The organism is Streptomyces sp. C1-1 (assembly GCF_050214755.1).
Classification (GTDB): Bacteria; Actinomycetota; Actinomycetes; order Streptomycetales; family Streptomycetaceae; genus Streptomyces.
Map to the genome: position 1 here is coordinate 171,191 of NZ_CP189826.1, position 461,373 is coordinate 632,563.

The window sequence follows — 461,373 nt, forward strand, 5'->3', positions numbered from 1 at the left end:
ACGTCCTGGCTCTCCATCCGCGCCAGCCGTTCTCCCTGGTACCGGATGGCCTCCGCGATCCGGTACAGGATCCTGCCCCGGTCGGCGGCACGCATCCCAGCCCACTCGGGAGTGGTGAAGGCCGCGCGCGCGGCGGCCACCGCCTGGTCCACGTCCGCCTTGCCGGCCAGGGCCACCTGGGCGATGGCCGTCCCGTTCGACGGGTCCAGGACGGTGAAGGAACGACCGTCGGCGGCGGGGACCTGCTTGCCGTCGATCAGCAGCTCGGTCAGCTGCAGTTCGCCGCTCATGGCCGGATCTCCCCCAGCACCTCGCCGAAGATGACGACCTCGTCGCCGGGGCGGACCGTGCGGATCCGGCGGACCCAGAGCACGATGCCGTCCTGCGGCGCGCTGACCTCTTCCAGCGTGTTGCCGTAGTGGTCGGTGATGGTGGCGATCAGGTCGCCTTCCTTGCAGGTCTCCCCCGGCTCGGCGCGGGCGACGAAGAAGCCGCCAGCGGCGGAGCGGGCGAACGTGCCGGACACGGTCGTGTAGGTGTCCCGCAGCTCCGCCTCGCCGTCGGTCATGCCGAGGCTGCGCAGGATGTTGCGGATCGAGTTCATGTGATGCTCGACGTTGGTCTCACGGTACGTGGCGCCACCGCACTCGATGGTGATGGCGGGCTTGCCGGCCGTGAGAACAGGGTGGCGGACCGTGCCGCCCCACTTGCCGCCCTTCCAGACCAGTTCGTGCCCGGCGGCGAGCGCCAGGTCCGTCGCCAGGTCCTCGTAGCCGCCCTGGAGGATGACCAGCGGGGCGATCTCGCCGTAGGCGCCGCCGGTGTGCAGGTCGACCAGGGCGTCGACGGCCGGAACGACCTGCTCGACGAAGGTGGCCGCCAGACGCTGCGAGTACGAGCCCTCCGCGTCACCCGGGAAGATGCGGTTGAGGTTGAGGTGGTCGATGCCGCTCGCGCGGGCGGCCGCCTCGAAGGCCGGGGTGTTCATGCAGGGGATGCCGACGACGGTGCCGCGCAGGGTGGCGGGGTCGAGCTCGGCGAGGACGCGCCGGATGGCCTCCTGGCCGTCGTACTCGTCGCCGTGCACGCCCGCGTCCACGCACAGGACGGGGCCGTCCTGAGCACCGTTGACGACGATCAGCGGAATGCCGAGCTCCACGCCGTAGGTGCTGGTGCCGACCGGGATGAGGCCCTGGGCGCGCTCGCCGGGGGCGACGGTCAGCGGACCGATGGAGTACATGTCGTTCCTTTCCGATACGTGTATGCGTGGATCAGAGGCGGGCGGAGGCCTCGGCGAGAGTGCCCGCGATGATCGCGGCGATACGGTCAAGGACGGCGCGGTCGCTGATCAGCGGGGGCGCGATCTGGATGAGCGGCGCCGAGCGGTCGTAGACGCGGGCCAGCAGGCCGGCCTCACGCAGTCGACGCGGGATCAGGTCGACGATCAGTTCGGTGCGGGCGGTGTCGCTGAAGCCGCCGCCGTCGAGGTCGCCGACGAGCTCGCAGGAGTAGAAGAACCCGGTGCCGCGGACGTCGCCGACGATCGGCAGGTCCTTGAGGGCCGCCATGCGCTTCGCCAGGTCGCCCTCCAGGGCGCGGACGTTGTCCAGGATCCGGTCCCGCTCCATGATCTCCAGGTTGCGCAGGGCGATGGCCGCGCTCAGCGGGTGCCCGGCGAACGTGTAGCCGTGGTTGAGGACCGCGCCGGGCCGGTTGATGACCTCGGTGACCTTGGTGCCGACCAGGGTCGCGCCCAGGGGGGCGTATCCCGCGGTGATGCCCTTGGCGACGGTGGCCATGTCCGGACGGGCGCCGTAGCGATCCCCGCCGAACCACTGCCCGACCCTGCCGAAGCCCGTGATCACCTCGTCGGCGACCAGCAGGAAGCCGTACCGGTCGGCCAACGCCCGCAGCCCCTGCCAGTACCCCTGGGGCGGTGTGATGCAGCCGCCGCGGTTCTGCACCGGCTCGGCAATGAGCATGGCGACGGTCTCCGGGCCCTCGGCCAGGATCGCGGCCTCCAACTCGGCGAGCAGCCATGCCGTGTACACGTCGTCGTCCGCGAACTCGGGCGCGAGGCCGAAGCGGTTGGTGTTCGACACGACTCGGGTTTCGATCGCCGGCGGCCCGTACGGCTCCGTCAGGCCGGGGTCGTCGGTGAACGACAGGGCGCCGATGGTCAGGCCGTGGTAGGCACCACGCCGGGCGATCGCCTTGGTGCGGCCCGGCTCGCCGCGCAGGGCGTGGTAGCGGCGGGCTATCTTCCAGGCGGTCTCGACGGCTTCGGCGCCGCCGCTGGAGAAGAAGGTGTGCTCGATGTCGACGGGAGCGATCCGGGACAGCCGCTCGGCGAGTTCGATGGCCGTGGGGTGCGCGGAGCCGGTCCACAGCGGGCTGTAGCACAGCTCGCGCAGTTGCCGTTCGGCGGCCTCGGCGAACTCGGGGCCGTAGGAGTAGCCGAGTTGGCAGCAGTACAGCCCTGACAGGCCGTCGATGTAGCGCCTGCCGTCGGCGTCGTCGACGTACGGGCCCTCCCCCCGCTGGACGACGAGGAGGTCCTCGCCTCCGGGGCCGAGTGAACCGTTGGGGGTCATGTGGAGCAGCAGGTGTCTGGCCGCCGTGGCGGACAGTTCACCGGCCGGACTGCGGGTGCTGGTGGTCATGACGCGGTCTCACTTCCCGCGGCGAGCCCCACGCCGGGCTCGGTGGGCAGCAGGCCGTCATGCCGGCCGGAGCCACTGAGCCTGCGGACCACGCCGACCAGGGCGAGGGCCACGACGGCCACCCCGATGAGGATCGCGCTGATGGCGGTCACGGACGGGTCGACGTCGTACTGCAGGACGTTGAACACCTGGACCGGCAGGGTCACGGTGTCCACGGAGGACAGGAACTGCGCGATGAAGAACTCGTCGAAGCTGGTGATGAAGGAGAAGATCGCCGCGGCGACCAGTCCGGGCATGGCCAGCGGGAAGGTGACGCGCCGGGCGACGGTCAGGCGGCCCGCGCCCATGCTGGCGGCCGCGTCCTCCAGCCGTTCGTCGATGCCCTGCAGCGTGGCCATGAGGATCATCACCGCGATCGGCGAGGCCAGCACGGTGTGGCCGAGGGCGATGGCGATCGGGCTGCCCAGCATCGCGGCCGGTTCGAAGAACAGGAACAGGCCAAGGGCGATGACGACCTGAGGGATCACCAGGGGGGCCAGGACCAGGCCGTAGACCGCCGTCCGCAGCGGCAGGCGGCTGCGGACCAGGGCCGTGGCCGCCGTCATCCCCAGGATGAGGGAGAAGACGGTGGTCAGGCAGGCCACGAGGACGCTGAGCGACAGCGCGGCCGGCCACTTGCTGCCGTCGGCGAACAGCACCTTGTACCAGTTGAGCGTCCAGGAACTGGGCGGGAACGAGCCGAAGGCATCCTTACCGAAGGAGGTGATGACGATGACGACGATCGGCAACACCAGGAACAGCAGGATCAGCGTGGACAGGACGGCCAGGGTGATGCGTCCGGCCACGGTGGAGCGGAGTTCGGTCATGACGTCGTACCTCGGTTCCGGTACGCCTCACCCGCGGACTTCAGCAGCCTGAGCAGCAGCAGTCCGGCGAAGGTGAGCAGGAGCAGGATGATGCCGAGGGCCGAGGCGCCGTTCCACTGGTCCTGCTTCATGACCTGCGTGTCGATGAGCGAGGCGACCATGGTCTGTTTCGGGCCGCCCATGAGGGCTGGGGTGATGTAGTAGCCGAGGCAGAGGATGAAGCACAGCACGCCGGCGTTGACGAGGCCGGGAGCGACCAGCGGGACGTAGACCCGGCGGAAGATGGTGATCCGGCCGGCGCCCATGCTGGCCGCGGCGGCCATCAGCCGCCGGTCGATGCCCTTCATGACCGCGTACAGCAGCAGCACGGTGTACGGCAGCATCACCGAGGTGGTGCCGATGACGACTCCGAGCTCGTTGTAGAGGAGTTGGAAGGGGGCGCCCGGGACGTGAAGGCTCGTCAGGAGGTTGTTCACGACGCCGTGTTCACCGAGCAGGATGATCCAGCCGTAGGTGCGCACAAGCGCGCTGATGAAGTGCGGGACGACCACAACCACCATCACCAGGCCCGCCCACAGGGGCTTGAGCCGGGACACCGCGGCGGCCAGGACGAAGCCGACGACCAGGCTGAGCAGCGAGGTCTCGGCGGAGATCCGCAGGGTGGTGAGGAGGATCTCCAGGTTGGCGCCCTGGAAGGCGTCGGTGTACCAGTGGAGGGTGAAGCCTCCGCTCTCGCCTTTGAGGCTCAGCATCAGGATGCTGAAGATCGGGTAGACGAAGAGGACGAGCAGGTACACGACGATGGGTGCGGCGTTGAGCAGTCCGAAGCGGGTGCGGCGGTCGGACAACGAGCGGCCCGGTCGTTTCTTCGCGGTCACGGGGGCTGTGGAGCCCGGTGCCGGAGCGAGTACGGCCATCGTCCTCACCCCCCGTCTTCCGCGTCGGGGTACACGCTGACGTTCGCGGGGTCCGCGGCGAGGTCCACGCGTGCGCCGAGGGCGGGGGCGCGGCCGGCGGGCAGTTCCAGCCGTACGAGGTCGGTGTCCTTGCTGCCGAGGGGGCGGACGGTGACCCGGACGAGGGTGCCGACGTAAGTGACCGTCTCGACGGTCCCGGTACAGAAGCCGTCGCCGGCCGGACACAGATAGAGCCGGCCCGGCTGGACCGCCGCACGCACCCGTACGCCGTCCGGGGCGGCCTGCGGGCGGGCCTTGAGCAGGCCGCCGGTGTCGAGCCGTACGAGCGTGTGGTCCGTGGTCTGTTCCTCGACACGGCCGGGGAGGAAGTTCGCCGCGCCGAGGAAGTCGGCGACGAAGGGGGTGCGAGGGCGCTCGAAGAGCTCCTGCGGGGTGTCGAACTGGTCGATCCGCCCGTCGGTCATGACCGCGATGCGGTCGGACAGGACGAGGGCCTCCTCCTGATCGTGCGTCACGTAGATGACGGTCAGGCCGAGCTCCTGCTGGATGCGCTTGATCTCGGTCTGGAGCTGGTCGCGCAGCTTCTTGTCGAGGGCGCCCAGCGGCTCGTCCATCAGGATCACCGGTGGCCGGTAGACCAGGGCCCGGCACAGGGCGACGCGCTGCTGCTGGCCGCCGGACAGCTCACGCGGCCGGCGGCGGGCCATCTTGGACAGGCCGGCCATCTCCAGCGTCTCGCCGACCCGGCGGCGCTGTTCCGCCTTGGGCACGCCGCGCAGTTGCAGCGGGAAGGCGACGTTTTCCCACACCGTCATGTGCGGGAAGAGCAGATACTGCTGGAAGACGAAGCCCAGTCCGCGCTTCTGCGGGGCCAGGCGGGTCACGTCGTTGCCGCCGACGACGATGTTGCCGGAGTCGGGCTCGCAGAACCCGGCGATCATCATCAGGGTGGTGGTCTTGCCGGAGCCGGAGGACCCCAGGAAGGTGACGAACTCACCCGCCGCGATCTCCATGGAGACCTCGTCGACGGCCGTCACTCCCGCGTACGTCTTGCGCAGTCGCCGCACCGACAGGGCTTTGCCGCTGCCGGCCAGCGCCGCGGGGGCGGCGAGCGACGGCTCGGGCATCACGTGGGTCTCAGGCATGCGTCCACTCCTGCCAGCGCTTGGCGACCGCCTCCTGGTTCTCGGCCCACCACTCGACGTCCATGTCGAAGCCGGTCTTCAGGTGCTCCGGGGAACTGCCCAGGTTTGCCGCGGTGGTCGGGGAAAGCTTCTTGTAGGCGGCGGGCACCGACGGGGCCATCGGGTACAGCTCCGCGTAGTGCGCCTGGACGTCGGGCCGCAGTGCGAAGTCGATGAACTTGTACGCGGCGTCCAGGTTGGCGGCACCCTTGGGAATACCGAAGGCGTTGCTCTGCCGGCGGGCGCCGTTCCACTGGTAGGCGAGCGGCGAGCCCTGCTTGATCAGCGCGTCGAGGCGGCCGTGCCAGACATCGGTGGCGACGACCTCCCTGCGGCCCAGCAGCACCCCGGGCAGAGCCCCGGTGTCCCAGAACTTCTTGATCGATCCCTTGATGTGGTCCAGGGACTTGAAGGCACGGTCCAGGGCCAGGGGGTACAGCTTGTCCAGGGGCACCCCGTCGGCGAGGAGGGCGAACTCCAGCACGGGCCGGTCCGCGTCCAGGCCCTGGAGGGCGCGGTCGCCGGGGAACGCCTTCGTGTCCCAGAAGTCGGCCCAGGAGGAAGGCTTCTTGCCGCCGAAGGCGTCGGTGCGGTACGCCATCACGCTGGCCCAGTAGTTCTTGCCGATGGCGTTGGAAGTGACCAGGCTCTTGGCGATGCCGGCCGTCTTGAAGTTCTTCAGCCGGTCGTAGTCCAGGTCCTCGGTCGCGCCGGCCTTCTTGAAGCGCAGGAAGTCGGACATGGAGTCGTCGATGACGTCGAACTGCGGGCGGCCCTGCTGGATCTGGGCGAGCATCTGCGCGTACTGGATGTTCACCACCTCGATCCGGATGCCGGTCTCCTTGGTGAACGCGTCGTAGATGGCCGTCTTGTTGGCGTCGCCGTAGGTGCCTCCGCTGTCGCGGACGACCAGCGTCTTGGAGCTCTTGCCGCCGCTGCCGGCCACGGACCGGCTGGTGCCGGTACCACAGCCGCTGAGGGCGGTCGCGGCGGCGACACTCGCCGTGACGCCGCCTATTCCGCGCAGGAACAGTCTGCGGTCGATCCGGGCATCTTTCATCGTGTGCCTCCTGGTGCTGCCGGCCTTGGAAGGGGAGTGGCCGGGGAACGTGAGTAAGAAGCGGCTGGGGTGGGGGCTTAGGGGCGGGGGTCCGCCTCGTCGGATCCGACGCCCGTACCGGGGGTGCGGAGGGTGCCGGTTCGTGTGGCCGTGTCGGGGTCCCACGGGACGGCCAGGGCGGCCAGTTCGGCACCGGGGGCGACGGTCAGACCGTGCATGCCGTAGAAGATCCGCCCGCCGGCCGCGGCGTGGACCGTGTGCTCCCGGCCGTCGGCCGGGTCGACGATGCGGCCGAGGACGTCGCCTTCCGCCACTTCGGCGATGACGTCGCCGTCGAACGAGAACTCCGGGTACCAGAGGCCGGTGGCCTCGGCTGTGACACCCGCGGACCAGACCCACTCGCGGATCGGCGCCGGAGCGGAGTCGTCCGGGTCCAGCACGCCGAGGTGGCGCAGCGCCTGGCACAGTCCGTCGACGCGGCGGCGGGCCGTGGCCGCGTCACGCTGCCCGAGTGCCCCCACCTCGACGAGGACCGCCGAGATGCCCCGGCGGGCGGCGGCCGCGTGGCTGTTGCCGCCGTCGGGCTTCAGACCGAGGATGACGTCCTCGATGCCGAAGGATCCTGCCAGCGCGGCCGTCGCCTTGTCGAGGTCCAGGTCGCCGGTGAGACGGTAGCCGACGAAGTCCCGCAGGACCTGGTCGATACCGCCGCAGTGCAGGTCGACGTAGACGTCGGCACCGTCGACCAGGTGGGTGAAGAGCCAGGCGGCCAGCCGCTCGGTGGGGCTGCCGTCGGGGTCGCCGGGGAAGACACGGTTGATGTTCACGCCGTCGACCGGGGAGACGTTGAGCCGGCCCTGGTACACCGCCGGAGGGTTGGCGACCGGGCAGATGATCACCTGCCCGCACACCTCGCCGGGTTCCAGCAGCGCGGTGAGCCGTGCGGCCGCGTCGATGGGCGTGAACTCACCACCGTGCACGCCGGCGGTGATCACGACTCGGGGACCGGGACGGGTGCCGTTGATCAGGGTGACCGGGATGTCGACGGTGAGCGTACCGAGGTCGGCGCGGACGGTACCGCGGGTCTTGGTGCCGGGCTCGGCGCGCAGGATGCCGACGGAGAGCGTGGTGTCGTCCATGCTCAGGCCTCCGCGCGGTCGAGGGTGGAGATGAAGTCGATGGGCTGGGACGAGGTGCCGTCCAGCGCGAGGTCCGCGGCGATGTCACCGAAGGCGGGCGCGAGCTTGAAGCCGTGGCCGGAGAAGCCGGCGAGGAGGATGACGTTCTCGGCGCCGGGCAGCGGGCCGACCAGGGGTCGGGTGCTCTCGGTGTAGCCCTCCATGTAGACGGAGAGGCGCGTCGGGTCCGGGTGCAGGTCGGGCATGTAACGCCCGATCAGCTCGGAGAAGATCTCCAACTCATCCGGCCGCACGGTGCGGTCCAGCTGGTTGGGGTCGCCAGCGAGCCGGTGCAGCGCGCGGGACAGTCCGAGCTTGACCGAGATGCCGTCCGGGGAGGGCAGGCCGTAGCAGTGGGTGGGTGCCGTACGGATGAACGCCGGGCGCTCCTCCCCGAACCAGGCGTCGGGGGAGGTGGGCACGTACCAGGCGCTGACGAGGCGGCGGACTTCCACCTCCCACGGCAGGTCGGGCAGCAGGTCATTGACCCAGGGGCCGGGCGTGACGACGGCGGTGTCGAAGCGCTCGCTGCCGGAGTCGGTGCGGATCTCCACGCCGTCGCCGACGGCGACGATCTCCCGGACCGTGCTGTAGCGGTGGATCACGGCGCCCAACTGCTCGGCGCGGCGGGCGGCGGTCTGGATCGTCAACTCCGGGCGGATGAACCCGGCACGGCGGTCGAGCACGGCCGCGTCGCCGTCCTCGATGCGGTACTGCGGGAAGCGCTTGGCGAGCGTCTCGACGTCCAGCACCTCGTGGTCGAGGTCGTGCTCGGCGATCGACTGAAGGACGGTGGCCATCTGATGGTGGTCGGTCGGCCCCATGAGTAGGCACCCAGTCAGGCGGCGCAGCTCGCGGCCGGTCTCCTGCTGGAGCTCCTCCCAGAGTGAGTCGGCGTGCTTGAGCAGCGGGACGTACCGGGAGTCCTCGAAGTGTGCGCTGCGGAAGATCCGAGTCTCACCGCCGGCGGCACTGCGGTCGTGGCCGGGGGCGAACCGGTCGTATCCGACGACCTCGGCGCCGCGAGCCGCCAGCCGCCAGGCGGCCTGGCTGCCCATCGTTCCGACGCCGACCACCGCGACGCGCTTCCTGGCAGCTGACACAGGACTTTCCTTTCGTATCGCCGAGGCGCATGCTGGGCCCTCGGCGTGAGGCTGTTCGATTCGAGATGATTTGGGCGGGAGCCAGGCCCTTCTTGTGGACCTGCGGCTCGCTGACCGCCGCGTCTCGCAGTCCGGCTCACTTCGGAGGGGACTTCCCGGAGAGCCGTGCCACTATGTGGAATGCTGTGCTAGAATCTGGCACAGAGAATGTCAGTGGCCCAGAGGGGAGTCAAGAGGGTGTCCAGCAGAAATTTTCAGGATTAACAGGGGGAAACCGGATGGAAATGAAGAGCGTCACCAGGTCGCTGCGGGTCCTGGAGGCGGTCGCCCAGCATCAACCCGTGACCGTGGGAGAGTTGACGAAGATTTTCGGGCTGCCGAAGTCCACCGTGCAGCGCACCCTGGTCACGCTGGCGGAGGCGGGCTGGCTGCGCGCCAACCGCAGGGACACCACCCGTTGGGAGATCGGGGCTCGCGTCCTGGCCGTACGGCCCGCCGCCCTGCAGGGCTCCAGTCTGTTCGCCGCCGCACGCGAACCCATGATCCGGCTTCGGGACGCGGTGAACGAGACCATCCATCTGTCGGTACCGGACGCCCTGCAGTGCATGGTCGTCGTCGACCGCGTCGACAGCGATCAGGCGGTACGCACCTTCCACACGATCGGCGACACCTCACCTCTGCACGCCACCGCCGTGGGACGCGCCGTCCTCGCCCACCTTCCGAAGCAGGACGTCGAAGAACTCATCAAGGCGGGGCTGGAGCGGTTCAGCGACACGACCCCCGTCGAGCCCGACGAGCTGCGCGCCGAGCTGGACCGGATCCGCGTCGACGGCTATGCGGTCAACCGCAACCAGTACCGGCCGGGCGTCTGTGCCGTCGCCGCCGCCGTACTCGACGAGGACGGCACCCCGCTGGCCGCCGTGGCCGTCTCCATGCCCGAGGCGCGGTATGACGGTGCACAGGTGTCCAAGTGGGGCCGCCTCGTCGCCGACACGGCCGCGGAGATCTCACAGCGCCGCCTGGGCACCTGAACGGCAGGCGACGGCCCGCAAGCCGTCGACGGAGGGCCGGCTCGCACGCGGCAGCGCGCGAGCCGGCCCTCTGCCTCGCGTCACACACAGCGACAACCGTCCGGCACCCGGCCGAGGGGAGGGCCGGACACAAGGCCGGTCCGCTGATCAGCCGAATCCACATGCATGCCACATCGTGGAACAGTATGCTGGATTTTGGCACGTTCGCGACCGTGCCTCCGCACCGAGGTCAAGAAGTGAGAACCAGGAATCCACAGGCCTGAGGGGGCATCGAATGGAATTGAAGAGCGTCACCAGGTCGCTACGGGTTCTGGAGGCAGTCGCCCGACATCAACCCGTAACCGTCGGGGAGTTGACGAAGATTTTCGGGCTGCCGAAGTCCACCGTGCAGCGCACCCTGGTCACCCTCAACGAAGCGGGTTGGCTGCGGGCGAACCGCAAGGACACCACCCGCTGGGAGATAGGCGCCCGCGTGCTGGCCGTACGACCAGCCGCCCTGCAGGGCTCCAGCCTGTTCACCGCCGCACGCGAACCCATGATCCGGCTCCGCGACGCGCTGAACGAGACCATCCACCTGTCCGTGCCGGACGCCCTGCACGGCATGGTCGTCGTCGACCGCGTCGACTGCGACCACGCGGTACGCACCTTCCACTCCATCGGCGACATCTCTCCCCTGCACGCCACCGCCGCCGGGAACGCCGTCCTCGCCCATCTGGGGAAGTCCGAGATAGACGAGGTCACCGCGGGGAAGCTGGAGGGTTACGGCGAAGAGACCATCACCGACCCGAAGCAACTGCGCGCGGAGCTCCACCGCGTGAGAGAGCGTGGCTACGCCGTCAACCACAACCAGTACCTTCAGGGTGTCTGCGCCGTCGCGGCACCCGTACTCGACGGTGAGGGAACACCACTGGCCGCCGTGGCCGTCTCCCTGCCCGACTCCCGCTTCGAGCCCGGCCGGCTGCCCGAGCTGGGTCGGCTGGTCGCCGAGACCGCGGCGGAGGTCACCGCCCGGCACCTGGCCTGACGACGGTACCGGCTCCGGTTCCTCACCCCGGCTGACGGCCGCGCTCCCAACCCGGGCGCGGTTGAGCAATGCTCCATCACTTCACGATCACGTAGATCTTGCGCACGGTTTCAATGGTCTTCCAGACACCGACGAAGCCCGGCTTCATGACAAAGCTGTCGCCCGCCTTGTAGACCACCGGCTCGCCATCTTCCGGCGTGAGTTCGACGATGCCGGCGAGGAGATGGCAGAACTCGAAGGTCTCGCCCTTGATCGAGCGTGTCTCGCCGGGCGTCGCTTCCCAGACTCCCGTATGGATCATCTCCCCGCGGGTGACGTCCTGGGGCCAGGTCATGAACGCGGGATCGCCGGAAACCAGACGTTCCGGGAGCGGGCCGGACTCGTGCGGCGCGAAGGAGGGATTGGTGTCGATGGTCTTCAGGAACGACATGTTTTTCCTGTCCTGGGTTCGAGAAGTTGGTAGCCGCGGCCCCGGTCGATCCATGGGCCTGGGCAGGAGACTCTTATGGAGGCGCTGGTTGCCGAGGCCGCCGTGCGCGGCCAGACGGACCTCGACCTGGTGAGCGTGGACTCCACCGCTGCCCGGGCCCGTCCCCACGGGCCGTTCCCCCGTGCCCGGCGGCGTGGAAACCGGGCACGGGGGCGACGCGTCGCGGTGCGTGATGCGGGGCAGTCAGGGCATGACGACCTTCATCGCACGGGCACCGCGAGGTACTGGTACTCCAGGAACTCGTCGATTCCGACCCGGCCGCCCTCGCGGCCGAGGCCGGACTGCTTGACGCCGCCGAAGGGTGCGGCCGGGTTGGACACGAGACCCGTGTTCAGCCCCACCATGCCCACCTCCAGCCGCTCACTGACGCGCAGGGCACGGTCGAGGCCCTCGGTGAAGACATAGCCGACCAGGCCCCAGGGGGTGTCGTTGGCCCGGCGGATCACCTCGTCCTCGTCGTCGAAGGTGAGGATCGCGGCGACCGGGCCGAAGATCTCCGTGTCCATCAGGCGACTTGCGGGATCGACGTCGGCCAGCACGGTCGGCGGGTAGAAGCAGCCGGGGCCTTCGGGAGTCCTGCCGCCGACGAGCACCCGGGCGCCGCGCTTCACCGCGTCGGCGACCAGCTCCTCGACCTTGGCGCGCCCCCTCCTGTCGATCAGCGGACCGACGTCGACGCCTTCCCGGGTGCCAAGGCCCACCACGAGCGCGCCCATCCGCTCGGCCAGGCGACGCCCGAACTCCTCCGCCACCGAACGGTGTACGAAGAAGCGGTTCGCGGCCGTGCACGCCTCGCCCATGTTGCGCATCTTGGCGACCATCGCACCGTCCACCGCCTTGTCCAGGTCGGCGTCCTCGAAGACGACGAACGGTGCGTTGCCGCCCAGCTCCATCGACGTCCGGACCACCGCCTGAGCGCTCTGAGCGAGCAGCAGCTGTCCGACGGCGGTGGAACCGGTGAAGGACAGCTTGCGAATCCGCCCGCCGCGCAGGAGCGGTTCGCACACCTCCCCCGCACGGGAGGTCGTGACGACGTTCAGCACGCCGTCCGGCAGCCCGGCCTCCTGGAGGATCGCGGCGAGAGCCAGGCTGGACAGAGGAGTCTGCGGGGCGGGCTTGAGCACCATCGTGCAGCCGGCGGCGACCGCCGGGCCGATCTTGCGGGTGCCCATGGCCAGCGGGAAGTTCCACGGGGTGATCAGCAGGCAGGGGCCGACCGGACGGCGCGAGAGCAGCATGCGGTTGCGGCCGTCGGGCAGGGTGCCAAAGCCGCCGTCGATGCGCGCGGCCTCCTCGGAGAACCAGCGGAAGAACTCGGCCGCGTATGCCACCTCTCCCCTGGCCTCGGCCAGCGGCTTGCCCATCTCGGCCGTCATCAAATGGGCGAGCTCGTCGGTGCGCTCGATGATGATCTCGTAGGCGCGGCGCAGGATCTCGCTGCGCACCCGGGGCGCAGTACGCGCCCACTCCTCCTGCGCCCGCACGGCCGCTTCCTCGGCGAGCCCCGCGTCCTTCGGGCCCGCGTCGGCCACGTGGCAGAGGACCTCGCCGGTGGCAGGGTCGTCGACGGGCAGGGTGGCGCCGTCCGAGGCGTCCACCCAGGCGCCACCGATGAACAACTGCGTAGGTGTGTCGGTCATGAGTTCTCTCCTGGTTGTCCCGGTCGGTCGGCGGCGGGGTCGAGCAGTTCCGCGAGGTGCAGGGCGCGGATGCCCCGGTCTCCGGCGAGGTGGTCGATCTGGGTGGCGCAACTGAAGCCGTCGGCCACGACGACAGCCGGTGTCCGTGGGGCGATGTCGTCGAGGCATGGCCTCAGGGCGATGTCGGCGACGGCCATCGAGGTGTCGTAGTGCTGCTCTTCGAAGCCGAAGTTGCCGGCGAGTCCGCAGCAGCCCTCGGCCTCGTCGACCTTCCGTACGCCGAGGCGGCCGAGCAGGTCTCGGGGGTGGCGGCCCTTGAAGGTGGCGTACTCGTGACAGTGGGTCTGCAGCACGACGGTGTCCGGCAGCTCCGGTGGCACCCACCCGGGTGCCGCGAGGTCGGTCAGGGCTCCGGTGAGGGTGTGGACGCGGGCCGCGACGCGCCGGGCGGCGTCGGTGCCGAGGAGTTCGGGCACGTCACGCTTGAGCGCTGCGGCACAGCTCGGTTCGGCCACGACGATGGGCCGGTCGTCGCCGTTGTCCAGGCGGTCGACCGTGCGGGCCATGATGCGGCGCGCGCGGGACAGCTGTCCGGTGCTCACCCAGGTCAGGCCACAGCACAGGTCGTCCTCCACCGTGCAGGGCATGCCGGCGTCGGCGAGTACGCGGCTCGCCGCCCCGGCCACCTCGGGGCGGAAGGCGCGGGTGAAGCTGTCCACGAAGAGAAGCGTCTTCGCCGGTTCACCGGTCCTCGCCATGAGCAGGGCCTTGCGTAGCGCCTGCCGGGAGGCGAAGGCGGGGATCCGGCGTCTGGTGGTCACGCCGCCGAGGCGTGCGAGCAGCTTCCCGAGGGGTCCGCGCAGTAGCGCGTTCACCGGGCGGGCCGCGTATCCGGCGAGCCTGGACGTCAGGGGCAGCCAGCCCAGGGAGTAGTGGGAGCGGGGTCTGACTCTGCCCTTGTAGTGCTGGTGCAGGAACTCCGCCTTGTACGTGGCCATGTCTACACCGACCGGGCAGTCGCTGGAACAGGCCTTGCAGGACAGGCACAGGTCGAGGGCGTCACGCACCTCGGTGGAGCGCCAGCCGTCCCGGACGGTTCCGCCCCGCACCATCTCTTGGAGCAGGCGGGCCCGGCCCCGCGTCGAGTCGTTCTCCTCCCCGGTGGCCCGGTAGCTGGGACACATCACGCCGCCGGCGTCGCTGCGGCAGCGGCCGACACCGACACAGCGTCGCGCCGCTCCCGCGAAGCCGTCCTCGTCATGCGGGAAGGAGAACAGCGTGTCGACGGGCAGCACCTCGGAGGGGGTGTGCAGCGCCAGGTCGGCGTCGAGACGGGAGGGGGCCACGATCACGCCGGGGTTGAGCAGTCCCTCGGGGTCGAAGATCTCCTTGAAGGCGGCGAACGTCCGGATCATCCGGTGGCTGTACATGACCTCCAGCAGCTCACCGCGCGCCCGCCCGTCGCCGTGCTCGCCCGACAGGCTTCCGCCGTGGGCGACGACCAGGGCGGCGGCTTCCGAGAGGAACCGGCGGGTGGCGGCCCGCCCCGTGTCCGTCGCGAGGTCGAAGTCGATGCGCACGTGGACGCATCCCGCGCCGAAATGGCCGTACAACACGCCCGTCAGGCTGTGCGCGGCCAGCAGCTTGCGGAAGTCGCGCAGGTAGGCGGCCAGGTTCCCGGGCGCAACGGCCGCGTCCTCCCAGCCCGGCCAGGACTCCGAGCCGTCGACGAGCCGGGCGGCGAGCCCCGCCCCGTCCTCGCGGACCCGCCACAGCGAGCGCCGCTCGGCCGGACTGTGAGCGACCCGCCCACCGGTCATCCGGCCCTGTGCTCTGAGCACGTCCAGCAGTTCGGCGGCGCGGGCATCGACGGCCGCCTGGTCGTCGCCGTCGAGCTCCACGTACAGCCAGGCACGCCCCTCGGGCAGCCCGGTGACGGAGTCCGGACCGCGCCGAGCACGCATGGTGGCGACGATTGCCTCGTCCATGCCCTCCACGGCGGTGGGGTTCCAGCGCAGGATCTCGGGGACGTCCTCGGCGGCGTCGACCACGTCGTCGTAGCCGAGGGTGAGCAGTGTGGAAGCCTGTGCGGTCGCCACGAGGCGGACCGTCGCTGCGGTGACGACCGCACAGGAGCCCTCGGTGCCCACCAGAGCGCGGGCCATGTCGAAGCCGTGCTCGGGCAGCAGGTGGTGCAGCTGGTAGCCGGAGACCTGGCGCGGCACCCGGCCCAGCTCGGTACGGATCGACGCCAGATGGCCGTCGATCAGGCGGCGCACGTCCGATTCCAGTCCGGCGACCCGCTGGACGGCGTCCGTGTCGTCCGGGTCGGCGGCCCGCAGTCCGGTGCGGTCGGCGACGGCCCGCACGCCGTCGGCGGTCACGATCTCCAGCGCCTCGATGTGCCTACTTGTGCGCCCGTGCCGCACGGACCGGTTGCCGCACGCGTCGTTGCCGATCATGCCGCCGAGGGTGCAGCGGCTGTGCGAGGACGGGTCGGGACCGAAGGTCAGCCCGTGCAGGGCGGCCGCGGACCGCAGCGCGTCCAGGATCACTCCGGCCTCGACGCGCGCGGTGCGGGCCACCGGGTCGATGTCCAGGATCCGGTTCATGTACCGGGAGAAGTCCAGCACGACGCCAGGTCCGACGGCGTTGCCCGCCATGCTGGTGCCGCCGCCGCGTGCGGTGACCGGGATGCCTGTCTCCCGGCAGGCCCGCAGCACCGCTACGACGTCGGCGGCGCTGCGGGGAAACACCACGGCCCGTGGCGGGACCCGATAGTTGGAGGCGTCGTAGGCGTAGAAGCCGGTGGCGCCGGGACCGGTTTCCACCCGCAGGCCGGGAGCGGCCTCAGCGAGCCGCGCGACCAGGGGCTCCAGGGCTGTGGTGGTGTTCGTCATCGCCGTGCCACTCCCGATGTGCCCGCCTCGACCGCGGTCGCCCACGCCTGGAGGCCCTCCCCCACCGCCGCCTCGTCGATGACGAGTGCCGGAATCATGCGTACGACCTGGTTCCAGGCCCCGCACAGCAGCAGGAGCAGGCCCTCGTCGATGGCGGCGCGCTGCACGCGGGCGGCGGTCTCGGGGTCGGGGCTGCCGTCCTCGGTGACGAACTCGGTGGCGAGCATGAGGCCGAGGCCGCGCACGTCGCCGATGCCCGGCGTCCGTTCGGCGACCGCCTCCAGGCCCTGGCGCAGCCGCTTGCCCATCGCCTCGGCGTTCTCGACGAGTTTTTCGTCGCGTACGACGTCGAGAGTGGCGCAGGCCGCGGCGCAGGCGACGGCGTTCGCGCCGTACGTACCGCCCTGCGAGCCCGGCCACGCCTTGGTCATCAGCTCCTCGGAGGCGGCGATGCCCGACAGCGGGAAGCCGCTGGCCAGGCCCTTGGCGGTGACCAGAATGTCGGGTGCAACACCGAAGTGGTCGTGGCCCCAGAAGCGGCCGGTGCGGCCCACTCCGGTCTGCACCTCGTCGAGGATCACCAGGAAGCCGTGCCGGTCAGCCCGTTCCCTCAGGCCCTCCAGGAAGGCGCGAGTCGCGGGCACGTACCCGCCCTCGCCGAGCACCGGCTCGACGATGACGGCGGCCGTGTCAGCAGGTGAGGAGATCGTCTGGAGTGTGTAGTCCAGCTCCTGCAGGGCGAATCGTGTCGCGGTCTCCTCGTCCCAGCCGTAGCGGAAGGCCGAAGGGAAGGGGGTGACGACGACACCGCTCATCAGCGGGGAGAAGCCAGACCGGAAGCGGGTGCCGGAGGTCGTCATAGAGGCGGCGGCCACCGTACGACCGTGGAAGCCACCGTGGCAGACCAGGATGTTCGGCCGACCGGTGGCCTGCCGGGCCAGCCGCAGCGCCGCCTCCACCGCCTCGCTGCCGGAGTTGGTGAAGAAAAGGCTGTCGAGCCCTTCTGGCAAGACCTCGCCCAGCCTGTCGACAAGTTGCCGCAGCGGCTGGTGCATGACTGTCGTGTACTGGCCGTGGACGAGGGTGCCCACCTGTTCCTGGGCAGCCGCCACGACCTTGGGGTGGCAGTGCCCGGTGCTGGTTACGCCGATGCCAGCGGTGAAGTCGAGGTAGCGGCGGCCATCCTCGCCGTAGAGGTGGACGCCCTCTCCCCGGACCGCCACCACGGGCGTGGCCTGGCGAAGGTGCGGCGACAGTGCAGTCATGTTCGTCTCCCGGCGGGTCGTCGGTCTGGCTCCGGTCTGGTCGAGCATCTCCGCGGACCTCAATGACGCCAACGCTCGATCTGTCCGGCCGCGCCGCGGCATCTGGACGTTGTGTCAGCCGCAACGGGGCCTCATGCCCCGCTCGTCCTGCTCACAGCGGCCCTTTCAGAGCTCTTGCGCAGGTCAGTGACGCTTGTCAGGGTGACGGAGCACCCAGGGAGGTCTCATGCGCGAGAAGCACCACACGGCTCCAAGGCCCGTCACCGCCGGTCGTGACGCCTCCTTGCCGGGCCCGAACATGGCCACCGTTGGCCATCCGCTCACCGTGGCCGATGTTCTGGCCCTTCCCGTCCTGTCCGCCGGGCAGCCACAGGTGGTCACCGGAGTGGACCGGCTCGACCGCGCTGTCCGCTGGGTCCACATGACCGAGCTGACCGACCCTGCCTCTTTCCTCAAGGGCGGCGAACTCGTCCTGACCACCGGCATGCCCCTGCCCGAGGAGCCGGCCGGTGTACGCCGCTACGTGAACGAACTCGCCGACATCGGCGCGGCGGCCCTGGTCATCGAACTGGTCCGCCGTTACCACCGCCCGCCCGACGCCCTGGTCCATGCCTGCGAGGCCCGCGGGCTCCCTCTTGTGACTCTGGCAAAGGACGTCAACTTCCTTGAGGTCACACAGGTCGTCCACGCTCTCATCCTCGGCAACCAGGCCGAGGAGATGCGCCGGACCCAGCGCATTCACGAGGCGTTCACCGCCCTCACCCTGCGTGGCGCTGGACCCGAGGAGGTCGTACGTGCCGCCGCTGAGATGAGCGGCCACACAGTCGTACTGGAGAACCTGGTCCACCAGGCACTGATCTGCGCACCCTCCGCCGGCACACTGGAGGTGGCACTCAGCGACTGGGAACGGCGCTCACGAGCGACACCTCCGGCCAGCCACACATCCGTGTCCATGCCCAGCGGCTGGCTCGTGACATCCGTGGAGTACCAGGGCGAACGCTGGGGCCGGGTGGTCATGCTGCCCGCCCCGCCAGGCCGGGCCACCCCCTCGTCATTCGGCCCCGCCGCTGTGACGGTCCTAGAGAGAGCTGCGATGGCCCTCACCATCGCCCGCGTCATCCACCCCGTGCCCTGGGAACGCACCGCACACCGCAACCTCCTGCGCGACCTCGTCGGACAACGTCACCATTCTCCTGTGGATGTCGATGCCCGGGTCGCCGCACTGGGTCTGCCCACCAAGGACTGCAGCTTCATGGCCGTGCTCGCGGACTTCCCTCAAGAGAGCGACGCAACGAAAGGCGAGGCGCTCCTCTGCGAAGAGCTGAGGAAGCGAGGGACACAGGCCCTCGTCGGCGTTCTCGGCCCCACGCGCCTCGGCATCCTCCTACCCCTGCGCCCCGGCCAGCCCTGCCCACCCATAGTCGAACACCTGAGCCGCACCGTACTCGAGTCCGTGCCAAGGACAACAGTCAGCACAGGCAGCGAGGCAATGGACCTCTTCGGCGTCGCCCGATCCTTCCGCGAGGCGACCCGCGTCGCCGAAGCCACCGAACCCGGTCAGCCGCTCCCGCCGGGACGCTCCTACCACGAGCCGTCCGACATCGGCCTGCGCCGCCTGCTCTTCGCGCTCCGGGAAGACACCCGGATCCAGGGCTTCACCGAGCGCCGGCTCGGCCGGCTCCTCGACCACGATGCCCGCCATGGGACGGACTTGCTGACGACCTTGCGCCACTACCTTGACGCGGCAGGCAACAAAACCCTTGCAGCCCGCTCCGGCGGTCTGTCCCGCGAGACCGTCTACCAACGTCTGCGCAGCATCGAGCGGATACTCGACTGCGATCTCGAGTCGGGCGAACACCGCACCGAACTACACGTGGCAGTCACAGCGCTCGACGTCCTACGGGCCAAGTGAGTCAGGGAGGCGAACCGGCGCGCACATGACGCATGCACCGCGGTCTCGGCAGTCGGCTTCAGGGAGCTCTCGACGGGGTCGAACGGACCCGACCGCGACATCGTCCACGCCTTCACCGAGCGGGGGTTCGATGCACTGGACCCAAAATGGAGCGGGGGGACTGTAAATCGTTCGGCCCTGTCTCACTGTTGGTGGTGACGGAGCGCGCTGCTGTCCGAGGAGGATGCGGTGGCGAAGCAGGGTGAAGCCTGCTCGTCCGTGCAACTGGTGCGCGATCTGCTTGGTCTTGGTGTTGACACCCTCGGTGAGGCCGTTGCTGTACGCAAGCGTGAGGGCGGCGTTCATGGCGTCGCGGTCTCGTTCCAGACCTCGGGCGAAGGCACCCAAGCCGATCCAGGGCGACGACCTGGAACGCCCATCGGCGCGCTGCCACGTCGGTCGGCGGAGGGAATCCCAGCCGGCACTGTCCGCCTGGCGCTGCGAACGCCGGGGCCGGGCCCTGGACTTCGGCCGGCCACACCGGCACGACCTGCGCGAGATCATGAACGCGATCCTGTACGTGGACCGCACCGGCTGCCAGTGGGCCTACCTCCCGCACGACTTCCCGCCCCACCAGACGGTCTACGGCTGCTTCGCCAAATGGCAGACCGATGGTATCTTCGCCCAGCTCAACGGCCTGTTTCGGGAGTTGGTGCGCCAGCAGGAAGGCAAGCACCGCCACCCGTCGGCCAGCGTGATCGACACCCAGAGCGTCAAGACCTCCACCTCTGTGCCCGCCAGGACGCAGGGCATCGACGCGGGCAAGAAGACATCCGATGCGAAGAACGTGTCAAGCGGCAAGGGACAGACGGGGTTCTCGCGTGGTCGGGAAAGCCACGGCTTCGTTGAACGGCACGCGGTGGGTCAGGCAGTGGTGAAGGCAGCCGATCATCCGGTTGAAGAGGTTTCTCTGGGCGGCTGTGTGACGGTCTCCGGCTGCACGTCGGCGGTCGTAGTGGGCTCGCGCTCCGATCGAGTGGGCCATCGCTGAGAAGGCCCACATGCAGCCGACGCTGGCCAATCTCTGATTCTTGACTCTTCGGGCTGTGACGGACACGCTCTTGCCGGAGGCTCTGGTGACGGGAGCGGAAACTGCGTACGCCTTCAGACCTCTGGCGTCGGCGAACCGGGCCCGGTCGTCGCCGATCTCGGCCAGAACACGGGCCCCGCTGAGCGGGCCCAGCCCAGGAAAGCTGGTGATGATCTCCGCGTCAGCATGGGCTTCGAACGCCTGCACTGTGGCTTCAGCGAGATCATCGACACTTGCACATGCGGCCTCCAGCTGCCGAAGCAGCGCCAGCGCCTGCCGTCCCATCGCCTCCTCGACCTGCGGGAGATGGCGCATCTGCGGCACGCGCAGTGCACCGTGCAGACGCTCGACCTCTCTGTCGATGGTGTTCTTGCGGCCTGCCTTTTTCAGCAGGGCCCGTAGCTGGGCTCGGGTGAGCATGGCTGCCTGGCACGGGGTGGGGGCCGCGGCCAGAAGAGCCCGGGCTACGGGGTGGAAATGCCCTCGCGTCGGTGGCCGACGGCGGCCAGATAGCCGGGGAAGTACTCGCGCAGATGTGAAGTCAGCTTGTTCCCCGCCTGGGTTCGGTCCCAGACGGCATCCTGTTGGGCGCGGGCGAGAACCGCGACGGCCTGGACATCGGATTGATGGCGTAGACGGGGCGGCCGGTCGCCCTCAGGCTGGCGACCAGGAGACCACGGCTGGTCTCGATGGCCACCGGGACGGGATCCTGCGGACTGTCACCGTGGGCGGCAAGCATCCGAACCAGCTGGTCGAGCCCTGCTGCCGTGTCATCGATGCGAGCCCGGGCCAGCAACGATCCCGTCTCGTCGACGACGGCTATGTCGTGATGGTCGCTGGCCCAGTCGACACCGCAGAACGCTCTCACTCGCCTCACGCTTTCTCGTTGAACATGTGTTGCGGCTGGTCACAGCCGTGCAGGGCATGCGTCTCTCTAATGGAAGGGCTCAACGGCCCGACATCCGGTTAGCCGTTCATGACCCCAGCGACCTGTGGGGCCCTCGGGCTGAAACGGAGCTGGTGACTCCCGACCGGATAAGAGGTGATCCCCGCAGGCGGCTTGGACCACGATCATCATCGGTGATCAAGCGGTCGCTCTCGTCGCCGACTGCGAGCGTCAGCACACGTCAGTCTTCTTTGAGGGCTCAAAGCCCCGATCGTGGGCGGACGTTGCGCTGACGCCAGCGGCCGACGACGAGAGGAAAGCTTCAGCAGCTCAACTACCGCCCAGTAGATCGTGGGCCGCAAGCGCAGCATCATCACCGACACCCTCGGCCTGCCGCTGGCGGTGCTGGTCACCGCGGACGGCGTCCAGGACTCCACCGCCGGACGCGCCCTGCTCGAGCAGGCCGCCACCAGCCACCCCACCCTGCGCAAGGTCTGGGTCGCCGGCGGCTACCGCAAGCACTTCGTCGAGCACGCCGCCGCCCTCGGCATCGACCTCGAAATAGTCCAACGCGCCCCCGCGACCAGGGGATTCACCCCGATTTCGAAGCGGTGGACGGTCGAGCACACCTACGGCTGGCTCACGCCGCACCGGCGCCTGGCGCGCGACTGCGAAACCCACCCGCACCGCTCCGAGGCCATGATCCAGCTCGCCACGACCGACCTGATGGCCCGCCGCCTCACCGGAGAGACCACCATCTCCTGGCACGACCTGACATCACCGGATCAAATTCGCATCCCGGGATGAAACAACAGGATAAAACGCCCCCTAAGGGTCGCGAATGCACGTTTGATCTACGTAGAGACAGGGCTTTGGTCCAGCCTTTCGTGCGCATGAGCCGCACGGCGCGAATCTGCGCATGGCGTCCACGGCGCCGGCGTCAGCGCACCGAGCGCACCCGGTAGGTGAGAACCGCACCGACGGTCGCGCCGATACCGACGGTGGTGAAGAGGGCCGGGTAGCCAAGGCCCGAGGTGATGATGACGCTGGCGATAAGCGGGGCGAGGGCTGGTGGGACGATCGCACCGATGTTCATGATGCCGAGGTCCTTCGCCCGGCTCTCGGCATCGGGCAGGACTTGGGTGATCAGTGCCTGGTCGACGGCCATGTAGGCGCCGAAGCCGCCGCCCATCAGCGCGGACGCCACGATCTCGTGGGACATGCTGGGGAAAGCGGCGACAAGGAAGCCGGCGAAGGCTTGCAGGAAGGCGGCGAGGGCCACGAAGATCCGTCGTCTGCCCAGCCGGTCGGAGAGTGCGCCCGCGAGGTACGTGGCCACGAGCCCGGCGAGCAGGTAGGCGATCGTGGCCATCAGCAGGCTGCTCTCAGGGTCCTTCACCTTCAGGGAGTCCGCGAGGAAGTAGAGGGTGTAACAGGTGCCGAGCGAGTTGGCCATGTTGACCAGCAGGCGCCCGCCGAAGGCCCAGGCGAACTCGCGGTTCCTGAGCGAGTCGGCCATGGACGCGAACACCGCGCGCAATGACAGGGGCGACTCCGGCCCGTGCAAGACCTCTCGGTACGAGATCAGGAACGGCAGGGCGCACACCACAAGCAGCGCCGCCATGACGACGTAGCCGTTCGCGGCCGAGAGGCTGAACACCGACACGATGGCGATGCCGACCACCACGCCGAGGGCCTGCGGACCGTAGATGGCGCTGGAGATCATGCCGCGCTGCCGCTCGGGTACCCGGTCGGCGATCACCGCGGTCAGGCCGGCAGTCGCGGCGCCCAGTCCAAGCATGGCCGCCGACCACGCCAGGGTCACTCCCCACACAGTGGTCTGCGCACCCGTGGCCAACAGCCCGGCCGCGAACGCCAGCGCGCCGCCGCCGAGCCAGGCCCTGCGCCGACCGAAGCGGCTGCGCGAACGGTCGCAGAGCGCTCCGGCGACCGGGAGTGCGAGCAGCGCGACGAAGCCCGAGAAGCCATTGACGACGGCGTAGTCGGTGACCTTGCCGGACGGGTCGATCTCCTGCAGTTGCTGGGGGATCAGCAGCTGCAGGGGGACGAGGTTGGCCATCCAGTAGCCGAACCAGACGAGGCTGTATACGGCTGTCCAACCACGGGAGACGGGTTGAGTGGGTCCGTCTGCGACGACACCCATGGAGGCTGCCGCCACCACGGGTGCGGGTGATGAGAACTCGGCGGGCATCGGGCCTCCGGGAGGTGGGTTCGGCCAGAAGGGGGACTGGGGGGTGACACAGCGGGAAATTTCAGAGGAACGCGTGTCCCTCGCCTCGGTAGGTGCGCGCCTGGCCGACGACCTCGGAGCCCGACACCAGGTGGAGGGTGTTGACGCGTTCGCACAGCTCGCCGGCCTTGGCATGGCGCAGCCACACGTGATCGCCGAGACGCAGGCCGTGTGCGGCCTCGCCCAGCACGGGGGTCTGGACCTCTCCAGCGCCTTCGAGCGGGGTCAGCTTCAAACCCTGGGGCCAGCTGAGGGTCGGCAGCCGGTCGGTGCCCACCGGGCCGGAGGCGACCCAGCCGCCCCCGAGCAGAGTGGCGATCTTCGCCGTGGGACGGCGCACGACGGGCATGACGAAGAACGCGGCGGGCCGGGGCCGGAAGCGGCGGTAGTGGTCGAACAGTCCCGGGCCGTAGAGCCCGGATCCCGCGCCGATCTCGGTGATGACGTGCTCGGCGGCGGTCTGCTCGATGGAGCCGGTGCCTCCGCCGTTGACGAACTCCAGTGGAGCGACGTTCTCGACGGCAGCGATGGCGGCGGCCCTGCGTTCGGCGAGTTCTCTGGCCGACAGGCGCTGCATGGCCCGCCGCAGCACCCCCTGGATCGGGGAGCCGAGCGGGTTGTCTCCCAGGCCGGCGATCTGGCCCTCGTACGACATCACGCCCACTAGCCGGAAGCCGGCCCGCTCGGTGATGGCGCGGGCCAGTTCCGCGGCCTGCTGCGGGGTGTGTACGGGTGAGCGGTACGGGCCCAGGTGGACGCGCCCGCCGAACAGTTCAAGGGATGCGTCAAGGTCGATGCACACCCTGAGGTCGGGGCGCTTGGGGCCTACGGCGTCGTCGACGAAGTCGAGGTGGCCGACCGAGTCGATCATCAGGGTGACGCGTTCGGCGGCGCGGTCGTCCGCGGCGAGCGTGCGCAGCGCTTCCCGGTCGGTGGTCGGGTAGCCGATGACCACGTCGTCGTGCTCCTCGGCCAGCCACAGGGCCTCGGGCAGGGTGAAGGCGAGGATGCCGTGGTAGCGCGGTCGTTCGGCTGCGCGTCGGATCAGGTCCCGGCTGCGCACGGACTTGCTGGCGAGGCGGATGGTGGCGTTGCCGCTTGTGCGGCGGGCCAGGTCGGCGGCATTGAGGTCGAAGGCGTCCAGGTCGACGACCGCGAAGGGGGGTTCCAGGTGTTCGGTCGCCTTGGCGAGGTGGGTCATCCGGACCTCGCTCAGCCCGCTGACGGCGGCCCGCACCTTGTCGGGCGTGGATATCGCAGGTGTGCTCATGCGGTCTTCCTCGGTCGTCATCGCGCGCCTCCGGACGCGTCGGAGAGCCGGGTACGTCCGGCGCCCAGGAGACGGTCGCGCTCGCGCCGTCCCTTGGCCTCGATGGTGGGCACGAGCAGGCGGATGAGCTGCGGGACCGCACCCGCGATCTGCTGGACACGGCCGGCGAAGGTCGGGAAGACCACCTCGGTCGGCTTGGTGCGGAACGTCCCGACGACGACCTTCGCGACCTCCGCGGGCGGGACCGACTTCTCGGCGAACGCGGTGATCGCGGTCGGGTCGTTGAGTTCCTGGTCGAGCATCCGGGTGCGGGTGGACGCCGGGTGGATGATCGTGAAGTCCAGCGGGCCGTGCCGTTCCTCCAGCGCCACGGCGTGGTGGAAGGCGCGCAGCCCGTGCTTGGTGCCGCCGTAGGTGGCGTATCCGGGCAGCGCCAGGAACGAGGTCATGCTGCAGATCGTGACGATGTGGCCGCTGCCCCGCTCAGTCATCCTCGGGATGGCCGTGTAGACGCCGGTCATGGCGCCGAGCAGGTTGACCTCGACCATGGCGCGGTGCTGCTCCAGGCTCAGGTCCCGGGTGTTGCCGGTCGTGATGATGCCGGCGTTGTTGACCAGGATGTCGACGGGGCCGAATTCGCCCTCGGCCGCATCGAACGCCTTGGTCCAGTTCTCCGGGTCCCGGATGTCGAGTCGGAAGGCGGCGGAGCGTCCGCCGAGGCGGGCGGCGGTGGCCTGCGCGGCCGCCTCGTCGACGTCGGTCAGCAGCACACGGTGGCCGGCGCCGACCGCGGCTTCGGCGATTGCGGCTCCGATACCGGCCGCCGCGCCGGTCACGAGGACGACACGGTCGTGCTGGGGTTGCTTGCTCATGGCCTCAGACTTTCTCCTGGACGCTAGTCCAAGTCAATCGTTCAGAAGTGGCCGGAACGCGACCTTTACCTTCCGGCCCATGGCCGAAACACCACCGTTCACAGATGGAACACCTCGATGTGGCCGTCGTTGAGTTCGACGGCGTGCACGGGGTCGTCGGTCGGGACGGTCGCCGCGAACAGGGTGTTGCCGTCGCCGCCGGCCACCAGGCAGCTCAGCGTGTGCTGGCTTGTGGCGACGCGGTCGAGGATCCGTCCGCCCTCCTCCACTCGGACGCACTCGCCGCGCAGCGCGTTGGCGACCCAGACGGTCCGCCCGTCCGGATCCCAGGCAAGGCCGTCCGGCGCGATCGGCGAGGAGGACCGCTTGGCGATCTCCGGATGGTCCATCAAGGCGGAGATCTTTCGGGTGACCTTGCCGAACACGCCGCCGTCGTTCACCATCCGCCACAGCAGAGGCGACACCAGCGAGCCCCAAGGGCGCGGTGCATCGAGCGTGCCGTCCGGCCGCACCGGGAGCGCGGCCAGGCGCAGACCCAGCGTCTCAGCGGCGATCAGCATCGCGCCGTCCGGGCTGAGCAACAGCCCGTTGGGGAACATCAGCGGTTCCGACAGGCCGAGCAGGTCCCCGTCCGGGTCGAAGACGGCGATGGGCGCCCGCGGCGGACCTGGCGGCTCGTAGAGCCTCGAGTTCGGGTTCTCACGGTCGAACGTGTAGTAGTCGAAACCAAAGTTGCCGACGTAGGCCCGCCCTCGCGCATCGACCAGCATGTCGTTCACCGGACCGCCGGTGATCTTCCGCAGATCCGCGTGCTCTACCAGCTCACCGTCGGGTTCGAGCCGGTAGACGCAGCCCCCGTCCATGGATACGACGAGCAGACGCCCGTCCGGGAGCCATCCCAGACCACCGGCCCGTCCGGGCACCTCGCACATTGTGTCCAGCCGCCCGGCCCCGTCCCACCGATGCACCGTGCCGTGCCCGAGATCGGAGAACCAGAGGGCGCCCTCGTGCCATCGCAGGGACTCAGGGACCCCGAGGCCACCTATGACGATCTTCGCTTTCCGTTTCATTACGGACCACTCCCGGCGTGAGTCATGGCGTTGGCCGCCGCGGGGGAAGGCAGGAGAAGAAGAAAGTTGGTCAAGCGTCCTAGACGCTTGACTTGCACGGGCGACCGTCTCACTCTGAACGGACCGAAGTCAACGCCTCGCAGGAGATTCCGTGACCGATCCCCAAACCGTCAGTGACGCCGGTACCGCATCGGGCGTGACGATCGCCGTGGACAATCCCGCTACCGGAGAAGTGATCGAGCATGTCGCGGACACCTCTGCGGAGCAGGTCGCGGCGGCCGTCGAACGCGCGCGGCACGCTCAGCCCGGCTGGGCCTGTCTGGGTGCCGATGTCCGTTCGCGGCTCTTCGCCCGCGCCCGCCACTGGATGCTGACCCATCGTCGGGAAATCGTGGCCTCGATCGTCGCCGAGAACGGCAAGGCGGAGGAGGACGCCGTCATCGAGGTCGTCTACTGCGTCGGCGCCTTCGCCCACTGGGCGAAAAGCGCACCACGCCTGCTCGCCGAGAACCGGGTGCGCTCACTGTCCCCGCTGGTCTTCGGCCGCCGCATGTACACGCAGCGGGTACCGCTCGGAGTGGTCGGCGTCATCGGCCCGTGGAACAACCCCCTGATCAACTCGTTCGGCGATGCCATCCCCGCGCTCGCCGCCGGCAACACGGTCGTGCTCAAGCCCTCCGAGTGCACACCGCTGAGCGCCTTGCTCATGGAGCGGATGACGCGCGAGTGCGGTTGGCCCGAGGACGTGTTCCAGGTCGTCACGGGCGCCGGCGCTACTGGGCGGGCCGTGGTCGACAACGTCGACTTCGTCATGTTCACCGGTTCCACCAGGACCGGCCGCGCCGTCGCTGCGCGCGCCGGCGAGCGGCTCGTCCCCTGCTCCCTCGAACTCGGCGGGAAGGACGCCCTGATCGTCCTCGCGGACGCCGACATCGAGCGGGCCGTCAATGTCGCCCTGCACGGTGCCCTCGTCAACGGCGGCCAGATGTGCACCTCGGTCGAGCGGTGCTACGTCGAGGCCCCCGTGTACGACAGGTTCGTCGCCCGGCTGCGCGAGCGCTTCGCCGAGGTCACCCAGGCCAGGCCGGACGGTCCGGGCAGCACCGACGTGGGCGCCCTGACCTTCCCGCCCCAGATGGACATCGTGAGGGACCACGTCAAGGACGCCGTCGAGCGTGGGGCGCGGGTGCTCGTCGGCGGGCACGCGGGTGCCGGGCCCGGCCGGTTCTTCGAGCCCACGCTGCTCGTCGACGTCGACCATTCGATGGCGTGCATGCGCGAGGAGACTTTCGGCCCCACGCTGCCGGTGATGAAGGTGGCCGATGCCGAGGAGGCCGTACGGCTGGCCAACGACAGCTCCTACGGCCTGCAGGCCACCATCGTGGGCAAGGACACCACCCGGGCTCGACGGCTGGCCGACCGACTGGAGGTCGGCTGCGTCACCGTCAACGACGTCCAGTCCAACTACATGGCGTTCGGACTGCCCATGGGCGGCTGGAAGGGGTCCGGGCTCGGCGTACGGCACGGCACCGAGGGACTGCGCAAATACACCCGGCTCCGGTCGGTGTCGGTGAACCGGTTCCCGCTGCGCCGCGATCCGCACATGCTGCCGTTCGACCCCGCGTCCTACCGCTTCATCCTTCGCCTGGTGACCGCGATGCACGGCAGGCGCTCGCCCTTCACCAGGAAATGACCCCGGTCCGGCACCGGGAAACGCCCCGGTGCCGGCACCCGTGACCACACGAGAGGCACAGTTGCATGTCCGCTACGACCGCTGACGCGGCCCCCGTCCAGCACGAGTCGGTCGGCCCCATGCCCGATGGCGTCGCACTCCCGATGCCACCGCAGAACCCGACGGTCGAGGAGGAGCGCCTGATCCGCAAGCAGGAACTCGCCGCCGCCTTCCGGCTGTTCGCCCGGTTCGGCTTCTCCGAGGGGGTCGCGGGGCACATCACCGCCCGCGACCCGGAACACCCTTCCGCGTTCTGGGTCAACCCCTTCGGGATGGCCTTCGGGCAGATCCAGGTCTCCGACCTCATCCTTGTCGACCACGACGGGACCCTGCTGGAGGGGAAGCGGCCCGTCAACAAGGCCGCGTTCTGCATCCACTCCGAGGTCCACCGGGCCCGCCCCGACGTGGTCGCGGCCGCGCACACCCACTCCTTGCACGGCAAGGCGTTCTCCAGCCTCGGCATCCCGCTGGACCCGATCACTCAGGACGCCTGCGCCTTCCACGAGGACCACGGGCTGTACACCGACTACCGCGGCGTCGTGAACGACACCGAAGAGGGCCGCCGGATCGGTGTGGCCCTGGGATCGGGCAAGGCGGTCGTCCTGCAGAACCACGGGCTGCTCACCGTCGGGGCGTCGGTGGCCGAGGCCGCCTGGTACTTCGTCACGATGGAACGCTCCTGCCAGGCCCAGCTGCTGGCCATGGCCGCCGGTACGCCCAAGCAGATCGACCCCGACACGGCGCGGATGGTGCGTGAGCAGACGTCCGGCCCGCTGCCGGGCTGGTTCCAGTTCCGCCCGCTGTGGGACCGGATCACACAGCAGGAACCGGATCTGTTCGACTGACGGACCGACCGAGAAAGCCCGAGGGGCGAGCCGCGAGGCTCGCCCGTCCCAGGCATACGGTCCCGTTGGTCCGCGTCAGGCCGACAGTGCTCCCGCACTGCTCACGGCGAGGGTCTCCAGGTGCCTGGCGGTGAGGCTCAGGACCTCGCGACTGGTCTGGGTGTCGCGGTCGATCAGCCAGCACATCGTGAGCCCGTCCAGCACGGAGTTCAGGTAGCGGGCAAGGACCGGAACGGGAACGGTCCACCGCACGCCCGTCTTCTCGCCGATGTCCGTCATCAGCTCCTCGTGCACATCCAGGTAGTGCCGGTACTGCCGGCGCGCCAGCTCTTCCATGCCCGCCTGTCGCAGGGCGTAATGGGCCAGCTCATAACCGGCCAACTGCTCGCCGGGGCTGGCCTGCACGCCCTCCCAGAAGGTGCGCAGGCTCTTCTCGATGGCCGGACGCAGCTGCGTCTCCCCGGCGCATGCCTGCCGCGAGGCGAGCACGAATCCGTCCGTGACACGCGTGATCACCTCTTCGAGAAGATCCTCCCGCGAGTCGAAGCAGTAGTGGAAGACACCGAGGGTCATGCCCGCCTCGCGGACGATGGAGCGGGTCGTCGTCCTGGCGACACCTTCCCGAGTCACCACCTTCATCGCTGCCGCGATGAGCTCTTCTCGCCGCTCCTTCAGCGCCATACGGGCCATTCGGCTGCCGCTCCTCCAGATCGAGTCGACCTCCAGGCTATCAGCAGTGTCCAAGACAATCGTCTTGGACACTTGACTTACTCCTTGAAGCTGAGCGACCGTATCGGGAACCACGCGCAGGCGTGATCGCCCTTGGGAGGCAAGAGTGAAACCCAAAGCCGCCGTCGTGCTGGACGGATTCGGTGTCCTGGAGTCGTTGCGCTGGCAGGACGACTCCCTGTGGTTCTGCGACATGGCTCATGGCACGGTCCACCGCTGGGACACCCGGGGCAGGCCCGAGAAGGTCGTCGATGTTCCCGGCCGCGCCGGCGGGATCGGTTTCCTGCCCGACGGGCGGATGCTGGTCGTCTCGATGGAGGGCCTGTGCGTTTAGGCGAACTCATCGGCCTGAGCGAACCGTTGGCGTTCACGAACGGCCTCTTCCCCATCGACGAAGGCCGGACGATGCTCGTCGCCGAGACGCCGGCGATGAGGCTGGTGGCACTGCCCGTACTGGCCGACGGGCGACTGGGCCCGCCGCGCCCCTGGGCCCCCCTGATCGAACCCTGGCTGTGGAAGGCGGTCACCGACCCAGGACTGGTCGGCAGCATCACCCGCCGCATCTCTGCCCTCCTGGATCACCAGGCCATCGCCGACCGCTCCAGCAGCCCCATCGCCCCCGACGGCATCGCACCGGGCAAGGGCGGCACGGCCTGGGTCGCCAACGCACTGCGCGGCGAATGCGTCCGTGTCGGCCCCGGCGGCACGATCATGGACCGCGTCTCGACCAGCCAGCGCACGCTCAGTTGCCTGGTCGCGGGCCCGAAGGGTGACACTCTCTACGCGGCGACCGTACCGACCGACGACCCACCGCGCTCGGGAGCTCAACGGTTCCCGGATCGAGGCGTACGTACTCCCCTCCTGACCACAGCCCCGCGCACTCCCCCGCCGGCTTCCCCTTCTCCCACGTCCCGCGACGCTCGCCGCACCTTCGAGAACAGGAACATCATGGCAAGGATCACCGACCGTACGATCCTGATCGTCGGCGCGTCCTCGGGCATGGGGGCCGAAGTGGCACGCCAACTCGCCCCCGGGAAGAACCGGTTGGTCATCACGGCCCGTCGCGCCCCCGAACTGGCCCGGATCGCGGAGCAGGTACGGGCCGCCGGCAGCAGCTGCCTGGACATCGCCGCCGACGCCCTCGACCCACGCCGGGCAGCCGACGTGGTGGCGGCCGCCGCCGGGGAATTCGGGTCCGTCGACATCGCGCTGCTCAATGCGGGTGCCGGGCCGGACATGGCCATGGACCAGCTCTCCGTCGCCGATGTCTCACGGATCACGGCGTTGAACTACGACGTCGTCGTCAACTATCTCATTCCCCTGACCGAGCAGATGCTGCGCCAGCCCGACGGTGGCCTGATCGCCCACACGAACTCCCTCGCGGGGCTCATGGGCATTCCCCGCCAGGGCCCGTACTCGGCCGCCAAGGCTGCGGCACGCACGCTCCTGGACGCGGCACGCGTCGAACTCGAGCCCCGGGGAATCCGGTTCACCAACATCTTTCCGGGCTTCGTTGCCACACAACGCATCAGCGAGGACGGCCTGCCCAAACCGTTCGAGATCAGCGAGGAGCGCGGGGCACGGCATGTCGTCCGCGCCCTTGAGAGGGAACCGGCCCAGGCGTATTTCCCCTGGCCCACAGCGGCGCTGGTCCGCACCCTGCGAGCCCTGCCGACGCCGCTCGCCTCCCTCATTCTCCGGCAACTGGCCTACCGATAACCCAAGCCGGCCCTCAACCCACCCGATACGCAAAGAAGCAATCCACGAGCGGCGGGAACGCGAGAGCCTCGCCGCCGCCCGACGTCACTCCCATGGAGTCGGTGACCTTGCGCAGGTAGGCCGTATAGATCCGGCTGTTCACGTAGCCCTTGTGGCGCGGTGACGCGACGAACCTCACGCCACCGGTCAGGTCGGGACGGTCGTGGCGGATCCGCTGGACGAAACGCGCGGCACGCTCCGAGTTCGCCGTCAGGCGGCGTCTTGACCAACTCGCCAAGCTGGGCCTGGTCCGCTTCCGCTGCGACTTCGCCCGCCCGCTGGGCGGTTGGCCCGTCGCGGTCACGTTCTGGGCCTCGGCCCCGGTCAAGGAGCTGCCCGCCATCGGGCACGCCCTCGTGCGTCTCCCCGAAGTCCGCAACCGCGCCGCCGTCACCGGCGAGCACGACCTCGTCATTCAGGCCGCTCTGCACTCCGTGAGCGACGTGCTGCGGCTGGAGACCCGTCTCTGCGACGTCCATCCCAGCCTTGTCGTCGCCGACCGCACGATGACCCTGCGCCACGACAAACTCCTGGGCCGGGTCCTCGACCCGCGCGGCCGGTCACTCGGTGTCGTCCCGCCCGACGTGTGGTCCGAACCGGGCACGTCCGCCACGGCTGGGTGAGCTTTCCGCTCCGCCGGGCTCAGGCCTCCCGGGGTCGGGTGTGCTGGAGGAGGTGATCGGCAAGCAGTTCGAGGACCGCCCGGCTGTCATCGCTGTCGCGGTCGACGAGCCAGGTGACGCTGAGGCCGTCGATCATCGACTGCATGTACCGAGCGAGCACCGGCACAGGCACCGTCCACTCGATGCCGGCGTTGTCGGCGGCCAGTTCCAGCAGGGAGGCGAACGCGCCCAGGAAGATCTCGTACTGCCGTCTGGCCACGCTCTCGAAGCCGGGATTGCGCAGCGCGTACTGCGTCAGCTCGTAACTGATCTGGTGTTCCCGCGGGTTCGCCTCGAACCCCGTCCAAAACGCGTTCAGGCTGTCGAGAATGCTGTCGCGGATCTCCCGGTGCGGCGCGAACAGACCGCGGGCCTCCGCGACGTACCGCTCGGTGAGGGTCTCCGTGACGAGTTCGAGCAGCTGCGCCCTGGAGTCGAAGCAGTAGTGGAACACCCCCAGGGGCATACCGGCCTCGTTCACGATCGCGCGGGTGGTGGCCTTGGCCACGCCGTCCCGCGTCATGACCCGGATCGCCGCTTCGAGGAGCTCGGCCCTCCGGTCGCTCGCCGCCATGCGGGGCACACGCTCTCCTCTCTTCACCTGCAGGTTCGCCCGCCAGGATAGCGGTGCGCAGGTGCCCGACCCAAGATATGTGAGTCAACCGTCCAAGACACACGAATTCCTGCCCGCGGGGCGCGACCGCTCCCCCTCACAGCCAAGACAATTGAGCCAGCGACCCGACCGGTTGACTGAGCCAATTCAATGTGGGCGTGGCTCATGTTTCCGCGGCCGAGCCGCCGAGTCGTCCGCCCACTGATCGAGTGCCGTACCTTTGGTGGTCGACCCGCCCGGACACTCGAGCAGCTTGCCGCTCTTCGCGCAGGCCAGGTGGAAGGCGCCTTCGTGGTTGGGCAGGAAGCCGGGGAGGCAGGCCGCCGGCCTTCGATCGCGAGACCTACAAGCAGCGCAACACCGTCGAGCGGTGCATCAACCGCCTGAAACAGTGGCGTGGGATCGCCACCGGCTACGAGAAGACCGCAACCATCTACCTGGCCGGACTCCATGTGGCAGGCATCTTCCTCCGGTCCGCCCGCTACCGCCGGCCCGGAGCAGTGGAAGTCGGCGTCCACCCGACTCGACACCCGGGCCGTCGGCTTGCCCGCCCTCGGCCACCGACAAGGAAGTGGCCCGCGGACTCCGTCGGCGGGTCATCACGAAAGATCGAGGTTAACGTCGGCGCTCGCCCGGCCCTCTGTTCTGGTCCTTGACGCCCTGTCGAACCCGATGGCCCCAGGCGAGTAGAGCCGAGGCGTCGTCGGTCCATTCGGGCGTGCCGGTGACCTCGCCGTGCGGCTGCAGCCGTTCGATCAGCGCGTACCAGGCCTCGACCTGCGCGGTATCCTCCGGACCCATGGGACAGAACCCCCACCATGTCGGCTGGTAGGCGGCGAGGCGGCCCTGGACGCTCGGTGACGGGTAGAGGCCCGGATCGGTGTTGATCCGGCGCTCGGACAGGGTCTTCAGCACCCCCTGCTCGATCATCTGCCGGTGACTGATGATCTCCCTGCCTTCCCTGCGCGCTGGGTAGACTGGCCAGACCGGACCCGGGTTCTCGAAGGCGGTGAGTTCGGGCGCCAGTTCGTCCACCCGCTGCCAGGTTGCCTCGCTCCAGGGCCCCATCCCCACCGTGGAGTCGAGCACGTGGCGCATCCGCTGTGCGCAGGCCTCGTTGACTGTCTGCGCCAGTGCCACCCAAGAGGCGGTCTGCTCACCGCTTCGGATGACCACCGGGACCCAGATGTGGTCCCGGCCGGCCGACGTCAGCCTGAGCGAGTATGTCTCTTCGCCGTCGTGGTTGGAGAAGCCGGCGGACAGTATTGCGGCTAGTGGGACGCGCACGGTGCGCCATAGCCCCGGGGGTCTGAACCGCCGGGTGATGGTGACCGTCACCCCGTCGAACACCACTCGGGTCCAGAGCGTCGCGGCCTTCAACGGTCGCGGGCCCGACTCCTGACGAGTCACCTTCACCGAGGTCTTCTCCTGGGCCGCCAACGTCTCCTCCTGAGGGCGAGAGGCTCTCCTGGATCACCCGGAGCCCGTATTCATCGGATTACCCCACAACAGCTCCGGCCATCCGGGCCAGGGCTCGGCCTAGCCCGGCCATCCGGGCCAGGGCTCGGCCTAGTCTCGACCCCGCAAGCGCGGCATCCGAGCGGTGATCCCGGTCCCGAAGGACCAGCGACGCCACCGGCTGCGACGGGGCAACCGGGGAGGCAGGCCGCAGGCCTACGATCGCGAGACCTAGAAGCAGCGCAACACCGTCGAGCGGTGCATCAACCGCCTGAAACAGTGGCGTGGGATCGCCACCCGCTACGAGAAGACCGCAACCATCTACCTGGCCGGACTCCATGCGGCAGGCATCTTCCTCCGGTCCGCCCGCTGGTCCAAACAAAAACCGCCAGCCGACGGCGAGGAGATCAAGCTGATGTGCCTGCGCTACGGCGTGACCATCAGCAAGTGCTTCGCCCCTACTGCGCCTGAAGCAACCACTACGAAGACTCCTCTCCTGCCAACGACATCCTCGCCCGCGGCCCCGAAGGCGCCCTCGACTGAAGGTTCCCCGTGATCTCGGAGACGGTTCTGTCACGCGGCGAGGGAATCAGTGGCCCTCACGCACCTCGTCGGCGCCCGGTTCGCCGCACCCTCAGATGCGGGCGAAGACGTTGACCACCACTCCGATGTAGAGAACGACGAGGATGGTCCAGAAGGTGTAGACGATGCCGGGATACCGGATGTAGAGAGGTATCCGGATAGTCGGGTAACGCTTGCGAAGTTCACGTGGGGTCGGCGTACCTCCGAACTGCTGAGAAAGAGCCGCCTTACGCCACACCTTGTCGAGTTCGGCTTCACGCCACTGGCGGGGATTGAGCATGACAGCGGCGCGGTCGTCACCCACGACGAGCACCGCGCCGGCGATGCCGCTGGAGTTGATATGGGTCCGGGCCACGAAACCGGGCCCTTCGATGATGGTCAGCCGGCGCGCCCAGTTGCGCACCAGCACGGCGCCGTCCACGAGTGCCACATGCGTGTTCACGGTGTGCAGGACCGCATAGGCCACGTACCACAAGAAGGGGAGCGTGACGATGGCGATGGCCGCGGGTACCCCCATCGGCCCAAGCCCTTCACTGGTGCCGCGCCCGCCCGCGAGCATGCGCGCCATGCTTATGCCCGGCACGATGACCGCCGGTACGATGGCCAGTGCCACGCGCCCGAACCGGCTCTTGTCCGGGGATACGAAAAGCTCTCTACGGCGGTCACTCATGGCTGCCAGCCGGTCTCTCCGCACGCGGCGACAAAACGAAGGTCGTCACAGACATCGTCCGCCCACACAACTCCGTTCCACTCCTGTTCACTTCTGCGCTCCTTCATTGGATCCAGGTGCCCCTGGTGGGGCACAACTGCCTTGGCTGCAGCTCGGATTCAGACCGCAGAGGGCCGAGCTTCTGCTGCACACGCTTCGCCGGCAATCGTTCCGCGGCTGACCACTGTGCCCGGTCAGTCGTGGGCGCTCTCGCGGTTCGTTCCCGCCTGCCGGTCTCCGGCAACCTGTAACGCACTCAACGTGGCGCCCTTCATTCAGGACTCAGGCCGGTCGACGGCGATGTGCGTCAAGCGACGGCGAGCGGCGATCCTCCAATCGCGCTTGTCGAGCGGCCCGAGGACGACGAAGAATCTCACCTCAGCACTAAGCCCTGCGCGAGCAGCGCCGTCGAACCTTCGGAGGCGGTGGGCGTGTACAGAGCTGTCCTCGCACTCTCGTTGCCACTTCACGGCAGCCTTCCGGCCGTCCGGCAGGTAGCCGGTCATCTGGCCGCCCGTGTGGTCGCCCCTGACCCGCTGCACGTCAGTGGTTCCCGCATCCCGAGAGGTGGCTTCCCCAGGCCGATCAGGTACCGGGTCCCAGGGCCGGCACTTTGAGTGTCCTCAAGATCGTGGAATCGCGTCCGGCTTACGCCAGTTCGTACAGACTGGCATTCACCGGTAATCCGGGGCGAGTTGGGCAGTCGGAGCAAGATCGTCGGCGGTCTCCTGGTTCCTAGGCGGAGACAGGGAAATCCTTGCGCTTGATCTTGGCGCGGCGACCGTCGGGGTGGTGGAAGACGATGCCCTCGGCCAGGACGCCGGGGACGAAGCGACTCTCCAGTTCGGCAAGGAAGTCACGGAGGCCGACGTAGTCGCGCGGCACACCCTGGTAGACCGGCACCTCCAGGTTGAACGGCACGCACCGATGGTCGTCCAACCGCAGGGGGTTGCCCTGGATGCGGGGGCCGAGCGCTTCGCAGGAGTGCTCGCCGTCCGGCCACGAGGTGACGTCAGTATTGCGGGCGGCGGCGAGAACCCACTTGTCCTCCGCGGCACTCTCGGCGGTGTCGACGTACCAGCCGTCCTTGATCCCCTGTTCCTTCTGCAGCTTGCTCGGGTTGCGCCGCTTCTCCACCCGTACCAGCTGGCCCGCCCGGACCGTGAGACGGACGTTGGTTCCGTCGAGCTTCTCTGTCGGGGCCCCCTCGCCATCGAACACCCATGCACACTCCACCCGCGGCCGGTCGACGACCCGAAAGTCGCTGTCCCGCTCGAACAGCGTGGGGATCTTCTCCATGACCTGCATGCCCTTTCTGACGTGGCCGATCAGTTCCTCGTGAGTGATGGCACCAGACGCCAGGCCGCCCGCCAGCGCGCGGACCAGGTCCGCGACCGAAACTTCAGCCTCGACGGCAACCCGCTTCAACGCCTTCTTCTCCTCGGGCGAGATCCAGGCGACCAGCCGGGACCAGCCTTCGGGCGGTGTCCATCGCGCGAGCTGCTCCGGATTCTTCCGGGGCCGACCGCGTCCTTTGCGCTCCTCCATGGGTTGGACCCTAGGCGGGAATTTAATGGTGTGTCAATTGGCATAACAGAAAATGGCAGTTCGGTCCTTCGGGCGTTGTGGCCTGTCGGACTGGCCAGAACGACGCGACAACCACCCCGGGGCCTGCGCCTACATGGAGGCGGAACCGGCCGACGGCGAGGAGGTCCAGCTGACGCGCCCCGCGCTGCGGCGGGATGCTTGAACGTGACGAAATCGTCGGCGGACACGGCCGGGTGTGAGCCGCGCCGGCGCCAGCGGTTTCTCCCAGGGCAGTCGCTGGTCGGCCACCAAGGTTCGGGATAGGCGGAGTTGGGTGTAGGCAGCGAGGATGAGCCAGGTCCACCGGTCGGCCTGTTCGGCGTCCGATTTGGTGACGAAACGTCAGAAATTCGGCCCGCCGCCGCCGTTGCAGGCTTCTACACCGCGGGCCCGTGTGGTGTTCGACGGGACGACGGTCACTGTCACCTGGCGGCTCAGGCCGGTGCCGCAGAGCAACTGGCCACCCCGCCGGTGGACTACATCTCGACGTACCAGCCCACATGGTACGGATTCGTCACCAACGAGCCGACCGAAGCCGCGGAGGCCGAAGCCTGGTACGCGCTGATCGAGCGGCTACAGCCGGACGGCGGTGTCACCGGCACACCCGAATGGGCCGAGCAGGCGTCGACTCTTCTCGCCTGGGGCCATCGGGTGCGGCAAGGCATCGCGGACCAGTACTGATCTGGTGGGGCCCGGCCGGACTTCGGGCTGATGCAGGTACGTCACCCGGTACCCACCCCGCCACCGGAGGACCGACCTCGCGATCACGACCGCTCTCCCCTCACCGAGGCTACTGACCGGTAGACGCCCAGCAGCTGACCGCGTCGACCATAGCCGCCGTGCCGGCGATGACCACCTCAAGACCGGACTCGCCCCGGAGCCAGCGCGCGGTGCCGCCCGCCGCGCGGACCACCGCCAGGCCGGCGGCAACGTCCCAGGGCCGCTGCCCGAAACCTACGAAGCCGTCCAGGCCGCCCTGGACGACGTTGGCCAGACCGTAGGCGGCAGAGCCGAAACAACGCACCGCGCCCACGTGCGGAGCGATGTCGGCCAGCAGGTGCAACGCGTCGCGGCGGCATTCGGCGTCGTCCGGGAGCGCGAAACCGAGCACGGCCCGAGCGGGCTCCCACTCCGCGGGAATCACCCAGCCCTCCCAGAACTGCGGCATCAGGCCGGCCGGCCCGCAGGCGATCCGGTCAACGAGGGTGGCGCCACTCATCTGCACGATATGAGCGGCCACGGTCTCCCCCTCCACCTCGGCAGCGACGCTCACGGCGTGATACGGCATGAGACGCGCGGAATCGACCGTCCCACACAGTGGGTTCACGATCCAGCGCACACCCGACGTGCCGAGAGACTCCTCTGCTCCCTTGACCTGCCAGCCGTCGTGCCGACGGTGGGAGTTGATGCAGTCGACGATGGCGGTCCGGCTGCGGCGGGCGAGGTTCGCCGCGAGATCCCCGGGGGCGCTGCCGTCGAGAAAGGCCGTCAGGTTCGTGGACGAATCCCTGATGGCGCGGAAGCCTTCCTCCGAGGCCAGAAACGCGATCTGGTCGAGCTCTTCCTGCAAGAGACTTCATCCCCCAGTCGTGACGAGAGTGGCAGTCGCTCAACGGGCCTGGTACTGCCCAGCGGAAGTATGGCAATCCCGTCCCGCCCCTACCAATGCCATGCCGGGGACAACGGCCTCTTCTGGGATCGCTCGGCGCCCGCGAGCGGCTACCGGGGCCACTGGACATGTAACCCCTTCCTGCCGGAACCGCCCTTCCAGGGACTGTAAGACGTTCGGTGTAACTCCCGATCATGGAAGATGCATCGATGACCGAGTCGGCAGAGGCGGTGTCGGCGAAGGCCGTGGACGACCAGTTGATCGACGAGCTGGTGCACCGGGCCCAGGCCGAGGGTCTGCAGCTGACAGGCGAGGGCGGGCTGCTGCTGCAGCTGACCAAGCGGCTGCTGGAGTCCGCCCTGGAGGGCGAGATCACCGACCACCTCGGCTATGACAAACACGATGCGGTCGGCAAGAACGGCGGCAACTCCGAGCCAAACCCAACATCCGCAGGGGCCGTACGGTCGTCTACACCCTCCACGCCCACTTGGTCTTCACACCCAAGTACCGGCGCGGACCGTTCACCGGAGAGATCCTTACGCGCTGTGAAGAGATCATGCGGGCCGTATGCGCCGACTTCGAAACCGAGCTGGTGGAGTTCAACGGCGAACGCGATCACGTACACCTGCTCGTGCACTACCCGCCCAAGATCGCCATCTCCAGACTCGTCGGCAGCCTCAAGGGCGTCTCCGCCCGCAGGCTCCGCCAGGAGTTCCCCGGCCACATCCGCAAGTACCTGTGGGGCGACCACTTCTGGTCGCCGTCCTACTTCGCCGCATCCTGCGGCGGCGCACCGCTGGCGATCATCAAGGAGTACATCGAGAACCAGAAGCGACCCGGCTGAGGGCAACAGTGCAGACCCTGCGCCCGTGCGGGTCACGCCTATCTTGAGAGGCCCTTCCTCCCGGGCGTGAACGCCCGGGGTTCCGCGCTCGATCATGCTGAAGCTCCTGGACGCGCTCGCCAGGACCGTCGATGGTGGCGAGCGCGCCCAGGACCTCCCTACTGTTCCCCGCCGCGAGAGGGCAGTGCCGATCCGTCCCGGTGGTCAGGCCGCCGGGTCGGCACCGGCACGCGCCGGGAGCTTCGGAAGGACGTCCGGTGCGGTCGTGTGCCGGATGTCGGCGCCCAGCTTCACCAGGTCCGCGACGAGGTCGCGGTAGCCGCGGTCGAGGTGGTGGTGGTTGCGCAGCGAGGTCCGGCCCGGTACCGCCAGAGCGGCGAGAAGCAGAACCGCGGCGGCGCGCAGGTCGGTGGCGTAGAGGTCGTTGCCGGGCCGGTGCGGCGGACATGGGCCGTCGACGCGCAGCACCGGGTCGTCGACCGCGGTCCGCATGCCGAGTGCCGCAAGCTCCGGGACGAAGCCGAAACGGTGCTCCCAGACGGCTTCCGTGATGTAGGTGGGGCCTTCGGCGTACGCCGCCAGCAGGGCCAGGAAGGGCTGGCTGTCGCTGAACACGCCTCGCGACGCGGCGGTGAAGTCCACGGGCCGCAACGGCTTCGTCAACGGGTGCACGGTCACCTCGTCGGTGCCGACGTCGACGCGGACTCCCATGCGGTCCAGCACGTCGAACTCGGGCGCGAGCGCGCGGACCGCGCGGTCGATCCCCGGGCCGGTGATCCGAAGCGGTTCGTCCGCCAGTACGACGCCGGCGCAGATCCAGGTGACCACTTCGATCAGGTCGGGGATCAGCGTGAGGTCGACGGGACGGCTGAGCGCCTCCGGGCCGCGACCGTGGATCACCCACGTTTCGGGCCCGGCGATCTCGATGTCGGCGCCGAGTTCGCTGAGCACGGTGACCATATCGGTCACGTCGGGCTTGAGGTAGGGGTGGTGCAGCGTGGTCGTCCCGTGGGTGACCGCGCCCATCAGCAGTGCGGTCTTGGCCGCACTGCTGTAGCACGGCCCGCTCACGAGCGCTTTGTTGCGCGTGTAGTCGAGCAGGTCGATGGTGCACGGCGTCAACCGCTTCGCGGTGAGCTCCACGGATCCGTCGGCGGTGAGCCGGGTGGTGGCCCCGAACCGCTCCACCACGTTCAGAAGGTGCTCGACGGGCCTCCCGCGGGGTCCTTCGCCGATCACGCAGCCGCCGCTCGCGGGCAGCCGGGCAGCGCCGTTGCGGGAGATGAGAGCGGGCAGCAGGTAGAGCGAACCGTGGATCCGGCCGACGAGATCGGCGGGCAGCTCCGCACAGTCCCAGGTGGACGCGTCGAGGGTGAACGTCTCGGTCGGCCCGTCGTAGTGCGCCTGTGCGCCCGTGGCGCGGAAGATCTCGCCCAGCACAGTGGTCTCGACGATGTCCGGGCAGTTCCCGATGCGCACCGGCGCGCTCGCGGTGGCCGCGGCGGCCGCGATGGTGACCAGGGAGTGCTTGAACCCGGAGGTCCGGACGGAACCGGAGATCCGGCTCCCGCCGTGGATCTCGAGCAGCGGCTCGCCCGGAGGGGCAGGTTCTCGTTGACGTTCCTGCATGGGGGTACCTCCTGCGCTGAGTGGTGAGGGGTCGGGCGTGAGGGTCCGGTGCGGAATCGAACGCAGCCACTGCCGCGCTTCCCTCGCACTGGTCAGATGTACGACGGTGAGGCCGGGGTGCAGGCCGAGGAAAGCGGCCGTCTCGGCCCGCCGGGTGGCGTGCTGGGACCAGGCCCAGCGCAGCGGGTGGCGCGGGTTGCGCAGCATCGACCGCCAGGTCTCCCGGTTGCCGTGCCACAACTCGCGGCCGGTTGCGGCCCGGACCACCGAGCGCCGCAGCACGCGGCTCATGACGGTCCGGCGGGGCAGGTCGAGCCAGACGAACGTGTCGGCGCGCTCGCCGAGCAGGTCGCCGACGACCCAGTGGTACTGGGCGTCGCAGATCCACGCCGGTGCCCGCGTGGCGCGCTCCACGTCGTCCGCGAACTCCGCCCTGTGGGTCCAGCCGGGCCCGTGGTAGAGCGCGTCCATCTCGATGTGCCGGATGTCCAGCGCTCCGGCGAGGGCGGCGGCCAGCGTCGTCTTGCCCGCGCCGGAGATCCCGCCGACGACGATCCGCCGCAGCGGCGCGGATGCGGGCGCCGCCACCGGTCGGGTGGGCCGCGTGAGGAACCCGACCGACAGGGCCGTCCCCGCGCAGACGACGGCCAGGCCGAGCCACAGCACGGTGTTCCCGTGGGCCAGCAGCGCCGTCCCGGCCGCCGGGGCGACGGCGCCCGCGATCCCGAAGGACGTCTGGAAGGTCGCGTTGTAGCGGCCCTCCAGTCCGGGCGGCGCGGCGGCGTTCGCCGTCGTCGTGACGACGGGGGCGAACAGCGCGTCGCCGAGCGTGCCGATCAGGGCCGTACTGAGGACGACCGCGGTGGTGGCCGGCCCCGCCCAGCCGGACGGCGCCATGACGAGGACCGCCAGGGTGAAGAAGCAGGCCGCCAGTCGCAGCGCCGGCGGGGCGGAGACGCGCCGCGCGTAGGCGACCGCGGGCCGCCGGGCCACGGCCATCGACACGCAGGCGACGGCGACGACCACCCCCGGTAGCCACGACGGCTGCCCCAGCACCACGATGGCGACCACCGGGAGCATCGTCGTCAGGCAGTCGGAGACGAACGCCAGCAACAGCGTCAGCAGGCACAGCCGCAGGAAGCCGGGGTCGTCCCGCAGGTCGCGCCACCGCCACGCCCGCCCGTCGGCCAAAGCCTCGGCCGCCGGGGAGGGCCGGACGTGCCGGCGCACCGTGAGCACCAGCCCCATGGCCGCCGCGTAGGTGAGGCCGTTGGCGTACGCGATCAGGTGCAGTCCCGTACCGCTGTCGATCAGCAGGCCCCCGGCGGTCGCGCCGATCGCGCCGCCCGCCGCCCACCCGCTGACCTTCAGCACGCTCGCCGTGCTCAGCACGCCGAGGAGCGCCTCGGCCGGGACCAGCCGGGCCAGCAGCGGTGTGCTGGCCGTCCAGAACAGCCGTTCCGCGGCGGCCGCGACGACGGCGAGCGCGCCAACCTGCCACGTGGCGGAGACGAAGGGGAACAGCGCGAACACCCCGGTGCGCACGGCATAGCTCAGGGCCGCCCCGTTCGCCGGACCCCACCGGTCCACCAGCAGGCCGTTCACCGGTCCCGCAAGGAGGCCGAGGAGCCCGCCGACCGTCAGCGCGGCACCGACGTGCGCCAGGGAGAGGTGCTGCCCCCGGGTGAAGAAGATCAGCGCGACCGGCGCCCACAGGCCGTTGCCCACACAGTCGACGGTCAGCGCCACCAGGTAGGTGCGTTTCCCGGGCGTCTCCCGCCCCCGGCCGATCACGAGCGCCGTTCTCGACGGGGTCACGGGCGGACGAAGTGCACGAGCAGTGCCCGCCGGTCCACGGGGCAGGTGTTGGCGACCGGCGGGACGCCGTGCCACGACCGGTCCGAGCGGACGAGCACGACAGACGTCCCGGTGGTCGGCGCCACCCGCTTCGCGCAGTCGTCCATGTCGGCGCTGCGCAGCAGCCGCAGGTCACCGCTCCACTCCGGGTCCCACCCGTCGTTGAAGTAGAAGAGGTGGGTCACCGCCTTGTCCGGGCGGTCGGTGTGCGGCTCGATCCAGCAGCCCCGGGCGTAGCGGGTCATACGGGCCTCGACCAGGCACCGCTCCAGGTCCACGCCGGTGAGCGCGGACAGCGCCTCGCGGTAGGGCTGGGAGACGACGTCCGCGACGAACTGCCGCCAGTTCGCCGGGAGCGTGCGCACCTGGTCCTCGTCGACCGCGCCGGCAGTGACGAGGTTGCGGTTGAACATCCGGTACTGCTTGTCGGACCGGTTCAGGTCCGTGCGCTCGGACTCCTCGAAGCCGATGTCGCTGAACTCGCCGCGCAGGTTCTCGGCGACGGCGTCCGTGACGAACGAGCGAGGGATCACGGCGTGGCCGAACGGGTCCTGTTCCAGCTCGGCCCGGCTGATGGTCTCGATGTCGACGAGGGACACGTCTTCATTCCTCACAGGTGGACGGGGTGGGTGAACGCGCCGGCGACCGTGCGCAGCCGGATCTCCTCCCGGAGGCCGTGGAGCGTGAGCAGCCGGGCGACGCTGCCGTGTTCGGCTTCGATCCCGGCGATCAGCGAGCGCATCGTCGCCGCCGGCGTGGAGGTCCGCAGCCGCAGCTGGGCGAGGGTGTCCTCGCGGGTCCAGTTCGGGCGGGCGTCACCGCTGCGCAGGGCGCGGTAGGCGCGGGCGGTCAGGGCGTAGTCCCGGGCGACGTCCGCCGTCCGCACCCCGAGCGCCCGCAGGACCAGGGCGCTGACGACGCCGGTGCGGTCCTTGCCCATCGCGCAGCAGATGTAGACGGGGACCTCCGCCCCGTCGGCGAGCAGGCCCACGATCTCCGCCGCGACCGGCGCCGCCCTGGCCAGCATGTCGCGGTAGTTCGCGAGGTAGTCGCTGGGCAGGGGCCGCACGTTGCCCCGGATGCGGCTCATGTCGCCGGCCACGGGCCGGGGCAGCACTCTCGCGCCGGTGCACTCGGGCCCCCGGTACTGCCGGCGTTCCTCCTCCAGGCGCAGGTCGACGACGGTACGGATGCCCAGGCCGCCGAGCGCCGGCGCCGTCTCCGGAGACGGCGCCGGCCCCCGGACGAGGAGCCCCCGCCGCAGGTACCCCCCGCCGGGACCGCGCAGCCCGCCCAGATCGCGCACGTTGGGCAGGCCCGGGACCATGATCCTTCGGGTGTTCATGCCACCCCTTCGCGGTACCGGTCGCCCAGGGCGGCGACAACCCGACGGACGACGGCCTCGTTCGCGACCGCGATACGGACGGCGGCCGGCAGCCCCGGCGCGCCGGACAGGTCCCGTACGACGATCCCCCGCTCCAGGAGGTGCCGCCTCGCGGCCCCGGCGGCCGCCGGGTCGGGGACGTCCCAGGTCACGAAGTTCCCGCCGCTCGGCCGGGCGTGCCAGCCGGGCACCGCGCGCTCGACCTCGGCCGCGAACCGCTCCCGCAGCCGCCGCACGTCGGCCCAGATCCCGGTGAAGACGGCCTGCTCCTCCAGCGAACGCCGCAGCAGCGCGACCGCCGGAGCGGAGACCGAGCCCTCCGGGTCGAGATCGAACAGGTGCCGGGCGGTCGCCGGGTGCGCGACCGTCACCGCGATCCGGGCGCCCGACAGGCCGTAGCACTTGGAGAACGTGTTGACGCGGACGACGTGCCGCAGACCGGCGAGCCCGCGCACCAGCTCCTCGCCGCCCTCGGTGAACGCCAGGTAGGCGGTGTCCACGACCAGCAGACTGCCGTGCTCCGCCACCGCGTCGGCCAGCTCGGCCAGCTCCTCCCTTCCGTGCACCTGCCCGGTGAAGCTGTGCGGGGTGGTGACGACGACGAACGCCGGCGCACCCGCGCGCAGCCGACGCGCGAGGTCACGGACGTCGAACAGCCCGGTTCCGGGGTCCGGGTCCACGGGGTCGAGGACACAGCCCGAGATCGCCGCGAACTTCGCCCAGCCGTCGAAGTTCGGCTGGTGCAGGACGATCCGCGACACCTCCGGGAACGCCCGGGTCAGCAGGTTCAGCCCGGGATCGCTGCCTGCGGTCAGGACGAGGGAGTCGGTGTCCACCCCGAACCGGTCGGCCAGCATGCCGTAGACCGGCTGGAGGATGGGGTAGGTCAGCACGTCGTTCGGATCGAACTCCGCCAGCGTGGCCCGGTGCACCGCCGCCGCCCGGCTGTCCAGCAGCCCGCAGTTCTTGAGGTTGATCTCGTCGGGGACCCGGACACGCCGGTTGCGGAACCGGCCGGCGCTCTCCCGCAGGAAGGGGGAAGGCGCCCCTTCCCGCGCGGTCACGAGCGTCTCGTCTTTCATACCGGACGCAGGGCCGGGTCGGCGGCGCGGGCGGGGATGTTCTCGAACACCTGCGTGACGTCCGGCTGGTTGCCGAAGACGATGTCGTAGCCGCGGGCCAGCTCGTCGTCGGTCAGCGCGTGGGTGCCCGGCACGAACAGCTGCCGGTTGAACGCGGCCATCTCGTGGTCAAGGAGGTCCGGGCCCGCGAGCTCCCAGGGGGCGTACACGGTCGGCCGGGCCCGTGCGCCGCGCTCCTGGACGGCCTCGATGGTCCGCTCGGCACCCTCGATCGTGGTGCCCGGCAGCCCGACGATGACGAAGCAGTTCAGCTCGATGCCCGATTCCTTGCACCAGGCCGAGAGCCGGTCGAGGTCCATCGCGGACTTCTGCTTCGGCCGGGGCAGCAACGCGCCCTCCTGCGGGTCGAGCGTCTCCAGACCGACGCTGATCCGGACGCAGCCGGCCGCCCCCATCGACCGGATCATCCCCTCGCTGAGGTGGTGGACCGTCGTCGCGCACTTCCACGGGTAGGGGGACCCCCGGCCGGTCAGCTCCCGGCAGAGCTCCTCCATCCACTTCTTGTCCAGCGTGAAGGTCGGCGCGTAGAACGCCACGTACTCGAACGGCGCCGCGGCGAACGACTCCTCGATGTACCGGAGCGTCCGCTCGACCGTGAGCCGCCGTTCCTTCCGCGTGTAGATCAGCGGCACCTCGCAGTAGGAGCAGCCGACCGGGCACCCGCGAGCCGCCGGTACGACCAGTTCGCGGCGGCGCGGGATGCCGCAGAACTTGTTGGCGTCGTCGAAGTAGAGGGCGTCGTAGTGCGCGTACGGGATCTCGTCGGGCGTCGGCAGGTACCAGTCCTGCGCCGGGAGCAGGTCACCGCGGCGCTTGGGAGCGGCCCAGGAGCCGTCGCGCCGCAGGTGCACCCCCGCCGCGTCCGAAGCACGGCCCCGGAAGGTCTCGATCGCGGCGCCGACGCCGGACTCGAAGTCGCCGTTCTCTACGATCGCGTCGATGTCGAAGCGCTCGAAGAAGCGGGGGTTGACCCCGGACAGCCTGCCGAACGTGACGATCGGGGCGTCCGGGTTCAGCGCCCTGGCGTAGGAGACGAACCGGCGGAACCCGTCGATGCCGTCGAACTCGTTCATCACGGCGATCACGTCGTACCGCTCCTGGAAGAGCCTGCTGCCGAGGTCCTTCCACGTCAGCCGCTCGACACTGGCGTCGATCGCGGTCACCTGCGCGCCGGGGTAGGCGGCGCGCAGGTGACCGGCGACCTGGTAGAGCGCGAGGTGGTGCCCCGCGTTGAAGTAGCTGAGCACCTGCGGGGGCCAGATCACGAGGATCTTCCCGGGCTCGTCCACGATCTTTCCCATGGGAGGTCCTTTCGGTTCCGGCACGGTGGGCGCCGGGCGCCGGACGGTCAGTTCTGCGGCCGGTACGCGGAGCCGGCGAGCCCGGTGGTCAGCCAGTACTCGATCTGGACCGTGATCCGCTCGGTCCGCTCCGGGTGCTCGATCTTCGAGACCGCGTGCCACGACTTGTCGGTGGGCGGGAACGCGAGGAGCTGGCCGCCGACCGGGCTGATCTCCTCCGTCGGACCCGCCTTGGGGGACGCGAAGATCTGGAACTGCCCGCCCGCCTCGACCGGCCAGTCACGGTTCAGGTAGAGGATCACGGTGATCGCCTTGGTCGGCTTGTCCTTGTGCACCGACAGGTAGTCGCCGTTGCGGTGGGTGTAGAGGCCGATGCTGCGCTGCAGGCCGGCCAGTTCGATCCCGGTCGACTTCCCCAGCCAGGCGGTGAACTCGGCGCCGCGCAGGTCCTCCACGAGGTCGCGCCAGATCGCGGGCAGGCGAGGGAAGACCGGGGCTTCCTTTTCGAGGACGATGAGGTCCACGAGGTTCATCCGGTACTGCTTCTCGTGCTTCGGGTCCTCGACCGCGATCTTCGCGACGTCGGCGGTCGGCATGGTGGCGAGCAACTCCTTCAGTTGCCCGTCGTCGAGCAGGTCACGGCCGCGGAAGAGCTGGAACGGCTGTGTACGTTCCTCCAGCGCCGAGTCGAGCGTCAGCACCACGGTGCCTCCTTGGGGTCGATGCGGGGGTCCCGGGACGGCCGGGGCCCGACCTGGCCACAGCCTGACCGCGGGCCCCTGCCGACCCCTTGTCGGTTCGCTGCCCGGCCGCTGCCGGGGATCGGCAAGGTCTTCGCAAACCGGCGCGCCATCGCACGGCAAGCGGGACGGTGACACTGGCGGGGCAGTCCTGATACCCGAACCGGTGCACACGCCGGCCGCTGAGAGGTGCGAGTCTTGATCAACCTGGACGTCCGGCTCGAAACGTGGGAACACCCCTTCCGGCACTTCCGCGGCGCCGGTCTGCTCTCCGCGCGCGACCTGGCCGCCCTCGGCGCCACCGCGCCGGACGCCGGCCTGTTCCAGCGGATCGACACCTCGACCGGTGACGTACGGCGCCGCTACCGCTCGTCCGTCCTGCCGTTCTCCGACAACAAGACCGGCCTCACCCCCGATGGCATCCCCCTGGCGGCGCCCTGGCGTGAACTGGTCACCGACCTGCTGTCCGACCAGTTCACCGACTGGCTCCGCCGCGAGACCGGGGTGGACACCACCGGGCTCCACCGCCGGGCCGAGATCTACCACCACTACGACGGCGACTTCGAGGACCTCAGCGCCGGCAAACAGCACAAGAGACTCGCTCTGGCACTGCACACCAACGAGCACTGGCCGGCCGACGGCGGCGGAGAACAGGAATACTGGTCCGGCCCGGACAGGTCGGCCGGCCCCGCCTCGACCATGCCTCCGACGGGAGGCACCGCCTGGTTCTACTCGGCATCGCCCGCGTCCTGGCACCAGATGGCGCCGGTCAGCGAGGGGCGGGGCCTGGTGCGGCGGTCGGTCGCCCTAGCCTTCTTCGAGTAGCCGGCGAACCCCGGCCGGACACCGACGGAAGCCGCCGCCCGAGCTGTCTCGGACGGCGGCTTCCGTCGGTGGATCCCCTCGCTCCTCCCGGTCACTCCTCGTCGATCCGGATGGCCGACGACGGGCACAGGTGGACCGCCTGGCGGACGGCCGGCCCGTCCGACCCGGCCGGATCCACCGTCAGCGGTGCGACCAGCCCCTCCTCGTCCTGGTCGAAGACGGCGGGCGCCGCCAGGACGCACTGGGCGGCGCCGACGCACCGCTCCCTGTCCGCGGTGATGTGCACGGGCGTGCCCCTCTCCTCAGCAGTTCACCGGCACCCGGTAGATGCCGTAGATCCCGGCGTCGTCCTTGTACGGCAGCTCCTCGGCCGGCACGGCCAGCGACAGGCCCGGCACCCGGCGCAGCAGCGTCTCGAACACGACCTCCAGCTCCACCCGGGCCAGGTTCTGCCCGAGGCACTGGTGGACGCCGTACCCGAAGGCGACGTGGTGGCGCGCGCCGCGCTCGAAGTCGAGCCGGTCCGGGTGCTCGAAGACCTCGTCGTCCCAGTCGGCGGCCAGGCCCGACACGACGATGCCCTCGTTCTTGCGGATGGTCACGCCGCCGATCTCGATGTCCTCGGTGGCGACCCGGGCGGGCGCGTTCTCCACGACGCTGAAGTAGCGCAGCATCTCCTCGATCGCCGGAGGCAGCAGCGAGGGGTCGGCCGCGATCCGCGCCTTGTGCTCCGGGTTCTCCAGCAGCGCCACCATGCCCAGCGAGATCATGTTCGCGGTCGTCTGGTGCCCGGCGATCAGCAGCATGACGGCGGTGCCCACGATCTCGTCGTGCGTCATCACCGGGGTCTGCCGGTTGCGCGCGATGAGCCGGCCGATCAGGTCGTCGGTGGGTTCGCCCCGCTCCTTCTCGGTGACGAGGTCCTCCAGGAAGTCGTTGAGCGCGTCGGAGGCCACGGCGCGCTCCCGTATCGAGACGGACCGGCTGACCAGCAGGCCCGCCCACTCATGGAAGTCGCGGCGCTGCTCGTGGGGCACGCCCAGCAGCTCGCAGATCACCAGCGACGGCACCGCCTGCGACACGTGCTCGACGAGGTCGGCCGGCTGCGGCGCGGCCAGCATCTCGTCGATGCTCCGGTCGACGATCTCCTGGACGCGCGGGCGCAGCGAGGCGATCCGGCGCAGCGAGAACTCGCCGGTCAGGATCTTGCGGTGGGCCCCGTGCTCGGCCCCGTCCAGGTGGATCATGGACCGCCGGGTGCTGAGCCGGCGCACGCGCTCGGTTGCCGCGCGCTGCTCGGCGGTCAGCCGTCCCGGGAACGCCGGGTGCAGGCGGTCGGCGCTGACCCGCGGGTCGGCGAGCAGCTTGCGGGCCAGCTCGTGCTTGGTGACCAGCCAGGCCACCTGGCCGTCGGGCATCCGGACCCGGCTGACCGGCTCCCGCCCGCGCAGCTCCCGGTACTCGGCGGGCGGGTGCATGGGGCACGCGCGGGCCATCGGGAACGACGGAATGTCGTGGTCGAGCGTCTCGGTCATGGGATGGGTTCCCGTTCCTCTCGGGCCTGCCGGTCCGCTGCCGCCGCGCGGAGCGCGACCCGGTTGATCTTGCCGACGCCGATCATCGGGAGGGCGTCCACCACCCTTAATCCCTCGGGCAGTTTGTACGTGGCGATTCCGTGCTCGGTGAGGAAGCGGCGCAGGCCGAGCAGCGTCGGCTGCTTCTGCGGGTCGCAGGGGACGGCGAAGACGCAGACCGTGTGCCCCCACACCGGGTGCGGCATCGCGACCGCCGCGACCGCCCGCAGCAAGGGGTGCTCAGCGAGCAGCGATTCGATCTCCCCAGCGGAGATCTTCTCCCCGCCGCGGTTGATGACGTCACCGATCCGGCCCTCCACCACCAGCCCGCCCGACGGGTGCAGGCGTGCCAGGTCGCCGGTGCGGTAGAAGCCGTCGTCGGTGAAGGCGCGCGCGTCGGCCTCCGGTGCCGCGTAGTACCCGGCGACCGTGTACGGGCCCCTGGTCAGCACTTCTCCCACCTCGCCGGGCGCCACCTCGGTGCCGTCCTCGGCCACGATGCGGATCTCGTCGCCCGGTGAGGCCGGCCGCCCCTGGGTGTGGGCGATGACGTCACCGGGATCGTCCAGCGCGGTGTAGGTCAGCAGCCCTTCGCTCATGCCGTAGCACTGCTGCACCGTGCAGCCGAGCAGCTTGTGCGCCTCGGCCGCCGGGGCGGGCTCCAGACGGGCGCCGCCGGCCTGGAGCACCCGGAGCGACGTCGGCCCGCGGCCCCGCTGCCCGACCTCGCTGAGCCACTGGGTGACCAGCGCGGGCACCAGCGTCGTGTGCGTCACCCCCTCCCGGTCGATGAGGTCGAGCGCCGCCCCGGGATCTCCCGGCGAGCCCAGGACCACCCGGCCGCCGAAGGCCAGGGCGCCGAACATGCCGGGGCAGTTGAGGACGAACCCGTGCGCCCCCGACATGACGGCGAGGTACACCGTGTCCGGCGTCAGCCCGGCCCACCGGGCGGCCGTGCGGATCATGTAGCCGTAGCCCTCGTGGGCGCGAGCGATCGCCTTCGGCGGGCCGGTGGTCCCGCTGGACAGCAGGAAGACGGCGGGCTCGTCGGCCAGCGGCGGCCCCAGGTCGGGCAGGGGCCTGGCCCCGGGGTCCGGACGGCACAGCTCGACCAGGTCCTCGGTGTCTTCGGGAACGGCGTCCGAGGTGCGGTCGGCGACCAGGATGTGCCGGATGCCCGGACAGCTCTCCTGCAGTTCCCTCGCCAGCGCGACATGGTCGAAGCGCTGCCAGCGGCGCGGTACGGCCACGGCCGTGGGCCGGGTGGCCGCCACGGCCGCCAGCAGCTCGCGGCGGCGCAGTGTGGGCACCGCCATGACCGGGTGGGCGCCCAGCCGCATCAGCGCCAGCGGCAGGACGATCAGCTCCAGGTCGTTGGGGAGCTGGACCAGGACACGGTCCCCGCGCGCGATCCCCAGGGCGGACAGCCGGGCGGCGGCGCCGGCGACCGCGTCGGCCAGCTCGCGCCGGGTCAGCCGACCGCCGGGCCCGCGCACGGCCTCCTTCTCGGGGTCCTCGTCCACGTGCCGCAGCACCAGCCGGTCGACCCGCTCGGGACGCCACCACCCGCGGTCGCGGTACTCCCGCGCGCGATCCGGCGGAATCCTCGGGAGGCCGGGATCCTCGGGACGGAATGAACTCACGCCCTGTCACCTTCCTTTCTCGCGGCCACGTCAGAGAGCCGACTGCGGGGCGAGCCGTGAGATGTCGTACGTGGTGGAGTCGTCCACGGCCAGGTCGGCGCAGATCCGGCCGAACAGCGGGACGAACTTGAACGCCCAGCCCGCCCCGTAGACGACGAGCTTCTCCCCGTGCGTCATCAGGTCCCGCGCGGTGCCGAGGAAGAACTGCCGTTCGGGGTCCGTGGGCAGCACGGCCAGGCAGGTCGAGGTCCGCACCGGGTCGGGGTCGACCGTGGGCAGGTGGTCCCTCAGCCAGCCCGAGAGCCGGTCCATCTGGCGCCGGTCGGCGACGCCGGTGGCCGCCGACGGGTGGTCGAGCGGGTCCACCTCGAAGATCGGCCCGCAGCGCACGAACTCCCCGGGCGCCCACGGGTTGTGGCCGAACCCGTAGAACAGGTTGGTGTCCTCCCGCGTCGGTTGCTGAAAGGCGAACCAGAACGGCGCCTCGTCCACCGGCCGGGCCTGCCGGTAGGCCGCGATGGCCATCTCGTACACCGAGTACGCCAGGCGCGCGCCCAGCGGCTCCACCAGGTCGTTGGTGTAGGGGCCGCAGGCCAGCACGACCTTGCCGGCCCGGTAGGTGCCCCGGTCGGTGGTGACGCTCACCCCGTCCGCGTCCGGCACGAGTTCCGTCACCTTCTCCCCCGCGCGCAAGGTGCTGCCGGCCGCCTGGGCGAGGGTGAAGAGCGCCGCCAGCGTCCCCCTGACATCGATCGTCCCGCCGTCGGGCTGGAGGAACCCCTCGTAGTCCCGGGGCAGGCCGCGGAACCCGAACCGCCGCTCGATGTCGGTGGCCTTGAGCCACTCGTAGCGCACCGAGAGCTTGTCCATCATCGCGACGGTCCCCGAGATCTGTCCCTCGTTGGTGACGACGTCGGTGTCCCCGAACCAGAGGCTGCCGATCTCGTGGATGAGGCGGCGCTCGCAGCGGCTCTCCAGCGCGCGCCACAGCGGAAGGGTCTCCAGCGTCAGGCGGAACAGGTCCTCCTGCGTGTACTGGAGCCGCCAGTGCCGCTCGGCGCCGCTGGTGCCCCCGCTCTCGTTGAAGAACGTGTGCCGCTCCAGGACCAGCACCCGTTGGCCGCGCTCGGCGACCTGCCAGGCGGTGGCCAGGCCGACGGGCCCGCCTCCCACGACCACCACGTCATGGAACTCCGTCATGCCCGGGCCTCCTCGTAACTCGACGTGCCGCCCTCGCCGGTGTCCCGCCGTCCGGTGAGCGCGGACTTCAGGGCCAGCACCAGGTGCTCGACCTGGCCGTCGGTCATCGACGGGTAGCAGGGCAGGTTGACCTGTTCGTGGAACCAGATCCGCTCGGTGACCGGACACTCGCCGAGCCGGTGTCCCCGGCCCCGCCACTCGGGGCGCAGATGCAGGGGGAAGTAGCGCACCTGCACCTGGACCCCGGCGTCTTCGAGGGCGTGGATGACCTCGTCGCGGCTCACGCCCTGTTCCGGCCGGACGAAGAAGGTGAACAGGTGGTACGGGTGGTGGATGTCCTCGGGCACGTCGGCCAGCCGCACGTGCGGGAATTCCGCCAGCGTCTGGGCGAGGCGCCCGGCGATCCACCGCCGCCGCCCGGCCAGCTCCCCGAGACGCTCCAGCTGGACGAGCCCGACGGCCGCCCCGGCCTCGCTGAGCGTGGCGTTGCTCCCGGGGTGCCGGATACGCAGGCACTCCTTCTCGTACGAGTCCCCCGCCCACATCATCCAGGGCTCCGAGCGGTCGTACGGCCCGGCCAGCAGCGGTGACGGCACGAGGACCCCGTCGGCGGCGTTGGAGCGGATGCGGTCGACGCGCTCGGCCCACTCGGGGTCGTCGAAGGTGAGCATCCCGCCCTCGCCGAGGGTCGTGATGTTCTTGCTGGAGTGGAAGCTGAAGCACCCGATGTCGCCGAGCACGCCGGGCCGCCGGCCGCGGTAGAGGGCGCCCAGCGCGTGCGCGCAGTCCTCGATCACCCGGACACCGTGCCGGCGGGCCACCCGCATGATCTCGTCCATGCGGGCCGGCCGGCCGCCGTAGTGGACCAGGATCAGGGCCCGGGTCCGCGGGGTGATCAGCGACTCGAACGAGTCGACGTCCACGTTCAGGGTGTCCGGCTCCACGTCGCAGAAACGGACCGTCACGTCGTGGGCCAGCAAGGGGTCGGTGGTGGCCTTGAAGGTCTGCGGGGTCACGATGACCTCGTCACCGGGGGCGAGGTCCAGCAGGTGCACGGCGAGCGCGACGGCGACGGTTCCGCTGGTGACGGTCATCGCGTACCGGCTGCCCACGTGCTCGCGCATCGCCTGCTCGAACGCGTCCCGCCACCGCCCTTGTGAGAGGCTCTCGCCGGACCGGACGACCTCTCCCAGCGCGGCCAGCTCGGCGTCCCCGAGGATGCTTCCCACAGCGGGGGCCGGCACGAAGTACCGGGAGTTCTCGTTCACGGTCAGCATGAGCCGGTCCCACTGCCCGCCGGGCTTCCCCCGTCCCGGGCGGCGCGCAGGGCCAGCGCCACCTCCACGATCAGGTCCTCCTGGCCCGCGACCACCTGACGCCTGCCGAGTTCGAAGAAGACGTCGCGCGGGTCGACCCCTTCGCGCGCTGCGATGTCGAGCACCGGTTTCTTGAACCCGGAGAACACCCCGGCCAGCCCGCTGACGATGGAGACGGAGTCGATGGTGGGCGGTGCCGGCATCAGCTCCCGCCCGGCGATGTCCGCCGCGTCCAGGAGCCGGTACAGGTCGATGCCCGTGCGGAACCCCAGCCGTTCCAGCACCGGCACCAGGACCTCCAGCTGGGTGTTGCCGGCGCCGGCGCCGAAGCCCCGGGCACACGCGTCGAGGATGCCGGCCCCCGCCTCCGCCGCCGCGATCGAGTTCGCCACGGCCATGCCGAGGTTGTTGTGCCCGTGGAACATCACCGGCACGTCGACGGCGGCGCAGATGGCCCCGATGCGGGCCGTGACGTCCGAGGGCAGGAAGTGCCCCGAGGAGTCGAGGATGCCCACGCCGGTGGCGCCGTACCCGACCAGGCGCGCGCACTCCTCGGCGAGCTGGTCGGGGCTCGCCATGTGCGTCATCAGGAGGATGCCGTGCGCCTCCACACCCTCGTCGCGCAGGAAGCCGAGGTGCCGCTCGGCGACGCTGGCCTCGGTGCAGTGCGTCGCGATGCGCACCAGGTCGACCTCGTACGCGAGGGCGTTCTTGATGTCCTGGGTGGTGGCCCAGCCCGGGAACATGAGAACCCCGAGCTTGCTGGTCGTCAGGGTCTCCCGGGCGATCGACATCATCTCGTCGTCGCTCAGCCGGGCCCGGCCGACCTGGAGGGACGAGGCGGCCAGCCCGTTGCCGTGGCCGACCTCGACGACCGGGACGGCCGCGGCGTCCGCGGCCTTCAGGTAGGCGCGGAACTGCTCCGCGCCGAGGCTGTGCCGCACGGCGTGCTGGCCGTCGCGCAGCGTCGGGTCGTGGATCTGGACCGGCCTGCCCGCTTCCTGGCTCATGCCGTCTCCCTGCCTGCCAGTGCGAGCCGGTCCGCCGCGTAACACTCGGCGGCCTGGATCGCGGCGGAATTGATGATGTCGAGATTCCCGGCGTAGTGCGGCAGCCGGTCGCCGGACGCGGTGACCTCCACGGAGACGAAGGCCGTGGAGTCGTTGACGGTGCACACGCTGACGCCGAATCCCTTGACGTACGTACGGATCTCGTCAGCCGCTCTCGTCACCAGTGCGCGCACCGAGTCGGTGGTGAGGTCCCGGCCCCGCAGGTACATGGCGACCCGGAAGGTGGCCGCGGGCCGGGCCGGGCTGATGTTGACGAGCGCCTTCACGTCCTCGACGCCGGTGAACCAGCGGATCGCGTCCTGCGTGGTCTGCACGTACTCGTCGAGGTTCAGGCGCGAGGCGCGGCCCACGCTCAGGGTGGCGGCCGTGGTCACGACCTCGACGCAGTCGATCTCGTGCGCCCTCGCGATCGCGTGCAGGATCGGTACGCACGCCTGCCCGCCGCAGGTCACCATGCTGATGTCGCGGTGGGAGCCGATGTCCGCCCGGTTGACGGTCGGGACGATCATCTGCCCGACTCTGCTGGGCGTCAGGTCGACGAGCATCGCCCCGGACGCCGCGAGCCTCTCCGCGTGCTCGGCGTGGAACGACGCGTTGGTGGCGTCGAACACCACGTCGAAGTCCTCCTCGGCGTCGACGAGGGACTGGATGCCCCCGGTCGCCACCGGCAGACCGCGCCGGGCCGCCCGCCGCAGCTCGGCGGCGTCGTGCCGCCCCGCGACGAGCCGCAGGTCGAGACAGTCTGAGCGCATGATCTTGGTCGCCAGGTCCATACCGATGAGTCCGGCGCCGAGGACCGATACGGACAGCCGTCCAGTTGCTTGCATGTACGGTCGCCTTTCCGTCAAGGTGCGGCGTGATCCGCCCTGGGGCCACCCGCGGAGGCCGGCCGCGGTGGTCCCTATGCGGCCCAGCCTGGGACCGGGGCCTTGCCGACGGCTCGCCGTCGCGCTGACCGGTCGCCGCCGCGGGCGGGGCAAGCGAGGCGGCGAGGTCCTTGCAGGGACGCGGCGACACGCTGTGCGGGTACCAGCCGGGGGGCCTCCCCCGGCTACAACGCCAGTCCGTACGCCGCACCTTTAGCATCCGAAGGGGACTGCGAGCCGTGGTCAACCCGATTCATGACGACAACGGTGTCTCTCTGGTCCTGGTGAACAGCGAGAACCGGCACGCTCTGTGGGCCGGAGGCCTCGACGTACCACCGGGCTGGCGCGTCGCGCACCGGGCGGCGAGCCGCCGGGAGTGCCTGGAGTACATCGGCGCCCACTGGCCGGACATCCGGCCCGCCAGACTCCCGGACGACGGGAAGGACGCGGGCGCCTGCCTGCACGACCTGTTCGCCGCCCAGGCCGTGCGCACCCCCGAGGCGCCGGCCCTGATCTGGCGGGACCAACCACTGACGTACCGTCAACTCGACGACGATTCCAGCAAGTTGGCCGCGTATCTGCGGCTGCGCGGCGTCGGGCCCGGCGCGTTCGTGGGCCTGTGCGTCGAGCGGTCGCCGCAGATGATCACAGCCCTGCTCGGCGTCCTGAGGACCGGCGCCGCCTACGTGCCCCTCGACCCCGAGTACCCCGTCGAGCGGCTGCGGTACGTCCTGTCCGACACGGGCGCACGCCTGCTCCTGACCCAGGAGCCGCTGAGGCCGCTCTTCCCGGACTACGACGGCGAGATCGTCTGCCTCGACCAGCACCGGCAGGACATCGACGCCCTGCCCACCGCGCCCGCGCCGGACAGCCCCCTCCCGCTGCCGTCGGACACCGCCTACGTCATCCACACCTCCGGCTCCACGGGCCGCCCCAAGGGCGTCCTGGTGACGCACCGCTCGCTGGCGAACCACAGCTCCGCCGTGAACCGGCACTTCGCGTTCGCCCCCGGCGACCGCGTCCTGCAGTGCAGGCCGCTGAGCTTCGACGCCGCCGCCGAGGAGATCTTCCCGCCGCTCCTGCACGGCGCGGCCCTGGTCCTCGGCAGCGACCCCCTGCGCCAGACGTTCCGGGCCCTGACCCAGCAGGTCATCGACACCGGTACGACCTTCCTGAGCGTGCCCACGGCTTTCTGGCACAGCTGGGTCGCGGAGGAGGACTGCCTGCTGCGGCTGGCCACGGAGTCCTCGCTGCGCACGATGATCGTGGCCGGCGAGAAGGCGGCCCGCCAGGCCCTGCTGACCTGGAAGAAACGGGTCGGCGAGGACATCCGCTGGTTCAACGTCTACGGCCCCACCGAGGGCACCATCACCACGACGGTCCACGAGCCGGGCGCCGACTGGGAGGCCGGCGAGTACGCCTCCGTCCCGATCGGCCGCCCCATCGACAACGTCCGTACGTACGTCCTCGACGACGCCCTGCGGCCGGTCCCGGCGGGAACGCCGGGCGAGCTGTTCATCGGCGGAGCGGGAGTGGCCGTCGGCTATCTCAACGCGCCGCGGACCACCGCCGAACGGTTCCTGCCCGACCCCTTCTCCGGCGTGTCCGGCAGCCGGCTCTACCGCACCGGGGACCTGGTGCGCGCGGACGCCGACGGCTGCTTGGAGTTCCTCGGACGCCGGGACCACCAGGTGAAACTGCGCGGCTACCGCATCGAGCTCGGCGAGATCGAGGCCGTGCTCGCCGAGCACCGGGACGTCCGGGCGTGCGTCGCCCAGGTGACGGGCGACGGCCCCGAAAGCGCCCTCGTGTGCTTCGTGACCCCCGACGAGCGCGCCGCGCCGCCGGCCGCCGAACTGATCGCCCACCTGAGGAGCCGGCTGCCCTGGTACATGATTCCGACGGCCGTCCACGTCCTGGACGCCTTTCCCATGACCCCGAACGGGAAGATCGACCGGACCGCCCTGCTCGCCCTCGAACCGGACGACGGCGGCGAGGCCGCCCACATCGCGCCGCGCACCCCCGTGGAAGCGGTCCTGGCGGACATCTGGGAGGACATCCTCGGCCGCCGCGGCATCAGCGTCGACGCCGACTTCTTCCAGGTGGGCGGCCACTCCCTGCTCGCCGCGAGCCTGATAGCCCGCATCCGCGCCCGGTTCGACGTCGGCATGACGGCCCGCGTGCTGTTCGAGGCACCGACCATCGCCGGGCTCGCCGAAGCCGTCACCCGGGCGACCGGCGACGGTGCGGCGGACCGCGCCGGACGGAGCTGACCGGCGGTGGCACCGCGACAGACCGCCGCCACGCGGCCCGACAGCCCTTGGCTGCGCACCTTCGGGCCGCAGGAGCCTTCGGCCCCGGCCCGGCTCGTGTGCTTCCCGCACGCCGGGGGCGCGGCCAGCTACTTCCGGGACTGGGGCGGCCGGGACCTCGCCGGGGCCGAGGTGTGGGCCGTCCAGTACCCGGGCCGCGAGAACCGGATTCGGGAGGAGTTCCCGCCCGACCTGCACACTCTCGCCGACCAGGTCACCGAGGAGCTGCGCGGACTCCTCGACCGGCCCGCCGTCTTCTTCGGGCACAGCATGGGCGCCGTCGTCGGCTACGAGGTCCTGCGCCGCCTGACGGCCGGCGGCCGGGGAGGCGCCGTACGCCACCTCGTGGTCTCGGGGTGCGGCGCCCCCCAGCGGGTGCGCCCCTTCGCCGGACAGGAAGGCGCCCATCTCCTGGACGACGACCGGCTCGTGGCCCTCCTCAAGGGGCTGGGCTCCGGCAACGCGGGCCTGCTGGACGACCCGGACATGCGCTCGGCCTTCCTGCCGGCGGTCCGCGACGACTACCGCATCGTCCAGTCCTACGTCCCGCGCGCCGGCGGCCCGCCCCTGCGGACCGACGTCACCGCGTTCGTGGGCCGTCAGGACGAGGCGGTCGGCGTCGGCGACGCGGTCGCCTGGGCCGGCGCGACCCGGGGCCGCTTCACGCTCCGCACCTTCCCCGGAGGCCACTTCTACCTGGGAGAACACCCGGACGGCGTCCTGCACGCCCTGCGCGAGGTCCTCCGTCCCGCCACCACGATCGACACCGGGAGAGCCGATGAACGTTGATCTGTCCGACCCGCTCCTGTACCGGGACTCCGATCCCGGACCGGTCTGGTCGCGGCTGCGCGCCGAACACCCCGTCTACCGCAACCAGCGGGCGAACGGGGAGCACTTCTGGGCGGTGATGACCCACGGCCTGTGCACGGACATGCTCACCAACCCCCGCCTGTTCAGCTCCGAGAACGGGATGCGGCTGGACTCCGACCCGCAGGTCCTCGCCGCCGCGGCCGGCAAGATGCTCAACATCACCGACCCGCCCCGGCACGACAAGATCCGGAAGGTCGTCAGCTCGGCGTTCACGCCGAAAATGGTGAGCCGGCTGGAGACCAACATGCGGGCGACGGCCGCCAGGGCCATCGACGAGGCGCTGGCCGCCGGTGAGTGCGAGTTCACGCGGGTCGCACAGAAACTGCCGGTCTCCGTCATCTGCGACATGCTGGGTGTCGCGCCGGCCGACTGGGACTTCATGGTCGAGCGCACCCGCTTCGCCTGGAGCTCCACCGCGCTTGACGAGACGGAGGAGGCGCGGAAGGTACAGGCCCACACCGAAATCCTGCTCTATTTCCAGGACTTGGCCGTGGAACGCAGGCGGGCGCCGAAGGACGACCTCATGAGCGCCCTGGTGTGCGGCGAGGTCGACGGTGCCCCGCTGACCGACCAGGAGATCTTCTACAACTGCGACGCCCTCGTCTCCGGCGGCAACGAGACGACCCGGCACGCCACCGTGGGCGGACTGCTCGCCCTCATCGACAACCCGGACCAGTGGCACCGCCTGCGCGACGAGCCCGCCCTCATGCCCTCGGCGATCCAGGAGATCGTGCGCTACACCTCGCCCGTCATGCACGCGCTGCGCACCGCGACCGAGGACGTCGAGTTCGGCGGCGAGCTGATCAGCGCCGGGGACCACGTCGTCGCGTGGCTGCCCTCGGCCAACCGCGACGAGAAGGTCTTCGACGACCCCGACCGGTTCGACATCGAGCGCGAACCCAACCGCCACCTGGGCTTCATCCAGGGCAACCACTACTGCATCGGCTCCTCGCTCGCCAAGCTCGAACTCACGGTGATGTTCGAGGAACTCCTGGCGCGGGTCGAGGTCGCCGAACTCGCCGGCCAGGTCCGCCGCCTGCGCTCGAACCTGCTGTGGGGGTTCGACTCGCTTCCCGTGAAACTCGTTCCGAGGGCCTGAGGAGACACGCCCCATGACCGCGCCGACCGCCCCCTCGATCGACAAGTACCTCGGCACCAGCGTCCGTCTGCTGCCCCAGACCGACCAACTGCGCGCCCTGCACACCGCGATCCGCGACCGGGACGCCCGCCGCGAGGACTTCGTCCGCTACTCACGCCGGATCATCCGCCTGCTGATCGAGGCAGGCATGGACCTGCTGCCCTTCGAGCCGCACGAGGTCCGCACCCCGACCGGCTCCGCCTACCAGGGGCTGCGCTTCGCCTCCGGGCTGTGCGGGGTCACCGTGGTGCGCGCCGGGGAGAGCATGGAGGGCGAACTGCGGGACGTCTGCCCGGGCATCCGCATCGGGAAGATCCTCATCCAGCGGGACGAGACGACCAAAGAGGCCCGCCTCTACTACACCGCCCTGCCCGCCGACATCGCCCGGCGGCACGTCCTGCTCCTCGACCCGGTCATGGCGACCGGCGGGACCGCGCTGTCGGCGCTGCGGGTGCTGACGGACCTCGGCGTGCCCGAGGAGAACATCGTCTTCGTCAACTTCATCACCGTCCCCGAGGGCATCACCGCCGTCTGCGAGCAGTACCCGCGGGTGCGGATCGTGACCTCCGCCATCGAGGAGCGGCTGAACGAGGACGCATGGATGCTGCCCGGCATCGGGGACTTCGGGGACCGCTACTTCGGCTCGGGCGCCTGACGCGTCCGCGGCCGACTTCCCCGACCGGCCTGGAAGACCGTGAAACGACGACTGATCGAAGGATGCACATGAAGGCCGAACAGGGGCCGTTTCTCCTGCTGAACACCAAGGAGATCGTCTCGCGCCTGCACGAGTGGTTCCCCGACGCCGCGCGAGAGCTGGTCGTGGTGACTACGAGAGCGGACATCCCCTCCGCCGACATCGCCGCGTACGCACAGCGCTTCCTCCACCTGGAGGTGGTGCCCAACCTCTGGGAGATGCCGGACGACGAACTCCTGGACCTCGCCCGGCGGTTCGGCGTACGCCGCATCCTGTCGCTCGGCGAGCGCGAGGTGCTGCGCGCGGCGCGCATGCGGGCCGAACTCGGCCTGCCCGGCCAGAGCCTCGCCTCGGCCACGGCGTACCGGGACAAGCACGTCATGAAGTCGACCCTGGCGGCGGCGGGCATCGACGTCGCCCCCATGCGCAAGTTCCGGACCAATGACGAACTCGCCGAGTTCACGTGGAAGGTCGGCTTCCCGGTCGTCGTCAAGGAACTCGACTCCGGCGCGTCGAACGGCACCGTGGTCCTGATGGACGAAGAGGACCTGCGCGCCCTCCCGGAGCGTGCCACCGGAACCCCCCGGCTGGCCGAAGCCTGGGTCGAGGGCGACTTCTACCACGTCAACGGCCTCATGAAGGATGGCGAGGTGGTGCTGGCGGTGCCCTCCCGCAACCTGTACTCCGACTGGTTCTCGGTCGCCTACGACGCCCCGACCATGACGGGGATGATGCCCGACGAGCACCCCCTGTCCGAGAGGCTGCGCAGCACCGCGCGCCAGGTCGTGGCCGCGCTGCCCGCCGTACCCGACCTGTGCGCCTTCCACCTCGAACTGTTCCACACCGCCGACGACCGCGTGGTCGTCTGCGAGATCGCCTGCCGGGCGGGCGCGGCCCTCGTCACCGACGTCCACGAAGGCGTGCTGGGCATGAACTTCTACGGCGCGAGCCTGCTCGGCCAGGCCGGACGCGGTGACCAGGTCGAGATCCACCCGACCGGCGAACGGCTCGGCTTCGTCTGGTTCCCGCCGGCCAAGGGAGTCCTGCGCGCGCTGCCCGACGCGTGCCCGCTGCCGGGGACGGTGAGCTACCGGCCCTGCGGCGACGTCGGACGCCTCTACGGCAGCTCCCCCGGACTCGGCCGGCCCGTCGCCGAGATGGTCTTCCGGCTCACCGAGCCGGACACCGGGGCGGAGCTGCGGCGGATCGAGGAGTGGTGGGACGACAACGTCGTCTGGGAGCACCGGACCAACGCGGTGCCCGACCGCTGGAAGACGCCCCGAAGGAAGCCGGCCGACGCGTAGCGGCCCGGCGATCGGACCGGAGGACCCGTGTACGAACTGCTGAAGACGATCATGATCGAGGAGCTGGAGGTGGAGGCCGACCAGGTGTCCCCGGACGCGAGCCGCGAGGACGCGGGCCTGGACTCCCTCGCCACCTTCGAACTCTCCCTTGCGCTCAGCCAGCGCCTCGGCGTCACCATCGCCGACGAGGACCTGTTCGGCCTCAAGACGCTGGCGGACATCGCCGAGTTCATCGAGAAGCGCACCGCCGGCCTGCCGGGTTCCCCGGGAGAAACCGGATCTCAGGCGGCGGACCGAGCCGAAGCCCCCGAGGACGCCGGGCTCACCCGGCTGCTCGGTGGCGGGGACGGCTTCCACCCCGACCGCCCCGGCGCCCCCGCCCCCGCCCACCAACTCGCCCGCAACGAAACCCCGTTCCAGCCCCCCGCGTCCGTGCTGGACGCGATCACCCGCGCCGCCGCCGAGGCCAACCGGTACCCGGACCCGGCCTGCGGAGCGCTGCGCGCCGCACTCGCCCGGCACTACGACCTCTCCCCGGACCGCGTCGCGGTGGGCGCCGGATCGATCACGCTCCTCCAGGCACTGCTCGCGGTGACCGCCGAACCGGGAGCAGCCGTCGCCTACTTGTGGCCGTCGTTCGACGGCTACGAGGTGCTCGCGGACCTCGCCGGATTCCGCACGGTACGGGTCCCGCTGGCCGAGGACGGGCACGACCTCGACGCCCTGGCCGCGGCGGTCGACGAGCACACGCGCCTGGTGCTGCTCTGCAACCCCGACAACCCCACCGGCACCGCGTCGGCCGAGGCCGACGTCCTGCGGTTCCTCGACGCCGTCCCGCGCACGTGCCTGGTCGTGCTCGACGAGGCGTACTGCGAGTACGCGCGCGACCCCGGCCTCGGCGCCCGTCTCCTCACCTCGTGGCCGAACCTGATCGTCGCCCGCACCTTCTCCAAGGCCTACGGCCTCGCCGGCCTGCGGGTCGGTTACATGCTCGCGGATCCCTATGTCATCTCCCGGATCCGGCGCATGATCATGCCGTTGAGCGTCAGCGACATCGCCCAGGCCGCTGCCGTCGCGTCGCTGGCCGCAGAGGCAGAGCTCCTCAGCAGAGTCCAGCACACGGTTGCCGAACGTGACCGTGTCCGCGCCGCAATGCGTGAGATGGGATTCGACGTTCCGCCTTCGGAGGCGAACTTCATCTGGCTGCCGCTCGGTAGTCGTACGCAGGCGTTCGCCCTCACGTGCGCGTCGGCGGGGGTCAACGTGCGGCCTTACCCGGATGAGGGCGTCCGAGTGACGATAGGGACCGCGGAGGAGAACGACGCGTTCCTGGCAGTGGCCAAGCAACACGGGCTGGATCTGGGTGCGGTTGACCCGAACTAGTCGCGTCACAAGGAAGCGAGATGAGCAGCCCGTGAACTCTGTTTCCCCTGGCAGCACAGGCAAATTCGTTGTGACCAGCGTGTCATCGGACGCCCATATGTGGAACCTCGTGTTCCTTCAGCTGTTGCTCGAGGAGCACGGCGGGCAGGTAGTGAATCTGGGCGCATGCACTCCGGACGAGCTCATCATATCCGAATGCATCAGGGTCCGGCCGGACGCCTTGGTCGTCAGCACGGTAAACGGGCACGGTCATATCGATGGCCTGCGACTGATCAGGAAGATCCGCCAGAATCCGGAGCTTGCCCCCATGAGAGTGGTCATCGGCGGCAAGCTGGGCATTCACGGTTCCCGGCACGGGGGATTCGGAGCAGAACTGGTCGCCAACGGCTACGACGCGGCATTCGAAGCGGACGCCGAACTCCACCAGTTCCTCGATTATCTCGGACTGGTGTCGTCGGCACCGAAGCAGATTCCCTCATCGAAAGCCCGGAGCATCTGATATGTCCACTCGTCCAAGCCCCGGACGCTTCACCCGGTTCATCCGGAATGCTTCGAATGAGGGAAAACTAGTCGTCCAGCCGCGGATGGGGTTCGGCACGGTCGATCAGATGCGCGCGGGACTCAAGGCGGTCGGCGAGGTCAGTGCACCCACTGTCGGTACCATCACCGTTGACAGTTACACCCGGGTGAACGACCACGCCTCAGCACTTCTCGCTCTGGAGCGGGCCGAGGACCTCAATGGATTCCCGCTGGTGACGCACGGCGCGGCGGTGACTCGCCAGATGCTTGCCGGAATCGCGGGAGACGACTTTCCGGTGCAGGTGAGACATGGATCGGCATTACCCGGCGAGTTGTTCGCGAACCTGACGAAGGCCGGCGTCGACGCCACCGAAGGCGGACCCGTTTCCTACTGTCTGCCCTACAGTCGCGTCCCGCTGGCGCAAGCCGTCGCCGCGTGGGCGGAATGCTGTGAGATGCTCGCGAGAACCGGTGAACCGGTGCATCTGGAGAGCTTCGGCGGATGCATGCTGGGGCAGTTGTGCCCGCCGAGCCTGCTGATCGCCCTGAGCATCCTGGAAGGCTTGTTCTTCCGCGAACACGGCCTGCATGATATTTCCGTCAGCTACGCTCAGCAGACCCATGCGCAGCAGGATATCGAGGCACTTCATGTCCTGCGCGCACTGGCGAGCGACTGGCTCGGAGACACCAACTGGCATTCTGTCCTGTACACCTACATGGGTGTTTATCCACGCAGTCGACTGGGGGCATACAGGCTGCTCGAGGCGAGCGCTAGGCTCGCTGTCCGTTCCGGGACCGAGCGACTGATCGTCAAGACTGCGGTGGAATCCAGCCGAATCCCGTCCATTACGGAGAATGTCCAGGCCCTGGAATTCGCAGCGTCGGTGGCCGAGCGAGAAACGGTGGTCGAACCGGCCGCGATTCCGGATTCCGGGATCTATGAAGAGGCTCAGGCCATCATCACCCACACGCTGACTCTGGGAAGCGACGTGGGATCAGCGCTCATACGCGCATTCGAACTCGGGCATCTCGACGTTCCGTTCTGCCTGCATCAGGACAACGCGAACCGCTGCCGGGCTCGGATTGACGGCCGCGGCCGGCTGACCTGGGTCAACCCTGGAGCAGTGCCGATTCCTCAGGCGCGCAGCCTGAGCGGAAACCAGCAACGGGTCACCGCCCGGGGCCTCATCGACATGCTCAGCTACATCGAACGCCGTTATGACCGGGAAGAACTGACAGGACAACAGCGTCCCGCTCCACAGGACTGGAGCGGCGCCGCGCCGTGACGGGGCACCGGGCAACGCCCGGCAAGTGGCTCGTACCAGCACGTGTCGTGGCGTGTTCTGTGCGTCACTTCATCGGCACTCTTTCAACACCTGCCTCACCGTACGATCGACCGTCCGTCAAGTGCGTGACCGTCGAAAGGCAAGTGCCCCAGGCATGGCGTACACAGCGCAAGAGCACCAATCCGCGTCCCTGGCAGATCTGTCGTTCGAGGCCTTCGGAGTGATGAGGGCTCGACGCGGGGCCGAGCACATACCCCTCGGTCCTCCACGGCACCGAGCCGTCCTGGGGTTGCTTCTGATACGGCTGGGGCAGGTGGTGCCCGCCGATCAGCTCGTCGACGAACTGTGGGGTGACCGCCTCCCCAGGCGCCCGCAGGCCACCTTGCAGACGTACCTGTCCCACCTACGGCGTGTGCTGACAGGACAGCACGGCCCGAGCGCCCCACTGCGCTACCAGGCTCCCGGATACGTCCTGACAGTGGAGCCGGACAGCTTCGACCTGTCCCGCTTCGAAGGTCTCGTCGCCCGTGGGCAGCGCCATGTGGCCGACAGCCGTCTCCCGGCCGCTCGCGAAGTGTTCGACACCGCGCTGCGATTATGGCGGGCTGATCCCTTCCTGGACCTCGTGGCCTACGGTCCGCTCGGGGAGGAGAGCGCACGCCTGAGCCTTCTGCGGACCACCGCCGTGGCGGCACACGCCGACGCGCTGCTCGCCCTCGGCGAAGCCGGTGACGCCGTCGCGCTGTTGCGCCGTGAGGTATCCCTGCACCCCACCGACGAACGCCTGGTCGGCAGCCTCATGACGGGCCTGTACCGCCTGGGACGGCAGGCCGAGGCGCTCCAGCTGTACGACCGGACGCGCGCCCACCTTTCCGAGGAACTCGGGGTCGCTCCGGCCCGCGAACTGCAGCGCGTCCACCTGGCTCTGCTGCGTCACGAACTCGACGACCAGGCGCCTGTTCCGACCCTGATCGAGGTGCGGGACCGGCCCGGCGGCGCGGGCGCGGCCGACGCTCCGGCCGAGCGGGAGGCGGACGGAGCGACCGTGCCCGAGGGCGAACAGCGGCGTGCGGCACCGACGGTCTGCTCGGCTTTCCCCTGCCGCGACGACCCCCTCGACGCACTGCGGTCGTTCATCACCGGCGCCCTGCGCGGCAGTGGACACATCACCGCTGTCGTCGGCGAGGCGGGGGTCGGCAAGACCGAACTGGTGGCACGAGCCACGGCGGAATCGGAGCCGCAGTCCCCCGAAGCGGAGGTGATCCGTGTCAACTGCCGCAGCGCCGAGGGCACGCCCATCGGCTGGGTGTGGCAGCAGGTGCTGCGCCGGCTCGAGATCCCGTACGGGGTGTCGTTCGACGGCCCCCGCGGGCAGCACGTCCTCTATCCGATGACAACGCTGTCCGGACACAGCACCGACTTCACCGAACACCCGTCGAACGAGATGCACTTCCTCGCTCAGGATGCGCTGTGCGAGGCGATTCTCCGACGTGCCGACGACAACCCGCTGCTACTCGTCCTCGAAGACGTGCACTGGGCGGACCGTCTCACACTCGACGTGCTGGGACTGCTCAGCAGCCGCATACAGGGGCGGCCCGTCAGCGTGGTGATCACGGTCCGAGAACCCGGTCTCGGGGCCGGGCTCGACTCCGACGGTCCGCTCGTGGGCCTCCTGGCCGACTCCCGCACCAAGGTGGTGCATCTGGACGACCTCGCCGAGGAACACGTCCAGGCCGCGGTCACGGCCCAGGCCGGACCCGGCGTCGACGCATCCGTCGTGCGTGCACTGTACGAACGCAGCGGCGGCAACCCCTATCTCCTCAACCAGTTGCTCGCCGACGCCGGCGGAGCACGGCGCCTGCACGATCCCCGCGTGGCCGACGTCGTCCGCGCCGGAATCCCGACGGGGATCCGCAGTATGGTGCGCAGGCGGTTCGCCGGGCTGCCCCCGCAGGTCCTGCAGATCCTGAAGTGCTGCGCCGTACTCGGCACCGAGGCGACGCTGACCTCGCTCACCGGCATACTGGACCGCGGCGAGGCCGACCACGACGTCGTGGAACAGGTCCTGCGGACCGGACTCGTGCGCAGCGACCTCGACCACCCACACCGGCTCGTCTTCCGCTACGACCTCATCCGCGACGTCCTCCTTGCGGAGATGCCCTGCCAGGAGCGGGCGGCACTGCACGCCCGCGCCGTCGGCGTGCTCAGCGCCCGCCACGGGTGCTCGCCCGAGGCGAGCGAACAGGTGGCCCAGCACGCCTGGCAGGCCGCCCTGACCCTGCCGGCGGAGGACGTGGTGCCGCACCTCAGGCGCGCCGGCGAACAGGCCATCGGCGACGGCGACTACCAACGCGCGCAGACATGGTTCGAGCACGCGCACACCTTGCTCTCCGCCGTACCCTCGAACGGCGACACGGCATCGGAGCAGACGCTGGAGTTGCGCACCAGGCTCCTGTACACGACGGTCATCACCCGTGGTTACGCCGACCGCGAGGTGGAGGTGGAGGCCGGGCGCATCCGGAAGCTGTCCGCCGCCACGGCGGGCCGTACCACCGAACAGGCCGCGCTGTTGCTGCAGCAGTGCGTGGCCGAACTGGTCACCGGTCGGCACGCCGAGGGTGCCTGGCACGTGGAGCAACTGCGTGCTCTTGCGGAGCGGTTCAGTGACCCGGAGATCCGCTTCTACGAAAGGATCGCCCGCGGGTTGCTGCAGTTGCCCAGTGAGACCGCCGACGCGCTCACAGCCCTGACCGAGGCGGAGCGGACGGCCGAGGAGCTGAGCCCCGAACGGCGGATCGCCATGACCCATCAGACGCAGCACGACCCACGGTTCCTGGCCATGAACCATCGAGTCCTCACCCTGTGGCTGCTCGGCGCCACCGACGAGGCACTTGCGCTGTGCGACGCCCTGCTCGTGGCCACCGGCCGGGACGGCACGCCGGTCGACCAGGCGAGCGCACACTACTTCCACGCTCTGGTGGCGGCACTGGGCGAGGATCCCCACAGGGCGGCGACCTCCAGCGGCCGGGGTCTCGACATCGCCCGCGCCCACGGCCTGACCTACTGGACCGCCATGCTCCAGGTGTGCCAGAGCTGGGCGCAGCAGCAGACCGGCAAGCCGGGCGCGCTCAGCCGCCTGGAGTCGGCGGTCGACGAGTTGCGCGAACGGCGTCTCCTCATCCGTCTGCCGCTCCATCTGGGCCTGTTGGCCCAGGCACAGCACAGCAGCGGAGCGATCGAGGATGCCAGGAAGACATTGCGGTCGTCGGCTGCGGAGATCGAATCCCGCGGAGAATTCGCCTACGTCAGCCGCAATCTGCCGATCACCCGCCCGCGCCCGCGGACTTCCGTGTCGTAGCGGCCGGATCGAGCCGCCCGCAAGGATTCGGCAAGCGGTGGCAAACGGAAGGCAAGCTCTCGGGAGAGGCATCCTGGCATGCTCAGTCCCGCAGTCCCGCAGTCCCGCAGTCCCGCAGTCCCGCAGTCCGGCGCCGCGATCTGCGAGGCCGCTCCTCAGCCGTCCGTGGGTTCACCTCTCAGCCGGGCGCGCGCCTGTTCGGCCTCGGGATGACCGAGTTCGTCGAGGATCCGCACCGCCTCCCGCCACAGGGGCAGGGAGGCGGCGCGGCTTCCCCGGGCCTCGTGGGTGTCCCCCATGTGCAGGAGCGTGTCCGCCTCCAGGTAGTGGTCGTTCATGCGCTGGTAGAGCTTCAGGGCGCGCTCGTAGCAACGGAGGGCTTCTTGGTGGTGACCCACGTGATGGCGGGCGTACCCGAGGCTGTCCCAGGCCGCGGCCTCGCCGTTGGTGTCGCCGATCTTCTGGTGCAGGGCCACCGCCTGGGTGCACTCGGCAACGGCCTGCGGGTAGGCACCGTGGAGGATGTAGGTCCATCCCGTCTCGTTGAGGACGAGCGCCTGCCCGGTGAGGTTGTCCGCGGACCGGTACAGGTCCAGGGCCTGCGCATAGTGGCGCAGGGCCGCGTCGTGTTGGTCGCGGCAGTTGGCCAGGAAGGCCAGCGAACGATGCACGCGGGCCCGGCCGTTGGGGTCACCGAGTGCGGTGAACAGCGCCATCGCTTCATGGAGCTCGGTGTGGGCCCGGTCGTACTGGGCGAGGCGCCCGTACGCGAACCCCAGCGACCGCCGGGCCTGTGCCTCACGGAGCTGGTCCTTCAGCAGCAGGGCAGACTCCACGGCTATGGACTGAATGTCGATCTGATCCTGCCAGCGGCCCCTGCGGTCCAGATACAGCTCCAGGGTCTGTGCCAGCAGCCATGCCTGGGCCGGGTGGCCCATGCTCTTGGCCTGGCCCACGGTGGACATCAGCACGGGCAGTTCCCGCTCCAGCCAAGCCGCGGCCGAGTCCGGGTCCGTCAGCGGCTCGAGTTGGACACCCGGCTCCGTGGGGTCATCGGGGACAGCGTCGATACGGTGGGGCGTCAGCGCGGTCGCGGCGGCGTGAGCGCCGTGAACATAGTGGTCGAGCAGGCGCCGCACGGCCGACCCGCGCGTGTCGGCGTCCTCGTGATCCTGGATCTGCTCGGCCGCGTAGATCTTGAGCATGTCATGGAACGCGAAACGATTCGGCACCGGTCGGATCATCAGGTGGGCGTCGGCCAGCTTGGCCAACAGAGTCATGGTCCGGCGCACCGGCAGCGCGGCGAGACTTGCGGCGGCCGTGGCGGACATGTCCGGTCCGGGGTGCAGGGACAGCAGCCGCAGGAGCCTTGCCGCCTCGCGCCCGAGGCCGTCGAGGGACCAGGAGAAGACGGTGCGCAGGTCGGTGTAGGGGTCCTCGTCGGCGAAGGCGTCGAGGCTGCAGTGGTCGGCTTGGAGCTCGGCGGCCATGGACGCGAGGGAGAAGCCGGGCAGGGTGGCTGCGCGCGCCGCGATGATCGCCAAAGCGAGTGGCAGCCGATGGCAGAACTCGACGATCGCGTCGACGGCTTCGGGTTCGGCGGTGGTCCGCTCCTGGCCCAGGTGACGCGCGAGGACTTCACGGGACTCCGCCTCGCTCAGTGGCCCGAGGATCAGCGGGGCGGCCCCATGGGTGGCGACGAGGCCACGCAGTTGGGTGCGGCTGGTGATGACGACCAGGCAGGTGGAGCTGCCCGGCAACAGGGGCCGCACATGCTGCGAGTCGCGCGCGTTGTCGAGAACGACCAGAACCCGACGGTCCGCAAGGATGCTTCGGTAGAGGGCAACCTGGGAGTCGACGTCGGCGGGCAGGTGCCGTGCGGACACGCCCAGCGCGGTCAGGAACGAACGCAGGGCTTCGGCGGCGGTTACGCAGGGCCCGCTCGCGTCGAAACCGCGGAGATTGACGTAGAGCTGGCCGTCGGGGAAACGGTGCGCGAGGCGGTGTGCGATATGCACTGCGAGGGCCGTCTTGCCCACGCCGGCCATTCCCTCAATGGTGTTGATCACCGCAGGGGTTCCGGATTCTTCGTCTATTTTCTCGAGAGCGCTGATGATCCGGGTCAGTTCGTCTCGGCGGCCGACGAAGGTGCGTAAGTCCAGAGGAAGTTGTGTGGGGCGAACCGTGTTCGACACATTCGGCCGCCCACGCGGTGACTGGGGCATCGGGGGCCCGGAGATCTCCTTCGGGGGGACCTCGTGGCGCCCGTCCTGGGGAATTGTGGCGCGTTTCGAGTGGCGCAGTAAACCGGCGTGAGCAACGCGGAGTTCCGGGCTCGGCTCGATGCCGAGCTCGTTCTTCAACCGCAGACGCATCTCCTGAAACAGCCCGACCGCTTCCGCTTGACGGCCCGTCTGGGCGAGCGCCTGGATCAGCCGGGCATACAGCGACTCGTCCAACGGATACTGCGCGATCGCCCGCTGCAGCAAGGGCAGAACCGGGGCGGGCGTGCCCAGCGTCAGCATCAGGTCGGCGCCCTCGCGCAGGGCCGCCAGGTGTTCGCTGTCCACGGCGGAGAACAGTGGGTGCACCCGGATGTCCTGCGGAATTCCCTGTGCTGCCTCTCCGCGCCAGAGGGAGAGTGCCTCGGCGTAAAGTTCCACGGCGCTGCTCGCCTCGCCGTCGTCGGCGGCATCGCGGGCGCGGGCGACAAGGTCACGGAAGTGCAGCAAGTCGAGAGTGCCGGGGTCGACATTGATGCCGTACCCACCGGCACGGCGCACCAAGAGGTCGCCCGGGGTACGGGGAGGAAGTCCGGGCTCCAGCATTTTCCGCAACGAGCCGATATGACGGTGGACGACGTTCACCGCGCTGTTCGGCGGATCTCCGTGCCACAGGACGTCGACGATCTGGCTCAGTCCAATGGTCTGCCCGGCGTGTAACAGAAGTAATGCCAGTAAAGCGCGCTGTTTTGGTGGTCCCAGGGGTAACTCGGCACCTCCTCGCCATACTTTGACCGATCCCAGGACCGCAAACCGCACGTGATGTTTCTCGTCGTCTTTCATTTTCACAAGTCCCGGTAGAAGGATCCTGATCTCAGGCTGAGCTCGACCGACTCACACGACACCAAGAGTGACTCGCGAGGGGCCTAAGATCAAAACAGCGGCGGTGCCGAAATGGCTGAAGCGAGCCGGTCAGCCCAAGGGGTGACGTGGGTGGTCAGCCAGCTGAGGAGCGGGCGGAGTCGCCCATGAGTGGCCGGCACGCGGTCGACCGCCTGCGTTGCCTGGAGCCATGCGTCACAGCCGTGATGCCGCACAGCGAGCAGCGATCGGTGGCGCAGCATGTCGGCTCGATGATGGTCGGCGGGGTGATCCCGGGGCACGCGCTTGAGCAGGTCCCCGGTGATCTCGAAACCCTTGCCCCGCGACTGAGGTTACGGGGCAGGCGTCAGATGCTCGGGTTCCTCGACAGATGTCGCCCCGTTGCTCTCACAGGCGCGCTCCGGGTCGATGGCGAGAGACGGCTCGTCATTGCGCTGGCTTTGCGCGGGAAACGCCACCGCGAGTTGCAGGGCTTCGTCCTGCTCCGTCATCCGTCTCCAGTCCGCCGGCTCGTGTTGCTGAGCGGCGGGCCGGGCCGGGCGAGATGTCGAGCTGGCTTGGAGTAACTGCTCTTGATCAGGTGGCGAGTTCGAAGGCGACGACGGCTCGGACGACGGCGGTGACCCGGGTGGTGCTGCAGCGGAGCTTCCGCAGGATCAGCCAGCCCTTCAGGATCGCCATGGCGCGCTCTCCGAGGCTGCGGATCTTGGCATGGCCTCGGCTGTGACGCCGACGCCAGCCGCGCAGGTTCTTGCCCCGGAACGGGACGCGGATGGCGGGGCTCGCACCCTGAAAAGCCTTGTCCGCCCAGCACTTGACGTTGTCGGCAGCCAGAGCGGCCGGGATGTCATGAGTCCGGGCCGCGGCCAGATCGTGCGCGGCTCCCGGCAACGCGTCCGATGCCCAGATAAAGCGTCCGACCGGGTCCGCGAGGACCTGCACGTTCATGCCGTGGTGCTTCTGCTTCCCCGAGTAGTAGGGGCGGTCGGCGGCGATGCGGTCGGTCAGCAGGAGGTGCCGTCGAGGATCACGTACGCTTTCCTGCGGACCGTTGCCATGGCCTGCTCATGCGGAAGCCCGCCGCGAGGCGGGCGTAGGTGTCACCGCAGCGCAGGTGCGCGAGGTCGAGCAAAGCCTGCCGACCACAGGTGAGGCGGCGCCAGCGGGCGCCGATGCGACGCCAATGATCCGCGAGGAGACCGGCAAGACGCTGCAGGGTACGGCAGGACGGATCAATCGCGGACGGGTAGACAAGCACTCGAGCTCCTGACGGACTGGTGATCTTGGTCGTGAACCCGCCCACCAGGAGCTTTCTTCATACCCCGACACCGGGCCCGCTGGCCCAACCACCCGTCAGCTGGAAGAGACTCAACGTCAGGCAGGGGTGTCCGTCGTTGCCGTCCGGTCAGGATAGAAGATTTCCTCGATGGTCAGGCCGAAGACGTCGGCGATGGTGAACGCCAGAGGCAGGCTGGGATCGTACCGCTCGGTTTCGATGGCGTTGATGGCCTGCCGGGAGACTTGGCACCGGTCGGCCAGGTCGGCCTGGCTCCATCGGCGGGCTGCACGCAGTTCGCGTAGTCGGTTCTTCACAACGTGCCGTCACCGGTTCAGTCGGGTACGCAAGTCCGCGATCGTCAGCCAGATGGCCACGCCGCCGAGGAGGATCAATTGCGCGAGCTGATGGAGCTGGATGATTCCTGCGGCATCGAGCAGGGTGGCCACTTGCAGCCCCACGAGGACTGCGGCGAAGGCGATGGCCATGCTCTCCAACTGAATCCTGCGCAGGTATTCGTCCGCGCGCCGGAATGCCCGCAGCAGCACCCAGACGATCGCGAGGGTGAAGACGGCCGTGGTCGCGATCCACCAGGCCTTCTGGGCGGTGCTCTGATGGGGATTGCTGCCCAGCGCCAGGGCTATCACGCCCAAAGCGGACACGGGTATGCCGTCGATGAGTACAGCGCGGCGGGCCGCGCGCGTCACATGGTCCTGCTGCTCCTGCTTTGCCATGCGAGAAATGTAAAGCAACCTTTCCATGATGTAAAGCGTCCTTGACTCAGCGGAAGGGCCACCTTACATTCTGGCTATGCTGAACGAGAGACGGCTCCTGACTCGCCGAGCACTGCTCGGCACCGCCATGGCGTCAGCCGTCGCTTCCGTCCCGATAGCCACCGCGGCATACGCCCAGTCGCGACCCGCCGACGGCTCGCCGGTCGCCGCCAACCCCACGCCGACTCCGGTGCGGCTTACCCTGCCCGCACCAACCGGTCCACACCCGCTGGGCACGGTCTCGTTGCACCTGGTCGACCGGGCGCGCGTCGACCCCTGGCAGGATTCCCGCACGGCTCGGGAACTCATGATCCAGCTCTGGTACCCGGCACACGCCGCCCCTCGCCACCCGCTCGCGCCGTGGATGTCACCCGGCGCCGCCACCGTCTTCGAGCGGGAACAGGGCATCCCGTCCAGCGCGCTGCTGCTGCCGACCACGCACGCCCACCTGGCCGCACCGGTGGACGGCGGCCGGTGCGGGAGACCGGTCGTCCTGTACTCACCGGGCCTGCGCAGCGACCGCAGCCTCGGCACTGTTCTGATCGAGGAACTGGCCAGCCACGGATACCTGATCGTGGCCATCGACCACACCCACGACGCCGACCAAGTCGAGTTTCCCGGCGGCCGGGTGGAAACCTTCGCCATCACCGGCGACATCGACGATGCCCTGATCGCCAAGGCCCTCGCTGTCCGCACCGCGGACACCCGGTTCGTACTGGACCAGCTCACCGCGCTCAACGCCGGAGACAACACCGACGCCGGACGGCGACCCCTGCCACCCACCCTCGCCGGCGCGTTCGACCTGTCCCGCGTCGGCATGCTCGGCCACTCCCTCGGCGGCGCCACAGCCGCCGCAGCCACCCGCGCCGACCGGCGCCTGAGCGCCGGCGTCAACCTGGACGGCAGCCTCCTGCCACCCGTCACCGCTGGCACCGACCGGCCATTCCTTCTCTTCGGCAGCGACCCCGGCCCAGGCCCGGAAGATCCCAGCTGGGATCAGTTCTGGACCAGCCAGTACGGCTGGAAACGCGAACTGGCCCTCATCGGCTCCACCCACACCTCGTTCACCGACCTGCAAACACTGCTACCCCAAGCCGCGCCCGCCCTCGGATTGACGCCTCGTCAGGTGACGCAAGCGATCGGCACCCTCGACCCGAACCGCGCCATCCACACGCAACGCGACTACGTACGAGCCTTCTTCGACCTTCATCTACGCCACCTCGACAACCACCTGCTCCAGCACCCCTCACCCCGCTACCCACAGATCAGGTTTGTCCGGTGAGGTCCCCGCCATCCCTGCACCACGGGCACCCCTTCAAGCCTGCGGCGGTCCCGAGCCCAGAGCGACGACACCTCGGACGGCCCGCACCCGTCATCGAGGCAGGCGGCCCGACACCCGGCCGGCGGCCATGGCGCCGCTTGAGCTGACCACCGTGACGGCGAGCCGGCCGCAGCATGCCCGCGCGTCTTGGACGGCTCCTCCGCGGCCGGCGCATCGCGGCCGCCGTCGGCCGCGTCGCGCGTTCACGGAAGGCTGATCAGCCGAACCTGTATCGCTCTCGGCGCACTCGACCCATGAGCGGCAGCGGGCTCCCGGAGCGGAGTAGGTTCCGGCTGGTCCCCATGTCCCGGCCCTGCATCGCATTCTGACGGGTTGTCATAGCGGGCGGGATTGTCATAGCGGGCGGCGGCCCCGAGCCGACCGTACAGTCCAGGTGTCGCCGCCGGCGAGGAGGGTGGCGAGGTTGCCCTTGCCCTGCAACTCGACAGCGGTGTCGAGCTGCTCGGCCATCTCGGTGTCGTAGACCGGGCGGTCGACCGAGCGCAGCACGCCGATGGGGGTGTGGTGCAAGGTGGCCGGGTCGGCGAGGCGGGCGAGCGCGAAGGCCGTGGCCGGGGACGCCGCGTGGGCATCGTGGATGAGGATCCGCGCCTCGTTGTCCGGGGTGACGTCGACGATCTGCAGGTCGCCGGTGGCAGGGTCCCGCACGACGCCCTTGGCGCCCTTCTCGTCCGCGAGAGGTGTGCCGAAGCGGATCGGCTCGCCGTGCTCGAGGCGGATGACGGCCTCCTGGGCCTGCTGCTTGTCCTTGAGGACTTCGAAGGCGCCGTCGTTGAAGATGTTGCAGTTCTGGTAGATCTCCACCAGAGCGGTGCCGGGGTGGTCGGCGGCCTGCCGCAGGACCTCGGTGAGGTGCTTGCGGTCGGAGTCGACGGTGCGGGCGACGAAGGAGGCCTCGGCGCCCAGGGCGAGGGAGATCGGGTTGAAGGGGGTGTCGAGGGAGCCCATCGGCGTCGACTTGGTGACCTTGCCGATTTCGGAGGTGGGCGAGTACTGGCCCTTGGTCAGGCCGTAGATCCGGTTGTTGAACAGCAGGATCTTGAGGTTGACGTTGCGCCGCAGCGCGTGGATCAGGTGGTTGCCGCCGATCGACAGGGCGTCGCCGTCACCGGTGACCACCCATACGGACAGGTCACGGCGGGAGGTCGCCAGGCCTGTCGCGATGGCCGGCGCGCGGCCGTGGATGGAGTGCATCCCGTAGGTGTTCATGTAGTACGGGAAGCGGGACGAGCAGCCGATGCCGGAGACGAAGACGATGTTCTCGCGGGCCAGGCCGAGCTGGGGCATGAAGCCCTGGACGGCCGCCAGGACGGCGTAGTCACCGCAGCCGGGGCACCAGCGGACCTCCTGATCGGATTTGAAGTCCTTCATGGACTGCCGGGTTTCGGCCTTGGGAACCAGTTGCAGCACTGCGTTTGCGGCGTCAGTCATCGATGGCCTCCTTCAGCACCGTGGCAAGCTGCTCCGCCTTGAACGGCATGCCGTTGACCTGGTTGTGGGAACGGGCGTCCACCAGGTATCGCGCGCGGATCAGAGTGGCCAGCTGTCCGAGGTTCATCTCGGGGACGACGACGCGGTCGTACCGGGAAAGGATCTCGCCGAGGTTGCGCGGGAAGGGGTTGAGGTGGCGAAGGTGTGCCTGCGCGATCGACTCGCCGGCCGCCCGCAGGCGTCGTACCGCCGCCGTGATCGGTCCGTACGTCGATCCCCAGCCCAGTACCAGGGTGCGGGACCGGTGCGGGTCGTCCACGTCCAGATCCGGTACGTCGATCCCGTCGATCTTGGCCTGCCGGGTGCGGACCATGAAGTCGTGGTTGGCCGGGTCGTAGGAGATGTTGCCTGAGCCGTCCTGCTTCTCGATGCCGCCGATACGGTGCTCGAGGCCCGGGGTGCCGGGGATGGCCCACGGCCGCGCCAGGGTGTGCTCGTCGCGCTTGTACGGCCAGAAGACCTCGGTGCCGTCGTCCAGGGTGTGGTTCGGCCCGGAGGCGAACTGCACGCGCAGGTCGGGCAGTTCATCGGTGTCCGGGATCCGCCAGGGCTCCGAGCCGTTGGCCAGGTACCCGTCCGACAGCAGCAGGACGGGGGTGCGGTACGTCAGCGCGATCCGGGCCGCCTCCAGCGCCGCGTCGAAGCAGTCCGACGGGGTGGCCGGGGCGATCACCGGTACCGGCGCCTCGCCGTTGCGGCCGAACATCGCCTGCAGCAGGTCCGCCTGCTCGGTCTTGGTCGGCAGACCGGTCGACGGGCCGCCTCTTTGTATGTCGATCACCAGCAGCGGCAGCTCCAGCGAGACCGCCAGGCCGATGGTCTCCGACTTCAGCGCGATCCCCGGACCCGAGGTCGTCGTCACGCCCAGCGAACCGCCGAAGGCCGCGCCCAGGGCAGCGCCGATGCCGGCGATCTCGTCTTCGGCCTGGAAGGTGCGCACACCGAAGTTCTTGTGCTTGCTCAGCTCGTGCAGGATGTCCGAGGCCGGGGTGATCGGGTACGAGCCGAGGAACAGCGGCAGGTCCGCCTGGCGGGACGCGGCGACCAGCCCGTAGGACAGCGCGAGGTTGCCGGAGACGGAACGGTAGGTGCCCGGCGTGAACGCCTTCGCGGCTGGAGCCACTTCGTACGAGACCGCGAAGTCCTCGGTCGTCTCGCCGAAGTTCCAGCCTGCCCGGAAGGCGGCGATGTTCGCCTCGGCGATGGCCGGCTTCTTGGCGAACTTGCGCCGCAGGAAGGCTTCCGTGCCTTGTGTGGGCCGGTGGTACAGCCACGACAGCAGGCCCAGCGCGAACATGTTCTTGGACCGGTCGGCGTCCTTGCGGGACAGTCCGTGCTCCTTCAGTGCCTCCACCGTCAGGGTCCCCAGCGGTACCGGGTGCACGCTGTAGCCGTCCAGGGAGTTGTCCGCCAGCGGGCTTGCCGTGTACCCGGCCTTGGCCAGTGCGCGCTCGGTGAACTCGTCGGTGTTGACGATGATCTCGGCGCCGCGCGGCAGATCGGCGATGTTCGCCTTCAGCGCCGCCGGATTCATCGCCACCAGGACGTCCGGCGCGTCACCGGGGGTGAGGATGTCGTGATCGGCGAAGTGCAGCTGGAAGGAGGACACGCCCGGCAGGGTTCCTGCCGGCGCCCGGATCTCCGCGGGGAAGTTCGGCAGGGTGGAGAGGTCGTTGCCGAACGAGGCGGTCTCCGACGTGAAGCGATCGCCCGTCAGTTGCATGCCGTCGCCGGAGTCACCCGCGAACCGGATGACCACCCGCTCCAGCCGGCGGACCTCCTTCGCGGCAGATGCCTCGGCATCGGCGGACGGGCTGGTCTGGACAAGCATCGAAAAGCTCCTGTCGTCCTTGATCTCACGGATCGCGGTGCCGGAGGATGCCGTGCGCCGGTCGTCAACCTTGTGGGAGAGGGGGATTCTGCCGCGGGCCCGGCCGAGGGGCGGCAGGCAGCGGCTCCCTCTGTGCCGGCCGTGCAGAGGGTGGCCGAGTCCGGGACGCCGTCCCGCGCCGCCTGTCCGGCCGCCCGCGCAGAGCATCTTCGCCCAGGCCTACGCCCGGTCGGCAAGCGGGGCCGGCGGCCGCAGTCCCCCCGGTGATGCACTCGTAGGCCGTCCACGCCACCCGGCTGTCCGCGTCGTGCAAACGCCGCGGGGCCCCTGTTCCGGGCGCCCTTACCGGTCGGGGTGCGGGCGCCCGGGGTCACTCGCCGGGTTGAGGCGGCGTCAGCCGGCCTGCGTGGCGGCGTCGGTGACTTCCGGCGCCGGGGTGGTGGCAGGCGTGGGGGCCGGCCGGGGCTGCTTCTTCAGGCCGAGTCCGATGAAGGCACCGCCGAGTGTCCCGACGGCCGCGACCCACCCTGCCATCCGCAGCCCGCCGACCAGCGCGTGCGGGTCGGGGTTGTGGCCGGCGTGCGCGTTGGCCACTGCGACCAGGGCCGCGAGGCCGAGGGCGCCGCCGATCTGACGGCATGTGGAGGCGAGCGCCGAGGCCACCCCCTGCTGGGCCGGTTCGGCTCCCGAGGACGCCACCGCGACGAAGAGCGACGGGAAGGCGAAGCCGCCGCCGGCGCCCCAGACCGCGATCCCCGGCAGGAGTGCCCAGTAGGAGCCGTGCGTGGACATGCCGGCGATGATCGCGGCCAGTCCGACTGCGGTACCGACGGTGCCGAGGAAGAGCGTCGTGCGGACCCCCAGCAGACCCAGCACCCGGGCGTTGAGCTTCATCGCCACCACCATGCAGATCACCGTGGGCGGCAGGAAGGCGATACCGGCGGCGAACGGGCTGTAGTTCAGCACGGACTGCAGGTAGGTGGTGAGCAGGTAGTACGTACCGCCCAGAGAGGCCTGGAAGACGATCAACGCCAGCATGGGGACGTTCAGGCCCCGCAGGCGGAACAGCTTCAGGGGCACCAGGGGGTCGGCGGAGCGCTTCTCGATCAGCACGAAGACCGCCAGCAGCAGCGCGCCGGCCGCCAGAGCTCCGAGGCCCTCCAGCGAGCCCCAGCCCTTGTCCGGACCGCTGACCAGTCCGAACACCAGCAGCGTCGAACCGACGGTGGCGACCGCGGCACCGACGGCGTCGAAGCTGCGGCCGGTGCCGAGCGGGCGGTCGGGCGGCAGGATCCGGGTGGCGGCGAACGCCGCGATCAGCGCGAGCGGGACGTTGACGAAGAAGACCCAGCTCCAGCCGAAGGCACTGGTCAGCACCCCGCCGAACAGCGAGCCCGCCGCCAGCCCCGCGCTGCCGACGGCGCCCCACACGGATGTGGCCCGGTTGCGCTCCGGGCCCGGGGCGAACGTCGTGAAGATGAGCATCAGCGTGGCCGGCGTCAGCAGCGCACCGCCCACACCCTGGAGCGCGCGGGCGGCCACCAGGAGTCCGGCGTTCTCGGCGAGTCCGCCGGTGAGGGAGGAGAGCGCGTAGATGACGAGTCCGGTCACCAGCATGCGTCGCGGGCCGATCCGGTCGGCCGCGCGGCCTCCGAAGAGCAGCAGTCCGCCGAGCGCGACCGCGTAGGCGCTGACGACCCACTGCAGCGACTGCGCGGAGAAGCCGAGCTGGCTGCCGATGTCCGGCAGCGCCACGTAGACGATGTTGTAGTCGATGGTGACGATGAACTGGGTGAACGCCAGCAGGGCGAGTGTGTACCCGGCCCACCGTGGCGATCGGGAGTCTGTGGTGGCCATGGGGTGGCTTCTTCCTTCGGGGTGAGCGGGGCGGTGGCCGCCCGAGGTGGGTTCTGCGTTCGAGAATAATCCCTTCGTGAAGGTATGTAAATCTGGAGCGGGGGCCGGGATCGGCCAACTTCACACCGGGGCCGCGCAGTTGAGCGACCTGTGCAAGTGAGGACCGTCGCCACTTGCACAGCGGCAGGCGCCTTCCCACGGCACCAGCAGCACGAAACGGTGCACGCACCCTGTCGCAGTTACATACCTCTGCGAAGGTATGCGATTGTGGGCCGGAAGCCACTGGTGGCCCGGTGCGCCGACGACCACCCCTGGTGGTCGAGGACCTGCGTATCGCACGGCGCCTGGAACGGCGTCCCCCTCTTCCCGGCCGGACGAACTGCCGAGCACCCACCCGGCCCCCGCTCGTCGGCCGGCGACCCGCACTCGATACGGATCCCGAGCTCTCGAAGGAGCCTGCATGAAATTCGGAAACGATCTGCGGATCAAGACCGTGACCTCATGGTTCCCACCCGACCGCGAGAACGTCGAGGACGCCGTGGCGGCCGGCAAGCTGACCGACTCGGACGCGGAGCGGCTCGGCGTCAGCCACCTGCCGCACTCCGCCACCCTGTCCGCCCCCGAGATGGCGGCGGAGGCCGGCCGCGCCGCACTGAGCAGGGCGGGCTGGAGCCCCTCCGCCATCGGCCTGGTCCTGCACACCTGGATCTACCACCAGGGCCATGACATGTGGTCGCCGCCGCACTACGTGGCCCACGCCGTGGGCGCCGGAAACGCCACCCCCTACGGCGTCCAACAGGGCTGCAACGCGGGCTCGCTGGCCCTCCAGCTGGCCGCGATGCACCTGGACGCGGACGCCGGACTGGGTGCCGTGCTCGTCACGACGGGCGACCGGTTCTGCCCTCCCGGCATGGACCGCTGGACCTCCGACTACGGGCTCGGCTTCGGCGACGCGGGGACCGCGGCCCTGGTGCACCGGGGCGACGCGGAGAGCGACGACTACGCCCTGCTGTCCCTGGCCACCGCGACCGACGCCCAGTTCGAGCTGATGATGCGGCACGGCAACGACTTCAGCCCCGCTCCCATGTGGCACGACGGCTTCATCGACCTGCGCACTCCCAAGAAGTCCTACATGGCGGCGTACGGCAAGGAGAAGTTCGAGACCATCGCCGGCCGCAACATCCGCAAGGTGATCGCGGACAGCCTGCACGACGCGGGACTGGAGCCCGACGACCCGCGGATCAAGTACATCGCGCTGCCCCGGCTGGGGGCGAGCCTGCTGGACTCGATCTACGGCCCGGTGCTCGACGAACTGCTCAAGGCCGAGGCCCTGCGGTTCGGCTCCGCCACCGGCCACCTCGGGTGCGGCGACTTCTTCGCCAACCTCGTCGACATGCGGGACCGGGTGCCGCTCGAACCGGGTGACGTCGCGCTGGTGATCAGCGGTGGCGCGGCCTGGACCTGGGCCTGCGCCGTCGTCCAGGTACCGGACGGCCCGTCGCACGACCGGACTTCGGCGAAGGGCGTGTGATGAACTTCGGATTTCTCGGCCTCGGCGGCCACGTGCCGCCGCTGGTCATCGACAACGCGCAGGTCGCCGAGTGGACGGGCGCGCAGGAGAGCTGGATCGTCGAGCGGACCGGCGTCCTGGAGCGCAGGTACCGGGAGCCGGGCACCGTCACCTCCGACCTGGCGCTGCACGCCGCGCGCGAGGCGCTGGGCAGCCTGCCGGAGGCGGTGGCCCGGCTCGGTGTGATGGTCGTGGCCACCTCGACGCCGGACCAGCCGCAGCCCTCCACCGGCGCGATCCTGCAGAACAAGCTCGGCCTGTCCGACGTCCCTGCGTTCGACGTCAACGCGGTCTGCTCCGGCTTCCTCTACGCGCTCGCGGTCGCCGACTCGATGCTCTCGGCGCGGCTGGCCGGCCAGGGCGGCGATCACGCCCTGGTGGTCGGCACCGACATGTACTCCTCGCTGATGAACCGCTCCGACCGGCGCACCGTCAGCCTCTTCGGCGACGGGGCCGGCGCGGTGGTGCTCGGCCCGGTCCCCGACGGGTACGGCGTGCTGGGCTGGCGGCTGGTCGCCCACGGCGAACACCGCGAACTGGTCGAGGTGCCCGCCGGCGGCACCCGTACGCCGCTGGACGCCCGCAGCCGGGAGGCCGGCGAGCACCTGTTCCGTATGCGGGGCCGCGAGGTGCGCGATTACGCGCTCGGCGTGCTGCCCAAGGTCATCGGCGAGGCACTCGACTCGGCCGGGGTCCGGCTGGCGGACGTGGACCGCTTCATCCTGCACCAGGCCAACACCCGCCTGGTCGAGGCGTGTACGCGCGAACTCGGCGTCGACCCCGCCCGGGTCCCGCTGACCGCACCGCGGTTCGGCAACACCGCCACCGCCTCCATCCCGCTCACCCTGCACGCGGAGAACGCGCTGCGGCCGTTCCGCCGGGGCGAGCGCCTGGTGCTGGCCGGAGTGGGCGGCGGCATGACCGCGGGGGCCGTGGTCGTCCGCTGGTACTGAGCCCCGCGACAGGGCTGCAAACCATGCAAGCGCTGCGAAAGGAACCAGACATGCCGACAGCGACAGCGGAGGAACTGCGCCGCTACGAACTGTGGGACCCGATGCCCGACGAGGTACGCGAGGGCGCACGGCGGTTCGCCACCGTCCAGGCGCTCAACGAGCTCGTGGGCGTGCTGCCGTTCGCCGAGTGGCTGGACCGCGCGCCCAGCTACACCAGGCGGCAGATGCTGATGGCCAAGGTCCAGGACGAGGTGGGCCACGGGCACGTGGCCGCACGGGTCGCCGAGGACCTGGGCATGCCACGCGAGCGGATCCTGGTGGACTACCTGGAGGGCCGCTCCAAGGTGCACAACATCTTCCACTACTCCTTCGCGTCCTGGGAGGAGTTCGGCCCGGGGCTCCTCCTGATGAACTCAGCGGCGATCTTCCAGTTCCGGTCGCTGATGAAGGGCGTCTACCTGCCCTACGGCCGGGCGCTGCGCAAGATCGAACGCGAGGAGTCCTTCCACTACCAGCACGCCCTGGACCTGACCCACGAAGTGCTGACGCACGGAGACGCCGACCAGCGCCGCCGCGTACAGGAGGGCTTCGAGATATGGCTGCCGCGGGTGCTGGCCTACCTCGGCCCGCCGGACACCGAGACACTCCACGCCAATCGCATGCACCAGATCGGCCTGAAGCCCGACGGCAACGACGAGCTGCGCCAGGCCTGGCTCAGCAAGATCATCCCGGTCTTCGAGAAGCTCGGCGTGCACGTGGATCCCGCACTGGCCCGTCAACTTCCCTCGGGCGCGTGGGAGTTCGCCATGCCCGACTGGGCCGAGGTGAAGAAGGTCATCGCAGGCGGCGGCCCCGCCTCACAGCGCCGGCTGGACTGGGTGCGCGCCGCCCTGGACCGCAACGCGCGATACCGGCGCGCACTGCGGGGGGTGGCGTGATGCCGCACGTTCCCGCCGACACCGACGTCTACGAAGTGTTCGCACAGACCGGCAGCGGCTCGCCGCTCAACCACGTCGGCTCCCTCGTCGCACCACGCCAGGACGCCGCCTGGCACCTGGCCAAGGAGACCTACGGGCGCCGCGACGACCTCTTCCGGCTCTGGGTGGTACGGCGCACCGACCTGATCGTCTCCAGCGCCGACGACCGCGGCCTGCTCGCCGCCAAGACCCGGATGCCGCACCGGCAGCCCGGTTTCCCCACCACCCGCCGCCGCGACCGCTCCGCCGCCCCGGACACCGCAGCCACCCCGCAGCAGCACTCCGAGGCCCAGCACGACGGCCACCCGCGCGAAGCCGCCGACCACGCCCGGACCGGGCTGTGGCTGGCTCTCGCCGACGACCTGTTCGTCCTGGGCAACCGGCTGGGCGAACGCATCGTCGACTACATCGACCTGGAGGAGTCGCTGGCGGTCGGCTCGATCGGGCAGGAGGCCCTGGCGCACGCCGAGACGGTCCTGTCGCTGCACGGATTCGACGAGGCCGCCGCCGACGCCCGCTTCTTCGAACGGCCGCACGAGCAGTGGCAGGTCTCCCGTGTCATCGGCCGGCTCGGCGACTGGCCGTCCACCGTGGTCTGCGGGCTGGTGATCTCCGCGGCCGTCAGCATCCTCGCCGAGGAGCGTGCCGCCGACGAGCCGGCGTTCGCCGCCATCCGCGACGAGCAACGGGTCCACCTGGACCACTGGCGGCGGTGGGCGCGGGCGCTGGCCGCCTGGCCCGAGACCTGTGAGGAGTTCACGCAGGCCTACGCCGACGTGACGCACTGCGCCGGCGACCTGTTCGGCGCCGGACCGCACGACGCCCGGACCGGTGCCCTGCACGAGCGTCTGGCCGCACTCATCGCCGACAGCGGCGTCCCCGGCTCACGCCTGCCGCACCTGCCGGTGCCGCGAGCCGCGGGGACGGGCGGCAGCGTCCTGGCGGACTGCCTCGCGCGCGGGCGCCTCGTCCGCGAGCACTATGCGCCGGAGGTGTTCCTGTGAGCGCCTCTGCGGCCGCCGCAACCACGCCCGCCGACCCGCTGACCGGCGTCGTCGCCGACGTGCGCGATCCGGAGATCGACGTGAACCTGGGCGACCTCGGAGTGGTGCGCTCGGTGTCCCGGACCGACGGCCGGATCGTGGTCCACCTCGCCCCCACCCGGCTCAGCTGCCCGGCCCGCGGCGAGATCGCCCGGCGGGTGCGCTCCGCCCTGACCGACGCCGCGCCGGGGCACGGAATCAAGATCGTGTGGGAGCGCGGCGCGTGGCAGCCCACGGCGGTGACCAGCGCCGGCCACAACGCCCTGCACGCCGCCGGCTACCGCGTGGCGGGCGACACGCCCCGATGCCCCTACTGCGCCGGCGACGACGTCGTACGGGCAGGCCGCTTCGGCGGCGCGGTCTGCAAGGTGCCCTACGACTGCCGGGGCTGCGGATCGCCCTTCGATGTGATCGGTACCGCCGGCTGCTCCGCGGTGCTCCCCGTACCCGACGTCAGGCAAGGAGGATCATGATGAGGCTCGCCGGAAAGACGGCCGTGATCACCGGGGGCTCCCGGGGACTGGGCCGCGCGATCGCGGAACGCTACCTGCTCGAGGGCGCGCAGGTGGTCTGCGCGGCACGCAATCCGTACGACATCAAGGAGGTCTTCGACCTCTCCCCCGGCCGCGGCGCCTACGTCCCGGTCGACGTCACCAGTCCCGACTCGGTCGCCGCACTGATGGCCGAGACCGCCGAGCGCTTCGGCGGCGTGGACATCCTGGTCGCCAACGCCGGTGTGAGCCGGGACGGGCGGGTGGACCGGCTGCCGGTCACCGACTGGCAGGACATGGTGGCCACCAACCTGACCGGGGTGTTCGTGTGCACCCAGGCGGCGATTCCCTACCTGGAACGCAGTCAGGCCGCCCGGATCATCAATGTGTCCTCCAGCATGGCCACCCGGGTCGCCATCGGAGCGGCCGGATACTGCGCCACCAAGGCCGCGGTGGAGATGTTCACCCGCGTCAGCGCCATCGAGCTCGGCCCCCGCGGCATCCTGGTGAACTCCCTGGCTCCCGGCATCCTCGACGAGGGCATGGGCCAGCAACTCACCGAGAACGACAAGATCTGGGCGCGCTACAAGACCCGGCTGGCGCTCGGCCGGCCCGGCGGCGCCGACGAGGCCGCCGACGCGGCCCTCTTCCTGGCCGGTCCCGAATCGAGCTACGTCAACGGCCACGTCCTGGAAGTGAACGGAGGCCTGCTGTGGTCATGACGAGCGCACCCACGGTGGAACGCCTCTCCGCGTGGCTGGACCTCGACGGAGCGGTGGGCATCCTGCGCCTGGACCGGCCGCCGCTGAACGTGCTCGACCGTGCGGCACAGTCCGCACTGCGCGCCGCGGCCGAGCAGGCCGCCGGCGACGAGCGGGTCCGCGCGGTGGTCGTGTACGGCGGCGCCACGGCCTTCTCGGCCGGCGGTGACATCAAGGAGATGGCCGCGATGACGCACGCCGAGATGGTGCGCCACGCGCCGGTGCTCCAGGGCGCCTTCGACGCGGTGGCCGCCATCCCCAAGCCGGTGGTGGCCGCGATCAACGGGCCCGCCCTCGGCGGCGGTTGCGAGCTGGCGCTGACCGCCGACGCCCGCATCTGCGGAACCGAGGCACGCCTGGGGCTGCCCGAGGTTCTGCTCGGCGTCATCCCCGGAGCCGGCGGCACCCAGCGGCTGCCGCGGCTGATCGGGCCGGCCAAGGCCAAGGAACTCATCTTCACCGGCCGCCAGGTCGGTGCGGACGAGGCCCTGGAACTGGGCCTGGTGGACCAGGTCGTGCCGACCGACCAGGTGCTGCCCAGCGCGCTGCGCTGGGCCCGGCGCTTCGAGAAGGGCCCCGCGCTGGCCCTGCACGCCGCCAAGACGGCCGTCGACCAGGGTCTGGCGACCGACCTGGCCTCCGGACTGGCCATCGAACGGTCGGTGTTCTCCGCCCTGTTCGCCACCGAGGACCGGCTGACCGGCATGCGGACCTTCGCCGCCGACGGGCCCGGCCGCGCGACCTTCAACGGGAGGTAGCCGTCATGCGTGAAGCGACCGAAGCGTTCCGGCGCGCCCGCGACCACCTGCTGTCGTCCTACGGGGACCTGCCGCGCGCCCGCGCCTTCCCCCGCCCCGCACTCGGCGACACGTTCAGCTGGGTCGCCGACTGGTTCGACGTCATCTCCGACGGCAATGACGCCACCGCGCTGCGCGTGGTCGACCTCGACCGGCAGGGCGCGGTCCTGGCCGACACGGCGCTGAGCTTCGCCGAACTGGCCGAACGGTCCCGGCGGGTCGCCGGATGGCTGCGATCGATCGGCGTGCGGCGCGGGGACCGCGTCCTGCTCATGCTCGGCAACCGGGTCGAGCTGTGGGAGTGCGTGCTGGCCGCGTTCCGGCTGGGCGCCGCGGTCATCCCCGCGGCCGTCCAGCTGACCCCCGACGACCTGGCCGAACGGCTGGAGCGCGGCGCGGTGCGGCACGTCATCGCGCAGTCCGACCTCACCCCCAGGCTCGACGGCCTGCACGGTGGTTGGACGCGCATCTCCGTCGGGGACCGGGTGGCGGGCTGGCAAAACTACCAGCGGGCCTACGCCGCCGCACCGCTGCGGGAGGCGGTACGGCCCCGGCCCGAGGAGCCGTCGCTCATCTACTTCACCTCGGGCACCACGGCCCGCCCCAAAATGGTCGGGCACACGGGGCTGAGCTATCCGGTCGGTCACCTGTCGACCATGTACTGGCTCGGTCTGCGCCCCGGTGACGTGCACCTGAACATCTCCTCGCCCGGGTGGGCGAAACACGCCTGGAGCTGTCTGTTCGCCCCCTGGAACGCGCAGGCGACGGTCCTGGTCGTCAACCAGCCCCGGTTCGCGGCCCGTCCGCTGCTGGAGATGATGTCGCGTTGCGCGGCGACCTCCTTCTGCGCGCCGCCCACCGTGTGGCGCAGCCTCATCCAGGAGGACCTGACCCGGTGGCCGATGCGGCTGCGCGAGGCGGTCGCCGCCGGGGAACCGCTCAACGCGGAGGTCGTGCACCGCATCCGCGACGCCTGGGGCGTCACGGTGCGGGACGGTTACGGGCAGACCGAGACGACCGCCCAGATCGGCACCCCGCCGGGGATGCCGGCCGTGGAGGGCGCGCTGGGCTGGGCGCTGCCGGGCTACGACGTGGCCCTGCTGGACGCGCGGACCAACGCCCCCCTCCTCGACGGCTCGGCGGAGGGCGAGATCTGCCTGCCGCTGGCCGGCCGGCCCCTGGGCCTGATGAGCGGCTACCTCGGCGATCCCGAGGCGACGGCACGCGCCCTGCACGGCGGCCTCTACCACACCGGCGACTTCGCCACCCGCGACGCCGAGGGTCTCTTCCGCTACCTGGGACGCGGCGACGACGTCTTCAAGGCGTCCGACTACCGCATCTCCCCCTTCGAACTGGAGAGCGTGCTGCTGCGGCACGCGGCCGTCGCCGACGCCGCGGTGGTGCCTTCGCCCGAGCCGCTGCGCCTGGCCGTGCCCAAGGCGTACATCGCACTCGCCGCCGACTACCGGCCGGAGGCGCGGACCGCGCAGCAGATCCTCGCGCACGCCCGCGAGCACCTCGCCCCATACAAGCGGATACGCCGGATCGAGTTCGCCGAGCTGCCCAAGACCATCTCCGGCAAGACACAGCGAGCCGAGCTGCGCAGGCGCGAGGAGCAGCGGCTCACGCGCTCGCCGCAGGAGTGGTGGGAGGAGGACTTCCCCAGCTAGCGCCCCGCTCCCCCGGTGCGGCTGCCGGGCTGCCGTTCGCGCCGTGCATCAGGCGCACTTCATCCGATCGGTGAGCGGGCTGCGCCATGCCCTGGGCGTCAGCCCGCTCGGCCGGCCCTCAGCCGCACCACCTCACCGGCACCCTCGCCCACTGAGCCTCGGAGACACCATGAAACCCGACCCCGCCTGCGAGAGGCAGCGCACCCGGGCCGTACTGAGCAGCCTCATCGGCAACAGCATCGAGTTCTACGAATTCCTCATCTACGGGTCGTTCTCGTCCCTGTACTTCGGCACCCTGTTCTTCCCCTCCTTCGCCCCCACCACCGGAACCCTGCTGTCGCTGTCGACGTTCGCGGTCGCGTTCGTGGGCAGGCCGCTCGGCGCCTTCGTCTTCGGGCATCTCGGGGACCGGCTGGGCCGCAGGACGACGCTGATCGCCACGCTCACCGTGATGGGCGGCGCCACCGTCCTGATCGGCCTGCTGCCCACCTATCGCACGATCGGAATCGCCGCCCCGATCCTGCTGACCGTCCTCCGGTTCGTCCAGGGATGCTCGCTCGGCGGGGAGTCCAGCGGCGGATTCCTGATGGCGCTGGAGAACGCCCAGCCGAACAAGCGGGGCCTGCTCACGGCCGTCGTCGGCACCGGCAACGCCTGGGGGCTGCTGCTGGCCAACGCCGTCCTCCTGCTCGTCACCCTCCTGCCGGACCGTCAGGTGCTGGCGTGGGGATGGCGGCTGCCGTTCCTGTTCAGCGCGGTGCTCGTGGCCTTCGCACTGCGCGTGCGGCTGCGGCTCGCGGAGACCCCCGAGTTCGAGCAGGTGAAGTCCGCGGGCGCCGTCAGGACCGTACCGGCGCTCGAGATCGTGGGGCGGCACGGTCTGCTCACCCTGTGCGCGTCGCTGTCGGCGCTCCCGATGTTCCTGGTCTTCTACCTCGGGTCCGTGTTCTCCCTCAAATACGCCGCGACCATCCACGTGAGCCGCTCGCAGATGCTGACGCTGCTCGCCGGGTCGTGCGTCTTCCTGATCGTCGCCATGCCGTTCTTCGGCCGCCTCGGGGACCGCCGAGGCCGCAAGGCGGTCTTCGTCGGCGGCATCGCCGTCATGACGGCCGCCCCCTTCGCCTGGTTCCCGCTGCTGGAGACCAGGTCCCTGCCGCTGATGGCGCTCGGCTTCCTGGCGCTGTTCGCCGGGTTCGCCGCGAACTACGGCGTGCAGGGCGCGTTCTACCCGCAGCTGTTCCCCACGGCGCTGCGCTACTCGGGGATGTCCATCAGCTACAACGTGGGCGGTCTGCTCGGCGGCGCCGTCAGCCCGCTCATCGCCACCTCCCTGCTCGGCAGATACCACAGCTGGACACCGATCGCCCTGTACATGGCCGCCACCGGAGTCATCGGCCTGGCCGCGTCGCTGTTCCTGCGCGAGCTCCCCGCCGGCTCACCCGCGCAACCCGCCGCTGCCGCACGGCCGGTGGCCGCGCCCGCCGACGTCGCCACCGCCCGCGGCTGAGCGGAACCGACGCATCTCCCCTCCGACCCGATCCGATCCGATCCGAAGTCAGGAAGTCCCCCATGACAGCCCTGTCCGTCACCCGTTGCCCCGTCCTCGATCCCACCGGCCGTGCGATGCACGCGGAAGCCACCGCGCTGCGCGAGGCGCCCGCTGTGCTCGTGGAGCTTCCGGGACCCGTCCGCGCCTGGGCGGTCACCCGGCACAGCGTCATCCAGTCGTTGACCAACGACCCACGCGTCTCGCGCGACATACGACAGCACTGGCCCGACCTCGCCCACATGCCCGACGGCTGGCCGCTGGCCGCCCTCGCCCTGCAGCAGAGCTTCTTCAACTTCTACGGCGAGGAGCACCGCACGTCCCGGCGCCGTGTCGCCCCCACGTTCTCACCGCGGCAGGTCGAACGCATGCGTCCGCAGGTCCAGGCGACCGCCGACCGGCTGATCGACGCTCTGGCCGCACTGCCCCCGGGGTCCGTCGCCGACATCCGCCAGGCCCTCGCCCTGCCCCTGACCATCACCGTCATCTGCGACCTGTTCGGCGTGCCCGACCACCTGCGTACCAAGATCGGCACCGGGATCGACGCGGTGCTCAACTCCTCCCTCGGCCCGGAGGAGGCACTGGCCGCCAACAACACCCTGTACGAGCGGCTCGGCGAACTGCTGCGCTACAAGCGGGAGCACCCGGCCGCCGACCTGACCAGCGACCTGCTGCTGCCCTCCGATCCCGGCCAGGAACCGCTGTCCCACGACGTCCTGCTCGGCACGCTGTTCCTCATGATCGGCGCCGGCTACGAGACCACCGTCAACCTCATCACCAGCGCCGTCCACGCCGTGCTCGATCACCCCGAGACCCTCACCCGCATCCACGAGGGGAGCATCGGCTGGAAGGACGTCATCGAGGAGACGCTGCGCTTCGAGGGCCCGATCATGCACATACCCATGCGCTGCGCCCTGGAGGACATCGACCTGGGCGAAGGCGTCGTCATCCGCAAGGGCGATGCGATCACCGTCGCCTTCGCGGCCGCCGGACGCGACCCGGAACTGCACCCGCAGTGCCCCGAACGCTTCGACCCCACACGGTCCAGCAAGGAGCACCTCGCGTTCGGTCACGGGCCCCACTTCTGCCTCGGCGCGCACCTCGCCCGCCTCGAAGCGGACGTCGCCCTGAGCACGCTCTTCAGCCGGCTGCCCGAGCTCGCCCTGGCGCACCCCGGCCAGCAGCCCGCGCGGGTGGAGTCCTTCATCATCAACGGGCCCCAGCGCCTGGAGGTCGTACCGCGACCGGCCTGACGTTCCCGTGCCGCCGGCGCCGCCTGCCAGGAACCTGGGGCGGCGCCGACGGCGTGTCCGTGACATCGGCCCGCCGGCCATGGCCCGGCCCCCTTCGGCGCCGGCCGGGATCACGTCCCGGCCGGCGCCGTTCCCTGCTCCCGTCCGGCGCGGCCACCGACGAGGCGCCGGGGCCGGGCCGGGTGACAGCACACGACACACGGCGGCAGGGCTCAGCGACGGAGCGGCGCAACACGGCCGGGAAGGCGCCGACACGCCAGCGACACACCGGCACAGCACGGCCCGGACGGCGCCGACACGCCGACAACACAGCGGCGCCCGGCGGGAGAACCCGCCGGGCGCCGCTGTGAGCGTCGTGCTGGTTGCCGAAGCCGGCTTCGGTCAGCCCCAGAGCCGGCCGAGCGCCGCCGGCGAGCGATGGCGCAGCGTGTTGTCGAGCTGGATGCCACGCGCGACCCGCTCCGCCTGGACCCGGGTGGAGGCGATGAGCAGCGGCATCACCGAACCGCCCTCGGGCAGGCCCGCGTAGTACAGCCCCGGCAGGGTGCCTGCCCCAGCGCGGTGCACCGGCATGCCGCTGTCGTCGAGGGCGGCCGGGGGAAGGATGCGGTAGTCGGGCACGAATCCCGTGGCCCAGACGATCGACGTGATGTTCTGGGCGGCCAGGTCCAGCGTGTCGCCGTAGTCCGTGAACTGCGTGTCGTCGAAGGGGGTCATGGGCGTGCGCTCGGGTACGACCAGGCCGTGCCGCGTTATCGCGGTGTCGATGGCCGTGAGGAGTTCGGACTCGGCGCGGGCCGCGTCCCGGGCGATCGCGCGGACGTTGTCCTCCAGCTGCAGGATGTCGCCCTGCGCACCGCGGACGGTGCCGACGAGGGTGACGCCCTTGCGGGCCAGCACCCCGAGGTTGAGGTCACGGCCGCCGGCCTTGCCGGTGAGCACCGACACGCCGGGCAGGACCGGGGAGTTGCCGCGCCCGCCGGACGCGGACTCCAAGTTGCCCTCCAGCGGCAGCAGTTGCAGCCAGTCCAGGACCTGGGCCCCCCGGTAGCGGCGCGGTGAGGTCTTGTGGCGGCCGACCGCCAGGTACACCTGCCGGCCGGCGTCGCTCAGGTCCTCGGCGATCTGCTGGCCGCTGTTGCCCGAGCCGACGACGAGGACCGCGCCGGGCGGCAGGGACTGGGGGGTGCGGTAGTAGCGGGTGTGCAGCTGGGTGATCGAGGGGTCGATCCGGGCGGTCAGTTCGGGCAGGCGCGGCGCGCAGTAGCCGCCGAGGGCGGCGACGACGTTGCGGGCCTCGACGCTCTGGCCGTTCTCCAGGTGGAGCCGGAAGCGTGCGCCGGGGTGGGCGGGGGCGTCGACGGGTGCCTCGACGGACCGCACGGGCGTGTGCTCGCGCACGTCGATGCCCGCCTCCGCCACGTAGCGCCGCAGGCGCGAGGCGACCTCGCGGGCGGGCATGTAGCCCTCGGGGTCGTCGCCGTCGTAGGGCATGCCGGGGAAGGTGACGGTCCGGTTGGGCGTGTTGACGCGCAGGCTCTCCCAGCGCTCCTTCGCCCATGCCTGGCCGATCTCTCCCCGCTCGAAGACCACCGCCCGGTAGCCGAAGCGGGCGAGGGAGCCCGCGACCGAGCACCCTTGCTGGCCCCCTCCGACGACGGCGGTCTCGACGAACTCGGTCATCATGGCTGCGCTCCTGGTCCGCTTCGGATGTGGTCTCTGCTCGCGCGGTGGTGCGTCATGGGCCGGTTCGCCCGCCGGTGGCGTCGGCCCAGGGCAGCACGACCGTCTTGCCGGTGGCCTGGGCGGCCTCCATGCGGCGGTGGGCGGTCACGATGTCGTCCAGGGCGAAGACGCGGTCGAGGTGGGGGTGGTAGACGCCCGCCTGGACCGCGTCGACGATCCGCTGCAGCAGACCCTGGCCGTTGCCGCCCTTGACGGTGTCGCTGTGGAAGGCGGTGAGCCTGGTCCCGGTGGGGATCATGGCGATCGGTTCGAAGTCGGGGATCAGCCAGCCGCTGAGCGAACCCGCCACGCACACCGTCCCGCCGCGGCGCACCAGCCGCAGCGAGTCCGGCACGGTGTGGGTCCCCACCAGGTCCAGGACGTGGTCCGGTCCGTCGGGCCACAGCGCCTGCACGGCGTCGGCCGGCGGCCGGCCGTCGTCCAGGAGGACGTGGTCGACGCCGGCCGCCTTCAGTGCCTCGGTCTTGCCCCTGTTGCGGGTGCTCGCCGCGGTCTCGATGCCGTGGGCGGCGGCGATCTGCGCCGCCGCCAACCCCACCGAGGAGGTCCCGCCGCGGATCAGCAGCCGTCCCCCGCCAGGCAGGATGCCCAGGGCGTCCAGGGCGCCGTGCGCGGTCAGGTAGGTCTCGGGCAGCGCGGCCAGGACCTCCCACGGCAGGGTGGTGGTCAGCGGCATCAGCAGGGCGTTCGGCAGCAGCGCGTACTGCGCGTAGCCGCCGTCGAACTCCCGGCCCATCTCCCCCATGACCGCAGCGACCGTCGTCCCGGCCGGCAGCCGGGGATCGGTGGAGTCGGCCACGGTACCCACGCACTCGATGCCGAGCACGCGGGGGAAGGAGACGCTCGGGGAGTGTCCCTGACGGGTCCTCAGTTCGGAGCGGTTCAGGCCCGCACCCTCCACGCGTACGAGGCTCCAGCCCTCGCGGACCTCGGGAACGGGCAGCTCGCGAATCCGCAGGACCTCGGGACCGCCCGCTTCCACGCAGACCGCCGCGCGCATCGTCGTACTCACAGGCAACCACCTTGCTGATGTCCGGATCCCGGTCAGGCTTCGTCGACGACGTCGAGGGACGGCGCCCAGCGGGGGATCTCCTCGCGGCCGGAGGGCAGGCGCAGGCTGCGGCTGAAGCTGTACTCCTGCAAGGTCTCCAGGGCGTGCTCGCGGCCGTACCCGCTGGCGCCCACGCCGCCGAACGGGGTGCCGGTGAACGCGCGGTTGTAGTGGTTGACGAACACGATGCCGGCCCGCAGCTCGCGGCTGACCCGCAGGGCGCGCTCGGAGTCGCGGGTGAACACGCCGGCGACCAGACCGAACTCGGTGCCGTTGGCGATGCGGACGGCCTCGGCCTCGTCCCGGAAGGGGATCAGGCACACGACGGGCCCGAAGATCTCCTCCTGTGCGATCCGCATGTCGGGGGTGACGCCGGTGAACAGGGTCGGCGGCACGTAGTAGCCGTCGGCCAGCCCGGGGTCGGTGGGCAGGGGCGCCTGCGCGGCGATGGTCGCGCCCTCGCCGACGCCGATCTCCAGGTAGTCCAGCACCCGCTGCCGCTGTGCGGGGCTGACCAGCGGGCCGACGTGGGTGTCCGCGTCGGAGCCGGCGCCGACCCTCAGCCGCCGGACGGCGGCCGCGAGGCGGCGGGCCACCTCGTCGTGCAGGTCGGCGTGCACCAGGACGCGGGAGGAGGCGGTGCACGCCTCGCCCTGGTTGAAGTAGCCGCCCTCGACGGCCCAGCGCAGCGCCGAGTCCACATCCGCGTCGTCGAAGATCATCAGGGCGTTCTTGCCGCCGAGTTCCAGCAGCGTCGGCGTCAGGTTGTCGGCGGCCGTCTTGATCACGGCCCGGCCCGTGGTGGGCGCGCCGGTGAAGGAGATCTTGCCGACCAGCTTGTGCCCGGCCAGGTGGGCGCCGACCTCACCGCCGCCGGGCACGATGTGCACGACGTCGTCCGGCAGCACGGACTGGACCAGCTCGGCGATGCGCAGCACCGACAGGGGCGCCTGCTCCGGCGGCTTCATGACCACGGCGTTGCCCGCCGCGAGGGCGGGGGCGAGCTTGCCCGCGGTGTGCAGCGGGGGCCAGTTGAACGGCACGATCGCGCCCACGACACCGAACGGTTCGCGCACCGTGACGTCGAGCATGCTGCCCGCGTCGCGGACCTGGCCGGGCATCGCCTCACAGAGGCCGGCGAACATCTCGAAGATGGTGACCGCGCCCTCCAGGTCGAACTGGCGTGCCTGAGTGAACGGCTTGCCGTTGTCGCTGGACTCGAGCGCCGCGATCTCGTCGGCGTGCTCGCGGATGACCTGGGCGACCTTGTACAGCCAGCGGCCTCGCTCACGCGGGGTGCGGGCCTTCCACGCGTAGTGGGCTTCGTGGGCGGTCCTGACCGCCTCGTCCACCCGGTCGGCGTCGGCCCCCTGGATGACCGTCAGGGGCCGGCCGGTCGCCGGGTCGTCCACGGTGAAGCGGTCGGCCTCGTTCTCGGACGACCAGCGGGTGCGCAGGACTTGTACGGCTTCGACGGTCGTGGACACGGGTTCCTCCTGATAGTGCGCCGGGCAGGTCCGGCATGGGCTGGTGGTGGGGCTCAGGTGCGCGGGGCGAGTCGTTCGCACAGCACCGAGGCGATCCGCTCGGCGACCACGATGGCGGGGACGTTCGTGGCGACGCGGGGCATCGCCGGGAACACCGAGGCGTCCGCGACGGTCAGTGCCTCGACGCCGCGCACGGCGCCGTCGGCGTCGACCACGGCGGTCGGATCGTCGGAGCGGCCCATGCGCATCGTGGCGCTGCCGTGGTTGTAGTGCGCCGGGGCGCGGCGCACGGCGTCGGCCAGTTCCCGGTCGCTGATGTCCGGGCCCGGTACCCGCTCGTCGGCCAGCAGCTCGGCCAGCGGGCGGGTGTGGGCCAGGCGGCGGGCCAGACGTACCCCGTCGGCGACCCGCTCGGCGTCGTCGGCGGCGGTGTACAGGCCGAGGTCGATCGTCGGCGCGTCCTGGGGGTCGGGGGACGCCAGCCGTACGCTCCCGCGGGAGCGGGGCTGGACGCAGGAGACGAAGAAGACCATGTCCCAGCCGGTGGGGTGGTTCTCGGCCCGTGGCACGAACTGCTCGGGCAGGCTGTCGGCCGGTACGGCCGCCGAGGGCAGGATCTGTACGTCGAAGTCGGGCTCGCCCGGACCGGTGGCGATGCTGAGGACGCTGCCGAACACCGACCGGGCCTCGGCCTCGGGCGGCTTGGCCGCGTGGACGTTCCAGTAGGCGGGGTGCTCGGTGAGGTTGCGTCCCACCCCGGGCAGGTCGGCCACCACGTCGATACCGAGCGCCGTCAGGTCGCCGCGGTCGCCGATGCCCGAACGCAGGGCGATGGCGGGCGAGTTGTAGGCGCCGGCGCTGAGCACGACGTGCCGGGCGGGGATCTCCTCGCCGGTGGCCAGCCGTACCCCCCGGGCCCGGGTGCCGCGGAACAGCACCCGGTCGACCAGCGTCTCGCCGCGCACCTGGAGGTTGGGCCGCTCGCGCACGGGGTTGAGGTAGCCGATGGCGGTGCTCAGCCGTATGCCGTCGGCCGCGCTGAGCGGGGTGCGGGCGAATCCCGGCACACCGGGCGCGTTGAAGTCGGCGACCTCCGCGTGCCCGAGGCGCACGCCGGCCCGCTGGGCCGCGACGGCGTGCTGCCCCAGGTCCTGCGGGGCGCTCAGTGTCATGCGGTAGGGGCCGCCCAGGCCGTGGTACTTCTCCTCGCCGTACGGGTAGTGCTCCATCCGCCGGTAGAGGGGGAGCATCTGCGCGTAGCCCCAGGCGGGGCCGGCCGCGGAGGCCCACGCCTCATGGTCGGAGGGGCGGGCCCGCATGGCGACGCAGACGTTGACGGCGGAGCAGCCGCCGATGACGCGGCCGCGCGGCACGGGCACCTCGTTGCCGAAGCCGTCCGGGACGGAGCGGTAACCCCAGTCGTAGGTGTAGGGGGCGTAGGTCGCGTCCTTGAGGTCCGACGGTGTGTCGTCGGTGGTGGCGAAGTCGGGTCCCGCCTCCAGGAGGAGGACCGAGCGACGCGGGTCGGCACTGAGCCGGTTGGCGAGGACGCAGCCGGCGGATCCGCCGCCGATCACGATCACGTCGTAGGTCATGGCGGCCGCCTACACGGTCCGGGGCCGGCCGGCGACGCTTCGCGGGCCGAGCGCTGGTGCGGTCATGATGCGGCCTCTCGCAGGGGTGGGACGTTCCAGTGCAGGTGCAGTTCCTCGAATCCGCGCGCGATGACGAGGCGTTCGCGGGTGCGGGAGCCGGCGGGGCCCAGGCGCAGCCCGGGCAGGCGGTCGAAGAGCAGCGGGATGGCGACGCGCAGCTGCAGTCGTGCCAGGGAGGCGCCGAGGCAGGCGTGGACGCCGCGGCCGAAGGCCATCTGGTGCCGGCGGGGCCTGCCGGTGAGAGCGAACTCGTCCGGGTTGTCGAAGACGCACCCGTCCCGGTTGGCGGAGCCCCAGTGGACCATCACGCGGTCGCCCGGCACGAGCTGCCTGCCGCCGAGTTCCGTCTCGCGCGTCACGGTGCGGAACAGGCCCTGCACCGGGGACTCGAAGCGCAGGATCTCCTCGACCATCGCCTCGGCGGACGCCTCGCCCGCGCGCAGGGCGGCGAGCTGGTCGGGGTTCTCCAGCAGGGTGACCAGGCCGTTGCCGATGGCGCGGGTGACCGTGACGTGTCCGGCGATGATCAGGTTCATCACGATACGCATCAGTTCCACGTCGTCGAGCCCGTGCTCGACGCCGTACTGCGCCAGCGAGGCGACGAGCGAGTCCTCGCCGGCCCGGTCGATGTCGTCCAGCAGGCCCATCACGTAGTGCTGCATGGTGACGACGTCGCGGGCCCACTCGACGCGCTCGGCCGGCTCGCCGGTGCCGACGGACAGCTTCAGCCAGTTGGAGCTCCACTGCCGCAGCAGCGGCACGTCCCCCGGCGGCATGCCCAGGATCCGCGCCATGACGATCAGCGGCAGCGGCCAGGCGTAGCCCTCGATGATGTCGGCCCGGCCGTCCGCGGCGAACCGGTCGATCAGCTCCTCGGCGGTGTCCCGGACGAAGGGCTCCAGCGCCGCGACGCGCCGCGGTGTGAAGACGCGGTTGACCGCCACGCGCAGCCGGGTGTGCTCCTCGCCGTCGCTCTCGGTCAGGTTCGGCGTCAGCGCCCAGCCTTCGGCCAGGACCTGCTTGACCTCGTCGGCCTCGGGTCCCGCGGTGATCCGCACCGCGCTCTCGGAGGAGAAGGTCTCGGGGTCGTGGACGACGCGCGCCACGTCCTCGTGGCGGGTGAGGATCCAGATGTCCCGGCCCGAGTCGTGGAGCACCGGGCACTGGGCGCGCATCTGCGCGTAGACGGGATAGGGGTCGGCGAGTTGCTCGTCGGAGGTGGGGTCGAAGGTCGGCGTGGCGGTCATCGAACGCCCTCCGGCCCTGGCCCGGCGGCCGGGCCGCCCGGACGGCCGGGGTCGAGTGGGATGGCGGACATCGGTGTTCTCCCTCGTGGTGTGGGGGCCGGGGTCACTCGGCGGCGGCCAGGGCGGGCATCGCGACGTCGAGCCGCCCCGGCCCGGCGGCCAGCGGCCAGGCGGCGCGGGCATGGTCCGGGTCCGCCGGGTCGGCCAGGGGCGTCACCGGCTCGGACAGGAAGGTGTCGTGGACGATCTGGGTGGCCGCGGCCAGGTCGCTGCGACCGGTCAGCACGCTGAGCCGGTTGGAGGTGACATGGAGGTCGGTGCGTGCGGCGCCGACCGAGCGCAGGGCTTCCAGCAGCCGCAGCGGCGCGTACGGCTGCCGTCCGATGCCCAGGCCGACGACGGACAGCCGGGCCAGGTTCGACGTCCAGTGCGCCTCGTCGAGGCGGATGCCCCGGTCGGTGTCGGCGAGCAGTTCCCGTATCTCCTCGGCGCTGTCCTCGGGCAGCGTGAGCGCGATGTCGCCGGCGTCCTCGGTGCCGAGGTTGCCGTAGCGGCGCAGCTCGACCTCGGTCTCGCGCTCGACCAGTTCGCCGAGCAGGCGCAGGACGTGGTCGGAGGCGATCCGCCGCAGCACGCAGCGGACCAGGCCGGAGCGCCCGGCGACCCCGGCGATTCCGCGGAGACGGCCCGCGGGCGTCCAGGACTCCCCGGACGCCGCCCCGGACGCGCGACGGCCGTCGCCCACCCAGGTCTGCGGGCCGATCGCGGCGCTGTTGGAGCGCACCTTCAGGTCGACGCCGTGGGTGCGCGCGTAGTCGACCGAGTCGGAGGCGAGCACCTTGGCGCCGCTGACGGCCAGTTCGGCCATCTCCTCGTACAGCAGGGAGGTGTGGCGGCGGGCGCCGGCGACCGTGCGGGGGTCGGCCGTGTAGACGCCCGCGACGTCGGTGACGATCTCGCAGTGGTCCGCGCCGAGCGCGGCGGCCAGGGCGACACCGGTGGTGTCGGAGCCGCCCCGGCCCAGGGTGGTGCGGGCCCCGGTGGCGATCGACTCGCCCTGGAATCCCGCGACGACGGGGACGGCTCCGCGGGCGAGCTCCTCCCGCAGCCTGCGCGGGTCCACCTCCACGATCGTGGCCCGGCCGTGGCGGTGGTCGGTGCGGATGCCCGCCTCGGGACCGCTGAACGAACGGCTCGCGACGCCCTGGTGGTTGAGCGCCAGCGAGACCAGCCCGGCGGACGCGGCCTCGCCCGTGCACAGCAGGGCGTCGAGTTCGCGTGCGTCGGGGCGGGCGGTCACCGCGGACGCCAGCCGCAGCAGTTCGTCGGTGGCCCCGCCCATGGCGGACACGACCACGACGACCTGGTTCCCGTCCTCGCGTGCCGCCCGGATCTGCCGTGCAGCTTCGATGACCTTGTCAGGTGTGGCGACCGACGTTCCGCCGTATTTCTGCACTATGAGCGCCATCTCACGCACTCTCTTCCTTCAAATCCGTGGGACGTGGAGGACGTGGGCCCGAGCGCCGCGGTGACCGCCGCATCCCGCAGGCGGTCACGTGACCGGCGCGGGCTCTACTGCTCGTGGAGGAACTCCCGGATCGCGTAGCCGACGTGGCGCTGGTCGGTCATGGTGTGGCCGAGGATGACGTCACCGGGCCGCAGCTCGGTGAAGTTGTGGACGCTGCCGCCGGGGCCGAGCGCGCGCACATGCCAGTCGTCCTGACCGACCATGTCCACGAGCTGGCCGCTGCGAGTGCGGGCTTCGATCCGCAGCATGGGGCGGGACTCCATCTTGATCCGGCCCACGACCACGGTGCGCACGCTGCCGTCGGTGCTGACGGCCAGGATCTCCGATCCGCAGTGCAGCTCGGACAGGTACTGGGTGCGGTTGCCGGGCGTGAGGGTGTACGAGGACAGCGCGGCCGCGTTCACCCGGAACGGGCGGGTGGGCATGTACGGCAGCGGGTGGGTCTCGCTGCTGACGAGGACCAGGCCGGTGGAGTACGAGCCGACCAGGATGCCCTCGTTGGGCCGCAGGTGGGAGCAGGTGTCGACGCAGACGCGGTCGCCCAGGCCGAGGTGGGTGAGCTGGACGATCTCCAACTCCTCCATCTCCAGCGAGGCGGCCTCGCCCCGGGTGACCTGCATCAGCTCGGTGGCGTCGCCGACCCGCTTGGGGGCCAGCAGCACCGCGTCCGAGCCGCGCTCCAGCACACCGAGGGTGGTGGCGGCGTCCTCGACGTCCTCGACGACGGTGACGATGGAGCCCTTGGCCTTGTCGGCCGCGGCGAGCAGGATCTCCAGCGGGATCTTGCTGGGGTCCTGGCGGAACTCGACGAGGGTCAGGTCGGCCTCGTTGGCGATCCGGCAGGCGAGGTCGAGGGTCTGCTCGTCCAGCACCTTGACCAGGACGCCGGAGCGCAGGTCGGGACGGAGGCCCTCGAACTTCTCGGCGATGCTGTGGTCGGCGATGAGGATGTCGACCACCTCGACGAGCTGGTCGATCAGGGTGGTGGGCGTCTCCCCGGTGACCACGGCGGCCTTCTGCACGTTCGGCGGGACCTTGCCGGCCAGTTCGGGGTCGTCCAGCACCACGGTCTCGATGCCGATGTGGGTGCTTTCCTCGACGATGGCGGTGGCGAGTTCGGAAGCGGTGCCGCGGAGGTCGATCCATGCGGATTTCATGTTCGCACCTTTGATTGTGGGTGGCTTGCCTGTCGTGGTCGCGCCTGGCTGTCGGTGACGGGTCGTCATGATGTGCGGTGGGTGGCCGGCCTGGTGGGAGCCGCCGGGTGGGGATGGCTGTCAGACGGTCGCCTCGGACAGTTCCTGGCGCAGGACGGCCAGGTCCTCGAGGGAGCGGGGTCCGGCGTGGACGCGGCGGGCCACCGAGCGGGCCAGTCCGCCCGGGTCCGCCGCCTGGAAGACGTTGCGTCCGACGGCGACGCCGAGCACGCCGGACTCCATCGTGCTGTCGATGAGGTCGAGGAACTGGCCGGTGTCCTCCAGTACGCCGCCGCCGGCGGTGACGACCGGGATCGGGCTGGCCGCGACGACCTCGCGCATCGTCAGGGGCGAGCCGGTGTAGGGCAGCTTCACGATGTCGGCGCCGAGGTCCGCGGCGACGTTCGCGGCGTGGGCCAGGAGGACCGGGTCCTTCGGGTCGGTGATGCGGGGACCGCGCGGGTAGACCATCGCGAGCAGCGGCAGGCCGTAGCGGGCGCACTGTCCGGCGACCGCGCCGAGGTCGGTGAGCTGGGCGGCCTCGGTGTCCGACCCGAGGTTGATGTGCACGCTGACGCCGTCGGCACCCAGGGCGACCGCCTCTTCCACGGCGCCCACCAGGATCTTCGCGTCCTTGTCGGGGGCGAGCTGGGTGCTGCCGTTGAGGTGGACGATCAGTGCCATCCGCCCGAGCGCGTCGGCCGGCAGGAACCTCACGCGCCCCTTGTGGACGATGATCCCGTCCACCTCGTTGGCGGCCATTTCCTCGACGAGTTTGGCGAATCCGGCGGCGGAAGCCACCGGACCGTCGGCCAGCGAGTGGTCGAGCGGAACCAGGAACGTCGTCCCGGAAGCCGAGTGGACAATTCGCTGAACCCGGCGATCCTTGCCGTTCCAGCCGTATGCATCGGTCATTTTATCAACACCCCGTCTCAAACCCAGATGACCAGATCAGTTGTCCGGTGCGCATTCGACGCGCTTTCTTCGGAAGTCTTTCTGCGGTGTTTCCGGTGTTTCCGGTGTTGCCTCAACGACCAAACCAAGGAATTCACCGGCCCGTCAAGCCCCGCATTTTTCTCGCTTTTCAGTGTTTGGCGCGGGCTACTGCTGCTCGGGCGGCTGCGCCCGGCGCTGCGACACGCGCGCGGCAAGGCCCTGCCACGCCTGCACGCTCGCCTGCGCGAGTTCCGCGACGAAGTCGAGACAGTGGTCGGGCAGGTCGAGGACGAGCCCCTCCTGCGCCTGCGGGTCGATGGCGGCCACCGCGAGGATGCTCAGCAGCAGGCGGCCGGACTGGTTGAACCGCAGGGACGGATCGGTGCGCAGGGAGCGCAGCAGCGCGGTGGACCGGTCGAGCTTGCCCTGTCCCGAGGACGCGGCCGGCGCGCGCCCGTTCTCCACGTGGCGTGCGGGCGGGAGGCGACGCTGATCGGGGATCACGGCCCTGGTCTCCCGGTGGATCTGGTCGCGCACGTCGCGGACGGTGCCCGGGGACACGCCGGCCACCGCGCTCACCGCCCGCAGGGAGGAGGCGGGTTCACGCAGGAGCATCTCCTTGGCGCGCTCCCGCCCGGCGGCGGTACTGACGGGCCGGACGCGGCCGTCCCTGCCGAGCCTGGTCTGCCCGCCGGGCCGCCCGATCGCCTCGCGCAGGGCGGCGATCGTCTTGGGCGAGAGCCCGACGGCCGACGCTATGGCCCGGTTCGACCAGCCTTCCTGCTCGCACAGGATGCGGGTGCCCGCCGCCTTCCGGTCGGCCAGCGACAACGGCAGTCCGTGCCGTACGTTCAGCCGGACCGCCAGAACGAAGGCGCTCGCGTCGTCGCCGTCGAACCAGCGCGCCTGGATGGCCTCCTGCCCTCGCAATCGGGCTGCGCGGACCCGGTGCACGCCGTCGATGACCCGGTTGGTGCCGCGCTGCACGACGATGGGCGGCAGGTCGGCCTGCGATTCTGCCAGGACCCGTATGTGCTCGCCGTTCTCCCCCGCGGAGCGCGGCGAGTGGGACAGATCGAGGTCCGCGATCGGTATCCATTCCGCTTCCGTGCCGGTGTCCGATCCGGCGTATCGCGCCTCGGCGTCCACGCGATCCGGTGGGTGAAGGCGCGCGTCCCGCCGTTGGAGCACTGCTTCGCTGTCCGCCACGTTCGACCACTCCTCAGCTACACCTGCCGCTGTCGGTCAGGGGCCGCAGAGCCTGTGCGCACTCCGACGGACCCAGCACAAGAATACCTTCGCCAAGGTATCTTTTACAGCGATCCGCCGCACCCCCTGGGCGGTGTGCAACCGGGGAAATCCCCGGTTGCACACCGCCGATGGACAGAGGGCCGTGCCGACGGGCAGAGACAACGGAGCTTCCGCGCAGCCTCGGGGAGCGGATCGCGCGACGGCCGACGGCCGACGGCGACAGCGCAGCCCGGGCAAGCCGCGGTGCGGTGACGCGAGCGCGGCCCCGGACACGGCCCCGACCGCAACCTCGGAAGCGGCCCGGACGCGGTGCGCGGCGATTTCCCCGGGAATCACTGCGCCCACCCACACGAGGGCAATTCCGAACGGCGCCGCTGAAACAATTCCCCACCCCTCCCCCACCATCCCGCGACAACCTGGCGCTCATTTTATCCGCGGGCTAAGCTGACCGCGCCTTGGCCACTGGAGTCTTCTGCTCCCATGCGCCGGCCCGGCCCGTGGTGGCCCTCTTCGGCTTTCAGCCGGGCTCATGTGCCGGAAACAATTCGCGGTCACGGAAAGGCGTGGTCATGGGTAATGACTCACCAGGCACCACTGTGCGCGCTTCCGCAGGGAAAACCCGGAAGGAGCGTATTGCCGAATTGTTCCGGGCCGAGCCGGAACTCGCCGACAGCATGCCGTTGGCCGGTGTCTTCGAGGAGAGGGCCGGACGCGAGCCGCGCCTGTCCGAGATCGTCAGGCGCGCCCTTGCGGCGTACGCCGACCGGCCCGCACTCGGCGAGCGCGCCAGGCAGTACGTCAGCGAAGAGGGCCGCGTCACCGCGCGACTGCTGCCCCGGTTCGACACCATCTCGTACGGCGAGCTGTGGTCACGGCTGAGCGCGGTCGCCGCCGACTGGTACCACCACCCGCAACACCCGCTGCGCGAAGGTGACTTCGTCGCGATCCTGGGGTTCGCCGGCACCGACTACACGACGGTCGACCTGGCGTGCGGTCAGGTCGGGGCGGTCGCCGTGCCCCTGCACACCAACGCCTCGGTCGACCACATCCGCCACCTGGTGGCGGAGGCCGCCCCACGCGTCTTCGCCACCAGCACCGACCGGCTGGCGACCGTACTCGAAGCGCTGGCCGGGCAGAGCTGCGTACGCCGCATCCTCGTCTTCGACCACCACCCCGAGCTTCCCGAAAACCGGGAGGCGCTGGCGGCCGCCGAGCGGCTGCTGGACACGACAGGTGCCCCGACGTCGCTGGAGCTGCTGTCCGACATCGTCGGCCGCGCGGGCTCGCTGCCGCCGCTGCCCGAACTCCCGCCGGACACCAGCGCCGACGGCGCGCTGTCAGCCCTCATCTACACGTCCGGCAGCACCGGCACGCCCAAGGGCGTGATGTTCCCGGAGTCGACGGTGTCCCTCATGTGGCGCCCGCCTGCGGGAGCCGACAACCAGTACCCGTTGATCACCGCCAACTTCCTGCCGCAGAGCCACCTGGTCGCCAGGAGACTGGTGATCAAGACGCTGGCCACCGGCGGCACCGCGCACTTCGTGGCCAACAGCGACCTGTCCACCCTCCTGGACGACCTGGCGCTGATCCGGCCGACCGAGATCGCGATGGTGCCGCGGGTGTGCGAGCTGCTCTTCGAGAGCTACCACGCCCAGCTCAACCAGCGCGCGGTGCGGGGCGAGCCGGGCGAGACCGACCGCGCCGAGGTGATCGCGCACCTGCGCGACCACGTACTGGGCGGGCGAGTCATCCACGCCCCCTGCGGGTCCGCCCCGCTCGCCCCGGAGCTGGCCGCCTTCCTCCGCGACGCCCTCGACGTCCCGCTCCTGAACAGCTACGGCACCACCGAGACCGGCCTGGTCATGCTGGACCACCGCGTGCAGAGCCCCCCGGTGCTCGACTACAAGCTCGTGGACGTACCCGAACTGGGCTACTCCACCACCGACTCCCCCCATCCGCGCGGCGAACTGCTGGTGAAGACCGCCATCATCACCCCCGGTTACTACCGGCGCCCCGAGGACACCGCCGAGGTGTTCGACCAGGACGGCTACTACCGCACCGGCGACATCATGGCCGAGACCGCGCCCGGCGAACTGGTCTACGTCGACCGGCGCAAGAACGTCCTCAAGCTCTCCCAGGGCGAGTTCGTCGCGCTGTCCAAGGTGGAGGCGGCGCTCGTCGCCAGCCCGCTGGTGCGGCAGATCTTCGTGTACGGCAACAGCTCCCGTGCGTACCTGCTCGCCGTGGTGGTGCCCACCCCCGAGCCGATCGCGCAGGCCGCCGACGAGGCGACGCTGAAGGCGGCGCTCAGCCGGTCGCTGCACAGCGTCGCCGCCATGGCCGGACTGGCGCCGTACGAGATCCCGCGCGACCTGATCGTCGAGACCGTGCCGTTCAGCCAGGACAACGGTCTGCTGACCGACTCGACCAAGCAGCTGCGCCCGCGGCTCAAGGAGCGGTACGGCGAACGCCTCGAACAGCGCTACGCCGAACTCGCCGCGGGTCAGGCCGCGGAGCTGCGCGCGGTGTGGCAGGACCACGACCGCCCGGTGGCCGAGACCGTCGCCCGCGCCGCGCAGGCGCTGCTGCCTGGCCTCGACGCCGAACCCGACCCGGAGCAGCGCTTCACCGATCTGGGCGGCGACTCGCTGTCGGCGCTGTCGTTCGCGAACCTCCTGCGGGAGGTCTTCGGCGTCGAGGTCTCGGTCGGGACCGTCCTGGGACCGGCCAACACCCTGGGCGAGATCACCGCCCATGTGGAGCGGCTACGCGGCGCCGCCGCGGCGCGGCGGGCCACGTGCGCCGCCGTCCACGGCGAGCACGCCACCTCGGTGCGTGCCGGAGACCTCACCCTGGACAAGTTCATCGACGCCGAGACCCTCACCGCGAGCACGGCACTGCCCCGGCCGGCCGGCGAACCGCGCACGGTGCTGCTTACCGGGGCCAACGGCTACCTCGGCCGACTGCTGTGCCTGGAGTGGCTCGAGCGCCTGGCCCCAGTGGGCGGCACGCTGGTCTGCCTGGTGCGTGCCGCCGACGACAGGGCCGCCCTGCAGCGCCTGGAGGAGGCCCTGGACAGCGGGGACACCGCGCTCAAGAGCCACTTCGCCGAACTGACGGCCAACGGCGCGCTGCGCGTGCTGGCCGGCGACATCGGCGCGCCGTGCCTGGGCCTGAGCGAACGGGACTGGCAGCAGCTGACCGCCACGGTGGACCTCATCGTGCACCCGGCAGCGCTGGTCAACCACGTGCTGCCGTACCGCCAGCTGTTCGAACCCAACGTGGCCGGCACCGCCCAGGTCATCCGCGCCGCCCTGACCACCCGGCTGAAGCCGGTGGTGTACGTGTCCACCGTGGCCCTGGCCGCACACGGCACCGCCACCGCGGCCGAGGACACCGACATCAGGCAGGACAGCCCGGAGCGCGCGATCGACGACCGGCAGGCGGGCGGCTACGCCACCAGCAAGTGGGCCGGCGAGGTGCTGCTGCGCGAGGCCCACGACCTGTGCGGGCTGCCGGTGACGGTGTTCCGCTGCGGCATGATCCTGGCGCACGCCCGGTACGCCGGGCAGCTCAACGTGCCGGACACCTTCACCCGCCTGCTGCTGAGCCTGATCGCCACGGGGATCGCGCCCGAGTCGTTCTACAGCGGCGCGGAAGACGGCCGGCGGCCGCGGGCACACTACGACGGGCTGCCGGGGGACTTCGTCGCCGCCGCCGTGGCCGCCCTGGGCTACCGGAACACCGAATTCCGGACGTTTAACGTGGTCAACCCGCACGACGACGGGGTCTCGCTGGACACCGTGGTCGACTGGCTCATCGACAGCGGAACCACCGTCCGCCGGGTCGGCGGCCACCGGGAGTGGCGCGAGCAGTTCGAGGCCGCGCTGCAGACGCTGCCGCAGGCGCAGCGCCCGTATTCCCTGCTGCCGTTGATGGCCGCCTGGCGGGAGCCGCTCACCCCTCGCACGACCTCGGCGCTGCCCGCCGAGCGGTTCCGTGCCGCGGTGCGCGCCGCCGGCATCGGCTCCGAGCAGGACATCCCGCACCTGTCCCGGCCGCTGATCGAGAAATATGTGGCGGACCTGCGGCACCTGGGCCTGATCCCGTAGAAACCGCCCGCCCCGGGAAGTGACGGTGCGTTGCTTCCCGGGGCGACGGGCGCCGCGGGAGCCGGCGCCGTGCGCGGGCCCCCGCAGGAGCCGCCGCGGGCCCGACCAGAGCCCTGCCGCCCGGGGACGACGCGGTCGCCGGGCTCTGCGACCGCCCCGGCCTGCGGTGGCCGGGCCACCCGGCGCGCGGCAGTGGCGGGATATCGCCGCGCTCCGGCGACACCTGGATAAGGTCATGTCAATGCGGTCGGCGGCGCGTCAGCAAATAACATACCTTTCTGAAGGTTTTATTCGGCTTACTCGGGTGGAGGGCTCAGCATGGTTCAGAAGCGTGCAGTGCGTACACGGGGGCAGGTGCTCGACGCGGCGGCCGAGGAGTTCGCCGCGTACGGCTACATGGGCACGACGCTGCTCGATGTGGTCAAGCGCACCGGCATGACCAAGGGCGCGCTGTACGGTCACTTCTCCTCCAAGGAGGAGCTGGCGGCGGCGCTGGTCGAGGAGGCCGGGGCCGAGCTGAGCCTGCGTGCGGCACGGGCCGGCCGGCCGGGAGCGGCGGCGGTCGACTCGCTGCGCGAGACCGTCCTCGACCTCACCCGGGTCCTGCGCCAGGACGCGCGGGCCCGGTCCGCGTTGCGGCTCGCCGTGGAGGTGCCCCACCTGGACCGCAACGACCAGGGGCTGGTGGAGCGGATCTGCCTGCCGCTGGCCCGTGCCGTCGCGCAGACGCAGGCCGACGACGGGAGTTCGGGCGGACTGCCCCCGCAGGCCGTGGCCCGCCTGCTGATGTCGGTCTTCTTCGGGATCCCCCATCCCGTGCCCGGCGACGACGCCGACGCGGCACGCCGGTTCGACGACCTGTGGGCGACCGTGTCCGCGCCGACACCGCGCTGAGCGACGTCCCAAGTCCGTATGCGGAGGTCCGGCGTCACAAGCCCGTACGCGGAGGTCCGGCGTTACAAGCCCATAGGGCGGAGGGCGGGCGTCACAAGCCCCCACGCGGGGTTCGGCGCCACAAGCCCGCACGCGCAGATTCAGGGTCACAAGCCCGTACGCGGAGGACCAGAAAGCGTCACAAGCCCGTACACGGAGGACCGGCCCCACAAGCCCGCACGCGCAGGTCCGGCGTCGCAAGCCCGTATCTGGGAGGTGAGGTGCGCCCGGCTCCTCACCGGCGCGGACGGCATCCCTCCCCCGGCATGCCGGGAGCGGGCGCGTGCCGAGGACGCGCCCGCTCGTACGACCGGTCAGACACCGGCCCTGTGGGACTCCTGCCCGCGTTGCTCCCGCGTGGGGCGCAGGAGGGCGGGGACGTCGTGCACGGCCTGGGGGTGCAGCACCCGGGCCCGCGGCAGCCGCGCCCGCAGCTGCGCCGATCCGCCGACGACGACCGGGTTCCCCACCTCCGCCAGCATCGGCAGGTCCGAGACGTGGTCCCCGTACGCGAAGCACTGCGCCGGGTCCACGGCCGGCCGGCTCCGCAACATATCGCGGACGGCCGCGCGCTTCGCCTCTCCGATACAGGGATCGCCCACGAGTCGGCCGGTCAGTACTCCGTCATGAACCTCGGGGACCGAGCACACGAGGTGCGTCGCACCCACTTCGGCGGCGATCGGCGCGAGGACCGCAGGGAACGATCCGGACACCAGGATCACCGTGTCCCCCGCGTCGCGGTGCAGTTGCAGCGCCCGGCGCGTGGAGGCCAGATAGAAGCCGGGAGCCGCCGACCGCTCGGCGTACCAGGCCTCGGCCAGCTCCGTGACCCGGGCGGCGGGCTCGCCCGCCCAGGTGCGGTAGTACACGCGGTTCAAAGCTTCCCGGGGAGCGCCGGCGGACGTCCGACGGGACAGGTCCCGGCGGACGTCCGCCGCGTGGCGGGCGCCCGGCCTGCCGCGGGTGCCGCGGAAGTAGTACTCGAGGAAGTCGAACATCGACTTCACTGCGATGAGTGTCTCGTCGACGTCGCTGAAAACCAGGCGGGTCGGCCGGCTCACCGCGGCCCCCACGGCATCGGCGCCGACCACTCGCCCTCGCCCCACGCGGCGTACGCGCCGGCCGCGGCGTCCAGCCGCAGGGCGCCGTGCGCCGCCACCGTGTGCGTGTCCCGCCAGGCCCGCTGGACCTCGCTGGTGTCGTCCCGGGCATGGGCGCCGCCCGTCCTGAAGAGACGTTCGACGGCCTCCACCAGCAACTCGGCCGCCATCGCGGCGTCGCGCCGGTTGACCGCCTCGACGTGTGGCGCGGTGGGCTCGGCGTCGGCGCCGGCGCCGGCCCGGTCCAACAGCAAGGCCACGGCATCGATCTCGCCGGCGGAGCGCGCCAGCACCCGCTGGACGGCCGGATCGCCCAGGGCCGCCGGACGCCCGGCGGGCGGGGTCTTCGCCCAGCGGGTCCAGGACCGCAGAGCGAGCCGGGCCGCGCCGAGCGCCGGCGCGCAGAACATCGGCCCGCCGGCCAGATGCGCGGACGCCTGGCGGGCCGGTGAAGCGCCGGGCTCGACCACGGCGCCGAGCACGTGGCCCAGCGGGCAGACGCGCCGGTCAGGCACGAACACCCCGTCTACGTCGACGGAGTTGCTGCCGGTGCCGCGCAGTCCGGTGCTGCGCCAGGTGTCGCGCACGGTCACCTCGGAGCGCGGCACCGCCAGGACCAATGCCGCGGCCTGCGCCGGACCTGCGGGGGTGACACCGGCCGCGACCGGGGTCTCGTCGACCGGGGCCGCGAGCAGGACCCAGTGGGAGAAGTCCACGCCGCTGACACAGTCCCACCGGCCGTCCAGCAGCCAGCCGCCCGGTACCGGACGGGCCGCTCCGGCGGGCGGGGCCAGGGCCGCGGCGATCAGCGTGTCGGGGCCCTTCCCCCACAGTTCCCGCTGTCCTTCTTCGGGCAGCCTGGCGGCGTACCGCCCGTGCGCGGCCCAGAGCATGCCGCACCAGGCCGCCGAGGGGCACTCTCCGGCGACCAGCGCCGTGGCGGTGATCAGGTCGGCGAAGCCGCCCTCCCGGCCACCCCATCGGCGGGGAACGAAGTGACGTGCGAAGCCCGCCTCTTTCAGTGCGGTCACGACCCCGGAACCCAGCCGCCGGTCCCGGTCCGCCGCCTGGGCGGCGCGCCCTGCCGCCCGGGCGGCGCGCAGTACGGCGTCCTCGGCAAGCCTGCCGCCTGTTCGCCGCGGATGGGGAAGGCCGGATCGCTGCCTTTCTTGCGGCTCAGCATGATCGAGCATGGTTCAGCTCCTTGTCGAGCCGGACACGGATGTGGAAAAATACTTTCTGACAGGTTTCTTACTCGGAGGTACGGATGCCACGAGAGCAGGAACGCTCCCTGCGTACCTACGCCTCGGCGCACGTCCCGACGCGGGAGACACCCGCGGCCGTGAAGAACCAACTGATCGACGCCGCTTCGAGTTCGGACGTCATCCGGCCCACGCGGTCCGCGCAACTCACAGGGTGCGGCGGGCCTTTGGTTCCCTCGTACACCGGAGACCGAGGCAGCGGTCGAGGAAGGTCCGCCGGCCTGCGCACATCGCTACACCGCCGCGCCGGAGCCGACGGTGTCAGGGCAGAAGGTGACCTTCTCGGGCGTGGCGGGCAGGACTCGTGGCAGCCACTCCATGGCGACCGTGGCGACGGTGTCCTCCCGTTGTACGGCCGCGATGCGCAGCCTCGTGACGTCCGAAGCGCTCGCCGGCGGCTGCAACTCGGCGCACAGCCGCACCGGTTCGTCGAGGTCGGCGAAGGCAGGGCAGTCCACCTGGACGGCGCGCAGTACCGCTCCGGCGGGAGCGTCGTGGCGGCGGTGGACCAGGCGGTGACCCAACTGGCGGGCGCCTTCCAGGGTCACCATCAACGGTATGTGGTCTCCGGGGTGGTCGAAGAGCACGGCGTGATGAAGATCGACCAGCAGCTGCCAATCCCCCGCCTCCGTGCGGCCCAGCACGCTGTCCTTGGCCCGCAGACGGCCGACTTCGGCCGCCGGCAGGCGAGTTGCGGCGCAGTGCCCGACGCGGGCGGCCTCGTCACGGCCCTGCCCTTGCCTCCCCCGCCAGCGGAGCCGCCGGTACAGCTCCTCGTCGACGGCGTACACGCTCAGCCCGGCCCGGGCGCACTCGCGCCCGGCCACGGACACCACGGCGTCCACGCGCATACCGAAGCGCCGGGGCGGCCTGTTCGCCACCCACGACCACTGGGCGTCCAGGGTCACGTGCAACGGAGTGTCGCCGACCAGAAGGGCCTCGTGGTCCGTGATGTCGAAGTGGGTGTCGTTGCCGACGAAGCGGTGTCCCAGCGGGATCCCGCAGTACTCGTGCGCCAGGTACACCAAGGCCTGACGCACCGTTTCGGTCAGCAGCAGCGGGTCGGCCATGCCCTGGGCGTCGGGATGGTACAGCGCGTGATCCCGAGGCCACTGGGCTCCTACCAGGAACCGGTTCTGGCCCACTTGCAGGGCGTCCGTGATGAAGACCTCCGCGACAGCGGCCCGGTGGACCAGTTGCCGGGAGACCGGTTGAAGAAACTTCAGAGAGGCATCCACTACTGCGGTGCCCGTTTCGCCTGGGACCCTGGTCGACAGTTCGTACAACTGGTCCATGGTCTCTCCCCCATCGGGTTCGGGAATACCGTGGTGGCGCAACGTGAAAATATACCTTCGCAGAGGTATCTTGCAAGGGACGTACCTCGTGCGTGACACGCGCACCGGGTACCGCCGAGACGGACGGAAGAGGGATCATGAGCAAGCATCTCCGGACAGCCACCGTAGCCAAGGCCGCCCCGCGGGAACTCAAGCAGGAACGGGCCGGCCGCACCCGGAGGCAGCTCCTCGACGCCGCCGCCAAAGCCTTCGCCGCAAAGGGGTTCCCCGCCGTCACGCTCCAGGACATCGCCGACCTCGCCGAGGTGACCAAGGGAGCCGTCTACTTCCATTTCACGAACAAGGAGGCGGTGGCCGTCGCGGTCACCGAGGAGTTCTACACACAGCTGCCCGCCATCGCCGAATCGGTCACGGCCAGCCAGCTCCCGCCGCTCGACGCGGTCGCCGAACTCCTCCTCCAGACCGCGGTCGCCCTGCGGGACAACCCGGTGATGCAGGCCGGTGCCCGGCTGCAGATCGAGCGGAACCTGGTCGATGCCGACATGCCGACGCCGTTCAGCGGGTTCACCCAGCTCATCACCGAACTACTGGCACAGGCCAAGGACGAGGACATGCTGCGGCCCACCACCGACATCGCCTCCATGGCGCGGGTCATCGTCGCCGCGTTCTTCGGCAGCCAGCACATCTCCTGGGTCCAGCACAACCGTGAGGATCTCACGGACCGTGTACAGGAGATCATCGACATCGTCATCCCCCGCCACGCGTGATATTCGCCCCCTCCCGGCCACCCACCGCGACAAGGAGAGCCTCCCCATGTCTGCCCTCACCCTCCCGGTCGTTCCTCTCGGCATCAACGGCCCGTTAGTCGGCGCGCAGGGCCTGGGCTGCATGGGCTTCAGCGAGGTCTACGGACCCAGCACACCGGCCCAGGCGCAGGAAACCCTGCAGGCCGCCCTCGACGCGGGCATCACCATGTTCGACACCGCCGATCTGTACGGCGACGGCGGGAACGAGATACTCCTCGGCCCCTTCGTCCGCGCCCACCGCGAACGGGTCTTCCTCGCCACGAAGTTCGGCATCGTGCGGCAGCCGGGCCAGCGCACCTGGAACCAGGTCCGCGGCGACCGCGCCTACGTCCGCCAGTGCGCCGACGCGAGCCTGAAGCGTCTCGGCATCGACACGATCGACCTGTACTACGCCCACCGCCGCGACCCCTCGGTCCCCCTGGAGGAGACCGTCGGCGCGATGGCTGAGCTCGTCCAGGAGGGCAAGGTCCGCCACTTGGGGCTCTGCGAGGTGACCGGCCCCGAACTGCGGGCGGCGCACACCGTTCACCCGATCACCGCGCTGCAGTCCGAGTGGTCGCTCTTCAGCCGCGATGTCGAGACGTCAGCAGTCCCCGCGGCCGCGGAGCTCGGCGTGGCGTTCGTGGCGTACTCGCCCCTCGGCCGTGGCCTGCTCACCGGCGCGCTCCCCGACAGCGGCGAACTGAGCGCGGGCGACGCCCGGTTGACGATGCCCCGGTTCACCGGCGAGCAGGCTCGCACCAACCACGCGCTCCTCGAGACCGTCCGCGCGATCGCCGCGGACCACGCCGCGACCCCCGCACAGATCGCGTTGGCCTGGCTGCACCAACAGTCCCGCGTCCACGGCCTCACCGTCCTGCCCATACCCGGCTCCCGCAGGTCCTCCCGGCTGCGGGAGAACGCCGCGGCGGCGGCGCTCACCCTGTCCGCGCACCAACTCTCCGCGCTCGAACCGCTGGCGGCGCAGGTGGCCGGCACCCGCTACGCCGACATGAGCAGCACGGCGGCGGCCCGCGAGTGACCCGCGGCGGTGGGGTGGCGGTGGCGGTGGCGTACTGAGGGCCGGCTCCCGGTCAGGAGCGCGCAAGCCTCACGCGCTGCCGCCACCCGGCGGGAGCGCCCCGAGGACTGCTGCGAGACCGCCCGGATCGCGACGGGCGATGTTGTGGCCTACGGGAATCTCGTGCACCCGCCAGCCCGAGTTGTGGCGCAGCCGTTCGGTAACGGCCGTGAACGGGCTGCCCGGCCACGCGCCACCGCTGATGAACGTGCGGCCGACCGCGCGGCCGGGACCATTCCGGAGTCTGAGCGCCTGGAGGAAGCTCGCCAGCGGATGCGGTCGCGCGCGGGGATCAGCCCCGCAGGGGACCGCGACCCAGCGACCGTCGTCGCGGGCCCCGGCCATGAACAGGTGCCGGAACCGGTCACTGGTCAGGGACCAGCACGAATCACCGTCCTCCGGAACGTAGGCATCGATGAAGACGAGCTGATCAAGGCGGTCACCGAGCCGGTCCGCGACACCGGCGATCACCATCCCGCCGTAGCTGTGCCCGCACAGCGCGAGGGGCCTTTCACCGCCGCGGTCGATGATCTCGGCCACCTGGTCGATGTGGGTGTCGAGATTGGGCGGTCGGTCCAAGTCGACCGGGCCGTCCGACTCCAGCCCGGTCGGGGTCACCGCCTCGACCTGGTGACCTTCGCGGTGCAGCTCGGCCGCCACCGCGTCGAACGCCCACCCACCCTGCCAACCACCCGGCACCATCACGAACTTCACGACGTCATCCTAAGCGAAGCGCAACCCCACACGTACGTTCCGTGACGACGCGTCGCGGCTGCTCAGGGGGCCGAAGCGGCGAATTGTCCTTGTTGCTTACTGCGGCGTGTCGGGCTCAGGACCGACGGCGATCCCGCAACCCCGGCGCCGTCGACGCCCCCCCCGTCTCCAGTCGCCGCCCCGCTCGCTCGCCAACTGACGCACTCGGTCGCAGCGTTTCCGACAGAGCACGCCAGTTGGCTCCCCTCTCCCCCACCGGGCCGGGAAGAAGGCAGGCCCTGCGCCCACGTGGAGGCGGAACTGGCCGACGGCGAGGAGGTCCAGCTGACGCGCCCCGCGCTGCGGCGGGACCACCAGCAAGCGGAGCTTCGCCCCCTGCTGCGACAGAGACAACCGCTACGAAGACCTGCCCAACGGCATCCTCGCCGGCGCCCCCGCAGCCCTTCACCGCGCCCGCCAACTCCACCTCGCCGCCTACGGCATCTGACCAGGCGACACCCACAACAGCGACTCCGCAGTCAACCCCCCGAAGGACTTCCAAACTTGACCACTAAAGGGAGCCATAGGGACTGACAGCTCGGGCCGTACCCCGCTGTGCCGGCGGAAGTCAGTTCGGGCGGGCGCCTCAAGGCAGGGGCATCGAGCGCAGAGAAGCGTGCGTGCGTGCCATGACGACGAGATGGTGCGCGTCGTCGCCCGGCACGACGAGCAGGGGGCCTTCGCCATCCCTTGTCTCCGGATAGGGCGCCGACATGCCGGGGGCGGCGGCTCCGGTCGCCTGCGGCCCGGCGTGCAGGTCGATCGTGATCACACGGCCTCGCGTGACCTGGTCGTTGCCGGGGGTGAAGGTCACGAACCGACCGTCGGCCAGGGCGCCCTCACGTGTGGTGTCGTAGTAACTCCACAGCCTGCGGCGGCCCTCGAGGTCGTATGCGTTCCAGTTGCCCGCGCTCGTGTCCTCCGCGCCGGCCTCGAACAGCATCAGCACCCCGTCGGAGGAGACCAGGGCACGCACTGGTTTCTCTCCCGTGTCCTTCGGTGTCGGCAGTGCCGCAAGCGTCGTCGGGTCCAGACGCCGCATGGGCGGGAAGACGTCCCCGGCCGACAGCGGACTGCCGGTGCATACGAGGTAGTGGCCGCCGGAGACGAGATGCGGGCATGCCATTCCCCGGGGACTCGTCGCCACGGTGTCGCCGGTGCGGGCGGCGCGGGCGGTGACCCGGATGCCGTCGGTCGTGTAGACACGTCCGCCGAAGGCAGCGATGCCCTCCACCGGGTCCGCTTCGACACCGCGGTGCCACAAGGGCCTGCCGTCCGAGGCGCGGAGGGCGGTGAGAGTGACGTTGCCGACGGTGGCGGGCGGCGCGTCGAAGGCGTAGACGGTGCCGTCCGCCGCGCCGAGGCCGACGTAGGCGCGCCCCTCGGGCAGCCGGCTGGCCCAAGCGGCCCTGCCCGTCCGCAGATTCGCGGCGCGCAGCACACCGCCGACGCCGGTCACCGCCCGTTCGTCCGCCGCGTCGACGACGAGCCCGGCGCTCTTGCCGCTGTCGGCCGCCGGCACGCTCCAGGTGACCTTCCCGTTCGCCCGGGACCGCCCGACCAGGCCGCCGGAGCGGGTGGCGCACACGATCTGGTGCGCCGTCGCGCCACAACTGCCGGACGCCTCCTGCCGGGACAGCCCCGTCCTCCACGCCCGCCACGGACCGGACACCGGCGACTGAGCCGCCCCAGAGCTGGAGAGGCCGGATGAAGAGGTGGCCGAGGGAGGGGTGTTCCCGACCGGTGCGCACCCGGTGCCCACCAGCGCGCACATCGCCACGACCGCCATGGACAGTGCCGTAGGTATCCGACCTGGCCGCTCCATTCCGCTCCCCCCTGTGCGCCGACGGTCATCGTCGCACGAGCCCCGCCGATCCGGTCCGTTGCGTGGAGCGGACCCGCAGGCGACGGCTCGGCGCCGACGCAGCCAGGTCGGCAACCGGCCACCTGACGGGTGTGCTCTCACCTGGCTCGAGGGCACGTCCTTGCCGCCCCCGCCCAAACGGCTTCATGACGCGCCAGGGGTCGACCCGATCGCCGCGCCGGCCGCAGCGGCGCGGGCCGCAAGGCGTCCCCGCCAGGACCGGCACCGAGGGCTGAATGCGCCTGGCACACGCGGAGATCGGCCACCCTCTCGCTGCCGAGCCGGCCCACCTCCCTGCAGCGCGACCTGCGGCCAGCCGTTTGATCACGATCAGGTCAAGATGAGAGATACGAGGCAACCACACATCTTCTTCACCAGTCACACACCTGCACGACATCAAGCGCTTCAGAGGGAACCATGAGCAACCAATACCCGCAGCAGCCCCAGCCCGGCTGGGGCCAGCAGCCCTACGGGCAGCCCCCCTTCCCGCCGCAGCCCCCGAAGAAGACCGGCCCCGGGAAGATCATCGGCCTGGGCTGCCTCGGCATCGTCGGACTCATCGTGGTCATCGGCATCATCGGCGCCCTCCTCGGCGGCGGCTCGGACTCCAAGAAGTCCAGCGGCTCCAACGACGTCAAGGCCGCCGCCTCCCCGTCGTCGAGCAGCAAGCCCGCCGACACCGGAAAGCCCAAGAGCAGCGAACCGAAGGCCAGCCCCACGAAGACGAAGAAGGCGGAGAAGAAGACCGTCGTCTTCAAGGTATGGGGAACCGCCCCCGCCGGCGCCCTCGGCTCGCTGGACATCACGTACGGCTCGGACTCCGACACCCGCAAGGGGTCGTTCAAGAACGGCAAGTTCGAGGCGACGCTGCCCCTCAACAAGGACGCCATGTACTACAACGTCATGGCGCAGCTCCAGGGCTCCGGGGACATCAACTGCTCCGTCACCGTGAACGGCAAGACGAAGAAGGGCCACGCGTCCGGCGGCTACAACATCTGCAATGCGCAGCTGAGTTCCGGACTGCTCGGCGGCTGGGAGTAGCCACCCGCCCACCTGAACCAGGCCCGGCCGCACCCCATGGCGGCCGGGCCGACCAGCGCTCCGACGAGCAGATCGTGGAGTCGGCGGGTGCCGGCGCGGACAACGGACGGGTTCGCGGTGTTCGCCGTCCTCATGCCGGCGGGATGGTGGCATGCCCGGCGCCAACGCCTTCCCCCGGCGGCCACTCCACGATCGCGGGAGCAGATGCCGGAGTCCGGCGGAGCACGACGGGATCTCATCTGACCGCATCGGGAGTGCCGCGACGGTGATCCCGCTAGGGTTCACCCATCGTCCACAATTGCTCTCGGCGGGGGTTTTGTTCGTGTCTGCGGTCGTTGCTCGCCGTGCTTCGGACCCGGTCCGGATAGGTCGTTTCCGGGTGGTGGGGGTTCTGGGCGCGGGCGGGATGGGCACGGTGTACGCCGCGCTGGGGGAACAGGGCGAGCGGGTGGCGGTGAAGGCCGTGCACGCCGCGCAGGCGGCTGACGAGCAGTTCCGGGCCCGGTTCCGCCGCGAGGTACAGGTCCTCCGGCGGGTGTCGGGTCCGTGCCTGGTGCCGCTGCTGGAAGCCGATCCTGAGGCGGACGTCCCATGGTTGGCCACTGCCTTTGTGCCCGGTCTGACGCTGGGGGAGCATGTCGCGGTACATGGACCGCTGGACGGGATCCAGCTGCATCTGTTCGCCGCAGGGACGGCCAGGGCGATTGAGGCAGTGCACACTGCGGGGGTGGTTCACCGCGATCTGAAGCCCGCGAACGTGATCCTGGCCCCGGACGGTCCGCGCGTGCTGGACTTCGGCATCGCCCACGTCGTCGACGGCACCGCGGTCACCCGCACCGGCATGCTGACCGGCACCCCGGGCTGGCTGAGCCCCGAGTACTACCGGGACGGCACCGCCGGGGCGCCGGGAGACGTCTTCGCCTGGGGCGCGCTGCTCGCTTTCGCGGCCACCGGCCGCCACCCCTTCGGCACCGGCAACGCCGAGGCCGTCGCCTTCCGTGTCCTCAATGCCGAGCCGGACCTCGCAGGCATCCCCGATGATCTGCTCAGCCTCGTGACGGCATGCCTCGCCAAAGACCCGTCCCGCCGGCCGTCGTCGGCCGCCATCGCCCAGCAGACCGACCAACTACTGGGCGACCAGGTGACCCAGGTACTCGGCGACATGCACGACCGGCCCACGCAGATCCCGAACCTGATCGCCGAGCAGTGGCATCCCCCGACCGTCCAGGACCCCGCCTGGCCCGCTCCCGCCCCCCGCCGACCGGGCCGGCGGACCTGGCTCGCCGTCGTCGCGGCCGCCGTGTTCGCCACAGCTGCGACCGGCACCTGGTTCGCGCTGGCTGCGGATCACACTCCAGCGCGCGGCGCCAACTCCTCACCTCCAACCGCGACCCACCCCACCCCGGCCACCCAACCGGCAGCGAACACGTCTCCTCTTGCGCACACGGCCAACACCCCGTCACACAGTCCGACCGCCACGGCCGCGTCCACGCCCGAGCAGACCCAGGTGATCACCCTCAGCCCCTGGACACCGGGCGGAACCCCGGCAACAGGCATCACCATCACCGGCCATGCCAGCGGCTCCTGCTACGAGACCGCCGAGTCCACGATGCGGCTCGACGCCTGGCGCTGCACCGCCGGCAACCGGATCCTCGACCCGTGCTTCTCCCCTGACTCCGATCCCGCAGACACCAGCGCCCTGTGCCTGGACGGAGCCCCCGACCGCATGGTCGAACTGTCGGTCCCCGACGGCCTTCCCGGCAACAATGACCACATGCCTGGCGGACCCGACATCGAACCGATCATCCTTGTCCTGGCCAACGGCACGCGCTGCTCCTTCGCCGGCGGCGGCACCTCGACGCTGGCGGGACACCGACTGAACTACGGCTGCGGCGACGGCGGCTATCTGTACGGCTACCCGAACAAGACCGCCGCCCTGTGGACCATCTCCTACGCCGCCCCCAACAGCGGAACCAGCGTCTCCACTCCCATCACAACCGTCTACCAATAGCCCGCCGACATTCTGAGCCACCCGCGGCATCGTCGCCCTGGCCAGGCAAGGCGAGCCGCCATGCTTCAGGACACGTCAGGTCCGGCCGCCGACCTGCGCACCCTCATGAAGGCCATCCTCTACGTCGACCGCAGCGGCATCCCAGGCGCTACCTGCGGGGCCATGTCTTCCTCGGTACCGCCACCGCGGCGTCCATCGCGATCCGGCTCCGCACGTGGATCCCTGTCCGACCCAGCAGTAGACGTTCTGGCCCTGGCGCCGGGCCCTGCTGACGAGGGCGGCCAGATCACTCAGGATCACCTCGCCGATCTCTGCGCCGATGACCTCGCCGTCCCCGCGAAAAACTCGACGATGATGCTCACCCCGGCATCATGCCGGACCGCCCACGACCGCGATGGCCGGACAGCTTCCCAACAGGGCCAGCTGGTTCACCGGGAGATTCAGCACGGTCGCCGTCTCTCCTTCGGTCGCGCGGCCGCTGACAACCTGCGACACACGGGCCGCCCCGGCGCATCCGTCGGGGCGGCCGTGGGCCATCAAGGTTGGGTGGTCATGGGCTGTCCTCGCCGCCCTCGGTGCCACCGTTGGCCAGCCACTGCGCGTAGGCGATCGCGGCCAGCCGTGCTGAGATGGCGTTGTCACGCGCGGTGGCGGTCGTCGCCGCGGCCGTGCCGGCGGCTGCGGCCAGGCCCGAAGTCGGCGCGTACATGGCCTCGTTGAAGACCGATCCGCTGGGAGCGGTGGCGACGGCGAACACGGGGTGGGCCGTGCCTCCGGAGAAGGAGGTCGAGATGTAGTCGCCGACCATGGTGCCCTGCGTGGTGCCGGCCAGCCAGGAGTGGCTCATCGGACCGGCGAGCTGGGTCGGGGCCGTCCAGGTGCTCCCGCCGTTGGCCGAGGAGACATACCCGACATTCAACTGGCATGTTGCGGCGGTGCAGTTGGCGGTCGGGTGGTAGTAGTACGTCAGCGCGAGGCGGGCGGCGGAGCCCGAGGTGGCCGGGTCGACGGCGAGGCCGGGGATGAAGTGATCGACCGTGCTGGTGGTCGCGTCGATCGGGATGCGGGTCACCGCCGACCAGCTGGTGCCATTGGTGGTCGTCACCATCACGATGTCGTTGGAGGTGCAGGAGCCGCCGCTCGCGCGGAACCGGCAGTCCTGCCAGACGACATAGACCCTGCCCGCGGCGTCGATCTCGGCGGAGGGCAGCGGGCCGCTTCGCAGGCCACCGCGCACGGTGAACGTACTCACGGTGGCCACGGTGGTGGCGTTGGTCCAGGAGCTGCCGCCGTTGGTGGAGGTGAAGGCGCGGATCGCGGTCTCGGAGGCGTTGGCGATGGGGACGATCACGGTGCCGTTGGGTTGGACGACGGGCTGCCCGCCCAGGCCGGTGGCGTTGTTGCCGGTGTTCTTCGACGCTCCCCAGGTGAGGCCGCCGTCCGAGGAGGTGGTCATCTTGATGCGGTCGCCGTCACCGTTGTTGTCGTACTCGGTGTAGCAGTTGCCGTAGAAGGCGCTGGTCGCGGTGTTGTCGCAGACGATCCAGTTCTTGTCGAGGCTCGAACCCGTCGCGGTGACCACCGGATTGCTCCAGGTCAGGCCGCCGTCGGTCGAGCGGCTGGTGAACACTTCGGGCACGGAGACGGACGAGGTGATGGGGATGCTGGAGATCAGCCAGACGTTGTGCTTGGCGTCGTAGGCCACCGATGCGTCGCTGACCCGTTGGAAGGTGCCGCCCGCCTGGGTGGTGATTCCCGGCAGGAACCCTCTGGTCCAGGTGGCACCACCGTCCTTGGAGGTCGCGAAGCCGACATTCGAGCCGCCTCCGTCGGTGAACCGGCCGACCTGGAAGGCGGAGACGACGGTGGAACCGAAGGAGAACGTGTCCGGCTCGACCTCGGTGGCGTGCTGGCTGCTGGAGTTGGTGTAGGGATCGGCGCTGATCTGGGTGAGTGCGGGTGCGGCACTGGCGGTCGTCGTCGACAGGGTCAGCGCGCCGGCCGCGAGGGCCACCGTCACCAGGCCGGGTCTCGCCAGGCGGTGGAGCAGCAATGCCAGGGACATGATCCGTTCCCTTTCGCAGAAGGGGCGCGTCCGGCATCGGTCCATCGCTGAGTGGGGTCGGGTGCATGCCTCGTACACGTCCGCGCCATCAGGGCGGGGCCCGGCCGAACCGAACGTCGTGCAGGACGCGCTGAGGGACGCCGACACTCTGCTGCGTAAGCATGCCCATGTCAATACTATTGGTGCAACAGCACCTGAATCAGACGGAATTGATGTGCTCGCGATCGAGACGCCCCACGGCGGATTCACGCGTCGCGCTCCTGCGCGACGGACGGTGCTACGAACTCACACGGACCAGAGCCCTCGGCTCGGTCCGTTGAGTGGAACGTGGCGTGACGGGGGGTTCCCGGCATGCCACCGTGTCGGTCACCTTTCTGCGCGGCAGTTTCATTTCCGAAGTGAGGCCAGATGGCTGATCCACTTTTCGTCTTCCTGGTGAGCGGCAACCCCGAAAGGCAGGACGACGGCTTCGCCAGGTGTGCGTGGCTCCGGGTCGGTGAACTGGTCTCCCAATTCTTTCGCAATCGGAACAGTCCTGACGCGGTGGTGAAGGCCGACACGGTGTTGCGGTTCATCCATTTCGACTGCCACACGGCCACGGTGCAGATCTACGAACACGACTTCAAGAAGCAGAAGTCGCACGTTGCCGACCCGGCGGCGAAGCACGTCGCCAGGAACTGGGTCCCGCTGGACGCGAGCTTCGTGACGAAGTTCGGTCCACTGGATCCGCAGAGCGATCCGAAGCAGTTCGTGGAGTGGGAGGTGATCGCCAAGGCCAAGGCGTCCGGGTCGGATCACGCACTGTCGATCGTGAACGTGTACCACTCGGTCCGTAAGGCGCCGCGTGGCTCGGTGCTGGAACTGAGCATCTTCTCGCACGCTTTCGTGGACGGTCCGGTCCTGTTCAACACCGCCGCGGGCACCGGGGACCGTCGCGATCCCGATGACACCGACGGCCGGGCGGCGACCGACTTCCGGGCGGACATGGGCGAGGCCGGCGCCGCGAACGCCAACGCGCTGGACGAGTTCAAGAAGGGCTTCGCGGACACCGGCACCTTCCGTATCTGGGGCTGCAACATCCAGGACATCGTCGACACCAACCCCCCGCCCCCGCAGACGCAGCGCAGATGCCTGATCATGAGCACGGTCCGGGAGGTCGTCGAGGCGTCCTACGCCCAGCAGATCAGAAAGGGCGGCGCGCTCGCGCAACTGCTGAAGAATCCCAAGAAGTTGCCTCCCGGCTCGACGAAGATATCCCTCGACATGGGTCGGCAGATCAACCATGAACGGGAGCTTCAGTCGGACCCCCACGCGGGGCACGGGCTGACTCCGTTCACCATCGATCGGCTTTTCGAGATCCGCTACGACGAGAAGTTCGCCAATCACTCGTACGACTCGTTCTTCCGGGGGAACGGGACTCCAAAGGCGGCTTCGCCAAGGTCATCACCAGATCGTTGTCGGACATCGTGCAGTTCGTGGCGAAGGAGACCCTCCCCAGCTACATCTTCGTCGCCGCGCAGGCACTCAAGACGGTGACCGTCGTCGGCGGCGCGCCAGGGACGAGTGCCGAACTCGACAGCGCGGGACAGCAGATCATCGGGCCTGCCCGGCGGTACGAGGCGCTGTTCTTCAGCAAGTTCTTCGGGGTCTCCATCAAGGATCACGCTGCCGCGGTGAACCGGTACTACGCGTTCTTCGACAACCAGGGGAACGCCGTGAAGACGATTCTGGACCGGGCAGCCAATGGGCTCCCGTAGCGGCGCGGAGGTTCGCGACCATGACTGACGACCGACCCAGCACGCTGGACGTTCTCGCCGCCGAACTGAGCGTGGCCCTGGCCGCGCTGGAAGGTGCGCTCACCCCGGCGAACCTCACGCCGCTGCTCATCGAACTCGGCCTCACAAGCCCGCCGGATCTGACCGCGGATGCCGCGTTCGGCCGGACAGTGGCGGATGCCGCCACCGCCGCCGGTGCCCTGGCGTCCGGCGTCGACGAACTGGTGGCCGCCGACGACGGTGCTCCACGTGCGGCGGCCGCCACCCGCCTGCTCGTCGCCGTGCGGCGCCTGGTCGTCGCTCTGGACGCCTTGGCGAGCGACTTCCGGCGGGCCACGGCCAACCTGCCGAACGCGGGGGAACTCGCCCAGTTCGCCGCGACGCTGACCGAACACCTGCTGGGTTCAGCCGTCGTGGGCTATCTGGAACTGGGGCATCCGCTGCTGCTGCGGGTGCTGTCCCTGCTGACGATCGTGGAGACGGCGCTGGTCGGTGTCGCGTCCGACGCCGACGACGAACCGCCGCTCGTCCACCGGGCCCTGCACCTGGACCGGGCCGGTCGCCTGACGAGCGATCCGTTCGCCGTCCTGCGTGCGGGCTACGGCTGGGGTGACACCACCTTCGACGGCAAGGCGCTGCTGGCCAGAGCCCGGGATCTGTTCGACACCCTCGATCCGATCGCGGTGGCCGCCGAGGCCGACGAGGACGGCGCGTCCACCCTGGATCTCGCGAATCTGTTCATCCGGGTCGCCACCGATGCCGTACCGCCGGGGCTGGACGCGGGACTCTTCGGTGACGTGGCAGGACCGCTCGACCTCGTCCTGGGACGGCTCGGGGACACGCTGCGCGTCGTGCTGCATGTCGACGGTCACCTCACCGACGGGCTGGCGATGCGGCTGTCCCCGCCCGCGAAGCTCGGGTTCAAGGGCGGATCGACCGCGGCAGGGACGGTCTCGCTCGACGTCGTCGCCGAGAGCGCCGACCCGGCCGCACCGTTCGTCATCTTCGAGGTCGGCGACGGGATACGCCTGCAGGCGGTACGCATAGCCGCGGGACCGACCGTGGACCTCGTCGCAGACGTCGACGACAGCACGGTCAACGGTGACGTCGGCTTCCACGCCGACGTCACCCAGGCCGAACTCGTCGTCGACACCTCACAGGCCGACGGCTTCCTCAGCAGTGTCCTGCCGGCGGACGGACTTCGGGCGGGGTTCGACTTCGGCCTCGTCTGGTCGAAGGAACGGGGGTTGACCTTCCGGGGCTCCGGGGCGGCCGAAGCGACCTTGCCCCTCTCGCTGGAGCTGGGACCGGTCACCGTCACCGGCATCCATCTCGGCCTGCGTGTGAAGGACACCGCCCTGTCCGCCGAGGTGTCGGCCGACGCCGGCCTCGAACTCGGCCCGATCACCGCGACCGTCAACCGGCTCGGCCTGACGGTCCTGTTCTCCCGTAAGCCCGGCCACGACGGCAACCTCGGCCCGCTGGACGTGTCCCTGGGATTCAAGGCGCCGAGCGGTGTCGGTCTCGCCGTGGACGCCGGCGGGATCGCCGGCGGCGGCTTCCTGGCCTTCGACACCGAACGCGGCGAGTACTCCGGCGCCATGGAGCTGGAGTTCGCCGACTTCCTGGCCCTGAAGGCCGTCGGTCTGATCACCACCCGTATGCCGGACAGCTCGCACGGCTTCTCGCTGCTGATCGTGCTGAACGCCGAGTTCGGCAGCGGCATCCAGCTCGGATACGGGTTCACGCTGCTCGCCGTCGGCGGGCTGATCGGGTTCAACCGTGGGATGAACCTTCAGGCGCTGGTGGAGGGTGTACGGACCGGCGCGATCGATTCGGTGGCATTCCCGCAGGACGTCGTCGCGAACGCGCCGCGGATCCTGTCCGACCTGAGCCGCTTCTTCCCGCCCGAGCAGGGCACCTTCCTCATCGGCCCGATGGCGAAGATCGGTTGGGGCACCCCCACCCTGGTCAGCATCTCCCTCGGCGTGATCATCGAGATCCCCGGCAACATCGCCGTCCTCGGTGTCCTCAAAGCCGCACTGCCCACCCAGGACAAGCCGCTCCTGGTCGTCCAGGCCCAGTTCGTCGGCACGCTCGAACTCGACAAGTCACGCCTGTGGTTCTTCGCCAAGCTGTTCGACTCGCGGGTGCTGACGATGACCATCGACGGCGGCATGGGCGTCCTCGTGGCCTGGGGCGACAACCCCGATCTGGTGATCACGGTCGGTGGATTCCATCCCGCCTACCGGCCGCCGCCGTTGCCGTTCCCGGTCCCGGACCGGCTGTCGGTGGACCTGCTCCATCGCAGCAACCAGCTCATTCGGGTGTCCGGCTACTTCGCCGTCACGAGCAACACCGTTCAGTTCGGTGCCAAGGCCGAACTGCGGCTCGGCTTCAGTGCCTTCGGCATCGAGGGCCACCTCGGTTTCGACGCGCTCTTCCAGATCTCCCCGTTCCGGTTCGCGATCCACATCTCCGCAGGCGTCACGCTGAAGGCGTTCGGCATCGGGGCGTTCGGCATCGACCTGGACTTCCAGCTGGAGGGCCCGGCGCCGTGGCGGGCGCACGGGAAGGGCTCGATCGGCTTCCTGTTCTTCTCCGTCTCCGCGAACTTCGACATCACCTGGGGCGAGCAGCGCGACACCACGCTCCCGCCGGTCGCGGTCCTGCCGTTGCTGGCCGCCGAGCTCGGCAAGACGGAGGGCTGGGAGACCCGGTTGCCCTCCGGCTCCAACCGGGCGCTGGTCACCCTGCGACAGCTGCCGCAAACCGACGGCCTGGTCCTGCATCCGCTCGGATCGCTGTTCGTGCGGCAGCGGGCACTGCCCCTGGACGTCCGCGTGGACCGGATCGGCGGCCGTACCGCGAGCGACGGACGCAGGTTCAGCGTCGCGCCGGCCCCCGAAAGCGGTCTGACACAGGTCTCGGTCACCGGCGACAGGTTCGCCATGGCCCAGTTCCAGAACATGACCGACGCCGCCAAGCTGTCCCGGCCGTCGTACGAGACGCAGGACGCCGGACTGCAGCTCACCGCGGCCTCCGGCGTGCTGGCATCCCCGCGGGTGGTGCGCCGCAGCGCCCGGTACGAACTGCACATCATCGACAGCGGGGCGTCGTCCTCCCCGCAGGCGGCACCGCAGCGGATCACCACGGCGCGTGTCGCCGCCGCTCCCACCACCGCACCCAAGCGCTTCCACAACGTCAGCGGCCCCGTCTTCGACGAACTGCTGCACGGCAGCAGCACCAGCCGCGCGGCGCTCTCCCAGCGGCAGTCCCGGCAGCGACAGCCGTTCGCCGTCCAGGACACCGTCCGCGTCACCGAGCAGCGCTTCGTCGTCGCCTACGTCAAGAGCAACCGGCAGGCGTTCCCGCCCAACGCCCCGGGCCGGACCTCGCGGGGCACGGCAGCGACCTTCCGCAGCCTCACCACGGCGCAGGACGCGCTCGCCGACTTCGTCACCGCAGACCCCTCACTCGCCGGCCGGCTGCACGTGATCCCGGCGTCGGAGGCCGCCGCCTCGCCCGCCGCCCCCGGCACCTGGGCCGCCGCCGGACCGCTGCCCGTACCCGCCTCCCAGGTCGAACCGGTGCCCCTGGCGAACGGCAGGATCCTGCTCGCCGGCGGAACGGGAGCGGCCGGGACACCGCTCGCCACGACCGCGCTGTTCGATCCCACGGCCGATGCGTGGTCGCCCGGTCCGCCCCTGGCCATCGGACGCCGTCAGCACACCACGACCAGGCTCGCCGACGGACGGGTGCTCGTGCTCGGCGGGCGCGGCACGGCGGGCGTGCTCGCCACGGCCGAGGTCTTCGACCCCGCGGCCGGTACCTGGACACCACCGCCGACGCCGATGGGCACGGCCCGTTCCGGGCACACGACGACCCGGCTCGCCGACGGCCGACTCCTCGTCACCGGTGGAAGCGGCGCACGGGCCGGACAGGAGGACGGCGCGCTCACCTCCGTCGAACTGTTCGACCCCGCCACCGGTTCCTGGACGGTGACAGCGCCGATGACCGACGCCCGCACCGGCCACCGAGCCGTCGTACTGGCCGACGGGCGGGTCCTGGTGATCGGTGGCGCGCTCGCCACCGGGGGCGGGCGGCACAGCGCGCTGGCGTACTGCGAGGTGTACGACCCGGCCACCGGGCACTGGACGCCCACCGGCAGCCTCGCCCAGGCCCGCACGGGCCACCAGGCGGCGCCGCTTGCCGACGGGCGGGTCCTGGTCACCGGCGGCGACGCCGTCGTCGCCGGTGACGGCACCCTCGATCCGCACAGCCTGTCCACCAGCGAGCTGTACGACCCGGCGACCGGGCGCTGGAGCCCGGCGGCGGCCATGCCCGGCGCTGGGCGCAGCCATCACCGGATCCTGCCGCTGCGCTCCGGAGCCGTACTCGTGATCGGCGGAACCGGCGCCCCGGAGCAGACCGCCGGCTACCGCTCGGTCATCGCCTACGACTCCGCCGCCGACGGCTGGACCCCCCTCGGTGGTCTCCTCGTCGGGCGCTTCGACCTCGGTGCCGTCGAACTGGCCGACAGCCGGGTCCTGATCGCCGGAGGCGTCGCGGCAGCGGGCCCGGCGGCCGACGACCCCGACGCCGCACGGCCCACCGACACCAGTGAGGTGCTGATCCCGTGACCCGCAGCCGCCCCTGCCGCACCGCACCCCGGCCTGCCCGCCGCCACAGCCGCCGTTGTGGCGGCCATGCCCACCACGGCAACCACGAACGCCGCCACGACCACACCGTCCGCCCCGACCACGACGGCCGTCCGATCACGGCCACCATGACCGTGACAGCAAAGGACCTGACGCCATGACCACATCCACCGTGCCGGCCACCGGCGCGTGGACCACCGCCGCCGACCTGCCCGCACCGGCCGCTTGGTACGGACAGCACGACGGCGCCGTCCTCCTCGACGACGGCACCGTCCTGGTCGCCGGCGGCGTGGACGCCGCGTCCACCGCCCAGAACACGGCCGCCGTCTACGACCCGGCGCACAACACCTGGCAGCCGGTCGGCACCTTGCACACTCCCCGGCACCTGCACACCATCACCCGGCTGCCCGACGGCAAGGTACTGGTCTGCGGCGGCCTGAGCGGCTCCTCCACCGCCGGGCCGGGCCTCGCCTCGGCCGAGGTGTACGACCCCCGGACCCGGCTGTGGAGCACGACCGGCGCCCTGGGCACACCCCGCTGGGGGCACAGCGCGATCCTGCTGGCGGACGGTTCCGTCCTGGTCGCCGGGGGCAGTACCGTCCGGTCCGGCCCGTCGACGACCGCGTTGCGTTCGGCGGAGCGCTTCGATCCATCCACCGGCCGGTGGACCGCGGTCAAGGACATGACCGACGCACGCACGGGCCACACCGCGCTGTCGCTGACCGGCGGAGCCGTCCTGGTCTGCGGCGGTGTCGCACCGGTGGGCACCGCCGACGACCCCGCGCTCGCCTTCTGCGAGCTGTACGACCCCACGCAGGGCCGCTGGACTCCGACCGGCGGCCTGCTGCGGGCGCGCCGGCACCACCAGGCCACCCGGATCTCCGACAGCACGGTACTGGTCACCGGCGGCACCGCGCCGGGCTCGCCGGGCACCAGCCCCTACGACCCGTTCAGCCAGCGCGGCGCGGAACTGTACGACCTGACCACCGGCGTGTGGACGGCGGTGGCGCAGATGCCCTCCGGACGGGCCTTCCACCGGGCGGTCCCGCTCGCCGACGGGCGGCTGCTGGCGATCGGCGGGGCGGCGAGCGATCGTGACGAGGCCGGATTCCGCAGCGCGGTGATTCACGGCGCTGCCGGGACGGACGACGCCGTCGCCGACGTGTGGACTCCGGCCGCCGGCCTGGCGACCGGACGGTGGGCGTTCGCCGTGGCCACACTGCCGAACGGCCGAGTGCTGGTCACCGGCGGGGTCTCCCGCTCCGGACTGGCCGCCGCCGACCCCACGGTCACCGAACTGGCCGTGACCAGCGAGGTGTTCGCCCTCGACGACGCGCACACCCCGGTGACCGGGAGCGCCTCGTGACCGAGAACGCCTACTCCTTCCTGCCGTGGCTGCGCGCGGGCATCACCACCCGGATCACCGCCGACCCCGGCACCGCCGAACGTGCGTCCGTCCCGGTCAGCCTGCGGATCACCGGCGACGCGATACCCCGCGGCACCCTGGTCCAGGACGTGGAACGCACCGTGCAGCTCTACGGGCCCGGAGACGTCATAGGCGTGGATCCGCGGGCGATCTCCCGGACCGAGCCACGGCCGGGCGTCACCAACGTGGAACCGAACTACCTGGCCCACATCGAGTTCTCCCAGGAGGACTTCGTCTGGCGCTACAGCCCGGCGGCACCCGACGGCGCCACCAAGCGGCTCCTGCCCTGGCTCGCCCTCGTCGTCCTGGCCTCCGGCACCGACCCGGGCGGCTTGGACGCCGAGTTCACCGAGGCTGCGGGCAACGGGCCGCTGCCCTCCATCGTCGTGGCCGACCCGCAGGCCACCCTGCCGCCCGCCGGGCAGCTCGGCGCCTGGGCACACGTGCACGTCAACGGCTCGCTGGACAACCCCGTCGCCTCGGACGACACCGTCGCCGCCCTGGCCGCGCTCGCCGAGGTGCTGCGCACCGACGCGGACCACGCCTGCTCCCGGCTGATGTGCCCGCGCCGACTGCGGCCGGACACCGCGTACTCGGCGTTCCTGGTACCGACGTTCGAGACCGGCCGGCTCGCGGGCCTCGGCCTCGATCCGAACCTGGCACCGGGGGCGCTGCACTCCAGCTGGGCAGCGCCCTATCCCGGCCAACCCGCCACGGGCCAACTGCCTTACTACCACCGCTGGTCGTTCAGCACCGGCACCACCGGGGACTTCGAGTTCCTGGTCCGGCTGCTGACGCCGCAGCCGGCCGATCCCCGGGTCGGGCGCCGCCCCCTCAACGTGCGCCACTCCCCTGGCCTCGGCCTGCCGGCCATCGACACACCGCCGGAACTGGCCGGTGTGCTGCCGCTCGGCGGCGCCCTGAAGGTGCCACAGCTGCCCGGCGACCCGGTCGACCCCGCTGAGAACTGGGACAACTTCCTCGGACTGCCGCCGCCGGCGCTCTCGTATCCGCATCCCTTCCAGAAGGCTCTGGCCGGTGTGATCAATCTGGCCGACGACTACCAGCGCCATGCGCCCTCGGCCGCGCATGCCGCTCTCGCCACGGCCACGGACGTCGGCCCCATCGCGCTCCCCGACGACACGGCCACCACGGTCGATCCGATCATCACACCACCGCTGTACGGGCGCTGGCACGCCCTGACCTCACGGCTCCTCAACGACCGGGACGGCGTCCCGGTCCCGGCTCCGGCGAACCACAACTGGGTCCACCGACTCAACCTGGACCCGCGTTTCCGCGTCGCCGCGAACCTCGGCGCCCAGGTCGTCCGCGCGCACGAGGAGAAGCTGATGGCCGCCGCCTGGGAGCAGGTCGGCGACGTTCTCGTGGCCAACGGCCGCATTCGCGCCGCGCAACTGGCCCGGGAGGTCGGGCACTCACTGCAGACCCGGCACGTGGACCCCGTACAGGGCGCCGGCCCGAGCGCATTGGCCCAGGCCCCGGCGGCAGCATCCGGACGCTCCCTGACGCTGACCGCGCCGGCCCACTCCCGGCTGACCACGACCGCCGCCGACACGCCCACAGCGGCCGCCCTGTCGGCGGACCAGGAGCCCAAGGTCGCGGTCGGATTCCGGGTGGCGGCCAGCCAGGTCACCGCAGCGCCGGTCTCGGCGGCGATGCGACGTATCACCCGGCCGGGAGCCCGGCTGATACGTTCCCTGCCGTTCCCCGACGATCAGCCGCCGCAGGCGCTGCTGTCCCGCATGGACGCGGTCACCGACCCGGCCACCGCCGCCGCTCCCAAGACCACACCGGTGGCGCTGGTCACCCCGGCACGCCTGCTCGCCGCACTGCACCCGGGACAGGACACCGGCGGCGATCCGGTCGACCGACTCCCGCACAGCCCCGACTTCGTCCTGCGCTCCGTCGACGACCCGGTCACCCCGCACCCCGGCACCGCCGACAGCGCGGAGGCGGCCCGGTTCAAGACCGCGCTGCGGGACCTGCACCAGGGCCTCGACACCGGGACCGCGGTGGGGCGCACCGACGTGCGGGTGCCCCTGGGAGTCGTCGGCGCCACCACCTCGGTGCTCGCCGGACTGCGCGCCGACATGACCGTACCCAAGGCGGTGCTCGGCTCGGTCAGTCTGCCCGACCGACTGCAGCCGTTCGCCGCCGAGTTCACCGAGGCGATGGCCTACCCGGTCTTCGACCTGCCGGCCTACCGGACGCTGCTGGACCTGTCCGTCGACGCCCTGGTCCCGAACCTGAACCTGCTCCCCGCGAACTCGATCACCCTGCTCGCCAACAACCGGCCCTTCATCGAGTCCTATCTGGTCGGGCTCAATCACGAAATGTCCCGCGAGCTGCTGTGGCGCGAATACCCGACCGACCAACGAGGCACCCCCTTCCGCCAGTTCTGGGAGCCGGTGGCGACGCTGCCCGTACCGGGCGAGAGCCCCGAGCAGCGTCGAGAGCGCGGATACGACATCCCGCCCATCCACCGCTGGCCGCAGACGAACCGCCTCGGCGACAACGACAACCGCCGGCACAGCGGCCCCGGCCGGGACGACCTGGTCCTGGTCGTCCGCGGTGAGTTGCTGAAGAAGTACCCGACAGCGGCGATCTACGCGCACAAGGCGCAGTGGCCGGCCGGCCCCGACGGACGCCCGGACACCACCCGGCAGCGGGAACCGGCCGAACTTCCCACTGACCGGCCGCCGACGCCGCAGGAGGTGCTGCTGCCCCGCTACGAGGCGAAGGTCGACCCGGACATCTATCTGCTCGGCTTCGACCTGGACGCCGCGCAGGCCCTCGGCAGCCCGCCCGACGACGCCGGCTGGTTCTTCGTCCTCAAGGAACGCCCCGGCGACCCGCGGTTCGGCGTCGATGACGCGCCGCCCACACATGTGGAGGTCTGGAACGACCTGACCTGGGACGACGTCGACCCGCACCGGCACGGTTTCCTCGAACTGGACGCGGACGTCACGGTCGCGCTGCAGAGCTTCGACGGGTCCGGGGACGAGCCGGAGAAACTGCAACAGCGCGCCGAGGACGAGAACCTGCCGCTGTGGTTCGCGGGTCTCAGCTCGGCCGACCTCGCTTACATCCTTTTCCAGGTTCCGGTCCTGGTCGCCGTACACGCTCAGGAGATGCTGCCGCGATGACCGCCCCGCTCAGTGACGACTTCCCGGTCCTGCTGGGGCCGGTCCGCATCGAGACCCGGTTCACCCCGACGGAGCTGCTGGTGCGGGTGTTCCCGGACGAGTGGCAGGTCGACAAGTTCGAGCCCAGGCCCACCGACGCCGAGATCGCCGCACTCGACGCCTACTGGACGGCCCGCTGGGCGGCGGGCGGCCGGTCGGGCGCCCTGCAGGCCGCCTGGCAGGAACTGGTCGGCAGGGTCCCGGCCGGCCGGGCCGCCTGGCTGCTGCGCACCCGCGTACCGGCGAATCCGGGCGAGGAACCGGCCGGGGTGCCGGCAGCCACCACGGTTCTGGTGGTACGCACTCCGGCGGCGGTGGCGGCCAACGACCGGCAGCCGACGATCACGTACTGGACGTCCGTGTGGCGGGCGCACGGCGACCGGCAGCTGCTGGCGCAGGCGGACAGCGCCCTGCTCGCCGCCGTGGGTGCCGCACGCACGAACACGATCCGCGCCTCGCGCCCGTCGGGAGTGGACGCCGCCGCCCTGACTGCGGGCGACGACGTGCTGGTCGCCTTCCTGGTACTGCCGCCGCCCGCCGCCGCGAACGTGGCGGCCGACTCGTGGACGCAGGCGGCCCAGGCGCGGCTGCTGCCCGACCGCTTCCGGGTGCTCGGGTACGTGGGCGGCGCGCAGGTGCTGTCCGCGACCGGGGCTCCGGTGCCCAAGTCGCTGGCGGTGAGTCCCGATCCGTCGGCCACCGACCAGATCTCCGTGGACGAGCGGACGGGGGTGCTGCACGTCCCGGACGCGCTGCGCTGGCTGACCGACTTCGACCGGACCGTGGCGGTCGGCATGGGGCTGCGGATCCCGCTGGACGACCGGACCCGCGGCGGACTGGACCGGCTGGTCGTCCTGGGGCTGCGCGAGCAGTCGACACCGCAGCAGTCGGCCACCGACCTGTCCGACCTCATCACCCGGCAGTTGCGCAGCCCGGACGGGTTCAGCCTGCTGCCGCAGGGCACCCCGACGAACAACACCGAGGAGGCACCCGCCGGGCAGGACGCCGAGGAGGAGGCCGACGCGGCGCTGCGCAGCACCCGCACGACAGCCTTCGCGGCGGCCGGCGACTGGACCACCCTGACCGACGGGCGCCGGTTCACCGACCTGCTGGGCCTCGCCCCGGACCTCCTGGCCGGCATGCCCAACGCGGACGGCACGGATCAGCGCGACGCGCGCGCCGCCAACACCGCGCTGTGGCCGGCCACCTGGGGCTACTTCCTGGGGACCGCGCTACGGCCGCTCCTCGACCCGCGGGCGGTCGAGGCGACCCGCGACTTCTTCATCCGCCATGTGTCCGGCCGCGGCCCGCTGCCCGCCGTGAAGATCGGCCGGCAGCCGTACGGCATCCTGCCCACGACCGCGTTCTCCCGGCTGACCTACCCGGACTCCGCGCCTCACCGCCGCGCCCTGAACCGGGTCCTGACCGCCGCCGCACAGGACTGGAACGCGGCCGCAGCCCAGGTGCCGCATCTCGGTGCCCCCACCGACGACGCGCACCAACTGCTGCTGGACATCCTCGCGCTGCATCCGACTTCCGCCGAGTACCACCAGCGGTACGCACAGAGCGTCGAGGACCTGTTCAACCGCGAGAACCTGGGCGGCCTGGGCCCCACGGTGCTGCCCGCGCTCGACCGGCTCAACCAGCCCCCGCCGGTGCGTGCCCTGCTGGCCCGGTTCGGTGCGGCCACCGGACCGGGGCGCGATCCGGACCTGCTGCGACGCCTGTTCGTGGACTTCCAGCAGCCGCTGTCGGCCCCGCTGATCGACGACCGCCCCCTGTCGGAGACGCAATCCGTCCGCGACTACACCCCGGACCGCAGGAACTACCTGCGCTGGCTGGCCGACGCGGCCGACAGCGATCTGCACACGGTCCGCCTGGAACTGGGCTTCACCGACGACGTGCGGCCCTCCGCGCTGCTGTATCTGCTGCTGCGGCACGCGCTGCTGCTGGGCTGGGCCGACACCGCGCGCGCCCTGATGGCGGCGGCGGGCGCGGGCCCCGAAGACCTGTCGACCGCGGATCCGGCCTTCATCCACGTCCGCATCCCCGCACCCGGCCAGAGCCTGCCCAGCGAGAGCCGGTTCCGGCTGCTGTACTCACCGGCCCCGGCCGTCACCGGCAGCACGGACCAGCTTCTCGTCGACTTCATTCCGACCCTGCTGCAACGCGCCGACACCGCTACCGCCCAACTCGCCGACCAGGCCCGGGCTCTGCAGCAACTCGCCGGACTGCCGACCGCCCGCCTGGAGCGCGTCCTTGCCGAGCACCTGGACCTGGCCACCTACCGGCTCGATGCCTGGCGGCTGGGCCAGGCCACCGAGCGGCTGGCCGAGCTGCGGTTCGGCCCCGACGGAACGGCACCCGCACGGCCGGGCCTGCACCTGGGCTCGTACGGCTGGCTGGAGGACGTACGGCCGAGGACCGGCGAACTCACCCCGGTCACCCTCAGCGGGCCGCTCGCGACGGTCTTCGCCGGCAAGGAACCGCTGCTGCACGACCCTCACAACGAGGGCTTCATCCACACGCCGTCGCCCGGCCACGCCCGGACCGCCGCCGTACTGCGGGCCGGGTACGCCGCCAACCGCACGCCGGACAACCCGGGCGCCTTCGCGATCGACCTCAGTTCCGAACGGGTCCGGGTCGCCCTGACGCTCCTCGACGGACTGCGCCAGGGACAGTCTCTCGGCGCCCTGCTCGGCTACCGCTTCGAACGCGGCCTGCACGACCGGCACGACCAGGCGGAAGTGGACCGTTTCATCGCGGCGCTGCGCCTCGAATTCCCCCTCCGGGCCGGGAAGATCTCCCAGACCACGGACGACCCGCAGGACCGGCCGGAGGACATCGGGCAGATCGAAGCCCGCAACGTGATCGACGGACTCGCCTTGGTCCGGCATCTGACCCGCAACGAGGTGTCCCAGAGCTACCCCTTCGACATCCCAGGACTGCCCGAAGCCGACCCGGGGCAGACCGACGCCATCACCGCCGAGGCGGCCCGGCTGCTGGACGCCAACGACGCGGTCGCCGATCTCGCGGTCGCCGAATCCGCCCACCAGGCACTCGCCGGCAACGTCGAACGCGCCTCGTCGACCCTGGACGCGTACGCCAAGGAAGGCCTGCCTCCGGAGCCCACGGTCGTCGAGACCCCGCGCAGCGGCACCACGCTCACCCACCGGTTCGCCCTGCGGCTGCGCCCGCAGCGCCATCCCGACCACGGTGATCCACCCCGCGCACAGGGCGAGCCGGCCGTCGACGACTGGCTGCCCACCCTGTTCCCGCCACCGCGGTCGGTGGCCGCCCTGGTCACCTGGACCGACCCGGTCGACGGCCGCACCCACAACCGTGCCGTGACCCAGGACGACCTCGGCCTCGCCCCGATCGACCTGCTGTGGACGTTACGGCCGACCGACGCCGCCGCCATGACGGAACTCGACGACCGGATCGTCGGCGTCGTCGTCGACCGTGACCAGCCGCGCCCCGACACCGAACTGACCATCCGCCACACCGGACGAGTCCCCGGCAAGATCAGCTTCTTCGAGCTGTCCCCGCTGGTCAACGCGGTCCGAACGCTGCTCACGACAGGCCGCCCGTTGCGCCCCTCCGACCTGGTCCCGGCAGCCGGCACCACGCCCGTGGACCGGAGCGCCGACGACGCCGTCTCCCTGCCCCGGGAGCGGCCGGCCGCCGTCCGTGCCGCACTGGCGGACCTCGCGAACGACGTGAGCGGCTACCTGACGGATCTCGCGCCGCTCTACCCCGCCCCGCCCGCCACACCACACCGCGCCACCGTGCTGGACCGCATCGACACCTTCCTCGCGGGGTACGCCGAACTGGCCACCACCGCGGCCGGGTTCGGCATGGTCCGCAGCAGCTGGGGCGAGCTGACCGCCTGGCGCCGCGCCGCCTACACGGACGTACTGACCGCGGTGTCGGCGATCACAGACCGGATGACACGGGCCCTGGCCGGAGCCGACGCGCTTCTCGCCCAGTACGACGCGCTGCCGAAGGCCACCACGGACGCCGACCGGTTCCGGTTGCTGCGCCAGGCGGAACGACTCCTGACGACCGCACCCGTCGCCGTGCTGCCCGACCGGCCCTCCAAGTTCCGGTCGAACCTGCGCAGCGAACGCGACGACTTCGACAGGCAGCTGCGCGATCTGCGGAAACTGGGCTCCACCACACGCAAGACGCTCAGCGGGCTGCTGGAGGACGTACAGGACGAGCTGCCGCTGACCGGCATCGACCCCGTCGGCCTGGACCTGACCGCCGTACTGGACCGTGTGGTGGCGTTCGGCCGCGAACTGCTGGAACGCGCCCTGGCACTGCGGACCGAGATCACCGCCCGGCTCGCCGCCTGCGACGCCGCGCTGGCCGACTACGACCACGCGGTCACCGGCCCCGACCGGGTCGCCGCGGGCACCGCGGCGCTGCGCGCGCTGCTCGGCGCCGACGCGCTGGTCGTCCCCGAGTACACGCCGTCCGACCCCATCGCCTCGGACCTGCGCAAGGCCTTCCGGGACAGCGATGCCTTGGTCCGGCACCTCACCCAGCCGCCGGTCGCACGGGACTTCCCGGTGGACGACTGGGTGCACGGGGTCGCCCGGGTACGTGACATGCCCCGCCTGTGGGAGCGCGCCATACTGCTCAGTGACGCGCTGCGGGACAGGGACGGTCTCCTCGGCCACGCGCCCGACGGGCAGGAGCCCGTCCTGGTGCCCGTCCAACTGCCGTACCACCCCGGCGACCACTGGCTCGCCATGGAGTTCGCCGCGGGCACCACGATCACCGAAGACCGGTTGCTGTTCACGGCCCACTACGCGGCCGAGCCGCAACCAGGCGACAGCACCCAGTGCGGGGTGCTGTTCGACGAGTGGACGGAGGTGATCCCCGCCGACCGGGAGACCACCGGTATCGCGGTCCACGCCGACAGCCCGGACTCCGAACCGCCGCAGGCGATGCTCCTGGTCGCCCCGCCCGTACGCACCGGCGCCTGGAACGTGGACGACGTCCTGGCCGCGGTCATCGAGACCTTCGACCTGGCCAGGAGCCGGCTCGTCGAACCGGCACAACTGGACGACAGCGCCTACGCGCAGCTGCTGCCCGCGACGCTCATGTCGGCGACCCGTCAGCCGATCACGATCAGCACCGACCTCGCTGTCGCCAACGAACGCTGGAAGGCCGATCATGACTGAGTCCCGTATCCACGACCTCCCTGCGGCGATGAGCCGGCGCGAGCATCCGACCGTCGGGGTGTGGAACCGCCTGGAGGGCCGTCCGCGCACCACCGACTTCGGCCGGGCCCTGCGGGCCGAGGTGCGCGATCCGCTGTGGATGCTGGCCCGGCAGTGGCAGCTCGGCGAGTTCCGCGGCACGGACGGCGGTTCGCCGGTGACCGCGACGTACTCGGTCACCGCGAGCCCGCCGGGGCGCTTCCGGACCGACGCAAGCCCCGCGGGCCCACCCGCCGGGCCGCTGCCGCCCGACCGGCCGCTGGAGGCGGTCGCCGAACGGCAGCCGCTGCCCTTCATGTTCGGCGACGAGCCGATCTCCTTCGACCTGCGGCTGGTCCTCGGCCGCCGCTGGCTCAAACTGCTCGCCCGGTCCTCGGAGCTGCGCTCGCACGACTTCGGCGAGCAGTACGTCACCCGGTATCCGATAGCGCTGCCCGACCCCGCCCGTCCCGCCGACGCCCCTCGTGTCGCGCACCCCGAGGTGTGGGCTTCGATGCAGGCGGTCGCGGGCCGACGGATGGACGGCTATCTCCTGTACAAGCACGTCAAGGACGGCGGTCACGCGTCCGACGGCATCAACGATCCCGGGCGCCGCCACCGCAGCGAACTCGACGCGCTCGGCGTCCGGTTGGTCGGCTGGTTCGACGACTTGATCGACCAGCCCGCAGGTCTCGCTCCGGAGCGGCCCGCGGGCGACTCGACCTGGGACGCCCGGCGCCTCGAACACCGCTTCTCCGTTTCGGCGCCGGCACCCGACGGGTCGGAGCGGGTGCTGAGCGCGCCGGAGTACCCGGGCGGCGAACTGGACTGGCACGCCTTCTCGGTCTCGCCCGGCGGCTCTCTGGGCGGCGCTGCCCCGGCGCCGGCGGCGATCAACCGGACCGTCTTTCCCTCACCGGTACGTTTCTCGGGTATGCCGCTGCCCCGGTGGTGGGCGGTGGAGGACGGGCGTACCAACTTCGCGGCGGTCACGCCCGACAGCACCGACCTGGCGCGGTTGGTCTTCCTGGAGTTCGCCCTCGTCTACAGCAACGACTGGTACCAGCTGCCCTGCGACCTGCCGGCCGGCACGCTTGCCTCGATCCAGGGGCTCGCGGTGACCGACGTCTTCGGTCAGCGCCGCTGGATCACCCCGGCGGACAGCGGCACAGGCACGGACCGGCAGCGCTGGTCGATGTTCACCCTCAACCCCCTTGCCGTACCGGGCTCCGCCGCGGCGCCGGCTCGAGCCGATGCCGGGCTCCTGCTGCCGCCCGGTACGCCGAAGGTCGCCACCGGCCCGGCCCTGGAGGACGTCGCGCTGGTCCGGGACGAGAGCGCCAACCTGGTGTGGGGAGTCGAGCAGACCGTGCGGCAGGCCACCGGTGAGGGCCGGGCCGGCGACGAGGTCGCGGCGGAGACGCTCGCCTTCCGCCGCCTGCACGTCCCGGCCTCGACGAGCGAGCCCGGGGCCTACCAGGTGATGAGTTCCGTACCGGAGAACTGGATTCCCTTCATCCCCGTGCACGTCCCCGGCGACAACCGCAGCGTCCAGTTGCAGCGCGCCGCCCTGCCGAGCGAGGTGGACGCCACTCCGGTCCGCCCTCGGACCGCGCTGCTGCGCGAGGGCCTGGACGCGGGCCGCCCGTACTTCGTCAACGAAGAGGAGGTGCCGCGGTCCGGCACCCGTCTGACCGTCGCCTACAACCGCACCCGGACCCGGACCGGCCGGGTCGTGGTCTGGCTCGCCGTCAACCGCGGTGTCGGCCGCGGCGAACGCTCCAACGGCCTCACGTTCGACTTCCTCACTCAGGCCACGTCGGCGGGCACCTGAGAGGTTCCCTGCGAACCGCCGCACCGGCACCAGTGCCGGCTGTCCCGGCGAGAAGCCCGGTCGGCCACCGGCCGGTTGCAGGTCGGTGCAGCCCTCGGCGGGGGGAACTACCTGCGGCGGCAGGAGGCGCGGTGCCTTGATCGGGCACAGGATGGCCGAGTTCGGCGACGAGCCAGGCCCGTTCCAGGCCGATGTCCTCGGTCATGGCGTGCGCAGGCCACCGTGAACTGGCCGCCACGGCACCGGTCATGAGGGGCCGTCTGGGGAACTCGGCGGTGATCGGCATGGCCACCGTCGGACCCGCCTCGGGCCTGTTCTGACAATGCCCAGGGCGTGTCGGCGGCGTCTACGAGGGCGGTGTGGGACGCGGTCTAGGACGCGCCGTCGCCGGCGGTCTCGTTGCGGTGCGGCTCCAGGCGATCGACCGCTTGCTCGCTCCATGCGCGGATGACCGATGCCTGCTCGGGGGTCAGTGAGTCGAGGAAGTGGCGGCGGATGTTGCCGCCGTGCACGCGGACGGCACTCCGGGCGGCGCGGCGCCCCTCGGCGGTCAGCCCGATCCCCGCGCGGCGACCATCGGCCCCGTACTGGGTGCGCCTGACGAAGCCGCGTTTCTCCATGCGCGTCAGCTGATGTGAGACGCGGCTCTTGTCCCAGTCGAGCGACTCGGAGAGCTCGCCGACACGCATCTCGCGGCCGGCGGCCTGCCACAGCGTCACCAGCACGCTGAACTCGGCCTTCGAGATGTCGCAGTCATGCTGTAGACCACGCTCCAGCTCCCTTGTGAGCAGGCGCTGCGCGCGCATCCAGGTGTCCCAGAACTCCCACTCCTCGGGTTCCAGCGATCGAGTCTCCGTCATGTCGCCGAGGATACCGCGACCAGCAGAGTTGTCACTTCAACTCCCCCCAATCTAGAGTTGACGTGACAACTCTCCCGGAAGGAAGACCATGCCACTTCGCATCGCAGTCATCCTCGGAAGCACCCGCCCCGGACGTCGCGGCGACCAGATCGCCGCCTGGGCACTGGAGGCCGCCCGTGCCCACGGTGGAGCCGACTACGAACTCATCGACCTCGCCGACCACGACCTCGGCAACCTCGACGAACCCGGCAACCCGAACTTCCAGCAGTACCAGCACGACCACACCCGCGCCTGGAGCGCGCTCATCGACAGCTTCGATGGCTACGTCTTCCTCGTCCCCGAGTACAACCACTCCTTCCCCGGAGCCCTGAAGAACGCCCTGGACTACGTCTACCGGGAGTGGAACGACAAGGCCGCCGGGATCATCAGCTACGGCGGCTGGGTCGCCGGGGCCCGGGCCGCCGAGGCGCTGCGGCTCGTCCTCGCCGAACTCCAAGTGGCCACGGTCCGCGCCCAGCCCACCATCTCGACACACCCCTCGTTCCACACCGGCGCCTTCGTCCCCCAGGAGGGCCTCGGCACCGCCGTGGGCGACATGCTCGACCAGGTGATCGCCTGGTCCGGCGCCCTGCGTGGGGTGCGCCAGGCCAAGACGCAGACGCCCACGGCGGCATGAGGACCAGTTCGTGACCGATCACGTGACAGGACACGGCGAAATTGCGTCTTGAGCAAGGGCGGCACCCGGAGGAATCCCGGGTGCCGCCCGTCAGGCGTGCGCTGTCACTTGACGTTGACGGCGCTCCAGGCCGCGGCGACCGCCTTCGCCTCGGTGCTGTCGGCGCCGTAGAGGTCGCCGGCGGCCGACAGGGTGCCCTTGCGGGCGCCGGCGTAGTCGGTGGTGGACGTGAAGTACGCGGTCAGGGCCTTGTACCAGATCTGCAGGGCCTTGTCCCGGCCGATCCCGGTGACGGTGGAGCCGTCCTGAGTCGGGGAGTCGTAGTCGACCCCGTTGATCGTCTTCTTCCCGCTGCCCTCGGACAGCAGGTAGAAGAAGTGGTTGGCGACGCCGGACGAGTAGTGGACGTCCTTGTTGCCGACGTCGGCAGACCAGTAGTCGGCCGAGCCGCCGTCCTTGCTGGGCTTGTCCATGTAGCGCAGCGGCGTGCCGTTGCCGTTGATGTCGATCTTCTCGCCGATGAGGTAGTCGCCGACGTCGCTGGAGTTGTTCGCGGCGAACTCCACACCGGTGCCGAAGATGTCGCTGGTGGCCTCGTTCAGGCCGCCGGACTCACCCGAGTACTCGAGGCCCGCGGTGTTGGACGTGACGCCGTGGCTCATCTCGTGGCCGGCGACGTCGAGCGAGGTGAGCGGGTCGTTGTTGCCCTCGCCGTCGCCGTAGGTCATGCAGAAGCAGGTGTCGTCCCAGAAAGCGTTGACATAGGCGTTGCCGTAGTGGACGCGCGAGTAGGCGCCGACACCGTCGTTCTTGATGCCGTTGCGGCCGAAGGTGCTCTTGTAGAAGTCCCAGGTGACCTGCGCGCCGTAGGCCGCGTCCGCGGCGGCGGTCGCCGCCGAGGCCGTGGTCCCGTCGCCCCAGGTGTCGTTGTCCTGCGAGAACAGGGTGCCGGTGCCGGATTCGCCGTGGGCGAGGTCGTACGTCTTGTGGCCGCCGCGTGAGGCGTCGGTGAGCGTGTACGACGAGCCGGACTGCGTGCTCGTCAGGTCCACCTTCCCGCTGTACTTCGTGTTGCCGACGCCGGTCTCGATGCCCTGGTACTGAAACAGCTTCCGGCCGGTGGCGGCGTCGGTGACGACGTGCAGCTCGTTCGGGGTGCCGTCGTCCTGGAGGCCGCCGACCACGGTCTCGTAGGCGAGGACGGGCGTGCCGGACGCGGCCCAGACGACCTTGCGCGGTGCCCGGGAGGAGCGGGACTTCTCGGAGCCGGCGGCCTTCGCCACGGCCAGGGCCTGCCGTTCGGCCCGGTCGGGGGCGATGCGCGGCGTGAGCGAGGCGGGCTTGAGCGAGCCCAGCGCCGCTCTGGTCACGCCCTCGCGCTCGCCGGACTTCGCCGTGTGCACGATCAGGTCGCCGCCGAGCACGGGCAGACCGGCGTAGGTGCGCTCGTAGCGCGTGTGCACAGTGCCGTCGGCGTCCTTGACGACGTCCTTGACGACCAGCTTTTCCTGGGCGCCGAGTCCTATCGCCTTCGCCGTCCCGGCGGCCGAGGTCCGGGCCTGCTGGAGGAGGGCGGTGCGGGCAGTGGCGGACAGGGCGACCGGAGTCGCGCCGGGCCGGTCCTGCGCGGTCGGCTGTGCCGTGGCCGCGCCGCCGAGGGTGGTGCTCAGCAGCGCTCCGGCCGCGACGGCGGTGGCGAGGGTCAGCAGGGTGTGCTGGTGACGCTGGGAACGGGAGGTCACACAAACTCCTCTGAAGGGGTGTGGGGGGTGGTCCGATCGGCAGGTGCCGGCCGGTTGGGCGTGAGGGTGGTCGATGCGGCGCCGCTGTCTGGCCCGCAGACATGCCCGTTCACGGCATGACTGTCCTGAGCATGACAAGTTTCAACAACTCACGGCACCCTGGACGTTGGCGGTCGACCCCGCGTGTTCGCGAGGGGATGGCACGTGTGCGGCAAGGGGCGCGGGCGACCGGAGGTGCGCGGCCGGGTGGCCGAGCGGTCGACGGGGCCGCACACCCCGGCGGCTACGGTCTTCCGGCCGGCCCCGGGCTCGCCGAGTGACCCGTGGGCCACTGGGACGGTGGACGGCCTGAGACGGCGGGGCACATGAAGTCTCCATGGAATGTGGGGGGTTGGAGAGGTAAACACGACAGAACCGCAGACGTGACCGGGAGCGCTACACCCGTTTCCAAGGTCCGACAACTCCCCCACAGGTCCTTCACAGCCGGGGCACACATCGGTGGCCGGGAGCCGAGGCGCACCGGGAACACGGCCGGTCATGCGGGACTGAGCGGATGCGCCGCCGTGGTGGAGCGCGGCGGCCAGGAGTGCGGGGAGAGGATGCCGAGCACGTAGGCACGAGCCACCAGCGCCGGACGGGTGGCGGCGCCCAGCAGACGCCTGAGACGGGCGAGGTGGTAGTCGACCGTCTGCCGTGACAGGCGCAGTGCCGCGGCGACACCGGCGTTGTCGTAGCCCGCGGCCAGCAGGGCGAGTATCCGCACCTGGGCCGGCGTGAGCGCGGGTTGCGGCTCGTGGCTCAGGCCGAGCCGCGTGACCACCGCCCACACGCCCGCGTCCCGGCCCCGGGTGTGGTTGACGACGCTCAGGTGGACCCACACGCGGCGCAGGCGCCGGTCTCCGTCGACGAGCACGGCAGTGGACTGCGCGTTCCTGCGCCGCCCGCCGGTCAGTTCGCCCCAGACGGCGTGCAGCGCGGCGCGTTCCGGGGTCTCGGCCAGGAGGGCGTCGGCCGGCGAGCCCACCAGATCGCACAGAGGCAGACGCAGCAACTCGGCGGCCGCGGCGCTCGCTTCGCCCACCACCCCGTCCGCGGACAGCCGTACGCAGGGCAGGCCGCTGTGATCCCGCAGGGCGCGCAGATCCTCCTCGGCCCGGCGCCTGCAGTCCAGCGCGTGGCGGTACTCGCTGACGTCCACGTAGGTGCCCGCCACACAGCGCAGGGCACCCCAGGACACCGGAAAGCGGTATCCCGCCGCGTGGCCGGGCGAGCCGTCCGGGCGCCGGTAGGTGAGCGTGTGGCGCAGGGAGTGGCCGCCGGTGAGGACCTCGTCGTCGAGCGCCACGAACCGGGCCGCGTCGTCCGGGGCGTCGAACTCGCCGAGGTGACGGCCGACCATGCGGTCGCGCGTGGTGCCGTACAGGTGGGCGTAGGCGTGGTTGGCCCACACATAGCACCCGGCGGCGTCGCGCACGAACATCGCCGCCGGGCTCAGATCGGCGAACGACGCGTAGGCACCGGCTCCCGCCGGCGTGCCGCCGCCCACCTCCACCGCCACGCCCCGGCTGCCACGGCGACGGGCGTCGCCACCCCGGGCCGACCAGGTGACGTCGAAGGTACGGCCTTCGAACCGGGTGCGGCGGGGACCGTCGCCCGGCAGTGCGCCGCCACCGGGCCGGGCACCCTCGCCGAGCCATGCGCCGTCACCCCAGCGGGCGGTCGGCAGACCCCCCGCCTCCGCCGAAAGGGCTTTCAGGAAACGGTGTGCCGTGTGCTCGTCGGTGAAGGCGCCGCCCCCGCTGCGGACCCGCCCCGAATCGGCGTCCGTCTCCCACCAGGACACCGGCAGGCGGGCGAGCAGTGTCTTGAAATCGGCCTCGTCCACAGCCCAACTCCTTGAATCGCGTACGAGTGTCACGGTGTGTGACATCTCATCCGTGTCCCGTACATGCCGAGCCATGCGGCCGCCTCCGGCCCGCATGGCACCCGGCCCGCGAGTCCACTCAGGCATGTGCCTGAGACGGCCGTGCTCGAAGCGGCGAGAGCCGGGAAACCCGAATGCTTCGCTGGAGGGGAACGGTCCGACGGCGCACACGGACGGCGGCCCGTACGGCGGGCGCAGATACAGAGGCGGCGCGCCGGAACCCCGCCGCCTCGCACTCGTCGCCGTTCTGCCCCGCCGTCCGTCCGCGCGAAGTGACACCCGAGCAAGCCGCCCAACAAGACAAGGAGTTGAAGTCCCGTGGCGAAGGTGCTGTACGTGCATGCCAAGGGTGGTCCCCCGGTCGGGTACGCCCTGCCCAGGGTGGCCGCGAGGGCCGAGGTGCACCTGCTGGCACTGAGCGAACTGCCCACCGACAGCGCGGCGCGCACCCACGCGTGGTGCGCCTCCCAGGTTGCCGCCGAGGCAGCGGGAGCGGACGACCTGGTCGCGTCCATCACCTCCCGGGCCCGTGAGGTCGGTGCCGACGCTGTGGTCACCTTCTCGGAGTACGCGGTCGTCGCGGTCGCCGAGGCCGCCCGTCTGCTCGGACTGCGCGGCGCCGGCCCCGCCGCGGCCCTCGCCCGCGACAAACGGCTCATGCGCACGGTCTGGGACCGCCGGGGCATCCCCCAGCCCCACTTCCAGCCCGTCGCCACGCTGGAGCAACTGCGAAGCGCCACACGTGAGTTACGGTCCCCGCTCCTGCTGAAGGCGGCCTGGAGCGCCGGTTCGACCGCGCACCAGATCATCTCGGCACCGGCCGACGCCCCGGCCGCGTGGGCCCGTTCGCGGGCGGTGATGATCGAGTCGGCGCGCCTGGGATACTCCGAGCTCCATGTCGCCGGCGCCGGCGAGGACTTCATCGTGGAGGAGATCGTCACCGGTTGCGCGGCGGAGTGGTTCGAGGGGACGGGCTGGGGAGACTACGTCAGCGTCGAGGGCGTGGTCGCGCAGGGCGTCTTCCGGCCGGTCTGCGTGAGCGGCCGGATGCCGACCGTGGCGCCGTTCACCGAACGGGCCGGCATCACCCCGGCCGCCGTCACGGGCGAGGCGCAGGCCGCGATCGTGGCGCTGGCCAGGCGAGCCGTGGACGCGCTCGGCCTGGAGGACTGCGGCACCCACACCGAGATCAAGCTGGGAGCCGGCGGCCGCATGTGGGTGATCGAGACGGCGGCGCGCTTCGGCGGCGCGATGACCGTGCCGCAGATCGAGGAGGTCTTCGGTATCGACCTGGTCGGCATGTTCACCGACCAACTGCTCGGCGGCGCGCCCGACTGGCCGGCCACGGCGCTGACACCCGCGGACGCCCGAGGCGCGGCCGGTTCCCTGGTCGTCCTCGCCGTGGACGGGGCGGGCGCACCGTGGCCGAGCCGGCACCTGTGGGACTCCGCCACGGTGGTCCGGTCCGCCCCGGTGGGACCGCACAGCAGGCTACGAGTCGTCGAGGAGAGCTCGCTGCCGGACGGCACCCCCGTCCCCGTCTACGACCCGGCCGCGGGCGCCAACACCATGGCCGCGCTGTGCCTGCTGTCCGCAGACCGGCCGCAGGCCGTCGTCCGCGACTTCACCGCCCTCGTGGACGCCCTGCCGAACCTCCTGCCCCGGCACGCCACGGAAGGAGCGCGGGCATGACCTCCACCCTGGACCGCACCGACCCGGCCGAGGCGGGCGGGGACCGCACCGTCGTCGGCGCCAACCTGACGCTGCCACTGTTCCGCACCCTGTCCGGGGTGCTCGCCGGACACCCCTACCTGAAGGTCGTGGTCGACCGGCACACCAGCACCTGGCACCTCCTCGACACCCGCGTCCACCCCTTCCACGTCAACTACATCGCCACCCGCATCCTCGGCATGACGATGGACGAACTGGACGCCGACCTCGACGCGTTCAACGCGTCCGTGTACAGCGACCCGGACCGCCGCTTCCTGCTGGGCGTGCTGTCCCTGCACACCGACCGGGCGGCGGACGGCACCGAGTGTCCCTTCCTGGTCCTGGAGACCACCGAGGCCGACACCATGCACGGCGCCCTGCTGGAGGAGTTCCACCTCTATGTGCGCGGGCGCGTGGACGGACGCCTCCCGCTGCTGCTGAAGCCCGCCAACCACGGGCAGGAGGGGGAACTCGCCTCGATCCCCGAGGCGGTCGTCCCCCGCGTCCTCAGCCACAAGCTGTTCGGCGACCGCACCCGCACCTGCCTCAACCCCGGGCAGGCCGAGGGCCGTCTGCGGCACTTCCGCACCATGGCCGCGTACGAGGCGGCCGCCGCCGACCTCGGCTGGGCGGACATCGTCGCCATGCCCCGCCTGCCCGACGACGTGCCCAGGGTGGCCGGCTTCATCAACACCGCGCCCACCACCCCGCTGTCCCACACCAACGTGCTCGCCTCCGGCTGGGGCATCCCGAACGCCATCGTGCGCGACCTCGATTCCCTGGACGCGCCGGACGCCCTCGACGGGCGGGGCGGCCTCGACGGCACCTGGGTGCGCTACCGGGTGAGCGAAGACGCCGTCACCCTGGAGCCGCTCGCGGCGGCGCCCCGGCTGACCAAACCCGCCTGGCACCAGCAGCGCATCCGCATCGACACGCCCCTGCTCGACGAGGCCCCTGTGCTGGCCCTGCACCGGCTGCGGCGCGTCGACCGCGACAGCTACGGCACCAAGGCGGCCAACCTCGGGGAACTCCACCACGTCCTCGACAGCCGTACCGCCGACCTGACGGTCTTCCACGCCCGGCCGCGCCCGCCGCGCCGCGACCTCCTCGGCCACCTGGCGGCCCGGCTCGGCGAGCGGGACGCCTCACGCGAGCACCTCCGGGCGGCCGCCGCCCAGTACGTGGCGCACACCGTGCGCGCCCCCGAGGGCGTGGCGCTGCCCTTCCGCCTGCACCACCTGTTCCTCACCTCCTCGCCCGCCCTCCAACAGGGCATCGGCAAGCTGAAGATGGCTCTGGAACTCGAGGCGTTCGACCTCGTGGATCCCCTGTGCCTGAATCTGCAGCAGCTCGTGCGGGCCACGCCCGTTCCGCCGGACGTGGCCCGCGCGATCACCTCCGCGGTGCCGCGGCTGCTCGCGGACGGGCGCCGCATGGTGGTGCGCTCCTCCTCCAACGCCGAGGACCTGCCCGGCTTCTCCGCGGCCGGCATCTACGACTCCGTGACCACCGTGCGGGGAACGGAACAACTCATGGACGCGGTGCGTCAGGTGTGGGCGTCCCTGCTGTCACCGCGCAGCGTGCGCCTGCGGCACCAGGTCGGCATCTGCCTGGACGACACCTACATGGGCGTGATCGTCCAGGAGTACCTGCCCGCGAGCATCGGCGGCGTCCTGGTCACCTGCAACCCCACCCGCCGGGAGGACTTCCGCAACGTGTACGTCAACTGCACCCCGGGCTCCCCCGAACACGTGGTGGACGGCTCGGTGCTGCCCCAGCAGTACTTGTACAACACCGTCGAGGGCGGCGGGCGCACACTCGAGGTGGGCACCGCCGGCGAGGACCTGCCCGCCCCCACCCGCGCGGCGCTCGCCCGACTGGCCCTCACCGGACGCCTGCTGCAGTCCCACTTCGGCACGGACGACCCCGCCGACGCCCTCGACATCGAGTGGCTCATGACCGGCGAAGGGGACTTCCGGCTGGTCCAGATCCGCCCCTACGCCCGGTGAGCCGCCTGATGCCCGCCCGCGCCGACCGCCGCGCCGGCCCGGCCCCCTCCCCCACCGCCCGCCGCGTCATCCGCCTCAACAACGGCTTCCAGCTGCTGTTCAACCTGCTGTGGTGGATGCCCGTCTTCTACGCCTACCAGCGTGACGCCGGACTGTCCGACGGCCAGATCTTCGGCATCCAGAGCATCTACTACACCGCGTTCTGCCTCTTCGAGATCCCGACCGGTGTGATCGCCGACCGCATCGGCGCCCGCAACTGCCTGCGCACCGGCGCGGTCGTCATGACGGCCGCCAACCTGGCGCCCGTCCTCGCCCCCTCCTACACCGGCTTCCTCGTGCACTTCCTCGCCATCGCCGCCGGGCGCTCCCTCGCGTCGGGCGCGGCGAGCGCCTACCTCTACGACGCGCTGCGCGCCGAAGGGGCCGACGCGCACTACCTGGACGCCGAGGGCAGCGCGCGCTCCCTCGGACTGGCCGCCAAGGTCCTGTGCTGGCCGCTGGTCGGCCCGCTGATGACGCTGGCCCGGCCGACCCCGTACGTCCTCAGCGCGGCCTGCGCCGCCGGGTCGCTGATATGTGCGCTGGCGCTGCCCCGCCTCGCCCCCCGCCCGGATGCCGGGCCCCGCGCGGGCGGACGACGGCGCGGCACCCTCCTGCACGACACGGGGGCCGCCCTTCGGGCCCTGCGCGCCTCACCGTGGCTGCCGCTGCTCATGGTGCAGGGCGTCGCGGTGTTCACGCTCGCCCGTATCTGCCAGGTCAACCTCTTCCAGCCGGTCCTCCTGGACCACGGCATCGGGGAGGGCGCGCACGGCGGCGTGCTCGCGGCCATGACGGTGGCCGAGGCGGTGGCATCGGCGCGCCCGCGGTGGCTGAGCCGCCGGCTGTCCGCCGCCCAGTGGGTGTCCCTGCTGAGCGTGGCGCTGGCCGTGACCCTCGCGGCCACCACCCTCGGCGGACCGTGGCTCGTCGTCGCACTGCTGTGCGCGTTCGCCGCGATCACCGGGTTCGTGTATCCGGTGCAGCGCAAGCTCGTGAACGACGCCGTCCCGGCCGACGCACCACGCGCCACGCTGCTGTCCGTGGAAAGCATCGTGGACCGCGGGGTGTGCGCACTGGCGGCGGTCGCCGCGGGCGCCTACCTCACGGCCGGCCGGCTCGACGACCTGCTGTGGCACAGCGCCATGGTCACCTGCGTCCTGATCCCGGCCCTGCACCTGGCCCTGCACCGAACCCGTCGGGCGGGCGAGCCTCGGACGGAACACTCCACCGCCCGTACACCCACCCCCGCCTCCCCCGTCCCCCGGCCGTCGGAGCAACCGGCATCCCTCCCGGCGGACGAGGGCGCCGCCCAGCCGCCCCTGGGTCCCCGCCCGGTCCGGTAAATGCGTCACGGAGTGCGATCGTGGACGTCCGCCGGCCGTGGCGGGGACCAGCCGTGCTGGACGCCGTAGGGCTCGCGGTCGTCCGTCCTGGTCACCACCGGGGTGTCGAAGCCCTGCGTGAGGACCAGGCTGCGCAGGGTGCTGTAGCCGAGCAGGACACTGCCGGCCCCCGTGAAGAACAGGCCGAACAGGTCGTCGTACCCCAGCCCGTCCCCCGTGCGCACCACATGCACCAGGCCCCAGCCGCTCAGTACGGCCAGCACCGCCCAGACCGGCCACAGCAACCGATGCGCACGCCGACGGCGCCGCACCTCGGCCACCGACCTGAGGACGACCCGCACCCTGGCGCCGCACTGTTCACAGTGCTCGCTCCGCTCGTTGGTCCGGTCGGCGAGACGGTCCAGGCTCCTCCCCTCCGCGCCGACCAGTGTCTTCGTCTGGGTGCTGTCCCCGACGCGCCGCGTGACGTACGTGTGCGTGATGCTGTACTGGAATCTGTCCGTGATCTCGCTCGCCACCGTGCCTCCCCCTGCGCTGGTCCCGACCAAGTCCCTTCCCCGTCCGGGCCGTTCGCACCCGCGGACCGGCCGCCGCGCCGATCACGGCGATCCGGGGAACGGACTGACCAAGTTGCCACAGGGGCATGGCCAAGGTGTGTGAGACGGTGCCCGCCGGCGCCCTCGGCCCGCTGGACATCACCTACGGCTCGGACTCCGACACGTCGACGACCCTCGGCTCAGGAAGGACCTGGCCGAGATTGCGCGCCACCCGGAGGTCTCGGCCCTGCTCGATGACACTGCGAGCCACTTCCGACCTGACGCGAAGTTGGTTCGTGTCGAGGAACCGCCGCGCACATTTCCGGACCGCCGCGGCAGTAGGCTGGCCCGGGCCCTATGTCAAGGGGCCGGATCGGCCGTCCTGGAGAGGTGAACGTGCGCGGTACTGAAGGGGACAAACCACCCCTGGGCGGAGACCGGGACCCAGGTGGCGCGCTGCCCGACTTCACTGATCTCGATTTGCCGGCGCTCTCCCGTACGGCATCACATCCCGTGCTCGCGGCCGTTGCCACGAGCCTGCTGCCCCGGATGCAGTGTGACACCTCCGCCATGGCCTTCTACGAAGACAGTCCGTATCAGCTGTGACCGCACGGTGGCCTCTTGAGACCTTGGACGTCGCAGCCTTGCGGCGATCCGGTGTACGGGCGGTGCCGTTCCGGCAATTCGTGCTGAAGGTCCACGGCCGCTGCAATCTCGCGTGCCAGTACTGCTACGTCTACGAGGGTGCCGACAGCAGTTGGCGAGACCGCCCCAGGCGCGTCCCGCCGGGCGTCATGATGCGCACCGCAGCCCGAATCGCCGAGCACGCCGCCGCCCACGGTCTGGACTCGCTGCAGATCAACCTGCACGGCGGTGAGCCCCTGTTGGCCGGAGTCGACACACTGGTCGGTTATGTCACCGCCGTACGCGAGGCGGTCGGCCCGGGCTGTGTGGTGGACGCCAGCGTGCAATCCAACGGTACGCTGCTGACGGAGGACGCGGTATGCCGCCTGGCCGCGGCCGGGATACGGATCGGAGTGAGCCTGGACGGCGGCACCCCGTCGCTGAATCGTAGGCGCGTCGATCACACGGGGCGGTCTTCCTGGGCCGCGACCTCGGCTGGGCTCGAGGTACTGCGCCGTCACCCGGAGGCATACGCCGGGATCCTCGCGGTGGTCGACCCGCACTCCGACCCCGCCGAGATCTACCGGTCGCTGACCGCTCTGGAACCCCCCTCCTTGGATCTGCTGCTGCCGCACGCCAACTGGGCTCACCCGCCGCCCGCCGAGGGCCCGCACCCGTACGGCACCTGGCTTGGCCAGGTGTTCGACCTCTGGTTCGACGCGCCCAGCCGGGCCGTGCCGATCCGGCTGTTCGGAGAAATCATCGCCCTGCTCCTCGGACTGCCCGGCCGGGCCGAGGCCGTGGGAAACTCGCCGGTGGTCGCAGTTGTGGTGGACACCGACGGGGCCATCGAGCAGGTCGACTCCCTGAAGACCGCGTACGCCGGTGCGCCCGCCACCGGCTGTGATGTCTTCCGGCATTCCTTCGACGACGCCCTGGACCACCCCGGGGTCGTCGCACGGCAGTTGGGCGAGGCAGCTCTGGCGCCGCGATGCCGGGCCTGCCCCCTGGCCGAGGTGTGCGGCGGAGGCAACTACGCCCACCGGTACCGGGCAGGCGAGGGGTTTCTGAATCCTTCGGTGTACTGCGCCGACCTGGAGCTGCTCATTCGGCACATCGCGGACCGGGTGCGCCGGGCGGCCGACCTCGCCGACTTCAAGCCGGCAATCAACGCCCATTGAGAGCAAAGCTGTTGACCACGGGCCAGAATGGGAAGAAAACACCGGGATCCAGCTTGTCGGACGGGGGAAGTGCCTCATGGCGATGGAAAACGGGGTGGCGACGGACGGCCTGGACGGGCCGATCTACGTCGAGATGGACACGGTTCCGGGCGCCACCGGCAGCCCGGACGACGTGTATCACGGTATCGAAACCAGGGGCGATCGGGCTCAGCGCGTACTGGACGCGGCCGGGAGCGTCTACGCGGACGGCCTGGACCTGGCGCGGCGGTGCGCCCGGCAGGCGGCAGACCGGTTCGCCGACCTCGGTGAGGGGCTCAAGCCCGACGAGGTGGAGCTCCAGCTCTCGATCAAGCTCGACGCGCAACTCGGCGCCGTGCTGGTGAAGTCGGGGGCGGAGGCACAGCTCCAAGTCACCTTCCGCTGGACCCCGGGCAGCGCGTCGTGACGGCTGGGACCGACGGCCCGGAGATACACATCCTGCCGTACAGCTATGTGGTGGGTCAGGCTGAACTCAAACGCGCCCTCGAACTGAACTACATCGCACCGCGGATCGGTGGGGTGCTCATCAGCGGGCAGCGAGGCACCGCCAAGTCGACCGTGGTACGGGCCTTCGCGCTCCTCACGCGCGGGGAGCTGCCCGTGACCCTGCCGATCAACGCCACGGACGACCGGGTGTTGGGCGGCTGGGAGTTGGACGCGCTGATGCAGGGCGAGGCTCGTTCGCAGACCGGGCTTCTGGAGGAGGCCGGCAAGAAGGGGATGCTGTACATAGACGAGGTCAATCTGCTGGACGACCACATCGTCAACATCATCCTCGACGTCGTCTCCACCGGAGTGCTGTCGGTGCAGCGCGAGGCCATCGACACCGTGCGCGGTGTCAGCTTCGGGCTGGTCGGCACGATGAATCCCGAGGAAGGCGGACTCAGACCTCAACTGCTCGACCGATTCGGGCTGATGGTCGCCGTATCCGAGCTCGACCAGGAGGCGCGGCGGGCGATGGTGCTGGCCGTCCTGCGGTTCGACGACGAGGCGGGGACCGCGTCGCCCTGGCTGGCCGAAGGACAGGCCGCGGACCGGGAGCTGCGCGACCGGCTGGACGCGGCGCGGGCGTCGGTGCAGGACGTACGGCTGAGCGAGGACATCGCCAAGGTGTGCGCCGACGTGGCCACCCATCTGCGGGCCGTGGGGCATCGCGGCGAGGTGGCCACCGCGTGGGCCGCGCGGGCGCTGGCGGCCTTCGAGGGCGTGCCGGAGGTGACGGCACGCCATGTACGCGAGGTCGTCCCGTTGTCCCTGCGGCACCGGCGGCCCGAGGCCGCGCACGGAGGCCCCGTCGAGTGGACGCCGGAGGAGTCGGACCTGCTCGACAGGCTGCTGGGTTGACTTCCTCCCCTGCCTAAAGGCGGGGGATTCCAACGGTCGCCCGCTGGGTTTCCTGCTTCGCCGACGACCGCCCCGTCCGGGAGGACTCCCGTTGAGGTCTTACACCGTCTCCACAGGCAGACGCCGCCAGCCCGGCGGCCAGAATGTTCTTCGCGGCGTTCACGTCGCGGTCGTGCACCGCGCCGCACTCGCACGTCCACTCGCGGACGTTCAGCGGCAGCTTCGCCGCTACCCGGCCGCAGGTTCCGCACACCTTGCTGGAGGGGAACCAGCGGTCGATCACGACCAGTTCGCGCCCGTACCAGGCGCACTTGTACTCCAGCATCATGCGCAGGTCCGTCCATGCCGCGTCGGAGATGGCGCGTGCGAGCTTGCCGTTCTTCAGCAAGTTGCGGACGGTGAGGTCCTCGATCACGACCGTTTGGTTCTCACGGACGAGACGAGTCGACAGCTTGTGCAGGAAGTCCCGGCGCCGGTCAGCGATCCGCGCGTGGACCTTGGCCACCCTGCGCCGGGCCTTCTCCCGGTTCGCCGAGCCCTTCGCCTTCCGCGACAACTCCCGCTGCACGCGGGCCAGCCGTGCGCGGTCACGCCGCTCGTGCCGGGGGTTGGCGATCTTCTCCCCGGTGGACAGGGTCACCAGGGAGGTGATCCCGGCGTCCAGGCCGACCGCGTTCGCGGTGACAGGGGCCGCGCTGATGGTGTCCTCGCACAGCAGGGACACGAACCAGCGGCCCGCCGCGTCGCGGGACACGGTCGCTGTGGTCGGCTCCGTGCCCTCGGGCAGCGGACGCGACCAGCGGATGTCCAGCGGGTGGGTCATCTTCGCCAAGGTCAGCTGCCCGTCGCGCCACGTGAAGGCGCTGCGGGTGTACTCGGCCGACGCACGGGACTTCTTCCGCGACTTGAAGCGCGGGTACTTCGCCCGCTTGGCGAAGAAGTTGGCGAACGCCGTCTGCAGATGACGCAGCGCCTGCTGGAGCGGGACAGAGGACACCTCGGTCAGGAAGGCCAGTTCCTCGGTCTTCTTCCACTGGGTGAGCGCGGCGGAGGACTGCACGTAGGAGATGCGGCGCTGCTCGCCGTACCAGGCCCGGGTGCGCTCCTCCAGCGCCCTGTTGTACACCAGGCGGACGCAGCCGAAGGTGCGGGACAGCTCAGATGCCTGCTCGCCGGTGGGATAGAAGCGGTACTTGAACGCCCGCTTAACCTGCCGCGTCACACCTCACACCATGTCAGATTGCGTGTAAGCGGCAGGTGCCGGCCGGTGGACGGTGCACGCCGGTCCGCCCTGGCGGCGAACCGGCTTCCCCTGCCCTGCTTCGCAGGCGCTTCGTTTCCTCCCCGGCCTGAAGGCCGCGGTATCCACGGAGGACAGACCCGATGACGTCACGAGGACCCGAGGCGCCGGTGTGCTCCGCCACGCGCGAGGTGGAGCGATGACGTCCGCCGTGCGCGGAGACCCGATGGACCCCCGTCAGCGTCTCCTTCAGGTGCTGGCCTGTTCCGCACTGGGGCCCGGGCTGGATGGTGTGCTGCTCTTCGATCTGGAGCCGGAGATGGTGGCACCGGTGACGGACGCCTTCGCGCGGCTGCTCACGTTGCGCAACGGGCGTCCGGTACGGCGCACCATGCTCGGCTCGGTCACCGGGGACGACGAACTGTGGCTGCGGCCGAGGCTGCGGCACGAAGACGTCGGCCTGAACTTCTCCCTCGCCCCCGGCCCTTTGGTCGACTCCGGCACCGAGACCTCCACCCTGGTGGTGGTCCCCGACCTGGTCCGCCTGAGCCTGCCCGGTATGCGGGCCGCGGTACAGCTCCTTGGCGCCGATGTCGCCGCCGTCGAACGCTCGGGCTTCCGGGCCCGCTGGCGCCCTCGCGCCCGTTGGCTCGCCGCCTGCCGACAGTCGGAGGTAGGCCGCCTGTCCCCTCACCTCCTGGACCGCTTCCCGATCCGCCTCAACGCGGCAGGCCTGGTCCCGGAACAGCTCCTCGACGAGTTGACCGCGGGCGACGAGCCATCCCGCCCTGGCACTCGCGCCACCGCTTCCGGCCTCACCACACCCGATGGACCGCGACACCTCCGGCCCACTCCCGTGTCTGCCGTCGTGCCCGAGCCCGCTGTCGTCGCAGGCCCCGACCCGGACCTCGGCACGTCCCACACCCCGGACCACCCCCGGCCCGTCCACACGCCCGCTCTCAGTGAACTGCCCGAAGGCTGGGGGGAAGCTCTCACGGCAGCAGGGCTCGTGCGGGTTGTGTGTCCGTTGACCGAGGAGGCCGCGGTACGGGCCGTAGGGCTGTTCGACGGGGACGGCGGGAGTCGGCGGGCTTTGGGGCTGGCGCGGCTGGCGCGGGCGTTGGCCGTGCTGGGTGGGGCCGAGCGGTGTGACGTCGAGCGGGTCGACGAGGCGGCGCGGCTCATCGGCGTGGCCGCGCGGCCCGTATATCCGCCCGGCGCGGGGGTACCGGCGGACGGCGGACCGGTCGGCTCCGGAGGTGCGCCGGAGGGACGCTCCCTCCCCGAGCCGCCGAGGCCGGACCCGGCCCCCGACGACGGCGGTCCCGGCGAACAGGTGCCGGGGACGGCCGTGGCGCTGACCGCTGCGCCCGCCGAGGCCCTGGACACCTTCGCCGCCGACGCCGGGGAGGGCGTCGGCTCACCCTTCCCCGAGGACGACGCCCAGTACCTGCGGGAATTCGCGCCACTGCGCATCCCCTGGCAGCGGCGGCCCGAGCCCAGTTCGGCTCGGGGCCCGGTGATCGGGGTACGACCGGCCAGCGCCCTGCGCGACCTCGCGTTCGTGGCCAGCATCATCGAGGCCGCCAAGCACCAGAACCTGCCCGCTCGCCGGGCCTTGCGCGCGGACGGCGACGGCCGACTGGTCGTTCTGCCCGGCGACTTTCGCAGCTACGCGCGGCTGCCGGTGGCGGAGCGGATGCTGGTGCTGCTGCTCGACCACACCTGTCGCCGCGGCTGGGACTGGCAGCCCGCGCTCGCCCCCTACTTTCAGTGGGCCTACGCCGGGCGGGCCTCCGTCTGCGTGGTCGAGGTAGGCGGCCTGGACGCGGTCCATGAGCTGCGCGCCGAGCATTTTGTGGCCCGCAGCGTTCTCGACCCCCGGGTGGGGCGCGCCCTGCACCGGCTCGCCGGACGCAGCAGTCCTCTGGCCCACGGTCTCGTGGTGACCGACCAGTTGCTGCGGCGGGCGTTCCAGCAGCGCTCCAACCTGGTCGAGGCATGGCTGGTGGTGGTCACCGACGGCCGCGGTAACGTCCCGCTGGACACGGGTGCCGGCGGCAGGATTGCGGCTCCGGTGCGTCGTGCAGGCATCGAGGACGCGCTGTCGGCGGCCGAACGCATCGGTGCCATGGGACGGATGCGGCTGCACTCCGTGGTCGTCGACGCCGCGCGGCCACCGCATCCCGATCTGACGTTCCAGCTCGCCGAAGCCCTCGGCGGTGTGACCGTCGCCGGGCTCAGCACGCAGGGGGTAGCCGATGTCCGATGAATCGATCGGCCCCCTCGGGCTTGGCGGGTCGATCCCGCTCGGCCCGGGCACGCCTGCCCGTTCGCCGCTGCCCGAAGCGCTGCCGCCGCCGCAGCAGACGGAAGTGCCCGACGATGTGATCCAGTCCGCCGAGGTCGTTCACCTGCCGCCCGAACCCGTCGATCCCGACAGGCAGTTGCCCACCGGGATCGCCAAGCTCTCGGTGCAGCGCGCCTACGCCGAAGGTCATGAGGCGTTCTGGCTCATCGGGCACAGCGGCACGCAGACGATGCAGCTGGCGTCCGCGTCCACCCGGTTGCGCCCGGTCGACCTCGCCCTGCACAACCTGCGGCAGGGCAGCACGATCCCGCCCAGCGAGGTCCTCCTGGGGCTGGCCCGATGGTCCCGGGAGCAGGAGGACCTGGTCGGCTGGATCAACGACCTGCGGGCCCGGCACGGCGCGGAGCTGCAACTGGTGGTCTGGGACGACACCGACTACGACTTCCCCTGGGAGCTGCTGCCGCTGCCAGACCGGCGGGACCACGGCCTGGTCGCCGGGATACTGGGCGCCCTGGTGACCGTGGTGCGCTGGACCACCATTCGCCGGGCCGGGACCACCCAATTCGGCGAACCAGTGTCCTGCGCCGGGCACGTCCTCGGGTACTACGGCGATCAGATGCGCCGGGACCGCGAGGTGTTCGAGAACTTTGTCCACCATCCGCACATCGGCACGCCGTGGACCTTTCTCACCGACCTCGGCCGACGCAACCTCGGAGCCGGTCTCGTGTATATGGGGTGCCACGCCGAATACGGCTCTCATGCCCACGAGGTCAGGATCGACGCCCTCACCTGGAACCGACTCGACCTGCACCCGATGCCCGCGCTCCAGGGCGGAAGCACGCTCGTATGCCTCAATGCCTGCGACTCCGCGCGTTCGTTCCGCAATCTCGGGCAGGGCGAGGACGTTCTGCGGGGTTTCGCCGAGCTCTTCCTGCGCAAAGGGGCGGGCGGCTGTATCGCGGTATCCGGGAAGGTGGGCGACGACATCGCCCACCTGCTGGTGAGGGCTCTGGTGGGACAAATCTGCGCCGACCCCGACCTGCCCGTCGCCGGTGCACTGCGTGAGTTCCGCGCCGCTGCGGCGGCCCGGTTACCCGCTCCGGAGTCGTGGGTCGACCAGCTCGGCGGCGACACCGAGAACGAACGCGAGATCCTGCTGGTCCTCTACAGCTTCATGTTTCTCTACTTCGGACACCCACGGACCACGCTCCAGCTGAGCGTGCGCGCCCAGGAGGAGGACGCATGAGTGGCGACGCCTCCTCGTTACTGGTCGAACCCCTGGTCGGCTGGCCCCGCAGGGCCACGGCCACGAAGAGCTACCTTGTCACCGTCGACCTCAATGGGCCCACCGGCGAGGAATGGCCCTACGAGGAGGAGGAGTTCGACTTCGGCGTAGCCCTGGACGGCGCCCCGCACTTCGTGTGCGAGGCGCTGAGCGAACCGAGCGTAGTGCTGCACCGATTCGGCGGGACATACGGTCCGGCCCGTTTCGTGGTCACCGCGGGTGACACCACGGGGCACCGCAAGATTTGGCTGACCATCACCAACCGCTGGGGGGTGCCCGTCCGCACGGTGGAGCTGCCGAGCCTGATCGTCGCGGAAGAGGCGCCGACCGAGCCCGGCGACCTCGTGGTGCCCTCGGCGCACGGCGGCCTCACCACCGCCACGGGCCGTACCCGCCCCGGCACGCACCCCACGCCCCGCGCCCCCGACACCTGGTCCTCCGACCACATCACCATCAGTTACGCCGGAACCGACCGTGCCTGGGCCACGTGGGTCGAGCACCAGCTGGCGCGGCATGGCTGCCGTACCGAACTGCGGCGCTGGGATCCTCCGCCGGGCCTGCCGCTGGACGGACTGCTGACCGAGCTGCTGAGTGCCCAGGGACGCGTCCTGCTCCTCCTCGACGAGGAATACCTCAGGCTCGGTCATCGCTCAGAGCCGGAATGGGCCGAAGCGCTCGGCGAGGTGGTCGCGGCGCATGCGGACCGGTTCGTGGCGGTCGACCTGTTCACTCGTACGCTGCCCGCCTCAGCCACCATGCTGGGCCCGCCCGCCCTGAGGGACGTCGGGCCGGAGGAGGCGCTGCGCCGGTTGCTGACCGTGCTCGGCCTGGAGGACACCTCGCCGGACAGCGACGAGGACCTGCCGGTCGCGCCCCGTTTCCCGGACGCCGTACCCGCCGTGTGGAACGTGCCGAACCGCAACTACCGCTTCACCGGCCGGGATCCGGTTCTGGAAGAGCTGCACGCCAGGTTCGACAGCGGCGGCGCGGCCGGGGCGCGGGTGGCACTGCGCGGTATCTCGGGCGTGGGCAAGAGCCAGATCGCCATCGAGTACGCGCATCGGTTCGCCAACGAGTACGACGTGGTGTGGTGGATCAGCGCCAGCTTCCGGGCCACCGCCCGCCAGCAGTTCGCCGACCTGGCCGACCGGTTGCAGCTGACGGACGCGCGGGCGCTGGGCGAGCGGGTGCGGTCCGTGCGGGAGGCCCTGCTCATGGGGCGGCCGTACCAGCGGTGGTTGCTGATCGTGGACTCCGCGGACGACGTGGAGCAGGTCGACGATCTGCTGCCGGACGGCGGTGGCCATGTCGTGATCACCACCCTCACCCGGGGCTGGGCAGCCACCGGCGGGGTCACGGAGGTCAAGGTCGACCGCTTCACCCGCGCAGAGAGCGTGAGTTACGCCCGCCGCCACGTGGAGCGGCTCACCGAGGAGGAGGCCGACCAGCTCGCCGAGGCGGTCGAGGACTTCCCTCTGCTGCTGGCTCAGACCGCGGCATGGCTGGAAGCCAACCGGATGCCGGCGGCCGAGTACATCGCGCGACTGCGTGGCGCCGACGCCGAGGACATCGGCATCCGCGTCTCCTCCGACTACCCCCTCGGCTTCCAGGCCAGCTGGGCCATAACCCTGGACTCCCTGGAACAGGACAACCCCAAGACGACGGAACTGCTGCGCCTGTTCGCGATGTTCTCGCCCGGCTCGATCCCGGTGCGCCTGCTCCAGCGGGCCCGGCCTGGGGATCTGCCGCCGCACCTGGCCGAGCTGGCCGCCGATCCAGTGCGCTGGCACAACGCGCTCGCCCGGCTGTCGGAGTCCACGGCCGTACGCATGGACTATGTGCAGCCCTCAACTAGCGGCGCCTACGTGGACAGCGTCGAGATGCACCGCCTGTACCACCGGTTCCTGCGCGGCACCCTCTCCCCCACCGATCGGGCCGAACTGTCCGCGGTCGCCTGCCGCGTGCTGGTCTCCGCCGACCCGCGGGAACCGTCCAACGTGCGCACCTGGGCGACGTACTCCGGACTGCTGCCGCACCTGTATCCCTCCGGCGCGCTGGAGAGCCCCGAGGACTCGGTGCGTGAACTCGTGCTGAACTGCATCGAGTACCTGCGGCTGCGCGACGAGGAGAGCACCGGTCTCACCCTGTGCGAACAAGTGCTTTCTCGCTGGCGGGCACGGCTGCCGGCGACCCACCCGTCCATGCTGGTGCTGGTGCACCAGCATGCCAACATGCTGCGGCGCAGCGGCCGTTACCACGAGGCGGAGGCCGTCGGGCGGGCGGTCGTCGAGCAGCTGGAGTACGAGCGGGCGCCCGACGACGCCGACCTACTGCGGGCCAAGAGCGGGCTCGGCGGTTCGCTCATGGCGTTGGGCCTTTTCCAGGAGGCACACCAGCTCTTCGACCAAGTGTGGCGGGTGTACAACACCCAGGAGGGGCCGGAGGCGCCCCGCACCCAGGGCTCGCTGCACAACCTCGGAATCGCCCTCGGGCTGCTGGGCCGCTATCCGGAGGCGACGGCCGTCCACCGCGAATTGCTGGCACTGCGCGAGCGGCTCCTCCGCTCGAACCATCCGCTGACGCTGCTCAGCGGGCTCACTTACGCCCGGTCGATGCGCCTCCTGGGGCGGTACGAGGAGGCCGTCGCACTGCAGGAGCTCAACGCGCTGCGGCACCGGCAGACCATGGGGGAACATCACCCGCAGACCCTGGCAGCCCTGCACAACCAGGCACTGTGCCTGCGTCGTTCGGGCGACGTGTCGAGCGCCGCCGACCTCCTCGGCGAGCTCGTGCAGCGGTTCCGCCAGCTCCACGGTGCGCGACATCCCATGACATTGATGGTCCAGTCGGATCACGCATCTCTCCTGCGCGCCCACGGCGAACCCGGCGAGGCGGCCGCCCTGACCTTGCAGGTGCACGAGAACTACCGGCATCAGCTCGGCGAGGACCACCCGAACACCGCTGGTGTGCTGGGCAACCTGGGACTGGCGCATTGGCGGCTGGACCGTACTCGTGCCGAGGTCGATTGGCGAATCGAGCAGGCGTGGCGCGGTATGCATGCCGCTCTGGGCGCCGACCACCCGTGGACCCTGGGCTGTGCCCTCAATCTGGCCGCGGTGCGCCATCTTTCGGGCCACCAGGACGAGGCAGCCACGCTACGCGAGGACATCCTGCTACGGGCCCGGCAGGTCCTCGACGAAGGGCATCCGCTGCGACGGTCCTGTGAGCGGGCACTGACTTCGGCGCGCGACGACCCACCTGACTGGGACTTCGAGCCGCAGCCCATCTGAACGGCGCAGCCGGACACACGAGGAACTGGGAACGTCGGTGAAGAGGCCCACGCCGAGCGTCTGGCGGGACAGCCGGCTGCCTGCCTGGCGCCGACCGGGGGTTGGGATGTCAACTACAACACCACCACGGAGGCCTTCGTGATCTTCGCCGACAAGATCTTCCGCTACCCGCGCAAGCAGGCAGAAGGCCGCCGTCAGGCGCAGGACTACGCGCGCTCCGTCGGCATCCCCGAGCCGCAGTTGGACTGGCAGGACTGACCTGTCGCGCGCCGCCCCACCAACACGGCCCGGCTAGTGGATTATTTCGACGCGGTAGGCGCTCACCCATGCCCCGATGGCGCTGTAGCCGGTGGCGTCGACCGTGATGGAGCCCCCCGTGCAGTTGTAGTTGTCCCACAGCTCCACCACCACGGCGCCGTCCTGGGTCCGGGCGGAGCGGATGCGGTCGTTCCAGTTGTCACCGACGTAATGGCACGCCGGCGCAGAATCACAGAACCAGGTGTCGGGACCGCTGAAGCCGGTGTCGACGAAGGCGTGGACGCAGCCGGTGTAGGAGGGGCTGGACGATTGGGCGGATGACGCGGGGGCGTTGACGGCTGCCAGGGCCAGGACCGCGGCCGCCGTGACCAGATATCTGCGTGGGGCGAGCAAGGCACCTCCTCCGGGCTGAATCGATGAGGGGAAAACGTCAAGGCCCTCGGGGCCCGCGCAAAGCTACTGGTAGCAGCCGCCAACGCACAGCACGGTGACCGTGCCGCTCCCGCCGGCCGCTGTTGAGGAAACACGATGGTCCGTAGCCGTAGGGAGCTTGCTGGTCTCCCAGGGCATCGGCGCAGCCACGGCCTGGGTGGCGGGGGCGGTAAGTGCGATCGTGGCCACGAACACCGCGGCGACCGCGCGCTTGTGCAGACGCATTTGTACTCCTCTTGTCCGGGTTCCCACCGGGAGACAGTCATGGATGGCCAAGTCCGGGTCGGCCTGCTGCAGGCAGCCGCCGTGCTCCTGGCGCGCCACCGTGCCGGCACGCCACAGCAGCCAACAGCGCACGCCATTGGCGTGGCGCAATGCTTCGCGCCTCAACGTAGGTGTCACCCAACAACAGCCGCAAAGACTTCGAAGACCCTCGAAACGCAACCGGCAGCGAGGCTCCTGTCCGGCCACGCGCGGCCCTCGCCCTCCGCCTCCGCACCCGTCGGCCCTGGCCGGAGCGGCACGTCGAGGGCGTGCCCCTGTCGGCCGCCGCCCTGGCCGCGCGCCTCCCCGGGGACTTCGGCCCCGGGGTGTACCGCGATCTGCGCGACACGGTGACCGGCCGCCGGCTGTCCCACCCTCCCGCTTGGCGCCCCGACTGGCCCCGTATCAACGGGACTTCGGCAGCGCGTTGACATCCTCACAGCTGGTCGCTTTACTCCTGGGCAAACGCTGGAGCCACGCTCCGCGTGCAGAGGCATGCCCAGCCGGTATGCAGGCCCCCGCGCCGCGAGCCCGGCCCGAGTCGCCAGGACGCCCCACGTGTCCGAGGCGGGGACGTGCCCGCTTCCTCTGGAGCTCACCGTATGAGCAACCTGAACACCGCCTCCCGCAAACTCACCGGCGCGGCCATCGGCGCTGCGGCCCTGACCGGCTCTCTGCTCGTCCAGGCGCCCTCGACGCAGGCCGCGACCGTGACCCTGCCGCCCACACATGCAGCCTTCGACTACCAGATCGGAGGCGCCTACACCCCGCCGAAGGGCGTCAAGGTCGTCACTCGTGACCACACCGCCTCCCCGGCGGCGGGCCTGTTCAACATCTGCTACGTCAACGCCTTCCAGGCGCAGCCGGGCGCCGAGAAGGACTGGGACTCGGACCTGTTGCTGCGCGACTCCGCCGGCAAGGTCGTCTACGACAAGGACTGGGGCGAGGCCCTCCTCGACGTCAGCACCGACGCCAAGCGGCAGCGGATCGCCGGCACGATCGGAGCCCAGATCGACGGCTGCCGGGGCAAGGGCTTCCAGGCTGTCGAGCCCGACAACTACGACAGCTACACCCGCTCGGGGAACCGCCTGACGGCGAACAACGCACAGGCATTCATCAAGCTGCTCTCCGCCCGCGCCCACGCGGACGGCCTGGCCATCGCCCAGAAGAACACCTCCGAGCTGGCCGGCAATCGCAAGGCCAACGGCCTCGACTTCGCCGTGGCCGAGGAGTGCGGCCAGTACAACGAGTGCGGTGACTACACCAGCGCCTTCGGCAACAACGTGATCGTGATCGAGTACACCGACTCCGGCAGGTCGAAGGCGTGCACGGGGTGGGGCGGCACGCTGAGCATCGTCCAGCGCGACGTGGACGTCTCACCGGTCGGCACCAGCGGGTACGTCCGCAAGACCTGCTGATTGCTCCGCCGGAACTGCCGCGTCATGTCGTCGATCGTCTGCGGCACCGTCGTGGCTGGTGGCGCGGTTCCTCGCGCCGCTTCAGGGCGCTGTCGAGCCGCCGCTGATCTCCCGACCTGCTTAGCGCGCGCGTCGGCCTGTGACGGCTCGGTGAGTCGTCACAGGCCGCTGTCGCACCTACCCCCGACTGATGCTCAATCATGCATATTTCATCGGCGTTTCACGCAGATCCGAACACGACCACCTCTTGACAGCTGCCCGGCACCGTCGTTTTACTCCTGGCCAACGCCAGAGTCGAAGCACTCGGCGGAAGAGGTACGCCCAGCCGGTAGCTGGCCACGCGCCAGAAGTCCGGACTGAGTCGCCAGGACCCCACCGGGGCCCGAGGCGGGGCCGTGCCCACCAGGATCTGGGGCCCAGACATGATCCTCCTCTGCGCGACTCCCCCCGGCCGCCATGACACGACGACCGCGCCTGGACGCACGACCCGTGCGCACCGGCCCACCCGGTCTCGCGAGGCCCGCAGCCGACCTGCCTCGCTCCACCCGGGCCGCGCGGTGCCGGCGGCAGCGGCACGACGGCCGTCCGGCTCGCAACGCCCGCGGCGCTGAGCACCGCCCGCCTCGACGCCGCGACCGACCAAGACCGGCCGCACACCCAGCCCCGCCGGGACCACCGGCCTTGGGCGCGGCGGAAACGCCGTACACCGGACGCACCCCTTGCTGGGAAACGCGTGTCCCACAGCTCGACTCCGGAGGTACCCATGCATGCGGTCACCCGCAGCGCGCAGCCCGCACGCCGCGACGTACTGCGCGCCGGCGCGGCTTCGGCCACCGCGTTGGCCGCGGGTCTGTCGGCCGCCGGATGCGCGGCGGGCGGCGACACCGGCGTCAGCGCCGACGGCACCGTGACCATCGAGATGTGGCACGGTCAGACCGACACCGGCAAGAAGGCCGTGGAGTCCCTGGTCGCCGCCTTCATGCGCAGCCACCCCCGCATCCGGGTCGAGCTGGGCGGCGGAGTGCTCGCCGACTCGATGCTCCAGAAGGTGACGGCCGCCCTCGCCGCCGGCTCCTACCCGGACATCGCCTACATCTTCGGTTCCGACCTGGCCAGCGTCGCCCGCAGCCCGCAGGTCGTCGACCTCACCGACATGGTCGGACACGCCGCCCCCAGTCCCTGGGGGACCTACTGGGAACCGGCGCGCGCGGCCGTGACCGTCAACGGCCAGGTGCGCGCCGCGCCCGCGCTGCTGGACTCGCTCGCCGTGGTCTGCAACAAGGAGCTCTTCCGCCAGGCCGGCCTGCCACTGCCTGAAGCCGGCTGGCGGTGGGACGACTTCGTCGCCACTGCCAAGGCGCTCACCGACACCGGCGGCGGCCGCTTCGGCACCGGCTGGCCCGGCGTCGGCGACGAGGACACCGTCTGGCGCCTGTGGCCCATGATCTGGGATCTCGGCGGGGATGTCGTCGCCGACGACGGCAGGCACATCGGCTTCGCCGACGCCGGGACCCGCGCCCTGGAGGTGGTGGCCGCAATGGTCCGCGACAAGAGCGTCTACGTCGACCCGAAGCCGGGCGGTGAACAGATGTACCAGGTCTTCCAATCCGGCCGCATGGGCATGGTCGTCACCGGTCCGTGGCAGCTGCCCGACATCCACCAAGCGAAGATCGACTACCACGTCGTTCCGCTGCCCAGCTTCTCCGGCCGACCGGTGACCATCAGCGGACCCGACACCTGGACCGTGTTCGACAACGGCAGCGCCCGCAAACGGGCCGCCAAAACCTTCGTCACCTGGCTCATACAGCCCACGCAGGACGTGCGCTGGGACATCGACGCGGGCAGCCTGCCACTCAGCCGCCGAACCCGCGATCTGCCCGCCTGGCACCACAAGGAAAGCAGCACCGAGGGACTGGGGGTGTTCACCAAGGCCCTCGATACGGCCCGGGCACGCCCCGTCCACGCCGCCTATCCGCAGATCTCGCAGGCCCTCGGACAGGCCATCGTCGCCGTGCTGCTGGGACAGAGCAGCCCCGCCAAGGCACTGCGCGCCTGCGCCGCCGACGCCAACGCCGCACTGCTCATCCCGCGCTGAGGAGCCCCCGTCATGTCGCGACTGCCCACCCCGATCACCGTGTCCGGGCCCCCGGACAGCCGGCGAGCCCTGCGCCGCCGACGAGCCGGTGAAGCCGCCATGGCCTGGACGTTCGTCTCCCCCGCCGTCCTGATCATCATCGGCCTGAGCGTCGTACCCATCATCTGGTCGCTGCTGCTGTCCTTCCAGGCCAACGACCTCGTCACCCCCAGCCGCTGGGTGGGCCTGGACAACTACCGCGCTCTCGCCCAGGACCCGCACTTCAGCCAGGCTCTGCGCAACACCCTGCTGTACACCGCGCTGTACGTGCCGGCGAGCATGGTGGTCGGCCTGCTCCTCGCCCTCGCCCTCAACCGGCGCATCCGCTTCGTCGGGCTCTACCGCACCCTGTACTTCGTCCCGTTCGTCGTCTCCGCGACCGCGCAGGGCGTGCTGTTCTCGTTCATCCTGGACCCCGAGTTCGGCGCCGCCAACGCCGTACTGCACCACCTCGGCATCCCGTCCCAGGGCTTCCTCACCGACCCCTCCCAGGCACTTCCCGTCCTCGTCGCCATCAGCCTGTGGAGCGGTACGGGCTTCTGCCTCGTGATCTACCTCGCGGCGCTCCAGGACGTGCCTGCCTCGTTGATCGAGGCGGCCCGGCTGGACGGCGCCGACCGCCTCCAACTCCTGCGCCACGTCACGCTCCCCGCACTCAGGCCCGTCACGGTGTTCCTGTTGCTGTGGCAGACCATCGAGTCCCTCCAGGCGTTCGACCTCGTGTACGTCACCACCAAGGGCGGCCCTCTCGGCTCCACCACTGTGATCGTCTACTTCATCTGGCAGCAGGCCTTCCAGAACGCCACCGCCGGATACGGGGCCGCCTCGGCCTACGTCCTGGCCGTATCCCTGGGCCTGATCGGCCTGATCCTCCAGTTCCTCCGCCGCCGCGCCCAGGGGGCCTCCGTATGACCACCCTCTCCGCTCCGCCCGACGCCGCGCAGGCGGATTCCCCCGCCTCCCGCCGCGACACGCGACGCCCCACCCCGCGACTGCCTTTCAGCCCCTGGCACTTGCTGCTCGCGCCGATGGCCCTGCTCTTCGCCGTCCCCCTGATCTGGCTGGCGCTGAGCTCGGTGATGAGCAACGCCGAGATCAACCGTTTCCCGCCGGCGCTGTGGCCCTCTCACCTGGACCTGGGCGGCTACCGCTATGTGCTGGGCAACGCGATGTTCCCCCGCTGGTTCGCCAACTCGTTCCTGGTCAGCCTCGTCACGGTGACCGCGAACCTCGTGCTCGGCACCCTCGGCGGCTATGCGTTCGCCCGGATGCGGTTCGCCGGCTCCCGGCTGCTGCTGGGGCTGATGCTGGCCACGATGGCGATCCCGTTCCAACTGACGATGATCCCCACGTTCCTGGTGATGAGGCAGCTCGGCCTCATCGACACCCTCGGCGCGCTGATCGTGCCGTCCCTGGTCACGCCCTTCTCGGTCTTTCTCCTGCGCCAGTTCTTCCTCTCGCTGCCCCGTGAGCTGGAGGAGGCCGCCTGGATCGACGGCTGCTCACGGCTTCACGTGCTGTGGCGGATCGTGCTGCCGCTGTCCCGGCCGGCCCTGAGCACGGTGGCCGTACTGACGTTCCTCAGCACCTGGAACGACCTGACCTGGCCCCTGATCGCCATCAACCACGACACCCAGTACACGCTCCAGCTCGGCCTCACGACCTTCCAGGGACAGCACCACACCAAGTGGGCCGCCGTGATGGCCGGGAACGTCATCACCGTGGTGCCGGTCCTGCTCGCCTTCCTCGGCGCGCAGAAGGCGTTCATCCAGTCCATCACCTCCACCGGTCTCAAGGGCTGACCCCCTTCGCCCCCGACACATCACTCAGGCAGGAACCGCTCAATGCCGCACTCGTTCGACCTGCTGGTCATCGGTGACGCCAACCCCGACGTCGTCGTCGGCCCGCTCGACGGCCCGCTCGCCTTCGGCCAGCGCGAACAACTGGTACCCACCGGCACCCTCACCGTCGGAGGATCCGGCGCGATCGTCGCCTGCGGGGCCGCGCGCCTCGGCCTCCGGGTCGCCTTCGCCGGCCAGGTGGGCGACGACGACGCCGGCCGCTACATGCGCGACCGGCTCGGCGCCCACGGCGTCGACACCGAGGCGCTGCGCCTCGACCCTCGCCGTCCCACCCCGATGACGGTCGTGCTCACCCGCGGAGACGACCGGGCCATCGTCACCGCCCTGGGCACCCTGGCCGCGACCACGGCCGACGACGTGCCCGCGACTCTGCTGGGAGCCGCGCGGCACGTCCACTCGGCCTCCTACTTCCTGATGCCACAGCTCGCCGACGCGCTCCCGGAACTCCTGCGCACCGCACGCCGGCACGGCGCCAGCACCTCCCTGGACACCAACGACGATCCGGCGGGCCGGTGGGAGGCCTCCGGCCTGGACGCGGTCCTGGCCCACACCGACTTCCTGCTGCCCAACGCTGCCGAAGCCCGGCGCCTGGCCCGCCTCGACACCGACGACCCCGCCGAGGCCGCCGCACGGCTCGCCCGCCGAGGCCCGGTCACCGCGGTCAAGAACGGCGCCGACGGCGCCCTGTGCCACGACGGCGAACGGCTCTTCACCACCCGGGGCATCCGGGTCCAGCCCGTCGACGCCGTGGGCGCCGGGGACAGCTTCGACGCCGGATTCATCGCCGCCCTGCTCGACGAGAGGCCCTTGCCGGAAGTCCTCCGCTTCGCCGCGGTCTGCGGAGCCCTGTCCACCCGTGCTCACGGCGGCACCACCGCACAGTCCACGCGGGACGAAGTCCTCGCCCGCCTTTCCGAGACCGAGGAAGCCCCGGTATGACCACGCCCAAGATCGCTTTCATCGGCGCGGGCAGCGTCGTCTTCACCCAGGGACTGCTCGCCGACCTCCTCGCGTTCCCCGAACTGAAGTCGGCGCACATCGCGTTGCACGACATCGACACCGAGCGTCTGGCCACCGCACACGCCGCCGCCGTCCGGATCGCGGACACCCTCGGCGCCGGTCCCGCCGTCACCGCGGACACCGACCGCCGCAAGGCCTTGGCGGACGCCGACTTCGTCATCAACATCGTGCAGATCGGCATGGGTGAGGCCACCCGGACCGACTTCGAGGTACCGGCCCGCCACGGCATACGCCAGACCATCGGCGACACCCTCGGCATCGGAGGCATCTTCCGCGCCCTGCGCACCTTCCCGTTCCTCAGGGACCTGGGGCGGGACATCGCCGAGGTCTGCCCGCAGGCCTGGCTGCTGAACTACACCAACCCCATGGCCATGAACGTCCAGTACCTGACGCAGGCCACCGGCCTGACCCGGGTGGTGGGACTGTGCCATTCGGTGTACTGGACGATGCGCGACCTCGCCGATCTCGTCAAGGTCCCCTACGAGGAGATCAGTTACCACGCCGCGGGCGTCAACCACCAGGCATGGGTACTGCGCTTCGAGCACCAGGGCCGGAGCCTCTACCCCAAGCTGGACGAACTGATCGCCTCCGACGACCAGTTGCGCCGCAGGGTCCGGGTCGACATGTACCGCCGGCTCGGCTACTACCCGACGGAGACCAGCGAGCACTCCTCCGAGTACGTTCCCTGGTACCTGCACCACAGCAGCGAAGTCGAACGGCTGCGGCTGCCGATCGGCGAGTACCTCAAGATCGTCGACGAGAACGTCGCCACCTACGAGAAGACCCGCGACGCGCTGGCCGCCGGGGCACCGGTCGCCGTCGAGGGGACGATGGAGTACGCGCCCCAGATCATCCACAGCATGGTCACCGGCACCCCGCGCACGGTCTACGGCAACGTCCCCAACCGGGCGTTGATCGACAACCTGCCCGCGCACGGCGTCGTCGAGGTGCCGTGCCTGGTGGACTCGCTTGGCGTCCAGCCGACCCGGGTCGGCTCCCTCCCGCCCCAACTGGCGGCGCTCAACCGCACCTACCTGAGCGCGAACGACCTGGTGGTGCAGGCGGCGATCGAGGATGAACCGCGGCACATCAGGCACGCGGCGATGACCGACCCCGCCACGGCCGCGGCCCTGCCGGTCGAGGACATCTGGCGCCTGTGCGACGACATGGTCACCGCCCACGGCGACCGCCTCCAGCCCGGGCTGCGCATCCGCATGGGCTCGTGAGCGCCGTAGTCGGCGGGCCGCCCGTGCCGGCCCGCCGACCGGACCGAGTTCAGTGAAGATCTACCATCTTGAAGTCGCTGGTCACGGGGCTTGTGTGAGTTGGTGATCGTGTTCTCGTACTGTTCGTGGGCGGTTGTCGGAGGTCAAGATCGTCTGCCGTTTCGGTGATCACGGATCCGCGGATTCCACACCAGCCCCGTGACCAGCAGGTTCAGGATGAACAACGCTCAGTGCGTCGTCTGCAGCTCGTCGATGAACTCGCCGATCCAGCGGAGTTCGCCTTCGATCAGGTGAACCGCGCGTCGCGCCAGCGCCCACCGGTGCGGCGGGCAGCCGGACGCGCGCAAGAACTCCTCCAAGGCGCGCCACCCGCTGGCGCGCTCGGCCAGGGCGGTGGCGTAGCGGTGCAGGGCCTGGACGGTGTCATCCCGGTCAGCAAGGTCGATGTTGTAGGTGGCGATGTCGATGCGCCAGCGCGGGTAGTCGGGATGGGCGAGCAGGTCGATGACGCCAGCTGCGACGGCCTGTCGGCCTTCCTCGGTGATGGCGTAGACACGGCGTGCCCGACCTTGGACCGCTTCCCCCGTCGAGGAGACCAGGCCGCGTTCCTGCAGGGAATGAAGCTGCTTGTAGATGGTGGACTGGGACAGTTCGGTCCAGGTGCGCATCTCGCGGTAGGTGACTTCCTTGGAGATCTCCCACGGATGTTTCGGCCCCTCTGCGAGCAGGCCGAGCAGCGCGATGTCGGCGGCAGAGAGGGGGGCCTCGTCTCGCATGACATTGGTTCTCCCATCAGAATATTGGATGGCTACAATATTACTGGTCGGCGAGCCTGCCGACCGGGCCCTATGAGGGAGACGCCCATGTCCGATGAACGTTCGGCCCCCGTTCCTTCAGCCCATCATCCGGCCACCACCCGCCCCCGGGTCGTCACGCACAACTCGGCCTCGGTCGATGGGCGGATCGCGCTCTCCGCGGGACTGCTGTTGATGATGGATGAGCGCTGGCCGGTCCTCCCCGGCTCCACGTACGCGGACGTCAAGCGCCGCCACCACCCGCAGGTCATCCTCGAGGGCAGCGGATCCTTCGTCACCGACGACCAGGTGGTAGATCCCCTGCCCGAGCCGGCCCGGACACCGGCCGCCCTGCGCGAGCACTACCTGCCCCCGGAGGCCGTCGCGCTGGCCACGGCCGGCTGGCTCGTCGTACCGGACAGCAGGGGGCGAGTGCGCTGGATGTACAAACAGTTCCCTGGCCCGGACTGGGAGGGCTGGCACCTGCTCGTCCTCGCCTCGAGGAGCACACCCCTCGCCTACCTGTCGTTCCTGCGGGACAAAGGCATCCCCTATCTCGTGACCGGGGATGACCAGGTTGACCTGCCGGCCGCACTGACCCGATTGCAGGAGTTCCTGGGTGTCGAGACAGTGCTCTCGACCGGCGGCGGCCGTCTCAACGGCGCGCTGCTCAGAGCGGGACTGGTGGACGAGATCGAGATCGAGATCGTTCCCATCGCCGTCGGCGGAACCTCCACTCCCGCCCTCTTCACCGCCCCGGACCTGCCGAAGGACGGAACCCCGAAAGCTTTGCGGCTCATAGCGGCAGAGCCCCGCCCCCAGGATCGGCTCCTACTGAGGTACGAGGTAACCGACCACGATGGGAAGGCCCTATAGCCGACCCTCTGTCAGCGCCTGCTCCCTGATCCCGGTCTTGGGAAGCCTTGGGGCCTACGTCGGCCGGTGTCCGATGACATCGGCCGAGAGTCCAGTCATCGCCCTTGTCCGCGTCATCGTGCTCGCCCTCTGCTGATTCAGCCTCGCCCAGGTCCTCTGTGAGCGTTGTTCATCCTGAACTTGCTGATCACGGATTCCATGGATTCCCCGGCGCAGGAGCTGACGCCTCTGCTCCGCGGCTTCGACCACATCACCGACTCCGCCCCGACGCCATCGGCGGATTGAGCACGCGGTGCGGCTGCTTACCCCGTCGGGCATACGGGCGCCTGAAGTGGCGAGACAGGCCCATTATCGTCACTCTGACGTTATAAACGGGTAGGCTGCCACTGCAGCCTCTGGGCTCTACCCAGAGAAGTGCTGCCCGAGGAAGGAGCATGCGCCATGACGTTTTCAGATTCTTCGGCTTCCAACCGGGTCTTCACCCTTCCCCAAGCCATCCTGAATTCAACAGAGTTGGAGATGATCACGGCGCAGAGGTCCGAGACGGACGATCTGTACCACTACACGAACGCCAACGTGGCCATGTACAACATCTTGGCCAGCGGGACTCTGCGGCTGTCACCGTTCGAATCAACGAATGACCTGTGGGAGTCGCGCCCCCTGCACCCCAACCTCAGCTCCCACCACGACGACGAGAACTGGCCGGGAGACTCAGGGCACATGGACTTGTGGGCTGACATCGATCGGCACATCCGCCTACACGCCAAAGTCGCATGCTTGACCCGAGACTTCACGCTGCCGGACCACGTCTGGAACCGTGACGCTTCGCGGGGTTGGGGCCACCTATCGCTGTGGGCCCACTACGGCACCAGTCACACGGGCGTCTGTCTGCGCTTCGACCGCGCCCGGCTGATCGCGGCGTTTCAGGAGCAGACTGACCCAGCCGCGCCGCACTTCCACGGTCCCGTTCGCTACGTGAACACGCAGGGGGTTGGTCCGCACGGACTGGACATTGGGCAGATCAGGGAATTCGGCGTCGACGCCGCCGCCTTGGCGTACGCCAAGGCGAACAACGAGTCTCTGTTCTTCAGGAAATACTGGGACTGGGAGAATGAGGCGGAGTACCGGCTTGTCCTGCTCGACCAGTCGCTCCTCCCTGCGCACATCGACATCCGTGGTGCGCTCAGCGGAGTGGTGCTCGGAGACACCTTCCCGGAAAGACGACGCCCGGCGCTCTGGGAAGTATTGAAGGCATACCCCGACGTCGAGGTCCGGCAACTGCGCTTCCAAAACCGCTACCTCAATTGCTTGGGCCCGATCACACCGGAGCCGGCCGCCAAGGCGGTGCCTTGGGCCGAGCCACGACGCAGCGGCTCCCTGGAAGAGCGCCTTGGCGCTCTTCTGGAGGCGACAGCCGAGGCGAACGAGTTCCGGGAGGCAGCCAAGCTGCTGGCGGCGGACCATCTGACGGTCATCGGCCAGGCCATCGCAGCACTGAGTTCCGACCTCGGATCCTGGCCAGAGGTGGAATCCACGGCGTTCCCGCAATCCCAGGCTGTGCCCGTGGAACAGAGATCCCGTCAGCCGGGCACCCCGGGAGAGCAGGTACACCATGAGGCTGGCTTTATATGCGTGGTGGAGAACCTTCCGAAGTACTCGCTCACCCTCGTAGCGGCTGCAGCCGTGCAGGTGCTTGACGGCCCTCGACTGCGTCTGCACGGGGTGGTCACGACGGAGCAGTGGGACTCCGACGGCAACCGCCGCGCTGAGCACTGGCGTGTTGCGCGTGAGGTCCCTGCCGATGAGGCGGACGCGGCGCTGTCAGCCCTGCTAACTGAGTTGCGGGCTGCGGTGGACGCCGTGCGCCCAACTTTCGACGAACAGCGCGGCCAAACACCTAGAGAAGCTGGCTGACGTACTTTCAAACTGGGTACTTCATCTGGCGAAGCCCGCCAGATGAAGTACCCAGTCACACCGTTGATTGTTTGTAGCTTTGGCGGTGCTGACCGGGACTATCCGGCAATATGCGTGTTCGTGGGGCGGCTATTGGTGAGGATGGATGAGCTGATCGGCGTGCTGGCGTCGCTGTTCACCGACGTGGCGCCGAGGCTGCTGGCGTCCTGGCGGCATCTGGCCACTGTGGAGCCCCCCTCGCACCGGTGTCGGCATGCCCCGAAGGCGGCCCGGCAAGTCGTTGTTGAGTTCGCCAACGTCATCTTCGCCGGCCGGGATACCTGGCTGTGGGGTACCGGAGCGACGGTGGTGGCCTCCGACTCCACGTACTTCCGCGCCGGGGACCAGGACCTGCTCACCGAGTGGCACTCCCGCTACCGTGCCAGGGGCGTCCTGGCGCACCAGCATGTGGAGTTCGGCTCGATGCTGGTGCACTGCCACCTCGGCCTGGCCACACGGTTGTCTCTCGGTGGCGGCGCACACACGGGGTACCCGTTGACGCGAACAGTGCGGGGGACCGCGGCGGGCCGTCATGTACGGCTGCCGCGTACGGCACGGATCACCTCGGCAACGGCCTTCAGTACCGTGGCACGGTCACGCGAGGTGGTGTCCTTCACCGCAACGATGACGAGCAGCACGGCTGCAACAGCCGCGACCAGCGTGACGGCCACCGGCACCATCACGGCCCACGCGCTGACGCTCATGGCATTCCCTCCGTCCGCGTGGCCATCGCTTGAGCCACGCGAAAGACATCACAGCCGACCGCCCCGGAGCGAGGAAGCCGTGCCGGACCGAATGGACACCAACACCAAAAGTCGAGTTCACAGGGGTGCTGTGCCGACTGCCGGACGGATCCGACGGATCCCGAGGACCTGGGGGAACGCGCGGTGAGCAAGAAGACGGACCTGAGCAGCGAACGGGAGACCTTGCGCACGGAACTGCGCAAGCTGGAGACCGGCGCGCTCCGGGGCCGAGACCGCACGGACGCCATAGCCGAGGCCAACCGACGGCTCCGTCAGGCCGGGCTTCGGCAGCTTTCGCCCACCACCGTCGGCGGCTGGTTCGAGAAGGGCACCCCGGCCAAGGACTTCACCACGCTGTGGACCTTGGTCGAGGTGCTGCTGGAGTGGTCCGGGCGTCCCCGTCCCGACACCCTCACCGGGCCTGACCGCGCCGAGGCAATGGGACGGTGGACGAGCACGAAGGAGCTGTGGAAGAGCCGGTGGGAACAGGCCAGAGGCTCCCGGCCCGCCGGGGCCGCACCCAACCGGCTCCCCGCAATCGGCGGCTACCTGGCAGCCATACGCCGGACCGCCAAATCACACCCGTACCCTGACGCCTGGGACGGAACCCACCTGCCCGGCCTGACCGATGTATATGTGCGCCAGAAGGCCCACCAACAGACAACCACCAGTCACAGCGGCCCCGAGGACGCCACACCCGCACGGAGCCCAACCGCCCCCGAACCGGCCGAGGAGATCTTTCGCACCAGCAGCAACGTGTGCGTGCTGCTGGCGCCGGCGGGTAGCGGCAAGTCCACCCTCCTACGCACCCACCGGGCTGACTCCGCCGGCCGTTGGCTGGAGGGCCAAACGGATACGACGGTCCCCGTCCTGGTCAACGCCGACGCTCTGAACAGCGCCGACACGTTGCCTGCCGCCCTGGCCAAGGCCGCGACCAGCGAGCTGAGGCGCTTCGGGCTGCTCGACCAGCTCACAGCCGACCTCTTCCGCCACCTCCCGCGTCCTAGGACGCCCTGGCTGGTCATGGTCGACGGCCTCGACGAGATCCCCGACGCCGACACCCGTCGCGCCGTCGTGCAGACGATCGCCGAAACCGCCGCAGCGCAGCCCGCGCTGTACCGGTTCGTCGTGGCCACCCGTCCCCTGCCCGCAGGAGAAATCAGCCTCCTGGGCCAGCAGGCGCATCGCTACGAACTGCACGCCTTCACCCTAGACGACCTGCTCACGTATGCCACAAAATGGTTCACGGCCATGGACGACCCCCGCCGCCACGCACAGGCATTCGTGACCGAACTCCAGCGCTCCCGCCTGGACACCCTGGCCCGCACCCCGCTCATAGCCTCCATGCTGTGCCAGCTGTACGCGGCCGACCCCGCTCACCCCCTTCCCGACGGCCGCAGCGGGGCCTACCAGTCGTTCGTCGAACTCATCTACGAGCAGAACACCCACAAGCACATCAGGACCACCCACGACGCGGCCATCCACCGTCTGAAGGACCGCCACCAGATCCCGAAAGACAACCAGGCCGCCGAACAGGCCGCACAGCAAGTACGCGACTACCTGCCCGAACTGATCGACCACCTAGCCCACGAGCGGATCAACGGCAACACCGCTGTCGCAGCCGACATACTCGCCTCACATCTGCACGCCAACCGCCCCCAGAAAGTGAGAAAAGACCTCTGGCGCTCCTTCCTCAGTGACCTTCTGCGGCCCACCGGTCTTCTGGCCCAACGCGCGAACGACCTCGACTTCCTCCACCAAACCCTCCTCGAATACCACGCGGCGCGCCACGCTACTCGCGACGAACAATCCCGCACTCAGCTCCTCGAAGCCCTGATCGCCTCCTCCCGGGCCGGTGACCGCCTGGAGCCGCCGGACCTGCAGACGTCCTACCTCGGTTTCCTCCTCGACGGACTCATCGCCCCCCACGACCACATCACCGCCCGGACCAACCAATACTTGACAGACCTCACCGCACACGGCGGAACATCTGCCTGCATGTTCCTCAGCAGGCAGGTAGAGCTGAGAACCTGTCTCCTGCCCGACCTCACGGCCGCCCAGCTGAAGGGTTTCGCGGAGGACAGCACCCTCGACGGCTCCTCCCGTGTGACTGCGGTCCAAGCGTTGGCCGAGGTGCAGGGGTACCAGGACGACGCGGTCGCCCTCTTCACCGCATTCACCCAGGACACCACGCTGGACGACCTCGACCGTGCGTCCGCGGCCCGGTCGTTGGCCGAGGTGCAGGGACACCGGAACGACGGCGTCGCGCTGCTTATCGGCCTCGTCCGTGACCCCGCCCTGGCCTATCTCAATCGTGTGACCGCGGCCGAGCTGTTGGCGGGGGTGGAGGGACACCGGGACGACGGGGCAGCCGAGCTGGTCCGCCTCTCCCAGGACACCACCGCGAGCTTCTTCTTCTGGGTAGCGCCGCTCGAGGCGTTGGCCAAGGTGGAGGGGCACCGGGACGAGGCGGTAGCCCTGCTCACCGCCTTCGTCCAAGACACCGCGATGGAATTCGCCCCGAGTCCGACGGGGGGAATCTCGCTGCGCGTGCAGGCAGCCGAGGCGTTGGCCAAGGTGGAGGGGCACCGGGACGACGGGGCAGCCCAGCTGCTCAGCCTCGCCCTGGACACCACCGTGACAGACCTCTTTCGCGTGCAGGCGGCCCAGGCGCTGGCCGGAGTGGAAGGACACCAGGCCGACGCCGTCGCCCTGCTCGCCGCGCTCTCCCGGGACCCAGCCCTGCACCACCTCAACCGCGAGCAGGCGGCCCAGGCGCTGGCCAGGGTGGACAACGTGGCCGCCCTGCTCACCACGCTCATCCAGGACCCGGCCAAGCCAGACCTCTTCCGTATCCGCGCGGCCTGGGCGCTGGCAGGTGTCGAAGGGCATCGGGACGACGCGGTCACCCTGCTCACCACGCTCGCACAGGCCCCGACCCAGCCAGACTTCATCCGTATCGGAGCGGCCCTGGTGCTAGCAGGTGTCGAAGGGCATCGGGACGACGCGGTCACCCTGCTCACCACGCTCGCACAGGATCCCGCCCAGCCGGGCCTCTTGCGCGTGCAGGCGGCCTGGTCGTGGGCAGGTATCGAAGGGCATCGGGACGACGCGGTCACCCTGCTCACCACGCTCGCACAGGATCCCGCCCAGCCGGACTTCGTCCGTGCCGGGGCGGCCTGGGTGCTGAATGAGCTGGGAGTGGGCTCTGAGTGATGCAAGGGTTGTTCGTGAAGGGATTCCCCAAACGAACAACCGCGATCTTGTGCCGTTCGGCGCCCCGCGTGCGCGCCAGGCGCCCTCGACCCACGCATCCATCGCGGTCAACCCGACCCGGCCCACGTGGACACCCTCGCACTTGAGCGCGGCGTGCACGCGCGGTGAGCCGTAGATCCCGCCCGAGTCGGCGTGGATCTCCTTGATCTGCTCGGTGAGTTGCACCTTGCGGCGCCAGCGTTCGCACGGCTTGGCGCAGCATGTGCGGGCGGCAGGCGTGATGGACCGTGCGGGCCAGGCGGTCGAACATCCCCTTGGTGTTCGGGTAGGTCATGGACCGGCCCCGCGCTGTACGGAACAGGTTCACGAACACCATCGGTTCGGCGGACGCCTGCGGCACCCGGTCGCGTTCGTGCTGGTAGTCGGTGTAGAGGGCGACCAGTTCGGCGGTGATGGGCACGCTGCGCGGGAAGCGGGACTTGGCCAGGGCCCGGTTGGGATTGTCGGTGCGCCGGCGGACGTGGAGGTGCGGGCCCTCGATCCCGCAGCCGATCGACCGTGAGGAGGCGAGCAGGTGCAGGTCTTCGCGGTGCAGGCCAAGCGCCTCGCCGATTCGCAGCCCAGTGCACGCCAGCAGCGCGATCAAAAACCGGTGGGTGAACTCATCGTCCAGGGGGAAGATCTCGGCGCCTGGATCAACGCGCAACAGGTCGGTTGGGAGCAGCTAGCGCCGGCACAGCGCTTCCTTCTGGAGACCGTCGGTGTCGAACCCGCGGGTGCGGGCGAAACGGCAGCGCCGGGTCGGCGCAGCCAGGACCAGCGATGGGCCACCCACCTCACCGCCGCCCGGCAGTCCGCGCGGGAAGGACACCTCCACGTCCCCCGCAAACACACCGAGACAATCCGACCGGGCGGAGACGGCAAGGACGACCAGGGGGCGGTCGTCAAACTCGGCGCCTGGATCGACAACACCCGCCGCAGAGCAGCCAAACTCAGCCATCAACGCCGTGCCGACCTGGATGAGTTGGGTATGCGCTGGTGAGTGCGGCGAACGCATGCCGAGCTTCGTGAAGCGACTCACGGAGCTCGGGATCAATGCAAGTGGCGGTCCACCCCCGCGGGCGCGGGGAGCAGAGATGGTGCACCATTGGCCTAATGCCTGTCCCGGGACCATCCCCGCGGATGCGGGGAGCAGACCGAAGGCCTCGACGCCCTCGGCATCAGCGCGGGACCATCCCCGCCGGTGCGGGAAGCAGTGGCCGCCGCGTTCGGCATACCCGCGGAAGGACCATCCCCGCGGAAGCGGGGAGCAGCTGTTCTGGATGCAGGCGACCAACACCACGTTGGGGCCATCCCCGCGCGTGCGGGGAGCAGCAGTGCGCGGCAGAAACCCGTTCGTGCGTGGTGGACCATCCCCGCGGGTGCGGGGAGCAGTGCTTGGCGATGGTGGTGACGGTCTTCTGGATGGGACCATCCCCGCGGGTGCGGGGAGCAGCACTGGAGCTCTTCGAAGTCCCGGTCGCGCGCCGGACCATCCCCGCAGGTGCCGGGAGCAGTCCGCGGCCGGCTGCACGATGCGGTGCGGAAGTTAATCGAGATGCCCCACCGCTTAACTAGGTGTATGAGGGCTCGACGTTGGTGACGCTCTCGCGGAGGCGTGCTGCTGGCGGCTTTCGGGCGGCAGCACTATGCGGACGGTGGTAGTTGTAGTGGATGTTCCAGACTGCGATCGCGGCTGACCGGGCGTCCTCGCTGGTGAACTCGCGGGCGTAAAGGACTTCCTCGGCCATGATGCGCTGGTAGCGCTCCACCTTCCCGTTGTGCCGAGGTGTGTATGGCTTGGTTCTCTGATGCCGGGTGTCTTGCCCGACGATGCGGGCGAAGTCGCTGGAGCGGTAGCAAGCGCCATTGTCGGTGACGACCCGGTGGATGTGGTTGATGCCGTGGGCGGCGAACCAGACCTTCGCTCGGGCGAGGAAGGCAGCAGCCGTCGCGCCCTTCTCATCGCCCAGCGGTTCTGTGTAGGCGAGCCGTGAGAAACCATCGACGACGGAGTGCAGGTAGACGTAGCCACGCTTCGCCCCGGCCGACTTTGCCCGATTGGCGACCTTGGCCTGATCACTGTCCCGGCCGTGGATCCGCCACCCGCCGCCATCAGGGATCCGGCCGACCTTCTTCACATCCAGGTGCACCATGTGTCCGGGCCAGCGGGCGGTGATCTTCCCCGGCTTCCGGTTGTTCTCACCGCCTGGGTCGATGAAGCGGCGTTGGCCGAGGCCGAGCCGGGTCAGGTGTCGACTGACAGTGCGTCGGTCGATCATAAAACCGATACCGACAAGTTCGTCGGTGATCCGTTGCGCGGACCACTTGAGCTCCCGGCGCCAGGACTCGATCTGCTCGATGACCCATACCGGAGTCGCGTTCGGACTCCGGTGCGGACTCGACGACCGGTCTTGTAATCCCGCATCACCGTGTAGCCGCCAGCGATTTACCCACTTGCTGGCGCATGCGCGAGAGATACCCATCTCAGCGGCGACGTGGGCGATGGGACGTGTCTGGCACCGCTTCACGAGCCGCCTACGGCCCTCGACGCTCAGGGGCGCATTCGCGTGGAGCACTCGTCGTCCTCTCGATGACGACGGCAGGCGCGACGCCCATAACGCGCGCCTGCCGCATTGTGGCCTGTCAGTCCCGCGGTGCGACGCGGATACGGTTCCCGTCAGGATCGGCTGCGAGGAAGGTCAGCCCGAACCCCGCATCATGAGGCTCCTGCAGCATTGTGACGCCCTTGGACTGCCACTGCTTGAAGATCGCGGTGACCTCGTCGGGCCCACGGTCGGTGGCCAGGCACACCTCACTGGTGCGCGGGACGTCCGCTGACAGATCGTCGAACTGGCCGGACCACACAGCGAGGTCGGCGCCTGGCCCGAGGTCGAAGGTGATGTATCCCGGAGTTTCGAACGAGGGGCTCATGCCGAGGAGGTCTCCGTAGAAGCGTGCTGCGGCGGGAGCGTCGTTCACGTAGACGATGGACACGACGGATGTGGTCATGGGTTTTCCTTCTCGCAGGTCGTGGGTACGCATACGCCAGCCTGATCGGGATATGCGCCGCATCATGTCGCAATTCCTGAAAAGCTTGGCGTGTGACCCCAGACCGCTTCTTCTCCCTGATGTTGCGGCATCGAGGGATGCCGTGACGACACAGGAACTCGCCTCGGCGCTCGGGGTGTCCCTTCGAACCGTCACCCGGGACCTGAACTGGCTCCGCGACGCCGGTCTACCGGTGACGGCGCAACGGGGCCGCCTCGGAGGCGTGACCATGCTGCCCGGGTCCGGGTTCGACCTCACGCGACTCACACCCGGCGAGCGTGATCACCTCTCGCTCACCGGGCTGGACGAGAAGCAACGTGCGGAGCTCAACGCATCGGTCGAAAGCCGGCGCGCACTCTCCAAGATCGCAGCTGCACGGCCACGTCGGATTGATGAGCTCCTGCCGCTGACCGAGGTAGTGCACGTGGACAGCCGTCCCTGGCTCAAGGCACGAACTTCCGGCACGACTCCGGCTTCGCTGATCGGCCCGGTGCGGCGAGGTCGTCGGCTACGGATCGAGTACGACAGCCCACGCGAGTCATGTCCACGCGACCTGGTCGTGGATCCCTACGGGCTGGTCGCCAAGGCCGGCATCTGGTACCTCGTCGCGGACTGTGCTCGAGTGCCATGGATGTACCGACTCGAACGGATCACCACGTGGAAAGAGGTCGACCAGCCACGACGGATCCGCGAGGGCCAGGCCCTCGCGACCGTCGCTGCAGCGCTCGTTGAGCAGTGGGAACACGACCATGCGATAGAGGTCAGCGCCACCATCGACCAGACCCAGATCGAGCGAGCGCGACGGATCCTCGGCCAACGACTCGTCCAGGACGACCATGAGGAATCCACCAGCGGCCACAGGGTGAGGATCCGCTTCCCGAACTTGGAGGACGTGCGAACACTGCTGCCGTTCGGGAGCACCATCACTGTGCACGGCCCCGCCGAAGCCAGGGCTCACCTCCTCGACCTTGCCACCGACATCGCCCACCACTATGCGCCGTCACCAACGTCCTGACCCGCAACAACTAGTCATCTTGGGCATGACGCTCTCCTCTCACCCAGACCGGCGGCGCGTTGTCCGCGTACTGCTCCCGGTCTCGCGGCCGGAGTTCTGTGTCCGTCGGAGGGATGAGCGCCTTCACCGGCCGCTCGGGTCGGGCCTGGACCACCTTGTGCCGCGGTTTGAACGGAGAGGGCTGGCGGGTGGTCGTGCTCGGCTGTCGCAGATATTCGGGGATTTCGCCCGCCGTGATGCGGGATGCCCGGGCGCGTGCCGCTGCTTTTGCCGCGGCCTTCCTGGCCCGCTTAGCTTCACGAGACTCCTTCGCCATCCATGCAGCCTATGCCGCTCTCTCCGCCTGCGGAATGCGCCGGTCTGTCGTTCGGCGAACGGTCACCGTGACCGTTCCTCGAAGGGCTCCGGCGAGGGTCATGGTCAGAGTCCGGCCTCGACGGGCATCCTGGAGAGGTGGTGACCAGGAAGGCCCCCCGCTGCCGTCAGTGCGGAACGGTTCTTCCCGACGGGTCCAGGAAGAGCCGTCGGTACTGCTCAGCGACCTGCAGAACGAAGGCCTGGCGCACGATGAAGGCCCGCCGCGAGGCAATCGACGCCCGCGGGGCAGCCCTCAAGGCAGTACTCGAAGGCCGTCGCCATCCCTGGCTCCGATTCACATGCCTGGAATGCAGCAGCACCTGGCATTCCGCGGACACCCCGTTCGGGAAGACGAAGCGATCCGAGAGGCTGTAAACCTAGAGGCACCGCTGGCCCCCGTTTCGTGAGGCGGGCATCCGCTACGGCGGCCTTCTGCGTTGTCCTGAGCGGCAAATTCCTTGCGGTTGAGCGGAACCCGGCAAATTTGCCGGGTTCCCTCATTTTCCGGGGTCGGCGTCGATGATCTCGGCGTCTACGACGTCGTCAGCGGGCACGGTGACCTTCGCGAGGATCCTGCCGACCTTCCGTACGCGGCTCTGCAGGTGCTCGGCGTCGACGGTGGTCCGCCGCAGTGCGGCGCCCTCGTCCATCAGGGCTTTGTCCAGCCGTTCCAGGGCCCGTTCTACGCCACTGACAGCCTCCACGAGGGGGTCGGCGGCTTCCGTCTGCCGTCCGGCGTCATGCGGGGCGTCAGCGGCCTTCGTCTGGGCTGGGATGGGTGCCTGGGGGGCCTGGATCTCGCACCATCGGACCGCGACGGCTCCGCGGCGTTCCTGCGGGTGTGGCGGCGACTTCACCGATTCCTGGCCTAATCTGGCGAGCCTTCTCCAGGGGCGCCGGGGGTGAGCCGGAGCATCAACCTAGTCGTGCTCAAGAAGCACGGCTGCGGCGATCGCGATGACGATCACTACGCCCCACAGTTGTCCGCCACCAGCTGAGAGATCCTGCTCGGTGACGCCGACCCTTCTGGCAATTTCCCGAGCCTCCCGGAAGTCCTGCCTCGTGCCCTCGGACTACCCGCCTTTGCCCCGGCAGCCCGGGGCAGTCGGTCAGGGGCTGAGGGGAGCCGGACGGCGTGCCGGTTGACGGTCAGCTCCCAGGCGCCGGCTTTGAGCGTGAGGGTGGCCGCGGCGAGGGCAGCGAACGCGTTACGGGGCGGGAGGGGCGGGGCGGTGCATGCTGAAATCCCGGCGCAGGGAAGTGGGGTGGCTGGCGCGGTTCGAGCGCGCCGGCCACCCCTTCCTTAGAGAGCATCTGATCTAGGTAGTTGGTAGTTAGGGATGATTTTGTGACGGCGGGTGCTGACGGTCGTTAGGCCGGGCGTGAGCGTGCGTCGTCCTTACCGCAGTGACGTGTCCGATGCCCGGTGGGCCCTGATCGAGCCGGTCTTCACCGCTTGGCGGGCAAGACGCACCGGGCCGGGCACGGCAGCCCGGGTGCATGATCTGCGGGAGATCGTCAACGCGATCCTCTACGTCAACCGCACCGGGATCCCCTGGGAGTATCTGCCGCACGACTTCCCGCCCTACAAAACCGTTTACGACTACTTCGCGAAGTGGGAAGCCGACGGCACGACCCAGCGGGTCCACGACCTGTTACGCGACAAGACCCGTCGCGCGCACGGCCGTAGTGCGCAGCCCACTGCGGCCGTGATCGACGCCCAGAGCGTGAAGACCTCGGCAAACGTGGCCGAGAGCAGTCAGGGCATCGACGCCGGCAAGAAAATCAAAGGCCGCAAACGGCATCTGATCACCGACACCCTCGGCCTGGTCCTGGCCGTCCTGGTGACCGCCGCGAACGTCCACGACACCATCGGCGGAAAACAGCTGCTCGACGACCTGGCGGCGCACCATCCCCGTGTCACCAAGGTCTGGGCCGACGGCGGATACCAGAGCAGCATCTTCAACCATGGCGCCGGCCACGGCATCGACGTCGAGGTCGTGCAACGGACCCGAGCGAAGGGCTTCGAGCCGCTGCCCAAACGCTGGGTGATCGAGCGAACCTTCGGCTGGCTGATGCAGCACCGCCGGCTCGTGCGGGACTACGAAGCCCTGCCCCAGCGATCCCGCACAATGATCCACTCGGCGATGGCTAACAAAATGTCCCGCGAACTGACCGGAGAATCCGTACCAACCTGGCGAATCGAAACGGACAACCCCGCCATACCAATCTGAACACTGATCAGATGCTCTCTTACTGGCTCTAACAAAAGCGGTTTGATCATGTGACTGTCGGCTTGATCGGTCGTTGATGTGGTCATGGGGAAGCGTCAGTCGCGGCCGTGGATCGTGTCGGACGAACTGTGGTCGCTCATCGAGCCGTTGCTGCCCGAGCCGCCGCCGAAGCAGGTGGAAGGCCGACCGCGGGTGCCCGACCGGCAGGCCCTGTGCGGCATCCTGTTCGTCCTGCACACCGGCATCCAGTGGGAGTACCTCCCCCAGGAGCTCGGCTTCGGCTCGGGCATGACCTGCTAGCGCCGGCTTGCGGCCTGGAACGAGGCCGGCGTCTGGGACCAGCTGCACCATCTCCTGCTGAACAAGCTGCGCTCGAAGAACCAGCTGGACTGGTCCCGGGCGGTGATCGACTCCTCCCACGTCCGGGCCGCACGCAGGGGCCCAAAAGCGGACCCAGCCCGGTCGACCGCGCACGCCCGGGCAGCAAACACCACATCATCACCGACGGCCAGGGCATCCCGCTCGCGGTGTCGCTGACCGGCGGCAACCGTAACGATGTCACCCAACTCCTGCCGCTGTTGGACAAGATCCCGGCCGTGGCCGGAGTCGTCGGCCGGCCGCGTCGGCGGCCCGACATGCTCTTCGCCGACCGCGGCTACGACCACGACAAGTACCGCCGGCTCCTGCGGCAACGCGGCATCCGGCCCGCGATCGCCGAACGTGGCCAGCCGCACGGCACCGGCCTGGGCACCTTCCGGTGGGTGGTCGAGCGCACCATCGCCTGGCTGCATGGCTTCCGCCGCCTGCGGATCCGCTGGGAACGACGCGACGACATCCACGAGGCCTTCCTCGGACTCGCTGTCTGCCTGATCACCCACCGGCACGTCCAAAGGCTTTGTTAGGGCCAGTTAGCGGTGCGGTCACGGCCGGGAGTCGCCCCAGGGGGCGCAGACGGAGCTGGCTGTCGCAGTCGGGCCGGTCGTGTTTGTGCGGGAAGGCCCCCGGTGGCGCGCAGTTCGTTGAGGACCTGCAGGAGGTCCCGCTCACCGTCCAAGGTCGTGAGCGAGGCGCCTGTCCCTACGATCCGGGCGGGAGGTGCATCAGGTGGCCAAGGACGCGAAACCGGACCTTCGTGAGCTGATCACTGCCCGCAGGACAGGCGGATACGCCGCTCATGGTCAAGAAGGTCTGCGGTGAGCCGGGGATCTCCTTGGACCCTGCCCGTTCGGAGGCGATGCGCGCGAAGCTGAACCGGCTGGCCGAGCGGGGCTGGCTGCGCAAGCTGGCCGACGGGAAGTTCACCACCACGCTGTGAGCGTGCTCCCGCCGCCACAAAGTACGGGCCGGGCCGTAACATCCGTGCCCCCAGCGGCAGTTGATAGTCCATGTCAAAGAAAACCAGCCCCGCCGTGGGCACTGAGACGGTTGTCTTCCAGTCCAGCCTGCAGCTGTCCACAGCCACCCTGACCTTCCTCGGCGACCTGCTGCGCGGCCACCTGAAGAAGATCGGCTCGCGGTGGCGCAAGCTGCCGCCCGGGAGAATCGCCACGATCGTGCTGGCCGTCCTGCGCCATGAACAGCGGCTTGCCGACATGGCGGGCGGCAACCGCATCTCCGCCACGACGGTGCGCCGGTGGGTGCTAGAGGTGATCGAACTGCTCGCCGCACGGGCCCCACGGCTGGACCGGGCGCTGAGGAAAGTCACCCGAAAGGGCGGCCACGTCGTCTTGATCGACAGCACTCTTATCCGCACCCGCCGCCGTTACGGGAAGGACAACCACCGCAACTACAGCGGCAAACACAAGGCCCACGGCCTGCTCTTCCTCGCGCTCACCGACGACAAGGGCCGCCTGCTGTGGCTGTCCGCGGCCCACCCGGGACGCTCCTCGGAGATCACCACCGCACGCTACAACAAGATCGTCGAGCGCCTTCGGGCCCACGAGTTAGACGCCATCGGCGACCTCGGCTTCACCGGCCTGGACAACGACCCGGACAACCCGGTGGTCATCACCGGCTACAAGGCCGCCCGCACCAAGCCCCTCACCCCGGCGAAGAAGCGGGTCAAACAGCTGATCGCGTCCGTCCGTGCGGTCTGCGAGCACGCGTTCGCGCACCTGAAGAACTGGCGCATCATCACCAAGTTGCGCTTGTCGGCCCGTTACGCAACGACGCTGCTGCGGGCGCTGCTCGTGCTGACCACCACCGAAGTCGCACGCTGACAGACAATCTCGGGAGCAGGCCACCGCCCGCGACCAGTACGAGCGTGAGATCGCTGACTCACACCAGCCCCGATGACCTGCGGGTTCGAAGTTGGAGGAGGCTCAGTGTGAACTGATACGGCAGCCCCCCGCCCACGCGCCCGCCGGAGCGTTCGGGTGTGCCCCGCCACCAGTCCTGGTGAACGCGGATGAACTCGGTGCCGGAGGGGCGGTGCCGGCCCGGTCCCGCCAGGGGCGTCAGCGGGGCTTGGGATCCGTCCGGGCAGTCTCGGCCCGGGTGCGTTCGTATTCGGCGGTGTCCAGGATCTGCCAGGTGGCCTGGCCGATGGCCAGGATGCCGCGGGCCGGCAGCGGCACCTCACCGATGCGGGGATTGCGGTCCAGCCGGACCGGGCGCCCGAGGTCGGTGCCGTCGAGCACGGCTCGGGCGTCGGCGATGTAGTACATCCGCTGGGGCATGAGCGTGCCGGCGTGCCCGCTCGGCATCACCCCCGTCATCCGCAGTCTGCCCAGCCCGAGAGCGCGGGCCAGCTGTTCCCGGCCTCGCACCAGCGCCCTCGGGCGCCAGCTCGCGAGAGGGAGCGCCGAACTCACGGCGTTCACCACGGCGAGGACCGGTGTGGAGCGCGCGGAGAGTGTCCACTGCAGGGAGGGCGAGTCCATCGTCACCCGCAGCGAGGCGGGGCCGGTCCAGGCGAGGTGAATGCCGGCGAATCCGATGTGATCGCAGGCGGGTCCGTAGTACCTGGGGCAGGCGGCGTCGAGGCGCGGCCCGTCGACGTAGATGGACCATCGACCGCCGGGAGTGCGGTGCCACACGGTCCGATACGGACCGAAGGAGCTCTCCGGGAAAACGCGCAGCGCGAGCACGTGCCCGGAGTCGAAGGGCAGTCCGAACACCCCCCAGCCCTTGGCGTACTCGTGGCCCGGAAACGGCGCCGACCCGCCAGACGCCGACTGGCCGGACAGTCGCAACGCCAGATCGATCATGACGGCCACCTCACTCGGGACCGATCCGCATCTCGAATCCAGCATGCCACCGCACTGTGCAGGGCGCTGACCTGGCCGGACCGGTGGCGCCTGCCTGGCCGCACCACGGGACGAGGCGGTCACTCCCGGCAAGGGCGGGCATGCCGGTCGGCGGCCGTCAGCGCGGTGTCGCGGCAGGCCCGCGGCCGGCACCGCCCGGTCTGCTTCGCCCGCAGGGTGCGTGCGCCGGGACGGAACTCGCCGGTGAACTTCTCGATCGACAGGTTTCCCCAGCCGGGAGGTGGGGTGCAAGCTGGAGGGGAGGCCGCCTCGTGATCGTGGGAGGGTCTCGGGACATGCGGTCTCGCCACTCCGAGAGGGCTCGTTCGGGCCCGGTAGGAGGGAAGCGAGATGACAGAGCAGGTCACCACCGGTACAAGTTGGCGCCTGGCCGGTGATTGGTTCGACGTCTGCAAGTGCGCCATACCGTGCCCCTGTACGTTTGCCCAGCCACCGACCGACGGCGACTGCGAGGGCGTACTGGTCTGGCACATCCGCGAAGGCAACTTCGGGGACGTTCAGCTCGACGATCTCAACGTCCTGATGCTCGGCTCCTTCGTCGGCAACCCGTGGGCCGGGACGCATACCGAACCGTATATCGCGGTCTTCCTCGACGAGCGCGCCGACGAACCACAGCGCGGGGCGCTCGGGGCGATCTTCGGCGGCGAGGCAGGAGGCTGGCCGGCGCAGTTCGGGGCGATGCTCCAACCCGAGATGCGCGGCATGGACGTCGCCCCCATCCACGTCGAGATCGACGCGGACCTCGGCAGCTGGCGGGCCGAGATCCCCGGCCGGGTCACGGCGTCCGCCGAGGCACTCACCGGCCCGACGACTCCGGACGGCGCGCGCGTGCAGGTCCACAACGCCCCGGGCGCCGAGGTCGGACCCGGCCAGGTCGCCACCTGGGGACGGGCCACCGTCGACCGCGCCGACGCGTTCGGTTTCTCCTGGGAACGCTCGGGCAAGTCGAGCAAGCACTTCCCGTTCGACTGGAGCGGTCCTGACTAGAGAGAACCGGCGTCGTACGGCGAGATCGCCGACCATGTCCTGAGCGGTGAGGAGACCGAAGGGGCCGGGCGGGTGTGAGCAGGAGTCGCCGGGGCCGGGTACGTCACATGTCGTCCATCGGAGGCATGGCCCCCTGCAGTCCCGGCAGCAGCCAGTCCTGGAACGGCGCGAGCACGGCCAGCACGAGAAATGCGACGCCCATGCCCCGGGCGAGCAGCGGGCCACGGGACCACAGCTTCTCCACGAAGATCACGACGGCGAGTGCGGCCATCGCCGCCACGTTCATCACGCCGAGCGGGATCAGGACGACCATCAGTCCCGCGCAGCAGCCGACACAGTAGGCGCCGTGATGGACACCCACCCGGAGGTCGCGGGCCGGTCCCCGGAACCCGGCGTAGCGCACCAAGTGGCTCATGGGGTCGCGGCAGTGCCGCAGGCAGACTTGTTTGAGAGGGCCGAGTTGGTAGAGGCCCGCCAGCAGGAACGCCACCGCGCCGATCCACCGTGCGGCGGTCGGATGGTCGTCCACCAGGCCGCCGGTAAGGGCCAGGGCCGCATATGCGAGTAGACCGAAGGCGGTCCACACCAGCAGATACCCGCCCACGAACTCCACCGTGCGCGCGGTCCGCGTCCAGCCGGACGACTGCCGGCCGATCCCCCGCACCCACGTGATGGCCACCGGCGCCATCGACGGCAGCATCATCGCCGCCATCATCGTCACCCACAGCAGCAGGAACAGCGGCAGCGCCAGCCCCATCGTGCCGGGCTCGACCCCCATGTCCCGCGCCTGCCCGAGCGTCAGTACCCACGCGGGCACCGCGATCAGGACGATCAGGAACCAGGCCGCCGCCAGATCCCGCGCCGGCAGCAAGCGGCCACCCGCTCCGGTCGGCGCGGGCGACCGGGCGGCCGCGAGGGGGGAAGTCCAGATGTGACGCATAGGCCTCTACTCCTGCAGATGCTTCCAGGACAGCACGCATCCCACCGCGCCGCGACCCACCACCACGGGGCCGCCCTTCGCCCATACGGAGAAGACGCCCGGCCCGGCAGCCCGGCAGCCCGGCGGCAGGGGCTGTCCGGCGCGGTGTCACCGGCTGCCGGCTCCCCCGTCACGCCGCCGTCCGCCTCCCCTGTCCGTCGACGGCCGCAGCGAGCCCCGCTCAGTCGGCCCGGCGTCCCCTCTCCGGCAGTCCCGGCAGCCCCCGGGTCATGACCTCCTCGACCGGCCCGACGGCGTCGACCGTCAGCAGGGCGCCCGCGTAGTCGGCGTGCCAGCCGTTCGCGGACCATGTCCACGGTGATCCGGTCGGGCACGAGCCGGCCCTCGTCGAGATACCGCTGGGCGTCGCGGGCGAGCGGGGTCCGTCCGCTCACGTGCTGCCGAAAGAGGCCTCCGGTGGAGATGTGCCGGGACGCCCCAGTCCGTCGACGAGCAGGGCGACCTGGGTGCCCTTGCCCACGCCGGGCGCGCCCATGAGGACGCGTCGCATCAGTGGTACGTTCCCTTCGGGGGTACAACGTCCGGTACCGGCCGGTCGCTCTGCGGGGTTCCCTCGGAGAGCCCGGTGTTGATGAGGTCCGTCACGGCCAGGTCGGCCAGCCATACATCCAATGTTTGGTTAAGTCATCAGGACCACGACCATGCAATTAGCGGGTAATCGCAAAGACTTGCGACACGGGACTAGACGACAGCAACGCTCATACTCGTTAATACATCCCATGTCTCAATGGGACGAACACTCAGTGCCGGAATCCATCTCGCGAAGATCACTCCTTGCCGGATTGGCGGCCATGACGGTGGCCGCCACGGTCGGCTCCGCCGCGCTGGCGACACCCGCGTACGCGGCGGCGGCCGCCACCCCTCTGCCGCTCCCTCCCTTGCGGATCCCCAAGGTCGACCTGGGCCTGGAGCAGCAGCCCGACTCCAAGATCCAGTGGCTGATGGACGCCAAGCTGGGCATGTTCATCCACTGGGGCGTCTACTCGGGTCCCGCCAAGGGCGAGTGGTGGATGCACAACGGGCCGGTCACTCCTGCGGACTACCGGAAGTACGTCACCGACGCGACGAGCGAGCAGTTCACCGCGGACGCCTACAACCCGGCGGCCTGGGCGCAGTTGGCGAAGGACTTCGGGGCGAAGTACACGACACTGACCACCCGGCACCACGACGGGTTCGCGCTGTGGCCGCTGAACCACCCCAACGCCTGGAGCTCCGGACAGGCACCGCTCAACCGTGACTTCGTCAAGGACTATGTGACGGCGGTGCGCGCGGCCGGGCTGAAGGTGGGCCTCTACTACTCGCCCATCGACTGGCGCTACCCCGGCTACTACGACGTCACGGGCACCAACTGCGCGAGCAACCCGTGGAATTACACCACCGATCCGGCGCACAAGGAGAACGCGCGGATCATGAAGACCGAGGTGTACGAGTCGGTCAAGGAACTGGTCACCCAGTACGGCGTGATCGACGACCTGTGGTGGGACGGCGGCTGGATCGCCGAGCAGGGCAGCGACGCGGACGGCGCGTTCTTCTGGGAGCCCGGCCAGTTCCGCGACACCGCCAACCAGTGGCCGGTGGACGCCACTTACGGCGAGACGGACTCCAGCGGCAAGCCGCTGGGACTGATGGGCATGGTCCGCAAGCACCAGCCCGACATCGTCGCCACCTCACGCTCCGGGTGGAAGGGCGACTGCGACAGCGACGAGGGCCCGGGGGTACCGACCGGGGCAATCCGCACGGGCAGGCTCGTCGAGAAGGTCTTCAGCATCATCGGAACGTGGGGCTACTCCAACACCGCCGTCATGAGCTACGGCACGGCTCTGAACATCCTGGTCAACTGCTGGGTGCGGAACATGACGGTGATGGTCAACGTCGGCCCGGACCGGCACGGCACCGTTTCCGACGCCCAGGCGGGCCTCCTGCGGCAGATCGGCGCCTTCATGACCGCCTGCGGCCAGTCCGTCTACGGCACCCGTGGCGGGCCGTGGAACCCGGTCGACGGCCAGTACGGCTTCACGTACAAGGACAACACCGTCTACACCCACCTGTTGCCCGGCTACAGCGGCACCGTGTTCACCACCCCGTCGATCGGGGACGCCCAGGTCACGCGGGTCTTCGATGTGCGTTCCGGCGCCAACCTGTCGTACTCGGTCGCAAGTGACGGCCGGGTCACCATCAACGGCATCGACCGCACCACCCACCCCCAGGACAGCGTCGTCGGCGTCGCCCTGGACCGCCCCGTGCAGCCGGGCGACATCGCCGCCGGCCGGACCGCGACCGCCGACAGCGAGGAGACCTCCAAGGGCAACACCGCGGCGAAAGCGGTCGACGGGGCCACCGCCACCCGCTGGTGCGCCAACGACGGCAACACCGGCCACTGGCTCAGGGTCGACCTCGGCTCGACCCGCTCACTGACCGGCACCCGGATCGCCTGGGAACTGGACAAGACCAACTACCGGTACAAGATCGAGGGCTCCACCGACAACAGCACCTGGATAACGCTCGTCGACAACACCGCCACCGCCGGCACAAGCCAGGTCCAGACGGCCGTGTTCCAGGCCCAGGCACGCTACGTCCGCGTCACCGTCACCGGGCTACCGGCCGGGGTGTACGCGTCCATCCGCAATCTGGAGGTCTACGACCGGCCCTTCACCGCGGACCTGGGCACCCACAAGGTGATCAACCGCAACAGCGGCAAGGCGCTCGACGTCAGCAACGCCTCGACCGCCGACGGTGCCACACTCATCCAGTGGCCCTACGGCGGCGGGACCAACCAGCAGTGGAGCCTCCTGCCGAACACCGACGGATCGTTCCGCCTGGCCAACGTCAAGAGCGGCAAGCTCCTGCAGAGCCCGGGCAGCACCCAGGGCGCCACCCTGACCCAGGAGTCCGACAACGGCGGCGACAACCAGTGGTGGAAACTGGTCCCCTCGGCCACCAGCGGCTACCACCGGCTCGTCAACGTCCGCACCGGCTGGTGCGCCGACGTCGCCAATGCCTCCACCGCCGACGGCGCCAACGTCATCCAGTGGCCCGGCACCGGCGGCTCCAACCAGGACTGGCAGATCGTCAGCCTCTGACGGGCCGCCTGCGAGGCCGCGCCTGACGGCGAGAACGGGGTCACGTCCCAGTGGCACGTGACCCCGTTCCCCTGGCGACCAGGAGAACAACGAAAGTCTCTCCGGAAAGTTCGGCAACCTTTGAGCCGCCTGTGACCACCGAGGGTGGCAAGACCCACTCGACTTCCAGAACGGATGAGCAATGACGGCAAGGCAGCAGGCTGCCCGGCACCGCAGGCGCAGGCTCGGCTTGGTGGTGGGGGTCCCGCTGGCGTTGATCGCCGCGGGCGTTCTCGCATACGGCACGGAATTCGGCCCGTTCGGAGACAGTTCCCGGTCGCAGGCGGCCGCGGCGCCCGCGGTGTCCGATGACGCGATGGCGCAGGTGGCCGCGATGCAGCCGGGCTGGAACCTGGGCAACAGCCTGGACGCCGGCCCCGACGAGACGGCGTGGGGCCAACCCCGCACCACCAAGGCCATGTTCGACAAGCTCCGCGCCCAGGGCTTCCGCAGCATCCGCATCCCCGTGACATGGAGCGACCACCAGCAGTCCGCGCCGGGCTACGCCATCGACAAGGCCTACATGAGCCGCGTCAAGCAGGTCGTCGACCGGGCCCTGGCCGACGGCCTCTACGTGATGCTCAACGTCCATCACGACTCGTGGAAATGGGCCAGCAAGATGCCCACCGAGCTCGTGGCAGCCGCGCGGGCAGCGGACTGCGCTGGGGAGTGAGCGCGGTCCGGCGTTCGCGGGTGCAGCGCCGGGCCTTGTCGGCGTGCCGGATTCCGTTCCCGGAACGCTATCCGAACAGGCGTCGCTGGATCTCCCGCCGGTAGTCCTCGAGCGTCCTGTCGAGATGTGCCGCCGTAGCCTCGGCCGCGTCGTCGGGCCGGCCGTCACGAATGGCCCGGTAGATCACCTCGTGCTCCTCGACCGCGGGCTCGGTGCCTTCACCGAGCGTGTCGTGGATCCCTATCGCGCTGGACTGCCGCTGCAGTCGTCGCGCGTCGCGCACGGCGCTGACGAGGAAGGTGTTGTGCGAGGCCGCGGCCACGGCCATGTGGAAGTCCTCGTCCCCCTGGTTGAACACGTCGACCTGACCGTGGACGAACCCGTGCCGGCACTGCTGCATGGCCACCTCGATGGTCCGTAGCTCGGCGGGCGTGGCACGGGTGGCGGCCAGACTGCTCGCGGCCATCTCCTGGACCCGGCGGAACTCGAAGAGCATCAGCACGTGATCGAGGTCGACGGGGCGGAAGAAACCGCCCCAACGGCTGGTGACGAGCATGCCCTCGTCGTCCGCGACGAACAGTCCGCGCCCCTTGTGCGCCCGGACCCGGCCCAGCGCCGAAAGGATCTTCACGGCCTCGCGCACCACCGCCCTGCTGGTGTTCAGCCGCTGGGCCAGGTCGTTCTCCGTGGGCAGCCGGTCCCCTGCCACCAGACGGGCCTCGGCGATGAACTCGAGGATCCGCTCCGCCACGACCTCGTAGCCGGGCCGGTACTCACCCCGCGCGTCCGTGCCGTTCACCGTTTCCGCCGCAACGAGGGGTGCCTGCGTCGGCGAGGCCGCCTGGGTCGCGGGCGTGTCGTTCATCTGTTCTGCCTCCTGGCTGACGCAACTGGGGCGGCTGACCGCTGTGGAGCCGCGCTCATCGTATCTCACACCTCGATTAGTCCTACTCATCGAGCAGGCGGATCCGCGCTATGAGACAGGATAGCAAGGCAGGGTATATCGCAATTTACTGGCAATTTAGCCCCCCTCCTTGGCGTCATCATCCGCAAATGGCCCAGGAGAGGGCCGCACAAACCCTTGACGTAGACCTCGATGAGGCGCCTAATTTCTTCCGCGACGGCAAGCGGGACGGCCGTCCGCGGTCACAGACGCCCGACCGGCACGGCCCGGCGTCGCCCCGATCCGGCGCCACCTGTCCATCCGCTCAGGGCGCCCTGTGAACCCAGTGGAGTCGCACATGACCGTCAACAAGCCTTCGTCCGGCCGCGAGAGGCTGTCCAGCAGGAGTCGTGCGGCGTTGCTGGCCGGCTGCGCGGCCACCGCGGCCCTGACCCTGACCGCCTGCGGTGGCGGCGGCGCCACGGGGACGACGAACAAGGACGGCTTCGCCCAGGCGCCGCAGAAGGACGGCGCGCTGACCGTCTGGGTGGACGCGACTCGTGTGGAGGCCGCGAAGCTGTACCAGCAGCAGCACCCGGACGTGAAGATGGACATCGTCACCTACGACGGCGACGCCAACGGCTCGAACTACCTCCAGACCAAGGTCCAGCTGTTCAACCGCACCGGCAAGGGCTGGCCGGACGTGGTGTTCAGCTCCCAGAACAACGAGGTGACCTGGGCGGTCGACCAGAACTTCGCCGCTCCCCTCAACAAGGGCCTGATCCCCTCTGCGTCCTTGGGGAAGTTCGCGAGCGGAGCCAACGACGTCTGCACGGTGGGCGGCACCGTCTACTGTCTGCGCAACGACCTCTCCCAGGCGGTGCTGTGGTACAACGCCCCACTGCTGAAGAAGTTCGGCTACACGGTGCCGACGACCTGGGAGGAGTACCAGAAGCTCGGCGAGAAGGTGGCCAAGGAGCACCCCGGCTACCTCGTGGGTGACGCCGGCGACTCCTTCACCCCCGAGATCTACCTGTGGGCGAGCAAGTGCGGCGCCAACCACATCACCGGCCCCAAGTCGGTGTCGGTGAACACCTCCAGCGAGGCCTGCACCAAGATGGCCAAGCTGATGGACGTGCTGATCAAGAACAAGTCCATATCCATCAGCGGGGTCTTCAGCACCGACTTCGGCAAGAACAAGGCCGACAAGGTCCTGCTCATGCCCGGCCCGGCCTGGTACGGCGGCGCGGTGTTCAAGGACACCTTCAAGACCCCGGCCAAGCAGATCGGCGCAGCACCCATCCCCCAGTGGCAGGGAGAGTCCTCGCCGTCCACCGGCAACGTCGGCGGCGGCACCTGGCTGCTGTCCCAGCACTCCACGCACATCAAGGCCGCCACCGACTTCCTGAAGTGGGTCACCACCGACAACGCCTACCAGGGCGAGAAGGCGCCGGGCTTCCCCGCGTACGCGCCGGCGGCGGAGAACTGGCTGAAGGGGCAGGACGCCTCCGGCTACTTCGCCACCGACCTGAGCGCCCTCAAGGCCGCCTCCTCCCAGGTCTGGAACGGCTGGGGTTCGGGCCAGTTCAGCCAGGAGGCGATCTGGGCCGCCACCGTCAAGCCCGGCCTGACCCAGGGCAAGAGCATCGTCTCGATGCTGCCGGCCTGGCAGGACTCCATCGTCAAGTACGCCAAGTCCAACGGATACAAGGTCTCCCAGTGACCCTCACCCACTCCCCGGCCGGCTCTGCCAACCGGCGCCGTCGCGGCGCCGCCCGGCAGAGCCGGGCCGGCATGGCCTTCGTCGCCGCCTACGTGGTCCTCCTGGTCGCCTTCGGCGTCCTTCCGACCGCCTACGCGGTCTACTTCGCCTTCACCGACGCCGGGGGCAAGGTCACCGGCTTCGCCAACTTCGTCACCACGGCGCAGGACTTCCGCTTCCTGGACGCCGTGGGCCACGTCGCCGTCTACCTCGTCTTCTGGCTCCTGTCCCTGGCGGTGTTCGTGGTGGCCCTCGCCCTGCTGCTGCACCGTCTGTCCTCGGGCTCCGCCAGCAAGGCGCTGCGTTTCCTCTACTACATCCCGGGAGCGCTCGCCGGCGCCGCGAGTGTGCTGGTGTGGCTGTTCATGCTCGACCCGACGGTCAGCCCGGTCAGTTCACTGCTGGACGCGCTGGGCTTCCACACCTTCGGCGAGGTGATCGCGCCCGGCAACCTGCCCCTGCTGTTCACGGTCATCGCCTTCTGGACCGGCGCGGGCGGCTGGATCGTCGTCATGTACGGCGCGCTCAACAACATTCCCACGGACGTCATGGAAGCCGCGCGCATCGATGGCGCGGGCGCCTGGCAGACCGCCTGGCACGTACAGATCCCGATGCTCCGCAAGTGGATCGTGTACATGGTGATCCTGGCGTTCGCGGGCGGCGCCCAGCTCTTCGTCGAGCCGCAACTGCTCTCCCTCGCCAGCGTCGGCGTGGCCGGACGCGACTACTCGCTCAACCAGCTGACGTTCGACTTCGCCTTCCAGATGAACAACATCAACGGCGCCGCCGCGGTCTCGGTGGAGCTCCTGGTCGTCAGTGTGTCGGCCGCCGCCCTCTTCGTCGCACGGTCGGGGTTCTTCGATGCCGACTAAAGCCCCTGGCAGTCGAGTCGCCGCAACGGCGAGCTGGGAACGGGAAGCACCTCTGATGAGCCGATCCCACCAGCGGCCACCGCACCGCCGCCGGTCCGCACAGCACCTGGCCTCCCGGCTGCTGACCGGATCCGTACTCGCCGCGTTCCTCGCCTTCTTCGTGCTGCCGGTGCTGTGGCTCGTCCTCGCGGCGACCAAGACCGACCAGCAGCTGGTCCACGACAACCCGCTCTCCTTCGGCTCCTTCCACGCGCTGAAGGCCAACTGGCACGCGCTGACGGCGTTCCAGGACGACGCCGTCATGCAGTGGCTGGGCAACTCGGCCCTCTACGCGGTGATCTCGCTGGTCATCACGCTCGCTGTCGCCATTCCCGCGGGATACGCCCTGGCCATGACCGAGTTCCGCGGCCGGCACACCCTGCTGATCGCGACCCTGGTCGTGATGCTCATGCCGAACGCCACACTCGTGGTCCCGCTGTTCCTGGAGATCAACGCGGTGCACCTGATCGGCACCATGTGGTCGATCATCCTGCCGTACTCGTTCTACCCCTTCGGCGTGTACCTGACGTACATCTACTTCACCACCGCCGTACCCAAGGACCTGCTGGCGGCGGCACGGATCGACGGCTGCTCGGAGCTCCGCGTCTTCTGGCACATCGCACTGCCGCTGGCGACCCCGGTGATCGCGCTTGTGGGCTTCTTCAGTTTCGTCGCCAACTGGACCAACTACTTCCTGCCCTACGTCATGCTCCCCGAGAGCAGCCAGATGCCCATCCAGGTCGGCGTCGGAACCCTGCTCAGCAACGTGCCGTCCTTCAACCCGGCCGTCGGCAACCTCGCGATCGAGCGGCCGCAGCTGGCTCTGGCGACGCTCGTGGCCATCACTCCCGTGCTGATCGTCTTTCTCTTCGCCCAGCGCTTCCTGGTCAGCGGGATGCTCGCCGGCGCCACCAAGGAGTAGCGGCCCGTCCCCGGCCGTAGCCCCGGGCGTGCGCCGCCCCGCCGCCCATTCGAACGGAGATCCCCCATGCCGTACAGCTCTGCCGACCGCACCCCGGCCGAGGACGCCCCCCACGACCATCCGGTCCAGCCGCCCGAGATCGAGGCGGGGGTGCCGCTGCTCGAACCACCCGGCTGGGCCGTGGCCCAGCGTTCCCTGTTCGATCTCCTCGACCACGCCTGGCGGCGCTTCGCCCGTGACTTCACCGGCCCGGACGGACGGCTGAACTACTCCGGCCGGCTGACCACCCGCGACGGCGTGGACGACTTCTACGAGGTGTTCTTCAACTGGCCCCAGCTGTACCTGCTCGGCGGCGCCGACGATCTGCTGCCCGCCAGTGAGAAGCACTGGGAGGGGGTGACCCGGCAGCTCACCGAACTCGGCATGCTGCGCGACGAGTTCGAGCGCGGCTACGACTGGTTCCACCAGGGTGAGAGCCTGCTGCTGCTCTACTTCCTGTGCATGGCCGCCCCCGACCGCTGGTCCGAGCGCGCCCTGCGCTTCGCCGAGTTGTACGTCGACCCGGCCAAGGGCAACTACGACCCCGAGCACCGCGTCATCACCCGCGCGCACAACGGCAGCGACCCCGACCGCACGGGCCTGTTCGACGGTGACGTCTATCCCTGGCTGCTCAAGGAAGCGCAGACATACGGCTTCCCGCTCGACTGGATCCCCGAGGCCGACGGCGGCCCGTACCCGCTCTCCGCCGACCCGCGTCTCGGCGCGCAGATGCGGGACCGGATGGGCGTCGGCGACACCGCGGTCAACCTCGCCGCGGCCGGGCTGGTCCTCAACGCCTGGATCCTGTCCGGCGAGCAGCGCTATCGCGACTGGATCGTCCAGTACGTCGACGCGTGGCGGGAGCGCACCGAGGCGAACGGCGGTCTCGTCCCGGACAACGCCGGCCCGGACGGCATCGTGGGCAGCCTGCTGGAGGGACGCTGGTACGGCGGCCACTACGGCTGGTCCTGGCCACACGGATGGCACAGCGTGGGCCACGCGGCCTGCGTAGCGGCGCTCGCGGCGGCCACGGTCACCGGAGACGACGACTACCTCTCCATGGTCACGACCTCGCTGGACACCCTCATCGGCCACGCCAAGGTGATGCCCCACACCGAGGCGGACTCCAGCCTCTCCTCCAAGTGGGCGGTCGAACTCGGCCCCGACATCCACACACCCACCCTCCACCTCCCCTTCCGGCACAAGGACGCCGGCTGGTTCGACTACAACCCTGCCACCGCGCCGGTGCCGATGGCCCTCTGGCACCACACCGCCTCCGACGCCGACCGCGCCCGGCTGGAGGAGTTGCGTGAAGCCGACGGCATCGACTGGCGTACCGTCCGTCCCTTCCGCGCCAAGGAGGAGTCCGGGCACGAGAAGGCCTGGTTCGCGTTCCTCGCCGGTGACGACCCCGGCTACCCCGAGCGGATCCTCGCCACCGCCCAGGCCCAGATCCGTCACCGTCTGCGGCGCATCGACCGCTACCGCGACCTGGATGTGCCCGAGGCCGACATCCATGTGTGGCAGCAGTGCAACCCCGTGGCCACCGAGGCCCTCGTCCAGCTGACCTGGGGCGGCCCGCAGGTCCTGTACAACGGCGGCCTGCAGCAGGCCCGGCTGCGCTACCACGACGCCGAGGCCCGCCGGGCCGGCCTGCCGCCGGACGTGGCCGCACTGGTCACCTCCATCGACCCCGAGGCGACCACCGTCGAGCTGGTCAACCTCTCCCCCGAGACCGAGCGCACGGTGATCGTCCAGGCCGGCGCCTTCGCCGAGCATGCCATCGCCGCTGTCCGGTACACGACCTGCGCGGACGACAGCTGGATCGGGGACATGTACGACTACGGCCACACCGAGCCCGTCGTCACCGAGACGGAACAGGGTTGCGACGGCGCTTTCCTCGCAGTCCGGCTGCCCGCGTCCACCCGCATCCGGCTCACCCTGCGCCTCCGGCTGCGCGCCCACGCCCCCAGCTACCGCACACCGTTCGGCACCCCCGTCTGTCGGCCCTCGGCAGGCACGGAGGGAGAAACCGCATGAAACGCGTCGCCCAGACCATCAGGCTCCGCCCCGAGCACCGCGAGGAATATCTCGAGCTCCACTCGGCCGTCCGGCCCGGAGTCGAAGCCGCCCTGCACCGGGCGAACATCCGCAACTTCAGCATCTTCCTCCACGGCGATGTGCTGTTCGCCCACTTCGAGTACGACGGCGACGACTTCGAGACCGACATGGCCGTCCTCGAAGCCGACCCCGAGACCCAGGAGTGGTGGAAGCTCACCGATCCCTGCCAGGAGCCCTGGCCCGACCGGGGCGAGTCCCGCCAGTGGACGGAGCTCCCCGAGATCTGGCATCTGAGCTCGCCTGGCGACACCAGCAGCGTCTGACCCACCTCGCCCCAGACCGCTTGGCCCGACCCGACGTGGACCGACCCGACGTGGACCGACCCGACTTGGACCACCAGTGACCCCCACCACCGCCCCACTCGTCGACGCCCACCACCACCTGTGGGACCTCGACCGGCGTCCGCAACCCTGGCTCAACGATCCCGCCCTGGCGACGATCCGCCGCACCTTCACCCCCGACGACCTGCGCACGACGGCCACCCAGCTCGTCGCGGGTCGCCGTCTGCACAGCACGGTGGCCGTCCAGTGCGTGCCGGACGTGCACGAGACGGAGGACCTGCTCGCGCTCGCGGAGCGGGTGGCGATGATCGAGGCCGTGGTCGGCTGGGCGGACCTGACGTCCCCGGGGATCGGCGACCAGCTCGACGGGTTGCTGGCCGGACCGGGCGGCGGATGTCTGCGGTCCCTGCGTCATCTCGTGCAGGCCGAGACAGATCCGGGATGGCTCCAACGCCCCGACGTCGAAAGCGGGTTGGCGGCAGTCCGGGATCGCGGGCTCCGCTACGACGTGCTCGTCCGCAGCCACCAGCTCGACCAGGCGATCCGATTGGCCGAGCGGTTCCCGGACCTGCCCCAGGTGCTCGACCACGCCGGCAAGCCCCCGATCGCGGAAGGTGAACTGGCCGACTGGCAATGCCAGTTGCTCAGACTGGCCGCACACCAGAACGTGGTCTGCAAGCTGTCGGGGCTGATCACCGAGGCGGATCACGAGAAGTGGACCGTCGACGACATCCGCCCCGTGTGGGACGTCCTGCTCTCTGCCTTCGGCCCCGACAGGCTCATGTTCGGCTCCGACTGGCCGGTGGCGAATCTCGCGGGAGGCTGGAACCGCTGGGCCGCCACGGTGGACGAACTGCTCGACGGATGCACCGCCGACGAGACCTCGGCGATTCTCGCAGGTACCGCGACCACCTTCTACCGCCTCACTCGTTCGGAACGGACCTCGGGATCACGATGACGCTCGATGTCCGATACGTGGCCGCCCGAATGCCGGGGACGGCTCCGGGCCCAGCCCCCAGCTGTGGCCGTGCGCGATGTCGTGCGGGCCGACGTGCGAGCAGGCGAGCGGGGCGTCGGCTGCGGCGGGCGTCCGCCACGGAGTCGGGGCTCGCCCGCCCGGGACCCGGCCATCCAATGTCCAGATCGGAGTCCCATATGAAACTGCTTCAGATCGGGGCAACGGGAGACGAAATCCCGGCGGTACTCGGCGAAGACGTACGCGTGTGCGCCCTGGCGGGGCTGACCGCTGACATCGACGGAGCGTTCCTCGCCACCGGCGGGACCGACAGAGCCGCGGCAGCACTGGCCGCCGGACACTTGCCCGAGCTCGACCCGGCCGGGCTGCGCATCGGCGCGCCGGTCACCCGACCGGGCAAGGTGGTGTGCGTCGACCTCAACTACCGTGACCACGCGGCCGAGACAGGTGCGGTCGTCCCCGAGCGGCCTGTGGTGTTCATGAAGGACCCGGCGACCGTCGTCGGCCCGTACGACCAGGTGCTGATCCCGCGCGGCTCGGTGAAGACCGACTGGGAGGTGGAGCTCGCGGTCGTGATCGGCCGGGAGGCCCGCTACCTGGCGAGCCCGGACGAGGCGGCGGCACACATCGCCTCGGTGGTCAACATCGGCTCCATCGTCACCACCACCGGTCTGCCGCAGCGCGCGCTGTACTCGGCGAGCAAGGGCGCCGTGCTCTCTCTCACCCTCGCCATGGCGGCCGACCACGTTGGCGAGGGAATCCGGGTCAACTGCGTCAACCCCGGCACCGTAGACACCCCGTGGGTCGGCCGGCTGCTGGAAGCAGCTCCCGACCCGGCCGCCGAACGCGCCGTTCTGAACGCCCGTCAGCCCACCGGCCGCCTGATCACCGCCGAGGAGGTGGCTGCTGCCATCGTCTACCTGGCCTCCCCCGCGGCCGTCTCGGTCACCGGCACCGCCCTCGCGGTCGACGGCGGCATGGCGGGCCTGCGCCTGCGACCCGAGGTGAAGTCATGACCATGCGCCCTAACATGCTCGGGCCCGGACCGGTGCGGGTCAGTGAACTCGCCTTCGGCGCGGCAGCGATCGGCAATCTGTTCACCCCGGTCACCGACACCGAGGCCGAGGAAGCCGTCGCCGCCGCCTGGGAGTGCGGTGTCCGGTACTTCGACACCGCTCCGCACTACGGCCTCGGTCTGTCCGAGCGCCGACTCGGCACCGTGCTGCGCGGCATGCCCCGCGAGGAGTACACGATCTCCACCAAGGTCGGCCGCCTCTTGGAGCCCATCGGCTCCGTCGCCGGTGACGACCTGTCCCACGGCGGCTTCGCGGTCCCCGCGACGCACCGCCGCCGATGGGACTTCAGCGCCGAGGGCGTACGCCGCTCATTGGAGGGCAGCCTCCAGCGGCTGGGAGTGGACCGGATCGACATCGCCTACCTGCACGACCCGGACGAGCACGCCGAATGGGCCCTCACCGAGGCCTACCCCGAGCTGGAACGCCTGCGCGCGGAGGGCGTGCTCGGCGCGATCGGCATCGGCATGAACCAGGCTGAGCTGCCTGCACGGTTCGTCCGTGAGACGGACATCGACGCCGTGCTGCTGGCCGGCCGCTACAGCCTGCTCGACCAACAAGGCCTGACCGAGCTCCTGCCGCTCGCCGTCGAGCACGGCGTCGGTGTGGTGGCCGGTGGAGTCTTCAACTCCGGGCTGCTCGCGGACCCGAAGCCCGGCGCCACCTTCGACTACGCCGCAGCCCCCACCGAACTCCTCATCCGGGCGACGCAGTTGAAAGAAGCCTGCGAGCGGCACGGGGTCCCGCTGCGCGCCGCCGCGCTCCGCTTCCCCTTCGGGCACCCGGCCGTCGCGTCAGTCCTGGTCGGCGCCCGCAGCGCCGGCGAGGTGCGGGACGCCGCCGTGATGGTCAACCACCCCATTCCCGGCGCGCTCTGGGCGGAGCTCAAGGGACTCGGCCTGCTGCCCGCCCACGTACCGGTCCCGGCGCAGAAGGATTGACGCGGATCGCCCGCCGGACGTGCCGCAGGGAGCGCCCACCGACCGGAATGCCGAGAAGCGTGTCCGTCTGGCGTCCCAGGACCGTGCAGGTGCCGAAGGACGGGTCGCTGGAAGCCCGGATCTCGAACTTGCCACGGGTCTCGGACTGGTCCTTGTCCTGACGGGTCGTCAGCGAGAACTGTCCGAGCTGATGGGTCTGCCCCAGGTCGACCTGCCACCACGCCGAGGAGTCGCTTCCGGTGGGCGACCAGCCGGTCGAGCTGTCATTGTCGACAGTGTCAGGTTCGGCGCGCTCGTACCGTCCGAGTGAACAAATCCCGCAGGTGGCAACGTGATTGATGGCACCGATCGGCACGCTTCCCGCCGTCCGATCAATTCGTCGAGCTGACCACCAATCCAAAATGAGTACTACTCACTTAGGGGGGCGCTTGCCCGCGCGCCGTGTGGACCGTCGAGGGAACAGCACCGGTGGTACGAGCCGATGCCGGTCGACACCGCTGCGGGCGTTGATGACGGCGATCAGCAGGTCGACCGCTTCGGCACCCACCCGGTCCGGATTGAGGCTGAGCGTGGTGACGGGCGGGGTGGTCGTCGCGTAGTCCGGATCCTCGCTGACGCACGCCACCAGCAGATCCCGCGGCACTCGAAGACCTCGGTGGCGAGCGGCGGCGAGGATGTTGTGACCGGAGTCGGAGTAGACGCCCACGACAGCGTCCGGTCTTGGATCGCGGTCGAGCAGTCGGCCGACGGCGTCCTGTTCGGCCGCGAAGGGATCGGGCAACGGGGCGTACTCCTCCACGAGGGCGGGCATGTCGTGTTTGTCGCACCAGGACCGGTAGGCGTGCGCGATCAGGTCCGGGTACGCGTCGTCGTGCAGGGGCGCGGAGAGCCCGATCCGCCGGGCGCCGCACTGCGTGAGATGGTCGAGCAGGACGTGCAGGCCCGCTTCGTAGTCGGCGTCCACCCACACGTCGTCCCAGTGCGGCTGGGGCGGCCGGCCTTCGCAGACCATCGGTATGTCACGCTCCCGCAGGATGGAACGCACCGGGTCTTCCGCCCGCGGCTCGACGTGGATGACGCCGTCCATCGGCGTGTTCAGCCACATCCACGGTGACATCGAACTCGGCATCACCTGGAGCAGGTAGCCGCGTTTGTGTGCCTCCGCCATGGCGCCCAGCACCAGTTGTGCGTAGTACGGGATCTCGGTGTACGGGACCGGAAGGTCGCCGTACGTCGTCATGGTCAGGCCGAGCACTCCGGTGCCGCCGCGGGCCAGGGCACGGGCCCTGCCGGCCGGGGCGTGACCGAGTTCGCGGGCCGCGGCCAGCACCCGCTGCCTGGTCGTCTCGGAGAGTCGTCCGGTGCCGTTGAGCGCATTCGACACCGTGGCCGTGGACACCCCGGCCCGTGCGGCCACAGCATCCAGCGTGGGACGCCGCCAGACACGTGAGCTCGTCATGTGCACCCCATGTTCCCCAACAGCCCCGTGACGGCTTGTGGCGACGACCTTGATCAATCAGCGTGCCGGGCTACGGCGGCCGGACCAGCCGCCGGGTGAGGAGTTAATCAGATGGCAGATGTCTTCGGCGGCGCCTCTGCGGCACCCGCGGGCGGACCGCTCCACCGGCGGACGTTCCTGGCCGCGGCCGGGGCGGGCGCCCTGGCGGTGGCTGCATCCGGCACAACCGCACGGGCCGCGACCGGCCGGCATCCGGTGCGGGTGGCCACCGTGATCCTGAACGGGAGAGTGTTCGGCCGGACGGTGTCAGCCGATGGTCCACGGCTGGGCGACGCACTTCTGCGGCAGGCTAGACGGGCGTCGACGCCGACGGCACGAAAGGTGCCCCGTGCCCCGGCACGATCAGCGCCGGGCCGAGGGCCAGGACCTTCTGCCTGGCCGCCCGCAACTGCTCGCGGTCGGGCGCGAAGGGGTCGTCGGCCGGTCCCTCGGCGGTCCACCAAAGATGGGTCAGGACCACCAGGCCCTCATCGGCCGTGACCAGGGTGCTGACGTCCTCGGCGGTGTGGCCGGGAGTCGTCATGAGCGTGATCGACGGCGACAGCTGATATCCGTCGGCCTCACGGTCCTCCCAGATGTCGTCCTGGTAGATCGCCATGTGGTCGTGGAAGCGGGCCTCGGGGAACAGGGCCGCGTTCAGTGTGTGGTCCGGGTGGTGATGGCTGAAGATCACGTCGGTGACGTCTTCCGGGTTCGGTCCGTGCTGCCCGAGCGGGTCCAGGATGAGCCGACGGTCCGCCACCATGCCGGGATCGACGATTGCGACCGTCTCGCCGTCGAGGAGCAGAGTGACGGTGCCGGCCACCCGCTCGTCGGCGTAGCCGGTGGTCAGGACGTGAAAGGCAGCCGTCATGAAGGGCTCCTCGGGTGCGGTGATGGGTGTGGTGCGGGGCCGTACGAGCCGGTCACCGGGCGAGGACCTCGGCTCGGGAAGCCGGTGAGCAGGGTACAAAGGCCGGTGTCGAAAGCGGGCTCGGCACCGCCCCGGGGTGAGTGGCGAAAGCCCCGCGCCGACAAGAGGTGTCGGGAAGGCGAAGGTGCTTCGTGGCCGCCCCCTCCCGGCCGGCCGAACCGGCCGAGGACGGCCCCGGCTTCCACCACGGTCGTAGCCGGCTCCGAATCACTGCGCTGGGTCGGCTCGGCGTGTCCAGGCGTGCCAGTCCGAGCCGGACGCCGTCATGCCCCGGCCGTCTCGATGAACTCGCGCACGGCGGTGCGCGGGTCCCCCGAGCGGACCAGTGCCTCGCCGACCAGCACCACGTCGGCTCCCCAACCGCGGTACTCCGCCACGTCCTTCGGGCCCGTCACTCCCGATTCCGCGACCCTGACCGTGCCTTCCGGGATGGCCGTCACAAGGTCGGCGAACACAGTGCGATCCACATCCAGCGTTGTCAGGTCCCGCGCGTTGATGCCGAGGAGTTCGGCTCCCGCAGCGACGGCGCGCCGCACTTCGTCGGCCGTGTGCGCCTCCACAAGCGGCGTGAGACCCAACTCCGCGCACAGCCCCATCAAGTCGGCGAGCTGACCGTCGTCCAGGGACACGACCATGAGAAGCGCAAGATCGGCGCCGTGCGCGCGGGCCTCCCACAGTTGATAGGGGTCGACGATGAAGTCCTTGCGCAGGACGGGCACGTCGACCCGGGCACGTACGGCGTCCAGATCGGCGAGGGAGCCGCCGAAACGCCTGCGCTCGGTGAGCACGCTGATCGCAGCGGCACCGCCCGCCGCGTACTGGGCCGCGAGGGATGCGGGGTCGGGGATGTCCGCCAGGGACCCCTTGCTGGGGCTCTTGCGCTTCACCTCGGCGATGATGGACACCCCGGGCGCCCGGAAGCCGGGCAGCGGGTCGAGTGCGGGTGCCGCGTCAGCTGCCCGGGAGCGCAGCTCCGCCAACGGCGTCGCGCGCTTGCGCTCTTCCAAGTCCTCGCGAACTCCCCCAAGGATCCCGTCAAGAACGCTCATCGTCATCTCCTTGTGAAATCGTCTGCAGCTTCGGACGTCCCCGGCTCGAGTGAGGCCGTGCGTCATCCACGTCCAAGTCGTGCCAGAAGAAGGTTATTCGGATCGATCACGGCCTTCATCGCGGGCGGGCCGCAGACGCACACGTCGCGTTCGGTGATGTCGGGAACCGGGGCACGCAGACCTGTCCGGCTCGAACCGGTGTGATTCGCCTGCCACCAGTGGTTGTGCCCTGGGCACCGCCGGATTGCAGAACCGGCCGGCCCGGGCCGGCAGCCTTTCGAGGGGGCGGCCGGTGACGTGCACCGACACCACGTCGTCCGACACCGCGCCAGGTCTCGTACGGCAGCCGCCGCCTCACATCCCCGCTGTCGTCCCGAAGGGAAGCGGTTCGCCCGAGCGCAGATGTTCCCTCAGCCACTGCTCGGTGTTGCTCACGTGCAGCAGTGCCGCGGCCTGGCTGAGGGTGGCGTCACGGGTGGCCAGAGCGTTGAAGATGGCCTCGTGCTCGGCGAGGGTGCGGCCCGCGGCCTTGTCGTCGACCAGACCGCGCCAGATACGGGCGCGCAGGGTGCGGCCGGAGATCCCTTCCAGGAGGGTGAGGAGGGTCTCGTTGCCCGTGGCGGAGACGACGGCACGGTGGAAGGCGGCGTCGTGGACGTTGAGCCGTTCGACGTTGTCGCGGGCCTCGCGCATGGCGTCCAGGTGCTGCTTCACTTCGGCCAGTTGCTCATCGGAAATCCGCGTGGCGGCAAGGGCCGTGGCCATGGGTTCGAGGAGCCGGCGTACCTCCATGAGGTCCTGCAGGGCGACCGAGTCGCCCTGCAGCAGCTCCACCGCACCGCCGAGCCCCTCCAGGAGCAGGCTGGGCTGGAGGCTGGTCACATATGTGCCGTCGCCGCGCCTGACCTCCAGGACCCGCGCGACGGCCAGTGCCTTGACCGCCTCGCGGGCGAGGTTGCGGGACAGGCCCAGCTGCGCGGCCAGATCCGGCTCCGGTGGGAGCTTCGAGCCCGGAGGAAGGGCACCGGTACGGATCAGCTCACGGATCTGCTCGATGGCCTTGTCCGTCAGAGACACCGCACATCCCTCCCTCCACCGTGCTCCGCGAGCACGTCCGACCTGATCAGCCCCTGCGCGCTCAGATCGTCCCAGAGGCCGTCCGGGACGTGCTGATCATGGAGTTCCACGTTTCGTCCGACCTGCTGCGGAGTCCGCATGCCGAGGGTGACGTTGATGATACTGGGATGGTTGTACGGGAAGGCGATCGCGGCGGCGGGCAGGCTGATCCCGTGCGCCGCGCAGACCTCGGCGATCGCCCGGGCACGGGCGACCAGAGCCGGCGGGGCGTCCCGGTAGTCGTACTTCATGCCCTCGGCGGGCCGGTCGCGGGAGAGCAGTCCCGAGTTGAACACGCCCACCGCCACCACGCTCTTGCCGAGGTCGCGGGCGGCGGGCAGGACGTCGTCCAGCGCCGACTGGTCGAGGAGTGTGTAGCGCCCGGCGAGCATCACCACGTCGGCGGCGGTCTCGCGCAGGAAGCGGGCGAGCATCGCCGACTGGTTCATGCCGGCGCCGATCGCGCCGATCACACCCTGGTCGCGCAGGTCGGCGAGGACGGGCATGGCCTCCTCGGCCGCCTGCCGCCAGTGGTCGTCGGGGTCGTGCAGGTAGACGATGTCGAGGCGGTCCAGGCCGGTGCGCTGCAGCGTGTCCTCGATGGAGCGGAGTACGCCGTCGCGGCTGAAGTCCCACTGCCGGCGCAGGTCGTCGCGTACGACGAAGCCCTCGGTGTCGACGCCGCGTGGCTCCTCGTTGGGCACCAGCAGCCGTCCCACCTTGGAGGAGATGACGTACTCGGCACGGGGGCGGCCCTTCAGGGCGGCGCCCAGACGGCGCTCGGAGAGGCCGAGGCCGTAGTGCGGTGCGGTGTCGAAGTAGCGGATGCCGGCGTCCCAGGCCGCGTCGATCGCGGCGGTCGCGTCGTCGACCGGGGTGACGCGGTAGAGGTTGCCGATCACGGAGGCCCCGAAGCCGAGCCCAGTGAGCGCGACGGACGTGTTCTGGATCTTCCGCTGGTGCGGCTGGTGCAAGTCGTGCTCCTGGGATACGGGCGTTGCCGGCGTCGGTCAGCGTCTGACGTGGGCCGACCCGCCGGCGATGAGTGCTTCGACCTCGGCGAGCGAGGCCATGGAGACGTCTCCGGGCGTGGTCATGGCGAGCGCGCCGTGGGCGGTGCCGTAGGCCAGGGCGCGCTCCAGGCCGGCGTCGTCCAGCAGTCCGTGGATCAGGCCGGCGGCGAAGGCGTCGCCGGAGCCGATGCGGTCCAGGACGTGGAGGCCGGGCATCCGGGGGCCGGTGATGAAGCCGGTTTCGGCGGACCAGGCGGCCGAGGACCAGTCGTTGACGCCGGCCGACGGTACGCCGCGCAGGGTCGTCGCCAGTACTTTCGCAGCGGGCACCAGCCCGGCCAACTCGGCTAGGGCGTCGGCCACTTCGTCGTCCCCGACGCACGTCTGTCCCGGGTACGCCCCGGCCAGGCCCAGAGCGCCCACGACGACGTCGGCGTGCCGCGCGAGCCGCAGGTCGGCCTCGCGGGCCGCGTCGGCGCCGCCTCGGCCGGCCCAGAGGCTGGGGCGGAAATTGGGGTCGTAGGAGACGGTGGCACCGTGGCGGCGGGCGGCCGCCATCGCCTCGTCGGCGACGTCGACGGTGGTGTCGGACAGGCCCGCGAAGATACCGCCGGTATGGAACCAGCGCACACCGGCCGAGAACACCGCGTCCCAGTCGACGTCGCCCTTGCGGAGTTGGGAGACGGCAGTGTGGGCGCGGTCGCTGACACCCAGCGCGCCGCGGATGCCGTAGCCGCGTTCGACGAAGTTGAGGCCGTTGCGGGCGCTGCGGCCGATGCCGTCGTCCGGTGTCCACCGGATCAGCGAGGTGTCGACGCCGCCCTGGAGGATCAGGTCCTCGACGAGCCGGCCCACGGCGTTGTCGGCGAGCGATGTGACGACGGCCGTCCGCCACCCGAAGCAGCGACGCAGCCCGCGGACGACGTTGTACTCGCCGCCGCCCTCCCACACCTGGAACGTGCGGGCGGTGCGGATGCGTCCCTCGCCCGGGTCGAACCGCAGCATCACCTCGCCGAGGGCCACCACGTCGATCACGTCGTGCTCCTGTCCACGGCGTCGGCCGTCAGTCGGCGGATCTCCTGGTAGTCCCCCCGCTCCAGATGGGCAGCGCTGGCCATCCAGCTGCCGCCCACCGCGAGGACCGCCGGATCGGCCAGGTACGCGGTCAGACGGGAGGCGTCGATCCCGCCGGTCGGCACGAAGCGCACTCCCGGGAACGGCGCTGCGAGCGCGCGGAGCGCACGCAGGCCGCCGAGCGGCTCGGCGGGGAAGAGCTTGAGGGTGTCGAGGCCCGCCTTCCGGGCGCGCATCAGCTCGGTGGCGGTGGCGATACCGGGCACCACGGGCACCCTCAACTCCCGGCACTTGGCGATGACTTCCTCGTCATAGCCCGGAGAAACGACGAAGCGGGCTCCGGCTGCCACCGCACGTTCCGCCTGCTCGGGCGTGAGGACCGTGCCCGCACCGACAGCCAGGCCGCCGTGGGCCGCCATGGTTTTGAGCACCCGCTCGGCGTCCGGGGTGCGGAAGGTGACCTCGGCGCACCGGGCGCCGCCCGCCGCGAGCGCGTCGGCCAGCCGGCCGGCGGTCGCGGTGGACGGCACGGTCAGCACCGGCAGAAGGCGGGCTCCGGCCAGTACGGAGGCCAGGTCGGTGCTCATCGGCCCAGCCATCCGCCGTCGACGGGCAGCACGGTGCCGTGAATGTAGGCGGCGGCATCGGAGGCGAGGAAGACCGTGGCGCCCGCCAGGTCGTCCGCGTTGCCCCAGCGGCCGGCCGGGATGCGGTCCAGGATCGCCTTGCTGCGGGCCGGGTCGTCCTGCAGGGCCTGGGTGTTGTCGGTGGCGATGTAGCCGGGCGCGAGAGCGTTGACGTTCACGCCGTGCGGGGCCCATTCGTTGGCGAGGGCCTTGGTCAGGCCGGCGATGCCGTGCTTGGCGGCCGTGTAGCCGGGGACCGTGATGCCGCCCTGGAAGCTGAGCAGCGACGCCGTGAAGATGACCTTTCCCCGGCCGCGGGCCACCATCGTCGCGCCGACCGCCCGGGTGAGCGCGAACTGCGCGCTCAGGTTGACCTGGAGCACCAACTCCCAGTCGGCGTCGGTGTGTTCGGCGGCCGGTGCGCGGCGGATCGTGCCCGCGTTGTTGACCAGGATGTCCACCGGACGCTCGCGCCCGGCCAGGTCCGCGCCCAGGGCTCGTACGGCTTCCGGGTCGGCGAAGTCGGTCCGGATCGCCTCGAAGGTGCGGCCGGCGGCGAGGACGTCCTTCTCTACCGCGCTGCCGGACTCCTCCAGGTTGGCGCTGACTCCGATGACGTCCGCGCCGGCCTCGGCGAGTGCGCGGGCCATGGCCCGGCCGATGCCGCGCCGGGCTCCGGTGACGACGGCGAGCTTGCCGGTGAGGTCGAAGGCGGTCATGCGTGGGCTCCCTGGGTGTCGTCGGTGCAGTCCACGAGGATCTTCATCACGTCGCCGCCGCCCTCCAGTGCCTCGAAGGCTGCGGGCGCCTCGGTGAGCGGGACGACCTTGCTGATCAGCCGCTCCGCCGGGATGGTGCCGTCGGCGACCAGGGCCACTGCCTTCTCGAAGTCCGAGCGGTCGTACAACCGGGCGCCCACCAGGGTCAGTTCGCGCCAGAAGAAGCGGTGCAGGTTGACCTCGCGCGGGCGGGGGTGGATGGCGACCAGGCACAACCGGCCGCGCACTCCCAGCACATCGACCGCCGCGTCGACGCCGGCCGCCGCACCGGACACCTCGAAGGCGACGTCCGCGCCCGCGTCACCGGTCCACTGCCGCACCAGTGCCGACAGGTCCTCGTCGGCCGGGTTCCACGCCGTCAGCCCCAACTCCTCGGCGAGCAGCCGACGGTGGGGATTCAGCTCCACCACCCGGACCTCGGCACCCGCGGCGCGCGCGACCAGCGCGATCAGGATGCCGACCGGACCACCGCCGACCACCACGGCCTTCTCGCCCTCTCGCACGGCGGCGCGGCCCACGTCGTGCACGGCGACCGCGGTCGGCTCGACGAGGGCGGCCCGGTCCAGGGCCAGCGACTCCGGCAGCCTGACCAGTGTGGTGGCGGGCACCGTCCAGCGCTGCTGCATCGCGCCCGGGGAGTCGATGCCGATGAAGTCGAGGTGCTGGCAGATGTGCTGATGGCCGGCGCGGCAGGCCGGACAGGTGTCGTCCCAGCGCAGCGGCATGACCGTGACCGCGTCACCGGGCTGCCAGCCCTCCACACCCGGTCCGACCCGCACCACACGGCCGGACATCTCATGTCCCAGGACGGCGGGCGTCCGGACCCGGGCGTCCATGTCGCCGTGGAAGATGTGCAGATCGGTGCCGCAGATGCCGACGAAGGCGGGGGCGAGCTCCACCTCACCCGGACCGGGCGGCACACCGATCGCGGGAGCCGTGTCCAGGGAGCGGGCGGAAACGTAACGGACGGCGAGAGTCATCGTGTCGTCAGGGTCCTTTCACCGCGGACGCCGATGGTCAGCAGCAGGTTGGCGTAGGTACGGGTGTCGGCGGTGACGATCGCCAGCGCCAGGTCGGGCGAGCGGGCGGCGTCGTAGAACTCGAAGCGGCCGAGCGTGTCGACCGGGAGGGGCGCCAGCATCGAGCGGTACTCGGCGATGGCGGGCGGCTCCGGTTCGCCCTCGGGCGGCACCATGACGTGGGCCGCCTCGACGGGCAGGGCACGCAGCAGGACGTCGAGCACGGTGGTGACGTCCAGCAGGCCTGGGGCGAGGTTGAGATGGACGGTCCGGGCGCGCTGGCCGGTGGCGGTGCTCGCGGGGTAGTGGCCGTCGGCGAGCAGCACACGGGATCCGTGACCGGCTCCGGCCAGGGATTCGAGGATCCCGGGGTGCAGCAGTTCCGTCAGGAGCACGGTGTCACCTCCTTCATGGGACGGGGGTCGGGTGGTAGAAGGCGGTCGCGGTGCCGGCGAGCACCGCGTGGATCTCGGTGTCGGAGCAGCCGTCCAGGAGTTCCTCGACGGTGGCGGCCCAGCTGTTCCAGCCGCCCGCGAGGTTCGCGACCGGCCAGTCGGAGCCGAACATCAGCCGGTCGGAGCCGAAGGCGGAGAGCAGGACGTCCCACACGGGGCGGATGTCGTCGACGGTCCACTTCTCGTGGTCGGCCTCCGTGATCAGCCCCGACACCTTGCAGTGGACCTGGGGATGCCTGGCCAGCATGCGCAACTGCCGTGCCCAGTCGGTAAGTTCGCGCCGCGCGATCGGCGGCTTGCCGGCGTGGTCCAGGACGAGCGGCAGCTCGGGGAGCCGTTCCGCGAGACGGATCGCCTGCGGGAGCTGGTGGCTGCGGATCAGCACGTCGTATCCGAGCCCCCGCTCCCCGACCGCCCGCAACCCCCTTTCCACGTCCGGCCGTTGGAGCCAGTGCGGATCGGACTCGCCCTGCACAAGGTGGCGTAGGGCCCGCAGGTACCGGCCCGCGTGCCCGCTCCGCAGGTCGTCGAGTACGTCGCCGATCGCGGGGGACGTCAGGTCCGCCCAGCCGACCACGGCCCCGATCAGCGGGTCGATGTCGGCCAGGGCGAGGAGGTCGCGGGTCTCGGACACGGAGGCGACGCACTGGACGACCACCGAGCTCGACAGCAGCCGTCCGGCGATCGGCCGGGTCGCGGCCGATCGCAGGGCGGGCGGGCTGAAGGTGCGGCGGATCGGCTCGTGCCCCGGCTCGTCCAGCCAGGGCTGCGGCCGGACGTCCAGGTCCCAGACGTGGTGATGGGCGTCGACGAGGGCCTGGGCGTCAGACACGAGCGATCCAGACGGGGCCGTCGGGGTAGGCGTACTCCTTGAGGGACGCCTGGTGCATCTGCGCGCTCAGCCCGGGCAGTGTCGGTGCGAGGTAGTGGCCGTCGACGATGCGCACCGGGTCGACGAAGTGCTCGTGCAGATGGTCGACGTACTCGATGACGCGGTCCTCGACCGTTCCGGAGACGGCGACGTAGTCGAACATCGACAGGTGCTGCACCATCTCGCACAGGCCCACGCCGCCCGCGTGTGGGCAGACCGGGACGCCGAACTTCGCGGCGAGGAGCAGGATCGCGATGTTCTCGCCCACGCCGCCGACCCGCGCGGAGTCGATCTGCACGATGTCGACCGCGCCGGCCTGCAACAGCTGCTTGAAGACGACCCGGTTGGCGACGTGCTCGCCGGTGGCGACCTTGATGGGGCCGACGGCCTTGCGCACGGCGGCGTGACCGAGGATGTCGTCGGGAGAGGTGGGCTCCTCGATCCAGTACGGCTGGTAGGGCGCCAGGGCGCGCATCCAGTCGATCGCGGCCTGGACGTCCCATCTCTGGTTGGCGTCCACGGCGATACGGATGCCGTCCCCGACGGTCTCGCGGGCGGTGCGCATGCGCCGTATGTCGTCCTCCAGGGACGCGCCGACCTTCAGCTTGATCTGGGTGAAGCCGTCGGCGACGGCCTCGCGGGCCAGACGGGACAGCTTCTCGTCGGAGTAGCCGAGCCAGCCGGGCGTGGTGGTGTAGGCGGGGTAGCCCCGGTCGAGCAGGTGGCCGATGCGCTCTTCGCGGCCGGGCTCGGCGCGGCGCAGGATCTCCAGGGCCTCCTCGGGGGTGAGGGCGTCGGACAGCCAGCGGAAGTCGACCTGGGCGACCAGTTCCTCGGGGGACATCTCCGCGAGGAAGCGCCAGACGGGCTTGCCGGCCCGCTTGGCGGCCAGGTCCCAGGCGGCGTTGACGACCGCGCCGGTGGCCATGTGGATGGCACCCTTCTCCGGGCCCAGCCAGCGCAGTTGCGGGTCGTGCACGAGGGAGCGGGAGAACGTGCCGAGGTCGGCGCAGACCTCATCGACCGACAGGCCCACCACGTGCGGGGCGAGAGCGGCGATGGCGGCGGCCTGGACATCGTTGCCGCGGCCGGTGGTGAAGGCCAGCGCGTGGCCCTCCAGTCCGTCGCCCGCGTCGGTGCGCAGGACGACGTAGGCAGCGGAGTAGTCGGGTTCGGGGTTCATCGCGTCCGACCCGTCCAGGTGCTCGGATGTCGGGAAACGCACGTCCAGTACATCCAGGGCGGTGATGCGGGCAGAGGCCGGGGATGCCTGGGAGGAGGACAGGGCGGATGACATGGCGGCAACTCCTGTGAGGTGCGGGGGCGATACGACCCCTGGCGACGAGATGGGGGCGGAGGAGGAGAGCGGGCGTCCTGGACGCCCGCCGGTTTCACTCCTGGGCCTTGCCGCCCGTGATACGCGAGATGGCGAGGGCGACCAGGATGATCAGGCCGTTGAGAGCGCCGATCCACTGCGCGGGGACGCCCGCCAGCGTGAGCACGTTCTGGATCATGAAGAGCAGCAGGATGCCGCAGAAGGCCCCGAACATGGTGCCCTTGCCACCGTTGAGGCTGATCCCGCCGATGACGGCGGCGGCGAACACGGTGAAGATATAGCCGTTGCCCTGCGCGGAGGCCACCGAGGCCAGGCGTCCGGAGAGCATCAGCCCGGCGAGGGCGGCGAGGACACTGCCGGTGACGATCACGATCCACAGCACCCGGTCGGTGCGGATGCCGGCCGCCTTCGCGGCGTCGACGTTGCCGCCGATGGCGTACAGCGAACGCCCGAAGCTCGTCCAGCCGAGCACCACGATCGCGACCGCGAACAGTGCCAGGCAGACCCAGATCGACGCGGGCATCCCGAACCATTCGGCCGTGCCGAGGTAGAGCATCGACGGCGGCAGCTGGAAGAAGGTCTGGCCGCCGGAGATGCCGGTGAGGACACCGCGCAGCACGATCAGCATGCCGAGGGTGACGATGAAGCCGTTGAGGCCGAAGCGGATGATCAGGAGGGCGTTGATCACGCCGACGAGCGCGCCGACGGCCAGGGTGACGGGAACGGACCACGCGCCGGAAAGCAGTCCGAGTCCGTGGCCCGCGCCGACGGGCACGACCAGCCAGGCCGCGACGCCGGGGGCGAGGCCCATGGTGGACTCCAGTGACAGGTCCATCTTCTTGACGATGAGGATCATCGTCTGGGCGAGGACCAGGAGAGCCATCTCGGACATGGTCTGCAGGACGTTGATGAGGTTGTCGGCCTGCAGGAAGACCGGGTTGACGATCTGTCCGACGATCGCGATGACCACGATGGCCGGGACGAGTGCCAGGTCACGGAGGCGGGCCAGGGGTATCCGGCCGCCGAGCAGCACGGTCCGCTTGGGCGCCGGCTCCGCGCCCTTGGCGGCGGCGGTGTCCGCGAGGACGGATTCAGGGATCACTTCAGGCATGCAGGTCCACTCCTTCCATCGCCGCCACGAGGTCGTGGTCGTGCCAGCCGCGGGCGATCTCCGAGGTCACACGGCCCTGGAACATCACCAGGACCCGGTCGCACATGCGCAGGTCGTCGAGTTCGTCGGAGGCGATGAGCACTCCGGTGCCGGTGGCCGCGGTCTCCTCGACCTTGTCGAGGAGGAACTCCTTGGAGCGCACGTCCACTCCCGCGGTCGGGTTGATCAGGACCAGCAGCCGGGGGTCGTCGGCGAGGGCGCGGGCCATGACGACCTTCTGCTGGTTGCCTCCGGACAGGGCGGAGACGGGCAGTTCGGGACCGGGAGTCTTGATCGCGAGGTTCTCGATCAAGCCTTCGGCGAGCCGGTCCCGGCGGCTGCGGTTGAGGAAGCCGCCCTGGCCGAGCCTGCGGGGAACGGACAGGGTGGCGTTGTCCGCGATCGACATGTCGGGAACGAAGCCCTGGTGGTGCCGGTCCTGGGGGACGAACCCGGCGCCCGCGGCGAGCGCCGCGGGCACGCTGCCCGGCCGGGGCCGGCTTCCGGCGATCTCCACCTCGCCCGCCGCTGCCGCCCGCAGTCCCACGACGGTCTCGGCGACCTCGGTACGACCGCTCCCGGCGGCCCCCGCGAGGCCGACGATCTCGCCGGCCCCGATCCGGAAGCTGACGTCGTCGTACGCGTCGCCACGCAGAGCGCGAACGCTCAGTGCGGTCGTGGCACCGGAGTCGAGGAGGCTCGTGCGCTCCTCGCGCCGGTCGGCCGCCGCCTCGCCGGTCATGGCGGCGACGAGGTCGGCACGAGGAAGGTCCGCGACCGGCGCGGTCACGATGTGCTGGGCGTCGCGGAACACCGTCACCATGTCGCAGATCTCGTAGATCTCCTGGAGGTGGTGGCTGATGAACAGGAAGGTCACGCCCTGGCGTTGCAGGTCGCGGATGCGGTCGAAGAGGCGGTTGATGGCCGCCGCGTCGAGTTGCGCCGTCGGCTCGTCGAGGATGATGAACCGGGCCCCGAAGGACAGCGCACGGGCGATCTCGACGAACTGCCGCTGCTCCACGCTGAGATCAGCGGCCGGGCTCTGCGGGTCGACCTCCACCGACCAGGTCGACAGCAGGTCCTGTGCGCGGCGGCGCGTGGCCTGCCAGCTGATGAGCCGGCTCTGTCCGTGGTCGTGCCGGTTCAGGAAGAGGTTCTCCGCGACGGTCAGCGTGGGGATGATCGTCGACTTCTGGTAGACGCAGGCCACGCGCCTGCGCCAGGCGTCACGGTCGCTGAGCCGCGGGGCCGGCTCGCCGCCGAAGGTCACTGTTCCCTCGTCGGGGGCCTGAAGGCCGGTGAGGACCGACACCAGGGTCGACTTGCCGGCTCCGTTGCGCCCGACCAGTGCGTGGGTCTCGCCGGGCCTGATGGTGATCCGGGCGCCGTTCAGGGCCACCGTCGGACCGAATCGTTTGACTATGCCCGTCGCCTCGACGACGGGCGGGTCCGAGGGGGCCCGCCCGTCGTCCGCCGGAGCGGGCGCGGGAGTGACTGCTCGCTCCCCGTCGCTCATCTCAACCGCCTTGATCTCGTGGGCCGTTGTTCCGGAAGACGAATCAGCCGAGGTTGTTGCCCCACAGCGACTTGTCGTCGCTCTTGACGCTGGGTACGCCGCCGTAGGTGCCGCCGTCGGCGGTGACGAGCGGGGCGGAGAGCTGGTCCTCGAGCACGCCTTCGCGGACCTGGATGATGGTGCTGTCGTGGTCGGTCTTGCCGGGCTTGAACGTCTTCCCGTCGATCGCGGCCTTGACGTAGTACAGGGCGTACTTGGCGTAGAGGTCGGCCGGCTGTGAGACCGTGGCGTCGATCTTGCCCGCGGCGATGGACTTGAGCTCCTCGGGGATGCCGTCGTTGGACACGACGAACACGTGCTTCTTGTCCTTCGGGCCCACCAACAGGCCCTTCTGCTTCAGGACTTGGAGCGTGCCGGAGAGCGCGAAGCTGGCCTCCATGTAGACGCCCTTGATGTCCGGGTTGGCCGTCAGGTCGGTCTGCAGCTTCTGGGCGGCGACGGCGCCGTCCCAGTTGGTGGCCTCGCCGAACACCTTGATGCCCGGGTAGTTCTTCTTCATGCAGTCGTTGAACGCCTCTGTGCGGTCACGGCCGTTGATGGAGTCCAGGCCACCTTCCAGCATCACGACCTTGCCCTTGCCGCCGAGCTTGGTGCCCAGGTACTGGCAGGCCTTTTCCCCGTAGGCACGGTTGTCGGCACGTACGACCATGAACACCTTGCCGCTGTCGGGGCGGGTGTCGACGGTGACGACCGGGATCTTCTTCGCCTCCAGCTGCGCGAGGGTGGGCGCTATGGCGGCGGTGTCCTGCGGGGCCATGGCTATGCCCTTGACGCCCTGGCTGATGAAAGTCTGTGCGTTGGCGGTGAGTTTGGCGACGTCGTTCTGCGAGTTGGTCGTCTTCAGGTCCAGGCCCAGCTGCTTGCCGTACTGGGGCGTGTACTTGATGTAGGAGTTCCAGAAGTCGGTGTCGGAACGCGGGTAGTCGACGCCGACCAGCGGCTTGCCGCCCGACGACGCCGAGGTGGTGGAGCCGCTGCTGCACGCGCTGAGCAGAGTCAGTGCGGACAGGGCGGAGACGGCGGAACAGAGGGCGGTTCTGAGTCTCATCGGTGCTTCCTCGCGCCGGTCCCGTAGCGGGAGATTTTTCGCCTCGACGACATCTACGTATCGCCGCACAGCAGAGATGGGATGTTTATAGGTGTGCCGATGGCTCCCTGTCTACCCCTGCGATCGAATGAGCGTTGAAATACCAGCTCAAACCTCATACGAGACGAGCGTGAGTGGCACCGAGGAGCCGAGATCCATCCCATCAATGCTCGCGTTCGGATGATCCGAATCAGTCAAGGGGCCCTAACAGACATGCGATGTTTGGGCAGTAGCAAATCGCATCAGATCGACCTCAAGCATGTCCAACGACCGTGCCGCGAGGCGCTTTTCATCCCTGCACACCGGTTGACATCCCAGCGAGACATGGCAGACCTTCATGCGTAACAAGCGGCGCCCTGCCCTCCCCTGTCCCCCTCTGCATCAGGGATGTCTCCATGTCGAGTTCGATCAACAGACGCCACTTCCTTGCCGGTGCCACCTGCGTCGCCGCGGCGGCCGTTGCCGGAGGTGTGTTCGGTGCCGGCATCGCCGAGGCGGCGCCCAGCACGTACACGCCCGACTGGAACTCGGTCGACCAGCACCCGCCGGCCCCGGAGTGGTTCCAGGACGCCAAGTTCGGCATCTACTTCCACTGGGGCGTCTTCAGCGTCCCCGCCTACGACAACGAGTGGTACCCGCGCAACATGTACCAGGCGGGCAGCAACGCCAACCAGCACCACATCGCGACCTACGGCCAGCCGTCGGCATGGCCGTACCACAACTTCATCAACGGGGCGCAGGACCTGGCGGGCAACTTCGTGAAGTTCGCGCCGAAGCTGAAGTCGGCGGGCGGGAAGTTCGACCCCGACGAGTGGGTGCAGCTGTTCGTCGACGCCGGCGCCAGGTTCGCCGGCCCGGTCGCCGAGCACCATGACGGCTTCTCGATGTGGGACAGCCAGGTCAACGAGTGGAACTCGGTGAACAAGGGGCCGGGGCTGAACCTGCTGCAGCTCTTCTCCACGGCCATCCGCGCCAAGGGCCTCAAGCTGCTGGTGGCCATGCACCACGCGTACCACTTCAACGGCTTCTACGAGTACGCCCCCGCCCAGACGGACCCCAGCCTCAAGAAGCTCTACGGCCAGCTGGGCTCGACCGCGGAGAACCAGCTCTGGTACGACAAGCTCAAGGAGGTCGTCGACCGCGCCCAGCCCGACATCCTCTGGCAGGACTTCAGGATGGACGCCGTCGACGAGACACAGCGCCTGAACTTCCTTTCGTACTACTACAACCAGGCCAACAGCTGGGGCAAAGAGGTCGTCGCCACCTACAAGGACGGCATGGACGCCAAGGGCGAGGTCTTCGACTACGAGCGCGGCGGCCCGGCCGACATCACCACCCCGTACTGGCTGACCGACGACAGCATCTCCAGCAGCAGCTGGTGCTACACCCAGGGCATCGGCTACTACACCATCCAGCAGATGCTGCACTCGTTCATCGACCGGGTCAGCAAGAACGGCAACATGCTGCTGAACATCGCGCCGATGTCCGACGGCACCATCCCCCAGGCGCAGAAGGACCTCCTGCTCGGCATCGGGGACCACCTGAAGCGCTTCGGCGAGTCGATCTACTCGACCCGCGCCTGGACGGCGTACGGCGAGGGCCCCACGAAGATGGGCGGCGGCGCGTTCACCACCCCGCACGCCGGCACGCCGCAGGACATCCGCTTCACCCGCAACAAGACGAACAACGTCCTGTACGCCACCGTCCTGGGCTGGCCCGGCAGTTCGCTGACGATCAAGACGCTCAGCTCGGACCGGATCAACCTCTCGTCGCTGACCTCGGTGAAGCTCCTCGGCACCACCGCGGGCACCTACATCGACCTGCCCACGCCGGCCCAGAACTCGTCCGGCCTCACGGTCACCCTGCCGTCCTCGGCCCCGTACAGTGCCAACGCCTACGTCCTGAAGCTCACCTTCTCCGGCCCGATCCCGGGCCTGCGGCCGCTCGCCGGCGCCGTCGCCTTCACGGACGTCAACTACACCGGCAGCGCAGGCGTGTTCGACATCGGCGACTACACCGCGGCCGACCTGACCGCGGCCGGACTCGGTGCGCGCACCCTCTCCTCCCTCCGGCCGGCCCCCGGCTACCAGGTGACCGGCTACTCCGGAGACAACTTCACCGGCACCGCCTGGACCTTCACCGACGAGAACCCCGACCTGCGGGTCACCGGCAACAACGACCAGATCGCCTCGCTGAGAGTCCAGTTCAACCCGGCGACCTACTTCCGGCTCACCAACGCCACCGACGGACTCGCCCTGGACAGCGGCGGCGGCGTGGCCTCCGGGTCCAACCTCAAGCAGTGGACCTGGAACGGCAGTTCCAACCTGCAGTGGCAGGCAGTGGAGGTCGGCGGCGGCTACTACAAGCTGGTCAACCGGACCAACGGCATGGTCGCCGACGGCTGGGGCGCCACCGACAACGGCTCTCCGGCCCGGCAGGCTCCCTGGAACGGCGGAACCAACCAGCAGTGGAAGATCACCCACCGGGGCGGCGACCACTACTCGATCGCCAACCGCACCACCGGCCTGGTCCTCGACGGCGGCGGCAACGTCGACTCGGGCTCCGTCACCAAGCAGTGGACGTACGGCAGCAGCACCAACCTGCTGTGGTCCTTCACGGCCGTCTGATCCCTTTCCCCACGGCCCCCCGCCGCCGCCCGGATTCCGCTCCAAGTCGACCGGGCGGCGGTGGGCCACCACAACGGTGAGTCACCGCTCCGCTCCCCCACGACCACGCACCGCCGACCGGACACAGGAGTCCCCTTGACGGACAGCGCCATAGACCGCAGACGGTTCCTCACCGCGGCCGCACTGACCGCGGGAGCCGCGGGCCTGCCAGGCAGCCTGCTCTCGGGCAGGGCAGAGGCGGCCGTCCCCCCGCAGATCACCCTCCCCGAGCGGGGCATCCACGACACATCCCCGGCCTCCTCCTGGACCGACGGCTTCCTCACCGGCAACGGCGCATACGGTGCCGTGCTGCACGGCGCCCCCGCCTTGGAGAAGGTGGTCTTCAACTATCAGCGGCTGGTCCTGCCGAACGGGACCCGCGGTGTGACCCCACCGGTGATCTCCGGCCGTCTGGAAGTCGCCCGCGACAAGGCACTCGCGGGTGACTACGCGGGCGCCAACCGGGACTTCGCCGCGGGCTGGTCGCTGCGCTGGACGCAGGCCTACCACCCGGCGTACGAACTGCAGATCGACACGCCCGGCATGACCACGGTCAACAACTACGGCCGGGTCACTGACTTCCGCACCGGCGAAGTGAGTTCGAGCTGGACGGACCAGTTCGGCACGTGGACCCGGCGGGCGTTCGTCTCCCGGGCGGACAAGGTGATCGTCCATGAGCTGACGCCCGCTGCCGGGCGTACCGTCGACACCACGCTGAGCGCCAACACCGCGCTCACCGGGGTTCCCAGCAACATGAGCTTCACCACGCGCGCCACCGTCAGCGGCGGCTCCGGCTACCTGAATCTGCGCGGCACCTACCCTTCCGGGCAGGGCGCCTTCGGATACGAGGGCGTCACCCGCGTCGTCGCCTCCGGCACCGGCGCCACGGTCACCGTAAACGGCTCCACGATCGTGGTGGCGAAGGCGGCCAAGGTGCTGCTGCTGACGAAGCTGGGCCGCTACGAGTCGTCTACGGGCTGGGACTCCCAGCCCCTGCACACGCAACTGGCCGCGCTCGCCACCGACTACGCCGCCCTGCTCTCGCGGCACACCGCCCTGCACACCCCTGTCTACGACCGCTCACGACTCGACCTGAACGTACCGGCCGCCGACCGGCAGCTCTCCGTCAGTGAACTGATCGCCCGTCAGAACGCCGACCGCACAGTCATCGACACGGCACTGCTGGAGCGGCTCTACGACTCCGGCCGCTATCTCTTCCTCAGCTCCAGCGGCATCCTGCCACCCCGCCTGACCGGCATCTGGGCCGGATCGTGGGGCGCCGCCTGGGCCGACGACTTCACCACCGACGCCAACGTCAACCTCCAGGTCGCGGGCGGCAACATCCTCGACCTGACCGAGTCCATGCAGGGCTACTTCGACCTGATCCTGGGCCAGCTCGACGACTGGCGTACCAACGCGAAGAACCTCTACGGAGCCCGCGGCTTCCTCGCCCCCTCCCGCACCGACGGCGAGTACGGCCACATGCTCCACTTCAACAACGGCGACTTCCCCGGCCACTGCTGGACCGGCGGCGCCGACTGGCTGCTCCACCCACTCCTGGAGTACTACCAGGTCACCGGCGACCAGGCGTTCCTGCGCGACAAGCTCGGCCCCGCGCTGATGGAACTGGCCCTGTTCTACGAGGACTTCCTCACCCGCACCGACTCGAACGGCAAGGCGGTGTTCGTACCGGCCTTCTCCATGGAGAACGCCCCCCGCAACACCGGCGTGTACCTCTCCATCAACGCCACCGGCGACATCATGGCCGGCAAGCACGCCCTCCAGGCCGCCGTCGACGCGGCCAACACCCTCGGGGTCGAACAGGGCGGCGGCCAGGGCGTCGCCCGCTGGACGGCGCTGCTGAAGAAGTTCCCGGACTACCGCGTCAACGGCGACAACGCACTGGCCGAATGGTCCTGGCCGAGCCTCACCGACAACTACAACCACCGGCACGTCCAGCACCTGTACGGCGCCTGGCCGCTGCACGAGATCAACCCCGAGAGCGCACCTTCCCTGGTCCGCCCGGCCCAGCGGGCCCTCGAACTGCGCGGAGACCAGAACATCTCCGCGCACGGCAGCCTGCACCGGGCGCTGGCCTGGGCCCGGCTGAAGGACGGCGGACAGGTCTACGGCAACCTGCGCAAGATCCTCGGCAACAACATGGTCTTCAAGTCGCTGATGACCTCGCACAACCCGAACCTCGACATCTACAACGCCGACGCGGCGAACGCCATCCCAGGCGTGCTGTCCGAGGCCCTGCTCTACAGCCGTCCCGGAGTGCTGGAGATCCTGCCCGCGCTGCCCGACCAGCTGCCGAAGGGTGCGATCACCGGGGTACGGGCCCGAGGCCGGATCCGGATCCACAGCTTCGCCTGGGACCTGAACGCCCGGACCGCCACCCTGTCCGTCACCTCCGACGTCAACCAGGACGTCACGCTGATCAGCCGCCGCGGCATGACCTCCGTGACCTCGACCGCGACCGTCACGGCCTCCTCGCTCGGCAGCCACGCCAGGAAGGTCTCCCTGACCGCCGGGCAGCGCACCGACCTCACCGTCTCCCTGCTCAGCGGCTTCTTCCGGCTCGAGAACCGGCTCAGCGGCAAGGTGCTCGACGTCACCAGCGGCAGTACCGCCGACGGCGCCGGCCTCATCCAGTGGGGCTGGTCCGGCAGCGAGAACCAGCAGTGGCGGCTCCAGCCCGACGCCGACGGCTCCTTCCGCCTCGTCTCCCGCCGCAGCGGCAAGGTCGTCGACAGCCCCGGAGGCTCCGGACAGGGCGCCCAGCTCATCCAGTGGCCGGACCGCAGCAGCGACAACCAGCACTGGAAGGTGGTCGACGCAGGCGGTGGATACGTCCGGCTCGTCAACGTCCGCAACGGCCTGTGCGCGGACGTGGACGGCGGATCGGCGGACAACGGCGCCAAGGTGATCCAGTGGCCCGTCGGCGACGGAACCAACCAGCAGTGGCGGCTGGTCGCCCTCTGACCGTCGCCGCTCTACGCTCGCCCCAGCACCGTATCGGCGCTCTGAGCACCAGGTGGCGATCACGTGTCAGCTGGGGCCGCAGCGACAGCGCGCCGCCGGGGCCCGTGAGCGCGACGCCGGGCAGGGCTCGGCGACCGTTCCTGGACAGGGGCTGCGTAGGCACAATCCCCGTCCGTCCCGCGGTCGGGGAGCAGCGCCATGACCAGGGCGGGCGCGGCAGCACGATCAGAATCACGAACATCTACGGGGAACAGCCGGCCGTCGGGCGGGTCGCCCCACGCACCGGCCGGAGCATCGAGATCACCGACGTGCACAGGATGCCGTTCTACGCGGCGTCACACCCCTGAGACCACTTCGTCGTCGCGGGCGGCGGCGAGGGTCTCCAGCCGCAGGTTCCAGCGCCCCGACCGGCCGGTGAGCCGCACGGCGGCCAACGGCGGCACATCGACGCGCCAGAACGACCCGACGGGCGCGGCCAGAGCGTGGAGCACCGCTGCCCGGGCCACGGCCTGCTCCACCACGGCCACCACCCGGCCGACGTCGTCCGGCATCCCCTCCAGCCAGGCGGCGACCCGACGGCACAGGTCCGCGACCGACTCTCCCCCGTGCGGGGCCGCCTCGGGATCGGTCATCCACGCCGCGAACGCCGCCTGATCCGCGGCCACGATCTCGGCCGGGGACCGGCCCTCCCAGCGGCCCGTGTCCAGATCCCGCAGCGCGGCTTCCTCGGTGAACTCGCGCGCCCCGAGCGCCTGCGCGGTCTGGTGGCAGCGCTGCGAAGGGGCGACGTACAGCACAGCCGCCGTCCGCAAGGAGGCAGGCAGTGCCCGTGCCGCCCGCAGCGCCGCTTCGTCGAGAGGCGTGTCGCCGAAGCGGATGTCGCGTTCCACGGGGGCCGCGGCACTCAGCAGGGTCAGGCGGACCGACATGGAAACCCTCTCGTCACGGCGACCGTCACAGGCGAAGCCCTTCATCGTAGGTGGCACACGCCATGTTGGCTGCTCGCGTCCGACCCCCTACCATCCGGGGTGACAAGGACGACGGCGCTACGGAAGTCCGGTGCAAGCCCGGCACGGTCGCGCCACTGTGTGCCACCCCTCGGCCAGAGGTGGTGGTGAGTCAGACCCAACGCCGTCGTCGAGTGCTCCACACGATCGCGGGACGCGTTGTTCCCGAGGAGGTCTCGCCATGGCGCAGTCCACTGCCGCCCCTTCCACCACGACCCAGGTCACCGTCACGCCCCTGCCGCTGCGGGCCATCGCCCCGTGGGCGGTGTTCTTCGGCGTCCTGATGCTCGTCCTGCTGTACTTCGTCGGCGCCGAGCAGGGCGCCACGTCCGTCCTGTCCGGCGAGGGCGTGCACGAGTGGGTGCACGACGCACGTCACCTGCTCGGCTTCCCGTGCCACTGAGCGGGGACACCGGAACATCATGAATTCCGCTGTGGTGCGCACCCTTCTGGTGCGCGGAATGCTCGCGGGACTCGGCGCCGCCGTTCCCGCCCTGGTCTTCGCCTACCTGGTCGGCGAAGGCCCGGTCGACGCGGCGATCACGTTCGAGTCCGCCCACTCCCATGAGCACGGCGAGGAGTTGGTCAGCCGGAGTCTGCAGTCGACGGCCGGCCTGGCCACCGGCGTGCTCGTCTTCGGCGTGGCCATCGGCGGCATCGCCGCCCTGGCGTTCTGTTTCGCACTGGGGCGTATCGGCCGCTTCTCGGCCCGGGCCACCGCGGCACTGACCGCGCTGGCCGCGTTCCTGACGGTGTATCTGGTGCCGATGCTGAAGTACCCGGCGAACCCGCCGGCGGTCGGCAACCCGGACACCATCGGCAAACGAACCGCGCTGTTCTTCCTGATGATCGCCCTCAGCGTGCTGCTGGGCATCGCGACGGTCCTGCTGGGCCGCCGCCTCGCGCCACGCTGGGGCAACTGGAACGCCTCCATTGCCGCCAGTGTGAGCTTTGTGGCGGTGGTGGCGGTCGCGATGGTGACCCTGCCGGCCGGGGACAGCATTCCCCGGCACTTCCCAGCCGCGGATCTGTGGGAGTTCCGGCTCGCGTCCATCGGCATCCAGGCGGTGCTGTGGGCCGGGTTCGGGCTGCTCTTCGGGTACTTGGCCGAGCGCGTCCTCGAGCCGAGGACCGCGAGGAGCCCGCTGGCGGCGCCTGCCGCCTGACGGCGGAAGAGCGCGGCAGATCCGCCGGGGGCGCGCCCGGCGGTTTGCCGCGCTCAGTCGTCGCTCATCTCCTCGAACGTTCCGTGCCAACTGTGGTACCAGACCCGACCGGTGGAGGAGTTGACGGACAGCATGCCGGTGATGCTGCCGTGGTCGAGGGTGTGCATTGTGTAGTAGCCGGGAAACACCTCGGCCGAACCGGGTGACTGCCCCCTCGCGTGATCGCTCAGCCACTGACGGGCGATCCGGCGGGCCTCGGCCGCGGAGACCCGGGCGTGAGCTCCCGTGGCCGTGCGGTGCATGCCGTACGCGGTGTTCCACATCATCGCCGGCCCGTACTCCAGCTGGACCGCGCCGTCGTGCGGGTCCACCAGAACCTCGGTGGCACCGTGGCCGTCGGAGGTCGTCAGCTCGACGTAGTAGTCGCGCGAGAACCTCATCACCTCCCCCGCCCGCAGGCCGAGGCCGTCCGCGAAGCGCTGGGCCCGTGCCTTCGCCGCCGCGAGAGAGGTCACCTGCCGGCCGTTGCCGGCCGACTTCGGCGTCGCGTGGACGCCGCTGTGCGCCACGATCCCCTACGCCGCCGACCACGCTCCGGGCACCGTCCCAGACCGGCACGAGCGCACCCGCGGTGGATGACCACGGAGTTTCTCGCCGGCATGATGCCTGCGCCCTCGACCAGCACGAGGCAGCGGACTGGAGCTGGGTCTGGCCGTACGCAACTGCTGGTTCTGGGTTCCTCTTCCATTGCCACCTCTGGTTTGACGGGCATGAACCCCTGCCCTGCCACCCGCGCAGGCTGGACTTGGCGGTGCAGCGCAGTACCGTGCATCCCATGGGCGAGCAAGGCGCCGAGGACCAGGACCAGGAGTCGGCCGAACCGCAGGGCGGGCACGCGGCCGAGCGCCTGCACCAGTTCCTCCGCGCCCGCGAACCGGTCGAGGACACGGATTCGGCCACCCCCGAAGAGGACGATGACGAGGTTCCACCGGCGCACGAAACCGGCGCAGACGCCCCCCAATCACACCGGAATGGCTCGTTGTTGGCCCCACCCGACACGCCCGGTCCCAGCGACACCGAGGCCGATTGACAGCGGTGGACGGGGGTGGGATTGATGAGGGGCGGAGCGCACGGGGGACATCCGTACGCACGCACCACACCGGCGGACAGGCCTGAGCCGCGCCGGACTCGGGGGAGGTGCAGTAATGCGCGGACCGAACGATCCCGAACCACATGAGCCCCAGGAAGCAGAAGGCGTCACGGCCGAAGGCGGCTCCACCGGCCGATCGGGGCGCCCGCCCGGCGGCAAGGCGCTGGCCCGGCTGGTGCAGGAACTGACCCGGGCGGGTCTCGGCGAACACGCCGCCGCACAGGTCGCGCTCGCCGCGCCGGAACTCGACGCCGATGGGACGAATGCCCTCATCGAGCGCGCCGTGGGCCCGCAGACCGCGCCCACCGCCGAGCCCGGCGGCGTGGCGGCCGAGTACCAGCAGACGGCCGAGGCCCTGGCCGGACCCGCCGCGGTCGGCCCGGCCTGGCGTTCGCTCGGCCCGTGGACGGTGCCGGGCGGGCAGACGTACGGCGCGAGCCGCGTCAACGTCTCCGGCCGTGTCTCGGCGATCGCCACCGACCCGGGCAACGCGGCCCATCTCCTGGTCGGCGCCGCGAACGGCGGCGTGTGGGAGAGCTATGACCGTGGGACCTCCTGGGCACCGCGCACTGACGACGCGGCCACCCTGACCGTCGGCGCGCTCGCCTACGACCCGGCGAACCCCTCGACCGTGCTGGCGGGCACGGGCGAGGGCAACTGGTGGTCCTGGCTCGGCACCGGAGTGCTGCGCTCCACCGACGGCGGCACCAAGTGGTCGCCGCTGGCGACCACACCATTTGTCGGGCAGGGCTTCTACGACCTGGCCTTCGACGCCTCGCGCCCCGGCACCGTGCACGCGGCGACCACCGGCGGGCTGTACGTATCGACGGACGGCGGCGCGACCTGGACCCGGCGCCGTTCCACCCGGACCTGGTCGCTGTCCGTCGTCGCCGGCGAGGCCCTCGCGGCCTGCCAGGACGGCCTGTTCCGCTCCGCCGACGGCGGCACCACCTGGACCGCCGTCACACTGCCGGGCGCACCGGCCTCCTTCGACCGGCTCGCCACCGCCATCGCCCGCTCCGACAGCAGCATCGCCTACGCATGGGGCGCCTCGGGCACGACGGCACGGCTGTGGCGGCGGGCCGGCGGCACCTGGTCCGCGGTGACACCGCCGGCCGGCGCCTCCACCGGGCAGGCCTGGTACGACTGGTTCCTCGCCGTCGCCCCCGATCAGGCGGGCCGGATCTACCTGGGCGCCATCGAGGCCTACCGGGGCGACCTGTCCGGCTCCACCTGGACCTGGCAGACCATCTCCAACAAGGGCGCGACCGGCGACTCGATCCACCCCGACCAGCACGCCATCGCCTTCGAGAGCGGCAGCCCCGACGCGATCTACGTCGGCAACGACGGCGGACTGTTTCGCAGCCCGGACCGCGGCGTCACCTGGCAGCACCTCAACAACGGGCTGACCATCACCGAATTCGAGTACCTGGCCCAGGACTTCGGCTCCTCGCGCTGGGTGATCGGCGGCACCCAGGACAACGGCACCAACCGCTGGACCGGGTCGTCCGTGTGGACGCACTCCCAGGACGGCGACGGCGGCGACGTCGCCGTCTACCGCACCGATCCGCGCACCGTCTTCCACACGTTCTTCGGCATGAGCCCCGAACGCTCCCTCAGCCGGGGCGACCCGGGCACCTGGACCAACCAGTCCCCGACCCTGCCGTCCGGCGAGGGCTCGCTGTTCTACCCGCCGCTGGAGACCAGCGCCACCAACGGCACCACGGTCGCACTGGGCGGAGGGGCGCTGTATGTGTCGCGGGACAACGCCGCCACCTGGACCCGCCTGGCCTTCCCGAGCGCGGCCACGGCGAGCGCCATGTACATCCCGCACGCCGACCAGGTCCTCGTCGGCACCACCGACGGCCGCATCTTCCGCACCACCTGGTCCGGCGCGGCCTGGGGCACCCTCACCGCGCTCACCACACCGCGCGCCTCGGCCTGGATCAGTGACATCCACGTCGACCCCGTCGACACCAACCGCCTGTGGGTGACCCACACTTCGCTCGGCGGCGGCCGCATCTGGCAGTCCACCGACGGCGGCAGCAACTGGACCGACCGCTCCACGACCGGACTGCCGAGCCTGCCGCTCAACGCCGTCGAGGTCGACCCACGCAACCGCTCCCGCCTCTGGGTCGCCGCCGACCTGGGCGTGTACCAGAGCACCGACGGGGGCGCGAGCTGGCAGCAGTTCGGCACCGGGCTGCCCAATGCGTTCATCGGCGACATCATCCTGCACCCGCACGCACGCGTGCTGCGCGCCGGCACCCGCAACCGCGGTGTGTGGGAGGTGCCCGTCGACGGCTGGATGACCCAGCCGGTATGCGGCACCCAGTGGACGGGCACACTCGCCGCGGGCGCCACCATGCGCTGGTTCACCTTCAACTGGCCCGCCACCTGGCACGTCCTGTGGACGGTCATGCCGACCACCGTGCACCCCGGCGCGCCCCAGGTCAGCTGGACCACCCAGGTGGAGCGCGCCTCCAACGAGTACGTCACCTACTGGATCACCGTCAGGAACCTCACCCAGGAGCCGGTCTCCTTCGAGGGCCGCTACGAGATCCTCAGCCGCTACTGAGAGGGGAACGGTCATGTGGACCAACACCCAGTTCACGGGAACCCTGTCGCCCGGCGCGACCCAGCGCTGGTTCACCTTCAACTGGCCCACGTCCTGGCACGTCGTCTGGTACATGGTGCCCACGTCAGCGGCGCCCGGCGCCCCGCAGGTCGACTGGGACGTCGCCGTCGAGCGCGCTTCCGCCGACCGGGCCACGTACTGGATCACCGTCAAGAACCTCACCCAGAACACCGTCACCTTCGAGGGCCGCTACGCCGTCCTCAACTGACCCCGGCCGGCCAGGGTCGGCGGAAGGGCAGAACACCCATGCGCATCACCATCGAAACCAGCACACCCGACCAGCCCGTGTCGGTCTCGACAACCAGTGAGGCACCGCAAAGCGCCGCTTCGGCTCTGGACGCGGGGCCGGCCCCCGTGGGCCTGACCGCGAGCGGTGGCCTCGTGCAGGAGCCGCCCGCCTTCACCGAACTGCCCGGACAGACGGAGGCCGGAGGCGCGCTGTCCGCCGGCGCGGCACCCGCCGAAGAAGAGGTCGGACCATGAGCAGCGAACTGTTCCCGATCGCGGCCGGCATCGCCTTGGGCCTGTTCGTCGCGCTGCTCCGCCCCGGCCTGCCCCGCTGGGCCGGCGCCGGGCTCGCCGTGGCCCTCGGCGTCGTCGCCACGGTGATCAGCGGGGAGTTCGAGATCGGCTGGGAGTTCCTGCTGATCGACATCCCGCTGGTCGCCGGCTCGGCGGTGGCGACCGCCGTCCTCGTCCGTCTCGTCAGGCGGCGCACCGCAGGAACCTGAACGCGCGCCCGCCCGTCCCACTCCCCCAGCCCCCCATCTCGGGACCTTCAACTCGGTGGCGACCGTGCCGTGCTGGAGGGCGGGCGGCGTCGCCCCTACGGAGGGGTGGCAGGCAATGACGAACCTGGAGCGGACGGCCCGTCCGGTGTAGCGGCACATCAGCGATGCGAGCCGGCGAGACTTCGGGGCCGGCGCTCCGCGGTCGCGGCGCAGCCGTCAGGCGGACGACGGTCTGCATCAGTAGTCGGTCAGGTCGATGACAACGTCGGCGTGCGGGTCGTCAGACGGGCGGTGCAGGTGGGGGTTGTTCAGGTACCCCGGGGACTGAACAGCCCCCAGCAGACCGGGCCCCGTACGCGACACCGGCACGTCCACCGCCCACACCTTCCGCTCGGGCGAGTTGACGTAGAGCCGCAGCGTGTGCGCCGGACGCATCAGGAACCCGAGCAGGAACGGCTCGCCCTCGTCGTCTTCTTCGTACGTCTCAGCCAACTGCCGCAGCGCTTCGACCGCCTGTGCCCCCTCGCCCAGATCCGCCAGGGGGATCTTCTCCACATCCAGGCGCACGTGATTCATGCCCATCACGTCCTTCACCTTGGAGCTGGAATACAGCTGCAGGCCGCTCACCACCTGCGCGAGCGCACCCGGTACCGCCGCAGGCAGCATTCCGAACGGAAGCTCGTACAGGAAGTCGATCCCTTCCGTCTCTTCACCGCAGTGCACGGCCACCCGCAGCCCCTGGGGCCAGGGCGGGCAGCCCCGCACCCAGGCATACGGCGCGAAAGGAGATGCGGTGTAGTGCAGGAGGAGACGGCACAGCGCCGCCTGCTCCTGCCTCCGCTCAGCTGCGGTCAGAGCTTCGCCCATGCTGGACACTTGTTTCCTCGCTGGTTGTGGCAGTAGACCGTGATAACGCCGATGGTGTTTCCCCTCCCGGCGTCGTACCGGCCATCCAGGCTCTTCCTGGCCTGCCATACCACGACGGTGATCTTGACCTGCCGGGGGCGGGGGACACCGGTCTCGAACTCGATGGCATCGTATTCGAGCTTTCGCCCCTGCTCGGATTTGCGGTCTACCTCGCCGTGCAGGGCGGCGTAGAGAGTGGAGCACTTCTTGATGTTGTGGGGCCCGCTGAAGTGCTTCCAGCCGAACTCGGAGTTCCCGTAGCGGGCGACGATCTTGCGGTCATCGGGGTCCTTGGTCTCGCACTTGACCCGGTGGTCCCAGGGATGTGGCTGGGCAGGCATCGGTGCGGCGTGCGCGGTTCCCAGGAACGTGCTGGCACATATCAGCCCGGTGGCAGCGAGAGTGGTGATCTTCTTCATGGCCATGATCAAAACAGGGTCATACGGCCATTGGTAGAACAATCTGAGACAGATTGACGCATGAGATCGCGGCCGAGGCCGCCGACAAAGCTGTCCAGCAGCTCACGGTGCCGGCGGGAGTCCTCCGAGGCAGCGAGGGTGGTCGGGGCGCCTCTCAAACAGCACGTGACTTTGGGTTCGCCACCGGGCATCCGCGCTCCGGCACCCGATGCGCCCGTGAACTTGCCTGTTCCCACTGAGACGGGCCGTGACGGCACCCCACCTCCCTACGTCACAGACCCCTCGCCACCCGCGAGCATGACGAACGACGGGTGGCCGGCGCCCGGCCAGATCACGGCGCCGCGGTCCGCCCCGTCCCGGGAAACGACGGTGGCCTGCGCGGGCTTCCGCGCAACTGATCGGCAGACGGGATGCACTGGCGTCAGGTGGTCTTCCGGTTCGACCCCGAGCTGCCGGCCCCGCGCCGGCGCCCCTGGTCGCCAGGGCCGAGTTCACCAACCGTTGGTGACGATCCGCGAGTCCGTCCCCCGCAGATTCCCGGTCATTTGTCGGGGACGGCGCCGCCCCGGACGCTGACGATCGAACAGGCGCATCGGATCGCGGACCGCCCCTTTCCGGAGCTGCCCGCAGTCGCCACGGCCGTCGACCAGAGCCGGGACGACGCGGGCTCGTCGACGGCCACCCGGAAGCGGCACAGCAACTCCTCCTGGTCTTTCACCAGCTCGGGAGGAAGGTCGAGCGTACGCACCAGCACGGCGACGGCATGGACGGCTTCGGTCATCGCTTCGAGCGGTTGGCGGTCAGTGTTGGCATGGCCGGAGTCCTCCCGGTCGCGGTCATGCCGCCGCCGGGCACGGAGCGGCCTCGGCGCCCCGGCCGTCAGCCCTGTGCCGTGGGGCGGACGATGAGTTCGTTGACGTCGACGTTCGCCGGCTGGTCGATGGCGAAGGCGATCGCGTCGGCGATGGCCGAGGCGGGGATCGCCAGGTGCTCGGCCGCCGCGCGGGCGGCGCCCTGGGCTTCCGGTGAACCTCCGCGGTGCGTCAACTCGCTCTGTGTGAATCCGGGGCTGACGACGGTGACCCGGATGTCCCGGCTCTCCTGCCGCAGCCCCTCCGACACGGCAGCCACGGCGAACTTGGTGGCACTGTAGACGGCGGCGGTCGGATCCACCCGGTGCCCCGACACCGACGACACGTTGACGATGTGACCGCCTGCCTGCCGCCGCATCTGCGGCAGCACGGCGGCGATCCCGTGGAGCACACCGCGCAGGTTGACGTCGATCATCCGCTCCCACTCGGCGATGCGCAGGTCCTCGATCGGGGACAGCGGCATCACTCCGGCGTTGTTGATCAGCACATCGATACCGCCGTACTCCTCCACGCCGGCGGCGGCGAAAGCGCGCACGGAGTCGAGGCTGGTGACGTCCAGCCCGCGGTGGGCCACCGACGCGCCGGCCGCCCGCAGTTCCTCGCTCAGGGCGGCCAGACGCTCGGTCCGGCGCGCGCCGAGGAGTACCCGGTGACCGGCCCCGGCCAGCCGACGCGCGGTGGCCTCGCCGATGCCGCTGCTGGCACCGGTGATCAGGACGGTCTTCGATTCTGCTGGCGTGGCCATGCGTACTCCTCCAGGTGTACCTAGACGGCGGCTGCCGCGCCTTCGACTTCACCGCATCGGCGAAGGTCGGGGAAGGGACCATGAACCTGGGTGCCACACACCCAGGCTCACGGACCCTTCTTCGCCGTGGGGCGCGGATGGAGGCTGGGGGAACCGGTGGGAGACGCCGGCCGGAGCCCGGACGGGTCCCCGGTACGACAGGAGAGGACCGCCATGAGCGACGAGCGCAAGATCCAGGAGGTTCTGGCGCGCTATGTACGGGCCACGGACCAGCGCGACGGCAAGACCCAGGGGGCGCTGTTCACCGACGACGCGGTCGTGCAGAGCTTCTCCAAGACGGGCCCCGGCAGCCACGCGCCGGTCGCGCCGCCCATGATCGGCGGGGCGGCCGTGGAGTACGCGGTGGACCACTACATGGCCCCGCACCCCGTGGGCGGCTCCAGCCACCATGTGACCGCCGACCACGTCATCCAGGTCGACGGTGACCGCGCCCACATGAACGCCCAGTTCATCGTCTTCCGCGTGCAGGCCGCCGCGCGCCCCGAGGGCGGGTGGGCGGAGGGAACCTTCGGCTCCCAAGGCACCGTGCAACCCATCGAGTCCGGGTACTACGACACCGACCTGCGCCGGATCGACGGCGAGTGGAAGATCGTGGGGCACCGGATCCTGCTGGACATGCCGTATGTCATACCGGGGCTCTGACCGGGCGCCGCGGAGGGCGAGGGCGGGAGAGCGTCCGTGATCAGGCGGCTGACGGTCCCGAACCAGCGGATCACCGACGCGGCGGGCGAGGTTAGCATCGGTGACATGACCCCACGCGACAACGAGCTCGGTGCCTTCCTCCGCGCGAGCCGCTCACGTGTGGAGCCGGGCGACGCGGGACTGGCCGGCGGGGTCTCCGGGCGACGCGTCCGCGGCCTGCGGCGCGAGGAGGTCGCCGTGCTCGCCGGGGTCAGCGCGGACTACTACGCCCGTCTCGAGCAGGGACGCGAGCGCAACCCGTCCGCCCCGGTGGTCGATGCCCTCGGGCACGCCCTGCGCCTCGCGCCCGAGGCACGCGAGCACCTGTTCCGGCTGGCGGGTCTCAATCCCCGGCTGGGCCCGGACAGTCCTCGGGACCTCGTGCACCCGTCGCTGCTGCGGCTGCTTGAGACCTTCACCCGGGCGGCGGCATACGTGCTCGGCCCGGCCCTCGACGTGCTCGCGGCGAACCCGATCGCCGGCGCGCTGCTGTCGCCGTTCGGCACCGAGCGGAACATGCCGCGTGTCCTGTTCACCGACCCCCGGGCCAAGCAGGTGTTCGCCGACTGGGAGCTGCAGCTGAGCAGCAGCGTGTACGCGCTGCGCCTGAACGCGGGACGCTTTCCGGACGACCCGGAGATCGCCGACCTCGTCGCCGAACTCAGTACGGCCTCGCCGCAGTTCAAGGCGCTGTGGGCCGACCACGACGTCGCGGGCCTCACCCGGAAGTTCAAGGTGTTCGTGCACCCCGAGGTGGGCCGCGTCGAGCTGACCTACCAGACGTTCGAAGTGGTCGACGCCCCCGGCCAGCAACTGCTCGTCGGCACCCCCGAGCCCGGAAGCCGCAGCGAGGAGGCCCTGACGTATCTGGCCTCCATGGCGGAGCCGGCCTGAGCCTCCCGTCACCGCGCTAGGACCGCGACCCCTTCCCGGGCGCCGTACACCGGGGTGGGCCCTGCCTTCGCGCCCACCGGGCGGCACGCACGCTGGAGAAGCCGCGGGCGGACGGCATCCGCCCAGCCGCACCCTCCACCCCGCAGCCACACCCTCCACCCCATCGGAAAGGACAGCCGGTCATGCCCGAGATCCTGGAAGTCACCACCCTCCGCCCCGCGCCCGGGCTCACGCCGGAGGACTTCGTCGCGGCGAACGCGGACATCAACGAGTACCTCAAGGGCCGGCCCGGCTTCCAGTGGCGCCGGATCGTCGTGCGCGACGACGGCACGGTCCTCGACATCGTCGCCTACGACAGCATCGAGCACGCCCGCTCGGGAGCCGCCGGCATCACCGGCGAGATGGGCGGCTCGCCCGTGCACGAGGCGATCGACCACGCCACCGTCGACTGGCAGTTCACGACCGTGCTCCAGCACGTCGAGCCCTGACCGCTGAGAGGAGACGACCATGCCCTTCGCCGACGAACTCATCAACGGCCACACCGCGCGGTTGCTGACCCGGGCCGTCCGCACCGCGCTGCCCGGCGTGGAACCGGCCTCGCTGCGGGCGGCCGCGCACCGGCTCGACGCCCTCCCGCTGCGCGAACGGGCCGACCTGCTGCGCGACGCCCTCCTCGCGGACGTACCGGGCGGCTACGCCGAGCTGGCGGACGTGGTGCGGGCCGCCCGGGACGCCGTGCCGGAGTTCGGCGGGTGGCTCATCTGGCCGGTCACGAGTGCCGTCGCCGCACAGGCCGTGGCCGAGGGAACCGATGCCGCCTTCGACGACGCGATGGCGCTCCTGGCCGACCTCACCGGGCGACTGACCTCCGAGTTCGCCCTGCGTGTCCTGCTGCGGCACGACCTGGACCGGGCGCTCGGGATCGTCGCCGGTTGGACGGCGTCATCCGACGCCGACGTGCGCCGCCTCGCCTCGGAGGGCACCCGGCCCTACCTGCCGTGGGCGGTCCGGGTGCCGGAGCTCAGCGCCCGCCCCGACGCGACCGTGCCTGTCCTCGACGCCCTGCACCGCGACGACAGCGAGTACGTCCGGCGATCCGTCGCCAACCACCTCAACGACCTCGGCCGTGACCACGCCGACCTCGCCGTGGCCACCGCCCGGCGCTGGCTGGACACCCCCGCCCCGACGACGGAACGGCTGGTGCGCCACGGGCTGCGCACACTCGTCAAACGCGGCCATCCCGGCGCCCTCGAACTGCTCGGCTTCGCCCCGGCGACCCTCGAGGTCGACGGACCGGTGGTCGACCACACCCGTGTTCCGTTCGGCGGGAGCGTCCGCTTCACCGCGACCATCCGCAACACCGGCGCCGAGAAGGCCCGGCTGGCGATCGACTACGTGATACACCACCACAGGGCCAACGGCTCGCAGAGCACGAGGACGTTCAAACTGACGACCCGCACTCTCGCCCCGAACGAGACAGTCGCGGTGACCCGGGAACACTCCTTCCGGCTCCTCACCACCCGCCGCTACCACCCGGGCCCGCACGCCGTCGCCCTGCAGATCAACGGCGTGACGTCGGACCGCGCGGAGTTCGAACTCCAGGCACCCTGAAGGGCTTGCCTCGAGTACATCCCTGTCGCGTCCGGTTGCCGGGTAGGCGCGGCCGGCTCGGCGGGAACAGGGGGCGATGTCCCCGGCGGCCCGCACCGGGTCCCGAGCGCCGGACGGCGGAACAGACCGTGCCAGCAGTAGCCAGGGGCGAGGCCCCGGGCCGCATCGGCGTCGTCGCCGCCGTCTCCGCCGAGGCCCTGGCGGGTGATGACCTCGCCGCCCCTGGACGATCATTCCCGCGGCGAGCTGCGGATCGATGTCCGCGGACGTAAGACCGGCCCGCTGCTCCTGCGCGAGCAGCGCGACCGTGTTGTCGACGAAGCGATCCTGGTGCGCCGACCACGAATCGCCTGGCAGACGCGCCCCAGGCGCGTGCGTGAACCTGCCGCACCCTACGGCGCCAAGTGCCTGGCCCGAAGCGTTTTGGGGCCGGTGGCCGGGCTGTCCGCGGTCGGGGGTCAACCGGCCGAACCCAGGGCGACCTTCGCGAGGAGGGCGGCCAGCTCATGTGGCATGGACAGGAATGGGGAGTGGCCACTGGCGAGCCGGTGCACCTCGCCGGAGCGGGTGGCCAGTGCCTCCTGGTGCTGCGGCGGCAGGGCCTGGTCGTGCTCGCAGACGATGTATGCCGACGCGACGGTGTGCCACCCCGCCTGTGTCGGCGGCTCGCCGAAGGACCGCACGCTCTGCGGAACGAGCCGCTGGACCGCCTCCCGGGCATCGGCATCGGGTACATCGCCGTAGAACATCGTCAGCGGATCATCCGGTACGGGTTGCAGGCCGTGCGGCTCATCCGGGAGGGGCGCGCCGTGAAACCCGAGCAGACTCTCTTCGACATCGAGCTGGTAGGCCGCCAGGTAGATGATCCGCGCCACGTCGGGGGCCTTGGCGGCGGCCTGGGTGACCGGGATGCCACCGTAGGAATGCGCGACGATGACGACGGGCCCGTCGATGCGGCCGAGCTCGTCGAGTATGGCCTGGGCGTCTTCGTACATGCCGCAGTCCTGTCCGGCGCTGGGCAGGTCGACGGTTCGCGTGGACCAGTTGGCGGCGTGCAGAGCCGCCCGCAACTCGTCCCAGCACCATGAGCCGTGCCAGGCACCGTGGACCAGGAGCATGGTCGGGAAGGGAACGTCGCTGTCGATCACATTGACTCTTTCGTTGGTGAAGACGGCGGGGACGGGGGACTGACCCTGCGCAGGGGGCAGGGGCAAACCTCGGGCCGCAGGCTGGCGGCCGTCGTGCAAGGTGTCCTACCGGGGCGCCGACGCGAGCTTTCTTGTCGTTGAGAACCAGCGTCGCTGGGCGCGCCCAGCACAACATCAGTCGAATGACCGCCTCATCCGCGCTCCCCGGTTCGTGTTCGACCCCGTCACGCGAGCCGGCGGCCCAAGGGTCGATGGCCCAGGCAAGATCGAACGGTGGAGGGGTGCCGCCAGGCGGGTCCTATACGCTGACGGTGGTGAGGTTCCCGTCCTCTCGGGCCGCATTTTCGGACCGCGCACCGGGACGGTGTTCGGGCCATGCGGAAGGAGCGTCGTGGCTGCACACGAGACCGGCTACGACGCAGGTCATCTCCCCGTGGTGGGGCGGGAACGGGAGGCGGCGGCCCTCGCCTCGTTTCTGCGGACCGCTGTCCGGGACGGTGGCGCCCAGCTGGTGACCGGACAGCCGGGCATCGGGAAGACGGAACTACTCAAAGCGGCCATGCGGCAGGTCGCTTCCATGGGCGCCCGCGTGCTCCACGCCTCCGGCTCCGAGTACGAAACACAGCTGAGCTTCGCCGGGCTGCATCAGCTGCTGATGCCCGCTGCGGGGTCCCTCAAGGAGCTGCCCGAGGTGCACCGCGCCGCGATGGCGACCGCGCTCGGTTTCGAACGGGGAGAACCACCCGGCCGCCTGGTGCTGACCAGTGCGCTGCTCGCCTGGTTGGGTCACCTCGCATCGACGGCGCCGCTGGTGCTGGTGGTCGACGACCTGCAGTGGGTCGACCGCGCGAGCGTCGTGATCCTCAGTCTGGTCGCCCGTCGGCTGGGCGGGCTCCGGGTCGGCCTGTTGCTGTCGCAGCGCACCGGGCATGAAAGCTTCTTCGACCGCGGGTCGGTGCCCGAACTGGCGCTGACCCCGCTGGAGGACGACGCCGCACTCAGCCTGCTTCGTCATCACCACCCGAATCTGCACTCGTCAGTCCGCCGCCGGATCCTCGCCGAGGCCGACGGCAATCCCCTGGCCCTCATCGAGTTGCCCCGGGCTCTGACCGCGGCGCAGGAGACCGGGGCCGACTTCCTTCCCCCGACCCTGCCACTGAGCGCCCGTCTGAGGTGGTTGTTCCAGAGCCGGGTGTCCGAACTGCCCGAGCCGACCCGTCGGTTGCTGCTCCTCGCCGCGCTGGGTGGTGAGGACAGCAAGGGTCTGATGAAGGTCATCGCCGGCTCCGCGAGCGATCTCGCTCCGGCCGAGGCGAGCGAACTGGTCTTCGTGGACCGGCGGGCCGATCGGCTTCGATTCGCGCACCCGCTCATCCGGTCCGCAGTCGTGGATCTGGCCACCGCGCCCGCGCGCCGGGCCGCCCACCACCGGCTCGCGGAGCTGACGGCGGACCCGGACGTGCGGACCCTCCACCTCGCCGAGTCGGCTCTGGGTCCCGACGACGCCATCGCGTGTCGGCTCGTCGAGGTCGCGCTCACCACACTCGAGCGTGGCGACACGGTGCAGGCGGTTTCGCTGCTGCTGCGCGCCGCCGACATGACCGTCGACCCTGCCGAGCGGGCCCGCCGGCTCGTCCGGGCCTCCTACATCGGGGCCAACATCGCCGGCACACTCGACGGCGCCCGCGCCCTCCTCGAGCGGGCCCGGGCGGCGGACCCGGCGGTGACGAACACACTGCGGGCGTCGACCGCCGCGGCGGCGCACCTGCTCAACAGCGAGGGTGACATCGACACCGCTCACCGGCTGCTTGTCGGCGCCGTCACCCATGTCGATCCCGATCCGCAGAGCGCCGAGACCCTGGAGGAGGCGCTCGGCACGCTGATGATGATCTGCGCCTTCGGCGGGCGGCGGGAGCTGTGGAAGCCGTTCGACGACGCAGTCACCCGGCTGGCACCAGTGCTCACTGCACCGTTCCGGCTCGCGGCGACGACGTTCGCCGATCCCGCGCGGTCCACGCCGGAGCAGCTGTGTGAACTGGACACCCTGGTCACGGACCTGGACGGCGAGACCAATCCGGTACGTGTCGTCATGGTCGCCCTCGCAGGACAGTACGTCGACCGGCTCCCCCGCACCTCACTGGAGCGCACGGCTGCCGAGGGCCGGGCCGGAGGCGCCGTCACGCTCGCCGTCCAGGCCATGATCATGCTGGCTGTCGGCGCCTTCCACGAAGGCCGCTGGCAGGACGCGGCCACCCTCGCCGACGAGGGCATCGCCCTGTGCAGGGAGAACGGCTACGACCTGCTGATGTGGGGAGCGCAGAACCCGCAGATGCTGCTGGCCGCCGCACGCGCGGACCTCGACCACATCGCTCGTGCCCGCGCGCGGATGCACCAGTGGGCGATCCCGCGAAACGCCCTGGCCGTGCGCACCTTCACAGCCAACATCGAGGGCCTGGCAGCGCTCTCCCAAGCGCGCTACCACGACGCGTACGAGCACTACACCTCGATCTGTCCGTTGGGCACCTTCCCGTCGCACGAGCAAGTCACTGTATGGACGGTCATGGACGCCGTCGAGGCGGCGGTGCGCAGCGGGCATGTGGACGAGGCACGGGCACACGTGCGGGCCTCGTCCGAGGCGGACCTGGCCCGCATTTCGCCACGGCTGCGCTTCCTGTGCGACGCTGCCGCCGCCCTGGTGGCGGAGGACGACGTCTATCCCGACCTCTTCGATCCGCTGGTCGTCGATCCGGAGTCGGTGCGATGGCCGTTCCCGCTGGCCCGCCTCGAACTCGCCTACGGCGAGCGCCTGCGCGGGGACCGCGCGATGCGAGCCGCTCGGCCTCATCTGGAACGCGCCGGGAAGATGTTCACCGGCCTCGGCGCGACACCGTGGGCCGAGCGAGCCGAGGCTGCCTTGCGCGCCACCGGCAGAAGCCGACGCCCTGCGGGGCCGGGAGCGGTGCTCACACCCCAGGAACGGCAGATTGCCGAGCTGGCGGCGACCGGCCTGACCAACCGGCAGATCGGCGAGCGGCTGCGGCTGTCGCCGCGGACCGTCGGCGCGCACCTGTACCGCGTGTTCCCGAAGCTCGGCATCGGCTCGCGCGCCGCACTCCGCGACGCACTCACCGACCTGGGCGACGAGGAGAACGGTCTTTAGCCGCCCGCCACGGCAGGGTCTCGCCGCCCCGCTCGGCCCGGTGGGCAACGTCGCCGCAAGCTGATCCCGGCAACACCGCGCAAAAAGGAAAGCGGCCGGCCACCCCCGAATGCCTTCGGTGACCGGCTCGACCGGCGAGGCCACATGACAGGGTGTCAGTCGACATCGATCACGATCTTGCCTTGAGCGGCGCCGCTCTCCACGGCCGCATGGGCGGCGGCCACATCGGCGAGCGTGAAGTGCCTGGGATCGAGAAGTGGTTTGAGTGCCCCTGCGTCGGCGAGGGCGGCCGCCTCGCGCATGATCTCTCCGTGGTGCTCCCGCCCGCGCCCGGTCAGCAGGGGCAGCAAGGTGAAGACACCGGAGTATGTCGCCCCGCGGAAGGAGAGGGGCGCGATGCTGTGCGTCCCCCAGCCCAGCGCGCTCACGACGTGACCCGTGTAGGTGCGTACCGCCGCGAAGGAGGCGTCGAGCACGGGACCGCCGACGGTGTCGAAGACGACGTCGAAGCCTTCGCCGCCGGTGTGCTTGGCGACGTACTCCTCCATCGTCGTGGTGGTGTAGTCGATCGGGGTGGCACCCAGGCCCTCGATCACCGCCAGTGAGGCGGGCGAACCGGTGGCGAAGACTTCAGCACCGCGGGCACGGGCAATCTGCACGGCCACGTGGCCGATCCCGCCCGCTCCGCCGTGGATGAGGACCTTCTGCCCCGCGCGGACCTGCGCCCGGTCGACCAGACCCTCCCAGGCCGTGATGACGACCAGGGGCAGGGCCGCGGCCTCACGCAGGGTGAGGGCGGCCGGTTTACGCGCGAGCAGACGGGCATCGACGGCCGCGTACTCGGCGAGCGAGCCCTGCACATCACCCACGCCACCGGTCATGCCGAAAACCTCGTCGGCGGGCGCGAAATCGTCGACGCCCCGGCCGACCTCCTCGACCACGCCGGCAAGATCCAGGCCCAGGACGGCGGGCAGCGTGCGCTTGGCGTGGGCGGCTTTCCCGGCCTGGATCTTGGCGTCCAACGGATTGACGCCGCTGGCCTTGACCTTGACCAGCACCTGGCCAGGGCCCGCCTCGGGCTTCTCGATCTCGCTGAGGACCAGCGGGGTGTCGAACTGTCGTAGAACCACTGCGCGCATGACTTGTGCCTCGTTCCTGTCTTGTCAGGTGGGTGGAGGGGGCGGCGGGTCGGTGAAGCTCGGCCGGCAAGACCGGGTCGCGTGTGTCGGTCGCGGTGCCCCGTATCGCCCATGGCGGGACCGCCGCCATCAGCACCGCCCTGCTCGCTCGCTCCGAGCCGTGGCGCCCCGGACAGCGGGTCACCTCGCCGGTGCCCATGGAGAAGCCGACTAGGGCGACGTCGTGCAGGTCGAGGTGATCGACGAGCGCTTTGACATCGTCGGCGAAGGTGCCGGCAGTGCGGCTTCCTGCCTGTCCCACGAGCGGGCGTCGAGCGGGTATCCGTGGATCAACACAACCGCCCCGACCCGTGGTCCTCGACGTAGATCTCGATGTCCTGGCCGTTCTCACGGCCGACTGTCAGCTTTGACATGGCTCGGCGTCCTCCGGCGGTGTTGGCGAACAACCCCAGTCTCACCAGCGGCCCACCACCGGAGCATCAGTCAGATGACTCTCCGGTCATCGACCACAGGCCCAGGCCCAGGCCCTCGGTGCACACCACATCCTCCACCACGGCCGGGAAGCGTCAACGACGCTCTCTGCCAGAGATCATCAAAAGATCGTCCCTGGGAAACGGCTCCGCTCGTAAACGCTCATACTCGGCTCCAGCAGAGGGTTCACCGTCGAAGTAGTCCTCCCAGAAGTCTGGACGCTGCCATTCCTTCGGCGTCAGCGTCCCGGGCCGGGCCGGACCTGATGGGAAGGGGCGGACAGGCCGCAGGACGAACCCTACGGCCGGGCCGGGCCGTCAGGCACCGGCGTGGCCTGGTGGTAGTAGAGCCGGAACTCCCCGGCGGCGTCGCGGCGCCAGATCGACGATCGGCGGGCCTTCCGTTCCTCGATGCGGGTCTCGTAGGTGAGGTGGACGATCCCGCGCGCGAGGACCGTGCCCTCGAAGCGCTCCGCGGTGATGGGGGTGCTGTTCTCGGCGCCGCCGTGGAGCGTGGGCAGAGCGGCGACCATCTCCGCATGCGTCCACCGCCGCCCGGAGGCGCCGACCTCGATGAAATCGGGGTCGAAGAGGGCTTCGGCGAGGGGGCCGGAGAGACGGAAGGAGGGGTCGTGGAGGCGTCGCTCTCGGACGATCGCCTCGGTGACGTCCGGATGCTCCGGGAGCGCCTCGGGCCCGTGCCGGTCGTTCTGGATCATGATGACATGATGCCCGGTCGCGGCCGACGGGCCCTCGGCGTCCGGACGGCCCTCAGCGACGGCGGGCCATGAATGGCAGGGGTGGGGCAATCTCAATGCGGCGCCGCCCTCACCCTCGGCATGTCTTCCTCGGCGCGGGCTGGAGGTGTCCCGGCCGCTGGTGCGGTCACCAATGGGGTTTGGCCAGCAGGTAGGCGAGGCCCAGGAGGACGGCCAGGATCAGCGCCGGGATGGCCAGGCCCTTCGCGATCGAGGTCAGTGTCTGTGTTCCGCCGGCCGTCTGCCTGGTGTGGTGCTCCCGCCGTGCTTCCACGTCGTGCCGGGCCAACGCGCCGGCGACCAGCGCCACCGCGGCGGTGATCAGACACACGATGAGCGGCGGGAGCGCTCCATGATTGTGGATGTTGTCCTCGACGTTGCCCTGCACCCCTTCGTGGCTTCGTTCCCTGACGGCCGCCACTGCCGCCTGGACGGCCCAGATGAGCGTGCCGACCGCGGTGGCGGCGAGGGCGAGAGCGGCACCGGCAAGGCCCAGAGCGCGTCGGGCTGGGGCGGGCCGGTCCGTACGCATCGGCTGTGCAGGGGGTCGGGGTGGCGTCCTGGGCTGGGGCGGAATGCGCGGGGGCTCGACGACCACCGTGTCCTGCCCGTCGTGCGGGACCTGCGCCGGTCTTGCGGAGTCTTTCGCGGGCCCGGGTTCGCGCTCCGTGTGCCGGGCGGGCTCGTGTGCCGGGCCAACCATTGCCTCGACGTGGATCACTGATTCGTCGGCCACACCCTTCAACACGATGTCGCCGGACAGGTGTCCCTCGGCAGCCGTGTCGACGTGGACCTCCAGGCCGCTCTGGGTCGGATCAACCCGCAGCCACGACTGTCCGGGCTGGGCCACGCAGTGGCGTGCCAGCGGCGGGCCCTGCATGGTCACCGTCTGCCTGCGAGGGGAGGAGCCCCTTGGCACCAGGCCGAAGTCCAGGTGGTCCGGGAAGGGCGCCAGGTGGATCTCGTCCAAGGCCTCGGACGCGAGGTCGGCGATCTGCTGGATGTCGTCGCGCGCAACCTGCTCCAAGTGCTGGCGTGCCCCCTCCGCCATGGGCAACTCCGCGTGGCGCAGTCGTTTGCGCAACTCCAGCACGGCGCCCTGCCGGGTGAGAACGTCGTCGCTGTTGACGGCCGCCCGCAGGGAGGGGGGCGACGGAATGGCGACGATCTTGATGCGGCCACGCCTGCTGTGTGCCAGGTGCAGCTCTCCGCGCAGCTCCGCTACTTTTTTCGGCGTCTGATGCGGGTTCTGCTCCTGTACGTGTTCGTAGACGTATTCGTACAGTTCCTCGACGGTGACATCGCCGTCGCCGTCGAGGTCTGCCTCGCCGGTCTCCAGACCCTCCACCACTGCGTGCGTGAACACCGAGGGCTGTGCGGCGGAATTCTCGGCGAGCTCGTTGCCCTCGAAGGCGTACTCCATCGAGTCGGACGCGGTGATGACGGCCCAGCCCCGCCCACTGGCCGGCTCGTCCTTCGCGAACGACTCAAGGACGTTGACTTCTCCGGAGGCACGTACGGAGGACGAACCCCGGGAGAACGCACCGCCGTAGCAGCAGTCGAGGAACAGGGCGGTGCGGCCCGCCCGGGTGCTGGACATGCAACTGCGCACGAACTGGGAGGCGACAGCGGTGGCGGCGAGCAGCGGAGGCTCGGTGTCGCTGGCGGCGAAGTAGAGCTCACCGGACTCGCCCTTGAGGCCGTGGCAGGAGAAGTGCAGCAGCAGAGTGTCGGCGCGGCTGCGGTCGTTGAAGAAGCCCTGGATGCGCCTGCGCATGAGGTCGGCCGACGCGTTATGGATGACTTCCACCTCGAAGTCGCCGATCTGCGGATCGTGCAGCACCCTCTCGAGGGCCAGGGCATCCTGCGTGGGCGCCCTCAGCTTCTTCAGCCCGGGGTCCGCGTACTGGTCATTCGCGATGATCAGTGCGTGTCTGGAGTCCGTCATGGCTCGGCTCCAGGCATGGAATGACGCTGGACGAACATGTTGAACGCCTCGGCCACCTGGGCGTCGGTCGCCTCGGACACCTCCAGGACATCGTCGCCCAGCTGCAGGTGCAAGGACGGGTGTGTGGCATGGTGCCGGCCCATCCACGACCGGATCACGGTCATCACCTGGCTCAGGGCGGTGGCCGAGCTGCCGAGGGTGACCAGCAGGGACCCGACCTGCGCGACGTCCACGGCCCGCGCACCCGGCGGTACCTCCCCGCCGGGGAGCGCCGTGACATCGTCCACGTCAAGATCAAGCAGCTCCTCACGCAGGTATCCCGTCATGTCCGAGACACCTTCGGCTTCTGCGTCCTGGTCGGTGAGGAGGATCTGCAGTTCGTTCTCCACCGCGTCAGCCCCTTTGTCCGTGCTGATCAAGGCGGCGCAGAGTCAGACTGCCGGTGGCTCCACGTCATCATGTACAGTTTCCGCTGCTGACAGCGGGGCGGCAAGTCGCCCACAACGTAATGAGTTTGATGGTTCAACCATAAGATTCATCGTTCAAATTAGTCGGCTCGCCGTTGGCTACGCCCTCTGCCACAGGGGCAATTGGCCCAACGGCAGAAGCTAACGGCCTATCAGCACACAGGCTCGCTCCAGATTCTCGACGCCTGCGGTGGCTGCCTTGGAGTCCTCGCTTGCGTTGGAAGTCGCCACCGCATCAGCGGTTTCGGATACACCTACTCCCGACTGGAACTGCGGACGCCCGACGGTGAGATCTACTCTCGGACCGTGGTCCTTCCGCCGCGGATGCGCGGTGGGTCTGACCGTCGGCGGACTCGTCGCCTACGTCGACCACCGCTGACTCGCCACGTTGAGCCAGCACGCTTCGAGTACGCAGGCGACGCCCTCGTGGATGAGATGGCCAGTCGTCAGGGCCGGCGCCATGGGCCCGAGCCCGTACGACACGACGAGCGGCACCCCTCGGCTCCGACGCCGCCCAGCGTCCTGGGCCTCATGCCGCCCGCTGGGCCGGGGCACCGGCATCCGGGAGGCGGTCACACGCTCCTCATGGGCCCCGCAAGGCCTTGATCATCCTCGGTCGGCGCGCAGGAGCACGATCGAGTCTCCGACCTCCTACCACTGCGGGATCACCGCGGCAATGCGACAGTAAAACCATGAGCCGTCACCGACGCCCGTCGCGGCGGGCCCCGTGGATAGCGGGCGGTGCCGCCGTTCTCGTTCTCGGCGGCACCGGAACGTGGCTGTTGCTGGAGTCGGACGGGAACACACCCCACTCAGCGGCGACGGCTCCGAGCGCATCCCCGTCAAGAGCGGAACCGTCGGAAACACCCGAGTCACACACCCCCACCTCAACGCCTTCGACACCGCCGGCGACACCCAAACCGACCGTGCCCACGACATCCCACTCCCCCAAGCCGGTGCCGGTGCCCTCCACGAACCACCCGACGCGCCCGCCGGCGGTGAGCCCACATACCACCCAGTCACGGCCGTCGACGCACACGTCCCCTGCGCCCACACGTCCTCAGCCGACGACGCGGCCCTCCGAGACCACGACGCAACCGACGTCGACCGCCTCGGCCCCCCTGCCCAGCCCGTCGACATCCACGCCTCGCTCTCAAAGCAGTGGGCCGGTCACCACCTCGTGGTACACGTCCCCTACCGCTGTCGCCGCCGCACAACGCATGGCCCTGTCCAACACCGTCGGCGACCCCGCATGCTCCCTGGCCTCGTCAGGTCCGCCCGACCCCAGGCTCGTACCCCCCGTGGCCCGGATCGGTATCGGCAACGAGGGCAACTACTGGTGCCTGATCTGGTGAGGTGCCTCTCGCGGCGAGGGCACTGCTGGCGCCGGCTGCCACGGCGTCGGCAGCGGCAAGTCCGAGCGGCACCACGTGACCCTTCAGGTAGGACGTTTTCGGTTTCGGTCGCACAGATGAAAGTGAGACAGCAGCATGCACGTTCATTTTGAAGCAGTAGACCCAGAGAAAATGATCAGGTTCTGGGGCGGCATCCCGGGTTGGGGTGGGTACAGCGTCGGCGAAGCGGAATCTCCGGCTGTGTTACCGGTCGTCACCGTCCTTGTCGGAACGATCGCCGAACAGGTTCAGACGCTGATCGCCAAGGGCGCGTCCCTGGTGGAACCTCACGATTCCATGCACGCCGTGATGACGGATCCGGAAGGCAACAGGTTCATGGTGGTGCTCGACCCCGATCACGAAGCATGACGTTCTTCAGCGTGGATGCGGCCCGGCGTACGGACCTCGCCCTTCAAGGGCGCCGGGTGGACGATCCGGTGTGGGGCGCTTCATCGTCGCTCCGACGCCGAGGCCGACGGAACCTGCTGCACGAACTCGAAGACCAGCTGGCCCAGCAGTCGGCGGAGGTGCGGGCCGAGCGGGACGAACTTGCCGTCGCCGAGCGGGTCCTGGAGCGGGTGCACGAACAACTCGCCGACAAGCGCGCCTCAGCCGTCCACCTGCCCGGGCAGGTGGACGGACGGTCGGTGATGCTGACTCCGCACCGCGAGCCGGACCTGGAGGAGACCTCCGCGACCTCACTGCCGCCCGCCACCACTGCATCCGCCCGCCTGCCCGCCGCCGGCCTCGGCGCCCTCGCGGACCTCGGCTTCCGCGGCCTGGACGACGACGTACGCGACCCCGTGATCGTCACCGGCATCCATGCCATCCGCACCCACAAGCTCATCCCAGGCCAGAAGGACGCCAACCCCGTCCTCGTCGTCGGACGCGCGCCAGTCGACTCCCGGTGTCGTACCGGCCATCCAGGCTCCTCCTGGCCTGCCATACCACGACGGTGAGCCGCGTGCTCGGGGCGGAGTTCGGTCGGCTGCCGCGTCAGCCGATGTTGCCCTGTCGGGCGTCTCGCCACAGGTCGACGTCGCCGTCGGTGGCGTACTTGTCGATCTCGGTCAGCTCCTCGGCGCTGAACTCCAGGTTCTCCAGCGCGGCGACGTTCTGCTCCAGTTGCTCAGTGCGGGAGGCACCGATGACCAACGAGGTGACCCGCTCGTCCCGCAGCGCCCACGCCAGCGCCATCTGGGCCAGCGTCTGCCCGCGCTGGGCGGCGATGTCGTTCAGCGCGCGCAGCCTGCCCCGCATCTCCTCTGTCAGCCACGCCGCGTCGAACGACGTGCCGGCCGCGGCCCGCGAGCCCTCCGGGACGCCGTCAAGGTAGCGGCCCGTCAGCAGCCCCTGGGCAAGGGCGGTGAAGCCGATGACGCCGAAGCCCTCCTCCTGGGCGACGTCCAGCAGCCCGTCCGTCTCGATCCAGCGGTTGAGCATGCTGTACGACGGCTGGTGGATCAGCAGCGGCGTGCCGAGGTCGCGCAGGATGGCCGCCGCCTGACGGGTGCGCTCGGGGTCGTAGGAGGAGATGCCCACGTAGAGCGCCTTGCCCTGGCGTACCGCCGTGTCGAGCGCGCCCATCGTCTCCTCCAGCGGCGTGCCGGCGTCGAGGCGGTGGGAGTAGAAGATGTCGACGTAGTCCAGGCCCATGCGTGTGAGGGACTGGTCGAGCGAGGCGAGCACGTACTTGCGTGAGCCGCCACCCTGACCGTACGGGCCGGGCCACATGTCCCAGCCGGCCTTGGTCGAGATCACCATCTCGTCGCGGTACGGCGCAAGGTCCTGCTTCATCAGCCGACCGAAGTTGATCTCGGCCGAGCCGTAGGGCGGACCGTAGTTGTTCGCCAGATCGTGGTGGGTGATCCCGAGGTCGAAGGCGCGCAGCGCGATCCGGCGCTGGGTCTCGAAGGGACGGTCGTCACCGAAATTGTGCCAGTACCCCAGAGAGAGCAAAGGGAGGTCGAGACCGGAGCGGCCGGTCCGCCGGTAGCGCATGGTGCCGTCGTAGCGGTCAGGATGTGCAACGTGGGTCATGGGTCTCACCATGCTCGCGCACGATTCTGAAGTCCAACACATCCTGATCATCGGATTCAGCGCTGCAGCTTCTCAATGGTGGCGCCTCGGCCCGTCAGAGCACGCGCAGCCGTCGCCTGACGAGTCATCTCTGTGGGCGGGCCGGCCATCGAGGGCACTGAGAAAGGCGTTTGGGACAACCTTGAACACCCGCCTGGCGGCCGGGATACGCCGCTACACCCCCGGCCGCGGCCGGCTCACCGTCTACCAGCTCCCGCCCTACGCACCGGACCTCAACCCGGTCGGAGGCATCGGCTCGGCACTGCGGCGCACCACCACGACCAACCGCGCCTCCGCCGACCCGCACTCCCTGATCACCGCCGTCCGCCGGGGCCTACGCCACCTCCCATACCGCCACGACGTACTCAACGGCTGTCTCGCCGGAACCAGACCGGTGTCGCGAGACTCAGCCGCGCGGGGGGCAGCATCGGCGGCCGTCGTACCGCAGCGCCGGTCGGTGCAGGATCTCGCCGATCCAGTCGGTGGCGAAGGCCGCCAGGTCCTGGACCGGTCCGGTGCGCTCGCACTGCACGATGTCCGGACGCTCCTGCGTCAACGCGAAGTTACAGACGTGCAGTTCACTGCACCGTACGGTGTCCGCCTCCAGGGAGGCACCGAAGGCAAGGAAGTGCACTCGCTGGTGACTGAGGTTCACCACCAGACGCATCTCGTCGTGCTCCGCGGTGCTGCCGTCCTCATCGAACTCGTCCAGAGGGAAGAACAGTACGTAGGTGTCGCTGGGCCGGCAGGGCCATTCCTGGGCGCCCTCTCGAACCAGGCGCAGGAACCCGCGCTGGGACGGGTCGCAGTTCTCCGGAATCCTGTCGTGTTCATAGAACTCGAACCACAGCGGGTGCACGGGTGTCATCGTAGGTGCTGGCAACCCTGCCGTTCGACGCGGTTTCGGACCGCGACCGATGCTGACCGTCCAGCCGGAAACGCCACGCCACCTGGCAGGACATGAGCTCGGTCCAGCGCCCGCGCCGGGACGACGCGCTCAACCCTCGTACTTCCCGATTGCCTTGCATGTCCGCCACGCTCCACCTGCCCGACGCGGCTGACCCCGGCAAGTCTCCCCAAATTCCACGAAATTGCTCGTTGTGGCGTGAGTGTGCTTTACGGTGAAATCTGCACCCACGCAAGAGAAGAACGTCGAGGCTGACACGTGGCAGACACCACCCTCCCCACCGCAGTCATCCTCACCGCCCTTGCCGTGGAGTATGACGCGGTAAGAACCCACCTCACCGACACCGAGACGCTCGTGCACACGTCCGGCACACGTGTGGAACGCGGCCGCCTCGCCGACACCCCCTGGTACGTCGCCCTCGCCGAGATCGGCGAGGGCACTCTCAAGGCCGCCACCCTCACCGAACGCCTCAACACCTGGCTCGCCCCGCAGGTCTTGTTCTTCGTGGGCGTCGCGGGCGGCCTCAAGGACGACATCAACATCGGCGACGTCGTGGTGGCAACCAAGGTCTACGGCGTCCACGGCGGCAAGCAGACCCCGGAGGGCTTCCGCGTACGCCCCGAAGCCTGGCACTCCTCCCACCGCCTGGAGCAGGCCGCCCGGCACGCCCTGCGTGGCACTGAGTTGCGGGCCCACTTCAAGCCGATCGCCGTCGGGGACGTAGTGCTCGCCGACGGGGAGTCCGCGATCGCACGCCACATCCACGAGCACTACAACGACGCCGCCGCCATCGAGATGGAGGGAACCGGCGTTGCCCACGCCGCCCAACTCGACGGCACCTTGCACGCGTTGATCATCCGGGGCATCAGCGACAAGGCCGACTCGCTCAAGAGCGAGCGGGACGCGGAGGGCTCCCAGTCTCAGGCGGCGAAGAACGCCGCCGCCGCTGCCATGGCCGTTCTCCGCAACGTGAATCCAACCCATGCCGGACACGTCCCAGCACCGGATGCCGCCACGGCATCCTCAGGCGCTGGGACAGAAGAGCCGCCGGAGGCTTTCCCGCAGGCCGTCGCCGGACGGTGGCCCCTGCTGGACCGACGGATGCTGCTCAACACCGTCGGCGTCTTCGGGCTGACCGTCGCCGACACCATCCTGACGTTCCCCAGCCGTCCTGCCCACACGGCGGCGGCTTCGGACCCCAGTGCCCCGGGCAAAGCGCTCAACACGGCACGGAAGCAGGTGATGGCCACGCTGGGACCCCCGCTCCGTGGCCACACCGACCGCGTCTATGCGGTGGCCTTCCGGCCGGGCGGGGGTGTCCTGGCCAGTGGCAGCGCCGACCAGACAGTCAGGTTCTGGGATCTGGCCGATCCCCTGCACCCCAAGCCCATCGGCTCCCCCGTCTCCGGCCATTCCGACACCGTCTATTCGGTGGTCTTCGACCCCAAGGGGAACGTTCTGGCTGACGCGAGCGCCGATCAGAAGGTCCGGCTGCTGAACGTGGCCGACCCGGCCAAGCCAGCGCTCCTCAGCCGCCCGGTCACCGGCCATACCGACGCCGTCTTCTCGGTGGCCTTCAGCCCCAGCGGGGAATTACTGGCCGGCGGCAGCGGCGACCGCTCCCTCCGCCTGTGGAAGATCATCGACCCCGCGCACCCCGAACTCGTCGGCAAGCCAGCCTTCGGGCACACCGATGCCGTCCTGTCGGTAGCGTTCAGCCACGATGAGAGCGTCATGGGAAGTGGCGGCTCCGACCACGCGGTCCGGCTGTGGAACGTGGCCGACCCCCCGGCTCCCATCGGCCGGCCCCTGCCCGGCCACACCGACCGCGTCTACAGCGTGACCTTCAGTCCGAACGGGCACCTGCTGGCCAGCGGCAGCGGCGACCACACGATCCGCCTGTGGAAGGTCACCGACCCCGCGCAACCGGTGCGTCTCGGCACCGCCACCGGACACGGGGACGCCGTCAACACCGTCGCCTTCAGCCCCGACGGACGGATTCTGGCCAGCGGCAGCAGCGACCACACTATCCGCTTGTGGCGCGTGACCGAATCTGCCGGCCCGGCCCCCATCGGGCGCCCCCTCACCGGTCACCACGGCGCCGTCTACTCCGTGGCCTTCAGCCCGAACGGCAAACTGCTGGTCAGCGGCAGCGCCGACCAGACGATCCGCCTGTGGAGATTCACCCACTGAACGACCAGTCGTCTCCCACCGCCCAGCCACTTCGTGCAAGTAAGCCTGAGGGGTCGAGGTCCGCCCCAGTCGCTCCTGCAGTGAGCCCGGCCGCAGAACCGGCCCGCCCGGGACACGCTGGGCAAGGCGAGCCGCCAGACGGACACTCCAGTAGGGCCCGGCCCCGCACCTGTGGTTCAGGCCGTGAGCCGAACCAGGAATTCACCTTGTCCTGGGTTGCTGGGCAGTCTTCCCGCGCCGAGAGCACTCAGCAGATCGTACGGGTCGGCCGCCAGCCGGACTGTCCGCGGCACGTCGTCGAGCCGCACCCGAACGAGGCCCAGATCCAACTCCAGTACATCGGTCAGCCAGGGAACGCGATGGCGGCACCGGCGCAGGTGGGCGGCGAACGCCTCCGCTTCCTCCGTGGCGAACAACAACGGCGTATGGGAAGTACGGCGGCCGAGCAGTCCCGCAAATAGGGACCCACCGTCGCCGGAGCCGATAGTGCCCTTCTCTCCCGGTTCTGCCCGTGCACCGTCCGGTGGGCAGGATGCGCAGTTGCGACCCTGCAGCGATGACCTACTATCCCTTCGTCAACTTGACCCGGCCCTAAAGGACCGGGCTTGGAGGTAGCGCCCAACTGGCTGCTGGGTTGGCTCCTCCGTCCAGACACCCCTAGGGGGTGGCAGGGACGCGTGACTCACGCCCCGCAGTCCACGCGTCCTCGCCCCTGCGGGCGAGGACGTGGGAAGCGTTCCGGTCGGCGTGCACAACGATGCCGCACGACCGGCATACGAACTTGGCTTGGGAGATCCGGTTGAGGCGGTCGATGTGGCCGCACTCGGCGCACTCACGGGAGGAGTACGCGGGATCGACGAAGACCAGGGGCACGCCTGCCCGCTTGGCCTTGTAGACGATGAAGTCTCCGAGCTGGGCGAACGCCCAAGAATGGAGAGCGACCCGTTGGGGCTTGCGGAGCCGTACCCGGTTGCGGATGCCCTTGAGTTCTTCGAGGGACAAGCCGCGCCCGGTGCGTTCAGCCTCGGTCACGATCGTCTTGGCGATGATGTGGTTGGTGTTCGCGGCGTGCCGTGCTTCCTTACGGGCACGCGCCTTGAGCCGCCGCTTGGCGCTCTTGGTGCGCTTCTTCTGGAGCTTGGCACGCAGGGCGAGTTGGCGCTTGCGGTACCGGTTGAGCCCCCACCCGGCGGCGCGGTAGCCGGTGGATGCGGTGGCGATGTTGGCGATGCCGAGGTCCACACCGATGAAGCCGTCCGGCTCGTAGGGCTCGGCCTCGGGAACCTCGCACGTGGCGATCAGGTAGAACACACCGTCGCGCTCGATCAGGTCGGATTCGCCCTGCCGGTACGCCTGGAGCATCTTCAGCGCGTCGGCGGAGCACACAAACGGCACGCTCTTGACCCGGCCGTCCACGGTCCAGATGGACACGGTCCGCTGGTCGTACTGCCAGCTCAGACACCGGTCGTCATACGGCTGCGCGGCCTGGGGCCGGAACGCCATCGGCTTGGACTGTGCCTTGCGGCGCCGCTTGGAGCCTTCCCTGCCGAGGTTACCGGCCCGGATGTTGGCCTTGAGCGTGGTGTAGGCGTCGCGCACCTTCTTGATGACGTGCTGCGCGGCCTGCGCTCCCAGCCCCCGCGCTTTGAGTTCGGCATAGGTGTGCTTGCGCAGCTCGTACTCACGCGGTACACCGTGTTCGAACGCCACCTCCGACACCCAGTTCGCGGCGTCATTGACCGTGCGCAGGGTGCGCTCAAGCACGAATGCCTGCACGGCATCCGGCACGAGTTTGACCTGCGCCACGATCTTCACAGGCGTGATCGTAGCTAATCCATGTCACCACGCTGGGCCCAAATCCCGATATCCGCAGGGGCCGTAGCATCGCCAACACCCTCCACGCCCACTTGGTCTTCACACCCAAGTACCGGCGCGGACCGTTCACCGACGAAATCCTTCGGCGCTGCGAAGAGATCATGCGGGTCGTGTGCACCGACGTCGGCGCGGAACTGCGGGAGTTCAACGGCGAACTCGATCACGTCCACCTGCTCGTGCACTACCCGCCCAAGATCGCCATCTCCAGACTCGTCGGCAGCCTCAAGGGCGTCTCCGCCCGCAGGCTCCGCCAGGAGTTCCCCGGCCCCATCCGCACGTACCTGTGGGGCGACCACCTTTGGTCCCCGTCCTACTTCGCCGCATCCTGCGGCGGCGCACCGCCAGAGATCATCAAGGAGTACATCAAGAACCAGAAGCGACCCGACTGAGGGCAACAGTGCAGACCCGTACGCCCGTACAGCTCACCCCTATCTGAGACGCCCTTCCTCCCGGGCATGGACGCCCGGGATTCCGCGCTAGATCAAGCTGAGCCACAGGGGGCATGATGCGGTTGAATCGTGGCAGTAGACGGCTGACGGCAGCCGTGTTGACAGGCGTGCTCGGTGCCGCCCTGGTGGGCTGCGGATCCCGGCACCCGGTCGCCGCGGACGGCGGGGAGCAACAGACGTCGGCCAAGACCGACTACCCCCGGTTGGCTGACGTGCCCGAGCAGGTGGGATCGGACGGCACGAGCATTCTGGTGGGCGACCCCAAGGCGCGGGTGACCGTGCACCTCTACGAAGACCCGCGCTGCCCCTATTGCGCGGAATTCGAGACCACGGGAGGCGGCCCGGTTCTGGCCGAGTGGGTCCTGCGGCACAAGGTCAAGGTCGAGTACACGATGGCGTCATTTCTGGATCCGCGGCTGGGAGGGAACGGGTCGAAGAAGGCGGTCAACGCGCTGCGCGCGGCGGTGCAGAGGGGCAAGTTCGCCGAGTACCACACCGTGCTCTACCAGAATCAGCCCTCCGAGGAGGTGGACGGGTTCACCACCGCACGCCTGCTGGAACTGGCGAGCAAGGTGAAGGGGCTGCGGAGCCCGTCCTTCGACACCGCCGTGAAGTCCATGCAGTACCAGGACTTCGTGGATTCCGCCGAAAAGGTGTTCGCCGCCGCTGGGCATTACAACGGACACGTTGGGCCCGGCACGCCGACCGCCGAAGTCAACGGGTACAGGATCCCGGTCCAATACAGCGGGCTCCTCTACAAGGCCGACCTCTTCGACCAGTACCTGGCAAAGGTGGTCGGTGCAGCGACGTGAGGTGCCATCCGGCCTCGCGGTGCTCCAGATCCCTCGGTTTCGTCGACGGCAGGGCCCTGAGGGCACCGCAGAGGCGTGGCGCCCGGCCGACCGCGTCCTGCGGGGTGCGGGGCTTTCTCGTCGCCGTGCAGGCAGAGCCGGTCCCCCACGGATCTGCGCGCCGCCTCATTCCGAAGGGATGCGAATCTCGAATTCGGGTCGGTCCCACGGCACGGCGGGCGGGTTCGCGAGCGCGGTCCCGGTCCGCACCGCACCGATGCGGTGGTAGAAGTCCTCGGCGGGACGATGCGACACAACCTTGACACGGTCGAGCCCGGCGGCACGAGCCTCGGACCGCATGTGCGCGACGAGCAGCCGGCCGATACCGCGCCTTTGCGCTTCGTCGGCGACGAACAGCAGGTCGAGCTCCGGTGGGGCGAGGATGAGCGAGTAGAAGCCGAGGATCCGGCCGCCATGCTCGTCGGCGCCGACGGCTACGAAGGTGCGGTGGGCCTCGATGTAATCAGGACCGACCCGGTAGCCCGCGACTGCGGATTCGTACTTCCCCTCGTAGGCTCCCGAACCACGCACCAGCCGCGTGAGCCGTTTGGCATCCCGCGCGACGGCCCTCCGTATCGTGATCGGCTGGCTGCTCGGGGAAGTGCGTGAACTCATCGGGCGAGTATGTCGCACCGGGAGGTGCCGTCGTGCGGCGGGTCAGCCGCGTCCGCAGGGCCGATCCCACACAGTACGGCGAAGGGGAGACGCTCGGCCGCCACGGCACCAAGGCCGACGAGGAGGCAGGAAGATCAGGTGTCTGCGCTGCCGGATGAGTGGGGGGCGACAACCCGCTACCCGCCGGGGTGCCCGGCGGGTCCGGGACGGTGCGTCATGCCGTGATCAGTACGTCACCTCGCCGTGGCCGCCGTCGAAGACGATGTCGGAGCAGGAGTAGAAGTTCTCCTGGCTGTCCGAGCGGATCCAGTGGATGAACAGCTCGTGCTGGCCGGTCTTGCCGCTCGGCAGCGTGAGGTCCCAGTAGTAGTGGCCTCCGTCCGAGCCGGCGCGGCCGGACTGCGGCGGGTTGGTGACGGACTTGATGAGCGTGAGGTCGTCCCAGGCCAGGAGCTTGGTCGGGGACCAACCGTCTTTGGTGATGTAGACGTTGAACGTGCCCGGGTGGGCCGCCCAGTTGCTGTACTGCACCTGGATGCTCGAGCCCGCGGTCAGGTGCGTCTTGGGCCAGTCGGCACGGGCCGCGTTGTACGAGGAGAAGTTGAACGGGCCGGTGTGGCCGCCGCTGCAGATCTCCCCGTCCGGGATGAAGCCCTTGGTCCGCCCGCCGCCGTTGGACTCCAGGACGGCGAACCAGTTGTACAGCGGTGTGGTGCCGGTCGCCCTGACCGCGTCGGCGCAGGCCGGGTTGGCCGGCATCTGGGTGCTGCTGTGGGCGACCAGGTCCTGGTAGCACAGGTAGGTGCGCGAGCCCGGCACCATGGCGACGCCGTGGGCCGACGCGGGCGAGGGCATCGAGCTCAGGACGAGAGCGAGCAACACCGCTCCCAGCAGGCTCAGTAAGCGAGGGCCAGGCAGCGGTGACTTGCGTCGCCTGGTGCGTGCGATCTTCATGTGGGGGGTCTCCTTGGGGTCATCCGACCGCTGCGGGGACGACAGGCACCGGGCAAGCGCCGGCCAGGCACCCTCAGCCGTCGGACCGATGAGGTCCGGCCGGGCCGAAAGCGGCCCGTGAGCGGGTGGTGCGACCGTGCGTGGCAGGCTCCCGTTGTCGGCGCACCATGGTTCGGGTGCCGACCGGGCTATGCAGTGGGAGCGCTCCCACCTCTCGGGTATAGCGCTTACTGGTGGTGCCGTAAATGCCTTGTGCCGACATTCCTGCGGGGGCGTGACCGGACGCGGTTCCGGTCGCACTATTGGCATGAACCCGACCGGTGGAGCGCGGGGACCGCGAGGCCGGGCCAGTCGACGTGCCGGTCATCGGGTCCGGCACCAGGGAGGTCACTGTGATCACCGCCCCTCTCGCACGACGCACCGGCCGGCGATTACTCGTCACGGCGGTGTTCGGCGTACTGCTGCTCGCCTCGTCGTTCCTGTACGGCCTGTCGTCCGCGTCCGCCGCCGCGGCGCCGTGGGCGGCATCGGCCGACCGAGCCGCCTCTGCGGACCCGTCGGGCCACACCGGCAACGCCACGCACTTCGACGGCCTCGGATCACCGTACGGCGGGTGCGGAGTACCGCAGGCGGTCCTGGAGTCGCAGGACTTCGTGGCGCTCAACGTGTGGAACACACCGGGCCGCTACACCGGGCAACCCACTCCGCGTCCCATCCCGTCCAGCGACGCCGACAGCATGGGACTGTTCGACAACGGCCACAACTGCGGCCGTTGGGTCCGGGTGACGATCGGCGACTACTGCACAGGCACCAACGACGGCGCGGCGGGCCAGGCGTTCTGCCGCAACGGAAGCTGGACGTCGGACAAGTACAACGGCGCGACCCTGGACATGGTGGTCGCCGACAGCTGCGGCGACACCAACGCATGGTGCCGGGACGACCCGTACCACCTGGACCTGGCCACGCACTCGCTGAACACCTTCCAGCTCGGCGGCCGGCCGGTGGCGGACATGTACCCCGACCGCTGGAACAACCGGCACATCTCCTGGTCGTTCGTCCCGGCGCCCGGCTACTCCGGCGACATCTCGATCGGCTTCGTCCAGAACGCGGCGACCTGGTGGCCCACCATCGACGTCACGCACCTGCCCAACGGCATCCACGGTGTGGAGTACTACGACGGCAGTGCGTGGGTGCCGGCCGGCATGGTCAGCGACCTGGGACAGCAGTACACGATCGGCCCGAACTCCTCGGGCGGATCGAGCTACACCATCCGGGTCCGCGACGCGGACGGCAAGCTCGTTCAAGGCGGGCGGACGTACACCTTCGCCCTACCGCGCTCCTGCTCATCCGGCTGCACCCAGCCGTACACCGGCGTCAGTTACACCACCAGCGACAGCGGGAGCGGGGCACCGGACGCGCCGACGGGCCTCGCGGTGACCGCCACCACCGCCACCAGCGTCTCGCTGTCCTGGAGCGCCTCGTCCGGTGCCGCCGGTTACGGCGTCTACCGCAACGGACAGTTGGTGGGCAACACCACGGGTACGTCCTTCACCGACAGCGGACTGGCCGCCTCGACCTCGTACACCTACACGGTCAAGGCGCACGACAGCTCGGGGAACACATCGGCCGCGTCAAACGGTGTTTCGGCCACCACTCAGGGCTCGGCAGGCGGCGGAACCGACTCCGGTTGCGCCGCCACCACCAAGCTGGTCAACTCCTGGCCCGGCGGCTTCACCGCCGAGGTGACGGTCACCAACACCGGCACCTCCACAAGCACAGGCTGGCGGGTCGGTTGGAGCTGGCCCGGCAACCAAAAGGTGACGACCGCCTGGAGCACCAGGCTGACGCAGTCGGGTTCCTCGGTCGCAGCCTCGAACGTCGACTACAACAGCGCCATCCCGCCCTCCGGCCAGACGACGTTCGGCTTCAACGGCACCGGGGATTCCTCCGGTCTGCCCGGCAACCCGGTCTGCACACTCAACTGACCGGCACGATCCCAGCAAACCGGCGGGCGGGCCGAACGGGCGCGCCCGCCCCGTAATGCCGCTCGCCGCCCGGCAGACCGGACCACTGCATCGGACCTGAGCCGGGCGGCACCCGTGCCTGGAAGGGGAGACGTTCCGGGCACGCCACGCCCAGACATGCCCCTCGGGGACGACCGCACGCCACCGTGTTCCTGTGCGGCGTCTACCAGTTCCTCTGCCGATGTCGGCAGCGAGCTGCTGGACGGCCGGAGTGCGCGAGCCGGAGACGCACCTCCACGGGTGAGTACCTCCCCCTGGGCAGGGGACAGGCCACCGCGTAACTCTCCTTGACGAACAGCCAGGACGACCAGGGTGTGCCGCCGAGAGACAGTCGGCCAGGTCCTCGATGGTGAGTCAGGCAGGCGCGGCACCTCGCCGACCCCCTGGACAGCAGTGTGCGGCGTCTCACGCAAGATGGAACCTCCCAAGTTGCCCAGATCACAGCGTAAATGCCCTTTTGGCGTGCATGCTCGAAACGGATACGGACTCCCGAACTCGAGCGCGCTGTCACCGACTTGATCGGCCCATCCCCAAGTGGCCCATGACACAGCGTTCGTGACGTTCTCCCTCGTTCTCTGTAGAAAGGTGCCAACCATGGCCGCTTACCTGTGCCCGCCTGCCGTGATACACGGCGAGCACGCCGTGAAGACCAGCCAGATCGTGGACGAAGTGCACAGTAGGCACCCCAACGCGGCGTGGGCGCCGCGCGTCGACGGCATCGCGGCCAGCACGGGCATCGAAACCCGCGGGTGGATGCTGCCGTTGGAGACCGCCGTCGCGCCCGGCAAGGGGAACGGCCTGCCTGCTGCCGGCATCGGGCCGACCCGAGAGGCGCTGGCCGACGACGGGTTCACCGAACAGGACGTGGATCGCGTCATCGCCGCCCTGGAGTCGATATCCGCGCCGCAGACCGTCCAGGAGCGCACCACGCCCGCCTGGGCGGCCGTGCAGGCCGGCGGGGAGCGTGCGGCGCGCGGGGCCCTGCAGATCGCCGGACTGGACGCCGCAGACGTCGACTGTCTGATCACCAGTCACTCCACCACGCCGGCGCTGCCGGGGCTGGACGTGTCCCTGGCCAACCGACTCCCGCTCCGGAGCGACGTGATGCTGCTGCCGGCCACGCAGTGGGCCTGCATAGCCGGGACCCGTTCCCTGGCGCTGGCGGCGGATCTCGTGGCCGCGGACCCCGACCGGGTCGTCCTGGTCGTGATCTCGGAGGCACTGAGCACGACCTACCAGCCCGCGGACGACACTCTGGAGTCCTTGATCGTCCGGTTGCTGTTCGCGGACACCGCGGTCGCCGCGGTGGTCACGGGCCGCCCCAGGGCCGAGTCGGTGCTGCGGCTGGACGCCGCCTGGCACCACACTCTGCCCGGCACCCAGGATCTGCACCGCCTGGAGACACGGGAGGACGGCACCCACTTCGTGATGGACCGGCGCGGTCCGCGCGCCGTGCAGGAGACGGTCACCGCGATGTGGGAATGGCTGCGCCTCCGTTACCAGGACGACCCCGACTCCTGGCACCCCGACGTTCTGCTCGCGCACCCCGGCGGGACGCGCGTGCTGGAGTACATGGAACAGACGATGCCCGACGGGTGGCCGACGGGGCTGCTGGACTACAGCCGGGACAGCTACACCACCGGCAACCGCGGGGGTGCCGCCGTGTTCGACATCATGCGCAGGGCGTACGACGCCGGGCAGAAGCGGGGCAGCCGTGCCGTTCTGTACGCGGCGGCCCCGGGCCTCACCGCCACCGCCCTGGAAGGCCAGTGGCTGTAGTGCGAGCGTGCGCCACTGGTATCGCCACTGGCCCCGGCTGACGAGCTCACGCGCCGCCCGACCGAAGCCCCGTCACCGCCCGACCGAAGCCCCGTCACCGCCCGACCGAAGCCCCGTCACCGCCCGACCGAAGCCCCGTCACCGCCCGACCGAAGCCCCGTCACCGCCCGACCGAAGCCCCGTCACCGCCCGACCGAAGCCCCGTCACCGCTCGACCGAAGCCCAGACCACCTTGCCGGGCTCGGTCCACCGCACCCCCCACCGGGTGGTGAGTCCATGCACGACGTGCAAGCCACGGCCACCGTCGTCGAGGAGCCCGCCCTGGCCCCGCCGCGGCCTGCCGTTCCCGGTGTCGCCCACCTCGCACAGCAGCCCGTGCCCCGTCCTGATCAGCCGCACCGTAATGGGTCCGCCGGCGAAGCGCACCGCGTTGGCGACCAGTTCGTCCACGACCAACAGCACGCTGTCCCGGGTGTCGTTTCTGGTGCCCCACTGCCCCAGCAGCTCGGAGACCAGCGTGCGGGCTCGGGCGGCCGCGTCGCCGCGAGCGGGCAGACGCCAGGTCGCGGTGTCCCCCTTGCGGTAACCGATCATGCGCGCGAGCAGCAGGGTCACGTCGTCGCGCCGGCGCGGCGGCGCCAGCGCCGCGACCACGCGCCGCGCGGCCTGCTGCAGGGCGTCCCAGGGGTGCACCGAGGACACGGCGTCCGTCAGCCTGTCGATGCCCTCGTCGATCGACAGCGCGGGATCCTCCACCAGGCCGTCGGTGTACAGGGCGAGCAGCGAGCCCGGCGGCGCGGGGAACGTGTGCACGTCATACGGCTCCCGCAGCGCGAACTCGGCGCCCAGCCCGGGGTGGGGACGTATCACGACCGGCCCGGCGGGCCCTCCCGGGGGTACCAGGACCGGGGGAAGATGGCCGGCACTGGCCAGCGCCACTTGGTGGCTGACCGGGTCGTACACGGCGATGCAGCAGGTCGACCCGAGGGCGCTGTAACCGGCCGCCAGCCCGGACTCCGCGTCGTCCAGCAGTGACACGGTCTCGTCCAGGTGCTCCAGCACCTCGTCGGGCGCCAGCCCCGCGGACAGCAGCGCGCGGGCCTCCATGCTCAGCTGCCCCATGGTCGCCGCGGCTCCCAGGCCGTGCCCGACGACGTCACCGACCACCAGCGCGGTCCGGCCGTCCGGCAGCGGAAAGCTGTTCACCCAGTCGCCGCCGACGCCGGCGCTGTCGGGGGTGGCGGGCTGGTAGACGCTGGCGGTCTCGATGGTGTCGCCGCCGGAGCGTGGCAGCAGTCGGCGCTGCAACGCCAGCACCTGTGTGTGCTCGCGCTGGTGCTGACGGGCCAGGTCGACATGGTGGGAGGTCCTGGCCACCAGTTCCTGCAGGTCGAACAGCTCGCTGTCCTCGAAGGGACGGTCCGCCCGTCGCCAGACCTCCGCCACACCCAGAACGACGGGCGGCGCGCCGTCCAGGACCAGCGGAATACACGCCACACCCGCCGCCTCGTCGCCGGGCACCAGGGCACGTACCAGCCGCGCACTGCCGAGGACCCGTTCGATCGCCTTCCGGTCGGGTATGACGATGGCCTGCGCGGCATCGTCACGCCGTATCGCCTGCGACAACAGGCGACTCGCGTCGCCGGGAAGATCGACCCCCGGAGTCACGTAGCCGTCGGGCCACACCCGGTCCGGCACCAGGGCCGCCCGCCGCAGCCGGATGCGGCCCTGCGGCTGCTCGGTGACCACCTCGCCCGACCACACGGCGAAGTCGAGGTCGATGGCGGTCACGTCTCCCCAGGCCAGCAAGGACTCCGCGAGCGACTGGGCGGTCTCGCCGATGTCCAACGAGGTGCCGATCGCGGTTTCGGCGGCGTACAGGTGCAGCCTCTTGGCCATGGCGATCAGAGAGACGGTCAAGCCCTCCTGCGGCGCGGCGGCTGCCAGGATGCTCATCGAGACCACCAGCTCCGACCCGTCGCGGCGCCGCAGCCGCTGAACCCGGGCGACGTGCGGCTCACCGCTCTCGAGAACCTGCTGCAACCGCCGAGTGACCGTCGGTACGTCCCAGGGAGGCAGGAGATCGACGAAAGGGCTCCCGGTCACGGCCTCCACCCCCGCGAAGACGGGGGCGTCCAGATTGGAGCGGGTGATTCTCAGCTCCCGGTCCAGATTGACCGCGCCGAGAATTTGCTCCTGACGAGCGGGGGTCGGATCTGCGGGTACGGGGCGGCTGGCAGCGTTGTCGCCCTGCGGGTCGGCGGAAGCGGCGGCCGCTGCCGCCCCGTCGGCCGGCATGTACTGCCCCAAAGCGCTGCTGACCATGTCGAACGGTGACGCAGACGAGGGGGGTGGGGTGGAGTCCATGCGGCTCTCTCAGCTCGCTCGCCAACCCCGGCAGCGCGCCGGGGCCGTATCAGAACCCGGGCGACAGAGTCACCGAGATTCCTGACCGCAAAGCTCATTCAATAACACCTGGGGCGGCTTCGCCTACACCAGCGGATCCCACGGTGACCGCGGACAGTGCTCGGATCGACTGTTCTCGGAGCGGAAAGCTGTGCCAGGGGGAGCAGCGGCCACCGCTCCCCCTCACTCCGTGCGCCACCGATCGTCTCAGGCGATCGGATCCTCGGCCGTGATGGCGTCGCGGGTCGCCGCGAAGTCGGCTTCCGCTTCCGGATCGCGTTCCATCATGCGCTCCCAGAAATCTCCCGCAATCCACTCCTTCGGGCCCATGCTCAGCCCGCCCCGCGGATGGATCTCCACGCTCCACTGGGAAGGAATGACATCGGACACCTGCTCGAAGTACCTCCCGCCGTACAGACCGGCAAGGTCATGCGGCGAGTGCTCGATTCGCAGGGAGGAAGACCCGTCGCTCCGGACATGGAGTTCCAGTACGACGTATTCCTGTCCCGGGACGAAGTGGTACCTGCCGTCGAGAGGGTCGGGCGGTGTGTCCGGGGCACCCAGATAGCGGACTCTCACCTTGGCTCCCCTCTGCCCAGCTTCAGCCCGCCCCGCGGATGGATCTCCACTCAAGCGCGGAGTGGCGTCCTTGCCCGACAGGTCGGCTCCGTCGCGCGCTGCGAACTACTCCTTCAGGTGACGGTTCCCCATCGTAGAGACCCTCTCGATCTTCGTGGAGCGCACCGGGGCATCAAGGGGCTCGGCACGCTCCTGGGCCGGCTGGAGGCCGCGCATCCCGCGCCGGCGCTGGTGGCCCAGCACCTCAGCCGAGCCCGCGAGACGCGCGTCGCGAGAAGCCGGTGCGCTGTCCCTGCCCGTCAGGCGCCCGGGGCGGTCAGGCGGTCAAGGCGGTCAAGGCGGTCAAGGCGGTCAAGGCGGTCAAGGCGGTCAAGGCCCACGGTGGCACGGTCATCGTGCAGGACCCCGGAACAGCCGAATTCCAGGAACGTCCACGGGCCCGGGTCCGTGACCGCGATCGCAACGGGTTCGGCGGCCTGCGGTTCGTGCACGAGCACGGCGCAGAGGATCGTGAACGAGCTGCGCATACACAACCCGGAAAAGCTTCAGCGCTCGCTACGGCGGTGCTCTCATCGGAGGTGTGGTCCGCGCGGGGCCGGCGTGGTTGTGGCAATCGTGTTTCAACACCCCATGTCACGCTGACTGCCCGGCACAACCTGTGGTTCTCTCACTGCATGACCCTGCTCGTGACCCGCCGCCACGTCGACTACGTGCGTGTCACCAGCATGGGGTGTTCCAGCGCGAGCTGACGCTCCGCTCCGGCCTCCGGCCCCCTCCTTCCCCACCGCGCCTCGGCGACCTCCGCCATGCCTTCCTCCGGACGGCAGCCACGCGGTCTCTTCACGCACCCCCGCACGACCCGCACAAGGGAGAACCATGAGCCAGCCGATCGACTCCGTCACCGCCGGGCACACCCCCGAGGACGAACCAGCCGGCCCCGACACCTCGGCCTGGTCGTTCGAGACCAAGCAGATCCACGCCGGTGCCACGCCCGATCCGACGACAGGGGCGCGGGCGGTGCCGATCTACCAGACCACCTCGTTCGTCTTCCGCGACACCCAGCATGCCGCCGACCTGTTCTCCCTCGCCGAGCCGGGCAACATCTACACCCGCATCCACAACCCGACCCAGGACGTGTTCGAGCAGCGGATCGCCGCGCTCGAAGGCGGCGTCGCCGCGGTGGCCCTGGCCTCGGGGCAGGCCGCGGAGACCCTCGCCATCCTGACACTGGCGCGCGCGGGCGACCACATCGTCTCCAGCACGTCCCTCTACGGCGGCACCTACAACCTGTTCCGCCACACGCTGCCCAAGTTCGGCATCAAGGTGTCCTTCGTCGACGACCCGGACGATCTCGAGGCCTGGCGGGCGGCGATCCGGCCGAACACCAAGGCCTTGTTCGCCGAGACACTCGGCAATCCGCGCGGCAACGTCCTCGACGTACGGGCGGTGGCCGACGTCGCACACGCCGCGGGCATCCCCCTCATCGTGGACAACACCGTCCCGACCCCGTATCTGCTGCGGCCCATCGAGCACGGCGCCGACATCGTCGTGCACTCCGCGACCAAGTTCCTCGGCGGCCACGGCACCACCATCGCCGGCATCGTCGTCGACGGCGGCACCTTCGACTTCGGCGCGCACGCCGACCGTTTCCCCGACTTCAGCGAACCGGACCCCAGCTACCACGGCCTGCGGTACTGGCCCGCGCTCGGCCCGGGCGCCTTCGCCATCAAGCTGCGCGTGCAGTTGCTGCGCGACATCGGGCCCGCCCTCTCCCCGCACTCGGCCTTCCTGCTGCTCCAAGGCGTGGAGACGCTCAGCCTGCGCCTCGAACGGCACTCCGCGAACGCCCAGGCCTTGGCCGAATGGCTCGAACAGCGCGACGAGGTCGCCGTCGTGCACTACCCGGGCCTGGAATCCAACCGGTGGTACGAGGCAGGGCAGCGCTATCTGCCGCGCGGCGCCGGCGCGGTCCTGGCCTTCGAACTACGGGACGGGGTCGAGGCGGGCAAGCGGTTCGTCGACGCCGTCGAGCTGTTCAGCCATCTCGCCAACATCGGCGACGTACGCAGTCTCATCATCCATCCGGCGTCCACCACCCACAGCCAGCTGGACGACGCGCAGTTGGCGGCGACGGGAACCTCGCCGGGACTGGTTCGTCTGTCGGTCGGCATCGAGAACCTCGCCGATCTCAAGGCGGACCTGGAGGCCGGATTCCGCGCGGCGAAGGGCGCGTCCTGAACACCGTACTGGCGACCTCCGAGGTCCCCCTCCCACCGGCCTCCGGAGCCTGGCGGGAGGGGGACCCACCGGGGCGCCGCCTCTGGCATGTGCGGCAGAGACCACTGCCCTTGGAGGCAGGAGGTGAACTTCCCGCTGTGCGGCTGGCGTTCGAAACGTGGGGGCGGCTGGCGGCGGACCGCTCCAACGCCGTGCTGGTGCTTCACGCGCTCACCGGCGACAGCCATGTCGCCGGACCGGCCGAGGCCGGTCACCCCACTCCCGGCTGGTGGGACGGACTGGTCGGGCCCGGGCTGGCCGTGGACACGGACCGCTGGTTCGTCGTCGCTCCCAACGTTCTGGGCGGCTGCCAGGGCAGCACCGGACCGTCCTCGACGCGTCCCGACGGGAAACACTGGGGCGGGAGCTTCCCCTTTCTGACGCAACGCGACCAGGTCGCCGCGGAGGCCGACCTGGCCGACGCTCTCGCCATCGACCACTGGGCCCTGGTGATCGGCGGTTCCATGGGCGGGATGCGGGCCGTGGAGTGGGCCGTGTCGTATCCGGAGCGTACGAACGCACTCCTCCTGCTCGCCACCACGGCGGCGGCCAGCGCTGAGCAGATCGCCTGGGCCGATATCCAGCTCCACGCCATCCGCAGTGACCCTGACTGGCGTGGCGGCGACTACCACGACACGGGCCGCGCTCCGCACGCCGGACTCGGCCTGGCCCGCCGCATCGCCCACGTCACCTACCGCAGCGAGCCGGAGCTGCAGGTCCGCTTCGGTCGCACTCCCCAGCACCCGGAGGACCCCTGGAAAGACGGCCGGTACCAGGTCGAGTCCTATCTCGACCATCATGCCGCCAAGCTGGTGCGCCGCTTCGACGCGGGCAGCTACGTCGTCCTGGCGGACGCCATGAACGCGCATGACATCGGCCGGGGCCGCGGCGGTACGCGTGCCGCCCTGCGCCGCGTTACCGCCAGGACGCTGGTCGCCGGCGTGAACTCGGATCGTCTGTATCCCCTCCCCCAGCAGGCGGAACTGGCGGCCGGGATCCGCGCTGCGGATCACCTTCGGGTGATCGATTCTCCTTACGGTCACGACGGCTTCCTGATCGAGGTGGAGCAGGTCTCCGCACTCGTACGCGAACTCCTCGACTGACCGCGGTCGTCGAGGTCGGGTTGGAGCATCTCGCTGTCACAGGAGGGCTATTGGCACAGTCCGCGGCAGTCATCGTGTGCTCCTCGGCGGCAACTGGCGGGCATGGGGCAAGGCTTGACGGAGCCGTAAGCGAGCGCGGAGCAGCCGGTAGTCGGCACGGCGTGGGGGCCACGCGCGAACAAGGCCCCTGGATGACCAAGGACAGGGGCAAAGAGCCGTACCGGCCCGGACGGCATCAACAGACCGCAGGCTCACCGCGGCCGACAGTCGTCAGAGCGGGCGCTCGGGACTGCTGCCGGGGCGGAGCCTGCCGGCTTCATCGAGGTCGTTGAGCACTGCGGGCAGACCGACACGCAGCATCTTGCTCCGGACGCGGCCCAGGATCTGGGCCATGAAGAAACCGCCGACGCCGACGAAGCCCGTGTGGTCGTAGGTGAAGCGCGTTCCTGTGGCATGGGGCTCGAGCCGGTAGGTGACCTCGGTGGTGTCGCCGCCGCCGTGGTCGGTCCACGAGTAGCGCAGCAGGCGCGGCTCGTCCACCTCCAGCACGACGCAGTCGACGATGCCGCTCCAGCCAGGCTTCGGCTTGGCGATGAACTGGAACTCGGTGCCGACGGTCGTGGCAAATCCCTCCGGCCGCGCCCCGGCGCCGGTCGCCGTCCAGCGAGGGATGAGCGTTGGGTCGGTGACGGCGCGCCAGACCTTCGCGGCGGAATGCGGGTAGTCGCAGACGATGTGGATGGCGCTCATGGGTGCTCCCCGGCAGTGTGGGCATCTCACTGGAGCTTAACTTTACAGCGACTGAAAATATATAGTGACAGCAATAATCGCGTTGCTGAACTACGCTGCCCTGCATGAGCACGGTGGACTGGTCGGGATGGCGCGGACAGGCCGGGGAGCCCGCGGCCGAGGGATTGCGCGAGCGGAAGAAGCGTCTGATGCGGCAGCGCCTGTCGGACACGGCGACCGAGATGTTCCTCGAGCATGGCTTCGACGGCGTTCGCGTAGCGGAGATCGCCCGGGCGTGCGGTGTCTCGGAGAAGACCGTCTTCAACTACTTCCCCACCAAGGAATCGCTCATCCTGGACCTCGGCGAGGCCACGACGACCGCTCTGCGTACCCACCTGGCCGTCCCTGACCGCTGCCCGGTCGACGCGGTGCTGCAGGTCCTGTCCGACGAACTGCACAGCATGACGTCCTGGATCGCCGACCAGGAAGACCCGGCCCAAGCCGCCGCCACGATCAGGCGCTTCCGCGAACTGACCCGGTCCACGCCCTCATTGCGCGCCTATCACCATGACATGACCGAGCGGCTCATCGACGTCGCAGCCCAGGCGCTGGCCCAACGCACCGGGACGAGCCCGGACGACCCCGAGCCGCAGATCGCGGCGACGGCCCTCCTCGGGCTGTGGCCCATCCAGTTCCGGAGCCTGGGCAAGAACCTGCAGAGCACTCACACCCCCGAGCAGCTGCACCAGGCTGTGACCACCGACGTCCGCCGCGCAGCCAAGCTCATCAAGGCCGGCCTGGCCTCCTTCGCGGCCCTGAGCAAGCCGCCGACACCCACGCTCGCAACGCACCCAAAGCAAGAACAGGGCCCGCCGACTCGCTGACGCTCACAACCACGCCCCCGGAATGTGTCGAGGATGGTCGCGTCGGGCGGGAGATCCGGGTGAAGGATCCGGGAATCCGCGTCCTCGCGATTCGAGCGCAACTCTCCGACTGGTGTTTGCCGCCTGCGACTGACCTGGCCGAGGCCCTTTGACGCGTGGCCTGCCGCCCGCCGCCTCGAAGGCGACGGGCCGTCGCCGCAACTGGGCGGGAGGCAGCGGGCCTTGACGCGTTCCTCGGCCCGTCGCGGGCGGAGGCGGGCCGAGGTGTCAGCCTGCGGACGGGACGACGATGGCCTTGCCGTGAACAGCACCCTGGGCTGCTCGGGCGTGCAGGGCCGGCAGCTCGGCCAGCGGCACTCGCTCGGCGACGTCGATGCGCAGCTCGCCCCGGTCGACCAGGGCCACCAGTTGCGCCAGCTGGTCGGCGTCGCTGCGGACGAACAGGTCGATGCCCCGCACGCCGCGCTCCTCGTCGCTGGGGGCGGGCATCCACACCGTGGTGTTCACCACGACCCCGCCCGGGCGGACCAGGGCGAGCAGCGCGGCCAGTTCGGCAGGGTCGACCGGTGCGAGGTTCAGTGCGACGTCGACCGGTTCGGTCACCGCCGCGGTCAGGCTGGTGGTGGTGTGGTCGATGACTTCGTCGGCGCCGTTGGATGTGACCGCCTCGCTGCTGCGAGGGCTGGCCGTGGCGATGACGTGGGCACCGGCGTTCTTGGCCAGCTGCACGGCATAGCCGCCGACCGCGCCGCCGGCGCCGTTGATCAGCACGCGCTGCCCGGACGTCAGCTTGCCGTGGTCGAACAGGGCCTGGTAGGCGGTCAGGCCCACCACGGGCAGCGCGGCGGCGTCGGCCAGAGGGACACTCTTGGGCGCCGGAGCCAGGACTTCGGCCGGCGCGAGAACGTACTGCGCGGCGGCTCCGTCGCCGTCCATCGGCAGGAAGCCGACGACTTCGTCCCCGACGTCGAGTCCGTCCACGCTCGCGCCCAACGCGTCGACCGTGCCGGCGACGTCGATGCCGGGCGTGTGCGGCAGTACGACTGGGATGGGGCCCTGCATGAAGCCGCCGCGGATGTTGCCGTCGACGGAGTTGAACGACGTCGCGGCGACACGGACGCGGACCTCACCGGCCCCGGGAACGGGCTGCTCCACGTCCTCGTAGCGCAGGACGCCGGGGTCGCCGTACTCGTGGAAACGCACTGCCTTCATTTCGGTTCTCACCTTCACTGCGATCCATTTTGCTTCGAATTCGAAGCAACCGTTGACGACGACCGTACATCTGCTTCGAATTCGAAGCAAGTGCTGTCGGTCACTGCCGGTGCGCGCGCATCGCCCCGGCGAGTTCCGCGGCGGCTTGGTCGATACGGGCGTGCAGCCGCCCCCCGTCACTGCGCGCCGTGGTCCGCCAGTCGGCCGGGTCCGCGACGACGACCGTGGGCACCGGATCCGCGTGCACTCCGGTCAGGCGCGCGCGCATCCCCTGCGCGAGGTCGGGTGGCTGCCGGCCTGAGTGGCTGAGCGCCAGCAGCACCGGCATGCCGGAGAGGACTCCGTCCCCGAGGACGGCGAAGAACGCGTCGAACACCTGACTCGGGGATGCGGCAAGCACCGGGGTTGCCACTACCAGCCCGTCGGCCGCCACGACCGCCGCGATCGCCTCTCGTAGGTCGAGGCCGGCGCGGCCCTGGACGGACCGCTGGGCGAGGTCGGCCGTCAGCCGGTGCAGCTCCACCACCTCCACCTCGGCGCGCGCACCGCCGGCCGCCAGTGACCGGCACACAGCCTCCGCGACCCAGTCCGCGAGGCGACGCGTCGGACGCGGATGGTCGGTACCAGCGCTCACGACGGCCAGGGACACCGGGCTCCACGCGGCGGTGTTCATCCGGGCAAGGTGTTCATGATTCCTCCCTGCGGCCGGGCCGTGGTGCGGTCACCGGGGAGGGCCGAGGATGACGTTGCCGGACAGCTCCGCGGCTTCGGCGAGCAGCTGCGCGGGGATCTCGAAACCCTCCGGGCGCGGCTCGCGAAGGTCACGGCCCGCATGGCGGAACATCTTCTCCAGCCCTCCGGGGGTCGAGATGAGCAGCAGGTCCGCCTTCTCGGAGGTGATGCGGTAGCCGTGCGGAATGCGCCGCGGCAGGAAGACGATGCCGCCCTCGCGCAACTCGTGCTCCTCGTCGTCGGCCCACACCAGCGCCGAGCCGGACAGGAGCAGGAAGACCTCGTCCTCGTTGTTGTGCACGTGAAACGGCGGCGCCTCCCCCTTGCTGACATCGAAGCGGCCGACGGTCAGCTGCCCACCGGTCGCCTCCGCGTCGAGCAGGACGCTGAAGACACTCCCGCCGATCCACTCGAGCCGCTGCTGGTCCTCACGTTGTGCCAGGTAGGGAATACTCATGGCCGATCCTCGGAATCCGCGGGCGGCGGCGCCGTCCTCCTTGCCCCAAGCCTTCGCCGTACCACTGCCCGATCTCCATGTTCTGCGGTGCCCAGTCGGGTCCAACACTGCCCACACCGTGCGCTCGCACGAGTTCACGGCATCGGCCGGTACACATTCCCGCGCGCCCGCCCGGGGCGGCACCTGACCTCGCGTAGGGGCTACATTCCGACTCCACCCGTGGTGGCGGAAACGACGGCGGGCAACATTCTTCGAATTCGAAGCAGTAGACTCCGGTCATGCCCGATCCGTCACCGTCCCTCGACCCCGTGCAGCTCGGCGCCTACTTCGACCTCATCGAAGTGACCAGCCTGCTCCGGCATGCCGTCGAGCAGCAGCTGCGCGAGACCGGTGATGTCAGCTATGTGCAGTTCCAGCTGCTGGCCCGCCTTGGTGACTCGCCGACAGGCAGCCACCGCATGACCGACCTGGCCGACGGCGTCGTGTACAGCCGCAGCGGCCTGACCTACCAGGTAGGTCTGCTCGAAAAGGAAGGCCTGGTCGTCCGCGCTCCCTCGCCGGACGACGAGCGGAGCATCACCGTCACCATCACCGACGCCGGGCGTGAGCTGCTTGCGGCGGTGTTGCCGGGGCACGTCGAGGTGGTCAGCAGCCTCCTGTTCGAGCCGCTTTCGCGTGACGATGTCAGGGCTCTCGCCGCCCTGCTGGGGCCCGTACGCGACCACATGCGCTCGACGCCGCCTCGCTCGGCCGCGCCTCGCCGCCGCAAGAGCGGAGCCTGAGGACCCAACAGGCGGCGGGGGACGGGGACCGCAGCGGAGCGGGCCGCGGGATGATGCCGGGCGGCCGCGGCAGTCGCCGGTGAGCGCCCCGCCCTGATACGACCTTGCCATGCCGGTATCCGTGGATCCGGGGCTCGTTGCGCGCGCCCGTCAGCCGTGCTTGGCTCACCCGGTGAACCTTCTGCTGACGGCCAGTGGCCTGCGCAACCAGACGCTGCGAGATGCGCTGCGGGACATGCTGGGAAAGCCCTTCGGATCGGCGAACGTCGTGTACGTCCCCACGGCATCGGTCGCCGAGCCCGGGGACCACGGGTGGATGATCGCGGACCTGAACCGGCTGCACGGCCTCGGCTGGCGGGAGTTCGACATCCTGGAGCTGAACGGCCTGCCCCGGCCGGTGGTCCTCGACCGGCTGCTGCACGCCGACGTCATCTATGTCGAGGGCGGCAATCACTACCACCTCGCGCGCAGCATCACCGGCAACGGTCTGGCCGACGGCTTCCTGCAGGCTCTGGAGAACCGGGTGTATGTGGGGGTCAGCGCCGGGTCGATGATCTTCAGCCGTCATCTCACCGAACACTCCGCCGACGTCATCGGGGACACCGCGGACCTCCACGTGCTCGGCACGACGACCGTCGAGCCGCCGTTCGGCCTCTTCGACTGGTATCTCAAGCCCCACCTGTACTCGCCGGACTTTCCCGAACGGGACGACGCGTGGGCCGATCGCATCGCTGCGCGGGCGGACTTCCCGATCTACTTCATCGACGACGACACGGCCGTTCGCGTCAGGGACGGCAAGGTGGATGTCGTTTCCGAGGGCCGGTGGCGGTTCCATCCGTGATGCGACGGGTGGCGGGGGTCGCCCAGGCCCTGCGGCGGCACCGCGGCGAGCAGTACCACGTTAGAACAGGGATTACCCGGGACAACTGCGTTGCCGCGCAGGCCCGTTGATTCCGGCCGCCAAGCCAGACCGGACCCGTCCGGCCGAGTCGTCAGACCGGCCGTCGTGCGAATTGCGTCGGCGTCGCTTGGCCGTGCTTCTTGAAAGCCCGGATGAAGTGGCTGCTGTCGGTGAAGTGCCACAGCGCGGTGGCCCCGGAGACGTTGAGCCGTGATCCGGGGGCGGTGAACGCCGCGGCCGCTGCCTCCAGGCGCCGGCGGCGGATGTAGGCGCTGAACGACTCGTCCAGACGCGCGAAGGCCCGCTTCAGGGTGCGCACGGACACGTGCAGGTACGTGGCGATCGCGGCCGGCGACAGATCGACGTCGGTTTGGCGGACGTCGGCCAGGTCCTTGGCAGCTTGTGCCAGCGCCGGAGTGAAGGTGGGCTCTCGGTCGTCGGGAAGGTGGCCGGGCTGGCTGTGTGACCATGAAGAGGAGCCCGGCGGCGCGGCTGCGGACCGCCGGACAACCTTGACCTGGTGGAACTGCATCAAGGAGCGCGGATTGGGAGCGGCGGGACTGGCGGGCCGGCTGGCCGCGGCACGTGCCGGTGCACTGGTGGGCAGGGAACCGGAGCGGGCGGTGCTCGACCGGATGCTGTCGGGCGAGGCGGACGCTCCGCTTGTGGCCTACCTGCACGGCCCGGGCGGCATCGGCAAGTCCTCGCTGCTGCGCTACGCCGCCCGGCAGGCCGAGCTCGGCGGCCGCTCCGTGGTCCAGGTCGACGGACGGTTCCTCGACGCCGACCCGCGGCGGCTGGCGGAGGCCGCGGCCCCGGCGTGCGCCGAACCCGGCACGGTGCTGCTCATCGACACTTTCGAGCAGTGCCAGCCTCTGGAGGCGTGGCTGCGCGAGACTTTCCTGCTGCGGCTCGCCGAGGGCGCGATCGTGGTCGTGGCGAGCAGGGTCGCCCCCGACACCGATTGGTCGCTGGATCCCGGATGGGCGCAGTTGTTCACCGCCCTGGCCGTGCGGCCGCTGGACGCGGCCCAGTCCCACGCCTTGCTGGCTGCTCGGGGTGTCCCGGCCGAGCAGCGCGACGCGTTCGTCGCCTTCGCCGGAGGCAGCCCGCTCGCCCTCTCAATGGCCGCCTCCGTGCCCGCCACGGCACCCGGCGCACCGTGGGAGCCGACCGGTGACGTCCTGATGACCTTGGTCGAGCGGCTCGTGGGCGACCTGCCGAGCGCCGTCCACCGGCGCGCACTTGAAGTCGTCGCACAGGCCTACGTCACCCGCGAGCCCCTGCTGCGCGCGGTGTTGGGCGACGACGACACCGACACGGTGTTCTCCTGGTTACGCCAGCTCCCGTACATCGAGGCCACACCCGAAGGCCTGCACCCGCACGACGCGGTGCGGTCGACCCTTGAGGCCGACCTGCGCTGGCGGGACCCCGAGCGCTACGACGACGTCCGCGTCCGCATCTCCCTCGCGGGCCTCCAGGCCGTGCGCGGTGCCGCCGAGGATGACGTACCGCTGCGGGTCGCCGAGTGGATGTTCCTCTTCCGCAAGCAGGGCGGGCCCGGCAATCTGTACAACTACCGAACGCACCCACACATCGAGGACACTCCGCTCCGGCCCGAAGACGTGCCCGGCGTGCTGCGCATGGCCGAGGAAGCGGAGGGCCCGTCATCGGCGGCCGCGGTCGCGCACTGGATACGCCGCCAGCCAGAGGCCTTCCGCGTCCACCGCTACGCGGGCTCCCCCGCCCCCGTGTCGTTCATGGCCGTCCTGCGGCTGGACGCAGCACTGCCCGAGGACCGCGCCGAGGACCCGGTGATCGCGGCAGTCTGGGACCTCGTGGACGCGGCCGCTCCCCTGCGGCCGGGCGAGCACCTGGGCATCCGCCGTTTCGCGGTACAACCCGGCGGGCAGCAGCGGCCCTCGCCCCTGATGGAGCTCATCAGCCGGCGCACCATCGGCGAGGAGATGCGAACCCACGGACGCGCGGTGACCTTCACCGTCTTCGAGGACGCCGACCGGTGGGGGCGCTACCTCGCCGAGGCGGGTATGCCGGAGGTCGCGGCCGTGGAGGTCGGCGGGAGGCAACAGCACGTCTTCGGCCGGGACTGGCGACGGCAGACAGTGGAGGAGTGGGTGCAGTACCGGGCTCGCACCGCGGTCGCCCCGGTGGCGACTTGGCCCGCGACTGCCGCCACGAACGACCCGGGCGATCAGCCGGCGCGCGCCGCGTTCGCCGAAGGCGTGCTCGAGGCGCTACGCGTCTGGCACGTACCCCGCGAATTCGCCACCAGCGTCCTGCTGCGCTCCCCTCTCGTGCCGCCGGGCTCACCCGACCCGGCCGCGGACCTGCGCGGCGCCATCATCACCGCCCTCGACGCGATACAGATCGACCCCGCGGGCGTCAGGGCACACGAGGCTCTCACCGCCACCTACATCACGGCCTCCCGCACCCACAGGGCCGCTGCCCGACGACTCGGGGTGCCGTACGGCACCTACCGGCGCCACCTCGCCCTGGCCAAGGAACGCCTGATCGAACAACTCCTGCGACGACCGGCCCCGGCCTCCGCATCGACCCATCCACACGCGCCGCCGGAGGAGTGAGAAGCCGTTGCCATACCGATGGTGATGATGTGGGTCCGCCTCGACGGCCTCGCTCGCGTGATCCTTCGACTGCCGGGCACGCGTGGACGTCCCTGGCCTCAGTTGACCTCGGGCCCGAAGCGGCGCCTGTACGCCGACGGAGTGATGCCCGTCTCGCGACGCATCAGCGTGCGCAGGTTGGCGGCTGTGCCCAGCCCGCTTAGTCGTGCGACCACTTCGAAGCGTGACTCACCTCGCTCGATCAACCGGCAGGCCAGAGCGAGCCGTTCGCCCGTGAGCCACATCAGCGGGGTTGTTCCCAGCTGCGTCCGGAAGCGACGGTGGAGGGTTGCCGGGCTGACCGCCGCGCGCGCCGCGAGGTCCGCGATCGTGAGGGGTGAGTCGAGCCGCCCCTGCGCCCAGGACAGCACGGGCGCCAGGGACTCGCCGGGAAGATCGGGCATGGGGCGCTCGACGAACTGCCGTTGCCCGCCGTCGCGGTGGGCCGCGAAGACCAGTCGCCGGCTGACCGAGTTGGCGACCTCGGCGCCGTGATCGCGGCGGACGACGTGCAGCCCGAGATCGAGCGCGGCCGCGCTTCCCGCCGCGGTGAGGATGTCTCCGTCGTCCACGAACAGCACGTCCGGTTCGAGGTGGACGGCGGGGAAGCGGGAGCGGAAGGAATCCGCCCACTGCCAGTGGGCTGTGGCCCGCCGGCCATCGAGGACGCCTGCCTCGGCCAGAGTGAAGGCGCCGCTGCAGAAACCGATCAGGCGTGCGCCGCGCGCGTGCGCCCGTCGAATGGCGTCCAGCACCGCGGGCCGACGGGGCACCTCGACGTCAGGGCGGTTGGGGACGATCAAGGTGTCCGCTGTATCGGCCGCCTCCAAGCCGGCGACACCGGTGAGAGTGAAGAATCCGTCGCGCATCACGAGGCTGGGCTCGGGCGAGCAGAGCCGGAAGTCGTAGAGGTCGCGGCCGATCTCTGGCCTGCGCAGGCCGAAGATCTCGGTCGCACAGCCGAGCTCGAACGGGTTCGAGTTCTCGTCCACGACGACGACCACCCGGTGGACGCCCGCGGCCCGAAGCCGACGCGAATGCGACCGTGAGTACGAGTGCGAGTGCGAGTGCGAGGATTCTTTCGGCATATGCGATTCCTAGCACTCACGCCGCCAGTGCGAAACGGGCAAGGATTAACGCATGACCAACCAGCCGATCTCCCTCGCTCAGGCCCTGGCCTCCTTCGACGCGCTGTGGAGCCCGCGCATCGTGACGCGCGTCAACGACTACGACGTCCGGGTCGCCAAAGTCGAGGGCGAGCACATCTGGCACGTCCACGACGACACCGACGAGTTCTTCCTGGTGCTCGACGGAGAGCTGCACATCTCGTTGCGCGAGTCCGACGGGGAACGCACGGTCCACCTGCCGCGGGGAGCCGTCTTCACCGTCCCCGCAGGCACTGAGCACAAGCCGTACGCGCCGTCCGGAGCCTCCATCCTCATGTTCGAGCCGACCGGGACGCCGACCGTGGGCGACCGCCACGATGAGATCCCGGACCATGTGGACGCGACGACTGGACACAGCCTCAACACCTGAACGGCAGGGCGAGGCCGGACCTCCAACGGGTGACGGCCGCTGTCCGCGGATCTCGAGAGCCGGCTGTCAGCGGCCGACCCGTTTGCGCACCCGGCTCACCAGTTCATCCGCGGCCTGCGGCCACTGTGCGTACTGAAAGTCGAAGCCTGCCCCGGTCAGTCGGCCCGGTACGACTCGGCGGCTTTTCAAGAGCAGTTCGGTGTCGGAACGCAGAACGAACGCGCCGACCTCGGCCATCCGCTTGGTCGCGGGGAGACCTACCGGAACGCCCCACGCGGAGCGCAGGGTGCGTATGAACGCGCGTTGTGGCAGGGGGTGAGGAGCGGCCAGGTTCACCGGCCCCGCGATGTCCTCCCGGTCGATCAGGAACTCCACCGCGCGCACGAAGTCGTGTTCGTGGATCCACGACACGTACTGCGCTCCCCCGGCAACCGGACCGCCGAGACCCAGGCGGGCCAGTCCCAGCAGGACGGCGAAGACCCCGCCGGGGTCCGGGCTCATGACCATGGCCGAGCGCAGAGCCACCTTGCGCGTGGCGGGCGTTGCTGCCTGCTGCTGGGCCTGCTCCCAGGCCTTGGCGATCTCGACACTGTAGGCCCAGTAGTCCGGCACACCTGGTTCGGCACCGCCGATGACGCCGGTGGCCTCGTCGTTGGGGGCGTCGAAGCGGTGCGCGTAAACCGTGGCGGTACTCATCTGCAGCCACACCCGGGGCGGTCGGGCAGCGCCCGCGATCGCGGCGCCCACAACCCGGGCGGAGTCGACCCGGGAGTCCATCATCTCTTGCAGATTGGCCGGCGTGTATCGGCAACTCACCGTGCGTCCAGCCAGATTGATCACGACATCGCTGCCGTCCACCGACGCCGTCCAGGGCCCCAGGCTCTGACCGTCCCACTGGATCTCGCCCTCGCGCCCGGGGCGTCTGGTGAGAATCACGACCTCGTGTCCGGCGGCGTCCAGAGCGCGCTTCAGGACCGCGCCGACCTGTCCGGTACCCCCGGGAATCACAACCTTCACCGTCTCCTCCTCCTTCGCCTCAGGTGAGCCTAGACGAAAGAGTTGAACACGTTCAAAATTGGGGCCCCCGCCGCTCTGGCACCTTGGTGTGCTTCCGGTGCATCGGCGCTTGGCGCGGCCCCGCAGCATCAGCACTCGCCGCGCCACACCAGACTCTTGATCGTGACACCTGACGCGAACCCACGGATCGCGTACTCACCGGGCCCGGGGTTGTAGTGCAGGCAGCGATCCCAGGTTTGGCCGTTGAAGGTCCAGGTGACCTGGATGTGGTCGGCACCCGGGTAGCGGACACCGTTGTTGAAGACGGATCCGCCGTTGCTGCCGAAGGTGTGCGAGCCGTACCAGTTGTGCTCGGTCCTGATCACGGTGGGTCCTCCCGTGACAGAGCTGTCCCACACGCAGACGTTGCCCTTGGGACAGTCGGGCGGACTGGCCTCCGCCGACGCGGTGGGAGCCGTGGCGATGACACCCGCCAGCGAGGCGGCCGCGGCCAGGGCTACAACGATCTTCTTGTCCATATGACACAACCCCCGGGTCGGGTACGCAGGGGCGTCACGGTGCCGCGCGGAATCCGTCTCGCGCGGCCTACGCCCCCTGGTGACGCGCTTCAGCCTCGCCGCGCCGTCGGCATCGGGGCAAACGTTTTGACCCTCGTCGAAACCAACGGGTTGCTCGGGAACGGTCGGGTCCGGTGGACTCGCAGTCCACGGCCACCCGGCCGACATCCGTACGCCACCACGTACGCGGAAGACTCGGGAGGGAAGACGGCGTCAGCGGCCCTCACCTCGGCGAAGGGTCCGCTGCGCAAGAGAGCGACCGCATCATCCGTCGGCGGAACGCCAGAAACCCGTGTTCCGAAAGCGCCACCAGTACAGGACAGTGCGATCGTCGGGCCACGCTGCCAACTGGGTTCCTCTGCACGCGCAAGGGTCATACCCGCACCGACTGCCGCTGGACTGGCGGTCGGACACCCGACGAGCCCGCGAAGCCAGGGGCCGTCGCTCAGGGGAAGCTGTCCGGCGGTACTGCGTTTGCGCTCCCATGACCGGCAAGGCCGGCTCCGACGATCCACGCACGACGAGCGCTCCTCTGCCGACCGCCGACCTGGACGGGTCGCACGTGTCTGTCCGAAGCGAGCGGCAAGCAGCCGTAATCATTCAATGGGCGCCTATTGACGACAAAGTACCTTGTATCACCCGGCGTTCCCCCTACGCTCGCCTCCTGTTTCTCAGAATCCGGGAGGCCCCGCGTGCCCCTGCCCCATCGGACGAGCGAGACCGATCTCGTCCTGCCCAGCGGCTTCGACGACATCGTCCGCGTCATCGACCGTTACGTCGTCGACCGGCGAACGGGGGTACCGTCCAGGCGACGCAGCGCGAGACACCGGCTGCCCGCTCTCCTGTTCACTCGCGAGTCGGCGGCCGGCGCGACCTCGGAGGGCGCCGACACGGTCGGCATCGCGGCAGGCGACACCCGACGGGGCGAGCCCGACCCGGCGCTCTCCGCCCTGGTGCATGTCTACCACCACCGTCTGGTGCGGCTCGGCACCGGTGAAACCGGACACCTGGCCAGCCTCGTGCCGCACGCGATCGTCGACGAGGATCTGCTCAGCTGCGACCCGTCCGGGGAGGACGCCGACGGCCAGGACGGCTCGCACGTAAGGCTGTTGGACCGGGTGGCCAGGCAGCTGCGCGCCACCATGCCGGACGGTTCCGGCACCTTGCGTCTACCCGAGTTCGACGTCTGCCTGGCGGTCCTGCGCGCCACCATCCCCGCGGGGGACGTGGCGGAGGAGCGGCGGGCGCTGCGGGACCACGTCTACGACAAGTGCGCCTGGAAGTTCGGGTTCGCCGCTGAGGTCAGCGCCCTCGGCAACGAACTCGGCGCCAAGCGCTGGTCGGCGATCACCAAGGTGTTCACCACCCCCCTTGCGTGGCTGTGGCGGTGGCTGTACGGCCGCCGGATCGACCGCGGCCGCCGCTTCCGCTGGGTCGGCGGGATGCTGGACGAGCCGGGGCGCAGCTTCCTCAACGCCTCCATGTCGTTGCGCGACGCGCATGTGCGGTCCCGGTCCCAGAGCCGGGCCGATGAGGGAACGACGGCCGATCCCGGGGTGGCGGCGGCCACCGCCAGGTCCGCGGCCTCCGCGGTGGCGGCCCGCGACGAGGCCGTGGTCCGGCAGATCCTGCTGACCGCCCTCATCCACGACCTGGCTCGGGCGGCGCGCCCGCCGGTGTGGAGCGTGCGAAAGCCCCGGCGGCGATGGCCCTTCGTGCTGCTGCTGCCGACGGTCGGCGGCGAGGACTCTCCCAGTCGCAGACTCCTCAACTCCTTCTCCGCCGTGTCCGAAGAGACCGCGAGCTGCCCGCTGTTCGTCCTGGGCGTCAGCACGGCCGACATCCCGCCGTACGCGGCCGGTCTGCCCCGGCCCGGCATCTCGGGTCAGGGTGTCCGGCCGGGCGGCCAGGGCGCCACAGCCCGGGCGGTGGGTTCGCTGCTCGCCGCGGGCGCTTCCGGGCAACCGGTCGAAGCCGTCTGTACGGTGCCGCTGTCGCCGGTGCCCGACAACGGGACGAGCGCCGAACGGCCCGTTGTACGGCGGCCCGTGCGCTCCCGCGAGGCACGCGGACGCGACTGGCTGCTTCCCGGAGCCGCCACCACGGTCGCCCTGGCCGTGGCGGCCGGGCTCGTCGCCGCGCTCCTTCAAGTGCCCGGACTCGGAGGGCCGCACCACCCCGCGGCCAAGCCCGCGTCCCGGTCCACCGACACCTGGTGTCCACGCGTCCACACCGGAGAGCGCGTGGGACTCACCGACGGCAGCGACCGGTGCGATCTCGCCCACGGTTTGTACGCGCACGAACTGCGTTCCCTCGAGGACCGGTTGGGCCGGCAGAACGCGAAGGTCGACCGTTCCAAGCCGTATCGCACGCTGGTCTTCTTCGCCCCGCTCAGCGTCGGCTCCGCGTCACGTCGGACCGTGCCCACCGGGTTCCAGATGCTGCGGGGCGCGCTGCTCGCCCAGAAGCAGGTCAACGACCTCAACCTCAACACCCAGATGCCGATCCGGCTGCTCATAGCAAACGCCGGGGAGTACTTCAGGTTCGGGTCGCGCGGCGGACTCAACACCAAGAACCACAGCCGTGTGGACGTGGCTCACATGATCACCGATCGGGTCAGCAGCGACCACATCGCCGGTGTCATCGGCCTCGCGCAGAGCCGTCCGGAGTCCCTCCAGGCGGCCGTCGAACTCGACACCCAAGGTGTCCCGGTCCTCGGCACCGGCGTCTCCGGCCAGCGCATGGTGCGGGACTCACCGGTGTCGTACGTCCAGCTCTCCGCCCCGGATGAACGGGTTGCCCGCGTCATGGCGTCCTTCGCCCGGCGCTCACCCCGGCTGGCGGCCTTGGCCAAGGTCACCGCCGGGCATACGGCGCCCGCCGCCGTGCTGGTCTTCGACCCGAAGGACACCTACTTCAGCGTCGACCTGAAGGACCGGTTCACTCACGCCTACGGTTCGGCGGGGCCCGTATACCCGGTGCCGTACGGCGAAGCGAGCAAACAAAGCCAGACGCCCTCCGTCGCAGCCAGGATCTGCGCGCTCATCCGCAGCACCGACGGATTCGTCCTCTACGCGGGCCGGTCCAGCGTCATGTACGACCTGTTCTACTACCTGCAGAGCGACAAGCAGTGCCACACGCACCAAGGTCAGATCGCCGTGCTGGCGGAGAGCCCGGCTCCCCATCTGATACAGCACCCCGAACTGATGGCACAGCAGTACGACTCCCTCCGTCTCTTCTACAACCAGTCCGGCCTGCCCGAGAGCAAGGGGCCCTTCGCCGCGGACTTCAAGGAGGAGTACGGAGTCCCCGTCGACAGCGACGCGGCCGGCGGCTACGACGCGGTCAAGGTCTACTTCCGGGTGATGAACGACATCATGGACACGGACCCGTACTTCACCCCGAGCGCGGTCGTCACGTATCTCCAGACGACCGGACTCACCGACTTCGTGGGTGAGTCGGGGATCATGACCTTCGGGAAGGGACGCAAGTACCCGGTGAACAAGGAGGTCGACATCCAGGAGATCACCAGCGACGGCACCACGAAGAATCATCTGCCCACCGGACGACTGAGAGCCGCCGGCGGCCAGGCTGTCGATGGCTTCCCAGGCGGCGGGCCGGTTGGCGCTTGGCCTGCCGCCTACCTGCCACGCAAGGACGACTGGACGATCGCGGAGGCGGCCGGGCATCCGTCCCGCACCTCGTGTCGGCACGATCTCTTCCAGCGACCCTCCGATGCGGTGCCACACTGAATGCATGGCGGAGACGGACAGGCAGTTCGCCCAGCGGCTGGAGACAGCGATCAGGAGACTGCTCGAGCGCCGCGCCGACACGGCTTCGGTCTGTCCGTCCGACGTGGCCCGCGAGGTCTACGAGGGTGACGACCAAGGCTGGCGCGAGCTGTTGGAACCGGTCCGCCAAGCGGCATGGCATCTGGTGGCGGTCGGTGAAGTCGCAGTGCCCCAGGGCGGCCGGCCCGTCACGGAGTCCGAGGCACACGGACCGATTCGCATCCGTCGCGCACGCCGGTAGCCGCCGTCGGCCGCGGTAGCGCAAACACGCTGCGGGCCATCACCGACCTCACGGTTCGCTCCGCCGACTCGCCCGGCCCCACGGTTCGCTCCGCCGACTCGCCCGGCTTCCGGAGCCGATCTGCGCCGAGGCACCGCCAGACCAAACCCCTGAGGGCGCTGGTCAGTGCCGGAGGGGCTGAGTGCGTCGGTGTCTCACCGCTCCCGTACGATTCCGGAGAGCAGATTAGGCAAGGCTTACCTAAAGAATGGAGGTGTCGGGTGGGCTCCGAGATCCACCGGGACACCTGGGGCATCCCGCACCTGCGAGCCGACGGCGTTCACGAACTCGCCCGCGCCCAGGGTACGGTGACCGCCCGTGACCGGGCCTGGCAACTGGAGGTCGAGCGGCACCGGGCGCAGGGCACCTCAGCGTCCTTCCTGGGACCGCAGGCACTGTCCTGGGACGTGTTCGCCCGCCGCGCGCGACTCGACGACACGGCCCGGCGCTGCTGGGCCGCACTGGAGGAACGCGACCCCGAGACGGCGCGGTGGGTCCGGGCGTACGTCGACGGCGTCAACCAGGAGCTGCCCACCACCACCGCCCCGGAGTTCGCCCGTGCCGGCCTCACCCCCGGCCGCTGGGAGCCCTGGACCCCGCTCGGCGTCTGGCTCGCCACGCACATCCTCTTCGCCGGGTTCCCGGCCAAGCTCTGGCGGGACCTGGCGGTACGGCACCTCGGCCCGCGGGCGGTGGGGCTGTTCGCCACGGACGGGCCCGGCACCGCCGGCAGCAACGGCTGGCTGGTCGGCGGGGCCCGGACCACGACCGGACAGGCGATCATCGCCGGCGATCCGCACCGTTTCATCGAGGACCCCGGCGTCTACCAGCAGATCCACCTCGTCTGCCCCGACTTCGACGTGGTCGGCCTCGCCGTCCCCGGCATCCCGGGCATCGCCCACTTCGGCCACACCGGCACGGTCGCCTGGGCCATCACCAACGCCATGGCCGACTACCAGGACCTCTACCGGGAGCGGCTGCGGCGAACCGGTGCGGGCGTGGAGGCCCTCGGCCCGGACGGGGTGTGGCGGCGGGCGTTGCGGCAGGTGGAGACCGTGCAGGTGGCAGGGGAGGCGCCCGCCGAGACCGAGGTCATCGAGACGGAGCGCGGACCCGTGATCGCCGGGGGGCCGGAAGGGCTCGAGGGCGGCGTAGCGGACGACGAGCCCGTGGCCCTGGCCCTGCGCTACCCACCCCGGGTGACTGGAGACCTCGGCTTCAGCGCCCTGCTCCCGCTTCTGCGCGCCCGGCGGACCGCCGACGTGGACAGGGCCCTCGATCGGTGGGCCGAACCCGTCAACGTGGTCCTGGCCGCGGACACCGAGGGCGGGGTGCTGCACCGGGTCGCCGGTCGGGTGCCGGTGCGCTCCGAGGCCAACCGCACCCGGATCGTCCCCGCCTGGGAGCCTGGACACGAGTGGCGGGGCTGGCACGAGACACCCCGAGCCGAACCTGTCGGCGCCGTCGCGGTGATGGCCAACGAGCGCGGGCCGGCCACGCCCCTCGGCGTCGAGTTCGCCCCGCCCCACCGCGCCGAGCGCATCGCCGCCCTGCTGGCGGGGAAGGACTGTTGGTCGCCCGCCGACATGCCCGCGATCCACACGGACACCCATCTCGGCTCCGCCGCACCCCTGTTGGACCACCTGCGGGCCTTGACGGACCTGTCCCCCGAGGCCGCCGCCCTCCGCGACCGCCTCCTGCGCTGGGACCGCCGCATGGACGCGCGGAGCACCGACGCGGCCGTCTACGCAGCCGTGCGCGGCGCGGTCGTACGACGGCTCGCCGCGCACCCGGCGTTCGCCGCGCTGGCCGCCCCACCCGCCTGCCCGGAGCTCTTCCTCCCCTGGCTCGCCCTGCTGCCGCGGATCGCCTTCGCCCTCGAACACCTGCTGGGCGCAGAGGAGTTGTACGGCGTCGACCGGCCGGCGACCGTAGTGGCGGCCCTCGAGGAAGTGGCCGCCCGGTCACCGGCCGCCCGCTGGGGCGAGAGTCACCGGCTCGCCCCCTGGCGGGCGCTCGCCGCCACCCCGGACGACGAACCCGGCCTCTCCGGCGACCACGACTGTGTGCTGTGCACCTCGTCCGTGCCCGGCCTGACCGATCTGAGCGCGCGGGGGCCCGCCGCCCGTTACGTGTGGGACCTGGCACGGCGGGAGAACAGCCGGTGGGTGGTGCCCTTCGGGGCCTCGGGAGTGCCGGGCTCACCACATCACCGCGATCAGCTCCCCCTGTGGGTCAGGGGAGATCTCGTCCCGGTCGTCACCGACTTCGAGCAGCTCACCAAGGAGAGCGATGCCTGATCCGTACGACACCCGCACCGCCGTCCACGAGCAGCACCTCGACGGTTACGGCACCGTCCGCATCCTGCCGCTCGACCCGCACGCGGACGCGGACGTCGTGCACCGCTGGGTGCGTGCGGAACGAGCCGTGTTCTGGGGCATGAACGGGCTCGGCCGAGAACAGGTCACCGAGATCTACACGCACATGGCCGGGCTCGACACCCATCACGCCTTCCTGGTCGTCAAGGACGGCGAGCCGGTCGCACTGCTCCAGACCTACGAGCCCCAGGCCGACCGTGTCGGCGAGTGCTACGAGGTGCGGGACGGCGACATCGGGGTGCATCTGCTGCTCGCGCCCGCCGGTGAAGGCGGCGCACGGCCGGGATGGTCGCAGTCGCTGCTCGCGGTCGTGAACGCGTACGTGCTGCCGGGGCTGGGCCGGCACCGGATCGTCGTCGACCCCGATGTGCGCAACGACAAGGCGATCGCACGTTTTCTACGGCAGGGCTTCGAGACGGGGCCGGTCGTCGTCCTGCCGGAGATCGACGTCCCCGACGTGTACCTGCCCGAGAAGACCGCCCAACTCGCTTTCCTGGAAAGGACGGCAGCCTTCCCCACGTGACTCCCGTACGGCCCCGGCCCAACTCACCCCGACAGGAGGGGCATTGCAGGAACACTCCGGGGCGGTTGACCGTTCATCCAAACGTGGCTGCGGAGGGGACAGCGTCCCCGGGCCTCACCTTCCGCCCATGGGGACGATCGTTCGACTGAAGCCCCATGGAGCATCCCGCCGAGAGGCGACCGCCCTCCGCTCGCCACCGCTATCGGCCCCGGCTGGTCTCCCCCGTCCAGCCGGGGCTCTTCTCCGCCGGGGCGAAGCCGACCGGTGAACAGAACCGCCTGAATCTGCCGATCACGCACGGCGTTGACGCGCGACGGAGGGGCTTGAGTGAGTGTCAGGTCCATCATGCCTGGTCGGAGCAACTTTCGGTAGGACGAAGCGCACGCCCGCCCGGCCTTGTTGCGGGTGGTGCCGTACCCGCAGACTCGTCGTCATCCACTCTCCGGCCAACGGGCCGGCATCCGTCATCGGCTGCCGGCGCGTTCGCCGTGCTGTCTCGCCGTGTGACATGCGCCGGCCGGGGAGGGGCGGGGACGAAGGGGATCGATGGATCGGGACATGGTTGTGCTGGCGAAGGTCAGGCTGCTCAGTGCCAACCGGCGGGTGGTGCGGGGCGTGGAGGGGCTGTGGATCTACCGTCTGCTGACGCAGGTCGAGCCGGAGGTGTACGGATCGAAACTGGCGTACGTCCTGGTGGAGGAGAGCGGCTCACCCTTGGTGCGGGAGTTGCCTGAGCGCAGGCTGGCCCTGCTCGACGAGGCCGTGGAGGTGGCGAAGGCCCTCAGCCCGGCGAACCCGTACCGGGAGAAGGTGCTGGAGAGGGCACTGGCCGCGAGAGCTCGCATCATGCCGTAGCGGAACGTGGGGCCCCGGCCAAGGCCGGGGCCCCACTCCCCTTGTCAGGAGCCGGAGCCGGCCAGGGGGACCCGGGTCCAGCTGAGGACCTGGGAAGTGTGCGGCTGGACGGTGACTTTCAGGTAGTCCTTGGCGTTGCTGGAGCCGTCGACGGTGATGCGGTGCAGGTTCGGCACGGCGGTGGTCAGGTGGTAGAAGGACAGCCACGACGAGCCGACGGCAAGCGGCTGGTCACTGTTGTAGAGGTGGCTGTCGCCGTTGAAGAGGTAGACCGGACCGTCGAAGGCGGCGGACTCGCGGGCGATGGCGGCGACGATCGGCTGGAAGGCGTAGTAGTCGGCGTACGAGGGGTCACTGACGGTGGGGTCGAACATGTCGGCCTGCATCATCAGGGCCACGGCCCGGTTGTGATGGTGGCGGGCCGCGGCGAAGGTGTCGCGGATGGACTCGATCACCGACGCCGTACGGGCCAGTACCTCGGTGGCCTGCTCGGGAGTGGGCTGGGTGTTGCCGGTCCACGGCGCCATGCTGTTGTTGCTGCCCACCACGTCGAACGCGGCGAACGCGACGCCGGCGCGGGTGTAGCGGACGTTCTCCGGGATGCCCTCGTCGGCCTGCGAGGTCACCCTCACACTGTTGTGGCCGAGGGTGAAGCCCGGGCGGGGGAAGAACACCTGGCGGATCTTGGCGAGGCGCTCCAGCGGGTTGTACGAGCCGTTGTTCGGCCGGTGGCAGTCGGTCCACTCATTGTCGCCCACCGTGTAGACCAGCGGGTCCTCGAACTGGTCGAAGTCCGTTTTGATCATCTGGAAGTAGGCGTCGGTGCACGCCGTCGAGCCGTTCTTGATGTCTCCGAGGTGGGAGACGAACGTGACGTCGGGGTCGGCGTTGATCTGGCTGATGACATGGGGGAAGTCGGCAATCTCGGCGTCGCCGTAGGGCATGTCGCCGATCACCGCGAACGTGAACGGCTTGTCGCGGTTGCCGGCGTCGGCGGCGCGGGGGCCGGCCGAGGCGCTTCCGGCGGACACAGCGAGCGTGAGCAGGCTCAGGGCTGCGGTGCCAGACACGATGTGGCGCCACGATCTCATGGGATTCTCCCTCAGGGACGAGCGGCCCGGGCGGGCCGGAGACACGACAGGTCAGCGGCCGGCATGGGGGCAACGGTGCGGCTCGCAGCAGGCGCGGACCGCAGCCGGTGATCGGCCCGGCCGGAGTCTGGCGCCCCCGGCTGACCCCGAGATCAGCCGGAGCGCGTACGAGCGGTGAACTCTTGACGGCTCTCTGGTGGACGGGGCCGGGGGCCGCTCGCGCGGGCGTCACCTCCGAAGGCCCAGAACGCACCCGCTACGCATGCGGGTTCTGCGCTCGGCATCACCCCGCCTCCGGCTGGTCACCCAGGCTCTTCACGCGACCCGTCCATCGCACGCCAGGAGTTGACACCCAGCCAGCTGTCGTCAGCAACCCTGCGGGAATCATGGGCCGTTCACCCCGGCCGGCACTGGTCACGATCTCTGCCCCGCTCCCAGAACAGCCGCGCCCAACCTGGTGAGAGTGTGCATCGCCTTGTTGGCGTGCCGCTGGGTGGCGATGAGGCCGGAGTCGCGCAGGGCCCTGGTGTGGTGGGTGGCGGTTGCGGTGGAGACCCCGGCGCGACGCGCCGCCTCACCGGTACTAACCCCGGCGGCAGCGGCCCGCAAGATGATCGCGCGGGTATGACCGAGGAGGGCGTACAGGGCGGCCTCGTCCTTGGGGGAAGCGGCCGCCAGCACGTTGTGGACGGGGTAGACGAGCACCGGCGGAAGTCGCGGGTCCGCCAGGGCGATGGGTGACTTCCAGCAGAAGTAGGACGGGATGAGCAGCAACCCACGGCCCCTGAGATGCACATCGCTCTCGGCGGGGTAGTCGGGAACCTCCAGCACCGGGTGCCGCCAGCGGACCACCGGCGAGAGGCCCGCCAGCAGCCCGGCCGTTCCCTCGCCCAGCATGCTCCTGGCCAGCCGCGCACGCTCCGCCTCGAAAGTCTCCTGAATGCCCTCCTCGTGAGGCGTGATGACAGTCCGGTGATACGCGCGCAGCAGGTTCACCACATCACTGCGCAGCGACTTCTCGGCGACCCGTAACGTCCAGGACGGCGCCCGACTCGCCCGGGCCGCTCGGGCCATTTCACGGTTCACCTGCCCGTCGGGCGTTGCGAGTATGGCCTCGAGCGCGAGCTCCAGACCGTCGATGCCCTCGAACGGTGTGAGAAAGTCGGCGAAATAGCGGGCACGCGGGAACAGCGGCAGCAACATCGTTCTCACCGGCTGTGCGAGACCAGTTTCCTGAAGATTGCCGCACGCACGGCCATACCACTCCGCGTACTTCCATCTGCCGCTACGAGTCTGAAATCTGTGCAGGCTGCCGGCGATCTCCCACAACGGATGCGGCGAGGCCGCCACCCGCGTGCGCGCCACGTCCTCGGCGGTGAAATGGAAGCGAAGCATCCGCGGTAACCCCCCACCTGCGAATCTTCAATGGAATCGAATGAGCATGACAGTCCTCTTCCCGCATTGGGAACATGCGTTCAAGCCAGCCACGCGACGCCGAGGCGGGCGGGTCCGGTAAAGATCGGAATTCCGTGACTGGAAATCAGGGACGGTAGTTCAAACGAAAGGACATGTCATGGGTGGTATACGGAAGAGAGGCCTCCGCGCACGTCGGCTGGGCATCCTGGCCACAAGTGCGCTGTTCCTCTCCTTCCTCGTGCCGGCCACCGCGTCGGCCAGCACCGCCGGGGCCGACCAGGCGGCGGTCACCTGCTACGGCGGATCGGTGGCGATCAGCCTGCCGCCGAACGGCTACAGCGGCACCTATACGACGAGTTCGCGCTGCAACGACATCAACCTGCGGATCGACTCCGGCGGCAGCCAGTGGGTGGCCGTGTGCTGGGCCGCTCACGGCTACTGCCAGGACCACTGGACCCTCGTCACGCAGGGCGCCGGCTACACGGTGGTGGCATCCGACGTGCTGGACGGCACCAGCTTCTACTTCGTGACCACGAACGGCGGCGGCACCCGCAGCGGGCGTACGGCCTACTAGGTCCACGGACCGGGAAGCCACCGGCCCGCACAGAACGGGCACCCATGCGACGCACCGCGCCTGCCGCGGTGCGTCGCGTGCGTCGGCGCACGGCGATGAAGAGCCCCAGGCAGCGTGCGGGCCTGCGCGAGCTGCCATTGATGAGGCGCATCAGGTCCGGGTACAAGTGGGAAGTGACAGAACCTCTTGCTCCTCGCCCGGATGGCCGCGTCGCGTCGAAGCCGGGACGGTGGACCCAGCAGTCCGCGGGTGCGATGTTCGCCGCCGTCGCAGCATTCCTCATCACTCGCGACGTCACCTTCGGCTTTCTCAGGCAGTCGGTGCCCGACTGGGCGTACACCGCTACGCTCCTGGCGGGACTTGCCGCGTCGGCTGTCGCTTACGGCCTTGCCCTGCTGTGGCTCAGGCGATTGCCCTAGCAGGGCTCTCAGATCAAGCTGCGTGGCTTGCCGGCCGGCGGCTCCCTGCTCTTCTCCCACGTCCGGGCGATCGCCGCGCACCCCGTGCCGGAGCCCGCCGCCGCCTGCGCGTCTCCCCGTCGTCTCCCCCTTCTCGTTGCCCCCGCGTGCCCTCGGCCCGACCGACGCGAGCGCGCCCATGTGACGTGCTGCTCACCACGGCCACGGTCAAGTACAGCGCCTGATCACGCACTTGCCTGCACCTGCGACATCACCAACCGGTGGTGACTCCTTCATCCGACTGGCGCGAGGTATCGGTGGCGAGCAGTTCCTGCAGGAGGTCAACGATGAGGTCGGGCCCAGACGTCGGTGAGTGTCGTCGTCATGGTGTCATCCTGGTGCCTGACGAAGAACCCGCGTCTGCGCGTAGTCAGGCGGCCTCCTGCAACGTGACCGCGTCGCCCACCCGGACCGTTCCGGCCTCGAGAACGTCAAGGTATACGCCGAGGCACGAAAGCCGGCCCAGGTCGAGCACCGGAACACGATGGTCCCGGGCAACCGCACGCATGATGCCGGGATCCGGCGGTAGTTCATCGTGCCGCAGAGTGGGTACCACGCAGCGAGGCGTGGAGACCACGACCCGGAACAAGGCTTCACCCGCACGCACGTGGCATCCCAGCCAGGCGTCCTCGGGAAAACCCGGCCCCTCATAGGTGTCCACCACCAGGTTCGGCCGGAAGCGGCGGGCGTCGAAGTCCCCGGTGGGATACACGGCGCGCAGTCGGTCGAGGGACGCTGTGGTGACGAGATGGACCTGTCCGAAGTCGAAGAACGTCCCAGGAGCAATGCTCCCCGTCGTGATGCTCGTCCCTGTCGCATCGACAGAAGCGGTCGCACCCACCACATCCGGAACACCGCCGTCGTAATCGGGCACGGCCCGCTCCAGCTTGTTGTGTTCGGGTACGGCGGCCGTAACGAAGACCTTTCGGCCCAGCAACTGGGACAACCGCACGTCCACATCGCGGCCCTCCGCCGAGAGAGCGGGCCCGTCCGGCAGCACGACCCGGACCACGCCGGAGTCGTCCAGGCGGCTTCGGCAACGCAGCAGTTCCCCCCATTTACGGGGGTGTTTGGCGCTGCCCACCGCGCCCGCATCGTCAAGTACGGCGTAGACCCGGTCCCCGGAGAAACCACGTTCCGTGACGGCCACGGCGATCACGGTCTCACCCAGCATCGACTTCACCGGATACCGGTACAGCGCCGTCACAGTCCCCATAGATCGATTATGGATGTCGGAGCCTGAGCAGTGAGCGGATCGCGCTATGGGGGGTGCGGAGCAGTCGTGGCGTGGCCAACCGGCTGAGACGGCGGTACCAGTGGACAGCGGACGGTGCCACGGTCGGTACGTGGTCGACTTCTGCGCCCGCGGGCTTCAGTCAGGGCGTATCGCCGGAGTGGTAGAAGCGGCAGCTCACGCCGGGACCCGGTGTACGCGGCTCTCCGGGGCGCGGGTCGTAGAGCGCACGCCCGCCAGGGAACTGCCCGAGTTCGGTGGGCAATGCGGCGCCGTCCTCGACCTCTTCCGGCCGCCAGCCCGTGATGTCGAGCAGCAGTCCGTCCAGCGGCCCGCCTATGAGCAGCGCGTAGGTCTGCCGCGGGCGCGGTCCGGGGTCCGGGTCATCGTGGTCGAGGCCGTAGACCCGGCCGCGCAGCAGCTGCTCATCTCCGTTCATGCGTGCAGCCTTGCAGCCGCCACTGACAACGCGATGCCCCTCGCCGACACCCTCGCGTTCAAAACCGGCAGCGGTGGGCAAATTCGCGGCCGGCCGGCCCCGGGGCAGAGCATCCCGGCTCAAAGGGTCCCGGGCTCGTCGGCCCCGAGATCGTTTACCGGGATCGCGGTAGGAAGTTCTTGTTGTCGTCATCAATCCGCCGTGAGGACACGCAAGGGAGCGATCCGGGTCAGGGTGCGGATCGGGACGGTCAGTGCCGCGCAGACCAGAGCGGTCGAGACGAGGATGGCTGTCACGGCAGCCGCGGCGACCGGCAGGAGGTGCCCTGAGAGGACGCCTTCGCCGAGTGCGAGGACGGTGGCCAGTCCGGCTGCGGCGCCCGTGAGGCTGCCGAGCAGGGCCAGGCCGAGGCCCTCGTAGAGGGTCAGCCGGGCCAGTTCGCGTGTCGTCCACCCGGTGGCGCGCAGGACCGCGAGGTCGGTTGCCCGTTCTCGCTGGGACATGACCAGGACGTCCACGGCGCCGGCCGCGCCGAGGAGCAGGGTCAGGGTGACACTCAGGTAGTCGGCGGTGCGGGCTTGGGCCACGACCGCGTTGCCCAGCAGTGAACCCGCGACCTCGCCACGGAAGGCGAAGGTGACCGAGAGCAGCACGGTGAACGCCGCCACCGCCAGGGCGAGTCCGGCGGCGCCGAGCACGGTACGTCCGCGCGCCCGCAGCAGGTCGCGTTGGGCGAGACCGGCGACCGACCGTACGGGAACGGAGCGGCGGGCAGGCGCCACCGGGGAGGTGACGGCGTCCAGGGGACTGATCCGGGTCGCCCGCCAGGCCGGGATCAGGCCCGCCACCAGTGCCAGGAGCAGGGCGACCGGCAGTACCAGGGCGGCCTTCGCGAACGAGTGGGAGAGGCCGAGCAGGGCGCCCAGGACGTAGGCGAGCAGCACGCCCGACGCGCCCGCGCCCAGGCCGACGACGGCGAGTTCGCCGAGGATCAGGCGCAGGACCTCCCCCGCGCTCCACCCCGTACAGCGCAGCGTGCCGATCTCGGTGCGCCGGGAGCGCACGCTGGCCAGCGCGGCCTGGGTGAGGAACAGCCCGCAGACCACCAGCACGAGCACGAACAGCACGGCGCTCTTGGTGTCCACGGCCCGCAGAATGCGCAGTGCCACGCCCTTGGCGGTCCAGTTCTCCCGGACGTCGAGCCCGCCGGCGAGTGCGACGGTCTGCGGCGCCGGGGAACTTCCCACGGTGACGTCGACGCGAAGATACGGGAACGCGTCGTGGATGCGCGCGGCCACGGCGTTCACCCGGGCCCGGGACGCGGAGTCGACGCCCCTCACTCCGGCCACCCGGATGCGGATGGCGCTGACAGGCGCCCTTTCCTGGGCGGTGGGCGTGTGGCGGCTCTTGGTGAACGCGCCGATCGAGTCCAGCGTGGTCAGCAGGGTGGGCGGCGGACTCAGATAGCCGCCCAGGTTGCGGTCGGGGTGCAGCGGCCCGCCGCCGAGCGCGGACCGGGTCGCCGCGTCGGCGCCGGTGACCTGCGGGGAGCGATAGGTCTCCAGCGGCACGGCGGACAGTGCGGAAAAGCCGTGCAGCCGGGTGGTGTCGTACCGGCCGACGAGGTGGATGACCGGGATCGGGGCGCGGCCGCTGTCGGGGCCGCTGCAGGTCCTGTGTCCCCCGCAGTTCGTGGAGGCGTGGCCGGCGACCGTGCGGTACTGGGTGCCGGCGTTCTCCTCGGGAACGTCGGACAGCAGCGCCGAGGTCCCCTCGAGGTTGTTCTTCCAGACGCCGGCGGGCTGCTGCGGGCGGGTCCGCGCCACCAGGCCGTCGGCGGACGTGCCGTAGGCGACCGGACCGACGGTCCAGTAGCCGCCGGTGTCGAAGTTGCCGGCGCTGTCGACGGAGCGGAAGGCCTTGTCGAGGTCGGCGCCGACGGTGCCGACGGTCCGGCCCCGCAGCGCGGTGACGAACCGGTGGGCGGCCGGGCTGCCCAGCTTGCCGGGCAGCTTGGCGGGGTCGCCCGCGTCGAGGCGCTCCACGCTCGCTGTCAGGGTCGTCGAGGTCAGGGCGTGGCTGCTGAGCATGACCGGCACCTGGTAGTCGTGCTGGCGGCTGGCCGCCGGGCCGCTGTCGAAGGGGTCGGGGCCCCACACCGGGCGGTCCTTGGAGGTGAGCATGCGGCCGGAGGTGACCGTGTCGCCGAGGCCGACGAGTCGGTCTTCGGCCTTCGGGTCCACGGCGGACAGCAGCACCGGGAAGGCGACGGGGATCTCCGCCGAGGCCTTGCCCTGGCCCGACCGGCAGGTCATCCGCGATCGCGCGTCCAGGTCGAAGGCAGACGTCGGTACCGGGTTGTAGCCGGGATCGGCCTGGGGGGTCAGCGTCTTGCCGTCGGCGCCCGTCGTCGTATCGGACTTGTCGCTGTTGTAGTACCAGCACACCCAGTACGTCCGTCCGGCCGCCTTCTCCTGTTCCAGTCCGGTCAGTCCGGTATCGGCCATGAGATCGTTGCGGATCGTGACGGGGTTGCGGGTGAGGTAGACGTACTGGTCGGCGGCCGGGTAGCTGCCGAGGCCGGCCTTCACCGTCGGCTTCAGGCGCAGCAGTTGGGCGGAGGCCTTCGAGTCGAGGAAACGCGAGACGTCGAGGCGCAGGCTGCCGTCCACCATCAGATAGCCGATGTTGGCGATGGGGGCGGCGACGTCGAGCCCTGGCAGTTTCTCGATGCGCCGGTACTGGTCGAGGGTGATGCCGCCGAACACGCCGGACAGGAAGTTGGCCTGCACCAGGCCCCGTTGACGCTCGACGGAGGTCTGCGCGGTGGACGGGCGGACCAGGATGTCGTACGCGGAACGGGCGTTGTGCCGGACCATGCCCGTGGTCTGGGCGCGGCTGGTGGTGACCGCGGAGGTCAGCAGGGTGAAGCCGGTGGCCGCGACGAGGATGCCCAGCGCCAGGGAGAGGGCCCGCCCGCGTCGGCGCCGCAACTGAGAGAGGATCATGCCGATCACGGACGCAGTCCTCCGAGACGGCCGAGGACGTCGCCGTCCGGCGTCACCCGGTCATCGGCCACGATACGGCCGTCGTGCAGCCGTACGATCCGGTCGCAGTTCGCGGCCACCTCGACGTCGTGCGTGGCGACCAGCAGGGTCGTGCCGTAACGCTCGCGCAGCGAGAGCAGCAGTTCGACGATCTCCCGCCCGGTCGTGCTGTCCAGGTTCCCGGTCGGCTCGTCGGCCAGCAGCAGGCCGGGCCGGTTGATCAACGCCCGTGCTATCGCGACCCGTTGCTGCTGACCGCCGGACAACTCCGACGGCAGTGCGTCCGCACGCTCCGCGAGGCCGACGGCCTCCAGCACTTCCTTCGCGCGTGCCTGCCGGTCGAAATCCACCCGTCGGGGCAGCACTGGCGCGAGGACGTTGTCCAGCACGGTCAGAGCCGGCAGCAGGTGAAAGCGCTGGAAGACGAAGCCGACCCGGCGGCGGTGGGCGTCCAGCCGCCGCGGCGTGAGTTCCTCGCCGTCGGCCTCGACCGTCCCCTCACTGGGGCGGTCCATTCCGCCGAGCAGATGCAGCACCGTGGACTTCCCCGACCCCGAGGGCCCGGTCAGCGCGACGGCGGTCCCCGACTCGATGCGCAGGTCCGCGGCATCCAGCGCGACCAGCTCCGCATACCGGCGCGTCACGCCTCGTAACGTCACATCCACCGTGCTGCCACCCTCCTGCATTGTCACAATGCAGCGGTACATTGTCACAATCCACAAGGCATGTAAATGGCGTTGCAGGAGGGTCCATGCCGCTTCACCACGCGGTGCTCGCGCTGCTGGCCGACGGCCCGGACCACGGCTATGAGCTCAAGGGCCGGTTCGAGCAGGCCATGGGCCCTCAATGGGGCGGCCTGAACATCGGCCACCTCTACCAGATCCTGGACCGCCTGGTCCGAGACGGCTACGTCGTCCGCTCCCACGTGAGCCAGGCGGACCGCCCCGACAAGACCCGCTACACCCTCACACCCGCCGGACAAGACGAGTTGCGGAACTGGGCCACCAGCGCCTGGGTGCGTACCGGCGGCTTCCGCGACGAACTGTTCCTCAAGCTCTTCGGCGCGTCCTCCCTCGGTCCGGACGCCCTCGACACCCTCATCACCGCACAACAGCAGACCTACGTCGCCGAACTCGCCGGCCTGACCCGGCTACGGCGCACCCGAGCGGACGATCCCCTGGTCACCCTCCTGATCGACGCGGCGATCGCCCACACCAAGGCCGACCTGGACCTCCTCGGCACGGCCGCCCAACGCCTCGCCCCGATCACCGAACACCCCAAGTCCGCATCCCCGCAGGCCGATACCGGCGAGGAGGAGGGCCGGCAAGGAGCCTGAGGACGCCTGCCCGTCAGCATGCCCGCGGTTTTGGAAAAGGCAGGCTGTCACACGGCGGAATCAGGCGTACGTCGGTACAGCCGGCGCCGTACGCCCGTGCGGTCGCCTGCCTCCGCGTCGCGCTCGTAGCGGACGATCCGGAAGGAGGCGAGCAGGGCCTCCACAGCCGTGGGCTCGCCGTTGCCGTCGCACAGTGGCAGGTGTTCCGCGAGGAGCAGACAGGGCTGCGGGCCTGTCAGCTCACGACGGACGAACAGGCGGCGACCATCGCAGGCCCCGCCAAACCAGCTCGATCTCCATACAGCCCGTCTGCCCCGCCGCCCGCCCCGCACCGCGTGGCCTCCGACACGTATCGACGCGCGGCGCCAGTTCTTGCCGGACGGAGCGACGAACTCGCCGGTGCTCTCGGGCCGGGAGAGGGCTTCGATCACCTTCCCCTTGCGCCCTTTCCGGTTTCGGGTGCGGTGATGTCCCGGCTGGCGCGGAGTATCGCCCGATACAGCGCGGCGCACTGCGGCGGGTCCGGCAGTGGGCCGCGGGCGGGGGCGCGGAAGGACTGGATCATCCATGCCACAAAGCCGGAAGGCCCTGTCCGCACCACCCACCGCGGCGAGGCCGAACGCGTCTTCAGCTGACGCCACGGCGCATCACCGACCGTCGCCGGCCGTGCCGCGGCAGCCTTCACCGCGGCACGGCCAACCCGGACGGCACGGCTCGCCGTCTCACCAAGGCGGCCTCGGCCCTGCGGGCTCTTCGCCGAACACCAAGACGCGCCGGGCGCGGGTACCCCGTGCAGGTGGGCGCTCACCGCTCCTCCGCCGCCCGGACCGGTCTCCTTACCGCTGTTGCCCCTCTTCCCGGCCTTGCTGAAAGGCCTGCGAGATCGTCTCGGCGGCCCCGGACAGCACTCCCTTGGTCTTGCCGCGGGCACCGGACTCCGTGAGCTTTCCCGGGAGTTCGGTCAGGCCGGCCGGCTTGCGCGGGCCGGACTCCAGGTCGAGGCGGTTGCACGCCTCGGCGAAACGCAGATACGTGTCGACACTCGCCACCACGACCCGTACATCGATCTTGAGTATCTCGATGCCGACCAGGGAGACCCGCACAAACGCGTCGATCACCAGCCCCCGGTCGAGAATCAGCTCCAACACGTCGTAGAGGCCGCTGGAACCTCCACCACCGCCCTGCTGCGTTGCCACGCTCATCACGATCAGCCCCTCGCCCTGGGCGGGCTTCCGCCCGCGCACTACCTCGCCATTCCCGCACCGCAGTCCCTGCTACGGGAGCGACGGCGCATTCCCGCAGCTCACTGCGTACTTCCAGACTGCGGACAAGTTTCCGGAAGCGAGTAGCCCGCGCCCCTCATGACCAAACACGTGTGCGGGCGGTTACCTGGAGCCCGGGAGGCCTCGGCCCCACCGCCTGAAGCCCCACTCACCAGCGGCAACGCTGCTCAAACCCACCTCAGGGCGTCGTCGCGGCCGACAGATCCGGCTGCTCCGACCCACGCTGCGGTGCCGTCGGCACGCTGAGCACCATGGTGAGGCCGCCGCCGGGGGTGTCCTCGGCGCTCAGGGTGCCGCCCATGGCTTCCGCGAAGCCGCGGGCGACCGCCAGGCCCAGGCCGACGCCGTTGCCGCGCGGTGAGTCCCCGTAGCGCTGGAAGGGCTCGAAGATGCGGTCCTTGGCGCTGTCGGGGACACCGGGGCCGCGGTCGACCACCCGTACCTCGACCCGGTCGGCGATGGCGCTCGCGGACACCAGGACCCTCTCCCCCGCGGGGCTGTACTTGACGGCGTTCTCGACGACGTTGGCGACGGCCCGCTCCAGCAGCCCCCGGTCCACGTGAACCATGGGCAGCGTCTCCGGGATCTCCAGCTCCACGCCGTCCTCGGGCACGCCGCCGAGGGCCATGGGGACGACCTCGTCGAGGTCGGTCTCACGGATGATCGCGGTGACGGTGCCGGTCTGCAGGCGGGACATGTCCAGGAGGTTGCCCACCAGGTGGTCGAGGCGGTCCGCGCCCTCCTCAATGGCCTCCAGCAGCTCGGCCCGGTCCTCATCGGACCACTCGACGTCCTCGGAACGCAGGGAGGTGACGGCCGCCTTGATTCCGGCCAGCGGGGTGCGCAGGTCGTGGCTGACGGCGGCGAGCAGCGCGGTGCGGATGCGGTTGCCCTCGGCCAGTTCCTTGGCCTGGCCGGCCTCCTGCCGCAGGCGCTGACGGTCCAGCACCACGGCGGCCTGGGCGGCGAAGGCGGCCAGCACCCGGCGGTCGGCGGCCGGCAGTACCCGCCCCGTCAGGACCAGGGACATGTGGTCACCGACCGGTACGTCGACGTCCGCGTCGTCGGGTTCCTGGCAGGGCCGGGGGCCGACGCTGCCCGCGCAGGTCCACGGATCGGTCTCGCCGACCCGTTCCAGCAGCGCCGCCGACTCCATGCCGAACGTCTCGCGCACCCGTTCCAGCAGCTCCTCCAGGCCGGTCTCACCGCGCAGCACGTTGCCCGCGAGGTAGGACAGGATCTCGGACTCGGCGCGCAGCCGGGCCGCCTGGTCGGTGCGCCGGGCGGCGAGGTCGACCACGGAGGCCACGGACACGGCGACCCCTATGAAGATCGCGATGGCGACGATGTTCTCGGGGTCGGCGATCGTGAAGGTGTGGACGGGTGGGGTGAAGTACCAGTTGAGCAGCAGGGAGCCCACGACTGCGGAGGCGAGCGCGGGATAGAGCCCGCCGAGCAGGGCCGCCGCCACTGTCAGGGTGAGGAACAGCAGCATGTCGTTGGCGAGGCCGACGGCCGGGAACGCGCCGGTCAGCAGGAAGGTGAACAGGGCCGGGCCGAGCACGCCGACGAGCCAGCCCCAGATGAGCCGGGACCGGCCGAGCCGCGCGCCCCTGGCGGCGGGCAGTGCACGTCCCTTTCCGGCCTCGTCGTGCGTGATGAGGTGGACGTCGAGGTCCGGTCCGGAGTTCCGGGCGACCGTGGCGCCGACGCCGGGCCCGAAGACGTACTGCCAGCTCTTGCGGCGGGAGACGCCCAGTACGATCTGGGTGGCGTTGACCCCGCGCGCGAAGTCCAGCAGCGCGGCCGGGATGTCGTCGCCGACGACCTGGTGGAAGGTGCCGCCCAGATCCTCCACCAAGGTCCTCTGGACGGCCAGTTCCTTCGGCGATGCGGCAGTGAGGCCGTCGCTGCGGGAGATGTACAGGGCCAGGACCTCTCCGCCGGCGCCCTTCTCCGCGAGCCGCGCGGCCCTGCGGATCAGCGTGCGGCCCTCGGGGCCTCCGGTCAGGCCGACGACGATCCGCTCGCGCGAGCCCCAGATGGTCGAGACGTTGTGGGCGCTGCGGTACTCGGTCAGGTAGGCGTCGACCCGGTCGGCCACCCACAGCAGCGCCAACTCCCGTAGCGCCGTGAGGTTTCCGGGCCGGAAGTAGTTGGACAGGGCCGCGTCGACCTTGTCCGGCTTGTAGATGTTGCCGTGCGCCATACGGCGGCGCAGCGCCTCCGGCGCCATGTCGACCAGCTCGATCTGGTCCGCGCGCCGTACGACCTCGTCCGGCACCGTCTCCTGCTGGCGGATGCCGGTGATGGACTCGACGACGTCGCCGAGCGACTCCAGATGCTGGATGTTGACGGTGGAGACGACGTCGATGCCTGCCGCGAGCAGTTCCTCGACGTCCTGCCAGCGCTTGGCGTTGCGGGAGCCGGGGATGTTGGTGTGCGGCAGCTCGTCGACCATCGCCACCTGGGGGCGCCGGGCCAGGACGGCGTCGATGTCCATCTCGGTGAAGGCGGTCCCCCGGTACTCCAGTTCCTTGCGCGGCACCTCTTCCAGGCCGTGCAGCATCACCTCGGTGCGCGGCCGGCCGTGGTGCTCCACGAAGGCGATCACACAGTCGGTCCCGCGCTCCAGGCGGCGGTGTGCCTCGGAGAGCATCGCGTAGGTCTTGCCGACGCCGGGTGCCGCGCCGAGGTAGATCCGGAACGTTCCGCGTGCCATCTCGTCCCTGTCATCCCTCGAAGCGGTAGCCCATGCCGGGCTCGGTGATCAGATAGCGGGGGTGGGCGGGGTCGGTCTCCAGCTTGCGGCGCAGCTGGGCCATGTAGACCCGCAGGTAGTTGGTCTTGTTGGCGTGGGTGACTCCCCAGACCTCGTGGAGCAGGTGCTTCTGGGTGATCAGCTTGCCGGGGTTGGTGATGAGGATCTCCAGCAGGTGCCATTCGGTCGGGGTCAGCCGGACGTCCCGTCCGCCCCGTACGACCTTCTTGGCGAACAGGTCGACGGTGAACTCGTCGGTCTCCACCAGGGTTGTCTCGGGCACGAGCGGCCCGTCCTCGGTCCGGCGCACAGCGGCCCGCAGCCGGGCCAGGAGTTCGTTCATGCTGAAGGGCTTGGTGATGTAGTCGTCGGCGCCCGCGTCGAGGGCCGCGACCTTCTCCTCCGACGCCTGACGCGCCGACAGCACCAGGATGGGCACCCGGCTCCAGCCGCGCAGCGCCTTGATCACGTCGACGCCGTCCATGTCGGGCAGTCCGAGGTCGAGCATCACGACGTCGGGCCGGCGGGTGGCCGCGAGCCGGAGGGCGGTGGCGCCGTCGGGCGCGGCGTCGACGCCGTACTGGCGTGCCTGCATGTTGATCACGAGGGCCCGGACGAGCTGCGGGTCGTCCTCGACCACCAACACCCTGATCATGGGTGTGCGCCTTTCGTGTCGTACGGGCGGACGTGCGGGCCGTGAACGGTCCGACCGGCCTTGTGGCGGCGGGAGTCGGCGGAGCCGGGACTGCTTCCCGGTCGCCGACTCCCGTGCGGATCGACGGGTAACGCCATCAACTCGTCTTCGCTACGAGGGACTTGAGGGCGATGTTGAGTTCGAGCACGTTCACCCGGGGCTCCCCCATGAAGCCGAGGGTGCGGCCCTGGGTGTGGTCGTTGACCAGCCTCTCGACCTGGGCGACCGACAGGTGGCTCTTCTCGGCTACCCGGTGGACCTGGATCCGCGCGTACTGCGGGGAGATGTTCGGGTCCAGGCCGGAGGCGGAGGACGTGACCGCGTCGGCGGGGACCTCGGATGCCCTGACCGTGTAGCCGGGCACCGAGTTGTCCTTGATGACGGCGGCCTTGGCGTCCTTGACCTGCTGGATCAGGTCCTTGTTGTCGGCGGAGAGGTTGGTGGCGCCGGACAGGACCAGCTTGTACTGGGTGTTGACGCTGTTGCTGCCGAGCCCGTTGGCCGGCCGGCCCTGGAACCACCTCAGGTCGGCGGCCGGGGTCTGCTGGCCCTTCTTCAGCGGCAGGTCGTACGACTGCCCGATCAGGGAGGAGCCGACGACCTTGCCGTCCGCCTTGATCTCGGAGCCGTTCGCCTTGTCGTGGAAGAGCGCCTGAGCGATGCCGGTGACGACCAGGGGGTAGATGACGCCGGTCACCAGGGTCAGCACGAGGAGGGCGCGCAGGCCGGCCCCGAGCAACCGGGCGGTGTTGGTCACGGTGTTGTTCATTGCGGTCAGCACGCTTTCGAGGGATTACAGCCCGGGAATGAGGGAGATGAGCAGGTCGATGATCTTGATGCCGATGAACGGGGCGATCAGTCCGCCGAGGCCGTAGATCGTGAGGTTGCGGCGCAGCATCTTGTCGGCGCTGACGGGGCGGTACTGCACGCCCTTCAGGGACAGCGGCACCAGCGCGATGATGATCAGCGCGTTGAAGATGACGGCCGAAAGGATCGCGGAGTCCGGTGAGTTGAGCCCCATGACGTTCAGCTTGTCCAGGCCCGGGTAGACGGCCGCGAACAGCGCCGGAATGATCGCGAAGTACTTCGCGACGTCGTTGGCGATGGAGAACGTGGTCAACGCGCCGCGTGTGATGAGCAGTTGCTTGCCGATCTCGACGATCTCGATCAGCTTGGTCGGGTTGGAGTCGAGGTCGACCATGTTGCCGGCCTCCTTGGCGGCCGACGTGCCGGTGTTCATCGCCACGCCTACGTCCGCCTGGGCCAGCGCCGGGGCGTCGTTGGTGCCGTCACCGGTCATCGCGACGAGTTTTCCGCCGGCCTGCTCCCGCTTGATGAGGGCCATCTTGTCCTCGGGGGTGGCCTCGGCGAGGTAGTCGTCGACGCCCGCCTCCTCGGCGATCGCCTTGGCGGTCAGCGGGTTGTCGCCCGTGATCATGACGGTCTTGATGCCCATGCGGCGCAGCTCGTCGAACCGCTCCCGCATGCCTTCCTTGACGACGTCCTTGAGGTGGATGACACCCAGGATCCGGGCGCCCCGGTCGTCCTGGACCGCGACGAGCAGGGGGGTGCCGCCGGCCTCGGAGATGCGGCGGGACAGCGTGTCGGCGTCGTCCGCGACCGTTCCGCCCTGCTCCTGTACCCAGGCGATGACCGAGCCGGCCGCACCCTTGCGGATCCTGCGCCCGGCGACGTCCACGCCCGACATACGGGTCTGGGCGGTGAAGGCGATCCACTCGGCGCCCGCGAGCTCGCCCTGGTGCCGCTCACGCAGGCCGTACTTCCCCTTCGCCAGGACGACGATGGAGCGGCCCTCGGGCGTCTCGTCGGCCAGTGAGGACAGTTGGGCGGCGTCGGCGACCTCGGCCTCGGTGGTGCCGGACACGGGCACGAACTCGGCGGCCTGGCGGTTGCCGAGGGTGATGGTGCCGGTCTTGTCGAGCAGCAGGGTGGAAACGTCACCCGCGGCCTCGACCGCGCGGCCGGACATGGCAAGGACATTGCGCTGGACCAGGCGGTCCATGCCCGCGATGCCGATCGCGGACAGCAGGGCGCCGATCGTGGTCGGGATCAGGCAGACCAGCAGGGCGACCAGCACGACCATGCCGAGCTTCGTGCCTGCGTAGTCGGCGAAGGGCGGCAGGGTCGCCACCGCGAGGAGGAAGACGATCGTCAGCGAGGCGAGCAGGATGTTCAGCGCGATCTCGTTGGGTGTCTTCTGCCGGGCGGCGCCTTCGACCAGGTTGATCATCCGGTCGATGAAGGTCTCGCCCGGCTTCGTCGTGATCCTCACGACGATGCGGTCGGACAGCACCTTCGTACCGCCGGTGACCGCCGAACGGTCGCCGCCGGACTCCCGGATGACCGGCGCCGACTCCCCGGTGATCGCCGACTCGTCGACCGACGCGACCCCCTCGACGACGTCACCGTCGCCGGGTATGACATCACCGGCCTCGCAGACCACCAGGTCGCCGATGGTCAGGGCGGTGCCCGGGACCTGCTCCTCGGTGCCGTCCTCGAGCAGCCGTCGCGCCACGGTGTCGGTCTTGGCCTTGCGCAGGGTGTCGGCCTGCGCCTTGCCGCGGCCCTCGGCCACGGCCTCCGCCAGGTTGGCGAAGACCACGGTCAGCCACAGCCAGGCGCTGATGGCCCAGCCGAACCAGTCCCCCGGGTCCTTGAGGGAGAAGACCGTGGTCAGGACCGATCCGATCCACACCACGAACATCACGGGCGACTTGACCATCACCCGCGGGTCGAGCTTGCGCATGGCGTCCGGCAGCGACTTCAGCAGCTGCCCCGGATCGAAGAGGCCCGCGCCGACGCGTCCTTCGGCGGGCTTGTGCCCGGTGGGTACGTCGCTGTGCGGCGCCCGGGTCGGAGTGGCTGTGGACATCGAGTCCTCTTGGTTCTCTGTACGGGTGGTCATGACGCCAGCCCCTCGGCCAGCGGGCCCAGCGCAAGCGCCGGGAAGTACGTCAGACCGGTGATGATCAGGATCGCGCCCACCAACAGACCGGTGAACAGCGGCTTCTCGGTACGCAGGGTGCCCGCGGTCACCGGCACCGGCTGCTGCTCGCCGAGCGAGCCCGCGAGTGCCAGCACGAACACCATCGGCAGGAAGCGGCCGAGGATCATCGCGAGCCCGGTCATGGTGTTGTACCAGTCGGTGTTCGCGTTCAGGCCGGCGAAGGCCGAGCCGTTGTTGTTCGAGGCGGAGGTGAAGGCGTACAGCACCTCGGAGAAGCCGTGCGCACCGGAGTTGAGCATCGAGTGCGGTGGTGTCGGCAGCGCCATCGACGCGGCGGTGAAGATCAGCACCAGGGCCGGCGTGATCAGGATGTAGCAGGCGGCCAGCTTGATCTCGCGCGAGCCGATCTTCTTGCCCAGGTACTCGGGCGTACGGCCGACCATCAGACCCGCGATGAACACCGCGATCACGGCCATGATCAGCATGCCGTAGAGGCCGGAGCCGGTGCCGCCGGGTGCGATCTCGCCCAGCATCATGCCGAGCATGGTGACGCCGCCGCCGAGGCCGGTGAAGGACGAGTGGAAGGAGTCCACCGCCCCGGTCGAGGTGAGCGTCGTGGACACCGCGAAGATCGACGAGGAGCCGACTCCGAAGCGGACCTCCTTGCCCTCCATCGCTGCGCCCGCGATCTGCAGGGCCGGTCCGTGGTGGGCGAACTCGGTCCACATCATCAGGGCGACGAAGCCGACCCAGATGCTCGCCATGGTCGCCAGGATCGCGTACCCCTGCTTCACCGAGCCGACCATGACACCGAAGGTGCGCGTCAGGGCGAACGGGATCACCAGCAGCAGGAAGATCTCGAAGAGGTTCGTGAACGGAGTGGGGTTCTCGAACGGGTGGGCGGAGTTGGCGTTGAAGTAGCCGCCGCCGTTGGTGCCGAACTCCTTGATGGCCTCCTGGGAGGCCACCGCGCCACCGTTCCACTGCTGCGAGCCGCCCATGCCGTGCCCGTTCAAGAACTGGCCGACCTCGTGGATGCCGGAGAAGTTCTGGATGGCGCCGCACGCCACCAGAACGATCGCCGCGATCGCGGCGCCCGGCACCAGGATCCGTATCGTTCCGCGCACCAGGTCGGCCCAGAAGTTGCCCAGTTCACCGGTGCGCGAGCGCGCGAACCCGCGCACCAGCGCCACGGCGACGGAGATGCCGACGGCCGCGGAGACGAAGTTCTGCACGGCCAGACCGGCGGTCTGGACGACGTGCCCCATGGTCTGCTCGCCGTAGTACGACTGCCAGTTCGTGTTGGTCACGAAGGACGCGGCCGTGTTGAACGACTGCGCCGGGTTGACCGAGGAGAACCCGAGCGAGCCGGGCAGGACGCCCTGCAGGCGCTGCAGCAGGTAGAGGAAGAGGACACTGACCGCCGAGAAGGCCAGGACACCGCGCAGATACGCGGTCCAGCGCATCTCGGTGTCGGGGTTGGCACCGATGCCCCTGTAGATCCACTTCTCGACCCGCCAGTGCTTGTCGGAGGAGTAGACCCTGGCCATGTAGTTGCCGAGCGGGATGTAGGCGAGCGCGAGCGCGCCGATCAGGGCGAGCAGCTGGAGGAAGCCTGCGAGTACGGGACCCATGTCGTGGCTCAGAACCTCTCCGGGAAGATCAGGGCGAGGATGAGATAGCCCAGCAGGGCGACGGCCACGACGAGGCCGACGATGTTCTCGGCGGTCACAGCTTGGTCACCCCCTTGGCGACGAGGGCCACCAGCGCGAAGGACGCGATCACGGTGACGACGAAGGCCAGATCGGCCATCGCGAGCTCCTGGAGTGAGGTTCGATGAAAAGCGGACGGTTAGAGGAAACCGCCTGTCCGGCCGGATCAGACCACCCGTTGACGGCTCTCATACGGCGACCGTCACGGCTTTGACGGGACTCTTACGGCCCGAGCCCCTACGGGTCGGCAGACGGCCCTGACCATCAGTGGGCCGGCTCACAGCAGCCGGAACCGCAGCCTGCAGATCACCGCGTCCGTCTCCTTGCGCACAGCGTGCGCGACGACGGCTCCCCGCTGGTTCTGCAGCAGCCGCTGCCACAGCCGCTCCGGTTCCGTCTCCGGGATCAGCACGGTGACCCGAGTGGCCGGCTCGGCGGCGGACACCTCACGGACGTACGCGGCGATGGGGCGGCCCAGGCTGCGCCGCTCGCACGCCAGCCGGACCAGCGCCACCCCGGGGTCCCACTCCCCCCACGCCCGCTCCAGGGCGTGCAGTTGCGCCCGGTCCTCGGGGTCGGGACAACAGACGGTGACCGCCCGGACCTCGTCACCGAGGGAGGCGGCCGCGGTCAGCGCCTCCGACGTCAGGCGGGAGATCGACGACACCGGGACGATGACCAGCGAGCGTTCGCGGTGCGGGGTCTGCGGTATCCGGCCCAGGCCCAGACGCTCGCCGATCCGGCCGTAAGCCCGGTGGACGGCCTCGAAGGCGAGGACCAGTACCGGGAGCGCGACCACGATCAGCCATGCGCCCTCCTCGAACTTGGACGCCGTGACGACGACGGTCGCGACCGCCGTCAGCACCGCGCCGAAGCCGTTGAGCAACGCCTTGCCCCGCCGGCCTCCGTCGCGCTGCGACCGCCAGTGCCGGACCATGCCGACCTGGGCGATGGTGAACCCGACGAAGACACCGATCGCGAACATCGGCACCAGGGTGTTCGTGTCGCCGCCGGAGAAGAGCAGCAGCGCGGCCGAGACGACGGCCAGGGCCAGCACGCCGTGGCGGTGGACCTGCCGGTCGGCCTTCAGGGCGAACACGTGCGGGGCGTAGTTGTCGCGGGCAAGCAGCTTCAGCAGCACTGGCAGGCCACCGAAGGACGTGTTCGCCGACAGCGCCAGCAGGATCATGGTGGCGAACTGGATGACGTAGAAAGCCCAGTTGTGGCCGAGGGAGGCGTCCGCGAGCTGTGCCAGGACGGTGACGCCCTCGACCGGCTTCAGGTGGAACCGGCCGATCAGCACCGACAGGCCGATCAGCATCAGTCCGAGGACGGAGCCGAGCGCGACCTCCGCACGCTGGGCCCGTTTGACGCGCGGGCGGCGGAAGGAGGGCGCGGCGTTGGCGATGGCCTCCACGCCTGTGAGCGCGGCACAACCGGAGGCGAAAGCTTTCAGCAGGAGCAGGGCACCCACCGAGGAGGCATTGCCGGCGAGAACCGAGGCGTGCCCGGCCGCGGTCGCCGTGCTCACCGGATGGGAGCGAAAGAGACCCACCACGACGAGGACGAAGATCGAGCCGACGAAGACGACGGTCGGCACGATGAACGCCTTCGCCGACTCCACGACCCCGCGCAGGTTGACGGCCGTGATGAGGGCCAGCACCGCCAGGCACAGCCACAGCCGGTCCCCGTACAGCGCGGGGAAGGCGGAGGTCAGCGCGGCCGCACCGGCCGTGACGGCGACGGCGACGTTGAGTACGTAGTCCAGGACGAGCGCTGCCGCCGCGACCAGACTGGTCCGTGCACCCATGTGGGTCTTGGCGACGGCGTACGAGCCACCCCCGTCGGGGAAGGCCGCGATCACCTGCCGGTACGAGGCGACCAGCACCGCCAGCAGGCCCGCGATGGCCAGTGTCACCGGCATCGTGAAGCCCAGCCCGTGCGCGCCAGCGGCGGCCAGCACCAGCACGATCGCCTCGGGGCCGTACGCCACGGACGCCATCGCGTCCAGAGACAGGGCGGCAAGCCCGGTGACGGCGGTCAGGCGGTGGCGCTCGCCGGTATCCGGCGGCTCCTCGCCGGCGGGAACGGCGCCCGGCTCGGTGCTCAGGACAGTCATGAGTGTGTGCTCCTTCGTGCTTCTGCCGCGCACGAGGGATCCAGGGTGCGCGGATGCACCCAGGTTGTTTCCGTCTGCGCTCGCTTCCGGCTGTTCCTTGCGGCTTCTTCGCGCCCAGGCGGCCGAACTTGACGGGATCTTGACGGCCTGTCCCACGGAGGACTCCCCTCCGCCGCACCGGGCAACGCCCCCGGTGGCCGGGCCACAAGGAACCGTCCTGTTTCCGTCAGAGCCGCGTCAAAGCAGGCGGATCGCCGTTCCCGGATCACTAGCGTCGACGCCATGGGACGCCGTGACGACGCATGCGGAGGACCGCTCGACGCGCACGCCGACGGACCGGACTGTGCCGGGGAGGGCACGAACGACCACGAATGGACACAGGAGTTGTGGAGCTCCGTCCGCTGCGCGGGCGTGCTGCTCGTTCTGCTGCTCCTGGTCGACTGGGGCTCGGGCCGGCTCGCCCTGTGGCGCGCCGCGCTGTGGCTGGCTCTGGCCGGGCTGCTCTTTGTCGTGCTGTATCCCGCACGGGTGTCCGCAGGCGGGAACTGGCTGGCCTCGCGCCGACTGCTGCGCGAGCACCGGGTGCGGACGGACCTGCTGGTGTCGGTCCGCTACCTGGACACCATCTCGCCACGACTCCTGCTGCGGGACGCACTGGGTGGCCGCGTCGAGATCGACCCCGAGGTCCTGATGCGCAATCCGCAACTGTGGTTCCGCCTGGAGCAGGGCGCGCGAAAGGCCGCCGGCGACGGCTCGCTGCTGTGCGGCGCGACCGCCCTGCGGCACATCTCCCGGCGCGTGGACCGGGAGACCGCCCGCGCCGTGTTCAAAGCCTCCGGCCTGGACTGAGTTCCGCGTCGGCTCAGCGGGCGGGCCCCGACGTGTCCAGGGCGGCCCCCGTCTGGTCGGCCAGGGTCGCCGCCACCAGCCGGGCCTTGAGCGGGGGAACGGGACCCGGGCCCGGGGTGAGCAGGAAGCGGCCGAGGTAGCGTGCGTTGCCGTGGACGCGCAGCTCGATCTCGCCCTCGGGCCAACCCGCGGTGTCCACGTCCCAGGAGCGCCTGCCCACGGTCACGCTGCCGTCGTTCTGCAGCCGGGGCGGCTGTCCCAGCAGGGTGCCGTACTGGAAACGGCAGCCGTTCAGGCCGAGCAGTTCGGTCAGTTCACGGCGGACCTCGTCGACCACGGCGTCCGCGTCGAGGGTTGCGACGCGGTGGATGCGCGCGAGATGGGCGGCGTCCGTGACCGTGATCACCTCCAGGCGGCGGGCCCGCGCCGCCAGTTGGGACACGGTCACACCTACCGCCAGCAGCAGGACCGCCGTCTCGATGTCCTCCGAGGCGCTGATGTCGAACGTCTGGTACGGCCGCGTCAGAAAGAAGTCGAACCACGCCGCCGCCGACAGTGCGGCCACCACCCCCGCCGTGCGGCTGCCCAGCGCGGCCACCGCAACGACCACCACGACCAGGACGAGGGCGGCGTTGGTGTGCGACAGGCCCGTGCGGAAGGGGACGAGCGCCAGCGCCACCAGGAAGGGGGCTGCCGGGCCCGCCGCCAAGGCAAGCCGGTCCCGTGGCGGCCAAGTCCGAAGCGTGGCCCGAGCACCCCCCGTACGGTCTGGCCAGGTGCTGGTCACTGTGCTCATCACGCGCCTCCCGCGCTCTGCTCGGTCGGTACGGCACCCAGGCTCTCTGCGGCGAGCGGAAGCGACACGACCATCGTGAGGCCGCCGCCGGGGGTGTCCTCGGGGCTGAGAGTGCCGTTCATGGCTTCGGTCAGACCTCGAGCGAGGGCCAGTCCCAGGCCGAGGCCGGTGGTGTTGTCGGTGTCGCCGAGCCGTTGGAAGGGCTCGAAGAGATGCTCGCGATCCTCGGCGGGCAGGCCGGGCCCCCGGTCCACGACCCGCAGCTCTACCCGGCCGGCCAGGACACTGGCGGTCACCAGCACCTTCTTCCCCGACGGTGTGTGTCGGGCGGCGTTGCCGACGAGGTTGGCGATCACCCTCTCCAGCAGCGGCGGATCGGCCAGTACCGCCGGCACCTCCTCCAGATCCACCACGTCCACGTCGGAGACGTCCGCGAGGGCCATCGGCAGGACCTCCTCCAGGGAGGTGGCCCGGAGGTTCAACGTGAGGGCGCCCGCTTCCAGGCGGCTGAGGTCGAGGAGGTTCTCCACCAGACGGTTGAGCTTGGCCATGGACTCGTCGGCAGTGACCAGGAGTTCGTCCCGGTCCTGCGGGGAGAACTCGACATCACGGCTGCGCAGCGAGGTCACCGCGGCCCATCCCGCGGCGAGCGGGGTGCGCAGGTCGTGGCCGACGGCCCGCAGCAGGGCCGTACGCAACCGGTCGGCGGCCCTGACCGGCTCCACCTCGGCGGCCGCCTCGGCGAGCCGGGCCCGTTCGACCGCCGAGCCGGCGTGGGCGGCGAACGCGGCCAGCACCCGCCGTTCGGACGACGACAGCGTGCGGCCCCGCAGCGCGAGCCAGGCACCGGGACCCGCGGGAACGGCCGTCGCGCCCGCATCGTCGGGCGGCTCGTCCACCAGCTCCGCCGACTCCATGCCGAAGGTCTCCCGGGTCCGCTCCAGCAGGGCCGGAATGGTCGCTTCTCCCCGCACGATGCTGCCGGCGAGGGACGACATCGTCTCCGCCTCGGCCGTCGCGCGGGCGGAGCGGCGCGACAGGCGAAGGGAGCGGTCCACGACGGCGGCCACCGTGGCGGCCACCACCGCGAACACCACCAGGGCCAGCAGCGCGTTCGGGTCGTCCAGGGTGAACTGGCCGGGGGGTGGGACGAACCAGTAGTTGAGCAGCAGGGAGGCCGTCACCGAAGCGATCACCGCCGAGGCGACCCCGCCGATGCAGGCCACGCCCACCACGGCGAGCAGGAACAGCAGGGCCTCGCTCGTCAGGTTCAGCGTTTCGCGCGTCTGGGCAAGGACGACCGTGAGCAGTACCGGCAGCACCAGGCCGGTCACCGGGCCGGCGATCGTCCGGGCAGTGGACAGAGTGCGCCTCCGCGAGGGCAAGAGGGTGCCGCGGCCGGCGCGCTCGTGGGTGACCCGGTGGACGTCGATGTCGCCGGAGAGCTCGGTGACGGTCTCCCCCGTGCCGGGCCCGGTCAGGAACCGGGCCAGCCGGCCGCGGCGGCTGGTACCCAGAACCAGCTGGGTGGCACTCTCCGCCCGCGCGAACTCCACCAGCGTGGAGGCCACATCGTCGCCCACCACCGAGTGGTAGCTGCCTCCCAGGTCCTCTACGAGCCTGCGCTGACGGGCGAGCGAGGCGTGCGAGACGCCCTCCGCCAGGCCGTCGCTGCGGGCCACGTGGACGGCGAGCAGATCCCCTCCCGCCGACCGGTCGGTGATCCTGGCCGCCCGCCGGATCAGGGTGCCGCCCTCCGGACCGCCGGTCAGCGCGACCACCACCCGCTCGCGCGTCTCCCACACCCCGCCGATGCCGTGCCGCGAGCGGTACTCCTGCAACGCCTCGTCGACCCGGTCGGCCACCCACAGCAGCGCCAGTTGCCGCAACGCGGTCAGATTGCCGAGCCGGAAGTAGTTCGCGAGGGCCGCGTCGACCTTCTCGGGCGCGTAGATGTTGCCGTGCGCCATCCGGCGACGCAGCCCCTCGGGCTCCATGTCCACCAGCTCGATCTGCCAGGCACGCCGGACGACCTCGTCGGGCACGGTCTCGTGCTGCGGCACCCCGGTGATCTTCTCGACCACGTCGTAGAGGGACTCCAGATGCTGGATGTTCAGCGCGGTGATGACGTCGATGCCTGCGTCGAGCAAGCACTGGATGTCCTGCCAGCGTTTGGGGTTACGGCCGTCACCGGGGACGTTGCTGTGCGCGAACTCGTCGACGATCGCCACCTGGGGACGACGGACCAGCAGCGCGGCCAGGTCCATCTCCTCGAACGCTCCCCCGCGGTAGGCGCAGGACGCCCGGGGCACGGTCTCCAGACCGTCGAGCATCGCCTCGGTGTGCCGGCGCCCGTGGGGCTCGGCGAACCCCACCGCCACGTCCACCCCCCGGGCGGCACGGCGCCGCCCCTCGTCGAGCATGCGGTAGGTCTTGCCGACTCCCGGGGCAGCCCCGAGGTAGACCTTCAGTCTTCCGGGCCGTACGTCACTCATCGCCGTCGACGCGCTCCGCTCACTGGATCAACTCCCCTGTCACGGGGGGGTCCCTGCTTCCAAGGAAGCCCCCTTCGCAGGCCGGTCGGCGCGGTTGTTAGCGCTTCCTTGGCGTCGCTCCCGAGGACCTTGACACTGTCTTGACGTGACCTGGCCCGATAGGGTGAGGGCCGGTGTGCCGGGAAGTCTGGTCGGCCGGGAGCCACGGCGGTTCTCCGTTAGCCCCAGGGGGACGGCATGCGCGGCGTCGGTACGGTTCTCACCCTCGTAGTCCTCGCCACGGTGGTCTCGACTTTCGCCCGCCGGTGGCGTATCCCCGCACCTTCCCTGCTGGTCGTCGCTGGTCTGGCGGTGGAACTGCTGCCGGGCACCCCGCAGATCGAGATCAGCCCCGAGATCATCGGCTTGGTCGTGCTGCCGCCCCTGCTGTACGCGAGTGCGGAGGAGATGCCCTGGCGCGAACTCCGGGCGGTGTGGAAGCCGGTCGGGGTCCTCGCCATCGGGCTGGTGCTCGCCTCGGCCGCCGCCGTGAGCGCGGTCGCGGTGTGGGTGACGCCCCTGTCCTGGCAGATGGCGTTCGTGCTGGGCGCGGTCCTGGCCAGCACCGACCCGGTGGCGGTCACCGCGCTCGGGCGGCGTCTGTCGCTGCCGCCGAAGGTGCAGGTTCTCGTCCAGGCGGAGAGTCTGTTCAACGACGCCACCTCACTGGTGCTGGTCCGGGTGGCGGCCGGCATCGCCGTGGCCGCCGCAGCCGCCGACTGGGGCGCGGCAGGCGGCCAGTTCCTCCTGCTGGCCGGCGGGGGCACCCTGATCGGCGCCGCCGCGGCCGGTGTGATCACCGTGATCCGACGACGCACCGAGGACCCCGTCCTGGAGACCGTGATCGCCCTGGTCACCCCGTACGCCGCCTACATGCTGGCGGAGGTCGCGCACACCTCTGGTGTGACCTCGTGCGTCGTCGCCGGGGTCGTCCTCGGCGGCCGGGGCGACCGGCTCACCAACGCCCGTATCCGCCTCCAACTGCACGCGGTGTACGGCACGGTGGTCTTCCTGCTGGAGAGCGTGGTGTTCTCCCTCATCGGTCTGGCCCTGCCGGCGGAGGTGCGGGCCCTGGCCGACGGCGACCGGGCCTGGCCGCTGTACGCCCTCGCCGTCGCCGGCACACTCATCGCCGTACGACTGCTGTGGATCGCGCCGCTGTCGGCGGTGGTCCAGCGCAAAGGCGCGGTCGGCCGGATGAACTGGCGGATCCCGGTCGTGCTGACCTGGGCAGGCACCCGGGGCGTGATGCCACTGGCGGCCGCCCTGTCCATCCCGCAGATCACCAAGGACGGCACCGCGCTCGCCGACCGGCCACTCGTCCTCGTCCTGACCACCTCGGTCGTGGTCGTCACCCTGGTCGTGCAGGGCTTCACCCTCGCGCCGGTCGTCCGCCGATCCGGCATCGCCCTCGAGCCCGCCCACACCGAACGCGAGGAGGTCGAGGCCCGTTCCCACCTCGCCCACGCCGGCCTGGCCCGACTGGAGGAGCTCGCCGAGCTGGAGGCCGTACCGGACATCGTCCTCGATCGCTTGCGCCGGGGTTTGAACGCCCGTCTCGACGACGCCCGCGAGCGCCTGACGGAGCAGAACGGGACCGCGGTCACGACCGAGTCCGCCGATCTGGTCTACCGCCAGCTGCGCCGTGACCTGATCGCCGTCGAGACGGTGGAACTGCAGCGGCTGTACGACGCCCACCGCATCAGCGACACCACCCGCCGTCGGCTGCAGCGCTCCCTCGACCTTGAGGAGGCCCGGCTGGCGGACGCCTGACGGAACTCGGCCACTCTGGGCCGCAGTCCGAGGGGCGAGGCTGTGCTTCGGGCGTCAGGACTTTTCCTGACAGCAAAGAGCACCTTGCTCCCCTGCACAATCCCGCTTGACTGAGATGACAGAAATTAGTGTCATCTCAGCGATGAATGCTAGATTGCTGCGGTGCCGCAGGATGCTCAACTGATCTTCGCCGACCACGTCGGCCGCTTCTACGCCCGCCATTACGGCTTCCCGCCCATGGCCGGACGCCTGCTGGGTTACCTGCTCGTCTGCGATCCCGCTCAGCAGACGATCGACGAACTGGGCGACGCACTCCTGGCGAGCCGGAGCGCGATCACGGGCGCGGTGAAACTCCTGGAGACATACGACCTGGCGCGGCGCACCAGGTCGGCCGGCGAGCGGATGGACCGGGTGAGCCTGAACCCTTCGGGCCGACAGCCGCAGAACTTCGACGCGACACTCCACCTGGAACACGCGGCGCTGTTCCGGGAGGGCCTGGACCTGCTCGCCCACGCATCACCATCGCGCCGGGCCCCGCTCGAAGAGATGGCCGCGCTGGCGGAGTTCCTCGCCGAACGCCTGCCCACCCTGCGGGACGAATGGCACGCGAAACGCGAGGAACTGCGCGCTTCCGGAAAGCTCCCTCAGTCCGACTCGTAACCCCGAACGCCACGGAGAGTCCCATGACAACCGAGTCCGACCCGTCGTACCAGTCCGACCTGGCCGCCCTGCGCGAGCGCATCGACCGCGGAGACGCAGACGCCACCGATGAGCTGATCGAACTGGCCGCAGAGCAAGGCGACATCGGTGAACTGCGGCGCCTCGCGCAGACCGGCAACCCCACCGCGACCGACCAGCTCATCGAACTCGCCGTCGAACTGGACGACCTCGGCGAACTGCGGCGTCTGGCAGACCAGGGGAACAGCACTGCCGCCGAGGTGCTGGAAGAACTCAGCGCCGAGTGACGGACGGAGCCGGACACCGAACGTCCGCGAGCGGAGGACCCGCGCGAATCAGGCCCATCCAGGGCTACGGAGACTGCGACGACGATCATGGTGGAGCCGATCGTCATCAGCAACAGACCCGGGACGCGATGCCCGATGCACTCGGACCGGTCCGCACCGCCCCCGAGATCTGCGCTCATGGTGTCGCCGAAGACGGCGACAGGCGGCGACCTGTTCCGGGTACGTCCGCAGCCCGTGCTGATCCGGCCCACAGCAAGGCCCCGGCTCGGCGCCGACGCCGTCATCGACGTCTCCCTGGACGCGTTCCGCGGCGAAGCCGCCCCCGCCGGACGCGAGTTGTGGCGCAGCACCTCGCCCATGCAGCGGGCCCCACCCCACGCCTGCCGGTCTCGCACTTCGACGTCGTCAACGGCAGTGCCCACACCGCCGGCAACCTCGACCTCCAGGAGTTCATCCTCACCCCCATCGGAGGCCCGAACCTCCCCGAAGCCGAGCGAGGCGACGCAGAGGTCCGGAGCCCGGTCAACGAGTTCGTCCCGCAGCACGCGTGCCGTCCCGCCGGCGGGACGGCACAAGGTCGCCCGCGGCTTGGCTCCCCCCGGCACGGAGTTGTCTTGACCTGCTGATCCACCTCCGTGAACGTGGAGGTGACGGCGAGGTGAGCGGCACGGCCGAATGAGGGAGCAGCGACGTGGGACACGCCGGCATGGACACCGATGTGCTGATCGCGGGCGCCGGCCCGACGGGCTTGATGCTCGCCTGCGAGCTGCGGCTGGCCGGCGCCGACGTCGTGGTCGCCGAACAGCTTCCGGAACGGACGGGTGAGTCGCGAGCCGGCGGGTTGCATTCCCGTACCCTGGAGGTGCTGGACCAGCGCGGAGTCGTGGACCGCTTCCTGGCGGCCGGGGACCTGACACCGGTGGGCCACTTCTCCGGGCTCTGGCTGGACTTCGACGAGTTCCAGTCCAGGCATCCGCTCCCCCTGATGATCCTTCAGTCCACCATCGAACGGCTGCTGGAGGAGTGGGCCGCCGAACTCGGCGTGCGGGTTCGGTGGTCGTCCGAGGTGACCGGTCTCCGCCAGGACGAGGCCGGAGTGACGGTCGAGCTGCGTACGGCGGAGAGGGCATCCACGAGCCTGCGCGCCCGCTACCTCGTGGGCTGCGACGGCGGGCGCAGCTCGGTACGACGGCTGTCGGGCATCGACTTCCCCGGCACTCCGGCGACGATGACCGCACTGCTCGGCGACGTCGAAATCCCGGATCTGCCCGAGGATTTCATCTTCATGCGGCGCTGTCCGGGTGGCCATTTCTCGGCGCTCGCCCTGGAGCCGGGCGTGCACCGGGTCATCACCTCCGAGTACGACCGTGTCGCGGACCGGGACGCCTCCGTGACGTTCGAGCAGCTCCGGGAGTCGCTGATCAGGCTCGCGGGCACCGACTACGGCATGCGCAATCCCAGGTGGATCTCCCGGTTCGGTGACGCCGCACGGCAGGCCGCCAAGTACCGGGAGGGCCGCGTGCTGCTCGCGGGCGACGCGGCGCACATCCACTACCCGGCGGGCGGACAGGGGCTGAACATAGGCGTGCAGGACGCGGTCAACCTCGGCTGGAAGCTCGCCGCCGTGGTGCGGGGCCGGGCCCCGGAGAGCCTGCTGGACACTTACCACACCGAGCGGCATCCGGTCGGGGAGCGCCTCCTGCACAACACTCGGGCGCAGTCGGCGCTGGCCCGCCCCGGTGCCGAGATGGACGCCCTGCGCGAGGTGTTCGGATCGCTCATGGTGTTCGACGATGTCAATCGGTATCTGCGCGACATGATCACCGCCCTGGACATCAGGTACGCGGTCGACGACGACCACCCACTGGCGGGGCGCCGGGTCCCCGACGCCGATCTCAAGACGCCCGAAGGCGCCATCAGCGTCTACGAGTTGCTGCACACCGCCCACCCCGTGCTGCTCGACCTGAGCGGCGGCGCCGGGACGACGGCGGCAGTGGCCGAGGGCTGGGCCGATCGCGTCGACCTCGTCGAGGCGCGGAGCCAGGACGACCACTGGCCCGTCCCTGCCGTCGGCGACGTCCCCGCTCCCTCCGCGCTCCTCATCCGCCCCGACGGCCATGTCGCCTGGGCCGCCGATTCCGGCGCACTCGACGCCTCCGCGCTCCGGACCGCCCTCACCATCTGGTTCGGGCCGGCCCTCCGGCGGTGAGATGCCGCCGTGAGTGATCGGTTCACATGGCTGAGCCTCTCTGCCCGCCGTCGGCGGGCAGAGAGGCTCAGCCATGTGCCCGGTGTCAGGTCGAGGGGGTGCAGTACTCGGCGTTCACGACGGAGAGGACGGTCTCCGCTCCCCAGTCGGCGTTGTAGTCGAGCGTGAGTTGGTGGCGGCCGTCCTCCGTGGCAGCGGCCAGTGTCAGCCACCCCGGCATGCCACCGTCGTGATACCAGAGGGTGGTACCGCAGCCGAGCTCGAACCGCTCGATGCCGAGGCCGTAGGACGCGCCCGGGAAATCGGGGTTGGCGACGGTCGTCTTCATCTCCTTCAACTGCCGCGGCGGCAGCAGCCTTCCGCGCATCAGTGCTCCGTAGAACCGGTTCAGGTCCGCCGCGCTGGAGATGATGTCGCCGCTGCCCCAGAGCTGGGAGCCGTTGAGCTCGGTCACGTCGTCGATCCGGTCCGGCTGGGAGGGGAAGAGCCTGGAGTAGCCGCGGCTGCTGGGCCGGGGCAGCCGGACACCGTTCCCGGGAAGGGACGTCGCCTTGAGCCGAAGGGGTTCGATGATGCGCTCACGGACCTCGTCCTCGTATGATCTGCCGCCGGCCTTCTCGACGATGAGCGCGGCCAGGACGTCGTTGGTGGTGGAGAACGAGTGCCTGGCGCCGGGCGCGAACAACGGCTCGTGGTCAAGGGCCACCTTCACGCGCTGCTCGGGCGTGAGGGAGTCGTACCGGTGCCGGAGGTAGCCGTCGCCCGCCAGGTATGTCGCGCCGTATGCCTGGTCGGTCAGGTAGTCGAACAGCCCGCTGGTGTGGTTCAGCAGCTGCCGCACGGTGATCTCACGGCCGTCGTTGCCGTTGCCGGAAACCAGGCCTGGCAGGTAGCGGTCCACGGTGTCGTCGAGATCGAGCCGCTTCTCCGCCTCCATCTGAAGCAGGACCGTCGCTACGAACGTGTCGGTAATGCTGCTGACGCGGAACCGGTCGTTCCTGCCGCGCGGCGCACCCGTTCTCAGGTTTCCAACGCCTGACGCCGACTTCCAGACGCCGTCGGCATCCCGCACTTCGGCGGTGATGCCGGGGACGCCTGCCCGCACGGCCGCGTCCATCGCCAGCTGTGTCGCCCCATGGCCGACCGGCGCGGAGGTCGTGTCACGCGATGCCTGCGCGGAACCCGTGAAAGCGGTTGCCAACATCGCGAGCCCCGCCAGACCCACCACGCCGGTCCTGGATCTCTTCCGTATCGCCATTCCCGTACTCCTGTTAATAGTCCGTCTACCCATTCTTCCAGAATTGCACCGGAAGGCCGAACGGAATTGTTTTTGCGCGGTCGCGATTCTTTGCCTTCATTGCGTCACCGATGACGACGGGTCATGATGGAGAACCCGATTGTCCCGTCGACAGGACACTGCAACGGATTCTCAGACCATTCCGTCGCACTTCCGCAGCCTCTCATGAAAGGTGAGTGCTGTATGTTCGTCCCCAGCGATTACCGGGAACCGGACGTTTCATGGATGATCGACCTGATGCGCGGCAACCCGCTGGCACTGATGGTGAGCAACGGAACTCCCACCGACGGACCGTTCGCCACCCACCTTCCCGTCATCACCGATCCTGGATGGGAAGGACCAGCCGCCGCGGACTTGGTCGGCATGCGCTTGCTGGGTCACATGAACCGAGCCAATCCGCACTGGGCCGCACTGGAGACTGGATCGGTCGTCCTGCTGACATTCACCGGCCCGCACGCCTACGTCTCCCCCGCCGTCTACGACATCACACCGGCCGCCCCGACGTGGAACTTCACTTCGGTGCACGCACACGGCGTGGTGGAAAAGATCGATTCGACGGAGGAGACACTGGGCGTCGTACAGGCGACAGTGCAGGCATTCGAGAAGGAATTTGGCCACAGCTGGGACATGAGCGAATCCGTCGACTATTTTCGAAAGATAGTGCCCGGCGTCGGCGCTTTCCACGTCCGGGTCACCAGGGCCGAAGGAATGTTCAAGCTCAGCCAGGAACAGCGGCCGGAGATCCGCGAACGGGTGGTGCGGTCGTTCGCCGGCCGCGGATGCACCCGCCACACGCAGACGGCGGATCTCATGAGCCGCCTGCCATAGCGGTCCTGGCCGCGTGGCGGGTCCGCACCCCATGGGGTGCGGACCCGCCGCTTTCACTGTGCCGGGACGACGCCCCCGCGTGCCTCCAAAGTCCTCGCCGTACGGGCCAATGGCAGGTCAACCTCTTCGAGTAGCTGGTTGGCGGCGGCGTCGAGAGTGGCCGTCACCCACTCCTCCAGCTCTGCGCCGGCATGGGCGGCCGCCTTGTGCCACCACTGGAGCCGGTTGTCGGGCACGGCGAGCCGACGTGTCGTCGCCACGGCGCTGGTCGGCTGCGGGGTGCCCGCGCGCTCCGCCCGAATGGCATCGCGCAGCTGCTTGGTGTTCCACTTCATCCGCTCGGCACGATCGAGCCAGGCCTCCTGATCGTCGATGGGCAGTGAAGCTAATTCGGCGTGGTGCTGGAAACTGAGCGCGGGCCGCCGCCGGTGTAATTCGAACCGCCGGGAGACCCAGGCATAGTTGCGCAGCGTCTGATACTGCAGGCCGGCCGCGCGGATGCCACGGTCATAGCGGTCGGCGTACTGGTCCTTGCCATAGACGAGCCAGTCCCCGAGCCACCAGGACGACGAGTTGAGCAGCCCGGAAAGCTGGCGCCCGGCGCGTTCCCACTCCTCGAAGGAGAGTCCTGCGGGTATGTGCAGCCCCACCTTCGTGGTGAGTACCTGTTCTCGCCGCGATTCCGCCCCGGCAGTTTTCCGGGCCCTCGACATGGTCTCTGTGGTCTCTTCGAACATGAGCGCCTTGGAGTCTCTGTGTTCCTCGGCCTGACTCGTCATCACGCCTCCGTGGCAACGCGCGTATAAATCGGATGGTTCGCGATGGCTTCCCGTCAAATACAGAAAGCGTTCACCCCCGTTCTTGCACAGACCTCACCACGGCAGCGGGCACCGCGCGTAGATACGTCTGGACGACCCCGATGAACCTGAACCGGCCATTGCACGGGTTCCTCCGCAAGGAAGGGACGACCAGCCGCCGCGCCCCCGAGTAGATCCCGACAACGTTACCCAGTTCAAGGACCCCAGCACCTTCGAACACTACTTTGCAGAGTTCGAACTTCTTAATGAAATCTTAGCGCCCTATTCCACTGAATGGCGCGATTTGAGAGGGTGCTCAGAGCCTGTCCCGTTCTAAGTCGGCCATGGCGACCTCCGCGGCCGACCACCCGACCGAAGCGGAATCACCCCGCCCCCTCGCAGGTCACCGCCTCGTGACCGCAGCGCCCGCAGGCCGCAACGGAGGACTGGATGAGCCATCCTGGCAAGAAGCAAGCGACTCGACCAGCAAGACATGATCGGAATCCGGCCATTGTCCCTGTTGCCGTGTACTCATCAACTGCATGCTGCCCCGGACACCGAGGCAGCTCAAGCCACGCCCAAACAACGCCGAAGAGTGACGCCGCACTGATGTTCGCCCTAGACTCCCCCCAACGCTCAGTAACGTCGGGGGAGTTATTTGCGGCATGGATGCGGTCCAATCACACGACTCGTCGACTTCAAGCCACGCGGCTTACGCCAACGACTCAGAATTTGCCTTGGACCGATACAGCGGAACGATCTTCAAGAGCCTGCGCCGAATCGACCAACGTAAGTGGGCACACGCCTATCTGAAAGGTCTGCTCGTCACTCCGGGCAAGAAGTCGGTGCGCCGGCTCGCCGCCGCGATCTCCCGCGACCCGTCCGTCGTTCAGTCGTTGCGCCAGTTCGTCAGTCTCAGCCCGTGGGACTTCGACGAGGTGATGACCGAACTCACGTACTGGGTGGCACAGCGACACCCCACTCCGGTCTGGTCGATCGGCCGGGCCGTCCTGCCCAAGCGCGGTGACCGGTCCGTGGGTGTCCATCGCTACTTCGACCTGTCCTCGGGCCGCACGCTGAACTGTCAGCTGGGGCTGGGGGCGTTCCTGTGCGTGGGCAACGCGCAGGTACCCGTGGACTGGTGCCTGCACCTGCCCGCGTCCTGGACACGCGAATCCGAGCGACGCGCGGAGACGCGCATACCGGACTCCGAGCAGTACCAGCCGCTGTGGGCACAGGCACTCCGACTCGTCGAACGGCTGTCCGCGCGCATGGACTCGCCGTCCTCCGTCGTCCTCGTCGACATGAGCGACGAACCCGACGTGGGGTGGCTGCTGCACGGACTTGCCAGGCGCCGGCGCGATTTCGTCGTCGCCGTACCACCGCACCTGGCGGTGCTGCCCGCGGGCGAGAAGACCCCCGCGCCCGTGGGCGCGAGGAACCTCGTCCTCGCGCAGAGCCGGGAGACGGCCGTCGTCGGCCTGCCGGACGGACAACAACGCAGCACACCGTTCCGGACGGCGCTCGTGCATCTGCCGGGCAGTTCTCAGGGACGCTCCCCCGGTCCTGTCTACCGGCTCTACACCGAGGTGGGCCCCGGCCGGCCCCGCCCGCTGTGGCTCACGAGCCTCTCCCACCAGGCCGTCGCCGAGGTCGGCTCGATCGCCGCACTCCAGAGCGGGACGGCGTACGCGATCGGCTCCATGCAGCGGGACTTCGGGCTGCTGGACTTCGAGGGACGCTCGTTCCCCGGCTGGTACCACCACATGGCCCTCGTCTCCGCCGCGTACGCCTTCCAGCGCCTGCACGGCCTCGGCTCCGTGGTGGCGTCCCGCCGACGGGACAGCCAGTGTCCTTGCCACACGGTGCACGACCGTTGCCCGGCGAGAGGGCGAAGCCGGAAGCGGCCTGATACGTCGGCCTGAGGGCGCTCTCCGCGCCTGTCCCGCCGGCGGGACAGGCGGGCGAATTAATGGCGCCGGCGGCGCGGCGGAAAAGCCGACGTCCAATGAAATAAACAGGGGTCTTTTCTGGTCGGCGAATATCGACCTGCTTTCCATTGTCACGCGGAACCGTCATCTGTACCGTCCTCTTCAGTGAATCGAGTCGAGGAGGAACATGGACGACGACGTCACCGAAGGCCTGCTACCAGTGCTTCCGGAGCTCAGTCGCCTGCTGCCGGACCTCAGCGGAATGGACATCACAAGCCTGCTGACCGACTACGCTCGCATGGCAAAGATAATTTCAGTGGTGGACGCGGCCCGCTTCCTGGAAGAGCATTTCGCGTCGGCACAGAATCTCGGCGGCCGGGAGAATCTCCTCCGGCATGCCTGCCTCTCGGTGAGAACAGATGGCGACGTGCTCGAGTTCGGTGTCATGGGCGGTCAGACCCTGGCCATCCTCTGTGAAGAGTTCGAGGACCGCACCGTGCACGGTTTCGACTCGTTCAAGGGGCTGCCCGAGGACTGGACCCACGACAGTCCGGTCGGCACGTACAGCACGGAGGGGAGGCTGCCGACGGGTCTGCCGTCCAATGCGCAGCTGCACGTCGGCCTGTTCGAGGACACGCTGCCGAAGTACCTGGCCGGCACCGACGAACCGGTCGCTCTCGTGCACATCGACTCGGACCTGTATTCCAGCGCGCACACGGTCCTGTTCGGACTCGCCCCACGGCTGCGTGCGGGGTCGATCATCGTTTTCGACGAGTTTCTCAACTACCCCGGGTGGCGCCAGCACGAGTACCGCGCCCTGATGGAGTTCGTCGACGCGTTCGACGTCAAGTTCCACTACTTCTCGTTCGCATCGAGCTACCTGTCCGTCGCGGTGCAGCTGGACTCGGCGCCCAAGGTGAGCTGACTTGCAAAAGCGACGCTCCAGGGCGGTCTCCCGACCGCTCTGGAGCGGGCTGCCTGTGGTGGCTGGACCGTTACGGCGCAGTGCTTCCGGCACGCATGTCGTCCAGCGCCGACGCGATCACCTCGATGCCGGCTGCGATGACATCCGGATCGGGGGTGATGCTGATGCGGAAGCACTGCCGCGGGTGACGTCCGAGGCCCGGGCTGTCCTCGACGTCGGTGAAGAAATGCCTCCCCGGCACGACGAAGACGCCCCTGCGCTTGAGCAGCTCATACAACCGGAGGTCGTCAAACCACTCCTCGTCCACCCAGACCCAACAGAACATGCCCCCTTCGGCGGCGTGCAGGTGCCAAGAGAGGTCCTTCGGTAGTGACCCTGACAGCAGCGACTCGACGAACTTGCGCCGCTCGGCGTAGAAGGGGCCGATGACCGACGCCACCAGCGAGTCGAGCACGTCGGACCGCAGCGCGTGGGCCAGTGCCGACTGCACCAGTTGAGGGGCGTGCAGCGCGGAGTTGGACAGGAACGAGACGATCGGGTCGATGTAGCGTTCGTCGGCGACGGCGAAGCCAAGACGCTCTCCGGGAAGGCCGGCCTTCGAGACCGAGAAGACATTGATGACGCGTTCGTCCCACACCGGCGCCATGGACGGTGTGCCGATACCCGGAAACGGAGCGCCGTAGGCGTTGTCGACCACGAGCGGAACGTCATGGCCCCTGGCGACCGAGACGAGCCGCTGGATCTCCTCGGGCGACGCACAGCGGCCGGCCGGGTTGCTCGGGCTGGAGAACAGCATGAGCCCGACGTCCGTCAGGCTCTCGAGGGCGGGCAGATCCAGCAGATAGCGGAAGGACCGGTCGCCCTCAAGCCGCAGGAGGGGCTCGACTCCCCGGATTCCCCCGGGTGTCAGGGAGAGCCCCTGGTACCCGGTGTAGTCCGGGGTGATCGGCAGGACCAGCTTGGTGTCCCTCGTCGCGCCCGCCCCGGTGAAGAGTGCCGCGGCGATGAAGCAGATCATCTGACTGCCGGGACCCACCACGATGTTCCGCGGCCCCACGCTCCAGCCGTAGCGGCGGTTGAAGTACCCGGCGATCGCGTCGACGAGCACCGGCAGCCCGCGCGACGGCCCGTAGCTGCAGCTGACGTCGCCGAAGCAAGCGACCAGTGCCTCGGAGGTCATCCGCTGCCAGGTCTCCATCACCTCGGGTATGGCCGCGGGATTTCCTATGCCGAGGTTGAGCCACTCCGTTCCCGTGTCTGAGCCGGTGGTGGTGGCGATGTCGTCCATGATGAGCCGGAGTCCGGACAGACTGGCCATCTTGGTTCCGGATAGGGACAGCTCCACGGAATGGCGTCCTTTCTGACTCTCAGTCAGCGACCGCGGCCGGAACGCCGTCGGGCGAGTGGACCTCGACGAAGGGCAGAATCTCGCGGAAGCGCAGGACGGTGCCGTGGCAGTAGTTGGCGTTGTGCTCAAGGCTGCGCTGGGGCATGTACGGCATCTTCTGCCGGGCGTGATGGTTGACGCTCAGCTTCACCGGTCCTGACGCGGCATCGCCCTGCGCACCGGCGTCGAGAATCTCACGCTCCGTCAGCAGCCCGGCCAGCTCCGGGGAAACCCCCACGATGAAGGTCTCGGCGTCGCCCAGGCCGTGCACGGTGATCTCCGTGAACTCGTAGTCCGGCACGCTCACCGGTTCGCGGTAGATGTACGGCCGTGCCAACAGGTCCATCTCGAACGCCTGCCGGGCCATCGGGTCCGACCACCACTCCTGGGTCGTGACGTAGTCGACCAGCACCCTGTCGAATTCCTCACGATGGGTGCTGAGGATCATGTGCCCGATCTTGCCGCTGAGGAGCACGTCATAGTTGGTCAGGTCGGCCAATGACCGGGAGATGAGGTCGAGCACCTCGGAACCCGTCCGCTGCCGCATGAAACGCGCGACGCTGTCGAACAGGTCGCCGTAGGAGACGATGCCGGCGGCGTCGAGATAGCCGGAGAGCAGGAACAGACCGCGCATGTTGTAGATCGTGTGCATCGCGTGGTACAGCCAGTACGCATCGCGGCACTCGTCCTTCGACACCCAGTTCGTGGCGACCACGACCTCGGCCTCGGACACGTCGCTCGGCACAGGTTCCGTGGTCAACCCGTACTCTTCGACCTGGTTGTACATGGGCGTGTTGTGCAGGAGCAGCTGCGGATAGACGATAACGGTGTCGGCGTAGGACCGGCACAACTTCGTCAGACCGTCCTTGAACGACTCGGGGGTCTCGCCCGGAAGCGGCCAGATCAGTTCGACGTAGGAACTGATCTGCTTTTCCCTGAGCGTGCGCTGCAGTTCGACGAAGGTCTCTTCGCGGATGTTGGACCGCTCGATGAGCTTGAGAGCCTCGGGGTTCAGCGTCTGGAGCGAGATGGGCTGGGTCACCATGAGGTCGCCGCGGACGAATATCTCGGTGATCTGCGCCATGCGTTCCGGCCGGTTCTTGGTGGCCGCCATGTAGACGACCAGCGGATAGCCGACTTCCTTCTTGCGCTTGACGATGTGCTCGGTCATCTCGACGTCCCGGGGTGACTGCCCCCAGTTCGCGTCGGCGATGAAGAGCCCGGAGAGTCCGTTGTCGGCGATCCAGTCCAGCTCGGCCCTGATCCGCTCCTCCTCGAACTTGATCACCTTCGAGTTGGTGGCCGCGCCCCAGTAGCAGAACGTGCAGCGGAAGGGGCATCCCCGGTTCGTCTCCAGGATCCCCATGCTGAACTCGCGGCCGTCGAAGACGCCGTTGAGGAAGGGGGAGGGAATCTCCATGAGGTTGCTGATCCGCGGCGCCGGTTCCGTGGTGACGAGCTCGCCGCCGGACCAGAAGCTGAGTCCGGGGACCTGGTGGATGTCGGGCGTCGGGCTGTTGAGCTGCCTGAGCAGCTCCACGGAGGTCCGCTCCCCCTCGCCGTTGCATATGTAGACGTTCTCCGGCGCATCGGCCAGATAGGTCGCTGCGTGATTCATCACCTGCGGGCCGCCGAGCAGGTAATGGGCGTCCGGCTGCCTCTCCCGCAGCTCCTTCAGCAGCCAGCTGACCAGCTTCATGTTCCAGATGTAACAACTGAAGGTGTAGACATCCGCGTACTTCCCGGACAGTTCCTCCAGCAGCTTGTGCCGGTCGTCGGTCACCGGGTACGAGACTATTTCGAAGGTGTGAGCCGGCCCCACCTCGATGTCCTCCTGCGCGCACGCCTGGATGTAGCCGGACGCGAGCGGCAGGATGTTCTCGTAGGTGGGAATCTCGACGAGCACGACTTTCCTGCGCTCCTGGTTTCCTGTCCCGACCCTAGTCGGGATACTTTCGATGAGCATTCCGGACCTCCGCCCCGAATCCTGTGCCGCGGTCTCGTCGAACTGCGTGGCTATGAAGGCTGCCCAGGTGTCGCGGTGTCCTTGGCGACCCACTGGTCGATGCGCGCGGCCAGGCCGGCGAGGACGGGTGTGTCGATGAGCACCCGCACGGTGAAATCGATGTTCCAGGCGCGGCGGGCCTCCAGTACCACCTTGGTGGCCAGCAGCGAGTCCCCGCCCAGGCCGAAGAAGTCCTGGTCGCGCCCGACCTTGTCGATCTTGAGGACATCGGCCCAGATCGTCGCGAGCCGGCGTTCCGTCTCCGTCTCGAAGTCGCCTTCCATGTCACACCCCTGTCTGTGCTGTCTGGCCTTGAAGGTGAATCTCCGCGAGTGTCCGGGCGACCGCCTTGCGGTCCGCCTTGCCGCTCGGTGTGCGGGGCAGCTCCGGCAGGACCGTGACGGAGACGGGCACCGAGGGGCCGGGCAGCAGCTCGGTCAGGGCGGCCAGTGCCCGGCCGGCGTCAAAGGCGCTTTCCTCTCCTTCGACAGTGACGGCGGCCCGCAGCTGACGGGAACCCTCCACGACCTGGATGGGAACGCACACCGCTTCGGTGACGCCGGGCTGTTCGAGCAGGCAGGCATCCACCTCCAGCGGATTCACCCGGACTCCGCGGATCTTCACTTCGTTGTCGGCGCGGCCGACGTAGTGGATGACGCCGTCCTCGACGCGCACCAGGTCTCCGGTGCGGAAGGCCCGGTTCGCACCGTGCCGGGTGAGGTCCAGGGGGATGTACCGCGCCGCGTTGAGGCGGGGCTGGTTGAGATAGCCGGTCGACAGAGGCAGGCCTGCCACCAGCAGCTCCCCCACCCCCGGCTCGTCCTGGTCGGCCGGATCGATGATCGCCTCGCAGCCCGGAAGCGGACTCCCGATGGGCGGCAATGTCGGCCAGTCCTCCGGCGGCCCGGTCAGCGTGTGCGCGGTGACCATGGCGGACTCGCTCTGACCGTAGTGAATGTTCAGCCGGCAGCCCGGCAGCCGGCGGAAGAAGTCCCTCAGGACCGGTGTGCAGACGAGCTGTTCACCGCCGAGGTTCACCTCCTGGAGCGCGAGGCCGTCGAGCGAATCGGCGGCGGCAGCGACGGTGGTGAGCATGTTCAGGGCCACGTACGGCAGGAACAGGCGCTCGATGCGGTTGTCCGCCAGCCAGTCGAGCAGCGCGATCGGGTCACGGCGCAGCGGCTCGGGCATGATCACCAGTGTTCCTCCGCCGCACAGCGTGCCGAGGACCTCCTGGAACCACACGTCGAAGTTGAGCGGCGTGAACTGGGCCGTGCGCAGATCGGGCCGCATCGAATGACTCCGCTGCCAGTGCGCCATGTTGTCGATGGAGCGGTGCGGCAGGGCGACACCCTTGGGCAGTCCTGTGGACCCGGAGGTGTAGATGATGTACACGGGCAGGTCCGACCGGCAGGAATGCGGCGGCATGGCCGCGTCGCCGGGCGAAGTCGCGCGATCGGGCGGCGGGGGTATGCGCAGGGACCGGACACCGGTCGCGAATACGGGTTCCCGGCCGGCGAACAGCAGCAGACCGGCGCCGCTGTCGGCGTTCATGTGCTCGAGGCGCTTCACCGGATAGTCGGCGTCGAGCGGCACGTACGTGGCACCGATGTACACCGTGGCCAGCATCGCCGCCACGATCGAGGCACTTCGTGAGCCGGTGATCGCCACCCGGTCACCCGGGCGGACGCCCTGCTCCACGAGGACCGCGGCGATGCCGCCGATCCACCGGGTCAGGTCCCGATAGGTCAGTTCACGATCCTCGTCGCGGACCGCGATGTCGTCCGGCCGTGCTGCCGCAGTCATGGCCAGTGCATCGAGCAGGCACGGCGGGTCGGCCGGGCCGCCCCACAGTGAGAGGAGCGGTCTGGGCACAGTCAGCGCTGTCGGTTTACTTGCCATCTGCCATCCCTAGGCCGAGGACGCTCGTGGAACTGCGCGTGAGTTACTCAAGAGGGAATTGCTGGATTGGACGCGACTTTCCCTGGCTCGGTTTCCGACGGCCGAGCGGAAGTTGGCGCCCTGAAAATGGGCAATGGTGAAATCACACACCGATACGCATTACCGTGCCACCGAAATGAGCGTACCACGGCATTGCACAGGTCAAGTGACGGTCTTCGTACGGGACTTGATATCGCCCAATACGTCACTCAGGTCCGCAAGCAACGCGGCTTCTTCGGCTCTCAGATAGAAATGCCCGCCGGGCAGCACGCGGAGCCGGAAGGCGTCGTGCGTCAACTCCTCCCAGCGGCCCATCTGTTCCGGAGTCACTTCGGAATCGGCGTCACCGGTGTAGCCGTAGACCGGACAGTCGAGCGGGGGCCGAGGGCCGCCGGCGTAGTCGTCCACCAAGTGGTAGTCCGCGCGGACCGCGGGGAGCACGATCTCCCGCAGGTCGGGGTCGGCGAAGACCGCGGCACGGCTCGCGTCGAAGCCCACGACATGCGCGATGATCTCCTCGTCCGTGCCGGAGATCATCTGCCGGCCGGCAAGCGCGTGCGTCGCCCGCCTGCCGGACACGCACAGGGCGGCCGGGGGGCACCCCCGCTCCTGGAAGCGCAGTGCCACCTCGTGTGCCACCGAGGCCCCCATGCTGTGGCCGAACATCACCAGCCGATGCCGCGTCAGCCCGTCGAGCGCATCTGCTATCTCGTCCGCGAGGGCCTCCAGCCGGGGCGCGAACGGGTCGCCGAACCGGTCCTCCCGGCCCGGATAGCGCACGGCGAGCACGGCGACGTCCGACGGCAGTCCCAGAGCCCAGCTGCGATACGCGCTCGCACCGGCGCCGGCCGCGGCGAAGCAGACGAGCTTCGTCTCGCAGCCGTCGTCGTCGCGGTAGCGGCGCAGCCACCGATCCTCCACCGGGTCACTCATCGAAACGTTCCCTTTCCGGCCTCGGCGAGGACCGTGCTCCTGTCGCCCTGCTCCGCGCGACGGGCGACGATCGAGTCGACGATCTCGCCACTGCGTACCGCGATGTTCGACAGCAGTGAGGAGGTCAGACCGTGGGTGTGTTCGGTACCGCCCTGAAGATAGATGCCGCACCGCAGGTCGGGCGCGGTGACGATGCGGTAGTCCCGCTCCACCCGGTACCGGCCGGACTCGTCACGCAGGCAGTACCGGTCGAGATCGCCGAGCAGGGCCGTGGGCTCCATCGCGTTGTAGCCCGTCGCGCACACGAGCAGGTCGAAGTCGAGTTCGCGCACCTCGCCGTCGGAGCCCTCCTGGAGGGACACACGCGTCTCGGCGCCCGCGCGCTTCACACCGGTGACCCTCGTCAGGTTGAGGAACTGCAGACGGCTGACGCCCCGTACGTCGTCGTCGTACGACCTGCGGTACAGGTCCCGGATCACCTCGTCGTCGACCACCGAGTAGTTGGTGTTGCGGTGGTACCGCCAGAACGCATCCCGCGTCTGCTCGGTGCCGAAGTAGTACTCGTCGACGGCTCCCCGGTCGAAGACCTGGTTGGCGAAGGGAGTGTCGTCCGCGACGGAGTAGCCGTAGGACGGAACGATCGCGCAGACCTCGGCGTGCGGCAGCTCGTCGTACAGGAACCTGGCGATCTCGGCGGCGCTCTGGCCGGCTCCGGCCACCGCCACCCGGCGCAGTTCCCCGGGGTCCGTCCGGCGGTACTTCTCCAGGAACTCCGAGCTGTGCCACACCCGTTCGTCGCGCTCGGTTCCCTCGGGCATGCTCGGGACCAGGCCGGTGGAGATCACCACGTTGCGGGCCTCGACCACCCGACCGGGCCGGCCGGCGGTGTCCGCCACCTCCAGCAGCAGACGGTCCGACAGCTCCGGAGCGGCGCCCGGCTGCCGTCGGATCGACGTCACCTCGCTGCCGTACACGATGTGGTCGGCCACCCTTGCCTGCGCCCACTCCAGGTACTGGTGGAACTCCTGGCGGGTGGGAAAGAAGTCCTGGTTGTTGACGAACTGCGGGAGCCGCCCCGACGCGTGCAGATACGCGACGAAGCTGAAACTCGACGTCGGATTGCGGAAGGTGACCAGGTCCTTGAGAAAGGATATCTGCATGGTCGCCGACGGCAGCAGCATGTTGCGGTGCCAGCCGAAAGAGGGCTGACGCTCGAAGAAGATGCTGCTGATCCCGCCCTCCGGACCACGCGCCCCGAACTCCTGCAGGGCGATGGCGAGCGACAGGTTGGACGGACCGAACCCAATGCCGACCACGTCGTAGATCTCGTTTTCACGATTACTCATAGAGAATTCTCCCGCTGGCATTTCCATCGGTCGCGCCGCCAACGTAGACCCGGCACGATGAGCCATTCAAGTACGCCTGCCGCATTCATGTCCCGCCGACGGGACATGAATTCACACGTAAAATGCTCAGAGGGCTTCGCCGTCCTTGGTCCTCCTCCGGAGCGTCGGCCTGCTCGACCGGGCCAGGTCCTTCCACCTGTCCGACAGACCGGCGACGGTGCGTGCCGCGAACAAGGTGCGGATGGACACTTCGAGGTTCAGCTCCGCCCGGATCAGACCGACCAGTCTGATCGCCCGCAGCGAGTTGCCACCGAGGTCGAAGAAGTCCTCGTCGACGCCCACGCGGTCCAGTTCGAGCGCGTCGGCGAAGGCCGCGGCCAGCACCCGCTCGGTGTGGTTGCGGGGTGCCCGGTACTTCCTGTCGTCGAACGCGGGTTCCGGCAGCGATGCCCGGTCCAGCCTTCCGCCGGCCGTCACGGGAAGGCGTTCCAGCATCACGAACGCGGACGGCAGCATGGACTCCGGCAGCCGCTCCGCGGCGTACCGGCGCAGTTCCTGGGCCGCCGGCCCGGCTCCGCGCTCGCCCACCGGAACCACATACGCGATCAGCCGCCGTTGCCCGGAGTCGTCCTTCCCGGCGACCACCACGGACTGGGCAAGCCCGGGGTGTTCGGACAGCACCTCTTCGATCTCCGCCGGCTCGACCGGGACGCCGCGTATCTCCGTCCGCGTGCCGGCCCGGCCCACGTACTCCAGGCGGCCGTCGGCACCCCATCGCACGCGGTCCCCGGTCCGGTACATGCGCCCGCCCGCCGGACCGAACGGACAGGGCACGAACCGCTCCGCCGTCGGCCCGGGCCGCCCGGCAAGACCACGGGCGAGGCCGGGTCCGGCCGCGTAGAGCTCGCCGGTCACGCCCACGGGCACCGGCGCGAGGCCCGGGCCCAGTACGTAGAGGGCGGTGCTGTCCGCGGGGTGGCCGACCGCCCCGACGTGGTCCGCGGGGGCGTCGGCGGCCAGGCGGTGGGCCGCGGGGAACACGGTCGTTTCCGTCGGGCCGTGGCCGGTCACGACCGTGAGTTCGGGACAGGCCTCCCGCACCCGTCGTACCGCGGCCGCGGACACGTGGTCACCGCCGGTCCACACCTCGGGCAACCCGGCGAGGCTCTTGGGGTGCTCGGCCGCGATCGCCGAGAACTGGTCCACGGGCAGCCACAGCGCGGAGAGCTCGTGCACCGCTCGTAGTTCGGTCAGTGTGTCGACGTCCAGTTCGCCCGGGGGAGCCACGACCACCCGGCCGCCGTTCAGCAGAGGTGCCCACAGTTCGAGGGCGAGCGCATCGGAGGTGTGCGGAGAGTGCCACAGGACGGTGCCGCGGCTGCCTTCGCGCCATTGCCGGTCCATGACGGATCGCTGCATGGTCCGGTGTGTGACGGCGACTCCTGTGGGCGCGCCGTCCGGTCCGGAACCGTGTGTGACGGCCAGCAGTCCGTCCGGGTGCAGGGCGACCGGCGCACCGTCTTCGGCCGGGATCTCCGAGGCGATGTCGTCGAACCGGATCACCGGAACGTCCGGATCGGCACAGAGCGCTTCGGCCGTCGCCGCTTCGGCGAGCAGGAGGCGCACCCCGGCCTCCTGCGCCACCGGCCGGATCCGCACCGGGGCCGACGCCGGGTCGACGGGCAGGTAGGCTCCGCCCGCCTTCGCCACGCCCAGCAGCCCGACGACCAGGTCCACCGAGCGGGGCAGTGCCACCGCCACGACCGTCTCGGGTCCGACGCCCCGGCGTCGCAGCGCCGCGGCCAGGCGACTGGACCGTTCGTCCAGCTCGCGGTACGAGAGTGCCGAATCCCCGGACACCACCGCGACGGCGTCGGGAGCCTGCTCCACCTGGCGGGCGAACAGCTCGGGGACCGTCAGCCCGGGCACCGGGACTTCCGTGTCGTTCGGTGCCGTGAGCACCTGGTCCCGCTGGTCTCCCGCGACCACGTCCAGCGCGCCGACCGGCAGTTGTGCGTCGGCGGCCAGCAGGGCACGCATGTACGCGATCAACTCAAGTCCGATGAAGCGCAGTTCCGCGGCGGTGTACAGGGTCGCCGGGGCGTCGAGGCGGAGGAACAGGTCGCTGTGGGCGCTTCCGTCGGTGTAGACCCCGATGGACAGTTCGTCGAAGGCGCCGGTCGTCGCGCCGAGGTGGCAGGCCGGGCGGCCGGCGAAGTGGAGTTGCTCCGCGAATTCGACGACGTTGATCACGGCGCCGAAACTGCCGCGCCCGCTCAGGCTGATGCCGCTCGCGCGCTGGATGTCCGAGTAGTGGCAGGCGATGTGGCCGAAGATCTCGTACGTCTCGTCGACCACCGCGTCGGCGATCTCGCCGAAGGTGGTGCCGAGCGGGACCCGCACCCGCATCGGCACCACGTTGACCGCCAGGCCGGGTGTGCTGCTCGCGGCCCCGGTCCGGTTGGCCACGGCCATCGAGAGGAGGAACTCCGGGCGGTCGCATCGGTGCCGGAAGTACACGGCCGCGGCCGCGGTCAGCAGCGACGACATCCACACGCCCATGGACTTCGCGGCGTCGGTCCAGGTGTCCGCCTCGGCGCGCGGAATGGTCAGCGTCCGGCTCACCATGCCGATGGCGTCGGCCAGTTGGCCCCAGCGGTCGGCGGTGCCGGTCCGTTCGGACAGCGCGGCTCGCGCTTCTTCGGGCAGGGCGATGCGTGGGACCTGTGCGGGCCCGGGAGCGTTCGTCAGATAGGAGCGCCAGAACTCGGTGTCCTCGGTGAAGGCCGGGGAGTCGCGGTACTGCGTCGCCTCGGCCGCGAACGGCTCGGCGTCCCACGGCTGCGGCAACTCCGGTATCCGCGCGCCCCTTACGAGCGCCGTGTAGACCTCCGCGAGGCGCCGCGAGAACAGGCCGCCCGCGCCGTACCCGTCCGAGACGAGGTGGTGGTAGGCGACCACCACGAGGGAGCGGGCTGGCCCGAGTCTCACCACGCCCAGCCGGAACAGCAGGTCCCGCTCCAGGTCGAACGGCTGCCTCACCAGGTCGGCCAGCGCCTCGCGGGCCGCCTGTTCCGGATCGGCCGTGTCGCCGACATCCATGAAGAACGGCTGCCAGTCCCCCAATTCTCGGGGTACCTGCCGCAGTTCGCCGTCCACTTCGACGAAGTTGACGCGCAGCACTTCCGCCTCGCCGAGTACGTGACGGAATGCGGATTCCATGACCGCCGTGTCCAGTTCACCGTCCACGTCCCACATGAACAGCGCGTGGTTCAGCGTGTCGGGGTTCATTTTCTGCGCGAGCCACATTCCTTTTTGCGCAGAAGACGCACCGAACGAGCGCACACGGATCATCTCCTCAAGCGAACAGGCCCGGGATTCGGTGGAATTCGAGATCGCCTCCACCTTCACGGACATGGGAACAGCCGGTCAAGACAATGGTGTTCGGGGGCCGGCCGAGCCGTCGGCACACTCGGGGTGTCCCGCCGACAGGACAGTTACCGGGCGCGGAAAGAGGAGACTATGTGCCCGGTGATGAGCCGCGCGGTCGGGTATCTCAGCGCCATGTTCGCCCGGAGCCGGAGCCCGGTCGCCGCGGCCAGCCGCTTGCTCAACTCCACCGACAGCAGCGAGTCGAAGCCGAGGTCCTTGAACTCCTGGTCGGGGTCGATCGTCTCACCGGAGGGGTGTCCGAGCACGACGGCGATCTTCCCCAGGACATGGTCCAATACGAGTGCCTCCGCGTCTTGTTCGGAGAGGGTGGAGAACGCGTCCGGCAGGGAAAGAGGCTCGTCATCTGCTGTGGGCGGCTCCGCCTCGGGCAGCTGCGCCGTCACCCCCGGGTGGGCGGAGTGCAGCCAGTACCGCTGTCGCTGGAAGGCGTACGTCGGCAGTTCCACCCGTCGGCGCGCCCCGAAGAAGGCGTCCCAGTCCACGCTCCCGCCCCGGACGTACAGCTGGGCCAGCGAGCCGAGCAGGGCCTCCGCCTCTCCCCGGTCCCGCCGTGCCGAGGACAGGACGAGCGCGTCGTCGAGGTCATCGACGATCTCCTGCACCGGGACGGTCAGGACGGGGTGCGGGCTCATTTCGACGAACACCCGGTGGCCGTCCTCGGCCAGTTGCCGGACGGATGTCTCGAAGAGGACTTTCTCGCGGAGATTGTCGTACCAGTAGACACCGTTCAGCTCTACGGTATCGATCTTTTCACCGAGCAGGGTCGAGTAGAACGGCAGCGTCGACGATTGCGGGCGTATGTCGGACAGCGGTCCGATCACCTGGTCGCGGACCCTGGCGACCTGGCGGGAATGGGAGGCGTAGTCGACCGATATGCGCCTGGCCTGAATGCCCTCCGCCGTCATCTTCTCGACGAATTCGTCGAGGGCGCCCGGCTCACCGGACACCACCACGGAGCGGGGGCCGTTGACGACGGCGACGCCCAGCCGGCCGTTCCAGGAGGCGATGCGCGTGGCCACAAGTTCCGCGGACTCCGAGACCGACGCCATCCCGCCGTGCCCGATGAGCTCCAGCAGTGCCCTGCTGCGGAGAGCCACGATCTTGGTGGCGTCGCGCAGCGACAGTGCGCCGCAGACGTGGGCGGCGGCGATCTCGCCCTGGCTGTGTCCGACCACGGCGGCCGGTTCCACGCCCCAGGACCGCCACAGGGCGGCCGTGGACACCATCACCGAGAACAACGCCGGCTGCACCACATCGACCCGGTCCAGCGTCGGGGCGCCTTCCGCACCGCGCACCACGTCGGTCAGCGACCAGTCGACCCACTCCGCCAGCGCGGCCGCGCACGCGTCGAGACTGTGGGCGAAGACGGGGAAGGTCTCGTACAACTGCCGTCCCATGCCGACCCATTGGGATCCCTGGCCCGCGAACATGAAGACAGTGCCACCCAGTTCCCCGGCAGTCCCGCGCACCACCGCGGCGGACTCGGTGCCGTCGCGCACCGACGCCAGTCCGTTCAGCATCTCGTCCCGGTCGCGGCCCAGGACGACCGCACGGTGTTGGAAGGCCGTCCGGCTCGACACCAGCGACCAGCCGGTGTCGGCGACACCCACCGTCGGGTTCGCCTCGGCGAAGTCGTGCAGCCTGCCCGCCTGCCGTCCCAGCGCCGCCGTGTTCCTGCCCGACACCGTCCACGGCACCAGACCGGCGGCGACGGCCGGGCCGGGCCCGGTCGGCTCCTGGGGCTGCGCCGCCTCCTCCAGGATCACGTGCGCGTTGGTGCCGCTGACGCCGAACGAGGACACCCCGGCCCGGCGCGGGCCGTCCGGCCGGGGCCACTCGCGTCCCTCCAGCAGCAGTTCGACCGCGCCCGAGGACCAGTCCACGTGGTGTGAGGGCGTACGTACGTGCAGGGTCTTCGGCAGGTAGCCGTGGCGCATGGCCTGCACCGCCTTGATGATCCCGCCGACCCCGGCCGCGGCCTGGGCGTGACCGATGTTCGACTTCAGGGAGCCCAGCCAGAGCGGCCTGCCCTCGGGCCGGTCCTGTCCGTAGGTCGCGAGCAGGGCGCCCGCCTCGATGGGATCACCCAGCGCGGTTCCGGTGCCATGGGCCTCGACCAGGTCCACCTCCCGGGGCGCGATCCCCGCGTCGGCCAGTGCCTGGCGGATCACCTTCTGCTGGGCCAGGCCGTTGGGCGCGGTCAGGCCGTTGCTGGCGCCGTCCTGGTTGACCGCGGTCCCGCGGACGACGGCCAGCACCGGGTGGCCGGCCCGCCGGGCGTCGGACAGCCGCTCCAGGAGCAGTACGCCCACTCCCTCGGACCAGCCGGTGCCGTCCGCGCCGTCCGCGAAGGACTTGCACCGGCCGTCGGCAGCCAGCCCGCGCTGCCGCGAGAACTCCACGAAGATCGCGGGCGTCGACATCACCAGCGCCCCGCTCGCCAGTGCGAGCGAACACTCCCCCGCGCGCAGGGACCGTACCGCCAGATGCAGGGCCACCAGCGACGACGAACAGGCCGTGTCCACGGACAACGTCGGTCCGGTCAGGCCCAGTTCGTACGCCACCCTGCCGGAGGCGACGCTCAGCGCGCTCCCGTGCATCAGGTAGCCCTCCAGCTCGCTTCCGCCTCCCTCCAGGAAGCGCGAGCCGTACTCGGAGGAGCTCACCCCGGTGAAGACACCGACGTCGGTCCCGCGCACCTGTGCGGGCACGATGCCCGCCCGCTCGAAGGCTTCCCACGAGGTCTCGAGGAGCAGGCGCTGCTGCGGATCGATGGCCGTTGCCTCACGCGGGCTGATGCCGAAGAAGCCCGCGTCGAAGCCGGCCACGTCCGTCAGGAATCCGCCGTGCCGTACGTACGAGCTTCCGACCCTGTCGGGGTCCGGGTCGTACAGGTCGCGCCAGCCGCGGTCCGTGGGGAACTCGTCCACCGCGTCCACGCCGTCGCGGACCATGTCCCACAGTTCCTCGGGTGAGGTCACGCCTCCCGGGTAGCGGCAGGCCATGGCCACCACGGCGACCGATTCGCCGTGGCCGGCTCTGAGGGCTTCATTCTCCTGCCGGAGGCGGTCGCGCTCCTCCAGCAGTGTGCGCAGTGCCCGTTCGACCCGGGCCCCGCCCGCCACCGCACGGTCCGCGGAGTCGTCCATGTCAGTTGCCCCTCTCGTCCAGAGCCAGGTCGACGAGTGCTTCCAGGTCCATGGCGGCCAGTTCGTCCGAAGCGGTGTCGTTCGAGCTCGTGCCCGGTGCCGGGCGCAGCAGGCCGGCGATGTGCCCGCCGAGCTCGCGCGGTGTGGGGTAGCTGAAGACGAGGGTGGTCGGCAGGCGCAGTCCGGTCGCGGAGGCCAGGCGGTTGCACAGTTCGACGGAGGTCAGCGAGTCGAAGCCGAGCTGAGTGAACGCCTGGTCGGCATCGAGGGGCGTGCCGGCCGGGTGCCCGAGCACGACGGCGACCTGTTCGCGGACCCAGTCCAGTACGGCCGTCTCCGCCTCGCCCGCCGGATGGGCGGCGAGCCGTGCGGGCAGGCCGCCGTCCCCGGTCCTGCTCACCCTGTTGCGCGCCGGGCGACCGGTGGCGACGAGCTCACCCAGGATGGGTGGCGAATCCTCGCCGTTCCTGTCGCGCAGGGCGGCGATATCCAACCGGGCCGGGATCACCACCGGGTGGTCGACGGCGCGCGCCGCGTCGAACAGGGCCAGTGCCTCGGCGGTCGGCATCTCGGCGACGCCGAGCCTGCGGACCCGCGCGAGATCGGCCTCGGCCAGGTTCCCGGTCATGCCGCTGCGCTGCTCCCACCAGCCCCAGCACAGTGAGATACCGGCCAGACCGGAGGCCCTGCGCTGCGCCGCCAGACCGTCCAGGAACCCGTTCGCGGCCGCGTAGCCCGCCTGCCCGGCTGTGCCGAGCGTGCCCGCGAGGGCGGAGAACAGGATGAACGCCGAGAGATGGTGTTCCCGGGTCAGCTCGTGCAGGTTGACCGCGCCGAGGACTTTGGCGCGCAGCGCGCGATCGAGGCTCTGCGGGGTCAGCGACTCGACAGTGCCGTCCGCCAGCTCACCCGCCGCGTGCACGACCGCCGTCAGCGGATACCCGGGAGGCATGTCCGCGAGCAGCCGGGCCACTGCGTCCCGGTCCGCGACATCGCAGGCCACCACCTTGACGGCCGCGCCCGCTCGCGTCAGCTCGGCGACCAGTTCCGTCGCCCCGTCGGCCGCAAAGCCCCGACGGCTCGCCAGCACCAGGCTGCGCACCCCGTGTTCGGTGACGAGATGCCGGGCGACCAGCGAGCCCACTCCCCCGGTCCCACCGGTGACCAGCACGGTCCCACTGCCGAAGCCGCTCCCCAGATCGAAGATGATCTTCCCGGTGTGGCGGCCCTGGCTCATCTCGCGGAACGCCCCGCGCGCGTCGCGGATGTCCCGGACGGCGATCGGGTTCAGGTGCAACTGCCCGTCGGTGAACAGTTCCATGACGGCGCGGAACATCTCGTGGATGACGTCCGGGCCGGCCTCGTAGAGGTCGAAGGCGCGGTAGTCGACGCCTGGATGACCGGCCGCCACCCGCTCGGGATCGCGGACGTCCGTCTTCCCCATCTCCACGAAGCTCCCGCCTCCGGGGAGCAGCTTCAGCGAGGCGTCGACGAAGTGGTGCGCGAGGGAGTTCAGCACGACGTCCATCCCGCGGCCGCCCGAGGATTCGAGGAAGGCGTCCGCGAACTCCACATCCCGCGACGAGGCCAGATGCGCGTCGTCCAGGCCCAGGGCGCGCAGGGCGGCCCACTTGGCCGGGCTCGCGGTCCCGTAGACCTCGGCACCGACGTGCTTGGCCAGTTGTACGGCGGCCATCCCGACGCCGCCCGCCGCCGCGTGGACGAGGATCCGACGGCCCTTCTCCAGACGGGCCACGTGGAAGAGGGCGTAGTAAGCGGTGAGGAAGGCGCCCGGCACGGACGCGGCCTCGACGTAGCTCCAGTCGTCGGGGACGGGCATGAGCAGGCGGTGGTCGGCCACGGCCACGCGGCCGAAAGCGCCGGAGAAGATGCCCGTCACCCGGTCGCCCGGTGCGAGAGTAGTGACGTCGTCCGCGACCTCCAGCACGGTTCCGGCGCCCTCGCTGCCGATCCCGGCGTCGATGGCCGTCCGTTCCACCAGGCCCAGGGCGATCGTGACGTCCCGGAAGTTGAGCCCGGCGGCGTGCACGGCGAGGCGCACCTGCCCGCTCGTCAGGGGCGCCTCCACCTCCGGGCACGGCACCCAGATCAGGTTCTCCAGCGTCCCCTTGCGGGGAATGCCCAGCCGATGCGCGCCCGAGGCCGGCGGCTCGATCCGGGTGCTCGGGGGTGAGGTCTCCGTGATCCGGGGAGCGAGCAACTCACCCCCACGCAGGGCCAGTTGGTCCTCGTCAAGGGCGAGGGCGGCCGCGAGGAGCGCCCAGGACGCTTCCTCGTCGTCGACGTCCAACAGCCGCAATCTGCCGGGGTGTTCGGTCATGGCGGACCGGATCAGGCCCCAGACGGACGCGCCGAAAAGGCTTTCGACGCTCTCCCGGACACCGGTGGCGAGGCGGGTGAGGACCACCAGCGTGGATGCGGCGAACGCGTCCTCGGCGAGGAACCGCTGGACCTGCGCCAGCACACGCGTGTTCACGGCGGTCAAGTCGGGCTCGGTGCCGACGATATCGTCCACCCAGAGCACGAGGTGCCGGGGTGCCTGCCCCGCGAGCACCTCGTCGAAGGACGCGTAGAACTCGGGTGCGTCGGCGAGACGGGACGCCGGACCGTCTTTCGCACCGAGAACGCCCCACCGCCCCCGATCGGCCTCCCGCTCGGGCGAGCGGACCGGTCGCCATGCCACCTGATACAGCGACTGTCCGGATCCGGCGCTCGCCGCCCACAGTTGCCCGGGACTCGCCTGCCGGAACGTCAACGCCCCGATGTGCGCGATCTCGCGGCCGTGCTCGTCCGCGGCCGTCACCGACACGGCGGCCTCGCCGGCCGGCGAGATCCGGATCCGCACGGTCGGGCCGCACTCCCCGTACAGCTCCGCCCCAGACCACGAGAACGGCATCCAGCCCCGGTCTCTCCCGATCTCGACCACCCCGCCGGCCACGACCGCGTGCAGCGCGGAGTCCAGCAGCGCCGGATGCAGGGCGAAACCGGCATCGTCCGAACCGTCGGCGGTCGTGGGCAAGGTCGCCGTGGCGAAGAGGTCGTCGCCGCGCCGCCATACCTCGCGCAGCCCGCGGAAGGCCGGCCCGTAGTCGAAGCCCGCGTCCGCGAAGGAGTCGTACAAGCTGTCGATGGGCAGTTGCCGCGCCTCGGGCGGTGGCCACACGGCGAGGGATTGCGCTTCGTCGGTCCGCGTGGCCGTCGTCGCCGCGCTCGGTGCGAGTCTCCCCGCGGCGTGCCGGGTCCAGTCGCCGGCCGTTCGCTCGTCGTCGACGGGCCGCGCGTACACGTCCAGGGAGCAGTGCCCCCTCTCGTCTGCCGCGCCGACGACGATCCGTACCCGCACGCCGCCCGGGTCGGGAAGGATCAGGGGCACTTCCAGGGAGAGTTCGTCGACCGCGGAGCAGCCGACGGCGTCGCCGACCCACAGCGCCAGGTCCAGGTAGGCCGTCGCCGGTACGACCACCGCGCCGAACACGGCGTGATCGGACAGCCATTCGTGGGTGCGCAGGGACCACTGGCCGGTGAACACCACCTCGCCGGTGCCGGGGTGGTCGACCACCGCACCCAGCAAGGGGTGTTCCGGGGCCGCCAGCCCGGCGGAGGAGACATCCGCCCTACCCGTCCCGGACTGGAAGTCCAGCCAGTACCGCCGCCGTTGGAACGCGTACGTCGGAAGGTCCACCCGGCGGCGGGGGCCGAACAGGGCGTCCCAGTCCACGTCCCCGCCCCGGACGTGCAGGTGGGCCAGCGAGTCGACGAGCGTCTCCACCGCGTCCCGGCCCCGCCGGGCCGCCGACAGGACCACCGCGTCGTCCACGCCCTCGGCGGCGAACGCCTCCTTGGTGATGCTCGTGAGGGTCGATCCCGGGCCCAGTTCGAGGAAAGCGCCGGTTCCGGCCGTACGGGCGTGCTCCACGGCTTCGTGGAAGCGCACGGGTTCGCGGATGTGCCGTACCCAGTGGGCGGCGGAGGTCAGTTCCTCGAGCGTGGCCTCGCGGCCCAGTCTCGTCGAGACGACCGGGATGGTCATGCGGCCCGCCGGGAGTGCGCCGATCGACCTCGCGAACTCCTCCAGGACCGGGTCCATGAGCGGGGAGTGGAAGGCGTGGTCGACGTCGAGGAGTTTCGCCGACACACCGTCGGCGACGAGACGGTCCCGGAGGTCGAGGACCTCGTCGCGGACACCCGAGACCACGACCGACTCCGGGCCGTTGACGGCGGCGACGCCGATCCGGTCGTAGGCGCCGAGAAGGGCGCCGACCCGGTCCTGCGAGGCGCGGACCGCGACCATCGCGCCCCGCTCGGCCTTCTGCATGGCGCGCCCGCGCGCGGCCACGAGGCGCGTCGCGCTGTCGAGGTCCAGGGCGCCGGACACATGGGCGGCGGCGATCTCGCCGATGGAGTGGCCGATCAGGTGGCTCGGCTGCCCGCAGAGCGTCATCAGGAGCCGGTATCGGCTGACCTCCAGCGCGAACAGGGCCGGCTGTGCGATGTCCGTGCGGGCCGCTCCGTCCTCCGTGGGCGCGTCGGCGAGCAGCAACGTACGCAGGCTGTACGGGAGATGGGCGTCGAAGTGTGCGCAGATCTCGTCGAGGGTGTGAGCGAAGACCGGGAAGGTGTTGTACAACTGCCGCGTCGTTCCTGCCCATTGGGTGCCCTGTCCGGGGAACAGGATGGCTGTGCCGCCGACTTCACCGGCGACGCCCCGTGCGACCGCGGCGGACTCCGTGCCGTCGCGCAGCGCCGTGAGACCGAGCAGCAGTTCCTCCCGGTCGCGTCCCAGCACCACCGCGCGATGCTCGAACTGCGACCGGGTCGACGCCAAGGACCCGCCGATGTCGGCGATTTCGGCGTCCGGGTCGGCGGCGGTGGAGTCGCGCAGCCGACCCGCCTGCGCCCGCAGTGCGCTCTCCGAGCGTGCCGACACGACCCACGGAACAAGGCCGGTCAGCGGCTCGGAGGCGCAGGGCGCCTCTTCCTCGGGAGCCTCCTCCAGGATCAGATGTGCGTTGGTGCCGCTGGCCCCGAAGGCGGACACGCCCGCGCGCCGGGGCCGTCCGGGGACGCTCGGCCACTTCATGGTCCCGGCCAGCAGTTCCACCGCCCCGGCCGACCAGTCCACCCGCGTCGTCGGGCGGTCCACGTGCAGGGTCTTGGGCATGGTCCGGTGACGCATCGCCATGATCATCTTGATGATGCCGCCGACTCCCGCGGCCGCCTGCGTGTGCCCGATGTTCGACTTCAACGCCCCGAGCCACAGCGGCCGGTCGGGATCGCGGTCCTGTCCGTAGGTGGCCAGCACCGCCTGCGCCTCGATCGGATCGCCCAGTGTCGTGCCGGTGCCGTGGGCCTCGACCACGTCCACCTCGTCCGCCCGGACCCGGGAGTTCGCCAACGCAGCGAGTATCACCCGCTGTTGGGACGGGCCGTTCGGTGCGGTCAGCCCGTTGGACGCGCCGTCCTGGTTGATCGCCGAGCCTCGGATCACCGCCGAGATCCGGCGTCCGGCCCGCCGGGCGTCCGACAGCCGCTCCAGGACCAGCATGCCCGCGCCCTCGGAGAAGCCGGTGCCGTCGGCCGCCTCGGCGAAGGCCTTGCACCGGCCGTCCGCCGCCAGGCCCCGCTGCCGCGACATCTCCCGGAAGACCTGTGTCGTCGCCATGACGGTGACGCCCCCGGCCAGCGCCAGCGTGCACTCGCCCTGCCGCAGCGACTGCACGGCCTGGTGCACCGCCACCAGCGATGAGGAGCACGCGGTGTCGATCGACAGCGCCGGGCCCTCCAGACCCAGCGCGTACGCCACCCGCCCGGACGCCACGCTGAGCAGCGAACCGGTCTGCCCGTAGCCCGCGATGGCCTCGGGCGTGTGGACGTGGTTGCCGTATCCGAAGTACGCGATGCCGGCGAAGACGCCGGTGCTGCTGCCGCGCAGGGTCCGCGGGTCGATGCCGGCCCGCTCCAGTGACTCCCAGGAGGTCTCCAGGAGCAGCCGCTGCTGAGGATCGGCGGCCAGTGCCTCGCGGGGGCTGATCCCGAAGAAGTCGGCGTCGAAGTCACCGGCGTCGTACAGGAATCCGCCGGAGCGGGTGTAGCAGGTGCCCGGCCGGTCCGGATCCGGGTCGTACAGGGCGTCCAGGTCCCAGTCGCGGTCCTCGGGGAAACGCGATACCGCGTCCCGGCCCGCCGCCACCAACTCCCACAGCGCCTCCGGCGACGCCACCCCGCCCGGGAAGCGGCAGCCGACACCGACGATCGCGATGGGCTCCGCGGCGGCCTCCGTCAGCTCGTTCAGGCGCCGACGGGTCTCGATCAGCTCGATCGAGGTCCGCTTGAGGTAGTCGAGAACTTCGGCGTCGTTGTCGTGTGTCATCGCTCTCCCTGGCCGAGCTCTTTGTCCAGCAGCGAGAGAAGCTCGCCGGCTGATGCCGAACTGATCCGGTCGACGATGCCCACCGGTGATGCGTCGCCCCCCGCCGTGCGAACCCGACCGTGCAGCTCGCCGAGAAGGGCGGCGATGGTGCTTCTGTCCTCCTCGGCGAGTTCGAGCAGTACGTCCGTCAGCCGGGCGCCCAGTCCTTCGATCTCCTTGGCGAGGCGGCCGGCCGGGGATTCCCGGTCGGCGCCGGGCTGGAGCCCCTCGGTCAGGAACCGTGCGAGGGCGCTCGGGTTCGGGTGGTCGAAGGCGAGCGTGGCGGGCAGTTTCAGGCCGGTGACCTCCGCCAGCCTGTTCCGCAGCTCCAGCGCCATGAGCGAGTCGATGCCGAGATCCCTGAACGCCCTGGTGGGACGGACCCGTTCGGTTCCGGCGTGGCCGAGCACGATCGCGGTCTGCGCCCGTACGGCATCGAGGAGCACTCCTTCCGCATCGGGCCGGGACAGCGCCCTCACCCGCCGCGCGAGCCCGGCGTCGCCGGCTCCCCGGCTCCTCCGGCCGGACGGAGGCGCCGCCATGCCGCGCAGCAGCGGCACGCCCGGGACAGACGGGTCCAGCCGCGCGGGCACCAGCACCGGCTCGTCCCGCGAGAGCGCCGCGTCGAAGAGGGCGAGCCCCTCGTGCGACGCCATCGGCCGCACGCCCTGCCGCTGCAGTCGTTCGACGTCCCCCGCACCGAGGGCGGCGCCCGCCTCGGTGCGCTCGGCCCAGTAGCCCCAGCACAACGAGCCGGCGGCCAGACCCTCGGCGCGGCGGGCCTGAGCCAGCCCGTCGAGGAAGGCGTTGGCCGCCGCGTAGTTGGCCTGTCCCGCCGTTCCGAGGACGCCCGCGACCGAGGAGAACAGCACGAACGCGGACAGATCCAGGTGCCGGGTCAGTTCATGCAGGTACCAGGCACCGCGCACCTTCGGCGCCAGTACCTCGTCGACCCGGTCCTCGGTGAGCGCCTCGACGACCCCGTCGCGCAGTACGGCCGCGCAGTGGACCACAGCCGTCAGCGGGTGCTCGTCGGGCACCGCGGCGATCAGCCGGGCGACTGAGTCGCGGCTGGTGACATCGCAGGCGACGATCTCGACGTGCGCCCCCGCCGCGGTCAGTTCCTCCTTCAGCCCGGCCGCCGCAGGTGCCGCCGGCCCTCGCCGGCCGGCGAGCACCAGCCGGCCCACGCCGTGCCGCCGTACGAGATGGCGGGCCAGCATCGCCCCCAGGCCGCTGGTGCCACCGGTGATCAGGACGGTGCCGTCGAGGGGCCGACGCCGGGCGGCCGTGCCCTGGACAGGCACCAGCCGAGGGGTGGTCACCACGCCGGCCCGGATCTTGAGCTGGGGTTCCCCGCTCGCGGCGACGGCCGCGACACAGGCACGTGAAGCGGCCTCGTCGTCCGTGTCCACGAGCACGAACCGGCCCGGGTTCTCGGTCTGTGCGCTGCGGACGAATCCCCAGACCGCGGCCGCCGCGGGGTCGGGGTGGGGCACGTGGTCGTCGTGGATCGCATCGCGGGTCACGACGACCAGGCGGGAGTCGGTGAACCGGTCGTCGGCGAGCCAGTCCCGCGTCCAGCACAACACTTGGTGGACGTTCCGCTCGGCAGAGGCGGGGGTGTCGCCGTCGGCCGCCCCTTCCACCCGGGCGATGACGACAGGGGGGATCGTCGGGCCGGAGGCGGCGAGGTCACCGAGGGAGGCATGGGCCGCTCCGTCCCGGCCCGCGGCGGACGGGCCCACCACGGCGTACCGGCCGGAGGCCGTGCCGGACGGCACCGGAAACGGTGTCCAGTCCATCCGGAACAGCGCGTCCTGGTGGACGGAATCCAGCTCGCTCAGCCGGCCGACGTCAACGGGCCGCAGGAGCAGCGAATCGACGCCGCCGAGCGGTGTTCCGTCCTGATCCGACACGGCAACGGAGACCGCGTTCTCGCCTGCGGGCGCCAACCGGACCCGCAGCGCGGTCGCCGACCTCGTGGAGTTCAGATGGATCCCCGTGCAGCGGTACGGCAGCCAGTCCTCGGCCCGGGGGTCGTCGACGAACCACCCGAGCCCGATCGCGCCCAACGCGGCGTGGAGCAAGGCCGGGTGGATCCGGAAGCCGCGCCGATCCGTTCCGTCCTGGGCGGGAAGTTCCGCATCGGCGTACAGGACCTCGTCGCGGCGCCAGACGTGCTTCAGCCCGCTCTCCTTCTCGAACGGCACCTCGACCGCGCCCTCGGGAGGCCACGCAACGAGTCCTTCCTCCGCGCGGGTTACTCCGGTGACGGACCCGACGGCGTTCCGGATCCACGCGGATTCGCCCTCGCCCCGCGAGTGCACGCCGAGGACGCCCTTGCCGTCGACGACGACCCGGATCTCGCGGTCGGCCGTCCGGGACAGCACCAACGGTGTCTCCAGCGTGAGTTCGTCGACGACGTCGCATCCCACCCGGTGGGCCGCCCACGCCGCCAGCTCCACCAGCATCGACGCCGGTGCCACCACGGCGCCGTGGACCGTCTGGTCGTACAGCCAAGGGTGTTGCCGCGGTGACAGGCGCCCGCTGCCCACCACTCCACCGTGCTCCGCGTCGCCGGGCAGGTCGATCACGGCGTCGAGGAGCGGGTGGTCCGAGGTGGCGCGGGTGGTGGTCTCCGCGGGTGTGCTCAGCCAGTGGCGCTGCCGCTGGAATGGGTACGTGGGCAGCTCGGCCCAATGGCCGTCCCGGCCCGGGAACACCGTCTCCCAGGACACCTCGACGCCCGCCACGAAGGCCTCGGCCGCCGACCGGTACAACCGCTTGAGGCCGCCGTCGCCACGGCGCAGCGAGCCGACCACCACGCCCTCGGCGCCGGGGGTGTGGTCGAGCATGTCCTGGATGTTGATCGTGAGCAGGGGGTGCGGGCTGGCCTCGACGAAGGCGCCGTACCCCGCGTCGAGGAGGCATTTCACGGCCGCTTCGAAGCGGACCGGTTCGCGCATGTTGCGGAACCAGTAGACGGCGTCCAGCTCCGCGGTGTCGATCGGTCCGCCGGTCACCGTGGAGTAGAACTCCACCGGCGAGGACGTGGGGGTGATTCCGCCCAGCTCGCCGAGGAGCCGGTCCTCGAACCGGTCCATCAGCGGTGAGTGGCCGGGCACGCCCGCCGGGATCCAGCGCGCGCGGGTGCCCTCGGACTCGCAGATCGCGACCAGTTCCCGGACCGCCGAGGCCTCCCCCGCGACCGTCGTCGAGTACGGCCCGTTGATCGCGGCGATCGCGGCCCGTGACCCCGTCCGCTCCAGCAGCTCCCGCACCCGGTGCTCGGGCAGCACGATCCCGGCCATACCGCCGTCCTGGGCGCTGGTGGCCAGTATCCGGGACCGTACGGCCACGATCCTGGCCGCGTCCGGCAGGGGCAGTGCACCGGCGACGCAGGCGGCGGCGATCTCGCCCTGGGAGTGGCCGATCACCGCGTCCGGTGTCACCCCCAGCGACCGCCACACCCGCGCCAGCGACACCATCACCGCGAACAGCACCGGCTGGACGACCTCGATCCGGTCCAGGTCGCCCGCATTCGGGCCGCCGCACACGGTGTCGCTCAACGACCAGTCCACCCACGGTGCCAGGGCGTCCTCGCACGCGCGCATCCGCTCGGCGAACACCGGGGAGGACTCCCACAGTTCACGCCCCATCCCGGCCCACTGCGAGCCCTGGCCGGGGAAGACGAACACCGTCCTGCCGACCGGTCCGGCGACGCCGGACACCACACCGGCCGGGTTCCGGCTGCCGGCGGCGACGGCGTCCAGGCCGGCGAGGAGTTCCTCCCGGTCCGCGCCGATGACGACCTGGCGGTGTTCGAACAAGGAGCGCGTCCCCACGAGGGAGTGCCCCACGTCGGCCGTCGGCAGGTCCATGGCCGGGCTGTCCCGCAGCCGCTCCGCCTGTTCCCGCAGTGCCTCGGCGGACCGGGCCGACAGCACCCACGGCACCGCACCGGGGACGTCGGTAGGTGTCCGCTCGACGGTCTCGGGAGGTTCCTCGAGGATCACGTGCGCGTTCGTCCCGCTGACCCCGAACGACGACACTCCCGCGCGCCGGGGCCGCCCCGGTGCGCTCGGCCACTCCCTCGCCCCGGTCAGCAGCCGCACCGTCCCCGCCGACCAGTCGACATGCTGGGTCGGCCGGTCCACGTGCAGCGTCCTGGGCAGCACCCCGTGATGCATCGCCATGATCATCTTGATGATCCCGCCGACGCCCGCGGCCGCCTGCGTGTGCCCGATGTTCGACTTCAGCGAACCCAGCCACAGCGGGCTGCCGGGGTCCCGGTCCTGTCCGTAGGCGGCCAGCAGCGCCTCCGCCTCGATGGGGTCACCCAGCTTCGTGCCGGTCCCGTGGGCCTCCACCGCATCCACGTCGCCCGGTGTGAGGCCGGCATCGGCCAGGGCCGCTCGGATGACCCGGCGCTGCGCCAGTTCGTTCGGCGCCGTCAGCCCGTTGGAGGCGCCGTCCTGGTTGATCGCCGAGCCCCGGATCACCGCCCGGATCCGGCGTCCGTTGCGCAGCGCGTCCGACAGCCGCTCCAGCACGAGCACGCCCGCGCCCTCGCCCCAGCCGGTGCCGTCGGCCGCCTGCGCGAACGACTTGCAGCGCCCGTCGGCCGACAGACCCCGCTGCCGGGCCGCCTCCACGAACAACCCCGGAGTCGGCAGCGCCGACACCCCGCCGGCCAGCGCCAACGTGCACTCCCCCGACCGCAGGGACCGCACGGCCTGGTGCACCGCCACCAGCGAGGACGAGCAGGCGGTGTCCACCGACACCGCGGGACCTTCCAGCCCCAGCACGTACGCCACCCGGCCCGAGGCCACACTGGTGTACGTCCCCGCGATCGCGAAACCCTCCGTCTCCCCACCGCCACCGCCGCCAAGCCGCGGGCCGTAGTCGACGCCGTAGATCCCGGTGAACACCCCGGTCGCTGAGCCGCGCAACCCGGCCGGGTCGATCCCCGCCCGCTCCAGTGCCTCCCAGGACGTCTCCAGCATCAGCCGCTGCTGCGGATCCATCGCGAGCGCCTCGCGCGGGCTGATCCCGAAGAACGGTGCGTCGAAGTCGGCGAGTCCGGACAGGAACCCGCCCGAGCGGGTGTACGTCTTCCCGCGCGCCTCGGGGTCCGGGTCGTACAACGCCTCCACGTCCCAGCCACGGTCGCGCGGGAAGCCGCCTATCGCGTCCACGCCGTCGGACACCAGCCGCCACAGCTCTTCGGGGGACGTGACCCCGCCGGGGAAGCGGCACCCCGCGCCCACGACCGCGACGGGCTCGCGAGCGCACTCCTCCAGCTCCCGCACCCGCTCGCGCAGCGTCTGCGCGTCGCCGACGGCGCGTCGCAGGTAGGACCGGAGCTTGTCGACGTCTTCCACCTGGGCCTCCCCCATGACTTGCTCAGACGTATCCGCGGTCGATCAGTTCGAACAGTTCGTCGTCACCGCGGCTTTCCGGGCCTTCGGTGTCCGGGGCTCCCGGCACCTCCGGCGCGAGGAGGGAGAAGAGGTGGCGCCCGAGCGCCTGCGGGGTCGGATAGGTGAACGCGACAGTGGCCGCCAGCCGGACTCCGGCCGCCTTGGTGAGCCGGTTGCGGAGCCGCACGGCCATCGAGGAGTCGAACCCGAGGTCCTTGAAGGTTTCGGTCGACCTTGCCGCGAGATCGGCGTCGGTCGGGCCGGCGCCCTTCGCGCTCAGCACCGCAGCCGTCGCGGCGCACACGAGCTTCAGGGCCGACGACTCCGATCCGATCGCCTGCGGGACGGGACCCGGATCCGTGGAGCCGGTGTCCTCGGGCGCCGTCAGCCAATACGGCCGCCGTTGGAAGGGATAGGTCGGCAGGTCGATCCGGCGGGGTCGGTGCGCGGCGAAGACCTCCGTCCAGTCCACCGGCACACCGCGCACGTGCAGTTCGGCCAGCGACGCCAGGACCCTGCCCACGCCCCCGTCGTCCTTGTCGAGGGTGCCCACCACCGGTGGTGGGGCGCTCAGCACGTCGGCGGTCTCCTCCATCGCCACCGTCAGCACCGGACGCGGACTCACCTCCACGAAGGCCCCGCCGCGCTCGCGCATCAGCTGCTCGACGACCTCGCCGAACCGCACCATCGAGCGCAGGTTGTCGTACCAGTACGAGCCCCTGAGCGCGAGTGGGTCGAGCACCTTCGCAGTGACCGTGGAGTGGAACTCCACCGCCGTCGCCCTCGGCGAGACGTCCGCGAGGTCCGCCAGCAGGCGTTCACGGATGCGTTCGACGTGATGGGAGTGGGACGCGTAGTCCACCTTGACCCGTCGCACCCGGACCCCGTCGCCTTCGGCCGCCGCGGCGAACCCGTCCAGCGCCTCGTCGTCCCCGGAGATCACCACCGACGCCGGTCCGTTGACGGCGGCCATGGCGAGCCGCCCGGACCAGCGTCCCAACCGTTCCTCGACCCACGCCGGGGAAGCGGACACCGCGCTCATCCCGCCGCCCGGTCCGGCCAGTTCGGTCAGGGCGCGGCTGCGGACGGCCACGACCTTGGCCGCGTCCGCCAGCGACAGCGCGCCCGACACACAGGCCGCGGCGATCTCGCCCTGCGAGTGCCCGACCACCGCCTCGGGGACCACCCCCAGCGACCGCCACACCCGCGCGAGCGACACCATCACCGCGAACAGCGCCGGCTGGACCACATCCACCCGGTCGAACGACACGGCCGGCTCCGCACCGGTCAGCACCTTCACCAGCGACCAGTCCACCCACGGCGCCAAGGCATCCGCGCAGTCGTCGATACCGCGCGCGAAGACATCCGACTCGGCGTACAACTGCCGCCCCATGCCGACCCACTGCGAGCCCTGACCGGGGAACACGAAGACCACCGGCGCCACCGGCCCAGAGGCCACTCCGCGAATCACTCCTGCCGGGTCCTCGCCCGCGGCCAGCCTGCCCAGCGCTTGCGCACGGTCACCGCCCAGCAGTACGGCCCTGTGTTCGAACGAGGCTCGCGTCGACACCAGGGAGTACCCGACGTCGGCAGCCGACAGCGACGCGTCCGCGCTCACGCGGTCCCGTAGCCGTGCCGCCTGCTCGCGCAAGGCCGGCTCCGAGCGGGCCGACAGCACCCACGGCGGCGTTCCCTCGCCGGCGAGCCGGGCTTCCGTCCGTGTCGGGGGCGCCTCTTCGAGGATCACGTGCGCGTTCGTGCCGCCCATCCCGAACGCGGAGACCCCTGCCCGGCGTGGCCGGTCCGGCGTACCCGACCAGGGGCGCACGGCCGTGAGGACTGCGAAGTCCTCGTGGAAGTGCGGTACGGCGGGGTTCGGGGACCGGAAGTTCAGGCTGGGGACCAGACGGGCGTGGTGCACGCAGAGCGCCGTCTTCACGAAGCCGACGATGCCGGCGGCAGGCTCCAGGTGTCCGACGTTCGTCTTCACCGAGCCGATCACCAGGGGGCCGTCACGGCCGGTGGCGCGGAACACCTCGCGCAGACCTGACAGTTCGGCCGGATCGCCGAGCCGGGTGCCGGTGCCGTGGGCCTCGACGTAGTCGACACCCTCGAACGGAACACCGGCACGGTCGAGAGCGGACAGCACGGTCGCCGCCTGGGCTTCCGCGCTGGGATCCGGCATCCGCGAGGAGGCACCGCCGCTGCCGACACTCCAGCCGCGCACCACCGCGTAGACGCGGTCACCGTCGGCGACGGCGAGGTCGAGCCGCTTCAGCACGACGAATCCGCCGCCCTCTCCCCGTACGAAACCGCTCGCCCGCTCGTCGAAGGTGAAGCAGCGGCCGTCGGGTGAGAGGGCACCCAGATTCGCCAGGCCCAGTCCCGCCCCCGGATCGACGATCAGGTTCACGCCGCCCACGAGCGCCATGTCGACCGCGCCGCCGTGTATCCGGTCGCAGGCCAGCGCCAGCGACACCAGGGAGGAGGACTGGCCCGAGTCCGCGCACAGGCTCATGCCGCGGACGTCGAACAGGCCGGAGATCCGGTTCGCGATCAACGCGCCGCTGGAGCCGAGTGCGGTGTAGTGGTCGTCCCGGTCGCTGCCCGACTGCCGGCGCAGGACGTCGTATCCGGAGGACGCGGCGCCGACCAGGACGTCGATCTCGCGTCCGGCGAGCGAGGCCGCGGGCAGCCGGGCGTCCTCCACGGCCTCCCAGGCGAGTTCCAGCCCGAGCCGCTGCACGGGGTCCATGGCGGCCGCTTCCGCCGGGCCGGTGCCGAAGAACGGCGCGTCGAATCCGTCGACGGACTCGAAGAACGAACCCGCGGTCAGGGTGGCGGTGTCGGGGTGGGAAGTGAGGTTCGAGGGGACTGTCCGGTGTTCGGGAAGCCTTCCGACGGTCGACCTCCCGTCGAGCAGCAGGTGCCAGAACTCCCCCAGGTCGTGCACGCCGGGGAAGCGGCACGACATGCCGATGACGGCTATCTCGGGCCGCACTGCGTTCATCGCCAACGGGTCAACAACCTCCGCAGTTCGTCGGGCGCCTTCGCGAACTCGTGGTGCCCGCCGTCAAGGACCCGGATGTCGACCGATTCCGAGTACCGATGCCACCCCTGGAGCTGGTCGAGGCTTACGTCCGGGTCGTCACGCCAGTGCAGTACGACGACGGGGCAGCCCACCGCGACCGGCTCGGCCCGGTGATACCGACGCGCGGCGGCGTGATCACGGAGCAGCACGGCCATTCCCATGTCGATCATGTCCGGCCGCGGCTCGATGCCCCGGCCGCGCACGAACGCCTCGACCTCGGCACGCAGTTCGGGCGCGGCCATGGTGAGCATCCGGTCCTGGCCGGCGTCGTGCGGCGCCGGCTGGCCCGACACGAAGAGGCGGTCCGGACCGGGCAGACCCAGTTCGGCGAGCAGGAGGACGGTCTCGTAGGCGGGCAGGGCCCCCGCGCAGTGCCCGAAGAACGCGAACGGCCGGTCGAGCAACGGGGCCAGTGGTCCGATCAGGTCGGCGGCGAGGTTTTCGTAGGTGTTGTAGTGGGGTTCGCCCAGCCGGTTCTCGCGGCCGGGGAACTGCAGGGGGCAGATCTCGATGTCGTCGAGGGCCGCCGGCCAGGCGCTGAAGGCCGATGCTCCGGTGCCGGAGTAGGGGAAGCAGAAGACGCGGCCGGAGGGATCGGGGGACTGCGGCCGGACGAACCATGGGGACGTGGCGGCGGTATGGCCGGATGTCATGGCGTCTGTCGTTTCTGGGCGACGATGGGGAGGTGGGTCATTCCGGCGATGAAGAACGACCGCAAGTGCTCTGGCTCGCCGTCGAGTTCGATCGACGCGAAGCGCTGGAGCAGCTCCTCGAAGAAGATGCGCAGGGTCAGCCGGGCCAGCGGTCCGCCGACGCAGAAGTGCGGTCCGAACCCGAACGCGACATGTCGCTTGGCGGCGCTCCGCGTGATGTCGAAGGTGTGCGGATCGGCGAACTGGGAGGCGTCCCGGTTGGCGGACCCGATCCATGCGACGACCGCGCCCCGGGCCGGGACGGTGCCCCCGCCGATCTCGATGTCGTGCACCGCGTACCGCATGAAGTTGCACGCGGCCGAGGTCCAGCGCAGTCCCTCCTCGACGAGGTTCGGGACCAGCGAAGGGTCGGCCTGCGCCTTCTGGAACTGCTCGGGCCGCTCGACGAGGGCGTGCACCGTGCCCGAGACGGTGTGCGGAGTCGTCACGTTGGCACCCAGGAGGATGCTGTAGCCGTCAAGGGCGATCTCCTCGTCGGTCAGCGGCGCGTCTCCCGCACGGACGTTCATGAGGTGGTCGAGCAGGCTGCCGTCCTCGCCGCCGGCCGCCCGCCGCCGGCCGACCCACTCGGTGACGTAGGTGACGAGCTCGTGGTGGGAGATGGCCAGCGTGGCGGCTTCGCTGCCGTGCTGGAAGTGCGGGTCGGAGGGGGCGGTCACCATCGCGGTCAGCTGCACGAGTTCGTCCCAGTCCCGCTCCGGGATGCCCAGGATCGGGCCCGTGACGATCGCCGGGAGGAGCAGCGCCCGCTCGGCCAGATCGAACGTGCCGCCGTCCAGCGCGGGTTCGAGGAAGCGTGCGACCGCCTGCCGGATCCGGTCCTCCCAGGGCGCCACCGCCCGCGCGGTGAGCCTGGCCCCGATCGCCCGGCGGACCTGGGTGTGCCGGGGCGGATCGGTGGACGTCATCAGCCTGCCCGCCGCGACGTCGTCGACGCCGAGGTGGGTGACCACTGTCCCACGCTCCGAGGTGAAGTCGCGGTGGTCGCCGAGCACGCGGCAGACGTCGCCGTAGCGCGTCACCGACCAGAACTCCCTGCCGTCCGGCAGGACTTGGTGATGCAAGGGTGCCGATTCCCGCATGACGTCCCAGACGGCGTGCGGATCGCCCGAGGTGTAGAGATCGAGGTCGAACAGGTCGACAAGGCCGAGATCGATGTCGTTCCCGGTCTCCGGCGTCAGCCTCACGTCCGTGGCCTCCCCTGCGCGATCAACTCGGCGACCCGGGCCGGGGTCTGCGCGACATAGAAGTCGCGCACGGACAATTCGACGCCGTAGTCCCGGAGCATCCGGTCGATGATCTTGATTCCGATCAGGGAATTGCCGCCGAGCGCGAAGAAGTCGTCATCCGCACCGACCGCGCGGCCGTCAAGGTATTCCCCCCACAGCGCCGAGATTTCGTGCGCGAGTGACACCGGTGCATCCGAAGGCGCGGCTTGCGGTTCTGCCGCCTCATCCTGTCCGTCCTGCTGGTGGACCCGCGGCCCCAATTCCATTGGCAGCCTTTCCTTCTCCGCCGGGCGAGTGACTCGTGCCGCCAAGTTAAATAGCCGAGGAAACCCCGCGCAAGAGAGGGCAGTGCGGTGCGCCCGGGCATCCGGTTGTCCCGCCGACGGGACAGCCGGCGACAGCCCGGGTTCTCTGGCTATTACCCGTACCGCGCAGATAGCCTGCGAATTCTGGTGACGGTCGACGCGTCTTGTGGTGACGGTCGGCGCGTCAAAAAATCACGCAGTGAGGGGGGTTTCGTTGCTTAAGTCGCAACGGCTTGCGGTGCTGCCCATCGACTCATACGATCTGGACTCCGAGTTGTCCGTCGTGGACCGCCACGAGTACAGCGGGGAGTACGACGCCCTCACGTTCGGGGCATGGTCGTGCCATGTGCTGGCCAACGGCAGCGGCGCCGAGTCCGACATCGCCTTCCGCCCCCACAGCGACCGCCTGGCCCTCACCGAACTGGGCAAGCAGTTGCCCGGCATCATGTCCCTGGTGACCGGGCATTTCTCCCTGGACCGCTTGCAGTGGGTGCGCATCTTCAGCCTCCGCGACGGCATCATGGCCCCTCATGTGGATTTTCTCGAATTCGCCGAACCCGGCACCAGGGTGCAGGTTCCGCTGCGCACCAGCGAGGAATCCCTCCATTCCGAGAATGACATCGTCTATCACCTCCGCCGAGGCGAGGTGTGGAAGATACACACGACCGTTCCGCATTCGGCGCGCAGCACCGCGAGTACCGCCCGGCTCTCCCTCTGCCTGGACTTCTCGGACGCCGAGGAGCCTGTGGCGATCCGCAACGAAGCGCCCGCGACCGATTCGATTCGCGTCATCGAGCGCCCCGAGGCGACAGAGGCGGAGATCGAGGAGCTCGTGGACTCCGGCCGGACGATGACCCGGGAATCCATGCGCTCGGACTTCCGTCGATTCGCCGCGCTCCACTACGAGCGGCACACGCCTGCCTCCGCCGTCTTCGACTGGTACGAAGAGGCCGCGAGGCGTTCCGGGGACGCAGCCGTTGCCGCGAAGGCCGAGGCCTTCCGCAGGTACTGCATCGAGAAGCGGGCCGACGGGGAGGCCTTCCACTGGTGAGGCACGCCTGACGGGCCGGGACGCGACACGCGTTCCGGCCCGTTTGCCATGTCGATGGCACCGGATGGCACCGGATGGCACCACTTGGCACCATCTGGCGCCACACAGCGCCATCACCCGCCCCTGAAGGAGGATGAGGCGAGCGCGGCGCCACGATGACACAACTCCTCTTCCAGACGTTTTCCCAGGTCACGACAGCACGCCGGGCGGATCTCGCACGACCCGCCAGCATGAGGCGCCATGCGGGCTTGCCGTGGTGCCATCATGGTGCCATCATGGCGTTATGGACCTCACCCCCTACGTCGACACCCTTCGCCGCGAACTCGCGGTGGCCGCCGAAGCCGGCGGTGACGATGCTCGCGAGCTGGCCCGCCGACTCACCGCCCCCCTGGAGTCGGCGACCAGGCTGGCCATGCTCAATGTGCTCTCCGACGCGATGGACGAGATCACCCGCGAGCTCGCCCCCGGGTCGGTCGACGTACGGCTGCGTGGGGTCGACCCGGACTTCGTGGTGACACCACCCCCCACCCACAACGGCCCGGCGGAACCCTCCGAGTCCCTCGAACCGCCGAGAGCCCCGGCTCCGGCCGATGGCGACGAAGGGGGCACGGCCCGCGTCAACCTGCGCCTGCCGGCCCATCTCAAGGCACGCGCCGAGGAGGCCGCGAGCCGCGAGGGCCTCTCCGTCAACGCGTGGTTGGTGCGGGCCGTGTCGGCCGCGGTCGACAGCGGCGGGGCGCGGCAACGGCCGACGGAGCGGACCCGCAATCTCGGACAGAACTTCAAGGGCTGGGTGCGTTAGCCGCGCCCACACCCCCAGGACAGACAAAGCGGAGCACCCACATCACGTCCCACCAGCGGGGACGATCCAAGGATTCATGAGGACGGGACAGCCATGCCTTCTTTCGACACTCTCGAACCCATCTCGGTCACCGCCTACGTGTACGCCGGCTCCATCCGGTTCACCGCGAGCGACCGCCTCGACACCGTGGTCGAAGTGCGGCCCCGCGACCCGAAGAAGGACCTCGACGTCCGGACGGCCGAGCAGACCGAGGTCTCCTGCACCAGCGGCATTCTGACTCTCCGCACGCCCAAGGCGAACATGCTCGGGCGCGGCGGCACCGTCGACGTGACCGTCGAACTCCCCACGGGCTCGAACCTCGACCTGGACGGCGAGGGGACCCATGTGATCGGCGAGGGCCGACTCGGCGACGTCCGCCTGAAGACCTCGGCCGGCGACGTCCGCCTGGACACCACCGGCCCGCTGCAGCTCAAGGCACAGCACGGGTCGAGCACCGTCGACCGGGTCGAAGGAACGGCAGAGATCACCAGCAGCACCGGCAACGTGCGCATCGGACTCATCGACGGCCCCGCCGTGCTCAAGAGCTCGCACGGCACCACGACCGTCGGCGCCGTCACCGGCGAGCTCCGACTGAACGGCACCAACGGCGCCATCGACATCGCGCGCGCCGAGGCGTCGGTCACCGGAACCACCACCAACGGCGTCGTCCGCCTCGCTGAAGTCGCCCGCGGCAACATCCAGTTGGAGACCTCCAACGGGAACGTCGAGATCGGCATCCGCGAGGGCACCGCCGCCTGGCTCGACCTCAACACCAAGCACGGGCAGGTCCGCAACACGCTCAACTCGTCCGAGGCCCCCGAGCCGACCGAGGACTCCGTCGAGGTCCGTGTGCGGACCAACTGGGGGAACATCGACATCTTCCGCGCGAAGGCCTGAGCACCCTCACCCCCGCATCCGCCTCGCCTCCTCCGTCCCCCGTCACCCGATCGTTCACAGGGAGGGTGCCATGCCTGCGCCTGTCATGCCCACACCCATTCAGGGTGACGGCAAACGGTCATCGACCACCGTCGGTGTCTCCGCCGGAGGCAGCCGGCTTGGTGTGGAGAATGTCGCGGGCCTGGTCCGCCGCACGGGCGATGCTCTCGGAGACGAAGTCCAGGAAGCGGCCGATGTTTTCGAGGCGGACGCCCGGTCCCGTGTCGGCACCGAGGACGGCGACGCCCTGCCGCGCGGTCTCGGCGACCTGGGCAGTGGAGCGCGCGCTGGCCATCATCGAGTCGTACATGATGTCGTCGTCGACGAAGTACCGTTCCCGACGGCCCTCGTCGCGCGTCCGCCCCACGAGGTCCTGGCTCTCCAGGAACGTGATCGCCTTGGAGACGGACGCCGGACTGACCTCGAGGCGCTGGACGAGCTCGGCCGCGGTGAGGCCGCGCGTGTCGGAGATGAGCAGGCAGGCCATCACCCGGGCCATCATCGCGGGCATGCCCGACTGCATGAAGACGGTCGTCAGTGTCTCCCCGTACTCCCGTACGGCCTCGGCATCACGCCCATAGGCCTCCAGGGACGCTTGGGAATTCCGGGGCGGCGCCTGCTTGCGGCGCTGCGCGCGGCGCTCGGTCGCGCGATGGGCGAGGTCCGAACGGTAGGCCGTGGGCCCGCCGTTGCGCATGACCTCGCGCGTGACCGTCGAGGTCGGACGGTCCAGGCGCCTGGCGATCTCCGCATAGGCGAGGCCGTCGGCCAGTCCCAGCGCGATCTGCTGACGTTCCTGCTGGGTGAGCCTGCCTCCCGGCATCACGGCCTCCTTCGTGTCGCGTACTGCCGCCCAATATAGCGTTCACCTCCAGCTCATTGCAAAAATTGGAGCACGGAACATTGCATTACTGTCCAGTCGGTTGCAACGATTTCGAGCCGATGAACAGCAACAACGTGCTTTATACGCAACGATCCTATTGCTCGATTCGTGAACGCAACGTAGCGTTTCTGTCATCAGAAACAACGGATTCAAGGAGCGCACGATGCAGAAGTTCCAGACCCCCACCCCGGTCTCCACCCTGCTCGACATCCCGGCCGGACGTATCCAGTTCATCGCCGCCGACCGCGCCGACACCGTCGTCGAGGTCCGGCCCGCGGACGCCTCCAAGAGCCGCGACCTGAAGGCGGTCGAGGAGATCGAGGTCGCCTACGCCGACGGCGTGCTGCGCATCGAGGCCGCGCCGGCCAAGAACCGCCTCCTCGGCAACTCCGGTTCCGTCGAGGTGACCGTGCAGCTGCCGGCCGGCTCCCGCATCGAGGGCAAGTCCGGCGCCGCCGAGCTGCGGGGCGTGGGGCGGCTCGGCGAGGTCGTCTTCGAGGGCGGCTACCGCCAGGTCAAGCTCGACGAGGCCGCCGAGGTCCGGCTGAGCGTGCACGACGGTGACGTCGCGGTCGGGCGGCTGGCCGGCCCCGCGGAGATCAGCACTCAGCGCGGCGACATCCGCATCGCCGAGGCCGCAGGCGGCGAGGTCTCCCTCAGCACCCAGAAGGGCGACATCGAGGTCGCCGCCGCGGCCGGTGTCTCGGCCGTACTCGACGCCGGGACCGGCCACGGCCGGATCAGCAACTCCCTGAAGAACAGCGCCGGCACCGACGCCGCGCTCAGCATCCACGCGACCACCAGCTACGGCGACATCACCGCCCGCAGCCTGTAACCCACCGCCATCCATAAGGGGCACCTGTCATGACCGACCTGGCCATCGCGGCGAACGGACTGCGCAAGTCCTTCGGCGACAAGACCGTCCTCGACGGCATCGACATCGCCGTACCGCAAGGAACGATCTTCTCCCTGCTCGGCCCTAATGGCGCCGGCAAGACCACCGCCGTGAAGATCCTCTCCACCCTCATCAGCGCCGACACCGGATCCGGTGAGATCCGCGTCGGCGGGCACAACCTCGCCACCGACGCGCAGGCTGTGCGGGCCGCGATCGGTGTCACCGGACAGTTCTCCGCCGTCGACGGGCTGATCACCGGCGAGGAGAACATGCTCCTCATGGCCGACCTGCACCACCTCCCCAAGGACGAGGGCCGTCGCACGGCCGCCGAACTCCTCGAACGCTTCGACCTCACCGACGCCGCGAAGAAGCCCGCCTCCACCTACTCCGGCGGCATGAAGCGCCGCCTCGACCTCGCCATGACCCTGGTCGGCAACCCGCGGATCATCTTCCTCGACGAGCCCACCACCGGCCTCGACCCCCGCTCCCGCCACACCATGTGGCAGATCATCCGCGAGCTGGTCTCCGACGGTACGACCGTCTTCCTCACCACCCAGTACCTGCAGGAGGCCGACGAACTCGCCGACCGCATCGCGGTCCTCCACAACAGCAAGATCGTCGCCGAGGGCACCGCCGAGGAACTCAAGCGCCTGATCCCCGGCGGCCACATCCGGCTCCGCTTCACCGACCCGGCCGCCTACCAGTCCGCCGCGACCACGCTCAGCGAGGCAGCCCGCGACGACGAAGCCCTCGCGCTGCAACTCCCCAGCGACGGCAGCCAGCGCGAACTGCGCTCCATCCTCGACTGGCTCGACTCGGCCGGCATCGAGGCCGACGAACTCACCGTGCACACCCCCGACCTCGACGACGTCTTCTTCGCCCTCACCGACGACGCCAAGGTCCCCAACCAGACCAAGGAGAACGCCCGATGAGCTCCGTCTCCCTCGCCGTCCGGGACTCGAACACCATGCTGCGCCGCAACCTGCTGCACGCGCGGCGCTACCCCTCCCTCACCCTGAACCTGCTCCTTACCCCGATCATGCTGTTGCTGCTGTTCGTCTACATTTTCGGCGACGTCATGAGCAAGGGCATCGCGGGCGGCCACGCCGACCGCTCCGTGTACATCGCCTACATCGTCCCCGGCATCCTGATGATGACCATCGGCAGCACCGTGATCGGCGCCGCGGTGTCCGTCGCCACCGACATGTCCGAGGGGGTCATCGCCCGCTTCCGCACCATGGCCATCCACCGCGGCTCGGTACTCATCGGCCACGTCGTCGGCAGCGTGCTCCAGGTGCTCGCCAGTCTGGTTCTCGTCGGCGCCGTCGCCGTGGCCATCGGCTTCCGCTCGACCGATGCCACGGTGATCGAGTGGCTTGCGGCCTTCGGACTGCTGGCACTGTTCTCCCTGGCGCTCACCTGGATCGCGGTCGGCATGGGCATGGCCAGCCCCAACGCCGAGGCCGCCAGCAACATGGCGATGCCGCTGATCCTCCTCCCCCTCATCTCCAGCGCCTTCATCCCCGCCGACACGATGCCCGGCTGGTTCCAGCCGATCGCCAAGTACCAGCCCTTCACGCCCGCCAACGAGACCCTACGGGGCCTGCTCCTCGGCACCGAGATCGGCAACAACTGGTGGATCGCCCTCGCCTGGTGCCTGGGCCTCATCGTCCTCGGCTACTGGTGGTCGCAGGCACAGTTCAACCGCGACCCGAAGTAGGCCGGCACGAGCGGCGTCCCCTCCGCCGCTCGTCCCGCCCAGGGGCGGCGTACACCGACACCACGTCGGCGTACGCCGCCCCTCTATATGTCCTGTCAGCGGGACAGTCCTGTTCTATTGCCATTGTTTACTTCACCGGTGAGCGACATTTCCTGCGAAGATCCACTGGGATATCGATCGGATATGCCAGGGGCGGGTCCACGATTGACACCCTCCTGCTCCCCCGGGCAGAGTATTGAACTGCTGAGGAACCGCGGAGGTGAATCCCGCGCAGGCCGTGGCGGCTCCCTGAACTCATTCCGCACGGCAAGCACCTGGCAAACCCGAGAAGGAGCCGACGCATGAACAAAATTGGCGATGGCATTCTGGAGAAGGCCGCGGCGGAATACGCCGATCAGGGCTTTTCCATCATCCGCAACGTCGTGCCATCGGAACTCCTGGACGAGGCACGTGCCCACGTCGAATGGCTCACACGTAAATATCCGGATCTGCGTCCGGAGCACTTCCATCATCCCCTGATCCGCAATGACGCCTTCTGGGCGCGTCTGGTCTCGGACTCCCGTCTGGTGGACATCGCGGAGTTCTTCCTCGGCCCGGACGTGGCGTGCTTCACCGCCCACTACATCTGCAAGCCGCCGTACGACGGGCAGCCCGTGCTGTGGCACCAGGACGGCGCGTACTGGACGCTGAGTCCGATGGAGGCGCTGACGGTGTGGCTGGCCGTCGACGAGAGCACCGTGGAGAACGGTTGCCTGCGGATGATTCCCGGCAGTCACGAACTGCCGCTGCACAAACCGTCGGTCCGTACGGACGAACCCAACATGCTGTTCTCCGCCTCCGACGAGAACCTGGTGCGGGAGTGGGCCGAGAAGCGCGGAATCGTGGAGATCGAGCTCCAGCCGGGCGACGTCTCCATCCACCATCCGCATCTGCTGCACTGCTCGGAGGCGAACACCTCCCCCAAGCGACGGTGCGGTCTCGACATCGGCTACATCTCGACGGCCACGCGGATCCACAGCGAAGGCATCTACCTCGACCCGCTGCTCGTCCGTGGAACCGACTCGGCCGGCCTCAACAGCTATCGCCCGTTCCCCGTCTACCAGGACGGCGAGACGATCCCCTTCGCCGGACGGGACGACTGGAGCGCCAAGGTGGCGGGGCTGAACGAGTCCCTGCCGGCCCGCTCGCGGGATCTCCCCGACGAGAGCCCGATCGAGACGACCCGCCACATGATCGACCGTCTGCGCGCAGGCACCGTGAAGCGCTGACCGCGACCTCACATACGGGAGCCCCCGAACGCATCTCGTTCGGGGGCTCCCGTATGTGCCGTCGGCCCTGTCCTCACAGACGCACCGGAAACCTGTTGAACAGACGGGCGCCGCCGGGGATGACCTCGCGGTACCGCAATTCGCTGCCGCTCACGGCGAGTTCGAGAGTCTCACGCTTCAGGAACAGGTGGTCGATGGCCACCTCGCCCTCCAGTTCGGCGAGCGCCGCGCCGATGCAGCGGTGCGGGCCCGCGCCGAAGGCGAGATGGCCTTCCCCGCGCTTCAACTCGCGCTCCACGTTGCATCGTTCGGGCTCAGCGAAGACGCGCGAGTCGTAGTTGACGGACTGCAGGGAGCCCGTCACGGCATCGCCCTTGCAGATCGAGACGCCGGCCAGCTCCATGTCCTCGGCGGCGTACCGCGGTCCGGCGCTCGGGATGGGGTTGGCGATCCGCATCAGTTCGTTGATGGCGTGCGGCAGGGCCTCCGGCCTGGCGCGCAGCAGGGCCAGTTGATCCGGGTTCTGGAGGAGGGTGAGCACCGCGTTCGGTATGAAGTGGGCCGTGGAATGGTAGCCGCCGTTCACCAGGACGCCCACCATCGAGATGATCTCGTCCTCGGTGAGCCGGTCGCCGTTCTTGTCGGTCGTATGCACCAGGGTGGAGATCATGTCGTCCCGGGGCTCGGCCCGGCGTCGCTCGATGAGTTGCTTGGTGTAGTCGAACAGGCCCAGGGCGCTGGTGGTGAAGTCGGCGTCGATGTTGGCGTACTCATCCATCCACTGCCGTATCTGCGGCTGGTCGGGCTCGTCGATGCCGACGAGGTCGCAGATGACGGCGCCGGTCAACGGTGTGGCGTACTCCCTGAGGAGATCGCCGGATCCCTTCTTGGCGAAGGCGTCGAGGAGCCGGGAGGAGACCTCTTCGATGCGCGGCCGCAGGGCCTTGATGCGCCGGACGCTGAACGCGGGCGCCACGAGCCGGCGCAGCCGGGCGTGGTCCGGGCCGTCCTGGAGCATCAAGTTGGACGTGAAGTAGCGCAGGAGTTCCTTCGGCACATCGAGGGACATGAGCGCCTGGTCCGCGATGCTGGGCCCTTGGTGGCCCGGCACATTGCCGATGTTCGTCACGAGCCGCGGGTCACTCCACGCCTCCTTGAACTCCTCGCTGCGCGTGATCAGCCAGACGGGCGGTCCGCCGGGAAAGCCGATGCGGACGAGCGGGGCCGTCTCCCGTAGGCGAGCGAAGGCGCCGATGGGATCCTCTTCGAATTCAGGGTTGAGCAGGCTCACGATCGGCTCAGCCATGATCGTCTTCTCCTTCATTGCTCGGTACGGATTCCGCCTCGATCAGGTCCAGCACCTCCCGGGCGTGATCGACCAGGTACATGTGGTCGCCCGGGAACTCCGCACAGCTGAATTCACCCGTGGTCGCTCTCCGCCATTCCCGTGCCTGTTCCGCCGAGACCAGTCCGTCGGCGCTTCCCCGAATCGAGCAGATCGGCACCGACAGCGGTTCGTCGATGCTGGGAACGTAGTTCTCGTGCATTTCGCAGTCGGCACGGAGAACGGGGAGAATCAGTTCGCGCATCTCCGGGTGGTCGAGGGCCTCGTGCCGGAATCCCGCGAACTCCTCGACCCTGGCGAGGAACTCGTCGTCCTCGAGCCCGGTCGCCCGCCGCTCCCGCTGGGTCCACGGCCCCGGCGAACCGCTGACGACGAGCCGTTCGACACGTACGTCGCGTGTGCACAGCAGATGGGCCAGCTCGTACGCGAGCACCGCGCCCAGGCTGTGCCCGAACAGCACGGTCCGCGTTCCTTCGCCGAGGGCCGCGGCGATGCCGTCGACCTCGTTCTTGGCCGCTTCGACAACATTCCGGTACGGCGTCTCAAGGATCCGCCGCTCCCTTCCGGGCAGTTCGACCGGGACCAGGCGCCAGCGGCCGGCGGCCTGTTCACGCCATGGGTGGAAGAACGAGGGTCCTGCTCCGGCGAACGGCACGCACAGCAGCGCGGCCTGGTCCCGCTCGCCCGCCTCCCCCTTCACCACGCCAGCTTTTCGACGATGGCCTTCATGATCTGACCCGCGGGCTTGGGCATGTGCAGGTCGTGGTGCGACGCGTCCACGTCGTACTCCTCGATGGAGCCGAGGACGAACGGCCGCCAGTCGGGGGCATAGGTCGGCATCCCGTCGGGCCTGTCCAGCGTGGCGTTGAAGTACAGCACGTCGCCACGGAAGACCGGCGACTGGAACTCGGCCATCCTGTTCAGGTTGTTGGCGCCGACCTTCGACATGTTCTCCAGGAAGTCGTCCATGTTGCCGGTGTTCATGAACTTGCCGAAGACCTCCTCGATGTCCGCCCGGTAGAGCTCCTGCGTCCGGCCGGCCACCGCCTGGAAGCCGTTCTCCGGCGCGTCGCTGGCCGGCTGGGTGTCCAGGATGGCCAGCAGGGCGACCTCCTGCCCGCGCCGGTCCAGGGCATCGGCGACGGCGTGCGCGACCGGGCCGCCGAACGACCAGCCGATCAGGTAGTAGGGCCCCTCCGGCTGGGTCTTGAGGATCTGCGCCAGGTAGTCGTCGACCATCTCCTCCACCGACCCCGCGAGCGGCTCCGTGCCCTGGAAGCCGCGGGACTGGAGGCTGTAGGCCGGCCGGTCCTGCACGTAGGGCGCGAAGGTGAAGTACGCCCAGCCCAGCCCGCCTCCGCCGTGGAAGAACCACACCGGCGGCTTGCCGGTACCCGGGTCCCTGTTCAACGGCAGTACGACCGCGAACGAGTCGACGTGTTCGTCCGGGATGCCGCCGACGAGCACCAGCGCGGCCAGCTCGGACACCGTGGGGTAGCGGACGATCGTCCGGACCGGCATGTCGACACCGAACTGCTTGCGGATGCGGGCGCTGAGCCGGGTGGCCAGGAGCGAATGCCCGCCGAGCATGAAGAAGTCGTCATCGATGCCGACGCTCTCCACGCCGAGCAGTTCACTGAAGACGGCGCACAGCTTCTCCTCGTGGGCGTTGCGCGGCTCTCCGTCGCTCGTGGTGGTCGTGGCCTCCGAGGGCAGCGCTCGCCGGTCGAGCTTGCCAGACATGGTCAGTGGAAGCTCCGGCAGCGGCACCACCGCGGCCGGGACCATGTAGTCCGGCAGCCGCTCCCGCAGGTACTGGGGCAGCTCGACCACCAGCGGACCGATCGACTTGGCCAGCGCGGGGGCGTTCACCCGGCTCCGCCGGACCACACCGCTGGGCACGAACCCGCCGGTGACTGCCTGCTGTTCGGGCAGCAGCACAGCGTCGAAGGTGTGGGCGGTCTCACCCGACCAGGTCAGAACCGCCTCCCGGCCCTGCTGCCGCGCCCATGCGGCGAGGTCCTCCGGATCGACCGGCACGACGGAGGCAGCGACCGCGTTCAGCACGCTGGCCGACGTCGCCGCGGCGAACTCCTCAGCCAGCCGCGCGTTGGGTATCCCGGCCACCCGCAGCGGGGCGCCGCCGGCCCGGTCCAGGCGCTCGCCCAGGCGGGTCAGGTCGGACACCTCCCGGCCCCAGGGCACCGTGGGCACATCCGTCAGGTCCAGCAGGCCGGCCGGTTCCTTGTGCAGGACCACCTCGTAGCGGTGCCGGGTCAGTTCGTTGTGCTCCTGCCCCGGCTTCAGGCGGATGTCGACCCCGCCCGCGTGCTCCCGCGCCCACGCGGCGAACCACTCCGGGGCGACCACCAGCTCCCGCTCCGCCAGCACCGCCTGCTCCACCATGGCCCGCATCTCCTCCGCCGAGGCGTGCGGCCGCGCGGCACGCTGCACCGCGGTCAGCATCAGCCGGAGCGTGGCCGCGTTGCGGACGTCGCCGACGATGACGCGGCCGCCGGGCGCGAGGAGTTCCATGGCCTGGCGCAGCACCCGGTCCAGGTAGGCGGCGCTGGGGAAGTACTGCACCACCGCGTTGAGGACCACGGTGTCGAAGCCGCCCTTGGGCAGTCCGGAGACGTCGTCGGCGGCCTGGGCAGTCAAGCGGACCCGGTCACCGAGGCCGGCCCGCTCGGCCTGGGCCCGGACCCGGTCCAGCACCGTGGCCGAGATGTCGGTGCCCCAGTACTCCTCGACCTCACCGGCGATCTTCGACAGCAGCAGACCGGCGCCCACGCCGATCTCGAGGACCCGCCGCGGTGCGAACCGCAGTACCTGCGCCACCGCCGTGTCCCGCCAAGCCCGCATCTGTTCGAGCGGAATCTGCTCGCCGTCGTACGCCGACTTCCACAGCTGGAAGTCCTCACCCCAGGCTTCGTCGCGGGACTTGTGGTAGGTCTCGTCGTGGACCTGGCGCCACTCCTCCACCTGGTCGGCGGGATCGCCCGACGCGGCATCCGGGTCGGGCACCACGTAGGCCACCAGGCGCTTGTCGCCCTGCTGGTTCTCGCGCACCACGACCGCCGCCTGGGCCACGGCGGGATGCCCGGCCAGGACCTGCTCGATCTCGCCCAGTTCGATGCGGAGCCCGCGGATCTTGACCTGGAAGTCGGTGCGGCCGATGTACTCGACCTGGCCGTCCTTGTTCCACCGCACCACGTCGCCGGTGCGGTACATCCGCTTCCCCGGCTCGCCGAAGGGGCAGGCCACGAACCGCTCCGAGGTCAGCCCGGTCTGACCGAGGTAGCCCCGCGCGAGTCCGGCACCGGCGAGATACAGCTCACCGGTGACCCCGGCCGGCACCGGACGCAGTGCCTCGTCCAGCACATAGACCTGGGTGTTCCAGATCGGCGCGCCGATCGGCACCTTGTCCGCGCCGGGCACATGCTGCCACTCCGTCACTTCGACGGTCGCCTCGGTGGGACCGTACAGGTTGTTCGCGGAGCAGCCGGGCAGCAGGTCGGTGAACCGGTTGGCCAGCGGAGCCAGGAACGGCTCGGCCGCGACCTCGATCCAGCGCAGGGTGGTGCACTTCTGCGCGGCGGGCTCGGCGACGAACGCCTCGAGCAACGAGGGCACGAAGTCCGCGCCGGTCACCCGTTCCCGCTGGATCAGCTCGGCCAGATACGCCGGATCCTTGCGTCCGTCCGGGCGGGCGACGACGACGCACGCTCCGATCTGCAGCGGGGCGAACAGCTCCGGCACGGAGGCGTCGAAGCTCGCCGTCGTGCTCAGCAGCATGCGGTCCTCGGGCGTGACGTCGAAGTGCGCCAGACCCCACTTGATCCGGTTCATGATCGAGCGGTGCTGCACCGGCACGCCCTTGGGGCCGCCGGTGGAGCCGGAGGTGTACATCACGTACGCGGCGTTGTCCGGCACGAGGCGCCGCTGCGGATTCGCCTCCGGGTACCCGGACACGTCCGGGAGGTCCTCGTCGAGCACCAGCAGCGGTTTCGCGCTGTCCAGGAACTGCCGTACCCGGTCCTCGGGGAGCTCGGTGTCGATCGGCAGATACGCCGCGCCTGCCTTGGACACCGCGTAGATCGCCACCATCATCTCGACGGAACGCGGGATGCGCACCGCGACGATCCGCTCGGGGCCCGCACCCTGCTCGACCAGCCAGTGCGCCAGCCGATTGGCACGCCGGTTGAACTCCGCGTACGTCAGCGTCTCCCGCTCGCCGACCACCGCAACCGCGTCCGGGGTCCGCTCCACCTGCTCCTCGAACGCCTGCGGCAGCGTGCCCTCGGCCACCGGACGCGCGGTGTCGTTGACGCGCCGTACCAGCCAGTCGCGCTCGTCCTGCGCCAGCACCTCGATCCCGCTCACCGGCGACAGCGGATCGGCGACGAGCTGCTCCAGAAGGCGCACGAACCGGGCGGCGATCGCCTCGACGGTGTCCCGGTCGAACAGCTGGGTCGCGTACATGACGTCGCCGCGCAGTGCCCCGGAGTCGTCCTGGGTCATGCTGAAGAAGAGGTCGAACATGGCGGCCGACACGAGATGCTGCTCGAACTCCACGTCGAGCCCGGGGAGTTCGAAGTCCTGCTTGGCGAAGTTCTGCCAAGCGAAGGTCACCTGGAACAGCGGCTGGTACGCGGCGGAGCGATCGGGGTTGAGCAGTTCGACCAGCATCTCGAACGGCACGTCCTGGTGCTCGTAGGCCGCCAGGGCCTTGTTCCGCACCTGGGCCAGCAGATCGGAGAAGCTCGGGTCGCCGGACAGGTCCACCCGCAGCACCTGGGTGTTGACGAAGACGCCGACCAGATCGGTGAGCGCCTCGTCGGTGCGCCCGGCGATCGGGTTGCCGATCGTCACGTCGTCCTCGGCGCCGAGCTTGCGCAGCAACACCGCCAGCGCGGTCTGCAGGACCATCGACATGGTCATCCCGCGCTCGTCGGCCAGCTTCTGCAGCCCGGCCGCCACCTCCGCGTCCGCCGAGACGGGGACCGTGTCGCCGTCCAGGCTCCGCTCGGCGGGCCGCGGGCGGTCCAGCGGCAGGGTGAGCGGCTGCGGCACGCCCTCCAGTTCCGTGCGCCAGTAGTCGGTCTGCTTCGCGGCCAGGCTTTCCGGGTCCGCCGGGTCGCCGAGCAGCTCGCGCTGCCACAGCGCGTAGTCCTTGTACTGCACGGACAGCGGCTCCCACGCCGACGCCCGTCCGTCCAGGCGGGCGGTGTAGGCGGTGGTCAGGTCCCGTGCCAGGACTCCTCCCGAGACGCCGTCCGAGGCGATGTGGTGGATGAGGAGGACCAGCAGGTGTTCCTCGGGGGCGCAGCGAAACAGGGTTGCCCGCAAGGGGATTTCGGCCGCCAGGTCGAAGTGGTGCGCGATGGCCTCGTCGACCGCGCCGGAGAGGTCCTCGGGCGCCACGTCGACGACCGGTACCCGCACCGACGCCTCCGCCGGCGACAGGATCTTCTGGTACGGCTCGTCGTCCTCGTCCGTCACGTACGTGGTGCGCAGGATCTCGTGCCGATCGACCACGTCCCGGATCGCCGCGACAAGAGCGTCCTGGTCCAGCGGTCCCGTCAGCCGGAACGTCGGGGAGATGTTGTAGGTCTCCGCCCCGCCTTCCAGTTGATACGTAACCCACATACGGCGTTGTGCGTACGACAGCGGAATCACTGGACTCACTCCTCTACGAGCATCTTGCGCAGACTGGGGCGAAGGGGAACAGCCGACTCCTCCGACCACGCGGCGAGTTCGGCCACCGTCGGCAGGTCGAAGATCTTGCGGATGGGTATCTCGATCCCCAGCTCGGCGCGAGCGCGGGTGATCAGCCGGGTGGCGAGCAGGGAGTGCCCGCCGAGGGCGAAGAAGCCGTCGTCGACACCGACCCGGTCGACGCCGAGCACCTCGGCGAACAGCCTGGCCAGGGCCTCCTCACGGGGGCTTCCGGGCGCCCGGAAGGGCGTGGCGGGGGTGAGGTCGGGGGCGGGCAGGGCCTTGTGGTCGAGCTTGCCGTTGGCGGACAGGGGCAGCCGGTCGAGCGCTATGCACACGGACGGGATCATGTAGTCGGGCAGCCGCTCCGCCAGGTGGTTACGGAGTACGGCCGCGTCCGGGGCGCTCTCGCCGGGGGCCGGGACGAGATACGCGGCCAGGTAGCCGGTGGTGCCGGAGTGCCGGGTCACCACAGCGGCCTGGGCAATGTGGGGATGGGCCGTCAGGGCGGCTTCCACCTCTCCCGGTTCGACGCGGTAGCCACGGATCTTGACCTGGGTGTCGATGCGGCCCAGGTGCTGCAGCTCGCCCTCGGGGGTGAGGCTCGCGAGGTCACCCGTGCGGTACATGCGGGAGCCGGGAGCCCCGTAGGGATCGGGCACGAACCGGTCGGCGGTCATGGCGGGCTGGCCCTGGTAGCCGCGTCCGGCTCCGGCCAGATAGAGCTCGCCCGGTGTGCCCGGAGGCAGCAGGTTCAGGCCGGGGCCGAGGATGTAACCGCGGACGCCGGGAAACGGGCGGCCGATGGGCACGCCGCCGGCATACGGCTCGCCGGGGTCCAGGAGGTGGGCGGTGGCGTAGAAGGTCTCGCTGGGACCGTAGCTGTTGATGACGCGAGCGTTCGGCCAGAGTGCGCGCACCCGCTTCGCGAGGGCCGGGGTCAGCACTTCCCCGGAGATGTTCAGTGCCGTGGGCCGGATGCGGTCGCCGAGCTGGTCGACGAGTTCGGCGAAGGCCGACGGCACCGAGCAGATGACGTCGACGTCCCAGGTGTCCCGTTCCGCCAGTTCCAGCACATCGCGCACGATCTCGACGCTGCCGCCCGTGGTGAGCGCGGAGAACAGCTCGAAGGTGGCGACGTCGAAGCCGAACGACGCGGCGAGCAGCACCCGCCGGCCGGACTCCATTCCGGCGTGCGCGACCAGCGCGTCCACGGCGTTGACGACGGTGGCATGGGTGACGCTCACGCCCTTGGGCACCCCGGTCGAGCCGGACGTGTAGACGACGTACGCGAGGTTGTCGGGGCCGGCCTCGGGCCGTGCCCCGGATTCGGTCCCCTCCCGGGCCGGGGCGTCGAGGTCGATGTCGTCGAGGACGAGGACGGGGATGTCCGTGGCGGGCACGACGTCGCGGGTGTCGGTGTCGACCACCACCAGGTGCGGCCGGGCACCGGGGAGGATGTGCGGGAGGCGGGCGGCGGCGAAGGCGGGGTCCACGGGGAGATAGGCACCGCCCGCCTTGAGCACGCCCAGGAGGGCCACGGCAGCGGTCGCGGTGCGCGGCAGGACCAAGCCCACCACCGTTTCCGGTCCCACTCCGCGCCGGGCCAGCTCGACCGCGAGCCGCTCGGCGCGGGCGTCCAGTTCGGCGTAGGTGAGCGACTCGCCCCCGGCGACCACGGCGAGCGCGTCCGGGGTTCGCGCCACCTGTGCCTCGACTCGCCCGGTGATCGTGGTGCCCGGGGCCTCGGTGGACGGTTCGTCGAAGCCGCCCAGCAGCCAGTCGCGTTCGGCCGGCTCCAGGATGTCGAGCTGAGCGACCGTCAGCTCAGGGGTGGCCGCGATCTGCCGCAGGATCCGGACCAGACGGGCCGCGTGCTTCTCGACCGTGGCCCGGTCGTGGACCTCGGGCGTGTACTGGAGGACGAGTTCGAGGGCCGGGTCGACCGCTGCCGCCAGGCACAGGGGGTAGTGGTTGCCCGCCGACGGCCGGAAACCGGTGAAGGTGATTCCGTCCGCGGCCTCGCCGGCCGCGCTGAGGCCCTCCCGGTCGATGGGGTACGACTCGAAGACGACCAGCGTGTCGAAGAGGGTTTGCAGGCCGACGGACTGCTGGATCTGCGAGAGCCCGTAGTAGTAGTGCTCCGCGAGGGCGGCCTGCCGGCTCTGCAGCCGGGTGAGAACTTCGGCGACGGTCTCGCCGGGCGCATGACTCACGCGTACCGGAACCGTGTTGATGAACATCCCGACCATCGACTCAACGTCCGGCACCGCGGGCGGGCGCCCGGAGACGGTGGCACCGAACACCACGTCCTGGCTGCCGGTGAGCCGGCCGAGCAGCAGCGCCCAGGCACCCTGGATCAGCGTGTTGGCGGTGATGCCGAGATCTGCGGCCAGGCGGCGCAGTGCGCTCGCCTCCTCGGGCGGGAGCGTGATGTCGACCTGGTCGCGGCTGTCGGCGTCCGTGGGCGCGGCATCGGGAGCGAGCAGGGTCGGTGCCTCGATCCCGTCGAGTTCGGCCGCCCACACGCCTGCGGACGCCTCGTGGTCCTGGCGGTCGAGCCAGGTCAGGAAGTCCTCGTAGTCGCGGATGGCGGGCAGCGGGGCCGGGTCGCCGTCGGAGGCGTAGAGCAGCAGCAGGTCCCGCATCAGCAGGGGCGTGGACCAGCCGTCGAAGAGCGTGTGGTGGGCGGTCAGCACGAGCTCGGGCCGGCCGGGTTCGACGGCGACGAGTGCCAGCCGGATCAGTGGTGGGGTGTCCGCGTCGAAGTGGGCGGCCCGGTCCTGGGCGAGGAACCGCTCGAAGGTCTCGGTGCGGTCCGCCTCGTCGGCACCGGTCAGGTCGAGGTACTGCCAGGGCAGGGTCACCGTCTCCGGCACGACCTGGACGGCATCGCCGTCCGCCCGGTTGACGAACGCCGCGCGGAGGCTGGGGTAGCGGTCCAGCAACGCCTGCCCGGCCCGGCGCAGCCGATCGGGGTCGACGTCGCGGGACAGCTGGAACACCAACTGAACGTGGTAGGGGTCGTACGACGATGCTTCCGCCAGCAGGGTGTGGAACAGGATCCCGGACTGCGCCGGGGTCGTGGGCCACACGCGGGCCAGTCTGCCGAAGCGTGCTTCCCAGGCCTCGATCTCACTCTGGTCCACGCCGACCAGGGGCGCGTCGGTCGGGGTCAGTCCGCCGGCCTCGGGGGTGGCGGCGTGCCGGGCCAGGGCGGTCAGCGCCCGGACCCAGAGCGCGGCCAGTTCGGCGACGTCCTCGCGGGAGAGGACACCGGTGGGGAAGCCGAAGTGGGCGGTCAGTTGCTCGCCGTCGGTTGTGGCGGTGGCGATCGCGTTGATCTCCAGGGCCGACGGCACCGGCATGTCGGCGTCCGGCGCCGGGACGAGGTCCTGGTACGTGGCGTCCGGGACCCAGCCCAGACCGCGCAGGTCCTCCGGGATGTCCGCGCCGGAGGACCTGCCGAGGTAGTTGAAGCCGATCTGCGGCTTGCGCGCCTCGGCCAGCGCGGCGGCGGTGCCGGGGTTGAGGTGGCGCAGCAGGCCGAAGCCGATGCCGTGGTCGGGTACCGTCCGCAGCTGCTCCTTGACGGCCTTGATCGCCTTCCCGGCGGCCGGCCCGCCGGCGAAGGCGTCCGCCACGTCGATGCCGGTCAGGTCGAGGCGCACCGGGTACATGGCGGTGAACCAGCCGATCGTGCCCGACAGGTCCGCGCCGGGCACCACGTGCTCTTCCCGTCCGTGGCCCTCCAACCGGACCAGTGTCGAGGCCTCGGACAGGCCTCTTGTCTCCCGCCAACGGGCCACGGCCAGGGCGAGCCCGGCCAGCAGACCGTCGTCGGCACCACCGCGGAACGCCGTGGGCACCGTGTTCAGAAGTGTTTCCGTGACGTCCACCGGCACCTGGACGCGGACCGTGTCCATGGTGGCCGCGACATCGCGCGCCGGGTCCAACTGTGTTGAGCCCAGGAGGGGTTCGTCCCCGGCGAGGATCTCCTGCCACAGCGGAAGTTCCGCCACCCGCTCCGGCGCCGCCGCCTCGTCGGTCAGGGCGTGTGTCCACCGCCTCAGCGACGTACCCGCGCCCGCAGGTTCCGGCAGGCGGCCCTCGCGGACCCGTTGCCAGGCCGAGATCAGGTCCGGTACCAGGATCCGCCACGACACGCCGTCCATGACGAGGTGATGCAGGACGACCAGCAAGCGGTCCGCCTCCGCGTCGGAGGTGAACCACACGAACTGCGCCATCACCCCCGCGTCGGGGTCGAGGCGGTCGGCGGCCGCGTCCAGTTCGGCCCGCGCGTCGGTGTCGCCGTAGGGGACTTCCCGCACCAGCCCGCCGGCGTCGACACTGCCGACCGGCCCCATCCGCAGGCCCGGCCGCTCCCGGTCCAGCCGGGAGCGCAGTACGTCGTGCCGGTCGAGGACGGTCTGCAGGGTCGCGAAGAGTCCCGCACGGTCGATGTCGTCGGGCAGGGTCAGCATCGCCGACATGCAGAACCGGCTGATACCGCCGCCGGAGGCGAGGACGTGCGCCGCCGTCGGCGGCAGCGGAGCCCAGCCCACCCCGCCGCCCGGCAGTTCGGCCAGCCCCGGACGCTCTTCCCGCGCCCGGCCGTCGACCAGTTCCGCGAGCCGTGCGACCGTGCGCTGCTCGAAGACCTCCCGCGTACTGACCACGACGCCGCGCGACTTGGCCCGCGCGACCACTTGGATGGACCGGATGCTGTCCCCGCCGCTGGCGAAGAAGTCGTCGTCGACACCCACTTGTCCGGCGTCGAGCACATCGGCGTACACCTCGGTCAGCACCCGCTCCGTCTCGCCGCGGGGCGCCCGGTACTCGGCGCGCCCGAACTCCGGCTCGGGCAGCGCGGCGCGGTCCAGCTTCCCGGTCACGGTCCGCGGCAGCCGGTCGAGGACGAGCAGTTGGGCGGGGACCATGTAGTCGGGCAGCCGCTGGGCGGCGAACCGCCGCAGCTCGGCGACGGACACACCGCCCTGCCGGACGATGTCGCGGTCCGCGGTGCCCTCCGGCGGCGCCACGTAGCCGACGAGCCGCGTGTTGCCGGTGTGGTCCTTCCACGCGGTGACCACCGCCTGGCCGACCGCGGGATGCCGGGCGAGGACGATCTCGATCTCCGTCGGCTCGACCCGGATGCCGTTCACCTTGACCTGGGTGTCGGCCCGTCCCTCGTAGTTCAGCCAGCCGTTCCCGTCCCACTGGGCCAGGTCGCCGGTGCGGTACATCCGTGTGCCGGGGGGACCGAACGGGCAGGCGACGAACCGCTCCGCGGTAGCCGCCGCGCTCCGGTAGTAGCCGCGGGCCAGTCCGCCGGCCACGTACACCTCCCCGATCACACCGGGCGGGACCGGCGTCAGTTCCGGCCCCAGGATGTAGGTGCGCATGTTGGGCAGCGGTCGTCCGATCGGAGTCACGCCGGTTTCGCCGGACTCCTGCGGGACCGGGTGGCTGGTGACGTAGAAGCTCTCGGTCTGTCCGTAGGCGTGGACGACACGGACATCCGGGAAGGCCCGGTGCACCTGGTCCACCACGTCGGCGGTGAGCGGGTCGCCGCCGAGGATCGCGGTCCGCAGTTCGAGGTCGAGGGCGCCCGGCTCCTTGGCGAGGATGGGGCCGAGCAGGGCCGTGAACACGGCGGGCACGGCACAGATGGTGGTGCCCGACCAGCGATCCCGTTCGGCGAGTTCGAGCACATCACGGACGATCTCGACACTCGCGCCGGCAGCGAGGGCGGTGAATGTCTCGAACACGGAGACGTCGAAGTTCACCGAGGTCGCGGCGAGCATCCGGGATCCCGGTTCGAGCCCTGCCATCGCCCGCGAGTGCCACACGCCGTTGACCACGGTGGCGTGGGTCATGGCGACACCCTTGGGCCTGCCCGTGGAGCCGGAGGTGTACATCACGTACGCCAGGTTGTCCGGTCTGACACGCACGTCGGGGGCTTCGCGTGCGGGGTCGCCGGGGGCGTCGAGGCGCAGGTCGTCGAGGTGGAGCACCGGCGGCCGGCACTCCGGCAGGGCCGCCGCCGTCCCACGGTCGGTCAGGACCAGCACCGGATCGGCCGAGGTGAGCAGGAGGTCGACGCGCGCGGTGGGATGGTCGGGATCGATCGGCAGGTACGCGCCGCCCGCCTTGAGCACACCGAGCTGGGCGACCACGAGGTCCGCCGACCGTGGCAACGCGACGGCCACCACCTTGTCCGGCCCGACCCCGCGCTCGCGCAGCAGCGCGGCCAGCCGACCCGCGCGGGACTCCAGCTCCGCGTACGACAGCTCGGTCCGCCCGGCCACCACCGCTGTCGCGTCCGGGTCCCGCAGCGCCTGGGCGGTGACGAGTTCCGGCAGCGTCAGCTGCGGCACCGGTGCCGCGGTCTCGTTGAGTGCCGTCAGCCAGTCCTGCTCAGCGTCGGCGAGCACGTCCACCCTGCCCAGCCGGACGCCGGGATCGGCGACGACCTGCCGCAGCACCCGCACATAGCGGTCGGCGAAACTCACGGCCGTGGCGTGGTCGAACAGCTCCGTCGCGTACTCCAGCCGCCCGTGCGCCCGCCCGGACGTCAGGTCCGGGATGATGTTGAAGAAGAGGTCGAACTTCGCGGTGTCGGTGCCCGTCGCGATCGGGGTGACCCGCAGACCGGGCATCTCGATCCCCGACCACCCGAACTGCCAGGCCAGCATCACCTGGAACAGCGGCGAGTACGAGGTGGAGCGCTCCGGGTTGAGCAGCCCCACCAGGCGCTCGAACGGCACGTCCTGGTTGTCGTACGCGGCCAGCGCCTTGTCCCGCACCTGATCCAGCAGCTCGCCGAAGGACGGGTTCCGCGACAGGTCGGCGCGCAGCACCCAGGTGTTGGCGAAGAAGCCGATCAGATCGTTGAGTTGCTCGTCGGCGCGCCCCTCGATGGGGCTCCCGATCGTCAGGTCGTCGCCGGCGCCGAGGTGGTGCATCAGCACCGCGAGCGCGGCCTGGGCGACCATCGGCGCCGTGGCGCCGCGGTCCACGGCGAGCTTCTGGAGCCCCGACAGCAGCTCGGGTTCCAGCTCGAACGAGACATCTCCGCCGCGGTGGTCGGCGGCCGTCGGCCGTGGCCGGTTCAGCGGCATCTGCACCGGCTGCGGGGCTCCCGCCAACTCCTGTCGCCAGTAGTTGAGTTGCTCGGCGGCGATGCTCTCCGGATCCGCTTCGTCGCCGAGCAGCCGGCGCTGCCACAGGGTGTAGTCCTTGTACTGCACCGGAAGGGGCTCCCACGTCGGCGCGTTCCCCTGATGACGAGCCGTGTACGCCGTCACCAGGTCGCGGAGGAACGGCGCCATCGACGCCCCGTCGGCGGCGATGTGGTGGAACACGCACACCAGCACGTGCTCCTGTGGGGAGACCCGAAGGACGGTCGCCCGGAAGGGAAGCTCCGTGTCGAGGGCGAATCCCTCGCACGCGATCTCCTGAATCGCTTCGTGCACCGCTTCCGCGGCCATGTCGACCACCTGGAACCGGAAGACGGCCTCCTCCGGCGGCAGCACCCGCTGCTCCGGCGTGCCGTCCGCGTTCTCCACCATCAGGGTGCGCAGACTCTCGTGCCGGGTCCCGACGTCCCGCGCCGCGGCGGTCAGGGCCGCGGCGTCCAGTTCCCCCTCCAGGCGCAGCACGAACGGAATGTTGTAGGTGGGGGACGGGCCTTCCAGGCGGTAGAGGAACCACAGCCGAGTCTGGGCGAAGGACAGCGGGATCATCGACGCTTCTCCTGAACGGTCATCGGGCGCAGCTGAGGGCGGCGTTTCGACGCGACCGGCTCGTCAAGCCGCGCCGCCAGCTGGGCGACGGTCGAATTGCGGAACACCGTCGTGACTTTCACCTCGACGTCGAGCTCGCTGCGGATGCGGCCGATCAGCCTGGTGGCCAGCAGCGAATGTCCGCCGTGACTGAAGAAGTCGACGTCGATGCCGATCTCCTCCACTCCGAGCAGCTCGGCGAACAGGCGGCAGAGGACTTCCTCCTTGTGGTCGCGCGGCCCCCGTCCGATCGCGTCCTCGATGTCGCCGGGCATGGGGAGAGCGGCCCGGTCGAGCTTGCCGCTCGGTGTGGCGGGGAGCTCGGCGATCGGCACGATCATCGAGGGGACCATGTACTCCGGCAGCCGGCTCCGGAGCAGCTCCGTCAACGCCGCGGCGTCCGGCCCGGCAGGGTCCGTCCCGGCGCCCGGCACCACGTACGCGACCAGCCGCTGGTCGCCGGGGCGATCCTCCCGCACGACGGCCACGGCGCTGTCGACGTCGGGGTGCGCGGTCAACGCCGCCTCCACCTCGGCCAGTTCGATGCGGAATCCGCGTAGTTTGACCTGGAAGTCGGTACGGCCGATGTACTCGAGCCGACCGTCGTGGTTCCACCGCACGGCGTCCCCGGTGCGGTACATCCGGGTGCCGGGTGCGCCGTAGGGGCAGGCGACGAACCGGTGCGCGGTCAGCGCGGTGCGCCCGAGGTAGCCGCGGGCCAGTCCGGCACCGGCGAGGTAGAGCTCACCGGTTACCCCGGGCGCGACCGGGCGCAGCGCCGCATCCAGCACGTACACCTGGGTGTTCCAGATCGGTGTGCCGATCGGCACCCGGTCCGCGCCGGGCACGTGCTGCCAGCCGGTGACCTCCACCGACGCCTCGGTAGGCCCGTAGAGGTTGAACACCCCACATCCCGGGAGCAGTTCAGCCATCTTGTTGGCCAGCGCGGCCGGGAACGCCTCGCCCGCGACCTCGATCCAGCGCAGGCTGGTGCACTGCCGCGCTGCGGGCTCGGCGAGGAACGCCTCCAGCAGCGAGGGCACGAAGTCCGCGCCGCTCACCCGCTCCCGGGCGATCAGCTCGGCCAGATACCCGGGATCCTTCCGCCCGTCCGGACGGGCCACCACGACGGCCGCGCCCACCAGCAGCGGCGCGAACAGTTCGGGCACCGACACGTCGAAGCTCGCCGTCGTGCTCAGCAGCATGCGGTCCTCGGCACTGACGTCGAAGTGCGCCAGCCCCCACGCGATCCGGTTCATGATCGAGCGGTGGGCGACCTGCACCCCCTTGGGGCCGCCGGTGGAGCCGGAGGTGAAGATGACGTACGCGGCGTTGTCCGGCGACAGGTCCCGCTCGGGGTTGGCCTGCGCGTACCCGGACACCTCCGGCAGGTCTGATTCCAGTACCAGCAGCGGCTTCGCTCCGTCCAGCAGCTGCCGTACCCGCTCCTGTGGCAGGTCGGGGTCGATCGGCAAATATGCCGCCCCCGCCTTGACCACCGCGTGGATCGCCACCACCATCGCGACCGAGCGCGGGATGCGCACCGCGACGATCCGCTCGGGGCCCGCGCCCTGCTCGAGCAGCCAGTGCGCCAGCCGGTTGGCCCGCCGGTTGAAGTCCGCGTAGGTCAGCGTCTCTTCCTCGCCGATCACCGCGATGGCGTCCGGACTCCGCTCGACCTGGACCTCGAAGGCATCCGGCAGGGTGTCCTCGGCCACTGGGCGCGCGGTGTCGTTGACCTCTCGTACCAGCCGCTCCCGCTCCTCCCGGGCCAGCACCTCGATGTCCCGCACCGGGCAGCGCGGGTCGGCCAGCACCTGCTCAAGCACCCGCACCAGCCGCGCGGCGATCACCTCCGCCGAGCCACGGTCGTAGAGGTTGTTCTGGTAGTCGAGGGAGAGTCGCAGGTAGGGGTCGGAGGCGTTGAGGGTGAGCGGGTAGTGCGAGCCCGCGAACGGCCGTATGCCGTCGATCGTGAATCCCGCCGCGATGTTCGCGTCGACCATGCCCTCGCGGTCGATCGGGTAGGACTGGAACACGACGATCGTGTCGAACAGGGCGGGCAGCCCAACACCGCGCTGGATGTCGGCGAGGCCGTAGTAGTTGTGGTCGAGCAGCGCGGTCTGCCGTTGCTGGAGCTCGGTGACGACGTCGGCCACGGTGTGGTCCGGCTGGCAGAACACCCTGATCGGCAGGGTGTTGATGAACAGGCCGACCATCTCGTCCGAGCCGGGCAGGTCCGCCGGGCGGCCGTTGACGGCGGCCCCGAACACGACGTCCCGCTGCCCGGTCAGCTTCGAGAGCAGGATCGCCCAGGCGCCTTGGAGGAGAGTGTTCAGGGTGACCCCGAGTTCGGCGGCGCGCCGGGCGAGTTCACGGCCCTTGTCGATCGACAGCGGCACCTCCACCCGTCCGACGGCGGACGCCGCCTCCTGGAGTGCGGTGTTCGGGGCCACGAGGGTCGGCTGCTCGAATCCGGCGAGCTCGGCGGCCCAGCGGGCGGCCGACGCGTCCCGGTCGCGGGTGGCCAGCCAGGCCAGATAGTCGCCGTAGCCGCGGGCCGGGGGAAGCCGGCGCGTCCCGGAGTACAGCCGGATCAGATCCGTGATCACCGACGGTGACGACCAGCCGTCGAAGAGGGCGTGATGGGCCGTGATGACGAGTTTCGCCTGCCGCGGCCCTGCGGTGATCAGCGCCAGCCGGATCAACGGCGGCCGGGTGGGGTCGAGTTGGTCGGCCCGGTCCTCGGCGAGGAACCGGTCGAGCGCCGCGTCCCGTTCGGCCTCGCTCCGGTCGGTCAGGACGATGTGCCGCCACGGGAGGGCGACGTGTTCCGGCACGACCTGCACCGGGTCGCCGCCGGCCGCGGCGACGAAGGCCGAGCGCAGGTTCGGATACCGGTCGAGCAGCGCCTGTCCGGCCGACCGCATGCGCTCCGGGTCCACCTGCCCGGACAGGTGCAGCACGAACTGCATGTGGTAGACGTCGAAGGAGCCGTCGGCGAGCGCGGCCTGGAACAGGATCCCGGACTGTCCCGGAGCCTGAGGCCACACCTCGGCCAGCCGGCCGTAGTGTGCTTCCCAGGCCTCGATCTCGTCCTGCCGCACCGGAACCAGGGGGGTGTCGGAGGGGGTCAGGCCGCCGATCTCCGGCTGGGCGGCGTACGCGGCCATGCCGTGCAGTACTTCGGCCCACAGTTCGGCCAGTTCGGTGGTCCGCCTGCGGGACAGCACTCCGGTGGGGAACACGAAGGCCGCCTGCAGCCGGGTGCCCTCGGTGGTGTCCGTGGCGACCGCGTTGACCTCCAGTGCGGACAGCGCGGGCAGGTCCGGATCGGGCAGCGGAACCAGCTCGGCGGACCAGGACGCCGGGCCCCATCCGTCGGCGCGCAGCTCTTCGGGCACGTCGGCGTCGGAGATCCGGCCGATGTAGTTGAAACCGAGCTGCGGCACCGGGTACTCGGCGAGCTGTACGGCGGTCTCCGGGTTGAGGTGGCGCAGCATGCCGAAGCCGAGGCCCTTGTCCGGGGCGCCGCGCAGCTGCTCCTTGACCCGCTTGACCGCCTTCGCGACCGCGGGGCCGCCCGCGATCACGTCGTCCAGGTCCACCCCGCGCACGTCGACCCGGGCCGGGTACATGCTGGTGAACCACCCGACGGTGCGGGAGAGATCGGCGCCGGGGACGACGTCCTCCTCGCGGCCGTGTGCCTCCATCCGGACCAGGGTCGAGCGGTCGGCGCCGCTCCACCGGTTCACCGCCAGCGCGAGCGCGGCCAGCAGCACGTCGGTCCCGGTGCCCCGGAAGGCCGCGGGAAGCCGGGTCAGCACCGCCTCGGTGACCTCTGCGGGCAGCCGTACCCGCACACTGTCGACCGTGGACATCACGTCCACCGCCGGGTCGAACGCCCTTGTTCCCAGCGGGGGGTTGGGACCTTCGAGCAGGTCCAGCCAGTACGTCAGTTCCGCTTCCCGTTCGGGTGTGAGCGCCTCGCCGCGCAGCGCCGAGGCCCAGCGGCGCGCCGAGGTGCCGACAGCGGGCAGCTCGGGGGTACGGCCGGAGCGGACCTGCTGCCAGGCCTCGGCGAGGTCCGCCATGAGGATCCGCCAGGAGACGCCGTCCACCACCAGGTGGTGCAGCACCACGAGCAGCCGGCCCGCGCCCGGCTCCGCGTCGAACCAGACGAAGTCGGCCATGGTCCCGGCTTCCGGGTCGAGCCGCCCGACCGCGTCGTCCAGCTCCGCCTCGGCTGCCCGGAGCGAGGCCGGCGCCTCCCAACGGCCGTCGCAGGGAACCCGGCGGATCAGGTCTGCGGCCCGCACGGTGCCTGCCGGGCGTACGACGAGGGAGAGTTCCTCGCCCCGCACGAGCCGTGCGCGCAGGAGGTCGTGCCGGTCGAGGATGGCGTCGAGTGTCGCGGCCAGTCCCTCTGCGTCGATCCCCGCGGGCAGCTCCAGTGCCAGCGCCATCGCGAACCGGTTCATCCCGCCGCCGTGCTCGAACACCTGCCGCGCCACCGGCTGAAGCGGCATCGGGCCGACGCCACCGCCCTCGTCCTCCGCGGGCGCGGGCGTCCGGTCCCGCCGGGCGGTGGCCACCTCGGCCAGCCGGGCCGTCGTACGGCATTCGAAGATCTCCCGCGTGGTGAGCTCCACGCCCCGGGCCCGGGCCCGGGCCACCACCTGGATCGAGCGCAGGCTGTCCCCGCCCACGACGAAGAAGTCGTCGTCGACACCGACCCGCTCCAAGCCGAGGACATCCGCGTACGACGCGGCGATGATCGCTTCGGTCTCGGTGCGCGGCTCCTGGTAGGCCTCGCCCCCGAACTCCGGTTCGGGCAGCGCCGAGCGGTCCAGCTTGCCGGTCGGTCCGAGCGGCAGCCGGCCGACCACGACGAACGCGGACGGCACCATGTAGTCGGGCAGCCGTGCCGCAACGAACCTGCGCAGTTCGGCGGCCGAGGCACCGGACTGGAGGTCGACGTCGCCGATGCCGCCGGCGCCGTCGTCACCGACGGCGCCCTCGCCGGTGTGCACCACGTACGCGACGAGCCGCCGCCCGCCCGCGGGCGCCTCCCGGCTGATCACCACCGCCTCGCTGATCCCGGGGTGCTGCGCGCAGACCGCCTCGACCTCGGCCGTCTCGATGCGGAAGCCACGCACCTTCACCTGGCCGTCGCTCCGGCCGACGCACTCCAGTTGGCCACGCGCGTTCCAGCGGGCCAGGTCGCCGGTGCGGTACATCCGCTCGCCCGCGGGGCCGAACGGGTCGGCCACGTACCGCTCGGCGGTCAGGCCCGCGCGGCCGTGGTAGCCGCGGCCCAGGCAGATGCCCGCCACGTACAACTCGCCGACCACGCCCTGCGGCACCGGGGCGAGTCCCGGGCCCAGCACATAGGCACGCATGTTGCCGAGCGGGGTGCCGATCGGCGCGACCTCGCTCTCCGTCCACTCCTCTGTCCCGGCGAGGGCGAACGAGGTGGCGTAGAAGCTCTCACTCTGGCCGTAGCCGTTCACGATCTGCACGCCGGGCAGCGCCTCGCGCACCTGCCGCACCAGCCGGGCCGGGAGCACGTCACCCGCGAAGACGACGGAGCGGACACCAGGGGCCTTCTCCAACTGGCCGACCAGTTCCCCGAGCACGGAGGGAACGCCGCTGATCACGTGGCCGTCCCAGGCGTCCCGCTCGCCGAGCGCCAGCACGTTCGGCACCACCTCGGCGGTGCCGCCGGTGGACAGCGTGGTCAGCAGCTCGAAGACCGAGACGTCGAAGTTCACCGAGGTGCCGGCCAGCATCCGCCACCCGGGCGGCGCGTCCAGTACGCGCACCAGCTCCTGCACCCCGTTGACGACGTTGCGGTGGGTGATGGCCGCGCCCTTCGGCTTGCCGGTGGAGCCGGAGGTGTACATCACGTAGGCCAGGTGGTCCGGATCCAACGGCGCGGTCCGGTCCGCGTCGGCCGGCGCCCCCTCGGACGGGCTCCAGGCCGCGCGGAGGTCGAGTCGGACGGTCGAGATGTCGTTGCGGGGCATCTCCTGCCAGGTCGCGGTGTCGGTGACGGCGAAGCGCGGCGCGGCTTCGGACAGCACGCTCTCCGCCCGCCCGCCGAGGTACTGCGGATCCAACGGCAGGTATCCGGCACCGGACTTGAGGATGCCGAGCAGACCGGCCACCAGGTCCTCGGTGCGCGGCAATGCCAGCACCACGAGGTCGTCGGGACCGGCACCGCGCCGTATCAGCTCCCAGGCGACGGCGTTCGCCCGGTCGTCGAGTTCCCGGTACGTCACCGTCCGCTCGTCGCACACGATCGCCGGGGCGTCCGGCGTCCTGGCAGCCTGCCTCTCGAACAGCTCCGGGACCGTCAGCCCGGACACCGCTGTGGCGTGGTCGTTGAACTCGGTGAGCAGCCGGACGCGTTCGGCCTCGTCGAGCACGTCGATCTCGCCGATCCTGCGCTCCGGGCCGGCGACGAGCCGGCCGAGGACGCGGACGAACCGGTCCGCCAGGCTCTCGACGGTGTCCCTGTCGAACAGGTCGGTGGCGTACTCCACGTATCCGCCGGCCCCGCCGGTACCGTTCGGGACCATGTTGAAGAACAGGTCGAACTTGGCCGTCCCGGTGTCGAGTTCCTCGGCCTGGACGTCGAGACCGGGCAGTTCCAGCTCCCCCAGCGGCTCCTGCCAGGCGAGCATCACCTGGAAGAACGGGTGGTAGGCGGTGGACCGGTCCGGGTTCAGCCGCTCCACCAGCCGCTCGAACGGGATGTCCTGGTTGTCGTACGCGGCCAGGGACCGGTCCCGCACCCGCTGGAGCAGTTCGCGGAAGGTCGGGTGCCCGGAGAGGTCGACGCGCAGCACCCAGGTATTGGCGAAGAAGCCGACGAGGTCGCGCAGGTCCTCGTCGGTGCGCCCCGCGATCGGCGCGCCGAGGGGCACGTCGTCACCGCAACCGAGGTGGTGCAGGAGCACCGCCAGCGCGGAGTGCATGATCATCGACACCGTGGTGTCCTGCTGCGCTGCCAGCTTCTCCACTGCCCCGAGCAGGTCGGAGTCGATCGACAACGGGACCAGGTCGCCGCGGTGGCTCATCGCCCGGGGGCGCGGGCGGTCCGTCGGCATCGCAAGGGGCTGCGCCAGGTCCGCCAAGGCCTCGCGCCAGTAAGCCAGTTGTCCGGCCGTCAGGCTGCTCGGATCTGACTCGTCACCGAGTACGTCCTGCTGCCACAGCGTGTAGTCCGCGTACTGCACCGGGAGGGGCTCCCACGCCGGAGCGCCACCCGAGTTGCGGGCCGTGTACGCGATGACGAGATCGCGCAGCAGCAGCCCTAGGGACTCCCCGTCCACGGCGATGTGGTGCACCACCAGGACCAGGGTGTGCTCCTTCGGTCCGCACCGCAGCAGCGTGGCGCGGACCGGCGTGTCGGCGGCCAGGTCGAAGGGAGCCCTGGCCAACTCCTCGACGGCCGCAGCCCGTTCCTCCTCCGCGCGCTCGACCAGCGACAGGGCGAACGGCCTTTGACCGGACGGCAGCACCTGCTGGTGCGGGACGCCGGCTTCGTCCTCGACGATCACCGTGCGCAGGACCTCGTGCCGGTCGATGACATCGCGGAATGCCGACTCCAGCGCGCCCACGCCCAGTTCACCGGTCATCCGCAGGGCGAAAGCGGCGTTGTAGGTCGCCGACGGGCCTTCGAACCGGTCCACGAACCACAGCCGGCGCTGCGCGAACGACAACGGGATCATTCTCTGTCTCCAAATCGGCAGAACTACGAGGGAGCCATCCGCCACTCAGCTCTGGTCGAGAACCGCCAAGAGTTGGTCGTTGTAGAAGTCGTCGAAGGAGATCGCGCCTGACAGCGTGGAGAAATACCGGTCGATCAACTCCTGGTGACCGACAAGGCTCCGCAGCATCTCCGTCTGGCCCTCGGGCTTGAGCTCGGCCACGTTGAGCGCGCCCTGGTAGAAGTTGAGGAAGACGTCGGTCAGATCGTTCTCGTAGCGCTTCAGCGCCGCGTTCAGCGCGGCGTCGTCATGCAGTCCGTCCCCGATGTGCTCGGTGAGCGACCGGGCCTGGATGAAGGCGTCGGTGATACCGCGGGCGGTGATGGAGTCCTTGTGGTGCACGGCGTCGCCGAGGAGCACCCACCCGGGCCCGTAGGCCTTGCGGAAGTAGTTCTCCTGATGCCCGGTGCCGTACCACTGCTCCTCCCGGCTGCCCGCCGACATCCGCTCGTGCAACTCGGGGGCCGTCGTGCGGACGGCTTCGAGGAAGGCGGGTTCCACCGCGGTACGGACGTCGGCGAACTCGCTCTGCGGGAAGTAGGCCATGATCAGCTTGAGGTCGTCGTTGGTGGGGATGACGCCGATCCAGCGCCCCGGCCGCTCGTAGAGCTCGAAGTGTGCGGGAACCCCGGCCCAGTAGCTGTAGTAGGTGCAGGTCATCCGCGGGTGCTCGATCACGTGCTGGGCGCCCGCCTTGCGGGCCACCAGCGATCGCATGCCGTCCGCGCCGACGACCAGGCGCCCCCGTTCCGTCGCCTCCGTGCCACTGGGTGTCGTGTACCGCACGCCGACGACCCGGTCGTCCTCGTACAGCAGGTCGTGGACCGCGCAGCCCTCCCGGAAGTCCACGCCGGACGCCACGGCACCCCTCGCGAGGATCGGGTCGAGCACGAACCGCCTCGGGGCGTATGTGGTCCGCTGGCCGTCGACGGGCAGGGAGAAGCCGTCCAGACGGACGCCGGGCGCCTCGAAACTCTGGTGGTCGATCGGCCGGCAGCCCGCGCCGCGCAGCTCGTCGAGCAGTCCCCACTTCTCGAGCAGCGCCACCCCCGGCTGATGGATGTAATGCGAGGACAGGGTGTCTTGCGGGAACCGCGCCTTCTCCAGAAGCAGGACGCGATACCCCTGCCGGGCGAACAGCATGGCCGCCGGTGAGCCGGCGCAGCGGGCGCCTATGACAACTACGTCGTACATGGCCCTCTCTTACTATTGGGTTACCGTGCCCAGGGATTCGATGTACGCGGAAATCGACGCCACCGTCGGGTTGAGGAACATCTGATCCATCGGAACCTCGACACCCAGTTCCTCGATGAATTCCCCCTGTATTCTGGCCATGATCAGAGACTGGCCGCCCAGGGCGAAGAAATTGTCGTCGACCGATATGTCATCGCGTTGGAGTTCCCGGCACCAAATGGTGCGTACGCTGTCGGCAATCATCACAGCCCTCTCGCTCTTAATCAAGGAATTCTGCGGACAGCGCTGCCCGGTCCGCTTTCCCGTGCGGGCTGAGCGGAATGCGTGGGATATTGAGGAATCGGGCCGGGACCATGTTCCGCGGCAGCGCCTCGAGAAGGCGGGCACGCACGTCGTTCTCGGCGAGGTCGTCGCCGGCCGGCTCGATGAACGCGATCAGCTCGGTCTCGCCGGCGGCGGTGCGGTCCACCACCACGGCGGCCTGCCGGACCCCGGCCAGCCTGCCGAGCGCGCGCTCTACGTCCGCCGGGTCGATACGCATGCCGCGCACCTTGACCTGCGCGTCCATCCGGCCGACGACGACGAGGTCCCCCTCCTCGTTCACCCGGCCGCGGTCGCCCGTGCGGTACAGCCGCCGCGGCTCGCCGTCGGCCTCGATCGTCGTGAAGCGCGCGGACTCGGGCCCTGTGCCGCCCAGGTATCCCGCACCGACACTGGTCCCGGAGATGCAGATCTCGCCGTACTCCCCCGCCGCGACCTCGCGCATCCGCTCGTCGAGGAGGTGGATGTCGGTGTTGTGGGCGGGCCTGCCGACCGGTGGGATGTCGTGGTGGCCGGGCCGGTAGTCGGCAAGATCGAACGAGGTCGCCACGTCCGTGCACTCGGCGACGCCGTACTGGTGCAGGAGGGTGCAGGTGTTTCCCTCCCGCCGGGCCCAGTCCAGGAGCCGTTCGGCATGCAGCGGCTCACCCCCGAACAGCATGTAGTCGAGCCGGGTGAGCGCGTCACCGCCCCGTGCGGTCTCCCAGTCCACCAGTACGTACAAGGTGCTGGAGGCGCAGTTCACCACGCGTATGTCGTGCTGGTTCAGCATGCGGTAGGCCATCGCGGCGTCGAAGTTCCGGCTCGCCATCAGGTACTGGGTGGCACCGCAGAACAACGGCATCATCAGGCTGCGCTGGGAGAGGTCGAACCCGAAGGCACTGACAACCAGGTTGTGCGAACCGGCGTGCAGGCCGTATTCGAGCGTCAGCCAGTTCAACAGGTTGAACCAGCCCTCGTGCCGCACCGCGGTCACCTTCGGTGTGCCGGTCGACCCGGAGGTGAAGACCGCGTAGCACACGTCGTCCCCGGTGACCAGGACGTCAGGACCGGTCACCGGGAGCTCTTCGAGGTGCTCGGACAGCCGCTGGAGGTCGACGACCTCGACGGCCGCCGGCTCGACCAGTCCGGCCGTCGCCGGCGAGGCCACGATCAGGGCGAGGTCGGGGACCTGGCCCAGCAGCAGCCGGAGCCTTTCCGCCGGGTAGGACGGGTCGAACGGTACATAGGCCGCGCCCGCCTTCAGCGTGCCGAGGATCGCGACGAGCATGTCGGGCGAGTAGTCGAGGCAGACCCCGACCTTCGCGCCCCGGCCGTGTCCGCGCGCCGTGAGGAAGTGCGCGAACCGGTTGGCCCGCGCGTCGAGTTGTGCGTACGTCAGCTGCTGCCCTGCGCAGCAGACGGCGACGGCACGGGGGGTGGCTGCTGCGTGCGCCTCGAACCGATGGTGGACGACGGGCACCGAGGGCAGCGGGACCCGTTTTCCCTGGAGGATCATCAACCGACTCCGATGTGGCGGGTGTTCGAGCGCCGCTAGGCGATGCGTCGATCGGCTGCGTCGAGCACCTGGGTCACCCACTTGTCGACGGGCAGACCGTGCGCGGCGGCCGCTTTCGAGTAGTAGTCCAGTTGGCCGGCGGACAGCTCGATGGTGAGCGTGGTGACCTTCCCCCGCCCCTTGTCGACGCCCTCCGGCTCGGCCGGCCGGGGTGTCTCCCGCTGCTCGGCCAGTCCGGCCCGGACCGCCCTGCGGAGTTCGTTGCGCGACCACTTGCGCTGTTCGGCGTTGCGTAGCCAGTAGTCCTGCTCCGGTGGCGACAGGCGCGTCACCTCGGCATGGTGGGCGAAGCTGAGACCGGCGCGCCTGCGGTGGTGCTCGAACCGACGGGCCACCCAGGCGTAGTTGCGCAAGGTCTGGTAGTCGAGCCCGGTTCTGTCGATCGCCTCGCGGTAGCGTCGCAGCCCGTAGGTGGATTCTCCGAAGATCAGCCAGTCGGCGAGCCACCACGCCGAGGAATTCGTGAATTCCCGCAGACTGGCCCCGATCCGCTCCCAGGACCGCTGCGACAGATCCGGCGGGAAGGCCATCCCCGTCTTCTGCACCGTTGCCTGGTTCCCGACGAACGGCAGCACCACATCGCGCTGGGCGGCCTCACCACCAGGGCCCTTCGCCCCCGCATCGTGACTGCTCGCGGTCGTCACCGAACGCCCCCCACAATCTTCATCCGCCTCAGCTCCTCCCGCTGGTCCGAAAGGCGTTCAGTCCGCCGCCATGGCCTCCCGCAGGCTCTTCGGGCGCAGATCGGTCCAGTTCTGCTCGACGTAGTCCAGGCATTCGGCCCTGGCCGCCTCGCCGAAGACCACGCGCCAACCTCCGGGCACCTCGGCGAATACCGGCCACAGGGAGTGCTGGTCCTCGTCGTTGACCACGACGTAGAAGCGGCCGTTCTCGTCGTCGAAGGGGTTCGTGCTCACTGCCACCGTCCTTAACGGTCACGGGGTGACTCGGGATGGGAAAACAGGGTGGTTCCAGAGAGGAAATCGCCGGAGCCGGGCGAGTTCACCGGCGGCGTTGTCCTGTCGACGGGACACCCGGCATCCGCGGTCATCCGGGATGCCGCTGTCACGGTACGGGACCGTAAGACTCGCTCGTCAATGCCGCAAGGGCGGCAGAATCGGCGAACTCCTTCTCTCCCGCCCGAACCTGTATCCCAAGAGGGTTGTGTGCCACCATGACCGGACGGTGGCCCGTGAATGGGCCCGCTCGAATTCGGGTTCAGCCAATCTCCTTGCGCCGATGCGATCGAGAGCGCGCGCAGTCATTTGCACGACGACAGAAAGCTCATCGACGAACCTGCGACTGGTGATCAATGGCCTTGAAGTCAGAATCCGAGTACGCGACAGATCCCGACGACGACACACGGCGGTCGCTGCTGCGCCACATGCTGATGGCCCGAGGCATCGACGAGGAGGCGCGCCGGCTCCAGAAACAGGGCTCGCTCGACCTCTGGCCGTCCTGCCAGGGCCAGGAGGCCGCGCAGGTCGGCTCCGCGCTCGCGGCCGGCGCGCCCTCGACCGTCTTCCCCAGCTACCGCGAGCACGGGGTCGCGCTGCTGCGGGGTGTGGCGCCGGACGAGCTGCTCGCGCAGTGGGCCGGCCGCACGTTCTGCGGCTGGGACCCCCGCAAGCTGCGCTTCTTCCCCTACACGCTGGTCCTGGCCGCGCAGACACTGCACGCCGTCGGCTACTCGATAGGGCAGCGGTTGCAGGGGCTGGAGGATTTCGTCGTGGTGTACATAGGCGACGGCGCCACGAGCGAGGGAGACATGTCCGAGGCGATGAACCTCGCCGCCGTGGAGTCGGCGGCCGTGCTGTTCATCTGCCAGAACAACGGCTGGGCCATCTCCAAGCCGGCCGAGGAGCAGATGCGCACTTCGGTGGCCGAGCGCGCCCGGGGTTTCGGGATCGAGTCCGTGCGGATCGCGGGCCAGGATCCGGAGACGGTCTTCTCGGCGTGCTCCCGGGCCACCGCCCATGTCCGCGGGCAGCGGGCGCCGTATCTCGTCGAGATCCAGGTCGGCCGCTTCCACGGCCACACCAGCTCCGATGCCCAGGAGGTGTACCGAAGCGCCGAGGACATCGCCCGGACCAGGGCCGCGGACCCGGTGACCGCCTATGTGGCGCGGCTGAGCGGCCTGGGGGTCGTGGACGCGCGGTGGCTCGACGCCGTGGAGGCCGAAGTGCGGGAGCTGCGTGAGCGGTTGATCAAGGAGTACGCGTGATGGGTACCGTACGCCCCGCCGGTCTGGCGGAATCGATCAACGCAACCCTCGCCGATCTGCTCGAACAGGATCCGAGACTGCTGCTGCTCGGCGAGGACATCGGACGCCTCGGGGGCGTGTTCCGCGTGACCCGGGGTCTTCGGGAGCGCTTCGGCGAGGCCCGGGTGCGCGACTCGCTGCTGGCCGAGTCCACCATCGTCGGCCAGGCCGTCGGCATGGCGATGAGCGGCCTGGTGCCGGTGTGCGAGATCCAGTTCGACGCGTTCACGTTTCCCGCCGTGAACCAGCTGGTGACCCAGGCGGCCCGGATCGGCGGCCGGTGGAATGGACAGGTGAGCCCGGGCCTGGTGGTGCGGATCCCGACGGGCGGCGGATTCCGGGGCGTCGAGCACCACAACGAGTCCAACGAGGCGCTGTTCGCCCGCTTCCCGGGGATCTCGGTGGCGTGTCCCTCCACGGGCGAGGACGCCGACCAGATCCTGAGGTACGCGGTGACGCTCGGTTCGCCCGTGGTGATGTACGAGCCGATCCGCCTGTACTGGCGGCGCGACCTGGCCGCCCGGGACCCCGAGCCGGCGAGGTCGCCGACCGCGGCCCGGGTGGTACGGCGGGGCACCGACCTGACGATCGTCACGTACGGCGCGATCACCGACGAGGTACTGGAAGCGGCACACGCGGTCGCCCCCGATGTCGACGTCGAGGTCGTGGATCTGCGGTGGGTGGCCCCGCTCGACATGGCGACGGTGCTGGAGTCCGTCCGCCGCACCGGGCGGCTGCTCGTCGTGCACGAGGGTTCGAAGGACGTCGGCATCGGTGCCGAGATCGCCGCGTCGGTCGCCGAGCAGGGCTTCGACGCGCTCCGTGGCCCGGTCCGCCGGTTGGCGCCCGCCCGCCGCGCCTATCCCCCGGCGAACTTCGAGAAGGACTACCTGGTCGGTGTCGAGGAGATCAAGGACGAGGTATTGGTGATGACGAAGTGAGCGATTCCCTCGTGGACATGCACGTGCCCGGTTTCGGGCACGGCCTCGGCGAGGCCCTGTTGATCGAGTGGGTCGCCGGTGTCGGCGACCGGGTTGAGCGGGGGGACGCCGTCGCGGTCGTCGAGACCGACAAGGCCAGCACGGAGATCGTGGCGGAGCGCGCCGGCCGGGTCGCGGTCCAGTGCGCCACGGCCGGCACGGTCCTCAAGTCCGGTGAGTTGCTGTACCGCTTGGCGGCCGAGTAGCCCCGCGCCCCGGGATCCGACGAGCCAGTCATTCGAACGGAGAAGGAACATGAGCGACATCGAAGGCCGTATCGCGGACACCATGCTGGCCAAACTGCGCGAGCGCGACCCGTCGCTGGGCCGCGACGACCTCGCCCGGCCGATCGGCGAGCTCGACCTCGACTCCCTCGACCTGGTGGAGCTGCACCAGCGGTTGGAACGCGAGCTCCATGTCAAGGGCGATCTCAAGGAGACCGCGGGCTTCGCCTTCCTGGACGAGTTCACTGCCTACTTCGTGAAGCTGGCGAGCCGGGGATGAGCGCGGGCATCGTCGACATCGCCACCGCGAAGCCGGGCCGGCGGATCGACAACGACCACTTCGCGTCGATCGGGCTCACCGACGAGTGGATCCGGCGCCGCAGCGGCATCGGGTCCCGCGCCTGGCTGCCGGACGAGACCCCGCTCGCGGAGGTGGCGGCGGAGGCCTGCGCGCCGATCGTGACGAGGACGGACGACCCTGCCTCGATCGACGTCCTGATCGTCGTCAGCACATCGGTGCGGCAGCGCATCCCCGGTGTCGCGCAGAAGGTGGCCCAACTCGCCGGGCTTGGGCCCTCCGTGATGGCCCTCGACATGAACGCGGCCTGCTGCGGCTTCGTCTACGGGCTGGCCACCGGGCTCTCACTGTGCGACGCCGGGCAGGCGACCTCGGTTCTGGTGTGCTCGGTGGAGGCCATGTCCCGGATGGTGGACCGCACGGACCGGCAGACGGCCTGCCTCTTCGGCGACGGCTCCGCGGCCGTCCTGCTGGCCGACCGCGCGGACTTCGCGGGCTGCTGCCGGGTGGCCGGCTGCGACGGCTCGCAGGAGGGACTGATGCGGGAGACCGAGGCGGGCGGCATCGCTCTCGACGGGATGCAGGTATACGACCGTGCCGTGCGCCGCATGTCCGAATCGGCGCAGTACCTCTTCGACCACGGCCCCGCACCGACCGTCCTGGTCGGCCACCAGGCCAACAGCCGCATCCTGGAACAGGTCCGCAGCTTCAGCGCCCATCTCGACGTGCCCTTCGTGAACCGCATCGAGAACTCCGGGAACACGTCGTCCGCCTCGATCCCGCTGGCGTTCGCGGCGGAACTGGACGCCGGTGCTCTGCGCGCGACGGGCAGGCTCGGGGCCGTCGCCTACGGAGCCGGCGAGGCGTGGGGCGGGGTCGCGGTGGACTACCGGCTGCCTGGCGTCCCGCTTTCCTGAACGCGCCGAGAGCCCGGGGACGTAATCGATCACAGGAGGTTGTCATCCACGCACCAGAAGCCTGGGTCCTGCGCTCCGGCGCGACGGCCGGCTCCCACGACGGCGGCCCCGGCGGCGCGCTGTGCCGCGACCGGTTCCCCTTCGGCCCGCTGGAGGAGGGCGAGGCGCTGGTGGAGCCGATCCTGGGCTCCTGGGAGGCCAACATGGACCACGCGCTGACCCGTTCACCGATCGACGTGTGCAGCAGCCGGGGCGAGGACTCGGTGGTCCTGGGCAACCTGGGCGTCGTACGCGTGCTCGATGTGCACCGGGGCGGCCGGGACCTGCCGGTCCGTGAAGGCGACCTGTGCCTGCTCATGCCGTTCGGCAAGCGCGACCGCTACGACTACGCCGAACTCGCCTACGCCTACGACTGCCCCGGCACCATCGGACTGCTGGCCAGGCGGACCAAGTTGGACGCACGCCTGCTCCTGACGGTCCCGGACGGCACCGCGTACTCGCTGGCGCAGTGGGCCACGTACGGGCGGTACTTCACGGCCTGGGACAACTGGCACAAGGCGTACGGTTGTTGGCGTACCCAGGTGGCCGACGACGATCCCGCCGGCCACCTGGTGTTCGGGTGGGGCGGCGGCGTGGCGTTCGCCGAGCTGCTGCTGGCAAGACGGGCGGGGTTCCGGGTGGCGATGACCGCCGGCTCGGACGAGCGGCTCGCCTTCCTGAGGGAGAACGGCATCATTCCGGTCGACCGCCGGCGCTTCCCCGACCTCTCCCTGCCGGGCCCGAGGGAACGGGCGGATCGGGATCTGCACCGGCGGCGCAGGACGTCGGTCAAGGGCTTCCTGGAACTGGTCGACGACCTCAGTGAGGGCCACGGTGCCTCGATCTTCGTGGACAACATCGGCGAGCCCCTGTACGACGTCACCCTCGCGGCACTGGCCCGCGAGGGCGTCGTCACCACATGTGGCTGGAAGGCGGGGATGCGCGTGTCGCATCTGCGGGGAGCCGAGTCCATCAGTCGGCACATCCATGTGAACACGCACGTGTGGCGGCTGCCGGACTCGCCGGGCATCCGGGACTTCATGGAGGCCGAGGGCTGGATAGCGCCGAAGGGATCCGACGTGATCTACGACTTCGACCAGGTTCCCGAGCTGGCCGACGACTACGCGAACGGCAGGATCGGCTCGTACTTCCCGCTGTACCGCGTGAATCCCCTCTGACTTGCCGCAGCCGGCGGCAGAGGCCGGCCCCGGTGTCCGCGCGAACACCGGGGCCGGCCGGCTCAGTCTTGCCCGCGGAGTTCCAGGGTGCAGCACTTGGCACCGCCGCCGCCCTTGAGCAGTTCCGTCATGTCGACGCCGATGGGCTCGAATCCTCGTTCCCGGAGCTGGTCGGGAAGCCGCTCGGCCTGTTGCGCGACCAGCACGTGAAGGCCGTCGGACACGGCGTTGAGACCGAATACCGCCGCGTCGGTCGCGTCAGCCAGGACAGCGTCCGGAAAACGCTCCCCAAGAAGCTTCCTGCTTTCCGGAGAGAACGCCTCGGGGTGGTACATGATCTCGTTTTCATCGAGCACGGCGAGTGCCGTGTCGAGGTGGTAGTACCTTTCGTCGATCAGCGTCAGACCGAGTACCGGCTTCCCGAAGAATTCCGCCGCCTCGTCGTGCGCGTCGGGCTCGCTGCGGAAACCACTGCCCGCCAGGATGACATCACCCACGCAAAGGAAGTCACCCTCGCCCTCATTGACGAACTCGGACTGCCGCGCTTCCCACCCGCGCGCCCGGAACCACTCCAGGTACGCCGGCGACTCCTCCATGCGCTGCTCGTACCGGAAGCGGGCGACCAGCGCACGGCCGTCCACGACCGTCGCGCCGTTGGCGGAATACACCATGTCGGGCAGTCCGGCCACGGGCTCGATCAGCTCGACGGTGTGCCCCAGGCCGGCCAGCAGGTCGTGGAGCGTCTTCCACTGGGCGAGTCCGCGTTCCGTGGATGTGGGACGCGACGGATTCATCCACGGGTTTATCGAATACGAGACCTCGAAAAATGTCGGCTCGCACATGAGGTAATGCCGCGAACGAGCCTACCGCTTCTGCACTCGGATCCCCTGCCCTCTCGGTCATCCCATACTGTCCTGGTGACAGGACAGTCGGCCAATCGCACCGAATTACTGCCCGTGAGGGCCATGCAGAATACCCATTCAAATGTCCAGCAGCGGGACTTGCGACATGAGGTCGGTGACGGGCGTGGTCATACCTCGATGTGAGTGCCCATAATAACCGTGCGGTCGCCGGGGACACCGAAGTACTTGGCGGCGTCAGCTGTGTTGCAGGAGGTGGCGGTGAAGTAGACGGATGGCGACCGCGTCGTCCCCCGCGGACTGAGCGTGCCGTTCAACACCGAACTCGACGGCCGTGGCCTGTCCTAACGGATGCCGGCCGCGCTGCGGAACGCCGCCGGCCGACAAGGACACGACGTGCTGCTGGCCCCGGTCCGTCCCGCGGCGAAGCACCTCGAACCATGCGAAGGTCCCGGCATCGAAGACCGTGAGCGGCTCACTGCCCAGTGGCGCCGGTGGACCGGGCCGACCGCCGCCGACCGCATCCGACGACCGTCGTCAGACCCCTCGCGAGTTGCGCGATCGGGCTCCCGGACAGATCGTGGAAGAGACCGTGGAGGACCGCACCGCGCCGAACCGGCCCACGGACATCCGGTTTCCGCAACGGCAATCACGTTGATCGCGGTCGAGTATCCGCTGAATTCGGCGACGGCAGTGACGTCGACGCCGAGCCCTCCCCCAGTCGGCAGGACGCGACCTCTTCCGTGAGCCGCCCCATGGTGCTCCCTCCGGACCAACGCATCGGAGGACAACGTCATGATCAAGGGCTACGACGTATCCGCCTTCCAGGACGCGCACTTCCCCACCGCCGGTGCCAGCTTCGCGTTCATCAAGGGCACCGAGGGCCGGTCCTACGTCAACCCCAGACAGAAGGAGCAGGCCGCGCACGCCCGTTCCGCGGGGCTGGTCGTCGGCTTCTACCACTTCCTGCATCCGGGCCACATCAAGGAGCAGGCGGCCCACTTCGCGAAGGGTTCCGCGAGCGTCGACTACGACCTCCTGGTCGTCGACTGGGAGTCCAACCCGGACGGAACCGTGGCGAGCTGCGCGGAGAAGGATTCCTTCATCGCCGAGGTCAAGCGGCTGCGCGGCTCCCACCACAAGATCGGGCTCTACTGCAACCGGGACTTCTGGCACCACCGGGACACCACCGGCAACGCGGGGGACTTCCTGTGGATCGCCGAGTACGGCGCGGCCGCGGGCAAGCCCAACATCCAGGCCAAGTGGCAGTTCCACCAGTACACCGACAAGCCGCTGGACACCAACGTGGGCAATTTCCCCTCGAAGACCGAGTTGGTCGCCTTCGCCGGTGGCATCAACGGCAAGAGGGAGAACTAGCGGGCAGCAGGTCAACTGCCGCACGTTGAAGGCCACTTGCCGAAGCAGGGTCAGCTGATGTCCTGGAGGATGAGAAGCGCGACGTCATCGAGGCGCTGCCCGTTGCTGCCCGCTCTGCTCAACACGGTGTCGATGAGCAGGTCGAGGTCCCCGACGTCGGATTCGGCGAGATCGTGTGCGAGGCGGGCGATGGAGTCGTCGAGGTCCACGCCCGGAGATTCGACGAGGCCGTCGGTGTAGAGGGCCAACAGCATCCCCTTGAGAAGGGGGATCTCGGTCACCGGGAAGACGGCGTCGGGATCGATGCCGAGCAGCGGTCCGGGCGGGACCTCCAGGGGTCGTGTCTCGCCGTCGGGGAGGCGCAGGATCGGCGGGGGGTGCCCGGCGCTGGCCAGGGTGACGCGTCGGCGGATGAAGTCGAGGTGGGCATAGAGGCAGCTGGTGAACAGGTCGGGGTCGAAGTCGGTCAGCAGCTGGTTGGCACGGTGCAGCACCTGGTCGGGTGGTGTGCCGAGGGCCGCGTGGGCGTGGACGCCGGTGCGTACCTGGCCCATCAGGGCGGCGGCGGCCACGTTGTGGCCCTGGACATCGCCGATGACGGCGGCCGCCGCGGTGTCGCCGAGGCGGATGAGGTCGTAGAAGTCTCCGCCGATGTCCATGCCGCGGGTGGCGGGCAGGTAGCGGGCGGCCACCCGCAGTCCGTCGATCGAGGGGAGGCTGCGGGGAAGGAGCGCCTGCTGGAGGCCGTGGGCGAGTTCGTGCTTGGTGTCGTAGAGACGGGCGCGGTCGAATGCCTGGGCGATGAGTCCCGCCAGAGAGGTCAGAACCGCGCGTTCCTCGGCCGGGAAGATGTGCGGATGGTCGTAGGACAGGACGCAGACACCGACGGGGCGGCCGGAGATGATCAGCGGCAGGAAGGCCCAGGCCTGCTTCCCACTGGCCTGGGGCGCGTCGGGATGGGTACGCCGCATCTCCTCCACGTCGGCGAAGAACGCGGGCATGCCGCTGCTGAGGGCCTGTCCCGCGGGGGTGAAGGCGGTGTCGAGGGGGAGCCCGTCCAGGCGGGCGATGGTGTGGTCGGCGTACCCGCGGTGGCCGGTGATCCGCAGCCGTCCGGCGTCTGCGGTGGACAGGACCAGCCCCTGTGCGCCGAAGGCGGGCATGATCTGGTCGGCGACCAGGTCGACGACGTCCTGGACGCCGACGACCTCGGTCAGCGCGGCGGCCAGGTGCGTGAGCTGATACAGCTGGCCGGCGCGGGCCGGAACGGCGGACCCTCCGGACACCGGCGAGGACGGCTCGTGCGCACGGCTGGGGAGGATGCGGACGCTGATGCCGCTCTCGTCGGGGTACAGATGAATGTCCAGCCACTGCTCCGGCGGACGGCAGGCGGAGAACGAAACGGGCTTCCGGCTGATGACCGCGGCACGGTATCGGTCCTCGTAGGCGGGGTCGTCGAGCCAGCGCAGGGACTGCCACGGCTGGGTGCCCAGCAGCCGGGCCGGCTGACGGCCGAGGAGGTCGGCGGCACCCGAACTGACGTAGGTGAAGCGGCCCTCCAGGTCCAGGGCGCAGCTTCCCCCGGGTAGCCGCTCGACGAAGTCGGCGAGGGCCAGCTCCGGGGGCGCGTACTGGCGGCCGATTCCCATCGGCACGGCGCGCGGCCGTCCTGGGCGGGCGCCGGCCGTCTGCTCCGCGGCTTCCTCCAGCAGCCGGGCCAGACGCCGACAGCTGGAGGTGATGTTGCCGCGCTCGCGCGGGGTCATGTGCGGCGGACGCGTACCCGACCACATCAACAGCAGGCACCCCCACGGCCGCACGCCGGTCACGGGCACGGCGGCCAGCGACATGGGGTACGGAAGCACCATCGCGGTGCGTGGATAGGAGCGGGCCATCTCCTGCTGACTGGCCACCCACACCATCCGCTCCTCGCGCACTGCCTCGGCCACGGGCGCCGGAGAAGCGAGCGGGACCTTCGCCCACGGTTCGGCGAATTCGACCGGGGCCCCGCACACCGCGTCCAGGCGCAGCAGCCGCCCGTCCGGTGCGAGCAGGTACAAGGCACCGATGGATGCACCGGTGCGGCGGACGGTCTCTGCGAACGCGGCATCCAGTGCGCCGGTATCCGTCCCCGGGTCAATCAGACCGGTCAAGGCCCCTCGCTCCCTCACAGGCGGCTTCCGCCTTTCGGCGGAAAGGAGCAGCAGCGCGGCGGCAAGCCGTACGCCGAGGGGCGTCAGCGTCCGCCTCCATGCTCCCCGGCTGCCCAGAACGCCGCCTTTATCACCTTATACAGAGCACGGGGGGACCACCCCAGCAGGACGGCGCCCCGGGGCGGTGCGGGCACCAGAGCGTTCTCCTGCGACCCGTTCCGGGCGCTTCGGGCCTCGACGAGGGCAAAGGGCCGCCTCAGACCTGCGATGAGGGCGAGCACTCGATGCCGGCAACCGTCGTGACCGTCGAGGAGGCCTGACCGGATGCGGAGGCGGTGGGCTCGTGCTGCCCGCGGGCGGCGTGGATCCGGGCGAGCGGATCTGATCGACCAGGGAGGCGCCGTTGCCCCGCAAGATGCCGCCGGTCGGTATGTCCGCCGCCGTCAGGGAGTCGATCTGGGTACGGATCGTCGTCGACGCCAGGTCGGCGCGCGCCCCAGGACCGGTCAGGGGCCTCTGCATCAACATGGCCGTCAGTGCGCTGACCGCCGTCGGCGTCCTGATCGCAGGCACCTGGGGCGTCGCCGACGTACTGCGTGTCTGGGGCGCTTGGGCGGTCGTCTCCGGCCTCATCCACCTTCTCGTGGGCGTCGCACGCCGTCCGATGGGCGGCCAGTGGGCCATGATCCTCAGCGGCGGCATCTCCGTCCTCGCCGGCGCCCACTTCATCCGAGGCGTCACACAGGACGACCCCTCGCTGACCGCCCTCGCCGGGTACGCCACGCTCGGCGGGATCTTCTTCCTCGTCTCGGCGATCCGCCTGTCCCGCGCGTCCCGCGTGTCCGCCAGCAGCTGAGGGCCCTGGCGGTCCCGTCCGCGATCGTGGACATCAAGAGGATCGGCTTCGGGCCGACAGCCCGGCCGGAGCCGTCAGTGGTGGAAGCCGACGCGGTCGGCGTCGTGCGGGTGTCCCTGGTCGAGCCGCGCGATCGCCCGGCGCATGTCCTCGGCGAGGAGTTCGAACTCGTCACGGTCGACGCCGTGCCGCACGAGCACGCGCTGGATGACGGTCTCCTGACGGTCGGGCGGCAGCGGATACGACGGGACCTGCCAGCCGCGCATGCGGAGCTGGTCGGACAGGTCGTACAGGCTCCAGCCCACCGAGGCCGGGTCGGTCAGCGTCCAGGAGGCGGCCGGAAGCGCGCCGGCGCCGTCGTAGAGCAGGGTGAAGGGGCCCATGTCGGCGACCTGGCGGGCCAGGTGCTGCGCGGTGTCGGCGCACGCCTGGTAGACGCGCCGGTAACCCTCGCGGCCCAGGCGCAGGAACATGAAGTACTGGGCGACGACCTGGCCACCCGGTCGGGAGAAGTTCAGGGCAAGCGTGGGCATGTCGCCGCCCAGGTAGTCCACGTGGAAGACCAGATCCCCCGGCAGGGCCGCCTTGTCGCGCCACAGGGCCCAGCCCACGCCGAGGGGGGCCATGCCGTACTTGTGCCCGGAGGCGTTGATCGAGGCGACCCGGGGCAGGCGGAAGTCCCATTCCAGGTCGGGATGGAGGAAGGGGGCGATGAACCCGCCGGATGCCGCGTCCACGTGCAGGGGTACGTCGAGGCCGGTCTCCGCCTGGAGTCGGTCGAGTTCGGCCGCGATCTCCGCGACGGGTTCGTAGGTGCAGGTGTAGGTCACTCCGAGGATCGCCACGACGCCGATGGTGTTCTCGTCGACGTACTCGCGCAGCTGATGGGCCTGCAGGCCGGTCGCGCCGGGTTCCACCGGCACCTGGCGCAGCTCCACGTCGAAGTAGCGGGCGAACTTCTCCCAGCACACCTGCACCGGCCCGCACACGAGGTTCGGCCGGTCTGTCGACTGTCCGGCCGCTCGTCGGCGGTCGCGCCAGCGCCATTTCAGGGCGAGTCCGCAGAGCATGGCGGCCTCGCTGGATCCGGTGGTGGAGCACCCCACGGCCGGTGCGGTCCCCTCGGAGCCGCCTGGCGCGTGCCACAGGTCGGCGATGATGTTGACACACCGGGACTCGATCTCCGCGGTCTGCGGGTACTCGTCCTTGTCGACGATGTTCTTGTCGAGACACAGGTCCATCAGGCGCCGGACCTCGTCGTCGGTCCAGGTCGTGCAGAACGTGGCGAGGTTCTGGGCCGCGTTGCCGTCGAGGAGCAGTTCGCTGCGCAGCAGCTGGAAGACGACGTTCGGGGGCGCCGGCAGATCCGGCATGGCCCGTTTGGTCAGGGGCTGCTCGCTGATCGGTGACGTGAAGATGTCGGCGGCCGGGTCGGCGGCCCTTTCCTGAGCGTTGTGCAGAGCCACCGGTGGCACCTCTCGCGTCGTCCTGCCGTGTCTCTTTCGGAGGCTATGGGCGACAACCGGCGACCGACAGCGGATGTACTCCACCCGGGCGTTGGCCTCACCCAGAGACGCATACGGACAACGTCGGCGAAATGGCCGTTATACGCGGTTTGGTCTGGCAGAGTCGGCGCATGTTCAAGGCAACCGTCGCGCTCGTCACCGTCGCCGCAGCCCCGCCCGCATGACATCCACCGAGCAGCGCGCCGAGGGCGCGGGACCGTTCACCACGCGGCTCACCTGGCAGCCGCCCAGCGGGGGAACCGCCGTCTGGGAGTCGCGGCCCGCCCGACGTCGCGGCACCCTCTCGGTCCGTCCGGCCGGCGCGCCGGCCGGCCAGGACATCAGCGTCGACGACCTCACGCTCGGCCGCCTGCGCAGGCTCAACGCCATCGCCGCGACCGCCTTCATCATCGGCGGCGCCCTCTTCACGGCCGGCGCCGCTGTCGCCCAGCTCGGCTCCGGCGACGCCACCACCTGCGCCTCGATCTACTTCGCCGGCGGACTGTTCTTCAACACCGGCGGCTACGTCTCCCTGCTCCAGGCCGTCAACGCCCCCCGCCACGAACCCGGCGGAGAAGGCCGGATGGTCACCCGCGACTGGCACTGGTGGAGCTATGAGCCCACGCGGGTCGACTGGCTGAGCACACTCGTCCTCTTCGCCGGCACGCTGGTGTTCGCCATCAACCTGCTGGACTCGTTCCTGAAAGGGCTGAGCGTGCAGCAGGTCAACCGGCTCATCTGGACCCCGGACGTCATCGGCTGCCTGCTGTTCCTGATCTCCGGCCACCTCGCCTTCGTCGAGATCTGCCACCGCGGATGGCCCTGCCTGCGTCGCCGCAGCCTCGGCTGGTGGATCGTCGCCGTGAACCAACTCGGCTCCGTCCTCTTCATGATCTCGGCACTCGCCGCCTACACCCGCCCCGCCACCGGCAGCCTGATCAACGCCGACATCGCCAACTGGACCACCCTCACGGGCGCCTTCTGCTTCTCGATCGGCGGCTTCCTCCAGCTGTACGAACGCCCCTGATTTTCCGGGGATTCGTACCACCTCCGCGTACCCTGCGCGCATGGGGTTGAGAGCCGTCTACAGCATGCGCCGCCAACTCGTCGCCGCAGGGCCCCTGCTGCTGGCGGCGGCGTGGTTCTACGACAGTGCCCTGCTGGTGCTGCCGGCCCTGGCCTGCGAGGGTCTGGGCCTGTGGTGTTCGCGGCTGGGCCGGAGCCTGCCCGGCAAGCAGGCAGCCCTGGCCGGAACCTGCGCGCATCTGCGCGAGACGGAGGCCCGCTGCCGGGCGGATGCGCCGCTGGGCCGGGACGAAGCCGACCGCGTCCTGGACCTGGCCCGCCAGGACCGACGTACCCTGGCCGGCATACGGGCGTGGGACAAAGCCCTGTTGGAAGGGGTCCGCACAGGGGCGGCGCGCGCGGCTGCGTCCCTCGAGGAGTTCGCCGAACTCCAGCGCCGCGAGGCCGTCGCGCGTGAGCAGCAACAGGCACAGCGGCAACGGCAGGAGACGCTGCAGCAACGGGCACGCGAGCGCCGGGCCGCCGTAGAACTGGCCGACGCCAAGGAGCAGTTGCAGCGCGACGAGATGCGCGCACTGCGACAGGATCGCGACCGGGCGCTGCACGCCGCACGCGAGCGAGAGGCCCGGCAGGCGCACGAGGCGTGGCTGTGGCAGACCGGGCGAGCCATCGCCGCGCAGCGGCAGGCTCGAACCGACCCGCTCCGGGGCGCTCCGGTCGAGGCCGGCCGGCAACTCGAGCAGCGCGTGGCGCGGCTCCTCGAACGCGACGGCTTCACCGCGGTCCAGGTCACCGGTGCCCCAGGGGACCTGGGCGCCGATGTGACCGCACTGACCGCGGACGCCCGGCGGGTTGTCGTCCAGTGCAAGAACTACGCTGATCGTCGAGTCACGTCCACGGAACTGCAACGGTTCGGAGGAACGTTCCGGACCGTGCACGCCGCCGACTTCGGCCTCGTCGTCACCACGACCGATTTCACCCGTGCCGCAGTCGAGTACGCCGGCCAGGCCGGCATCCTGCTCATGGACGGGCACGCTCTCAACCGGTGGAGCCAGGGCACCCCCCTCACACTCGACTGACTCGAAGTCCGGTGAATGAGTTGGGTCGCGGCCGCCGCAGGTCATGCGCCATCGCTCGGCCGTCCAGGTGACTGGGCGATCTCTTGTTCGGCGGATTCGATGATGGACAGTACGGCGGCCGCCGCGGCCGCGGGATCGCGGGCCTCGACGGCTGCCACGACGGCGCGGTGACCGGGAAGCGAGGCCTCCACCGCGCCGGGGGTCTGGGTGCTGACGAGGAAGCTGTGTTCCAGTGCGATGTCGACGGCGCGGCCCAGGGAGCCGAGGAGACGGTTGCCGCTGGCGTCGAGCAGGGCCCGGTGGAAGGCGATGTCGGCCTCGACGTAGCCGCTGCGGCCGGGTTTCGCCGCCGCGGCCTCCATCGCGGCCAGGGAGTCGTACAGGGCTCGTATGTCGTCGGGGCCGGCCCGGTCGGCGGCGAGTCGGGCCGCCTCGGGCTCGACGATCCGGCGCAGTTCACCCGTGTCGCGCAGCAGAGCCGTGGCGTCCCCGGCCTGTTTCCAGCGCAGCACGTCGCGGTCCAGGTGGTTCCAGTGCTCCGGCGGCAGCACGCGCGTGCCGGTGCGCGGACGTACCCGCAGCATCCCCTTGGCCACCAGTGCCTTGACCGCTTCCCGCAACACACCGCGGCTGACGCCGATCTCGGCAGCGAGCGCGTCCTCGACCGGCAACGGGTCCCCCGGCTCCCACGCACCACCCACGACGCGGCGCCCGAGCTCGTCAACCACGCGCTGGTGCATGGTCCGGAAGTGCACCACGATCTCTGCTCGCCCCCTGGACGCCATTCATCGAATCATTTAATGATTGAGTTCCAGGCTACGGCCTGCGGACCTCACCCTGCATCACCCCATCGCGAAAGCGGACGACGTCGGAGCCACGGGAGTGCCACATGACCGAGGGTCGGAACAAGAGCCGCCGCAGCCAGGCGTGGTTCGGCGCCCAGGGCCGCAGCGGGATGGTGTACCGCTCATGGATGCGCAACCAGGGATTCGGGCACGAGGTGTTCGACGGGCGACCCGTCATCGGCATCGCGACCAGCGCCTCCGAACTCGCCCCGTGCAACGCCCATCTGACGCGCGTCGCCGAAGCCGTCAAGCGCGGCGTGTGGCAGGCGGGCGGCCTGCCGCTCCAGTTCCCCACCATGGCCACCGGCGAGACCCTGATGCGCCCCACCGCCATGCTGTACCGCAACCTCATGGCCATGGAGGTCGAGGAACTGATCCGGGCCAATCCGCTCGACGGTGTCGTGCTGCTGTCCGGCTGCGACAAGACGACTCCCGCCATGCTCATGGGCGCCGCGAGCGTCGATCTGCCCGCGGTCATGGTCACCGGCGGGCCGATGCTCAACGGCAAGTACCGCGGTCAGGACGTGGGCTCCGGTACCCATGTCTGGAAGTTCGAGGAGGACCTCAAGACCGGCCGGATGACCGAGGAGGAGTGCTTCTTCGCGGAGGGGTGCATGGCCCGCTCCAACGGCCACTGCATGACGATGGGGACCGCCTCGACGATGGCCTGCATGGCCGAGGCGCTCGGCATGCAGCTGCCGGGCTCCGCGGCCTGGCCGGCGGTCGACTCCCGGCGGATGGAGACCGCGCAGGCGGCGGGGCAGCGCATCGTGGCGATGGTGGAGGAGGAGCTGCGACCCTCGCGGATCCTGACCCGGGAGGCGTTCGAGAACGCCATCCGGGTCAACGCGGCCATCGGCGGCTCCACGAACGCGATCATCCATCTCACCGCCATCGCCGGACGCGTCGGCGTCGACCTGAGCCTGCAGGACTTCGACGAGCTGGTCCGCGCGGTGCCGACCCTGGTCAACCTGATGCCCAGCGGCAAGTACCTCATGGAGGACTTCTGCTACGCGGGCGGGTTGCCCGCCGTCATGGCCGAACTGCTCCGCGGCGAACTGCTGCACCGCGACCAGATCACGGTCAACGGACGCACCATCGCCGAGAACACCGAGAACGCCGAATGTTTCAACTCCGACGTCATCACCGGCCTCGACGCCCCCTTCCAGCCGGCCGGTACCGGTACCGCAGTCCTGCGCGGGAACCTGTGCCCCGACGGCGCCGTGATCAAGCAGTCCGCCGCCTCACCGCACCTGCTCACCCACCGCGGCCCCGCTCGCGTCTTCGACTCCCCCGAGGCCTATCACGAGGTGGCCGACGATCCGGAGCTCGACATCGACGAGAACACCGTGATCGTCATCCGCAACGCCGGCCCCAAGGGCTACCCCGGCATGCCCGAGGTGTCCAACGCCCCGCTGCCCGCCAAGCTGCTGAAGGCCGGCGTCAAGGACATGGTGCGCGTGTGCGACGGCCGGATGAGCGGCACCGGGTACGGAACCGTGGTGCTGCACGTGGCACCCGAGGCCGCCGTCGGCGGGCCTCTCGCCCTGGTGCGCGACGGCGATGCCGTCGTCCTCGACGTCCCCCACCGCATCCTGCGCCTGGACGTGGACGACGCCGAACTCGCCCGGCGCCGGGAGACATGGCGGGCACCCGCCGAGCGGCACACCAGTGGCTACGCCTGGCTCTACACCCAGAACGTGCAACAGGCCGACCAGGGCGCCGACTTCGGCTTCCTGCGCGGAAGCCGTGGCCACGAGGTCCCCCGCGACTCCCACTGAGCCCGCCCCGGGCGAACGTACCCCTCGGATCCAGGAGAGCATCGATCGTGGAATCGGCAGCAGCGCGCCCCCGTCCGGTCCTCACAGCCGGCTCCGTTCTGCCGGAGGACGCCGGCCGGGCCGCCCTCGTCGCGCGCGTCCACCACCCGGAGTACGACGGACCGTGTGTGGCCGCGGTCCGCGGCGAGCAGGTCGTCGACCTGACAGCCCTCGCACCCACCGTCTCCGACCTGCTGGAACGCGACGACGCGGCGGCAGTCGTCCGCGAGGCCGACGGCGCACACACCTGGCGCCTGGACGAACTGCTGGAGGCACCGGCCGGCCGCCGTGACGTTGCGCATCTGCTCGCCCCCGTCGACCTTCAGGTGATCAAGGCCGCGGGTGTCACCTTCGCCCGCAGTCTGCTGGAACGCGTCATCGAGGAGCGCACGGGCGGCGATCCGGCGCAGGCCGCGCGGGTGCGCGCCCGCGTGCAGCAGGTGGTGGGCGGCGCGCTCGACGGCATCCGGCCCGGATCGCCGGAAGCCGACAAGGCCAAGGAACTGCTCGTCGGCGAAGGACTGTGGTCGCAGTACCTGGAGGTCGGGATCGGTCCCGACCCGGAAGTGTTCACCAAGGCCCCGGTGATGTCCGCGGTCGGCACCGGAGCCGACATCGGAGTGCTCGGCGCCTCGGTGTGGAACAACCCCGAGCCCGAGGTCGTCCTCGTCGTGGACTCGCACGGCCGGGTACGCGGCGCGACGCTCGGCAACGACGTCAACCTCCGCGACATCGAGGGACGCAGCGCTCTGCTCCTGTCCCGTGCGAAGGACAACAACGCCTCCTGCGCGATCGGCCCGTTCATCCGCCTGCTCGACGACGGCTTCGACCTCGACACCGTGCGCGAACTCGACATCGACCTGCGGGTCGACGGCACGGACGGCTACGTACTGCACGGCAGCAGCTCCATGCGCGAGATCAGCCGCGACATCCTGGACCTGGTGACCGCCACGCACGGCCCGCACCACCAATACCCGGACGGCTTCGCGTTGTTCACCGGAACGCTGTTCGCCCCCACCGAGGACCGGCAGGCACCCGGCGCGGGCTTCACCCACGAGTACGGCGACGTCGTACGGATCTCCAGCCCGCGGCTCGGCGCCCTGGTCAACACCGTCGTCCCGAGCGAGCAGGCCACGCCCTGGACGTTCGGCGTACGAGCGCTGATGCGCAACCTCGCCCGGCGCGGCGTGCTGTGAGACGGCGGAGACGTGCGCGGCGCATCCGCGGCTGCGACGTGTGCTGCGCACACCCGGCTCATGCCACCGCGATCGGCTCCTGCTCGAATGTGGCGTGCGAGCGCCGCGTGTGATCCACGTGGCGCTCGGCTCCGGTCAGCGTCACCCTGGTCGTCAGGCGCGGATCGGCGCTGGATGCGGCCAACCGCACCTCCAGTTCGCCCGGTTCGACGACGCGCCGGCCGTCGCGTCCGGTGAAGGATGCGAGGTCGGCCGGGATGGTGACACGGAGGCGGCGGGCTCGGCCCGGCTCGAGTTCGACCCGGGTGTAGCCGACGAGGCGCTGCACCGGCTGGACGACGGAGGCGACGGGGTCGTGCAGATAGAGCTGGACGACCTCGGTTCCGGACCGCTCGCCCGAGTTGCGGACGGTGAAGCCGAGGGCGAACTCGCCGTCCGTCGCGGTCTCCTGGACGTCAACGGTCAGATCTGACCAGTCGAACCGCGTGTAGGACAGGCCGTGGCCGAAGGCGAACGCTGGGGTCGGGTCGATGTTGGACACCTCGCTGGCGTGCGCGAGCCGCGCCCCGAGGTAGGTGGCCGGCTGGGAGCCCGGCCCGCGCGGCACGCTGACCGGGAGACGTCCGGAGGGATCGGTACGGCCGCTGAGCACGCCGGCGATCGCGTGCGTGCCCTCCTCCCCCGGGAAGAAGGACTGCACGATCGCGGCGGACTCCTCCACCGCGCGGCCCAGCGCGTACGGCCGTCCCGCGAGCAGCACGGTGACCACGGGCGTCTCCTGGTCGAGCAGGGCGTCGAGCAGGTGCTGCTGCGCGCCGGGCAGAGCCAGCGTCTCGACGTCGCATCCCTCGCCGCTGGTGCCCCGCCCGAAGAGCCCGGCGCGGTCGCCGAGCACCACCACGGCGACGTCGGCCTCGCGTGCCACCTGGGCGGCCACCGGGATGCCGGAGAGATCTCCGTCGTCGATTCCGGTGCCGCGGACGACCGTGATCTCGGCGTCGGGGAACTCGGCGGCGAGCGTGTCGCGCAGCGTCGGCAGTTCGATGCCGAGCGGGGTCCCGGGGTGGCGGACGCCGATGTGCTGGGGGAAGGAGTAGCAGCCCAGTACGGCGGTGGGCTCGTCGGCGTTGGGGCCGAGCAGGGCGATGCGGCGCGGTCTCGCTAGCGGCAGGGTGCCGTCGTTGCTGAGCAGGACGACCGCCTTCTCGGCGATCGTGCGGGCCAGCGCCCGGTTCTCGGGCCCGTCCAGATCTATGCGACCGCGCAGTCCGGCCGGGTCGTCCAGGTCGGCCCCGTCGAGCGCGGCCGGTACGGGGTTCCAGTCCTTGTCGAGCAGGCCGAGCATCACCTTCTGGGTGAGTACCCGGCGCAGGGCGCGGTCGACCGACGCCTCCGGTATACGGCCGTCGGCGACGGCCTCGGTCAGGGGTGCGCCGTACGTCTTGACGTTGGGCAGTTCGACGTCGATGCCCGCGTGCAGCGCCGTGCCGGCGGCCTCGGCCCAGTCGGCTGCCAAGCCGTGCAGGGTCTTGAGGAAGCCGATGGCGAAGTAGTCGGCGACGACCGTGCCGTCGAAACCCCACGTGTCGCGCAGGAGTCCGGTGAGCAGTTCCTCGTCGGCCGCGGAGGGCATGCCGTCGGTGTCGGTGTAGGCGTTCATCACCGACCGGGCGCCGCCTTCACGGATCGCCATCTCGAAGGGAGGCAGCAGAACGTCGGCGCGCTCACGCGGGCCCACGGAAGCGGGGGCGAGGTTACGCCCGGCGCGGGAGGCCGAGTAGCCGACGAAGTGCTTGAGGGTGGCGACGATCCCGGCGGACTCCAGGCCCTGCACGTAGGCCGTCCCGATGGTGCCGACGAGGTACGGGTCCTCGCCGATGGTCTCCTCGACCCGGCCCCAGCGGGCGTCGCGCACGACATCCAGGACGGGGGCGAGTCCCTGGTGGACGCCGACGGCACGCATGTCACGCCCGATGGCGGCGGCCATGCGCCGCACCGTGTCCGGATCGAAGGTGGCGCCCCAGGACAGCGGAACGGGGTAGGCCGTCGCGCCCCAGGCGGCGAAGCCCGCCAGGCACTCGTCGTGTGCGAGAGCGGGGATGGCGAACCGGTTCGTGGCGGCGATGCGGGTCTGGGTGCGGGCCAGGGAGAGCGCGCCCAGGGCGGGGTCGACGGGGACGGTGCCGAAGGGCCGGGTCAGCTGACCCAGTCCGGTGGGCAGGAGTGCGTCGAGATCGACGGCGTCCTCCATGTCGTGTTGGTGGGGGGCCACTTCACCGCCCTGGTCGGAGGCGCCCACCCACACGCCGTACAGCTGGGCGGTCTTCTCCTGGAGTGTCATCGCGTCGATCAGGGCGTCGACTCTCGTGGTGACGGGAAGGGTGGGGTCGTTCCAGAGAGGGATGACGCGGGTGTTGTCTACGGCCACGTTGGCGTTCACTTTCCTCCGTCGGCGTCGGCGTCGATCAGCGGCTGAATCCGGCGGTCAGACCGCTCAGCAGTTGGCGGCGGCCGAACGCGTACAGGACCAGGACGGGCAGTGTGGTGAGGACGACGGCGGCCAGAACGGCGGGGACGTTGACCCCGTACTGGCCCTGGAAGGTCCACAGGGCGAGCGGCAGGGTCCGGCGCTCAGGGCTCTGTGTGAGGACCAGAGGCAGCAGGAATCCGTTCCAGATGGTCAGTGCGTTGAAGATGGTCACGGTGAGGATGGCCGGTCGGGTGAGCGGCGCCGCCAGCCGCCACAGGGTCGTCCATTCGCCGGCGCCGTCGACCCGCATCGAGTCGAACAGTTCTTTGGGCACGTCTCGGATGAAGTTGGTGAGCACCAGGACCGACAGCGGGATGGCGAAGGCGATCGAGGGGAGGATCAGCGCCAGCAGGCTGTCGTACAGGTGCAGCTTGATGATGATCAGGTAGACCGGGATCACCGTCGCCTGCAGCGGGATGGCCAGGCCCATGAGGAACAGCCCGTTCATCGCGCGCAGGACCCGCATGCGCCAGCCGCGGACGATCGCGTAGGCGGCCATGAACGAGACCACGACGGCCGGCACGACGGCGCCGGCGGTGACGACGACGCTGTTCACGAAGTAGCGCAGGAAGTCGGAGTCGATGACCAGACGGTAGTTGTCCAAAGTGGGGTCGCTCGAAGGCACCAGCGGGTTGCTCGCGTAGTAGCGGCTCTGCATCTTGAGGCTGGTGATGAGCGTCCAGTACAGCGGTACGGCGACGACGGCGAGCCAGAGCCATCCGGCCAGGCCACCGGCCCAGTTACGCCTGCGGGTCGCCTGACGGGAGCGGCGCTGCCGTTCCTGGTGGGTGGCCTTCTGCGGTCGTCGCGGCTCGGTCAGTGTGGTGGTCACTTCAGACCCCCTCGAGTTGGCTCGCTCCGGCGTCCCGGCCGCCGAGCCGGCGCAGCAGCAGGGCGAGGGCGAGGCCCACCAGGACCAGGATGACCGCGATGGCGCTGGCCGGTCCCATCAGGCTGGCCTGGAATCCCCGCTTGTACATGTCCAGTGCGAGGACGCGGGTGGCGTCGCCGGGGCCGCCTTCGGTCAGGATGAAGATGAGGTCGAAGAAGGTCAGCGAGCCGACCACCATCAGCGTGGACGAGGTGATGATGGTGTATTTCAGCTGGGGCAGCGTGATGCTGAAGAACTGCCGGATCCGTCCGGCTCCGTCCAACTGAGCGGCCTCGTACAGGGACTTCGGGATCTGCTGGACACCGCCCTGGTAGATCAGCGAGTGGAACGGGATGAACTGCCAGGAGACGACGAAGACGACGACCCCGAACGCGAGCCCGGGCCGCCCCAGCCAGTCCTGGCTGAGCAGCTGGATCTTGAGTCCGGCGCCGAGCCCGAAGTTGGGGTCCAGCAGGGCCTTGTAGGCGATCGCGATCGCCGCGGAGCTGAGCATCAGCGGGATGAAGTACACCACGCCCAGCACCGCGCGGTAGCGCTGGCGGCCCGCCAGGAACGTGCCGAGCAGGATACTCAGCGGCGTCTGGACGGCCCAGGACACGGCCATCACCAGGAACGTCACCAAGAGGGCGTGCGGCAGCCCGGGGTTGGTGAGCACCGAACGCCAACTGGTCAGCCCTGACGAGCGGATGGCGCCGATCCCGTCCCACGTGGTGAAGCTCAGCGCGAAGACACCGACGAGCGGGATCACGGCGAAGCCGACGAAGACCACCAGCGCCGGCGTCGCCAGCCAAGGCAGGATGCTGCGCGGTTCGCGACGCGGCGGTTGGGCGGTGAGTGCGCTCATTTGGCGGTGACCGCGTTGAGGTTACGGGCGAACTGCTCTGGCGAGATGGACAGTTGGAACAACTTGACGATGTTGTCCAGCAGCGTCTCGGCGGCCGTCGGGCTGAGCGCCTGGTCCCAGGACTGACCGAACACCTTGGCCTTGCTGGCGATGTCGTAGGTGAACTGCAGGAAGTCGGAGCTCTTCGAGGCTGCCAGCAGCTTCTCGGTGCCCAGCCGGATCGGAACCGACCCGGTGTCGATCCACTTCTTCACCTCCTCGTCCTGGAGGACACCCGTGGCGAAGAAGTCCTTGGCCACCTTCTTCTGCTCGGCGCCGGCCTTCGAGGAGATGGACAGGTACTGCGCGGGGTTGCCGACGGTGTCGCTCGGATCGCCCTTGCCGCCCTCGACGGGCGGGAAGGTCATGTAGCCCAGCGCGCCGCTGGAGACGAAGTCCCCGCCGTCGGCCTTCTGGATGCCGTACGACCAGGCGCCGTGCAGCATCATCGCCGCCCTGCCGGTGTACAGGAGCGCCTGGTCGGCGTTGGAGTCCGCGGTGATCGAGGAGAATCCCTTGACGAACCCGTGGGCTTTGACCAGGTCCTGCACCTTGGTCAGCGCGGTGATGGCGTCCGGGTTGGACCAGGCGTTCTTCTCGCCCTCGATGATGGCCTGGAACACCTCGGGACCGCCGATGCGGTCGAAGAGGAACTCCAGCCACATCATGTTCGTCCACCGGGACTGGCCGCCGAGGGAGAACGGCGCTATGCCCTTCGCGTTGAACTTGGGCACCAGCGCCATGATGTCGTCCCAGGACTTCGGCGGTTTCACGCCGACCCTCTCGAAGACCTTCTTGTTGTAGTAGAGGATGATCGGCTGCACCGCCTCACACGGCATCGCGTAGATCTTGCCGTTGACGGTTGCCGCCCCGAACGAGGACGGGAACAGCCGCTTCTTGACATCGGAGTGCTCGCCGAACCACGAGGTGAGGTCCTCGACCTGGCCCGCTTCCACATAGGTGCGCAGCGTCCCGCCGCCCCAGCCCCAGATGATGGTGGGCGCCTGCCCGGCGCCGATGGCGGTCTTGATCTTTGTCTTGTACGCGTCGTTCTGGAAGGTGGTGTCCTTGATCTGCTCCTTGGGGTGGGCCTTGTTGAACGCGTCCACCGCGCCGGCCCTGACGCCTTCCTGCGGCTGGCCGTTCAAGTACCAGTACGTGGCCCCACCGCCGCCCTTGCTGGGACCGGACGAGCCGCAGGCCGCCAGCGCCGCGGAGACCGGTACGCCGGCAGCCAGGCCGAGGAGGGTACGTCGGGAGAGCGCCATGTTTTTCTCCGCACTCGAGAGCCGTCGGCTTCTCGTGAGTCAGGGCGAAAGGTTTTCGAAATGGTCGTCTTCTAGCTCCGTTTGTGCAAATTAGGTTTCGAACTGACACCCTGTCAAGACATGTGCAGGGACGTTGTGGTGCGGCCAACAGCTGGGTACTGTCGGGCGGCAACGACCCCCAGGAGGCCTCAGCAAGAGATCGAAACGTTTTCGAAGTATGCAGGGATGAGAGAACGGCCGACGCAGCTCAGCAGCCGCTGGGTGCCGCGGGAGCAGATTCCCCGCCGTCCGGGCACCCGACGGTCTCGGTGTCCGGTTGCCGTACGGTTGACCGGTTCCACCAGCGTTGCCGGTGCACCCGGCGGCTCAGCACACCGGTGGACGTACAACGGGGAGGAACCGATGGCACGGAACGCCAGACGCACCACTTTGGCGGACATCGCCCAAGCGGCTGGGGTCTCCGTCGCGACCGTGTCCAAAGTGGTCAACGATCGCGGTGACGTGGCGCCGCAGACCCGCGCCCGGGTACAGGAACTGCTGCACCAGCACCAGTACCTCGCGCCCGTGTTCCGGCACACCGAATCCGTCGAAAGCCCGGCCATCGAGGTGCAGTTCCAGGGTGGCCTCAAGTCGTACGTGGCCGAGACACTGGAAGGCATCATCGACTCCGCGGCCGAGTTGGGGGCCTCGGTGGTGATCAGCAAGGCCTCCCACGCGCCTCACTGGGCCCGGGACCTGGTCTCGGCCGGGCGCCGCGCCGTCATCGCGATCACCAGCGTGTACACCGCGGCGCACCTGAACGAGCTGGCCCGGGCCGGGCTGCCGCTGGTGGTGCTCGACCCACTGCACCTCCCGGACAGCCGGGTCAACAGCGTCGGGGCGACCAACTTCGCCGGCGGCCTGGCCGCGACCCAGCACCTGCTCTCCCTCGGCCACCGCCGCGTCGCCTATCTCGGCGGACCCACCATGGCCGTATGCAACCAAGCACGCATGCACGGCTACCGCGCGGCGATGGAGGCGGCAGGAGCGCCGGTACGCGACGCCTACGTCCGGCCCGGAGAATTCACGTACGAGACCGGCCTGCTCGGCGCCGCGGCGCTGCTGGACCTTGAGGTGCCGCCAACGGCGGTCTTCGCGGGCAACGACGAGATCGCGCTCGGTGCCATGGAGGCCGCCCGCGCCCGAGGACTGCGCATCCCCGAAGACCTGAGCGTGGTCGGCTTCGACGACACGAGCCTCGCCCAGATGGCCTCACCACCACTGACCACCGTGCGCCAGCCCCTGCGAGAGATGGGCGGTGCCGCCCTGCGCACGGCCCTCCGACTGGCCAACGGCGAGAAGGTCGAGTCCCACCACATCGAACTCGCCACCGAACTCGTGGTACGCGCCTCGACAGCGCCGCCACGGGAGGAGACTTCGGCGCACAGGTAGTCGCGGGTGAGTCGTCTCGGAGCGTTGGCGCTGTCCGACGGCCGGAGCCTGGTCAGAACATGGTGTTGTCGTTGTTCGAGGTGGCCGGGATGACCTGGAGGACGTCCCAGTGCTCGACGATCTTGCCGTTGGCATCGAAGCGAAAGATGTCGATGCCCGCGTACTCCTCGTCGGGCCAGGTCTGGTGGCAGTGCAGGATGACGTGGTCGCCTTCCGCGAAGGCGCGCTTGAACTCGACCCTTTTGCCGGGATACTCGGCGGCCATGCGGTCGAAGTAGTCGATGAACGCCTGCTTGCCGTCGGCGACGTGCGGGTTGTGCTGGATGTAGGTGTCACCCGCGTGGCGCTCGATCGCCTCGGCAGGTCGGCACTGGTTGAACATCAGGTCGTAGAAGGCTTTGGCTGTGGCCTTGTTCTGCTGGGGGTCGCTCATGGGGTCACCGTGGGTTTGGGCGCCGGGTGGGGCGCGTCGAGTGCGTCGAGCAGGTGTTGGGCGTCGGCGGGGACGGGCAGGGCCCGGTCGGCCAGGTCGGCGGGGACTTCCGGGTGGGCGGGATTGACGCGTATGAGGCGCGCGCAGGGGAGATGGCGGGTGAGGTGTTCGCCGGGCCACCGGACGACGCCGGGCGTGTTGAAGCCGGCGCCGAGTTCCAGGATGAGCAGACGGGTGTCGGACGCAGACGCGCTCAGCCATTCCTGGAGACGGGCGCCGGCGGGACGGTAGAGGGCGTCGATGAACTCGGGGCCGACACGGACATTGATCTCGACCTCGCCGCCGCAGTTCGGGCAGTGCGGCAGCGCCCGGGAGTCGGTGACGGCACCCGTGGCCGGGTCGTAGGCGGCGAGGAGGCGTTCGACGAGTGGTCTGCTGTCCCAGGTTTCCGGTGTACAGGGCGTGGTGCACTGGTAGCGGCCGTAATCGCCCTGCGGGGTGAAGACGCGGTCCGGGGCGAAGCCGTTGCGCGCGAACAGGGCGTCCACGTTGGAGGTCATCACCCAGTGGTCCATGTCTCCCACCAGCCCGCGCAGCCTCTGATAGAGGGGGTTCGGAGCGGGATCGTAGCGGATGTCGTCGATGTGGACCGCCCAGTAACCCCACAGCACGGCCGGGGGCAGTGGCACGCCGACCATGTAGCGGGAGCGCAGGCCGAGCCGGTGCAGGGCGGGGAAGAGTTCCCGGAAGCGGTCCGCGTCGCCGTAGTCGTATCCGGCGGCGGCGCTAGCCGCGAGTGATCTTGGCGGTCCCCGTCGGTTCCGCAGGGCGGCCCTGCAGGGACATGACCGTGTCGCAGTCCTCGCGCAGGCGCGGGCCGGCGGCGCTGTGGATGGCGTTGTCGAGGCAGGGGTGCATTGGGAGGAAGCAGCCGAGCAGGGCGCTGTTGGCGGCGTTCACGATCGCGTCCGCGCCGAGGGTGGTGATGTCGCCCTGCCAGAGGACGGTGTGGCCGGCCGCGGGGTAGGTCGTGCGGCGGAATTCGTCGGCCAGCAGGGGCAGTTGGGTCGCCTGTGTGAGGGGTCGGGCAAGCCGCTCGCCGGCCAGGAGGGCGTCCAGCGCCCGAGTCGTCTCCTCGGGAAGCGGGCCCGGGTCGCGGACGGTCAGGACCGCGCGCAGGAGCCGTCGGGCCCGCGCGTCATCGACACGGTCGGCGTCCCTCGCCCGCAGCCCGAGGCGTGCCCAGGCCGGGTCGTCGGCGAGTAGACGCAGCGCGTTCCGGACCAGGCCGGTGCGCTCCTCGTGAGCGGAGGCGGTCGGGACAGGCGGGAGGGGTGCGTCCAGGGCGATCTGGTTGCGGTAGGCGGCGAGGGGCATGGCGGCGGGCACGGATGTCTCCTGCCGGGGGTGCGCGGCGGCGGGCACTGATGTCTCCTGCGGGGGTGCGCGGCGGGGCCGGTCAGAACAAGCCGTTGCCGTGCGGCAGCTCGGCCGGGGCGGGGGCAATGGCATCCCAGTGCTCAACGATCTTGCCGTCCTGGACACGGAACAGGTCGTAGTACGCCACCGGGACCCCGAGGGTTCCCTCGGACTGCAGCAGGACGAACTCGCCCTCGGCGACGACCTGGTGGACCTTCGCGTAGGCCAGCGTCTTGCCCTGCTCGGCCCACTTCGCGGCAGCGGCACCGAACCCGTCCAGCCCGTCGGCGGCCTCCGGGTTGTGCTGGGCATAGGTCTCGATCGAGATGTAGTCGGTGAGCACGGAGTAGTCGGCGCCGACCAGGACCTTCTGGGCGAACTCGGTGACCAGCGCGCGGTTGGCCTCGGTCTTGTCCGGGTCGGTGATCTCGGTAGGGCCGTCCGTCTGCGAGCGGCCCGAGACCGTGTTCTCGACCCGCGGGGTCAGGGCGTCCCAGTGCTCGGCCAGCTTGCCGTCGCCGTCCACGCGGAAGAGGTCGAAACCGACCAACGGCTCGGGCCCGAAACCGTGGTAGGTGCCGTGCAGGGCGACAAGGTCGCCGTCGGCAAGGACGCGGGCGCCGTCGTAGCGGAAATCGTCACCGAGGCCGGCGACCAACTGGCGCAGGGCGTCGGGGCCGTCGGCGGCCAGGGCGCTGTGCTGGGTGTAGTCGGCGGCCACCCAGCGATCGACCGCAGCCGGGTCCTTCTTGCCGAACAACTCGGCTGCGGCGGTCACGACGATGTTCTTGGCGTTGCTCATGGAGATCTCCTCGCGGACAGCAGGGAAGGGGTGAGGTGGGGGGCCGGAAAAGACGCGGTGGCCGATCGCTCCGGCAGTCACGCGTGTCGGTGAGCTGGACCTGTTCACGCAGACGCCGCGATCGCCCTTCATGACGACTTTCCGACAGATCCGTCGCACCGGAAGAGCGACACCTCCAAGCTAAGCCCGCTGAGCAGCAAGACACTGATACGCTCGCGACCAGTGATGGCCAAAATCCGACATGATGACGCCCGGAAGATCCCCGAGATCCCCTTCGTCGCGCCGGTGGGGACGCCCGCGGGGGTCGAGGTCCTCTCGCTCGCCGACCTGCGCCGCCGCGTGCCGACCAGGCAGCTCGCGCTCCCCCAGCGCCCGGACTTCCACCACCTGCTCACGCTCACCGAGGGCACCCTCCGGCACACGGTCGACTTCGCGGACCTCGCCCTCGATCCCGGTTCCTGGCTCTGGGTACGCCCCGGCCAGGTCCAGCAGTGGGGCGACCTCACCCACGCCGAGGGCACCCTGATCCTGTTCCAGCAGGACTTCCTCGACCCGGCCACCGTCACCGCTACCGCCACCGGAAGGGACTCCCTGCGGACGGCCCTTCACCGCCCGCTGCCCGAGGACGCCGCAGCCCTCGGCATGGCCGCCGACCATCTCACCGCAGAGTTCCACGCACTCGGGCAACTGCCGCTGGAGATCCACACCGCGGCTCTGCGCCACCTGCTGTCCGTCCTCGTTCTGCGCCTCACTCATCTCACGGTGCCGGCCGGCACGCCCGCCCCCGAACCCAACCCCACCTACCTGAGCTTCCGCGACGCCGTGGAGACGGACTTCACCCGCACCCGCCGCGTGGAGGACTACGCCGGCGCCCTCGGCTACTCGGCCCGCACCCTCTCCCGAGCCACCCTCGCCGCGTCCGGCCTCGGCGCCAAGGAGTTCATCGACCGCCGTGTCGTCCTCGAAGCCAAACGCCTGCTGGCCCACACCGACCAGACCGCTGCCCGCATCGCCGACCACCTCGGCTTCCCCAGCGCGACCCACTTCAGCAAGTACTTCTGCCGGCGCACGGGACAGACCCCGATCGGCTTCCGCGACACCGTCCGAGGCCACGCTGCCCGGTGAACTCCACGGCCGGCGTCACGCCGTGCCGACTCACGCAACGAGCAGGCGGAGGCCGAGGTCAGCCGCGTCGAGGTCGACGAGGTCGCCGTTGCGCTCTTCCCACGTGCCGGAGTCAAGGTCGTCGCGGAGGCGTCGTATCGCCCTCTGCTCGGCCTCCTGCCCGACCCGAGCCCACACCGACATGGCGCGGCGCACGCGTGCCTCCAGATACGCCTGCGGACGGCGCCAGTACGCCTCGAAGAGGCCGTCGGCGCAGTCCCACGGGACGGGCACCGGCTCAGCGCGGGCGCCGATCGCATCGGCCATCACGGCAAGAGAGGGGAACTCCGCGAGGGCGGCGGCGAATTGAGGCAGGTAGTCACGGGTGAGCCAGAACCGGTTCTGCCATGCGGGCTCGTCCGTGTCGAACGTGAGGACCACCACGCGGCAGGCCACGCGCCGCATCTCGCGCAGCCCAACTATCGGGTCCTGCCAGTGGTGAACGGTCGAGACGGCCATCGCGACGTGGAACGACTGGTCCTCGAAGGGCAGGCTCTCCGCGGCAGCGGCCATGCAGGGTGCCGAGCCGGCGGGCCGCTGTGCCCGCATGACCGCCGACGGCTCGACCGCGGTCACTTCGCGATCGTCGGGTTCGTAGGAGCCGGTGCCCGCTCCGACGTTGAGCACTGTCTGCGCATCCCCGAGCGCGTCCCAGATCTGAGCGGCGATCCGCGGCTCGGTACGCCGCGACGTGGCATAGCCGCTACCGATCGCGTCGTACAGCCCTGTACCCAGCATCGCGAGCTGTTCTTCCGGTGCCACCTTCAGTCCCTTCGCCCGTGCCTGGAGTTCCCTGTCGATGGCCGCCACCATGGCATCAGCGCGATCACGCTGCTCCAGCAGCAGACCGCGCAGTCGGCGCAGGTGCGCGACCGTGTCGGCGGACGGGGCGTCGACCAGCTCCGCAATCTCCCTCAGCCCGAAGCCCAGCCGCCGATAGGCCAGTACCTCCCGCAGCCGTACGACGTCGCGTGCCGAATACACCCGGTAGCCCGCCGCAGTCCGCGCCGACGGCCGAACGAGCCTGATCGCGTCATAGTGATGCAAGGTACGGACGCTCACCCCGACCAGCTCGGCCACTTGTCCCACAGTCCAGTGATCCTCCACGACACCGACTCTGCAGCCTGACGCCGCGTAAGGGTCAAGAGGCAGTGGCCTTGTCTCGCGCCCGCGCCCGCTTCCGCGCCCGCGTAGCGGGGCACCTCGGGAACGCCGGAGCCACAGCAACTGCTTGGCTCGGATGCCTTTGAAGTGCCTGGTACCGGTCTCTTGGGTACTGGTCAGCCTCGTTGAGCACCCACCTAGTACCTTGTGAGGTACGCGCTGCGCCATCGGCATCGGCCGGGCCCGAAGACCCACTCCAACAGTGAACTCAGCAAATGATGCGGGACCAGGTCCCCGTATCGGTGGGAGAGACTCATGGTCGAGCAGCCCCCTGCCCGGTACTCGCCCGAAGGCACGCCGCTGGGGCGCACAGCGGACGACATCAGATTCAAAGCCACCTACTCCACTGAAGATTCGCGGGCCCGCAAGCTGTGGTGGCGAATCAGAGACGTGCTTCGACGGCCGACGAACCACACGGGGTAACTGGGGCACCCGATACTTCCGGCGCAGGACGCCCACTTCACCGACGCCATCAACATCGAGCAGCTGAATTCGATCGCCCAGCAACCCTCGGCAGTCGCCGGATCGAGTTGGTGCAGTGGCCCCCCGGGCACCCCGACGGCATCACCGCAGCGGACTTCGCCTGAGGGCGCACATTCGACAACGTGGCGTCCGGTTCCCTTGCAGCGACTGCCGGATGCCACCGGCACCCCAAGGCACCCACCTGGCCTTACCTCAGTGACCACGTCACTGGTCATTGCAATTGTTGAAGACTCATCTCGGTGTTCCTTGGGCCTGATCGCGATTCCCCCAGGCCGTCGCCCACCCAGGCTGTAAGCACCGCCCTGTCCTGAACAGGGACCGCGTGTTGATGTCCGCACAGCGGCCCTGACATCTTCACTTCTTGAACACACCCGAAGTATTCGCAGCAATCGTTCCCACCGCGAGCTCCTCCGAAGCGTGATCCCGAGGTCACAGATGATCAATTACATGAAGCGTGCGCATTACATCGCGATTGCAACTGCTGGCGCGGTTATGAGTCTCCCAACGTTCCTGGTGGGACCAGCCTCCGCCACACCCCAACCCCTCCCGCAGCCGGCACCCGCATGCGTCGCGATGTACGAGAGTTGGCGGTACGTTCAGGCCTTCAACGGCTGTGCCGACACCCAGAACGTGCTGACCGTCTATCAAGACGGCGCCGCGAGTCTGTGCTACAGCCTTCCTCCCGGCGCCCAGAGCACCGTCGGCGAGGGATACCTCGGCCAACACGGCCACGCCGACCATCTCGCCCTCTGCGAGCCGTCGTAGATCAGGCATGCCGGCCGGTGGCAGGCGGAGGACGGTGCGGCAGTTCCGCGCCCAGCACCAGGGCGACCTCCTCCGCCGCCCTCCACGGCACTGACTTCAGCCGAGCGGCCGACGGCGCCGGCTACGACGCTCCGCCCATGGCCAGCGCGGTTCGTGCCAGCCCGCGCAGCCAGGCGTGCGCGTGATCGGTGTCGTAGCGCTGATGCCATGACAGGTAGACCGGTGCCGAGGGCAGTTCGAAAGGCAGGGGAAGCACGACCAGGCCGAGGTCGGCGACCGCGGACCGGGTGGTGGCTTCGGGGACGCTGACCAGGAGGTCGGAGTCGCGCGCGAACTCGAATGCGGCTGCCTCCGTGGGCGCGGTCGCCACCACGCGGCGGGTGAGGCCGAGCCGCGCGAGAGCGTCGTCGAGGGCGTTGCTGAGGTTTCCACGCCGCGAGACGGTGATGTGCTCCGCGGCGGCGTAACGCTTCGCGGTGACGACTTTGACGCGGGTGAGGGGGTGCCCGCGCCTCACGACGCCGACGATGCGGCTCTCGCCCACGTTCTCGGCACGGACGTCCGGGGCACTCGGGCGGTTGGCGTTCGCCTCCAGATCCACCTCGCCTCGCCGCAACTCGGGCGTGTCGATGTTCGATTCGGCGACGAAGCGAAGGCGCACGCCCGGCGCCTGTCCGCGCACGGCCGCGAGCAGCGCGGGGCCGCTCAAGGCGACCAGCGAGTCGTGCCAGCGGAGTGTGAAGGTGCGCTCCAGCGTCGCCAGATCGAGTTCACGGCTCGGTGCCAGCACCCCGTGGACCTGCTGCAGCAGCTCGTGTACCTGCTCCCGGACGGCGATCGCATACGGCGTCGGAGTCATCGTGCGGCCGGTACGCACCAGGATCTGATCCCCGGTCGTGCGCCGGATGCGCCCGAGACTCCGGCTCATCGCGGGGGCGGTGACATGCAGGCGGGCGGCCGCCCCGGCCACGCTCCCCTCCTCCAGCAGCGCATCGAGCGCGGTGAGCAGGTTCAGATCCAATTGCATGCGAGTAACTCTATGCGTGCCTGACATGCATTTGAAGTCAATGACTGACCTCTATACCTTCGAAACGAGGGCGCGAGACGCGGCACACAGCGTGACCTCACAGGCCCTCATCACCTCACCCCTCCTCGCACGGGAGCACAGCCATGTCCGAAACCCCTCAGACCGCCGACGCAGCCACCTCCGACGCCGACCTGCTCGACCGGACGACCATCGCCGTGCGCGCGGCCGGTGCGGCACTGCGCGCACGCTTCGGCGAGGTGGTCCGCTACCAGACCCGCGAAGAGCTGATGCGCGCGCTCGCCGCCAACGACGACACGGCCCTCGACATCCTGCGCCCCAGCCTCACCCGCCTGCGCCCGGACGCCGGCTGGGTGGAGGACGAACTGGACGGCGGAGCGCTGCCGTCCGGCGAATGGTGGGTCGTGGATCCGGCCGAGGGCAACGTCAACCACCTGCACGCCCTGCCGGAATGGGCGGTTACCGCCACCCTCGTGCGCGAGAACCAGCCGGTGCTCACCGCGGTCCACCTGCCCTTGACCGGCGAGACCTACACGGCGCTCGCGGGCGGGGGCGCCCACCTCGACGGCCGGGCGCTGCACGTCTCCCCGGCCGAGGACCTGAGCCTGAGCATCGTGGCCACCAGCCAGGCCCGGCCGGACGAGGACGAGAAGGTCGTGCGACGCGTCGGCTCCTCGATCACCGCGATGCTGTTCGACGCCCTGGTGGTCCGCACCGCCGTGCCCGCGACCCTGCACCTGCTGAACGTGGCCGCCGGTCGGATCGACGCCTTCTGGCAGTTCGCCGGCGCCCGCGCCGACCTGCTGCCCGGGGCGCTGCTCGTCACCGAGGCCGGCGGGCGGATCTCCGACGCCGAGGGCCGCCCGTGGACCCCGCGGAGCGAGAGCTTCCTGGCCGCCGCACCCGGTGTCCACGCCGAGGCAGTCACCACGCTCTCACGCTGACCGCGCACCACAATCCGCACCCAAGGAAGGACCGGATCATCATGACCGCGATCGCCGTTCTCGGAAACGGCCGGGTCGGTGGCACCCTGGCCACAGCGCTCACCCGGGCCGGGCATGAGGTGACCGTGGCGGGACGCACGCCGGGCGCCGCCGCCGACGCCGCCAGGACAGCCCACATCGTCATCAACGCCACACCGGGCGCCGGCTCGCTGGACCGGCTGACAGCCCTGCGCGAGGAGTTGCGCGGCAAGATCCTCGTGGACGTCTCGAACGCCACCGTCGACGGCCCGGACGGACTGCCCGCCGACCTGCTCTACCCCGGCTCGAGCCTGGCCGAGCAGCTCCAGGAAGCGCTCCCTCGAACGCGCGTCGTCAAGACGCTCAACACCATGCTCTTCTCGGTGATGACCGCCCCGGCCTCGCTCACCCGGGCGCCCGATGCCTTCCTCTCCGGCGAGGATCCGCAGGCCAAGCAGACGGTTCGCCGACTGCTCACCGACCTCGGCTGGCGCGAGGAGTGGATCACCGACCTCGGCGGAGTCAGGACCGCTCGCGCCACGGAGGCCGCGATCCTGTTCGTGCCGCATGTGATCCGGTCCAGCGGATTCGCGCCCTTCGCGATCTCGGTCGCGCGCTGATACACGCACCGTCCACGGCACCGGGCGGGCCCACGTACACGGGAAGGACCGAAACCGGCGACATCCTCGTGGGCCGTCGTCGCATCCGGCGGCGGGTCGGCGGCGGAAGGAGTTGATACATCGAGTTGCGGGCTGCAGCTCGGCCTGACGACGTTCCGACGACGTCCCGGGCCGAGACGCAGCTCGAGCTCGAGTCGACCTGCCGGCGAGCATCCGCTGATGGCGAGAGTGCGTCCGCGGTCGTGTCGGCGACGTCGGGTTGGAAGAACGGAGAGGTCGGGTTGGAAGAACATCGAAAGGACATCAACCCGAACCTTCAGTCAAATGGTCAACTTTCTACTACGGCGCTTGGCGGAGCAAATTCGGATATATGGTCGTTCGAGGGTTCAGTGTGAGGGCGAATGAGGATGGCCGTGATCGAAGCGGCGGATGGTAAGGCCTCGGGGCAGGTGCCGCCCGGCCTGGGCCAGCTGGAGCAGTCCCTGGCGATGGCGGCCGACCTGCGGGGCATGACCGAGGCGCTGGTGCGGGCGTCCACGTGGATGGGGCTTGTGGGCTGGACCATGATGCTGTTCCAGGCGGACGGCAGCCATCTGTTTCCCTGTGGCATGGCCGGCCTCGGCGGGCGCTGGCAGCCGCCGCTGCAGCCCTTGTCCACGGGAGATGCGTGGCCCGTAAGTCAGGCGGCCATCGGGCAGGAGCGCGCGGGCTGCGGCACGACGGGGCCCTACCCGCTGCCGACGAAGGCCGGGACCGCGGCCTGGATGGTGCTGCCTCTGGCCAAGAGGCAGGGCGTTGCCGTGGCGCTGCGCCCCGGCGTCACCGCCTTCCACCCGGTGGAGCAGGACTTCCTACGCGAGGCCGTGAGCCTGCTGGACCGCTATCTGCCCGGCGTGGAGCGTACCGGACGCTCTGTGGAACCCGCCCCACGACTGACGCCGCGGTCGGCCGGCGTCTTCCGCCTCGACCTCGCCGACGAGCGGGTGGAATGCGACGAGGTCTTCGCCCGCCAGCACGCCCTGCCCCGTCCCGGGCGGTACCCACTCGCCGACATCCTGTGCCGGATCCCCGCGCAGGACCTGCCGCGGATCGAAGAGATCCTGGGTGAGCTGCGTGCACGGCCCGGCACCTTCGAAGTGTCCTACCGCCTCACCCTGGACAGCGGCGGCATGCGCCACCTGCGAGCGAACTGCACCAGCAGCCGGGCGGAAGGCGGTGCGGTCCAGGACATCGCGGGCGAGGTCACCGATGTCACCACGGAGGCGCAGCAGATCGGCGAACGCGAAGCCCTTCTGCGGGAGCATCTCGGGCGTGCCGACCGCATGATCTCCCTGGCGGCCAGCGCCGCCAGCGCGAGCGGAACCGATGAGCTGGCGGCTGCGGCCTGCGAGGCCCTCGCCGTCTTCGGCGCCGATGCCCTGGTCATCGTCGAAGCCCACAACGACCGCACCCGTGTCGTGACAGCGGCCGGTTACGACGGCGAACACCGCGCCGTGCTTGACGGACTCTCGCTCTCCGCTCGCACACCGCTCACCGACGCCCTGCGCAACCAGCAGGCCGTCTTCGCCCCGTCCCATCGCGACCTGGTGTCCGCCTACCCCCACTACGCCGCCACCCTGCCCCGGCTCAAACGTCACGCATGGGCGGCCGTCCCGCTTCCCCTGGCCGACCCCACCACCCCAGCGGTCTGCATGTTCTCCTTCAACCGCACCCACGCGTTCCACCCTTCCGACCAGCCACTGCTCATCGCCGGCGCGGCCCTGCTCGGGCGAGCCCTGGAGCGCTGCCGCACCTACGACACCGAACACGACCGCGCAGTCCGCCTCCAGCGCAGCCTGCTGCCTGCCCACCTGCCTCAGCACCCCGGCCTGCTCCTGACGGCCTCGTACCAGCCCGCCGCCCCCCAGGCCCACGCCGGCGGCGACTGGTACGACGCCTTCCCCCTGGCCGACGGACGCATCGCCCTGACCATCGGCGACGTCGAAGGCCACCACACCGAGGCCGCCGCTCTCATGGGCCGGCTGCGCACCACCCTGCGTGCCTACGCCGCGCTGACCCCCGACCCCGCCACCGTGCTGGCCCGCACCAACAACCTGCTCACGGCCGACAACGACGCCGACCCCGAACACGCACTCCTGGCAACCTGCTGTCTCATCGCCCTGGACCCCGAGACCGGCTTTCTCGACTGCGCCACCGCAGCCCACCCGGCCCCCCTCATCCACACCCCTGACGACGCCCCCGTTCCCCCCTTCCCGACCGGGCTGCCTCTCGGTGCCTTCGCCGACACCCCGTACCCCACCACCCGCCTCGTTCTCCCGGCCGGCAGCAGACTCCTGCTGTACACCGACGGGCTCACCGACACCCCCTACACCGACCCCGATCACGCCCGGGAGCAACTGCGTCACATACTGGCTGCCACGGAATCCGGGCTCGGCGCCCACGCTCTCCACGAGGTGGCCACCGCCTGCCTCACTTCACTACGGCCCAGTGACGACTCCGCGCTGCTGCTCGCCCACTTCACCGGGCGTGAACCTGGCGACCGTTCGGGTTGACCGGTCAGGTGGGTCGGATCAGCACCCCAGCGCGGCTCTGTGATCCGGCTAGGCGTCGAGGTAGTGGTAGTCCCCCTCCGGAGGGCCGATCACCAGGCCGCCGTCGTGGACCCTCCACTCGCTCATGCCGTCGGCGTCGTGGCTGACCAGGAACAGCCCCCGGGGCCGCTCTTCGTACTCGTCATCCGGGTCGGAGGCCGGGAGCTGGGCGATCTGGCGCAACCTCTCCTCGAACCAGCCGAGGGACACCGCGCGGATGTCGCCCCCGTAGAAGGCCCATCTGACGTAGTTGTACTGCCGAGCGGGGAAGGCCCAGCCGCCGCTGTAGGTGAGCACCGGATCGTCCGCTTCCACGATCTGCTTGATCCGGGCCAGCTGTCCGTCGTCGCACTGCAGCCAGCCCCTGACCGAGACCATGGTTCCCACGACGGTTGCTCCTCATCGGTGCGGCGCGCTGCCCTGGCGCACGGTTCGCCTGCCCTCGCACGCTAGGGGTGAACTCCTCGGTCACGCAAAGGGATTCGCGCTCTCGGCCGAGGCGGCTGACCGACGTGTCCGGCTAGCGCCTCCCGCCGGGAACCACGCCCGTGCCCAGCAGGGCCGACAGTTGCGGGGAGTACGTGGCGTGCAGGACCAGTGCCGCGCTGCCCACGACCGCCGCGTCCGTGCCGAGCCAGGACGCCTCGACATCGACGACCCGTACGTGACGGGAGAGCGGCCGGCTGGCCAGCGCGGCGGCGACGACCTCGACGTACCGTTGCTCCACGTGCTGGATGCCGTGCCCTCCCAGGACGATCAGGTCCACGTCGATGAAGTTCACGATGTCGACCGCGACCGAGGCGACGTGCTCGGCGGTCTCGTCGATGACCGACGCGGCGACCGGGTCACCGGCCGCCGCGGCCCGCCCGATGGCATCGTGATCGACGCTCTCGGGGTCCCGGGCGAAGGCGCGCGCCAACTCGCTGTCCGGGTGGGGTTCGACGGCGAGTCTGCGGTGCACCTGCGCGACGATGGCCGTCGGGTTGACGAGGCGTTCCAGGCAGCCGCGGTTGCCGCAGTAGCACTCCGGGCCGTCGGGCAGCACGGAGGAGTGGCCGAACTCGCCCGCGTTGAGTGAACCGCCCCTGTACACCTGGTGGTTGAGGATGAGACCGCCGCCGACGCCGGTGCCGAAGAAGAAGTAGGCGAAGTCCGCCACTCCCCTGCCCGCGCCGGACCAACGCTCGCCGACCGCGGCGGCGGTGGCGTCGTTGTCGAGGGTCACCGGCAGGCCGGTCGCCTCGCTCAGCATGTGCTGGACGGGCACCCGCGTCCACCGGGCGAGCTGGGGTGCGCCCACGATCGCTCCCTGCTCGAGGTCGATCGGCCCGGGGGTGGCCAGTCCCAGTCCGAGGACCTTGTCGCGGTCGACGCCCGTCTCGGTCAGGACGTCGGCGACGAGTTCCGCCATGGCCTTGACCACCTGGGCGGGATCGTCGCCGGGATGCGTGGGGCGTTTCTTGACGACCAGCGGGCGGCCGAGCAGGTCGACCACGGTGCAGCTGAGCTGGACGGGGTCGAAGTGCAGGCCGACCGCGCTGCCCGCGTCGGCGTTGATGCGCAGTGTGGTGCGGGGCTTGCCGCCGCTGGAGACCCTGCTCGCGCCGTCCTCGCGCACGATGCCTTCGTCGAGCAGCCGGCGCACGATGCCCGACACCGTCTGCGGGGTGAGCCCGGTGTGCTGGGCGATCTCGACGCGGCTGATGCCGTCGGCGAGCTGGATCTGGTCCAGGACGACGGCCCGGTTGTATCGCCCGACCTTTGGAAGGTTCGTTCCTGCCTGCCGCACGCGCGGTCCTCTCTCGCTGCCCCTCGTCAATCTATCTCTCGCGGCCCATTGACTTAGTAAAACAAATGGATTTAGTGTCCGGTCCCGCAGACGAAATCTCGGACACGACGGCACAGGGCAGTGCCATCGGAGGCAAGTTGATGTCCATGCAATGCCGCAGGACCCAAGGCTCGGGGACGCCTCCGCGCGTTCGCGGCGGTCAGGAGCGACGCTCATGACCGCCACCGCCCCGAACCTGCTGGAGATGCGGTCGATCACCAAGACCTTCCCCGGTGTCACCGCGCTGGCCGATGTCAGCCTCGCCGTGCGGGAAGGTGAGATCCACGCGATCTGCGGCGAGAACGGCGCCGGCAAGTCCACGCTGATGAAGGTGCTCAGCGGGGTTCACCCGCACGGCAGTTACACCGGCGACATCGTCTACCGGGGCGAGAAGGTCCGGTTCGACGGCATCCGGGCCAGCGAGCAGGCCGGCATCGTGATCATCCACCAGGAACTGGCCCTGGTGCCCGGCATGTCGATCACCGAGAACCTCTTCCTCGGCAACGAACCGCGAAGGCGCGGTTCGATCGACTGGAAGAGCGCCCAGCGCCGGGCCCTGGAGCTGATGGAGCAGGTCGGGCTCCGCGAGGACCCCGACACCCTGATCAAGGACATCGGCGTCGGAAAGCAGCAACTGGTCGAGATAGCCAAGGCGTTCGCGAAGGACGTCAAGCTGCTGATCCTCGACGAACCCACCGCGGCCCTCAACGAGGCCGACTCCCAGCACCTGCTGGACCTGTTGCGCGGTTTCCGCGAGCGGGGCATCACCTCGATCATGATCTCGCACAAGCTCAACGAGATCGAGGCGGTCGCCGACACCATCACGATCCTGCGCGACGGCCGCACCATCGAGAGCCTCGACGTCAAGGCCGACGGCGTCAACGAGGACCGCATCGTGCGGGGCATGGTCGGTCGCGAGCTCGACAGCCGCTTCCCCGACCGCACCCCCGACATCGGCGAGGTCTTCTTCGAGGTCCGCGACTGGACGGTACGGCACCCGGCCTCGGAAGAACGCATGGTCTGCAAGGGCTCCACCTTCAACGTCCGCCGCGGGGAGATCGTCGGGTTCGCCGGACTCATGGGCGCAGGCCGCACCGAACTCGCCATGAGCCTGTTCGGCCGCTCCTACGGCACCTGGCTGTCCGGGCAGATCTTCAAGGACGGCAAGGAGATCCGGCTGAAGACCGTGGCGGACGCCATCGGGCACGGACTCGCCTACGTCAGCGAGGACCGCAAGTCGATCGGCCTCAACCTCCTCGACGACGTCAAGACCTCGATGGTGGCCGCCAAGCTGTCGAAGATCGCCCGCCGCCGCGTCATCGACCCGGTGCGCGAGCACCGCATCGCCGAGGACTTCCGCGCCGGCCTGCGGATCAAGACACCCAGCGTCGACGAGGGCGTCGTCAAGCTCTCCGGCGGCAACCAGCAGAAGGTCGTCCTGGCCAAGTGGATGTTCACCGACCCCGACCTGCTGATCCTCGACGAGCCGACCCGAGGGATCGACGTAGGCGCCAAGTTCGAGATCTACGGGATCATCCAGCGGCTCGTCGCCCAGGGCAAGGGCGTCGTGGTCATCTCCTCTGAGCTGCCCGAGCTGATCGGCCTGTGCGACCGCATCTACACGGTGTTCGAGGGCGCCATCACCGGTGAGGTGGCGCGCGCGGACGCGGATCCGGAAGTCCTGATGAAGCAGATGACCGCTACCAAGAAGAGCCCCACTCCATGAGCCGCATAACTGACCTGCAGAAGAACCTCTTCGGGGGCACGACCTCCAACGCCCGACAGTTCGGCATGATCTCCACCCTGGTGGCCATCGTCGTGCTGTTCCAGATCTGGACCGACGGGCTGACGCTGACCTCCGGCAACCTCATCGCCGTCGTCAGCCAGTACTCCTACATCCTGATCCTGGCCGTCGGGATGCTGATGGTGATCGTCGCCGGGCACATCGACCTGTCGGTCGGCTCCGTCGCGGCGTTCACCGGCATCGTCGTCGCCAAGGCCATGCAGGAGCACTCGCTTCCCTGGCCCCTGGGCATCCTGCTGGGCCTGCTCGTCGGCGCGGCGATCGGCGCCTGGCAGGGCTTCTGGGTCGCCTACATCGGGGTGCCCGCGTTCATCGTGACCCTCGCCGGAATGATGCTGTTCCGCGGCGCCAACCAGTACATCGGCAACGCCGACACCGTCCCGGTGCCCGAGGGCTTCCGCAAGATCGGCGCCGGCTTCCTGCCCGAGGTCGGGCCGGACACCGGCTACAACAACCTGACCCTGCTGCTCGGCCTGGCCGCGTGCGCGGGCGTCGTCTGGCGGGAGTGGAAGGCACGGCAGACCCGACGCGAGATGAAGGCGGACCTCGCGCCGCTGTGGGTCACCGGCGTCCGCCTGGCCGTCATGATCGCCGTCATCGTCTTCGCCACGCTGCGCTTCGCCGGCGGCCGCGTCGGCACCAGCCTGCCGATCTCCGGCATCATCCTCATCGCCCTGGTCCTGGCGTACTCGCACTACACCCGCAACACCATCGGCGGCCGGCACATCTACGCCGTCGGCGGCAACGCACGCGCCGCCGAACTGTCCGGCGTGAAGCTCAAGCGGGTCAACTTCGCCGTCATGATGAACATGTCGATCCTGGCCGCCCTCGCCGGCATGATCTTCGTGGCCCGGTCCGCGGCCTCCGGCCCGCAGGACGGCCTGAGCTGGGAACTGGACGCCATCGCGGCCGTGTTCATCGGCGGAGCGGCGGTATCCGGCGGCCTGGGCACCGTCAGCGGCTCCATCGTCGGCGGCCTGGTCATGGCCCTGCTCAACAACGGACTCCAACTGCAGGGCGTCGGCTCGGACATGGTCCAGATCATCAAGGGCCTGGTCCTGCTGCTCGCCGTCGCCTTCGACGTCTACAACAAGAGCCAGGGACGCTTCTCCATCATCGGAACGCTGACCCGCCCCTTCCGACGCGACGACCCGGCGGACACGGCAGCACCGCCCGCCCCGGCCTCCGACGCGGACAAGACCAAGGTCGCGGGATGAGGGCACAGCCCGCTCACCACCACCCACTGACGGCCGGACACCCGGTCCCCTGACCACCGGGTGTCCGGCTCCCCCACCCGCACCACCCGCACAACCCGCCACCGGTCCAGCATCCGGCGGCCGAACCGCACCACCCAGCCACGCTCGACGGCACGCAGCACTCCCGCAACCAGCACCCACGAAGGGCACCACTCCACCATGCGCAAACTCCTCCTCAGAAGCATCACCGCCGTCGGCGCCGCCGCCCTCCTCACCCTGAGCACGGCCTGCTCCAACGAACGCGAAGGCTCCTCCAGCAGCGACAGCGCCGGCGCCAAGGGCTTCTCGAAGGGCTCCCTGATCGGCGTCGCCCTGCCCGCCAAGACCTCCGAGAACTGGGTGCTCGCGGGTGACCTGTTCACCAACGGGCTGAAGGACGCGGGCTTCAAGGCCGACGTCCAGTACGCGGGCGCCTCGACCACCGTCGCCGACCAGCAGGCGCAGATCTCCTCCATGGTCACCAAGGGCGCGAAGGTCATCGTCATCGGCGCGACCGACGCCTCGCAGCTGGCCACCCAGGTCAAGCAGGCCAAGGACGAGGGCGCCACCGTCATCGCCTACGACCGGCTCATCACCAACACCCCGGACGTCGACTACTACATCGCCTTCGACAACTTCAAGGTCGGCCAGCTCCAGGGCCAGGCCCTGATCGACGGCATGAAGGCCAAGAAGCCCAAGGGCCCCTGGACGATCGAGCTGTTCTCCGGCTCGCCCGACGACAACAACTCCAAGGTCTTCTTCGAAGGCGCGATGCAGGTCCTCAAGCCCCTCATCGACAAGGGCGACATCGTTGTCGGGTCGGGGCAGAAGGACATCAAGCAGACGGCGACGCAGGGCTGGAAGGCCGAGAACGCCCAGCAGCGCATGGACTCCCTGCTGACCTCCGCGTACAGCGGCAAGAAGACGCTCGACGGCGTCCTGTCCCCCAACGACACCCTGGCCCGCGCGATCCTCACCTCGGTGAAGGGCGCCGGCAAGCCGATCCCGGTCGTCACCGGCCAGGACTCCGAGGTCGAGTCGGTCAAGTCGATCATGGCGGGCGAGCAGTACTCGACGATCAACAAGGACACCCGCAAGCTCGTCGCGGAGACCGTCAACATGATCAAGTCCCTGCAGAAGGGCGACAAGCCGACCCTCAACGACACCAAGTCGTACAACAACGGTGTCAAGGTCGTCCCCGCCTACCTCCTGCCGCCCGTCATCGTGACGAAGAAGAACGCGGCCGAGGCCTACGCCAACGACCCCAAGCTGGCCCCGCTCACCAAGTAACACCAACCGCCGCCTTCGCCCGCCCCGTCAGGCTCCCGGGGCGGGCGAAGGCCTGCACGCCCCGGCAGGCAGGTTGCTCAGCGGTGCAGAGCCGGCTCGTAGATGAGCTCCTGCGTACGGCCGTCGAGCGTCCGGCTCTCGATCAACTCGAGGTCGAAGTCTGCCGCCCCCGCGAAGATCGGGTAGGTCCCGGTCCGACCGCTGACCACCGGGAAGATCGTCACCTGGACGCGATCGACCAGTCCGGCGGCCATCAGCGCCCGGTTCATCGACAGGCTGCCGTGCGAGCGCAACGGCACCGCGGAGTCCTCCTTGAGCCGGGCGACGACGTCGACGGCATCGCCGGCCTCGACGGTCGCGTCCGGCCATGCGCCGATCCCCGTAAGCGTCTTCGACACCACGGTTGTCGGCATGCCGCGCATCCGGGAGTTCACCGGATCGAGGTCGGCCACCGGGATCGGCCCCAGCAGCTTCTCGAACAGCCGGAAGGTGTTGGCCCCCAGCACCATCCGCTGCTCTTCGCTGATCACGGCAAGGCGGTTGCCAAGGAACTCAGGTCCCTGTTTGCCCCAGTAGCCGCCCCAGTCGCCGTCAGGGCCGTAGGAGCCGTAACCGTCGAGGGTGGCGAAGACGTCCCAGGTGTAGATGGCGCTCATGATGCTCTCTCCGCGTGCGCTTGATGGCGTGTCGTGGATACAGACGAAGCACCACGGCGAAACTCATCGCACTCGGGAACGTGGAATCAGGAGGCGGCCGTAAAAGGGCACCGCCGTCCTGGCGGGCGAAAATCTCAGTTGCTCCGGACCCTGGCGGATGAATACTGGCTGTCGTCTCAAGTGATCGGGTCTGCATCCGGCGCTTCGAATCGGACCGGCGGAAGGGCCTGCGAGGATGACCATGCACGATGACCAGGTGGACGTGACCACCGACATCGTGGCGGCCTTGATCCAAGAACAGTTCCCTCAGTGGAGCGACAAGGCGATCCAACTCATGTCGTCGACCGGGACGGTCAACGCCATCTTCCGCATCGGGGACGACCTCTCTGCGCGTTTCCCCCTGCGACTGGTCGACGCCGCACAGGCGCTGGCGGTTCTGGAACAGGAAGCCCAGGCGAGCGCGGAGCTGGCACAGGTCTCCCGGGTTCCCGTCCCGGAACCCGTCGCCCTGGGTATGCCCGGAGCGGGTTACCCCATGCCGTGGTCGATCCAGACCTGGCTGCCGGGAACGGTCGCGTTCGATGCCGATCCGAGCGGGTCGGACGCTTTCGCCGCGGACCTTGCGGCATTCATCTCAGCCCTGCGGGGCGCCGAGACGCGAGGGCGGCGCTTCAACGGCGACAACCGCGGCGGCGTTCTCGCTCACCACGACGACTGGATGGCGAAGTGCTTCGAGGAGAGCAAGGGGCTCCTCGACGTGCCCCGGTTGCGCCAAGTGTGGAGCGACTTCAGGGAGTTGCCACGCACGGCTGCCGACGTGATGAGCCATGGTGACCTGATTCCCGGCAACGTACTGGTCGCGGGAGACCGGCTCGCCGGCGTCCTCGACACCGGCGGCTTCGGGCCGGCCGATCCCGCGCTGGATCTGGTCAGCGCCTGGCACCTGCTGCAGACAGGCCCGCGGGAAGTGCTCCGACGGACGCTGGACTGCGACGATCTGGAGTGGGAGCGCGGCAAGGCATGGGCGTTCGAACAGGCGATGGGGGTTGTCTGGTACTACGCCGAGACCAATCCGACGATGAGCGGAATGGGACGCCGGACACTCGACCACATCCTGGAGTCGATGGGGTGACACCGCCCCGATCCCGCCCCGTGCTGAATCCCTACTGCTCGGCGCCGTCTTCGATCAGGCGGCGGTGGAGTTCCTGGGTCATGGCATGGATCGCGCGCGTCAGATCGGTGTTGGTCTTGAGTTCCAGTTCCTGCTCGACGAAGTCGTGGTCCGCCTTCAACTGCTGGAAGGCCGCCTGCCGATTCTGACCGATCATGACGAAGGTGGACAGGAAGATCGCCTCCAGCGACACCACCAGGGTCAGCGTGGGCCAAGGACTGGCCTCGAAGAACAGCATCCACACCGCGAAGACAACGGCATGCACATAGACGAAGGGCATCGAGCCCGCGAACCGGGTGATGCCGTCGGCGATCCGCAGCTGAACGTCCTCCGCACGTTTCCTGCGATGCGCCACCACCGCGGGGTGATGCCGGTCCGTACCCTGCTGCACGCCCATAACAGCGCCTCTCACGTAGCGGGTTGCGCTCCCCCGCAGCCCGGCGAGGGCAGGACGGGGAACCACCGATCTCCCGCAGCCTAAGCGGCGAACTCGCCGTGGAGGTCGCTCCCTGTGTGGGACGGCGACGACCGACCCCGGGACACAGCCCACCGGCCCGGGTCCCTCGGCACGTCGGGAGGGACATCCGGCCCTGCCCGCGCCATCACCCAACGCGTTGACTGGGCAGTACGAGCGCCGCTCTCGGACTGACCGCGGGGGCGCCACCCGCGCCCTCAGGCCACCTCATCCGTGGCTCCGCGGTGCGCGGGCTTGAGAACACTCAGGCCGCCCATGACAGACGGGGGCCAGAACGGAGGGACGTCATGACCGACGCTCCGCAGCAGTCCCACGCCTACCTCGTCGGCGGCGGCATCGCCACCCTCGCCGCCGCAGCCTTCCTGATCCACGACGGCGGCTTCCCCGGCGAGCACATCCACATCCTGGAGGAGCTCCCGGTCGTCGGCGGCTCCATGGACGGCAGTGGCGATCAGCCCGCGGGCTACGTCTCCCGTGGCGGGCGGATGCTGGAGGACGAGGCGTACGTCTGCCTGTGGAACCTCCTGGAGACCATTCCGACCCTCACCGACGACACGGTCTCGGTGCGCGACGAGATCCGGGACTTCAACGCCAAGTGGCCCACCGACGCCAAGGCCCGCCTGATCGGCAAGGGCACCACGATCCTGGATGCCGCGGACTACGGACTCGACGCACGGGACCGGCTGGAGCTGACCCGGCTGCTGGTGCTGCCCGAGGCGGTGATCGGGGCCCGCCGCATCGAGGACTTCTTCTCGCCGCACTTCTTCGAGACCAATTTCTGGGCGATGTGGCGTACCACCTTCGCCTTCCAGAACTGGCACAGCGCCATCGAGCTCAAGCGCTACTTCCTGCGCTTCATGCAGGAGTTCCCGCGCATGCACACGCTGTCCGGGGTGCGCCGCACCCGGCTCAACCAGTACGACTCCATCATCCGCCCGGTGCGGGCCTGGCTGGAGGCCCGTGGTGTGGTGTTCGAGCATGGAGTACGCGTCACCGACGTTGACTTCAGCACCGAGGACGACGGCACTCGTCGGGTACGTCGCCTCCACATCGACCGCGCCGGACAGCCCGACATCTACGAACTCACCGACTCCGACTACGCGTTCATCACTCTCGGCTCGATGACCGCCGACGCCGCCTACGGCGACGATGCCAAGGCTCCGGAGCTGGTGCGCGGCAAGCGGGACGGGAACTGGCGGCTGTGGGAGACGATCGCCGCCAAGGCGGACGACTTCGGGCGGCCGGGAGCCTTCAACGGCAACGTCGACGAGGCGAAGTGGGAGTCCTTCACCCTCACCATGCGCAGTCCCTTGCTGCTGCACCGCATCGAGGAACTGTCCGGCAACCTCCCGGGCACCGGCGCGCTGATGACGTTCAAGGACTCCAACTGGCTGATGTCCATCGTGGTGCCGCACGCCCCGCACTTCGACGGGCAGCCGGAGGACGTCTACACCCTGTGGGGTTACGGCCTGTTCGTCGACCGCGAGGGCGACTTCACCGGCAAGACGATGGCCGAGGCCACCGGCCGGGAGATTCTCACCGAACTGCTCGGACACCTCGGGCTGTCCGACATCGAGGAACAAGTCGCGGCCACCACGACCGTGATACCGGTGATGATGCCCTACATCACCAGCCAGTTCGCACCGCGTACCCTCCACGACCGGCCGCTGGTCGTCCCACGGGGCTCCGCGAACTTCGCCTTCCTGGGCCAGTTCACCGAGATCCCGGAGGATGTGGTCTTCACCGTCGAGTACTCCGTGCGCGGCGCCATGCACGCCGTCTACGGCCTCCTCGGCCTCGACGACCACGAGATCCCCGGCATCTACCACGCCCTCGCCGACCCCAAGACGGCACTTACCGTTCTCAAGGCGGCCCTGGCCTGAACCACGCGCTGAACGGCGGACTGGAGACCAGCACGGCCAGCGGGTTACGGGCGGCGGACGCCACGTCGGATTCCCCGCCCCCTGAGGCGAACCTCAGCTTGCTCAACCTATCGATATTCGATAGATTCCCATCGTAAGTCGATGGAGGGGTGGGTCATGGGAAAGCTGGCAGTGCGTGCGCTGCGCGCCGTGCTCGTGGTGGTTCTCGCCGGCACGGTGTTCGTGCAGGCCGGGATGGTGTGGGTGCTGGTCGGCGGCAGCGACAAGGAGGACGGGACTGTGCCGCTCACCGCTCTGCGCGTGATCACCTTCCTGGGCATGGTGGCGGCGCAAACCGCTCTGACCAGCGTGTGGCGACTGGTGACGATGGTGCGCCGCGGCACCGTGTTCTCCCACGACGCGTTCCGGTACGTGGATCGGGTGATCGGCGCGATCGTGGCGGCCGCTCTCCTGTGGTTCGCGGTCACGGGCTTCAACGTACCGGGGCAGCGGGACGACCCAGGCGTCACCGTCATCATGGCCGGAGTCGGCGTGGCCATTCTGGGGGTCGCGCTCATCGTGCTCGTGCTGCGGATGCTGCTCGCACAGGCCGTCGCCCGCGATCTCGAAGCGGCGCAGCTGCAGGCCGAGCTGGACGAGGTCATCTGATGCCGATCGCCGTCGACATCGACGTGATGCTGGCCAAGCGGAAGATGTCCGTGGGCGAACTCGCCGACCGCGTCGGGATCACCCCCGCCAACCTGGCGGTACTCAAGAACGGGCGCGCCAAGGCCGTGCGCTTCGCGACGCTCGCCGCACTCTGCGAAGTACTCGAATGCCAGCCGGGCGACCTGCTGCGCTGGGAGCCCGAGAACGCCGTGGTCGAATGACACCGCCTCGGCCGTGGAGAGGGATGCGCGCAGGGTGTCGTCGACCTCCCCTCAGTGCAGGCCGAGGAGAAGGACGGCGATCACGAAAAGGGCGATCAGCACGGCCACTCGCACGGCGCCCCACGAGCTCTGCTGTGACGGGTCGGGAGGCTGCGGGGGCGGAGCCGTGTGCGCCGTACTGCCCGCGGTGTCCGTTGTCCTCGCACTCGTGGCCGGCGTCCGCGTAGGCACCGAGGCGACCGGTACCGACTCGAACAGGTCGGCCTCCTGGCGTTCCACGCGAGCGCACCAAGGGCAGGAGTCCAGGTGGGCGGCGTAGGTGTGATGGGTGCGGACGGCGCAGGACGCCGTCTCGTTCCGCGTCGTCTCCAAGGCCTCGAACCACTCGGCGGGCGTGGGCCGGAGCGTGGGATCGGACGGCGAGCTTCCGAAAGTGCGCTCGGCCAGGGCGCGGAGCGCGGGCGGCAGGATCTCCGGTGTGACCGTCCCCCGGGGCATGATGACCCGCTGCGGCTGGGTCACGTACGAGGTCCCCTCGGCGATGCGGCTGCCTATGGAGATGCTGACCGAGCCCAGGTCCTTCGGATAACCACCGAACGGGTGGGTGCCGCCGGTCAGCAGCTGGAACACACAGATCGCGAGGGCGAAGCTGTCACTCGCCTGCGAGGCCGGCGCGCCCTCCTGGCGCTCGGGCGCGCTGTAGGCGGGCGTGTGCATGTGGGAGCTGAAGCGCGCCCCGCCGCCCGGGTCGTCGAAGGACATCGAGTCGCAGTCGAGGAAGGTCACGAATCCCCCCTGGTCCACCACGATGTTGCGGGCGGAGAAGTCCCCGACGACGATGTCCTCACTGTGCAGGCGGACTGTCAGGTACGCCAGATTCCAGGCAACTCCCAGCAGGAAAGCCCAGTTCAGCTCCGGCCGGAACGACGAGGCCCGGGTCCGCTGGTCGAACAGGGCCGCCAGCGGCACATGCTCCGGCTGGGCGAAACGCCGCATGACGTAGCCGACGGTCGAGCCGTCGGCGCCCGCCGCCAGCGCGTTGGGCCAGGCAAGTTCCGGGGCCTGGCTGCCGTCGGTGGCCCGGTCGGCCAGCGGGCGCATCCGGATCATGCTGGTCAGCCGCCGCCGTTGATCCTCGCCGGGAGGGTCGTGGTAGATCTTCACCACGCGCTGCGGCTGTCCGCTGATCGCGTAGACCGTCGCCTGGCCGCCCGAGGCCAGTGGCTCCTGCTCCAGCGGTGTGCGCTCACCGTCGACGAAGACCTCGCTCATCGGCCTCGAACCGCCCTGACCAGGGTCTTGTCGTCGGCGTTGTCCGCGGCCAGCCGTCGTGACTCCAGCAGCCGGGTCAGTTCCGCCTCCTCCTGCTCGGCCCCGATGTCCCGCTCCATCGCGCCGAGCACCCGGGACACGAAGTCGTGCTTGGCGCGCTTGCGGTTGTTGCCCGGGAACTCCACGGCGGCCTGGGTCAGTCCGTCGGTGGACAGCAGGATTCCCGTCACCTCCTCATCCAGGACGCATGCGGTCTCCAGGCGCCGCGAGACATCGTCCGAGGTGACGAAGAACGCCTCGTTGCTGTACTCGCTCACCGGGGCGGGCTGGGGCAGCAGATGGAACAGCGGCTCCCCGTCGCGGGTTCCGGTGCGCAGTACGGCGAAGCCGTCGCCGACGCTGAGATAGCCGAGCCATCGCGGGGTGTGGAGGACGACCGTCAGGGTGGTGGCGAAGTCCTCCGGCCGCGGTCGGGTCCGGCGCCGGAACTCGGCACGCAGCACGGTGAACCGGGACCGCAGGAAATCCTCCACGTCCCGTGGGTCCTCTGGAAGCCCGGAGGAGGGCAGGAAATACAGGTCCGCGAGTTCCACGGCCGTCTGCGCGCCCTCTCGGGAGCGCGGGCGGCTGCCCGCTCCGTCGGCCACGGCGAGCAGAAAGGTGTCGGGGCCCGTGCCCCGGAACGCGAAAGCATCCTGGCAGGGCGCGTTGTCGCGGCGGTGCCGGTGACCGGTCACGCTGGTCCCGTGCAGCCGCCAGGGTGGCGTAGTCGTCCTCATGTTCGCCGCGCTCATGTGTTCCACGCCGACCGCTGTGTGGTGAACCGGGCGAAGATCTTCTGGTAGACCTCCTCACCGTCACCCTTGTCCTGGGTGCCGGCGCTGGCGGACAACATCTGCAGCACCTGCCGGAACGGAAATCCCTGCAGACGGGCGTAGTACCGGGGCGCGATGGCACGCAACACCTGCTCGCCGTGCGGGGAGATCCCTCCGACGCCGATGGCGAACAGCCGGAACTTCTTCTTCTCCTGCTGGTCGGTGAGCATCGGCACGATCTGCCGCCAGTCGTCGGTCTGACGGCCCTCGGTGTCGGTGGGCTGTCCGTCGGTGATGAGGCAGATCTGCGGACGGTAGTAGAGGTGGCCCGCGGCGCGCAGCGCCGCCTTGCGGGCGGCGACGAGGCGAACGGCGGTGCGCAGCGCGTCCGTCATCAACGTGACGCCGCTGGCCTGCAGATGCGGCGCGCCGAACGCGTGCGCCGCGACGAAGGCGTTGGGGTCCGCGGCGTCGGCCAGCATCGTGGTGCCCTTCCAGGTGCACACCCGCCGGCCGCCGAACGTGATCAGGGCGACCTCGACGCTGTTGCAGAGGTTGATGTCCGCCCGGAGCTCGCGGACCCAGTCCTGCAACGCCCGGTTGAGCATCGTGATGGGCTCGTCCGCCATGGACGAGGAGGTGTCCAGGCACAGCACCAGTGGCTGCCTCTGGGCGTTGCCCTCGGGCAGGATGTCGTTGTAGTAGAGCGGAACGCTTCGCGAGGCGTCGTCGTGCATGGGCATACCCCTGTGGATCGCTGTCGCAGTTGTCGCGGTGGATGTCGTGCCGTGTCCGGGTCAGCCGAACGGCGAGATCTCGTCGTGGCCGAGCACGGTCAGCTCACCGGTGCTCTCCCGGCGCACCTCCACCGGTCGGCCGGGTTCCGGCGGCTCTCCCGCTCCGCCCCAACGCGCCCTGTACAGCAGGCCGTCGATGGCCACATAGCCCTGCGGCCTCAGCACGGTGCGCACAGTGGCCTGCACCAGGCCCTCCCCTCGGTCACGGCCGCCGACCGACCGCTGCCGGGCTGCGGAATCGCGTCCCCGCCGAGGCGGCGCCCCGCGCTCCTCGCCGCTCTTCCGGCCTGGATTCGGAGCCATCGCGGCGACCGGAACAGTTGACGCATGTGGAGCGGCCGGGTGCCCACGGTGGTCGGCCCGGTCCCGGCGGTCCGGCCTCCCGGACCGCCTCGCCCCACCTCCGAAGGGTCCCTCGACGGAGCCTGTGGCGGTCACGGCGGGTCCGGTGGCGGACGGCTCGGGCACGGACAGTCGGCGGGGACGGCGCGTCCGGCCGACCAGCAGGCCCAGCGCGGTCACCAGGCTCAGCAGCACGGCCAGGATGACGAGCAGGAAGGCGACGTCCCCGGACACCCCGGACTCGGCGCCACCACTGCCGTCCTCCGTCGCACCCGCCATCCCGGGACCGGCGGTGAACAACGAGGTGCGGGCGTCCTGGGCGAGCCCGCGCCGCACGAGGTCGTTCCCGCTGCGCTGGTGGGTCCGTACGACGTCGCAGAAGCCGTTCCGCGGACAGCCGCCCAGGTCCTCCAGTTGTTGCCCGTCACGTTGGGTCAGCCGACTGACCTGGGTGTGCGGCCCGACGATCCGGTCGGCGGCCAGGGCGAGCAGGAGGGTGCCTCCGGAGCCGGTGCGCACTGCGTCCGGCACGATCACGATCAGCTTGCCGCGCAGGCGCTGCATGGCTTCGGACATGGACCGCGGATCGGTGTCCTGCTTGAGCTCCTGGGGCGCCGTTACGGTCACGACGGCCATGTGGTCGCCGGAAGCGGTGGCTCCCCAGCAGCGCACGGCCGCGTCGAAGTCGGTCGTGGGGCAGTGCCCTGCCACCGACCGCGTGGTGCTGTCCTGTGTCACGGGGCGGGTGGTGGCGGGAGGGGGCGGCTCGGGCCGTTCGGCGTCGGCCGGCAGGGCGGCGACCAGCATCAGCACCGAGCCGAGCAGGGCGACACCCACCAGAGTCCGGCCGATCACGGCCCGGCGTGCTGTCCTGGGCCGGTGCGCACGGCGTGGTCGGGTCGGTTCGTGGGTCACAGTCGGAAGACCTCGCGGCAGCGGGCGAACATGGTCGTGGCCTGGTCGACCCAGCCGGATGCGGTGGTGTCGAAGTCGCGTTGACTCATCCGGCACAGCAGCGGCAGGGTGCAGACGCCGGCCAGGTGGGGTTGCTTGCCGCGCACGTTCCAGACCGAGAGGGTCGGCATCAGCTGCTCGATGTTCCAGGCGTTGGCGGCGGCCGCCGCCCGGGCCAGCTCGCCGGGGCCGAGTGTTCGGCCGTTGGTGATGAAGGCGACCAGGAAGCGGCTGGAGGTCGTGACATGGACGTGCAGGTCGTCGGCCGCCGCCTCACGGCGGGTCACGTCGAGGGAGACATGGGTGTCTTCGTCGTGGACGGGGAGACCCGTCGTGGTGGCCCACTGCTTCACCAGTCGGCTCCAATCCGTGTGCAGAAGGAGGTGCGCCAGGTGCGCCTCGTGTTCAGCCGTCACGCCGTGTCGCCTCGATCACCAGGGCGTCGGTGAGCCCGTCGTCCAGCACGGCGTGCGCGTTGCGCGCGAAGTCCGCACCGGCCGGCCCCGCTTCCGGCACCCACACGGTCGGCACCCGCGGCAGGGGGGCAGGCCGCGCCGTCCGGGCAGCAGGGGTGGTCACGACCGCGAGCGTGTCGAGCAGTTCGCCCGGAGACGGACGTTGCTCGGGCCGCCGGGCCAAGCAGGCGGCGACCAGGCGACGCAGGTCGCCGGGGAGCGCGGTGAGGTCGGGCTCCTCGTGCAGGATGCGCAGGAGCAGCTGCGCATTGCTGCCCGGGCCGAATGGGCTGCCTCCGATCGCCGCATAAGCGAGGACCAGACCGAAGGAGAACACGTCACTGGCGAACGCCAGTCTGTTTCCCTGGATCTGTTCCGGCGACATGAATTGCGGGGTACCCAGCAATGCGCCGGGGTCGGTCAGCGGTGGAAGATCCGCCACGTGCGCGATACCGAAGTCGATCACGCGTGGGCCGTCCGCTCCCATCAGGACGTTGTGCGGCTTGAGGTCGCGGTGGATGATCCCGGCGGCGTGAATATCGATCAGCGCCTCCGCAAGACCGGCGCCGAGTTCCCGTATCCCGTCGCCGTCGAGGACACCCTCGGTCCGGACCGCTTCCCACAGGGAGCGACCCGGTACGAATATCGTGGCCAGCCACGGTTCGGCGCACTCCGTGTCGGCGTCCACCACGGGTGCCGTGTACGCCCCGCTCACCTTCCTCGCCGCGGTCACCTCCCGGGCGAAGCGCCTGCGGAAGTCCCGGTTCGCGGCCAGGTCGGCGCGGATGACCTTGACGGCCAGCGGCCGTCCGCCCCGACTGCGGGTGAGATAAACGGCCCCCATGCCGCCCTGCCCCAGAAAATCCAAAACCAGATACGGACCTATTCGCATAGGCATGCGATTTCGTTCCACCGCGCGTTCGATTCCCCCCGAGAGCGGTCACACCTGATGTTTCCGTGCGGACATGGGTCAGCAGGTGCGGATTAGCCAGGAAATTCCTGGCGAATGCCGGTATAGCGTACTGGTGGTGACCGGCTGTGCGCCCGGTTATGCGGAAGAAAGGAAAAGGTGAGCGGTGACTTGCCCTGCCCATTCCCCCGAGCACCTCGTCGAGACCGACGCGACCGAACGTGAGGATGCCGAGCAGTGACTGCTCGGCATCCTCACGCGGTCATGAGCTTGTCGCCGGTCAGGGCTGGATGTTCTCCAGGTCCTCCAGAAGGCTCGGGTGCTTGGGCTCCCAGCCGAGCGCCTGCCGGGTGTACGCGCTGGACGAGGGCTGGTCGCTCGCGAAGATCTGGCCGAGGGGGCCGAAGGTCTCCGCCGGTACCGACTCGACCGGCAGGCCCAGTCGTCGGCCGATGACCGCGGCGATGTCGCGCACCTTGTCCCCCTCGTCGGCCACGGCGTGCCAGGAGGTACCCGCTTCCGCCTGTTCCAGGGCGAGCCGGAAGAGGACCGCCGCGTCGAGCGCGTGCACGGCCGGCCAGCGCTGTGCGCCGTCGCCCGGGTAACCGGACACTCCCGTCCGGCGTGCGATGCCGGTCAACAGGCCGGCGAATCCGCCGGAGCCCTGATGGTGAACCGTGCGCGGCAGGCGTACGGCACTGCTGCGGACCCCGCGCGAGGACAGGCCGAGGACCGACGTGACCGCACGGCCGCGACCGCCGACCGGCCCCTCGGTCATCAGCGGGTCGGCCTCGGTGGAGGCACGGCCGGGTACGTGGGGCGTACCCGAGCAGGTGACGAAGGGGCGGTCGCTGCCGACGAGTTCGTCGCCGAGGGCCGCGAGGGCCGCACTCTCCTCCGCTACCGACTTCGCGAGGGTGTCGGGGCTGCTGAAGTCGTGGTCGAACGCGAGGTGGATCACCCCGTCGGCCCGGGCGGCGCCGGCGCGAAGGGTGTCGAGGTCGGCGAGGGCTCCCCGGAGGGGCTCGGCACCGGCCGCCTCCACCGCCTGCGCGGACGCGTCGGAGCGGGCGAGCGCGAGGACGGTGTGGCCGTTGTCGAGCAGTTCGGCGACGACAGCGGAACCGATCAGACCGGTGCCGCCGGTGACAAAAACGCGCATGGAAAACTCCCCAAGGAGTGATGGGACTCTTGTCCCATCACTCTAGCGCAGTGACGGGACAAGAGTCCCATCACATAGGATGGTGACCATGGGCAGATGGGAACCAGGCGCACGCGAACGGCTCGTCGTGGCTGCCGTCGACCTGTTCACCGAGCAGGGGTACGACGCCACGACGGTCGCGCAGATCGCCGAGCGCGCGGGAGTCACGAAGAGCACCTTCTTCCGGCACTTCCCCGACAAGCGCGAGCTGTTGGTGGCCGGGCAGGAGACGCTGAGCCGGCTGTTGACCGAGGGGATCGCCGACGCGCCCGCCGACGCCAGCCCGCTCGAGGCGGTCGCCGCCGGTCTGGAGCGCGCCTCGAGCGCGATGGGCCCCATGAGCCGCGAGCTCGCGCCTCGCCTGAAGGCGGCCGTCGCCGCCAGCGCCGAACTCCAAGAGCGTGACGCGCTCAAGAGCGTCAGCCTCGCGGCCGCGATGACGACCGCTCTGGTCGCCCGCGGCGTACCCGATCCGACCGCGGCGCTGGCGGGTGAGCTGGGCCTCCTCGCCTTCAAACGGGGGTACGCCCAATGGTCCGAGGGCGACCGTGACGGCGAGAACGAGCTGTCCGGTTACACCCTGGCGGCCCTGGACGAACTTCGTACAGCGAGCGCCTCGTTGGGCTGACCGGCAGCCCTCACCCGCCGCTCACCGCACCCGGAAGACACCATGGGCGCCCCGTTCGGCGTCGCTCATGATGTGGGTGACGAAGGGGTAGTCGCCGGCCTGCGGGAAGGACAGCTCGACGAACCCGCCCGAGGCGGGGGCGAGGTCGAGGACCTGCGCGCCACCGCTTTGCGAACCTCCCCGTCTCAGGTCGTACGCGCCCTCACGGAACACCGTGTCGAACTGGCCGCCCACGACGTGGAAGGCGCCGGGCTCGTTCGGTCCGGCCGCCAGCACCCAGATCCGTACGCGCTCTCCTGTCCTGGCGGTCAGCGGGTCGTGATCGTACTGGTCGGCATAGCCGTTGAAGGCGACCATGTCGTAGTCCTTGGCGGCGACCTTGGCGGCGTCGGCCGTACCGCCCTGCTTGCCGAGGTAGAACTCCGACTGGACCAGCACGTATTCACGGTCCACCGGGGCCAGTTCCGGCGGGTCGATGATCACCGCGCCGAACATCCCGTTGGCGATGTGCAGGGACATCGGCATGGTCGAGCAGTGGTACATCCAGATGCCGCTGCGGGTGGCCGTGAACCGGTACGTCAGGGACTCGCCGGGCCTGATGGTGCGCATCGGCCCGTTCGGCGCGAGCGATCCGGCGTGGAAGTCGACCGAGTGGCCGATCGATCCGTCGTTGACGAGGGTGATCTCGAAGGTGTCGCCGACGCGTCCGCGCAGCACGGGTCCGGGAGCCGTTCCGTCGAAGGTCCACAGCTTCTGCCGTACGCCGGGGGCGACTTCCCTCGTCACCTCCTTCACGGTGATCGTCCTTTTGTGCAGCTGGTGGCCGGCTTCGCCGGTGGCGGGCGGGAGTTGGGCGTCGCGGGCGGTGAAGCCGGCGGCCGGTTCGGCCATCGGGTCGAACGCGTCCGCGGCGGTGTCCTTCGTGGCCGTGGACGCGCCGTGGCCGCTGTGGTCGTGGGTCCTCCCGCCGCCGCCCGGGGCGGAGTTGGAAGCCGTCCCGGTGACGTTCACGGCGAAGGTCATCCCCATCTGCCGGTGGCCGACCATGGAGCACCAGCCGTCGAGGTCGCGGCCGACGACTCCCGCGTCCAGCGTGCCCTTGTGTCCCGGACTGAGCCGGTCGGTGCGGGCGCCGGTCTCCAGCACCAGGTCGTGGGTGTCGGTTCCGGTGTTGTGCAGGGTGATCACCAGACGGTTGCCGGCGGGCACGTCGACGGAGGACGGCGAGAAGCGCATGTTCCGGATCGTCACCACGACTGTGGTGGTGCGGCCGGTCGGCGTCACGGCGCCCCCGTCGGCGTTCGTGGCGGCGGACCGCTCCAGGATCGGCAGCGACCGTACGTCCGCCGCCGCGCCGCCCGCGACGGCCAGCATCACCACCGCGAGCCCCAGGGCAACGCCACCGAGCACCCGGTGCGGCCGCGCCGGGACGTCGGCGGGAGCCGGTGCGGGGTCTCCCTGCGCGGCCCTGCCACGGTCGCGCGTCCCCCGTAGGACCGTCTGCACGAGCAGCACCAGGAAGAACAGCAGCGTCACCAGCAGCAGCACCGAGCACACCACCCGCACCGTCGACGGCACCGGCAGCACGCACAGCAGCAGCGCGGCGTCGGTGACGGCCAGCCGGGCCGGCCAGGCCCGTTCGAGGCTCGCGGTGGCTGCGCGTACGGCGGTGGGGCCGCCGCCCAGGACCACGGGGACGAGGAAACTCAGTGCGCCCAGCAGCACTTGGGCGATCCAGCCCGCGGCAAGCGGCGCGGTCAGCAGCGAGACGCGCTCCCCCACCGTGATCCAGGAGGTCGTGGAGACCAGGATGCCGACCAGGACGATCAGCGATCCGGCGAGCCATCCGCAGCTCGCGGCCACCGACCACGCGGCGAAGGAACGCGGCGCCTTCGCGCGGGCCTCGCGCAGCCAGGGGCGGGCCGCGACGACCAGCCCGGCGGCATAGCCCACCACGCCCGGCGCGGCCAGGGGCGGCGGGCCGAGCAGGGTGCCGGCGACGGCGGCGCCGAGTCCGGTGAGCAGGACGGGGAGGGCGGCGCGGCCGGCCCGTTCCGCGCCGTCCGCCACCCGGGTGCGCAGCATCGTCGGCCACAGGGTGATGAGGGTTCCGGCGACGGTGAGGCCGACCCAGCCCAGCAGGTTGATCGTCTCGTGGGCGACGCGCAGCCGCTCGGGCAGATCACCGGCGAGATCACCACGAGCCATGACGACTCCGAGCGCGGCTCCCACGGGCAGCAGGGCGGAGGCGGCCACGTAGTAGCGCACGGTCATCGAGAACCGGCCGGGCAGCGCTCGCCGCATCAGTCGTACCAGCCACCCGGCGTGCGCCGTGACCGCCGCTCCGACCAGGCAGGCGCCGGCCAGGACGACGTACCACCGCTGGAAGAGCATGCCGCCGATCACGCCGACGGCACCGGCGTTCAGGCAGAGCAGGCGCAGTGCGGCGGGGGCACCCCGGTTGGCCTCGGGCAGCCGCAGGACGGAGGCGGCGAAGTGGCCGGACCAGATGACGATCGCGTTGGTGACCGCCCCGAGCAGCAGCACATGGACGAGCAGCCAGAAGGCGTGCGGCAGGAAGTGGTGGGCGGAGCCGACGGCGGCGAAGAGGGCGAGCCAGACGACCACGATCGCGTTCACGCCGAGATGCCAGCGCGAGCGCGCGGAGCGGCCCGGGGGCTTCGGGGCGGATCCGCTCGCCGGGGAGAGAGACAGGTTCGTGGTCACCGGGAGGTCCTCGGCTCGGAGGGTTCTGACGCGGGAGCGGAGGCCGTTGCAAGCGCCGTCGCGTGCCTGGTGGCGGTGAGGGAGGCGGTGGCCGCCGATACGACGAACAGCAGCACGGCGACGATGTTGAGCACCCCGCCGAGCTGCCACGCGCCCCGGACGTCGCGCAGGTCGCCGACCACCACGCGCAGCGCCAGCGACAGATGCAGCAGCCAGGCCGCCACGGCGAGCGCCGGGTGGTAGGGCAGGGGGCGGCGCAGGACGGCGGGCAGGATCACCGGAGCGTGCGCCATGATCATCGACATCACGAAGCCCAGGAACACGGCGTGCACCACCGCGTCGTACCGCGTCCCCTCGATGACCGGCCCGCTGAGCAGCCACAGCGCGCCCGCGAGGCCCAGCCAGGCGTACCCGGCGAGCAGGCACGCCGCGGTGAAGCGGGGCAGCCCCGTGGAACGCAGCAGCCGGCGGGCAGCATCGTGCGCGACGAGCCAGGCGACCAGGGCGAGCAGCGCGGCACCGAGCAGTACGGTGCCGGTCGCGGGCCACAGCAGGGTGGCGACCACGCCCGCGGTGACCGCACCGACGCAACCCAGGAACGCCGGTTCCGCCGAGGGCGCCAGGACGGCCACCCGAGCGAGTTCCAGCCGCTCCCCCGCGATGGTCAGCACCAGGAACGCCACCAGCCAGGGCAGCATGCGCGGCACGTCGATCCCGCCCAGCCACAGCAGCGCCGCGCCCAGCCCGGACACCGCGCCCGCGGCCTGGGCGATCAGGGCGGCGCTCGGCTGTCGGCGCCAGAAGCGCACGTACAGTGCGACCAGCGCCGCGCATCCGGCGACGAGCAGCAGCCGGGGTACGCGCAGGTCGACCGGGCTGAGCAGCAACAAGCCCCCGGCGCCGAGGCAGCCGGGGGCCGAATAGGCCCAGGGGCGGCCCAGGGCGACGGCGCGTTCCAGAGCGACGAGCGTTCCGGCGAAGCCGAGCACCATCAGTACGCCGTGCACCTGTGGGAGCCGGTCGGTGGTGACCGGGGCCGGAAGACCGAGCAGGCCGAGGGCGGCGTCGAGACCGGCGAGGAGGCACAGCCCGGCGGCGAGCAGCAGGGGTGCGCGGCGGACGCCGACGCGTCTGGCGGCAGTGGCGCCGGGGGCGGGGCCGGATGCCGGGGTCATCGGTGCGCCCCGGGTGTGCCGGACGATGTCGAGTGCCCGGCGTGGTCGTCACCGTCGGCCGGCTCGGTCATGCCCAAGTGCAGTCGGCACGCATCAGGTTCGGCGAACGGCAGCAGCTCCACCCCCTGGGGCGCGCCGCCGAGCGCGGCGAGTCCCGACCGGGCCAGTCCTTCGTGAACACCGCAGATGACACCGGGATGTTCACGTGCGGTCTCCACGAACGGGCAGTGCCGAAGCCGGACTTGGCGTGCGTCCGTGTCCGCTTCCGGCGCGAAGCCGATCTCGTCGAGGAGGTCCACCAGCCGGGTCCGCGCCTCCTTGGGATCCGGCGTCGGCGCCTGCCCGGCGGTGAGGACACGCCCCCAGTCCTCGCCGGCGGCGAGGGCGTCCCGGCGCGGATCGGAGCTGGAGCGGGCGATCTGCGCGGCGAGGACGGCGGCGAGCCCGGCGTATTCGCGTGCGGGTGACTCCTGCGGCGGGCGGGCCCGGTAGCGGAAGGCGGGCCGGCCGCGCCCGGAGGGGCTGGAGCGCTCACGGACGGCGAGGCCGTCGTCGACGAGGGCGTCCAGGTGTTCGCGGACGGTGTTGACGTGCAGCGCGCACACCTGGGCGAGCGCGCTCGCGGTCACGGGGGCGGCCCGGCCGCGCAGGTGCTGCAGCACACCGCGGCGCTGGCGGGACAGCGGTACGCGGTTCGTTCCGCTGCCGGGAAACGGCCCGTTATTTTCCACGGTCATGTCCGTAGTATATTGCAGTCACGGGCCCGGCCTGCACGAGGACGGGCTGCCGGCCGTCGGAAGGACGACGCTCATGAGCACCCTGACCCTCGCATCGGACCCCCGGGACGCGGCGGCCGTCGAAGCCGTCGAGGCGCATCACGCGCAGCTGGCGGGTGACCTGGCCGGGCGGGTCGCGATACTGGTCGAGGCCGCGGACCGCGAGCCGGCGGCGGCCGACCGAGTCCGTACGGAACTGGTCGCCTTCTGCGACCGTGACCTGCTGCCGCACGCGGCGGCCGAGGAGGAGACCCTCTACCCCGTCGCCCACGACCTGCCCGCCGCCCGCCTCCTGATCGACGGCATGCTCGCCGAGCACCGCAGGCTCGCCGCGCTCGTCGACGCGCTGCGCACCGCCACTTCGGCCGTGAAGGCGGCGACCGACGGCCGGGCGCTCCAGGTGCTCTTCGAGGAGCACCTGGAGAAGGAGAACACCCTGGTCCTGCCCCTGCTGGCCGGCGCCCCCGACATCTCCCTCTCCGAACTTCTCGCGGGCATGCACGAGCTCCTCGGCCACGGTCATGAACACGGCGCCGAGGGCGAGGCGGCCGCGAAGGGTGGCGGCTGCGGTGGTGCCTGCGGCTGCGGCGGCTCCGACGAGACCGAGGTACCCGAACTGGACGTCCGCGAAGTCCCCCACTCGCTGAGGCACGCCACGGTGTTCGGCGCGATCGCCGCAGTGCCCTCCGGGCAGTCGATGGTCCTGGTGGCACCGCACGACCCGCTGCCCCTGCTGGCCCAGATCGAGGACCGCCACCCGGGCGCCTTCGCGGTGGAGTACCTCCAGCGCGGCCCGGAGGCATGGCGCCTGCTGCTCACACATCGCTGACCCGCTCACGGACCGTGGATCACATATCCATCTCGGGGGGCCGCGCACCTTCGCCGGAGTCCGCGCCCACCACGATCTCGGCCGCCCCTCACGGGTCCTCGGTAAAATAGGGCGAGGCGACCGAACACCTGCGTGACCAGGCAGCGCCTTCCCCCCCACACACACAAGAGGCTCGGTCACCGCCTTCCACGCATAGCGACCCATGGCAACACGCTGCGGGGTGTGAGCTGCCCGTTCTGGCCTCATCGTCCGGGGAGGCCTTCGCCGTCCGAACACAGTGACGAGGGATGACCGTGCGAACGAACATCATCCGGCACGAGAGCATGATGCTGAGCTACGACGTGGTCAACGGCTGGGTCGTCGCCGAGATCGACGGTGAGGTGGATGCCCACACCGCCCCCATGATCCGCGAAGCGGTGATCAGGCTCATCGAGGAAGGGCACCGCCACTTCGTCCTGGACCTGGGCTTCGTCACCTTCATGGACTCGATGGGCCTGGGCGCCATGGTGGCCATCACGAAACGCATCCGCGAGAACGAGGGCGCGCTGCGTTTCGCGTCCGTCTCCGGCCGGGTACTCCGGCTCTTCGAGCTCAGCGGTATGCGCGACAGCTACGAGATCTACCCCTCCACGGTGGAAGCGGCGCAGACCGCCCCCTCCCCCGGCAGCCTCGCCCACTGGCCGCATCCGTCCCACGGCTGACCGATCCCGGCTTCGCCGCGTCCGGCGGGCGCCAGGGATCGCCGTACGACGATCTCTTCAACCGGGCCCTCGCTTCCTCGGCACGGCCGGGGAAGCGCCGGCCCAGCCCCATCTCACGCCAGACCCGAGGCCCTGCGGGGCGACCGACGTGCCGGACGGGGTTGCCGCCGTTCAGGGCCGTGGCGCGAGCCGATGCCCTCGTCCTCGCAACCGGCCCACATCGAGGGATCGTACGGCGTGCGGGGAATGAAGACGATCTGTGGCCGCGAGGGGTCCGCAGTCGGCTCCTCGGCCGCCATGCTCTGCCGCAACAGGTCGAGATCCTCGCGTAGATGGTCGGTGTCCACTCGGACCCGGCGGACATCCGCGCCGTTGCCGAGTGGGATCTGAAGCCGATCCACCGCACGGACCAAGTCGTCGAGAGCATGCCGAACGTGTGCCAACTCGTCGTGAACCGACATCGATCCCTCACCTCCGGACGTGTCCGTGACGAAACGTGCCCGCTCCGCCGCGGCGCGCTTGAGCTACGTCCATCCATGGTGACCGGCTCGGCGACGTCCGCGTAGGGGCCGTCAGGCCCATCGGCGAAGGCCGAACAGCCGGGCCGAACGTCGACAGAAGCCGGTCGGCCCGGGGTGCAGCGCGGTTGCAGCGTCGGGGGCTCTAGCGTTCCCGTATCGGACGTGAAAGGAGCCCAGGACCATGCCCGTATCAGTGCCCCTGCGCAGCCTGCTCGGCCTGGCCGACCGGCCGGCGGCGTTCAAGGACTCCGTATTGATCATGATCGACTGTCAGAACACCTACCGGCGGGGTGTCATGAGGCTGGAGGGCGTCGAGGACGCTCTGTCCGAAGCGGCCCGGTTGCTGTCCCGGGCACGCGCGGTCGGTATCCCGGTCATCCACATCAGGCACGACGCGGGAGAGGGATCCCCCTACGATCTCGATGCCGACGTCGGCCAGATCAGCGCCGAGGTGGCTCCCGCCCCGGGCGAACCCGTCATCACGAAGGATCACCCCAGCTCGTTCTTCGGAACCGACCTGGACATCCGGTTGCGGCAGACGGGCCGCCGAGACCTCGTCCTCGTCGGATTCATGACGCACATGTGCGTCAACTCCACGGCACGCGACGCCTTCAACCTCGGGTACCGGCCGACGGTCGTGGCCTCCGCGACCGCCACCCGCGAACTGGCGCGAGCGGACGGCAAGCCGGTGACCGCCACGGAGCTGCAGGAGGCATCGCTGGCGGGGATGGCCGATCTCTTCGCCGTCGTGGTCGGCAGGCCTGACGAGATCCCGGACTGATGGGCCCGGGTGTCACCGACGCCGGGCTCGACAGGAGCCGCGGCACTCACCTCACTCCGTGCCCCGGTTTCCCGGGGTGTGCTCGACGTGGCGGACGTGCGCGTCGGGGCCGGGGAACACGAGAGTCACCTCGTGGGTGTCCGACCAGCGCACGTCGTAAGGGGGCGTTCCGTCCTCGTGGTGGAGTCCGACTATCTCGCCGTCGCGCTTGGTGACTCCGGTGGTCGGGCTTTCGACGACAAGTACGTCACCGAGTTCAGCTCGCATGATCGTCACCCGCTTCCTCGAACCGGTCCTACGTCCAACGTGACACGCGTCGGCTGCGGCCGCATGGGCTCAGGAACCCTGACCAAAGGGACCGGACGGACCTGTTTCCGGGCCGTCCGGCCCTGAACAGGTCCTGGGTGGCTCTCCTGCCTGCGAGCCGCCGCTGACACGCTTGACATGTGACCGCTTCGGTTGCCGCGGAGGGAGGACGACATGCAGCACCGTACTGTTGCCGACCTGATGACCCATGACGTCGTCCGGGCCAGGCACGACACACCGTTCAAGGAGATCGTCGAACTGCTGGCCGCGAACGGCATCACCGCGGTACCCGTGGTGGATGAGATGGACCACCCCCTGGGCGTGGTGTCCGAGGCCGACCTGCTGCGCAAGTGTTCCGCCCAGAACGACCCGTCCAGCCGGACGTCGCTGCCGCACCTGGAGACGTGGGAGCGTGCCAAGGCCGAGGGCGCCACCGCTGGGGAGCTGATGTCGGCTCCCGCCGTCTGTGCGCGTCCCGAGTGGACCGCGGTCGAGGCGGCACGCCTGATGGCGCTGCGGAACATCAAGCGTCTGCCCGTGGTGGACGAGGCGGACCGGCTGGAGGGAATCGTCAGCCGCGGCGACCTCCTGCGGATCTTCCTGCGCCGGGACGACGCCATCCGCGACGAGATCACCCAGGACGTACTGCGGCGGACGCTCCACCTCGCACCCTCGGAGGTGATGGCCGAGGTGCACGAAGGGAAGGTCACCCTGGAAGGATCCGTCGAGTCGAGCAGCCTGATCCCCATCATTGAACGGCTGTGCCGCAACGTCGACGGCGTGGTCTCGGTCTCCGCGCATATCGGCTTTCGAAACGCTTCCCGGACGGCTCCTACCAATAACTGAGCGTCTTCGTCTCCAGGCGGCAAAGATCAACAAGCCATAACCGGAAGGGCTCGTCTTCGTTGATCGAATGCGGGTGACTGCCCGCGACCATGTCTGGAAGGCAGAGACCCATGAGATATGCCACTCGAAACGGTGTGATCGCCCTTGCCGTCGCCTCCGGGGCGATGGCCGTGGCGGGACCGGCGTATGCCGACTCCGCGGCCGACGGTTCGGCGACCGACTCGCCCGGGCTGATCTCCGGCAACACCATCCAGCTCCCGGCACACGTTCCGGTCAACGCGTGCGGGAACACGGTGAACGTGGCAGGACTTCTCAACCCCGCGGCGGGCAACACCTGCACCAATCAGCCCGCCGAGACCGCTCGGTCCGCGGCGTCCGTTGGTGCGACGGCCTCCGGCGATGAGCATCACTCACCGGGCGTCGTCTCCGGCAACGGCGTGCAGCTGCCCCTCCACCTCCCGGTCAACGCCAGTGGCAACTCCGTCAACGCGGTGGGCATCGGCAACCCGGTGTTCGGGAACCACTCCACGAACACGTCCCCCGACCATCCCGCGCCACCGACCACGATCACTACGCCCAGCGGTGTGAAGCCGCCCGCCCAGGACGCACCGGCGGTCCCGGCCGAGCCACCCATGAAGCCGGAGCCGCCGCGGGCAGTCGGCTCCGCACCGCAGCAGCATGTCTCAGCCACCCTTGCCCACACCGGCTCGGACGGCACGTTGGCCATGGTCGCCGCGAGTACGGGACTGCTGCTGGGCGGCGCAGCCCTGTACCGCCGCAGCCGCGCCGGCAAGGCACAGTGACGCGTCCGGACCTCAAGTCTCCGTACAGGAAGGACCGTCGGGCTCGTCCCGGCGGGGCCTTCCTCAGCAGGACACCGCGGTGACCGCGGACGGCCCAGGCCCAGCCGGTTGGCGGCCGCTCCACTGGGAGGGACACCGTCCTCTTCCACGCTGTCGAGGAACAATCATGCGAGAACGCGGACGCGTTGTGTGCGGTGATGCATTTCGACGGCCAGTGGTGTGGCGGTGAACATCGAGGAATAGGTGCCCACCACCAGGCCGATGAGGAGGGCGAGGGCGAAGTCGGTCAGGGTGTCGCCGCCGAGGACGACCAGTGCGGTGAGGATGAATGCCGCGCCCATGCCGGTGTTGACGGTGCGCGGCAGAGTCTGCACGAGCGCCTGGTTGGCGATGCGGGCGAAGGGCGTCTCGCGGTCGCGGCGGCCGAGTTCTCTGATCCGGTCGAAGACGACGACGGAGTCGTTGACGGAGTACCCGACGACCGTAAGGAGCGCGGCGAGGAAGACGCCGTCGACGGGCTTGCCGAGCCAGGCGAAGATGCCGATGAGGATCACGACGTCGTGGGCGAGGGCGGCTATCGCGGAGGTTCCCAGCAGCCAGCGGAAGCGGGCCGCGAGATAGATGAGTTGGGCGCCCAGGGCGACAAGGAGGGCGATGAGGGCGCCGTGGCGCAGTTCCTTGCCGAGGCTGGGCCCGATGGATTCGTCGCGGACCTTGTCGGCTCGGCCCGCCAGGTCGGTGACGGTGTCGGTGATGGCGGCGGCCTGGGTGTTGGTGAGGGGCTGGGTGCGGACGGTGAGCTGGTCTTCGCCCGAGGTCTGGACGACGGCCCGGGGGAATCCGGCGTCGGCGAGCGCTGTGCGGGCCCGGTCGGGGTCGACGGGGGCGGCCGTGGAGTATTCGATGAGGCGGCCGCCGGTGAACTCGACGCCGAAGTCGAGGCCGCGCGCGGCGATCCCGGAGGCCGCCAGGACCACGACGGCACCGGAGGCGGCCAGCCATCGGCGCGGGTGCCGCATCAGATTCGGCTTGGTCCGGGTGAGGCGGGCCCGCACGGTGCCGGTGTGGGCCAGTCCGGAGAGGTGGGGACTGCGGCGCAGGCCAGGGTGGGTGAGGGCGTAGTCGGCGAGCGCACGGGTGATGACCAGTGCGCTGACCATGGAGGCGAGGACGCCGATGCCCAGCGTGACACCGAAGCCGCGCACGGGCCCTGAGGCCAGGAAGAACAGAAGGCCGGCGGCGATGAGGGTGGTGATGTTGGAGTCGGCGATCGCGCTGAAGGCTCTGCGGAACCCCGCCGTCAGCGACGACCGCGGGGTGGCACGGTGACGAGAGGCGTACTCCTCGCGGGCGCGTTCGAAGACGAGCACGTTGGCGTCGACCGCCATGCCGATGGCGAGTACGAACCCGGCGAGGCCCGGCAGCGTGAGCGTGGCGCCGAGGCCGGCGAGGGCGGCGTAGGAGATGAGGCCGTAGCAGGCCAGCGCCACGGTCGCCAGGACTCCCACGATCCGGTAGACGACGATGATGATGAACAGCGAGGTCAAAGCGGTACCGATGACGGCGGCCCACGCACTGGCGGTGATGGCCTGCGCGCCGAGGGTGGGGCCGACGGTGCGCTGCTCGACGGTCTCGACCGGTACCGGCAGGGCTCCCCCGTTGATGAGCAGGGCGAGTTCCTTGGCTTCGGTGTCGTCGAACGTACCGGTGATCTGGGTGGAGCCGCCCCTGATCCCGGACCGGCAGGCAACGGACGTGGCGACCTGCGGCGAAGAGATGATCTTGTCGTCCAGAACGATGGCGACGCGACGGGCCGGATCCCCGTCCCCGTGGCAGGCGGCCGCGCCGGTCAGGCCGGCCCACCCCGTCTGTCCCGATCCCTTGAAATCGACGGTGACGTGCCACCCGCCACCGCCCTGCTGATCGAAACCGGCTGCGGCCTTCTCGACGTCCCTGCCCGTCAACGAGGCCGCCTGAAGGCGCAGCAGTCGGCCGGACTCGTCGGCCATGACCTGCTCACGGGGCCGTTTGGACAGCGGTTTGGGCACGTCCTGGTCATCGGTCGCCGTACCGAGTACCTGGTGGAAGGTGAGCTGGGCGGTGCGGCCGAGCACGTCGGCCGCCTTCCTGGGATCTTGCAGGCCGGGCAGTTCGACGACGATCCGGTCGCTGCCGGAGCGGGCGATGGTCGGTTCGGCGACACCGAGTGCGTCGATACGGCCGCGCAGCACTTCCACGGTGCGGTCTGTGGCCTCGCCGTCCGCATCGACCGCAGCGGTGGGGCGGGTTTCCAGCACGATCCGTGTGCCGCCTCGAAGGTCGAGTCCGAGGTGGACGGGCACGGTGATGGCGACGTACAGGGACAGGGCGACGACGGCGAGGGCGATCAGTCCTCTGATGTGCGGGGATCGGGTCACAGCGTGCCTCCGGCAGGCATACCGCGGCCAGGGCAGTGACCACGGGTGAGAAAGGGGAAGGTGACAGGAAGGTTCAGATGCCGGAGAGCGAAGGTGGTGCCCGCACCCCGTGACGGTGCGTCGGCGGCTCCGATGCAGCGTGGCGCGCCGCCCATGCCGTGGCGTGCGCCGCCCGGAGCGAGCCGGCCGCCACTTCGCCACTTGACGCGCCCGGGGCGGCGACCGGCGGAGCATGACGCTCGCCGGTGGCATTCCGGTGGCTGAGCACGGCGGCGGTGGAACCGTCCGGGTCCGCATCGCCCGCGTAAGGCCCGCCGTGACGGACGGGAGTGTCCGCCGAAGCGGTCCCGGCCGCGAGCACCGGGCCGCCCGGGACACGAGCGTCCGCAGCGCTCACGGAAGGCGGACTGAGCGGCGTGAACAGGGAACACGGACTCAGCGCCGTGAACAGGGAAGACGGACTCAGCGCCGTGAACAGGGAAGACGGACTCAGCAGGGTGACGACGAGGGCGAGCAGGACGACGCACACCGCTGTCATGCCGGATCCACGCGTGGGCGGAACGGTGTGCGTGCAGCGGGCCATCCCCCGTGTTCCTTCCCTGTCGGCGGCGGTCTGCCGCAGCGATCCGGTCCTTCCGGGTCTCGGCTGGGACGTGGGCAGCCGAGGCTTCGCGAAGGTCGGCAGTGTCAGGCTTCGATGAGTCCGGCGCGGATCGCGTAGCGGGTGAGTTCCAGCCGGTCTCTCAGGCCGAGCTTGTGCAGAAGGTTCTCCCGATGCCGGTGGACGGTCTTGATGCTGATGAAGAGCATCTCCGCGATCTCCTTGGAGGAGTGGCCCTCGGCGACGAGTTTGAGGACTTCCTCTTCGCGCGGGGTCAGTACCTGCTCGGGGGGCTCCTCGCCGTTGCGGATTCGGTCGAGGTAGTTGCGGATCAGGGCGGTGACGGCGCCCGGATACAGGAAGGGCTCGTCGCGCATGGCGGCCCGGCATGCCGCCACCAGGTCGCGGTCGGCCACGGACTTGAGTACGTATCCGCTCGCGCCGGCCTTCAGTGCCTGGAAGAAGTACTGCTCGTTGTCGTGCATCGTCAGCATCAGGACGCGCACCGCGGGTTTCAGTGCGAGCAGTTCACGGGTGGCCTGCAGGCCGGTCATGCGGGGCATGGCGATGTCCATCACCGCCAGGTCGACGTCATGGGTACGCACCAGGTCGATGGCCTCCGCGCCGTCCCCGGCCTCGGCGACGACCTCGAGGTCCGGCTCCCGCTCGAGGATGAGCCGCACTCCACGACGTACCAGCGCGTGGTCGTCGGCGAGGAGGATGCGGATCACGGATGTGTGGGGCGTGGTCATGGCTGCTTCCTGAGGAGGGGCACGGTCAGCCGGACCGTCGTACCGGCCTGCGGCGGAGAGGTGACGTCCAGCGTGGCCCCGATGAGCAGGGCCCGCTCGCGCATTCCGCGGATTCCCGCCCCTTCCTGGGCGACCCCGCTTCCGCGACCGTCGTCGGCGACGGCCAGTACCACCGCCTCGTCGGTGTGGTGCAGGCTCACCTCGACCTGGTCGGCCTCGGCGTGGCGGGCCGCGTTGGTCAGGGCTTCCTGGGCGACGCGATACAGCACGAGTTCCGTCTGCTGGTCCAGCGCGGGCGGGCCGGTGTCGAATCGGCGGACCACGCGCAGTCCGACGTGGGTGGCGAACTCAGTGGTCAGCGAGGTCAGGGCGCTGATCAGACCGAGGTCCTCCAGCACGCCCGGCCGCAACCGGCGCACCAGCCGCCGCACCTCGTCCAGGCTCCCGCGGGTGATCTCCTGCACTTGCCTCAGATCACCGCGCAAAGGCTCGTCCGCCTCGTCGGCGGCCCGTTCCAACGCCAGCAGGATCGCGGTCATGCTCTGGCCGACCTCGTCGTGCAGTTCCTGGGCGATGCGGCGCCGCTCGGCCTCCTGGGCGAGCAGGACACGGGCACTACTGGAGGCCCGTTCGTGTTCGAGGCGCTCGAGCATGGCGTTGAAGGTGCGGATCAGTTCGGCGGTCTCACCACGGCCCCCTTCGGGTAGCCGTTGACCGGGGCGCAGCAGATCGACGGTGGTCATCAGCCGGGTGAGCCGGTCGAGCGGGGCCAACCCGATCCGCAGCAGCGCCGCGTTGGCGACCAGCATCACGACCAGACCGGACACGAGGATGACGGCCTCGGTCAGCACCACCGGCACGGAGACGGTGACCGGAGCCCACAGCAGCAGCGCGGTGGCGCTGCCGAGCACGACCGCGTTGAGCGCGAAGATCCGCCAGAACAGGGACAACGGGACGACGCCTTTCCTCGTGTGACACGGCTGTGTCTCTACTGTCGGTCACCGCGCACTCCGAGCATGAGCTGCGGCCACTGGTCCTGACCGGCCTGCCGCCCAGCCTGCCCGCTGCCGCCTCCGCCGTCGATGGGCTCCAATGCCCATTTCCCCGGCCTGCTCCGCCCCGTCGCGACGGGTCCCGGCCCATGCCGCAGATGGGCATCGCCCCCGAATGGGTATCGCGCCCGATGGGTTTCGTACGGGATCCCGGTCACGGTGGAGGCATGAGCCCTCACTCGTGGCTCGCCCGGCCTCCGCCGCCGACGAATGACCACCCGACCCGCCTGCCTGTCCATGGAAAAGGAATCGCCATGTCGCTCGATACGCACCAGTCCGAAGGCCGCCGTGAGCGGCTGACGCCGCACGAAGCCGTGCAGCGTCTCGAACACGAACGCGCCTCCCGCCTCACCCAGCTGCGGGCCATCGGTGAAGCCGGTGCGGCGGCGGAGGAACAGGTGATGTCCACGCAGAAAGACACCATCCGTCGAGTCCTCGCCCAGGTCGAGGCCGCTCTCGCCCGCGTTGCGGACGGCAGCTACGGCGTCTGCCGCAACTGCACCAAACCGATCCCGGTCGAGCGCCTGGAGATCCTGCCCTACACGCCCTTCTGTGTGCCCTGCCAGCGCAACACCGCCTGACAGGCCCACTCCCCCCTCCGTCCTTCCTTCTTCCGCCCTGTCCAGGGGGTGACTTGGTGAACCACCAGACCATCGACGACCGCAACACCACCTTGTCGATCGAGGACTTCGCCGCGCTGCGCGAGAACCTGCACGAACAGCGCCTCTTCCGCCAGGAACAGTTGCGGAATCTCTCGGCCGCCGCCACGACCCGCGCCGACGCACTTCTCGACCGGCAGGCCGCCGCCCAGATCGAGGTCCGCGTCAAGCTCGCCGCCTCCGCCCGTATGGTTCTGACCGACGTCGAAGCCGCCCTCGCACGGATGGACCAGGGCGCGTACGGCACCTGCCACCTGTGCCGCGGGCCCATCGCGCGCGAGCGACTCATGATCGTGCCGCAGGCCCGCTACTGCGCCCGGTGCCAGCAGGTCAGGGAGGCCGGCCGATGACCACCGCGCCCGGGCCCCGCTCCGTGGCCGCCCGGCACCGCTCGTGGCCGTGGTGCGGGCAGTGCACCGGCATCGCCCTCGACCTGGGCAGCGCCCGCACCCGCGCCTGGATGTCCGGACGGCGCACGATTCTCGACGTTCCCACGGTGACCTTCCCGGGCGACGGCGCCACGTGCCCCATCCAACGCGGCACCATCGTCGACACCGCCGCAACGGCCCGGATGCTCGACCGGGTGCTCGGCCACCGCCTGGGCCCTCACGGCCGTCCTCTGCTCATCCTGACCACGCCCGTACTGGGCGGTGTCACCTACCGGGCCGACGTCCGCAGAGCGGTCGAGGTCCTGCGTCCGCGCACGGTACTGACCGTCCCGACCGCGCGCGCCGTGGCCGTGGCCGCCGGTTGCGACCTGGCCCGTCCGCTGCTCGTGGTGGATCTCGGCGCCCACCTCACCGAGGTCACGCTCCTCAGCGACGGCGCGGTGACCGACGCGCGCCGCACCGCCCTGGGCACCAGCGACCTGGACAGCCTCACCCCACCCGCGCGGATCACGGAAGCGGTGATCGCCATGGTGACCGCCATGCTGGTCCAGGACCACACCTCGCAGACGCTCGACGCCCTCCAGCGGGGTGTGCTCCTCGCTGGAGGGGGCGCGCTACGCGTCGACCTCACCCACGCACTCACCGAGCAGCTCCAGGCTCCCGTCCAGCCCGTCCCGGCGCCGCACACCGCCGCGGTCCGAGGCGCCGCGAAGCTCCTCCGGGCCGCCCACGCCCACCCCTCCACCACCGCCATCACTCACGCCGGGTACCGCCTCTAGCCCACGCCCCGCCCTGGCCCGGGCATCGCCCGACGCGCGGCGAGGCACACACGCTCTGCGAAAGGAGAGACATCGTGGCCCGCGCCACACCCCCGCCGCCCCCTCCCGAGGAACTCCCGCGCGTCTTCCTGTGGCGATGGCGGCGCAATCCCCTGCGCCGTCGCACGGATCTCGCGCAGGCGTGGATGGCCCTCGCTGTGACCCTGGTCGTGCTGGCCTCCATCCCCGCCGTGATGGTCCTGGTCGGCACCACCGCCCACCGCCACCACACGGAGACAGCCCGGCACCAGGCATCCACACGCCACCACACGCCCGCCGTACTGGTCAGCGATGCCCCCCGCCATCCGGAACCGGGATCGGACGAGGCGAAGAAGGCCCTGTACCCGGTCACCGTCCGCTTCACCGCCCCCGACGGACACACTCGGACCGCAAAGACCGAGGTCGAGCCCGCATTG

Annotated in this window: 362 protein-coding genes and 16 pseudogenes (2 of these 378 only partly in view); 175 read left to right on the plus strand and 203 right to left on the minus strand. The window is 70.1% G+C overall.

From position 1 onward, the window contains the following. The 9 genes from ACQF4J_RS00835 to solA all read right to left on the minus strand — a co-directional run. Nucleotides 1–290 carry the beginning of an aldehyde dehydrogenase family protein gene (locus ACQF4J_RS00835; protein ID WP_351583981.1) on the minus strand. Its footprint begins 1,171 nt before the window's first position, so only the first 290 of its 1,461 coding nucleotides appear in the window; it begins with the start codon at nt 288–290; the stop codon falls past the left edge of the window. Then, a complete protein-coding gene (locus tag ACQF4J_RS00840; RefSeq protein ID WP_351801544.1) occupies nt 287–1,240 on the minus strand; it encodes a succinylglutamate desuccinylase/aspartoacylase family protein in 954 nt (317 codons plus the stop codon). Before ACQF4J_RS00840 ends, ACQF4J_RS00835 begins: the two co-directional genes overlap by 4 nt. Nucleotides 1,241–1,271: 31 nt before the next feature. Further along, a complete protein-coding gene (locus ACQF4J_RS00845; protein WP_351583987.1) occupies nt 1,272–2,663 on the minus strand; it encodes an aminotransferase class III-fold pyridoxal phosphate-dependent enzyme in 1,392 nt (463 codons plus the stop codon). Continuing rightward, nucleotides 2,660–3,529 carry an ABC transporter permease gene (locus ACQF4J_RS00850; protein ID WP_351583990.1) on the minus strand — a complete coding sequence of 290 codons (870 nt, stop codon included), beginning with the start codon at nt 3,527–3,529 and terminating at the stop codon, nt 2,660–2,662. The genes ACQF4J_RS00845 and ACQF4J_RS00850 overlap by 4 nt, the downstream gene beginning before the upstream one ends. Continuing rightward, nucleotides 3,526–4,407, minus strand: coding sequence for an ABC transporter permease (locus ACQF4J_RS00855; protein ID WP_351801546.1), 882 nt, complete (start codon nt 4,405–4,407; stop codon nt 3,526–3,528). Before ACQF4J_RS00855 ends, ACQF4J_RS00850 begins: the two co-directional genes overlap by 4 nt. 44 nt (nt 4,408–4,451) lie before the next feature. After that, the gene (locus tag ACQF4J_RS00860) at nt 4,452–5,591 is read right to left on the minus strand and encodes an ABC transporter ATP-binding protein (RefSeq protein WP_351583996.1); all 1,140 of its coding nucleotides are present in this window, start codon (nt 5,589–5,591) and stop codon (nt 4,452–4,454) included. Then, a complete protein-coding gene (locus tag ACQF4J_RS00865; protein WP_427164184.1) occupies nt 5,584–6,690 on the minus strand; it encodes a polyamine ABC transporter substrate-binding protein in 1,107 nt (368 codons plus the stop codon). Before ACQF4J_RS00865 ends, ACQF4J_RS00860 begins: the two co-directional genes overlap by 8 nt. A 77-nt stretch (nt 6,691–6,767) precedes the next feature. Next, nucleotides 6,768–7,829 (minus strand): succinylglutamate desuccinylase/aspartoacylase family protein, encoded by a 1,062-nt coding sequence (locus ACQF4J_RS00870; protein WP_427164186.1) that lies wholly within the window; start codon nt 7,827–7,829, stop codon nt 6,768–6,770. A 2-nt stretch (nt 7,830–7,831) separates the two neighbouring features. Further along, nucleotides 7,832–8,971 carry an N-methyl-L-tryptophan oxidase gene (gene solA, locus ACQF4J_RS00875; protein ID WP_351584005.1) on the minus strand — a complete coding sequence of 380 codons (1,140 nt, stop codon included), beginning with the start codon at nt 8,969–8,971 and terminating at the stop codon, nt 7,832–7,834. A 284-nt stretch (nt 8,972–9,255) separates the two neighbouring features. On the opposite strand from solA, the gene ACQF4J_RS00880 reads away from it, so the two are divergent. Together ACQF4J_RS00880 and ACQF4J_RS00885 are read left to right on the plus strand one after the other, a co-directional pair. Next, the gene (locus tag ACQF4J_RS00880; protein ID WP_351584008.1) at nt 9,256–10,002 is read left to right on the plus strand and encodes an IclR family transcriptional regulator; all 747 of its coding nucleotides are present in this window, start codon (nt 9,256–9,258) and stop codon (nt 10,000–10,002) included. 280 nt (nt 10,003–10,282) lie between these two features. Continuing rightward, nucleotides 10,283–11,026 (plus strand): IclR family transcriptional regulator, encoded by a 744-nt coding sequence (locus tag ACQF4J_RS00885; RefSeq protein WP_427168546.1) that lies wholly within the window; start codon nt 10,283–10,285, stop codon nt 11,024–11,026. Between the two features lie 76 nt (nt 11,027–11,102). Here the strand turns inward: ACQF4J_RS00885 and ACQF4J_RS00890 are convergent, their stop codons facing one another. The 4 genes from ACQF4J_RS00890 to ACQF4J_RS00905 all read right to left on the minus strand — a co-directional run bounded on the left by ACQF4J_RS00890 (nt 11,103) and on the right by ACQF4J_RS00905 (nt 17,321). Continuing rightward, nucleotides 11,103–11,456 (minus strand): cupin domain-containing protein, encoded by a 354-nt coding sequence (locus ACQF4J_RS00890; RefSeq protein ID WP_351801550.1) that lies wholly within the window; start codon nt 11,454–11,456, stop codon nt 11,103–11,105. 260 nt (nt 11,457–11,716) lie between these two features. Next, nucleotides 11,717–13,156, minus strand: coding sequence for an NAD-dependent succinate-semialdehyde dehydrogenase (locus ACQF4J_RS00895; RefSeq protein ID WP_427164188.1), 1,440 nt, complete (start codon nt 13,154–13,156; stop codon nt 11,717–11,719). Then, nucleotides 13,153–16,056: an FAD-binding and (Fe-S)-binding domain-containing protein gene (locus ACQF4J_RS00900; RefSeq protein ID WP_427164190.1), complete on the minus strand. Its 2,904-nt coding sequence runs from the start codon at nt 16,054–16,056 to the stop codon at nt 13,153–13,155. The genes ACQF4J_RS00895 and ACQF4J_RS00900 overlap by 4 nt, the downstream gene beginning before the upstream one ends. Further along, on the minus strand, nt 16,053–17,321 hold the full coding sequence (locus tag ACQF4J_RS00905) for an aspartate aminotransferase family protein (protein WP_351582022.1): 1,269 nt from the start codon (nt 17,319–17,321) through the stop codon (nt 16,053–16,055). The genes ACQF4J_RS00900 and ACQF4J_RS00905 overlap by 4 nt, the downstream gene beginning before the upstream one ends. Nucleotides 17,322–17,547: 226 nt before the next feature. On the opposite strand from ACQF4J_RS00905, the gene ACQF4J_RS00910 reads away from it, so the two are divergent. Next, complete coding sequence (locus ACQF4J_RS00910; protein ID WP_351582024.1) at nt 17,548–19,233, plus strand: PucR family transcriptional regulator; 1,686 nt, start codon at nt 17,548–17,550, stop codon at nt 19,231–19,233. Nucleotides 19,234–19,446: 213 nt separating this feature from the next. Here ACQF4J_RS00910 and ACQF4J_RS00915 read toward each other — a convergent pair. Beyond that, nucleotides 19,447–19,620, minus strand: a pseudogene (locus tag ACQF4J_RS00915) (transposase); the annotation flags it as partial. Nucleotides 19,621–19,639: 19 nt separating this feature from the next. On the opposite strand from ACQF4J_RS00915, the pseudogene ACQF4J_RS00920 reads away from it, so the two are divergent. Continuing rightward, a pseudogene (locus tag ACQF4J_RS00920) lies at nt 19,640–20,041 on the plus strand (transposase); the annotation flags it as partial. Between the two features lie 21 nt (nt 20,042–20,062). Here the strand turns inward: ACQF4J_RS00920 and ACQF4J_RS00925 are convergent. After that, nucleotides 20,063–21,170, minus strand: a pseudogene (locus ACQF4J_RS00925) (IS110 family transposase). Nucleotides 21,171–21,536: 366 nt separating this feature from the next. Between ACQF4J_RS00925 and ACQF4J_RS00930 the strand changes: the two are divergent. Beyond that, a pseudogene (locus ACQF4J_RS00930) lies at nt 21,537–21,995 on the plus strand (transposase); the annotation flags it as partial. A 133-nt stretch (nt 21,996–22,128) separates the two neighbouring features. On the opposite strand, the gene ACQF4J_RS00935 reads toward ACQF4J_RS00930, so the two are convergent. The 4 genes from ACQF4J_RS00935 to ACQF4J_RS00950 all read right to left on the minus strand — a co-directional run bounded on the left by ACQF4J_RS00935 (nt 22,129) and on the right by ACQF4J_RS00950 (nt 26,651). Further along, nucleotides 22,129–23,400 (minus strand): MFS transporter, encoded by a 1,272-nt coding sequence (locus ACQF4J_RS00935; protein ID WP_351582026.1) that lies wholly within the window; start codon nt 23,398–23,400, stop codon nt 22,129–22,131. Between the two features lie 61 nt (nt 23,401–23,461). Next, the gene (locus ACQF4J_RS00940; RefSeq protein WP_427164192.1) at nt 23,462–24,709 is read right to left on the minus strand and encodes an amino acid deaminase/aldolase; all 1,248 of its coding nucleotides are present in this window, start codon (nt 24,707–24,709) and stop codon (nt 23,462–23,464) included. 17 nt (nt 24,710–24,726) lie between these two features. Continuing rightward, nucleotides 24,727–25,581 (minus strand): SDR family NAD(P)-dependent oxidoreductase, encoded by an 855-nt coding sequence (locus ACQF4J_RS00945; protein WP_351801560.1) that lies wholly within the window; start codon nt 25,579–25,581, stop codon nt 24,727–24,729. Between the two features lie 98 nt (nt 25,582–25,679). After that, complete coding sequence (locus tag ACQF4J_RS00950; protein WP_427164193.1) at nt 25,680–26,651, minus strand: SMP-30/gluconolactonase/LRE family protein; 972 nt, start codon at nt 26,649–26,651, stop codon at nt 25,680–25,682. Between the two features lie 151 nt (nt 26,652–26,802). Here ACQF4J_RS00950 and ACQF4J_RS00955 point away from each other — a divergent pair, with 151 nt between their 5' ends. After that, nucleotides 26,803–28,344: an aldehyde dehydrogenase family protein gene (locus tag ACQF4J_RS00955; protein WP_427164194.1), complete on the plus strand. Its 1,542-nt coding sequence runs from the start codon at nt 26,803–26,805 to the stop codon at nt 28,342–28,344. Nucleotides 28,345–28,409: 65 nt separating this feature from the next. Next, nucleotides 28,410–29,228: a class II aldolase/adducin family protein gene (locus ACQF4J_RS00960; protein ID WP_427164195.1), complete on the plus strand. Its 819-nt coding sequence runs from the start codon at nt 28,410–28,412 to the stop codon at nt 29,226–29,228. Between the two features lie 75 nt (nt 29,229–29,303). Here the strand turns inward: ACQF4J_RS00960 and ACQF4J_RS00965 are convergent, their stop codons facing one another. Beyond that, nucleotides 29,304–29,990 (minus strand): TetR/AcrR family transcriptional regulator, encoded by a 687-nt coding sequence (locus ACQF4J_RS00965; RefSeq protein WP_351801566.1) that lies wholly within the window; start codon nt 29,988–29,990, stop codon nt 29,304–29,306. 73 nt (nt 29,991–30,063) lie between these two features. On the opposite strand from ACQF4J_RS00965, the gene ACQF4J_RS00970 reads away from it, so the two are divergent. Together ACQF4J_RS00970 and ACQF4J_RS00975 are read left to right on the plus strand one after the other, a co-directional pair. Beyond that, nucleotides 30,064–30,291 (plus strand): SMP-30/gluconolactonase/LRE family protein, encoded by a 228-nt coding sequence (locus ACQF4J_RS00970; protein WP_427164196.1) that lies wholly within the window; start codon nt 30,064–30,066, stop codon nt 30,289–30,291. Next, a complete protein-coding gene (locus ACQF4J_RS00975) occupies nt 30,282–31,676 on the plus strand; it encodes an SDR family NAD(P)-dependent oxidoreductase (RefSeq protein WP_351582040.1) in 1,395 nt (464 codons plus the stop codon). Before ACQF4J_RS00970 ends, ACQF4J_RS00975 begins: the two co-directional genes overlap by 10 nt. Nucleotides 31,677–31,689: 13 nt before the next feature. Here the strand turns inward: ACQF4J_RS00975 and ACQF4J_RS00980 are convergent, their stop codons facing one another. Beyond that, the gene (locus tag ACQF4J_RS00980) at nt 31,690–31,818 is read right to left on the minus strand and encodes a hypothetical protein (RefSeq protein ID WP_351801572.1); all 129 of its coding nucleotides are present in this window, start codon (nt 31,816–31,818) and stop codon (nt 31,690–31,692) included. A gap of 7 nt (nt 31,819–31,825) precedes the next feature. Here ACQF4J_RS00980 and ACQF4J_RS00985 point away from each other — a divergent pair, with 7 nt between their 5' ends. Next, the gene (locus tag ACQF4J_RS00985; RefSeq protein ID WP_427164198.1) at nt 31,826–32,338 is read left to right on the plus strand and encodes a hypothetical protein; all 513 of its coding nucleotides are present in this window, start codon (nt 31,826–31,828) and stop codon (nt 32,336–32,338) included. 19 nt (nt 32,339–32,357) lie between these two features. On the opposite strand, the gene ACQF4J_RS00990 is transcribed toward ACQF4J_RS00985, so the two are convergent. Further along, a complete protein-coding gene (locus ACQF4J_RS00990) occupies nt 32,358–32,951 on the minus strand; it encodes a TetR/AcrR family transcriptional regulator (RefSeq protein WP_351582061.1) in 594 nt (197 codons plus the stop codon). A 341-nt stretch (nt 32,952–33,292) separates the two neighbouring features. Between ACQF4J_RS00990 and ACQF4J_RS00995 the strand changes: the two are divergent. After that, nucleotides 33,293–33,445, plus strand: a pseudogene (locus ACQF4J_RS00995) (IS5/IS1182 family transposase); the annotation flags it as partial. Nucleotides 33,446–33,605: 160 nt separating this feature from the next. On the opposite strand, the gene ACQF4J_RS01000 reads toward ACQF4J_RS00995, so the two are convergent. Continuing rightward, a complete protein-coding gene (locus tag ACQF4J_RS01000; RefSeq protein ID WP_427164199.1) occupies nt 33,606–34,430 on the minus strand; it encodes a hypothetical protein in 825 nt (274 codons plus the stop codon). Nucleotides 34,431–34,572: 142 nt separating this feature from the next. Here ACQF4J_RS01000 and ACQF4J_RS01005 point away from each other — a divergent pair. Further along, nucleotides 34,573–34,788: pseudogene (locus ACQF4J_RS01005) on the plus strand (IS5/IS1182 family transposase); the annotation flags it as partial. A 294-nt stretch (nt 34,789–35,082) separates the two neighbouring features. On the opposite strand, the gene ACQF4J_RS01010 reads toward ACQF4J_RS01005, so the two are convergent. Together ACQF4J_RS01010 and ACQF4J_RS01015 are read right to left on the minus strand one after the other, a co-directional pair. Then, nucleotides 35,083–35,643 (minus strand): hypothetical protein, encoded by a 561-nt coding sequence (locus tag ACQF4J_RS01010; RefSeq protein ID WP_351801578.1) that lies wholly within the window; start codon nt 35,641–35,643, stop codon nt 35,083–35,085. A gap of 831 nt (nt 35,644–36,474) precedes the next feature. Beyond that, the gene (locus ACQF4J_RS01015) at nt 36,475–37,287 is read right to left on the minus strand and encodes a hypothetical protein (RefSeq protein WP_351582047.1); all 813 of its coding nucleotides are present in this window, start codon (nt 37,285–37,287) and stop codon (nt 36,475–36,477) included. Nucleotides 37,288–37,596: 309 nt separating this feature from the next. Between ACQF4J_RS01015 and ACQF4J_RS01020 the strand changes: the two genes are divergently transcribed. Further along, complete coding sequence (locus ACQF4J_RS01020; RefSeq protein WP_351582048.1) at nt 37,597–38,007, plus strand: hypothetical protein; 411 nt, start codon at nt 37,597–37,599, stop codon at nt 38,005–38,007. A 109-nt stretch (nt 38,008–38,116) separates the two neighbouring features. Here ACQF4J_RS01020 and ACQF4J_RS01025 read toward each other — a convergent pair whose 3' ends face one another. Beyond that, on the minus strand, nt 38,117–38,896 hold the full coding sequence (locus tag ACQF4J_RS01025) for an inositol monophosphatase family protein (RefSeq protein WP_427164200.1): 780 nt from the start codon (nt 38,894–38,896) through the stop codon (nt 38,117–38,119). Nucleotides 38,897–39,129: 233 nt separating this feature from the next. Between ACQF4J_RS01025 and ACQF4J_RS01030 the strand changes: the two are divergent. Both ACQF4J_RS01030 and tnpA (ACQF4J_RS01035) read left to right on the plus strand, forming a co-directional pair. Beyond that, nucleotides 39,130–39,369 (plus strand): annotated as a pseudogene (locus tag ACQF4J_RS01030) (IS256 family transposase); the annotation flags it as partial. Between the two features lie 11 nt (nt 39,370–39,380). Beyond that, the gene (tnpA, locus tag ACQF4J_RS01035) at nt 39,381–39,779 is read left to right on the plus strand and encodes an IS200/IS605 family transposase (RefSeq protein ID WP_351582063.1); all 399 of its coding nucleotides are present in this window, start codon (nt 39,381–39,383) and stop codon (nt 39,777–39,779) included. A gap of 204 nt (nt 39,780–39,983) precedes the next feature. On the opposite strand, the gene ACQF4J_RS01040 is transcribed toward tnpA (ACQF4J_RS01035), so the two are convergent. Genes ACQF4J_RS01040 through ACQF4J_RS01065 form a run of 6 tightly spaced genes read right to left on the minus strand, consistent with a single transcriptional unit; the run spans nt 39,984 to nt 47,796 of the window. Continuing rightward, the gene (locus ACQF4J_RS01040; protein WP_427164201.1) at nt 39,984–43,226 is read right to left on the minus strand and encodes an MFS transporter; all 3,243 of its coding nucleotides are present in this window, start codon (nt 43,224–43,226) and stop codon (nt 39,984–39,986) included. Beyond that, on the minus strand, nt 43,223–43,864 hold the full coding sequence (locus ACQF4J_RS01045) for a prolyl hydroxylase family protein (protein ID WP_427164202.1): 642 nt from the start codon (nt 43,862–43,864) through the stop codon (nt 43,223–43,225). Before ACQF4J_RS01045 ends, ACQF4J_RS01040 begins: the two co-directional genes overlap by 4 nt. A gap of 11 nt (nt 43,865–43,875) precedes the next feature. After that, nucleotides 43,876–44,610 (minus strand): tyrosine-protein phosphatase, encoded by a 735-nt coding sequence (locus ACQF4J_RS01050; protein ID WP_427164203.1) that lies wholly within the window; start codon nt 44,608–44,610, stop codon nt 43,876–43,878. Further along, nucleotides 44,607–45,713 carry an aminotransferase class I/II-fold pyridoxal phosphate-dependent enzyme gene (locus ACQF4J_RS01055; RefSeq protein WP_427164204.1) on the minus strand — a complete coding sequence of 369 codons (1,107 nt, stop codon included), beginning with the start codon at nt 45,711–45,713 and terminating at the stop codon, nt 44,607–44,609. The genes ACQF4J_RS01050 and ACQF4J_RS01055 overlap by 4 nt, the downstream gene beginning before the upstream one ends. A 14-nt stretch (nt 45,714–45,727) precedes the next feature. Further along, entirely contained in the window at nt 45,728–47,092 is a 1,365-nt protein-coding gene (locus tag ACQF4J_RS01060; protein WP_427164207.1) for a B12-binding domain-containing radical SAM protein, read from the minus strand. A 47-nt stretch (nt 47,093–47,139) separates the two neighbouring features. Next, complete coding sequence (locus tag ACQF4J_RS01065; protein ID WP_427164208.1) at nt 47,140–47,796, minus strand: prolyl hydroxylase family protein; 657 nt, start codon at nt 47,794–47,796, stop codon at nt 47,140–47,142. Between the two features lie 234 nt (nt 47,797–48,030). Here ACQF4J_RS01065 and ACQF4J_RS01070 point away from each other — a divergent pair, with 234 nt between their 5' ends. After that, complete coding sequence (locus tag ACQF4J_RS01070) at nt 48,031–48,657, plus strand: 2OG-Fe(II) oxygenase (protein WP_351573144.1); 627 nt, start codon at nt 48,031–48,033, stop codon at nt 48,655–48,657. Between the two features lie 91 nt (nt 48,658–48,748). Here ACQF4J_RS01070 and ACQF4J_RS01075 read toward each other — a convergent pair whose 3' ends face one another. From ACQF4J_RS01075 to ACQF4J_RS01105, 7 genes are read right to left on the minus strand one after another with little or no spacing between them, the layout of a single operon-like run. After that, nucleotides 48,749–48,943: a ferredoxin gene (locus tag ACQF4J_RS01075; RefSeq protein WP_351573147.1), complete on the minus strand. Its 195-nt coding sequence runs from the start codon at nt 48,941–48,943 to the stop codon at nt 48,749–48,751. 16 nt (nt 48,944–48,959) lie between these two features. Continuing rightward, nucleotides 48,960–50,192 carry a cytochrome P450 gene (locus ACQF4J_RS01080; protein ID WP_351573150.1) on the minus strand — a complete coding sequence of 411 codons (1,233 nt, stop codon included), beginning with the start codon at nt 50,190–50,192 and terminating at the stop codon, nt 48,960–48,962. After that, nucleotides 50,189–51,874, minus strand: coding sequence for an AMP-binding protein (locus ACQF4J_RS01085; protein WP_351801597.1), 1,686 nt, complete (start codon nt 51,872–51,874; stop codon nt 50,189–50,191). Before ACQF4J_RS01085 ends, ACQF4J_RS01080 begins: the two co-directional genes overlap by 4 nt. A 30-nt stretch (nt 51,875–51,904) precedes the next feature. Next, a complete protein-coding gene (locus ACQF4J_RS01090) occupies nt 51,905–53,074 on the minus strand; it encodes an FAD-dependent oxidoreductase (RefSeq protein ID WP_351801599.1) in 1,170 nt (389 codons plus the stop codon). After that, nucleotides 53,071–54,351: a DegT/DnrJ/EryC1/StrS family aminotransferase gene (locus ACQF4J_RS01095; protein ID WP_427164210.1), complete on the minus strand. Its 1,281-nt coding sequence runs from the start codon at nt 54,349–54,351 to the stop codon at nt 53,071–53,073. Before ACQF4J_RS01095 ends, ACQF4J_RS01090 begins: the two co-directional genes overlap by 4 nt. Further along, nucleotides 54,345–55,400, minus strand: a complete 1,056-nt coding sequence (gene dmpG / locus ACQF4J_RS01100; RefSeq protein ID WP_351573161.1) for a 4-hydroxy-2-oxovalerate aldolase — start codon at nt 55,398–55,400, stop codon at nt 54,345–54,347. The genes ACQF4J_RS01095 and dmpG overlap by 7 nt, the downstream gene beginning before the upstream one ends. Further along, on the minus strand, nt 55,397–56,287 hold the full coding sequence (locus ACQF4J_RS01105; protein ID WP_351801604.1) for an acetaldehyde dehydrogenase (acetylating): 891 nt from the start codon (nt 56,285–56,287) through the stop codon (nt 55,397–55,399). The genes dmpG and ACQF4J_RS01105 overlap by 4 nt, the downstream gene beginning before the upstream one ends. Before the next feature lie 278 nt (nt 56,288–56,565). Here ACQF4J_RS01105 and ACQF4J_RS01110 point away from each other — a divergent pair, with 278 nt between their 5' ends. From ACQF4J_RS01110 to ACQF4J_RS01150, 9 genes are all read left to right on the plus strand, one after another. Then, on the plus strand, nt 56,566–58,599 hold the full coding sequence (locus ACQF4J_RS01110; RefSeq protein WP_427164212.1) for an amino acid adenylation domain-containing protein: 2,034 nt from the start codon (nt 56,566–56,568) through the stop codon (nt 58,597–58,599). A 6-nt stretch (nt 58,600–58,605) separates the two neighbouring features. Further along, on the plus strand, nt 58,606–59,427 hold the full coding sequence (locus ACQF4J_RS01115) for a thioesterase II family protein (protein WP_427164213.1): 822 nt from the start codon (nt 58,606–58,608) through the stop codon (nt 59,425–59,427). After that, the gene (locus ACQF4J_RS01120) at nt 59,417–60,607 is read left to right on the plus strand and encodes a cytochrome P450 (RefSeq protein ID WP_351573173.1); all 1,191 of its coding nucleotides are present in this window, start codon (nt 59,417–59,419) and stop codon (nt 60,605–60,607) included. The genes ACQF4J_RS01115 and ACQF4J_RS01120 overlap by 11 nt, the downstream gene beginning before the upstream one ends. Before the next feature lie 13 nt (nt 60,608–60,620). After that, nucleotides 60,621–61,301, plus strand: coding sequence for a uracil phosphoribosyltransferase (gene upp, locus ACQF4J_RS01125; protein ID WP_351573176.1), 681 nt, complete (start codon nt 60,621–60,623; stop codon nt 61,299–61,301). Between the two features lie 68 nt (nt 61,302–61,369). Further along, nucleotides 61,370–62,644, plus strand: a complete 1,275-nt coding sequence (locus ACQF4J_RS01130) for an ATP-grasp domain-containing protein (RefSeq protein ID WP_351573178.1) — start codon at nt 61,370–61,372, stop codon at nt 62,642–62,644. A 27-nt stretch (nt 62,645–62,671) separates the two neighbouring features. Next, nucleotides 62,672–64,027 (plus strand): histidinol-phosphate transaminase, encoded by a 1,356-nt coding sequence (gene hisC, locus ACQF4J_RS01135; RefSeq protein ID WP_427164214.1) that lies wholly within the window; start codon nt 62,672–62,674, stop codon nt 64,025–64,027. 31 nt (nt 64,028–64,058) lie between these two features. Then, nucleotides 64,059–64,526 (plus strand): cobalamin B12-binding domain-containing protein, encoded by a 468-nt coding sequence (locus ACQF4J_RS01140; RefSeq protein WP_351573183.1) that lies wholly within the window; start codon nt 64,059–64,061, stop codon nt 64,524–64,526. 1 nt (nt 64,527) lies between these two features. After that, nucleotides 64,528–65,832: a methylaspartate mutase gene (locus tag ACQF4J_RS01145; RefSeq protein ID WP_351801614.1), complete on the plus strand. Its 1,305-nt coding sequence runs from the start codon at nt 64,528–64,530 to the stop codon at nt 65,830–65,832. 223 nt (nt 65,833–66,055) lie between these two features. Next, the gene (locus tag ACQF4J_RS01150) at nt 66,056–69,190 is read left to right on the plus strand and encodes a BTAD domain-containing putative transcriptional regulator (protein WP_427164215.1); all 3,135 of its coding nucleotides are present in this window, start codon (nt 66,056–66,058) and stop codon (nt 69,188–69,190) included. A 155-nt stretch (nt 69,191–69,345) separates the two neighbouring features. On the opposite strand, the gene ACQF4J_RS01155 is transcribed toward ACQF4J_RS01150, so the two are convergent. From ACQF4J_RS01155 to ACQF4J_RS01180, 6 genes and pseudogenes are all read right to left on the minus strand, one after another. Further along, nucleotides 69,346–72,255, minus strand: coding sequence for an AfsR/SARP family transcriptional regulator (locus ACQF4J_RS01155; protein WP_427164217.1), 2,910 nt, complete (start codon nt 72,253–72,255; stop codon nt 69,346–69,348). Nucleotides 72,256–72,344: 89 nt separating this feature from the next. Next, a complete protein-coding gene (locus tag ACQF4J_RS01160; RefSeq protein WP_351801728.1) occupies nt 72,345–72,599 on the minus strand; it encodes a DUF2461 family protein in 255 nt (84 codons plus the stop codon). Nucleotides 72,600–72,626: 27 nt separating this feature from the next. Then, complete coding sequence (locus ACQF4J_RS01165) at nt 72,627–72,785, minus strand: hypothetical protein (RefSeq protein ID WP_351573198.1); 159 nt, start codon at nt 72,783–72,785, stop codon at nt 72,627–72,629. An 85-nt stretch (nt 72,786–72,870) separates the two neighbouring features. Then, nucleotides 72,871–73,552: pseudogene (locus ACQF4J_RS01170) on the minus strand (transposase family protein). Nucleotides 73,553–73,668: 116 nt separating this feature from the next. Next, entirely contained in the window at nt 73,669–73,887 is a 219-nt protein-coding gene (locus tag ACQF4J_RS01175; protein WP_351573201.1) for a helix-turn-helix transcriptional regulator, read from the minus strand. Nucleotides 73,888–73,896: 9 nt separating this feature from the next. Further along, nucleotides 73,897–74,304, minus strand: a complete 408-nt coding sequence (locus tag ACQF4J_RS01180; protein ID WP_427164219.1) for a hypothetical protein — start codon at nt 74,302–74,304, stop codon at nt 73,897–73,899. A gap of 76 nt (nt 74,305–74,380) precedes the next feature. Here ACQF4J_RS01180 and ACQF4J_RS01185 point away from each other — a divergent pair, with 76 nt between their 5' ends. Then, nucleotides 74,381–75,625, plus strand: coding sequence for an alpha/beta hydrolase family protein (locus tag ACQF4J_RS01185; RefSeq protein ID WP_427164221.1), 1,245 nt, complete (start codon nt 74,381–74,383; stop codon nt 75,623–75,625). Nucleotides 75,626–76,018: 393 nt separating this feature from the next. On the opposite strand, the gene ACQF4J_RS01190 is transcribed toward ACQF4J_RS01185, so the two are convergent. From ACQF4J_RS01190 to ACQF4J_RS01200, 3 genes are all read right to left on the minus strand, one after another. Further along, on the minus strand, nt 76,019–77,116 hold the full coding sequence (locus ACQF4J_RS01190) for a 2-oxoacid:ferredoxin oxidoreductase subunit beta (RefSeq protein WP_427164222.1): 1,098 nt from the start codon (nt 77,114–77,116) through the stop codon (nt 76,019–76,021). After that, on the minus strand, nt 77,109–79,007 hold the full coding sequence (locus ACQF4J_RS01195; RefSeq protein ID WP_351801624.1) for a 2-oxoacid:acceptor oxidoreductase subunit alpha: 1,899 nt from the start codon (nt 79,005–79,007) through the stop codon (nt 77,109–77,111). The genes ACQF4J_RS01190 and ACQF4J_RS01195 overlap by 8 nt, the downstream gene beginning before the upstream one ends. 393 nt (nt 79,008–79,400) lie before the next feature. Next, entirely contained in the window at nt 79,401–80,864 is a 1,464-nt protein-coding gene (locus ACQF4J_RS01200) for an MFS transporter (protein ID WP_351573214.1), read from the minus strand. A 460-nt stretch (nt 80,865–81,324) separates the two neighbouring features. On the opposite strand from ACQF4J_RS01200, the gene ACQF4J_RS01205 reads away from it, so the two are divergent. From ACQF4J_RS01205 to ACQF4J_RS01250, 10 genes are all read left to right on the plus strand, one after another. After that, nucleotides 81,325–82,395, plus strand: coding sequence for a ketoacyl-ACP synthase III family protein (locus ACQF4J_RS01205; RefSeq protein ID WP_351573216.1), 1,071 nt, complete (start codon nt 81,325–81,327; stop codon nt 82,393–82,395). Continuing rightward, nucleotides 82,395–83,387 (plus strand): 3-oxoacyl-ACP synthase III family protein, encoded by a 993-nt coding sequence (locus ACQF4J_RS01210; RefSeq protein ID WP_427164224.1) that lies wholly within the window; start codon nt 82,395–82,397, stop codon nt 83,385–83,387. Before ACQF4J_RS01205 ends, ACQF4J_RS01210 begins: the two co-directional genes overlap by 1 nt. Nucleotides 83,388–83,437: 50 nt before the next feature. Then, on the plus strand, nt 83,438–84,325 hold the full coding sequence (locus tag ACQF4J_RS01215) for a Phenylacetic acid catabolic protein (RefSeq protein WP_351573221.1): 888 nt from the start codon (nt 83,438–83,440) through the stop codon (nt 84,323–84,325). Next, the gene (locus tag ACQF4J_RS01220; protein ID WP_427164225.1) at nt 84,325–85,368 is read left to right on the plus strand and encodes a Phenylacetic acid catabolic protein; all 1,044 of its coding nucleotides are present in this window, start codon (nt 84,325–84,327) and stop codon (nt 85,366–85,368) included. The genes ACQF4J_RS01215 and ACQF4J_RS01220 overlap by 1 nt, the downstream gene beginning before the upstream one ends. Then, nucleotides 85,365–85,880 carry an iron-sulfur cluster assembly protein gene (locus ACQF4J_RS01225; protein WP_427164227.1) on the plus strand — a complete coding sequence of 172 codons (516 nt, stop codon included), beginning with the start codon at nt 85,365–85,367 and terminating at the stop codon, nt 85,878–85,880. Before ACQF4J_RS01220 ends, ACQF4J_RS01225 begins: the two co-directional genes overlap by 4 nt. After that, nucleotides 85,877–86,620 carry an SDR family NAD(P)-dependent oxidoreductase gene (locus ACQF4J_RS01230; RefSeq protein ID WP_351573230.1) on the plus strand — a complete coding sequence of 248 codons (744 nt, stop codon included), beginning with the start codon at nt 85,877–85,879 and terminating at the stop codon, nt 86,618–86,620. Before ACQF4J_RS01225 ends, ACQF4J_RS01230 begins: the two co-directional genes overlap by 4 nt. Further along, nucleotides 86,617–87,417, plus strand: a complete 801-nt coding sequence (locus ACQF4J_RS01235) for an enoyl-CoA hydratase/isomerase family protein (RefSeq protein WP_351801634.1) — start codon at nt 86,617–86,619, stop codon at nt 87,415–87,417. The genes ACQF4J_RS01230 and ACQF4J_RS01235 overlap by 4 nt, the downstream gene beginning before the upstream one ends. A gap of 5 nt (nt 87,418–87,422) precedes the next feature. Then, complete coding sequence (locus ACQF4J_RS01240; RefSeq protein WP_351573236.1) at nt 87,423–89,126, plus strand: AMP-binding protein; 1,704 nt, start codon at nt 87,423–87,425, stop codon at nt 89,124–89,126. Between the two features lie 169 nt (nt 89,127–89,295). After that, nucleotides 89,296–90,636: an MFS transporter gene (locus tag ACQF4J_RS01245; RefSeq protein WP_351573239.1), complete on the plus strand. Its 1,341-nt coding sequence runs from the start codon at nt 89,296–89,298 to the stop codon at nt 90,634–90,636. 62 nt (nt 90,637–90,698) lie between these two features. Next, nucleotides 90,699–91,928: a cytochrome P450 family protein gene (locus ACQF4J_RS01250; RefSeq protein WP_351573242.1), complete on the plus strand. Its 1,230-nt coding sequence runs from the start codon at nt 90,699–90,701 to the stop codon at nt 91,926–91,928. Nucleotides 91,929–92,309: 381 nt separating this feature from the next. On the opposite strand, the gene ACQF4J_RS01255 is transcribed toward ACQF4J_RS01250, so the two are convergent. The 9 genes from ACQF4J_RS01255 to ACQF4J_RS01295 all read right to left on the minus strand — a co-directional run bounded on the left by ACQF4J_RS01255 (nt 92,310) and on the right by ACQF4J_RS01295 (nt 103,983). Continuing rightward, complete coding sequence (locus ACQF4J_RS01255) at nt 92,310–93,614, minus strand: flavin-containing monooxygenase (protein WP_427164228.1); 1,305 nt, start codon at nt 93,612–93,614, stop codon at nt 92,310–92,312. A 52-nt stretch (nt 93,615–93,666) separates the two neighbouring features. Continuing rightward, nucleotides 93,667–94,686 (minus strand): zinc-binding dehydrogenase, encoded by a 1,020-nt coding sequence (locus tag ACQF4J_RS01260; RefSeq protein ID WP_427164230.1) that lies wholly within the window; start codon nt 94,684–94,686, stop codon nt 93,667–93,669. Between the two features lie 32 nt (nt 94,687–94,718). Continuing rightward, nucleotides 94,719–96,212, minus strand: a complete 1,494-nt coding sequence (locus ACQF4J_RS01265) for an aldehyde dehydrogenase family protein (RefSeq protein WP_427164231.1) — start codon at nt 96,210–96,212, stop codon at nt 94,719–94,721. A 53-nt stretch (nt 96,213–96,265) separates the two neighbouring features. Beyond that, nucleotides 96,266–97,807 (minus strand): GMC family oxidoreductase, encoded by a 1,542-nt coding sequence (locus tag ACQF4J_RS01270; protein ID WP_427164232.1) that lies wholly within the window; start codon nt 97,805–97,807, stop codon nt 96,266–96,268. Nucleotides 97,808–97,869: 62 nt separating this feature from the next. Next, a complete protein-coding gene (locus tag ACQF4J_RS01275) occupies nt 97,870–99,114 on the minus strand; it encodes a cytochrome P450 (RefSeq protein WP_427164234.1) in 1,245 nt (414 codons plus the stop codon). A gap of 103 nt (nt 99,115–99,217) precedes the next feature. Next, entirely contained in the window at nt 99,218–100,582 is a 1,365-nt protein-coding gene (locus ACQF4J_RS01280; RefSeq protein ID WP_351584596.1) for an aspartate kinase, read from the minus strand. Between the two features lie 104 nt (nt 100,583–100,686). Beyond that, nucleotides 100,687–101,799, minus strand: coding sequence for a 3-dehydroquinate synthase II family protein (locus ACQF4J_RS01285; RefSeq protein WP_351584594.1), 1,113 nt, complete (start codon nt 101,797–101,799; stop codon nt 100,687–100,689). A 120-nt stretch (nt 101,800–101,919) separates the two neighbouring features. After that, complete coding sequence (locus ACQF4J_RS01290; protein ID WP_351584592.1) at nt 101,920–102,753, minus strand: 2-amino-3,7-dideoxy-D-threo-hept-6-ulosonate synthase; 834 nt, start codon at nt 102,751–102,753, stop codon at nt 101,920–101,922. Nucleotides 102,754–102,939: 186 nt separating this feature from the next. After that, nucleotides 102,940–103,983, minus strand: coding sequence for a ParB N-terminal domain-containing protein (locus tag ACQF4J_RS01295; protein WP_351584590.1), 1,044 nt, complete (start codon nt 103,981–103,983; stop codon nt 102,940–102,942). Nucleotides 103,984–104,621: 638 nt separating this feature from the next. On the opposite strand from ACQF4J_RS01295, the gene car reads away from it, so the two are divergent. Next, nucleotides 104,622–108,137: a carboxylic acid reductase gene (gene car / locus ACQF4J_RS01300; protein WP_427164235.1), complete on the plus strand. Its 3,516-nt coding sequence runs from the start codon at nt 104,622–104,624 to the stop codon at nt 108,135–108,137. A gap of 336 nt (nt 108,138–108,473) precedes the next feature. Beyond that, nucleotides 108,474–109,031 carry a TetR family transcriptional regulator gene (locus ACQF4J_RS01305; protein ID WP_427164236.1) on the plus strand — a complete coding sequence of 186 codons (558 nt, stop codon included), beginning with the start codon at nt 108,474–108,476 and terminating at the stop codon, nt 109,029–109,031. Nucleotides 109,032–109,384: 353 nt separating this feature from the next. Here ACQF4J_RS01305 and ACQF4J_RS01310 read toward each other — a convergent pair whose 3' ends face one another. The 3 genes from ACQF4J_RS01310 to ACQF4J_RS01320 all read right to left on the minus strand — a co-directional run bounded on the left by ACQF4J_RS01310 (nt 109,385) and on the right by ACQF4J_RS01320 (nt 112,727). Beyond that, nucleotides 109,385–110,131: an HAD family hydrolase gene (locus tag ACQF4J_RS01310; protein WP_351801648.1), complete on the minus strand. Its 747-nt coding sequence runs from the start codon at nt 110,129–110,131 to the stop codon at nt 109,385–109,387. Then, entirely contained in the window at nt 110,128–111,363 is a 1,236-nt protein-coding gene (locus ACQF4J_RS01315) for an acyl-CoA dehydrogenase family protein (protein ID WP_351801650.1), read from the minus strand. Before ACQF4J_RS01315 ends, ACQF4J_RS01310 begins: the two co-directional genes overlap by 4 nt. A gap of 302 nt (nt 111,364–111,665) precedes the next feature. Next, entirely contained in the window at nt 111,666–112,727 is a 1,062-nt protein-coding gene (locus ACQF4J_RS01320) for a ScbA/BarX family gamma-butyrolactone biosynthesis protein (RefSeq protein ID WP_351578790.1), read from the minus strand. A gap of 137 nt (nt 112,728–112,864) precedes the next feature. On the opposite strand from ACQF4J_RS01320, the gene ACQF4J_RS01325 reads away from it, so the two are divergent. Together ACQF4J_RS01325 and ACQF4J_RS01330 are read left to right on the plus strand one after the other, a co-directional pair. Then, a complete protein-coding gene (locus tag ACQF4J_RS01325; protein ID WP_351578793.1) occupies nt 112,865–113,494 on the plus strand; it encodes a ScbR family autoregulator-binding transcription factor in 630 nt (209 codons plus the stop codon). Between the two features lie 46 nt (nt 113,495–113,540). After that, the gene (locus tag ACQF4J_RS01330) at nt 113,541–114,554 is read left to right on the plus strand and encodes an aldo/keto reductase (protein WP_427164237.1); all 1,014 of its coding nucleotides are present in this window, start codon (nt 113,541–113,543) and stop codon (nt 114,552–114,554) included. A 69-nt stretch (nt 114,555–114,623) separates the two neighbouring features. Here ACQF4J_RS01330 and ACQF4J_RS01335 read toward each other — a convergent pair whose 3' ends face one another. Together ACQF4J_RS01335 and ACQF4J_RS01340 are read right to left on the minus strand one after the other, a co-directional pair. Continuing rightward, a complete protein-coding gene (locus ACQF4J_RS01335; RefSeq protein ID WP_427164238.1) occupies nt 114,624–115,307 on the minus strand; it encodes an alpha/beta fold hydrolase in 684 nt (227 codons plus the stop codon). 625 nt (nt 115,308–115,932) lie between these two features. After that, nucleotides 115,933–117,135: a PQQ-binding-like beta-propeller repeat protein gene (locus tag ACQF4J_RS01340; protein ID WP_427164239.1), complete on the minus strand. Its 1,203-nt coding sequence runs from the start codon at nt 117,133–117,135 to the stop codon at nt 115,933–115,935. 492 nt (nt 117,136–117,627) lie between these two features. On the opposite strand from ACQF4J_RS01340, the gene ACQF4J_RS01345 reads away from it, so the two are divergent. Continuing rightward, nucleotides 117,628–118,251 (plus strand): hypothetical protein, encoded by a 624-nt coding sequence (locus ACQF4J_RS01345; protein WP_351578805.1) that lies wholly within the window; start codon nt 117,628–117,630, stop codon nt 118,249–118,251. A gap of 379 nt (nt 118,252–118,630) precedes the next feature. After that, the gene (locus ACQF4J_RS01350) at nt 118,631–120,262 is read left to right on the plus strand and encodes a protein kinase domain-containing protein (protein ID WP_427164240.1); all 1,632 of its coding nucleotides are present in this window, start codon (nt 118,631–118,633) and stop codon (nt 120,260–120,262) included. Between the two features lie 550 nt (nt 120,263–120,812). Here ACQF4J_RS01350 and ACQF4J_RS01355 read toward each other — a convergent pair. Next, a complete protein-coding gene (locus tag ACQF4J_RS01355; RefSeq protein WP_427164241.1) occupies nt 120,813–122,327 on the minus strand; it encodes a sialidase family protein in 1,515 nt (504 codons plus the stop codon). A 435-nt stretch (nt 122,328–122,762) separates the two neighbouring features. Here ACQF4J_RS01355 and ACQF4J_RS01360 point away from each other — a divergent pair, with 435 nt between their 5' ends. From ACQF4J_RS01360 to ACQF4J_RS01395, 8 genes are read left to right on the plus strand one after another with little or no spacing between them, the layout of a single operon-like run. Then, nucleotides 122,763–123,863, plus strand: coding sequence for a hypothetical protein (locus ACQF4J_RS01360; RefSeq protein ID WP_427164242.1), 1,101 nt, complete (start codon nt 122,763–122,765; stop codon nt 123,861–123,863). Then, nucleotides 123,803–124,084 carry a hypothetical protein gene (locus tag ACQF4J_RS01365; protein WP_427164243.1) on the plus strand — a complete coding sequence of 94 codons (282 nt, stop codon included), beginning with the start codon at nt 123,803–123,805 and terminating at the stop codon, nt 124,082–124,084. The genes ACQF4J_RS01360 and ACQF4J_RS01365 overlap by 61 nt, the downstream gene beginning before the upstream one ends. A 20-nt stretch (nt 124,085–124,104) precedes the next feature. Then, entirely contained in the window at nt 124,105–128,745 is a 4,641-nt protein-coding gene (locus ACQF4J_RS01370; protein WP_427164245.1) for a DUF6603 domain-containing protein, read from the plus strand. Beyond that, complete coding sequence (locus ACQF4J_RS01375; RefSeq protein WP_427164246.1) at nt 128,742–128,924, plus strand: hypothetical protein; 183 nt, start codon at nt 128,742–128,744, stop codon at nt 128,922–128,924. The genes ACQF4J_RS01370 and ACQF4J_RS01375 overlap by 4 nt, the downstream gene beginning before the upstream one ends. Then, on the plus strand, nt 128,921–130,129 hold the full coding sequence (locus ACQF4J_RS01380; protein ID WP_427164247.1) for a Kelch repeat-containing protein: 1,209 nt from the start codon (nt 128,921–128,923) through the stop codon (nt 130,127–130,129). Before ACQF4J_RS01375 ends, ACQF4J_RS01380 begins: the two co-directional genes overlap by 4 nt. Further along, nucleotides 130,126–133,356 carry a hypothetical protein gene (locus ACQF4J_RS01385; protein WP_427164248.1) on the plus strand — a complete coding sequence of 1,077 codons (3,231 nt, stop codon included), beginning with the start codon at nt 130,126–130,128 and terminating at the stop codon, nt 133,354–133,356. Before ACQF4J_RS01380 ends, ACQF4J_RS01385 begins: the two co-directional genes overlap by 4 nt. Continuing rightward, on the plus strand, nt 133,353–138,587 hold the full coding sequence (locus ACQF4J_RS01390) for a hypothetical protein (protein ID WP_427164249.1): 5,235 nt from the start codon (nt 133,353–133,355) through the stop codon (nt 138,585–138,587). The genes ACQF4J_RS01385 and ACQF4J_RS01390 overlap by 4 nt, the downstream gene beginning before the upstream one ends. Further along, nucleotides 138,580–140,439, plus strand: coding sequence for a hypothetical protein (locus ACQF4J_RS01395; protein ID WP_427164251.1), 1,860 nt, complete (start codon nt 138,580–138,582; stop codon nt 140,437–140,439). The genes ACQF4J_RS01390 and ACQF4J_RS01395 overlap by 8 nt, the downstream gene beginning before the upstream one ends. 371 nt (nt 140,440–140,810) lie before the next feature. On the opposite strand, the gene ACQF4J_RS01400 is transcribed toward ACQF4J_RS01395, so the two are convergent. Next, on the minus strand, nt 140,811–141,299 hold the full coding sequence (locus tag ACQF4J_RS01400) for a MarR family winged helix-turn-helix transcriptional regulator (protein ID WP_351578835.1): 489 nt from the start codon (nt 141,297–141,299) through the stop codon (nt 140,811–140,813). 88 nt (nt 141,300–141,387) lie between these two features. Here ACQF4J_RS01400 and ACQF4J_RS01405 point away from each other — a divergent pair, with 88 nt between their 5' ends. After that, nucleotides 141,388–141,975: an NADPH-dependent FMN reductase gene (locus ACQF4J_RS01405; protein WP_351578838.1), complete on the plus strand. Its 588-nt coding sequence runs from the start codon at nt 141,388–141,390 to the stop codon at nt 141,973–141,975. A 104-nt stretch (nt 141,976–142,079) separates the two neighbouring features. On the opposite strand, the gene ACQF4J_RS01410 is transcribed toward ACQF4J_RS01405, so the two are convergent. Both ACQF4J_RS01410 and ACQF4J_RS01415 read right to left on the minus strand, forming a co-directional pair. Beyond that, nucleotides 142,080–143,717, minus strand: coding sequence for a M4 family metallopeptidase (locus ACQF4J_RS01410; protein WP_427164252.1), 1,638 nt, complete (start codon nt 143,715–143,717; stop codon nt 142,080–142,082). 535 nt (nt 143,718–144,252) lie between these two features. Continuing rightward, on the minus strand, nt 144,253–145,602 hold the full coding sequence (locus ACQF4J_RS01415; RefSeq protein ID WP_427164253.1) for a PAS domain-containing protein: 1,350 nt from the start codon (nt 145,600–145,602) through the stop codon (nt 144,253–144,255). A gap of 357 nt (nt 145,603–145,959) precedes the next feature. Here ACQF4J_RS01415 and ACQF4J_RS01420 point away from each other — a divergent pair, with 357 nt between their 5' ends. From ACQF4J_RS01420 to ACQF4J_RS01430, 3 genes are read left to right on the plus strand one after another with little or no spacing between them, the layout of a single operon-like run. Next, nucleotides 145,960–147,333 (plus strand): ATP-grasp domain-containing protein, encoded by a 1,374-nt coding sequence (locus ACQF4J_RS01420; RefSeq protein ID WP_427164254.1) that lies wholly within the window; start codon nt 145,960–145,962, stop codon nt 147,331–147,333. Next, nucleotides 147,330–149,360 (plus strand): PEP/pyruvate-binding domain-containing protein, encoded by a 2,031-nt coding sequence (locus tag ACQF4J_RS01425; protein WP_427164255.1) that lies wholly within the window; start codon nt 147,330–147,332, stop codon nt 149,358–149,360. Before ACQF4J_RS01420 ends, ACQF4J_RS01425 begins: the two co-directional genes overlap by 4 nt. Then, a complete protein-coding gene (locus ACQF4J_RS01430) occupies nt 149,357–150,745 on the plus strand; it encodes an MFS transporter (RefSeq protein ID WP_427164256.1) in 1,389 nt (462 codons plus the stop codon). Before ACQF4J_RS01425 ends, ACQF4J_RS01430 begins: the two co-directional genes overlap by 4 nt. Before the next feature lie 5 nt (nt 150,746–150,750). Here the strand turns inward: ACQF4J_RS01430 and ACQF4J_RS01435 are convergent, their stop codons facing one another. Beyond that, nucleotides 150,751–151,263, minus strand: a complete 513-nt coding sequence (locus ACQF4J_RS01435; RefSeq protein ID WP_351578853.1) for a hypothetical protein — start codon at nt 151,261–151,263, stop codon at nt 150,751–150,753. Between the two features lie 375 nt (nt 151,264–151,638). Between ACQF4J_RS01435 and ACQF4J_RS01440 the strand changes: the two genes are divergently transcribed. The 4 genes from ACQF4J_RS01440 (at nt 151,639) to ACQF4J_RS01455 (ending at nt 154,469) form a co-directional block, all read left to right on the plus strand. Then, nucleotides 151,639–151,887, plus strand: a complete 249-nt coding sequence (locus ACQF4J_RS01440) for a YxD-tail cyclophane-containing RiPP peptide (protein ID WP_351578856.1) — start codon at nt 151,639–151,641, stop codon at nt 151,885–151,887. 62 nt (nt 151,888–151,949) lie between these two features. Continuing rightward, nucleotides 151,950–153,086, plus strand: a complete 1,137-nt coding sequence (locus tag ACQF4J_RS01445; protein WP_351578859.1) for an FxsB family cyclophane-forming radical SAM/SPASM peptide maturase — start codon at nt 151,950–151,952, stop codon at nt 153,084–153,086. A gap of 76 nt (nt 153,087–153,162) precedes the next feature. After that, the gene (locus ACQF4J_RS01450) at nt 153,163–153,531 is read left to right on the plus strand and encodes a CU044_2847 family protein (protein ID WP_351578862.1); all 369 of its coding nucleotides are present in this window, start codon (nt 153,163–153,165) and stop codon (nt 153,529–153,531) included. Beyond that, nucleotides 153,528–154,469 carry an AAA family ATPase gene (locus ACQF4J_RS01455; RefSeq protein ID WP_351578865.1) on the plus strand — a complete coding sequence of 314 codons (942 nt, stop codon included), beginning with the start codon at nt 153,528–153,530 and terminating at the stop codon, nt 154,467–154,469. The genes ACQF4J_RS01450 and ACQF4J_RS01455 overlap by 4 nt, the downstream gene beginning before the upstream one ends. 13 nt (nt 154,470–154,482) lie before the next feature. On the opposite strand, the gene ACQF4J_RS01460 is transcribed toward ACQF4J_RS01455, so the two are convergent. Then, entirely contained in the window at nt 154,483–155,691 is a 1,209-nt protein-coding gene (locus tag ACQF4J_RS01460; RefSeq protein WP_351801688.1) for an RNA-guided endonuclease InsQ/TnpB family protein, read from the minus strand. A 217-nt stretch (nt 155,692–155,908) separates the two neighbouring features. On the opposite strand from ACQF4J_RS01460, the gene ACQF4J_RS01465 reads away from it, so the two are divergent. Genes ACQF4J_RS01465 through fxsT form a run of 3 tightly spaced genes read left to right on the plus strand, consistent with a single transcriptional unit; the run spans nt 155,909 to nt 162,595 of the window. Further along, entirely contained in the window at nt 155,909–157,981 is a 2,073-nt protein-coding gene (locus tag ACQF4J_RS01465; RefSeq protein WP_427164259.1) for a magnesium chelatase, read from the plus strand. Further along, nucleotides 157,971–159,266: a CHAT domain-containing protein gene (locus ACQF4J_RS01470; RefSeq protein WP_351578875.1), complete on the plus strand. Its 1,296-nt coding sequence runs from the start codon at nt 157,971–157,973 to the stop codon at nt 159,264–159,266. The genes ACQF4J_RS01465 and ACQF4J_RS01470 overlap by 11 nt, the downstream gene beginning before the upstream one ends. Then, complete coding sequence (fxsT, locus tag ACQF4J_RS01475; RefSeq protein WP_427164260.1) at nt 159,263–162,595, plus strand: FxSxx-COOH system tetratricopeptide repeat protein; 3,333 nt, start codon at nt 159,263–159,265, stop codon at nt 162,593–162,595. Before ACQF4J_RS01470 ends, fxsT begins: the two co-directional genes overlap by 4 nt. 291 nt (nt 162,596–162,886) lie before the next feature. On the opposite strand, the gene ACQF4J_RS01480 is transcribed toward fxsT, so the two are convergent. Continuing rightward, nucleotides 162,887–163,246: a peptidase inhibitor family I36 protein gene (locus ACQF4J_RS01480; RefSeq protein ID WP_351801694.1), complete on the minus strand. Its 360-nt coding sequence runs from the start codon at nt 163,244–163,246 to the stop codon at nt 162,887–162,889. A gap of 63 nt (nt 163,247–163,309) precedes the next feature. Continuing rightward, nucleotides 163,310–163,510, minus strand: a complete 201-nt coding sequence (locus ACQF4J_RS01485) for a hypothetical protein (RefSeq protein WP_351578887.1) — start codon at nt 163,508–163,510, stop codon at nt 163,310–163,312. Between the two features lie 641 nt (nt 163,511–164,151). Between ACQF4J_RS01485 and ACQF4J_RS01490 the strand changes: the two genes are divergently transcribed. The 6 genes from ACQF4J_RS01490 to ACQF4J_RS01515 all read left to right on the plus strand — a co-directional run bounded on the left by ACQF4J_RS01490 (nt 164,152) and on the right by ACQF4J_RS01515 (nt 171,209). Next, on the plus strand, nt 164,152–164,967 hold the full coding sequence (locus ACQF4J_RS01490; RefSeq protein WP_427164262.1) for an endo alpha-1,4 polygalactosaminidase: 816 nt from the start codon (nt 164,152–164,154) through the stop codon (nt 164,965–164,967). 763 nt (nt 164,968–165,730) lie between these two features. After that, nucleotides 165,731–167,062, plus strand: a complete 1,332-nt coding sequence (locus tag ACQF4J_RS01495) for an ABC transporter substrate-binding protein (RefSeq protein ID WP_427164263.1) — start codon at nt 165,731–165,733, stop codon at nt 167,060–167,062. Nucleotides 167,063–167,074: 12 nt separating this feature from the next. Further along, the gene (locus ACQF4J_RS01500; RefSeq protein ID WP_351801700.1) at nt 167,075–168,013 is read left to right on the plus strand and encodes a carbohydrate ABC transporter permease; all 939 of its coding nucleotides are present in this window, start codon (nt 167,075–167,077) and stop codon (nt 168,011–168,013) included. Then, nucleotides 168,010–168,903, plus strand: coding sequence for a carbohydrate ABC transporter permease (locus tag ACQF4J_RS01505; protein ID WP_427164265.1), 894 nt, complete (start codon nt 168,010–168,012; stop codon nt 168,901–168,903). The genes ACQF4J_RS01500 and ACQF4J_RS01505 overlap by 4 nt, the downstream gene beginning before the upstream one ends. A 42-nt stretch (nt 168,904–168,945) precedes the next feature. Further along, nucleotides 168,946–169,902 (plus strand): carbohydrate kinase family protein, encoded by a 957-nt coding sequence (locus ACQF4J_RS01510; protein ID WP_427164266.1) that lies wholly within the window; start codon nt 168,946–168,948, stop codon nt 169,900–169,902. Continuing rightward, a complete protein-coding gene (locus ACQF4J_RS01515) occupies nt 169,899–171,209 on the plus strand; it encodes an alpha-glucosidase/alpha-galactosidase (protein WP_351801706.1) in 1,311 nt (436 codons plus the stop codon). The genes ACQF4J_RS01510 and ACQF4J_RS01515 overlap by 4 nt, the downstream gene beginning before the upstream one ends. Nucleotides 171,210–171,436: 227 nt before the next feature. On the opposite strand, the gene ACQF4J_RS01520 is transcribed toward ACQF4J_RS01515, so the two are convergent. Continuing rightward, on the minus strand, nt 171,437–171,985 hold the full coding sequence (locus tag ACQF4J_RS01520) for a PadR family transcriptional regulator (RefSeq protein WP_427164267.1): 549 nt from the start codon (nt 171,983–171,985) through the stop codon (nt 171,437–171,439). Between the two features lie 87 nt (nt 171,986–172,072). On the opposite strand from ACQF4J_RS01520, the gene ACQF4J_RS01525 reads away from it, so the two are divergent. The 3 genes and pseudogenes from ACQF4J_RS01525 to ACQF4J_RS01535 all read left to right on the plus strand — a co-directional run. Continuing rightward, nucleotides 172,073–172,879, plus strand: coding sequence for a RibD family protein (locus ACQF4J_RS01525; RefSeq protein ID WP_427164269.1), 807 nt, complete (start codon nt 172,073–172,075; stop codon nt 172,877–172,879). A 441-nt stretch (nt 172,880–173,320) separates the two neighbouring features. Next, nucleotides 173,321–174,793, plus strand: a complete 1,473-nt coding sequence (locus ACQF4J_RS01530; protein WP_427164271.1) for a DUF2971 domain-containing protein — start codon at nt 173,321–173,323, stop codon at nt 174,791–174,793. Between the two features lie 141 nt (nt 174,794–174,934). Further along, nucleotides 174,935–175,261, plus strand: a pseudogene (locus ACQF4J_RS01535) (Tn3 family transposase); the annotation flags it as partial. Nucleotides 175,262–175,362: 101 nt separating this feature from the next. Here the strand turns inward: ACQF4J_RS01535 and ACQF4J_RS01540 are convergent. Continuing rightward, nucleotides 175,363–175,536: a hypothetical protein gene (locus ACQF4J_RS01540; RefSeq protein ID WP_427168710.1), complete on the minus strand. Its 174-nt coding sequence runs from the start codon at nt 175,534–175,536 to the stop codon at nt 175,363–175,365. A gap of 183 nt (nt 175,537–175,719) precedes the next feature. Between ACQF4J_RS01540 and ACQF4J_RS01545 the strand changes: the two genes are divergently transcribed. Then, complete coding sequence (locus tag ACQF4J_RS01545; protein WP_427164272.1) at nt 175,720–178,791, plus strand: NACHT domain-containing protein; 3,072 nt, start codon at nt 175,720–175,722, stop codon at nt 178,789–178,791. A gap of 129 nt (nt 178,792–178,920) precedes the next feature. On the opposite strand, the pseudogene ACQF4J_RS01550 reads toward ACQF4J_RS01545, so the two are convergent. Then, nucleotides 178,921–179,016: pseudogene (locus ACQF4J_RS01550) on the minus strand (transposase); the annotation flags it as partial. Nucleotides 179,017–179,083: 67 nt separating this feature from the next. After that, a pseudogene (locus ACQF4J_RS01555) lies at nt 179,084–179,437 on the minus strand (tyrosine-type recombinase/integrase); the annotation flags it as partial. Between ACQF4J_RS01555 and ACQF4J_RS01560 the strand changes: the two are divergent. Beyond that, on the plus strand, nt 179,366–179,833 hold the full coding sequence (locus ACQF4J_RS01560; protein ID WP_427164273.1) for a helicase associated domain-containing protein: 468 nt from the start codon (nt 179,366–179,368) through the stop codon (nt 179,831–179,833). The pseudogene ACQF4J_RS01555 and the gene ACQF4J_RS01560 sit on opposite strands and share 72 nt — an antisense overlap. Before the next feature lie 571 nt (nt 179,834–180,404). Here the strand turns inward: ACQF4J_RS01560 and ACQF4J_RS01565 are convergent. Both ACQF4J_RS01565 and ACQF4J_RS01570 read right to left on the minus strand, forming a co-directional pair. Next, nucleotides 180,405–181,409: an IS481 family transposase gene (locus tag ACQF4J_RS01565; protein ID WP_427164274.1), complete on the minus strand. Its 1,005-nt coding sequence runs from the start codon at nt 181,407–181,409 to the stop codon at nt 180,405–180,407. A gap of 67 nt (nt 181,410–181,476) precedes the next feature. Next, the gene (locus ACQF4J_RS01570; protein WP_427164275.1) at nt 181,477–181,842 is read right to left on the minus strand and encodes a VOC family protein; all 366 of its coding nucleotides are present in this window, start codon (nt 181,840–181,842) and stop codon (nt 181,477–181,479) included. Between the two features lie 142 nt (nt 181,843–181,984). Here ACQF4J_RS01570 and ACQF4J_RS01575 point away from each other — a divergent pair, with 142 nt between their 5' ends. Next, a complete protein-coding gene (locus ACQF4J_RS01575) occupies nt 181,985–182,896 on the plus strand; it encodes a helix-turn-helix transcriptional regulator (RefSeq protein WP_427164276.1) in 912 nt (303 codons plus the stop codon). Nucleotides 182,897–183,750: 854 nt separating this feature from the next. Here the strand turns inward: ACQF4J_RS01575 and ACQF4J_RS01580 are convergent. Then, the gene (locus tag ACQF4J_RS01580; protein WP_427164277.1) at nt 183,751–183,957 is read right to left on the minus strand and encodes a hypothetical protein; all 207 of its coding nucleotides are present in this window, start codon (nt 183,955–183,957) and stop codon (nt 183,751–183,753) included. Between the two features lie 678 nt (nt 183,958–184,635). Here ACQF4J_RS01580 and ACQF4J_RS01585 point away from each other — a divergent pair. From ACQF4J_RS01585 to ACQF4J_RS01600, 4 genes and pseudogenes are all read left to right on the plus strand, one after another. Continuing rightward, nucleotides 184,636–185,487 carry an IS5 family transposase gene (locus tag ACQF4J_RS01585; RefSeq protein WP_427164278.1) on the plus strand — a complete coding sequence of 284 codons (852 nt, stop codon included), beginning with the start codon at nt 184,636–184,638 and terminating at the stop codon, nt 185,485–185,487. Between the two features lie 84 nt (nt 185,488–185,571). Continuing rightward, nucleotides 185,572–186,389: pseudogene (locus ACQF4J_RS01590) on the plus strand (IS5 family transposase). Nucleotides 186,390–186,661: 272 nt separating this feature from the next. Next, entirely contained in the window at nt 186,662–186,802 is a 141-nt protein-coding gene (locus tag ACQF4J_RS01595) for a hypothetical protein (protein ID WP_427164280.1), read from the plus strand. A 94-nt stretch (nt 186,803–186,896) separates the two neighbouring features. Further along, a complete protein-coding gene (locus ACQF4J_RS01600) occupies nt 186,897–187,706 on the plus strand; it encodes a transposase family protein (protein ID WP_427164281.1) in 810 nt (269 codons plus the stop codon). Nucleotides 187,707–187,943: 237 nt separating this feature from the next. Here ACQF4J_RS01600 and ACQF4J_RS01605 read toward each other — a convergent pair whose 3' ends face one another. After that, nucleotides 187,944–188,696 (minus strand): hypothetical protein, encoded by a 753-nt coding sequence (locus ACQF4J_RS01605; protein ID WP_351584739.1) that lies wholly within the window; start codon nt 188,694–188,696, stop codon nt 187,944–187,946. 390 nt (nt 188,697–189,086) lie between these two features. On the opposite strand from ACQF4J_RS01605, the gene ACQF4J_RS01610 reads away from it, so the two are divergent. Then, nucleotides 189,087–189,743 carry a DUF1326 domain-containing protein gene (locus ACQF4J_RS01610; RefSeq protein ID WP_351584741.1) on the plus strand — a complete coding sequence of 219 codons (657 nt, stop codon included), beginning with the start codon at nt 189,087–189,089 and terminating at the stop codon, nt 189,741–189,743. Between the two features lie 103 nt (nt 189,744–189,846). Here the strand turns inward: ACQF4J_RS01610 and ACQF4J_RS01615 are convergent, their stop codons facing one another. Both ACQF4J_RS01615 and ACQF4J_RS01620 read right to left on the minus strand, forming a co-directional pair. Further along, entirely contained in the window at nt 189,847–190,683 is an 837-nt protein-coding gene (locus tag ACQF4J_RS01615) for a DUF2182 domain-containing protein (protein WP_427164282.1), read from the minus strand. Further along, nucleotides 190,575–191,117 (minus strand): hypothetical protein, encoded by a 543-nt coding sequence (locus ACQF4J_RS01620; RefSeq protein WP_427164284.1) that lies wholly within the window; start codon nt 191,115–191,117, stop codon nt 190,575–190,577. Before ACQF4J_RS01620 ends, ACQF4J_RS01615 begins: the two co-directional genes overlap by 109 nt. Before the next feature lie 417 nt (nt 191,118–191,534). Here ACQF4J_RS01620 and ACQF4J_RS01625 point away from each other — a divergent pair, with 417 nt between their 5' ends. Both ACQF4J_RS01625 and ACQF4J_RS01630 read left to right on the plus strand, forming a co-directional pair. Next, the gene (locus ACQF4J_RS01625) at nt 191,535–193,823 is read left to right on the plus strand and encodes an alpha-L-fucosidase (RefSeq protein ID WP_427164285.1); all 2,289 of its coding nucleotides are present in this window, start codon (nt 191,535–191,537) and stop codon (nt 193,821–193,823) included. 181 nt (nt 193,824–194,004) lie between these two features. After that, complete coding sequence (locus ACQF4J_RS01630; RefSeq protein WP_427164286.1) at nt 194,005–194,535, plus strand: glycoside hydrolase family 5 protein; 531 nt, start codon at nt 194,005–194,007, stop codon at nt 194,533–194,535. 67 nt (nt 194,536–194,602) lie between these two features. Here the strand turns inward: ACQF4J_RS01630 and ACQF4J_RS01635 are convergent, their stop codons facing one another. Further along, complete coding sequence (locus ACQF4J_RS01635; RefSeq protein ID WP_351585056.1) at nt 194,603–195,400, minus strand: FadR/GntR family transcriptional regulator; 798 nt, start codon at nt 195,398–195,400, stop codon at nt 194,603–194,605. A 376-nt stretch (nt 195,401–195,776) separates the two neighbouring features. Here ACQF4J_RS01635 and ACQF4J_RS01640 point away from each other — a divergent pair, with 376 nt between their 5' ends. The 8 genes from ACQF4J_RS01640 to ACQF4J_RS01675 all read left to right on the plus strand — a co-directional run bounded on the left by ACQF4J_RS01640 (nt 195,777) and on the right by ACQF4J_RS01675 (nt 204,444). Next, nucleotides 195,777–197,141, plus strand: a complete 1,365-nt coding sequence (locus tag ACQF4J_RS01640) for an ABC transporter substrate-binding protein (RefSeq protein ID WP_427164287.1) — start codon at nt 195,777–195,779, stop codon at nt 197,139–197,141. Beyond that, nucleotides 197,138–198,052: a carbohydrate ABC transporter permease gene (locus tag ACQF4J_RS01645; RefSeq protein ID WP_427164289.1), complete on the plus strand. Its 915-nt coding sequence runs from the start codon at nt 197,138–197,140 to the stop codon at nt 198,050–198,052. The genes ACQF4J_RS01640 and ACQF4J_RS01645 overlap by 4 nt, the downstream gene beginning before the upstream one ends. 55 nt (nt 198,053–198,107) lie before the next feature. Beyond that, nucleotides 198,108–199,013: a carbohydrate ABC transporter permease gene (locus tag ACQF4J_RS01650; protein ID WP_427164291.1), complete on the plus strand. Its 906-nt coding sequence runs from the start codon at nt 198,108–198,110 to the stop codon at nt 199,011–199,013. Nucleotides 199,014–199,079: 66 nt separating this feature from the next. Then, nucleotides 199,080–201,092 carry a hypothetical protein gene (locus tag ACQF4J_RS01655; protein WP_351805234.1) on the plus strand — a complete coding sequence of 671 codons (2,013 nt, stop codon included), beginning with the start codon at nt 199,080–199,082 and terminating at the stop codon, nt 201,090–201,092. Next, nucleotides 201,089–201,436 (plus strand): L-rhamnose mutarotase, encoded by a 348-nt coding sequence (locus ACQF4J_RS01660; protein ID WP_351584434.1) that lies wholly within the window; start codon nt 201,089–201,091, stop codon nt 201,434–201,436. Before ACQF4J_RS01655 ends, ACQF4J_RS01660 begins: the two co-directional genes overlap by 4 nt. Nucleotides 201,437–201,512: 76 nt before the next feature. Further along, nucleotides 201,513–202,412 carry an amidohydrolase family protein gene (locus tag ACQF4J_RS01665; protein ID WP_427164292.1) on the plus strand — a complete coding sequence of 300 codons (900 nt, stop codon included), beginning with the start codon at nt 201,513–201,515 and terminating at the stop codon, nt 202,410–202,412. A gap of 197 nt (nt 202,413–202,609) precedes the next feature. Beyond that, nucleotides 202,610–203,446 (plus strand): SDR family oxidoreductase, encoded by an 837-nt coding sequence (locus ACQF4J_RS01670; RefSeq protein WP_427164293.1) that lies wholly within the window; start codon nt 202,610–202,612, stop codon nt 203,444–203,446. Nucleotides 203,447–203,448: 2 nt separating this feature from the next. After that, on the plus strand, nt 203,449–204,444 hold the full coding sequence (locus tag ACQF4J_RS01675) for an aldo/keto reductase (protein ID WP_351805264.1): 996 nt from the start codon (nt 203,449–203,451) through the stop codon (nt 204,442–204,444). Here the strand turns inward: ACQF4J_RS01675 and ACQF4J_RS01680 are convergent. From ACQF4J_RS01680 to ACQF4J_RS01755, 16 genes are all read right to left on the minus strand, one after another. Beyond that, nucleotides 204,389–204,799, minus strand: a complete 411-nt coding sequence (locus ACQF4J_RS01680; RefSeq protein ID WP_427164294.1) for a discoidin domain-containing protein — start codon at nt 204,797–204,799, stop codon at nt 204,389–204,391. The genes ACQF4J_RS01675 and ACQF4J_RS01680 overlap by 56 nt on opposite strands. 57 nt (nt 204,800–204,856) lie before the next feature. Next, nucleotides 204,857–205,903, minus strand: a complete 1,047-nt coding sequence (locus ACQF4J_RS01685) for a LacI family DNA-binding transcriptional regulator (protein WP_427164295.1) — start codon at nt 205,901–205,903, stop codon at nt 204,857–204,859. A gap of 349 nt (nt 205,904–206,252) precedes the next feature. Continuing rightward, a complete protein-coding gene (locus tag ACQF4J_RS01690; RefSeq protein WP_427164296.1) occupies nt 206,253–206,816 on the minus strand; it encodes an MBL fold metallo-hydrolase in 564 nt (187 codons plus the stop codon). A 323-nt stretch (nt 206,817–207,139) separates the two neighbouring features. Further along, entirely contained in the window at nt 207,140–207,925 is a 786-nt protein-coding gene (gene trpC / locus ACQF4J_RS01695; protein ID WP_427164297.1) for an indole-3-glycerol phosphate synthase TrpC, read from the minus strand. A 354-nt stretch (nt 207,926–208,279) separates the two neighbouring features. Then, nucleotides 208,280–209,002: a FadR/GntR family transcriptional regulator gene (locus ACQF4J_RS01700; RefSeq protein ID WP_427164298.1), complete on the minus strand. Its 723-nt coding sequence runs from the start codon at nt 209,000–209,002 to the stop codon at nt 208,280–208,282. Next, nucleotides 208,993–210,015, minus strand: a complete 1,023-nt coding sequence (locus ACQF4J_RS01705) for an aldo/keto reductase (RefSeq protein ID WP_427164299.1) — start codon at nt 210,013–210,015, stop codon at nt 208,993–208,995. Before ACQF4J_RS01705 ends, ACQF4J_RS01700 begins: the two co-directional genes overlap by 10 nt. 36 nt (nt 210,016–210,051) lie before the next feature. Continuing rightward, the gene (locus tag ACQF4J_RS01710) at nt 210,052–211,089 is read right to left on the minus strand and encodes a sugar kinase (RefSeq protein WP_351805220.1); all 1,038 of its coding nucleotides are present in this window, start codon (nt 211,087–211,089) and stop codon (nt 210,052–210,054) included. Continuing rightward, on the minus strand, nt 211,086–211,715 hold the full coding sequence (locus ACQF4J_RS01715) for a bifunctional 4-hydroxy-2-oxoglutarate aldolase/2-dehydro-3-deoxy-phosphogluconate aldolase (RefSeq protein ID WP_427164300.1): 630 nt from the start codon (nt 211,713–211,715) through the stop codon (nt 211,086–211,088). Before ACQF4J_RS01715 ends, ACQF4J_RS01710 begins: the two co-directional genes overlap by 4 nt. Continuing rightward, a complete protein-coding gene (locus tag ACQF4J_RS01720) occupies nt 211,712–212,473 on the minus strand; it encodes an SDR family oxidoreductase (RefSeq protein ID WP_351805218.1) in 762 nt (253 codons plus the stop codon). The genes ACQF4J_RS01715 and ACQF4J_RS01720 overlap by 4 nt, the downstream gene beginning before the upstream one ends. Continuing rightward, nucleotides 212,470–213,513: a zinc-dependent alcohol dehydrogenase gene (locus ACQF4J_RS01725; RefSeq protein WP_351576325.1), complete on the minus strand. Its 1,044-nt coding sequence runs from the start codon at nt 213,511–213,513 to the stop codon at nt 212,470–212,472. Before ACQF4J_RS01725 ends, ACQF4J_RS01720 begins: the two co-directional genes overlap by 4 nt. After that, complete coding sequence (locus ACQF4J_RS01730) at nt 213,510–213,947, minus strand: RbsD/FucU domain-containing protein (protein WP_351576328.1); 438 nt, start codon at nt 213,945–213,947, stop codon at nt 213,510–213,512. Before ACQF4J_RS01730 ends, ACQF4J_RS01725 begins: the two co-directional genes overlap by 4 nt. A gap of 13 nt (nt 213,948–213,960) precedes the next feature. Continuing rightward, nucleotides 213,961–214,839 (minus strand): amidohydrolase family protein, encoded by an 879-nt coding sequence (locus tag ACQF4J_RS01735; RefSeq protein ID WP_351576331.1) that lies wholly within the window; start codon nt 214,837–214,839, stop codon nt 213,961–213,963. Then, nucleotides 214,832–216,175 (minus strand): L-fuconate dehydratase, encoded by a 1,344-nt coding sequence (locus ACQF4J_RS01740; RefSeq protein WP_351576334.1) that lies wholly within the window; start codon nt 216,173–216,175, stop codon nt 214,832–214,834. The genes ACQF4J_RS01735 and ACQF4J_RS01740 overlap by 8 nt, the downstream gene beginning before the upstream one ends. A 94-nt stretch (nt 216,176–216,269) precedes the next feature. Next, entirely contained in the window at nt 216,270–217,313 is a 1,044-nt protein-coding gene (locus tag ACQF4J_RS01745; RefSeq protein ID WP_351576522.1) for an ABC transporter permease, read from the minus strand. Between the two features lie 4 nt (nt 217,314–217,317). Further along, nucleotides 217,318–218,880 carry a sugar ABC transporter ATP-binding protein gene (locus ACQF4J_RS01750; RefSeq protein WP_351576337.1) on the minus strand — a complete coding sequence of 521 codons (1,563 nt, stop codon included), beginning with the start codon at nt 218,878–218,880 and terminating at the stop codon, nt 217,318–217,320. 43 nt (nt 218,881–218,923) lie between these two features. After that, nucleotides 218,924–219,988, minus strand: coding sequence for a sugar ABC transporter substrate-binding protein (locus ACQF4J_RS01755; protein ID WP_351576340.1), 1,065 nt, complete (start codon nt 219,986–219,988; stop codon nt 218,924–218,926). A 434-nt stretch (nt 219,989–220,422) separates the two neighbouring features. Here ACQF4J_RS01755 and ACQF4J_RS01760 point away from each other — a divergent pair, with 434 nt between their 5' ends. Together ACQF4J_RS01760 and ACQF4J_RS01765 are read left to right on the plus strand one after the other, a co-directional pair. After that, nucleotides 220,423–222,654 (plus strand): alpha-L-fucosidase, encoded by a 2,232-nt coding sequence (locus ACQF4J_RS01760; protein ID WP_351805214.1) that lies wholly within the window; start codon nt 220,423–220,425, stop codon nt 222,652–222,654. A 135-nt stretch (nt 222,655–222,789) separates the two neighbouring features. Next, the gene (locus tag ACQF4J_RS01765; protein ID WP_427164303.1) at nt 222,790–225,678 is read left to right on the plus strand and encodes a glycosyl hydrolase family 95 catalytic domain-containing protein; all 2,889 of its coding nucleotides are present in this window, start codon (nt 222,790–222,792) and stop codon (nt 225,676–225,678) included. A 335-nt stretch (nt 225,679–226,013) separates the two neighbouring features. Here the strand turns inward: ACQF4J_RS01765 and ACQF4J_RS01770 are convergent, their stop codons facing one another. Beyond that, the gene (locus ACQF4J_RS01770; RefSeq protein ID WP_351576349.1) at nt 226,014–226,607 is read right to left on the minus strand and encodes a histidine phosphatase family protein; all 594 of its coding nucleotides are present in this window, start codon (nt 226,605–226,607) and stop codon (nt 226,014–226,016) included. A 259-nt stretch (nt 226,608–226,866) separates the two neighbouring features. Between ACQF4J_RS01770 and ACQF4J_RS01775 the strand changes: the two genes are divergently transcribed. Together ACQF4J_RS01775 and ACQF4J_RS01780 are read left to right on the plus strand one after the other, a co-directional pair. Continuing rightward, on the plus strand, nt 226,867–227,088 hold the full coding sequence (locus ACQF4J_RS01775) for a CbtB domain-containing protein (protein ID WP_351576352.1): 222 nt from the start codon (nt 226,867–226,869) through the stop codon (nt 227,086–227,088). 19 nt (nt 227,089–227,107) lie between these two features. Continuing rightward, nucleotides 227,108–227,851 (plus strand): CbtA family protein, encoded by a 744-nt coding sequence (locus tag ACQF4J_RS01780; RefSeq protein WP_427164305.1) that lies wholly within the window; start codon nt 227,108–227,110, stop codon nt 227,849–227,851. Between the two features lie 53 nt (nt 227,852–227,904). Here ACQF4J_RS01780 and ACQF4J_RS01785 read toward each other — a convergent pair whose 3' ends face one another. After that, nucleotides 227,905–228,420 (minus strand): hypothetical protein, encoded by a 516-nt coding sequence (locus ACQF4J_RS01785; RefSeq protein WP_351576358.1) that lies wholly within the window; start codon nt 228,418–228,420, stop codon nt 227,905–227,907. A 266-nt stretch (nt 228,421–228,686) separates the two neighbouring features. On the opposite strand from ACQF4J_RS01785, the gene ACQF4J_RS01790 reads away from it, so the two are divergent. From ACQF4J_RS01790 to ACQF4J_RS01810, 5 genes are all read left to right on the plus strand, one after another. After that, entirely contained in the window at nt 228,687–228,941 is a 255-nt protein-coding gene (locus ACQF4J_RS01790; protein WP_427164307.1) for a hypothetical protein, read from the plus strand. Nucleotides 228,942–229,056: 115 nt separating this feature from the next. Next, entirely contained in the window at nt 229,057–231,579 is a 2,523-nt protein-coding gene (locus ACQF4J_RS01795; protein ID WP_427164309.1) for a WD40/YVTN/BNR-like repeat-containing protein, read from the plus strand. A 13-nt stretch (nt 231,580–231,592) separates the two neighbouring features. Next, the gene (locus tag ACQF4J_RS01800) at nt 231,593–231,847 is read left to right on the plus strand and encodes a hypothetical protein (protein ID WP_351576365.1); all 255 of its coding nucleotides are present in this window, start codon (nt 231,593–231,595) and stop codon (nt 231,845–231,847) included. A gap of 38 nt (nt 231,848–231,885) precedes the next feature. Further along, nucleotides 231,886–232,122 (plus strand): hypothetical protein, encoded by a 237-nt coding sequence (locus ACQF4J_RS01805; protein ID WP_351576368.1) that lies wholly within the window; start codon nt 231,886–231,888, stop codon nt 232,120–232,122. Further along, nucleotides 232,119–232,370, plus strand: coding sequence for a hypothetical protein (locus tag ACQF4J_RS01810; RefSeq protein ID WP_351576371.1), 252 nt, complete (start codon nt 232,119–232,121; stop codon nt 232,368–232,370). The genes ACQF4J_RS01805 and ACQF4J_RS01810 overlap by 4 nt, the downstream gene beginning before the upstream one ends. A gap of 237 nt (nt 232,371–232,607) precedes the next feature. Here the strand turns inward: ACQF4J_RS01810 and ACQF4J_RS01815 are convergent, their stop codons facing one another. The 4 genes from ACQF4J_RS01815 to ACQF4J_RS01830 form a co-directional block, all read right to left on the minus strand. Further along, complete coding sequence (locus ACQF4J_RS01815; RefSeq protein ID WP_351576374.1) at nt 232,608–233,237, minus strand: hypothetical protein; 630 nt, start codon at nt 233,235–233,237, stop codon at nt 232,608–232,610. Next, the gene (locus ACQF4J_RS01820; protein WP_427164311.1) at nt 233,222–233,695 is read right to left on the minus strand and encodes a hypothetical protein; all 474 of its coding nucleotides are present in this window, start codon (nt 233,693–233,695) and stop codon (nt 233,222–233,224) included. The genes ACQF4J_RS01815 and ACQF4J_RS01820 overlap by 16 nt, the downstream gene beginning before the upstream one ends. A gap of 541 nt (nt 233,696–234,236) precedes the next feature. Beyond that, entirely contained in the window at nt 234,237–234,476 is a 240-nt protein-coding gene (locus ACQF4J_RS01825; protein ID WP_427164312.1) for a hypothetical protein, read from the minus strand. A 98-nt stretch (nt 234,477–234,574) separates the two neighbouring features. Next, nucleotides 234,575–235,312: an SDR family oxidoreductase gene (locus tag ACQF4J_RS01830; RefSeq protein WP_351576382.1), complete on the minus strand. Its 738-nt coding sequence runs from the start codon at nt 235,310–235,312 to the stop codon at nt 234,575–234,577. A 213-nt stretch (nt 235,313–235,525) separates the two neighbouring features. Between ACQF4J_RS01830 and ACQF4J_RS01835 the strand changes: the two genes are divergently transcribed. The 4 genes from ACQF4J_RS01835 (at nt 235,526) to ACQF4J_RS01850 (ending at nt 238,558) form a co-directional block, all read left to right on the plus strand. Further along, nucleotides 235,526–236,014 carry a nuclear transport factor 2 family protein gene (locus ACQF4J_RS01835; RefSeq protein ID WP_351576385.1) on the plus strand — a complete coding sequence of 163 codons (489 nt, stop codon included), beginning with the start codon at nt 235,526–235,528 and terminating at the stop codon, nt 236,012–236,014. Between the two features lie 105 nt (nt 236,015–236,119). Beyond that, nucleotides 236,120–236,947 (plus strand): helix-turn-helix transcriptional regulator, encoded by an 828-nt coding sequence (locus tag ACQF4J_RS01840; protein WP_351805200.1) that lies wholly within the window; start codon nt 236,120–236,122, stop codon nt 236,945–236,947. 182 nt (nt 236,948–237,129) lie between these two features. Further along, the gene (locus tag ACQF4J_RS01845; protein ID WP_351576391.1) at nt 237,130–237,435 is read left to right on the plus strand and encodes a hypothetical protein; all 306 of its coding nucleotides are present in this window, start codon (nt 237,130–237,132) and stop codon (nt 237,433–237,435) included. A gap of 19 nt (nt 237,436–237,454) precedes the next feature. Further along, on the plus strand, nt 237,455–238,558 hold the full coding sequence (locus tag ACQF4J_RS01850; protein WP_351576394.1) for a DNA alkylation repair protein: 1,104 nt from the start codon (nt 237,455–237,457) through the stop codon (nt 238,556–238,558). 458 nt (nt 238,559–239,016) lie between these two features. Here the strand turns inward: ACQF4J_RS01850 and ACQF4J_RS01855 are convergent, their stop codons facing one another. Further along, entirely contained in the window at nt 239,017–239,706 is a 690-nt protein-coding gene (locus ACQF4J_RS01855) for an alpha/beta fold hydrolase (RefSeq protein ID WP_351805194.1), read from the minus strand. A 391-nt stretch (nt 239,707–240,097) separates the two neighbouring features. Here ACQF4J_RS01855 and ACQF4J_RS01860 point away from each other — a divergent pair, with 391 nt between their 5' ends. Further along, entirely contained in the window at nt 240,098–242,866 is a 2,769-nt protein-coding gene (locus tag ACQF4J_RS01860) for an AAA family ATPase (protein ID WP_427164313.1), read from the plus strand. Nucleotides 242,867–243,021: 155 nt separating this feature from the next. Here ACQF4J_RS01860 and ACQF4J_RS01865 read toward each other — a convergent pair whose 3' ends face one another. From ACQF4J_RS01865 to ACQF4J_RS01885, 5 genes and pseudogenes are all read right to left on the minus strand, one after another. Further along, entirely contained in the window at nt 243,022–244,005 is a 984-nt protein-coding gene (locus ACQF4J_RS01865; protein WP_427164315.1) for a zinc-dependent alcohol dehydrogenase family protein, read from the minus strand. 97 nt (nt 244,006–244,102) lie between these two features. Next, a pseudogene (locus ACQF4J_RS01870) lies at nt 244,103–244,396 on the minus strand (alpha/beta fold hydrolase); the annotation flags it as partial. A 378-nt stretch (nt 244,397–244,774) separates the two neighbouring features. Next, nucleotides 244,775–245,194: a nuclear transport factor 2 family protein gene (locus ACQF4J_RS01875; protein WP_351576414.1), complete on the minus strand. Its 420-nt coding sequence runs from the start codon at nt 245,192–245,194 to the stop codon at nt 244,775–244,777. Nucleotides 245,195–245,360: 166 nt separating this feature from the next. After that, nucleotides 245,361–247,181 (minus strand): caspase family protein, encoded by a 1,821-nt coding sequence (locus tag ACQF4J_RS01880; protein WP_427164317.1) that lies wholly within the window; start codon nt 247,179–247,181, stop codon nt 245,361–245,363. Next, on the minus strand, nt 247,178–247,570 hold the full coding sequence (locus ACQF4J_RS01885; protein WP_351576420.1) for a hypothetical protein: 393 nt from the start codon (nt 247,568–247,570) through the stop codon (nt 247,178–247,180). The genes ACQF4J_RS01880 and ACQF4J_RS01885 overlap by 4 nt, the downstream gene beginning before the upstream one ends. A 1,298-nt stretch (nt 247,571–248,868) precedes the next feature. Between ACQF4J_RS01885 and ACQF4J_RS01890 the strand changes: the two genes are divergently transcribed. The 3 genes from ACQF4J_RS01890 to ACQF4J_RS01900 all read left to right on the plus strand — a co-directional run bounded on the left by ACQF4J_RS01890 (nt 248,869) and on the right by ACQF4J_RS01900 (nt 250,001). Next, nucleotides 248,869–249,003: a hypothetical protein gene (locus tag ACQF4J_RS01890; RefSeq protein WP_351576423.1), complete on the plus strand. Its 135-nt coding sequence runs from the start codon at nt 248,869–248,871 to the stop codon at nt 249,001–249,003. Between the two features lie 171 nt (nt 249,004–249,174). Beyond that, on the plus strand, nt 249,175–249,411 hold the full coding sequence (locus ACQF4J_RS01895; RefSeq protein WP_351576426.1) for a VOC family protein: 237 nt from the start codon (nt 249,175–249,177) through the stop codon (nt 249,409–249,411). Then, nucleotides 249,408–250,001 carry a hypothetical protein gene (locus ACQF4J_RS01900; RefSeq protein ID WP_427164319.1) on the plus strand — a complete coding sequence of 198 codons (594 nt, stop codon included), beginning with the start codon at nt 249,408–249,410 and terminating at the stop codon, nt 249,999–250,001. Before ACQF4J_RS01895 ends, ACQF4J_RS01900 begins: the two co-directional genes overlap by 4 nt. Nucleotides 250,002–250,038: 37 nt before the next feature. Here the strand turns inward: ACQF4J_RS01900 and mgrA are convergent, their stop codons facing one another. Continuing rightward, the gene (mgrA, locus tag ACQF4J_RS01905; protein WP_351576432.1) at nt 250,039–251,082 is read right to left on the minus strand and encodes an L-glyceraldehyde 3-phosphate reductase; all 1,044 of its coding nucleotides are present in this window, start codon (nt 251,080–251,082) and stop codon (nt 250,039–250,041) included. A 445-nt stretch (nt 251,083–251,527) separates the two neighbouring features. Further along, nucleotides 251,528–251,980, minus strand: coding sequence for a hypothetical protein (locus ACQF4J_RS01910; protein WP_427164320.1), 453 nt, complete (start codon nt 251,978–251,980; stop codon nt 251,528–251,530). A gap of 306 nt (nt 251,981–252,286) precedes the next feature. On the opposite strand from ACQF4J_RS01910, the gene ACQF4J_RS01915 reads away from it, so the two are divergent. Beyond that, a complete protein-coding gene (locus ACQF4J_RS01915; RefSeq protein ID WP_427164322.1) occupies nt 252,287–254,221 on the plus strand; it encodes a hypothetical protein in 1,935 nt (644 codons plus the stop codon). Between the two features lie 176 nt (nt 254,222–254,397). Here the strand turns inward: ACQF4J_RS01915 and ACQF4J_RS01920 are convergent, their stop codons facing one another. Both ACQF4J_RS01920 and ACQF4J_RS01925 read right to left on the minus strand, forming a co-directional pair. After that, the gene (locus ACQF4J_RS01920) at nt 254,398–254,637 is read right to left on the minus strand and encodes a hypothetical protein (protein WP_427164324.1); all 240 of its coding nucleotides are present in this window, start codon (nt 254,635–254,637) and stop codon (nt 254,398–254,400) included. 241 nt (nt 254,638–254,878) lie between these two features. Then, nucleotides 254,879–256,036 (minus strand): RNA-guided endonuclease InsQ/TnpB family protein, encoded by a 1,158-nt coding sequence (locus ACQF4J_RS01925; RefSeq protein WP_351805177.1) that lies wholly within the window; start codon nt 256,034–256,036, stop codon nt 254,879–254,881. Between the two features lie 32 nt (nt 256,037–256,068). Here ACQF4J_RS01925 and tnpA (ACQF4J_RS01930) point away from each other — a divergent pair, with 32 nt between their 5' ends. Then, a complete protein-coding gene (gene tnpA, locus ACQF4J_RS01930; RefSeq protein ID WP_351805260.1) occupies nt 256,069–256,485 on the plus strand; it encodes an IS200/IS605 family transposase in 417 nt (138 codons plus the stop codon). Nucleotides 256,486–256,640: 155 nt separating this feature from the next. After that, nucleotides 256,641–257,357: a DsbA family protein gene (locus ACQF4J_RS01935; protein ID WP_427164325.1), complete on the plus strand. Its 717-nt coding sequence runs from the start codon at nt 256,641–256,643 to the stop codon at nt 257,355–257,357. A gap of 165 nt (nt 257,358–257,522) precedes the next feature. On the opposite strand, the gene ACQF4J_RS01940 is transcribed toward ACQF4J_RS01935, so the two are convergent. Further along, nucleotides 257,523–258,011 carry a GNAT family N-acetyltransferase gene (locus ACQF4J_RS01940; RefSeq protein ID WP_351576447.1) on the minus strand — a complete coding sequence of 163 codons (489 nt, stop codon included), beginning with the start codon at nt 258,009–258,011 and terminating at the stop codon, nt 257,523–257,525. Between the two features lie 231 nt (nt 258,012–258,242). Then, nucleotides 258,243–258,866, minus strand: a pseudogene (locus tag ACQF4J_RS01945) (lytic polysaccharide monooxygenase auxiliary activity family 9 protein); the annotation flags it as partial. A gap of 491 nt (nt 258,867–259,357) precedes the next feature. Here ACQF4J_RS01945 and ACQF4J_RS01950 point away from each other — a divergent pair. Then, nucleotides 259,358–260,950 (plus strand): cellulose binding domain-containing protein, encoded by a 1,593-nt coding sequence (locus tag ACQF4J_RS01950; RefSeq protein ID WP_427164326.1) that lies wholly within the window; start codon nt 259,358–259,360, stop codon nt 260,948–260,950. A 633-nt stretch (nt 260,951–261,583) separates the two neighbouring features. Then, nucleotides 261,584–262,768, plus strand: a complete 1,185-nt coding sequence (locus ACQF4J_RS01955; protein ID WP_351576452.1) for a type III polyketide synthase — start codon at nt 261,584–261,586, stop codon at nt 262,766–262,768. 204 nt (nt 262,769–262,972) lie between these two features. Here ACQF4J_RS01955 and ACQF4J_RS01960 read toward each other — a convergent pair whose 3' ends face one another. The 3 genes from ACQF4J_RS01960 to ACQF4J_RS01970 all read right to left on the minus strand — a co-directional run bounded on the left by ACQF4J_RS01960 (nt 262,973) and on the right by ACQF4J_RS01970 (nt 266,250). Next, nucleotides 262,973–265,135: a SpoIIE family protein phosphatase gene (locus tag ACQF4J_RS01960; protein WP_427164327.1), complete on the minus strand. Its 2,163-nt coding sequence runs from the start codon at nt 265,133–265,135 to the stop codon at nt 262,973–262,975. A gap of 246 nt (nt 265,136–265,381) precedes the next feature. Beyond that, complete coding sequence (locus ACQF4J_RS01965) at nt 265,382–265,564, minus strand: hypothetical protein (protein ID WP_351576457.1); 183 nt, start codon at nt 265,562–265,564, stop codon at nt 265,382–265,384. Nucleotides 265,565–266,052: 488 nt separating this feature from the next. Next, nucleotides 266,053–266,250 (minus strand): hypothetical protein, encoded by a 198-nt coding sequence (locus tag ACQF4J_RS01970; RefSeq protein ID WP_427164328.1) that lies wholly within the window; start codon nt 266,248–266,250, stop codon nt 266,053–266,055. 379 nt (nt 266,251–266,629) lie between these two features. Between ACQF4J_RS01970 and ACQF4J_RS01975 the strand changes: the two genes are divergently transcribed. Beyond that, nucleotides 266,630–267,991: a bifunctional o-acetylhomoserine/o-acetylserine sulfhydrylase gene (locus ACQF4J_RS01975; protein ID WP_427164329.1), complete on the plus strand. Its 1,362-nt coding sequence runs from the start codon at nt 266,630–266,632 to the stop codon at nt 267,989–267,991. Further along, on the plus strand, nt 267,988–269,133 hold the full coding sequence (gene metX, locus ACQF4J_RS01980) for a homoserine O-acetyltransferase MetX (protein WP_427168547.1): 1,146 nt from the start codon (nt 267,988–267,990) through the stop codon (nt 269,131–269,133). The genes ACQF4J_RS01975 and metX overlap by 4 nt, the downstream gene beginning before the upstream one ends. A 270-nt stretch (nt 269,134–269,403) precedes the next feature. Here the strand turns inward: metX and ACQF4J_RS01985 are convergent, their stop codons facing one another. After that, entirely contained in the window at nt 269,404–269,883 is a 480-nt protein-coding gene (locus ACQF4J_RS01985; RefSeq protein WP_351805162.1) for an SRPBCC family protein, read from the minus strand. 104 nt (nt 269,884–269,987) lie between these two features. On the opposite strand from ACQF4J_RS01985, the gene ACQF4J_RS01990 reads away from it, so the two are divergent. Further along, the gene (locus ACQF4J_RS01990; protein WP_351805160.1) at nt 269,988–270,746 is read left to right on the plus strand and encodes a TetR/AcrR family transcriptional regulator; all 759 of its coding nucleotides are present in this window, start codon (nt 269,988–269,990) and stop codon (nt 270,744–270,746) included. A gap of 267 nt (nt 270,747–271,013) precedes the next feature. Here ACQF4J_RS01990 and ACQF4J_RS01995 read toward each other — a convergent pair whose 3' ends face one another. The 3 genes from ACQF4J_RS01995 to ACQF4J_RS02005 form a co-directional block, all read right to left on the minus strand. Beyond that, nucleotides 271,014–271,958 (minus strand): NADP-dependent oxidoreductase, encoded by a 945-nt coding sequence (locus ACQF4J_RS01995; RefSeq protein ID WP_427164331.1) that lies wholly within the window; start codon nt 271,956–271,958, stop codon nt 271,014–271,016. Nucleotides 271,959–272,058: 100 nt separating this feature from the next. Continuing rightward, nucleotides 272,059–272,631 carry an NAD(P)H-dependent oxidoreductase gene (locus ACQF4J_RS02000; protein WP_351576475.1) on the minus strand — a complete coding sequence of 191 codons (573 nt, stop codon included), beginning with the start codon at nt 272,629–272,631 and terminating at the stop codon, nt 272,059–272,061. A 48-nt stretch (nt 272,632–272,679) separates the two neighbouring features. Then, nucleotides 272,680–273,147, minus strand: coding sequence for a cupin domain-containing protein (locus ACQF4J_RS02005; RefSeq protein WP_351576478.1), 468 nt, complete (start codon nt 273,145–273,147; stop codon nt 272,680–272,682). 278 nt (nt 273,148–273,425) lie between these two features. On the opposite strand from ACQF4J_RS02005, the gene ACQF4J_RS02010 reads away from it, so the two are divergent. Continuing rightward, nucleotides 273,426–273,929, plus strand: a complete 504-nt coding sequence (locus ACQF4J_RS02010) for a MarR family winged helix-turn-helix transcriptional regulator (protein WP_427164332.1) — start codon at nt 273,426–273,428, stop codon at nt 273,927–273,929. A 172-nt stretch (nt 273,930–274,101) separates the two neighbouring features. Next, nucleotides 274,102–274,770 carry a Type 1 glutamine amidotransferase-like domain-containing protein gene (locus ACQF4J_RS02015; RefSeq protein ID WP_351576489.1) on the plus strand — a complete coding sequence of 223 codons (669 nt, stop codon included), beginning with the start codon at nt 274,102–274,104 and terminating at the stop codon, nt 274,768–274,770. A 151-nt stretch (nt 274,771–274,921) separates the two neighbouring features. Here ACQF4J_RS02015 and ACQF4J_RS02020 read toward each other — a convergent pair whose 3' ends face one another. Then, on the minus strand, nt 274,922–275,362 hold the full coding sequence (locus ACQF4J_RS02020; RefSeq protein ID WP_427164333.1) for a helix-turn-helix domain-containing protein: 441 nt from the start codon (nt 275,360–275,362) through the stop codon (nt 274,922–274,924). A 13-nt stretch (nt 275,363–275,375) separates the two neighbouring features. On the opposite strand from ACQF4J_RS02020, the gene ACQF4J_RS02025 reads away from it, so the two are divergent. Next, nucleotides 275,376–277,433, plus strand: coding sequence for an ATP-binding protein (locus ACQF4J_RS02025; protein WP_427164334.1), 2,058 nt, complete (start codon nt 275,376–275,378; stop codon nt 277,431–277,433). Nucleotides 277,434–277,531: 98 nt separating this feature from the next. On the opposite strand, the gene ACQF4J_RS02030 is transcribed toward ACQF4J_RS02025, so the two are convergent. Next, the gene (locus ACQF4J_RS02030) at nt 277,532–278,560 is read right to left on the minus strand and encodes a helix-turn-helix domain-containing protein (RefSeq protein WP_427164335.1); all 1,029 of its coding nucleotides are present in this window, start codon (nt 278,558–278,560) and stop codon (nt 277,532–277,534) included. Nucleotides 278,561–278,612: 52 nt separating this feature from the next. Between ACQF4J_RS02030 and ACQF4J_RS02035 the strand changes: the two genes are divergently transcribed. Further along, entirely contained in the window at nt 278,613–279,008 is a 396-nt protein-coding gene (locus ACQF4J_RS02035; RefSeq protein WP_351576498.1) for a cupin domain-containing protein, read from the plus strand. A gap of 66 nt (nt 279,009–279,074) precedes the next feature. Here the strand turns inward: ACQF4J_RS02035 and ACQF4J_RS02040 are convergent, their stop codons facing one another. Continuing rightward, nucleotides 279,075–280,025, minus strand: a complete 951-nt coding sequence (locus tag ACQF4J_RS02040; RefSeq protein WP_427168548.1) for a TIGR01777 family oxidoreductase — start codon at nt 280,023–280,025, stop codon at nt 279,075–279,077. A 128-nt stretch (nt 280,026–280,153) separates the two neighbouring features. Further along, entirely contained in the window at nt 280,154–280,543 is a 390-nt protein-coding gene (locus ACQF4J_RS02045) for a peptidase inhibitor family I36 protein (RefSeq protein WP_351576501.1), read from the minus strand. Nucleotides 280,544–281,274: 731 nt separating this feature from the next. Here ACQF4J_RS02045 and ACQF4J_RS02050 point away from each other — a divergent pair. The 5 genes from ACQF4J_RS02050 to ACQF4J_RS02070 all read left to right on the plus strand — a co-directional run bounded on the left by ACQF4J_RS02050 (nt 281,275) and on the right by ACQF4J_RS02070 (nt 288,409). Further along, nucleotides 281,275–284,334, plus strand: a complete 3,060-nt coding sequence (locus ACQF4J_RS02050) for a hypothetical protein (protein ID WP_427164337.1) — start codon at nt 281,275–281,277, stop codon at nt 284,332–284,334. Nucleotides 284,335–284,338: 4 nt separating this feature from the next. Further along, entirely contained in the window at nt 284,339–284,614 is a 276-nt protein-coding gene (locus tag ACQF4J_RS02055; RefSeq protein WP_427164338.1) for a DUF3253 domain-containing protein, read from the plus strand. A 260-nt stretch (nt 284,615–284,874) separates the two neighbouring features. Then, nucleotides 284,875–286,953: a penicillin acylase family protein gene (locus ACQF4J_RS02060; protein WP_351576510.1), complete on the plus strand. Its 2,079-nt coding sequence runs from the start codon at nt 284,875–284,877 to the stop codon at nt 286,951–286,953. Then, nucleotides 286,946–287,554, plus strand: a complete 609-nt coding sequence (locus tag ACQF4J_RS02065) for a GNAT family N-acetyltransferase (protein ID WP_351805154.1) — start codon at nt 286,946–286,948, stop codon at nt 287,552–287,554. Before ACQF4J_RS02060 ends, ACQF4J_RS02065 begins: the two co-directional genes overlap by 8 nt. Before the next feature lie 558 nt (nt 287,555–288,112). Beyond that, a complete protein-coding gene (locus tag ACQF4J_RS02070) occupies nt 288,113–288,409 on the plus strand; it encodes a hypothetical protein (protein WP_351576518.1) in 297 nt (98 codons plus the stop codon). 44 nt (nt 288,410–288,453) lie between these two features. Here ACQF4J_RS02070 and ACQF4J_RS02075 read toward each other — a convergent pair whose 3' ends face one another. Together ACQF4J_RS02075 and ACQF4J_RS02080 are read right to left on the minus strand one after the other, a co-directional pair. After that, the gene (locus ACQF4J_RS02075; protein WP_351582346.1) at nt 288,454–289,500 is read right to left on the minus strand and encodes a metallophosphoesterase; all 1,047 of its coding nucleotides are present in this window, start codon (nt 289,498–289,500) and stop codon (nt 288,454–288,456) included. Nucleotides 289,501–289,914: 414 nt separating this feature from the next. Beyond that, nucleotides 289,915–290,895, minus strand: coding sequence for an ArsR family transcriptional regulator (locus ACQF4J_RS02080; protein WP_427164339.1), 981 nt, complete (start codon nt 290,893–290,895; stop codon nt 289,915–289,917). Nucleotides 290,896–291,073: 178 nt separating this feature from the next. Between ACQF4J_RS02080 and ACQF4J_RS02085 the strand changes: the two genes are divergently transcribed. Next, on the plus strand, nt 291,074–291,490 hold the full coding sequence (locus ACQF4J_RS02085) for a hypothetical protein (RefSeq protein WP_351582342.1): 417 nt from the start codon (nt 291,074–291,076) through the stop codon (nt 291,488–291,490). An 828-nt stretch (nt 291,491–292,318) separates the two neighbouring features. Here ACQF4J_RS02085 and ACQF4J_RS02090 read toward each other — a convergent pair. The 4 genes from ACQF4J_RS02090 to ACQF4J_RS02105 form a co-directional block, all read right to left on the minus strand. Continuing rightward, nucleotides 292,319–293,164, minus strand: coding sequence for an MOSC domain-containing protein (locus tag ACQF4J_RS02090; protein WP_351806697.1), 846 nt, complete (start codon nt 293,162–293,164; stop codon nt 292,319–292,321). Nucleotides 293,165–293,324: 160 nt separating this feature from the next. Next, a complete protein-coding gene (locus tag ACQF4J_RS02095; protein ID WP_351806695.1) occupies nt 293,325–293,621 on the minus strand; it encodes a hypothetical protein in 297 nt (98 codons plus the stop codon). Between the two features lie 191 nt (nt 293,622–293,812). Further along, nucleotides 293,813–296,629 carry an ABC transporter permease gene (locus ACQF4J_RS02100; RefSeq protein ID WP_351582350.1) on the minus strand — a complete coding sequence of 939 codons (2,817 nt, stop codon included), beginning with the start codon at nt 296,627–296,629 and terminating at the stop codon, nt 293,813–293,815. 5 nt (nt 296,630–296,634) lie between these two features. Beyond that, nucleotides 296,635–297,312, minus strand: a complete 678-nt coding sequence (locus ACQF4J_RS02105; protein ID WP_351806693.1) for an ABC transporter ATP-binding protein — start codon at nt 297,310–297,312, stop codon at nt 296,635–296,637. Between the two features lie 107 nt (nt 297,313–297,419). Between ACQF4J_RS02105 and ACQF4J_RS02110 the strand changes: the two genes are divergently transcribed. Continuing rightward, nucleotides 297,420–298,004, plus strand: coding sequence for a PadR family transcriptional regulator (locus tag ACQF4J_RS02110; RefSeq protein WP_351582334.1), 585 nt, complete (start codon nt 297,420–297,422; stop codon nt 298,002–298,004). 47 nt (nt 298,005–298,051) lie between these two features. Here ACQF4J_RS02110 and ACQF4J_RS02115 read toward each other — a convergent pair whose 3' ends face one another. From ACQF4J_RS02115 to ACQF4J_RS02155, 9 genes are all read right to left on the minus strand, one after another. Beyond that, a complete protein-coding gene (locus tag ACQF4J_RS02115; protein ID WP_427164340.1) occupies nt 298,052–298,435 on the minus strand; it encodes a hypothetical protein in 384 nt (127 codons plus the stop codon). 405 nt (nt 298,436–298,840) lie between these two features. Further along, nucleotides 298,841–299,206 (minus strand): gas vesicle structural protein GvpA, encoded by a 366-nt coding sequence (locus tag ACQF4J_RS02120; RefSeq protein ID WP_351582332.1) that lies wholly within the window; start codon nt 299,204–299,206, stop codon nt 298,841–298,843. A gap of 259 nt (nt 299,207–299,465) precedes the next feature. Next, entirely contained in the window at nt 299,466–302,009 is a 2,544-nt protein-coding gene (locus tag ACQF4J_RS02125; RefSeq protein WP_351806689.1) for a sensor histidine kinase KdpD, read from the minus strand. 10 nt (nt 302,010–302,019) lie between these two features. Next, nucleotides 302,020–302,703: a response regulator gene (locus ACQF4J_RS02130; protein ID WP_351582329.1), complete on the minus strand. Its 684-nt coding sequence runs from the start codon at nt 302,701–302,703 to the stop codon at nt 302,020–302,022. A 136-nt stretch (nt 302,704–302,839) separates the two neighbouring features. Further along, nucleotides 302,840–303,511 (minus strand): potassium-transporting ATPase subunit C, encoded by a 672-nt coding sequence (locus ACQF4J_RS02135; RefSeq protein ID WP_351582327.1) that lies wholly within the window; start codon nt 303,509–303,511, stop codon nt 302,840–302,842. A 24-nt stretch (nt 303,512–303,535) separates the two neighbouring features. After that, nucleotides 303,536–305,668 (minus strand): potassium-transporting ATPase subunit KdpB, encoded by a 2,133-nt coding sequence (gene kdpB / locus ACQF4J_RS02140; RefSeq protein ID WP_351582325.1) that lies wholly within the window; start codon nt 305,666–305,668, stop codon nt 303,536–303,538. After that, the gene (kdpA, locus tag ACQF4J_RS02145) at nt 305,665–307,344 is read right to left on the minus strand and encodes a potassium-transporting ATPase subunit KdpA (protein ID WP_351582323.1); all 1,680 of its coding nucleotides are present in this window, start codon (nt 307,342–307,344) and stop codon (nt 305,665–305,667) included. Before kdpA ends, kdpB begins: the two co-directional genes overlap by 4 nt. An 8-nt stretch (nt 307,345–307,352) precedes the next feature. Continuing rightward, the gene (gene kdpF, locus ACQF4J_RS02150; RefSeq protein ID WP_256916116.1) at nt 307,353–307,442 is read right to left on the minus strand and encodes a K(+)-transporting ATPase subunit F; all 90 of its coding nucleotides are present in this window, start codon (nt 307,440–307,442) and stop codon (nt 307,353–307,355) included. A gap of 257 nt (nt 307,443–307,699) precedes the next feature. Next, a complete protein-coding gene (locus tag ACQF4J_RS02155) occupies nt 307,700–309,541 on the minus strand; it encodes an APC family permease (RefSeq protein ID WP_427164341.1) in 1,842 nt (613 codons plus the stop codon). A 282-nt stretch (nt 309,542–309,823) separates the two neighbouring features. On the opposite strand from ACQF4J_RS02155, the gene ACQF4J_RS02160 reads away from it, so the two are divergent. Next, nucleotides 309,824–310,390: a hypothetical protein gene (locus tag ACQF4J_RS02160; RefSeq protein ID WP_427164342.1), complete on the plus strand. Its 567-nt coding sequence runs from the start codon at nt 309,824–309,826 to the stop codon at nt 310,388–310,390. A gap of 13 nt (nt 310,391–310,403) precedes the next feature. Here ACQF4J_RS02160 and ACQF4J_RS02165 read toward each other — a convergent pair whose 3' ends face one another. Both ACQF4J_RS02165 and ACQF4J_RS02170 read right to left on the minus strand, forming a co-directional pair. Beyond that, nucleotides 310,404–311,099 (minus strand): DUF4118 domain-containing protein, encoded by a 696-nt coding sequence (locus ACQF4J_RS02165; RefSeq protein WP_351582315.1) that lies wholly within the window; start codon nt 311,097–311,099, stop codon nt 310,404–310,406. 86 nt (nt 311,100–311,185) lie between these two features. Beyond that, entirely contained in the window at nt 311,186–313,681 is a 2,496-nt protein-coding gene (locus ACQF4J_RS02170) for an ATP-binding protein (RefSeq protein WP_427164344.1), read from the minus strand. A 237-nt stretch (nt 313,682–313,918) separates the two neighbouring features. Between ACQF4J_RS02170 and ACQF4J_RS02175 the strand changes: the two genes are divergently transcribed. The 5 genes from ACQF4J_RS02175 (at nt 313,919) to ACQF4J_RS02195 (ending at nt 318,667) form a co-directional block, all read left to right on the plus strand. Further along, nucleotides 313,919–315,493, plus strand: coding sequence for a Na+/H+ antiporter (locus ACQF4J_RS02175; RefSeq protein ID WP_427164345.1), 1,575 nt, complete (start codon nt 313,919–313,921; stop codon nt 315,491–315,493). A 162-nt stretch (nt 315,494–315,655) separates the two neighbouring features. Further along, nucleotides 315,656–316,153 (plus strand): GbsR/MarR family transcriptional regulator, encoded by a 498-nt coding sequence (locus tag ACQF4J_RS02180; protein ID WP_351582309.1) that lies wholly within the window; start codon nt 315,656–315,658, stop codon nt 316,151–316,153. Nucleotides 316,154–316,176: 23 nt separating this feature from the next. After that, entirely contained in the window at nt 316,177–316,458 is a 282-nt protein-coding gene (locus ACQF4J_RS02185) for a hypothetical protein (RefSeq protein WP_351806678.1), read from the plus strand. Nucleotides 316,459–316,586: 128 nt separating this feature from the next. Beyond that, on the plus strand, nt 316,587–317,084 hold the full coding sequence (locus ACQF4J_RS02190; RefSeq protein WP_427164346.1) for a hypothetical protein: 498 nt from the start codon (nt 316,587–316,589) through the stop codon (nt 317,082–317,084). 65 nt (nt 317,085–317,149) lie between these two features. Beyond that, a complete protein-coding gene (locus ACQF4J_RS02195) occupies nt 317,150–318,667 on the plus strand; it encodes an FAD-dependent monooxygenase (RefSeq protein ID WP_427164347.1) in 1,518 nt (505 codons plus the stop codon). 85 nt (nt 318,668–318,752) lie between these two features. Here the strand turns inward: ACQF4J_RS02195 and ACQF4J_RS02200 are convergent, their stop codons facing one another. Beyond that, complete coding sequence (locus tag ACQF4J_RS02200; RefSeq protein ID WP_427164349.1) at nt 318,753–319,925, minus strand: serine hydrolase domain-containing protein; 1,173 nt, start codon at nt 319,923–319,925, stop codon at nt 318,753–318,755. 222 nt (nt 319,926–320,147) lie between these two features. Between ACQF4J_RS02200 and ACQF4J_RS02205 the strand changes: the two genes are divergently transcribed. After that, a complete protein-coding gene (locus tag ACQF4J_RS02205; protein WP_427164351.1) occupies nt 320,148–320,792 on the plus strand; it encodes an FMN-binding negative transcriptional regulator in 645 nt (214 codons plus the stop codon). A gap of 53 nt (nt 320,793–320,845) precedes the next feature. Here the strand turns inward: ACQF4J_RS02205 and ACQF4J_RS02210 are convergent, their stop codons facing one another. Beyond that, complete coding sequence (locus ACQF4J_RS02210) at nt 320,846–321,571, minus strand: LmbU family transcriptional regulator (RefSeq protein ID WP_351568039.1); 726 nt, start codon at nt 321,569–321,571, stop codon at nt 320,846–320,848. Nucleotides 321,572–322,254: 683 nt separating this feature from the next. Here ACQF4J_RS02210 and ACQF4J_RS02215 point away from each other — a divergent pair. Next, on the plus strand, nt 322,255–323,514 hold the full coding sequence (locus ACQF4J_RS02215) for an IS701 family transposase (protein ID WP_427164352.1): 1,260 nt from the start codon (nt 322,255–322,257) through the stop codon (nt 323,512–323,514). A gap of 193 nt (nt 323,515–323,707) precedes the next feature. Further along, the gene (locus ACQF4J_RS02220; RefSeq protein WP_351800831.1) at nt 323,708–324,445 is read left to right on the plus strand and encodes a TylF/MycF/NovP-related O-methyltransferase; all 738 of its coding nucleotides are present in this window, start codon (nt 323,708–323,710) and stop codon (nt 324,443–324,445) included. A gap of 70 nt (nt 324,446–324,515) precedes the next feature. Here ACQF4J_RS02220 and ACQF4J_RS02225 read toward each other — a convergent pair whose 3' ends face one another. From ACQF4J_RS02225 to ACQF4J_RS02290, 14 genes are all read right to left on the minus strand, one after another. After that, nucleotides 324,516–325,790, minus strand: a complete 1,275-nt coding sequence (locus ACQF4J_RS02225) for an aminotransferase class I/II-fold pyridoxal phosphate-dependent enzyme (protein WP_427164353.1) — start codon at nt 325,788–325,790, stop codon at nt 324,516–324,518. Nucleotides 325,791–325,812: 22 nt separating this feature from the next. Beyond that, the gene (locus ACQF4J_RS02230) at nt 325,813–327,738 is read right to left on the minus strand and encodes a B12-binding domain-containing radical SAM protein (protein WP_351568027.1); all 1,926 of its coding nucleotides are present in this window, start codon (nt 327,736–327,738) and stop codon (nt 325,813–325,815) included. 110 nt (nt 327,739–327,848) lie between these two features. After that, the gene (locus ACQF4J_RS02235) at nt 327,849–328,121 is read right to left on the minus strand and encodes a phosphopantetheine-binding protein (protein ID WP_427164354.1); all 273 of its coding nucleotides are present in this window, start codon (nt 328,119–328,121) and stop codon (nt 327,849–327,851) included. 1 nt (nt 328,122) lies between these two features. Beyond that, nucleotides 328,123–329,643: an AMP-binding protein gene (locus ACQF4J_RS02240; protein ID WP_351568021.1), complete on the minus strand. Its 1,521-nt coding sequence runs from the start codon at nt 329,641–329,643 to the stop codon at nt 328,123–328,125. Nucleotides 329,644–329,940: 297 nt separating this feature from the next. Continuing rightward, on the minus strand, nt 329,941–330,711 hold the full coding sequence (locus tag ACQF4J_RS02245; RefSeq protein ID WP_351800835.1) for a thioesterase II family protein: 771 nt from the start codon (nt 330,709–330,711) through the stop codon (nt 329,941–329,943). After that, the gene (locus tag ACQF4J_RS02250; RefSeq protein WP_427164356.1) at nt 330,708–332,057 is read right to left on the minus strand and encodes a lysine N(6)-hydroxylase/L-ornithine N(5)-oxygenase family protein; all 1,350 of its coding nucleotides are present in this window, start codon (nt 332,055–332,057) and stop codon (nt 330,708–330,710) included. The genes ACQF4J_RS02245 and ACQF4J_RS02250 overlap by 4 nt, the downstream gene beginning before the upstream one ends. Nucleotides 332,058–332,183: 126 nt before the next feature. Next, nucleotides 332,184–335,474 (minus strand): amino acid adenylation domain-containing protein, encoded by a 3,291-nt coding sequence (locus ACQF4J_RS02255; RefSeq protein ID WP_351800837.1) that lies wholly within the window; start codon nt 335,472–335,474, stop codon nt 332,184–332,186. Between the two features lie 80 nt (nt 335,475–335,554). Next, entirely contained in the window at nt 335,555–338,659 is a 3,105-nt protein-coding gene (locus ACQF4J_RS02260; RefSeq protein ID WP_427164358.1) for a type I polyketide synthase, read from the minus strand. Nucleotide 338,660: 1 nt separating this feature from the next. Then, entirely contained in the window at nt 338,661–345,050 is a 6,390-nt protein-coding gene (locus ACQF4J_RS02265; RefSeq protein WP_427164359.1) for a type I polyketide synthase, read from the minus strand. Further along, nucleotides 345,047–350,476: an SDR family NAD(P)-dependent oxidoreductase gene (locus ACQF4J_RS02270; RefSeq protein ID WP_427164360.1), complete on the minus strand. Its 5,430-nt coding sequence runs from the start codon at nt 350,474–350,476 to the stop codon at nt 345,047–345,049. The genes ACQF4J_RS02265 and ACQF4J_RS02270 overlap by 4 nt, the downstream gene beginning before the upstream one ends. A gap of 22 nt (nt 350,477–350,498) precedes the next feature. Beyond that, nucleotides 350,499–353,525: a type I polyketide synthase gene (locus ACQF4J_RS02275; protein ID WP_427164361.1), complete on the minus strand. Its 3,027-nt coding sequence runs from the start codon at nt 353,523–353,525 to the stop codon at nt 350,499–350,501. Further along, a complete protein-coding gene (locus ACQF4J_RS02280) occupies nt 353,522–354,259 on the minus strand; it encodes a thioesterase II family protein (protein WP_351567992.1) in 738 nt (245 codons plus the stop codon). The genes ACQF4J_RS02275 and ACQF4J_RS02280 overlap by 4 nt, the downstream gene beginning before the upstream one ends. Beyond that, on the minus strand, nt 354,256–355,506 hold the full coding sequence (locus ACQF4J_RS02285) for a cytochrome P450 (protein ID WP_351567989.1): 1,251 nt from the start codon (nt 355,504–355,506) through the stop codon (nt 354,256–354,258). Before ACQF4J_RS02285 ends, ACQF4J_RS02280 begins: the two co-directional genes overlap by 4 nt. Further along, entirely contained in the window at nt 355,503–355,814 is a 312-nt protein-coding gene (locus ACQF4J_RS02290) for a phosphopantetheine-binding protein (protein ID WP_351567985.1), read from the minus strand. The genes ACQF4J_RS02285 and ACQF4J_RS02290 overlap by 4 nt, the downstream gene beginning before the upstream one ends. 238 nt (nt 355,815–356,052) lie before the next feature. Here ACQF4J_RS02290 and ACQF4J_RS02295 point away from each other — a divergent pair, with 238 nt between their 5' ends. From ACQF4J_RS02295 to ACQF4J_RS02305, 3 genes are all read left to right on the plus strand, one after another. Further along, complete coding sequence (locus tag ACQF4J_RS02295) at nt 356,053–356,904, plus strand: putative nonproteinogenic amino acid hydroxylase (RefSeq protein WP_351801189.1); 852 nt, start codon at nt 356,053–356,055, stop codon at nt 356,902–356,904. 283 nt (nt 356,905–357,187) lie between these two features. Next, the gene (locus ACQF4J_RS02300) at nt 357,188–357,706 is read left to right on the plus strand and encodes a hypothetical protein (RefSeq protein WP_351567975.1); all 519 of its coding nucleotides are present in this window, start codon (nt 357,188–357,190) and stop codon (nt 357,704–357,706) included. A 93-nt stretch (nt 357,707–357,799) separates the two neighbouring features. Continuing rightward, nucleotides 357,800–358,642, plus strand: a complete 843-nt coding sequence (locus ACQF4J_RS02305; protein ID WP_351567972.1) for a DUF4097 family beta strand repeat-containing protein — start codon at nt 357,800–357,802, stop codon at nt 358,640–358,642. 118 nt (nt 358,643–358,760) lie between these two features. Here the strand turns inward: ACQF4J_RS02305 and ACQF4J_RS02310 are convergent, their stop codons facing one another. After that, on the minus strand, nt 358,761–359,504 hold the full coding sequence (locus ACQF4J_RS02310; RefSeq protein WP_351567969.1) for a GbsR/MarR family transcriptional regulator: 744 nt from the start codon (nt 359,502–359,504) through the stop codon (nt 358,761–358,763). Between the two features lie 223 nt (nt 359,505–359,727). Between ACQF4J_RS02310 and ACQF4J_RS02315 the strand changes: the two genes are divergently transcribed. From ACQF4J_RS02315 to ACQF4J_RS02330, 4 genes are all read left to right on the plus strand, one after another. Continuing rightward, on the plus strand, nt 359,728–360,399 hold the full coding sequence (locus tag ACQF4J_RS02315; RefSeq protein WP_351567966.1) for a DUF4097 family beta strand repeat-containing protein: 672 nt from the start codon (nt 359,728–359,730) through the stop codon (nt 360,397–360,399). Nucleotides 360,400–360,428: 29 nt separating this feature from the next. Further along, nucleotides 360,429–361,391: an ATP-binding cassette domain-containing protein gene (locus ACQF4J_RS02320; RefSeq protein WP_351800849.1), complete on the plus strand. Its 963-nt coding sequence runs from the start codon at nt 360,429–360,431 to the stop codon at nt 361,389–361,391. After that, nucleotides 361,388–362,179 (plus strand): ABC transporter permease, encoded by a 792-nt coding sequence (locus tag ACQF4J_RS02325; RefSeq protein ID WP_351567960.1) that lies wholly within the window; start codon nt 361,388–361,390, stop codon nt 362,177–362,179. The genes ACQF4J_RS02320 and ACQF4J_RS02325 overlap by 4 nt, the downstream gene beginning before the upstream one ends. Before the next feature lie 341 nt (nt 362,180–362,520). Beyond that, on the plus strand, nt 362,521–363,447 hold the full coding sequence (locus ACQF4J_RS02330) for a phytanoyl-CoA dioxygenase family protein (RefSeq protein ID WP_351800851.1): 927 nt from the start codon (nt 362,521–362,523) through the stop codon (nt 363,445–363,447). Nucleotides 363,448–363,520: 73 nt separating this feature from the next. On the opposite strand, the gene ACQF4J_RS02335 is transcribed toward ACQF4J_RS02330, so the two are convergent. Genes ACQF4J_RS02335 through ACQF4J_RS02380 form a run of 10 tightly spaced genes read right to left on the minus strand, consistent with a single transcriptional unit; the run spans nt 363,521 to nt 390,068 of the window. Then, complete coding sequence (locus ACQF4J_RS02335; RefSeq protein ID WP_351567954.1) at nt 363,521–364,753, minus strand: cytochrome P450 family protein; 1,233 nt, start codon at nt 364,751–364,753, stop codon at nt 363,521–363,523. After that, entirely contained in the window at nt 364,746–365,495 is a 750-nt protein-coding gene (locus ACQF4J_RS02340) for a thioesterase II family protein (protein WP_351567951.1), read from the minus strand. Before ACQF4J_RS02340 ends, ACQF4J_RS02335 begins: the two co-directional genes overlap by 8 nt. After that, nucleotides 365,489–370,474 carry an amino acid adenylation domain-containing protein gene (locus ACQF4J_RS02345; protein WP_427164363.1) on the minus strand — a complete coding sequence of 1,662 codons (4,986 nt, stop codon included), beginning with the start codon at nt 370,472–370,474 and terminating at the stop codon, nt 365,489–365,491. The genes ACQF4J_RS02340 and ACQF4J_RS02345 overlap by 7 nt, the downstream gene beginning before the upstream one ends. 5 nt (nt 370,475–370,479) lie before the next feature. Next, nucleotides 370,480–378,261: an amino acid adenylation domain-containing protein gene (locus ACQF4J_RS02350; RefSeq protein ID WP_427164365.1), complete on the minus strand. Its 7,782-nt coding sequence runs from the start codon at nt 378,259–378,261 to the stop codon at nt 370,480–370,482. Further along, nucleotides 378,258–386,039, minus strand: a complete 7,782-nt coding sequence (locus ACQF4J_RS02355) for an amino acid adenylation domain-containing protein (RefSeq protein ID WP_427164367.1) — start codon at nt 386,037–386,039, stop codon at nt 378,258–378,260. The genes ACQF4J_RS02350 and ACQF4J_RS02355 overlap by 4 nt, the downstream gene beginning before the upstream one ends. Before the next feature lie 45 nt (nt 386,040–386,084). Next, nucleotides 386,085–387,272: an NAD(P)/FAD-dependent oxidoreductase gene (locus ACQF4J_RS02360; RefSeq protein WP_427164368.1), complete on the minus strand. Its 1,188-nt coding sequence runs from the start codon at nt 387,270–387,272 to the stop codon at nt 386,085–386,087. 12 nt (nt 387,273–387,284) lie between these two features. Continuing rightward, a complete protein-coding gene (locus ACQF4J_RS02365) occupies nt 387,285–387,515 on the minus strand; it encodes a phosphopantetheine-binding protein (RefSeq protein ID WP_351567938.1) in 231 nt (76 codons plus the stop codon). Nucleotides 387,516–387,531: 16 nt separating this feature from the next. Beyond that, the gene (locus tag ACQF4J_RS02370) at nt 387,532–389,091 is read right to left on the minus strand and encodes an amino acid adenylation domain-containing protein (protein ID WP_427164369.1); all 1,560 of its coding nucleotides are present in this window, start codon (nt 389,089–389,091) and stop codon (nt 387,532–387,534) included. A gap of 35 nt (nt 389,092–389,126) precedes the next feature. Next, nucleotides 389,127–389,795: an LmbU family transcriptional regulator gene (locus tag ACQF4J_RS02375; RefSeq protein WP_351567932.1), complete on the minus strand. Its 669-nt coding sequence runs from the start codon at nt 389,793–389,795 to the stop codon at nt 389,127–389,129. A gap of 57 nt (nt 389,796–389,852) precedes the next feature. Then, the gene (locus tag ACQF4J_RS02380; RefSeq protein ID WP_351567929.1) at nt 389,853–390,068 is read right to left on the minus strand and encodes an MbtH family protein; all 216 of its coding nucleotides are present in this window, start codon (nt 390,066–390,068) and stop codon (nt 389,853–389,855) included. Between the two features lie 401 nt (nt 390,069–390,469). On the opposite strand from ACQF4J_RS02380, the gene ACQF4J_RS02385 reads away from it, so the two are divergent. Genes ACQF4J_RS02385 through ACQF4J_RS02410 form a run of 6 tightly spaced genes read left to right on the plus strand, consistent with a single transcriptional unit; the run spans nt 390,470 to nt 395,050 of the window. Continuing rightward, nucleotides 390,470–391,375, plus strand: a complete 906-nt coding sequence (locus ACQF4J_RS02385) for a thiamine pyrophosphate-dependent dehydrogenase E1 component subunit alpha (RefSeq protein ID WP_427164370.1) — start codon at nt 390,470–390,472, stop codon at nt 391,373–391,375. Next, nucleotides 391,375–392,355 (plus strand): alpha-ketoacid dehydrogenase subunit beta, encoded by a 981-nt coding sequence (locus ACQF4J_RS02390; protein WP_351800865.1) that lies wholly within the window; start codon nt 391,375–391,377, stop codon nt 392,353–392,355. Before ACQF4J_RS02385 ends, ACQF4J_RS02390 begins: the two co-directional genes overlap by 1 nt. Further along, entirely contained in the window at nt 392,352–392,600 is a 249-nt protein-coding gene (locus ACQF4J_RS02395; RefSeq protein ID WP_351567920.1) for a lipoyl domain-containing protein, read from the plus strand. The genes ACQF4J_RS02390 and ACQF4J_RS02395 overlap by 4 nt, the downstream gene beginning before the upstream one ends. A gap of 49 nt (nt 392,601–392,649) precedes the next feature. After that, on the plus strand, nt 392,650–392,898 hold the full coding sequence (locus ACQF4J_RS02400) for an acyl carrier protein (protein WP_351567917.1): 249 nt from the start codon (nt 392,650–392,652) through the stop codon (nt 392,896–392,898). Continuing rightward, nucleotides 392,895–393,833, plus strand: coding sequence for a 3-oxoacyl-[acyl-carrier-protein] synthase III C-terminal domain-containing protein (locus ACQF4J_RS02405; protein ID WP_351567914.1), 939 nt, complete (start codon nt 392,895–392,897; stop codon nt 393,831–393,833). Before ACQF4J_RS02400 ends, ACQF4J_RS02405 begins: the two co-directional genes overlap by 4 nt. Then, on the plus strand, nt 393,782–395,050 hold the full coding sequence (locus tag ACQF4J_RS02410) for a zinc-binding alcohol dehydrogenase family protein (RefSeq protein ID WP_427164373.1): 1,269 nt from the start codon (nt 393,782–393,784) through the stop codon (nt 395,048–395,050). The genes ACQF4J_RS02405 and ACQF4J_RS02410 overlap by 52 nt, the downstream gene beginning before the upstream one ends. Before the next feature lie 62 nt (nt 395,051–395,112). Here ACQF4J_RS02410 and ddaH read toward each other — a convergent pair. Further along, nucleotides 395,113–395,913, minus strand: a pseudogene (gene ddaH, locus ACQF4J_RS02415) (dimethylargininase); the annotation flags it as partial. A 792-nt stretch (nt 395,914–396,705) separates the two neighbouring features. On the opposite strand from ddaH, the gene ACQF4J_RS02420 reads away from it, so the two are divergent. Continuing rightward, nucleotides 396,706–397,287, plus strand: coding sequence for a glycoside hydrolase family 25 protein (locus ACQF4J_RS02420; RefSeq protein WP_427164374.1), 582 nt, complete (start codon nt 396,706–396,708; stop codon nt 397,285–397,287). Nucleotides 397,288–397,337: 50 nt separating this feature from the next. Here the strand turns inward: ACQF4J_RS02420 and ACQF4J_RS02425 are convergent, their stop codons facing one another. Continuing rightward, complete coding sequence (locus ACQF4J_RS02425) at nt 397,338–399,440, minus strand: SpoIIE family protein phosphatase (RefSeq protein ID WP_427164375.1); 2,103 nt, start codon at nt 399,438–399,440, stop codon at nt 397,338–397,340. A 415-nt stretch (nt 399,441–399,855) separates the two neighbouring features. On the opposite strand from ACQF4J_RS02425, the gene ACQF4J_RS02430 reads away from it, so the two are divergent. Further along, the gene (locus tag ACQF4J_RS02430) at nt 399,856–400,296 is read left to right on the plus strand and encodes a hypothetical protein (protein WP_427168549.1); all 441 of its coding nucleotides are present in this window, start codon (nt 399,856–399,858) and stop codon (nt 400,294–400,296) included. A 74-nt stretch (nt 400,297–400,370) separates the two neighbouring features. On the opposite strand, the gene ACQF4J_RS02435 is transcribed toward ACQF4J_RS02430, so the two are convergent. After that, a complete protein-coding gene (locus ACQF4J_RS02435) occupies nt 400,371–401,762 on the minus strand; it encodes a glutamate decarboxylase (RefSeq protein WP_427164376.1) in 1,392 nt (463 codons plus the stop codon). 220 nt (nt 401,763–401,982) lie between these two features. Between ACQF4J_RS02435 and ACQF4J_RS02440 the strand changes: the two genes are divergently transcribed. Together ACQF4J_RS02440 and ACQF4J_RS02445 are read left to right on the plus strand one after the other, a co-directional pair. Next, nucleotides 401,983–402,828 carry a hypothetical protein gene (locus ACQF4J_RS02440; protein ID WP_427164378.1) on the plus strand — a complete coding sequence of 282 codons (846 nt, stop codon included), beginning with the start codon at nt 401,983–401,985 and terminating at the stop codon, nt 402,826–402,828. A 40-nt stretch (nt 402,829–402,868) separates the two neighbouring features. After that, the gene (locus ACQF4J_RS02445) at nt 402,869–403,906 is read left to right on the plus strand and encodes a restriction endonuclease (RefSeq protein ID WP_351800871.1); all 1,038 of its coding nucleotides are present in this window, start codon (nt 402,869–402,871) and stop codon (nt 403,904–403,906) included. A gap of 41 nt (nt 403,907–403,947) precedes the next feature. Here ACQF4J_RS02445 and ACQF4J_RS02450 read toward each other — a convergent pair whose 3' ends face one another. Continuing rightward, nucleotides 403,948–404,691, minus strand: coding sequence for a FadR/GntR family transcriptional regulator (locus ACQF4J_RS02450; protein ID WP_351800873.1), 744 nt, complete (start codon nt 404,689–404,691; stop codon nt 403,948–403,950). Between the two features lie 104 nt (nt 404,692–404,795). Here ACQF4J_RS02450 and ACQF4J_RS02455 point away from each other — a divergent pair, with 104 nt between their 5' ends. Both ACQF4J_RS02455 and ACQF4J_RS02460 read left to right on the plus strand, forming a co-directional pair. Beyond that, nucleotides 404,796–406,532 carry an IlvD/Edd family dehydratase gene (locus ACQF4J_RS02455; protein ID WP_427164379.1) on the plus strand — a complete coding sequence of 579 codons (1,737 nt, stop codon included), beginning with the start codon at nt 404,796–404,798 and terminating at the stop codon, nt 406,530–406,532. 47 nt (nt 406,533–406,579) lie between these two features. Continuing rightward, the gene (locus tag ACQF4J_RS02460; protein WP_427164380.1) at nt 406,580–407,767 is read left to right on the plus strand and encodes a fumarylacetoacetate hydrolase family protein; all 1,188 of its coding nucleotides are present in this window, start codon (nt 406,580–406,582) and stop codon (nt 407,765–407,767) included. A 58-nt stretch (nt 407,768–407,825) separates the two neighbouring features. On the opposite strand, the gene ACQF4J_RS02465 is transcribed toward ACQF4J_RS02460, so the two are convergent. Genes ACQF4J_RS02465 through ACQF4J_RS02480 form a run of 4 tightly spaced genes read right to left on the minus strand, consistent with a single transcriptional unit; the run spans nt 407,826 to nt 413,340 of the window. Continuing rightward, on the minus strand, nt 407,826–410,207 hold the full coding sequence (locus ACQF4J_RS02465) for a beta-glucosidase family protein (protein WP_427164381.1): 2,382 nt from the start codon (nt 410,205–410,207) through the stop codon (nt 407,826–407,828). A 25-nt stretch (nt 410,208–410,232) separates the two neighbouring features. Further along, entirely contained in the window at nt 410,233–411,129 is an 897-nt protein-coding gene (locus tag ACQF4J_RS02470; RefSeq protein WP_351567884.1) for a carbohydrate ABC transporter permease, read from the minus strand. A 1-nt stretch (nt 411,130) separates the two neighbouring features. Beyond that, nucleotides 411,131–412,033 (minus strand): carbohydrate ABC transporter permease, encoded by a 903-nt coding sequence (locus ACQF4J_RS02475; RefSeq protein WP_427164382.1) that lies wholly within the window; start codon nt 412,031–412,033, stop codon nt 411,131–411,133. Continuing rightward, nucleotides 412,030–413,340 carry an extracellular solute-binding protein gene (locus ACQF4J_RS02480; protein WP_351567878.1) on the minus strand — a complete coding sequence of 437 codons (1,311 nt, stop codon included), beginning with the start codon at nt 413,338–413,340 and terminating at the stop codon, nt 412,030–412,032. Before ACQF4J_RS02480 ends, ACQF4J_RS02475 begins: the two co-directional genes overlap by 4 nt. A 402-nt stretch (nt 413,341–413,742) precedes the next feature. Between ACQF4J_RS02480 and ACQF4J_RS02485 the strand changes: the two genes are divergently transcribed. Beyond that, nucleotides 413,743–414,771, plus strand: a complete 1,029-nt coding sequence (locus tag ACQF4J_RS02485) for a LacI family DNA-binding transcriptional regulator (RefSeq protein WP_351567875.1) — start codon at nt 413,743–413,745, stop codon at nt 414,769–414,771. Between the two features lie 52 nt (nt 414,772–414,823). Here the strand turns inward: ACQF4J_RS02485 and ACQF4J_RS02490 are convergent, their stop codons facing one another. The 4 genes from ACQF4J_RS02490 to ACQF4J_RS02505 form a co-directional block, all read right to left on the minus strand. Continuing rightward, nucleotides 414,824–415,204 (minus strand): nuclear transport factor 2 family protein, encoded by a 381-nt coding sequence (locus ACQF4J_RS02490; protein ID WP_351567873.1) that lies wholly within the window; start codon nt 415,202–415,204, stop codon nt 414,824–414,826. After that, a complete protein-coding gene (locus ACQF4J_RS02495; protein WP_427164384.1) occupies nt 415,201–415,893 on the minus strand; it encodes an NAD-dependent protein deacetylase of SIR2 family in 693 nt (230 codons plus the stop codon). The genes ACQF4J_RS02490 and ACQF4J_RS02495 overlap by 4 nt, the downstream gene beginning before the upstream one ends. Nucleotides 415,894–415,990: 97 nt before the next feature. Continuing rightward, the gene (locus tag ACQF4J_RS02500) at nt 415,991–416,629 is read right to left on the minus strand and encodes a macro domain-containing protein (RefSeq protein WP_427164385.1); all 639 of its coding nucleotides are present in this window, start codon (nt 416,627–416,629) and stop codon (nt 415,991–415,993) included. Nucleotides 416,630–416,663: 34 nt separating this feature from the next. Continuing rightward, on the minus strand, nt 416,664–417,425 hold the full coding sequence (locus ACQF4J_RS02505; RefSeq protein ID WP_427164387.1) for a nuclear transport factor 2 family protein: 762 nt from the start codon (nt 417,423–417,425) through the stop codon (nt 416,664–416,666). Between the two features lie 225 nt (nt 417,426–417,650). Here ACQF4J_RS02505 and ACQF4J_RS02510 point away from each other — a divergent pair, with 225 nt between their 5' ends. After that, nucleotides 417,651–418,550 carry a helix-turn-helix transcriptional regulator gene (locus ACQF4J_RS02510; RefSeq protein ID WP_427164389.1) on the plus strand — a complete coding sequence of 300 codons (900 nt, stop codon included), beginning with the start codon at nt 417,651–417,653 and terminating at the stop codon, nt 418,548–418,550. A gap of 30 nt (nt 418,551–418,580) precedes the next feature. On the opposite strand, the gene ACQF4J_RS02515 is transcribed toward ACQF4J_RS02510, so the two are convergent. Further along, the gene (locus tag ACQF4J_RS02515; RefSeq protein WP_427168550.1) at nt 418,581–419,678 is read right to left on the minus strand and encodes a MerR family transcriptional regulator; all 1,098 of its coding nucleotides are present in this window, start codon (nt 419,676–419,678) and stop codon (nt 418,581–418,583) included. Nucleotides 419,679–420,728: 1,050 nt separating this feature from the next. On the opposite strand from ACQF4J_RS02515, the gene ACQF4J_RS02520 reads away from it, so the two are divergent. Next, nucleotides 420,729–421,001, plus strand: a complete 273-nt coding sequence (locus ACQF4J_RS02520; protein ID WP_427164391.1) for an alpha-amylase — start codon at nt 420,729–420,731, stop codon at nt 420,999–421,001. A gap of 121 nt (nt 421,002–421,122) precedes the next feature. Here ACQF4J_RS02520 and ACQF4J_RS02525 read toward each other — a convergent pair whose 3' ends face one another. After that, nucleotides 421,123–422,028, minus strand: coding sequence for a LysR family transcriptional regulator (locus ACQF4J_RS02525; RefSeq protein WP_351567856.1), 906 nt, complete (start codon nt 422,026–422,028; stop codon nt 421,123–421,125). A gap of 143 nt (nt 422,029–422,171) precedes the next feature. On the opposite strand from ACQF4J_RS02525, the gene ACQF4J_RS02530 reads away from it, so the two are divergent. The 3 genes from ACQF4J_RS02530 to ACQF4J_RS02540 all read left to right on the plus strand — a co-directional run bounded on the left by ACQF4J_RS02530 (nt 422,172) and on the right by ACQF4J_RS02540 (nt 426,180). Beyond that, the gene (locus tag ACQF4J_RS02530; protein WP_427164392.1) at nt 422,172–422,990 is read left to right on the plus strand and encodes an inositol monophosphatase family protein; all 819 of its coding nucleotides are present in this window, start codon (nt 422,172–422,174) and stop codon (nt 422,988–422,990) included. 41 nt (nt 422,991–423,031) lie between these two features. Then, complete coding sequence (locus ACQF4J_RS02535) at nt 423,032–423,628, plus strand: NADPH-dependent F420 reductase (protein WP_351567850.1); 597 nt, start codon at nt 423,032–423,034, stop codon at nt 423,626–423,628. Nucleotides 423,629–424,041: 413 nt separating this feature from the next. Continuing rightward, entirely contained in the window at nt 424,042–426,180 is a 2,139-nt protein-coding gene (locus ACQF4J_RS02540; protein WP_351800891.1) for a PP2C family protein-serine/threonine phosphatase, read from the plus strand. Nucleotides 426,181–426,228: 48 nt separating this feature from the next. On the opposite strand, the gene ACQF4J_RS02545 is transcribed toward ACQF4J_RS02540, so the two are convergent. Next, the gene (locus tag ACQF4J_RS02545) at nt 426,229–426,597 is read right to left on the minus strand and encodes a hypothetical protein (protein ID WP_351568045.1); all 369 of its coding nucleotides are present in this window, start codon (nt 426,595–426,597) and stop codon (nt 426,229–426,231) included. Nucleotides 426,598–426,739: 142 nt separating this feature from the next. Continuing rightward, entirely contained in the window at nt 426,740–428,008 is a 1,269-nt protein-coding gene (locus ACQF4J_RS02550) for an ROK family transcriptional regulator (RefSeq protein WP_351800893.1), read from the minus strand. 214 nt (nt 428,009–428,222) lie between these two features. On the opposite strand from ACQF4J_RS02550, the gene mmsA reads away from it, so the two are divergent. The 3 genes from mmsA (at nt 428,223) to ACQF4J_RS02565 (ending at nt 432,376) form a co-directional block, all read left to right on the plus strand. Beyond that, on the plus strand, nt 428,223–429,773 hold the full coding sequence (gene mmsA / locus ACQF4J_RS02555; protein ID WP_351567839.1) for a multiple monosaccharide ABC transporter ATP-binding protein: 1,551 nt from the start codon (nt 428,223–428,225) through the stop codon (nt 429,771–429,773). Continuing rightward, nucleotides 429,770–431,068: a multiple monosaccharide ABC transporter permease gene (gene mmsB / locus ACQF4J_RS02560; protein ID WP_351567831.1), complete on the plus strand. Its 1,299-nt coding sequence runs from the start codon at nt 429,770–429,772 to the stop codon at nt 431,066–431,068. Before mmsA ends, mmsB begins: the two co-directional genes overlap by 4 nt. A gap of 198 nt (nt 431,069–431,266) precedes the next feature. Further along, a complete protein-coding gene (locus tag ACQF4J_RS02565; RefSeq protein ID WP_351567828.1) occupies nt 431,267–432,376 on the plus strand; it encodes a sugar-binding protein in 1,110 nt (369 codons plus the stop codon). A 77-nt stretch (nt 432,377–432,453) separates the two neighbouring features. Here the strand turns inward: ACQF4J_RS02565 and ACQF4J_RS02570 are convergent, their stop codons facing one another. Further along, nucleotides 432,454–433,032 (minus strand): dihydrofolate reductase family protein, encoded by a 579-nt coding sequence (locus tag ACQF4J_RS02570; protein WP_427164394.1) that lies wholly within the window; start codon nt 433,030–433,032, stop codon nt 432,454–432,456. 235 nt (nt 433,033–433,267) lie between these two features. On the opposite strand from ACQF4J_RS02570, the gene ACQF4J_RS02575 reads away from it, so the two are divergent. Further along, nucleotides 433,268–434,164, plus strand: coding sequence for an aminoglycoside phosphotransferase family protein (locus ACQF4J_RS02575; protein WP_351567823.1), 897 nt, complete (start codon nt 433,268–433,270; stop codon nt 434,162–434,164). Between the two features lie 31 nt (nt 434,165–434,195). Here the strand turns inward: ACQF4J_RS02575 and ACQF4J_RS02580 are convergent, their stop codons facing one another. Beyond that, entirely contained in the window at nt 434,196–434,600 is a 405-nt protein-coding gene (locus ACQF4J_RS02580) for a DUF1003 domain-containing protein (RefSeq protein WP_351567821.1), read from the minus strand. A gap of 365 nt (nt 434,601–434,965) precedes the next feature. Between ACQF4J_RS02580 and ACQF4J_RS02585 the strand changes: the two genes are divergently transcribed. From ACQF4J_RS02585 to ACQF4J_RS02595, 3 genes are all read left to right on the plus strand, one after another. Then, the gene (locus ACQF4J_RS02585; RefSeq protein WP_427164395.1) at nt 434,966–436,561 is read left to right on the plus strand and encodes an oleate hydratase; all 1,596 of its coding nucleotides are present in this window, start codon (nt 434,966–434,968) and stop codon (nt 436,559–436,561) included. Nucleotides 436,562–436,717: 156 nt separating this feature from the next. Continuing rightward, a complete protein-coding gene (locus ACQF4J_RS02590; RefSeq protein WP_427164397.1) occupies nt 436,718–437,209 on the plus strand; it encodes a DUF2975 domain-containing protein in 492 nt (163 codons plus the stop codon). Next, nucleotides 437,209–437,430 (plus strand): helix-turn-helix domain-containing protein, encoded by a 222-nt coding sequence (locus ACQF4J_RS02595; RefSeq protein ID WP_351567812.1) that lies wholly within the window; start codon nt 437,209–437,211, stop codon nt 437,428–437,430. The genes ACQF4J_RS02590 and ACQF4J_RS02595 overlap by 1 nt, the downstream gene beginning before the upstream one ends. A 51-nt stretch (nt 437,431–437,481) precedes the next feature. Here the strand turns inward: ACQF4J_RS02595 and ACQF4J_RS02600 are convergent, their stop codons facing one another. The 7 genes from ACQF4J_RS02600 to ACQF4J_RS02630 all read right to left on the minus strand — a co-directional run bounded on the left by ACQF4J_RS02600 (nt 437,482) and on the right by ACQF4J_RS02630 (nt 444,137). Further along, nucleotides 437,482–438,702: a protein kinase gene (locus ACQF4J_RS02600; protein WP_427164398.1), complete on the minus strand. Its 1,221-nt coding sequence runs from the start codon at nt 438,700–438,702 to the stop codon at nt 437,482–437,484. Continuing rightward, entirely contained in the window at nt 438,699–439,481 is a 783-nt protein-coding gene (locus ACQF4J_RS02605; RefSeq protein WP_427164400.1) for a PP2C family serine/threonine-protein phosphatase, read from the minus strand. Before ACQF4J_RS02605 ends, ACQF4J_RS02600 begins: the two co-directional genes overlap by 4 nt. 11 nt (nt 439,482–439,492) lie before the next feature. Then, entirely contained in the window at nt 439,493–440,260 is a 768-nt protein-coding gene (locus ACQF4J_RS02610) for a vWA domain-containing protein (RefSeq protein ID WP_427164401.1), read from the minus strand. A gap of 54 nt (nt 440,261–440,314) precedes the next feature. After that, a complete protein-coding gene (locus tag ACQF4J_RS02615; protein WP_351800903.1) occupies nt 440,315–441,511 on the minus strand; it encodes a hypothetical protein in 1,197 nt (398 codons plus the stop codon). 56 nt (nt 441,512–441,567) lie between these two features. Then, entirely contained in the window at nt 441,568–442,026 is a 459-nt protein-coding gene (locus ACQF4J_RS02620) for a hypothetical protein (protein WP_351567799.1), read from the minus strand. Further along, nucleotides 442,016–442,963 carry a serine/threonine-protein kinase gene (locus ACQF4J_RS02625; RefSeq protein WP_427164402.1) on the minus strand — a complete coding sequence of 316 codons (948 nt, stop codon included), beginning with the start codon at nt 442,961–442,963 and terminating at the stop codon, nt 442,016–442,018. The genes ACQF4J_RS02620 and ACQF4J_RS02625 overlap by 11 nt, the downstream gene beginning before the upstream one ends. Nucleotides 442,964–443,255: 292 nt before the next feature. Further along, complete coding sequence (locus ACQF4J_RS02630; protein ID WP_427164403.1) at nt 443,256–444,137, minus strand: SDR family oxidoreductase; 882 nt, start codon at nt 444,135–444,137, stop codon at nt 443,256–443,258. Nucleotides 444,138–444,225: 88 nt separating this feature from the next. Here ACQF4J_RS02630 and ACQF4J_RS02635 point away from each other — a divergent pair, with 88 nt between their 5' ends. Beyond that, a complete protein-coding gene (locus tag ACQF4J_RS02635; protein WP_351567788.1) occupies nt 444,226–444,804 on the plus strand; it encodes a TetR/AcrR family transcriptional regulator in 579 nt (192 codons plus the stop codon). 21 nt (nt 444,805–444,825) lie between these two features. On the opposite strand, the gene ACQF4J_RS02640 is transcribed toward ACQF4J_RS02635, so the two are convergent. Genes ACQF4J_RS02640 through ACQF4J_RS02650 form a run of 3 tightly spaced genes read right to left on the minus strand, consistent with a single transcriptional unit; the run spans nt 444,826 to nt 449,443 of the window. After that, a complete protein-coding gene (locus ACQF4J_RS02640; protein WP_427164405.1) occupies nt 444,826–447,531 on the minus strand; it encodes a multicopper oxidase domain-containing protein in 2,706 nt (901 codons plus the stop codon). Then, nucleotides 447,528–448,706 carry a hypothetical protein gene (locus ACQF4J_RS02645; RefSeq protein ID WP_427164406.1) on the minus strand — a complete coding sequence of 393 codons (1,179 nt, stop codon included), beginning with the start codon at nt 448,704–448,706 and terminating at the stop codon, nt 447,528–447,530. The genes ACQF4J_RS02640 and ACQF4J_RS02645 overlap by 4 nt, the downstream gene beginning before the upstream one ends. Beyond that, the gene (locus tag ACQF4J_RS02650; RefSeq protein WP_427164407.1) at nt 448,703–449,443 is read right to left on the minus strand and encodes a helix-turn-helix transcriptional regulator; all 741 of its coding nucleotides are present in this window, start codon (nt 449,441–449,443) and stop codon (nt 448,703–448,705) included. Before ACQF4J_RS02650 ends, ACQF4J_RS02645 begins: the two co-directional genes overlap by 4 nt. A 73-nt stretch (nt 449,444–449,516) precedes the next feature. Between ACQF4J_RS02650 and ACQF4J_RS02655 the strand changes: the two genes are divergently transcribed. Together ACQF4J_RS02655 and ACQF4J_RS02660 are read left to right on the plus strand one after the other, a co-directional pair. Beyond that, a complete protein-coding gene (locus ACQF4J_RS02655) occupies nt 449,517–450,311 on the plus strand; it encodes a DUF2249 domain-containing protein (RefSeq protein ID WP_427164408.1) in 795 nt (264 codons plus the stop codon). A 287-nt stretch (nt 450,312–450,598) separates the two neighbouring features. Further along, nucleotides 450,599–451,012 (plus strand): STAS domain-containing protein, encoded by a 414-nt coding sequence (locus ACQF4J_RS02660; protein ID WP_351567774.1) that lies wholly within the window; start codon nt 450,599–450,601, stop codon nt 451,010–451,012. Between the two features lie 113 nt (nt 451,013–451,125). Here the strand turns inward: ACQF4J_RS02660 and ACQF4J_RS02665 are convergent, their stop codons facing one another. Continuing rightward, nucleotides 451,126–451,473: a hypothetical protein gene (locus ACQF4J_RS02665; RefSeq protein ID WP_427164409.1), complete on the minus strand. Its 348-nt coding sequence runs from the start codon at nt 451,471–451,473 to the stop codon at nt 451,126–451,128. A 241-nt stretch (nt 451,474–451,714) separates the two neighbouring features. On the opposite strand from ACQF4J_RS02665, the gene ACQF4J_RS02670 reads away from it, so the two are divergent. Continuing rightward, a complete protein-coding gene (locus ACQF4J_RS02670) occupies nt 451,715–452,314 on the plus strand; it encodes a cysteine hydrolase family protein (protein WP_427164411.1) in 600 nt (199 codons plus the stop codon). 78 nt (nt 452,315–452,392) lie between these two features. Here the strand turns inward: ACQF4J_RS02670 and ACQF4J_RS02675 are convergent. Further along, nucleotides 452,393–452,581 (minus strand): annotated as a pseudogene (locus ACQF4J_RS02675) (DUF1918 domain-containing protein); the annotation flags it as partial. A gap of 213 nt (nt 452,582–452,794) precedes the next feature. Between ACQF4J_RS02675 and ACQF4J_RS02680 the strand changes: the two are divergent. Together ACQF4J_RS02680 and ACQF4J_RS02685 are read left to right on the plus strand one after the other, a co-directional pair. Further along, nucleotides 452,795–453,466 (plus strand): CBS domain-containing protein, encoded by a 672-nt coding sequence (locus tag ACQF4J_RS02680; RefSeq protein WP_351567765.1) that lies wholly within the window; start codon nt 452,795–452,797, stop codon nt 453,464–453,466. Nucleotides 453,467–453,576: 110 nt separating this feature from the next. Beyond that, nucleotides 453,577–454,269 carry a chaplin gene (locus tag ACQF4J_RS02685; protein ID WP_427164412.1) on the plus strand — a complete coding sequence of 231 codons (693 nt, stop codon included), beginning with the start codon at nt 453,577–453,579 and terminating at the stop codon, nt 454,267–454,269. A gap of 164 nt (nt 454,270–454,433) precedes the next feature. On the opposite strand, the gene secD is transcribed toward ACQF4J_RS02685, so the two are convergent. The 3 genes from secD to ACQF4J_RS02700 form a co-directional block, all read right to left on the minus strand. Beyond that, nucleotides 454,434–456,686, minus strand: coding sequence for a protein translocase subunit SecD (gene secD / locus ACQF4J_RS02690; RefSeq protein ID WP_427164413.1), 2,253 nt, complete (start codon nt 456,684–456,686; stop codon nt 454,434–454,436). A gap of 687 nt (nt 456,687–457,373) precedes the next feature. Then, a complete protein-coding gene (locus ACQF4J_RS02695; RefSeq protein WP_351567756.1) occupies nt 457,374–458,039 on the minus strand; it encodes a response regulator transcription factor in 666 nt (221 codons plus the stop codon). Continuing rightward, on the minus strand, nt 458,036–458,989 hold the full coding sequence (locus ACQF4J_RS02700; protein ID WP_351567754.1) for a HAMP domain-containing sensor histidine kinase: 954 nt from the start codon (nt 458,987–458,989) through the stop codon (nt 458,036–458,038). The genes ACQF4J_RS02695 and ACQF4J_RS02700 overlap by 4 nt, the downstream gene beginning before the upstream one ends. A 356-nt stretch (nt 458,990–459,345) precedes the next feature. Here ACQF4J_RS02700 and ACQF4J_RS02705 point away from each other — a divergent pair, with 356 nt between their 5' ends. The 4 genes from ACQF4J_RS02705 to ACQF4J_RS02720 all read left to right on the plus strand — a co-directional run. Then, nucleotides 459,346–459,672, plus strand: coding sequence for a TraR/DksA family transcriptional regulator (locus tag ACQF4J_RS02705; RefSeq protein ID WP_351567751.1), 327 nt, complete (start codon nt 459,346–459,348; stop codon nt 459,670–459,672). Between the two features lie 53 nt (nt 459,673–459,725). Next, nucleotides 459,726–460,100 (plus strand): TraR/DksA family transcriptional regulator, encoded by a 375-nt coding sequence (locus ACQF4J_RS02710; protein ID WP_351567748.1) that lies wholly within the window; start codon nt 459,726–459,728, stop codon nt 460,098–460,100. Then, nucleotides 460,097–460,918: a rod shape-determining protein gene (locus ACQF4J_RS02715; RefSeq protein ID WP_427164414.1), complete on the plus strand. Its 822-nt coding sequence runs from the start codon at nt 460,097–460,099 to the stop codon at nt 460,916–460,918. Before ACQF4J_RS02710 ends, ACQF4J_RS02715 begins: the two co-directional genes overlap by 4 nt. A gap of 74 nt (nt 460,919–460,992) precedes the next feature. Then, nucleotides 460,993–461,373: the 5' portion of an Rv1733c family protein gene (locus tag ACQF4J_RS02720; protein ID WP_351567742.1), read on the plus strand. The gene runs 240 nt beyond the window's last position; 381 of the gene's 621 nt are visible here — the first part of the coding sequence; the start codon lies at nt 460,993–460,995; its stop codon lies off the right edge, out of view.

Bases quoted from the DNA above. Each gene is read 5' to 3' on its own strand.
- ACQF4J_RS01760 (WP_351805214.1), top strand. From the start codon at position 220,423: ATGTCGAGTTCGATCAACAGACGCCACTTCCTTGCCGGTGCCACCTGC.
- ACQF4J_RS02070 (WP_351576518.1), top strand. From the start codon at position 288,113: ATGGTTGTGCTGGCGAAGGTCAGGCTGCTCAGTGCCAACCGGCGGGTG.
- ACQF4J_RS00840 (WP_351801544.1), bottom strand. From the start codon at position 1,240: ATGTACTCCATCGGTCCGCTGACCGTCGCCCCCGGCGAGCGCGCCCAG.
- ACQF4J_RS02030 (WP_427164335.1), bottom strand. From the start codon at position 278,560: ATGCCGAAAGAATCCTCGCACTCGCACTCGCACTCGTACTCACGGTCG.
- ACQF4J_RS02390 (WP_351800865.1), top strand. From the start codon at position 391,375: ATGGGTACCGTACGCCCCGCCGGTCTGGCGGAATCGATCAACGCAACC.
- ACQF4J_RS00850 (WP_351583990.1), bottom strand. From the start codon at position 3,529: ATGACCGAACTCCGCTCCACCGTGGCCGGACGCATCACCCTGGCCGTC.
- ACQF4J_RS02365 (WP_351567938.1), bottom strand. From the start codon at position 387,515: ATGATTGCCGACAGCGTACGCACCATTTGGTGCCGGGAACTCCAACGC.
- ACQF4J_RS02405 (WP_351567914.1), top strand. From the start codon at position 392,895: ATGAGCGCGGGCATCGTCGACATCGCCACCGCGAAGCCGGGCCGGCGG.
- ACQF4J_RS02130 (WP_351582329.1), bottom strand. From the start codon at position 302,703: ATGATCAGGGTGTTGGTGGTCGAGGACGACCCGCAGCTCGTCCGGGCC.
- ACQF4J_RS01725 (WP_351576325.1), bottom strand. From the start codon at position 213,513: ATGACTCTCGCCGTCCGTTACGTTTCCGCCCGCTCCCTGGACACGGCT.
- ACQF4J_RS02450 (WP_351800873.1), bottom strand. From the start codon at position 404,691: ATGGCGTCCAGGGGGCGAGCAGAGATCGTGGTGCACTTCCGGACCATG.
- ACQF4J_RS02000 (WP_351576475.1), bottom strand. From the start codon at position 272,631: ATGAACACCGCCGCGTGGAGCCCGGTGTCCCTGGCCGTCGTGAGCGCT.
- ACQF4J_RS01690 (WP_427164296.1), bottom strand. From the start codon at position 206,816: ATGACGGCTGCCTTTCACGTCCTGACCACCGGCTACGCCGACGAGCGG.
- ACQF4J_RS02265 (WP_427164359.1), bottom strand. From the start codon at position 345,050: ATGACACACGACAACGACGCCGAAGTTCTCGACTACCTCAAGCGGACC.
- upp (WP_351573176.1), top strand. From the start codon at position 60,621: ATGACCGCGCCGACCGCCCCCTCGATCGACAAGTACCTCGGCACCAGC.
- ACQF4J_RS01355 (WP_427164241.1), bottom strand. From the start codon at position 122,327: ATGTCCCTGGCATTGCTGCTCCACCGCCTGGCGAGACCCGGCCTGGTG.
- ACQF4J_RS02715 (WP_427164414.1), top strand. From the start codon at position 460,097: ATGACCACCGCGCCCGGGCCCCGCTCCGTGGCCGCCCGGCACCGCTCG.
- ACQF4J_RS02445 (WP_351800871.1), top strand. From the start codon at position 402,869: ATGGGGTTGAGAGCCGTCTACAGCATGCGCCGCCAACTCGTCGCCGCA.
- ACQF4J_RS02440 (WP_427164378.1), top strand. From the start codon at position 401,983: ATGACATCCACCGAGCAGCGCGCCGAGGGCGCGGGACCGTTCACCACG.
- ACQF4J_RS02245 (WP_351800835.1), bottom strand. From the start codon at position 330,711: ATGAGTGACCCGGTGGAGGATCGGTGGCTGCGCCGCTACCGCGACGAC.
- ACQF4J_RS01395 (WP_427164251.1), top strand. From the start codon at position 138,580: ATGACTGAGTCCCGTATCCACGACCTCCCTGCGGCGATGAGCCGGCGC.
- ACQF4J_RS00935 (WP_351582026.1), bottom strand. From the start codon at position 23,400: ATGCCCGCCGAGTTCTCATCACCCGCACCCGTGGTGGCGGCAGCCTCC.
- ACQF4J_RS02665 (WP_427164409.1), bottom strand. From the start codon at position 451,473: ATGTCGGTTCACGACGAGTTGGCACACGTTCGGCATGCTCTCGACGAC.
- ACQF4J_RS01290 (WP_351584592.1), bottom strand. From the start codon at position 102,753: ATGACCGATGCATACGGCTGGAACGGCAAGGATCGCCGGGTTCAGCGA.
- ACQF4J_RS01315 (WP_351801650.1), bottom strand. From the start codon at position 111,363: ATGCTCGATCATGCTGAGCCGCAAGAAAGGCAGCGATCCGGCCTTCCC.
- ACQF4J_RS01530 (WP_427164271.1), top strand. From the start codon at position 173,321: ATGACGTTTTCAGATTCTTCGGCTTCCAACCGGGTCTTCACCCTTCCC.
- ACQF4J_RS01425 (WP_427164255.1), top strand. From the start codon at position 147,330: ATGACCTCCACCCTGGACCGCACCGACCCGGCCGAGGCGGGCGGGGAC.
- ACQF4J_RS01625 (WP_427164285.1), top strand. From the start codon at position 191,535: ATGACGGTGGCCGCCACGGTCGGCTCCGCCGCGCTGGCGACACCCGCG.
- ACQF4J_RS01215 (WP_351573221.1), top strand. From the start codon at position 83,438: ATGCCGACAGCGACAGCGGAGGAACTGCGCCGCTACGAACTGTGGGAC.
- ACQF4J_RS02505 (WP_427164387.1), bottom strand. From the start codon at position 417,425: ATGAGCAACGCCAAGAACATCGTCGTGACCGCCGCAGCCGAGTTGTTC.
- ACQF4J_RS01770 (WP_351576349.1), bottom strand. From the start codon at position 226,607: ATGTCGGTCCGCCTGACCCTGCTGAGTGCCGCGGCCCCCGTGGAACGC.
- ACQF4J_RS01060 (WP_427164207.1), bottom strand. From the start codon at position 47,092: ATGGGAAAGATCGTGGACGAGCCCGGGAAGATCCTCGTGATCTGGCCC.
- ACQF4J_RS00960 (WP_427164195.1), top strand. From the start codon at position 28,410: ATGTCCGCTACGACCGCTGACGCGGCCCCCGTCCAGCACGAGTCGGTC.
- ACQF4J_RS00905 (WP_351582022.1), bottom strand. From the start codon at position 17,321: ATGACTGCACTGTCGCCGCACCTTCGCCAGGCCACGCCCGTGGTGGCG.
- ACQF4J_RS02585 (WP_427164395.1), top strand. From the start codon at position 434,966: ATGACCGACGCTCCGCAGCAGTCCCACGCCTACCTCGTCGGCGGCGGC.
- ACQF4J_RS00945 (WP_351801560.1), bottom strand. From the start codon at position 25,581: ATGAGCAAGCAACCCCAGCACGACCGTGTCGTCCTCGTGACCGGCGCG.
- ACQF4J_RS02430 (WP_427168549.1), top strand. From the start codon at position 399,856: ATGCCGCCGGTCGGTATGTCCGCCGCCGTCAGGGAGTCGATCTGGGTA.
- ACQF4J_RS01755 (WP_351576340.1), bottom strand. From the start codon at position 219,988: ATGAGACTCAGAACCGCCCTCTGTTCCGCCGTCTCCGCCCTGTCCGCA.
- ACQF4J_RS02330 (WP_351800851.1), top strand. From the start codon at position 362,521: ATGAACAAAATTGGCGATGGCATTCTGGAGAAGGCCGCGGCGGAATAC.
- ACQF4J_RS02135 (WP_351582327.1), bottom strand. From the start codon at position 303,511: ATGAACAACACCGTGACCAACACCGCCCGGTTGCTCGGGGCCGGCCTG.
- mmsB (WP_351567831.1), top strand. From the start codon at position 429,770: ATGAGCCGCATAACTGACCTGCAGAAGAACCTCTTCGGGGGCACGACC.
- ACQF4J_RS00860 (WP_351583996.1), bottom strand. From the start codon at position 5,591: ATGCCTGAGACCCACGTGATGCCCGAGCCGTCGCTCGCCGCCCCCGCG.
- ACQF4J_RS00940 (WP_427164192.1), bottom strand. From the start codon at position 24,709: ATGAGCACACCTGCGATATCCACGCCCGACAAGGTGCGGGCCGCCGTC.
- ACQF4J_RS02625 (WP_427164402.1), bottom strand. From the start codon at position 442,963: ATGCCTATGCGAATAGGTCCGTATCTGGTTTTGGATTTTCTGGGGCAG.
- ACQF4J_RS02155 (WP_427164341.1), bottom strand. From the start codon at position 309,541: ATGACTGTCCTGAGCACCGAGCCGGGCGCCGTTCCCGCCGGCGAGGAG.
- ACQF4J_RS01650 (WP_427164291.1), top strand. From the start codon at position 198,108: ATGAGCCGATCCCACCAGCGGCCACCGCACCGCCGCCGGTCCGCACAG.
- ACQF4J_RS01200 (WP_351573214.1), bottom strand. From the start codon at position 80,864: ATGGCCACCACAGACTCCCGATCGCCACGGTGGGCCGGGTACACACTC.
- ACQF4J_RS02685 (WP_427164412.1), top strand. From the start codon at position 453,577: ATGAGATATGCCACTCGAAACGGTGTGATCGCCCTTGCCGTCGCCTCC.
- ACQF4J_RS01340 (WP_427164239.1), bottom strand. From the start codon at position 117,135: ATGGCGGTCGTGGCGATGTGCGCGCTGGTGGGCACCGGGTGCGCACCG.
- ACQF4J_RS02110 (WP_351582334.1), top strand. From the start codon at position 297,420: ATGCCGCTTCACCACGCGGTGCTCGCGCTGCTGGCCGACGGCCCGGAC.
- ACQF4J_RS02255 (WP_351800837.1), bottom strand. From the start codon at position 335,474: ATGTCCGTGAAGGTGGAGGCGATCTCGAATTCCACCGAATCCCGGGCC.
- ACQF4J_RS01825 (WP_427164312.1), bottom strand. From the start codon at position 234,476: ATGACCGAAGCCGTCCATGCCGTCGCCGTGCTGGTGCGTACGCTCGAC.
- trpC (WP_427164297.1), bottom strand. From the start codon at position 207,925: ATGAGCGTTCTTGACGGGATCCTTGGGGGAGTTCGCGAGGACTTGGAA.
- ACQF4J_RS01500 (WP_351801700.1), top strand. From the start codon at position 167,075: ATGTCGCGACTGCCCACCCCGATCACCGTGTCCGGGCCCCCGGACAGC.
- ACQF4J_RS02660 (WP_351567774.1), top strand. From the start codon at position 450,599: ATGACCGTGCGAACGAACATCATCCGGCACGAGAGCATGATGCTGAGC.
- ACQF4J_RS02045 (WP_351576501.1), bottom strand. From the start codon at position 280,543: ATGGACAAGAAGATCGTTGTAGCCCTGGCCGCGGCCGCCTCGCTGGCG.
- ACQF4J_RS01405 (WP_351578838.1), top strand. From the start codon at position 141,388: ATGCCACTTCGCATCGCAGTCATCCTCGGAAGCACCCGCCCCGGACGT.
- ACQF4J_RS01145 (WP_351801614.1), top strand. From the start codon at position 64,528: ATGTCCACTCGTCCAAGCCCCGGACGCTTCACCCGGTTCATCCGGAAT.
- ACQF4J_RS01985 (WP_351805162.1), bottom strand. From the start codon at position 269,883: ATGAGCGCCATCCACATCGTCTGCGACTACCCGCATTCCGCCGCGAAG.
- ACQF4J_RS00990 (WP_351582061.1), bottom strand. From the start codon at position 32,951: ATGGCGGCGAGCGACCGGAGGGCCGAGCTCCTCGAAGCGGCGATCCGG.
- ACQF4J_RS02520 (WP_427164391.1), top strand. From the start codon at position 420,729: ATGAGTCTCCCAACGTTCCTGGTGGGACCAGCCTCCGCCACACCCCAA.
- ACQF4J_RS02455 (WP_427164379.1), top strand. From the start codon at position 404,796: ATGACCGAGGGTCGGAACAAGAGCCGCCGCAGCCAGGCGTGGTTCGGC.
- ACQF4J_RS02530 (WP_427164392.1), top strand. From the start codon at position 422,172: ATGTCCGAAACCCCTCAGACCGCCGACGCAGCCACCTCCGACGCCGAC.
- ACQF4J_RS02695 (WP_351567756.1), bottom strand. From the start codon at position 458,039: ATGACCACGCCCCACACATCCGTGATCCGCATCCTCCTCGCCGACGAC.
- fxsT (WP_427164260.1), top strand. From the start codon at position 159,263: ATGAGTGGCGACGCCTCCTCGTTACTGGTCGAACCCCTGGTCGGCTGG.
- ACQF4J_RS01540 (WP_427168710.1), bottom strand. From the start codon at position 175,536: ATGAGCGTCAGCGCGTGGGCCGTGATGGTGCCGGTGGCCGTCACGCTG.
- ACQF4J_RS01975 (WP_427164329.1), top strand. From the start codon at position 266,630: ATGAGCCAGCCGATCGACTCCGTCACCGCCGGGCACACCCCCGAGGAC.
- ACQF4J_RS02080 (WP_427164339.1), bottom strand. From the start codon at position 290,895: ATGCTTCGCTTCCATTTCACCGCCGAGGACGTGGCGCGCACGCGGGTG.
- ACQF4J_RS01130 (WP_351573178.1), top strand. From the start codon at position 61,370: ATGAAGGCCGAACAGGGGCCGTTTCTCCTGCTGAACACCAAGGAGATC.
- ACQF4J_RS01250 (WP_351573242.1), top strand. From the start codon at position 90,699: ATGACAGCCCTGTCCGTCACCCGTTGCCCCGTCCTCGATCCCACCGGC.
- ACQF4J_RS02350 (WP_427164365.1), bottom strand. From the start codon at position 378,261: ATGATCCCGCTGTCCTTCGCCCAGACTCGGCTGTGGTTCCTCTACCGC.
- ACQF4J_RS02125 (WP_351806689.1), bottom strand. From the start codon at position 302,009: ATGGCACGCGGAACGTTCCGGATCTACCTCGGCGCGGCACCCGGCGTC.
- ACQF4J_RS02525 (WP_351567856.1), bottom strand. From the start codon at position 422,028: ATGCAATTGGATCTGAACCTGCTCACCGCGCTCGATGCGCTGCTGGAG.
- ACQF4J_RS01630 (WP_427164286.1), top strand. From the start codon at position 194,005: ATGACGGCAAGGCAGCAGGCTGCCCGGCACCGCAGGCGCAGGCTCGGC.
- ACQF4J_RS01780 (WP_427164305.1), top strand. From the start codon at position 227,108: ATGAATTCCGCTGTGGTGCGCACCCTTCTGGTGCGCGGAATGCTCGCG.
- ACQF4J_RS01285 (WP_351584594.1), bottom strand. From the start codon at position 101,799: ATGAAATCCGCATGGATCGACCTCCGCGGCACCGCTTCCGAACTCGCC.
- ACQF4J_RS01940 (WP_351576447.1), bottom strand. From the start codon at position 258,011: ATGAGTTCACGCACTTCCCCGAGCAGCCAGCCGATCACGATACGGAGG.
- ACQF4J_RS01275 (WP_427164234.1), bottom strand. From the start codon at position 99,114: ATGACCGCCACGCCGACCTTCGACCCCACCTCCGACGAGCAACTCGCC.
- ACQF4J_RS02020 (WP_427164333.1), bottom strand. From the start codon at position 275,362: ATGCAGTTCCACCAGGTCAAGGTTGTCCGGCGGTCCGCAGCCGCGCCG.
- ACQF4J_RS01865 (WP_427164315.1), bottom strand. From the start codon at position 244,005: ATGCGCGCAGTGGTTCTACGACAGTTCGACACCCCGCTGGTCCTCAGC.
- ACQF4J_RS01635 (WP_351585056.1), bottom strand. From the start codon at position 195,400: ATGAACGACACGCCCGCGACCCAGGCGGCCTCGCCGACGCAGGCACCC.
- ACQF4J_RS02095 (WP_351806695.1), bottom strand. From the start codon at position 293,621: ATGAACGGAGATGAGCAGCTGCTGCGCGGCCGGGTCTACGGCCTCGAC.
- ACQF4J_RS01670 (WP_427164293.1), top strand. From the start codon at position 202,610: ATGAAACTGCTTCAGATCGGGGCAACGGGAGACGAAATCCCGGCGGTA.
- ACQF4J_RS02260 (WP_427164358.1), bottom strand. From the start codon at position 338,659: ATGGACGACTCCGCGGACCGTGCGGTGGCGGGCGGGGCCCGGGTCGAA.
- ACQF4J_RS02315 (WP_351567966.1), top strand. From the start codon at position 359,728: ATGCAGAAGTTCCAGACCCCCACCCCGGTCTCCACCCTGCTCGACATC.
- ACQF4J_RS02565 (WP_351567828.1), top strand. From the start codon at position 431,267: ATGCGCAAACTCCTCCTCAGAAGCATCACCGCCGTCGGCGCCGCCGCC.
- ACQF4J_RS02290 (WP_351567985.1), bottom strand. From the start codon at position 355,814: ATGGAATTGGGGCCGCGGGTCCACCAGCAGGACGGACAGGATGAGGCG.
- ACQF4J_RS02680 (WP_351567765.1), top strand. From the start codon at position 452,795: ATGCAGCACCGTACTGTTGCCGACCTGATGACCCATGACGTCGTCCGG.
- ACQF4J_RS01330 (WP_427164237.1), top strand. From the start codon at position 113,541: ATGTCTGCCCTCACCCTCCCGGTCGTTCCTCTCGGCATCAACGGCCCG.
- ACQF4J_RS02535 (WP_351567850.1), top strand. From the start codon at position 423,032: ATGACCGCGATCGCCGTTCTCGGAAACGGCCGGGTCGGTGGCACCCTG.
- ACQF4J_RS01230 (WP_351573230.1), top strand. From the start codon at position 85,877: ATGATGAGGCTCGCCGGAAAGACGGCCGTGATCACCGGGGGCTCCCGG.
- ACQF4J_RS01050 (WP_427164203.1), bottom strand. From the start codon at position 44,610: ATGAACACCCGAAGGATCATGGTCCCGGGCCTGCCCAACGTGCGCGAT.
- ACQF4J_RS02325 (WP_351567960.1), top strand. From the start codon at position 361,388: ATGAGCTCCGTCTCCCTCGCCGTCCGGGACTCGAACACCATGCTGCGC.
- ACQF4J_RS02580 (WP_351567821.1), bottom strand. From the start codon at position 434,600: ATGGGCGTGCAGCAGGGTACGGACCGGCATCACCCCGCGGTGGTGGCG.
- ACQF4J_RS01715 (WP_427164300.1), bottom strand. From the start codon at position 211,715: ATGAGCACCGACCTGGCCTCCGTACTGGCCGGAGCCCGCCTTCTGCCG.
- ACQF4J_RS01090 (WP_351801599.1), bottom strand. From the start codon at position 53,074: ATGACGGAGTTCCATGACGTGGTGGTCGTGGGAGGCGGGCCCGTCGGC.
- ACQF4J_RS01845 (WP_351576391.1), top strand. From the start codon at position 237,130: ATGCCCGAGATCCTGGAAGTCACCACCCTCCGCCCCGCGCCCGGGCTC.
- ACQF4J_RS02400 (WP_351567917.1), top strand. From the start codon at position 392,650: ATGAGCGACATCGAAGGCCGTATCGCGGACACCATGCTGGCCAAACTG.
- ACQF4J_RS02510 (WP_427164389.1), top strand. From the start codon at position 417,651: ATGGCCAAAATCCGACATGATGACGCCCGGAAGATCCCCGAGATCCCC.
- ACQF4J_RS02035 (WP_351576498.1), top strand. From the start codon at position 278,613: ATGACCAACCAGCCGATCTCCCTCGCTCAGGCCCTGGCCTCCTTCGAC.
- ACQF4J_RS01280 (WP_351584596.1), bottom strand. From the start codon at position 100,582: ATGGCGCTCATAGTGCAGAAATACGGCGGAACGTCGGTCGCCACACCT.
- ACQF4J_RS02360 (WP_427164368.1), bottom strand. From the start codon at position 387,272: ATGTACGACGTAGTTGTCATAGGCGCCCGCTGCGCCGGCTCACCGGCG.
- ACQF4J_RS01525 (WP_427164269.1), top strand. From the start codon at position 172,073: ATGTCCGATGAACGTTCGGCCCCCGTTCCTTCAGCCCATCATCCGGCC.
- kdpB (WP_351582325.1), bottom strand. From the start codon at position 305,668: ATGACCACCCGTACAGAGAACCAAGAGGACTCGATGTCCACAGCCACT.
- ACQF4J_RS02250 (WP_427164356.1), bottom strand. From the start codon at position 332,057: ATGAGTAATCGTGAAAACGAGATCTACGACGTGGTCGGCATTGGGTTC.
- ACQF4J_RS02650 (WP_427164407.1), bottom strand. From the start codon at position 449,443: ATGACCGTGGAAAATAACGGGCCGTTTCCCGGCAGCGGAACGAACCGC.
- ACQF4J_RS01185 (WP_427164221.1), top strand. From the start codon at position 74,381: ATGCTGAACGAGAGACGGCTCCTGACTCGCCGAGCACTGCTCGGCACC.
- ACQF4J_RS02100 (WP_351582350.1), bottom strand. From the start codon at position 296,629: ATGATCCTCTCTCAGTTGCGGCGCCGACGCGGGCGGGCCCTCTCCCTG.
- ACQF4J_RS01495 (WP_427164263.1), top strand. From the start codon at position 165,731: ATGCATGCGGTCACCCGCAGCGCGCAGCCCGCACGCCGCGACGTACTG.
- ACQF4J_RS00890 (WP_351801550.1), bottom strand. From the start codon at position 11,456: ATGTCGTTCCTGAAGACCATCGACACCAATCCCTCCTTCGCGCCGCAC.
- ACQF4J_RS01235 (WP_351801634.1), top strand. From the start codon at position 86,617: ATGACGAGCGCACCCACGGTGGAACGCCTCTCCGCGTGGCTGGACCTC.
- ACQF4J_RS02570 (WP_427164394.1), bottom strand. From the start codon at position 433,032: ATGAGCGCCATCTACACCTGGGACGTCTTCGCCACCCTCGACGGTTAC.
- ACQF4J_RS00880 (WP_351584008.1), top strand. From the start codon at position 9,256: ATGAAGAGCGTCACCAGGTCGCTGCGGGTCCTGGAGGCGGTCGCCCAG.
- ACQF4J_RS01240 (WP_351573236.1), top strand. From the start codon at position 87,423: ATGCGTGAAGCGACCGAAGCGTTCCGGCGCGCCCGCGACCACCTGCTG.
- ACQF4J_RS01255 (WP_427164228.1), bottom strand. From the start codon at position 93,614: ATGATGACCGAGTTCGTCGAGACCGCCGTCGTCGGAGGGGGCCAGCAA.
- ACQF4J_RS01470 (WP_351578875.1), top strand. From the start codon at position 157,971: ATGTCCGATGAATCGATCGGCCCCCTCGGGCTTGGCGGGTCGATCCCG.
- kdpA (WP_351582323.1), bottom strand. From the start codon at position 307,344: ATGGGTCCCGTACTCGCAGGCTTCCTCCAGCTGCTCGCCCTGATCGGC.
- ACQF4J_RS02300 (WP_351567975.1), top strand. From the start codon at position 357,188: ATGGACCTCACCCCCTACGTCGACACCCTTCGCCGCGAACTCGCGGTG.
- ACQF4J_RS01095 (WP_427164210.1), bottom strand. From the start codon at position 54,351: ATGCTGACCGTGAACGAGAACTCCCGGTACTTCGTGCCGGCCCCCGCT.
- ACQF4J_RS01270 (WP_427164232.1), bottom strand. From the start codon at position 97,807: ATGACCTACGACGTGATCGTGATCGGCGGCGGATCCGCCGGCTGCGTC.
- ACQF4J_RS01805 (WP_351576368.1), top strand. From the start codon at position 231,886: ATGCGCATCACCATCGAAACCAGCACACCCGACCAGCCCGTGTCGGTC.
- ACQF4J_RS01955 (WP_351576452.1), top strand. From the start codon at position 261,584: ATGGCCGCTTACCTGTGCCCGCCTGCCGTGATACACGGCGAGCACGCC.
- ACQF4J_RS02235 (WP_427164354.1), bottom strand. From the start codon at position 328,121: ATGGAAGGCGACTTCGAGACGGAGACGGAACGCCGGCTCGCGACGATC.
- ACQF4J_RS01875 (WP_351576414.1), bottom strand. From the start codon at position 245,194: ATGATCCAGAACGACCGGCACGGGCCCGAGGCGCTCCCGGAGCATCCG.
- ACQF4J_RS01190 (WP_427164222.1), bottom strand. From the start codon at position 77,116: ATGACTGACGCCGCAAACGCAGTGCTGCAACTGGTTCCCAAGGCCGAA.
- ACQF4J_RS02610 (WP_427164401.1), bottom strand. From the start codon at position 440,260: ATGCCCATGCACGACGACGCCTCGCGAAGCGTTCCGCTCTACTACAAC.
- ACQF4J_RS02355 (WP_427164367.1), bottom strand. From the start codon at position 386,039: ATGATCCCGTTGTCGTTCGCGCAGCGCCGGCTGTGGTTCGTGGACCGG.
- ACQF4J_RS01640 (WP_427164287.1), top strand. From the start codon at position 195,777: ATGACCGTCAACAAGCCTTCGTCCGGCCGCGAGAGGCTGTCCAGCAGG.
- ACQF4J_RS02545 (WP_351568045.1), bottom strand. From the start codon at position 426,597: ATGGTCTCGGTCAGGGGCTGGCTGCAGTGCGACGACGGACAGCTGGCC.
- ACQF4J_RS01740 (WP_351576334.1), bottom strand. From the start codon at position 216,175: ATGTCATCCGCCCTGTCCTCCTCCCAGGCATCCCCGGCCTCTGCCCGC.
- ACQF4J_RS01895 (WP_351576426.1), top strand. From the start codon at position 249,175: ATGATCAGGTTCTGGGGCGGCATCCCGGGTTGGGGTGGGTACAGCGTC.
- ACQF4J_RS01790 (WP_427164307.1), top strand. From the start codon at position 228,687: ATGGGCGAGCAAGGCGCCGAGGACCAGGACCAGGAGTCGGCCGAACCG.
- ACQF4J_RS01815 (WP_351576374.1), bottom strand. From the start codon at position 233,237: ATGGGCGAAGCTCTGACCGCAGCTGAGCGGAGGCAGGAGCAGGCGGCG.
- ACQF4J_RS02280 (WP_351567992.1), bottom strand. From the start codon at position 354,259: ATGACATCCGGCCATACCGCCGCCACGTCCCCATGGTTCGTCCGGCCG.
- ACQF4J_RS01675 (WP_351805264.1), top strand. From the start codon at position 203,449: ATGCGCCCTAACATGCTCGGGCCCGGACCGGTGCGGGTCAGTGAACTC.
- ACQF4J_RS01835 (WP_351576385.1), top strand. From the start codon at position 235,526: ATGAGCGACGAGCGCAAGATCCAGGAGGTTCTGGCGCGCTATGTACGG.
- ACQF4J_RS02170 (WP_427164344.1), bottom strand. From the start codon at position 313,681: ATGAGTGACGTACGGCCCGGAAGACTGAAGGTCTACCTCGGGGCTGCC.
- ACQF4J_RS01195 (WP_351801624.1), bottom strand. From the start codon at position 79,007: ATGCTTGTCCAGACCAGCCCGTCCGCCGATGCCGAGGCATCTGCCGCG.
- ACQF4J_RS02670 (WP_427164411.1), top strand. From the start codon at position 451,715: ATGCCCGTATCAGTGCCCCTGCGCAGCCTGCTCGGCCTGGCCGACCGG.
- ACQF4J_RS02190 (WP_427164346.1), top strand. From the start codon at position 316,587: ATGCCCGATGCACTCGGACCGGTCCGCACCGCCCCCGAGATCTGCGCT.
- ACQF4J_RS02210 (WP_351568039.1), bottom strand. From the start codon at position 321,571: ATGACGAGTCAGGCCGAGGAACACAGAGACTCCAAGGCGCTCATGTTC.
- ACQF4J_RS00910 (WP_351582024.1), top strand. From the start codon at position 17,548: ATGCGCGAGAAGCACCACACGGCTCCAAGGCCCGTCACCGCCGGTCGT.
- ACQF4J_RS01105 (WP_351801604.1), bottom strand. From the start codon at position 56,287: ATGCAAGCAACTGGACGGCTGTCCGTATCGGTCCTCGGCGCCGGACTC.
- ACQF4J_RS00950 (WP_427164193.1), bottom strand. From the start codon at position 26,651: ATGAAACGGAAAGCGAAGATCGTCATAGGTGGCCTCGGGGTCCCTGAG.
- ACQF4J_RS01485 (WP_351578887.1), bottom strand. From the start codon at position 163,510: ATGCGTCTGCACAAGCGCGCGGTCGCCGCGGTGTTCGTGGCCACGATC.
- ACQF4J_RS00870 (WP_427164186.1), bottom strand. From the start codon at position 7,829: ATGGACGACACCACGCTCTCCGTCGGCATCCTGCGCGCCGAGCCCGGC.
- ACQF4J_RS01080 (WP_351573150.1), bottom strand. From the start codon at position 50,192: ATGACCGAGACGCTCGACCACGACATTCCGTCGTTCCCGATGGCCCGC.
- ACQF4J_RS02600 (WP_427164398.1), bottom strand. From the start codon at position 438,702: ATGAGCGAGGTCTTCGTCGACGGTGAGCGCACACCGCTGGAGCAGGAG.
- ACQF4J_RS01995 (WP_427164331.1), bottom strand. From the start codon at position 271,958: ATGAAGGCAGTGCGTTTCCACGAGTACGGCGACCCCGGCGTCCTGCGC.
- ACQF4J_RS01595 (WP_427164280.1), top strand. From the start codon at position 186,662: ATGGTCAAGAAGGTCTGCGGTGAGCCGGGGATCTCCTTGGACCCTGCC.
- ACQF4J_RS02590 (WP_427164397.1), top strand. From the start codon at position 436,718: ATGGGAAAGCTGGCAGTGCGTGCGCTGCGCGCCGTGCTCGTGGTGGTT.
- ACQF4J_RS02085 (WP_351582342.1), top strand. From the start codon at position 291,074: ATGGGTGGTATACGGAAGAGAGGCCTCCGCGCACGTCGGCTGGGCATC.
- ACQF4J_RS01180 (WP_427164219.1), bottom strand. From the start codon at position 74,304: ATGGCAAAGCAGGAGCAGCAGGACCATGTGACGCGCGCGGCCCGCCGC.
- ACQF4J_RS02310 (WP_351567969.1), bottom strand. From the start codon at position 359,504: ATGCCGGGAGGCAGGCTCACCCAGCAGGAACGTCAGCAGATCGCGCTG.
- ACQF4J_RS02480 (WP_351567878.1), bottom strand. From the start codon at position 413,340: ATGGCGCTCTCCCGACGTACCCTCCTCGGCCTGGCTGCCGGCGTACCG.
- ACQF4J_RS01960 (WP_427164327.1), bottom strand. From the start codon at position 265,135: ATGGACTCCACCCCACCCCCCTCGTCTGCGTCACCGTTCGACATGGTC.
- ACQF4J_RS01440 (WP_351578856.1), top strand. From the start codon at position 151,639: ATGTCAAGGGGCCGGATCGGCCGTCCTGGAGAGGTGAACGTGCGCGGT.
- ACQF4J_RS02215 (WP_427164352.1), top strand. From the start codon at position 322,255: ATGGATGCGGTCCAATCACACGACTCGTCGACTTCAAGCCACGCGGCT.
- ACQF4J_RS01850 (WP_351576394.1), top strand. From the start codon at position 237,455: ATGCCCTTCGCCGACGAACTCATCAACGGCCACACCGCGCGGTTGCTG.
- ACQF4J_RS01615 (WP_427164282.1), bottom strand. From the start codon at position 190,683: ATGCGTCACATCTGGACTTCCCCCCTCGCGGCCGCCCGGTCGCCCGCG.
- ACQF4J_RS02220 (WP_351800831.1), top strand. From the start codon at position 323,708: ATGGACGACGACGTCACCGAAGGCCTGCTACCAGTGCTTCCGGAGCTC.
- ACQF4J_RS02065 (WP_351805154.1), top strand. From the start codon at position 286,946: ATGCCTGATCCGTACGACACCCGCACCGCCGTCCACGAGCAGCACCTC.
- ACQF4J_RS01400 (WP_351578835.1), bottom strand. From the start codon at position 141,299: ATGACGGAGACTCGATCGCTGGAACCCGAGGAGTGGGAGTTCTGGGAC.
- ACQF4J_RS02370 (WP_427164369.1), bottom strand. From the start codon at position 389,091: ATGATCCTCCAGGGAAAACGGGTCCCGCTGCCCTCGGTGCCCGTCGTC.
- ACQF4J_RS02335 (WP_351567954.1), bottom strand. From the start codon at position 364,753: ATGGCTGAGCCGATCGTGAGCCTGCTCAACCCTGAATTCGAAGAGGAT.
- ACQF4J_RS01570 (WP_427164275.1), bottom strand. From the start codon at position 181,842: ATGACCACATCCGTCGTGTCCATCGTCTACGTGAACGACGCTCCCGCC.
- ACQF4J_RS02120 (WP_351582332.1), bottom strand. From the start codon at position 299,206: ATGAGCGTGGCAACGCAGCAGGGCGGTGGTGGAGGTTCCAGCGGCCTC.
- ACQF4J_RS01450 (WP_351578862.1), top strand. From the start codon at position 153,163: ATGGCGATGGAAAACGGGGTGGCGACGGACGGCCTGGACGGGCCGATC.
- ACQF4J_RS01390 (WP_427164249.1), top strand. From the start codon at position 133,353: ATGACCGCCCCGCTCAGTGACGACTTCCCGGTCCTGCTGGGGCCGGTC.
- ACQF4J_RS01380 (WP_427164247.1), top strand. From the start codon at position 128,921: ATGACCACATCCACCGTGCCGGCCACCGGCGCGTGGACCACCGCCGCC.
- ACQF4J_RS01015 (WP_351582047.1), bottom strand. From the start codon at position 37,287: ATGGAGGAGCGCAAAGGACGCGGTCGGCCCCGGAAGAATCCGGAGCAG.
- ACQF4J_RS01320 (WP_351578790.1), bottom strand. From the start codon at position 112,727: ATGGACCAGTTGTACGAACTGTCGACCAGGGTCCCAGGCGAAACGGGC.
- ACQF4J_RS01655 (WP_351805234.1), top strand. From the start codon at position 199,080: ATGCCGTACAGCTCTGCCGACCGCACCCCGGCCGAGGACGCCCCCCAC.
- ACQF4J_RS01990 (WP_351805160.1), top strand. From the start codon at position 269,988: ATGAGCACGGTGGACTGGTCGGGATGGCGCGGACAGGCCGGGGAGCCC.
- mgrA (WP_351576432.1), bottom strand. From the start codon at position 251,082: ATGACCCACGTTGCACATCCTGACCGCTACGACGGCACCATGCGCTAC.
- ACQF4J_RS01465 (WP_427164259.1), top strand. From the start codon at position 155,909: ATGACGTCCGCCGTGCGCGGAGACCCGATGGACCCCCGTCAGCGTCTC.
- ACQF4J_RS01150 (WP_427164215.1), top strand. From the start codon at position 66,056: ATGAGGGCTCGACGCGGGGCCGAGCACATACCCCTCGGTCCTCCACGG.
- ACQF4J_RS02055 (WP_427164338.1), top strand. From the start codon at position 284,339: ATGGCGGAGACGGACAGGCAGTTCGCCCAGCGGCTGGAGACAGCGATC.
- ACQF4J_RS01245 (WP_351573239.1), top strand. From the start codon at position 89,296: ATGAAACCCGACCCCGCCTGCGAGAGGCAGCGCACCCGGGCCGTACTG.
- ACQF4J_RS01370 (WP_427164245.1), top strand. From the start codon at position 124,105: ATGACTGACGACCGACCCAGCACGCTGGACGTTCTCGCCGCCGAACTG.
- ACQF4J_RS01660 (WP_351584434.1), top strand. From the start codon at position 201,089: ATGAAACGCGTCGCCCAGACCATCAGGCTCCGCCCCGAGCACCGCGAG.
- ACQF4J_RS00845 (WP_351583987.1), bottom strand. From the start codon at position 2,663: ATGACCACCAGCACCCGCAGTCCGGCCGGTGAACTGTCCGCCACGGCG.
- ACQF4J_RS02705 (WP_351567751.1), top strand. From the start codon at position 459,346: ATGTCGCTCGATACGCACCAGTCCGAAGGCCGCCGTGAGCGGCTGACG.
- ACQF4J_RS01520 (WP_427164267.1), bottom strand. From the start codon at position 171,985: ATGCGAGACGAGGCCCCCCTCTCTGCCGCCGACATCGCGCTGCTCGGC.
- ACQF4J_RS01605 (WP_351584739.1), bottom strand. From the start codon at position 188,696: ATGATCGATCTGGCGTTGCGACTGTCCGGCCAGTCGGCGTCTGGCGGG.
- ACQF4J_RS01155 (WP_427164217.1), bottom strand. From the start codon at position 72,255: ATGAAAGACGACGAGAAACATCACGTGCGGTTTGCGGTCCTGGGATCG.
- ACQF4J_RS01325 (WP_351578793.1), top strand. From the start codon at position 112,865: ATGAGCAAGCATCTCCGGACAGCCACCGTAGCCAAGGCCGCCCCGCGG.
- ACQF4J_RS02160 (WP_427164342.1), top strand. From the start codon at position 309,824: ATGGGACGCCGTGACGACGCATGCGGAGGACCGCTCGACGCGCACGCC.
- ACQF4J_RS02075 (WP_351582346.1), bottom strand. From the start codon at position 289,500: ATGAGATCGTGGCGCCACATCGTGTCTGGCACCGCAGCCCTGAGCCTG.
- ACQF4J_RS02655 (WP_427164408.1), top strand. From the start codon at position 449,517: ATGAGCACCCTGACCCTCGCATCGGACCCCCGGGACGCGGCGGCCGTC.
- ACQF4J_RS01510 (WP_427164266.1), top strand. From the start codon at position 168,946: ATGCCGCACTCGTTCGACCTGCTGGTCATCGGTGACGCCAACCCCGAC.
- ACQF4J_RS02090 (WP_351806697.1), bottom strand. From the start codon at position 293,164: ATGGGGACTGTGACGGCGCTGTACCGGTATCCGGTGAAGTCGATGCTG.
- ACQF4J_RS01210 (WP_427164224.1), top strand. From the start codon at position 82,395: ATGAACTTCGGATTTCTCGGCCTCGGCGGCCACGTGCCGCCGCTGGTC.
- ACQF4J_RS01220 (WP_427164225.1), top strand. From the start codon at position 84,325: ATGCCGCACGTTCCCGCCGACACCGACGTCTACGAAGTGTTCGCACAG.
- ACQF4J_RS01205 (WP_351573216.1), top strand. From the start codon at position 81,325: ATGAAATTCGGAAACGATCTGCGGATCAAGACCGTGACCTCATGGTTC.
- ACQF4J_RS01840 (WP_351805200.1), top strand. From the start codon at position 236,120: ATGACCCCACGCGACAACGAGCTCGGTGCCTTCCTCCGCGCGAGCCGC.
- ACQF4J_RS01890 (WP_351576423.1), top strand. From the start codon at position 248,869: ATGGCCCTGTCCAACACCGTCGGCGACCCCGCATGCTCCCTGGCCTCG.
- ACQF4J_RS02485 (WP_351567875.1), top strand. From the start codon at position 413,743: ATGGCACGGAACGCCAGACGCACCACTTTGGCGGACATCGCCCAAGCG.
- ACQF4J_RS01515 (WP_351801706.1), top strand. From the start codon at position 169,899: ATGACCACGCCCAAGATCGCTTTCATCGGCGCGGGCAGCGTCGTCTTC.
- ACQF4J_RS02185 (WP_351806678.1), top strand. From the start codon at position 316,177: ATGACAACCGAGTCCGACCCGTCGTACCAGTCCGACCTGGCCGCCCTG.
- ACQF4J_RS02305 (WP_351567972.1), top strand. From the start codon at position 357,800: ATGCCTTCTTTCGACACTCTCGAACCCATCTCGGTCACCGCCTACGTG.
- ACQF4J_RS01120 (WP_351573173.1), top strand. From the start codon at position 59,417: ATGAACGTTGATCTGTCCGACCCGCTCCTGTACCGGGACTCCGATCCC.
- ACQF4J_RS01505 (WP_427164265.1), top strand. From the start codon at position 168,010: ATGACCACCCTCTCCGCTCCGCCCGACGCCGCGCAGGCGGATTCCCCC.
- ACQF4J_RS01800 (WP_351576365.1), top strand. From the start codon at position 231,593: ATGTGGACCAACACCCAGTTCACGGGAACCCTGTCGCCCGGCGCGACC.
- ACQF4J_RS02420 (WP_427164374.1), top strand. From the start codon at position 396,706: ATGATCAAGGGCTACGACGTATCCGCCTTCCAGGACGCGCACTTCCCC.
- ACQF4J_RS01820 (WP_427164311.1), bottom strand. From the start codon at position 233,695: ATGAAGAAGATCACCACTCTCGCTGCCACCGGGCTGATATGTGCCAGC.
- ACQF4J_RS01775 (WP_351576352.1), top strand. From the start codon at position 226,867: ATGGCGCAGTCCACTGCCGCCCCTTCCACCACGACCCAGGTCACCGTC.
- ACQF4J_RS02490 (WP_351567873.1), bottom strand. From the start codon at position 415,204: ATGAGCGACCCCCAGCAGAACAAGGCCACAGCCAAAGCCTTCTACGAC.
- ACQF4J_RS01490 (WP_427164262.1), top strand. From the start codon at position 164,152: ATGAGCAACCTGAACACCGCCTCCCGCAAACTCACCGGCGCGGCCATC.
- mmsA (WP_351567839.1), top strand. From the start codon at position 428,223: ATGACCGCCACCGCCCCGAACCTGCTGGAGATGCGGTCGATCACCAAG.
- ACQF4J_RS01610 (WP_351584741.1), top strand. From the start codon at position 189,087: ATGACAGAGCAGGTCACCACCGGTACAAGTTGGCGCCTGGCCGGTGAT.
- ACQF4J_RS02595 (WP_351567812.1), top strand. From the start codon at position 437,209: ATGCCGATCGCCGTCGACATCGACGTGATGCTGGCCAAGCGGAAGATG.
- ACQF4J_RS01720 (WP_351805218.1), bottom strand. From the start codon at position 212,473: ATGACCGCCTTCGACCTCACCGGCAAGCTCGCCGTCGTCACCGGAGCC.
- ACQF4J_RS01165 (WP_351573198.1), bottom strand. From the start codon at position 72,785: ATGACGGAGCAGGACGAAGCCCTGCAACTCGCGGTGGCGTTTCCCGCG.
- dmpG (WP_351573161.1), bottom strand. From the start codon at position 55,400: ATGAGCCAGGAAGCGGGCAGGCCGGTCCAGATCCACGACCCGACGCTG.
- ACQF4J_RS01795 (WP_427164309.1), top strand. From the start codon at position 229,057: ATGCGCGGACCGAACGATCCCGAACCACATGAGCCCCAGGAAGCAGAA.
- ACQF4J_RS02645 (WP_427164406.1), bottom strand. From the start codon at position 448,706: ATGACCCCGGCATCCGGCCCCGCCCCCGGCGCCACTGCCGCCAGACGC.
- ACQF4J_RS02630 (WP_427164403.1), bottom strand. From the start codon at position 444,137: ATGCGCGTTTTTGTCACCGGCGGCACCGGTCTGATCGGTTCCGCTGTC.
- ACQF4J_RS02005 (WP_351576478.1), bottom strand. From the start codon at position 273,147: ATGAGTATTCCCTACCTGGCACAACGTGAGGACCAGCAGCGGCTCGAG.
- ACQF4J_RS02010 (WP_427164332.1), top strand. From the start codon at position 273,426: ATGCCCGATCCGTCACCGTCCCTCGACCCCGTGCAGCTCGGCGCCTAC.
- ACQF4J_RS01880 (WP_427164317.1), bottom strand. From the start codon at position 247,181: ATGACGGACTCCAGACACGCACTGATCATCGCGAATGACCAGTACGCG.
- ACQF4J_RS02635 (WP_351567788.1), top strand. From the start codon at position 444,226: ATGGGCAGATGGGAACCAGGCGCACGCGAACGGCTCGTCGTGGCTGCC.
- ACQF4J_RS02275 (WP_427164361.1), bottom strand. From the start codon at position 353,525: ATGAACGCAGTGCGGCCCGAGATAGCCGTCATCGGCATGTCGTGCCGC.
- ACQF4J_RS02200 (WP_427164349.1), bottom strand. From the start codon at position 319,925: ATGGCGATACGGAAGAGATCCAGGACCGGCGTGGTGGGTCTGGCGGGG.
- ACQF4J_RS02175 (WP_427164345.1), top strand. From the start codon at position 313,919: ATGCGCGGCGTCGGTACGGTTCTCACCCTCGTAGTCCTCGCCACGGTG.
- ACQF4J_RS01750 (WP_351576337.1), bottom strand. From the start codon at position 218,880: ATGAGCGACGGGGAGCGAGCAGTCACTCCCGCGCCCGCTCCGGCGGAC.
- ACQF4J_RS02575 (WP_351567823.1), top strand. From the start codon at position 433,268: ATGACCATGCACGATGACCAGGTGGACGTGACCACCGACATCGTGGCG.
- ACQF4J_RS01685 (WP_427164295.1), bottom strand. From the start codon at position 205,903: ATGACGAGCTCACGTGTCTGGCGGCGTCCCACGCTGGATGCTGTGGCC.
- ACQF4J_RS01810 (WP_351576371.1), top strand. From the start codon at position 232,119: ATGAGCAGCGAACTGTTCCCGATCGCGGCCGGCATCGCCTTGGGCCTG.
- ACQF4J_RS00865 (WP_427164184.1), bottom strand. From the start codon at position 6,690: ATGAAAGATGCCCGGATCGACCGCAGACTGTTCCTGCGCGGAATAGGC.
- ACQF4J_RS02320 (WP_351800849.1), top strand. From the start codon at position 360,429: ATGACCGACCTGGCCATCGCGGCGAACGGACTGCGCAAGTCCTTCGGC.
- ACQF4J_RS00900 (WP_427164190.1), bottom strand. From the start codon at position 16,056: ATGACGAACACCACCACAGCCCTGGAGCCCCTGGTCGCGCGGCTCGCT.
- ACQF4J_RS00895 (WP_427164188.1), bottom strand. From the start codon at position 13,156: ATGACCGACACACCTACGCAGTTGTTCATCGGTGGCGCCTGGGTGGAC.
- ACQF4J_RS02605 (WP_427164400.1), bottom strand. From the start codon at position 439,481: ATGAGGACGACTACGCCACCCTGGCGGCTGCACGGGACCAGCGTGACC.
- ACQF4J_RS01830 (WP_351576382.1), bottom strand. From the start codon at position 235,312: ATGGCCACGCCAGCAGAATCGAAGACCGTCCTGATCACCGGTGCCAGC.
- ACQF4J_RS01345 (WP_351578805.1), top strand. From the start codon at position 117,628: ATGAGCAACCAATACCCGCAGCAGCCCCAGCCCGGCTGGGGCCAGCAG.
- ACQF4J_RS01900 (WP_427164319.1), top strand. From the start codon at position 249,408: ATGACGTTCTTCAGCGTGGATGCGGCCCGGCGTACGGACCTCGCCCTT.
- ACQF4J_RS02205 (WP_427164351.1), top strand. From the start codon at position 320,148: ATGTTCGTCCCCAGCGATTACCGGGAACCGGACGTTTCATGGATGATC.
- ACQF4J_RS02475 (WP_427164382.1), bottom strand. From the start codon at position 412,033: ATGAGCGCACTCACCGCCCAACCGCCGCGTCGCGAACCGCGCAGCATC.
- ACQF4J_RS02240 (WP_351568021.1), bottom strand. From the start codon at position 329,643: ATGACTGCGGCAGCACGGCCGGACGACATCGCGGTCCGCGACGAGGAT.